270 protein-coding genes, 1 tRNA gene and 1 riboswitch are annotated in these 362882 nt (G+C 54.5%); of the genes, 154 read left to right on the forward strand and 117 right to left on the reverse strand.

The window, feature by feature from the left end; genetic code table 11:
• Window positions 1–224: 224 nt before the first annotated feature.
• The 6 genes from mazG to CLV58_RS05320 all read left to right on the forward strand — a co-directional run bounded on the left by mazG (window position 225) and on the right by CLV58_RS05320 (window position 4209).
• Window positions 225–1061 (forward strand): nucleoside triphosphate pyrophosphohydrolase, encoded by an 837-nt coding sequence (gene mazG / locus CLV58_RS05295; RefSeq protein ID WP_245882223.1) that lies wholly within the window; start codon window positions 225–227, stop codon window positions 1059–1061.
• A gap of 250 nt (window positions 1062–1311) precedes the next feature.
• Window positions 1312–2055: a metallophosphoesterase family protein gene (locus tag CLV58_RS05300; RefSeq protein ID WP_106136750.1), complete on the forward strand. Its 744-nt coding sequence runs from the start codon at window positions 1312–1314 to the stop codon at window positions 2053–2055.
• 35 nt (window positions 2056–2090) lie between these two features.
• Window positions 2091–2879, forward strand: coding sequence for a HipA family kinase (locus CLV58_RS05305; protein WP_106136751.1), 789 nt, complete (start codon window positions 2091–2093; stop codon window positions 2877–2879).
• Window positions 2857–3240, forward strand: coding sequence for a DUF3037 domain-containing protein (locus tag CLV58_RS05310; RefSeq protein WP_106136752.1), 384 nt, complete (start codon window positions 2857–2859; stop codon window positions 3238–3240). Before CLV58_RS05305 ends, CLV58_RS05310 begins: the two co-directional genes overlap by 23 nt.
• A 120-nt stretch (window positions 3241–3360) precedes the next feature.
• Window positions 3361–3945: a hypothetical protein gene (locus CLV58_RS05315; RefSeq protein ID WP_106136753.1), complete on the forward strand. Its 585-nt coding sequence runs from the start codon at window positions 3361–3363 to the stop codon at window positions 3943–3945.
• Window positions 3946–3981: 36 nt separating this feature from the next.
• A complete protein-coding gene (locus CLV58_RS05320; RefSeq protein ID WP_106136754.1) occupies window positions 3982–4209 on the forward strand; it encodes a DUF2905 domain-containing protein in 228 nt (75 codons plus the stop codon).
• On the opposite strand, the gene CLV58_RS05325 is transcribed toward CLV58_RS05320, so the two are convergent.
• From CLV58_RS05325 to CLV58_RS05335, 3 genes are all read right to left on the reverse strand, one after another.
• A complete protein-coding gene (locus CLV58_RS05325; RefSeq protein WP_106136755.1) occupies window positions 4181–5752 on the reverse strand; it encodes a hypothetical protein in 1572 nt (523 codons plus the stop codon). The genes CLV58_RS05320 and CLV58_RS05325 overlap by 29 nt on opposite strands.
• A 68-nt stretch (window positions 5753–5820) precedes the next feature.
• On the reverse strand, window positions 5821–6627 hold the full coding sequence (locus CLV58_RS05330) for a sugar phosphate isomerase/epimerase family protein (RefSeq protein WP_106136756.1): 807 nt from the start codon (window positions 6625–6627) through the stop codon (window positions 5821–5823).
• Between the two features lie 58 nt (window positions 6628–6685).
• Entirely contained in the window at window positions 6686–7318 is a 633-nt protein-coding gene (locus CLV58_RS05335) for a hypothetical protein (protein ID WP_106136757.1), read from the reverse strand.
• 148 nt (window positions 7319–7466) lie between these two features.
• Between CLV58_RS05335 and fbaA the strand changes: the two genes are divergently transcribed.
• Window positions 7467–8546 carry a class II fructose-bisphosphate aldolase gene (gene fbaA / locus CLV58_RS05340; RefSeq protein WP_106136758.1) on the forward strand — a complete coding sequence of 360 codons (1080 nt, stop codon included), beginning with the start codon at window positions 7467–7469 and terminating at the stop codon, window positions 8544–8546.
• A gap of 278 nt (window positions 8547–8824) precedes the next feature.
• Window positions 8825–9190: a hypothetical protein gene (locus CLV58_RS05345; RefSeq protein WP_146141372.1), complete on the forward strand. Its 366-nt coding sequence runs from the start codon at window positions 8825–8827 to the stop codon at window positions 9188–9190.
• A 54-nt stretch (window positions 9191–9244) separates the two neighbouring features.
• On the opposite strand, the gene CLV58_RS05350 is transcribed toward CLV58_RS05345, so the two are convergent.
• Complete coding sequence (locus CLV58_RS05350) at window positions 9245–9826, reverse strand: hypothetical protein (protein WP_106136760.1); 582 nt, start codon at window positions 9824–9826, stop codon at window positions 9245–9247.
• Between the two features lie 124 nt (window positions 9827–9950).
• Window positions 9951–11303 carry a M24 family metallopeptidase gene (locus CLV58_RS05355; RefSeq protein ID WP_106136761.1) on the reverse strand — a complete coding sequence of 451 codons (1353 nt, stop codon included), beginning with the start codon at window positions 11301–11303 and terminating at the stop codon, window positions 9951–9953.
• A 120-nt stretch (window positions 11304–11423) separates the two neighbouring features.
• Here CLV58_RS05355 and CLV58_RS05360 point away from each other — a divergent pair, with 120 nt between their 5' ends.
• Both CLV58_RS05360 and CLV58_RS05365 read left to right on the forward strand, forming a co-directional pair.
• Window positions 11424–14147: a DUF5686 family protein gene (locus CLV58_RS05360; protein ID WP_106136762.1), complete on the forward strand. Its 2724-nt coding sequence runs from the start codon at window positions 11424–11426 to the stop codon at window positions 14145–14147.
• Window positions 14148–14331: 184 nt separating this feature from the next.
• Window positions 14332–15249: a metallophosphoesterase family protein gene (locus CLV58_RS05365; protein ID WP_106136763.1), complete on the forward strand. Its 918-nt coding sequence runs from the start codon at window positions 14332–14334 to the stop codon at window positions 15247–15249.
• 169 nt (window positions 15250–15418) lie between these two features.
• On the opposite strand, the gene CLV58_RS05370 is transcribed toward CLV58_RS05365, so the two are convergent.
• Both CLV58_RS05370 and greA read right to left on the reverse strand, forming a co-directional pair.
• A complete protein-coding gene (locus CLV58_RS05370; RefSeq protein ID WP_106136764.1) occupies window positions 15419–15817 on the reverse strand; it encodes an HIT family protein in 399 nt (132 codons plus the stop codon).
• 115 nt (window positions 15818–15932) lie between these two features.
• On the reverse strand, window positions 15933–16406 hold the full coding sequence (greA, locus tag CLV58_RS05375) for a transcription elongation factor GreA (RefSeq protein ID WP_106136765.1): 474 nt from the start codon (window positions 16404–16406) through the stop codon (window positions 15933–15935).
• A 298-nt stretch (window positions 16407–16704) separates the two neighbouring features.
• Here greA and fmt point away from each other — a divergent pair, with 298 nt between their 5' ends.
• From fmt to CLV58_RS05420, 9 genes are all read left to right on the forward strand, one after another.
• Complete coding sequence (gene fmt, locus CLV58_RS05380) at window positions 16705–17628, forward strand: methionyl-tRNA formyltransferase (RefSeq protein ID WP_245882224.1); 924 nt, start codon at window positions 16705–16707, stop codon at window positions 17626–17628.
• 85 nt (window positions 17629–17713) lie between these two features.
• Complete coding sequence (locus CLV58_RS05385; RefSeq protein ID WP_106136766.1) at window positions 17714–18220, forward strand: dihydrofolate reductase; 507 nt, start codon at window positions 17714–17716, stop codon at window positions 18218–18220.
• A gap of 119 nt (window positions 18221–18339) precedes the next feature.
• Window positions 18340–19056 (forward strand): RpnC/YadD family protein, encoded by a 717-nt coding sequence (locus CLV58_RS05390; RefSeq protein WP_245882225.1) that lies wholly within the window; start codon window positions 18340–18342, stop codon window positions 19054–19056.
• 98 nt (window positions 19057–19154) lie between these two features.
• Complete coding sequence (gene guaB / locus CLV58_RS05395) at window positions 19155–20627, forward strand: IMP dehydrogenase (RefSeq protein ID WP_106136768.1); 1473 nt, start codon at window positions 19155–19157, stop codon at window positions 20625–20627.
• Window positions 20628–20879: 252 nt separating this feature from the next.
• The gene (locus tag CLV58_RS05400; protein ID WP_106136769.1) at window positions 20880–21644 is read left to right on the forward strand and encodes an SGNH/GDSL hydrolase family protein; all 765 of its coding nucleotides are present in this window, start codon (window positions 20880–20882) and stop codon (window positions 21642–21644) included.
• Between the two features lie 64 nt (window positions 21645–21708).
• Window positions 21709–22662 (forward strand): aldo/keto reductase, encoded by a 954-nt coding sequence (locus tag CLV58_RS05405; RefSeq protein WP_106136770.1) that lies wholly within the window; start codon window positions 21709–21711, stop codon window positions 22660–22662.
• A 103-nt stretch (window positions 22663–22765) separates the two neighbouring features.
• Window positions 22766–23356, forward strand: coding sequence for a Crp/Fnr family transcriptional regulator (locus CLV58_RS05410; RefSeq protein WP_106136771.1), 591 nt, complete (start codon window positions 22766–22768; stop codon window positions 23354–23356).
• Between the two features lie 72 nt (window positions 23357–23428).
• A complete protein-coding gene (locus CLV58_RS05415; RefSeq protein ID WP_170108650.1) occupies window positions 23429–23881 on the forward strand; it encodes a nuclear transport factor 2 family protein in 453 nt (150 codons plus the stop codon).
• 54 nt (window positions 23882–23935) lie between these two features.
• Window positions 23936–24394, forward strand: a complete 459-nt coding sequence (locus CLV58_RS05420; RefSeq protein ID WP_106136773.1) for a hypothetical protein — start codon at window positions 23936–23938, stop codon at window positions 24392–24394.
• A gap of 5 nt (window positions 24395–24399) precedes the next feature.
• Here the strand turns inward: CLV58_RS05420 and CLV58_RS05425 are convergent, their stop codons facing one another.
• The 3 genes from CLV58_RS05425 to modA are packed head-to-tail and all read right to left on the reverse strand — an operon-like array spanning window position 24400 to window position 26616.
• Window positions 24400–25206 (reverse strand): ATP-binding cassette domain-containing protein, encoded by an 807-nt coding sequence (locus CLV58_RS05425; RefSeq protein ID WP_106136774.1) that lies wholly within the window; start codon window positions 25204–25206, stop codon window positions 24400–24402.
• A complete protein-coding gene (modB, locus tag CLV58_RS05430; RefSeq protein WP_106136775.1) occupies window positions 25203–25868 on the reverse strand; it encodes a molybdate ABC transporter permease subunit in 666 nt (221 codons plus the stop codon). The genes CLV58_RS05425 and modB overlap by 4 nt, the downstream gene beginning before the upstream one ends.
• A 7-nt stretch (window positions 25869–25875) precedes the next feature.
• A complete protein-coding gene (gene modA / locus CLV58_RS05435) occupies window positions 25876–26616 on the reverse strand; it encodes a molybdate ABC transporter substrate-binding protein (protein ID WP_106136776.1) in 741 nt (246 codons plus the stop codon).
• 190 nt (window positions 26617–26806) lie between these two features.
• Between modA and CLV58_RS05440 the strand changes: the two genes are divergently transcribed.
• Window positions 26807–28429 (forward strand): S53 family peptidase, encoded by a 1623-nt coding sequence (locus tag CLV58_RS05440; RefSeq protein WP_106136777.1) that lies wholly within the window; start codon window positions 26807–26809, stop codon window positions 28427–28429.
• An 86-nt stretch (window positions 28430–28515) separates the two neighbouring features.
• On the opposite strand, the gene CLV58_RS05445 is transcribed toward CLV58_RS05440, so the two are convergent.
• Both CLV58_RS05445 and CLV58_RS05450 read right to left on the reverse strand, forming a co-directional pair.
• Complete coding sequence (locus CLV58_RS05445; protein WP_106136778.1) at window positions 28516–31722, reverse strand: TonB-dependent receptor; 3207 nt, start codon at window positions 31720–31722, stop codon at window positions 28516–28518.
• Window positions 31723–31930: 208 nt separating this feature from the next.
• Window positions 31931–32224, reverse strand: a complete 294-nt coding sequence (locus CLV58_RS05450; protein ID WP_106136779.1) for a hypothetical protein — start codon at window positions 32222–32224, stop codon at window positions 31931–31933.
• Between the two features lie 635 nt (window positions 32225–32859).
• On the opposite strand from CLV58_RS05450, the gene CLV58_RS05455 reads away from it, so the two are divergent.
• Window positions 32860–34899 carry a DEAD/DEAH box helicase gene (locus CLV58_RS05455; RefSeq protein ID WP_245882226.1) on the forward strand — a complete coding sequence of 680 codons (2040 nt, stop codon included), beginning with the start codon at window positions 32860–32862 and terminating at the stop codon, window positions 34897–34899.
• Window positions 34900–35027: 128 nt separating this feature from the next.
• Window positions 35028–35387 (forward strand): DMT family transporter, encoded by a 360-nt coding sequence (locus CLV58_RS05460; RefSeq protein WP_106136781.1) that lies wholly within the window; start codon window positions 35028–35030, stop codon window positions 35385–35387.
• Here the strand turns inward: CLV58_RS05460 and CLV58_RS05465 are convergent.
• The 3 genes from CLV58_RS05465 to apaG form a co-directional block, all read right to left on the reverse strand.
• Window positions 35384–36754 (reverse strand): monooxygenase, encoded by a 1371-nt coding sequence (locus tag CLV58_RS05465; RefSeq protein WP_106136782.1) that lies wholly within the window; start codon window positions 36752–36754, stop codon window positions 35384–35386. The two genes, CLV58_RS05460 and CLV58_RS05465, sit on opposite strands and share 4 nt — an antisense overlap.
• A gap of 68 nt (window positions 36755–36822) precedes the next feature.
• Window positions 36823–37611 carry an O-methyltransferase gene (locus CLV58_RS05470; RefSeq protein WP_106136783.1) on the reverse strand — a complete coding sequence of 263 codons (789 nt, stop codon included), beginning with the start codon at window positions 37609–37611 and terminating at the stop codon, window positions 36823–36825.
• 75 nt (window positions 37612–37686) lie between these two features.
• On the reverse strand, window positions 37687–38073 hold the full coding sequence (gene apaG / locus CLV58_RS05475; RefSeq protein WP_106136995.1) for a Co2+/Mg2+ efflux protein ApaG: 387 nt from the start codon (window positions 38071–38073) through the stop codon (window positions 37687–37689).
• A gap of 144 nt (window positions 38074–38217) precedes the next feature.
• Between apaG and ung the strand changes: the two genes are divergently transcribed.
• Window positions 38218–38883 carry a uracil-DNA glycosylase gene (gene ung, locus CLV58_RS05480; protein ID WP_106136784.1) on the forward strand — a complete coding sequence of 222 codons (666 nt, stop codon included), beginning with the start codon at window positions 38218–38220 and terminating at the stop codon, window positions 38881–38883.
• A gap of 98 nt (window positions 38884–38981) precedes the next feature.
• On the opposite strand, the gene lepB is transcribed toward ung, so the two are convergent.
• From lepB to CLV58_RS05515, 7 genes are all read right to left on the reverse strand, one after another.
• Window positions 38982–40157: a signal peptidase I gene (gene lepB, locus CLV58_RS05485; RefSeq protein WP_106136785.1), complete on the reverse strand. Its 1176-nt coding sequence runs from the start codon at window positions 40155–40157 to the stop codon at window positions 38982–38984.
• A 152-nt stretch (window positions 40158–40309) separates the two neighbouring features.
• Window positions 40310–41044 (reverse strand): 4-hydroxy-tetrahydrodipicolinate reductase, encoded by a 735-nt coding sequence (gene dapB / locus CLV58_RS05490; protein ID WP_106136786.1) that lies wholly within the window; start codon window positions 41042–41044, stop codon window positions 40310–40312.
• Window positions 41045–41159: 115 nt separating this feature from the next.
• Window positions 41160–41969, reverse strand: coding sequence for a DUF5683 domain-containing protein (locus CLV58_RS05495; protein ID WP_106136787.1), 810 nt, complete (start codon window positions 41967–41969; stop codon window positions 41160–41162).
• A gap of 4 nt (window positions 41970–41973) precedes the next feature.
• Window positions 41974–42894: a ParB/RepB/Spo0J family partition protein gene (locus tag CLV58_RS05500; protein WP_106136788.1), complete on the reverse strand. Its 921-nt coding sequence runs from the start codon at window positions 42892–42894 to the stop codon at window positions 41974–41976.
• A 96-nt stretch (window positions 42895–42990) separates the two neighbouring features.
• Window positions 42991–43773, reverse strand: a complete 783-nt coding sequence (locus CLV58_RS05505) for a ParA family protein (protein ID WP_106136789.1) — start codon at window positions 43771–43773, stop codon at window positions 42991–42993.
• 237 nt (window positions 43774–44010) lie between these two features.
• Complete coding sequence (locus CLV58_RS05510) at window positions 44011–46371, reverse strand: FdhF/YdeP family oxidoreductase (protein ID WP_106136790.1); 2361 nt, start codon at window positions 46369–46371, stop codon at window positions 44011–44013.
• Between the two features lie 17 nt (window positions 46372–46388).
• Window positions 46389–47438: an App1 family protein phosphatidate phosphatase gene (locus tag CLV58_RS05515; RefSeq protein WP_106136791.1), complete on the reverse strand. Its 1050-nt coding sequence runs from the start codon at window positions 47436–47438 to the stop codon at window positions 46389–46391.
• A gap of 69 nt (window positions 47439–47507) precedes the next feature.
• On the opposite strand from CLV58_RS05515, the gene CLV58_RS05520 reads away from it, so the two are divergent.
• Window positions 47508–48371 carry a diacylglycerol/lipid kinase family protein gene (locus CLV58_RS05520; protein ID WP_106136792.1) on the forward strand — a complete coding sequence of 288 codons (864 nt, stop codon included), beginning with the start codon at window positions 47508–47510 and terminating at the stop codon, window positions 48369–48371.
• Between the two features lie 54 nt (window positions 48372–48425).
• Here CLV58_RS05520 and CLV58_RS05525 read toward each other — a convergent pair whose 3' ends face one another.
• The 5 genes from CLV58_RS05525 to pyrR form a co-directional block, all read right to left on the reverse strand.
• Window positions 48426–48758: a hypothetical protein gene (locus CLV58_RS05525; RefSeq protein ID WP_106136793.1), complete on the reverse strand. Its 333-nt coding sequence runs from the start codon at window positions 48756–48758 to the stop codon at window positions 48426–48428.
• Window positions 48759–48871: 113 nt separating this feature from the next.
• Window positions 48872–49690: a toxin-antitoxin system YwqK family antitoxin gene (locus CLV58_RS05530; RefSeq protein ID WP_106136794.1), complete on the reverse strand. Its 819-nt coding sequence runs from the start codon at window positions 49688–49690 to the stop codon at window positions 48872–48874.
• Between the two features lie 21 nt (window positions 49691–49711).
• Window positions 49712–50563, reverse strand: coding sequence for a formate dehydrogenase accessory sulfurtransferase FdhD (fdhD, locus tag CLV58_RS05535; RefSeq protein WP_106136795.1), 852 nt, complete (start codon window positions 50561–50563; stop codon window positions 49712–49714).
• 64 nt (window positions 50564–50627) lie between these two features.
• Window positions 50628–53195: a DUF5686 and carboxypeptidase-like regulatory domain-containing protein gene (locus CLV58_RS05540; protein WP_106136796.1), complete on the reverse strand. Its 2568-nt coding sequence runs from the start codon at window positions 53193–53195 to the stop codon at window positions 50628–50630.
• Between the two features lie 141 nt (window positions 53196–53336).
• Window positions 53337–53876: a bifunctional pyr operon transcriptional regulator/uracil phosphoribosyltransferase PyrR gene (pyrR, locus tag CLV58_RS05545; protein ID WP_106136797.1), complete on the reverse strand. Its 540-nt coding sequence runs from the start codon at window positions 53874–53876 to the stop codon at window positions 53337–53339.
• Window positions 53877–53986: 110 nt separating this feature from the next.
• On the opposite strand from pyrR, the gene pth reads away from it, so the two are divergent.
• A complete protein-coding gene (gene pth / locus CLV58_RS05550) occupies window positions 53987–54547 on the forward strand; it encodes an aminoacyl-tRNA hydrolase (protein ID WP_106136996.1) in 561 nt (186 codons plus the stop codon).
• 728 nt (window positions 54548–55275) lie between these two features.
• On the opposite strand, the gene CLV58_RS05555 is transcribed toward pth, so the two are convergent.
• Entirely contained in the window at window positions 55276–57759 is a 2484-nt protein-coding gene (locus CLV58_RS05555) for an outer membrane beta-barrel family protein (RefSeq protein WP_106136798.1), read from the reverse strand.
• 240 nt (window positions 57760–57999) lie between these two features.
• On the opposite strand from CLV58_RS05555, the gene CLV58_RS05560 reads away from it, so the two are divergent.
• Window positions 58000–58536 (forward strand): hypothetical protein, encoded by a 537-nt coding sequence (locus CLV58_RS05560; protein ID WP_146141374.1) that lies wholly within the window; start codon window positions 58000–58002, stop codon window positions 58534–58536.
• Between the two features lie 25 nt (window positions 58537–58561).
• Here CLV58_RS05560 and CLV58_RS05565 read toward each other — a convergent pair whose 3' ends face one another.
• Both CLV58_RS05565 and CLV58_RS05570 read right to left on the reverse strand, forming a co-directional pair.
• Window positions 58562–59368 (reverse strand): outer membrane beta-barrel protein, encoded by an 807-nt coding sequence (locus CLV58_RS05565; protein WP_106136800.1) that lies wholly within the window; start codon window positions 59366–59368, stop codon window positions 58562–58564.
• Between the two features lie 179 nt (window positions 59369–59547).
• Window positions 59548–60615, reverse strand: coding sequence for a DUF5694 domain-containing protein (locus CLV58_RS05570; RefSeq protein ID WP_245882227.1), 1068 nt, complete (start codon window positions 60613–60615; stop codon window positions 59548–59550).
• A 231-nt stretch (window positions 60616–60846) separates the two neighbouring features.
• Between CLV58_RS05570 and CLV58_RS05575 the strand changes: the two genes are divergently transcribed.
• The gene (locus tag CLV58_RS05575; protein ID WP_106136801.1) at window positions 60847–61884 is read left to right on the forward strand and encodes a sensor histidine kinase; all 1038 of its coding nucleotides are present in this window, start codon (window positions 60847–60849) and stop codon (window positions 61882–61884) included.
• Between the two features lie 386 nt (window positions 61885–62270).
• The gene (locus tag CLV58_RS05580) at window positions 62271–62999 is read left to right on the forward strand and encodes a LytR/AlgR family response regulator transcription factor (protein WP_106136802.1); all 729 of its coding nucleotides are present in this window, start codon (window positions 62271–62273) and stop codon (window positions 62997–62999) included.
• Between the two features lie 80 nt (window positions 63000–63079).
• Here the strand turns inward: CLV58_RS05580 and rodA are convergent, their stop codons facing one another.
• The 4 genes from rodA to CLV58_RS05600 all read right to left on the reverse strand — a co-directional run bounded on the left by rodA (window position 63080) and on the right by CLV58_RS05600 (window position 70276).
• Window positions 63080–64360, reverse strand: coding sequence for a rod shape-determining protein RodA (gene rodA, locus CLV58_RS05585; protein ID WP_106136803.1), 1281 nt, complete (start codon window positions 64358–64360; stop codon window positions 63080–63082).
• A gap of 110 nt (window positions 64361–64470) precedes the next feature.
• Window positions 64471–66465, reverse strand: coding sequence for a penicillin-binding transpeptidase domain-containing protein (locus tag CLV58_RS05590; protein ID WP_106136804.1), 1995 nt, complete (start codon window positions 66463–66465; stop codon window positions 64471–64473).
• Between the two features lie 222 nt (window positions 66466–66687).
• A complete protein-coding gene (locus tag CLV58_RS05595) occupies window positions 66688–67746 on the reverse strand; it encodes an SMP-30/gluconolactonase/LRE family protein (protein ID WP_106136805.1) in 1059 nt (352 codons plus the stop codon).
• 73 nt (window positions 67747–67819) lie between these two features.
• Window positions 67820–70276: a TonB-dependent receptor plug domain-containing protein gene (locus tag CLV58_RS05600; RefSeq protein ID WP_106136806.1), complete on the reverse strand. Its 2457-nt coding sequence runs from the start codon at window positions 70274–70276 to the stop codon at window positions 67820–67822.
• Window positions 70277–70347: 71 nt separating this feature from the next.
• Between CLV58_RS05600 and CLV58_RS05605 the strand changes: the two genes are divergently transcribed.
• From CLV58_RS05605 to CLV58_RS05615, 3 genes are read left to right on the forward strand one after another with little or no spacing between them, the layout of a single operon-like run.
• Window positions 70348–70998 carry an oxidoreductase gene (locus tag CLV58_RS05605; protein WP_106136807.1) on the forward strand — a complete coding sequence of 217 codons (651 nt, stop codon included), beginning with the start codon at window positions 70348–70350 and terminating at the stop codon, window positions 70996–70998.
• Between the two features lie 11 nt (window positions 70999–71009).
• Entirely contained in the window at window positions 71010–71456 is a 447-nt protein-coding gene (locus tag CLV58_RS05610) for a GNAT family N-acetyltransferase (RefSeq protein WP_106136808.1), read from the forward strand.
• On the forward strand, window positions 71444–72376 hold the full coding sequence (locus CLV58_RS05615; protein ID WP_106136809.1) for a serine hydrolase: 933 nt from the start codon (window positions 71444–71446) through the stop codon (window positions 72374–72376). Before CLV58_RS05610 ends, CLV58_RS05615 begins: the two co-directional genes overlap by 13 nt.
• Window positions 72377–72432: 56 nt before the next feature.
• Here the strand turns inward: CLV58_RS05615 and atpH are convergent, their stop codons facing one another.
• The 6 genes from atpH to CLV58_RS05645 all read right to left on the reverse strand — a co-directional run bounded on the left by atpH (window position 72433) and on the right by CLV58_RS05645 (window position 75876).
• Window positions 72433–72972 carry an ATP synthase F1 subunit delta gene (gene atpH, locus CLV58_RS05620; protein WP_106136810.1) on the reverse strand — a complete coding sequence of 180 codons (540 nt, stop codon included), beginning with the start codon at window positions 72970–72972 and terminating at the stop codon, window positions 72433–72435.
• Between the two features lie 6 nt (window positions 72973–72978).
• The gene (locus tag CLV58_RS05625; RefSeq protein WP_106136811.1) at window positions 72979–73473 is read right to left on the reverse strand and encodes a F0F1 ATP synthase subunit B; all 495 of its coding nucleotides are present in this window, start codon (window positions 73471–73473) and stop codon (window positions 72979–72981) included.
• A 190-nt stretch (window positions 73474–73663) separates the two neighbouring features.
• Window positions 73664–73924 carry an ATP synthase F0 subunit C gene (gene atpE, locus CLV58_RS05630; protein WP_106136812.1) on the reverse strand — a complete coding sequence of 87 codons (261 nt, stop codon included), beginning with the start codon at window positions 73922–73924 and terminating at the stop codon, window positions 73664–73666.
• Between the two features lie 51 nt (window positions 73925–73975).
• A complete protein-coding gene (gene atpB, locus CLV58_RS05635) occupies window positions 73976–75082 on the reverse strand; it encodes a F0F1 ATP synthase subunit A (protein ID WP_106136813.1) in 1107 nt (368 codons plus the stop codon).
• Window positions 75083–75101: 19 nt separating this feature from the next.
• Window positions 75102–75464, reverse strand: a complete 363-nt coding sequence (locus CLV58_RS05640; RefSeq protein WP_106136814.1) for a hypothetical protein — start codon at window positions 75462–75464, stop codon at window positions 75102–75104.
• A gap of 142 nt (window positions 75465–75606) precedes the next feature.
• The gene (locus CLV58_RS05645) at window positions 75607–75876 is read right to left on the reverse strand and encodes an AtpZ/AtpI family protein (RefSeq protein WP_245882228.1); all 270 of its coding nucleotides are present in this window, start codon (window positions 75874–75876) and stop codon (window positions 75607–75609) included.
• A gap of 107 nt (window positions 75877–75983) precedes the next feature.
• Here CLV58_RS05645 and porW point away from each other — a divergent pair, with 107 nt between their 5' ends.
• The 6 genes from porW (at window position 75984) to CLV58_RS05675 (ending at window position 88120) form a co-directional block, all read left to right on the forward strand.
• On the forward strand, window positions 75984–78215 hold the full coding sequence (porW, locus tag CLV58_RS05650; RefSeq protein WP_106136816.1) for a type IX secretion system periplasmic lipoprotein PorW/SprE: 2232 nt from the start codon (window positions 75984–75986) through the stop codon (window positions 78213–78215).
• Window positions 78216–78320: 105 nt separating this feature from the next.
• Window positions 78321–80672 (forward strand): penicillin-binding protein 1A, encoded by a 2352-nt coding sequence (locus CLV58_RS05655; RefSeq protein ID WP_106136817.1) that lies wholly within the window; start codon window positions 78321–78323, stop codon window positions 80670–80672.
• 121 nt (window positions 80673–80793) lie between these two features.
• On the forward strand, window positions 80794–81909 hold the full coding sequence (locus CLV58_RS05660; protein WP_106136818.1) for a glycerate kinase: 1116 nt from the start codon (window positions 80794–80796) through the stop codon (window positions 81907–81909).
• A 66-nt stretch (window positions 81910–81975) separates the two neighbouring features.
• Window positions 81976–83787, forward strand: a complete 1812-nt coding sequence (gene uvrC / locus CLV58_RS05665; RefSeq protein WP_106136819.1) for an excinuclease ABC subunit UvrC — start codon at window positions 81976–81978, stop codon at window positions 83785–83787.
• Window positions 83788–83932: 145 nt separating this feature from the next.
• The gene (locus CLV58_RS05670) at window positions 83933–85795 is read left to right on the forward strand and encodes a sialidase/neuraminidase family protein (protein ID WP_245882229.1); all 1863 of its coding nucleotides are present in this window, start codon (window positions 83933–83935) and stop codon (window positions 85793–85795) included.
• Window positions 85796–85801: 6 nt separating this feature from the next.
• Window positions 85802–88120, forward strand: coding sequence for a GH92 family glycosyl hydrolase (locus CLV58_RS05675; protein ID WP_106136820.1), 2319 nt, complete (start codon window positions 85802–85804; stop codon window positions 88118–88120).
• Window positions 88121–88245: 125 nt separating this feature from the next.
• Here the strand turns inward: CLV58_RS05675 and CLV58_RS05680 are convergent.
• Window positions 88246–88322, reverse strand: a tRNA-Asp gene (locus CLV58_RS05680).
• A gap of 236 nt (window positions 88323–88558) precedes the next feature.
• Here CLV58_RS05680 and CLV58_RS05685 point away from each other — a divergent pair.
• Window positions 88559–89101 (forward strand): PAS domain-containing protein, encoded by a 543-nt coding sequence (locus CLV58_RS05685; RefSeq protein ID WP_106136821.1) that lies wholly within the window; start codon window positions 88559–88561, stop codon window positions 89099–89101.
• Window positions 89102–89157: 56 nt separating this feature from the next.
• Window positions 89158–90096 carry an alpha/beta fold hydrolase gene (locus CLV58_RS05690; protein WP_106136822.1) on the forward strand — a complete coding sequence of 313 codons (939 nt, stop codon included), beginning with the start codon at window positions 89158–89160 and terminating at the stop codon, window positions 90094–90096.
• Between the two features lie 12 nt (window positions 90097–90108).
• Here the strand turns inward: CLV58_RS05690 and CLV58_RS05695 are convergent, their stop codons facing one another.
• The 3 genes from CLV58_RS05695 to tsaD all read right to left on the reverse strand — a co-directional run bounded on the left by CLV58_RS05695 (window position 90109) and on the right by tsaD (window position 92973).
• Window positions 90109–90951 (reverse strand): hypothetical protein, encoded by an 843-nt coding sequence (locus CLV58_RS05695; RefSeq protein ID WP_106136823.1) that lies wholly within the window; start codon window positions 90949–90951, stop codon window positions 90109–90111.
• Window positions 90952–90975: 24 nt separating this feature from the next.
• The gene (locus CLV58_RS05700; RefSeq protein WP_106136824.1) at window positions 90976–91845 is read right to left on the reverse strand and encodes an MOSC domain-containing protein; all 870 of its coding nucleotides are present in this window, start codon (window positions 91843–91845) and stop codon (window positions 90976–90978) included.
• 117 nt (window positions 91846–91962) lie between these two features.
• A complete protein-coding gene (gene tsaD / locus CLV58_RS05705) occupies window positions 91963–92973 on the reverse strand; it encodes a tRNA (adenosine(37)-N6)-threonylcarbamoyltransferase complex transferase subunit TsaD (protein WP_106136825.1) in 1011 nt (336 codons plus the stop codon).
• A 421-nt stretch (window positions 92974–93394) separates the two neighbouring features.
• Between tsaD and CLV58_RS05710 the strand changes: the two genes are divergently transcribed.
• Entirely contained in the window at window positions 93395–98035 is a 4641-nt protein-coding gene (locus tag CLV58_RS05710) for a translocation/assembly module TamB domain-containing protein (protein ID WP_106136826.1), read from the forward strand.
• A gap of 84 nt (window positions 98036–98119) precedes the next feature.
• Window positions 98120–99187, forward strand: coding sequence for a glycoside hydrolase family 43 protein (locus CLV58_RS05715; RefSeq protein ID WP_106136827.1), 1068 nt, complete (start codon window positions 98120–98122; stop codon window positions 99185–99187).
• Between the two features lie 77 nt (window positions 99188–99264).
• On the opposite strand, the gene CLV58_RS05720 is transcribed toward CLV58_RS05715, so the two are convergent.
• Both CLV58_RS05720 and CLV58_RS05725 read right to left on the reverse strand, forming a co-directional pair.
• Window positions 99265–101799 (reverse strand): T9SS type A sorting domain-containing protein, encoded by a 2535-nt coding sequence (locus CLV58_RS05720; RefSeq protein ID WP_106136828.1) that lies wholly within the window; start codon window positions 101797–101799, stop codon window positions 99265–99267.
• Between the two features lie 147 nt (window positions 101800–101946).
• The gene (locus CLV58_RS05725; protein WP_106136829.1) at window positions 101947–102441 is read right to left on the reverse strand and encodes a hypothetical protein; all 495 of its coding nucleotides are present in this window, start codon (window positions 102439–102441) and stop codon (window positions 101947–101949) included.
• Window positions 102442–102862: 421 nt separating this feature from the next.
• Between CLV58_RS05725 and CLV58_RS05730 the strand changes: the two genes are divergently transcribed.
• From CLV58_RS05730 to CLV58_RS05750, 5 genes are all read left to right on the forward strand, one after another.
• Window positions 102863–105367, forward strand: a complete 2505-nt coding sequence (locus tag CLV58_RS05730; RefSeq protein ID WP_245882230.1) for a sialate O-acetylesterase — start codon at window positions 102863–102865, stop codon at window positions 105365–105367.
• A 120-nt stretch (window positions 105368–105487) separates the two neighbouring features.
• Complete coding sequence (locus tag CLV58_RS05735) at window positions 105488–106228, forward strand: proteasome-type protease (RefSeq protein WP_106136830.1); 741 nt, start codon at window positions 105488–105490, stop codon at window positions 106226–106228.
• Between the two features lie 35 nt (window positions 106229–106263).
• Window positions 106264–107094 carry a transglutaminase family protein gene (locus tag CLV58_RS05740; RefSeq protein ID WP_106136831.1) on the forward strand — a complete coding sequence of 277 codons (831 nt, stop codon included), beginning with the start codon at window positions 106264–106266 and terminating at the stop codon, window positions 107092–107094.
• Window positions 107095–107303: 209 nt separating this feature from the next.
• Window positions 107304–108701, forward strand: a complete 1398-nt coding sequence (glmM, locus tag CLV58_RS05745) for a phosphoglucosamine mutase (RefSeq protein WP_106137000.1) — start codon at window positions 107304–107306, stop codon at window positions 108699–108701.
• A gap of 254 nt (window positions 108702–108955) precedes the next feature.
• Entirely contained in the window at window positions 108956–109333 is a 378-nt protein-coding gene (locus tag CLV58_RS05750; RefSeq protein WP_106136832.1) for a YtxH domain-containing protein, read from the forward strand.
• Window positions 109334–109728: 395 nt separating this feature from the next.
• On the opposite strand, the gene CLV58_RS05755 is transcribed toward CLV58_RS05750, so the two are convergent.
• Both CLV58_RS05755 and CLV58_RS05760 read right to left on the reverse strand, forming a co-directional pair.
• Window positions 109729–111156: a tetratricopeptide repeat protein gene (locus tag CLV58_RS05755; RefSeq protein ID WP_106136833.1), complete on the reverse strand. Its 1428-nt coding sequence runs from the start codon at window positions 111154–111156 to the stop codon at window positions 109729–109731.
• 153 nt (window positions 111157–111309) lie between these two features.
• Window positions 111310–112455, reverse strand: a complete 1146-nt coding sequence (locus tag CLV58_RS05760) for a BamA/TamA family outer membrane protein (protein ID WP_146141375.1) — start codon at window positions 112453–112455, stop codon at window positions 111310–111312.
• Between the two features lie 306 nt (window positions 112456–112761).
• Here CLV58_RS05760 and CLV58_RS05765 point away from each other — a divergent pair, with 306 nt between their 5' ends.
• Both CLV58_RS05765 and CLV58_RS05770 read left to right on the forward strand, forming a co-directional pair.
• Window positions 112762–115863 carry a SusC/RagA family TonB-linked outer membrane protein gene (locus CLV58_RS05765; RefSeq protein ID WP_245882231.1) on the forward strand — a complete coding sequence of 1034 codons (3102 nt, stop codon included), beginning with the start codon at window positions 112762–112764 and terminating at the stop codon, window positions 115861–115863.
• Window positions 115864–116147: 284 nt separating this feature from the next.
• Window positions 116148–117584 (forward strand): SusD/RagB family nutrient-binding outer membrane lipoprotein, encoded by a 1437-nt coding sequence (locus tag CLV58_RS05770; RefSeq protein WP_106136835.1) that lies wholly within the window; start codon window positions 116148–116150, stop codon window positions 117582–117584.
• Between the two features lie 120 nt (window positions 117585–117704).
• Here the strand turns inward: CLV58_RS05770 and CLV58_RS05775 are convergent, their stop codons facing one another.
• The 3 genes from CLV58_RS05775 to CLV58_RS05785 form a co-directional block, all read right to left on the reverse strand.
• Window positions 117705–119369 (reverse strand): hypothetical protein, encoded by a 1665-nt coding sequence (locus CLV58_RS05775; protein WP_106136836.1) that lies wholly within the window; start codon window positions 119367–119369, stop codon window positions 117705–117707.
• Window positions 119370–119535: 166 nt separating this feature from the next.
• Entirely contained in the window at window positions 119536–120030 is a 495-nt protein-coding gene (locus CLV58_RS05780; RefSeq protein ID WP_106136837.1) for an NADH-quinone oxidoreductase subunit C, read from the reverse strand.
• A gap of 105 nt (window positions 120031–120135) precedes the next feature.
• Window positions 120136–122097, reverse strand: a complete 1962-nt coding sequence (locus CLV58_RS05785) for a M1 family metallopeptidase (RefSeq protein ID WP_106136838.1) — start codon at window positions 122095–122097, stop codon at window positions 120136–120138.
• A 333-nt stretch (window positions 122098–122430) separates the two neighbouring features.
• Between CLV58_RS05785 and eno the strand changes: the two genes are divergently transcribed.
• The 6 genes from eno (at window position 122431) to CLV58_RS05815 (ending at window position 127023) form a co-directional block, all read left to right on the forward strand.
• Complete coding sequence (gene eno / locus CLV58_RS05790) at window positions 122431–123711, forward strand: phosphopyruvate hydratase (RefSeq protein ID WP_106136839.1); 1281 nt, start codon at window positions 122431–122433, stop codon at window positions 123709–123711.
• Between the two features lie 97 nt (window positions 123712–123808).
• Entirely contained in the window at window positions 123809–124120 is a 312-nt protein-coding gene (locus tag CLV58_RS05795) for an FtsB family cell division protein (protein ID WP_106136840.1), read from the forward strand.
• Between the two features lie 21 nt (window positions 124121–124141).
• Window positions 124142–124633, forward strand: a complete 492-nt coding sequence (locus CLV58_RS05800) for a low molecular weight protein-tyrosine-phosphatase (RefSeq protein WP_106136841.1) — start codon at window positions 124142–124144, stop codon at window positions 124631–124633.
• Window positions 124634–124702: 69 nt separating this feature from the next.
• Window positions 124703–126280, forward strand: coding sequence for a 2,3-bisphosphoglycerate-independent phosphoglycerate mutase (gene gpmI / locus CLV58_RS05805; RefSeq protein WP_106136842.1), 1578 nt, complete (start codon window positions 124703–124705; stop codon window positions 126278–126280).
• Window positions 126281–126283: 3 nt separating this feature from the next.
• Window positions 126284–126703: an element excision factor XisH family protein gene (locus tag CLV58_RS05810; RefSeq protein ID WP_106136843.1), complete on the forward strand. Its 420-nt coding sequence runs from the start codon at window positions 126284–126286 to the stop codon at window positions 126701–126703.
• A gap of 29 nt (window positions 126704–126732) precedes the next feature.
• Window positions 126733–127023 carry a XisI protein gene (locus CLV58_RS05815; RefSeq protein WP_245882232.1) on the forward strand — a complete coding sequence of 97 codons (291 nt, stop codon included), beginning with the start codon at window positions 126733–126735 and terminating at the stop codon, window positions 127021–127023.
• 75 nt (window positions 127024–127098) lie between these two features.
• On the opposite strand, the gene odhB is transcribed toward CLV58_RS05815, so the two are convergent.
• The 3 genes from odhB to mce form a co-directional block, all read right to left on the reverse strand.
• The gene (gene odhB, locus CLV58_RS05820; protein ID WP_106136845.1) at window positions 127099–128700 is read right to left on the reverse strand and encodes a 2-oxoglutarate dehydrogenase complex dihydrolipoyllysine-residue succinyltransferase; all 1602 of its coding nucleotides are present in this window, start codon (window positions 128698–128700) and stop codon (window positions 127099–127101) included.
• A gap of 91 nt (window positions 128701–128791) precedes the next feature.
• Window positions 128792–131563, reverse strand: coding sequence for a 2-oxoglutarate dehydrogenase E1 component (locus CLV58_RS05825; RefSeq protein WP_106136846.1), 2772 nt, complete (start codon window positions 131561–131563; stop codon window positions 128792–128794).
• 190 nt (window positions 131564–131753) lie between these two features.
• The gene (gene mce / locus CLV58_RS05830; protein ID WP_106136847.1) at window positions 131754–132161 is read right to left on the reverse strand and encodes a methylmalonyl-CoA epimerase; all 408 of its coding nucleotides are present in this window, start codon (window positions 132159–132161) and stop codon (window positions 131754–131756) included.
• Between the two features lie 79 nt (window positions 132162–132240).
• Between mce and CLV58_RS05835 the strand changes: the two genes are divergently transcribed.
• Together CLV58_RS05835 and CLV58_RS05840 are read left to right on the forward strand one after the other, a co-directional pair.
• Window positions 132241–132567, forward strand: a complete 327-nt coding sequence (locus CLV58_RS05835; protein ID WP_106136848.1) for a HesB/IscA family protein — start codon at window positions 132241–132243, stop codon at window positions 132565–132567.
• Between the two features lie 1210 nt (window positions 132568–133777).
• Complete coding sequence (locus CLV58_RS05840) at window positions 133778–134161, forward strand: hypothetical protein (protein ID WP_106136849.1); 384 nt, start codon at window positions 133778–133780, stop codon at window positions 134159–134161.
• Between the two features lie 9 nt (window positions 134162–134170).
• Here CLV58_RS05840 and CLV58_RS05845 read toward each other — a convergent pair whose 3' ends face one another.
• Window positions 134171–134674: a GNAT family N-acetyltransferase gene (locus tag CLV58_RS05845; RefSeq protein ID WP_106136850.1), complete on the reverse strand. Its 504-nt coding sequence runs from the start codon at window positions 134672–134674 to the stop codon at window positions 134171–134173.
• A gap of 17 nt (window positions 134675–134691) precedes the next feature.
• A complete protein-coding gene (locus CLV58_RS05850) occupies window positions 134692–135570 on the reverse strand; it encodes an SDR family NAD(P)-dependent oxidoreductase (protein ID WP_146141376.1) in 879 nt (292 codons plus the stop codon).
• Here CLV58_RS05850 and CLV58_RS05855 point away from each other — a divergent pair.
• Window positions 135569–137299, forward strand: coding sequence for a DUF885 family protein (locus tag CLV58_RS05855; RefSeq protein ID WP_106136852.1), 1731 nt, complete (start codon window positions 135569–135571; stop codon window positions 137297–137299). The genes CLV58_RS05850 and CLV58_RS05855 overlap by 2 nt on opposite strands.
• A gap of 97 nt (window positions 137300–137396) precedes the next feature.
• On the opposite strand, the gene CLV58_RS05860 is transcribed toward CLV58_RS05855, so the two are convergent.
• A complete protein-coding gene (locus CLV58_RS05860; protein WP_106136853.1) occupies window positions 137397–138137 on the reverse strand; it encodes a dioxygenase family protein in 741 nt (246 codons plus the stop codon).
• Between the two features lie 276 nt (window positions 138138–138413).
• Here CLV58_RS05860 and pnuC point away from each other — a divergent pair, with 276 nt between their 5' ends.
• The 3 genes from pnuC to CLV58_RS05875 all read left to right on the forward strand — a co-directional run bounded on the left by pnuC (window position 138414) and on the right by CLV58_RS05875 (window position 140719).
• Window positions 138414–139076 carry a nicotinamide riboside transporter PnuC gene (pnuC, locus tag CLV58_RS05865; protein ID WP_106137002.1) on the forward strand — a complete coding sequence of 221 codons (663 nt, stop codon included), beginning with the start codon at window positions 138414–138416 and terminating at the stop codon, window positions 139074–139076.
• Between the two features lie 236 nt (window positions 139077–139312).
• Complete coding sequence (locus CLV58_RS05870; protein ID WP_106136854.1) at window positions 139313–139621, forward strand: isoamylase early set domain-containing protein; 309 nt, start codon at window positions 139313–139315, stop codon at window positions 139619–139621.
• 351 nt (window positions 139622–139972) lie between these two features.
• Window positions 139973–140719 carry a CPBP family intramembrane glutamic endopeptidase gene (locus tag CLV58_RS05875; RefSeq protein ID WP_170108651.1) on the forward strand — a complete coding sequence of 249 codons (747 nt, stop codon included), beginning with the start codon at window positions 139973–139975 and terminating at the stop codon, window positions 140717–140719.
• 73 nt (window positions 140720–140792) lie between these two features.
• On the opposite strand, the gene CLV58_RS05880 is transcribed toward CLV58_RS05875, so the two are convergent.
• From CLV58_RS05880 to CLV58_RS05895, 4 genes are all read right to left on the reverse strand, one after another.
• Window positions 140793–141734 (reverse strand): hydroxypyruvate isomerase family protein, encoded by a 942-nt coding sequence (locus tag CLV58_RS05880; protein WP_106136856.1) that lies wholly within the window; start codon window positions 141732–141734, stop codon window positions 140793–140795.
• Window positions 141735–141976: 242 nt separating this feature from the next.
• Window positions 141977–145057 carry a PVC-type heme-binding CxxCH protein gene (locus CLV58_RS05885; protein ID WP_106136857.1) on the reverse strand — a complete coding sequence of 1027 codons (3081 nt, stop codon included), beginning with the start codon at window positions 145055–145057 and terminating at the stop codon, window positions 141977–141979.
• A 128-nt stretch (window positions 145058–145185) separates the two neighbouring features.
• Complete coding sequence (locus tag CLV58_RS05890) at window positions 145186–146898, reverse strand: GMC oxidoreductase (RefSeq protein WP_106136858.1); 1713 nt, start codon at window positions 146896–146898, stop codon at window positions 145186–145188.
• A 139-nt stretch (window positions 146899–147037) separates the two neighbouring features.
• Window positions 147038–147568 (reverse strand): gluconate 2-dehydrogenase subunit 3 family protein, encoded by a 531-nt coding sequence (locus CLV58_RS05895; protein WP_106136859.1) that lies wholly within the window; start codon window positions 147566–147568, stop codon window positions 147038–147040.
• A 177-nt stretch (window positions 147569–147745) separates the two neighbouring features.
• Between CLV58_RS05895 and CLV58_RS05900 the strand changes: the two genes are divergently transcribed.
• Window positions 147746–149344 carry a Na+/H+ antiporter gene (locus CLV58_RS05900; protein WP_106136860.1) on the forward strand — a complete coding sequence of 533 codons (1599 nt, stop codon included), beginning with the start codon at window positions 147746–147748 and terminating at the stop codon, window positions 149342–149344.
• 97 nt (window positions 149345–149441) lie between these two features.
• On the opposite strand, the gene CLV58_RS05905 is transcribed toward CLV58_RS05900, so the two are convergent.
• From CLV58_RS05905 to CLV58_RS05920, 4 genes are all read right to left on the reverse strand, one after another.
• Window positions 149442–150500 (reverse strand): YncE family protein, encoded by a 1059-nt coding sequence (locus CLV58_RS05905; RefSeq protein ID WP_106136861.1) that lies wholly within the window; start codon window positions 150498–150500, stop codon window positions 149442–149444.
• On the reverse strand, window positions 150497–152443 hold the full coding sequence (locus CLV58_RS05910) for a TonB-dependent receptor plug domain-containing protein (protein ID WP_245882233.1): 1947 nt from the start codon (window positions 152441–152443) through the stop codon (window positions 150497–150499). The genes CLV58_RS05905 and CLV58_RS05910 overlap by 4 nt, the downstream gene beginning before the upstream one ends.
• A gap of 66 nt (window positions 152444–152509) precedes the next feature.
• Window positions 152510–152711, reverse strand: a riboswitch (cobalamin riboswitch).
• A gap of 224 nt (window positions 152712–152935) precedes the next feature.
• A complete protein-coding gene (locus CLV58_RS05915) occupies window positions 152936–154312 on the reverse strand; it encodes a M16 family metallopeptidase (protein ID WP_106136863.1) in 1377 nt (458 codons plus the stop codon).
• 106 nt (window positions 154313–154418) lie between these two features.
• Complete coding sequence (locus CLV58_RS05920; protein ID WP_106136864.1) at window positions 154419–155759, reverse strand: M16 family metallopeptidase; 1341 nt, start codon at window positions 155757–155759, stop codon at window positions 154419–154421.
• 112 nt (window positions 155760–155871) lie between these two features.
• Between CLV58_RS05920 and CLV58_RS05925 the strand changes: the two genes are divergently transcribed.
• Entirely contained in the window at window positions 155872–156660 is a 789-nt protein-coding gene (locus CLV58_RS05925) for an SDR family oxidoreductase (RefSeq protein WP_106136865.1), read from the forward strand.
• Between the two features lie 195 nt (window positions 156661–156855).
• On the opposite strand, the gene CLV58_RS05930 is transcribed toward CLV58_RS05925, so the two are convergent.
• Window positions 156856–157461: a DUF1684 domain-containing protein gene (locus CLV58_RS05930; RefSeq protein WP_106136866.1), complete on the reverse strand. Its 606-nt coding sequence runs from the start codon at window positions 157459–157461 to the stop codon at window positions 156856–156858.
• A gap of 96 nt (window positions 157462–157557) precedes the next feature.
• On the opposite strand from CLV58_RS05930, the gene trxA reads away from it, so the two are divergent.
• Together trxA and CLV58_RS05940 are read left to right on the forward strand one after the other, a co-directional pair.
• Window positions 157558–157869 carry a thioredoxin gene (trxA, locus tag CLV58_RS05935; protein ID WP_106136867.1) on the forward strand — a complete coding sequence of 104 codons (312 nt, stop codon included), beginning with the start codon at window positions 157558–157560 and terminating at the stop codon, window positions 157867–157869.
• Between the two features lie 201 nt (window positions 157870–158070).
• Window positions 158071–159411, forward strand: a complete 1341-nt coding sequence (locus tag CLV58_RS05940) for a D-arabinono-1,4-lactone oxidase (protein ID WP_106137003.1) — start codon at window positions 158071–158073, stop codon at window positions 159409–159411.
• A gap of 172 nt (window positions 159412–159583) precedes the next feature.
• Here CLV58_RS05940 and CLV58_RS28280 read toward each other — a convergent pair whose 3' ends face one another.
• The 5 genes from CLV58_RS28280 to CLV58_RS05960 form a co-directional block, all read right to left on the reverse strand.
• Window positions 159584–159742, reverse strand: coding sequence for a hypothetical protein (locus tag CLV58_RS28280; RefSeq protein WP_170108652.1), 159 nt, complete (start codon window positions 159740–159742; stop codon window positions 159584–159586).
• 93 nt (window positions 159743–159835) lie between these two features.
• Window positions 159836–160675 carry an endonuclease/exonuclease/phosphatase family protein gene (locus CLV58_RS05945; RefSeq protein WP_106137004.1) on the reverse strand — a complete coding sequence of 280 codons (840 nt, stop codon included), beginning with the start codon at window positions 160673–160675 and terminating at the stop codon, window positions 159836–159838.
• Between the two features lie 111 nt (window positions 160676–160786).
• On the reverse strand, window positions 160787–161773 hold the full coding sequence (locus tag CLV58_RS05950) for a transglutaminase-like domain-containing protein (RefSeq protein WP_106136868.1): 987 nt from the start codon (window positions 161771–161773) through the stop codon (window positions 160787–160789).
• Window positions 161774–161834: 61 nt separating this feature from the next.
• A complete protein-coding gene (locus tag CLV58_RS05955; protein ID WP_106136869.1) occupies window positions 161835–162236 on the reverse strand; it encodes a hypothetical protein in 402 nt (133 codons plus the stop codon).
• A gap of 33 nt (window positions 162237–162269) precedes the next feature.
• On the reverse strand, window positions 162270–164999 hold the full coding sequence (locus tag CLV58_RS05960) for an ATP-binding protein (protein ID WP_170108653.1): 2730 nt from the start codon (window positions 164997–164999) through the stop codon (window positions 162270–162272).
• A 418-nt stretch (window positions 165000–165417) separates the two neighbouring features.
• Between CLV58_RS05960 and CLV58_RS05965 the strand changes: the two genes are divergently transcribed.
• From CLV58_RS05965 to CLV58_RS05975, 3 genes are all read left to right on the forward strand, one after another.
• Window positions 165418–165756 (forward strand): hypothetical protein, encoded by a 339-nt coding sequence (locus tag CLV58_RS05965; RefSeq protein WP_106136871.1) that lies wholly within the window; start codon window positions 165418–165420, stop codon window positions 165754–165756.
• A 168-nt stretch (window positions 165757–165924) separates the two neighbouring features.
• Window positions 165925–166947: a DNA cytosine methyltransferase gene (locus tag CLV58_RS05970; protein WP_106136872.1), complete on the forward strand. Its 1023-nt coding sequence runs from the start codon at window positions 165925–165927 to the stop codon at window positions 166945–166947.
• Complete coding sequence (locus CLV58_RS05975) at window positions 166944–167927, forward strand: BsuBI/PstI family type II restriction endonuclease (protein WP_106136873.1); 984 nt, start codon at window positions 166944–166946, stop codon at window positions 167925–167927. Before CLV58_RS05970 ends, CLV58_RS05975 begins: the two co-directional genes overlap by 4 nt.
• A gap of 288 nt (window positions 167928–168215) precedes the next feature.
• Here CLV58_RS05975 and CLV58_RS05980 read toward each other — a convergent pair whose 3' ends face one another.
• Window positions 168216–170696: a ribonucleoside-diphosphate reductase subunit alpha gene (locus CLV58_RS05980; protein ID WP_106136874.1), complete on the reverse strand. Its 2481-nt coding sequence runs from the start codon at window positions 170694–170696 to the stop codon at window positions 168216–168218.
• Window positions 170697–171236: 540 nt separating this feature from the next.
• Here CLV58_RS05980 and CLV58_RS05985 point away from each other — a divergent pair.
• The 7 genes from CLV58_RS05985 to CLV58_RS06015 all read left to right on the forward strand — a co-directional run bounded on the left by CLV58_RS05985 (window position 171237) and on the right by CLV58_RS06015 (window position 178128).
• Window positions 171237–171479, forward strand: a complete 243-nt coding sequence (locus CLV58_RS05985) for a type B 50S ribosomal protein L31 (RefSeq protein ID WP_106136875.1) — start codon at window positions 171237–171239, stop codon at window positions 171477–171479.
• A gap of 87 nt (window positions 171480–171566) precedes the next feature.
• Window positions 171567–171806: a hypothetical protein gene (locus CLV58_RS05990; RefSeq protein WP_106136876.1), complete on the forward strand. Its 240-nt coding sequence runs from the start codon at window positions 171567–171569 to the stop codon at window positions 171804–171806.
• Complete coding sequence (locus CLV58_RS05995) at window positions 171803–172228, forward strand: type II toxin-antitoxin system VapC family toxin (RefSeq protein ID WP_106136877.1); 426 nt, start codon at window positions 171803–171805, stop codon at window positions 172226–172228. Before CLV58_RS05990 ends, CLV58_RS05995 begins: the two co-directional genes overlap by 4 nt.
• A gap of 72 nt (window positions 172229–172300) precedes the next feature.
• A complete protein-coding gene (locus CLV58_RS06000; RefSeq protein WP_106136878.1) occupies window positions 172301–173044 on the forward strand; it encodes an acyl-[acyl-carrier-protein] thioesterase in 744 nt (247 codons plus the stop codon).
• 166 nt (window positions 173045–173210) lie between these two features.
• Window positions 173211–174110 carry a DUF1338 domain-containing protein gene (locus CLV58_RS06005; protein ID WP_106136879.1) on the forward strand — a complete coding sequence of 300 codons (900 nt, stop codon included), beginning with the start codon at window positions 173211–173213 and terminating at the stop codon, window positions 174108–174110.
• Window positions 174111–174182: 72 nt separating this feature from the next.
• Complete coding sequence (locus CLV58_RS06010; protein WP_106136880.1) at window positions 174183–175019, forward strand: sugar phosphate isomerase/epimerase family protein; 837 nt, start codon at window positions 174183–174185, stop codon at window positions 175017–175019.
• Window positions 175020–175176: 157 nt separating this feature from the next.
• Complete coding sequence (locus CLV58_RS06015; RefSeq protein ID WP_106136881.1) at window positions 175177–178128, forward strand: glycosyltransferase family 117 protein; 2952 nt, start codon at window positions 175177–175179, stop codon at window positions 178126–178128.
• A 46-nt stretch (window positions 178129–178174) separates the two neighbouring features.
• Here the strand turns inward: CLV58_RS06015 and CLV58_RS06020 are convergent, their stop codons facing one another.
• The 4 genes from CLV58_RS06020 to CLV58_RS06035 all read right to left on the reverse strand — a co-directional run bounded on the left by CLV58_RS06020 (window position 178175) and on the right by CLV58_RS06035 (window position 182005).
• On the reverse strand, window positions 178175–178612 hold the full coding sequence (locus CLV58_RS06020; protein WP_106136882.1) for a hypothetical protein: 438 nt from the start codon (window positions 178610–178612) through the stop codon (window positions 178175–178177).
• A 92-nt stretch (window positions 178613–178704) separates the two neighbouring features.
• Window positions 178705–179790 carry an aminotransferase class I/II-fold pyridoxal phosphate-dependent enzyme gene (locus CLV58_RS06025; protein WP_106136883.1) on the reverse strand — a complete coding sequence of 362 codons (1086 nt, stop codon included), beginning with the start codon at window positions 179788–179790 and terminating at the stop codon, window positions 178705–178707.
• Window positions 179787–180812, reverse strand: coding sequence for a dipeptide epimerase (locus tag CLV58_RS06030; RefSeq protein ID WP_106136884.1), 1026 nt, complete (start codon window positions 180810–180812; stop codon window positions 179787–179789). Before CLV58_RS06030 ends, CLV58_RS06025 begins: the two co-directional genes overlap by 4 nt.
• A gap of 134 nt (window positions 180813–180946) precedes the next feature.
• Window positions 180947–182005, reverse strand: coding sequence for a hypothetical protein (locus CLV58_RS06035; RefSeq protein WP_146141377.1), 1059 nt, complete (start codon window positions 182003–182005; stop codon window positions 180947–180949).
• A gap of 627 nt (window positions 182006–182632) precedes the next feature.
• On the opposite strand from CLV58_RS06035, the gene CLV58_RS06040 reads away from it, so the two are divergent.
• The 17 genes from CLV58_RS06040 (at window position 182633) to CLV58_RS06120 (ending at window position 203338) form a co-directional block, all read left to right on the forward strand.
• On the forward strand, window positions 182633–183451 hold the full coding sequence (locus tag CLV58_RS06040) for a polysaccharide biosynthesis/export family protein (RefSeq protein ID WP_106136886.1): 819 nt from the start codon (window positions 182633–182635) through the stop codon (window positions 183449–183451).
• Window positions 183452–183488: 37 nt separating this feature from the next.
• Window positions 183489–185825 (forward strand): GumC family protein, encoded by a 2337-nt coding sequence (locus CLV58_RS06045; protein WP_106136887.1) that lies wholly within the window; start codon window positions 183489–183491, stop codon window positions 185823–185825.
• Between the two features lie 33 nt (window positions 185826–185858).
• Window positions 185859–186527 carry a sugar transferase gene (locus CLV58_RS06050; protein ID WP_106136888.1) on the forward strand — a complete coding sequence of 223 codons (669 nt, stop codon included), beginning with the start codon at window positions 185859–185861 and terminating at the stop codon, window positions 186525–186527.
• A gap of 18 nt (window positions 186528–186545) precedes the next feature.
• Entirely contained in the window at window positions 186546–188003 is a 1458-nt protein-coding gene (locus tag CLV58_RS06055; RefSeq protein ID WP_106136889.1) for a lipopolysaccharide biosynthesis protein, read from the forward strand.
• 41 nt (window positions 188004–188044) lie between these two features.
• A complete protein-coding gene (locus tag CLV58_RS06060; protein WP_106136890.1) occupies window positions 188045–189454 on the forward strand; it encodes a hypothetical protein in 1410 nt (469 codons plus the stop codon).
• 231 nt (window positions 189455–189685) lie between these two features.
• A complete protein-coding gene (locus CLV58_RS06065; RefSeq protein WP_106136891.1) occupies window positions 189686–189958 on the forward strand; it encodes a glycosyltransferase in 273 nt (90 codons plus the stop codon).
• Between the two features lie 24 nt (window positions 189959–189982).
• Window positions 189983–190543 carry an acyltransferase gene (locus CLV58_RS06070; RefSeq protein WP_211300820.1) on the forward strand — a complete coding sequence of 187 codons (561 nt, stop codon included), beginning with the start codon at window positions 189983–189985 and terminating at the stop codon, window positions 190541–190543.
• Between the two features lie 14 nt (window positions 190544–190557).
• Entirely contained in the window at window positions 190558–191325 is a 768-nt protein-coding gene (locus CLV58_RS06075) for a glycosyltransferase family 2 protein (protein WP_211300821.1), read from the forward strand.
• 59 nt (window positions 191326–191384) lie between these two features.
• Window positions 191385–192497: a glycosyltransferase family 4 protein gene (locus tag CLV58_RS06080; protein ID WP_106136893.1), complete on the forward strand. Its 1113-nt coding sequence runs from the start codon at window positions 191385–191387 to the stop codon at window positions 192495–192497.
• On the forward strand, window positions 192494–193027 hold the full coding sequence (locus CLV58_RS06085) for a serine acetyltransferase (RefSeq protein ID WP_106136894.1): 534 nt from the start codon (window positions 192494–192496) through the stop codon (window positions 193025–193027). Before CLV58_RS06080 ends, CLV58_RS06085 begins: the two co-directional genes overlap by 4 nt.
• Before the next feature lie 14 nt (window positions 193028–193041).
• The gene (locus CLV58_RS06090; protein ID WP_106136895.1) at window positions 193042–194184 is read left to right on the forward strand and encodes a glycosyltransferase; all 1143 of its coding nucleotides are present in this window, start codon (window positions 193042–193044) and stop codon (window positions 194182–194184) included.
• A gap of 127 nt (window positions 194185–194311) precedes the next feature.
• Window positions 194312–195448, forward strand: a complete 1137-nt coding sequence (locus tag CLV58_RS06095) for a glycosyltransferase family 4 protein (RefSeq protein WP_106136896.1) — start codon at window positions 194312–194314, stop codon at window positions 195446–195448.
• 390 nt (window positions 195449–195838) lie between these two features.
• On the forward strand, window positions 195839–196768 hold the full coding sequence (locus tag CLV58_RS06100; protein WP_106136897.1) for a polysaccharide lyase family 20 protein: 930 nt from the start codon (window positions 195839–195841) through the stop codon (window positions 196766–196768).
• 410 nt (window positions 196769–197178) lie between these two features.
• On the forward strand, window positions 197179–199212 hold the full coding sequence (locus CLV58_RS06105; protein WP_106136898.1) for an alginate lyase family protein: 2034 nt from the start codon (window positions 197179–197181) through the stop codon (window positions 199210–199212).
• Window positions 199213–199260: 48 nt separating this feature from the next.
• Complete coding sequence (locus CLV58_RS06110) at window positions 199261–200625, forward strand: nucleotide sugar dehydrogenase (RefSeq protein ID WP_106136899.1); 1365 nt, start codon at window positions 199261–199263, stop codon at window positions 200623–200625.
• Window positions 200626–200730: 105 nt separating this feature from the next.
• Window positions 200731–201993: a glycosyltransferase family 4 protein gene (locus CLV58_RS06115; protein WP_106137006.1), complete on the forward strand. Its 1263-nt coding sequence runs from the start codon at window positions 200731–200733 to the stop codon at window positions 201991–201993.
• 163 nt (window positions 201994–202156) lie between these two features.
• The gene (locus CLV58_RS06120) at window positions 202157–203338 is read left to right on the forward strand and encodes an ATP-binding protein (RefSeq protein WP_106136900.1); all 1182 of its coding nucleotides are present in this window, start codon (window positions 202157–202159) and stop codon (window positions 203336–203338) included.
• A gap of 96 nt (window positions 203339–203434) precedes the next feature.
• Here CLV58_RS06120 and CLV58_RS06125 read toward each other — a convergent pair whose 3' ends face one another.
• Window positions 203435–204322 (reverse strand): TIM barrel protein, encoded by an 888-nt coding sequence (locus CLV58_RS06125; RefSeq protein WP_106136901.1) that lies wholly within the window; start codon window positions 204320–204322, stop codon window positions 203435–203437.
• Between the two features lie 266 nt (window positions 204323–204588).
• Here CLV58_RS06125 and CLV58_RS06130 point away from each other — a divergent pair, with 266 nt between their 5' ends.
• The 11 genes from CLV58_RS06130 to CLV58_RS06180 all read left to right on the forward strand — a co-directional run bounded on the left by CLV58_RS06130 (window position 204589) and on the right by CLV58_RS06180 (window position 221375).
• On the forward strand, window positions 204589–205113 hold the full coding sequence (locus CLV58_RS06130; RefSeq protein ID WP_106136902.1) for a (2Fe-2S)-binding protein: 525 nt from the start codon (window positions 204589–204591) through the stop codon (window positions 205111–205113).
• Between the two features lie 3 nt (window positions 205114–205116).
• The gene (locus CLV58_RS06135) at window positions 205117–206112 is read left to right on the forward strand and encodes an FAD binding domain-containing protein (protein WP_106136903.1); all 996 of its coding nucleotides are present in this window, start codon (window positions 205117–205119) and stop codon (window positions 206110–206112) included.
• A gap of 8 nt (window positions 206113–206120) precedes the next feature.
• Complete coding sequence (locus CLV58_RS06140; RefSeq protein WP_106136904.1) at window positions 206121–208352, forward strand: xanthine dehydrogenase family protein molybdopterin-binding subunit; 2232 nt, start codon at window positions 206121–206123, stop codon at window positions 208350–208352.
• A 508-nt stretch (window positions 208353–208860) separates the two neighbouring features.
• The gene (locus tag CLV58_RS06145; protein ID WP_106136905.1) at window positions 208861–210615 is read left to right on the forward strand and encodes a 3-keto-alpha-glucoside-1,2-lyase-like domain-containing protein; all 1755 of its coding nucleotides are present in this window, start codon (window positions 208861–208863) and stop codon (window positions 210613–210615) included.
• 108 nt (window positions 210616–210723) lie between these two features.
• Window positions 210724–212766 carry a plastocyanin/azurin family copper-binding protein gene (locus CLV58_RS06150; protein WP_106136906.1) on the forward strand — a complete coding sequence of 681 codons (2043 nt, stop codon included), beginning with the start codon at window positions 210724–210726 and terminating at the stop codon, window positions 212764–212766.
• Window positions 212767–212941: 175 nt separating this feature from the next.
• A complete protein-coding gene (locus CLV58_RS06155) occupies window positions 212942–214753 on the forward strand; it encodes a glycoside hydrolase family 9 protein (RefSeq protein WP_106137007.1) in 1812 nt (603 codons plus the stop codon).
• A 106-nt stretch (window positions 214754–214859) separates the two neighbouring features.
• Window positions 214860–216290 (forward strand): amino acid permease, encoded by a 1431-nt coding sequence (locus CLV58_RS06160; protein WP_106136907.1) that lies wholly within the window; start codon window positions 214860–214862, stop codon window positions 216288–216290.
• A 236-nt stretch (window positions 216291–216526) separates the two neighbouring features.
• Entirely contained in the window at window positions 216527–219001 is a 2475-nt protein-coding gene (locus CLV58_RS06165) for a TonB-dependent receptor (protein WP_106136908.1), read from the forward strand.
• 102 nt (window positions 219002–219103) lie between these two features.
• Complete coding sequence (locus tag CLV58_RS06170) at window positions 219104–220249, forward strand: PepSY-associated TM helix domain-containing protein (protein WP_106136909.1); 1146 nt, start codon at window positions 219104–219106, stop codon at window positions 220247–220249.
• A 114-nt stretch (window positions 220250–220363) separates the two neighbouring features.
• A complete protein-coding gene (locus CLV58_RS06175) occupies window positions 220364–220732 on the forward strand; it encodes a hypothetical protein (protein ID WP_245882234.1) in 369 nt (122 codons plus the stop codon).
• 109 nt (window positions 220733–220841) lie between these two features.
• Window positions 220842–221375 carry a ferritin gene (locus CLV58_RS06180; RefSeq protein WP_106136911.1) on the forward strand — a complete coding sequence of 178 codons (534 nt, stop codon included), beginning with the start codon at window positions 220842–220844 and terminating at the stop codon, window positions 221373–221375.
• 217 nt (window positions 221376–221592) lie between these two features.
• On the opposite strand, the gene CLV58_RS06185 is transcribed toward CLV58_RS06180, so the two are convergent.
• Window positions 221593–223440: an ABC transporter ATP-binding protein gene (locus CLV58_RS06185; protein WP_106137008.1), complete on the reverse strand. Its 1848-nt coding sequence runs from the start codon at window positions 223438–223440 to the stop codon at window positions 221593–221595.
• A gap of 138 nt (window positions 223441–223578) precedes the next feature.
• On the opposite strand from CLV58_RS06185, the gene CLV58_RS06190 reads away from it, so the two are divergent.
• Window positions 223579–224943: a thioredoxin family protein gene (locus CLV58_RS06190; RefSeq protein ID WP_106136912.1), complete on the forward strand. Its 1365-nt coding sequence runs from the start codon at window positions 223579–223581 to the stop codon at window positions 224941–224943.
• Window positions 224944–225206: 263 nt separating this feature from the next.
• Window positions 225207–226592 (forward strand): thioredoxin family protein, encoded by a 1386-nt coding sequence (locus CLV58_RS06195; RefSeq protein ID WP_170108654.1) that lies wholly within the window; start codon window positions 225207–225209, stop codon window positions 226590–226592.
• Window positions 226593–226731: 139 nt separating this feature from the next.
• Here the strand turns inward: CLV58_RS06195 and CLV58_RS06200 are convergent, their stop codons facing one another.
• A complete protein-coding gene (locus CLV58_RS06200; protein ID WP_106136914.1) occupies window positions 226732–229149 on the reverse strand; it encodes an outer membrane beta-barrel protein in 2418 nt (805 codons plus the stop codon).
• Between the two features lie 162 nt (window positions 229150–229311).
• On the opposite strand from CLV58_RS06200, the gene CLV58_RS06205 reads away from it, so the two are divergent.
• From CLV58_RS06205 to CLV58_RS06230, 6 genes are all read left to right on the forward strand, one after another.
• The gene (locus CLV58_RS06205) at window positions 229312–229788 is read left to right on the forward strand and encodes a RidA family protein (protein WP_106136915.1); all 477 of its coding nucleotides are present in this window, start codon (window positions 229312–229314) and stop codon (window positions 229786–229788) included.
• Between the two features lie 172 nt (window positions 229789–229960).
• Window positions 229961–230452, forward strand: a complete 492-nt coding sequence (locus CLV58_RS06210) for a low affinity iron permease family protein (protein WP_106136916.1) — start codon at window positions 229961–229963, stop codon at window positions 230450–230452.
• 34 nt (window positions 230453–230486) lie between these two features.
• Window positions 230487–230969: a thioredoxin family protein gene (locus tag CLV58_RS06215; RefSeq protein WP_106136917.1), complete on the forward strand. Its 483-nt coding sequence runs from the start codon at window positions 230487–230489 to the stop codon at window positions 230967–230969.
• A gap of 49 nt (window positions 230970–231018) precedes the next feature.
• Complete coding sequence (locus CLV58_RS06220) at window positions 231019–231504, forward strand: FKBP-type peptidyl-prolyl cis-trans isomerase (RefSeq protein ID WP_106136918.1); 486 nt, start codon at window positions 231019–231021, stop codon at window positions 231502–231504.
• A 573-nt stretch (window positions 231505–232077) separates the two neighbouring features.
• On the forward strand, window positions 232078–235962 hold the full coding sequence (locus CLV58_RS06225; RefSeq protein ID WP_106136919.1) for a M12 family metallo-peptidase: 3885 nt from the start codon (window positions 232078–232080) through the stop codon (window positions 235960–235962).
• A gap of 183 nt (window positions 235963–236145) precedes the next feature.
• Entirely contained in the window at window positions 236146–236532 is a 387-nt protein-coding gene (locus CLV58_RS06230) for a hypothetical protein (RefSeq protein WP_106136920.1), read from the forward strand.
• Window positions 236533–236540: 8 nt separating this feature from the next.
• On the opposite strand, the gene CLV58_RS06235 is transcribed toward CLV58_RS06230, so the two are convergent.
• The 9 genes from CLV58_RS06235 to CLV58_RS06275 all read right to left on the reverse strand — a co-directional run bounded on the left by CLV58_RS06235 (window position 236541) and on the right by CLV58_RS06275 (window position 258628).
• The gene (locus tag CLV58_RS06235; protein WP_106136921.1) at window positions 236541–237653 is read right to left on the reverse strand and encodes an AAA family ATPase; all 1113 of its coding nucleotides are present in this window, start codon (window positions 237651–237653) and stop codon (window positions 236541–236543) included.
• Between the two features lie 110 nt (window positions 237654–237763).
• Window positions 237764–238663: a PorP/SprF family type IX secretion system membrane protein gene (locus tag CLV58_RS06240; protein ID WP_106136922.1), complete on the reverse strand. Its 900-nt coding sequence runs from the start codon at window positions 238661–238663 to the stop codon at window positions 237764–237766.
• A 104-nt stretch (window positions 238664–238767) separates the two neighbouring features.
• Window positions 238768–241092: an OmpA family protein gene (locus CLV58_RS06245; protein WP_106136923.1), complete on the reverse strand. Its 2325-nt coding sequence runs from the start codon at window positions 241090–241092 to the stop codon at window positions 238768–238770.
• A gap of 90 nt (window positions 241093–241182) precedes the next feature.
• Window positions 241183–242157, reverse strand: coding sequence for a PorP/SprF family type IX secretion system membrane protein (locus CLV58_RS06250; protein WP_106136924.1), 975 nt, complete (start codon window positions 242155–242157; stop codon window positions 241183–241185).
• 96 nt (window positions 242158–242253) lie between these two features.
• Complete coding sequence (locus CLV58_RS06255; protein WP_106136925.1) at window positions 242254–252183, reverse strand: SdrD B-like domain-containing protein; 9930 nt, start codon at window positions 252181–252183, stop codon at window positions 242254–242256.
• Window positions 252184–252564: 381 nt separating this feature from the next.
• Complete coding sequence (locus tag CLV58_RS06260) at window positions 252565–255840, reverse strand: TolB-like translocation protein (protein WP_106136926.1); 3276 nt, start codon at window positions 255838–255840, stop codon at window positions 252565–252567.
• Between the two features lie 186 nt (window positions 255841–256026).
• Window positions 256027–257079 (reverse strand): NAD(P)/FAD-dependent oxidoreductase, encoded by a 1053-nt coding sequence (locus CLV58_RS06265; protein ID WP_106136927.1) that lies wholly within the window; start codon window positions 257077–257079, stop codon window positions 256027–256029.
• A gap of 3 nt (window positions 257080–257082) precedes the next feature.
• Window positions 257083–257805: a (d)CMP kinase gene (gene cmk / locus CLV58_RS06270; protein WP_106136928.1), complete on the reverse strand. Its 723-nt coding sequence runs from the start codon at window positions 257803–257805 to the stop codon at window positions 257083–257085.
• Between the two features lie 172 nt (window positions 257806–257977).
• Window positions 257978–258628, reverse strand: a complete 651-nt coding sequence (locus CLV58_RS06275) for a GNAT family N-acetyltransferase (RefSeq protein ID WP_106136929.1) — start codon at window positions 258626–258628, stop codon at window positions 257978–257980.
• 110 nt (window positions 258629–258738) lie between these two features.
• Here CLV58_RS06275 and CLV58_RS06280 point away from each other — a divergent pair, with 110 nt between their 5' ends.
• The 5 genes from CLV58_RS06280 to CLV58_RS06300 all read left to right on the forward strand — a co-directional run bounded on the left by CLV58_RS06280 (window position 258739) and on the right by CLV58_RS06300 (window position 264528).
• Complete coding sequence (locus CLV58_RS06280) at window positions 258739–260931, forward strand: TonB-dependent receptor (protein WP_106136930.1); 2193 nt, start codon at window positions 258739–258741, stop codon at window positions 260929–260931.
• Between the two features lie 108 nt (window positions 260932–261039).
• Window positions 261040–261693 (forward strand): hypothetical protein, encoded by a 654-nt coding sequence (locus CLV58_RS06285; RefSeq protein ID WP_106136931.1) that lies wholly within the window; start codon window positions 261040–261042, stop codon window positions 261691–261693.
• A 114-nt stretch (window positions 261694–261807) separates the two neighbouring features.
• On the forward strand, window positions 261808–263298 hold the full coding sequence (locus tag CLV58_RS06290) for a histidine kinase (protein ID WP_106136932.1): 1491 nt from the start codon (window positions 261808–261810) through the stop codon (window positions 263296–263298).
• 4 nt (window positions 263299–263302) lie between these two features.
• A complete protein-coding gene (locus tag CLV58_RS06295) occupies window positions 263303–264103 on the forward strand; it encodes a LytR/AlgR family response regulator transcription factor (protein ID WP_106136933.1) in 801 nt (266 codons plus the stop codon).
• A gap of 89 nt (window positions 264104–264192) precedes the next feature.
• Entirely contained in the window at window positions 264193–264528 is a 336-nt protein-coding gene (locus tag CLV58_RS06300) for a translation initiation factor (RefSeq protein ID WP_106136934.1), read from the forward strand.
• A 7-nt stretch (window positions 264529–264535) separates the two neighbouring features.
• Here the strand turns inward: CLV58_RS06300 and CLV58_RS06305 are convergent, their stop codons facing one another.
• A complete protein-coding gene (locus tag CLV58_RS06305) occupies window positions 264536–265432 on the reverse strand; it encodes an Rpn family recombination-promoting nuclease/putative transposase (protein ID WP_106136935.1) in 897 nt (298 codons plus the stop codon).
• Window positions 265433–265435: 3 nt separating this feature from the next.
• A complete protein-coding gene (locus tag CLV58_RS06310; protein WP_106136936.1) occupies window positions 265436–266932 on the reverse strand; it encodes a peptide MFS transporter in 1497 nt (498 codons plus the stop codon).
• Between the two features lie 127 nt (window positions 266933–267059).
• Here CLV58_RS06310 and CLV58_RS06315 point away from each other — a divergent pair, with 127 nt between their 5' ends.
• Together CLV58_RS06315 and CLV58_RS06320 are read left to right on the forward strand one after the other, a co-directional pair.
• On the forward strand, window positions 267060–267722 hold the full coding sequence (locus tag CLV58_RS06315; RefSeq protein ID WP_106136937.1) for a peptidoglycan DD-metalloendopeptidase family protein: 663 nt from the start codon (window positions 267060–267062) through the stop codon (window positions 267720–267722).
• Window positions 267723–267800: 78 nt separating this feature from the next.
• Complete coding sequence (locus CLV58_RS06320) at window positions 267801–268301, forward strand: GbsR/MarR family transcriptional regulator (protein ID WP_106136938.1); 501 nt, start codon at window positions 267801–267803, stop codon at window positions 268299–268301.
• A 1054-nt stretch (window positions 268302–269355) separates the two neighbouring features.
• On the opposite strand, the gene CLV58_RS06335 is transcribed toward CLV58_RS06320, so the two are convergent.
• Entirely contained in the window at window positions 269356–269745 is a 390-nt protein-coding gene (locus tag CLV58_RS06335; protein ID WP_106136941.1) for a VOC family protein, read from the reverse strand.
• A gap of 105 nt (window positions 269746–269850) precedes the next feature.
• Between CLV58_RS06335 and CLV58_RS06340 the strand changes: the two genes are divergently transcribed.
• Both CLV58_RS06340 and CLV58_RS06345 read left to right on the forward strand, forming a co-directional pair.
• Window positions 269851–270954 carry an SMP-30/gluconolactonase/LRE family protein gene (locus CLV58_RS06340; protein ID WP_106136942.1) on the forward strand — a complete coding sequence of 368 codons (1104 nt, stop codon included), beginning with the start codon at window positions 269851–269853 and terminating at the stop codon, window positions 270952–270954.
• 101 nt (window positions 270955–271055) lie between these two features.
• Window positions 271056–272150 carry a catalase family protein gene (locus tag CLV58_RS06345; RefSeq protein WP_106136943.1) on the forward strand — a complete coding sequence of 365 codons (1095 nt, stop codon included), beginning with the start codon at window positions 271056–271058 and terminating at the stop codon, window positions 272148–272150.
• 108 nt (window positions 272151–272258) lie between these two features.
• On the opposite strand, the gene CLV58_RS06350 is transcribed toward CLV58_RS06345, so the two are convergent.
• Window positions 272259–272705, reverse strand: a complete 447-nt coding sequence (locus CLV58_RS06350) for a hypothetical protein (protein WP_146141378.1) — start codon at window positions 272703–272705, stop codon at window positions 272259–272261.
• Window positions 272706–272870: 165 nt separating this feature from the next.
• Here CLV58_RS06350 and recQ point away from each other — a divergent pair, with 165 nt between their 5' ends.
• From recQ to CLV58_RS06370, 4 genes are all read left to right on the forward strand, one after another.
• Window positions 272871–275027, forward strand: a complete 2157-nt coding sequence (gene recQ, locus CLV58_RS06355; protein ID WP_106136945.1) for a DNA helicase RecQ — start codon at window positions 272871–272873, stop codon at window positions 275025–275027.
• Window positions 275028–275186: 159 nt separating this feature from the next.
• On the forward strand, window positions 275187–276269 hold the full coding sequence (locus CLV58_RS06360) for a lytic transglycosylase domain-containing protein (RefSeq protein WP_245882235.1): 1083 nt from the start codon (window positions 275187–275189) through the stop codon (window positions 276267–276269).
• Window positions 276270–276430: 161 nt separating this feature from the next.
• Window positions 276431–277642 (forward strand): lytic transglycosylase domain-containing protein, encoded by a 1212-nt coding sequence (locus tag CLV58_RS06365; protein ID WP_106136946.1) that lies wholly within the window; start codon window positions 276431–276433, stop codon window positions 277640–277642.
• A gap of 75 nt (window positions 277643–277717) precedes the next feature.
• Entirely contained in the window at window positions 277718–278941 is a 1224-nt protein-coding gene (locus CLV58_RS06370; RefSeq protein WP_245882236.1) for a lytic transglycosylase domain-containing protein, read from the forward strand.
• Between the two features lie 4 nt (window positions 278942–278945).
• On the opposite strand, the gene CLV58_RS06375 is transcribed toward CLV58_RS06370, so the two are convergent.
• From CLV58_RS06375 to CLV58_RS06405, 7 genes are all read right to left on the reverse strand, one after another.
• A complete protein-coding gene (locus CLV58_RS06375) occupies window positions 278946–279989 on the reverse strand; it encodes a DUF4249 domain-containing protein (protein WP_245882237.1) in 1044 nt (347 codons plus the stop codon).
• Window positions 279976–282339 (reverse strand): TonB-dependent receptor, encoded by a 2364-nt coding sequence (locus tag CLV58_RS06380; RefSeq protein WP_245882238.1) that lies wholly within the window; start codon window positions 282337–282339, stop codon window positions 279976–279978. Before CLV58_RS06380 ends, CLV58_RS06375 begins: the two co-directional genes overlap by 14 nt.
• 98 nt (window positions 282340–282437) lie before the next feature.
• Complete coding sequence (locus tag CLV58_RS06385; protein WP_106136948.1) at window positions 282438–283757, reverse strand: cryptochrome/photolyase family protein; 1320 nt, start codon at window positions 283755–283757, stop codon at window positions 282438–282440.
• 149 nt (window positions 283758–283906) lie between these two features.
• Entirely contained in the window at window positions 283907–284254 is a 348-nt protein-coding gene (locus CLV58_RS06390; RefSeq protein WP_106136949.1) for a hypothetical protein, read from the reverse strand.
• Between the two features lie 333 nt (window positions 284255–284587).
• The gene (locus tag CLV58_RS06395; RefSeq protein WP_106136950.1) at window positions 284588–286558 is read right to left on the reverse strand and encodes a CocE/NonD family hydrolase; all 1971 of its coding nucleotides are present in this window, start codon (window positions 286556–286558) and stop codon (window positions 284588–284590) included.
• 648 nt (window positions 286559–287206) lie between these two features.
• The gene (locus CLV58_RS06400; RefSeq protein ID WP_245882239.1) at window positions 287207–289453 is read right to left on the reverse strand and encodes a heavy metal translocating P-type ATPase; all 2247 of its coding nucleotides are present in this window, start codon (window positions 289451–289453) and stop codon (window positions 287207–287209) included.
• Between the two features lie 293 nt (window positions 289454–289746).
• Complete coding sequence (locus CLV58_RS06405) at window positions 289747–290037, reverse strand: hypothetical protein (RefSeq protein ID WP_211300822.1); 291 nt, start codon at window positions 290035–290037, stop codon at window positions 289747–289749.
• A gap of 186 nt (window positions 290038–290223) precedes the next feature.
• On the opposite strand from CLV58_RS06405, the gene CLV58_RS06410 reads away from it, so the two are divergent.
• On the forward strand, window positions 290224–291393 hold the full coding sequence (locus CLV58_RS06410) for an ATP-binding protein (protein WP_106136951.1): 1170 nt from the start codon (window positions 290224–290226) through the stop codon (window positions 291391–291393).
• A 6-nt stretch (window positions 291394–291399) separates the two neighbouring features.
• Here CLV58_RS06410 and CLV58_RS06415 read toward each other — a convergent pair whose 3' ends face one another.
• Complete coding sequence (locus tag CLV58_RS06415; RefSeq protein ID WP_106136952.1) at window positions 291400–293643, reverse strand: FG-GAP-like repeat-containing protein; 2244 nt, start codon at window positions 293641–293643, stop codon at window positions 291400–291402.
• A gap of 239 nt (window positions 293644–293882) precedes the next feature.
• Here CLV58_RS06415 and CLV58_RS06420 point away from each other — a divergent pair, with 239 nt between their 5' ends.
• Together CLV58_RS06420 and CLV58_RS06425 are read left to right on the forward strand one after the other, a co-directional pair.
• Window positions 293883–295214 (forward strand): UDP-N-acetylmuramoyl-tripeptide--D-alanyl-D-alanine ligase, encoded by a 1332-nt coding sequence (locus tag CLV58_RS06420; RefSeq protein WP_106136953.1) that lies wholly within the window; start codon window positions 293883–293885, stop codon window positions 295212–295214.
• 143 nt (window positions 295215–295357) lie between these two features.
• Window positions 295358–295996, forward strand: a complete 639-nt coding sequence (locus CLV58_RS06425) for a GDSL-type esterase/lipase family protein (RefSeq protein WP_106136954.1) — start codon at window positions 295358–295360, stop codon at window positions 295994–295996.
• Here the strand turns inward: CLV58_RS06425 and CLV58_RS06430 are convergent.
• Window positions 295993–298551: an ABC transporter permease gene (locus CLV58_RS06430; RefSeq protein WP_245882240.1), complete on the reverse strand. Its 2559-nt coding sequence runs from the start codon at window positions 298549–298551 to the stop codon at window positions 295993–295995. The two genes, CLV58_RS06425 and CLV58_RS06430, sit on opposite strands and share 4 nt — an antisense overlap.
• An 88-nt stretch (window positions 298552–298639) precedes the next feature.
• Entirely contained in the window at window positions 298640–299308 is a 669-nt protein-coding gene (locus tag CLV58_RS06435; RefSeq protein WP_106136955.1) for an ABC transporter ATP-binding protein, read from the reverse strand.
• Between the two features lie 144 nt (window positions 299309–299452).
• Here CLV58_RS06435 and CLV58_RS06440 point away from each other — a divergent pair, with 144 nt between their 5' ends.
• Entirely contained in the window at window positions 299453–300160 is a 708-nt protein-coding gene (locus CLV58_RS06440; RefSeq protein WP_106136956.1) for an arylesterase, read from the forward strand.
• A 109-nt stretch (window positions 300161–300269) separates the two neighbouring features.
• Here the strand turns inward: CLV58_RS06440 and tamL are convergent, their stop codons facing one another.
• The 3 genes from tamL to CLV58_RS28285 all read right to left on the reverse strand — a co-directional run bounded on the left by tamL (window position 300270) and on the right by CLV58_RS28285 (window position 308210).
• On the reverse strand, window positions 300270–302669 hold the full coding sequence (gene tamL / locus CLV58_RS06445) for a translocation and assembly module lipoprotein TamL (protein WP_106136957.1): 2400 nt from the start codon (window positions 302667–302669) through the stop codon (window positions 300270–300272).
• Between the two features lie 166 nt (window positions 302670–302835).
• Window positions 302836–307923, reverse strand: a complete 5088-nt coding sequence (locus CLV58_RS06450) for a translocation/assembly module TamB domain-containing protein (protein WP_106136958.1) — start codon at window positions 307921–307923, stop codon at window positions 302836–302838.
• A gap of 140 nt (window positions 307924–308063) precedes the next feature.
• Window positions 308064–308210, reverse strand: coding sequence for a hypothetical protein (locus tag CLV58_RS28285; RefSeq protein WP_170108656.1), 147 nt, complete (start codon window positions 308208–308210; stop codon window positions 308064–308066).
• A 26-nt stretch (window positions 308211–308236) separates the two neighbouring features.
• On the opposite strand from CLV58_RS28285, the gene CLV58_RS06455 reads away from it, so the two are divergent.
• Both CLV58_RS06455 and CLV58_RS06460 read left to right on the forward strand, forming a co-directional pair.
• The gene (locus CLV58_RS06455) at window positions 308237–309046 is read left to right on the forward strand and encodes a TerC family protein (RefSeq protein ID WP_106136959.1); all 810 of its coding nucleotides are present in this window, start codon (window positions 308237–308239) and stop codon (window positions 309044–309046) included.
• A gap of 152 nt (window positions 309047–309198) precedes the next feature.
• The gene (locus CLV58_RS06460) at window positions 309199–310713 is read left to right on the forward strand and encodes an NADH-quinone oxidoreductase subunit N (RefSeq protein ID WP_106136960.1); all 1515 of its coding nucleotides are present in this window, start codon (window positions 309199–309201) and stop codon (window positions 310711–310713) included.
• Between the two features lie 189 nt (window positions 310714–310902).
• On the opposite strand, the gene purQ is transcribed toward CLV58_RS06460, so the two are convergent.
• The 6 genes from purQ to CLV58_RS06490 all read right to left on the reverse strand — a co-directional run bounded on the left by purQ (window position 310903) and on the right by CLV58_RS06490 (window position 318879).
• Window positions 310903–311592, reverse strand: coding sequence for a phosphoribosylformylglycinamidine synthase subunit PurQ (purQ, locus tag CLV58_RS06465; protein ID WP_106136961.1), 690 nt, complete (start codon window positions 311590–311592; stop codon window positions 310903–310905).
• 85 nt (window positions 311593–311677) lie between these two features.
• A complete protein-coding gene (locus CLV58_RS06470; protein ID WP_106136962.1) occupies window positions 311678–312604 on the reverse strand; it encodes a bifunctional metallophosphatase/5'-nucleotidase in 927 nt (308 codons plus the stop codon).
• Window positions 312582–313325, reverse strand: coding sequence for a 5'-nucleotidase C-terminal domain-containing protein (locus CLV58_RS06475; RefSeq protein WP_106136963.1), 744 nt, complete (start codon window positions 313323–313325; stop codon window positions 312582–312584). Before CLV58_RS06475 ends, CLV58_RS06470 begins: the two co-directional genes overlap by 23 nt.
• Before the next feature lie 258 nt (window positions 313326–313583).
• On the reverse strand, window positions 313584–314894 hold the full coding sequence (ahcY, locus tag CLV58_RS06480) for an adenosylhomocysteinase (protein WP_106136964.1): 1311 nt from the start codon (window positions 314892–314894) through the stop codon (window positions 313584–313586).
• Between the two features lie 403 nt (window positions 314895–315297).
• Entirely contained in the window at window positions 315298–317328 is a 2031-nt protein-coding gene (locus CLV58_RS06485) for a S9 family peptidase (protein ID WP_106136965.1), read from the reverse strand.
• 123 nt (window positions 317329–317451) lie between these two features.
• Entirely contained in the window at window positions 317452–318879 is a 1428-nt protein-coding gene (locus CLV58_RS06490) for an alpha-L-fucosidase (protein WP_106136966.1), read from the reverse strand.
• Between the two features lie 309 nt (window positions 318880–319188).
• Between CLV58_RS06490 and sov the strand changes: the two genes are divergently transcribed.
• Entirely contained in the window at window positions 319189–326868 is a 7680-nt protein-coding gene (gene sov, locus CLV58_RS06495) for a T9SS outer membrane translocon Sov/SprA (RefSeq protein WP_106136967.1), read from the forward strand.
• Here sov and CLV58_RS06500 read toward each other — a convergent pair whose 3' ends face one another.
• Window positions 326869–328740 (reverse strand): sensor histidine kinase, encoded by a 1872-nt coding sequence (locus CLV58_RS06500; protein WP_106136968.1) that lies wholly within the window; start codon window positions 328738–328740, stop codon window positions 326869–326871.
• A gap of 247 nt (window positions 328741–328987) precedes the next feature.
• Between CLV58_RS06500 and gcvH the strand changes: the two genes are divergently transcribed.
• From gcvH to CLV58_RS06540, 8 genes are all read left to right on the forward strand, one after another.
• Window positions 328988–329368 (forward strand): glycine cleavage system protein GcvH, encoded by a 381-nt coding sequence (gene gcvH, locus CLV58_RS06505; protein ID WP_106137014.1) that lies wholly within the window; start codon window positions 328988–328990, stop codon window positions 329366–329368.
• 89 nt (window positions 329369–329457) lie between these two features.
• Entirely contained in the window at window positions 329458–330741 is a 1284-nt protein-coding gene (locus tag CLV58_RS06510; RefSeq protein ID WP_106136969.1) for a dihydroorotase, read from the forward strand.
• A gap of 125 nt (window positions 330742–330866) precedes the next feature.
• Window positions 330867–331424, forward strand: a complete 558-nt coding sequence (locus CLV58_RS06515) for a DUF4199 domain-containing protein (protein ID WP_106136970.1) — start codon at window positions 330867–330869, stop codon at window positions 331422–331424.
• A 57-nt stretch (window positions 331425–331481) separates the two neighbouring features.
• Window positions 331482–331994, forward strand: coding sequence for a DUF4199 domain-containing protein (locus CLV58_RS06520; RefSeq protein WP_106136971.1), 513 nt, complete (start codon window positions 331482–331484; stop codon window positions 331992–331994).
• A 42-nt stretch (window positions 331995–332036) separates the two neighbouring features.
• On the forward strand, window positions 332037–332762 hold the full coding sequence (gene gldF / locus CLV58_RS06525; RefSeq protein ID WP_106137015.1) for a gliding motility-associated ABC transporter permease subunit GldF: 726 nt from the start codon (window positions 332037–332039) through the stop codon (window positions 332760–332762).
• 45 nt (window positions 332763–332807) lie between these two features.
• Window positions 332808–333164 (forward strand): VanZ family protein, encoded by a 357-nt coding sequence (locus CLV58_RS06530; RefSeq protein WP_106136972.1) that lies wholly within the window; start codon window positions 332808–332810, stop codon window positions 333162–333164.
• A 200-nt stretch (window positions 333165–333364) separates the two neighbouring features.
• Entirely contained in the window at window positions 333365–334261 is an 897-nt protein-coding gene (gene gnd / locus CLV58_RS06535; protein WP_106136973.1) for a phosphogluconate dehydrogenase (NAD(+)-dependent, decarboxylating), read from the forward strand.
• A 212-nt stretch (window positions 334262–334473) separates the two neighbouring features.
• Window positions 334474–335538 (forward strand): fatty acid desaturase family protein, encoded by a 1065-nt coding sequence (locus tag CLV58_RS06540; protein ID WP_106136974.1) that lies wholly within the window; start codon window positions 334474–334476, stop codon window positions 335536–335538.
• 93 nt (window positions 335539–335631) lie between these two features.
• On the opposite strand, the gene CLV58_RS06545 is transcribed toward CLV58_RS06540, so the two are convergent.
• Entirely contained in the window at window positions 335632–336492 is an 861-nt protein-coding gene (locus tag CLV58_RS06545) for a DNA/RNA non-specific endonuclease (RefSeq protein WP_245882241.1), read from the reverse strand.
• Window positions 336493–336603: 111 nt separating this feature from the next.
• On the opposite strand from CLV58_RS06545, the gene CLV58_RS06550 reads away from it, so the two are divergent.
• The 3 genes from CLV58_RS06550 to CLV58_RS06560 all read left to right on the forward strand — a co-directional run bounded on the left by CLV58_RS06550 (window position 336604) and on the right by CLV58_RS06560 (window position 341753).
• A complete protein-coding gene (locus CLV58_RS06550) occupies window positions 336604–338613 on the forward strand; it encodes a tetratricopeptide repeat protein (protein WP_245882242.1) in 2010 nt (669 codons plus the stop codon).
• Window positions 338614–338958: 345 nt separating this feature from the next.
• Window positions 338959–340536, forward strand: a complete 1578-nt coding sequence (locus CLV58_RS06555) for an alginate lyase family protein (RefSeq protein WP_106137017.1) — start codon at window positions 338959–338961, stop codon at window positions 340534–340536.
• Window positions 340533–341753: a glycosyltransferase family 4 protein gene (locus CLV58_RS06560; RefSeq protein ID WP_106136976.1), complete on the forward strand. Its 1221-nt coding sequence runs from the start codon at window positions 340533–340535 to the stop codon at window positions 341751–341753. Before CLV58_RS06555 ends, CLV58_RS06560 begins: the two co-directional genes overlap by 4 nt.
• Before the next feature lie 55 nt (window positions 341754–341808).
• On the opposite strand, the gene CLV58_RS06565 is transcribed toward CLV58_RS06560, so the two are convergent.
• Window positions 341809–342282, reverse strand: coding sequence for a thioredoxin family protein (locus tag CLV58_RS06565; protein WP_106136977.1), 474 nt, complete (start codon window positions 342280–342282; stop codon window positions 341809–341811).
• Window positions 342283–342459: 177 nt separating this feature from the next.
• Here CLV58_RS06565 and yihA point away from each other — a divergent pair, with 177 nt between their 5' ends.
• On the forward strand, window positions 342460–343080 hold the full coding sequence (gene yihA / locus CLV58_RS06570) for a ribosome biogenesis GTP-binding protein YihA/YsxC (RefSeq protein WP_106136978.1): 621 nt from the start codon (window positions 342460–342462) through the stop codon (window positions 343078–343080).
• A 101-nt stretch (window positions 343081–343181) separates the two neighbouring features.
• Entirely contained in the window at window positions 343182–343646 is a 465-nt protein-coding gene (locus tag CLV58_RS06575; RefSeq protein WP_106136979.1) for a DUF5606 family protein, read from the forward strand.
• Between the two features lie 441 nt (window positions 343647–344087).
• Here CLV58_RS06575 and pyk read toward each other — a convergent pair whose 3' ends face one another.
• Window positions 344088–345524, reverse strand: a complete 1437-nt coding sequence (gene pyk / locus CLV58_RS06580; RefSeq protein WP_106136980.1) for a pyruvate kinase — start codon at window positions 345522–345524, stop codon at window positions 344088–344090.
• A 136-nt stretch (window positions 345525–345660) separates the two neighbouring features.
• Between pyk and CLV58_RS06585 the strand changes: the two genes are divergently transcribed.
• Window positions 345661–346452 (forward strand): L-fucose dehydrogenase, encoded by a 792-nt coding sequence (locus CLV58_RS06585; protein ID WP_106136981.1) that lies wholly within the window; start codon window positions 345661–345663, stop codon window positions 346450–346452.
• 227 nt (window positions 346453–346679) lie between these two features.
• Window positions 346680–347720 carry a DNA polymerase IV gene (gene dinB / locus CLV58_RS06590; protein ID WP_245882244.1) on the forward strand — a complete coding sequence of 347 codons (1041 nt, stop codon included), beginning with the start codon at window positions 346680–346682 and terminating at the stop codon, window positions 347718–347720.
• Window positions 347721–347888: 168 nt separating this feature from the next.
• Here the strand turns inward: dinB and CLV58_RS06600 are convergent, their stop codons facing one another.
• Window positions 347889–348635 (reverse strand): SDR family NAD(P)-dependent oxidoreductase, encoded by a 747-nt coding sequence (locus tag CLV58_RS06600; protein ID WP_106136983.1) that lies wholly within the window; start codon window positions 348633–348635, stop codon window positions 347889–347891.
• Window positions 348636–348824: 189 nt separating this feature from the next.
• Between CLV58_RS06600 and CLV58_RS06605 the strand changes: the two genes are divergently transcribed.
• The 6 genes from CLV58_RS06605 (at window position 348825) to CLV58_RS06630 (ending at window position 355285) form a co-directional block, all read left to right on the forward strand.
• Entirely contained in the window at window positions 348825–349808 is a 984-nt protein-coding gene (locus CLV58_RS06605; protein ID WP_106136984.1) for a glycosyltransferase family A protein, read from the forward strand.
• Window positions 349809–349982: 174 nt separating this feature from the next.
• Window positions 349983–351140 carry a 3-dehydroquinate synthase gene (locus CLV58_RS06610; protein ID WP_106136985.1) on the forward strand — a complete coding sequence of 386 codons (1158 nt, stop codon included), beginning with the start codon at window positions 349983–349985 and terminating at the stop codon, window positions 351138–351140.
• Complete coding sequence (gene eboE, locus CLV58_RS06615) at window positions 351137–352381, forward strand: metabolite traffic protein EboE (RefSeq protein ID WP_106136986.1); 1245 nt, start codon at window positions 351137–351139, stop codon at window positions 352379–352381. The genes CLV58_RS06610 and eboE overlap by 4 nt, the downstream gene beginning before the upstream one ends.
• Window positions 352382–352604: 223 nt before the next feature.
• Window positions 352605–353981, forward strand: a complete 1377-nt coding sequence (locus tag CLV58_RS06620; RefSeq protein WP_106136987.1) for an alkaline phosphatase family protein — start codon at window positions 352605–352607, stop codon at window positions 353979–353981.
• Window positions 353982–354117: 136 nt separating this feature from the next.
• Window positions 354118–354678 carry a hypothetical protein gene (locus CLV58_RS06625; RefSeq protein WP_106136988.1) on the forward strand — a complete coding sequence of 187 codons (561 nt, stop codon included), beginning with the start codon at window positions 354118–354120 and terminating at the stop codon, window positions 354676–354678.
• An 85-nt stretch (window positions 354679–354763) separates the two neighbouring features.
• Window positions 354764–355285, forward strand: a complete 522-nt coding sequence (locus CLV58_RS06630; RefSeq protein WP_106136989.1) for a hypothetical protein — start codon at window positions 354764–354766, stop codon at window positions 355283–355285.
• Window positions 355286–355541: 256 nt separating this feature from the next.
• Here the strand turns inward: CLV58_RS06630 and CLV58_RS27965 are convergent, their stop codons facing one another.
• Window positions 355542–355745, reverse strand: a complete 204-nt coding sequence (locus CLV58_RS27965; protein ID WP_170108657.1) for a hypothetical protein — start codon at window positions 355743–355745, stop codon at window positions 355542–355544.
• 107 nt (window positions 355746–355852) lie between these two features.
• On the opposite strand from CLV58_RS27965, the gene ileS reads away from it, so the two are divergent.
• The 3 genes from ileS (at window position 355853) to CLV58_RS06645 (ending at window position 362478) form a co-directional block, all read left to right on the forward strand.
• Entirely contained in the window at window positions 355853–359281 is a 3429-nt protein-coding gene (gene ileS, locus CLV58_RS06635; RefSeq protein ID WP_106136990.1) for an isoleucine--tRNA ligase, read from the forward strand.
• A gap of 333 nt (window positions 359282–359614) precedes the next feature.
• The gene (locus CLV58_RS06640) at window positions 359615–360028 is read left to right on the forward strand and encodes a hypothetical protein (RefSeq protein ID WP_245882243.1); all 414 of its coding nucleotides are present in this window, start codon (window positions 359615–359617) and stop codon (window positions 360026–360028) included.
• A 92-nt stretch (window positions 360029–360120) separates the two neighbouring features.
• Complete coding sequence (locus tag CLV58_RS06645) at window positions 360121–362478, forward strand: metallophosphoesterase (protein ID WP_106136992.1); 2358 nt, start codon at window positions 360121–360123, stop codon at window positions 362476–362478.
• Window positions 362479–362882 lie beyond the last annotated feature (404 nt).

Genomic DNA, 362882 nt, shown 5'->3' on the forward strand with positions numbered 1-362882 from the left:
GGCTACCTGCACTTTCAGACGGTAGTAGATGGATACAGGATGTCAAAGAACGAGTACTCACAGGCAAAACCCCCAACTTATGGGTAAACCTCACCTTCAGGGGGCGGGGGGTAAACAGCCGTAGCAGGTACTACGCTACTAACATCGATATGAGTTACCCTCCCATTTCAAAGAAAATTACTCGGTGGCTAAACCAATCCGGGTTTTGATGTTTTATTCGAATGATGAACGATGCAACCGATTTCCAGCAATTAGCCCCCCGCCGACAGGAGCAGCTCATGGCCTTCAACCGACTCCTAACCATCATGGATGAGTTGCGGGAGCAATGCCCGTGGGACCGTAAACAGACCCTCGACAGCTTACGGCACCTGACCATCGAAGAAACGTACGAACTCTCCGACGCCATCCTGAACAAAGACATGGCTGATATCCGCAAGGAACTCGGTGACGTACAGTTGCATCTGATTTTCTACGCTAAGATCGCGTCGGAGACGGGTGATTTCGACATAGCCGACGTGCTGAATGGTGAATGCGACAAACTCATCAGTCGGCACCCGCACATCTACGGCGACGCCAATGGCAACCCCGTTGTCGCCGATACGGAGGAACAGGTCAAGGCAAACTGGGAACAACTGAAGCTGAAAGAAGGCAATAAATCGGTGCTGGGGGGCGTACCGGCCTCGTTACCCGCGCTGGTGAAAGCCATGCGGATTCAGGAAAAAGCACGCGGTGCCGGTTTCGACTGGGACGAGAAAGAACAGGTCTGGGAAAAGGTCGAGGAAGAGATGCAGGAATTCAAGGCCGAATTCAACATCGAAACGCCAGGGCAGTCGATCGACCCACAAAGGGCGGAAGGTGAGTTTGGCGATCTGCTGTTTTCGCTCGTCAACTACGCTCGTTTTGTCGATATCAACCCCGAAACGGCGCTCGAACGCACAAATAAGAAGTTTATCAAGCGATTCCAGTACATCGAAGAACAGGCCCGCGCTAACGGTAAATCGCTCCGCGATATGACGCTGGCCGAAATGGACGTCTACTGGAATCAGGCAAAACAGGTTTGAGAAGAAAGAGAAAAGATGTGAGACGATAGATAGCGTACGGCTTATCAGGTGTTTATGAAGAAACCCGAGACGAGTCTCTGTCATCCCGAGCCTGTGAGGGATCTTCGGGATTGGCTAGGGAATCTACTGTTACAGAAGGTCCTTCGCAGGCTCGGGATGACAAAAAATAGTATAGCCAACCGCTGACGTCTTTTCTCTTTTGTCTCACATCTTTTCTCTCTCTTCTTTCGTCCCCTAATCCGCTCCCCCTATGCGTATTGCTTTTATCACCGACTTACACATCGACACCGACACGGAGCATACGCAGGGTGTCGACGTACGGCAGAACTTTCTGCGGGTGCTGGCGACACTAGCCGACGTCAAGCCACACTGTCTGGTGCTGGGTGGCGACCTCTGTAACCGCACCGGCGACCAGGCTATTTACGACTGGATCAGGGCCGAAACGCGAAAGCTACCCTGGCCGACTTATGTCGTTCCCGGCAATCACGACGATGCCGCACTCATGGCAGCAGCCTTCCGTCGGGAAAACGATCTGCACGGCGATGAACTCTATTACGCCGTGTCGCTCGATGGCTTCCCGGCCTTGTTTCTGGATTCATCGAAGGGCGTCTTTTCTGAGCACCAGTGGGCCTGGCTGCGCGATTACATGAAGTTGCTGCGCGACAACAACCTGCTGATTTTCATGCACCACCCGCCCCTACCGGCTGATATGCAGAGCATGGATCGAATTAGCCCGTTTACGCAAACCGATGAGTTTCTGGAGCTAACCCGGGACTTACCCTGCCACGTTACGGTTGCCTGCGGGCATTACCACATCGACAAAGTCGTGCAGCGCGGTAACCTGTTGACACTATTGACACCGTCGACTTACGTGCAGCTCCGGCCCGACACGCCCGACTTCGTCATTAGCACGCATCAGGTTGGCTATCGGGAATTGAACGTAAGTTTTCATAGTGTCAACAGCAGCGTACATTACCTCGATACCCCCGCCTGACATCCTCGTTTTTTCATCTACTGACTACCGCGCCTGTGCCTTATTCGCCCCCTCAGCTTCGCACTGTTCAGGTCACTCGCTACCTTACGCCCCTGCGTGAAGGTGGATCGCTACCGGCCATTGTCGAAGGCGACGACGATTTTTTGTACGTCCAGAAATTTCGTGGAGCCGGACAGGGTGCGCGGGCACTGATCGCCGAGCTGATCTCGGGCGAAATCGCCCGGCTGCTGGGTCTGCGTATCCCGGAAATCGTATTTACTGAACTCGATCCGGTATTCAGCCGCACGGAGCCCGACGAAGAAATTCAGGATTTACTTCGGGCCAGTGTAGGACTCAACTTGGCACTGCATTACCTGTCGGGAGCCATCACCTTCGATCCGATCATCAACACTGTCGATCCGGTACTGGCGTCGCAAATCGTGTGGCTCGACAGCCTGACGATGAACGTCGACCGGACGGCGCGGAATACCAATATGCTGATCTGGCACAAGGAATTATGGCTGATCGATCACGGTGCGTCACTGTATCTGCACCATACCGGCCCCGACTGGGCGAAGCATAGTCAGCGGGCGTTCGTGCAGATCAAAGACCATGTGCTGTTGCCCTACGCGTCGGAACTGACGACCGTCGATACGGCCTTCGGTCTGCTCCTGACGCCCGATCGCATCCGTGCCATCGTCGATCTTGTCCCCGACGTGTGGCTGGCCGACGATGATGCCCCCGGCCCACAGCGCGACGCCTATATCCAGTTTTTAACCGACCGACTTGCCACCTCTGAACGCTTTGTCAGCGAAGCCCAACATGCCCGAGAAGCACTTGTTTGAGTACGCCATCATCCGCGTGGTGCCGCGTGTCGAGCGGGGTGAGTTCATCAACGTGGGTGTCATCCTTTACTGCGCATCGCAGGGTTTTCTTCGCACTCGATTTATGCTGCCCGAAGCGCGACTACTGGCCCTCTGCCCGACCCTGGATCTGACAGAACTAACGGAGCGCCTGGGTGCATTCGAGCGCGTCTGCGTCGGTCGGCGCGAAGGTGGCCCGATTGGTCAATTACCCATCGCAGCCCGATTCCGCTGGCTAACTGCTACACGCAGCACCGTCGTACAAACGTCACCCGTCCACCCCGGCCTGTGCCTCGACCCGACCGACGCCCTGACGCAGTTGTTTGCTCAGCAGGTAGAATAGTTGGTTTACATTATACGGTTTTCGGTACCTATCCAGTGAACTCCTCCCGTGCGATTGTCCGTACACCGAAAACCGTGTACTGTAAACCGAATACCGTAAACTGACCTCTTTCCTTCGTCTATGCGTCTACTTCTCCTCCTACTCGTTTTTCCCGCCTATGTATTTGCGCAGAGCGGATCGCCATCGGACGTAGACACGACCAAATCGCCGTTCAGTTTCAAGAATGCGCCCTGGTACGGCCGGTCGATGCCGTTTGGCATTTACACGGGGGCCGGTAAGCTGGCTGACCGGGCCGTGCAGTCGATTGAAATCGGCAAGACGTTCAACGTCATCGATGTTGGCGTTGCAGCCGGGCGCAGTACGTTCCGGCCCGACACAACCTTTTTCGTCGAAGGGCGCGTCACGATGGATGTGGGCAACTACGGTCCGTTTGCCAGCGAAATGACCATTGGCGCGGGTAAGCTGTTCAGCAAACCGGGAAGCCTGATGCTCGAACTTAGCTACAGCATTTTTGCGCAGATCACCCGAAAATTCGGCTTCGGTCTGATAACGGGTTACTACGATTTCAGCAACGAGTTTACCGATTCCGCAAAGACCTATTACGGCGTTTACCTACGCTACGGGCTGGAACGTACCGATACGGGCGGCCTGCTCGGACTGGCCCGCCCCCATCCGCGCCTGCGAGGTCGGCATGGGCACCGCTAGTCAGAATTTGTTTGCAGTCAGACGCGTTACACAGCTATGAATCCTGTTATTGGCAAATACATCGTGCTGGCCGGAATTGGGCTGGTACTCGTCGGCCTGATCGTCTGGCTATTCGGGGACAAGCTGGGCTGGCTGGGACGGCTACCTGGCGACATTCGCGTGACGGGTGAAAACGGGGGCGGCTTTTATTTTCCGATTGTCACCTGCATTGTCGTCAGTATCGTGCTGAACCTGGTCATCGCTTTGGTTCGTCGCTTTTTCTAGTCGCTGCCGTGCGGAGAACAGGCAGTTGGCGATCGAGTTCGTAGCTGAGCTTGTTGATGTAGAAGACTTCACGCTGCATCCCGTAGTTCAGCCGACTGGCGATTTTCTGAAAGCCCCACGCCAGGAAGTGACGATCGTACCAGGGCATCAATTCGTCATTTTCCGAGAACGTTACCCGGTCGTTTTCGCCATCGGTTGTCAGCAGCCGCACGGCTTCCGGTTTCTGCAGCACCCGGTTTCCCTGAATCACCTCGGTATTGATCTGCCCGCCATTCGGGTACGCCAGTATCGTTTTGTCGCCCAGTTGCGAGACCTGCACTTTTTCACTCAATTCCCGACTAAGCACCCCGTTAATAGGTAAGCAGTTGTCCCACAGCAGTTTGCCGGCCTGATCAAAACCACAAACGAAAGCGTGCGTGTATTGATAGCCGTCGTACCGATCCATGGAACGGATGCTGCCGTTTGCCAGGGTCGAACTTCGGTAGTGCGGGTAGTATACTTCGGCAACCATTGTCAACCCGTTTGGCGTCGGCAGCAGATCGTGCACCAGCAGTTTATACCGAAACTTGTACGACTTGCCGATCTCTTTCTTTCGGTTGGCGCGGGCCAGCATGCGCTCCTGCTGCTTCGGTTTCAGGTAGTTGAAGAAGTTCGCCAGCTGCGAAAAATCGATGTACTGAATATCCCGGATTGCCGCTTCGCCATCGACAACGCCCGATGAGTCTCGCCGGATGCGGGTGACATAGATACCCTGCGAATAGGGTGTGCAGTCGGCCGAGTAGTTGCCGACCAGTAAGGATTCGTTTTCGTTGACCGGCAGAATTTTCCCGGAAATCAGGCTGTTCTGCGTTCCGTCGAAATTCAGCGACCGGATGAGTTTGTTGTCGTAGCCATAGGTCCGAACGGTGAATTGACAGTGTCGCTTGGTTGAGTGAATCAGCACGTTGACTTCCTGATTGTACTCGTCGACTTCGATACTACTGATTTCAACGTTATTGGCATACAGCCCCGGCAGTACACGTACCGACCGATCGAAGAACGAGAACGACATGACGATGGGCCTCCCCCGGAAATACCCACCGATATACGCCTGACTACCCAGCACCTTAAACTGCTGAATACTCATATCATCGACCAGCGCCCCCTCAAACGCATCCATCATCCCCTCATCGGTGCTGACCCGAATGATCCGAAAGCGATTGCTGTCGATGGCGCGGAACAACTGATAGCGGTACTGACCGCTGGTAAAGGCCGTTACCGGGCGCATGGTCCGCTCTTCCAGTATGCTTCGGTACCAGACCGGCCGTAGCTGAGTGTCGTATTTGCGGAAGGTGAAGCGGGGTGGCGAATTGTCAAGCCAGGTACCTCCCTCCTGAACGGTGAGCAACACCCCCTGATCGGCGAGTGGCGTTACATCGAACGATTGTGATTCGGTTGTGCTGACCGGCATTTCCAGCCGCAGTGTTTGCGATAGCTGCGCCCGCACCGGCCCGACGATGAGACCGGTTAGCAGAAAAACCAACAAAAATTGTAGCCGTGCCATGCACATAAATATACAATTGTTTGCCGGTAAAGTTTACAGAATCTGAGTCTGCGTATACGTTAATTTCGTCACACGCCCCACCGTTTTTTCAAATGGTCTTTCATAAACAGATTGATGTCCCACTGACTGGCAACGGGCTGCTGCGTGTACGGTAGCACCGGCAGATAGGTGGGCGGGCCAAACTCACAGGAAACGGTCAGTTGGGGGGCGTTAGCGCGTTGTAATCGCGTCCGAATTGCATCCCACCAACGAGCGTGCGTTTCGAGCGCATCGGCCCACTCCGGCGCACGCGGATCGCTGACCTGCGGCCCCTCGGGGTGGCCTACCCGGCAGTGAATATGATCGCTGACGGCGATAGCCCGCTCCATGTTGGCTGTCTGTTCGCCCAGGTACGACTCCGCCACGTTGACCCAGTGTGAATAGTCGGCCGTCAGGCGCAGGTTGGGTTGCCGCAGCAAATACGACTGCATGCCGGGTGCACTGTAGGAAAACCGGCCCCGGTGGGTTTCGTGCAGAATCGTGACGCCGGTTTGCTGCTGCACGGTCAATGCCAGCTGAATCAGTTCCAGGTTCTGTTCGAAAGAGAAATAGTCACGACCAGTTTGCGAATTGATAAACAACGGTTTATGGGCAGCAATCGCATACAGATCTTTCTCGTAAGCGCGTCGGTGCTCGGCGAAGTTGCTGCTACCACCGAACGCCATCAGAATCAGCTGGAGTCCGTTATCGCGCATCACCTGCACGGCCTCGGCTCGTTTGTCAGGTCCGGCCGCGATTTCCATCCCGTCGTAACCGGCAGTTTTTACCCGTTTGGCGACCTCGGGATAAGTCAGGCTTTCAAGGCCCCAGTACGGGCAGAAAAAAAGTGTGTTCACGGTATATCAGCGGCTGGTATTGACTGACCAGAAAAGCGTCGATCACCGGCGTACTTACTCATGCGATCCACAGGATTGCATTGCCGACAACGACCCATTGTCTGTTTTGTCGTTCCAGAAAAACGAGATGGCCCGATCCAGCTTTGGGATCGCTGACAATCGAGCAGTAACAAACCGCTTTCGTCGCATCGGTGGCGTAGACGACACTGGAGAGCGAGACGATACCACCGTAGTCCGGGTATTTTTTCCACAGGCCCCAGTGCCCTTCGCCGGCCGTTGACCCGAAATAAACGTCGTCCTGCTGCGTGGTCCATAACTCCGTTTTGCGACAGGCCAGGTTGAGTGGACGTTGTACTGAATAGGACACGAACTTTGCGGAATCGACCGACGACAGAAAAGCAACCCAGCCGGGTTCCGTGTAGAATGTGCTGGCAGGCTCAAGCAGGAACGCCAGCTTTTCCTGGTCTTTTCCAAAGTTGAAGCGGAAAGCGTGTTTATCCTGCGGCCGCGTGACCGTGCGGATCAAGAGCCGCTCACCCCGCCGGTGCGCCTTGCCGGGATCAACGCAAACTGACAGATAGTTCAATGTTGCGGTAAAAACGGCGTAGTCCGTGTCGGGTAGGTTAGGTTGCGACCAGACAGGTCGATACGATACGGTTACTAACCCCAACAGAATAAGGATTGTACGCATGAATACTGATGTTGATTAGTCGCAATAGTAGTAATTCTTCCATACTATTCAGAACTTTACCCACCGAAGTCAGATACAGTGGTCGACACCCGTTTTAGCTAATTGTATCTTGTCATAATCTAAAAACCAACACTATTATCCCTTGCTTATGAGCGATGTAGCCACCCGCTTTGCGCCCGGTGTCGTAACCGGCGAAGGCGTTACCGAACTTTTTCGCCACGCCAATGAGAATGATTATGCCCTGCCCGCCGTCAACGTAGTCGGTACGGACTCGGTCAATGCCGTGCTGGAAACCGCCAAGGCCGTTAACTCGCCGGTTATCATTCAGTTTTCTAACGGCGGGGGGATTTTCTATGCTGGTAAAAGTCTGCCCAACGATAAGCAGCAGGGTGCCATTGCCGGTTCGATTTCGGGGGCATTGCACGTACACCACGTTGCTGAACTGTACGGCGTTCCGGTCATCCTGCATACCGACCACTGCGCGAAGAAACTCCTACCCTGGATCGACGGCCTGCTGACCGCCGGCGAAAAGCATTTCGATCAGACCGGTAAGCCGCTGTTCTCGTCGCACATGCTCGACCTGTCGGAGGAGCCACTCGAAGAAAACATCGAAATCTGCGCCAAGTACTTCGAACGGATGGCTAAAATCGGCATGACGCTCGAAATCGAACTGGGCGTCACGGGCGGTGAAGAAGATGGCGTCGACAACACCGACGTCGATGATTCGAAGCTGTACACGCAGCCGTCGGAAGTAGCGTATGCCTACGAAGAGCTGAGCAAAATTTCGCCGAACTTCACCATCGCTGCTGCCTTCGGTAACGTACACGGTGTGTACAAGCCGGGTAACGTGAAGCTGTCGCCGATCATCCTGAACAACTCGCAGAACTACATTCAGGAGAAATACAACACGGGTCCGCTGCCGGTTAACTTCGTCTTCCACGGTGGTTCGGGTTCGAGCCGCGAGGAAATCCGCGAAGCCATCCGCTACGGTGCCGTGAAGATGAACATCGACACCGACATGCAGTGGGCAATGTGGGAAGGTATCCTGAACTACTACAAAGCGAAAGAAGGCTACCTGCAATCGCAGCTGGGCAACCCGGAAGGTGCTGATTCGCCGAACAAAAAATACTACGATCCACGCGTGTGGCTGCGTAAAGGCGAAGAGAGCATGGTTAGCCGCCTAAAAGTTGCGTTCGAAGACCTGAACTGCATCAACCGGCTGGCTTAGTCGGTATTCGGTTTACGATATACGGTTTACGAGCCGGGCACTTCTGGAAAGTGCCCGGCTTTTTTATGGCCGGCAATAATTAACCAGCCAGCGAAACCATCCGGTATGTGTAGAGACGCAAGATCTTGCGTCTCTACGTACGCGTTAGCCATAACGTGCGTCAGCCGTTAGCAACCTAGCCTGCCGACGCTAGCCATCCGGCGGGGAGACGCAAAGGATTGCGTCTCTACAACCCAACGGCTTCTATGTGGGTCTACCAGACCAAACAGCATATGGCCATGCCAATACGCCTTTCAATCTTACCTTTTTCACTCCTGACGGCATCCCTTGCCGTTGGGCAGCCTCGCCCTGTTGGCGCAACCTTGCCAACGTACAATCAGCTCAAACCAGCTAACCGGGAAATCTACGACTATGTCAGTCCGCGCGGAACGGGCTATCAATCCGTCGAGCGGACATTCCGGCTGTTCGACTTTCCGGACGGAACGGTGACCTATCAGGTGAACGGAAAAATCGTCAGCAAAGCCAGTGACGTGCAAAAGCAACTGACGGCACCGGGCGTTCAAATCGACAGTCTTAGCATCGGGCAGCCCAACGCCGACGGAAAACGGCTGATTCGTATCCGGCTCTTAACCAATCAGCCCTGACGATACAGACATTTGTATCGTCAGGGCTGATTGTCTGCGCTGTATAGCGGCTGCTTATTTCGCTTTGCCGTTCACCAGAAATTGAACGGTTTTTGGTTCAGGCTCTTTGCTGAAATCAATCGTTCCACCGTAGCTTTTATCAAGCGTGGCCAGCAACAGCAAACCTGCTCCACCGACCGATGCCTCCTCTTTACTATATACCTTGCTATCGTTCAGATTAGTCCCTTTCTGTAAGTTAACCGTGATACTACCCAGCTTCAAATCCGTTGCAGAGAGCGTGTTTACGGTCCAGGTACTTGTCGACTGATCGGCGTCAACCATAACCAGCGTTTTATCGGTCAGTGTCCACTTGCCGGTAACGGTAGCCTTGTTGTCAAGGTATGAATACGTACCATCCTTTTTGAATGTCACCACGTTATCATCGCCTAACAATCCCTGCCCGGTTGGTAACGTAGACGGCAGCTGATATTTTTTAGCATCTGTCTGAATACTGATATCGTTGAAAACCCAGGTACGTGCGAGCAGATCAGCAGACGCAGTGGTTGTGCTGGGGTTAACATTGTCGTCAGATTTGGAACAACCGGTCAGGGTCAGCGTGAACAGGGCAATGATGGAGAGGAAGTAATTGATACGCATACTGTTTTGAGGAATGTGATAGAAAACAAGAAAAAGGAAACCTCAAACGTACGGCGAAAAACCAAACCACTCGCTAGAAATTTACTGAACGTATGATCTTTAATTAATGCAGACATACGTCGCCCTATTTCACGTACCCCAGCTTACGGGGAATGGTATAAATTTCCGTTTGGCGACCGTCGATGTAGCGGAATGTCTGCCCGTCGTAAAAGCCGTCTTCTTCCAGCATAATCCGCACGACTTTCTTCCACTCGGGAATTTCGACGGCCGCGTTCAGTTCGATCGAATAGGCCGTGTTGGCCATCAGTGGGTAGTCACCGGGGCCGGGTACACCTTTCTGCTGATCCCATAAGCCAATCGTAGGTCCGGCCGCATGCCCGTGTACACCGATCGGGTGCGAATAGATCGTACCGGTGATGCCTTCCTTCTTGGCCTGCTCCAGCGCCACGAGCAGCATCTGATTGCCCGTCCGGCCCGCCTTGAACTGTTCCGTTAGAATATCCTGCAGGCGATTTCCCTGTTTGAACGCAGCTTTGAGCGACTCCGGTACGTCGGTTTCGCCGGGACGCAGAATATACGCATGCTGCTGCTGATCGGTATTCAGTCGCAGATAGGTGATGCCGAAATCGACGTGAATCAGGTCGCCGGGCATGATTACCTGCTTATCCGGGCGCTTGGAAAAGGTACGCAGGTGGTTAAAATCGCTTTCGTCGGCGCGTTGTATGTCGACGGTCGGGTGAAACCAGGTGTCGAGGCCGAGGTTGGTGATGCGCTGCCGGAACCACCAGACCACGTCGTCGGTCGTTGTAATGCCCGGCTGAATAACCTGCTCCGAAAAACCTTCCTGAATAATCTCGTGCGAGAGTCGGCAGATCATCGGATAGATCGCCATTTCTTTGGGTGTACGCGTTTCGAGCCAGCCGACAGCCACCTTTTCCGCCGACACGATCCGCGACCGATACTCCGCCGGCAGCTTTTGCAGAAACTCATCGTGCTCTGTGTTCGACAGCCCGTCGGCATGAGCGTAGTTAGTCGACATATTCAGCCCGATCTTTTTGGGTTTACGTTGCTGAATTATGTTCGCCAGCGCATCCCACTGGTTGGGTCGTACGTCGATGTCCCAGGCACCTTTCAGCAAGTTCCCCACATCATAGCGGGCAATAGCCAGCTTTTCCAGTTCCTTCCCCGTATCGTAAAAGACAATGATCGTCCGGCGACGCGCCGACAGCCAGGTGCTGGGCAGCATCGTCCGCAGCACCGGATCTTCGTTGTATTCCCGCGAAATGATCACCCACATATCGATGCCTTCGCGACGCATAAGCTGGGGCAGCAGGTTGGTAAATCGGTCGTCCAGAATTTCATCGACGACCCGCGCCCGGTCGCGTTCAGGCAGAATGATGGTCGGTGTCAGCGATTGGGCAACCGAGCAGGTCGCCGTAAAAAGAAGCAGCAAGAACAGGTAAATCGGTTTATTCATCGTACAAAATCACGTTTTCTGGAAAGATACACGGTTATTCGTGTCGATAATACTATTTCGACGAGGCAACCCATTTGGGGCATCCGGCATCGTTGTAGTGAATAGTCCATCGTTTGGCTTATGCTTCGCTCCCTACTGATTCTCTTTTCAATCGTACTTACTCAGTCAACATTCGCCCAGACCGGCCTGCGGGGACTTGTCAAAAGTGCATCGGGTGACGCCCTACCTTACGCAGCTGTCGTGGTTCGGAAAAGTGCGGCCGACGACCGCCCGACGGGTACGATCACCAACAGCGAAGGACGATACGACGTTGCGCTGACGCCCGGCACCTACACCGTCACGTTTCAATCGCTGGGCTTCCAGACCGTGCAGAAAACGGTCGACATCAGCAACGACTACACGACGCTGGACATAACCCTGACTGAGCAGGCACTGCGGCTGGCCGAAGTACAAACCAAAGCGGGGAAGGAAGATCCGGCCTACACCATCATGCGCCGGGCCATCGCGAAAAGCCGATTTCACCAGCTACAGGTGCAGCGGTTTAAGGCCCGCGTCTACACCAAGTCCACCATCACCATTACCGACCTGCCATTCGGCGCGGAATCCTTGTTTAGAAAGCAATTGAAAGAGGCCGAGCGCGACGCCAATTTCAAAGTGGGCGTACCCATACTCAACGAAACCGTGGCGGAGGTGACGTTTCAGCAACCCAACGTGTACCGGCAACGCGTCATCGCCAACCGGAACTCGCAGGGCGACTTCCTGAGTCCAAATCAGTTTTACAACGTCAGTTTTTACAGTCCAACTGTTGCCGGGGCCGTATCGCCCCTCTCGCCCAAAGCGTTCGGCTACTACCGATTCGAGTACAAAGGCACCTTCCGTGAAAACGCCCCCGATGGCACGCCGGTCGAAGTCAGCAAGATTCAGGTCATTCCGCGTCAGTACGGGGAGGGCGTCTTTCGCGGGACCATCTTCATCATCGAAAATACCTGGGCAATCTACAGCCTACAACTCGAAACCGTATCGAGCATCGGGATTTCGTTCACCATCCGCAACCTGTGCAGCCCGATCAAAGGCGTCTGGATGCCAACCAATCAGCGATACAGCGGAGCGGGCTCGTATCTGGGCGTAAAAGGCAACGGGCAGTATGTGCGTAACCTGACGTTCAGCGAGTTCGTCGTCAATCCGGCTTTTATCGAAGACATCGAAGTAGTCGATGAGAAGAAAGCGCCACCCACGCAGTCGTTGTCCAAGGGCGATATCAAAGGGCAGCAACTCGATGCACTGGTAAAGAAACAGAAGGAGTTTTCGACCAAGAACCTGCGCCAGATGATGAAGGAATACGAAAAGCAGGAAAAGCAGACCCGCAAAAAACAGGGTGCCGACGTAGCCGTGGTACGCGACGATTCGTTGATCGTTGATACGCTGGCCCTGAAACGGTCGACGGCCTTCTGGGATTCGCTCCGCTCGGTGCCGCTGACGACCGACGAACGCATCAGTTACCGCAAAAACGACAGCCTGCGCGTGATCCGAACGGGCGACAAGGTGAAGATCGACAGCATGGCCAAGGCCAAGAATCCATCGGCAAAAAAGCAGAAGACCGTCACGATCGGTAAGCTGCTCATGGGCCATACGTGGTCGTTGTCGAAGCCGACATCGCTTAGCTACACGGGGCCGTTGAGCCAGATAAACTACAACACGGTCGAGGGATACACCGCTGAGATGGGGCTGTTGTTGCGCTATCGTCCCCGCGTCGACTCGGTCAATCGATTCGTGAAAATACCGCTCAGCGACTGGTCGGTGGGGGGTACAGCGCGGTATCAGTTTGGCCGGCAGAATCTGGTTGGCTACGGGCAGGCGGGGTACCGGCACAAAACTACCCAAATCGACCTGACCGGCGGGCGGTATCTGTTTCAGTACAACCCCGACAACCCCATCAGCCCGGCGCTTAACGGCCTTACCACGTTGTTGTTCGAACAGAATTTCATGAAGCTGTACCAGAAAGACTTTGCCAATCTGACGGTTACGGCTACGCCTTTCAAAAACCGGATTAGCCTGACCGGTAGTCTGGAATACGCGCAACGTACGGAGCTGGACAACTTCAAAGAAAACATAAAACCACTGATCGACTGGCGAAACCGGACGTATACGCCTAACCGACCGGTCAACGAAGAGCTTGTGAGCACGGCATTCCCCGTGCATTCGCTCGTCACGCTCAACCTGACAGCCTCAGCCCGGCTGGGAACTACCGAATATACCATCCGCAACGGCCGCCGGATCACCCGGCGCGACAACGATGCCCCGCTGCTGACGGTCAACTACCGGAAAGGGATGGGCCTGCAAGCCACCGACCCGGTCAGCTACGATTTCTTACAGGCGACACTAGCCCACGGCTTCGACGTCGGCATTCGCAGTCGACTCAGCTATCAACTCAGTGCAGGCAGCTTTCTGAACGACAAAAAGTTGTATTTCCCCGATTTCAAGCACTTCGCCGGTAATGAGTTTTTCCTGCAACAGGGCGATCCGGTCTCGGTGTTCCGGCTGTTGCCGTATTACCAGTACAGCACGGGCAAACGCTTTGCCGAGGGGCATGTGCTGGGCGAGTTCCGCCAACTGGTGCTGACACAACTGACTGTCCTGCGATTGCTGGGGCTAAAGGAGAATCTGTTCGTGCACTACCTGGCCACACCCGCGTCGCGTAACTACACGGAAGTGGGCTACGGACTCGACGGTCTCATTCCCCAGGTGCTTCCCTTCTTCCGCGTCGAAGTCATCTCCCAGTGGCAGAACACGACCTATCAGGGCCTTGGCTTCCGCATCGGCACGACGCTGAAGTTTGGGCGGTAGAAGAAGAAGAAAGAGGTAAGAAGAAAGATGAAAGAGGTTACCGCAACGCAGTCTTTGTTCTCACCTCTTTCTTCTTACCTCTCATATCTTTCTTCTCCTACTCAATTTGCTAACGGAATCGTAATCAGCCGATAACATGCCGGGTTAGGCGACTCGCTTATTTTGCACCAACCATCGTGCAGGTATGAATCGTCGGGATCTCGTCAAACGAATCGGCGCCGGATTGGCAGCCACCTCCCTTTCGCCCTGGGCCACCGCCCACCCCACCACTACCCCGCAGCGCGTGCTGCGCATCGCCCACATCACCGACGTCCATATGCAGTCGCTGGTAGGGGCCGCGAAAGGCTTCGAACGCTGCCTGCACCACGCCCAGAACCTGCCCGAAAAGCCCGACCTGATTATCAACGGGGGCGATGCAATCATGGAAGCACACGGCCGACAGGCCGACAGTGTAAAACGACAGTGGGAACTCTACCGGCAGGTGCTGACCAGCGAAAATAGCCTGCCCGTGCTGAACTGCGTCGGTAACCACGATATCTGGTGTCGGCAGGAAACAAAAGAAGGGTTTATGGGGGGCCGGCAGTGGGCCATGGATGAGTTACAGATGACGAGCCGCTACTATAGTCTCGACCGGGCCGGCTGGCATATCATTGTGCTCGACAGCGTACAGCCCAAAGCCGACGGTAGCTGGTACACCGCCCATCTGGACGATGAACAGTATCATTGGCTGGAAGCGGATCTGAAAGCGGTTCCGGTGCAGACACCGGTCCTGATCGTATCGCACGTACCGATTCTTGCCGCCTGTGTTTTCTTTGATGGACAACGCTTTACCGACGAAAACTGGAACGTCCCCGCCCGTTGGATGCACAGCGATACCGTGCGGCTAACGAACCTGTTCCACCGGCATCCAAGTGTCAAATCAGCCCTGAGCGGCCACATTCACCTGACCGATCGGGTCGATTACGACGGGGTATCGTACTTCTGCAACGGTGCCGTCAGTGGCGCGTGGTGGTTCGGCAAATACCACCACACGGCCGCCGGTTACGCCCTCGTCGACCTCTACAGCGACGGCTCCGTCGTGAATCAGTATGTGAATTATTGACGGTTTAAGTTTTGTGATTTGTGTTTTCGTGTAGCCTGGACCTCCAGGTCCGGGTGGGCGCAACAGCGACCTGTTAGCATCCGCCTTACACAGTTGCCCTGACGGGCACCCGGACCTGGAGGTCCAGGCTACATATGTGCGTCAGCTATCATAAACCACAAACCTTAAATTATAATAACTGCTCTCTAATCTTCTCCGCCGTTGCAGCTAACTCCTCAGCGGTTGGGCGGGGCTCCAGTTTCTGGCTGAAATCCATGTCGGCCATGCTGTTCAGCGGAATCAGGTGAACGTGCGCGTGCGGCACCTCCAGCCCGACGACGGCAACGCCTATACGCTGACATGGAATCGCCTTTTCAACGGCCGACGCCACGCGTTTGGCAAACAGCATCAGGTCCGTATAGGTAGCATCGTCCAGGTCGAAAATATAATCGACTTCCTGTTTCGGAATCACCAGCGTGTGGCCCGTAGTGGTGGGCATCACGTCCAGAAACGCCAGAAACGCGTCGGTCTCGGCGATCTTATGCGCTGGTATCTCACCAGCCACGATACGGGAGAATATGGAAGGCATAGTGTTGGGGGTTCGGTTTACGGTATACAGTTTACGGTGTCTGGCGCACGCTTAGCCTGGACCGACCCACGCTACGGTGGCGACCACCGAAAACCGTATACCGTGAACTGTCTTTTTACCGGCTGATATCGATAACGTCGAATTCCAGCATCCCGGCCGGTACTTTGATCTCGGCCATATCGCCGACACGCTTGCCCAGCAGGCCTTTACCGATGGGGGAACTCACCGAAATACGACCCGTTTTCAGGTCGGCTTCCTCTTCCGATACCAGCGTGTAAGTCATTTCGGCACCGTTCTTTTTATTCCGGATTTTCACTTTCGACAGGACAGACACCTGCGATGTATCGATAGTCGACTCATCGAGGATACGGGCGTTGGCTACGACTTCTTCGAGTTTGGAGATTTTCAGCTCATGAAGTCCCTGCGCATCTTTAGCCGCGTCGTACTCGGCATTTTCGCTGAGGTCACCCTTGTCGCGGGCTTCGGCAATCTGATGGGCAATGGCCGCACGGCCTTTCGTTTTTAATTCGTTCAGCTCCGTTTTGAGCCGGTTTAGACCTTCTTCTGTGTAGTACGAAATCTTTCCCATGATGACTTATATAACTAACGAATACTGGGGATTACTTAGGACTGGGTTAAAAACAAAAAAACGGCCCACCGACCGTTCTGCAATCAAATTGATTTTCTTTGCAGACGCGTCAGGGTCGCCGTCGGCGTACCGAAGCGAGCGGTTCAGAAACAGGATAAAAGGATCGTCGCATGCGCGTTACCAAAGTCTGTTTAACGGACGAAACGCGCCATTTCCGGCGCGTTTGTGAGACAAAATTACGAAACTTCCGGGCGATAGCAACAGCCGATTTGTCGACCGTCCCAAATTTCTCCCTTCTATGGCATCCTCACTTCGTATCATTTTTATGGGTACCCCCGACTTCGCCGTCACCAGCCTGCAACGACTGCTGGGGGCTGGCTGCGAGGTGGTTGCCGTCGTGACCGCCCCCGATCGCCCGTCGGGTCGCGGCCTTCAGCTTACGCCCTCACCTGTTAAAAAAGCAGCGCTGGCAGCCAATCTACCCGTACTCCAGCCCGAACGCCTGCGCGACCCGGCATTTCTCGACGAATTAGCCAGTTACAAAGCTGACCTACAAGTGGTTGTTGCCTTTCGGATGCTACCCGAAGTCGTGTGGGGCATGCCAACCGTAGGTACGCTGAACCTGCACGGGTCATTGCTACCGCAGTACCGGGGGGCGGCTCCCATCAACTGGGCCATCATCAATGGCGAAACCGAAACGGGCGTCACCACTTTCTTTATTGAAAAAGAGATCGACACAGGGCAACTGTTGTTCAGCGACCGCGAGCCGATCTACCCCGACGATACTGCCGGTAGCCTGCATGACCGCCTGATGGAACGCGGGGCCGACCTGGTACTGAAAACAGTACGAGCCATCGAAGCAGGCGACTACACACCCACCCCCCAGCCGGAATCCGGTGACCTGAAACCGGCCCCCAAACTCAGTCGCGACAGCACCCGCATCGACTGGAACCAGTCGGTTCACACCATCCGCAATTTCGTGCGGGGCCTGTCGCCCTACCCGGCCGCGTGGACGATGATTAACGACCGCTTTTTCAAGGTATATGCGGTATCGGTCGCCAACGATTCGCCATTTGCGGCTGATCCGGGCCAAGCCTGGACCGACGAGAAAAAGCGAATTCTGGTCCGGGCTGCCGACGGCTGGTTATCAATCGACTCACTACAGGCGGAAGGCAAGCGACGCATGACCGCCGAAGAATTTCTACGCGGCAACCGATTATAAGCATATTGAATGATTGAGTGATTGAATGACTGAATGCTATGCGTCAGCCCATTCAATCACTCAATCATTTTATCACTCAATCACTATGAAAATTAGCCTTATTGCGGCCGTTGCACAAAACGGCATGATTGGTCGGAACAGACCCGACGGAACACCGGATTTACCGTGGCACCTGCCCGACGACTTCGCGTTTTTCAAACGCAAAACCAGTCAGCATCCAATCATTATGGGGCGCAAATCGATGGACGCGCTCGGCAAACCCTTACCCAACCGGACCAACATCGTCATTAGTCGGCGGGCCGATTACACGATGCCCGGTGCCATCAGCGTATCGACGCTGGACGATGCTCTGACTGAAGCCCACAAGACCGATACCGACGAGATTTTCGTAATCGGTGGGGCTGAAATCTACGCACTGGCGCTCCCCGTTGCGACGACACTCTACCTGACCGAAATCCATCGCGACTACGACGGCGACACCCGCTTCCCCGACTTCGACCGCAGCCAATGGCGCGAAACGGCCCGCGTTCCTCACCCCGCTGACGACCGTCACGAAACCACCTTTGACTTCGTGACCTACGAGCGTAAGTAAGCTCAGGAGAGGGTATATTTCCATTGCCATACTGATATAGGATGGGAAAACAAGCAGGTCAGTACGACAAAATCTTTCGGGAAAACTTAGAGGCTATCATACCAAGTTTAATACAGAACGTGCTTGGTATAGAGACTGCGTCAACAGAAGAGTTACCGGACGATGTTCAGCATACAAAGGAGCGGAAACCTGATGTACTGAAGCGAGTCACCGATGTACGAAGCAATACGTTTGTGCTTCAAATCGAGTTTCAACTGGCCGACGAACCGCAGATGGTTTATCGCATGGCGGAATACTATGTCATGCTTAGTCGGAAATATGGATTACCCATTGAACAATTCGTCATTTTTCTGGGATCGACAAAACCGACAATGCCCGTACGGCTCATGCACCGGAGAATGCAGTTCGAGTTTTCGCTTATTTCGTTTACGGACCTGGACTATCAGCTATTTCTACGATCAGAACGACCTGAAGAGGTTGTATTGGCCGTGCTAACTGATTTTCGTGGCAATGACGCAGTCGAGGTACTGACTCAAATCGTTCAACGGATTAATGAAACGACCGAAAGCGATCTGTCGTTGAAGAGACATATTAATCAGTTGCGTATCCTGACTCAGCTACGTAATTTAGAATTAAATTTAACTACCGTCATGGACAGTATCGCTTCGTTTTTCAAAGAGGAAAAAGACTTCCTGTACATCCGGGGACAAGAATTGATCATTAACAATCTGTTGATGAATACGGATTTCTCAGCCGAGAAAATTGCCGATCTTACCGGAGTATCTGTCGACTTCGTACGGACGGTTCAGCGGAAATTGACTGGTAAGGCTGATTAGCCCGTTGGCGAGGCTGTGTTAAATTATCCGCAGCAGGGCGATAAGTCGGGGAATTTGTCGTAGTTTTGTCCGGCAAATAACAACACCTGCTATTTGCCATGAGCTTAGATTCCAGCAAGTTTCTGTACGAGGCTCTCACCTACGACGACGTACTGCTTCTGCCCGCTTACTCAGAAGTCCTCCCCCGCGATACCAGCACCGTTTCCCAGCTCACCCGTACGATCCGGCTCAATGTTCCGCTTATTTCGGCGGCCATGGACACCGTGACGGAGTCGGCACTTGCCATCGCGATGGCGCAGGAAGGTGGCATTGGTATCATCCACAAAAACATGAGCGTTGAAGCGCAGGCCGATCAGGTCCGCAAAGTGAAACGCTCGGAAAGTGGGATGATCATCGACCCCATTACACTTCAGCAAGACTCGTCACTGGCCGACGCGCTCAAGATCATGCGCGAGTTCAAGATCGGCGGCATTCCCGTGGTCGACGCCGACAACAAGCTGGTCGGTATCCTGACCAACCGTGATCTTCGCTTCCAGAGCGACCTGTCGCGTCCAGTTACCGACATCATGACCCGCAAAAACCTGATTACAGCTAAAGCGGGGCTGACACTCGAAGAAGCCGAAAGCATTTTGCAGGAACACCGCATCGAGAAGCTGCCCATCGTCGATGAGCAGTACAAACTGGTGGGCCTGATTACCTACAAAGACATTCTGAAAAAGAAAAGCCATCCCAACGCCTGCAAAGACGAACTGGGTCGGCTGCGTGTCGGGGCTGCCGTCGGCGTAACCCCCGACCTGACCCGGCGTATCGAAGCCCTCGTCAAAGCGGGCGTCGACGTGATCAGCGTCGATACGGCGCACGGTCACTCGAAAGGGGTACTGGATGCCGTTCGGAATATCAAACAGCAGTTCCCGAATCTACAGGTTATCGCCGGTAACGTCGCGACGGGTGCCGGTGCCAAGGCGCTGGCCGATGCCGGTGCCGACGCCGTAAAAGTTGGTGTTGGTCCGGGTAGTATCTGTACCACGCGGATCATCGCCGGTATCGGTATGCCACAGCTAACGGCCGTTTACGAAGCCGCACTGGCGCTGAAAGGTACCGATGTTCCTGTTATTGCCGATGGGGGTATCCGCTTCTCGGGCGACATCACCAAAGCCATTGCAGGCGGTGCCAGTACGGTCATGATCGGCTCATTGCTGGCCGGTACGGAAGAAGCACCCGGTGAAGTCGTTCTGTACGAAGGTCGCCGGTTCAAGACGTACCGGGGCATGGGTTCGGTGGAAGCGATGGAAGATGGTTCGAAAGACCGTTATTTTCAGGATGCCGAGGACGACATCAAGAAGCTGGTACCGGAAGGTATCGTCGGGCGGGTACCGTACAAAGGCCGGGTATCGGAAATCATCTACCAGATGGTCGGTGGCCTGAAAGCCGGTATGGGTTACTGCGGTGCAGCCGATATTACGACGCTTCAACAGGCGCAGTTCGTCAAGATAACGACGGCCGGTTCGCGCGAAAGCCATCCCCACGACATCCAGATTCAGAAAGAAGCGCCTAACTATTCGGCGCGGTAGAAGGCTGGTTTTCGGTTTGCAGTAACCGGTTTATTGTCCCTTCGGTTATCAGTCAGGAGCCATCCCCGTTACGTGGGGTGGCTCTTTTTTTAATGCGATTTTATACGCTGGTTAAACTTCCGTGAAATCTGGCGTCACAATAGGCATCCTACTCAGCGAGTAAGCCGGTTTGACTACCAATCGGCTGATTGCGGGGCAACACTGCGATGGCTGTGGCGCGTACTCAGACATAGCATTTCTTAACCCAGCACCATGAATATACTTGTGATCGGCGGATGCCATACGGGTAACTACGGCGTTCAGCCCCATCTGAGTTTCGCCCGCCAATGGGCCAACCACCTGGAAATTGCAGCGCAGGAACCGGTTCACCTGCGCTGTCTGAGTATGGTCAAGCTAACCCACATCGACAGCCTGGTAACGCAGTATCAGGCTGACCTTCAGGCCGCCGATCTGATTCTATTTCAGCTGGGCCACTACGAACTGTCGTGGCGACGCCCGTTTCTCGACCTGTTCAAGAGTCGGTGGGAGTCGGACCGGAGAACGAGCGTCTATCGGGCCGGCGCTACGCCAAAACCATATCAGGCAACCGAAAAGCTGTATAAAGCAGCCGAGTCATCGAACCGTAACCGGTGGCAGGATACGGCTAAAACGACAGCGTTGCGGGTCTACAACCGGCTCTGCAAAGACGTTCCTTACCTGCACACCTTTCGCCATCAGCTGACAGATGCCTTCGACCGACTGACCGCTTTCCGCGACAAAATCATTATTCTAACCCCTTTCCCAACCCTGAATACCCTCGATCACTGGCTGCGCAGCCAATGTCATGCATTCATCATCAACGCAGCTATTCAGCGTTCGTTCACGGTGGCCGATACCTTCGATGCTATTCCGCGCCACCCGACGTTTTTCCAGGTCGACGGCGTTCACCTCAACAGTCTGGGTCACATGGTCCTATCACTGTTCCTGAGCGAGCTTCCCTGCGTGATGGAACTGCATCAGGAATCGCCCGTAGCCTGAATTGTCAAAACCGCCCGCCCGAACAGCCTGTTATCACATAACCAATCAACGAAACCAAACAGCTATGACATTCCGGCCCATTGGCACAAGCACGCTATCCGTCGCACCGCTGGCATTTGGCGGTAACGTATTTGGCTGGACAGCGGACAAGCAGGTATCGTTTGCCCTGCTCGATGCATTCGTTGACTCAGGCTTTAACCTGATCGATACGGCCGACGTGTATTCGCGTTGGGTACCAGGCAATCAGGGCGGTGAGTCAGAAACGATCATTGGCGAATGGCTTCGTCAGCGCGGGGGGCGCGACAAGGTAGTAATCGCCACGAAGCTGGGCGCCGAGATGGCCCCCGACAAAAAAGGACTCTCCGCCAGTTACGTCAGGCAGGCGGTCGAGGCATCGCTCAAGCGCCTTCAGACAGACTATATTGATCTGTACCAGACCCATTTCGATGACCTCGGTACCCCTGTCGAAGAAACGCTCGGCGCGTTGGCCGACCTGGTGCAGACGGGGAAGGTTCGCGTAATTGGTGCGTCGAATATGACGCCTGACCGGCTTGAACAATCGCTGATTGCCAGTCAGCAAAAGCACTACCCGGCTTATCAATGTCTGCAACCGGAATACAACCTGTTTGACCGGGAAAACTACGAAACCAACTACGAGCCGATTTGCCGGGAAAATGGCTTAGGCGTCATTCCGTATTCGTCGCTGGCGAGTGGGTTTCTATCCGGGAAGTACCGCTCCGAAGCGGACGCGTCGAAAAGTCCACGGGGCGGGGGCATCACGAAAAAATACCTCAACAGCCGGGGCCACCAAATTCTGAATGCCCTCGATGATGTTGCCGAACGATACAGCGCAACTCCCGCGCAGATTTCGCTAGCCTGGCTCATGGCCCGCCCGTCGATTACTGCGCCTATCGTCAGTGCGTCATCCGTGGATCAGTGGCACGATCTGGCCAAATCGGCTGAGTTGTCGCTTGACAGCAACGCGATAAAGGCCCTGACCGACGCCAGTGCTTATTGAGAAGCAACTGATTTTTTCGACACAGCGGCACGGCGTACACAGAGCCAGTATGTTCCTTTGTATACGCCGTACCGCTGTGTCGAAAAACATATTATCATCCCTCATGGAAGACGCTATTCGTCAGTACAAACAGGCCATCCACCAACTCAATCCGGGGGTCACGGCTGACGAGTGGGCTTACTTTCAAAGCGGCTTTACAATCCACACGCTCAAACCGAAAGCCTTTTTCATCGAAGCAGGCAAGCATAATCATCAGCTTGGGTTTATAACAAGCGGACTGATTCGGGGCTACTACCTCAACGAACAGGGCGAAGACATCACTACCCTCTTTGTCAGCGAGAATGGCTGGGCGACGGATTATCCCTCGCTCCTGATGCACCGCCCCAGCCGGTACAACTTCCAATGTCTGGAGCCGACGACACTGATCGCCGTATCGTACGAACACATCCGGGCTGGTTATGATCGGTTCGTTGGTTTTGAGCGCAACGGTCGGCTGATTGCCGAAACCGTACTGATGGAACAACAGCGCCGAATCGAGAGCTTCCAGTTCGACTCGGCCGAACAACGCTATCTGGACTTCATCAACAGTAATCCGTCGCTGTTCAACCGCATTTCGCTAACGCACCTATCGTCATACCTGGGCATCGAGCGACCATCGCTGAGCCGCATTCGCCGGAAAATCGTTGGTCTCTGACGCTTTGTAACCTAGGTTACAGTTTACCCGTCGTCGTGTGCGGAGCTTTGTATCGAACAAAACGCAATGCTCATGTACAACTACATCGTAAAACAGCTGGTAAAAAAGTCGTTCGGTATGGTCAACGAACGGCGCTTCGACGAACTGGTCAACGGTATGGCCCTGAACATCCGGCACAGCTTTGCCGGCGACCACGCGCTGGGTGGCGTTCGCCACGATCAGGCAGCTGTGCGGGCCTGGCTGGGCCGGCTGTCCCGCATCATGCCCACGCTGCATATTACAATCGAGCGCGTCGACGTAAAAGGGCTACCCCACAACACGCTGGCTATTGTTCGGTGGACAGCGACGGCGACATTGGCCAATGGTGAACCGTACCTGAACAAAGGCGTCCATTTCATCACGCTCAAGTGGGGGAAAGCCATCAACATCGACGTATACGAGGATACGCTGGCTGTTTTCAACGGACTGGAAGCGCAGTTCCAGGCGGGCATTGCCGAAGCCCATGCACCCCAGATTATCAGCTAGTCGACACGACGCTGGCACTCATTCCTTGGTTTTACACCACAAAATCAGACGATCATGACGGCTATCGCCAAACTCATATCGGGTATTATTATCCTGACCGTACCGACCATCGCCTACGGTGGCTACTTTCTGCTGACGATTCTATCCGGTTACGACAAAATAGTGCTTACTGACTTCCAGAAATCGATGTTTCGGGCTGGTCACGCCCATGCCGGTGTGCTGGTACTACTGAGTCTGATCGCTCAGCTACTGCTCGATAACGTACAGCTGAATGCGGGTCTGCTGCTGGCGCTGCGCATCGCATTTCCACTGGCGGCAATCCTGGTCAGTGGCGGTTTCTTCGCGTCGGCCATCGGGCGTGGCCTTACGCAGCCCAATGGCTTCATCACCATCCTGTACGTTGGCGCGTTCCTGCTGGTAGCCAGCCTGATCGTGACCGGTATTGCCCTGATTTTTCCAACACAGAGTCACGGAGTACACGGCGCATCGTATTCTTTGCGTCCTCTGTGTTGACAATACTATTGAATCCGAATCTGGTCGCCGACGGAAAACCGTTGCCAGTCGGGATTGGACGACCGGAATTGCGACGTAGCCGTGTCAATGACCCACTGCTGTGTTGGTTCTTCGAAGTGAATACGCTCGATACGCTCGCCCGAACGTGCAGGCCAGTCGGCGACGGTTGTATCACGTACAACACGCCCTTGTTGCAACTGAACGACCCGGTCGGCCAGGGCACGTACGTCAGTCTCGTAGTGGCTGACCAGCACGGTCGTCGTACCCCATTGGCGATGCAGATCGAGCAGCACGGTACGAAGCGCCTGCGACGAGTCGGCATCGAGGGCGGCAAACGGTTCGTCGAGCAGCAGCAGTTGCGGTCGACGAACGAGCGCCCGGGCCAACGCTACCCGCTGCCGCTGCCCGCCCGACAGCCGAACCGGTTTCTGGTCGACAAAAGGGCGAATCCCAGTTACGTCGATCAGTTCATCAATCAGCGAAGCTTGGCCGGCCGGAGCCGCATAGGCCACGTTTTCGCGAACCGTCATGTTCGGAAACAGCGCCGAGTCCTGAAATACGTAGCCAACCGACCGCCGTTGGGGGGGCAGCTTGATGCGTTGTTCCGTGTCAAGCCAGATGTCACCATCGACCGTAATCCGGCCCTGCGAGGGTCTATCCAGCCCCGACAGCAGTCGCAGCACAGACGTTTTCCCCGAGCCCGACGGACCTGTCAGCGCAGTCAGGCTACCAGTTTCAAGCGTTAGCTGAACGGTCAGCGTACCGTTACCTTCGGAGAAAAGCCGGGGCATGGTCAGGTCAAACTCGATCATATCGTGACGCGTTTGTTGATGGCGTACACCAGCAGCAGAATCACGAACGACAGGCCCAACAGTAGGGCAGCGTAGGTGTGCGCTGTCTCGAAATGGAGCTGTTCGACCTCGTCGTAAATGGCAATTGATGCTACGCGTGTCTGCCCCGGCAGGTTCCCCCCGATCATCAGCACCAGCCCGAACTCGCCAATCGTATGCGCAAATGACAGGACCACTCCCGTCAGCAAGGCGGGTTTACAATTCGGCAGCAACACCCGCCAGAACGTGCGAACCGGCGACTGTCCCAGGGTATACGACGCTTCGCGCCAGGAAACCGGCAGGTTTTCGAGCCCAGCCTGTACGGGATGGACCATAAACGGCAAACTGTATAGAATCGACGCGACGACCAGCCCCTGAAACGAGAACACAAGCTGTAGATCGAACGTACGAAGCAGCCATGCACCTACTCCACTCGTTGGACTGAACGCCAGCAGCAGGTAGAACCCAACAACCGACGGCGGCAAAACGATGGGTAAGCTGACTAGTGCTTCCACGACGGGCTTGAGCCGAAACCGGCTGAGTGCCAGCCACCCCGCCAGCGGAATACCCAGCAAGAGCAGAAAGAGCGTTGTGATACCGGCCAGCCGAAGCGTAAGCCAGATCGGTTCCCAGTCGATGGGCATAGGCAAATCAGGTCGTAGGTAGCTTGTAGCCGAATTGTTGAAGAATACGCCGGGCTGCCGGGCTGCGCAGGAACGTAATGAATTGCTGCGCCAGTCTAGGCTGCGTTGTCCGCTGTAACACAACAACGCCCTGCGCGATGGGTTTGTAGCCTGCTGGCAAATCGAGCCAGCGCCCTTTTCCTTTCATAGCCGGGTCGAGCACGACCGATTTAGCGGTGAAGCATACGTCGGCCGCGCCCGTCAGCAGATACTGATTTACCTGCGCAATGCTTTCCCCATACACGATTTTGGACTGTACACGCCCGGTGAGCTTTCGTTTGTTGAGCAACGTCATAGCCGCTTCGCCGTACGGAGCCACGTTCGGATTGGCGATGGCCACGTGCCGCACCGTCGGACTCAGCAGCACCGACAGGTCGGCCGACAGCGGCAGATTGGTCGTTGTCCAGAGTACCAGCGATCCGTAGGCATACACGACCGGAGCCGCCAACGTCAATTTCTGCCCGTATAAGGTCGTAGGATAGCTCATATCGGCTGACAAAAACACGTCGTACGGAGCACCCTGCTGGATCTGCGTCGTCAGCTTACCCGACGAGCCGACGATGGTTTCCAGTTGCTGTCCGGTTTGCTTCTGGAAAGCCGCCTGCAACGCTTCCATGACAAACTGGGCATTGGCCGCTACAGCCACGCGCAGCTTTTGCGCCTGAACCAGCTCCGGCACAAACAGCAGCAGCAGAATAAGTCCTCTCATAAATCTATAAATCAGCAACTCGTTATTTCCTGCCAAAAATAACGAACCCACCTAAATTACGTGCGGCAGGCTAGCGAATGGGCTCGACCGTGGCCTGATGAACTGCCGGGAACTTATCTTAATTGGTTTATAATAAGCGTACAAGCCGAATTGATGTTACTTGTCGAGAGTTGTCTAATCCGCTTTCTGCATGTCACCCTTACCCCGTAAAAAAACTGCTCACTCCTTCGGACCGCTCGTTCCATTACCGGGAAGTGAACGGCCAGCCCCGGCCGCAACGGCATCGCACCCGGCCAGCTCAGACGAGTTGGTGAACGTAACGATACGACTACGCCGTCGACAGTCGCTGAGTGCACTGGTCAGTCAATCCGCCAGCGTTGTAAAGCCATTGACCCGCTCCGATTACGCCCGCCAGTACGGTGCCAGTCCTGCCGATATGCGCTTGGTTAGCGAATTCGCAACAGCGAATGATTTAAGTGTCGTGCAGAAAAGTACGGCCCGACGAACGATAGTGGTACGGGGTACCATTGCCCAGCTGAGTAAGGCGTTTGGCACAGCGTTAAACGATTACAGACTAGCCGATGGCCGGCTGATTCGTGGACGCGAAGGGGCGGTTATGGTACCTGATAGCCTGGTTACGATCATCGAGGGTGTCTTCGGACTCGACAACCGCCCGCAGGCACGCGCTCATTTCCAGATTTATGGCCCTGTGTACACTACGGGCGTAGCCAATCCACGTGCCGTTGCAACGTCGTTTACGCCCCCCCAGCTAGCCAAACTATATAACTACCCAGCCGACCGCACCGGTAAAGGCCAGACAATTGCCATTATCGAGTTGGGGGGTGGGTATCGGAAGGCCGATATTGCCGCTTATTTCAAAAGCCTTGGCCTGACAGCGCCGTCGGTAAAAGCCGTACTGGTCGACGGCGGGAAGAATGCGCCCGGTGATGCGAACGGAGCCGATGGTGAAGTCATGCTCGATATTGAGGTAGCAGGCGGTATAGCGCCCGGAGCCAACATCGTTGTTTATTTCGCCCCCAACACCGACCAGGGGTTTCTGGACGCGATCACAACGGCACTGCATGATGTGCGGAATAAACCGTCCGTCATATCAATCAGTTGGGGATCGGCGGAGAAAAGCTGGACACCCCAGGCGCTGAACTCGTTTAACCAGGCCTTCCAGTCGGCAGCGGCACTGGGGGTTACGATCTGCGCAGCCGCCGGCGATACCGGCTCCGACGACAGCGTGGGCGACAAACTGGCGCACGTCGATTTTCCGGCATCGAGCCCGTTTGTGCTGGCCTGTGGGGGTACGAAACTGTTGACAACTGCCGACGGTACGGGCATCAGCAGTGAAACGGTCTGGCACGAGAGCAATACCAGCGCAACGGGAGGGGGTATCAGCGATGTGTTCGACAAACCCGATTACCAGGCCGACGCGGCAGTTCCGCCTTCGGTCAACGACGGTAAGCGTGTCGGGCGTGGGGTACCCGATGTGGCCGCTGTCGCCGATCCGGCGACGGGCTACACCGTACGGGTCGACGGGAGAAATCTGGTCATCGGTGGAACAAGTGCCGTGGCACCACTCATGGCCGGCCTACTGGCGCTGATTAACGAGCAACGCAGTCAGCCAGTGGGTTTTATTCACCCCAGCATTTACGGGGCTCCCACCACCTTCCGTGATATTACGCAGGGAGACAACACGACGGTGGCTGGCAAGGGCTATTCAGCGACTGCTGGCTGGGATGCCTGTACGGGTCTGGGCGTAGCCGACGGGCAGAAACTCACCCGCCTACTAACGACAGTTGCCTAGACGACTTATGCCTTACAAAAACAGGAAAGCCCCGCTCCTTACGAGAAGCGGGGCTTTGTATAATCCCTAAATCGTGTATTGACAGCTTAGAAGCTATACCGGGCACCCAGTTGCATCTGCCAACGCGAACCGAGCGGATCGATCGAGTACGGCGTGGTCGGGCGGCTCCAGCTAAACGTCGGATCGCCGGTCGTTGGGTTCGTTACTCGGCTCAGGCCAACCGATGCGGTCGAGTTGAACGTGTTGGGCGAGAAGTAGTAGTAGCCCAGTTTCTTGTCGACAAGGTTCAGGAAGTTCAGGATGTCGTACGACAGCTGAAGCGTGTGGCCATTGCCCATTTTGATCTCATGCAGGAAGCGCAGGTCCATCGTGTTGTTCCAGGGTGTCCGGCCACCGTTCCGTTCGGTGAACTGACCCATCCGGCTGCTCAGGTAACTGTCGCTCTGTACGAAGTTCATGAAATCCTGTGCCTGCGTACCGGTCGGGATCAACCGTTGCGCTTCGCTCAGATCTTTTGGAATGTAAGCCAGGCTGTTGGCTTGTCCCGATCCGTTGATCGTGCTGTTTACGTAGCCCCACGAGTAAGGCGAACCCGACTGGAAGGAATAGAACAGCGTGACGGTCGTGGCGTTGCTGGGGTTCCAGTTCTGGCGGTAATTGACCGTACCCACGATCCGGTGGCGAATGTCGAAGTTCGAGTACGCCAGCGATGGGTTGTTCGGCGACAGTGACTGGTTCAGCTGCCAGTTCGATTCCATCGAGTTCCGGATACCGTTGGTCAGGTCAAACGCTTTACCGTAGGTGTAGGCTGCCGAGAAACCGAAACCAGCCGAGTAGTTCTTCTGAATCTGCGCCGTCAGGCTGTAGCGATGCCCCTGATTGGTATTCGACAGCAGGTAGGCGTTGGCGAAGTTGTTGTCGATACGCTGCGCACCGGCTGCGCCCGTCGACGATACGTAGATCGGCTGCTGTTGCTGGGTGTCATAGCTGTAGTACCGGACTACGTCTTTCGTGTTGACCTGCTGGAATTTCAGATCCTGGATAACTTTCGTGTACAAACCTTCCAGCGTGATTTTGTAGCCAGCAATCGTGTAGTCGACGGCCAGGTTACTCCGGAACATCTGCGGCATCTTGAAATTATTGTCGATCAGGTCAACCTGCGTCCGGCGAACACCACCGTTAGCCGAGTTGTTGTTGATCGACAGCGCGCCACCTGGTACCAGCGGATCGCCAACCAGCTTGGTCGTTGCGGTCGCGTTGTTGTTGAAGTCATACGCACCGTAACCGACGCCGTTGTTGTAGAAGGCGTAACCCAACCAGGCAAACGGAATACGACCCGTGAACAGACCGGTACCACCCCGGATGATCAGGCTTTTATCACCTCTCGCATCGATGTACAGACCCAGTCGGGGCGATATCTGTACGTTGTTCAGGTACGAATTCGTCAGTTGGTTCAGCGGAGTGTACGTGTAGGTCGTACCGTAGTTCGGATCACCAGCCGATGCCGTTACCTGCGGGCTCAGCGTCGGTTTGTTTGGCAGACCCGTGTAGTCCAGGCGGATACCCGGCGACAGTTTAACGCGGTCGCTTACCCGAATGTCGTCCTGTGCGTAGAGGCTGAACAGGTTAACGTTGAAGTGCGCGTAGGGGTTGTTGAACTGATTGTCGAGGTTGTTGCTGGCGTCAGCGAACGGATACGAACCACGCACCCGGTTGGGCAGCTTCGCGTAGAAATCGTCCAGGCTACGGTATGAGATACGACCGTTAGGCGCGTTTACGAAACCGTAGTCGATTGTGTACAACTCGTTATGCGTACCAACCGTAAAGGTGTTGATGCCTTTGTAGAAGGTGAAGTTGTCCGTAATCTCAAACGTCTTCTGGCGCAGGTTGAATACCGATGCTTCACGGTCGTTACCGAGGAAGATGGTACCACCGTTATAGCCAATTTCCACCTGTGGGAATGTACGCACGTTCGACAGCGTCGTGCGGTAATCGTGTACCGTCGAGTACCCAACGATCAGGCTGTTCGATGCCTGACCCAGTTGTGACTTCAGTTCAGCAACCGTGCTCGTCTGGTTGTTGTTCTGGCGGAAATCGATGCTGCCGAAACGGAAGTTAGCCGCGTCGCGCTCCAGGTTGGTGGCTTCCGAGAAGACCGTGTTGTTGCGAATGCTCAGCTGGTTTTTCGCGTTGATGTTCCAGTCGAGCCGGTTGAAGAACTTCGTGCTCTTCGAGTAAATTGAATAATCACCGTACGAACCAGCGTCGAGACCGTAATTGGTCTGTACAAAGTCAGCCAGCTTCTGGGCTACGGCTGCGTCTTTAATCAGCGACGAGGCCGTACCAGCCTGGAACTGTACAGGGTCCTGGCGGTTCGTAATTTCTTCGTTCGTGAAGAAGAACAGCTTGTCTTTGATCAGCGGGAAACCCACCCGAACACCGGTCTGGTACTCATGGAACGTGCTGGGCAGTTTTTCTTTTGCATCCGACGCGCCATTCCAGGCACCCGTCAGAGCCGCGTTACGACCGAAACCGTAGACCGAACCCGTCACTTTGTTGGTACCACTGCGCGTTACGGCGTTGACCGAACCACCCAGGAAGTTACCCAGCCGTACGTCGAACGGCGCAACGGCCACCTGAATGTCCTGAATAGCGTCAAGGCTGACCGGGTTGGTACGCGTGCTCGAACCGGGTTGTCCCGACGAACCCGTCGAACCACCCAGCGATGGGCTAAAGCCGATAGCGTCGTTGTTGATTGCCCCGTCGATCGTTACGTTGTTGTACCGGAAGTTGGTACCGGCAAACGAGTTCTGGTTGTTTACCTGTGGCGATAACCGGGTCATGTCGGTCATGCTGCGCGAAATCGTTGGCAGTCGGCGGATCGTTTCGCTGCCGACATTGATACCAGCACCTTCGCGTTCACCGCCCCGGCTGCCTTTCACGACCACTTCACTCAGTGTCGCACTGGCATCTTCCATGACGATGTTCAGGTCGGTCGTTTCACCCAGTTGCAGCGTTACGCCTGACCGGGTGGTCGTTTTGAAGCTAACATACGAATAGGTGATTTCGTAGGGACCACCTGCCGTCATGTTGTTGATGCGGTAGCGGCCATCGGCGTCTGTAACGGTGGCGTAGCGTGCGCCGGTGGGTGTGTACAGTGCCTGAACGGTCGCCCCGATCAGACTTTCTTTCTTTGCATCAGTGATGCGACCTGTCAGGCCGCTCGTCGTAACCTGTGCCCAGGTCAGCGTACTCAATAACAGAAAAACTAGCGTAAAGCTGTAGCGTATCATGCAATACCACATATTGATTGGCGCTGCAAATTTCCGCCGGGGGTATTGCCTGTATATTATTCCAATATTAACAAGCCTCGCAAGTTGATTAAAAGACAATTAACAAAGCATAGCTATATCATTGACTTTGAAGACTTATAATCAACAACAAAAAGCCCGCTCTCCCACGAAAGGACAGCGAGCTTTTCAAGTACGCAGATTTTGCCGCTTACAATTTCTCTTTTACCACACGGGCGTCTTTTTTCACTTCGTCTTTCAGCAGTTTCCCCTCTTCCTTCACCCGGGCTTTGCGATCTGCCTTGAGGGCATCTTTGGCCCCAACCATCTTGTCCATTTTACGGGCGTCGCGGTTAGCCTGTAGAGCGGCTTTATCAGCAGCCACATCCACTTTCGCTTCGGCGACGGCAGCTTTCTTTTTCAGTTTCCCATCCTGCGCCTGTGTCATGGTCAAACTTGCGCTCAGGGCGATTACTAGTGCGGTGGCAATACGACTGGTTTTCATGATTTATGCGTTTCTGGCCGATGGTGGTTTGTTCGATCCAGCACAGCCATTAAACGGCGAACACTGAGCGATGGGTAGTTAAAAGGCTGTTAAACTTGTTTTCTGCCACCCAGTCAGCACATTGACGCATGTCTCCCCAAGACGCACCAGTCAGCTCTGAGCGTTATTACCACCTGATTCAGACCAGCGTAAGAGCTACTGCGCTACCAGCCTGGGCGTCGCGGCCTGTGCTAACGCGCGTTACCGGCCTAATCTGTATTAAGTACAATATAATCCGGGCAACGCTTGCCATTTAGTAACATTCTTCGTACTTTTGTGCCAGATTTTACAAGCGGCATCCGTCGCATCTCTGTTTCTCTCCTTTTTTACACGCTGAGTTAGGTCTGACAGAGCCAGTACGGATGTACAGGATGGGTTTCTGTGTGGAGGTTCCCCGGGTGGGAACGAATGCGCGTGGGCTAATCATCAATCGTTGTTATTGTTCGGGTTCCCCTGTTTGTCGGCAGGTTGGGGAATTGTGCGGGGCCGTTGGGTCGTGTGGGCAGTCGGGGTTGGATTTCATTGGCAATATCGCGCCGGTCACCGGCAAGCACTCGTCTTAGTTTGGCAAAATCCAAAACGCTATAACTAAGTTTATGAATACCAATCCAATGAATGCCGACGAGCAGAACGAGGTTCTGCCGTCAAACCAGCCAGTCGCTGAAACGACCAACACCACAACCGACGACAGCGAAACGCCGGTTGCCAATACAGAAGTAGAAAAACTTGTCAGCGACGTAATCGTGGCTGAACCCGCTGCTGAAACACCAGCCAAGTCGATCACCGAACAACTGGTCGCCAACCCCAATCAAATTTTATTCTCGGACCTGGCCATCTCGCCAGAGCTGTTGCAGGCCGTTACCGACATGGGCTTTGTCAGTCCATCGCCGATTCAGGCCGAAGCCATTCCGCCTATCCTGGCTGGTCGTGACGTTATCGGTCAGGCACAGACCGGTACGGGTAAAACCGCAGCCTTCGGTATTCCGGCGCTCGAAATGATCGACGTACAAACCCGGGCCGTACAAACGCTGATTCTCTGTCCGACCCGTGAACTGGCGTTGCAGGTAGCCGAAGAGATCAAAAAACTATCGAAGCACAAGCGGGGTATCCGGGTCGAAGCCATCTATGGGGGCGATTCGATCGAACGGCAGATTCGCTCGCTCAAGAGTGGCGTGCATATCGTGATCGGTACACCGGGCCGCGTTATGGACCATATGGAGCGGAATACGCTCAAGCTCGATCAGGTCAAAATGATGGTGCTGGACGAAGCCGATGAGATGCTCGATATGGGCTTCCGTGAAGACATTGAGAACATTCTGGAAGAGATGCCCGAAGAGCGGCAGACCATCCTGTTCTCGGCAACGATGTCGAAGCCGATCATGCAGATCACCCAGAAATTCCAGAACGATCCGGTACTGGTGAAGGTGGTCAAGAAAGAGCTGACCAACACTAACATCGAGCAGGTTTATTTCGAGGTGAAGCCGAAGGCGAAAGTCGAGGTGATGTGCCGACTGATCGACATGTACGACCTGAAACTGATGCTGGTATTCTGTAATACCAAGCGTAAGGTCGATGAGATCGTAGAAGATCTGCAAATCCGTGGCTATCAGGCGGAAGGCCTGCACGGTGATCTGCGGCAGGCGCAGCGGAACAACGTGATGAGCAAGTTCCGCGCCGGTACGACCAATATCCTGGTCGCGACGGACGTGGCGGCCCGTGGTATCGACGTTGACGACGTTGACGCGGTAATCAACTTCGACATCCCGCTCGACGAAGAATATTACGTACACCGGATTGGCCGGACAGGCCGGGCGGGTAAGTCGGGCCGGGCGTTTTCGCTGGTTGGCCGTGACGAGAAGTACCGGTTCCGCGAAATTCAGAACTACACCAAAGTACGGGTCGAGAAAGGCGTTATTCCGTCGTTCGAAGACATCGTTGGGGTTCGGAAAGCCCGGTTTATCGAGCAAATGAGCCAGGCGATCAAGGACAGCTCGGACCTGCACCTGTACGACGACATGCTCAATCAGTTGCACCACGCCGGTTTCTCAACCGAGCAGGTTGTGGCCGCCCTGGTGAAACGGAGCATGGGTCTGGAGAAAAACGAATTTGCCGATCAGAACCTAGGTCTGGAGGACGATCGTCGTCGCGAAGGCCGGGGCAATGACCGCTATGCCGATCGGAACGACCGGGGTGGTTCACGCTTTGCGGATCGCGACGATCGCCGGGGTGGTTCACGCTTCGGGGATCGTGATGATCGTCGGGGCAACTCGCGCTTCAGCAATGACCGCAACGACCGGCCGGCTTACGGTGATCGTAACGACCGGAGCCGTGGTGGCGAAGGCGCGGCTCGTCGGCCTTACTTCGATCGCGACGATCAACGCCAACCCCGTGAGCGCGATGCTAACATGACCCGTCTGATGGTAAGCATCGGTCGTCGGGATTATGTACGGCCGGGCGACATCGTAGGTGCCATTGCCGGCGAAGCCAACATTCCGGGCAGCAGCATCGGCAGCATCGATATTTTCGACAAACACACCTACGTTGACGTACCGAAAGACGTAGCGAACCGGGTCGTTGACGCCATGGAAGGCAACACGATCAAAGGTCGCCGGGTAAACATCGAGGTAGCTCGGTAGTAGCCTGCACCAATACACCAAAAAAGCCGGAGCGACCCTCCGGCTTTTTTGTGTTCACGAAAGTATAACAATGGATGATCGGGCGAATGCGTTTTTTTTGCAGAAAATGCACCTGATAGCCGACGTCGATGAAACTAGTCAATCTGCTTCCCTGGCTTAGTCTGGTTGGCGCGGCCCTGTGCCAGACCGCCTGGACGCTTTCGCTTAAACTGCTCCGCTGGTCCGACCTGACTACCCCACAATGGCCGTCGGCGGTGGGGCCGCTGCTGGGCTACATCGGCTTCGGTATTGTCAACACCATATTGCTGGCTGTTGCGATGCGGACGATTACGCTGACCACGACGTTTGCGGTCTGGACTGCCCTCACGCTGGCTTTCATCAAATGCGTCGACGTTATCTGGCTACAGGCAGGCTGGTCGTGGACGGAGCTGGCTTTTCTATTGCTCATCGCGATTGGGATCGTCGGTCTGAAAGTAGCCGCCCCTTAGTCCTCGTAGTAGTAGCCGAAAATAATCCCCATTTCATCCTCGCTCGTCAGGCCGAACGTGACCAGTTTGTTCGTCGTGTTGTTATAGGTGATCTCCGACGTAAGCCCTTCCCCGGCAGCCAGCGCCAACGGCGTCGTCAGCGAAATGATGTCAGGATGCTCCCAGTCAGTCGAGGTGTACACTACCTGCCCGTCCCGGCTACCGCCTTTGATTTTAATGACGAATTTCTCCCCCAACTTGTGCATGTGGGAAGTCAGTGCCAGAATCTTGCGGGGCTTGCTGAAGGTAAACGATTTTGTCAGCGTTACCCGGCTATTGGCGGGAATGTTCAGGCTGGTGTTGCTCAGGTCCAGCGTCTGCACCACGCGGGTCACCTTCGACTTATCGACGGTGAAAAAGTTGATCTGCGCTTCGCCGGTCATCACCGAATTCGTCTTGTTGACATAGTGCGAATTCAGGTCGAGGGACGTTCCGGCGGGTATCAGTAGGGCTGCTCCTTCCGGCAGCGTGTAATCGACGTAGGGTGCCTGCGCGCCAGCCAGATACACATGATTGGACATCGTGAGCGCCGTAGCCAGGTTGAGCGAGTTATCGCTGTTGCGCAGATCACGAACCGTGTTGAGCGCCGGTAACTGGTTTTTGTTTCGGAAGTCATACGCCAGAAAGTGGTGACTCCCCGACCGCATCTTGATCTGATACCGATTGACGTATATATCCTGCGTGTTGCCAACCATCCGGCGCGAGAAAAATTCCCGTTCGAAGTTGGCCGGCACCTCAAACGAAGCCAGGCTCATCTGATAACCGGCTCCGGCGGCTGGTACGGGTAGTGGCTCCCAGGCCGTCGTCGTGGTTGTGCTACTGGCCAGCAGTTTGACGTCGGCAACGTCGCCGGTACGCGGTGCCCCCGCATCGATCCACCGCCGGATAAACTCCACCTGACCGTCGGGCAACAGATTTCCGCCCAGCGGCATCGGGTTGCCATACTGTTTACCCGCATGGTGACTGGCTGCGGTTGTCAGTTTGTGATACAGCAAACTCTGGATTGACGAAAAGGCCGTTACGCGTTTTAACCCGTCCGTGCGGGCCGCACTGTTTTTTGGGTCAACGCCAACCAGATTTGTATACGACTTACCACTGGTGAGTATCAGCCCATGCTGCGCAAAGCTGGCGTCCTGCTCCGAGGCATGGCAACCCGACGACGCGCAGGAAGGTGTCAATATCTTTTGCTGAATCAGATCGAAGGTCCCGGATGGGGCCGGTTCGGGCGTGGGTGTACTATCGTCATCCGCCTTCTTCTGACAGGAATTTTGGAGTAACGTTAGGAATAGGACGCCGATAAAAAGCCCTAATCGCGTATAGTTCAGCATAGTTACGTGCTTGTTGTGCATGCTAAACGAAAGATACTGGAAACGATGAACACTTCGTCTATCATAGCCTAAAGATAGCCAAACCGTAGGATGAAGTCCTGCCGGGGCTGCTCCTGCCGGAAAAACACCAGCCCCACACCAAACAGATCTATCGTTACACGCACAGCCGGATGTGCCTGAATATACGCCCACGCCTGTTCCATTTCGGGCGACCAGTGAATGTCATCAAAGACAAACAAGGTTTCATTATGCCGATGCAGCAGGCAGGTCTCGAAATAGCGAACCGTGGGTTCGTAGCGGTGATTGGCGTCGAAAAAAACCAGATCGGCCGTGCCAAGTTCCAACAACGCCGGTGCCAGCGTATCATCGATATTGCCGACAACAATCGATACATTCGACAAACCGAGCGAGTCGAACGTAGCCTGTGCCCGTCCGGCTGTTTGCGGACATCCTTCAAACGTCAGTACGCTTCCCCCGGCGGGCCGTACCGCTTCGGCCAGATGAGCCGTTGTCAAACCAAGCGATGTACCAAGATCAACGATCGTCCGGGCGTTCAGGTACCGAATCAATCGAAACAGTAGCCGGGCGTAGCGGGGTGACTTTTGCGAATGCCGGGCAACGTCGCCCACCGTACGCTGCTGCGCGCGATTCACTTTTGAACCGGCGCCCAGATCGGTAATCTGAATTAGTTCGCGGCTCCGGCGCAGGGATGTGCGCAAGCGCCGGATCGCTGTCAGCGCCGGGTCGCGTCGGTTATCCGAGCAGATGGCATTCGTGTAGAGTGAGAAAACAAAGGGCGAGTGCAGCGAATGCTCGTCCTGAGCGCGGCTGAGATACCGTAAATAAGCAGCAATCATACACAAAGGTACGTGCTACGCGGTCGGAAAAGACACGCCGGTACCGTTGTGTATGATTGCGGACAAAAAAGCGGCTTAATTCAGTTTATACGGGACGACCATCGTAAACTCAGGGATGGCCACCTGAAGCTGTTTCCCGTCGATCACCCGTTCGACCAGGTACGTACCGGCCATTTTACCCATGCTGGAGCGCAGGTTACAACCCGATACGTATTCGTGTACTTCGCCGGGTTCGAGTACCGGCTGGAGCCCCACTACGCCCTCTCCTTCCACTTCGCGGACGGTCCCGTTGGAATCGTAAATCAACCAGCGACGACGCAGTAATTGAATCGTGTATTCACTGGCATTTTCAATCGTGATACGGTAGGTAAAAACATAGTGTGCCTGCAACGGACTGGAGTACTCAGATTGGTACTCAGTCTTTACACTAACTTTGACACCTTCAGTGACGGACGATACCATAAATTTCGTGTCTTTTGGCAACCTTAGAACGAAAAATAAGTTGATAAGTTTTGTTACGCAAGAACCACTCTCAAAAAAATTTTCGAGTCTGGATTTTGGCATTTGTCCTACCCAAACACTAAAAAATCCAGACGCGTTCTGCTTATGAATGTAACTATCGCCGAATCATGGCAAGCACGGCTCCAACCGGAGTTCAACAAACCCTACTTTATCCAGCTAGCCGAATTCTTACGACACGAATACAGTACACAGCGTATCTATCCCCCCGGAAAACTAATTTTCAACGCGTTCAACAGTTGTCCGTTCGACGAGACACGGGTGGTGATTCTGGGGCAAGATCCGTACCACGGTGAAGGACAGGCTAACGGATTAGCTTTTTCCGTGGCAGATGGCATCACCAAGCCGCCATCACTCGTCAATATTTTTAAAGAAATTCAGGACGATCTGGGGAAACCGATTCCGAAATCGGGCAATCTGGAACGCTGGGCAAACCAGGGTGTGATGCTGCTCAATTCGACGCTCACCGTGCGGGCCGGACAGGCCGGATCGCATCAGGGCAAGGGCTGGGAAACGTTTACCGATGCGGTTATTAAACTTATTTCCGACGAGAAGCGAAACGTGGTGTTCATGCTCTGGGGCGCTTACGCCCAGAAAAAAGGGGCCGTCATCGACAGTAAGAAACACTTCGTTTTGAAAGCCAAGCACCCGTCGCCAATGGCGGCTAACTATGGTGGCTGGTTCGGCAGCAAGCATTTCAGTCAGGCTAATGACTACCTTACCAGCAACGGACTATCAGCAATCGAGTGGTAATTCTAAGTTATAAAGTTGTAGGGTTTGAAGATTTTAGAGTCCCGGCGGGGAACCGCAACTCTACAACCTTCAAACCCTACAACTTTATAACGCTCTTTTTAGTCGATAATACGGAACAGGCGATTCCAGCGAATTTTATTCCAGAGATTGGCCGGATTCGGATCAATCGACATCCAGACAAATACGGCTTTACCGACGATGTGATCTTCGGGTACGAAACCCCAGAAACGCGAGTCCAGCGAATTATCGCGGTTATCGCCCATCATGAAGTAATAGTCCTGCTTAAACGTATACGACGTGATCGGCTTACCATCGATCGTGATCGACGTTGGGGTCAGTTTCACATTGTCGTTGTGTTCGTACTGCTCGATCACCGGTCCGTACACAGCAATCGTTTCGGCGTTGATCGGCGTGGTCGCTCCTTTCTTCGGTACGACCAGCGGACCAAAGTTGTCGTGGTTCCAGTGGAAAGTAGGCGCACCGTAGATGCTGGGCATTGTCTCGCCCGGCTTGTCGATCAGCGGCTCGATGCCTTTTACCCAATCGAAACTGCGGAATTTCTCGATAACATCGGCAGTCGTGTTAACCGTGTAGCCAACCAGCGACGTGGCTTTGGTCGAATCGTTGTATTGCTCCTGCGGCTTCCAGTTCTCGGTAGGCTGGTTGAGGTCGCGGTAGTCGTTAACGATATCGTACTTACGGAAGAAGTTGGCGTCGAGCGCTTCTGATGTCCGGATGAAGTAGCGCTGCTCCGATCGGGGTGGCGCGGGCATCACGGTACCATTGACGTACACGACCCGCTGCTTGATTTCCAGCTTATCGCCGGGGATACCAATGCATCGTTTGATGTAGTTCGTTTTCAGGTCGGTCGGGTAGTCGATACCGTCGTTGAGATAGCGGGGGGGCACGTTGAAGACTACGACATCGCCGTTTTTAACGTGGGTGAAACCCGGCAACCGGTACGAGGGCAACTGAATCGCCGTGCTGTACGACGGAATGTTGGTACCCCAGATTTTCTGGTGCGTCAGCGGTACCTGCAAGGGCGTTTGTGGCGTACGCGTGCCATAGTGGAGCTTGCTGACGAACAGAAAATCACCTACCATCAGGCTATTCTCCATCGACGGTGTCGGAATGGTAAAAGCCTCCATAAACAGCCACCGGATGAGCGTAGCGGCTACAACGGCAAACAGAATGGAATCAAACCATTCCCGCAGGGGGGATTTTCGGGCTTTGGCCGGGCGACGCTCGGCGCGGGTGGTGTTGGTTACTGACACGTCGGAACTGAGTTATCCGGTTAGGATGGTCGCTTTATGAGCGAACGACCGCACTTTACGAACCGCCATACCGGCGATTCACAAAGCGAAATTACGAAGACAACGCGGTTAATGCCTAACCGTCTGTCACTTGCTGTGGCTACTTGTCCGATTTAGGCATCGAGCAGATCGTCCATGCTGAACACACCCACCCGGCCCTGAAGCCACTCGGCAGCTACGACCGCACCCAGCGCGAAGCCTTGCCGGCTGTGCGCTACATGCGCAATTTCAATTCGATCGACATCCGAATCAAAACGGATGATGTGCGTACCGGGTACAGTTCCCTCCCGCAGCGACTCGATTTCGATGGCATCCGTACTCGTAATCAGGGCCTGCTTATCGGCCGGTTTTTCCACCCAGCCATTCAGGTTCGGCAGGTTTTCGAGGAGTCCCTCGGCCAGCGTAATCGCCGTACCGCTAGGCGCGTCTTTCTTTTCCGTATGGTGGATCTCCGTCATCGACGCGTGGTACGACGGGTAATTCCGCATAAACTTGGCCAGCGCCTTGTTGAGCCGAAAAAACAGGTTGACACCAATGCTGTAGTTTGACGCGTAAAAGAATGCGCCCTGCTTTTCCTGACACAACTGCTCGATCTCCGTCCGGTGGCTCAGCCAGCCGGTCGTACCGCAGACAACGGGCCATCCCCGCTCCAGGCAGGTTTTGATATTCTCGACAGCCGACTCGGGTGAGCTAAATTCAATGACGACGTCTACGGAAGCCGCGTCGATGGTTGTAAGATCAGCACGATTGTGCGCGTCGATGCGGGCGGTTATCTGGTGGCCACGTTCTACCGCGATCGGTTCAATGGCTTTCCCCATCTTCCCGTAGCCAAGAAGCAGTATGTTCATAGTTACTATTCAGTTTACGGTTTTCGGTCTACAGTAGTCTGTTTGTTGTACTCATTACGGGACTTTCTATGGGCACACCGTAAACCGTAAACTATATACCGTAAACCGAACACCGTCATTTAAACGTAAACGCGACGCGTACGCCGGGGGCCATCCCGAAGCCGGGCATGGGCAGAACGGCCGGCTGCACGCGCATGGAAATATTATCCGATAAATCGAAGGTTTTCAGGTGAGCCGCTACGTTTGCTTCGACGATATTCAGCCCCCACAGCGCAATCGACAGCAGAATGTTCAGATCACGGTACCGTCGGAACAGGTCGTAGTAGGCCTTGGCCGTTGAGGTACCGTTTCTGTTTCCATCTGTGGAAATGATCTGGTTATTGATCACAACACTCGTAACCGGTTGATTGACCGTATATTCCTGTCGGATCGACTCAGGTAATGAATAATCTACTCCGGTGTAATTTATCCCGTACAGCAGGAGTTCATAGCCATTGGCGGCCTGCCGGGCCAGTCCTCTGTAGCGCACGAACAGATAGCCCATCACGCCAAAACCAGCGTAGATAAACGGTATCTTGTAATACTGTTTGTTGTAGGCCTGCCCCAGTCCCGGTAGTACCAACGACCGGAGGGTCGCCTGCCGGGGGATGATCTTTCGGATGGCCGCTTCCTGCTGCGCTGTCACCTGTGTCGTATCGCTGGTAAACGCCAGTGAGTCGCGTTCAGCCCGTTGTGTCGAATCGTTGACCAGCACGCCGTTGTCACGCATACCCGTCGGAATACTGTCGGTATCGATCAGCAACGAGTCTTGAACCGGCGCGGGCGTCTTCGCCGGCGTTACGGCCGGTAGCTGTGCCCACGCCAACGCAACACTGCTCACAACAAGCAGTAGGGTCAGCCAGGATAATCGAAAAAAATTGTTCAAGGGGTTACGCCTGCGAGTTCAGCACTTCCAGGATTTTGGTTAACTCTTCCTGAGAGGTAAACGGAATTTTGATCTCTCCCTTATGTTTCTCGTCGGCTTTAATAGACACTTTCGTACCAAACATCGACGACAGCTTAAACTGAAGGCTGCGCATCTCCTGCTTGGGCAGCGTCACCCGCCGAACCGAGGCATTTTCGGGCGTTTCGTCGCTCAGGTTCCGTACGGCTTCTTCAACCTTCCGCACCGACCAGTCTTCATCGACGGCCCGGTTGAACAATTTGATCTGCGCGTCGGGGTTGTCGATATTAATAATGGCCCGGGCGTGTCCCATCGAAATCTTGTTGTCGCGCAGGGCGGCCTGAATGATGGGCGGTAACCGCAGCAACCGGATGTAGTTATTGACCGTCGTCCGGTTTTTACCGACGCGCTCGCCCAGTTCTTCCTGCTTGAGACTGCACTCCGTGATAAGCCGCTGATAGCTCAGGGCAATTTCGATGGAGTTCAGGTTCTCCCGCTGAATGTTCTCAATCAGGGCCATTTCCAGCATCTGCTGGTCGTTGGCCGTGCGAACATATGCCGGGATATGCGTCAGTCCGGCAATTTTCGATGCCTGCAACCGCCGTTCGCCGGAGATAAGCTGGTACTGGTCTTTACCAATCTGCCGAACCGTGATGGGCTGAATGATGCCCTGCGTACGGATCGAGTCAGCCAGTTCATGAAGGGCCTCCTCATCGAAGCGGGTACGGGGCTGAAACGGGTTCGTTTCAATCTGCGTCAGCCCGATTTCCGTCATCGTACTGATTACTTCGAAAGGTGACGGTTTCGACTGACGGTTTACGGCTTCGCTATCGTGCAGAAGCGCACCCAGCCCACGGCCTAAGCCGATCATTCGCTTATTCGGTACTTTGGCGTTCGCGTTATCCATACGAAAAGGTCATTGTTTATCACGTGTCATCAGCGCTCCCGTCAAACCAACTCACTCCCTGCTGACGAACCGTGACGATCAAATGCGGAGCGACGGTTACACTTCGTGGGGCATCAGGCCATTCTTGACCAGAATTTCACGGGCAAGATTCAGGTAGCTGACGGCCCCTTTACTGTCGGCATCCTGCGCCAGCGCCGGAATACCAAAGCTGGGCGATTCACTCAGCCGGATGTTACGCGGAATAATCGTGTTGAACACCATGTGCTGGAAATGGCTGGTAACCTCGCCCACCACCTGATTGGACAACCGGACGCGTAAGTCGTACATCGTCAGCAGAATACCTTCGATTGCCAGATGCGTGTTAAGCCGCGACTGAATAATTTTAATCGTATTCAGCAGCTTACCAAGCCCTTCGAGCGCGAAGTACTCGCACTGTACCGGAATGATTACCGAGTCGGCAGCCGTCAGGCTGTTGATGGTAATCAGGCCCAGCGAAGGCGAGCAGTCGATAATGATGAAGTCGTACTGATCGCGGATGCTATCGAGCGCGTCTTTCATCTTATCCTCCCGGTTCTGGAGATTAATCATCTCAATTTCCGCACCAACCAGATCGATATGCGAAGGCAGCAAATCGAGATTGGGAAAATCGGTCTGAATGACTGCATCGCTAGGCTGTATGCCTTCGACCATGCATTCGTAAATACTGTGCTCGATTTCTTTCGGATTGTACCCAAGTCCGGAGGTCGAGTTGGCCTGCGGATCTGCGTCTACAATGAGCGTCTGAAATTCGAGGGCGGCCAGGCTGGCGGCCAAATTGATCGTTGTCGTAGTTTTACCGACGCCCCCCTTCTGGTTGGCGATAGCAATGACTTTACCCATGGGTCTGTGCGTTGCAGTTCCAAAGATGCCGGATAGTTTCCACGAATCCAAGGAACGTTCCACGGATGTTTCACAGAATTTTCATTGGCTACAGGATAATCGACACAACGGTATCCGGCAATTACTTCCCGCATCTTACCTGGCGAACGATAGAACCGTCTGCTACATAGCGAGACAGGCGCCGGAGCAATGCCCCGGCGCCTGTCTGAACGGTAACCAGCCATCGTTATCAAATTGTTACATCGTTACAGCTTCCCGTACACCAACGGGTGTAATCGTAATCACGACCGACTTCGACGTTGGCGTATTGCTTCGTTCGGCTACCTGATCGATCGGAATCAGTACGTTTGTTTCGGGGTAATACGTGGCCGCACAACCACGGGGAATGTTGTAGGGTACGACCAGAAACTTGTGAGCCGTGCGCGTCTTGCCGTGATACGTGCTGTGTAGATCGACCAACTGCTGATCGTACAGGCCCAGATTGGCAATGTCGTCTTTGTGCATGAACACAACCCGCCGTTCGCCGTAGATGCCCCGGTATCGGTCGTCATAGCCATAGATCGTCGTGTTGAACTGATCGTGTGACCGGATCGACATCATCATCAGCTCGCCCGGCTGTAGGGTGTGCGTGTCCGGTACGTTGACAGTGAAATGGGCCTTGCCGTCGCTGGTTTTAAACTCCCGCACGCGAGGTCCGTTCGGAATGTAGAAGCCGCCCGGCACCCGCACCCGCTCGTTATACTTGTCAAAGCCCGGTACGACCTGCTCGATTCCGTCGCGGATGCGGTCGTAGTTGGCCACAAAGGCATCCCAGAATTCAGCCGTGGTGACGTTGGCCGGCAGCGGAGACAGATTACGGCGGGCATGTGAATGGGAGTTGCCCAGCGTGGCCTTCGCCATCTCCGCAATGATAGCTACTTCACTTTTCAGGTCTTTCGACACGGCATCAACCACACCGTGCGACTGCGCAACCACCCCCGTCGTGCTTTCGCAGCTGATAAACTGCGCCCCCGTTGCTTGGTAATCATGGTCGGTACGACCCAGACAGGGCAGAATAATGCCCGTTTCACCGTGAATCAGGTGCGAGCGATTCATCTTGGTCGACACGTGAACCGTCAGTTTCAGCTTCCGCATAGCTTCGGCGGCAAAGTCGGTATCCGATACGGCCAGCACAAAGTTTCCGCCTAGCCCGAAGAAGGTTTTAACTTTCCCCTCGTGCATGGCCTTGACCGATTTCACGACGTCGAGACCGTGCGCACGGGGTGGTTCAAACTTGTACACTTTCTTCAGCGAATCGAGAAACTCCGGCTTCGGCTTTTCCCAGACGCCTACCGTCCGGTCGCCCTGCACGTTGGAGTGGCCGCGAATCGGGCTGGCCCCGCCCCCTTCGATACCGATACTTCCCTTCAGCAACAGCAGATTGACCAATTCGTTGAGCGTATCGACCGAATCGCGGTGCTGCGTCAGGCCCATTGCCCAGCAGATGATGAATTTGCGGGTGTTACGGAACATGCCAACGGCCTCCCGTATCTGTTCCAGTGGAACACCACACTGGGCGGCCATTTCGTTCAGACTGAACTGCGACAGGCTCTTTTTGAAGGCGTCGAAGCCGGAGGTATACTTCTCAATGAACGCCCGATCGAGCACCTGCCCCGGCGTTTTTTCTTCCTCTTCGAGCAGAATCATACACATGGCTTTGAGCAGGGCCATGTCGGAATTGATGCGTACCTGTAAGTAGAGATCGGTGAGTTTTTCACCACCGATCAGCATGTCGCGCGGGCTTTGCGGATTCTTGAATTTGATCAGACCGATTTCGTGGAGGGGGTTGACCGATATGATCTTGCAGCCATTCCGCTTCGCTTCTTCCAGCGCCGTCAGCATCCGGGGCGCGTTGGTGCCGGGGTTCTGCCCCATAATCATGATGACGTCGGCCTTGGCGTAGTCGTCGTACGTCACCGATGCTTTCCCCAGTCCCAGCGTGTCGGCCAGGGCCACACTGGTTGACTCGTGGCACATATTCGAACAGTCGGGCATGTTGTTGGTACCAAACATCCGAACGAACAGCTGGTACAAAAATGCCGACTCATTACTGGCCCGGCCCGACGTATAGAACACCGCTTCATCGGGCGAGTCGAGGTCGTTGAGGTGACTGGCGATAGTCGAGAACGCTTCGTCCCAGCTAACGGGCAGGTAGTGTTTCTCGCCCGGACGGACCATCATCGGCTGCGTGATACGTCCCTGCTGACTTAGCCAGAAATCCGTTTTCTGTAGCAGTTCATCGACCGTGTACCGTTGAAACAGAACGGGCGAAGCCGTGTGTTTGGTCATGATTTCGTCGGCCACGGCTTTGGCACCGCTTTCGCAGTATTCGGCAATTGGCGACCGATGATGGTCGGGGTCGGGCCACGCACAGGATGGGCAGTCGAATCCGTCTTTCTGGTTGAGGTTGACCAGCGATGTCCAGCCGCGACTGACACCCGTACCATCGAGCGTGTGTTTGAATGACTGCACGATGGCCGTCAGACCAGCCGCGTCATCAAACGGCTCTTTAACAACGAGATTGCCGGTAAGCTCTTCCGGCGGGGTGTTTGTATTCATGCGTGTACGACAGGTTTTCACGAAGCAACCAGCCCGATCCTGACTGAGTGTTGGTGCGCTTCTTCACTATGAGTAAAATAACAGCAGGGTACGCCAGCGGCTTCAATCTGTCGAATCAGCGACTCGGTCGCCACCCGATTGTCAGGCTCGATCCGGCGTATGTAGACACAACTAATCTGGTGACAAAAGTGCTGTACCACCAGCGAATAAATTGTCGGGTCTTGTTGGGAATCGTCGCCGAGCAAAATGAACCGCATGTCCGGGTACGTTTCCAGTATACGTTTGATCCGGTCGAACTTCGTATGGTGCTTGGTTTTCCCCGTCTGTAGCAGTTGAAAAAACTGCTTGAGCTTACTGAGCAGGTACACGCCGTCGGGCAACCCATTCTGCTCCGAAAACTCCAGAATGTAGTCGTACAGGTTCCACTCGCTGCTCGACACGTAGAAAAACGGGTTGGTCGCGGGGCCGCTATCCGCTTCGGCCAGCAGGCGGTAATGCGCCACCACCCCGTCGAACGGGGAGCGGCTGTGCGCGTTCTCTGTCAACAGCACCAGCAGTCGCTTGGCGATGGTCGACGAATGCGAAATCAGAAACGTATCGTCGATGTCGGATATGCAGGCAAAGGTGGTCGGAGCCGGTACAAGTATCTTCCCCTCCCCCTGCGCCAGAATCGTTTCTACGGGCAATGTTTGCGACAGCACCTGTGCCCGAACGGGATGCCAGCCGGGGGCTACGGGCTCAGGCGTAGGAATTTCAGCCTGGAAAAACCCGTTATCATCGGCAATCAGCTCAACCGTTTGTCCGGCGCAGGTTAGCCGTACGCGTGTGTTCGGGTAAGGCTTGACCAGGAACAGCCGAATAACAGCCAGCAGATTCACCAGTTTATTATCCCGGTACTTCGTGCGGGGAAACGCACTTCGACGCAGCACATGACCATTGACTGTCAGACACTTATTATTCCCGTAGCCCCGGTATACCTTGATAATCGGCTGATCGCTTAGCCGAAGCCACGTTAACAAACGATGGGTAAGCAGGCCTTTTACGCTTTTGCTTTGTTTAGGAGTCATTGTCGGTGGTAAGGCAATCCGTCTTATCAGTCGATAGCTGTTGAGTATAACCTACAAACTCCCTGTAAGTTGCTGTTTTTATTCGCGATCAATCCAGCCTCGGGCGGCAAGGGCAAAAACGAATGGGAAGTCGCCATTCACAATTTTTTCGCCCAGAACGAGCATCAGGCTGAGCTTTTTCACCTCGACGGAGAAACCGACGACGTTGAACTGCCTAAGAAAATACAGGAAATCAAGCCCGACTGCGTGGTGGCCGTTGGGGGCGACGGAACCATCAAATGCGTCGCCGAACAACTGGTCGACACGGGCATTCCGCTGGGTGTTTTGCCCGCCGGGTCGGCCAATGGAATGGCCCGTGAGCTGAACATTCCCCAGGATATCGATGGTAGCCTCAATCTGCTCGTCAACGGGGAAAGCCGCCCCATCGATTGTATCGACGTCAACGGCGAACTCTGCATTCACCTGAGCGACGTTGGCCTGAATGCGCAGCTGATTCGCTACTACCAGCGGAATAATCTGCGCGGTAAACTGGGCTATCTGAAAAGCGTGGTGAAGGTATTGAGTCAACGTCGTCTGCTGAAAGTCGAAATTAACCTCGACGACCAGTGCGTCCAGCGGGCTGCGTTTATGATCGTTCTGGCGAATGCGCGGATGTACGGTACGGGTGCGGTCATTAACCCCGATGGTGATCCGTCGGATGGCAAGTTCGAGATCGTCGTGTTTCGCCGGCTAACATTCTGGGAAATCATCAAGCTGTTCTGGCGCTACCAGCCGTTCAACACGAGGAATATCGAGATATTTCCGGCTACGTCGATCAACATTGAAACCCATAAAAAGACCCACTTTCAGGTCGATGGTGAGTACCAGGGAAAAGTGAAAGAGATCAACGCCAAGATCCGGCCGGGGGTATTACTGATGCGGCTACCAGCATGATCAATAAACCTAAAAGGTCCTGAAGACCTTTTAGGTTTTGCTTCCCAACAGCGCTTAGTTCTGTTTGGTACCGGTAACGCTGCTGTTGCTTTTCGCTTCCTTACCTTTTCCAGCCGTTGCCGAGGATGATCCCTTCGATGGCCGGTCGTATACCGACTTGGTGTTTGGCTTCATCTGCGTGCCGTTCATGTGAACGCCTTCGCTTTTCACGCCCGTGCTTGTTTTCCCGGCATTACCACCACCATTCTTCGTCACATCGTTGACCTGGTTTTTAGCTACTGAACCATTGTTGGCATCTTTCTTTGCTTTCTGCCGGTCATACTGTGCCTGTGCACTGAAGGATACCGTTGTAAACAACAGCAAACCCATTATTACGAATGCTTTCATTGCGTTGAGTCGTTGATTTGTTAGTAGTAGAATCGAACATACCAACCCATTGTTCAGCAAAACGACTATTAAAAAGGGGATAATTCACGTAGGCACCAACGGCCGTCCCACGCTCAGTTGGGTGTCGATAGCGGCATGTTTACGTACGTAAATCCTTTTCGCTTCGTAATGAAAAACCGTTGAACTTCCGTCAGTGGTACGCCATCCATCGTCGCAGGTTGCCAATTTTGCTGATTTGGTACCTGCTGCGGAATAGCCTGGATGACCGTCCGAATCGAGGTGATCAAGTCTTCATCATTGGCTTTGGAATAGGAATTCACCTCGATGTTCGTCAGTTGCCCAACCTCGTTGATAGTCAACTGAACCTGCGCGTCGACAGCACCCGTTCGGTCCAGAACTGGCTGTATGTTTTTCTCCAGATACCGCTGTAATACCTTGTACGAGCCGTTAAACATAATTGGCTGGTACAGGGCAGAGCAGGGCTGTTCTGTTCCCTGTGGCGTATAGCAGTGACTTTGTCTGAGCGATCCGTTTTTGTAAAGCTCCCGGCGTTTGAGCGTGCCATCGTTGTAGTAGAGCAGAAACGGTCCATCGAGCTGGTTGACCCGATACAAACAGCTTAAGTACACCTGCCCGTTCGGATACATGACCTTCGTGGGGCCTTCACGCAGCACGACTAACCGATCGTCAAGCGGGATACGCTGGGCGTACGGTGGTCCGGCTATTCGATACGTATCGATTCGATATAATGTGCTGTCAGTTAAAAAGGTCGACACGGTCAGCAGTTCACGCTGCTCACCCAGATACGTAAACGTTTGAAAATAAGCATCGGTGCGTTGTGGTATCCGGCTGATGTACGTATATGGCGTCTGCCCCCGGCAAACAAACGGACTCAGCACTGTCATCACCCACAAAACGGAGATTTTACCCATCTGGCTGGTCTTTTACTGCCACTATCCTTCAACCGGCATCGGCAACCGGATGCGCTGTGGTTCGGTATACAGATTGAACCGGTCGTCGCGAACGAAACCCGCCAGCGTAATACCGGCCTCCTGCGCCATCTGTACCGCCAGACTCGACGGCGCGCCGACAGCCCCTAACAGTCCGATTCCCGCTTTCCAGCTCTTCTGCACCAGCTCGACGCCGATACGGCCACTTAGAAAAACACCGTGCACGTGTAACGGCAACCAGCCCTGCCAGAACGCAGCACCGATCAGCTTGTCCAGCGCATTGTGTCGGCCGATGTCTTCACGCACCAGCAACAACCTACCATCGGCGTCGAACAGGGCGGCTGCGTGAATCCCGCCGGTATAGGCGAAGGCGCGTTGGGTGTCGCGAACACGATCGGGCAGACTGTGCAGCACAGCAGCATCAAGGTGCAGGGTTGACTCAACGGGGCCGGCGGTTTCGGCCATAACAGCTTCAATCGTCGCCTTGCCGCACAGTCCGCAGCTCGACGATGTAAACGTATTCCGTTCCAATCGCGTCCAATCGACCAGGACATCGGGCTTTAGTTCGACGCGGAGGACGTTTCCCTCCTTCGCTTCATCCTGTACGCAGTGTCGGCAGGAAACGATGTCGTCGGGTTTGTGAACGATGCCCTCCGTAAACAGAAAGCCCATCGCCAGTTCCTGATCGTGACCGGGCGTGCGCATCGTCACCGACACGCTGCGCTGCTGCCGGTCGTGCATCGGACCAAATCCCAGCCTGATTTCGAGCGGTTCTTCGACCGCCAGTAAATCAGGCTTCTCGGTGGCGGTGTCGCCGGTAACTTTCCGGATGGTAACGGGCGCAACAAGTGCCATACAAAGTCGTGGGTAAGAGGTCTACCCAAACAACTCGTTCGACATCGAAAAAGATTGGTTACGACTAGAAACTGATCGACGCGGCTGCTTTGATGACGAAGCGGTTGGTCGGGATGTTGTTCGGGCCAGGTTCCAGATACGTCAGCCGGTGGACGGCCTGCACCCGGAAGATTTTAAAGATGTTATCGATACCGTATCCCAGTTCAACGTACGGAATCGACGGGTCGAGGTGGCCGAACCGAATCGGGCGCATCCCGTTCGGCATCGGCTTGCTGCTTTCCACGTTCTGGTTTTTCTCCGACATGGTTCCCCACAGCATATCCGCATTGGCCACCAGCCGCCAGTTCAGCTTACGGATTCCCGGCAACCGGTTAAACAGAAAACCTTCGAACTTATGCTGCATATGCATAGCCACGAACCGGTCGCTGACAAATTCGTAAAACTGCATCCGGTTGAAGGTGTTGGTCGTCAGCAAGGGGGTTGGGTTACCGATGTGCGGAAACAACAGCGGAGCCGGTAGCGCCGACGGGGTATAACCCGCCGAGAGCAGATACGTCATGCGACCCAGTGGCCCCAGACGCAGGGTTTGCTGCGCCCGAACCGTCAGGCGATTGTAGTTGAAGTCGGAACCCAGGCCCGTCATGCCGCGCGTGTACCGAATCGTCAGGACGGGTGCTCGTTTGGTGCCCAGCGTGATCCGCTCATTACCATCCATGATGTACTTCTCCTTACGGGCCAGCCGCGCTTCGATCGACCAATAGGCATCGTCGATACTGGAACGCACGGGCGACTGATCGCCCAGTTCGGGATTAAGCCGGTATTCGTACGGGAACAGTGGATCGAAGGTTCGGCTTCCGACGGTGGCCCGCAACAGAACCCCTTTGACGGGTTCTGTAACGAAAAAAACTTCCTTCTGCATACTCTGGTACGCCCCCCGATAGCGACCAAAGCGACTTAATGCGTAGAATAGCCGGTTACCACCAATCAGTTCGGGGGTCAGGCCCAGCCGTTCAAGGTCGTAGCTCATCCGAACGCCAAGCTGTGTCCAGTGCTGCCGCGAGATCAGGTAATCGGCTTCACCACCGTATTTAAACTCCTTGTCGAGCGTTCCGTAGGCCAGGTAACCCCGGAAGACCAGATGCCGGCTAAACTCTTCGTTGGTCCGGAAACCGATTCGTGTGCGCAGGCCCTCGACGGTATTGACGGCAAACAGATATGGGTACGGTCCCAGATCGAAGCCGCCAACTTTAAGAAAACCCGTCACGGCAATCTGCCCGATCGCTTCGGCGGTACGCACGGCCGGCACTTCGCGCAGCTTCTCGATCATCATTCGGGCTTTCTGATCGGTTTTGTTCAGCGAATCAGGCCCGGCCAGTGTCCGTTGCACCGTGCCCCAGTACGCTTCGTTGGTTGTGGCGACGGTATCGTTTGGCTCGATAGGCTGCTCGTAAAACAAGATGGGCTTCGGCTTATTGACCACGATGTTGCTGTTACGCAGCGTCACCTGTGCCCGCATACCGAGCGACTGTTTGCCCACACCCGTCAGATCGGCCGACATTTTCAGCCCCACCGGTAGCCATCCGGCGGACCCCGACGAGTCGACCGTTGGTTCGAGTTCCTGCTCGATTGTCAGTTCACGGACGTAGTTCAGGTTGGCGCGACTACCGATATGCGCTTCGATCTCGCAGAGCGCAAACGTCGTCGTGTCGATCCAGGCTTTTCCGGTAAAGGCCAGATCTTCGGGTCGTTTGGGGTCGAACTGGATTTCGTAGCAGATATGGTCGCCAAGCTGCGTCGTGTCGGCCAGAAAAAACTCGTACCAGTTGCGCCAGTTCTCCCCGATGGGCGACGCAAAATCTTTCCCCAGAATGGGAATGTAGTTGTCGTAGAAGTTCTGACTGATCAGACTGGTACCGCCCAGCAGTTGGGAACTGAGCCCCGCATCGTCGACGGCGACTCCCCTGATTCGGGTCTTGCGCACATCTTCGCGCCGACGCTGTGGTCCTGTGCGGAAGTAGGTGTGCGTTACCGATTCGGACACCAGCAGTGGCAACAGCCGATTGCCTTCTTTATCGACAATCGAATCGACCTGACTCATGGCCTGATTGATCTTACGAAACAGCATGCTCTGCCGCATCCGATCGGTCAGGTGGCTCAGGGCAATCTCCGTTTTCTGATAGCTATCATATTCGTAGGCTTTAAGCCGATTCCGGTCATTCAGCGATCGGTTTTTGCGCACCTGCCGTAGCACGCGGAACGCCGGGTTTTCCCCCGCCCGAACGACGACTTCCTGCAGAGCCGTACCCGCTGACATGGGCAATTGTACATCGATGGCCTGCGTAATTCGTTCTTTATCGATCGCCCGGCGCGTGTTGGCGTAGCCCATCGAACTAACGACCAGTGAGTCGCTCAGCACGTTGGTCCGCAGCGTATAGCGTCCTTTCTCGTCGGTGATTGTACCGACCCGTTTGCCGACCAGCGCTACACTGGCAAACGGAACAGGCTCTCCATTCTTAGCATCGGTGACCAACCCCGTGATCGAATATGTCGTTTGCGCGTGCAACTGCCCACTCAACCCAATCAGTAACCCAGTCAGTAAAAAAAGTAGTCGTACGCGCAAGCGGTTTCCCATAGCCGAAAAAGGTCAGCCAATTTAGCGAATTACTCAGTAATTCCTACGTTAAAAATCAGCTGACCTGATGACGCGGCAGGCCGGTAATGGTCACTCGTATATAACTCCCGTAGAAATACTATTGGCAGGTAGCCAGCGCTATCAGCCCACCAGCCAGATTCGGTCGGCATCGGCCCCTTGCTCCGTCCATTCGACCAGCACCCGCTGCGACTCCAGCGTGTTGACTTTCATACCGGTATAATCGGGCTTGATGGGCAAATCGCGGTTGTAACGCCGGTCGATCAGCACCAGCAGTTCCACTTTGCGGGGACGACCAAATGCGGTCATGGCGTCGAGGGCGGCCCGTACCATCCGGCCCGTTGCCAGCACGTCGTCGATCAGAATGACGCGCTTGTTTTCGATCACAAATGGTACGTGCGTCGTGTTAGGTCGCAGCGGGGTATCACGCCGGCGAAAATCGTCGCGGTAGAAGGTCGCGTCCAGATAGCCGAGGGGAACTTCACGGCCCAGCGCCCGGCTTAATTCTCTACTGACACGCTCGGCAAAGTAAATACCACGCGGCTGCATTCCCAGCAGTACGGTATCAGCAAAGTCCTGATGATTTTCGATGAGTTGCTGCGCCAGTCGGCTCACGACAATTTCAAGCAATGGACTAGCTAAAACCAGGCGTTGTTGATTCATGCCCCAAAAGTAATGGGTCGCTTTTGCAGTTTACTGACCAGCGGAATGCTTTTTTCGCTACCCCTTTTGCCAGACCTTTGTCGTACTCGCATCTTTTATCTGCTGACATCGTGAAATTTTTGATCGTTGGGCTCGGTAACGTTGGCCCGGAATACGCACTCACCCGCCATAACGCGGGCTTCATGGTTCTCGACCGGCTGGCCGCACAGCATGGCTTTTCGTTCGGGCTGACCCGGCTGGCGCACACGGCCAAGTGGTCGTACAAAGGGAAACAGCTTTTCTTTGTAAAACCCACTACGTTTATGAATCTGAGTGGTAAAGCTGTGCAGTATTATCTGAAGCAGGAAAACATTCCCGTCGAGAACCTGCTTGTTCTTTCGGATGATAAAGACCTGCCGTTCAACAAGCTGCGACTCAAACCAAAGGGCTCTGCGGGCGGGCACAACGGGTTACGCAACATCGACGAGGTATTGGGCACGCAGGAATATGCTCGGTTACGCATCGGCATCGGTAGTGATTTCCCGAAAGGCCGTCAGGTCGATTTTGTTTTAGGGCAATTTTCCGAGGATGAACTGATTCAATTACCCGACTATCTGGACCGGGCGGGTGACGCTGTAACGGCTTTTTGTACTATGGGCATACAGAACGCTATGAATAATTACAACCAATAATATAATCTTTTAAAGAATTTTGCACTTTTTCAATAAAGTACTATTTACCTATAAATTCACAGAAGACTTACTTAAAGTAGGAAAACAGCTATTGTAAGCCGAATTTTCTTTCAACTACCCCTAATAATCAATACTTTATTCGGAAGGTTATTTTGAAGGCTATTATAACGATGTTTGCATTCTGAAAACTTCTGGCGAGATTTGTATGTTCTTAATCCAGAACGGAAATAGAACAAAACAGAGAATTGACGCGTTATAGTTGCGTCGCCGGTCAAAGAGCCGGCACCAAGCTTGACCAACGCTGATCTCTGTTACCGAACAAACGGCATTTGCGAACGTCTAAAGACAAAGCCTGCTGACGTTCAGAGAGATACTTGAGATTAATACGTATTAATCTCGAAACAGTAAAGGGTTAAAGTTAGTTTTTCATGTAGAAAAGGTTAAGGGTTTAGGAATAGTCAGTATAAGGTTCTCCGCTTCGGGGGACCTTATCTTGTTTTAGGGGATTTTACTCAGACATACTTCACAAAAAAGCCAGCCCTCAATCCGGGGCTGGCTTTCCACTTGCTTAACCTAAACTAAAGTCCAATACTTGAATGAATGAGTGATAGAAGGATTGAATGTATCTACGGCTCCAGTTTAATCGCTTACATCAGGAGTTTGAAAACCTGCACCAGGCTACACTATTCTCATTCGATCATTCAATCAATCCGTCATTCAATCATTTTTTAATTTCCTCCTTTCATCCGGTTCTGCTCGGCGGATGTTGCTGAATTGCGTTCGCGGGCTCCTTTCACGTTCTGGTTGCCGAAGCGATACGTAAACGTCAGGGCGATCCGGCGGCTTTCCCAGCGCGACTTCACCCGGAAGTCGATATCGCCAACCACCGCCCGACCACGAAACTGATTGATCCAGAATGGGTCGTTGACGTTCAGTTTCAGGTTGGCCTTGCCGTCCATGAGTTTCTTCTGAACCCCGATGTTGAACGCGCCCATCGGCTGTGCCCGGTAAAAACCGTACTGCGATGCCGAGTTGAACCAGCCCGATACTTCAGCCGACATCGTTTTGCTCAGCGTGATGTTGTGCGACATGTACAGGTTCATAGCCACAAACTTCACTTCGTAGGGAGACCCCGAGTAGAAGGTCTGGTAATGCTGGTAGTAGCCGTTCAAGTTCGTTTGCACGTTCCACCATTTGGCAATCGTGATTGGCAGGCTAACCGTCAGGCCAATGTTGTCGAGGCTACCCAAGTTTTCGGCCGTAACGTACGTGATGCCTTTCTCGGGAATCTGACGGGGCGTTTCGTCATTGATAAAATCGGTTGTGCGGCTTACGTTGAGCGAGGTCGAAATCTTGTCTTTGTAAACGTGCGTCAGCTCAATCGAGTTGGTGTACTGCGGACGCAGGAACGGGTTACCCTGCTGGTAGGTGTACGGATCGAGGTAGAACACGAACGGGTTCAGGTTCTGGTAGTCGGGGCGCTGAATTCGGCGGCTATACGACACGTTCAACACGTTGTTGGTATCGAGCTTGCGCGACAAAAACAAGGTCGGGAACAGGTTCAGGTAATTGCGTTCGATGCGCTGATTCATCGTGATCGAGTTACCAATCGAGTGCGTATGCTCGGCTCGCAGACCAGCCTGTACTTTCAGCTTTCTGATGTTGCCGGCATAGTTGGCGTAGGCTGCATTAATGTTCTCGTTGTAAATGAACTGGTTCGACCGGCTGGCGTCGAATACCCACTGTTGCTGTTCCTGCCGGAGCGTATCGTAGATCGTATTGTTGTCGGTGTCGACAATGCTGCTTTTCAGACCCAGTTCGATTTTCGCGCCATTTTTCAGCGGCCGTACGTAATCTGTTTTGAACGCCCAGATACCGATGGTCGATGGCATCCGGTTACGCACGTCCTGATTTGGTCGGATCAGCGCCCCCTCGGCGTTGCGATACACGGTGCTCAATGCATTACTGTTGTTGCCATTGTAGCGGACATAGTCGACATCGGCGGTCCATTCGTGCCCTTTACCATCGAAATCGTACTTGTAGTTGAGGTTCGAGGTCAGGTTTTTCAACAACTCGTTCGCATCCGTCTGCGTTACCGGCTGACTGATAAGCCGACGGTTTTCGTCCCGGATAAAGGTATTGTTCACCCCGTCGGACATCCAGCTGTTGCTGAACCCGTTGACCATTACGCCAAGCGTACTTTTTGTGCTGATAAAGTAATCGGCTCCCGCTTTGAACGACTGATTGACACTTTGGCTGGGCCGGAACGACAGCTGATCGAAATAATTGGTCTGCCCGTTGTAGGTAATCACCCGCCCCAGTTCGTTGCTGTTGTTGCTGGTCCGGTTGAAGTAGGTGTAGTTACCAAACAGGTTGACTTTGCTGGTGCGGTGGTTGAGGTTAACCGTGGCACCGCCTTTGGGCCGGTTCAGCAGATTCCCGTTCAGGTCGCGCACCCAGCCATAGCCCGAGTTCAGGATCACCGATCCGTTGGTACCCAGGTTTTTGTTCTTTTTCATCTTGATGTTGATGATCCCTGAGTTACCAGCCGCGTCGTACTTGGAACCGGGGTTCGTGATGATTTCGATGCTGGCGATGTTGTCGCTGGGCGTATTTTTGAGCAGGTTCGATACTTCCTGCTGCGAGAGGTAGGTCTGCTTGCCGTCGATATACACGATAACCCCGGCCTTGCCTTTCAGCTGGATCTGGTCGTTCTGCCGGTCGATGGTGACACCGGGGGCTTTTTCCAGGACTTCCAGCGCCGTATTACCGCTTGACACGATGCTGTTTTCCACGTTCAGCACCGTCCGGTCGACCTGCTGCTCGATGAACGGCTTTTTCGCAACGACGTTTACTTCGGCCAGGCTTTTCGACTCGTCGGTCATTGTCATCGTGGGCAATTCGAGGGCTGGCTGCGCTTCGTTGATGGTGAATGGGGCACTGTACGTTTTGCGGAAACCAAGCTGTTGCGCCGATACCAGATACTTACCGGCACCCACGTTTTCGAACAGATACTTCCCATCGACATCACTGACAACGCCTTTTACCAGCGTCGAGTCCGTCGATTTGAGCAGCATCATGGTCGTAAATTCCAGTACTTTTCCTGAGGTGGCCTGTACGGTTCCGCGAACCGTACCCCGGTTAATCGGCTGACTAGTAGCGACCAACACGCTGTATAAGGCAAAAAAGAGAAAGGAGACGAACGTTTTCATAGTGATGGATCAGGTGTTGATAATGTTCCCCTGCGATTACTAAGTACTAAACAAAGGTAGGTAGTATGTATAGCAAAGTACCTTATCTTACATGAGTGGTTCAATCGGGCTGACGAATGGCAGAAATGAATTACAGTGAGGTGACGGGGAGGGGAAATCGGCTTAAAGAGACGCAACGAAGACAGATGTTGCATGAGCGCGCTGATTATTCGTATTTTTTCGCGGCTTTCTGCTCTCTCTATGGCGTTCCTCTACATACTCTGGGTTTTGCTGAACGGCGCGCTGGTACTGGGTCTGCTGGCTGGCTGGTACCGTTGCCTGCAACTCTTCGCCCGGCAGTACAGCCGAAGCGCCAGTATTGCCCTTTGTGTCATGACGCTGATGACGTGTACGAGAGGTTCTGAGTCATTTCATGAGTCTGCGCCCCCACGCCAGACTACGATTACGTCATCGGAATTAACACTTGATCAGCCGGTGTACGACGATCGTAACTTACTTGATCTGCCGCTGACTCGTCTCTCGCAACGTATCCAGCTATATCCAACTAGCCAATCCAGCGATTCGGTACGGGTGGATCAATCGGTTACGCTCTCAGGGCTGCAACTCGGCTTACGCTGGCAACCAATCGACTTGCTTGTCAGCCCCCGCCCTAACCGACGCATCCGGTACGACGTGGCCGGGATACTGGAATGGCGGTTGCTGAGCACAACGATCTACAGGCAACCGGTGCAGTATGCGGGTCTGCTTGCCGTCGACTCGCTGCCGTCGCGTCGGTGATCCGCGACGGCCCGCGTTACTGCGCTCACAGTTTGATACCCACTGACCAGACGCTGGCGTTCGGCCCTTCGCCAGTGCGGAACAGACTATTCGGTTCGTAGCGCCCAAACAATTTGCCGCAGCCCCGGAAACCGATTTCGGTCATGAAGCCCCAGCGTACTGGACTCAGATTGAACGAATTATGGCTACGAACGGCTGAACCGCCTTCGGGTTTTACTTTTGTGTAGCTGTCCAGGCGCATCCCAACGTAAGCGCCGGCGCTGATGGAGAAGCCCGAGCGGGCGCTGACGCTGAGCATTACCGGCAGATTGAGCTGCGTCGTGACAAGTTTGGTTTTCCGCAGATCAACATCGGCCTGATTGATGACCAGTTGACCGTTCTGCCGGGTTAGCACGTTGCGTCCTTCGAACATGAAGTTATTCCAAGCAACTTCGGGGCCTGTGACCAACCGCAGTTTGGTAGAGCCACCCGTGATCAGGGGAATGCGCTTCTGCCAGGCGACAGCGACGAAGCGTGAACCGATTGGCCGGAGATCATAGCCGGCGGGCAGATTACCACCCAGGCCGTTGAACCCGACATAGATACCAAAGTCACTGACGATACGCTCGATCGGGCGAGTCGTACCCTTTCTGATGACAACGGTTGTCGCCGTATTGTCCGATGATTGACTTACTGTCGAATCAACTACGGTAGAACCAACAGTGGTGGACTCGGCCGCCGTGGATTCGGCCGCCGTGGATTCGGTGGTTGTTATCGTAACGCTGGTTTGGGCGAATGAAGCAGCCGAAGTAGCGAGGAGGGCCGAAGCGAGGAGGTGTTTGAATGCGTTCATGGTGCTGTATGCAGTTTAGATTTTTAGGAACGTTGGTCTTTACTGATTCGGGCTTGTAGCTACTTCCGCCGTTTTGATTAGTAGATGTAAGGCATCCGGCTTTCGGTTGCACGGCCTTGAAAAAAATCAGTAGAAATTTTTCAAGGCCTACCCTAAACCGCTACTAATCAATACACTCCCTATTTTCCATCGTATGAATTGAATTCATAAACGGTCACTCCGGGAATGGTCCGCAGGATATCGACCATGATTTTCCGGTGGTTCGCCCCTACCCCCACGACAACCCGTTTTGCGCCGGCAGCCCGTGCCCGATTCACTACGTTATGCGCCATGTCGTCGTTACGGAACTGCCATTGACGAAGCATCTCATTTAATGCTGCTTCGGGAAAACCAGCCGCGCCAAACATCCGCCGAGCACCGTAGAAATTCACGATATTCAGGTATTCGTCTCCTTCAGGGCTGTTAAAGGCAACGGTAGCCATACCTGCCTGTGCTGCCTTATTGCCAGCAGCTTCCAGTTCGCGGGTCCGTTTTTGGAGTGCGCTATACCGTTTCCCGTCGACAGAGGTAGAGTCTAGCCCTTTTTCCCAGATACGAACCAGCGAATCGGCTTTGCCCCAGGCTTCACTCCAGGCAACATCATGGCGCTGACTGTCCATGGGCAGTATCTTGTCCTGATCCAGCTTGTCGATCAGGGGAAAGAGAATATTGTGGTACTCATTGGTGCGGTTGCGATACAGCGAATCCGGTACGCCCAGTATGGTCAGGTAAGCCGTTTTCTCTTCGTCACCAAAGGCAGGCCGGGCCCGGTCGAGTCGATACAGTTGGTAAGCCGCGTTGCCGAAATCGCGTTTCAGGTACAGCGCCCGCGCCAGCTTCATGCGAACCTGATGGAAGTTGGGGTGTTTACGCAGCAGCTTATACGATTCGCGAATCTGCTTATCAGCCTCCGTGGCGTCTACGTACGGCCGACTTTTCAGATACGCCAACCGCTTTTCGATAGTCGCCTTGTTCCAGTAGTCAGGAATTGCATCGTAATCATCACCAGACAACCATTCGCCGAATACGGCATCGGGGCGGAAGGCGTAGGCTTTGTTGATGATAGAGTCGAATTTTTCGACCGGCTTTTTGCCGTAGCTGTGCGACGTGCCGATCATCAGCACCTCGACGGGCCGGTTGCTTTTTTGTGCATAACTCGTGACGAACAAGGCGAGCAGAAGGATCGTGGTAGTGATAAGCGTTTTCATGATTGCCGGGTGTTTTTCGGTGATTGATGGGTCAAAGGTGTAGCCTCGAAAAGCCCCCCTCTCACCGTATTCGACCAACCTGCCATTCACCTCGGCCAACCCTGTACCGATTCGACCAACGCCCGTTGGTTACGCCCAAGCCGTTGGTCGGCCGAAAACGGGCGTTGGTCGATTAGGCTTGTGCCTGTATTCTCCGCTGACGTAGTTCGTAGACTGATTTAGACACCCCTTATGGCTATTCAACTGCCTTCGTTTCTAACATCCCGCAATCAGTTGCGCTCGCTCCTGTACGTGTTGATCTGGTTGCTTGCCCAGGTAAGCATCGCCTACGATTCAACGAGTCAGACATTTTCGTTTAACGCGTTGTCTGTTTCATTCAGCACGACATTCTGGGTCGCCGTCTGGTTTGAGCATACGCAGGTACTCAATCCCTTTTTGAACAAACGACGGTGGTGGTTAATCCTGCCGGGTACCGTTGGTACGCTACTGGTCTTCTGCACAATGCGTTACCTGATTGAGCAGGTACTCTACTGGTACGTACTGAATACCACGAATTACCCCCCCGACGTATCGCTGCTGTATTACGTTCAGGACAATGCGTATTTTATGCCCTCCGTACTAGGTGCCAGTGCCGCGCTTAAATTGGTAGAAGACTGGCTCGTCCACCAGCGGGAACGCGATGCCCTGCTCACCGAGCGAAATCAGGCGGAACTGGCGTTTCTTAAATCGCAGATCAATCCGCATTTTCTGTTCAACACGCTCAATAATATCTACGCGCTGACCTACGCCAAGTCGGATGCGGCACCGGGCGCGATCTTAAAGCTATCTGACCTGATGCGCTACATGCTCTATGACAGCACTAACGGCCCTGATCGGGTACCGCTGAGCAAGGAAATTCAGTACCTGAACAGCTTTGTCGAACTGGAAAAACTGCGGGTCGCGCAGGCGCATGTCGAGTTTTCGGTCGAAGGCAACACCGATCTGTTCCGCATCGAACCCCTGCTGCTGGTGTCATTTGTGGAGAATGCGTTCAAGCACGGCGACCTGACCGACTCCAGTCACCCACTTGTACTGGACCTGAGTGTTCATAACGGAAAGCTACGCTTCGACACCCTCAACAAGAAAATCAGCAGACAAACCGACGTCGTAGGTGGGATCGGCCTGGTCAACGTGCGCCGACGGCTACAGCTGCTTTATCCGAATCGGCACGTGCTCCACATCACCGACACCGCCGACAGCTACGCCTGCTCGCTGGAGATTAGTCTGTAATGAGGTTTACGGTACTCGGTATTCAGTTTACGTCAGGGCTGTTAAGTTCTAGCCTGTTTACCCCCCAGCCCCCTAAAGGGGGAGTTGTTTCTTCGTGGAACGCTCCCCCTTTAGGGGGCTGGGGGGTAAATGGACCGAAGGAAATTTGGCTTCTAGTAGTAGCAAATCAAGAACTTAACAGCCCTGCGGTATACGGTTTACGGTGTCGGGATACGGGAGAATTGTTGGGTACAACAGCTTTATGTCATTCGGACAGAGGACCCGGGTAACCAATCCTGACTTATGCTGTGTAAGTTGTTCGTATGGCTGGCTCTTTGCAGTCGGTTACCGAAACGAGAGCCCAACCGTAAATTGTAACAGAATACCGTAAACCGGATACCGACCCTATGCGCTGCCTTATTGTTGACGACGAACCCCTTGCCCACACCATCCTGAGCGACTATGTCCGGAAAGTGCCGTTTCTGACGCTCGTCGGCGCGACTACCAGCCCGATCGACGCCCTGACGCAGGTGCAACGCGGTGAAGTCGACCTGATCTTTCTCGACATTCAAATGCCCGAACTGACGGGTATCCAATTCCTAAATCTACTTCGGCGCGGGGTCTCCGGACAGGCCTGCCGAGTAATTTTGACAACGGCGTATTCGGAATACGCCCTCGACGGCTACGAGCACGACGTTATCGACTATCTGCTCAAACCCATCTCGTTTGAGCGGTTTTACCGGGCCGTTCAGAAGTTGCTCCCCGCCCTTTCCCAACCGGCTACAGCACCGGAGAACATACCGCAGCAACCCACCCCTGAGCCGGGCAAGGACTTCGTTTTTGTCAAAACCGAATATCGCCTGCAGCGCGTCGGACTGGGCGACATTTTGTACGTGGAAGGGTTGAAAGATTACGTATCGCTGTACACGCCGGACGAACGGATTCTGGCCTTGCAGACGATGAAAACGATGGAGGAAAAACTCCCTGCCAGCCAGTTCATGCGGGTACACAAGTCGTACATCGTCGCGCTGAACCGTATCGAATCCGTCGAACGCAACCGCATCTACATCGGCAAAGCCGTCATCCCCATCGGCGACACCTACCGCGACGCCTTCTACCGGCAGATCGAGGGATGATTTATCGGTATACGGTATACTGCTTACGGTTGGCTTAATAGGTAACCATAAACCGTATACTGAATACCGTATACCGATTTTTACCACCTCGCCAAAGCATTACGCCGGGCGTCGAGCTTGATGAAGATGAAGAGCAGGATGGAGAACGACCACAGCGACGAACCGCCGTAGCTGAAGAAGGGCAACGGAATACCGATAACGGGCATCAAGCCGATGGTCATGCCGACGTTGACCATCAAGTGGAAGAAGATAACCCCGGCTACGCAATAGCCGTACACACGAGCGAACCGGCTGCGCTGCTTCTCAGCCAGTACGATGATTCGCGCCAGCAGTCCCAGAAACAGCACGATCACAACGGCACTACCGATGAAGCCGTGCTCTTCGCCAATGGTGCAGAAAATAAAGTCGGTGCTTTGTTCGGGTACAAAGTCGAACTTGGTCTGTGTCCCCTCCAGAAACCCTTTCCCGTGCAGCCGGCCGGAGCCGATAGCGATTTTGGCCTGCGTGACGTTCCAGCCCACCCCCAGCGGATCGACCGTCGGATCGACCAGCACTTTGATCCGGTTACGCTGGTGCTTCTGTAATACATTGTTGACGAAAAAGTCGACGCCAACCACGACGACCATCATACCGACGCCGACCAGTCCCAGCGAAATCAGGTTGCTGATATTTCGATTGTAACGCGGCATCAGCAGCACGATCAGCCCCAACAGGACAACGACCCCGATAAAGATGTACAGCAGCGGAAACATGAGCGCCAGTACAAACAGCACCACAACCGAAATACCAACGGCCGGTATCCAACCGGGAAGTCCTTCACGGTAAAGCATGATGACGAAGGACGCAAAGACCAGCATCGACCCGGTTTCGTTCGACGCCAGAATCAGTACGCAGGGCAGCGCGATAATGCCGCATACATACAGCAGGTCTTTCCCCTTCGACAGGTTTATCCCCGGCTGATCGATGTATTTCGCCAGCGCCAGGGCCGTTGCCAGCTTGGAAAATTCGGCCGGTTGCAGCAAAAACGAGCCGATTTTAAACCAGGACCGTGACCCTTTTACGTTGGCCCCCGCTACCAGCACCAGCAGCAACAGCAGAATCATGAACCCGTAGATCAGGTACGCAAACGAGTCGAAAAACTTGTGGTTGACCACCATGATGCAGATAATCAGAATGGCCGACGTACCAATCCACATCATCTGTTTGCCGGCGTTCGTCGAGAAATCGAACAGGCTGGTATGGTCTTCGGGGCTGTACACGGCAGCATACACGTTGAGCCACCCCATCGTGATACAGCCGAGGTACAGCACCAGCGTGAGCAAATCAATATCTTGTGAAAACGGATCGTTGCTGCGAGGCATACGTAAAGGAGTTTACAGTATACGGTTCACGGTTTACGGTAGTTACTGCCCGGCACTGACCTTGACAGGCCAGCCATCGTAAACCGTAAACCATGTACCGAAAACCGAATTTAATTTCCCGCCAGGCCGGCCGACTGAACGGGGCGGGGTTGATTGGTCATCAGGGGCTTGGGCGCAAGGGCCTTAGGCGTTGGAATCGAGTCGGTACGCCGGGGTTGACCAGTGCGGGTAGAATCCGTACGCGACCGACGAGGAGCCGGTTTGCGGTACATCGAGCCACTCTCCGCCGGCGGCAGGTAGTAGGCGTTCATCATCCGGGTAGCCACGTGTTTCGAGATCGTCCGCTTATGGATGTATCGCTCAGCGATCAGGGCAGCAATGGGTGCGGCTACGTCGCTACCCCAGCCGGCATTCTCCACAAAAACAGCAATGGCAATTTTAGGGTCGTTCATCGGGGCAAACCCAACGAAAACGGAGTGGTCATAGCGATGACCGAATTTAGCGTTTTGCGATGTACCCGTTTTCCCACACAAATCGATCGTCGGCAGGTTGACCGATCGCGCACTCCCGTTGACCATCGTCCGGCGCATACCGTCGATGACAGGCAGAAAGTAAGCCCGATCGATACCCGTCTCATGGCGCTGCGTGTATTCAGCCGGCAGACCCGCGCCGGCACGGCCAAAGCCCCGTACGTAGTGCGGTGTGATGAACCAGCCCCGATTCGCAATGGCCGCTGCCAGGTTCGCCAGCTTAAGCGGACTAACCAGCAGTTCGCCCTCCCCGATGCTCAGTGACGATACGTACGAAAACTTCCAGCGGTTAGCCCCGCCGTACATTTTGTCGTAGTACGGCACGTCGGGCAGATTCCCTAATCGTTCACTGGGCAAGTCGACACCCAGCCGTTGACCGATACCGAATTTCTCGACGCCTTCGTGCCACTTCGCCAGCCCAATCGCCGACGCTTTGAAGGTGTTGCGCTCGGCGTTGTTGTAAATCATCCGCCGGAATACCTGATAAAAGTATGGGTTGCACGAATTACCGATGGCACCCCGTAGGTCCTGCCCGCCCCGGCAGTGGCAGCGCATGGGCGAGCCCGCATGGCCGTAGACCGTATGTGGACTAAGCGTACCATCTTGTTGCGCCAACAGGGCCTGAATCAGCTTGAAGGTCGAACCAGGCCGGTAACTAGCCATGATTGGCCGGTTGAATAATGGCCGGTACGGGTTCCGCAGCAAACTCATGTAACTCTTGGAGAATGAGTTTGTCGACAACATCTCCGGGTCGAAGGTAGGTGCCGATACGGATGCGAGTATTTCGCCCGTCGCCGGATCGATGGCAATCACCGCGCCTACTTTATGCTGCATTAAACTGTCGGCAAATTGCTGAATGTCGACGTCAATACCCGTAATCAGGTTCTGACCAGCCACGGCGACGGTATCGTACGCGCCATCTTTCCAGGAGCCCTTATTGACCCCGTGGACGTTCTGCATCATGAACTTCACCCCCCGACGTCCCCGCAATTCCAGTTCGTACTGTTGCTCCAGACCACCATGCCCGATATAATCGCCCTGTCGGTAGTACGGGTATTCCTGCTCGTCGAGCTGCTTCCGCGACACCTCACTGACGTAACCCAACGTAGTGGCCATCGTGTGCGACGGGTAAGTACGCATGGAACTGATCTTGGGCGAGAAACCCCGGTAGTCGACCAGCGCATCCTGAATGCGGGCAAAGTCTTCTTTCGACAGCCGACGCATAAACAGCGAAGGCTTTACTTTCGAGTAGTTGACAGCCAGCCCCATGATGCTGTCGAAATCGGGCCTGGCAATGTTCATCAGCCGGCAAAAAGCCGCCGTATCACTGATACGCACCTGTTTGGGTGTGACGTACAGATCGTAGACGGGGGTATTGTCGACCAGCAGTTTAGTGCCCGTACGGTCATAGATCTGCCCGCGATACGGCACTTCGATGACACGCTTGATTGAGTTTTTGGACGCGCCCAGCGAATAATTGTCGTCCAGTACTTGCAGGTAAAAAAGCCGGGCCAGATACAGTACCCCAATCAGGCAGAAAAAGCCGATAACGACGTACTTACGATTCTCCAGCATTCAGGTAATTTCTTATAGGCGGCCAGTTGCCGCTACAACAAAATTACGAGAAAAGAATGCCAGTATGAAAGAAGCTTTTCGCTTTCCGGCACTATTACCTACCTACCGCTTAATAAACTTTTTTCCAAACACAGAGAAACAGAGGAATTCATAGAGCGCACGGAGAAAATAAATAGTCCGCTGTGATCTCCGTGAATCCTCCGTCCCTCTGTGTTAAAATCCCTAAAATCCTTTCGCGGTCGTTTTGATACGGCACAGATACATATCGGCGGTGATGTACAGCGTCGAGCCGTCGTCACCCCAGGCGCAGTTGGCCGTGGCCCCGCCGATACGGATGTGGCCCAGAAAATCGTATGGACCGGTTCCCGCCGTCGGGGCCAGCACGACGACACCTCCGCCACCCGTTGCCCATATGTTGCCGGACTGATCGACCTTCATCCCGTCGAAACCACCCCGCAGGCCCTGTTTCGCCATCTGTTCTTTACCGATGATAACCCGCCCTTTTCCAACCATGCCGTCGGCCTGCACCGGATAGGCCATGATAACCGGGTTGGCCGGGTCCGACTGAGCGACGTACAATGTTTTTTCGTCGGGTGAAAACGCAATCCCGTTGGGGCGGGTCAGATCACTGACCACTATTGCCACCGTCCGCCGACCATCGGCCTGCGCGGGACTGATTCGATACACGTTCAGGCCCAGCTGCCGGGTCGTGTCTTTCTCCCGGTTGGGCATACCGTACGGCGGATCGGTGAAGTAATAGCTACCGCTGGAATGCGAAACGACGTCATTGGGGCTATTCAGCCGCTTTCCCTGATAGCTGTCAGCCAGCGTCTGTTTGCCGCCCAGCCCGTTCAGCGGCATCCGCGAAATACGCCGGTCACCATGTTCAGCCGCGACCAGATACCCCTGCGGATCGATTGTCAGGCCATTAGAGCCGGGTTCATCGCTGTAGCGGCCCAGTCCGGTATAACCCGACGGTTTCAGAAACGTCGTGACGCCGTCTTTCTCCGTCCATTTGAAAATAGTGTTCTGCGGCACGTCGGAGAAGAGCAGGAAATTACCGTCCTGGCCCGCCCGTGGGCGCACCCAGACCGGCCCTTCCGTCCAGATGAACCCACTCGCCAGCACGTCGATTTTGGCGTCTTTCGGAATCAGATTGTCGAGCCGGGCATCGGTCCGGACAACCTGCCCGATCGTGGGGTAATTGGTTGTTTGGGCAATCGAGGCACTGCCGAATGCGGTTAGCAAACCGATCAGCACTGTAAATGAATGAGTACGCATAGACGTGAGCAACGAATGAATAGACGAATCTGTACACTAAAGCGCCCAAGGCCAACTATCTATCGGTACCGGCTTATTCGACCCGGATTCGACTCCGTCCGATGCCGGGCATACCCTCGACAGTCGTGCCTTCGACATTGAAGCGAACGGTAGTTTTGTTGTCGGAGCTAAAGAACGAAACGGTAGCCTTGCCGGTCGCGTCGGTCTGTACCATGGGTGCCCAGAACAACGTCGTTCGGAAGTCGGGGCGGGGCGGTTCGTTCGAGGCTACATCGTAGCGGGGTGCATAAAACTCCCGAACGGGTGTATAGCCCGGCAGCTTGGCAATTAACGTCCCCGGTGCCGCTTCCTTCGTCAGATCATAATTAGGCGATCCGCGCTTCGTCAACACGGCGATCACACCACCCGCCCCTTGTGAGCCATAAATAGCCGCCGACGCTCCTTTCAATACGTCGACCTGATCGACATCCTGAATTGACAGGCTGTTGATCGTCTGTAAATCGACGGGCATACCATCCAGTACAAACAGGGGTGCAACGGCTCCGCTGAAGTTGACCGCCCCCCGTATCTGCACCTGCGCGCTGAAGCCCGAACCCGTTACCTGCACGCCCGCCACACGCCCCTGAATGACGTCGAGCACGGTAAGCCGCCCGGCCGTGTTTGTCTGATCAAATTTTATCGTGGCATCGGCGCGGCCGTAAATTTTTCTAGAATCGACTACTTCGGCGCGTTTAGCCCGCACCGTTACGGCCTTGAGCAATACTTCCCGATTGTTCCGAATCTGTCGCTCGATTGCCAGGTATTCATTGGTACGACGGATAAATTCGGCCAGTTCATCGCGCCGAATCTCCAGTGGATTGTACGGCACCTTCGTTATCGTAACGGTCGGACTGAGCAGTTGATCGAGCGAAATTGTCAGGTCGCGGTTGGCTTTCCCTTTAACGGCCTGAATCATGACGGTTGCGGTATCGACATAATTGAGGTCGTACGCGCCGTACCGACCAGTTGCGTCGGATTCACCGGTAAAAAATTCGCGGGTACTGTCGCGGTGAGCCACCACAAACGTCAGTTTAACCGGGCTACCCGTTTCTTTCTGGTTGAGTCGGCGGACCTGCCCCGTCAGCGACAAGCCGCCTTCTACGGGGTAGGTTGTGGGTGGTACCTTTCCCGACAGCACATCTGCCCAGACAAAGCGACGCCAGCCCTGTGTCATCATCAATACGTCCAGCTTGTTGGCCCGGTCGATATGTGTCGTATCGAAATAGTAGCCCGGCTGTTCAATGGTTCCGGCCAGGTCGGAGGTCAGCAACAACGACGAGACGATGGTTTGACCAGCGGAATCAATATCGGGGGTCAGCTGATTATCGAGCGCGGCCAGCGACAGGTTTGCCGGTACGGGTTTACCGGCGGCATCCGTTGTTGTGATGGTCAAGTCGACGCGCTCCCGCTTTTTATACGTGGTTTTATTGGGCGTAATCCCAATTCGAATCTGCTCGTTCCGGTCGACGAAGATCAGTCGCTCACAAACAGGCCGGTTCTCCGCATCGAACAAGGTGAGCTGCGTAATCCCTTCCACAAACTGCGTTCGGGAGATCTGAACCGACGACGATTTACGGGCCAGCGGCACCTGCGCCGTTTGCAACACCATCCCCCTCGACTGGGCAATCAAGGTCATCGCTCCGGTCTGACTGGCAAAATTGTGCTGAACGAAAATGCGTACTTTATCCCTGCTACTGAGGTTATCGACCTGTAAGCTGGCGCCTTCGGCTGATACTGCCGGCAATGGATAACTTGTCAGTGGTCCGTCGCCCGTTCGAACAAAGGCCGTATACGTCTGCCCGGCCACCGGCTGTAGCGCGAAAAAGCCCATACCCAGGTGTTGACTCGCGAAGCCCGTCAGCGTGTCCTTGTTTGTATCGACCACGAAGCCCGATACCGAAATACCCCGCCCCTGTGCATCGACCGCCTTGAACGCAACCCGGCCCTGAATACCCGCCACCATCGTTCCGCCCTCTGGCATGAACTGCACGTCGGGACGGCTTCCCGTAGCGGTTGCCGGGCGAGCGGCCGTAGCCGCCGGGCTAACCACGGTCAGCGTCTTGGTAAAAAAGTAGTCCGTTGCGTAGTTGCGCATAAAGCTCGTGTAGGCCTGTAGCACATACGTTCCGTCAGGTAGTGTATCCGGAAGCGTGAACTGCCCCGGCGCATAACCACCCGTCGCCTGTAACTGGGCATGAATACGCACTTTCCGGGCTGCGGGGTCAACCAGATCAACGTACAATACCCGGCTGATCGAGTCCGTTTGGTGGTTGATACCGTTGAACAGATAGCCTTTCAGCCAAACGGTTTCACCCGGCAGGTAAACATCACGGTCGGTCTGAACGTATACTTTCTCGGTTGGCCGTTGCCGCATGTACGCCGACAACTGCTCGATTAGTCGGGCGGGGAAGCCCTCATCGGCACGAAAGGCAATGAGTAGTGTGGTCAGTGCGAGGGCACCGACAGTAAGCAGGGAGTGAAAAGAGCGCATGAATGCGGTTCGAAGGTTGTGTGCGGAAATGTGTATAGATCGCCTAAATTAGCAAAAAACCTTCCTAGCCTATGACCACTCATCCCAATAAAACGGCGCTCGTACTGGGCGCAACGGGCCTGATTGGCGACATCCTCACCCACCGGCTCGTCGAATCATCGCTGTATCGGTCTGTTACTGTATTGGTTAGACGACCGCTGGGGTGGCAGCACCCCCGCCTGCGGGAGATTACGTTTGATTTCGATACGCCAGACGCGCTGCCTGTTCAGGCCGATGACCTCTTCTGCTGCCTGGGTACAACCATGAAAAAAGCCGGTTCGAAAGGGGCATTTCAGAAGGTCGATTATCAGTATCCGCTCGACATTGCCCGGCTTGGGCTACAGGCAGGGGCCTCCCAGTTTTCGATTGTCACCTCGATGGGTGCCGATGTGCAGTCGACGTTTTTCTACAATCGCGTCAAAGGTGAAATCGAGCGCGACCTGACCCGTTTGCAGTATCCTACGCTGCTGATTTTTCGGCCATCGGTACTGTTAGGTCATCGCAATGAAAACCGGCTGCTTGAGAAGATTGCCGAGGGGGCCATGCGTTTGTTCAGCCCGTTGATTCCAGCCAGGTACAAAGGTATTGAGGCATCGAAAGTCGCCAACGCCATGCTTTTAACCGCACAGCAAGGGCTGGCAGGTAAGCATGTATTTGAATCGGATGCACTTCAGGCTTACTGACAACTCACGGTATGACCGCTCAACTCGTTACGGTTCGGCCCGCTGACCTGACCGATAGCTCGACGATCTATGCTTTTTTGTGCGATCTGGAAAATCAGCCGCTGGACCGATCCGCTTTCAACGCCGTCTTCACCCGCAACCTGGCTACGCCGACAGTTTATTACCGGGTAGCTGAGCAGGCTGGTGAAGTGATCGGCTTTGTCAGTTGTCATTTGCAGTATCTGCTTCACCACACAGGGCTGGTCGGCGAAATTCAGGAACTGTACGTCCGGCCCGGTTACCGGAATCGGCACATCGGTCGGCAACTATTGGCGTCCCTGGAAGCCGAACTGGCACCTGTTGGCCTGGCCAGTCTGGAAGTAACGACCAATCAGCAACGTACCGACGCCATCCGTTTTTATGAATCCGTGGCCTTCCGGCCCACCCATGTCAAATTAGTCAAGCAATGTCCCGCCTGATCTGTCTACTTATTCTCACTGGTTGCCTATGCTGCTTTTCCGGGCAGGCGCAACCAACGTCCCCCCGCCCATCAGCCAGCACCCGCCGACTGGCAAAGTCGCTTCAGCAGCTTATCGGTAGTTTTCACGGGCAGGCTGGTATCTACGTTCGGAATCTGCGTACCGGCCAAACTGTCGCGATTAATGCCGACACCTTATTCCCGACCGCCAGTACGGTTAAGATCCCGATTCAGTGCGGTCTGTTCGACAAAATTCACCAGGGCGAACTGAGCTATGAGCAGCCATTAACCTACCGCGATTCGCTGCATTACGACGATGGCATTGTGGGTTCATTAAAAGACGGCACCACGATTCCGCTCAGTCAGGTGGTCATGCTTATGGAATCGGTTAGCGACAACACGGGTAGTTTGTGGTGTCAGGCGCTGGCGGGTGGCGGTAAAACGATCAACCAGTGGCTCGACGCCAATGGTTTTCGCCAGACGCGTGTCAACTCGCGCACACCCGGCCGGGAAGCGTTTCAGAAACAGAACGGGTGGGGACAAACAACACCCCGCGAACTGGCCGATTTGCTGGTGTACATACGGGACGGCAAGGCAGTCAGTCCTGATGCCAGCGACGAGATGTACCGGAATCTGGGTCGGCAATACTGGGATCACGACGGGCTGTCGCAGCTGCCGCCGAGCGTGAAAGCCGTTACCAAAAACGGGGCTGTCAACCAGGCGCGGTCAGAAGTGGTGCTGGTACACGCGCCCCACGGCGAGTATGTGTATTGTGTCATGACAAAACACCAGCAGGACGAAAAGTGGGGGCGCGACAATGAAGGAACTACCCTGATGCGGACTGTCGGTGCCTTGCTTTGGCACCACTTCGAGCCAAACGATAGCTGGACACCGCCCGCCGGTTACGAAAAATGGTGGTAACGCAAAACGGCCTGACTCGTTGGAATCAGGCCGTTTCTTGTGAAATAAAGCTGGTTCTAGTTCAACAAGGCCATCCGCATCTCGTTCAACTGGTTGCGAATCGATCCGTCGATCTGCCGATCACCAACGCGGAGGATATAACCACCGATCAGCTTTGAATCGACTTTTTCTTCCAGCTCAACCGATTTGCTACCGGCTAGTTTGATAACCATCGCCTTGAACGTCGACCGCTGTTCTTCGGTCAGGGGCACCGTAGTGATAACGATAGCCCGCTGTACACCCTTCATCCGGTCGTATTGCGCGATGAACTCAGCCGCAATGTCGCCGATGATAGCTTCGCGGTTTTTCTTAGCGATAATTTTGAAGAAGGCCATCGTCAGCGGTTTGAACCGGCTGGCAAATACCTGCTCTACGATCGCGTTTTTCTTTTCAGCCCGAACGATTGGGTTTTGCAAAATCAATCCCAACTGCCGGTTTTTCGCCAGCGTATCCCGGAAGAACAGCATGTCTTTGCTTGTTTCTTCCAGCACGTTCTGCTCTTTGGCCAAATCAAGCAGCGACTTGGCGTAACGGGATGCTACCGTTGCAACAGCCATAGTCGATTAGTTTAGACGTGAGTTAGCCACCATGTCCGACACCAGTTTTTCCTGTGTCGACTTGTCGTTGAGTTCTTTCCGCAGCACTTTCTCAGCGATGTCAAGCGAAAGCGTTACGACTTCTTTTTTCATTTGCGTTACCAGCGCCTGCCGCTCGTTCTGCATTGCTTCGCGCGCCTGTTCCAGAATCCGCTTGCCTTCTACTTCAGCTTTCTCGCGCGAATCGGCTACCATTTTGTCGGCCGTTTCTTTCGCACCGCGCAGAATGGCTTCGCGCTCCTGCCGCGCTTCCGCCAGCAGTTTTTCATTGTTGGCTTGCATAGCCGTCATCTCGACACGGGTCTTCTCGGCCAGGTCGAGTGCACTTTGAATGTTGTTTTCACGCTCGTGCAGGCTCGATACAATCGGTCCCCAGGCAAACGCGCGCAGAATGAAGAAAAGGCCGAGAAACACGACTAGCTGCCAGAACAGCAAACCGAGATCAGGAGTAAGTAAGTCCATGTATGTATACCAGTCAGATTATGGATGGTCGATAATAAGGTAGAGCCAGCAGCTCTGTCAATCTTTTGTCAAACAACGCCCTCCGGCGGGCTATCCCCACCAGAGCGCGTTGTTTCGTTACTGCTACGGGCCGTTGCGCCAGCGCCTACCGCAACCAGCCGACCCAATTTTTTACTGCCTGTTGCCGGGCTTAGGCAGCCGTAGCAACCAGCAGACAGATTACCGCTGCGAACAGCGCCACGGCCTCGATCAGAGCCGCGATGATCAGCATAGCCGTTTGGATACGACCAGCTGCTTCCGGCTGACGAGCGATACCTTCCATGGCACTGCCACCAATCCGGCCGATACCCATACCAGCACCGATAGCTGCCAGACCTGCGCCCAGAGCGGCACCGAATACAGAAATGCTACCCGTGGTTTCCAGCAGCAGAGACATCAACATTGCAAACATGATAAATTGAATTTATGGTAAACGTGAAACAAAAGATTGCAAATCAAGAAATTAACCCAACTCCGAAGTCGTACCGTGTGCACCGTGGTCGGCTTCGTGACTGTGGTGTTCTTCAACGGCGCTACCGATGTACATCGCCGTCAGCAGCGTGAAGATGAACGCCTGCAGGAACGCGACGATCAACTCGATCAGGTTGAGGAACAGGGTAAAGAACATAACGACCGGGCTGATCGCTACGCTTGTCGTGGTACCAGCCATCGCGTTAGCCATGAAAATCAGGCCGAGCAAACTCAGGATGATAATGTGACCGGCGGTGATGTTGGCGAACAACCGGATCATCAGCGAGATCGGCTTCATGAATACGCCCACGATCTCGACCGGAATCATGACGATCAGCAGTGGCAGGGGGACACCCGTCGGCCGGACAAGGTGCATCCAGTAATGCTTGTTGCCGTTGAACGTTACGATCAGAAACGTGATGACCGCCAGTACGAGCGTTACGGCGATATTCCCCGTCAGGTTAGCCGCACCCGGTAGCAGGCCCAATAGGTTGTTTATCAGGATGAAGAAAAACAGCGTCAGCAGGTACGGCAGAAACTTCTCGTACTTCGGACCGATGCTTCCTTTGGCGATTTCGTCCCGAACAAACAGAATGATCGGCTCCAGGAATGACTGTATGCCTTTCGGTGCTTTGCCTTTATTGGCTGTGTAGCCTTTCGTGACTGCCGAAAACAGCAGGATCATGATGACCGCGCTCAACAGCAGCGAAGCAACGTTCTTGGTAATGGAAAAATCATAAACCTTGGCTTCTTCATCAAGCGCACCGGTTTCGGTTACGCGGTGAATTTTGCCGTGTTCGTTCTTGTAGCCGTTGTAGACTTCGCCGTGGGCCAGGTGTGCCGACGAGAATACTTCCAGACCCCGATCCTGCGAGTACAGAATGACGGGCAGGGGAAGCGTCAGACCGTGGGCAAATTCCCAGCCGTGGTCGTCTTTGATGTGGTGCATGATCATGCCACCCACATCGAATTTTTCCTTTTTCGCAGGTTCGTGACCGGCTGCGTGGCCTTCGTGCCCTTCCTGAGCCATCACTACGCCTAATGAACTCAGGATAAGCGTTATAGCAATTAAGAATTTTTTAATTGACGACTGCATCATATGAAGCGATTGATCCCGTTTATGAATCGCGACGCAAGTTACGGCTCACCGTCCAAATCTCAAAGCTGGTGTAAAATATATATAGTACAAGAAAGTCAAAAACGAAGGTGCGCCGGTCGGCGACACCCCGATACAGAAAAAAGCCGACGAACGCCAGCGACAGTACCAGTCGCGCTACCGTTGCCCCCAGATACATCGGTACGAATTGTTCCCGATCACCCTGTAAACCAAGATCGACCAGTCGGTGCAGCAGAAAACTGACGCTGATAAAAAAAACCAGCATCGCTTTCCAGGACGGGTGCAGCCACGCTACCTGCATGTAACGCTCGGCTACGAAAAATACAATTGCTAAAACGATAGTGACAAGCGCGGTACGAAGCATGAAATCAGTTTTCGGTATTCTGTTTACGGTTTACGGTGGTATCAACCCAAGTTTCGTACGACGGTCCGAGAACATACAGGGTAACCAACCCGATGATTGCCCCCTGTAGAAAACCGTAAACCGTGTATCGAAAACCGAAAACCTATCTTGTTAACTGTTTAATAAATAGGTAGAGCGACGCACCGATAGCCGTGAGCGACAGGACGATGGTCCAGATATGGCGCGGGTTTTGCTGCCATTCATCCAGTTTCAGCCCCACCCAGACACCAAGGCCGATAGTACCCAGCATCTGAAAGGCAATGCCACTGTACTGCACAAAAGACTTGCTCTTCTCGGCCGTGTTCTTCAGCGGGTCGTTAGAAGCTTGTCGGCGGGGTTGATCGTCAGGCTGGTTTTCCATCGAATTAGGCATTGGTATACAGTCGGTCGGGCAAAATTCGTTAATTTGAGCTAACGTTGCATATAGCCAGCTTACCCGGCAACGTTTTGAATGCAGATAAGCCACGCGTCGCTAGTTGAATGGTTCGTTTTAGGTATTCGTCTTTCCTTCTCTTATCGACAGTCGTTAGTCTGTTGAGCGGCCTGTTATCCTGTTCGCAGTACAGTACAAAACCTGTCAGCAAAGGATACCACAACCTGACAGCGCATTACAATGCCTACGTGATCGCCCGCGACGAACTCGAACAGGCCGAAGCAACGCTGTTTAAAACCCGCCAGGAAAATTATAGTCAGGTATTGCCCATTCTGCTGCCCGTCGATTCAACGAAGAGTCAGGCGGTGAAGCAGTTTCTCGATGACGCCATCAAAAAAGCCTCGCTGATTCCTGAACGACACCAGAATAGTAAATGGCTGGACGATGCCTATATCATCATCGGTCGTGCCCGACTGCTGAAGCAGGATTTACCCAACGCCATCGAGGTATTCAAGTACGTTAACACGAAGGGGACAGATCCTGACGATAAGCATACGGCACTTGTCTGGCTGATGCGGGCTTATGTCGAAGCAAGCGATTATGCCAATGCGCAAAACGTCGGCGAATACCTCCGGGCACAACCGCTCAACAAAGCCAACACGCGGGATTACTACCTCACCAATGCCTACCTTAACGAGCGGCAAGGTAAATACGCCGTTGCGGCTGCCATCCTGGACGCAACGTTTCCGGTACTGCCCAAGAATGAAGTAACTGCCCGGCTCCATCTGATCGCTGGCCAGTTGTACGATGTCTCGGGACAACCAGCTAAAGCCGTTGCGCAATACAAACAGGTAGCCAAAAGCCGACCCAGCTACGATCAGTTATTCTACGCCAATCTGTACGCGATTCAGAGCAAAGGCTTGTCAAGCGACATTCAGGAAGCTGCCACGTCGGAACGGACGTTCGAGACGATGCTCAACGACCGAAAAAACGCGGACCTGAAAGACAAGATTTACGCCACCATGGGACTGCTGGAAGTACGGAAGGGAAACATCGACAAGGGGATCGATTATTACCGCCGGGCCATTCAGGCATCACCATCCTCGACGCAGGTGCCTTACACGTATCAGGAAATCGGACGGCTGTTCGATCAGAAGAAAGGCGACTACGCGCAGGCGAAAGCGTACTACGACAGCGCGCTGGCGCAGTTTCCCCGTCAGTCGGCCGATTACGCAGCCCTGCTCACCCGCCGGAATACACTCGACGAATTTGTTCAGTATAAAAACACGATCTACACTGAGGATAGTCTACTGCGCCTAGCGAAGCTCCCCCCGGCCGAACTAAATAAAGTCATCGACGATGCCATTCGGCGTCGCCAGGAAGCCGACAAAGCACAGGCGGCACTGGCACAACAAATCGCGGATCGGGTTTCGGGTGGGGTCACCAGCATACCGGGAGCCACGAACTCCGACCTGTCCCCCGACCAGCGCTGGGTGCTGTATAATCCGGTAGCACTCAGCCAGGGCCGACAGGAGTTCCAGTCGCGCTGGGGCAACCGGCCACTTGAAGACGACTGGCGACGCAGTACCAAACAGGCATCGGATGCCATTGCCGGTACGGGCAGTCCACTCAACGGCGAATCGCTGGCCAACAGTATCAATCCGAACGCCCCCCTGACTCCGCAGGATGCCACCAACGGCACGCCCGTTATTGGTGGTCCGGTATCCGCCAATCAAGCGCAGCGCGACGCCATGCGTGCCAAGATTCCGTTTACTGCCGACGGGCAGCTACAGGCTAACCAGCGCGTAGAGACAGCACTTTATAAGCTGGGGAAACTCTACAAATTTCAGTTCAATCAGCCTGCCGACGCGATCAGCACGTTCGAGCAGTTGCTAAATCGCTACCCGAATACCATTCAGAAACCGGAAGTCTATTACCTGCTGCATTTGTCGAATGAGCAGTTGGGCAAGGCGTCCCCCTGGAAAGACCGCTTACAAACGGAGTTCCCCAACACGACCTACGCACGCCTGACAGGTCGTGCTGCCGCTCAGGGCAGCGACGCAGAAGCGCGGGCATTGGCCGTTTACACACAGATTTACGACCTTTACAAAGAAAACAACCTGACCGAGGCACTGGCCCGCGCCGACAAGGCCCTGGGCGATTATGCCGGAGCCAAAATCAGCGATAAGCTGGCCTTGCTCCGCGTGCTGCTGGTTGGCAAGTTACAGACACCCGATTCGTACCGGCAGGCGCTCAGCGAATTTATCCGTGATTTTCCGGGTAGCCCGCTGTTATTTCGTGCCAAGGAAATGCTGGCGGCTGTGAATCAGAAGAAATAGTGTCCACGGTATACAGTTTACGGTTCACGGTTTCGCCAATGGGCAGATCGATTCGTAAACCACCGAAAACTGTATACTGAAAACCGAAAACCACTTACCCATATAATGTTTGATTTTGCAACCGGTCGGTACAAGAGCCTGATTCAAAACCTGTGGCGGTTCGCGCTGCTGGGTGTTGGTTTGCTGGTACTGTACATTTTGGCCGTCAGTTATAACTTCCTCTGGCTGTTTGGAGGAATGCCCAGCCTGAAAGCACTCGAAAACCCACAAAGCGAAGTAGCTTCGGAAGTCTACACAGCCGACAATCAGCTGTTGGGAAAGTATTATACCGAGAACCGGACGCCCGTCGAGATTACGCAGGTCTCCCCCAACGTAACGTCGGCCCTGCTCGCAACCGAAGATGCCCGATTCGTCAAGCACTCCGGTATCGACCCCCGCTCCTTCTTTCGGGTAATCAAAGGCATCGCGACGGGCAATAGTAGCTCGGGGGGCGGTAGTACGCTGACCCAGCAGGTCGCCAAAAACCTCTTCGACACGCGGGGCGAAAAGCTGCGGGGTGCGCTGGGTAACATTCCGGTTCTGAAAACGGTCATCGAAAAGACCAAGGAATGGATTCTGTCGGTGCGCCTGGAGCGGAATTATACCAAGCAGGAGATCATGATGATGTACCTGAACACGGTATCGTTCGGCAACAACACCTTTGGTATCAAAACGGCGGCCAAGACATACTTTGATAAAGAGCCCTGGAACCTGAACGTTGAACAGGCGGCCCTGCTGGTTGGGATGCTCCAGAACCCGTCGCGCTACGATCCCCGCATTTTTGAAGAACGGGCGATTCAGCGTCGTAACGTCGTACTGAGTCAGATGCAGCGATATGGGTTTCTGACACTCGATCAGGAAGCGTTGTACCAGAAAAAGCCGCTGAAACTGGATTTCAGCGTCGAGAACCAGAACACGGGGATGGCCGCTTATTTCCGTTCGGTCATTCGCGACGATATCAAACGCTGGATCAACGACTATAACGAGGAAAATCCCGGCGCCGAGCTTGACCTGTATACCAGTGGGTTACGCATTTACACGACGATCGACTCGCGCATGCAGACCTACGCGGAAGAAGCCGTGATGACGAACATGCGCGATCAGCAGCGGAAATTCTACGAACACTGGCGGGGTCGGAATCCGTGGGTAGCCCCCCGGAAAGTCGGTAAGCGCACCGTGTACGACGAAATTCCAAACTTCATCGAAGACAAAGCACAAAAGACCACTCGCTTCAAGCAGTTGAAAGCAGATCTTGATGGTGATCTGAAAGCCGTCTGGGCTGAGATGCGGAAACCGCACAAGATGAAAGTGTTTGTGTACGGTGGGCGTCGAAATGAGAAGGATACGACGATGAGTACGCTCGATTCGCTGCGTTACTACAAACGATTGCTCAATACGGGTTTTATGTCGATGGACCCGGAAACAGGCCACGTCAAGGCCTGGGTTGGGGGGATCAACTTCCGGCACATGAAATTCGACCACGTTCGGCAAAGCCGCCGGCAGCCGGGGTCTACGTTTAAACCGTTTATCTACCTGACTGCCATCGATCAGGGCTTCGTGACCCCCTGTACGCATCTGGTCGACCAGCCAACGACGTTCGCGCACGGCGAAGACAACAACAATGGCCCGGCTTGGACGCCCAAAAACTCGAACGGTCGATACAGCTACCGTGATCTAAGCCTGCGCGATGCGCTCGGTCAGTCGATCAACACGATCAGCGCCCAGTTGATCAAAAAAACGCGAGCCGAAGCCGTAATCAAGTACGCACACGATTTGGGTATTCAGAGCAAATTGACGGACAACCCAACACTTTGCCTGGGTACCTCCGACGTATCCGTCTACGAAATGGTGGCGGCCTACTGTTCATTTGCCAACGGCGGGCTGCGCGTCAGGCCCATGATTATTAGCCGTATCACCGACAAGAACGGCAACGTGCTGAAAACCTTCACGGCGGACGCCAATCAGGTAATCAGCGCCAACCGGGCCTACGAAATGCTGCACCTGATGCAGGCGGCTGTTGAGCCGGGTGGTACAGCCGCCCGACTGGCGGGTCAGTACAAGCTGATGGAAGGCGGCAATCAGATTGCCGCTAAAACGGGGACGACCTCGAACTATTCCGATGCCTGGTTTATGGGCATGACCCAGCGGCTGGTGTCGGGGGTCTGGGTGGGTGGTGACGACCGGTCGATTCACTTCCGCTCGATCGAACTGGGGCAGGGCGGTCGGCTGGCGATGCCTACCTGGGCCGTGTACATGCAAAAAGTCTACAAAGATCCGACGTTGGCGCGTTATAAGCCCGTTCCTTTCCGCAAACCAAACGGCTTTAAAATCGATTGTGGCGGTTATCACATCGACTCTGCCAGTCGGTATGTTCCGCCTAAGGTGGTTGTCGAGGACGAAGACGAAATATTGCAGTAAAGCGGGTAAACTACTTGCTATATATTCTGTATATAGAGCCGCCGACTAGTAACAACATGCATGATCTTTTGTGAATAAATTAGCGTAGACGTACTTTTGGGCGTTCCCCCTAACGCCCTACATGAAAATCATCCTGGCTCCAGACAAATTCCGAGGCTCGCTGACCGCTCGTCAGGCCGTAACCGCCATGGCCGAAGGTGTTCGTCTGGCGCATCCCACGGCTGAGCTGATTCAGCTTCCGCTTGCCGACGGTGGCGAAGGTACTGCCTGCATACTGACGCTTGCATCTGGGGGGCACTGGTATCCCGTCACGGTACAGGGTCCACTGGGGCAACCCGTTGAAGCAGGCTTCGGTCTGACGCCCGACGGCAAAACGGCGTACATCGACATGGCTACGGCTTCGGGCCTGAATTTATTGACCGAATCTGAGCGCAACCCCCTGAAGACCAGCACATACGGTACCGGACAACTCATCGATCGTGCCCTGAAAACGGGTGTCAAACACGTCGTCATGGGCATCGGCGGCAGCGCTACGACCGACGCTGGTATCGGTATGGCTGCGGCTCTGGGTTGGCAGTTTCTCGATAAAGACGATCAGCCACTGGCCCCCATCGGCGAAAACCTGATTTACCTGAGAAAACTGGTTCCACCCGCTGAATCCAGCGTCGAAAACGTTTGGTTTTCCGTCGCCTGCGATGTGCTGAATCCCCTGTACGGTCCCGACGGAGCGGCTTACGTATATGGGCCACAGAAAGGTGCTACACCGGAACAGGTAGCCCAGCTCGATGCCGGCCTACAGCAGTTTGCGCGGGTTGTACGCGATCAGTTCGGCTATGAACTGGGCGACTTGCCCGGAGCCGGTGCCGCTGGCGGACTAGGAGCCGGTTGTCTGTTTTTCCTGCAGGCCGGTCTGCGTCCCGGCAGCGATCTCGTACTCGACGCGATCGGCTTCGATGAGCACCTGAGCGATGCGAACCTGGTGCTGACCGGCGAAGGCAAACTCGATCTACAGACAGCACAAGGCAAACTGCTGTACGGCCTAACGAGCCGGGCGGGCGAAGTACCGGTCGTTGCGCTGTGCGGAGCCGTTACGCTATCCCCCGAGGCCGTCGATGCTATCGGGCTGCGGGCCGCCTTCTCCATTCAATCAAGACCCCAGTCGGTCGATAAGGCGCTGGAATCCGCGTTCACCGACCTGCGGCTGGCAACCTTTAACGTTTGCCGCTTGTTTTCATAGTGGCCCTTGCCTATCGGGTTACGGCCGTATCTGTGACATCAACATACGTTTCCGGCCAACGTTATCATGCCCGAATTCGACTATAAAAAAGAACTGGCCAAGGTCCCCCACGAACCGGGCGTTTACCGCTATTTCGACGCGACGGGCGAGGTCATTTACGTAGGGAAAGCGAAAGACCTGAAAAACCGGGTCAGCAGCTATTTTACCAACTCCAAACAGCACGACCGGAAGACGCTGCGACTGGTGAGCCAGATTCGCAAGCTTGAGTTTACGATCGTTCATACCGAGTTCGACGCGCTGCTGCTGGAGAATCAGCTCATCAAACGATACCAGCCCAAGTTCAACATCCTGTTGCGCGACGACAAAACGTACCCGTTTGTCTGCGTCACCGACGAGCCGTTTCCGCGCGTCATCACGACCCGGCGTATTGATCGCAAGCAGGGTACGTTCTACGGCCCGTTCGCCAACTTGAAGCCGATGTACACGGTGCTGGATATGTTCAGTCAGCTGTTCACCATCCGCACCTGTAATTACAACCTGACGCGCGAAAATATCGAAGCAGGGAAGTTCAAAGTGTGTCTGGAATACCACATCGGCAACTGCAAAGGCCCCTGTGAAGGCAAACAGCCTGAGAGCGATTACGACAAGGATATTGAGCAGGTACATCACATTCTGAAAGGAAACCTGAAACCGGCGCAGGAATACTTCAAGAGTCGGATGGTGGAAGCGGCCAACGAGCTGGCGTTTGAACAGGCGCAAAAGCAGAAGGAAAAGATGGACGTGCTGCAACGCTTTCAGAGCAAGTCGACCGTCGTTAACCCGAAGATTGCCGACGCCGACGTCTTTTCGATTGCCTCCGACGAAACGGCTGCGTACGTCAACTTTATGAAGGTCGTCAACGGAACGATCGTGCAGGCGCAGACAGTCGAGGTAAAGAAAAAGCTGGACGAGACCGACCCGGATCTGCTGGCCATGATGATTGTCGAGTTCCGGTCGCAGTATGGCAGTCAGGCGAAAGAGATCATCACCAACATACAGCCCGACGTTGACCTGCAGGTTGAAGTGACGATTCCGCAGATCGGCGACAAGAAAAAACTGCTGGAGATGTCGCTCAAGAATGTGCTGTATTTCCGGCGTGAGCGGCAGGAACGCGCGGCCGCCGAAGCTACTGCCAATGCCAGCAAAAAAGACCGCGTGCTGATCCGGCTCAAGCAGGATTTGCAGCTCAAAACCCTGCCGAATCGTATCGAGTGTTTCGATAACTCCAACATTCAGGGGACCAACCCCGTCTCGGCCATGGTTTGCTTCATCGGGGGCAAACCAGCGAATAAGGAGTACCGTCATTTCTCGATCAAAACGGTCGTCGGGCCTAATGACTTCGCCAGTATGTATGAAGTCGTGACCCGGCGTTACACCCGTGTGCTGGAGGAACAAACGGACATGCCCGACCTGATCGTCATCGATGGCGGCAAGGGCCAGCTTAGTGCCGCCTGCGACGCCCTGAAAGCCCTGAACTTGTACGGCAAAGTACCCATCATCGGTATCGCCAAGCGGCTGGAAGAAATCTATTTCCCCGAAGACAACCTGCCGCTGTACATCGATAAAAAGTCCGAATCGCTCAAGCTGATTCAACGCATTCGCGACGAAGCCCACCGCTTTGCCATCACCTACCACCGCGACAAACGTAGCCGCAACAGCCTGATTAGCGAACTGGAAAACGTAGAAGGTATCGGTAAGAAAACGGCGGCCAAGCTGCTGAAGCACTTCAAAGGTGTCAGCAAGATTCGCGAAGCTTCCTTCGATGAAGTCTCCGACGTAGTCGGAAAAGACCGCGCCAACAAACTGAAAGTCTACTTCGACACGATCGAGAATAGTTGATGGTCTCGCACAGACTTAAAAGGTTGTCAGATATTTGTTAAGTCTACAAAGCCCCTCTCCCAGTTTTGGGATAGGGGTTGGGATGAGGGTCGTTGCCAAGGGAGCCGTTGTGTCGTATTTTGCAGACAAATACAACCTGGCTTGCATGAAACCCATTCGTTCACTGCTGTCTGTCGCCATTGCTGGTCTGCTGACAGTTTCCTCTATTCACGCCCAAACGGGTAGCCCGGCTGAACCGGTTCGCTATGTTGGCGGGGTAACCGTCGACCCGACACTGCATGAAGGTCGGCTTCGCTACGCCATCGGCGTCGAGAACCGACAGACCTTACGCGCCAACCGAACCCACCCCGAACAGGCCGACGGCTACGGCTGGACCTACAACCACGCGTCGAACCTGTGCTACTGGAACGGCCGGTTTTACCAGCAGTACCTGAGCAATCCCGCTGATGAGCACGTGGCACCCGGCCAGACGCTGCTCGTCACCTCAACGGATGGTCGCAACTGGGAGAAACCCCAGGTAGCGTTTCCGCCCTACAAAGCACCTGAAGGTGTCACGATTCCGGAAGGCTACCACGGCTACATGATGCACCAGCGCATGGGCTTCTACACCGCTCCCGACGGTAGACTGCTGACGGTTGCCTTTTACGGGCATACCGACGATCCATTCGGAAAAGGGGGTATCGGCCGCGTCGTGCGCGAAGTCTACAAAGACGGTACGTTCGGACCGATTTACTTCATTCGGTACAGCAGCTACAACAACTGGAACGAGACCAACACGAGTTACCCCTTCTACAAAAAATCGCCCGATACCGGCTTCGTCAATGCCTGCGACGCGCTCCTGGCCGACAAGCTGATGACGTTCCAATGGTACGACGAAGACAACGGAAAAGACGGCTTCTACGGTACGAACAAAGCGGGGCAGGCGCTCTCCTATTATCACCGTAAAGACGGACAGGTCGTAGCCCTCTGGAAAAAGTCGCTGACGGGCCTGTCGGCCGACGAGGGAAAAACGTTCTCCGCTCCCGTTAAAGTCCCGACACTGCTAATGTCGGGGGGGAAAGTATGGGGCCAACGTACCGACGACGGTCGCTACGCCATTTCGTACAACCCCATCGAAACAACGCAGTACCGCTACCCCCTGGCCATTATCTCGGGCGATGATGGTATCGTCTTCGACAATCTGCTACTGGTGAGTGGCGAAGTACCGCTCCGCCGATTCACCGGGCGCTGGAAAGATTTCGGTCCCTGCTACATGCGTGGTATCGAAGAAGGTAATGGAAACCCACCCGGTTCGGATATGTGGATGACCTACAGTGTCAACAAGGAAGATATGTGGGTTTCCCGCATCCCGACGCCCATTCGCTACGCCGTGACCGGCCCTGTCGCCGATAATTTCGACAAGCTGACACCGGGCGGTGCCGTACCCGACTGGAATATTTACGCGCCAAAGTGGGCACCCATCACCCTCGTGAAAGCACCCGGCGCGTCGAAAGGGTTAAGTCTTGAACTACGCGACACCGACCCGTACGATTATGCCCGCGCTATTCGGGTATTTAAGGAGAGCCGAACCGCTACGGTACAATTGCGCCTGTACGCTGATCCCAAAAACACGGGTGACCTCGATATTGACCTGACCGATCAGTACGGTAATCGGCCGGTGCGGCTTCGCGTTACGGCTAAGCAGCAGTTACTGGCGGTCGACGGCGGTACCGAGAAAGTACTTCAGACGGTGCAACCGGGCCAATGGTATACGCTCAAGCTGGTCGTGAAAGCAAGCCCGGGGGGTACTTACAGCGTATCCGCCAACGATAAGCCGGTGCTGAGCAATGCCCGCCTGGCTGAAGCCGTTACGTCTGTAGAACGCCTGTCGCTGCGTACGGGGCCGTACCGGAATTTACCGAACCGGCAGACGCCCAACGAAACCAACGACCCGCCCCTGCCCGGCTGCGATGAGCAGACCGCACCCACTCTTTTTTACATTGATGATGTCCGGCTCTCCGGCAACTAAGTACCAATGACCTTTCTCTCCCGATTTCTTTTATCAGGGCTGGCATTGGCCGGGCTGTATACAGCGCCAGACGTCGCTGCCCAATCAGCAAACCGCGTCAAGCAATCAGCAAACCGCACGCCGGCCAGTCAGGGCGTTACCCAGTATGTCGACCCATTTATCGGTACCGGTTTTCACGGGCATGTCTTTCTGGGAGCCAACGTACCGTTTGGGGCCGTGCAACTCGGCCCGACCTTACTGGGGCCAATGGGCCTGGCCGACGGCTGGGACTGGTGTTCCGGCTATCACAACACCGACTCACTGATGATCGGCTTTTCGCACACACACCTCAGCGGTACGGGCATCGGTGACCTCGGCGACGTGCTGATTATGCCGACGACCGGCCCCGTTCATCTGACAAAAGGCATGCCCCGTAATAGTCAGAGCGGGTATGCGTCGCATTTTTCACACAGCAACGAAATTGCCCGGCCCGGTTATTACCGGGTAAAGCTGGACCGCTACAACATCGACGCGGAGCTAACGGCAACGGAGCGCGTGGGGCTGCATCGGTACACCTTTCCCAAAACCAGCGATGCTCATATTCTGATCGATCTGGAGCAGGGGATCGGCTGGGATAAATCGATCGACACGAAGCTGGAGAAGGTAAACGATAGCACCCTGGTAGGCTACCGACTTTCAAAAGGATGGGCCGCCGATCAACGGCTGTATTTCGCCATCGTGCTGTCGCGTCCAGTCGCCAACTTCGCTTTATACAACGATCAGACCGCTGCCAGCGGCACCAGCCTGACCAGCGCCAAAACAAAGGGAATCCTGAGCTTTACCACGAAAGCCGGGGAAACGGTGCTGCTGAAAGTCGGCATTTCACCCGTGAGTTCGGCGAATGCACTGGCGAACATCCGGGCCGAGTTACCCCACTGGCAGTTCGATCAGGTCCGGTCGAACGCCGACGCCAGCTGGAACCGGGAATTAGGAAAGGTACAGGCTACATCATCGGACCGGGCGCGGCTGACTACATTCTACACAGCTTTGTATCATACCATGATCGCGCCGTCGATTTTCAACGACCACAACGGCGATTATCGCGGTACGGACAAGAAAGTATATCTCAAAGCACCGTTTACCAACCTGACGACCTTTTCGCTCTGGGACACGTATCGGGCGGCCAATCCGCTCTACACGCTGCTCCAACCCCAGCGCATGGGCGACATGGTCAATTCCATGCTTGCCATCTACGAGCAGCAGGGTAGTCTGCCGATATGGCCACTGATGGGCAACGAAACCAACACCATGCCCGGCAACAGTTCGCTTCCCATCATCTCCGACGCCATTCTGAAAGGTGTCCCCGGCATCGACGCCAACCGCGCTTACGCAGCGATGAAAGCCAGCGCCATGCGCGACCCGCGTGGGTTGAAATTCGTCAGGAATCTACAATTCATCCCGGCCGACAGCATGGTGGAAAGCGTGGCACAAGGCCTCGAATACGCCATCGACGACTGGGCCGTCGCGCAGGTCGCCAAAAAGCTGGGCAAAGCCGACGACTACGCCTACTTCAGCAAGCGCGCCAAAGCATACCAGCACTATTTCGACCCAACGACCAAGTTTATGCGAGGCCGGGTATCGGAAACGGCCTGGCGCACCCCGTTCAGCCCGGTCGAGTCGCGCCATATGAAAGACGATTTTGCGGAAGGGAATGCCTGGCAGTACACCTGGCTGGTACCGCACGATGTAGAAGGGCTGATGACACTGATGGGTGGCGAACAGCCTTTCACGAAAAAGCTGGATTCGCTGTTTGTCGTCAAAGCCAAAATGGGTGCCGAAGCTTCCAACGACATCACGGGCCTGATCGGGCAGTATGCGCACGGCAACGAACCCAGCCACCACATCACGTACCTCTACGCCTACGTCGGTCAGCCCTGGAAAACAGCCGACAAAGTGCGGTACATTATGGATTCGTTGTATTCAGCCCGTCCCGACGGGTTGTGTGGCAACGAAGACGTTGGACAGATGTCGGCCTGGTACGTGTTATCAGCGATGGGCTTCTACCCCGTCAACCCGGCCAACGGAGCCTACGTGTTCGGCAGCCCTGTGTTCGATGCCATCACGCTCCGATTGCCCGACAACAAGTCGTTCTCGATCAACGTCCGCAACAACAGCGCGAGAAACCGCTACATCAAGACGATGACGCTGAACGGTAAGCCCTACACCCGCTCATACATCCGACATCAGGACCTGCTCAACGGCGGCACATTAATCATCGATATGAGCGACAAACCCAGTTCCGCCTGGGGTACCGCCCCCGCCGATCGACCAAAATCGATATACTAGCAAATCACAACAAGCAAGAGCCCCGACATGATCGCGTGTCGGGGCTCTTGCTTGTTTCAAACCGGTGATAGTTTGCGCACCAAAAAGGCCTTGCAGCGATGCTACAAGGCCTTTTCTTTCTCTGTTGGCGGTCCGGACGGGGCTCGAACCCGCGACCCCCTGCGTGACAGGCAGGTATTCTAACCAACTGAACTACCGAACCTTTTTTCGATGTGGGGCTGTTTATTTCCCTTTATCGTGGCACAAAAGTAGTAGCCTATTTGATTCAACGCAAGCGACTGCCCCAAAAAAAATTACGACTACGCGGCAAAAAACCAATCAACAACTGGTAATCAGCCGTTTTGCAACGAAAATATTTTTCAACAAATGGTATCCTTTTAGAAAAACAATATGTTTCTGACTTGAACCAGTTACCTTGTGCTGCCGATTTCCGCTAGTATGCTACCTCTCGATACACCATCCGACACTTCCCCTGATCAGTTTTCTTCCCGGCTCCGTCCTGAAGGAAACCGCCCATACCCAGCGATCAGTTACGAAATATTCCTGCTTATGCACGCGCAGGAGCGCGCCCGTCGGTCGGAAGAGGCCCTGTTTCAACGGTTGAGCAGCATCTTCGACTGGCAGTTAAGTCGACGGCAGCAACGGCAGTACACCCAGAAACTGAAGGATGGCTTCACTTTTGTACTAACAGATCCAGCCAAGTCGATTCTCTGGACAAGCAACAGCTTTTTGTCGATGACCGGCTATCGGAACCAGGACGTTGTTGGTAAAACCCCACGCATCCTACACGGTCCCGGCACGAATCCGACGGTGTTGCAGCAAATTCGCGATGCGCTGCAGCAACACAAGCCCGTGCAAGCCGAGCTGATCAACTACCGCAAGAGTGGGGATGCCTACGTATGTCAGGTGGCTATCGACCCGATGTACAACAGTCAGGGCGAGCTAACCCATTTTCTGGCGGTGGAGCAGGAAGTCCGATAACCTTCTTGGCCCGGAAGGCGTTTTTGCCGTATACCTGCTTCTCCATCTGTTAATCAATGAAGCGTTTCTTTCGTCTGCTGGGCTGGACACTCGTTATCGTCGTAATACTGGCTGCCGGGGCTGTCGTAATAGCCTGGGTGCTCGACTTCCGCCAGACCGATCAGGAGCTGATAGCTGAATTCAGGCGTCAGTCGGTTCGGCCCACAGTACACCGTTACCAGGTTAGTCTGTCCGACTCCGCCCCCACCCGCACCATTCGGTTTATGGAAACCCCAGCCCGTTCCCGGTCGGGAGAGCGGCTGCCGGTTGTCCTGTTCGTGCATGGTGCGCCTAGTTCACTTTCGTTCTTCAACGGTTTTTTCAAAGATACCGCTCTCCTCGACCGTGCCCAGCTTGTCGCCGTCGACCGGCCGGGTTATGGCTATTCTGATTTTGGTCGGGTGGAGACATCGATTATTCGGCAGGCACAGTTTCTACAGCCACTCATTGACCGGTATCGCAATGCCCCGCAACTGATTATTGTCGGTTCGTCGTACGGAGGATCAGTGTCGGCGCGGCTGGCGATGAACAACCCTGGCCGGGTCGACCATGTGGTTTTTGTCTCGTCGGCGCTGGGGCCGGGTCTGGAGCGGACGTACCCGATCAGCTATCTGGTCGACAGTCCATTGCTGCACTGGGGAATCCCTCCGCTGCTACGGCTGGCCAACGACGAGAAATTAGCGCACTATCAGGCGTTACGGGCTATCCTGCCCGACTGGGATCGTATCCGAGCTAAAATCACGATGCTACACGGACAACGTGACGAACTGGTGTACCCGACCAACGTATCGTTTGCACAGCAGCACCTCGTCAACGCGCCGGTCAAGCAGTTTTTGCTGCCCGAAAGCCGGCACGACATCGTCATGAATAAACGGGAATATATTGCCAGCATTCTGCTGGACATTCTAACAAACGTACAGGGAAAGCCTGACGTAAAAGCACTGGTTCGACGTTGACTGGACGCGCGGTTACAACACCAGGGCCGGAAACCAGAATACAGCGTCGCCCAGCCACCGATAGCGCTCGTGTTTGACGAATCGGTTTGGAAACCGTTGGATGACGTGCAGCGCCAGGCTCATCAGCCCCAGTATCAGCGCTGACCGCTGCGCAAAGCGATCATCGACGATAAAACAGAGTGTCAGTGCCGTACCGACGATCAGTACAGTAAGCAGTGTCAGCACTGTTTTACTGGTTTTTAAGCCCCAGTAGGTAGCCAGCGAGAAGTCTGCCTGCCTGGTATGCTCCAGCTCTTCCATGACGGCAAACAGCAACAAATTCTGGAAGGCGACGGCCATAAACATCAATCCCTCCGTAATATCGGTACCACTGATCGACGGGCGTTGTACCCAGACGCTTCCCCATACCCCCACCGTGTAGATTACGGCAACCAGGGGTTCTTTCAACAAGAGTGACGGATGACGCTGGGGAAGCGAAAACACGACGGCGATGTAAGCCGCGCAGACTGCGCCCAACACCAGCCCGAACTCGATTACGGACCAGGGGAGAAAGAAAATCAGCACCAGTGCGGCCAAACCAGCCGCGATAATCGACCACCAGAGCTGCGTTTCGTGAAGCCGATGAAAACGGTGGCGGGCCGTCAGGTCCGCCAGTGGCGTTGTACGCCCCAGCTTACGGACGTCAAAAAGTCGGTCAGCCGTATAAATGATGTAAACGACCAGCGCCAGCACAACCGGCGTAGCCCAGTGGACAGGGTCAACGTCGGACAGGCGGGTCGCCAGCCGGTTGGAGAGTACTGCGCCCAGCACAACCGGTGCACTCAAATAATAAGCGTTACGAAGGAGGGTAAACAAAGCTGATGGTGTAAACCTTAGTTACTAAACCAGATCGACGGGCGGAGCTAGCCAGGGTTCCTGACGTACGACGACGTTGATTGGCTGACCAACCCGCAGCACGCCCGACGCCGACGGATCGGGCAGTACGTTCTGGCCAAATAAAATCTTGTGAGTATACTGCCGATAGGTCGCTAATGTTCGCAGCGGTTCGCGTCCCTTCTGCGCCGTAGCCGGGTCGATTGTGGTCAGTACGCAGCGGGCGCAGGGTTTCACGCCATAAAACGTAAGCTCACCGATCTGAAACTCAGCCCAGCTGTCTTCGTCGTAGGGAGTACTTCCGCTGACAACCAGATTGGGCCGAAAGCGGGCCATGTCCATTGGATCAGGCTCCGTTTCAGCGATGACGCGCTGGTTCAAGTAATCGAGCGACGATTGTCCGATGAGCAGGTACGGGTAGCCATCGGCAAAGCTGACCGGGTCGTCCTGCCGGGCATACTGTTCATCGACGGGTCGGTGCGTGCTGTCGGGCATGTATACCAGTCGGCAGGGCATCGTCAGCATGCGCGAAAACCAGGCGTCGGCTTCCGCACTAACCGTCTGGGCCGGTACGTCCTTGCTATCCCAGATCGAAACGGACATAGTTTCGCCCGTATCTGGCATCGGGCCTTCCAGCGGCAGCGTCAGTATGTCGTCGGGATAATGCCGGTGCCAGACCAGCAACGTCTCGCCGTCGATACGCACGTCGATCAGCGCCATGATCGGGTGGCTCCGCTGCGTGATGAATTTCCCGTTGGGCTCAACCAGCATGAAACGCCGGTCATACCGTAATCCCTTCGGTTCAACCACGGCTTCATCAACCGCGATACCGCCTAACGATTTGATCGGGTAGATGTATAGTGCAGACAGAAACATAGTGTCGGTTTGTGGTCTAATGTTTACGGTATTCGGTATTCAGTTTACGGTAGACGATGCTGAAATGTGGCCCGCGTCAGCTTACCGAAAACCGTAAACTGAATACCGGGAACTTCATCAAAAACTCAGTCGTGGCAGCGGGCTAACGGTCTGATCGACAAAGTCGCCCTGCTCAAATTTGAACTTGGCCGCCATAGCAATCATAGCCGCGTTGTCGGTACAGTATTCGAAGCGTGGGATAAAGATTTGCCAGTTCTGCTCCTGCCCCAGTTGATTAAGCGCTGTACGCAGCCCCCGGTTCGCCGATACCCCGCCCGCAATGGCAATCTGGGTAATACCCGTTTCGCGTACAGCCCGTTTCAGCTTCGTCAGTAGCATCTGAATCAGCGTATGCTGAATGCTCGCGCAGATGTCGGGCAGGTGTTGCTGAATGAAGTCAGGGTTGTCTTTTGTTTGCTGACGCAGGAAGTATAGGATAGCCGTTTTGATACCGCTGAACGAAAAATTCAGATCCGGCATCTCGCTCATGGGAAAGCGATACGCCAGCGGGTTTCCTTCGGCAGCATACTTGTCGATCAGTGGCCCACCCGGATACGGTAAACCGAGCAGCTTAGCCGATTTGTCGAAGGCCTCCCCCACAGCGTCGTCCATCGTCTGTCCAATCACGTGCATCGCCAGCGGACCATCGACGCGTACGATCTGCGTATGCCCTCCACTGACCGTCAGGCATAGGAACGGAAAGTTCGGTTTTTCGGGCCGTTCGGGATCGTCGATGAAGTGCGCCAGCACATGGGCCTGCATGTGGTTGACTTCGATCAATGGAATGGCTAACCCAAGGGCCAGTGCTTTAGCGAATGAAGCCCCAACCAGCAGCGATCCCAACAGACCAGGCCCTCGCGTGAAGGCTACTGCGGACAGATCGGTTTTGGCAACGCTGGCGTCGGCCAGGGCACGCTCGACTACCGGCCAGATATGTTGCTGGTGCGCCCGCGACGCCAGTTCGGGCACTACACCCCCGTATTGCTCGTGAATCAGCTGGGCCGCAATGACGTTGGAACGCATATCGCCGTTGACCAGCACGGCCGCCGACGTTTCATCGCAGGATGATTCGATAGCTAAAATAATCACGCACAAAAATAACAGATAAAGCGGCTTTGGCGAAGGACAATACTGATCTGTCGTACCGGAGGGTTGATTACCGACTACATACAATGTGTTTGCTGACTTGCTCGAATGATCGATTAGGATGGAACTACGATTCGACGCGTTATTTAGGCATTGATCTGTAAATTTGGGGTTTTCAAACTGTGGCTGTCAACAACTGGTACGCCATCCGTGTAGTTGTGATTAGCCGCTCCCTCAAACACGCGGAACAATTATATAGATCGGCAAACTATTGACGGCCCCATATCAGTTTATTGAAAAAACAATGGAACTGGCTACTAAACCGTTGCAAGGGTGGGTTGTCTATTCGGTACACCTTGTACCGGTTGATAACGTCATTTTTCCGACACGCTAATCCATTGTACTTTAGGCAATTCCGCCCTGAATGCGTCAGTTTTTTGCCATACTCGCCAAAACCCTGCTCTACCTCGTCCTGGCGGTAGTAGGCGTAGCGTTTGCGCTTTTACTGGCCGTACAACTCCCGGTTGTACAGACACGCATCGTGCAGGAAGTAGCCCGACGGGTATCGGAGAAGCTGGAATTCCCGGTTAATATCGACGGCGTATCCATTAAATGGTTTGACTCGCTGACGCTGTCGGGCGTAACAATTCTCGACCGCGAACAGCGGCCCATGATTCAGGTTGGGCGGCTCGACCTCGATTATAACCTGCGCAATCTGATCGATTCGTCGGCCCACAACCTGCACCTCGACGGAGCCGTGTTGTACCAGCCGGCGGTCAGGATGATCAAAAATCCGCGCACGGGCGATACAAATCTCGATGAATTCATTGCCCAGATCGACAAGCTGACGGCCGATACAACCCGCCCGTCTGTACCCGATCAGCATACGCCGTTTACAATCGCGAAAATTCAGCTCATCGACGGCGCGTATACACTCGACGATCCGCGCGAGCCGTACATGCGCGACCGTAACAGCTTCGATTACAACCATTTTACACTTAAAAACCTGACGGGCAACGTCAGTCAGTTTCTGATACTGGGCGACACGATTGCGCTCAACATCAAGAACCTATCCGGCGTTGATAAGGGTTCAGGGCTACGCATCCGGCGGCTCGATACACGTTTTCTATACAGCGCCAAGACGATGGATTTCGACCGGCTCTACGCGCACATCGGCAACTCCATCATCCGGCACAGCCTGACGTTTTTCTACGAACGGCCGTCGGCGTTCGGCGATTTCAACAGCCGCGTGCTGATACAGGCCCGCTTTCACGACAGCGAGATTCGTTCGAAAGACCTCGGCTTTTTCTCCGATTACCTGCGCGGGCTTAACGAGACCTGGTATCTGTCGGGGCTGTTCACGGGCACCGTCAATGAGTTTCGGTTACAACGCACCGACCTGCGTTTTGGCCCCGGCGGACGCAGTCGACTCGCGGGCGATCTGACCTGGAAAGGGCTACCCGACATCGACCGAACTACGGTTAATCTGGCCTTCGCACCCTCCGTTGTCAACATGGCCGACATTCGGCAGTACTACCCCGACGAAGGCTTCAACAAAACGATTCAGAAACTGGGAACGGTATCGTTCAACACGCGCTTCGTCGGCTCGTTCAGTGATTTCAAAAATACCGGTACGTTTCGCACGGCAATCGGGACGGTTACGGGCGACGTTGCGCTGAAGCTGCCCAAGAACAGCGATCTGACGACCTACGTTGCGAATCTCAAAGCGTCGGACCTGAACCTTGGGATACTGATCGATGATTCCGAACAGTTCGGGCTACTCGACGGGCAGGCGCAGCTTTCGGGCCGTGGTACCAGTCTTGACAAAGCCAGCGTCGACGTCAATGGGCAACTGGCGCGCTTTGGCTGGCAAGGCTACAACTATCGGGACGTAACCGTACGGGGCAACCTGCAAAAAGCGTTCTTCCACGGTCAGCTGTCGTTGCGCGACCCCAACCTGGCATTCGACCTCGACGGAGAGTTCGATTTTACGCAACCCCTGAATCGGTACGACATGCGCGGTACGGTGCAACAGGCTGATTTGCGGGCGCTGGGTTTTGTCAGCGATTCGCTACAGGTCAGCACCAGTCTCGACGTACAGCTCACCGGTAACAAGCTGGATAACATAGTCGGGCAGGCTTATTTTCGCGATACCCGGCTGACACTTAACCGGCGTACCCTTCGCATCGATACGCTGTCGCTGGTATCATCGGTCGAACAACGCCATCAGACGGGTCACCCTGATTCTGTCAGCACACAGCGCTATTTCGGACTTGACTCCGAATTTATGACGGCCCGGCTCCAGGGTGACTTTCAGCCCCAGCGCACTATTGACGACCTGACCCAGCTAGCGCGCGAATACCGGCTGTTTTTTGCGGGCGATGCGGCCGGGATGAACGCGTACTACGCCCGAAAGAAGCAGCGCCTGCCCCGCACCGGACTAGCCCAGTACAGCATCGATTACCAGACGATCTCGAAAGACATCGCACCGTTGATTGCGTTTCTGTCGCCGACGACGCACGTCGCGCCGGCAACCCGACTCGAAGGTCGTTTCACAGTCGGTAATACATCATTGCTGACGGCTACTGTTCATACCGACTCCCTGCGCTTCGGCACGATCGGTTTCGGCCCGACCGATCTGGATCTGACGACGTCGAAGTTCACGCTCACCCCGCAAGTACTGGCTTCGGCCGTCTTGTCGTCAAAATGGCAAACGTTCAGCAAAGCGCTGCCCACGAGTAACCTACAGGCCGAAGGATTCTGGGATACCGATCATATCGACTTCACCACCAGCATCGATCAGGCAGGCAGCAGCAACCGGGCCGCTCTGAACGGTGAATTGCGCTTTAAAGGCGATGCCATCGACCTGACGTTCCGCCAATCGCAGCTCCGCGTTCTCGACGGCGACTGGACGCTGAACCCCGAAAGCCTGATTCGGAAGGTAGGCGATGAATACACCATCCGAAACCTGTCGGTTGCGAACCAGGATCAGCGTATACAGGCAGCGGGTCGGTTGTCGGCCGATTCGAGCGAGGTACTGAACGTAGCCGCCACGTCGTTCCGGCTTCAGTCGCTCAACTCCGTGCTGAATACCAAACTGGGCGGTACACTGAACGGGACGGCGTCGGTCCGAAACATTTACAAGACACCCATCCTCGAAAGTCAGTTTGGCGTAACGGCCCTGTCGTACGATAGTACCCTGTTCGGCGATTTACGTAGCCAGGCCGAATGGGATCAGGCACTGCAACAGCTAAACGTCGATGCGCGGTTACGGCGCAGCGGGTCCGACGTACTGACGATTCTGGGCAACTACACGCCGACCCAAACCACCGATCCGCTGGATCTGACCGCCACCGTCACTAATGCTGACCTGGCCATTCTGGACTCGTTCACGAAAGGCCTGTTCTCCAATCTGGGGGGTACGGCCGTCGGTCAGATTGCCATCAAAGGCCGGCCGGTTGCTCCTGTGCTGCAAGGCGAGCTAAGTCTGCAAAACGGACGCGGGCGCTTCGATTACCTCAAAACGGACTTCACGTTCGACGACAAAGTTTACTTCGGGGAGAACGAAATCATTACCCGTCGGCTGACACTCCGCGATCCCGACGGTAACACGGCTTTACTGCGCGGAGGTGTTTACCACGACGGGTTCCGGGATGTCAACCTGCGCTTCGATGCCGACTTCCGCAACTTCCGGATTATGAACACCACGGTGTCCGATAACGACGTGTTTTACGGGCAGGGCGTAATCAGCGGCAAGGCGGAACTGACGGGACCGCTCGACAACCTGGCCGTTCGCGCCAACGTGGCCAGTAACAAGGGGACACGCATCTACATTCCGCTCGACGGAGCCGCGTCGGTATCGTCCGACGACCAGATTCGATTTGTCAGCCATGCAACACCAAAGCCGGGCGCTGACCTCCCCCCTGACGAGCGGCCGGGCAGTATCGATCTGTCGCGGATCACGATGGATTTCAATTTCAACATCACCCCTGATGCCTACTGCGAAATTCAGCTGGACAAGCAAACGGGCGATATCATCAAGGCGTATGGACAAGGGCTGATCGCTATGCGGGTCGACACGAAAGGCGACTTCTCGATGACCGGCAACTACGCGATTCAGAAAGGCGACTACACGTTTACGTTTCAAAACGTCATCAACAAGCGCTTCCAGATACGCCCCAACAGCCGCATCACCTGGACGGGTGATCCCTATGGCGCTTTGCTCGACGTAACAGCGGCTTACACGCAATACACCTCGCTGTCGCCCCTGCTGCCAACCGGCAGTCGTGGTGCTGATCAGACACGTCGGTACCCGGTCGATCTGGTTATCAAAATCAACGGTGATCTGGGTTCACCCGCCATCACGTACAATGTCGATGTGAAGGATTATCCGTCGACCTCCGATTTCCGGCAGGCGGTAACGGCGTTTCAGTCGCGACTACAAAGTAACGACCAGGAACTAACGCGGCAGGTGAGCAGTATTTTGCTGTTCAATCAGCTGCTGCCGGAAGGGACGAGCCTGTTCGATCAGGGACAGGTCAACGCAGGGGTAGCCAACAGCGTGAGTGAGCTGGTATCGAATCAGATCAGTCGACTGGCTTCGTCGCTGAACGATAACCTCGACATTGGTTTATCATTCGGCGGGTTCACGGGCAACACCCTGACACAAAACGAAAACCTGCTCAACAACCTGCAACTGCGTTTCTCGTACCGGCTGCTGAACGACCGGCTGCGGATCAGCCGCGACGGTGGCTTTACGTACGGGCAAAATCAGTACAACACCGCCAGTCTGCTGGGCGAATGGACGCTGGAATACTGGCTGACGTCGGACGGACGGCTGCGGGCTAAAGTGTATAACCGCAACCAGCAGAGCATTCTGAACCAGATCAACATTACCAGTGCTACTATCTCGACAGGCGGTGGCTTGAGCTTACTGTACACCCGTTCGTTCAACAAGCTATTCAGCACCAAGCGCCCCACACCCGGCCTTGCCCCCGACCCTGTCGACGCGTCGCCCGCAGGCCCATCGGTCCCCGTTACGCCCGTCTCAACAGTGTTTTGGTAGTCGCTACAGTATACAGCGCCTGATTTTGGGTTTTCGGTATGCATGGTCCACTCAACGGACTAACTGAAAACGAACCCCAAAACCATGCGTATCCTCCTCTTTTTTGCTGTCCTGCTACTTTTTGCATCGTCACCGTCCGTGCTGGCGCAACGCCCGTTGGCGCAACGCACGTTCACCAATCCGGTTAAAGATTCCGGACCCGATCCCTGGGTGCTAGCGCACGATGGCTGGTACTATTACATGAATACGACTGGTCGCAATCTGACGCTCTGGAAAACCCGGAACATGGCGGACTTGCGGCAGGCAGAATCGAAAGTGATCTACACCCCTCCTGCCGGAACGCCGTACGCCCGCGATCTGTGGGCACCCGAAATCCACCGGTTCAACGATAAGTGGTACGTGTATTTCGCGGCTGATTCAATCAACAACATCGGCCACCGCATGTGGGTCATCGAAAATACATCGTCCGATCCGATGCAGGGCGACTGGACGATGAAAGGTAAGGTCAGCGACAAAGGCGATCACTGGGCCATCGATATGTCGGTGCTTGACTACAACGGACAGTTATACGCGGCCTGGTCGGGCTGGGCAGGCGCTACCAACGGGCAGCAAAACATCTACATTGCCCGGCTCGAAAACCCGTGGACGATGAGTAGCGACCGCGTGTTGATCTCGCAGCCCGAACTACCGTGGGAGCGGCATGGCGACGTGCCGACCGACTGGCAGAAGAACGGGGAAGTGCCGAAGATTTATGTGAATGAAGGGCCGGAATTTTTGCGGCATGATAACCGCCTGTTCATCGTCTACTCGGCGAACGCCTGCTGGCTCGACTACTGCATGGGGTTACTTACGTTCAACGGCAAGGGCGATCTGCTCAATCCGGCTAATTGGACCAAAAACCAGCAGCCCGTCTTCGTACAGTCACCGGCGAATGGTGTGTATGCGCCCGGCCACGGTGGTTTTTTCCGGACAACCGGCCCAAATGCGCAGGACTGGATGATCTACCACGCCAATCCCTCCGCGACTGACGGCTGCGGCAATAAACGCGCCCCCCATATGCAGCCCTTCACCTGGAACACAGACGGCACGCCCAACTTCGGCCAACCAACTACAACAGCACTGGCCGTACCGAATGATAGAATGATAGAATGATAGAATAGGCTGACGCATCATTCAATCATTCATTCAATCATTCAATCACTCATTCATTCTATCACTCAGTCATTCAATTATTCTTTCACTATTCGCATTACGGTCTGACGGTCGGTAGCCTCGGCTTTGAGCAGGTACGTACCGGCGGGCAGGTCGGGAAGCGGGTATTCGACCTGGTGTTTGCCAATAAAAGCAGGAACGATAAACTGCCGAACTGCCCGCCCGGCCGCATCCTGTACCGTTAACGCAATAGCCTGTCGGCTATCCTGCTCAATTTCGAGCCGCAGATGGGTACCGACCGGATTTGGCAGTACCCGGACCGATAGCCCGGTACCAGGCTCGGTAATCGCCGTCAGCACGAAGGCGATCGCGTTGGATGCCGGTGATGCACAGCCATTCTGCGTAACGACGACATAATAGCGACCGCTCTGATACGGTGTCAGCGTCGTTGACGTGGCGTTCGTGATAGCCGTCGCCGACGCAGCGCCGGTCGGCTGGACATACCATTGAATACCGGACACATCCGTTACGCGGAGTGTACTGCCCGTTTGTGATACGACGGGGGTTTCCGGAACGGGAAAGCGTGACTTCAGCGTGACGAATGCCGTGGACGTCGTGCACCGGTTGCTGTCGCGTACACTGACGGTATAGGTTCCTTCACTTAGGCCAGTTTGAGTAACGACCCGGTTCTGCAACGTATCGCGCCGGGGTGTTTGCCAGTAGACCGTAAATGGACGCGTACCGCCCGCAATCTGTACAGCCGCTTCCCCATCGGCACCACCCGCACAGGTCACGTCTTTGATCGTACCAACGGTCAGAGACAGTGCCGATGCGTCGCCCACGAACACGGCCGCCGAATCGGTGCAGCCGGCTTCATCACTGATCCGGAAGGTGTATGTACCGGGAATCAGATTACCAAACTGATTCGTCGTCTGTGCGTTTTGCCCCAGACGCTGGTAGGTTCGTGCAGTTCCTGCCCCCCCTGTACTCGTCAGCGATACAACACCCGTCGGGCAGATGCAGCACTTCGCTACCTGTGTCGTCGCCTGCAAACGCAACGGGTCAGCTTTTCCAATTGGTACAGATAATAAGGCGGTACACCCATTCGTATCGGTGGCAATAACCGTGTACTCACCCAGCGCCAGTCCACCGAATACAGGGCTGCGTTGCACAATTCGCGACGATGCCAGTTGATAACGAATCGGTTCTGTCCCGCCCGTGCTGCGTACCGTGATCGACCCGCTGGCGTTGCCTTTACAACTCACGGGTAGCACGGTAGCCGCCAGGGAAAGCACCGCCGGCTGCGGCACAGCAACGGTTCGTTTGAGCGTACAGCCACCCAGATCGCGCACCGTAAACTCGTATGATCCGGTAGCCAGCCCGGTAAAGACCGTTCCCGTCTGGTAGTCTCCGTTGCCGAGCTGATACTGAAACGGGCCGGTACCATTGCTGCCGATGATCGTAACACTACCATCGGCCGATCCGGCGCAGCGGGTTGGCTGGATCGTCGTTCGTATGTCAAATGCAGCAGGCGAGCCAATCAGGGCCGTTTGAGCCGTAACGCAGGCCGCCTGATCGGTCACGACAAGTGTGTAACTACCTGCTTTCAGGTCAGTGAATGTGCCGCTGGGTTGAGCCGCCCCCCCGTTGATCTGGTAACTGTAAGGCGCAGCGCCCCCCGCCACGCTAACAATCAAACCGCCATCCGATCCACCAGAGCAGCGCGTGTCGACCGTCCGAATGGACAGATTCATCGCCGTCGGCGGCTTGATCTCTACACTTGCATTGGCCAGACACCCCAGTGCATCCTTAACGCCAACCGTATACGTACCCGCCTGTAGACTGATAAATGTGTTCTGGTCCTGAAATACTTGTCCGTTCAGCTGATACTGTTTTGCCCCGGTTCCACCCGTTGCTGTTACACTGATCTGCCCCGTAAACTGACTCGCGCAGTTGACTGGCTTTGCGACAGCATTGACCGTAATCGACGGTGGTACAGTAATGCGGGCCGCCCGGCTGGTCGTTGTTCCGCAGGCGTTTGTGGCGGTCAGGTAGTAATTGCCGGTATTGAACGTTTGCACAAACGGAATGCGTAATTCGGCCGTCGAAGCCGTGGCGTTGTTGAGGATTCGGTAGCCATCAACGTACCAGGTCAGTTGCCCTGACGTACCGTCGGCCAAGGCTACCGACAATCCGGCCGGCACATTTTCGCAGACGGTAATTGACCCGGGACCGGCTGTAAACGTAACCGCTTGTACGGGGGTAACCGTTGCTGTGGCTGTCGTGGCCGTACCACTCACCGTACACGTAGCCGTGTATGTGGTAGGCTGACTGGCCGTCACGCTAACGATAGCCGTCGCCTGCCCCGTCGACCAGTGGAGTGTCCCACCTGCTGGGCAACCGGTTGCTGTTAACGACGCCGGGCTCCCTTGGCAAACGCTTACCGATGCGGGGCTGAGTGCCAGCGTAGACGCGGGCACTACGGTGCTACTACCAGCCTGCGTAACGGCTGCGGGGCGGGCCTGCGCTGTAAGGCCCAGCAGCCACAGCAGCAGACTCGTTACCACTATGCACTGACGAATACAACGATGAGTAAGTAGAGGAAGGGTCATAAACGTAACCAATTAGTATGGCGTATAAACAAAGGTATTGCATTTGCCGTACTGTCCTGTCAAAGTTCTAGGAGACGGCCTTACTGACCCAAAAACAAACCCCCGGCATCTGATACAGACACCGGGGGTTGATAAAATTTGGCATTGTTAGTAAAATAAGCCCCAATCGTCGGGAGCGTCGTTATCCTTATCGAACCCGTTTACCCAATCGACAAACAGCAGCCGGAACTGCTCAATCTCATCACGCAATACGTTCAGGTAAGCCGGTGTCGCCAGCTTTTCGGCCTTGCAATAGGAGGTCTGCGCCAGCAGTTCGCGAGCATGCATCTTGATGATGACAGCATTCTCCATCCGCAGCGTATATAGATCACCGCCTTCAGCGCCCACGATTTTAGGAGCCAGCATCATCGCATTGGCTAACATCTGCTCATGCATCATCAGCACATCATCTTCCTTGTTAATGGTTTCGACGATGGCCTGCGTCAGTTCCATTATTTCATTAGCCTTCCTCAGAATGGGCAGATTCCGAATCCGTTTGTTTTCGGCTTCCATTTCGGCCCGCGTTTCTTCCGGATCATAGTCTTCGTCGAAGCCGTCCCAATCCATGAAGTTATCTTCGTCGTCTTCGTCATCAAAGTTCATTAGCCAGTCAACGAAGGGTGGCGTTTTCCTTCGTTAGACAAAGTAAAAGAAAGGTTTAGGAAAAACAAATGAGCGACCGAAATCGACCGAAATCTTCTACTGACAATCAATTACTTATCCGAAAATTAGGCAGCAATTTCAGCAGTAATTTATGCTATAATCCTGCTTAGAAAATGACTGTTCTGCTGTAACGTACAAAGCGTTCGGCAAAACGACGGATCGCTGCACGTACGCATAGGACAACCTCTTTAATGCTAATTAATTTTCTTCAAAAAGAGTAACATAACAAGAACAAACAAGTGTATCTAATATATTTGATATACCGTATAATCAAGAAGATTTTCTTATCAACCATAGAGACCGCTTATCTGGCACAATGCCTGCTCTGTTACATACTGATATATCTGCTTTTAGCTGCTTCATGAATCACACCGTACTAAACCGCCTGCTCCTGGGCTTGAACTGTGCTCTACTATGTCTGATTGGTTTACCCGCTATTGCTCAGATCGACGTTACCTATCCTGTCGAGCGGATGATCGTTCAGCGTAATAACAATAATCAGGCTACCGTTCAGGTTGCGGGTAGTTACGCCCAACTACTCGATGCAGTTGAAGCCAGAGCCGTAGCTCGCTCGGCGGGTCAGGGTACTACTACCGACTGGACAACGCTTCAGGCTAATCCGATCAATGGTCAATTCAACGGTACGCTGCAAATTAGTGGTGGCTGGTACCAGATTGAAGTGCGCGGCCGTCGGAACGGACAAATCGTTGCCACCGATGCCGTTACCCGGTTTGGTGTCGGCGAAGTCTTTGCTATCCTCGGTCATTCCAACGCCCAGGGTTCCAGTTGCATTAGAGATGGGGTCGATTACTGCACGACCATTGACGGAGCCACGGACGACCGGGTTACCGTTGTTCCCCTCAACCAGTCGACACCGGAGTTTCGAGCCTATGAGCAAACGGCCAATACCAATTATTTACCCGGTCTTGTTTTCAATCAGCTGGCGACATACAGTGGCTTGTCGCCGTTTGCCCAATTCAGTTGGTTTTGGGGTAAGATGGGTGATTTGCTGGTGCAACGGATCAACGTGCCGGTTCTGATCTATAACGCGGGCTTCGGCGGTAGCAACATGGAAGCAAATTATAAGTCGGCCTACGACATTCCGTTCGATCACTTCTTTATCAAATACGCCATTCGGATGCCCTACGTCAACATCCGTAATATCATGAACCTGTACGTACCGGCCACCGGCATTCGATCCGTGCTGATTCATCATGGCGAAAACGATCGGAGTAATGCAACAGACGTTATTGCAACACATTATTTTGGTGTGATCGATAAAGTGCGACAGGAGTTCAGCAAACCTAACCTATCGATGCTCGTCGCTACATCGTCGTATGTAGGCGGGCGCTTCGACAATGTCCGCAATGCACAGGCGCAGGTTATTAACCGGTCTGACTATAACGTCTTCCCCGGGCCTGACCTCGACAACATGACAGCCCGACCAGACGGTATCCACTACTCGCCCGATGGACAGCGACAGGTGGCTCAACTCTGGTCAGACGCCATTACCAACGACTTTTTCACCAAATCACAGCCATACATGGCCGAGCCGCAGCAGCTTATCAGTGCGACCTGCGCGCCCGGCAATCAGCTTCAGATTACACTTCCGACCAGCGCCAGTTACACCTGGAACACGGGAAGTACGGACCAGAGTCTGACGGTAGGCACTGGTACTTATTCAGCCCGCCTGCGCAGTGACCAGAACAAAATTACGTTCCCCCCGGCGATCACGGTACCAACCGAAATTCGCCCGGCCGACCCGACTATCAGCGCGCAGGGGTCACCATCCTTCTGCCTGCCTGGCAACACTGTCTTGCAGGCAAACTATTCGGGCAATGGCCTGACGACCTGGAACACGGGTGCAACCTCAACGTCCTTGGCTATCGGTGCCGTAGGGACATACTCGGTCCAAACGAAAGGCGCAGCCTACGGCTGTCTGTCTAACTCCGTAGCATATACCGTTAATCCGGCAGGCTCCGATCTTGCCCTGAGCATGGCGGCCAGTCGACGGGTACCGGCCGTTGGCGACACAGTGACGTTTACGCTGACCGTACGCAATGAAGGCGGCTGCCAGGTCGGGTTTGCGACCATCGCCAATCGACTTCCGCCCAACCTGACGCCAATCTCCAGTCCGACGCTTCCGTTCACCAACAGCGTCGTATCGGGCACCATCTCGACCTTGATGCCCGGTCAGGCAGTCACACAACAGTATGTCGCTCGCGTTGCGATGCCGGGTGTCTACCAGAATGCCGCTGAAATCATGACGCAGGACGGTCCCGACCCAGACAGCCAGCCGGGGTCGGGAACGGGCGACGGGCAGGACGACGAAGCGCAGGTCGACTTCCGAGCTGGAAACGGCTCAACCCTGTTTGGATCGCCTAACCCGAATCAGGTTCCATTGCCGACTGTACAGAGTAATCAGCCAACGCCCGACCCGGCCAAAGCAGACATTAGTTTGTCCATGCAGATCGACCGGCGTACGGTGGTGATTGGGCAGACTGTATCGATCAGCCTGACGGTTTCCAACCTGGGTGGCCTGACGGCCGGACGCGTGGGCGTGCAGCACCTGCTGCCCACCGGCTTGAGCTTCGTTTCATCGCCTGATTTTACAGCCAGCGGTTCAACCCTGTCGGCTGTGCTGAGCTCGATTGCACCCGGCAGCAGCGCGACGGTTAGCTTTCTGGCGCGGGCCAGCAGCACCGGCTCACTGACCAACATGGCCCAAATCAGTTCGTCGACGCAGGCCGATCCCGACAGCACGCCCGGTAATGGTTATACCAACGGTGAAGACGATACCGCCCAACTCGATGTTCGCGTAACCGGCTTGTCGGGTGGGCGGCAGGCGGCTTTTTCGAAAAACTAACAACTGGTCAGCGATTACCGAACCAACACCACTTTTTGCAGAAAACCGTTTTCAGATGAACCATCAACGGGGCAAGCCTGTATATTTGCTCTGGGTGCCCCCGTTTTGTAACGCTGAAAAATGACGTATTGCTTAGGAATTAAGGTGAAGGGTGGTCTGGTTGCGATCGCCGATACCCGGCTGACGTCGGGTTCAGAAGTATCATCGAACCGGAAGATTTCGGTGCACGAGGTTGAGAACCACTCCCTGTTCATCATGACGTCGGGCCTGCGTTCCGTCCGTGATAAGGCCATCACGTATTTCCGTGAGGTCATTGCCGAACAGGACCGATCGTTCACCAAACTGTACCAGGCCGTCAACGCATTTGGTGAGCAGGTAAAGCGGGTGGCGCAGGAAGACAAGGCCTCCATCGTTGCCAGCGGGCTGAATTTCAACCTCAACGCCATTGTTGGCGGGCAGCTTGAGCAGGATAAAGAGCATAAGCTATTCATGCTGTATCCCGAAGGAAACTGGGTAGAAGTCGATCAGGGCTCACCGTTCAAAATAATCGGCAATTCGGGTTATGGCAAGCCGCTGCTGTTTCGTAATCTGTCGTACGAAACCAGTTTGCAGGACGCGCTCAAAATTGGTTTTCTGGCGTTCGACGCGACCCGCGTCAGTGCCAATGACGTCGACTACCCGCTCGACGTGGTCATCTACCCCACCGACAGTTTTCACATGACCGAATACCGGTTGGAGAAAGACGATATGGATGAGGTATCACACCAATGGAGCGCCCTGCTGAGTAACTCCGTTCGCAAGCTGCCCGGCTACTGGATGGACCCCATTTTCGAAAAGGTCCGGGCCGTTAAAAACAGTTAAGCATGCTTTCGGCTTAGTCTGTAATACCTTCCGCTATGCATCTGCACGTCCGGCACGATTCTGAGTACACCTACGACCATCCGGTTTCGCTGGGTCCGCAGACGCTCTATCTGTACCCGCGCACCTATCCGTATCAGCGGCTGTTGCGGTACGACTTACAGATCGACCCGGCTCCCTCGCGCATCGTCCGTAACATCGACGTGGAAGGCAACGTACAGCAACTGGTTTATTTCGATCAGCCGACCGATTACCTGACAATTCGGTCGGAAGTAGAACTTGAATCGAGCGAGTTCAATCTCTTCGATTTTGTTCTGTTCCCGTTCGACACGCAGCGCATTCCGTTTCGCTACCCGGCTCCGGAACAGGACCTGCTGCTACCTTATCTGGAGCGGGTTGGTGTATCGGAACGGGTCGAGAGCTGGGCACGTCAACTGGCGTCGCAGGCCAACTGGCAGACCGTTGCCTTTCTGATGACGCTCAACCAGACCATTCGGGCGTTTACCTACGAAGTTCGTGAGGTAGGTGCTCCCTACCCGCCGGAGCAGACGCTTACCCTGATGCGGGGCTCCTGCCGGGACTATACGACACTTTTCATGGCCGCCTGCCGAAGTCTGGGTATGGCCGCCCGGTTTGTCAGCGGGTACCTGTTCGGGAATCCGCAGCAGGAGCATCAGCTACATGCCTGGGTCGAAGTATACCTGCCCGGCGCGGGCTGGCGCGGCTTTGATCCGACCGAAGGCACAGTCGTAGGAAACCGGCATATTTTTCTGACGTCGACGGCCAAGCCCGAACTGGCTGCCCCCATCAGCGGCACCTTTCAGGGTCAGGCTAGTTCGACCTTACGCTCCGAGCTGTATTTCGGCTGATTCGTTCCCTAATAAAACGACCAGCGCCCTTCTTTTGTCGAGCCAACACGCGGTCGGCTACGGGCCGAATCGTATCTTTGTCAACGCCGGATTAGCTGGCCATCAGCAAGCCTGTGGCTGTCTACCGACCGGTTCGTTTGGTCAACAGCATTGGTTTCCGGGAAACCATCAACAAACGAATCGTAAACCGACTCATTCTTTTCAGTATCGTGACATTAATCAAATCCATTTCCGGAATTCGGGGTACAATTGGTGGACGCAGTGGCGACGGGCTTACCCCTCTGGACGTTGTTAAATTCACAGCCGCTTTCGGCCAATGGCTGCGGCAGCGAAATCCGGCATTGACGACTGTTGTCATCGGACGGGACGGCCGGTTGTCCGGTGAGATGGTAGCCAAATTAGTAGCCGCAACGCTACAGGGTCTCGGCCTCGACGTGCTCGACCTTGGCCTGTCGACGACCCCAACGGTCGAACTGGCCGTAGCCGGTGAAAAGGCAGCGGGTGGCATTATACTGACAGCCAGCCACAACCCCATTCAGTGGAACGCGCTTAAACTGCTCAACGAAGCAGGGGAGTTTATTTCGGCGCAGGATGGTGCTGACGTACTGGCGATTGCGGAAGCGGAAGCGATCGATTTTGCCGACGTACGCAAACTCGGAAAGTACCGCACCAACGATACCTGGCTCCGGCAACACATCGAGCAAATACTGGCCCTGCCACTCGTCGACCGCGACGCCATTGCCGCCCGCAACTTCCGGGTGGTTGTCGACGCGGTCAATTCAACGGGTGGGCTGGCCGTACCGATGCTGCTGGAAGCGCTGGGCGTCGAACAGATAACCAGGCTGCACTGCGAGCCAACCGGAAACTTTGCTCACAACCCCGAACCACTGCCCGAAAACCTCCGCGACATCATCAAGGAAATGGAGCGTGGCCACGCCGACATCGGCATCGTTGTCGACCCCGACGTCGACCGGCTGGCGCTGATCTGCGAGGACGGCACCCCGTTCGGCGAAGAATATACGCTGGTTGCCGTTGCCGATTACATACTTCAGCAGGGGGGCGCGGGTAATACGGTGTCGAACCTGTCGAGTACGATTGCCCTGCGGGTAATCACGGAAAAAGCCGGTGGTCAGTACGCGGCATCTGCGGTAGGCGAAGTCAACGTCGTTGAGCTGATGAAGGCGAAAAACGCAGTGATCGGTGGCGAAGGAAATGGCGGCATTATCTATCCCGAACTACATTACGGCCGCGACGCGCTGGTGGGCATTGCCCTGTTCCTGACGCATCTGGCGAAATCAGGAAAATCGGCCTCCAAGCTGCGCCGGACGTACCCAAATTTTTACATCTCGAAAAACAAGATCGAATTAACGCCCGATATTGATGTTGATGCATTGCTCGAACGGATCAAAGCCCGGTACGCCCGCAATCCCATCAGCACCATCGATGGTGTCAAGATCGAGTTTGATCGGGAGTGGGTTCACTTACGCCGGTCCAATACCGAACCAATCATCCGAATCTATTCCGAATCCGACACGCTGGCAACAGCCGATCACCTGGCAAGCAAGATTATCAGCGACATTCGGGAAGTGATCTCGGAGAAACGATAAGACTGCCAGACAATCTGTACGACGAGCTGCTCATCCGGGCAGCTCGTTTTGTTTGGGGTATACTCAAGCGACCCACATCAGCCCCTATACTGTAGAGAATTCTACTCATTCACCGATCATCTTTTCCGATGTTGGCATGACTCCCTTAAAGATAAATCACTGATTAACAACACTTTTACTAGTCAACTGGGTGTGCTGGCATAATTTTTACAAGGTAGTATGCGAGATCCCAAATAACTTAAACACACACGATCATGAGTTTCTTGAAAGGCGTATTGACAGGACTTGCTATTGGCTATTTGACAGCACCCCGCAGCGGTAAAGATACCCGCCAGAAATTGAGCGAGGGTATCAGCGATCTGCAGGATCAGTGGGACGAAGGCGTTGCTGACGTAAAGACGCAGTTCAACAGCCTGCTGGGTAAAGCAGAAGAGAAAGCCGACGAAGTGAAAGACAAAGCCAATTCGCTGGCTAACAAGGCACAGAACAAAGTAGAAGATCTGAAAGACGACGCAAAGTCGCAATACAACCAGGAGCGGGCGAAAGCCAACTACAACGATAAAGTTGATGATCTGGCAGATGCAACGAAGTCTGGTATCAACAAAGCTGAAGACGCGCTGAAATTCAACTAATCAGGCGTTCCAACACACTCAACGACATGAAAAATGGAAGCGGCTGATTCTTCGGAATCAGCCGCTTTTTTGGTTTAGATGCCGATCGGTGATTCGTCCACAAAGGTGATTCGTCCACAGAAGAGAAGTCCCCACGCTCCTGCGAGTGTGGGGACCCTTTCATGTCGTTGAGTAAATCAGGAGGGGGGCCGTCGCTACGACAAAACGTCGCGTTCGAGCAAACCACAATGGGTCAAAATCGTGCCAGCGAAACGCCTATAGCACAAAGATCTAGTAGTCAGTTTACTATAAAATAGAGCAGCCGTTTTTCGCTCCTGTTACGGGTGTAATTTGGGGATAATTTTACCCGGAAACGTAGTCCTGTTACGCTGTCATTATTCAGAATTTTTACCCATTTATTGAGCCCCTTTAGCGACAGCTCGTTCGTAACTTCGGTTCAGTTGCTCCATGAACTTACCCGTCACCCAGCCGATATCTGAGTCGCGGATAAACACGAATCGTTTTGCCACCGACGTATTGCCGTACGCTTTTACGACAGCGTCGAGTAGCAGAGCTCCGGCAATCAATTGCTTCTCGTTGAATTGATTCTGCGCATTAGCCAGATCGGCTTCCGCTTTCCGGCGCACGACCGGATCAGTCAGACTGCTCAGATCGGGGTGAATCAGGGTCTGGTAGTCATTGAGCGTTAGCTGACGAAACCGGTCTACATCGCCCTGTGTGATCGGCACCGCCGTCATACCCGCCCGCTCGGGGTGGAGATATGCCGTCATGGCCCAGGCAATTCCCCCGCCGAACGCTACGGTCCTGCGTTGCTGCAGCCCCAGACCCGCCTTGTTGAATTCCAGATTTATCGTTGTATCGATCAGTGGCCGGATCGCTTTGAGTGCTTCCTCCTTGTACGCGTCGATGGCAAGTGAACGCTTGTTGTCAATTTGGGTAGCCAGCGTTTTTGTCCCGAACGAGAAGCTGATGGATTGGAATCGACCGTTCCCGTCATAGTAGCCGCCTTTCGTGTTTCCACTGCCAATGTCGATACAGGATGTCGACGTCCAGAACTTACGCGGAATCGTACCCACCATGAACAGTTCAGCTTCGCGGGCAGCGGTCAGCGCGGTATCGATGGTTAGTTTGTTGCCGTTGGGCAGGTTGGTTGCCACCAATTCCGACAGCATGTCGTAGAGCGCCTTCTTCTTATCCGGCATCTTTCCCAGCGACTCGTTGATACCGCTGCTAAACGCCATGTACACCCGATCGGGCGCGATGTTGTAGTGTCGAATCGAGTCTAGGTACGCCTTCATTACGTCGCGCCCGGCGTCGAACGACTGTGCCGAACCCGACACGAGTGTTACGTTGGGTGCCAGCGGTTTGGAGCGGATGTCCTTGGCGTAGAAACCATTATCATAGGTCGTTCGGAAGATGGCAAGTTTCACCCCCGACGCGCCAATGTCGACACCTGCGTACAAATCTTTCCCGGCGGCCTCGTTCAGCAGTTGCCGCATAGCCGCTTCACTAGCGGAAAAACCTAGTTTCTGATAAAGCGTCAATGCGCGCTGGTAATAACGAACGGCTTCTGCTGTGTTTTGCATGTCGCTGTACGCGTAGCCCAGGTTTTCGTAGGCAACGGCTTCCTGACCCTGATCTTTCGGCTGAATGGCAGGCAGAGCCCGCAGTAGCAAGTCGATCGCCTGCTGCGTCCGGTCGACCATACGAAGCGTATTCCCCAGTTTAATGAAGCGGGCGGCTTCAACAGGGGTGCGTGCGTTCTGTGCACTCAGCGGTAGACTAACGGTAAACCAGCCCAAGAGCAGTAACCAATACTTCATAGAAATAGCCGTTTTGTCGCCCGGATTACAGACAGGCGGCTGAACCAAAGCGACAGCGGGGCTAAAAATAAAGTATAATTATCCGGCTACGCAGCAAATAGGCCGCAACTGTAGCACGCGGTATTTCGACGACAGAACGACGCGCAAAAAAAGCTAAAACGACTCGCCGGTCAGGATGTAAAACCCGGTTCCTTCGCGGGTGAAGCCCACGTCGAAACGCAGGAACACGTCTTTCTTCTTGAACAGCAGATAGCGTATGCCCGCACCACCGGCGGGCAGTAGATTGTCAAGGCGGATTTCACGCGCCGACGGGGCTACCGTACCGACAGCAGCAAAGACAGCCGCACCAATGCGTTTGCTGAACCAGAACGGCAGCCACCGGTACTCAAGTTGTGTGGCTGCGTGTACGTTGTCGCGGTAACGGCCCAGGTAGTAACCGCGCATAATGGTTTCGCCCCCCAGCAGCGCCAGTTGGTTGAACGGGGCATCCCCCCCGGCCAGAACGCCATACGCCTGCCAGGCCAGCACCTGATTGGGTCGTACGGTTTTATACAACCGTACATCAGCCAGTATATTCGAGAAGGCATAGGTGCTGGCCCGCGTCGGGTGGTAGTTCAGGTACGTCAGTTCGGCAAACGCGCCTTTCCGGGCATTGAGCACGTTGGGCCGACTGTCGTAGATCAGACCGACACCCAACCCCAGGTTCGTACTGCCGCCACTACCCCGTGGCAAGGCAAACGGCGTCCCTTCCGGCTGTTGAAACTCGACGTTGCTCAGGTGTTGCAGATCGACGACCAGCCCACCGAACAGGCTGGGACGAATTCGACGCATCACCCGCTGCCGGGCCTGAATCGAAAAAGCATCGACCGTAGCCGGACGATCCGCGTGAGCGTCGGGGCCGATACCGTAATAAAGCAGTGGGAACCGCTGGAACCGCGCCCGCCCGAGGAAGTACCAGCGATCCTTATCCCCAAAAACGGTATTGTCGAGATTTAGCCCGTACTGCCCCAGCAAGGTAACGAAGCCAAACGCCTGCAATTCACTCAGCCGGTTGTTGACGGTGTCATTGTTGGCATGGTACAGGTAAAGCGCTGATGCGCCTAGCTCCAGGCTGGTTTCCGGTGCGTAGGCAATGGTCGGATACAGCGCCAGGTGAGGTTGATTGGACGCGGTTGTATCGTTCAGAAAGCGATTATACAACCGCGTGATGATGTTCTGTGCCGACAAAGAACCGACACAGCATACGGCTAGTATGAGCCCACTCAGCCACCGGCCAACTACCCGTTTCGTTTTACCCATCGACCGAATCTGCCTGAAATGCCTATTTGTTGAGTAGCGTTTACGCCTACTTAACCATACTACGAATCAGCCGCATTGGTTTGACTGGCAGCACCTGAGTTTAAAATAGCATTAACCCGTTATTATTTTTAAATAATCTTTAATTATAGAATTTATTATGGCCTATAGACAAAATAACAATTTTTAATTCCGATAAATTAGCAAAATACAATCTATACTATTTTCAGAATTTGACTAATCCTGACTATGAAGCATTGCTTTACGACCCGACGGTGGGGACTGTTTTTTCTATGTTGGCTACTCTGTTTGTCAATCAGTTGGGCCCAGACAGCCCGGACAGTTACGGGCCGGGTAATCGCCAAATCCGACGGTAAAGGACTACCCGGTGCCAACGTACTTGTGAAAGGTAAGACGGTGGGTGCCGTAACCGACGCCGATGGGGCATTCACGCTCAGTGCCGAACCGAATGTCACGCTGACGGTGTCGTACATCGGCTTTCTAACCCAGGAGTTTGTGCTGGGGAATGAGTCGCAAATTACCATTACCCTGGCCGACGATGCCTCACAATTGCAGGAGGTCGTGGTAACCGCCCTGGGTATCGCCCGCGACAAGAAAGCACTGGGCTATAGCTTGCAGGAAATCAAAGGGTCTGAAATTACGCAGGCCCGCCCCACCAACCTCGTCAACGCCCTGTCGGGCAAGATCGCGGGCGTACAGGTAACGGCGACCAATGGTATTCCCGGTGCCTCGTCGCGGATACTGATTCGGGGGGCGAACTCGATTGGCGGCAATAACCAGCCACTGTTCGTTGTCGACGGGATTCCCATCGACAATGGCAGCTACAACGTTACCCCCGGCTCGACCTCGAATACCAACAACGTGACGACCGATTACGGCAACGGTGCCTCCTCGATCAACCCCGACGACATCGACAACATTTCGGTGCTGAAGGGGGCCAACGCGGCTGCGCTCTACGGATCGCGGGCGGCCAATGGCGTTATTCTGATTACGACGAAGCGGGGATCTGCCAGTAAGAACATTGGTGTAACGGTAAATACCAACACGACTTTCGACAGCCCGCTACGGCTACCCGATTTTCAGAACGAATACGGTCAGGGACTGAAAGGACAGTTTTCGTACGTCGACGGTATGGGCGGTGGCGTCAACGATGGCGTCGATGAAAGCTGGGGTCCACGGCTCGACGGCCGGCTGATTCCGCAATACAACTCACCCATTGTCAACGGTGTCCGGACGGCTACTCCCTGGATTGCCCGACCCGACAACGTCAAAAACTTCTACGACACCGGCGTTACGACGACCAACAGCATCGGCCTGACGGGCGGTAGCGACAAAGGCGATTTCCGCATTGCCTACACCAATCTGTACCAGAAGGGTATGCTGCCGAACACAAACTACAAACGGCAGAATATCTCACTGAACGCAGGCTGGAATTTCACGCCGAAGCTGAACGTCCGAACAAGCGTCAACTACATCAAAGACGGTTCCGACAACCGACAGAACCTCAACCTGTACTGGATCTGGTTTGGTCGGCAGGTCGATCTGGCAGACCTGAAAGCCAATCCCGTGGTAGAAGGCACCGATCCGTCACAGTGGCCACAGCAACGCAACTGGAACTACAACTACTGGAACAACCCGGCCTACGCGCTGAACTACTTCAAATACGGCAACGAAAAAGATCGGATCATTGGCAATATCACGGCCACCTATAAACTGACCGACTGGCTGACGCTGACAGGTCGTACAGGGACCGACTTCTCCAACGACCGGCGGATCACCAAACGGGCCAAGGGTGTCGGGCTACCAAACGGCGATTACACCGAAGACATCGTGTACGTACGCGAAACAAACAGCGACTTCCTGCTGACAGCCGACAAACGGTACGCTGATTTTCACGTCGTTGCGTCGGTAGGTGGTAACCTGCGTCGGAGCGTTTCGCAGCGCGACTATATGTATGCGTCGGAGCTGACGATCCCGAACCTGTACAACATCGGCAATGCCAAGTCGCGCCCAACCGTGTTCAACCGCCTGACCGACAAACGGGTCAACAGCCTGTACGGATCGGCCTCGCTTTCGTTCCGCGATTACTTATTCCTCGACCTGACTGCCCGTAACGACTGGTCGAGCACACTGCCCGCCAACAACCGCTCGTACTTCTATCCGTCCGTATCGGCCAGCGCCATCCTGACGGACATGCTTAACGTGCGCTCTAACGTACTGACCTACGCCAAGCTGCGTGGTGGGTATGCCATGGTGGGTAACGACACCGATCCGTACAACCTAATGCAGGTGTACAGCAGCGAAACGGCCTGGGGCAACACGACGACGTTCTCCGAAAACAACCTGATTTACAACCAGAATCTGAAACCGGAGATCACGACGGCGGTAGAGTTTGGGCTGGAGTCGCGGCTGTTCAACAACGCGTTGCAGTTTGAATTCACCTATTACGACAAGAACACGAAAAACCAGATTCTGCTGGCCAACGTCGCGCAAAGCTCGGGCTATTACAACTCGGTCATCAACGCGGGCAGCATTCGCAACAGCGGTTTCGAGATCGAGCTGTCGGGGGCGGTACTTCGGCGGCCGGGTGGCTTCCGCTGGGACGTGGGCGTCAACTTCGCCCGCAACCGCTCGCTCGTCGTCGACCTCGGTGGGTTGTCGACCTATCAGATCAACACGGGCTCGCTGCTGCGGAACGTAATTCTGGAAGCACGGCCCGGCGACCCGTACGGCAACTTCTACGGCACTTACTACCGGCGCGATCCCAGCGGCAATCTGATCATCAACAGTCAGGGGTATCCGACTGCGGCTTCCGACCGGAAAGTCGTGGGCAACATCATGCCGAAATGGACGGGTGGTTTGCAGAACACATTTAGCTACAAATGGGTAACCGTCAGCTCGCTGATCGATGTACGCTGGGGTGGTAACGTATTCTCACAGGGTATCAACATCGGCCGTTACACAGGCGTACTGGCCGAAACGCTGCCTGGTCGGGAAGGCAATATCGTCGCGCCGGGCGTGACCGAAACTGCGAACGCCGACGGTACCTTCACCTACAAGCCCAACACGGTTGCTGTCGCCAGCGCCGACGACTATTACCACAACTTCTACAACCGTAACGTCAACGAGAATTACATCTTCGACGCCAGCTACGCCAAGCTACGCGAGGTTCGGATTGGCTTCGCGATTCCGCAGCGGTGGTTTGGCCGGACGCCGTTTCACAATGTCAATGTCTCGATCATCGGTCGGAACCTGGCGCTGCTCTACAAAAACATCCCGCACATCGACCCCGAAACCAGCTACTACGGCGACGGTAACGTACAGGGTTTCGAAAACGGCAATACCCCCTCGGCCCGCAGCATGGGCTTTAACCTGACATTCGGCCTTTGATTTTTTGATCTAAACACAGAGGTACTGAGGGTTTCACGGAGAATACAGAGAAATGACCTCCGTTTGCTCCGTGAAACCTCCGTTACTCCGTGTTTAAAACCCATCCCGTGGGCAGTGTCTGCACAGCCCACCTGCACCAAACGGCTGGCGCATAAACGGGCTGACGCGAGAGTGGCCTGTGGAGATACCGACCACGGAATTAACTCGAAAAATCAGTACAAGAAATAACCTCCGTTCGCTCCGTAAAACCTCCGTTCCTCCGTGTTTAAAACACACATACATCAATGAAGAAATCGCTCGTTCTCTCTTTTGCTCTTTCGCTCGGTCTGTTGACCGCCTGCGACAATAAATTCGACGAAGCCAACCTCAACCCTAACGATCCGACCAGTGTACCGGCCGAACGACTGATGCCACACGGCATCTACACAGCCGTCAATGGGGTAATCGGCACACTGGGGCTGGACGTGGGTAATGACTGGGCGCAACACACGGCCCGGATTCAGTACACGGAAATCGATCAGTTCAGCTTCACCAGCGACACACAGGACACGCCCTGGCGCAATCTGTACAATGAATCACTGGCTGATTTTCAGAAAATCATTGAGCTAGGCAAGGCGGGTGGTAACGAAAACTACCAGGCCATCGGGCTTATCATGCGGGCGTACACCTTTTCCATACTGACCGACGTGTACGGCGACATTCCGTACTCGGAAGCACTGAAAGGAACCACAGCGGGTATCGTCGCACCGAAGTTCGACATGCAGAAAGATGTCTACACAGGGCTGGTCGCTGACCTGAAAACGGCCAGTGACCTGATTAGCAGCAAATCCGTTTCGAGCGAAGGTGACATTCTGTTCGGAGCCAACATGACGAAGTGGAAGAAATTCGCCAACTCGCTGAGCCTTCGCCTGCTCAACCGGATGGTAGGCAAGTCGGGTCTGAGTATCGATCCGAAGTCGGAAATGACGCGTATTCTGAGCGATCCGACCAAATACCCGATTATGACCTCGAACGCCGACATCGCACAGCTTGTGTACCTGGCCCGTCCTAACAACAACCCGATCAACGAAAACCGCCGGACCCGCGACGACCACCGCGTCAGCGCGACGATGATGGACAAGCTCGTCAGCCTGAGCGACCCTCGATTGGCCATCTACGCCAGCAAAGCCGCCGACACGGGCGAATACAAGGGTGTACCCAACGGTCTGTCGAACTCGGAAGCCAGCGCACTCGGCCTGAGCAAAACGTCTAAAATCGGAACGTACTTCGTGCAGGAAACTACCCCCGGCGTGCTGATGAGTTATGCGGAACTAAACTTCATCAAGGCCGAAGCCGCACTCAACGGCGTTACGGCAGCGGGCGATGCGGCAGCGGCTTATCAGGAAGGCATTAAGGCTTCCATGAGTTATTACGGACTAACGACCCCAGCCAGCTACCTGACGGCGACAACACTCAAAACCGGCAGTGACGCGCGGGTACAGGTGCTTGAACAAAAATGGATTGCCTTGTTTGGTCAGGGTATCGAAGCCTGGACGGAATACCGCCGGACGGGCATTCCGGCGCTGGTAGTACCAACGATTAACTACAACAACAACGCAATCCCGACCCGCCTGCCCTACCCGTCGACGGAAGAGAATCTCAACAACGCCAACTACAAGACAGCGTTGACCCAGATGGGCGGTGCCAACACCATGCAAACCAAGCTCTGGTGGGCGAAGTAAGCTTACGGTATTCTGTTTACGGTATACGGTTCACAGTTTTCGGTATACTTTTCACGGCGGCCTGTCGCACGGTAGCCGCCGTAAACTGAAAACTGAAAACTGAAAACCGTATACCGAATACTATAAACCCTTATCTATCGCCTTGCGGGCTTCGTCCAGATCGGCGGGTAAGGGAGCGTTGCGCTTGATGATCTTACCGGTTCGATTGATGATCGTTGCGCTTGGCAAGTCGTCGTACCGGAGCCGACCGGCGATATCATCGAGTTGCGAACTGCTGAGTAGCAGGTGGTCGCCTACCAGTTTATCGCGGGCAGCGGCTTCCACCCACACAGGCTGCTCGTCGGAGGTTAGCATCGGCAGGTAGACGATGGTCAGATCACGGGCGTCGTAGGTATTGCGCAGCCGCTGCGCATCGAGTGACGCCTGCCGACCGGCTTCGCTCTCGTTGGACGTGAACAGAACATAGACCACCTTACCCCGGTTGGCGTTGATGACATTGTCGAACAGCGCAGACCCCGTCGTCCGGCCCGACTTATCGCGCGTGACGAATACACCAGAAGCCACTTCCAGTTCGGTTGTGGCTTCTCCGCTTTTATCCAGCGTGGCGATAGCCTGTGTCATGACGACACTGTCTTTGACCTCCAGCCTGTACAGTTCATCCAGTGACTCGCCCAGTTGCCGGTTGATCAGTTGTGGGCGGGCATATCCATACAGCAGCTTATCCTGTGACAGCGTCAGAATCGGAAACGAATTGACCAGCCAGAACGCCGTCATGTATTCGCGTCGGTCGTCGTCGTATTGCTTGCGGCTTTCCTGAATCAGAAACTCATAGTTGACCAGCGACTGAATGACCTCGTTGTTGCGCCGGACCAGGTCGGTCAGGAAACGCAGATCGGCGTTGCGGGCTGCGTTGGTTTCGGCAAACTCCTGCAACCGTGCCTTTTCCGTATCGGTCAGGTTTTTACCGTAGCGCAGGATCAAGCCCGATAACTTGTTCACCGCCAACCCCCGCTGGGCCTGTTGCGATGCTTTGCTAACGATCTGTCGGTTGGCGAAGGTCGCGAAACGGTTCATCGCCTGCGTACGCGACGCCGTCAGAATTATGCCGTTTGTCAGACTGATCGAATCGCTCAAGGCGGTGGGCTGCCGCTGATCCTCCCCCACAATCAATCGGTCGTACAGAAAACTGGCGGCTGCGTACCGGTTGTCGGCTTCAATCCAGCGAGCGAGTAGCGGATAAGGCTTCTCTTTCGCAGCAAACGCCCGAAACGTTTTCTGAAACGCCTGGTTCAGCAGCACAAACGACGTATTGGTGACAGCACCGCTGATGTCATTCGACAATTTTTTCGCATCTGGTTTGTCGGGATAACTGGCTTCAAACGCTTTATAGCGGGCATACTGCTGATTGACCTGCGCATTGACGCCCCCAAACCGGAACGGCACCGCGACGGTAAACAGCGAGTCGGCGTTTAGGTCGATCGTCAGCGTACCGGGCGCGGCCAGAAAGGCCGTCGAAATACGACCATAGTTGAAGTATAATTCCTCCTGCGTGTAGATCAGCGGAATACTTACCCGAAACGTACCGTCGACGTTTAGCGGGGCGGGTTTGATCAGTTCCCGACTGGCTTGCAGGATATTGTTTCGCCCGATCAGCACCGTCGGCGCTTCGCGGTACAGCCGGGCCGACAGGTTTCGAATACGCCCGCTGACCACTACCGAATCGACCTGCGCAAATCCAGTCGACGATAGCACCAGCGTGTAAAGTAATGTAGTAAAGAAACGCATAGAATCAGTGTACGGTAGTCTGTTGTCAGTATACGGTTTTCGGTATTCAGTTTTTGGTATACGGGTTTGCCATCGGGCAATGTCCCGCCGTCGCGTGGATTTCGGAGTGACAAACCGAAACCTGTAAACCGAATACCCTAAACCGTATATCGAATACCGAAAACCCTTATTTTGTTTGAATGCCGTGGTACTGCGTTTCTTCCTCGTAATCGCGACGCAGCGGGTGCCCTACCCAGTCGGCAGGTAACAGGATTCGGCGCAGGTCGGGATGACCGTCGAACTGGATGCCGACCAGATCGTAGGCTTCCCGCTCGTGCCAGTCGGCGGTACGCCATAGCTGCGCCACACTTGGCACGACGGGTAGCTTCCCGCCCGCCGGGCTGCGTGACACGCTAACCTTCAGCATCAGGTCGTGCCCATACGGAATCGAGGTCAGGTTGTACACCACGTCCATCGTATCCACCGTCGGTCCGTTGTCGATCGCCGTTACGCAGGCCAGCAGATCGAAGAACAGGCGCTCATCATCACGCAGAAATTGACAGACCGCAACCAATTGGTCAACCGGAACTGTCAGGAATGGCTGAATGGCCTGCTCATTAGCCGTCACGATGTCAGGGCCAAACTGGGCAGCGAGTAGTGTATGAATGTCAGAAAAGGTCATAAAGTCGGCAGTGTCAGGTATAAACCTTTTAGGTTTGGTGGTATGGTTAAAACCTGGACCCGCAAAGGTACGGCGGTTTCGCCCCTTTGTCCCCACGTCAGTACGTTACGCCAGCCAGGCCAGCCACTGCATCCAGTTTTCAACCCAGAACAAGAAACGAGTCGCAACGCTACCAGCTGGTGCCGAGGAAGGCGACAGTGTCAGGCTATTGTTGTTAAAGTCGATGTCCATGTAGATTTTCTGGTCGGGATCGACTCTCGCCCACAACACCCGGCCGGGCAGGGTAAACGTGCGCTGCCGATCTTTTCCGTCCCAGTACAGCCGCTGTTCGCGTGGTTTATCGGCGGTACCACCGTCCAGCCGCACCAGAATGTCCACCGGCATCTGTCCGTCGAAGTTGCGCTGTACCGTTACTTCACTGAACGGACGTCCCTCCCGCCGTTTGTTCCGAATTGATTCGAGCTGATAGTCAACGACCTGATCGCCGTACAGCGCCTGTGCGAAGAACCAGTTCATGTCCACCCCATATTTCTGCCCCAGTCGCTTCGGCACAATTTCGTTGACAATGTCGATGAAATTCTGCGCATTGGGGTGCCGGAACTGCCAGCGGGCAAAGTACGTCTGCATAATTTCATCCGTCACTGACCGGCCAACCAGCCCTTCCAGCGTACGCAGCCAGGTTGCGGTTTTCGAATACGTCAGCACACCATACTCCCCAGCCGGCAGTTGCCAGGTATTGCCAAACGACGACCCAAGGGCCGGATTCTCTCGGTGCGCGTACTGACTGCGCGACAGTTCCAGATCACCCATGCGCAGGCCCAGCAGATCGGCTACCGACGTTTTGGGTCCGTAGGTCTCGTCCATGATGCGCCCTTCGAAATACTGGTTGAAGCCTTCGTCCAGCCAAGCTTCTTCGGCTTCGTTACTGGCCAGCAATTGCATAAAATACTGGTGACCAAACTCATGCACCGTTACGATTTCCGGTATCCGTAGTCCGGCGGGTGTTCCCCAGCTCGTTCCCGCCGTGATAAACGTCGGGTATTCCATTCCCCCCGACCCACTGGCATGCGTCGGCGGATCGACAATGGTCAGATTAGGAAACGGATAGCGACCGACGTGCTTGTCGAAGTACGTCATGGCGGCCTTCACCGCGTCGAGATGGCGCTTCGCCTGCACCAGATGTTCGGGCTGCATCAACAGCTCGATACTGACCGACCCGCCACCGGGCCGTTTCCAGCTGTCGTTGATAACCTGAAAATGCGGGGACGCCGTCCAGGCAAAGTCGACTACATCCTCGGCATGGTAGCGTACGGTTTTACGGTTTCCGGACAGCATTTTTTCACCGACAAACAAGCCTGTTGCGCTTACCCAGTAGTCTTTGGGCGCTGTGATGTTGACGTCGTACACACCGTAGTCGGCATAAAATTCCGAGTCGGCGTGAAACTGATGACAATTCCACTGATTCGTCGTGGCGTAGCGCGTACCAGCCGGCTCATATACCCCAATTTTCGGAAACCATTGTCCGACCAGGTAATAGTCACGGCTGTAGCCGGTCCGGGCGAAGATCTTGGGCAGTTTAGCCAGAAACGCGATGTTCAGCGTAATCGTCTGCCCCGGCCCGACGGGTCTGGTAAGCGGTACCCGGACAACCGTGCGGTCATCCCGATTATCGTCGTCGGGCTGAATAAATTCATACACCAGCGGTTCCCCGGATGCCGTTTTCATCGACTGTATGTCGATAAATCCGTACGGACTTTCACTGGCATTCTTGTCGATTCGGTCGCCCCGCAGCTGCCCCCCCGACTCCCGCATAAACGTCGACTGATCGTTCCGAAAGGCGTTGAGGTACAGGTGAAACCGCAACTCACTAACCGGCGCGTTCGACGGATTACGCCAGGTCAGCGTTTCGCGACCGGTCAGTCTACGCGTTTTGGTATCGAGCGACACATCGATCTGGTAATTCGCCAGGCGCGGGCTAAGCGGCTTCGGAAAAATCGGAAGCTGCGGCCTGGCCATTGTCTGACCAAACAGACCGGCAACGAGTAAACTAATAATCAGTCGAGTCATAGGAAGAATGTCGTGTAGCCCAGACGTCCACGTCTGGTGGGCGCGCTAGCGACCAATAAAGCTGCCGCCTTGATCAGTTGGCCTGACGGCCACCCGGACGTGGACCCGCGCCGGCGGACCGGTCCAGGCTACACAGTTCAAGCTACACCAAATATCGCGAAAGCCCCCTGTTTTGCAACTACGGCGGTTGTGTCTGCTTTTACCGGCTCAGGTCCTGAACTTTTGCCCCGTATTTCGTTACTTTGCCCCGACGTTGCCAGACAAGGTACTGTTCTGACAGTCAAGGTTGATAAAATTGACTTTTTTGTCGTTAACCCTTCTTACTAAGTTGCAATGAGTACAATCCAAAGCATTCATGCCCGTCAGATTCTGGATTCGCGCGGCAATCCCACGGTTGAGGTAGATGTACGCACCGAAAACGGCTTTCTGGGCCGTGCGGCCGTTCCATCGGGCGCATCGACCGGTACCCACGAAGCGGTTGAGCTGCGCGACGACGATCCGAAAGTATATGTCGGCAAAGGTGTGCTGAAAGCGGTTTCGAATGTCAACGACCTGATTTATCCCGAACTGGTTGGTATCTCGGCGTTCGATCAGTCGCTGATCGACAAGACGATGTTGGCCCTGGATGGTACGCCAAACAAAGGTCGGCTGGGTGCCAACGCTATCTTGGGCGTTTCGCTGGCCGTAGCCAAAGCAGCTGCGCAGGAAGCCGGTCTGCCCCTGTATCGGTATATCGGTGGTGTTAACGCCAACACGTTGCCCGTACCGATGATGAACATCCTGAACGGGGGGTCACACGCCGACAACTCGATTGACTTCCAGGAGTTCATGGTTATGCCAGCCAATGCACCGAGTTTCTCGGAAGCACTGCGTTGGGGTACGGAAATCTTCCACACGCTGAAGAAAGTGCTGAAAGGCATGGGCCTAGCGACCAACGTCGGTGACGAAGGTGGTTTTGCGCCGAATATCAAGTCGAACGAAGAAGCTATCCAGACCATCCTGCAGGCGATCGAGAAAGCCGGTTACCGGCCGGGCGAAGACGTCTGGATCGCGATGGATGCCGCCAGCTCGGAGTTCTACAACGCCGAAGAAGGTGTGTACCATTTCAAAAAATCGACGGGCGACAAGCTGACTTCGTCGGAAATGGCGGGTTACTGGAAGGAGTGGGTAAACAAATACCCCATCCTGTCGATCGAAGACGGTATGGCCGAAGACGACTGGAACGGCTGGAAAATGCACACCGACGAGCTGAAAGGTACCAAAACCCAGCTGGTTGGCGACGATCTGTTCGTGACGAACGTGACACGCCTACAGGAAGGTATCGACAAGGGTATCGCCAATTCGATCCTGATCAAGGTTAACCAGATCGGTTCGCTGACCGAAACCATCGACACGGTAAGCCTGGCCAAGCGCAACAGCTACAAAAACATCATGTCGCACCGTTCGGGCGAAACCGAAGACGCTACCATCGCCGACCTCGCCGTTGCTCTCAACACGGGGCAGATCAAAACGGGTTCGGCATCGCGCTCTGACCGGATGGCGAAATACAACCAACTGCTTCGCATCGAGGAAGAACTGGGCGACATCGCTTACTTCCCCGGATTGAAGATGTAATTTCGGGTTACGGTATTCGGTTTACGGTTTTCAGCGAGGCCACGCGCCAGCCAAACACCGTAAACCGAATACCGTAAACTATAGCCCTTTCTTAGCCATGCTCCAGAAAATTCCGCCGTTCTTCCGAAATTTTTACGTGGCTACTTTTCTCGTCCTGATGGTCTGGATGGCTTTTTTCGACGCCAACAGCTTTATGGTTCAGGTACGCAACCGGTCAAAACTAAGCGACCTGCAACGGGAAATCGATTACTACGCTGCCCAGATCGACACCATCCGTGCCAATCGACACGAAGTCCTCGGCAGCGATAGACTCCGCGAGAAATACGCCCGCGAGAAGTACCTGATGAAGAAACCCACCGAAGACGTGTTCGTGGTGGTCGATTCGCTGAACAAACCCCTTGAGCCATAAGCTGATCAGATCGGTTTTTTCATGATACGCGTTCTGTTCGTTTGTCTGGGCAACATCTGCCGATCCCCCATTGCGGAAGGTATCTTTCGCCGACTGGTCGACGAAGCCGGATTGAGTGGCCAGATCGAGTGTGACTCGGCTGGTACATCGGCTTACCACATTGGTCAGCTTCCCGACCTGCGTACCCGCCAAAACGCTCTTGAACACGGCCTGACACTTACGCACCGCTCCCGGCGCATGACCGGCGACGACCTGGCGCTGTTCGATTACTTTGTCGCGATGGACGAGCAGAATCTTGACGCCATCGAGAAATTGAACTACCGCAGCACGGGCCTTCACACGATAGATACCATTTTCCTGCTCCGTGAATTCGACCCGGCTGTCAGCGATCAACCCAGCGTTCCCGACCCGTATTACGAAGGACCCGACGCGTTCGAAGACGTCTACCAGATCGTCGAACGGTGTTGTCAGCAGCTACTAGTTTACATAAAGAGCGAAAGAGTGAAAGAGTGAAAGAGCGCCGATCCGATTTGACCGCTCTTTCACTCTTTCGCTCTTTCATTCTTTCACTCTTTAAATTCTATGAACAAAAAAGTCATTCTGATCATTCTCGACGGCTGGGGCATCCCGATCAATCCAGCGGTGTCGGCTATCGAAGCGGCTCATACGCCGTTTATCAACTCGCTTTACGGAAAATACCCGCACAGCACGCTCGAAGCATCGGGACTGGCGGTGGGCCTTCCGGCCGGACAGATGGGTAATTCCGAAGTAGGCCACATGAACCTCGGCGCAGGTCGCATCGTCTACCAGGATCTGGTAAAAATCAACAAAGCCGTTGACGAACATACGCTTGACAATGAGCCGGTTCTAACCGACGCACTGAACTTCGCTAAAGCCAACGGTAAGAAAGTACACTTTATCGGACTGGTATCGGATGGTGGCGTCCACGCGCACATCAACCACCTGAAAGGACTACTGTCGATTGCGCACGCGCATCAGTTAAACGACGTGTTTGTGCATGCTTTTACGGACGGCCGCGATACCGACCCGAAAGGGGGCGTCGATTACCTTTCCGAACTGCAGCAACACATGGCGCAGACAACCGGTCAAATCGCCAGTGTCGTTGGTCGTTACTACGCCATGGACCGCGACAACCGCTGGGAGCGCGTAAAGGTCGCGTATGACGCGATGGTGAATGGTATCGGTCAACCAATTTCGGCGGACGGTGTCATCAGTGCGCTACAGGCCTCGTACGATGCTGACGTGACCGATGAGTTCATCAAACCACTTATCGTATCGAACGCGCAGGGCTCACCGGTCGCGGTAATCGAAGAGGGCGATGTAGTGCTGTGCTTCAACTTCCGCACCGACCGGGGCCGCGAAATCACGCAGGCGCTGACACAGAAAGATTTCCCGGATCAGGGCATGCACAAGCTGAACCTGAACTACATCACGATGACGAAATACGACGACGAGTTCGTAGGTGTGAACGTCATTTTTGAAAAAGATAATCTGGCTAACACGCTGGGTGAAGTACTAGCGGGCGCAGGCAAAACACAGATCCGGATTGCCGAAACAGAGAAATATCCGCACGTAACGTTCTTCTTTTCAGGCGGTCGCGAAGAGCCGTTTACGGGGGAGAAACGCCTACTGTGCCCGTCGCCGAAAGAAATGACGGTCTACGATGCTCTGGGCAACGCGACGGTCATCCCGATCAAGACGTACGATCAGAAGCCGGAAATGTCCGCCTTCGACATTCGCGATACCATCATTCCCGAGCTGGAAAGCGAAGAAACAGACTTTATCTGCCTGAACTTCGCCAACACCGACATGGTGGGCCACACCGGTGTATTTGAAGCCGTTGTGAAAGCAGCCGAAACCGCCGACGCCTGTGCGAAAGCCGTTACAGAAGCCGCGCTCGCTCATGGCTACACAACGATCATCATCGCCGACCACGGTAATGCCGAGTTTATGCTCAACGAAGATGGCTCACCAAACACGGCTCACACGACGAACCTCGTACCGTGCATCCTGGTCGACAAAGATTACCACCCGGCCCTGAACGACGGAAAGCTTGCCGACATCGCGCCTACGATTCTGGAACTGCTTGGTGTTCCCAAGCCACCCATCATGGCGGGTGAAAGTTTGCTTAAAGCCTAGACAATGTCGGCAAGGGATCCGTACCATGCTCTGGTCGTAAATGCGCTAGAGAAAGATGGTTGGCGGATTACCGATGATCCGCTTTATCTGAAGTATGGCGACCGCAAACTGTATGTTGATCTAGGGGCACAAAGCGACACGGTAGGCGCTGAACGTGAAAATCATAAGATTGCCGTTGAGATAAAAAGCTTCCTTAGTGTTTCTCCTGTTGCTGATATGGAAAGTGCTGCGGGCCAATATGCATTGTACAAACGCATATTGGCCCTGCAACAGCCAGACAGGGCAATCTATTTAGCCATACCCGAACGCGCTTACGTCAACCTATTCCAGAGTGAATTTGGCGAGCTGGTCCGTGATACGTTTTCTATCAGTTTGCTTATTTTTGATGAGGAACACGGAAGAATCGTTCAATGGATACCATAAGCCACTACAGACAGCTAGTTCAACATCAGTTGGAGGAATATGCGACTTATTCGGCAGGTAGTCAGATCCGAGACGAAGTCATTTTCGATTCCGACCGCGATCGTTATATGTTGGTCAGTATGGGCTGGGAAGGTTTGAAGCACATTGTTCAGCCCATCATCCGAATTGATATAATTAACGACAAGGTCTGGGTGCAGGAAGACACAACGGATCGGTCCGTCACAGATGCGCTCGTAGCAGCCGGTATACCGAAGCAGGATATCGTACTGGGATTCCATCCGAAACACCTGCGCCAGCATACAGGATACGCAGTATCCTGATTGGGCTAAGTCAAAATAAAGCAGGGCCGTTCTCGATCGAGAGCGGCCCTGCTTTATTTTGTTCTATTGATCAAATTACATCTCCAGTAACAGACGAGCGGGATCTTCGAGAATCTGCTTGACGCGCACCAGGAAGCTAACCGACTCTTTACCGTCGATAATGCGGTGATCGTACGACAGCGCTACGTACATGATCGGCCGAATAACGATTTCACCGTTGACGACGACGGGCCGCTCAACAATGTTGTGCATGCCGAGAATAGCCGACTGTGGCGCGTTGATGATCGGTGTCGACAGCATCGACCCGAACGTGCCACCGTTGGTGATCGTAAACGTACCACCGGTCATCTGGTCGATCGTCAGCTTGTTGTCGCGTGCCAGGCCTGCCAGCCGAACGATTTCTTTTTCGATGCCGGCAAAGCTCATCTGCTCAGCGTTGCGAATAACCGGAACGACCAGTCCACGTTCCGTCGATACGGCGATCGAGATGTCGCAGAAATCGTTGAAAACGATATTGTCACCGTCGATTTGCGCGTTGACGGCCGGGAATTCTTTCAGCGCAGCACAAACCGCCTTGGCGAAGAACGACATAAAGCCGAGACCCACGCCGTGCTTTTCCTTGAACTTATCTTTATACTTGTTGCGCAGGTCCATGACCGGCTTCATGTCGACTTCGTTGAACGTCGTCAGCATGGCCGTTTCGTTCTTCACCGACACCAGTCTGCGGGCAATTGTCCGGCGCAGCGACGTCATTCGCTCGGTACGCTGGTTACGCGCTCCGGCGGGGGCTGGCGCTGCGGGTTGCGGAGCCGGTGCGGGTTTGGCAGCCGGAGCAGCTGGCTTGGCGGCCGGTGCTTCGGTAGCGGGTTGCGCTTTCACTGCATCTTCCTTCGTGATTCGTCCACCAACACCACTCCCCTGAACCGATTGGACCGACACGCCCTTTTCGTCCAGAATCTTGGCCGCTGCGGGCGACGGGTGGTTGGCCGCATAACCATTCTGATTCGTTGCAGCCGGCTGTTGTGCTGGCTCAGCAACCGGGCTACCGGTTGCGGGAGTTGCTGCGGGCTTGGCAGCACCGGCGTTCGTTTCGATTTTAGCGATCAGCGCACCGATAGGTAGCGTAGCACCAGCTTCGGCTACGATACGAAGCGTACCGGCGGCTTCGGCGGGTAGTTCGAACGTTGCTTTGTCGGATTCCAGTTCGCAAAGCACTTCGTCCAGCGCAACCTGATCACCATCTTTTTTGCTCCACGAAGCAATGGTCACTTCCGTAACCGACTCACCAACGGCGGGCACCTTCATTTCGATCACATCGCCAGCCGATGACGGCGCGGGAGCGGCTGCTTCGGCTGGGGCCGGAGCCGCTTCTGCTTTCGGTTCGGGCGTTGGTTCTTCTTTCTTTTCAGCAGGAGCTGCGGGGGCAGCAGCGGGCGCGCTACCGTTGCCGTCGATGCTGCAAATGCTGGCACCGATGGGCAATACGTCGCCTTCCTGCGCCAGAATGTGCAGAACACCGTCTGCTTCGGCATTCAGTTCGAAGGTGGCTTTGTCGGATTCAAGTCCGCAAATCACTTCGTCCATCTTCACCGTATCCCCTTCCTTTTTGTACCAGGTACCAACGGTTACTTCGGTAATCGATTCCCCGACGGGGGGGATTTTCATCTCAACAGCCATTTTTTGTATGGTTTTCGGTTGTGGGTTTACGGTTTACGGTTCTGTCGGCAGCAAACCTAACCGAAAACCGTAAACCATACACCGTAAACCGTTATTCAAATGCGCGCCGAACGATATCGGCCTGTTCCTGACTATGTACTTTTGGGTAACCACTAGCGGGCGACGCTGACGCTTTCCGCGCAATTACGGGCAACACCATACCTACGCGCAGCAGGTACGTCCAGTAACCCATGTTCTCAGGCTCTTCCTGTACCCAGAATACCTTCGCGTCGGTATACTTAGCCAGTTCGGCATCGATCTGCGTTTTCGGCAGCGGAGCCAGTTGTTCCACCCGAATAACCGCAACATCGTCACGCTGATCGGCCTGCTGCTTTTCGAGCAGGTCGTAGTAAACCTTACCCGTGCAAAGCAATACACGCTTCACTTTTGCCGCATCCACGTAGCTGTCACCCAGCACTTCCTGGAACGAACCGCTCGTTAGGTCTTCCAGTGGCGACACCACTTTCGGGTGACGAAGCAGCGACTTGGGCGACATGATTACCAGCGGCTTGCGGAACTGCCATGCCAGTTGCCGACGCATGATGTGGAACAGGTTGGCAGGGGTCGTAATGTTAGCCACTACCATGTTGTACTCCGCATAGAGTTGCAGGTAGCGCTCCGGACGGGCATTCGAGTGCTCGGGTCCCTGCCCTTCGTAGCCGTGCGGCAGCAGCATTGTCAACCCGTTCTGGATACCCCATTTCGACTCAGCGGCCGAAATAAACTGGTCGATGATGATCTGCGCACCGTTCGAGAAATCACCGAACTGCGCTTCCCAGATCACCAGCGCATGGGGGTTGGCCATGGCATAGCCGTATTCAAAACCCAGCACGCCGTACTCCGACAGCAGTGAGTTAAAAATCTGAAGTTTGGTTTGGCCTTCGGCAATGTGATCGAGCGACGAGTAGGTAGCGTTGCTGTCGGCATCGTGCAGGACGGCATGCCGGTGTGAGAACGTACCCCGTTGTACATCCTGACCACTCAACCGAACGATTTTGTTCTCCAGCAGCAGCGAACCATAGGCCAGCAATTCAGCCGTACCCCAGTTTACCATCTTGCTGTCGGTCAGCATCGTCTGCCGGTCTTTCAGCAGCTTGTCGATCTGCTTAAGCGGCTTGAAGCCTTCGGGTACTATCGTCAGTGCTTTACCGATTTTGGCAAGCGTTTCGGCGGGAACCCCCGTTTCGGGCGATTTCTCAAAATCAGCCGATTCAGCATACCGCAGTTCAGCCCAGTCGAGGTCGAGCCGCAGGGGTTTGTACGGAATCTCCGCTTTCTGTTTCACCCGATCGAGCCGCTCCTGTAGTTGCTGCTTGAACTCGGTGTCCATCCGTTTCGCCAGTTCGGCATCCACGTCACCCCGCTCGATCAGCGTTTTGTTATACAGCTCGCGTGGGTTTTCGTGCTTATCGATAATTCCGTACATCGTCGGCTGCGTGAACTTCGGCTCGTCGGACTCATTGTGTCCGTAGCGCCGGTAGCAGACCATGTCGATAAACACGTCGCGCTTGAATTTCTCGCGGAATTCAACGGCCAGTTTGGCGCAGAAAATTACCGCTTCCGGATCGTCTCCGTTAACGTGGAAGATCGGCGCGTCGATGATCTTGGCAACGTCTGAACAGTAAATCGACGAACGGGCATCGTCGAAGTCAGTCGTGAAACCAACCTGGTTGTTGATGACGAAATGGACGGTACCGCCGGTCGTGTAACCCGCAAGTTTGGCCATCTGCGTCACTTCGTAGACTACCCCCTGTCCCGCCACAGCGGCATCGCCGTGGATCAGAATGGGCATGATCCGGGTAAAATCACCGTTGTATTCCTCGTCGGCCTGCGCACGGACAAAGCCTTCCACGACCGGATCGACCGTTTCCAGGTGCGACGGGTTCGGCGCCAGCTTCACGCTGATTTCCTTACCGCCCGGTGTCCGCAACAAACTCGAATAGCCAAGGTGGTATTTTACGTCGCCATCACCATAGGCATGCTGTGGCACGTTGCCTTCGAAACCATCGAAAATCGCTTCGTACGATTTCCCCATGATGTTCGACAGCACGTTGAGCCGTCCCCGGTGTGCCATCCCGATCATCACTTCTTCGACACCCAGTTCGGCCGCCTGACTGATGATCGTATCGAGTGCGGGAATCGTCGACTCCCCCCCTTCGAGCGAAAACCGCTTCTGCCCCAGGTATTTCGTCGCCAGGAAGTTTTCGAAAACGGTGGCTTCGTTCAGTTTCTCCAGAATGCGCTTCTTTTCCTCGATAGCCGGGCTGAATTCCAGCGCTTCTTTCTCGATTTTATTACGCAGCCAGTTTTTCACGTCCATCTCGCGGATGTACATGTACTCGAATCCGATATTACCGGCGTAAATCTTGCGCAACGACTCCATAATCGTCCGCAGAGTGGCGGGTCCGATACCGAGTAATTTTCCCGAATCAAACACCGTGTCGAGATCGGCGTCGGAAAGGGCATAATCGGGCAGGTCAACGCGGGGCTGGCGGTCTTTACGCGCTTTAAGCGGGTTGGTTTTCGCCAGCAGGTGCCCCCGCGACCGGTAGGCTTTGATCAGACTGGCCACCGACACTTCTTTTTCGGCATGGGTCGCATCCACCGGCTTGGCTGCGGCAGCAGTACCAGCTGATGCAGAGCCGTTTACAGCGGCTCCGTTCGTTTTACCGTTGGGTTTGTCGGCATAAGTTGAGGAGAAGTCGAATCCTTTGAAAAACTGCTGCCAGCTTTCATCGACCGACTGCGGGTCTTTTTTGTAAGACTGATATAGCTGATCGATGTAGGCTACATCAGAATTGGCAATATATGAATACTGATCCATGACGGTGGCGCGTCGTTGTTTTGATCGGCAAAGGTAGCGTATCGTTCAGATACTTAACCGCAAAATTTATGGATTTTATCCTATACTGTACCGCTGTCGACGCGCCTGTAAGCATAACCCGCTCCTGTGCCATTTAGTTGACTTTCCATTGGTTTGCACGCAGCATCGTCAGGGGCGGCTTCGCGGGGCGTCAGTTGCGTATTTCCTGACAAAGCTCAATCAAGACGCCATGGGTCGTTTTAGGGTGTACAAAACAAACCAGCTTGTTGTCGGCACCGGGTTTGGGCTGCTCATTGAGTAAGATAAACCCTTCGTTTCGCAGCCGTTCCATTTCCGTCTGAATATCATCGACTTCAATGGCGATGTGGTGTACGCCCTCCCCGCGCTTTTCTAGAAAACGTGCAATTGCACTGTCCGGGTTTGTCGCTTCCAGCAGTTCGAGTTTGGTCTGGTTGACGCGAAAAAAAGACGTCGTTACCCCCTCCGATTCAACCGTTTCCTGCTTGTACGGGGGGACGTTCAGCAGCCGGGTGTACAACGCGTTGGCCTGCGCCAGATCACGGACAGCGATGCCGATGTGTTCGATGTTGGTAAGCATAGCGGGTAAGAACTTTTCTGATTAGGGGTAAGTTAAGGAAGTAACGACTAATTCGCCGTCGGCAGACGCACAATCCACCATGGTTACGGTTTCAGACATAGCAAAAGACAAGATTATCGAACTGCGCCAGAAAGAAGGCTATACCGACAATTATTCGATTCGGGTGGCGGTGCAGGGTGGCGGTTGTTCAGGACTGATGTACGACCTGCAATTCGATACGGCGCAACAGCCTACCGACCACGTCGTTGAAGACAAAGGCATCAAGATTCTGGTCGACCGGAAGAGCCTGCTGTATCTGGCGGGTACCGAACTCGACTTTTCTGATGGGCTCAACGGTAAAGGTTTCCAATTCAAGAACCCCAACGCGAGCCGCACCTGCGGCTGTGGCGAAAGCTTCGCGGTATAGCTCAAGCGCATAAGCAAACAGCATCCTAGCGTTTGAGATAAAAAAAGCACCGTTTGTAGACGGTGCTTTTTTTATTGTGCATGAATTAGTAACTCGTTAGGTACTGCGCCGGCTCATCGATTACAATGGGACCACATGCCTTGCGGGTACATGCTTGTACGAAGCCGGGGTGCCGGGCGATCGTCAGCAGTCATAACATCGGCACCGCTGGGTACTCGCACAAATAGTCCATACCATGGACCATATTGAACCTGCCCACAAAGCTTGTAAGAGTTCATGGCTAATGCCATTCACAAAAATGCGTATGTCGATGTAGCTACGCCACTACCTGTCTGTTAACAAATAATTGTTTATATTATTTGTTAACAATTATAATCCCCTCAACAGGCTTGTCAACATTTCCTAGATTTTTAATTTTCAGGTAGTATGTACCGCGAGGTAAAGCTTCGACATCGAAGGTTATCTCAAAAACACTTTGTTCAGCAGTACTAATCTGATCGAATTTTTTTTAGTATTAACTGTTTTTTGTTAGCATCATTTTATCGGACTAGTAAAACGACCAGCTCCTACTAATAGGACAATCAGCACAGCAACCGTTTTTTATGACTCAGAACAGCTTGCTGAATAGTTAAATAAATCAACTGGTGTCTGCGGGTAATCATACGATTTCTCGTGTGTGCAGTACGGGCCAGTACCGGGGCTATACGATTTAAAATAGTACGTACTGCCAACTTTGGCATCAGCAGGCAGGTTACCTACAGTTACACAATGATCTCTCCCGTGCCAAGTCTCACCAATATGTATTCCTTCCAATTGAACGACATAGGCGCAATCGAAGGCTACAACAGTAGCTTTGTAACAATTCGTTGACTTCACTGTTGGCGTGCCTTCTTGACAGCCAACAAAAAGGTAGAAAGCGAATACAGAAAGCAAACCAGTTATCCGTTTAGACGTTTTCATAATTGCCTGATCGATTAAAAATTGTGTTTCACTCAGAATATCAAAAAAGAATAATAAACGGACATGCTCTTGACAGGTGAGCACGCTGTTAAAAGAACGACAGTGCTTCCTAAGTATGGTTACTATTTTTTTCTTGTACAATAGACCCCATTTCAGAATGAAAAGTTGGAAAATCTATGCTAGAAAAAAATAAATTTTTATCGATCTGATATATCAACCTGTATAAAACATCGGGACCAATCCAGAAGAGATGGCGTTGAGTATTCTGGCAAACTTCAGCAACGATGGCCCGACCGTAGCGCTCGAACGAATCGTTCACCGTATCGAAGAAACTACCATCGGTGACTTTCCGTTAAGAAAGTACTTCAACCAACTACGGGTTTTGGCTCAATTGCGTAACTTAGGTAATCAACTCACAGAGTTAGCTATGGACAATATCACCAAGTTTTTCAGTGTCGAGAAAGACGCCGTTTACATGGTTGGTTTTAATCAGGGAGAAATCAACGCCAAGGTAGCTTTCGTCAAAAATCTACTGAGCAAGGTTTCGTTGACAATTGAGCAAATCGCTGATATTGCCGGGGTAACTGTTGACTTTGTCGACAACGTTCGGCAGGAAATTAAGTCAGGTGAATAACACGCTAATTCAGCCCGGATATTCCCACCACAGCATGTTCTCAAAACGGTCGAACAGGTGAAACTGGTTTTTCTCCAATACCCGTTGCGACGCTACGTTTTCCACATCGGTATCAGCCGTAACACGTAGAACGTCCGGCTGCTGAAGTACCCACTCGACTAGTCCGGCGACCATTTCGGTCATGTAGCCCTGCCGTTGCCGGGCGGGGTAGGTACCGTAGCCGATCTCTACCGTCCCAGTCTCGTCGGGCTCCCCCTTGAATTTTGCTTCGGCAACGATCTGCTGCCGCTCCTCGTCGATCGCTACCCAAATCGTGTGGTACAGCGGATCGTAGCGGGGGTCAAGCAACCGGGGAATAGTATACGCCCGAATGATGCTCAGCAACGGCTCCGTCACCACGCGGGGGCCGGTTCTCAAATGCAGCGCCTGCTCCAGCCGATAACTGTCGGCGATATGGAGTCGCAATTCAGGAAGCGTCAGCGGGCGCAGCGTCAGGCGGGATGTACTTACCATGACCGGTGGTTCACAAATCAATATTGGCCTTCACTAACACTCCACCCACCGTCGATGGTCAGGACCTGACCGGTGGTAAAGCGCGATTGATCGGACATGAAATAGACCGCTGCGCCGGACAAATCGTTGGGATGACCGATCCGTCCGCCGTCGAGGGGTTGTTTGGATGGAATGAATGCCATGATCTTATCGTCGTTGACCGCTCGCTGCGACATGGGTGTTTCGACCAGCGACGGCACCAGCACATTGACCCGGATATTCTGACTGGCATAGTACGACGCGACCGACCGCGAAAAACCAATGACGGCTGACTTGGCGGCCGCGTAGGCATGAGTCGCGAAATAAGCCGGCGACGGCGATTGCCCCAGCACCGACCCCATGTTGAGAATGGTGCCCCCCGACTCCTGCGCCCGAAACGCGCGCACAGCTGCCTGATTCGACAGCATCATGGCTGTCAGATTGGTGTTCATCGTATACTGCCAACCCTCAAGCGTCAGTTCGTGTAGCGGACCGTCGCCAAAACGCCGGCCACTGCCGCCGGCAACGTGATACAGGCCGTCGAAACCACCGAAAATCTGCTGACACAGGCCGATCGCTTTGGACGCCGTTTGCGGATCAGCGGCATCGCCCGACATCGCCAGGCCGTTGCCATTCAGTTGTTGTTCGGCTTTTGCACCGTTTTCCGGGTTGCGACCAACGACGACGACCTGCGCACCTTCGGCCACAAATGCCTGTGCTGCTGCCAGTCCCATACCCGTTGTACCGCCAATAACTACGATCTTTCTATCTGTTAACCACATTTTATTTGCGCGCGCCGTTTGGGCTTTACCCGCAAGAAACGAAATTGCCTGTCTACTCCCAACAGGATTCGTATTCCTGGTAATCCCTTCCCGCATGCGCCTTAAGACTACCTGTTTTGTTTTTCTGTTTGCTGCCGGTTCACTTTGTGCACAGCCCGCCCCAACAATCAGCTACGAGACCAGCGCCGTACATCCGCTCCTGGTGCAGTTCGAAGCAGACCGGGGTAGCCTGAACCGGTTCTACGTTATCGAAAACTCGCCTGAACGCCGGGAACGGTTCAAAAAGCTGCGGACCGACTACCTGGCTCAGTTGCAGGCGTTACCGTTCGAGCAGATGAACACCGACAGCCGGGTCGACTACCTCCTGTTTCAACGGAATCTCCGCAACGATCTGGCCAAGCTGGAACAGGAAGAAACCGAAATGAAACAGATTCAGCCGTGGTTTCCGTTTGCCGGTACACTCTATACGCTCGAAAAAGAACGTCGACGCGGGAAAGTACTCGACGCCCGGCAGGTAGCCGCCGATCTGACCGCGTTGTCGGCACAGGTCGAAGCGGCCCATCGGCAGGTCGAAAAGCTGGGACCGATTGACCCAGCCATTGCCCGCCGGGCTAACCGGACGGCAGTTGGGCTGAAAACGGCCCTCGAATCGGTGTTCAATTTTTACAACGAATACGATCCGCAGTTTACGTGGTGGGTACCGCAGCCGTTCCAGCGAGCCGACAGTTTGCTATCCAATTATGCCGCCCTGTTTGGTCGGCGGGCCAAGCGCAGTTCCGGGGCCAAGACCGACAGCAGTGGTATCGTCGGTACAGCCGTCGGACGCGATGAACTGGTGCGGCAACTTCAGTACGAACTCATCCCCTACTCACCCGACGAGCTGATTCAGATTGCCAACCGCGAATTTGCCTGGTGCGACCGGGAGTTACTGAAAGCATCGCGCGAGATGGGTTTCGGCGACAACTGGAAAGCCGCGCAGGAGAAGGTAAAGAACAGCTATGTCGCACCCGGCCATCAGCCCGAACTGATTTTGCGGCTTTATAACGAATCGATTGATTTTCTGAAGAAGAACGACCTTATCACCATTCCACCAGTGGCCGAAGAAACGTGGCGCATGAGCATGATGTCGCCCGAAAGGCAGCGGGTCAATCCGTTTTTTCTGGGTGGCGAAGAAATCATCATCTCCTACCCGACCGGTAGCATGAGCGAAGCCGACAAACTGATGAGTATGCGCGGCAACAACCCGCATTTTTCGCGTTCGACGGTTCACCACGAACTGATTGCGGGCCACCACCTGGAGTTTTTTATGAATAACCGTTACAAGACCTACCGTAATTTCGACACGCCGTTCTGGGTCGAAGGGTGGTCGCTGTACTGGGAAATGCTGCTGTGGGATAAAGGCTTTCCGCAGTCGCCGGAAGACCGGATCGGGATGCTGTTCTGGCGGATGCACCGCTGCGCCCGCATCATTTTCTCGCTTAATTACCACCTCGGGCAATGGTCACCCCAGCAATGCATCGACTTTCTGGTCGACCGGGTGGGCTTCGAACGCGCCAATGCTGAAGGGGAAGTACGCCGGTCGTTTGTGGGCGGCTACCCACCGCTGTATCAACTGGCGTACATGACAGGTGGCTTCCAGTTTTACGCGTTGCAAAAAGAACTGGTCGGCAGTGGTAAGATGACCAACAAGCAGTTTCACGACGCGATCATGCGGATGAATGCGCTACCCGTCGAGATGATCCGCGCGATTCTGACCGATCAGCCGTTGCGCCGTGACTTCAAAACCAACTGGCGCTTTTACGCACTGGATGGCGCTAAAAAATAAAACCCGGCAAAGTTGCCGGGCTTATTCAGTAGCACTCTATCAACACGTGTGACCTTACGGCCACAATCTCTAAAGGGTCATTCAGTATGCAGGCTGGTTAGCCATTGACGACGATGGTGTGCGTCAGCGTATAGCCGCCGGATACACTGCCGGATACACTCGCCAGTTCGTTGGCGTAGCCATCGCCGAACACGTTATCTTTTTCGTTCAGGGTGTCCTGCGCCCCTTTGGTATAGCCATACGACTGCCCTGTGGTGTACACCGTATTCGAGATATCGTACGGAAAGGCAATCTGCGTTACGAGCAACGACTTCCCCGACGCGTCGTAAATGTGTACGTGAACGTGGGGAGCACGACCGCTATACCAGCCGGGGAAAATCGACGTGAACGAGACGAGTCCGTTGGTATCGGTCGTCTGCCGCCCACGCAGGAAATCGACATTGGTGTAGTTCGTGCTTTGCATGCCGGTTCCACCGTATTCCGAATAGCTACCGTCTTTATCGCAATGCCAGACGTCGACCAGCGCTCCCGACACGGCAGCGCAACTGGCGTTGGCGTTCTTGATGGTGATGTTCATCGTGAACGCGACGCCTGTTCGGTCATCGCGGATGTCTTTCCGGACGAAGTTGGCCGGCGACTTGGTGGGAAAAGGGCCTGCCGTTTCCGAGTTGGTGACCGTACAATTACTGGCCGAACTACCGTTGGTCGATCCACCCGATGCCGTTGTCGATTCTGTCGACGTCGACGCGGGATCGACAGTGGTCTGATTACAGCTGCTGATGGCGACGATGCCCAGCAGGCTACCGAACCCGCGTTTCAAAAAGTCTTTTCGTTCCATACCTAACCTGCTCGTTCTGAGTACGTTTTTTTCTAATAGGATAGCGCCCTATTTATAAGCTTTCCCTCCGTCGCCCCGACTACAGACCAATCGGTCGATGCCCTGGATTCGTCGGTAAACCGGAAAGGTTACTGATTGTCTCTATTGATTAGCAGTACGTCGGCCAGACATAAAGCGTTGCAGCGCGTCGTTGCTATTCAGTTCCTGCGGTTGAAAAGTCAAACAGAACGAGTGGTAACGCGTATTTTCGCCATCAGAATCGACTTCTTCCCCAACGTGGCTACTTTCTTCGACATCCATACCATCCTGTTTACCGTCTGGGGGTATCCCATGAGTTACCTGGAGTTTTTCGGCGTGGTGTCGGGCGGCTTGGCCACCTGGCTGGCGGCACGGGCCAATGTCTGGAGCTGGCCCGTTGGCGCGGGCAGCGTGACGCTGTTTTTTTTCCTGTTCTACCAGATTCAGCTTTATCCCGACATGTTTTTGCAGGTCTTTTTTCTGATTACGAACCTGTACGGCTGGTGGCGCTGGACACACCCAAACGCCGGTGAAGCCGATAGTCAGAACGAACTCCGTATAACTCGCCTGATCGGTCGTCCGCTGATACTTACGTTGACAGGTGGACTGGTCGCTACGCTGGGGCTGGGAGCACTGGCGCAGAACCTTCACCGGCTATTTCCGGTACTCTTCAGTCAGCCCAGCGCCTTCCCTTACCTGGACTCATTTACAACCGTCATGAGCATCATCGGTACGTTCATGATGATCCACAAAAAGCTGGAATGCTGGTGGGTCTGGCTGATTATCGACCTCATCAGTACATACATCTATTTCGTGAAAGGGGTGAAGCTGGTCGGTATCGAATACGCCGTTTTCTGCCTGATTGCTTTCCAGGGAGCCTGGCACTGGACCCGTGAATATCGGTCGTACCAAACAGCTTGACAGCCGGCTCACTTATAGCTGGAGTAGCCTACTCTGTCGACTAAACGGACTTATCAACTTGGTAGTCAGCTCATTATTTTATTGCTATCCGCTTTATTGTAAGAAACCACCCAAGTGTTAATGTATGTATAATATTTATGATTAAAATAAGAATTTAAGTCTCTAACCTACTGATAACTATGAACTTAAAATTTAAGTAATATAATTTTGCGAAAAAACCAAACGAAAAACCGCTTATGGCAGTTGCCAAACAATTTCTAAAAAGTAAGCCTGTTGCCAAAGTAACGTTCGAGTTGCCAGCCGAGGCTGTCAATGGTGCCAAAACGGTAGCCGTAGCCGGTGAATTCAACAACTGGGACGTAGCAGCTCAGGCGTTGAAGAAGCAAAAAGACGGTTCGTACAAAACGACGGTTGAACTGCCCGTTGGTGGTGAGTACCAGTACCGGTACATCCTCGACGGTACGAAATGGGAAAACGACTGGGCTGCCGATAAGTACGTAGCCAGCGGTGTTTCAGGAGAAGAAAATTCAGTAGTCGTTCTGTAAGAACAGTCATAAAAAAAGGGTGGCTAAACAACGTTGTTTAGCCACCCTTTTTTTGTTTGCTCGTTCCGAACCCTGAACGAATCAGTTAAATACACTTTCTCTTCGCGATAAAAGCAATCTCTGTCCTCTATTATTTTCAAATCGCTACCGCAACCAAAATACAATAGATACGGAGATCACAATTTGTATATTTCTCAGAAGCACTGCACAACTTTATTTGTATTATGTAACTAAAAATAGAATCAGTTGATAAGATGCGCTAGTTAAGACTTACAAAAATAAAAAATTAACGGAGCAGTCAGGGGAGATGGTACAAGATAAATGCTTAAACTGTTATTCTGCTCCAAGCCTATGTCTACTTATCAATCTGGCCGTATTCTCTTAGTTAACAGCTTACTCATTATCACGTTCAATGGGCTATTATACTGGCAACCCGTTAAAAATCTACTGACTCAACGACAAGCGGGTATTTTGATCGGGTTGGTCTTTTACGCCATTCAGTTTGCCGTTACTTACCGTTTATCGGGTTCACAGAAAACCTGGTTAATTCAGCCATTCCAAACCAAATATGTTGTATCAGCACTGGCAGCAATAGTTGTCGCACAGGGCATAACTATTTGTCTTATTGTAGGTTTGACGACATATCATCAAACAGATTCTGTTTCAAGCCAAATCACATCCTTCTTACTCGTATTCGTTCTCAACTCGTTGCCAGGGGCCTTACTGGAAGAATGGTTATTCCGTTACTTACCTTTTCGTCTTGGTCAACAGGCAACAAAACGATACCAACCTGTACTATACTGTTTGGGAGCGTTAGTTCTCTTTACCTTACTTCATATTCCTGCTTATCTTCTTCAATACAATCTTGGCTTAGTTGAACTAGGTAAAGTTTTTATGATGGGTATACTTTTTATGGTAGTCTATTTATTAACCCGAAACTTAGTTTTCACCGCCTTTTTTCATGGATTAACGAATAAACCATTGTACGTTGTTGAATCCCCCTATTACTGGTTGTACTTCTATATAAGTGTGTTAGTAGTTAGCATGTGTTGGGCAGTATTGAATCGAAAGAGACATCACAATTCAGCTACTATATAAATGCAATTCTGCAAACCATGTGGATAAAGTAGACAATAAATAGGCCACCTTATCCACATGCTCTTTCACTGCTCTACACCGCAAAACTATCGGACTCAATGTAGGCGTTGATGACGGCGGTTTCACCGTCTTTGCCAGGCATTGAGTTGCCGTGTTCCATGCCGAAGATAAAGTCTTTATTCTCGGCTTTGGCTTTTTTGTACACGTGCTGAAGCACTTTCTTGTAATTAATCTCGCCCGTTGTCGGCTCCTTCCGGCCGGGGTTATCGCCGATCTGAAAATAGGCAATTTCAGGCCATGTCCAGTCAATGTTATTGATGACGTTACCCTCGTTTTTCTGCATATGGTAGATGTCATACAGCAGCTTGCATGACGGGCTATTGACGCCCCGGCAGATTTCGTACGTCTGATCGGAGGTGCGCAGGAACAGGTTAGGCGTATCGCTCAACGGCTCCAGCACCATAGTCAGGCCGGCGGGTTCCAGAATTTCGGCACCCCGACGCAGCGCATCGATCACGTTACCGGTCTGTACACCGATCGGTAGTCGCCGTTCGAAATCACCCGGCACCACGGTCGTCCATTTCGCGTTGACGCGTTTCGCCGTTTCAACCGCTTTCCGGCAACCGTTCAGGAAAATATCGATGTACTCGGGTTTTCCAGCAGCCAGCGTGTTTGCGCCGTTGCCGCCTTTATCGAGTACGAAAACGCCCATCGTGATGCCGAGCCGGGCCATTTCCTTGGCCATCTTTTCCTGCTGGGCCACATCGCGCCCCATCATGCCATTGTCTTCAAAGGCCGTGAAGCCCATGTCAGCCATGAATTTTAGCTGATCGATCGGGTCTTTACCGGCCGTATTTTCAAACATGCCGATGTGTGGGGCATATTTGAGTTTAAAACTATGCTTCGCCAACAAAGCCGGTTGTGAATGCCAGTTCTCGGCAAGGGCTGCCCCCGTACTAACCAATGCGGTACTCGCTAATCCCGCCGTCGTTTTCACAAAGTTACGTCGTTTCATACTGTCTTGAACTGTGATTCATTTGATTGATATGATTGCGCTGATGTCTTGAACTATGATGCGTCTGATTGGTGTGATTAGCTATGATTCTCTTTTAGGAATTAGCGCAATCAATTAATCAGACGAGTCAAAGTTCAAGACAATCTGAACTATGATTTGTCTGATTCGCGTGATGGACTTTGATTTTTCTTCTCTCAATCAACGAGATCATACCAATCACACGAATCACAGTTCAAGACCAATCAGCGGTTACGTTTTAGTGTGCTTAGGTAGTCGACCAGGTCGACGAGTTCCTGTGTACTCATGCTCTCCTGCAGGCCCGACGGCATCATCGACGTTTCGGTCGTTTTCATCGACTTGACATCCGACATTTTGTAGTTCTGCACGACGCCACCGGGGAATTTCATTTGCAGGTCAGTCTCGGTTTTACTTGAAATAATACCCGTCAGCATCGTACCATCTTTCAGCTTGATTTCCGACGTTTCGTAGCCGAAGCTGATTCCGGCGTCGGGGTGCAGGATGGCCAAGTATTCTCCCTCCTTCGACAGTTTCGAGCCGATTTCCGACAGCTTCGGACCGAAGTCCATACCTTCGCCGTTGACCTGATGACAAATGGCACAGTTGGCTTTGAATACTGTCAGGCCGCGCGCGGCATCACCGTTCATCGCCATCAGTTCCGCCACACCGGGTAGCTTCTTACCCGCACTCGTCTGGTTACCGTCGAGGTAGCTGGCAGCCTGAACACGGATATTTTTGCGCCAGTCGCCACTAACGCCTTGTGCAGCCGCTTTTTTGTAGTCGCCCTTGATCTCCCCCGCTTTGAGCAGTGCGATAACCATATCGGCTCCATCCATACTACCACCCAGCGAACGGGTGGCGTTCATCCGCAGATTGGCCGGGCGTTTCTCATCCAACGCTACCGTTTTCAAAATCGCTACGGATTCTTTACTGCCCACGTTCCGCAGCGCCGTTACCATGTGCATGGCGTCATCGGCATTACTACCGTCGATCGTTGCCCAGATCAGCTCACTGCCTTTCTGCCGTAGCAGTTGACGAGCCGCATCGCGACCCATACCCACGTCGTACTTAGCCAGTGTCAGCTTTTGCAGTCGCCCTCTTTCCGATGCAGGCTCGTACCGACTGACCAGTTCGATGTACTCGGGTGTACCGTAACTCTGATCGAGCAGTTGCGCCAATGCCTGTTGCGTGGCCGGATTCTTCCGTACGAAGTCGGGATCGAGGTGACGCAGCACCAGTCGCGACACTTCGGTCGAACCACGATTCTCGTTCAGGATGTTCAGCAGCGCGGTCGATTTTTCGGTGGCACCGGGATTGAAATCGAACGCCCGGAAATAGCGTAGGCGCGTGTTCATATCGGTACGGGAGTCGCCTGCCAGCCTGGCCAGCATCGGTACCGACTCTTTGGTACGGGCCCGCCAGATAATGTCACGCCCGGCCGCCGAAGCCGTCGGATCGTTCGCCTGTTGCTTTAACCAGGCTGTGTAGTAGCGGTCCCAGTTGCCGTCAGCGCCGATACCCAACGCTTCCAGATACCAGCGGTCAGTCCCGTCGTGTTTGCTGGCCAGTTGCGCCCACAACGCCGGTGCATCGGCGTTTTTGCTCCCTCGCAGCGCAATCGCACAGTCGCGTCGTACCTGCGGATTCACATCGTTAACCAGTTGTTTCACAGCCGCTATTGCCGCGTCAGCCCCAAGCTGACGAGCGGCTCGCAGTGCGGTAATGCGCAGATCGGGATTGCTATTTTTCAGGGCGGCCGTTACGTATTTCGACCCGTTTTCTCCTTTGCTCAGTACCCACAGCGCCCTCGCCTGCATACGCGGATTGGGATTGTTTTTGTACAGAGCGACCAAGGCTTTCTCCGCCTTTTTACCCATACCATGCAACGTCTGCCAGGCGGCATACCGCACATCCATGTTTGGACTTTGCAGCGCGTCGACAGCCCCTTCGACAGTTGTCAAATCGAGTTTTGGAATCGTATACGGCGAATTCGGTGGAGCGACCCGGTACACACGTCCTTTGCTTTGGTCGCCTGCCTGATGCCCACCCACACCGGGGTCGTACCAGTCGGCGACGATAAGTGAGCCATCGGGCGCTACGCATACGTCGGCCGGACGGAACCACTGATCGCGGGCTCCTTCCAGGATGTTGACGATACTGGCTTTATACCCGGCACCATCGTTCTGCACCGTGTACGACCGGACCACGTTCGGGCCAGCGTCGCAGTGGATAAGCTGATTTTGAAAGACCGGCGGCAGCAGGTTGCCTTCGTACACGAGAATACCCGTCGGCGAACCCGCACCGGTTTGCAGCAGGTTGGGTACCGAACCGGGATCATTCAGGTGCCAATGCCGCTGAAATGTTTCTTTCTCCAGATTTTCACGATTAGCCTGCCAGCCTGCGCCCGTCATCTCGTCGGTATAGCCGTAGTTGCCATACTCCATGACGTAGTTGATACGCGTGCTCTTGTTGCCATCGTCGTCATTGTCCGACTGCCAGAGCGTACCGTATGAGTCGACGGCAACCTCGTAGTTGTTGCGGAAATTCTGCCCAAGCAACTCGACGTTTTTCCCGCCCGGGTCGCAGCGAAATACCAGCCCCTGCCGGAAATTAGTCGTGTTGATGGGTTTACCCGTGGCGATATCGACGACCGGTTTGTTGTCTTTATCCAGCAGTTGGCCGCCTTCGTTACCAAAATTGAAATACCATTTACCGTCGGGACCGGCAACAAAGGTGTGCATGCCGTGGTCGTGCTGCACCCCACCGATACCAGTGAAAAGCAACTCTTTCCGGTCCGCTTTGTCGTCGCCGTTATCGTCGGTCAACAGCCAGACGTTGGGACTGTCGGAGACGATAACCTGATTCCCCTGCACCCAGATGCCCAGTGGCGATTCAATAGCCGGGTCCTGGAAAAAGACTTTGCTGTTGTCAGCCTTACCGTCGTGGTTATCGTCGGTGAGAATGACAATGCGGTCACCTTCGGGCCGGGTCGGATTACCGTTGATACCGGGTCGGTAGTTATATGCTTCACAAACCCAGACACGCCCTTTCGCATCGACGTCGATGTTTGTCGGGTTGACCAGCATGGGTTCGGCGGCAAACAACGTCGCTTCCAGGCCCGGTGCTACGTTCAGACTACCGACAGCGTACTTCGGATCGTGTTTGTCATCGTCGGTCAGGCTGATAAACAACCGATTGAGGTAATCGCTCGACGCCAGATTGAGGTTACGATTCTGATAGGCACCGATCAGTAGACTACCTGCCAGCAACCCAGCCGCCGACACCCGCAACACGTTCATGTTCATGTGGTTTGTATTGTTTTATGTAGAGACGCAATCCTTTGCGTCTCAGCACCCGGATGGCTGCTCTGTCGGTTGCTGACGCGTGCTGAGACGCGAGGGGTCGCCGGTCCGCCGGTGCGGTCTCTACAAAATCAGATATTCCGTTTCTTCATTTCTTTCACGGCGAAATCGGCTGCGCGGGCAGTCATGGCCATGTACGTCAGCGATGGATTCACGCACGACGCTGAGGTCATAAAGGCCCCATCCGTCACGAATACGTTCTTCACCCCGTGGACCTGATTGTTGCCGTTCAGGACTGACGTTTTCGGATCACGACCCATGCGGGCGGTACCCATTTCGTGAATGGCCATCCCCGGATACGAGCCGTTGTCGTAGCCTTTCACGTTTTTCAGACCGGACCGTTCGAGCATTTCGACGGCGTCGTTCTGCATGTCTTTCCGCATCTTCTTCTCGTTGTCCTTGAATTCGGCGTCGAACACGACAAGCGGCATCCCCCACTTGTCTTTGTTAGTTTTGTCGAGGTACATGCGGTTTTCGTAGTACGGCAACGTTTCGCCGAAACCACTCAGGCCCATCGTCCACGGACCGGGTTTGGTCATATCTTCCTTGTAGTCGGCCCCGAAGCTCAGCTCGGCAATTTCGCGCTGCCAGTTTTGCCGACTGCCGCTGCCCTGATAGCCAAACCCGCGCAGGTAATCGCGCTTGTCGTTGCCGATGTTGCGGTAACGTGGTACGTAGATACCGTTGGCCCGCCGACCGATGTAGTATTTGTCGAGATCGCCTTCCCAAATACCCGATGCCCCCGTACGGAAATGGTGATCCATCAGGTTGTGGCCCAGTTGTTCCGAGTCGTTACCGAAGCCGTTCGGAAAGCGGTTGGACGTCGAGTTCAGCAGAATAGCCGTTGACCCAAGCGCACTGCCGCAAACGAAGATGATTTTGGCTTGATACTGCCGTTCCTGTAGGGTTTTGGCGTCGACGACGCGCACCCCGGTCGCCCGCTTCTGATTTTCGTCGTACAGAATATTCGTCACCACCGAATCCGGGCGCAACGTCAGCCGACCCGTTTTTCCGGCGTAGGGCAGCGTACACGACTGCGTACTGAAGTAAGCGCCGTACGGACAACCCATGGCGCAGCGGTTCCGATACTGACACGGAGCACGACCGATACCCGTCTGGGCTTCCATCGCTTTCGACAGGTTGGCCACCCGACCAATGGTCATGGTACGGCCCGGAAACTCTTTCTCGATGCGCTTCCGCACTTCTTTCTCCACGCAGTACATCTCCATCGGTGGCAGAAAGTCGCTGTCGGGCAGTTGCGGCAGGTTGAGTTTCTCCCCCGAAATACCGACCACTTTCTCGACGTACGAATACCAGGGCGCCACGTCTTTGTACCGAATCGGCCAGTCGACGGCGATACCATCTTTCAGGTTTCCTTCGAAGTCGATATCGCTGAGCCGATACGATTGCCGCCCCCACATGATCGATTTTCCCCCAACGATATTCGGCCGGTACCAGTCGAACCGTTTCTCCTCCTTGTAGAGCGAGTCGGTATCTTTCATCCAGTACGTTTCGGTATTTTCGTTGTACGGGTAGTCGCGCATCAGCTTGGGGTGCGTTTCCTTCTGCTCCATCGTCAGCCGCCCGTTGTACTTCAGTTCCCAGGGGTCTTTCGTAGCGTTCGGATAGCCCGTAACGTGTTCGAGCTGATGGCCTTTTTCGAGCATCAGCACGCGTAAACCTTTTTCGGTCAGCTCTTTGGCTGCCCACCCGCCCGATACCCCGGAGCCAATCACAATGGCATCGTAGGTCATTTCCTTGGCGGCATCTATGTTTAAGTTCATTTGCTTAGAGTTGAAAAGTTGTATGGTTGTAGAGTTGTAAAGTTTTAGGGTCATAGAGTTGCTGCCTAGCGCGGCTACCGGCCGGTACTGGACGCGCCAGCCAACTTTACAACTATCCAACTTTAAAACTTTATAACTTTCAAAGAGCCCACGTTTTCTGACCCGGTTCGATCGGTTTGCAGCCATCGAACTGACCCGGAACCGGAAGATAGGCCAGCGCCTTTGTCGCGCCGATTTCGGAGGTGAAGTAGCCCAGCGTCGTCAGTTCTTTCATGCGCAGGAAGAAGGGCTTGTCGGCGGTGGTCGTTTGTTTGACCATCTCGATTTTCTGCGCCTTGTCGAGGTTCATAAACCCGTTGCCGAACTTGGTTTTACTGTCGGCATCCAGTTTGGACAGACCGCCGTAAAACGCTTCCTGATCGGCTTTCGGGTAACAGTCACGCATGACACGGATAATGAATTTCTGAGCACCGGCCGCTTTTGCACCCGGCGTGCCGGTCGTCGGAATGATTACGTCAGCGACTTCGGCCAGCAGGGCTTCCTGTTCGGGCGTAACTGCCAGACCGGGCGTGGTATTGAGGACCTGCCCCATAGCACCGGCGACACTGGGGGCCGCCAATGCTCCGCCCAGTAACAGGGCCACGTGCTGTATTGCTTCTCTGCGTTTCATCAAAAGCGGTTTTAGCAATTGGTTAGTCGTTTTCCGTGTGCCACTCAGTCGTTTATTTGCTGACGTGACTTGATTGCGAACGAAAAACGGCAAATACTACTTAAAGACAACATTCGGTGGTTTATCACCTACGTTCATCAAAAAATATCCGTCGGCCGACCGGCATCTACTTACTCTATGCATGATTTACCCCTTTTTGTGGGGCTATTGACACTCGTCACAGCGCTGGCTGCGGCCGCCGAACGAATCCGCATCGCGACACCGATTCTGCTGGTGCTGGCCGGCATTGCGATCAGTCTGGTACCGGGCCTGCCTAACATTGCGCTGAGTCCCGACGTCGTCATCCTGCTGTTTCTTCCACCGCTGATTTATTCGTCGGCCTGGAATATGTCGTGGCCCGACTTCAAGGCTAATTTCAACGCCATCTTCCTGCTGGCCTTCGGGTTGGTTATTTTCACGACGGCGGGCGTAGCCTGGGTAGCACACACGTTTATTACCGGCTTTTCGTGGCCAATGGCCTTTGTATTAGGCGCTACCGTATCGACAACCGACCCGATTGCGGGTACGGCGATCATCAAAAAGATGGGCTTACCGCGACGGGTCGTCACGATTCTGGAAGGCGAAAGCCTGGTCAACGACGGGACGGGGCTGGTGGTATACCGCTACGCCGTACTGGCCGTCACGACGGGGCAGTTTGTGCTGATGAAAGCAGGGGGCGACTTCCTGCAAAGCGTAATCGAAGGAATTGCCATTGGCCTGGGTCTGGCCTGGCTTGTCAAGCGTATCCATCGGCTGACGACGGGAACGCCGGTTATCGAGACCACACTGTCGTTCATTACCCCGTTCGCGGGCTACTTGCTAGCCGAACAATGGCATGTGTCGGGGGTACTGGCCGTACTGTCGTCGGGTTTGTACCTGACGCTGCGGTCGTCGGAATATATGTCGCGCCGGGGGCACCTGGAAACGCTGGGTGTCTGGAATGTCGTGACGTTTCTGCTGAACGGTATCGTGTTCGTGCTGATGGGGCTGCAAATACGGGACATCCTTTTTTCCAGTACCAGCAATTATTCATTCGGTCGGCTTATTCTCTACGGCACCATCGTCAGTCTGGCGGTTATCATCGCCCGCTTTATCTGGGTCTTTCTGGTCCACTACATGCCGCGACTGCTCCTGAGTCGGCAAAAAAATGGGCTGGTCCCATCATTGAAACTGGTGGTAGTGATCGCCTGGACGGGTATGCGTGGGGTGTTGTCGCTGGCAACGGCGCTGGCCATACCGCTGACGCTGGCTGATGGTTCGCTATTCCCGCAGCGCGACCTCATCATCTTTATCGTGTACTTCGTCATTTTCGTTACCCTCGTCATACAGGGCCTGGCGCTACCATACCTGATTCGCCTGCTGAATATCAAGCCCGACGTGCGGGCCGAGCAGAAAGAAATCAAGCTGCGGATTCGACTGGCGTCGCTGGCGATCGAACACCTGGAAGCCGAGCACTCGATGAACAACGAAGTTTCCGACGAAGTCCTGAGCGTACTTAAACACAAATACGAGTCGCGAATCAATCGGCTCTGGCTCAAGCAGGGTGGCCAGAAGCGCAAGCACATCAACGAGTCCGAACTACGGGAAACACGCCGGATTCAATTGGAAATCATTCGGGTAGAACGGGCCGAAGTAACCCGCCTTCGGCGTACGGGCGAACACGACGATGAAGTTCTCCGCGCCATCCTGTTTGAACTCGACCTGGAAGAAGGCCGGCTGGAATTAGAAGAGGTGTAGTTTACGGTATACAGTTTACGGTTTTCGGTTAGACACCGCCGAAAGGCTACGTCCTCCCAACCGTAAACTGTATACTGAATCACTGTAAACCGTACGCCTACCGGAAAAAGAACCGCGCGGGATAAATTTCGGCGCGGATCGAATCGATCAGGGCACCACTTTCCTGGTAGCGAATCACGTAGCCGGCCTGCGTGTAATTGACCGGATTCTGCGTCCCGTAGAACATACCCGTGTTGGGATCGATACCGATGGCGCTGAACGAACGGTTCTGCACAGCCGTCGTCGGAACGCTGGTATCGGTGATGGCAAAACGATACGTACGGCTTCCCGTCGAGAAATAGAAGCTCCGCTTATCGCGACTGATGGCCACACTCGTCGGAGTCGAATTCAGTGGTACACGCTTCTCGACGGTCCGGGCACCGGGGTTGTAACAAATCATCGTCTGACCGACCAGTACCCACAATTTACCATTGGCATCGACGGCAATGGGCTCGGGCGCTCCGCCCATGTCGATCTTCTGGACGACTTCGTCGGTGTTGACATTGATGATCGCCATCGTATTGTTACCGCCGTAACTGACGCTACCGACGAATACTTCGCTGCCGACGAGCACCATACCCTCGGCAGCCTTCACGGCCGCGATTTTCTTCGTTACCGTACCCGAATTCACGTCGACCACAGCCACATAACCGGGGTCTTTGAAAAACGTACCAGCACTGTAGTCGCCTGACACGTCCCAGCAGCTGACATACGCTTTGTTAGGCGCTGCGTAAATTGCCCGACGGGGGTTTTCGATGTCGGGCGTTTTCAGCGTTGCCCGACTTTTGAACGTACCGTCTTCCACGATCTCAACCTTATCCTGACCAACCTTGTCGTTGTCAACCAGGATCAACATTTTCCCGTTGACGTCGGCGAGGTCCTGCACACCGCCCGCCATGTCCAGGCTGGGATTAGCCGTTTTAAAGATATTCGTCTGGACAGTGTTACTACCGGTTGCGACGTACGATACCGACCCGTTGTTCTGCTGGAAATTTCCCTGATTAGCAATATAAACACCTGACTCGTAGACCGATGGCTCCGGATCGGCGGTTTTACAGTTCCACAGGCTCAGCGTGAGTATACTGGTGACGAGTCCGGTTGTAATGTGTTTGTTCATGGGTGATTGGCTGGTAATGAAAAAAGAACATTGATGGCGACGCTACGACCCGGCATGGCGTTGCGCCGTACGCTGATGAACAGCGCGTCGAACAGGTTATTGACTTGACCCTGTAACCGGAAAGCGGCTTTGGCTACCCGTATCTGCGTTTCAGCCAGCAGGTTGGCCAGTAGTACGCCCCGAAAATACTGCGTGTTATCGGCGGTGATATACCGGCGCGAACTTGTCTGCATCTGCACCGACAGCCGCGACCGTCCCCGCTGCACCCAAGCGTTGAGCGTCCCCGTATGTACTGGTACGTAGGGCAACTGCTTACCCAGAACGTCGCGGGCGTAGCGATCGTATGCGCGTTCCTGTGAGGTACGTGTCAGCGCGTAGCCCAACCGTACCCCGGCCTGCCAGCCCGCCTGTGTATAGGTAAGTGTGCTGGCCAGTTCGCCCCCCCGCGCCACAACCAGTTGCAGGTTTTCGACGTGATAATCGGTCGCCGGGTTCCACAGTACCCAGTTGTCGACCCGGTTACGATAAGCGGTCAGATCGGTGGTTAGAGTCAGCGTGGGTGTCAGCGCGCTGGTCAGTGCTAAACCGCCTTCCAGGTTGACGCCCGATTCGGGTTTTAAATTCGGATCGCCCAGTTCGACCCAGTAGCGTTCGTTCAGCGTCGGCACCCGATAGCTGCGTCCGATCGACGCTTTCGCCGTCAGCGTCGTCTGCGCGCGTTGCATTAGTTTGTATTCAGCGCCCAGCGACGGCGTCAGCGGTGGATTGAAGCGGGTCACGAACGCCTGCCGGATATTAGCCGACACCAGCCAGCGTTCCGTTTGCAGGCGAAGTAGTGCGTACACATCCTGCCGGTTTTCGGTAATCAGTTGCCCACCGTAGCCATCCGTTCGGGTGCGGTAGTGCGACCACTCTCCGCCGGTTCGCAGGTTTACCGTTACCCTGCTCAGGCCGGGCCACAGCCGAAACTCGCGCTCGACACGGCCGATAAACCGGTCGGTTTCGGTATGACTGGGATTCGTAAAATCACTTTTGGCGTAATCCATCAGGTCGCGAATCCAGCCCAGCCGCATTGTCATGGTCCCGGCGGCATAAGTCGTCAGTAAGCGCGACGACTGCGTTCGGGTTCGCTCCCGCGCGACAGTATCCTGCGGACTCAGTATCAAATCATTATCTGTCAGCCAGGCGTTGACCGACAGCTGCCGACCGTTCCGGTGCTGCACGTACAAGTCCTGCACCAGCCCCCGCTGGGCTGTCGTTGCCTGATCGACGAAGTAATTGCGGAATTCGCGGTACGGGTAGTCGTTATTGAGCTGACTGCGGTAGAGGTATGTCCGACCCGACACCTGCCAGGCTGCCCCCGGCGCACTGCTGTAGCGAAGGCCCAGTTGCGTTTGCTTGTTGCGGAACGAAGCCAGTTGCTGCCCCACCGTCACGCCTAGCCGCGTTTGCCAGTCGGCCTGACTCCCCAGCAGAATGCTACCACCCACGGCATCCGAGCCGATGGCACTGGCCCCCGACCCGTACTGCACAGCCAGTTTGTCGAACCCGGCTACGGGAACGGTCGAAAAGTCAGTTTGGCCGAGGTTTGGCTGATTGATGTTGATACCGTTCCAGAGCACTGCCGTGTGATTGGCCGACGTCCCCCGAAAGGCGACCGTAGCCAGTTGACCGGGGCCGTAACTTCTGAACGCCAGTGGTGTGTTATAGGTCAGCAGGTCGGTGATGGTACTAAACCGGAACTGGAGCAAGGTCGTCGAGTCGATCCGCTGTAGTTTTTGCCCCGCCAGAAATCGTTCGGGTGCAATCGCCCGCACCGTTACCGCCGACAACGACACAGCGGAGTCGGATACGGATGTGGTCGTTTGCGCCAGCGCACCCACAGACCAGCCAGCCAGCAGCGAAAGCCCAATAGCCCCCAAAAAACCTCCGTGGGTTTTCACAATCAGATTTAGTTCTCGTGCGTGTTTGCGTCAGCACGCGACCGGGCCGTTTCCTCCGAACGATTCGGCAGCGGATGGTCATCGGCAGGTCTCCTGGCTCGTCATCCCGATTCGGACCTTCCCGCCCGCAGGCAGTGGTCATGCAGTGTGAACCGGGTTAATACAGACTTACAGTTGCGGGGACAGCGTCGGTTCTGCACCGACTTCCCTTTTAAGCCGTGAAGGCCGCCATGAAGCGACATCAGGCACCGATAACTCGGGACAAAGGTAGGGGAATCACCCAAAAAAACAGCCCCGAATAGTCGGGGCTGCGCAATTGAACAGGTGGAATAGCAACGGAAAGACTACCTCGTTACCCGGTAAGCCAGGGGTGGTTACCCACTATATACCAGTTGGTCAAACGTATATAGCCCCCTTAGTCCGTCCTATGTTTATTGATTGAGCGGTATAAACGGGTTCGTAAACGGTAACCGGACAGTCACAAAAGATGACTTAGAAACCTTCCGCCTTGATTTCTTTCTCCGTAACGGTCCCGTACTTTTTGACCTTATCCCGAATGTCGGCGGCTTTACCAATGAGCACGAACTGTAGATTTTTGGCAGGGAAGTACGTGTCGATGATCTGACGCGTCCGGGCCACGGTCAATCCGTCGACGTTCTTCTGAAAATTGTTGATAAACGATTCGTCGTAGCCCATGCTGAACATATCCGTCAGCAGATTAGCCAGCGCCGACGCCGATTCGTAGCGGGGCGGAAAATCAGCTTTGACGTAGTTCTTGGCCGATGCCAGCGTCTTCTCATCGATACCGGTGCGATGCAGACTGTCGAGTACATGCACGGCCAGGTCGATGGCGGGGATCGTGCTGCTGTTCTTGGTAAACGTCGACACCACGAACGTACCACTGTTCCGGTACGTCGCAAACCGGCTGCTGGCCCCGTAAGTCAGGCCCGAGTTTACCCGCAGCGCATCGTTGAGCCACGACGTGAATCGCCCGCCCAGAATCGTGTTGACCACCGTGACAGGGATAAAATCGGGGTTACTCTGCTTGATCCCTTTTCCGCCGATAACGAACGTGGTTTCGCGGGCGTCGTCTTTGTTGACCAGCAGCACGCGCGGACTGGTAAAGCTCAGCGTCGGCTCGCCCAACCGGGGTGCCGTTGCCTTCGCCGTTTTCCAGTTGCTGAACAGGTCGGTTACGCGCTTCTTCATCGCAGCCGTGTTGAAATCACCCACGATAGCGATAGCAGCCCGGTCGGTGGTGTAATTTTTCTGGTAGAACTGCCGCACGTCGTTCGCCGAAATCGCCGATACCGATGCAGGCGTGCCCGAAATCGGGTTGGCATACGGATTATCCCCGTAAACGAACCGGCCGAAATACGCGCCAATGACCGACCGGGGGCTTTCCTTCTGCTGCGTCAGCTGAAGCAACAGCCGCTGTTTATACTTGTCGAACTCAGTCTGGTTGAAGGTCGGTTTGGTCAGCACGTCCTGGATAATGTCGAACAGCAGATCCTGATCTTTGACCGCAAACGAAGCCGTCAGTTTGGCCACCTCCTTGCCGCCATACGTTTCGATGCTGGCACCGACGTATTCCGTTTTGGCTTCCAGCTGCTCTTTGGTATAGCGCGAACTGCCAAACAGCAGGGCGTCGGCGGTCATATTAGCCAGCCCGTAGCGCGTACCGTCCTCAACCGCCCCGGCATCGAATACCGTCGACACGTTGATAAGTGGTACTTCGTGCTGCTCCATCAGGTAGACGGTCAGCCCGTTTTTGAGGGTGAATTTTTGAAAGGGCGGCACCTTAAACGTTTGTGCCTGCGCCAATCCTGCGATCAGCAGGGTAGTAACGAGTATGAGAAATTTCTTCATGTTGATCGATAGATGAATTAAACACAGAGACAACAGAGAATTTCACAGAGCCCACAAAGGCACTCTGTTTTCTCCGTGAAATCTCCGCTCCTCTGTGTTTAACTACTCAATTCGCGCCGGCAACTTTTTTCGTTTCCGGTAACAGATAACCCACGGTGCGGTTGCGCATGGTGAGGTACGTTTTGGCAACGCGCTGCACGTCTTCTTTGGTTACTTTTTCGTAGAGCGACGGTGCTTCGTACAGCTTTTTGTAATCACCGAAATACAGTTCATAGGTACCCAACGAGTTGGCTTTGCCGTTGATGGTTTCCATCGTGTGGTAGAACTCCATCAGCTTCTGATTCTTCAGCTTCTGTAGTTCGACGTCGGTAATGCCGCTTGTGACGATCTTTTCGATCTGATGCTCGACCGCGCGTTCGAGCTGCTCCGCCGACACATTGCTGGCGGCAATTGCATAGATGCTGAACAGCGTGGGATCGAGCGCAATTTCCATGTTCGACGATACACGCGACGCAATCGTGGAATCGAGTACCAGCGATTTGATCAGCCGCGAGGAATTACCCGAACTCAGTACGCCACTCAACAGATCGAGCGCGTAATAGTCGGGGTGACTGGTCGCAGGGACGTGATAGGCCAGCATGACGTTGGGCGTGGCGATGTCTTTGTAGGTCGTTACGCGCCGTTCGCCGTTCTGCGGGGGTTCGACCGTACGCAGGCTGTCGGGTAGTTTCTGCGCCGGAATCGGTTCGATATATTGTTTAGCCAGCTTCTCGACCTGCGCCGGTGTCACGTCGCCGACGATCACCGCCACCGCGTTATTGGGCGAGTAGTAGGTTTTGAAATACCGTTCCAGATCGGCCTGCGTCCAGCGTTTGATGTCCGACTCGAACCCGATAACCGGAAACATGTACGGGTGCTCGGTAAAAGCCGTCGACTGCACGAGTTCGCCCAGTAGTCGGTAATTCGAGTTTTCCAGCCCCGTACTCCGCTCCGACAGCACAACCCCGCGCTCACTCTCGACCATTTTCGGATCGATCGCCAGGTCACGGATGCGGTCGGCTTCGAGGTCGAAGATCGTTTCCAGCGCCCCGCTTTGAAACCAGTCGGTATAGACCGTGTTGTTTTCGGTGGTGTAGGCATTGTTCGAGCCGCCGTTGGCCTCCATCACCCGGTCGAACTGCTTGGGGCCGTATTTTTTGGCACCGTTGAACATCATGTGTTCGAAGAAGTGCGATAGGCCGGTGATGCCATGCACTTCATTACGCGAGCCGACTTTCCAGAAGGTGTAGAAGTTGGCGTTGGGAATCGAATGGTCTTCCAGGACCATGAACTTCATGCCGTTTTTCAGCGTGAAGGTGTGTACGTCTTCCGGTTTGGGTTTGTTCTGCGCCAGCAGGGCCCCCGCCGACAGGCAGAGCCCGACCAGCAGCCCGGTGGGTTTTATCATAGCTTATGCTGTTAATGAACCTTGTAAGCTACGAACAGTGCGGTGAAACGCCAATTCTCTTTTTTATTTGGTCGAAACAGGATACTGAGCGGTAAAACCGTGTTGACTTATCATGAACCCAATTCCATCTACCCAACCGTCACTCTGGTCGTTGAGCGGCCAGCGCGCTCTCGTTACGGGAGGCACCAAAGGTATCGGCGAAGCAATCGTCCGGCAATTTCTCGATCTGGGCGCATCCGTATTCATCGTCGCCCGCGACAACGAGCTGCTTCAGCGTCAGCTCGCTGCGTACCGCCAGCAGGGTCATACCGTCGACGGATTATCTGTCGACCTGGGGAAGCCCGATGCGGCCCGGCATATCATCGACGCCGTAACCACTGCCTGGAACGGACTGGATATTCTGGTCAATAACACCGGCACTAATGTTCGCAAGCCCACTGTCGATTACAGCGCTGCCGAATACGAACACATCCTGACCACCAACTTGCGGTCGGCTTATGAACTCTGTCAGGCGGCTTATCCGCTACTGAAAGCATCGGGCAACGGGCGCATCGTGATGGTTTCGTCGGTATCGGCGCTGACGCATACGAGCAGTGGATCGCTCTACGGCATGAGCAAAGCCGCCATGCTACAACTCACCCGCAACCTGTCTGTCGAGTGGGCTGCCGACGGTATCCGGGTCAACGCGGTAGCGCCCTGGTACATCAACACCCCCCTGGCGCAACCCGTCCTGACCAATCCCGATAAGCTGGCGGGCATCCTGAGTCGTACACCGATGAAGCGAGTCGGGGAAGCCGTTGAGGTCGCGTCGGCCGTATCGTTTCTAAGCATGCCGGCTTCGTCGTACATCACCGGCCATACGCTTTCCGTCGACGGGGGTATGCTGGCGTGGGGATATTAGGGTGGTATACGGTTTTCGGTTTACGGTATTCAGTTTACGGCGTATCAAATCTGTTCCAGCCAGTGTCCTTGCTGGCTGAGCCAGTAGGATTAGTTACGGCCACACTAAGACCATTGAACCCCATGAAGGCAAACCTTTATTCACTGCAAGCCGACCAGCGAAAACTGTAAACCGTGAACTGAATACCGTATACCGTCAATGCTCGTACGCCTTCTCCCCCACTTCGATGGCGACTGGCAGGATGTTGCCTTTAGGTGGGATAGGGCATGAATAACCGTCGGCGTAGGCGCAATAGGGGTTGTAGGCTTTATTGAAATCGAGCGTCAGGCGACCGTCTTTAATCTCGCCCAGCCGTAGGTCGAGGTAACGGCCACCGCCGTACGTTTCCTTGCCCGATGTCGCGTCTTTGAAAGGGAGAAACAGGTAGTCGCGGTATTCGGGCATCCGTTGCAGATTGAGGCTGCGGTAGATGGTCAGCTGTTGTGGCTGACCATGTAGCGTAAACGATACCGTAGCATAGGCGACGTACGGCTGCTTTTTACCGCTGTAGGTCGGCATGTCGAACGGCTCGGCCTTTTCGATGCGCGCAACCTCCGCCACGACCCGATACGTAGAATCCGGGACGTAGAACGTAAGCTTGTCGACTGCTTCCTGCGACTGGAGCGGGCTGCTGGTCGACGTCAGAAATTCCTTCCGATAGGTATCGCGGTGCCGGGCAATCTGATCGGCGAACGAAGTCTGTGCGCTGACCGAACCCGCCCACCACAGGCAACCGATCGTGAGAAGAAGGCGTGTATACATGGGTGTATGGCGTACTGACCGACCCGGCTCGAACCGTTGTCAGCTCTACATTGTTTTATACAAAGAACCACCATTGGTTTGTAAACACAAGCACCTATGAGCCAGCCAACCGAATCATTCAGCGATATTATCAAAGGCGATAAACCCGTACTGGTCGATTTTTACGCCGACTGGTGTGGTCCCTGCAAGCAGCAGGCCCCTATCCTGAAACAACTCACCGACCGCGCCGGCGATAAAGTGCGCGTCGTGAAAATAAACGTCGACAAGGCGCAGAAAGCCGCCAACCAATACCAGATTCGCAGTATTCCGACCATGATTATGTTTAAAGGCGGCAAGATCGTCTGGCGTCAGTCGGGTGTTCAGCCACTGCAAACGCTGGAAGGCCTGGTCAAACAATTTGCGGGTTAATCTTATGGTCGCCGGCTACAAAAGCTCAGTGGTGTCAGGTCCCCGACCTGACACACTTGCGTCAGTCAAATACTTCATCTAGGAATGTGTCAGGTCGGGGACCTGATACCACTGAGTCAAACACAGTATAGCGTACGGCAGACAGGCTTTTCAGGTCAGGCGGGTAAGCAGTTGACTTACCACCCCTTAACCTACGGCCGTATGCAAAAACGTACCTTTCTCAAACTATCGTCGGCGATGCTTGCCACTCCCCTTCTCAAACCGTTCGAGGGTCTCGTACCCGGTGAAAAATTCAAAAACTGGGCGGGCAATCTGACATACAGCACCGACAAACTAGTCGAATGTCAATCGGTTGCCAACGTACAGGAACTGGTCAAGAAATATCCGAAGCTGAAAGTGCTGGGTACGCGTCATTGCTTCAACACCATTGCCGACAGCACCGATCAGTTTCTGTCGCTGATGCCGATGGATGAGGTTGTTTCGCTGGACACTACCGCCAAAACCGTTACCGTCGACGGCAGCATGAAGTATGGGCAGCTGGCACCGTACCTCGACGACAAAGGTTTTGCCCTTCATAACCTCGCATCATTGCCGCACATTTCAGTAGCCGGGGCCATTGGCACCGCGACGCACGGGTCGGGCATGAAAAATGGGAACCTGTCGACGGCGGTACGGGGACTGGAGTTGATTGACGCCAATGGCGAGAAACACACACTCTCCGCCGATCGTGATGGCGATGCGTTCCGGGCCGCCGTCGTGCACCTGGGTGCGCTGGGTGTCGTGACGCGCGTCACGCTGGCCGTACAGCCGACGTTTACCATGCGTCAGAACGTGTACGAGAACCTGCCACTGGCGCAGTTGAAAGACCATTTCGACGCGATTATGAGCAGCGGCTACAGCGTCAGTCTCTTCACCAACTGGCTCGACGATAAAGTAAGCGAAGTGTGGGTCAAGAGCCGGTCCGACGAAGCGCCCCCCAAAACGGACTTCTACGGCGCAACACCAGCCACGAAAAACCTGCATCCGATCGTGGGTATTTCGGCCGAAAACTGCACCGATCAGCTTGGCGTTGCCGGGCCGTGGTACGAGCGAATGCCGCACTTCAAAATGGGTTTCACGCCCAGTAGTGGGAAAGAGCTACAGTCGGAGTATTTCGTCCCCCGCAAGCATGCCGTCGACGCTATTCTGGCGGTCGAACGATTGAAAAAGCGGATAAATCCGCACCTGCTCATCTCCGAAATCCGCGCTATCGACGGCGACGACCTGTGGATGAGTCCGTGCTACAAACAACCCAGCGTAGCGATTCACTTTACGTGGAAACCGGAGTGGCCCGCTGTCAAGCAATTGCTGCCCGTTATCGAGCAGGAGTTGGCACCGTTTCAGGCCCGGCCGCACTGGGGTAAACTCTTCACGATGGCCCCGTCACGGCTTGAGTCGCTCTACGAAAAGATGCCCGCCTTCCGGCAGCTAGCCACGCAATACGATCCGAAGGGCAAGTTCCGCAACGCTTTTTTGAATACGAATCTATTCGGCACTGTGTAGCCCAGACCTCTTGGTCTGGTGACCGTCAGGCCAATTGGTTCAGCAGGAAGTTCTCTTGGCCTAACGGCCTCCAGACCGGGAGGTCTGGGCTACACAGCAAAGCGCCCCTCTCCCGTTTTGGGAGAGGGGCGGTCCGACGGGTCGGTTGGGGTGAGGGTATTTTGCACGAACTTTACTTCGACTGCGCCAGCCCCAAATTTTTCGGATTCGCCAGGGCCGTTACGTCGCTGATTTTTCCATTGCCCGTTGCTCCCCTCCGGTACGCGCGATTCTTTCGACGTCGTTTTCCGTGACTGTCAAGCAACGTCTGATCGTAGGCGACATACGCCATATTTCCTTTCCGACGAATGGCATAAAGCGGTCATTACCAGCTATTGTTTGCTGGTAATGACTGAGTTAGTACAGGAGAAAACCAAGCAAGGCTTTACTGAATAACCGCGTCGACCACCACGGGCAGGTGATCGGATGGGAAGCGCTGGTCGAGCCGGTCGGTCAAGGCAGCATACGACAACACCTTGACGCCTTTGCTGACGAACACGTAATCGATCCGGTCTTTAAGCGGGGCATCCGACTTAAAGCCACTGAATGTACCGACCGGGCCGTAGGGTGGCTCGGCCGTCACCTGATACGCATCCTGCAACAGCGTTTGAATGGTTTTAACCTGCTCGGTATCGGGCGTTGAGTTAAGGTCGCCAACGAATACGACGGGTGAATTTTTGGCGATTGCCTTTATCTGCTCGACCATAAGCCGACCCGACTGCCGCCGGGCTTCGACGCCCTGGTGATCGAAGTGGGCACTGAAGAAGTAGAATTCCTTCTTCGTCTCTTTGTCGCGAAGTTTAGCCCAGGTACAGATACGGTTGCAGCAGGTAGCATCCCAGCCTTTGCCGGGCTTATCGGGGGTTTCGCTCAGCCAGAAATCGCCCGTATCGAGCAGGGTGAAGCGGTCTTTGCGGTAGAAGATGGCCGAATGTTCGCCCGCTTCCTTGCCGTCGTCGCGTCCTTTCCCGACGAATGCCCAGCCCGGTAGTTGCGCGATGTCTGTCAGTTGACCCCGTAACCCTTCCTGCGTACCGAACAGGTCGATTTTGTGGTAACGAATCAGATTCTTAACCATCTCGCTTCGGTTTGGCCAGGCGTTTTCGCCGTCGCTGGGGGTATTGTACCGAAGGTTGTAGGAAGCGATTCGCATAGAGCCAGCCGGCGATTGAGCCGACGTCTGTTGGGCCAGCAGCAGCGCCAGCAGCCAGAAGAAAACACGCATAGTGGTAGGGTTGAGTAACGTACCGGCTTTGTGCAGGTAGCCCAAAAGTAAGGTAACCCCCGTAAACCTCCGGCAGACGACTAACCCATACCCACCAATTTCACAGAAAGATTACAACTGGCGATACGTGAACACGCTCTGCACGCCCGCCAGCGGCTGCCCCGCCACTTCGGCGTAGGGGTATACAAAAAAGTTGAGCGGCTCAGCCTGACCAGCATACAGACGCAGGTCGCGACCGACGCTGAATTCGATGCGATTCTCGTCGTGCGTACCAAAGAAGTAATCGCGTTTGGCCGGGTTCTTGGCCGCTTCCGACGCGTCGATCGGTACCCAGCCAACGCCGTTCAGGTAACACTCCGCCCAGCAGTGATAGCCGCTGATCTGCCCTTCCGGCCGATCGGTGGGCAACGACACGCCGATGGCGAAGCGGGCCGGAATGTTCACGGCCCGGCAATAGCCTATAAAGATGGCGTGGAAGTCCGTACAGTTACCACGCCGGGCGTCGCAGGCGTAGTAGATGTCGCCCCGCCCCCAGCCCGTCCCCGACTTGTCGTAGTGAACGGTACTGATAACGTGGTTGTAGATGGCCCGCGCCTTCGCTAGGTCGGTTCGGGCGTTGGCCTTCGTTACGACCTCATTGGCCCACTGCTTAACTTTTCCGTCGATGGGAACGAGCCGGTCGGGTTGCAGCCATTGCCTGCGTTCGGCATTGCTGATCGGCTGGTGGCCGGGCTGTGGCGTCGTTGGTTGACTATGTTCCAGCCGCCGTGCCGTAAACCGAACCGTCACCATGCCACCGGTATCTGCCTTTGCCGAAACACGCACGTGCAGCATCCGATTGCCGTACGCACCTGTATCGATGCGATACGGAGCTGGTGAACTGATCGTCAGATCGGTAATGCGCTGAAACGGACTATCGTGCGGAATCGGTAACCAAAGATCGGTCGGCACCTGCTTCGACGGAATCAACGCCTTGTAGGTGAATACCACCGTCCGTTCACGCGGAGCGACAGCCGGGCGCAGGGCCAGCAGGCTACTGAGTAGGCAACAGAAGGTCAGTACCGAAATGGTATGCCGGGCAACGCGAAACAACTGCATGCATGGTAAACCACCAGTTGGCCGTAATCCGTTCAGTTTCGGAACACCCGGACGGTAACCGCTAGACTTTGCTTTCGGGATATAGCTTTTTGTGCTGCGCCAGCAGAATGCTGTATTGTTGGGGCGTCAGAATCGTTTTGTACGCCAGCAGTTTACCCGTTTCGACGTCGACGGCCAGCCCGCGCAGCTTCTTCTGGTTCATCCCCGACGCTTTGAGCTTTCGAACGCCTTCGTTGAACTTGACCGTTGCGTCGGTAATGATTTGTCGGGCTTTGGGTACCTGCTGTTCAGTCAGACTCAGTCGTTTGGTGTCGGCTTTTATCACCGATTTGATCACCATGCCCACTGTCGCGCCGTTGTTGAGCAGCACGAATTTTTGTTTTTCTACCGCCGGGTCCGGCGTTTGGGCAAAGGGGAGACTAGCTGTCAGCAGCAGGATAAACAGGGTCGATAAGAAACGCATAGGAGTTGAGTGTTGTCTACCAAACCTACGATTTTATTCGTTTGCTGCGTGCGCCCGTTTCGCCTGAAGGCTGGTGTCAATAACGACCAACTCGGCGTCAAGCATAGCAACATACTCCTCGACAAGCGTACGAACGGCTGACACATCGCTGCCCGCCAGCAGTAAGGTTTCCAGCCGCAGATTCTGTTCGACAACCCTGGTCAGGCCGAGCGTCTGAATGGGTCCCTTCTGCGCGTGCAGAATTCCTTTTATGGTCTTTGTATCCTGTTGTTGCAACGCCTGCCGAATCTGGTCAAGCTCGCCGGGCGTCTGGACCAGATACAGGTCAAGCAGTTCGAAGGCAAACGTCAGGTCGTCGTCAAGTATGTGTACGAGTTGGTCGAAAGAGAAATCGGTTGACTGCATAGTAACGATTGGAGCGGGGGGCGCTGGTATTGCCGTCGGGACAGCCAGCATCGGACTGGGTGCATACTTGCGAATAACCCGCTGTAGTTCGTTAATCTGAAACGGTTTTGGCATAAAATCGTTCATGCCTGCCTGCAAACAGCGCTCCCGCTCACTGGCCAGGGCATGGGCGGTCATCGCAATAATCGGCACTTTACTGCGTAGGGTCTGCCGGATGTGCTGTGTCGTTGTATAGCCATCCATGACCGGCATCTGAATATCCATCAACACCAGATCGAACGACTGCTTCCGCAGTATGTCGATTGCCTGCTGCCCGTTTTCGGCAACCGTTCCGACATGGCCGAGCCGCTTCAGTACCTGCAACGCCAGCTTCTGATTCATCAGGTTATCTTCCGCAATCAGAATGGACAGCGGCTGATTGTCAGCTTCCGGTGCGCTCTCCGCCCAGTTGCTGACCGAAGCCTGTTGATCATCTGTTTTCTGGTACGGAATTTCCAGCGTAAAGCATGATCCCTCGCCTAGTTTGCTGGTAACGTTTATCCAGCCGCCCTGCATTTCGACCAGCGACCGAACGATGTTTAGTCCAAGCCCCGTACCACCGTAATAGCGCGTCGTAAAATCGCTGGCCTGCCGAAAACGTTCAAAGATGTACGGCAGCGCGTCGCTGTCCATGCCGATACCGGTGTCCTGCACAATCATACGCACCCGTACATTTTCTTCGGTTTCGCTGTTCAGCAGAATCCGTACAGTCACGCTTCCCTTCTTGGTAAACTTGATGGCGTTGCTCAACAGGTTCAGCAATACTTGCGTTAGCCGGGTTGGATCGCCCTGCACGACAGCAGGCAAGTCGGGGTCGGTTTCAACGATCAGTTGTAACTCTTTTTCAGCCGCAATCGGGCTCATCATCGTCCGCAATGAATCGACCAGCGCCGTCAGGCTAAACGGAATCGACTCCAGCGACAGCATACCCGCTTCGATTTTGGAAATGTCGAGGATATCGTTGACAATCGTAAGCAGGTTACGACCCGCCGACCGGATAAAGCCGACCGCTTCCTGCTGTTCGGTGTTCAGCGGGGTTGTTTCCAGCATGGTCGAAAAGCCCAGAATCGCATTCAGTGGCGTCCGGATTTCGTGACTCATATTCGCCAGAAACTGCTTTTCGGTATGCCGTGCTTCGTTGATGATAAAGCCAAACCGGTACGAGAGCACCAGCGACTGAAAAAAGAAGAACGTCATGTAGCCCGTTGTCAGCAGTAGTCGGGGTGCCTCGATCAGCGTCAGGTAGTCGCCGAGAACCAGCGAGAAGACAATCATCAGCACCCCCGTACTCAGCAGGGAGTACGTCGCCCCCGGTCGCCGACGACGGGCGGCCAGCCAGTAGATGTAAGCCACGTAGCCGATGCATCCCACCGATAGCCACATGAAGTAAGCCATGAACCGGGTGAAAAACAACGGCGAGAATGCCAGCGTAGCCGTGAAGGCAAAGCACAGCCCCCAAACCAATCGGATAATCCAGGGATGAATATCTTTCGGGTAGAGCGCCTTCGTGTACAGCGCGAACGTAGCGATGGCCAGATACAGCGACCCGTATTCCAGTCGGCTCGTGATTGCCCACGGTATATTCGTGAACAATACGTGCAGCGCGTAGGTGTCGGCCCCGATAATCCGGTAGTTATACAGCAGGCAGAACAGCCCGAAATAAAGCATCGACCGATCGTACCGGTTGAAACTGAACAGGCCCAGGAAAAACAGACCGCTCATCAGCAGACAGCCCGTCAGCAGAATGTCGAGTGCCAGCGCGGTATAACGCTCCCCCCGAAGTCGATTGAGGTTCCCAATGCGGGGGGGCAAATTTGGTCCTCCTTTGTAGTGCTCGAAGTTGGCAATCTGGAGCAGCACCTGTAGTGTGTCAGCTTCCGGCAACAGGACGAGCTGCGTCGACCAGTAGGGCGTGGTGGTGCTGCGGGTAGTGCCGGGCTGTCCGTCTTCCGTGATTTCTTCGCCATTGACGAACAGCTGGTACGAGGTGTACTGGGCGGGTAATTCCAGTCCCATCCGTTCGCTATGCGGGGGCAACAGAATCGTCAGGGCGTAGGTCGCGTAGCCCTGACTGGGTACCGGCTTACCTTTCCACTGACTAGCCGACCATAATTTCGGAAACTGAATATACTCAAACGACGGCGCTGTCTGACCCGGCTTCAGAAGCTGGTGCCAGTACCATTTCCATTCACCGGTCAGGGCCGTTTTCTGTGCATCGACATCAACTTTCCGCAAATCGGCTATCCCCCGCCGGGCAACGGGTTTTACGCCAATCTGGGCCTGGCAGACACCGCATAAACACAAAAGAGCCAGCAGCAAACTACAGCTACTCGCTCGTTTTATCCGCCGACTGCCCTTTATTCCTGTTCTGCAAAGCCGTCGATACCCGTTTCTCATATGTTCAGTCGATCCACCTGACTGTCTTTGGCAGCCAGCTATGCAATCGGGTTATCGGCCACCACCTACGATTCACAAAAGTAACTATATGATCTTTTATATAACCACAATTAGGCCATATAAAATCGAGCAAATAATACTACTTACTTAATATATTCTTTTTTTTAATAATGACCATACTGAGTGTACATACCGTTTTGAGACGCAAGTGTACATACCACAGTTACATCAATATGTATACCAATCGGCAGACAAGGCTTATTTAGGTAGTAACTTCCGCCCCGTCGGCGTAGTCGCGCTCCGGCGCAAACCCGCAGGCAACCTTTTGCGTTGAGCCGCTATGAACACGCATTCACCCCACGAGCGATGGCTCACCGTATCGATACCGATTGGGGCATTTACCGCACGCCTGAACCAGTTGATGCAGACTACCGCCCGAACCGGCTCTTCCATGCACTCGCGTCTGTCACTGATTCATCAGACGGCGAAGCTGTACGCGACGGAAGCCGCACAGCAGGCCGGCGCACCAAACCCCGTTGTTAACATCGATGAACTGACCAACCCGCCCCTGCTCGATCTTCCCATCGATGAAGCCGACGAGCAGCAGGTGATCGTTCGATTCAGCTATCAGAGCGACAATAAAACAAACAAAACAAATGCGTGGGGAGGTACGATCTAACAAGGTAAACGCCGTTTTGAAATCCGGTTAGCAAAGCAGACACCTGATTTATCAGTACCTTGGCATCCAGCTTACCTGTGACGGAGAGTATATTTTTTTACAAGATTGGAGAATAGTATAGAATTGAAGCTGATCAGTTTTCGGTATTTTTGAGCTTATTGAAAGGATATGACCTACGTAAAGAATATTAACGAAACACTTAAACCTAATATCACGGAGCAAGCTGTTGTACTTGATTTATTTGCTGGTTGTGGTGGTCTGTCACTTGGCTTTGAGGCAGCCGGCTATAAAACAATCGGCTATGAAATGGATAAAGCCGCAGTAGAGACGTATAACCGTAATCTAAAAGGTAATTGTCATACAACGAAACTTGATATTGGCTTTGATTATCCCGACGCTCAAGTAGTTATTGGTGGCCCGCCCTGCCAGCCATTCAGCGTAGGTGGTCATCAAAAGGGTATAGATGATGCACGAGATGGTTTTCCTATTTTTATTGATGCCGTAAGACGATTAAACCCTAAAGTTTTCATGTTTGAAAATGTACGAGGGTTACTCTACGCTAATAAATGGTATTTTGAGCTAATTATTAACGAGTTGCGTAAGCTTGATTATATCATAGATTATAGGTTATTGAACGCTGTCAATTTTGGCGTTCCTCAAAATAGACAGCGATTATTTGTATTTGGCCATAGAGCCAAGTTTAAATTTCCTAAACCTGAATCATCAAAAGTTACGGTTGATGAAGCTATAGGTGACTATATGTATACCACACCACCGGGAAGCAAGTTCCTTAACGAGTCAATGGATCGGTATATAGCTAATTATGAGAAAGCATCTGCCTGCGCCAACCCCAGAGACTTATATCCTAATAGACCTGCGAGAACGTTAACATGCCGTAATCTTGCAGGAGCTACAGGGGATATGCAACGTGTTAAGCTTAAAGATGGACGACGAAGACGTTTGATACATCGTGAGGCTGCGAGACTACAAAGCTTTCCAGACTGGTTTGAATTTGAAGGAAATGAAACGCAAAAATTCAATCAAATTGGTAATGCTGTCCCTCCCCTCTTAGCTTATAAGCTTGCTCTATCGTTAAAAGAATGTTTTAATACAGAAGAGGTATACTCGCCCGGAGAAATAGTCAGAAGCGAGTTACTTCCCAACAATGTATTAACGTTGTTTCCTATATGAAAAAGTATATCTCTAGGAGTACAAAATCCACTGCCGTTCAGGATATAATAAATGAAGCACTCGACATACTCGAGAATGTTGGGGTTCCCGTCAATACCAAGAGCGAGCGTGGTTTAGAGAAGATGGCCGAAGCATTTCTAGCAGTAGCAAATGTTACGCACGACTGGACGACTGCTTCCGATGATACGCATTTACAAACCCGGCAAATTATTACATTCATCAACAAACATTTCGAAGAAAGCATATCGCATGGCTCGTACGATAATATACGTAGAAAAGATCTAAAATTATTAGTGGTTGCAGAGCTTATCGTAAACAGTGGTGATAAATCGAGCGCTCCCACTAACGACCCAACGCGAGGGTATGCGCTGCATACAGATTTTAAAAATCTAGTAGTTCAGTACAAAACTGAAAACTGGATAGATGCTTTATTGGATTTTAATAGTAAAAAACCCTCACTTGCTGAATTACTCGAACGAAAGAGAAACATAGAGAAGATACCTGTAACTCTACCAGATGGCAAGCCACTCACGCTTTCTCTGGGCGAGCACAACGTACTACAAAAAGCTGTTATCGAACAGTTTTTACCACGCTTCGGTAGTGATTGCTGCGTGCTTTATATTGGTGACACATCTAACAAAATGCTTCACATTGAAAAGGCTGAGTTAAATAAGTTAAATTTCTTTGAACTATCGCACGATGAATTGCCAGACATAATAGCATATAGCACGAAGAATAATTGGTTGTACTTGATCGAAGCCGTGCACAGTTCAGGTCCTATGTCTGAAACTAGGGTTTACGAACTTAGAAAGCTCCTGAAAAACTGCAAGGCCGAGCTAATTTTCGTGACCGCATTCCTGACAAAAGCGGATTTCCGGAAGTGGGTCACCAACATTGCCTGGGAAACAGAAGTCTGGATTGCAGACAGTCCAGACCATCTAATTCACTTCAATGGACACAAGTTCCTAGGAGCTTATTAATTTCAATATCAGAATTTTCCATAAACGATGTGAGTAAATATCCCTATGTTGCCATTTGTAAATGGAAGCGACGTACCGACCGTTTCCTCAAAAGAATGAAGTATGTCTCTGTTTTTTATCGAGATTTAATCAGTCAGTCGACGGGTACTCATTCGTCTAAGAATTCGATAGTCTAATTCATCATATCCGCCCATTCATCAACCCTCCCGCAGCTGACGACCATAGCTTATACCAAAAACGGGTTCCGCACTAGTACGGAACCCGTTTTTTATTGGCATACAAACGCGACTAGCTACCGCACATCTCGCAACCTTCAGGGTCGTCGAGGGAGCAGGTCATGGCTGCGTATTGCTGCTCGAGGTCGGTAACCATCGGAACGGGCATGGGCTGGGCGTTGGTCGCGTGCTCCTTGGCATACTGCACGTAGTCGAGCGGTTTTTCGACAGTAGCGGCTTCGGTCATAACCGGCTCCAGTTGTGGCTCGGCCTGCGGCTGTACCACGGTGAACTTCACGGCATCGGCAGCGGCCTTCGTACGCAGGTAGTACATACCCGTTTTCAGGCCGGCTTTCCACGCGTAGAAGTGCATCGACGTCAACTTGCCGAAGTTCGAATCCTGAATGTGAATGTTCAGCGACTGCGACTGACAGATGTACGCACCCCGGTCGGCCGCCATGTCGATCACGTGCTTCTGTTTGATCTCCCAGACCGTTTTGTAGAGGTCTTTGATGTTCTGCGGAATACCCGGAATCGCCTGAACAGAGCCGTTGGCCAGAATCAGGTTGTTCTTCATCGTATCGTTCCACAGACCCAGCTTCACCAGATCGCGCAGCAGGTGCTTGTTCACGACAACAAACTCGCCCGACAGTACGCGACGGGTGTAGATATTACTCGTGTACGGCTCGAAACATTCGTTGTTACCCAGAATCTGCGAGGTCGACGCGGTCGGCATGGGGGCCAGCAGCAGCGAGTTGCGCACACCGTGCTCGACAACGTCTTTACGCAGGCTTTCCCAGTCCCAGCGGCTCGACTTGGGCTTGATGCCCCACATATCAAACTGGAAAATACCCTGCGAAATGGGCGACCCTTTCCAGGTTTCGTAGGGGCCTTCCTCCTTCGCCTGCTCCATCGACGCCGTCATGGCACCGAAATAGATCGTCTCGAAAATGTCTTCGTTCAACCGGCGTGCTTCGTCCGACTCAAACGGCATCCGCAGCATGATGAACGCATCGGCTAGCCCCTGCACACCCAGTCCGATCGGCCGGTGACGCATGTTGCTCCGCCGTGCCTCTTCGACCGGGTAATAGTTCAGGTCGATGATTTTGTTGAGGTTACGCGTGGCAACCTTCGTGATCTCGTAGAGTTTCTGATGATCGAATCGCAACACACCGTCGGTACCGCGCGCGATGAACTTGGGCAACGCAATCGAAGCCAGGTTACAAACGGCAACTTCATCGGCAGCCGTGTATTCGATGATCTCCGTGCAGAGGTTCGACGATTTGATGACGCCGAGGTTCTTCTGGTTCGACTTCTTGTTGGCTGCGTCTTTGTACAGCATGTACGGCGTACCGGTCTCGGTCTGCGATTCCAGAATCTTGAACCATAGCTCCTGCGCCTTCACCGTCCGGCGGGCACGACCTTCGCGCTCATAGCGGGTATACAGGGCTTCGAACTCGTCGCCGTAGCAATCAGCCAGGCCGGGGCACTCGTGGGGACAGAACAGCGACCAGACATCGTTATCCTCTACACGTTTCATGAACAGATCGGGCGTCCAGAGCGCGTAGAACAGGTCGCGGGCGCGGGCTTCTTCCTTACCCGAGTTCTTTTTCAGATCGAGGAAGTCGAAAATATCCGCGTGCCAGGGCTCCAGATAAATGGCGAACGAGCCTTTCCGCTTACCACCGCCCTGATCGACGTAGCGAGCTGTATCGTTGAATACGCGCAGCATCGGCACAATCCCGTTCGACGTACCGTTGGTGCCTTTGATGTAGGTACCCGTCGCCCGGACGTTGTGGATGCTCAGACCGATGCCACCCGCCGACTGCGAGATTTTAGCCGTCTGCTTCAGCGTGTCGTAGATACCGTCGATGCTGTCGTCTTTCATCGTCAGCAGGAAGCAGCTCGACATCTGTGGCTTGGGCGTACCGGCGTTGAATAGCGTCGGCGTTGCATGTGTAAACCACTTTTCCGACAGCAGATTGTAGGTTTCGATCGCTGCGTCGATATCACCCATGTGAATACCCACAGCGACGCGCATCAGCATGTGCTGGGGCCGCTCGGCGATGCGCCCGTCGATTTTCAGCAGGTACGACTTTTCCAGCGTTTTGTAGCCGAAATAATCGTAGCCGTAATCGCGGTCGTAAATGATCGTCGAATCGAGCAGGCCCGCATGCTGCCGCACCACGTCGTACACTTCTTTCGAGATCAGCGACGCGTTTTCACCGGTCTTGGGATCTTCGTAGAGGTACAGTTTTTTGATCGTTCCCGAGAATGATTTGTTGGTCTCCTTGTGCAGGTTGGAGATCGCAATCCGGGCAGCCAGAATAGCGTAGTCAGGATGCCGGGTGGTCATCGAAGCGGCCGTTTCGGCAGCCAGATTGTCAAGCTCCGTCGTTTTTACGCCGTCGTACAGGCCGCTCACGACCTTCATGGCAACATCGACGGGCTGGACGTAAGCAGGGTCGAGGCCGTAGCAGAGTTTTTCAATCCGGGCGGTGATCTTATCGAATTTGACCGATTCCCGATGACCGTCTCGTTTGACTACAAACATGAGCGATTGGGGTTAAAGCGTTGATTTTGAAAAGGTAACTAGTATACTCGATACGTATTGATTACGATTATGGCAGTGGTTCAGGCAGTGACAATGTCCGCCGACCACGTGTTAAAGTTGCCTTCAATTGGACGAAAAACCAAGGCAGTCAGTTCGGCTGAAATGCCTTATCTGGAAAAGATCCAATCTGAAAAATGCGTTACCAAATTGTTAAGCCGTAATTCTTAGCGACTTACAATTCTGTGGGGAAGGGTAAAAAAATCGAATTAAAAAGCGGAGTGCAACTGAAGCCGCCAATCAGGTTACGGAGGGGGCTGCCTGTACAGACAACGGGAGTAAGTTGCGAAAAGACAGGTTCAGCAGCAAGCCATTTTACCACCTTTTGTCGGCAAAATTAGGTAACGGTTCTACCATACGCGGCTGATTATCAACCCACCAAACAACTGCAAAAAGAGCTTGCCCGTACCAGTTCGATCCGTTATCTTTGCAGTCCTTTTCGGTCGGAAACCGAGAAGATGACAAGAAACTGATACTGAGATTATGAAAAAGGGCATTCACCCGGAGTACCGCGATGTGGTATTCCACGACCTGTCGAGCGACTACAAGTTCCTGACACGTTCGACTGTTCAAACCCGCGACACGATTGAGTTCGAAGGTAATACTTACCCACTCGTTAAGCTGGAAGTTAGCTCGCAGTCGCACCCGTTCTACACCGGTAAGAACGTACTGCTCGACACGGCTGGTCGCGTTGACAAGTTCCGTAAGCGTTACGGCACCAAATAAGACGCTTCCTACAAAGCATCACACACCCCCGGGACGGCGAGCGTCTCGGGGGTGTTTTTTTGTATCTTTGGCCAAACCACAAACGCTATGCTGGTAACTGTTGAAGGTGTCTATCAGGACGGGCAGATTCGTCTGGACGACACCGTGTCGGTTCAGAACGATACAAAAGTCATCGTTACGTTTCTAAACGAGAAACGCGCAGCGCAGCCTGCGCCGAAGCGGCTGACGCTCGACGATTTTTCATTCAAGCAAACCCGCGAATTGCTGAAGGACTACAAAGGGTCATTCAGCGACGCTGTTATTGACGAGCGCAGAGAAGCATTATGACTGTGTTTCTGGATACTTCTTCGCTTTTCAAGCTGTACTTTCAGGAAGAAGGTTCAGCGGAGATCGATGCCTTTTTTGCTGAAAATAGCATCAATACTGTGCTTATTTCTTCAATAACAGTTATTGAATTTCGGTCGATAGTATGGCGTAAAGTCAGGATGAAGGAAGTCAGCTCGGCTGACGCACAGGAAATTATTCGCGTATTCACGCATGACCTTTCTCTGTATTCAATTATCGCTATTGACGATACGCTATTACAACTAGCCAGTCAGCTAATCGATAAACACGGGCTGAATGGCTTACGAAGTCTCGACGCGCTGCAACTGGCGTCAGCGGTGACTGCTCGGGATCAGGTGACGTTGTACAAAACAGCAGATCGGTTGCTAAACGATTTGTTCAAAGCCGAAGGGCTACCCGTTTAGAGCATCTTCTCATTACGTGCGCCGTGTCAGTCAGATACGGCGTTTTTTTGTGCGCTCCCGTACCTTTGTTGCATGACCTTTATCCAGACGGATACCTTTTTACTGCGTGGTTACGACTGCGATGCGACAGGACGGCTCAGCATCCCGGCCCTGATGAACATGATGCAGGAATCGGCTAACCGCAACGCGCTCGATTACGGCATCGGCATTGCCGACCTGGCGACACACGGCGTGGGCTGGATGCTGATGCGGTTCCGGCTTCGCATGCATCAGTACCCGACATACGGACAGACGATCCGGGTTGTAACGTATCCAACGAGCGTGGAGAAGTACTTTATCTACCGCGACTTTCAGGTGCTGGCCGACGATGGTACGTTACTGGCCGATGCGTCGAGTACGTGGCTGGTTTTCTCGATCGAGTCCCGCACGATGATTCCGCTGCCCGGTTTTATTCGGGCGCTACACGTTCCTCCTTCGATTCAGCCGCTACCCAAACTAACCAGCAAGCCCGACTTCCTGACGCACGCATTGCCTTACACCACAGCCGGGCAGGTTGAAGTCGGCTGGTTCAGCATCGATCAGAATCAGCACGTCAATAACGTAGCCTACGTGCAATGGCTACTCGAAAAGGTCGGCGACGACTGGCTACGGACACGGGAAATTGCCGAAATTGATTTAGTTTACCGGTCAGAAAGTCACTGGCACGACCGGCTTCAGCTAAGCCATGCCACCGAAACAACCGATCAGTTGCTACATCGTATCGAGCAGGCGGAGACGGGAAAAGAAGTCCTGCTGGCGCGCAGTGCGTGGCGATAAGAACGGTTTACGGTACACGGTTTACGATGGTGCTTCCCGTTTCAGCTACCAACAGAAAGGCTTTTTTGTCATCCCGACGGAGGAGGGATGACAAAAGCGACTACCCAACAATCGCTTAAGCACAACCGTATACCGTAAACTAAAAACCGAAAACTGTATACCGCCCATGAACGCTACCCTCGACACCGTACTGGCTGGTTTGATGCGTCAATACAGCGAACGCGTTCCCGACGTGCAACGCATCATCAGCGCCATGATCGATGAAGGTATCATCACGTCGCCGGACGACATCGAGAACGACCACATTGCGTTCCGTACGATGGGCGTTCCGCACCTCGGCCTGGCATCGTTCGAGAAAATTTTCCTGCACTACGGCTACGAGAAGCGGGACCCCTACAATTTCGCCGAAAAGAAGCTGTCGGCTTACTGGTACGCGCCCCCCGCCGACGGCCGTAACCTCCCCCGCATCTTCGCCAGTGAACTACGCGTACAGGAGCTGTCGGAGCAGGCACAGCATATTATTCATCGCTACACCGACGCGGTGACGAGCGACCCGGTCGATGCGCTCGATCTGGACGATGCTGCGGCTGTCGATCAGTTTCTGCATCAGTCGCTCTGGGCGCTGCCGACGCTGGCCGATTACCAGACGCTGCTGGCCGAAAGTGAATATGCCGCCTGGGTAATTTACAACCGGTACTACCTCAACCACTTCACGATCAGCGTACATAACCTGAAACCGGGATACAACACCATCGACGCCTTCGTGCAATTCCTCGAAGCGCGTGGTCTGCGGCTTAACTCAGCGGGGGGGGTCATCAAGGTCAGTCCCGACGGGGGATTGCGGCAGGCGTCGACGGTAGCGCAGATGACCGACGCCGTCTTTGCCGGGGGCGACACCGCCCGGATTGCCGGCTCCTACGTCGAATTTGCGGAACGGCGGGTGCTACCCCAGTTTGCCGACCTACCCGCCGATCAGATTGGTCGGGCGCAGCGACGCGATGGGTTCGAAGCCGCCAACGCCGACAAAATCTTCGAAAGTACCTTCACGACCCAGATCAACCGGTAGAAGCGCATCGGTTTCCGGTTTATACTTGTTTTAACAACCCTGTGCTGGCTATACTATCCCCAATTGCTATCGATGAAATACCTATATAGTCTTCTTCTGCTAGGCGGGCTGACCACAGGTCAGGCATTGGCCCAGAAAGCGGCTCCGGTTGGCTTACAACTGTATAGCTTCCGCGATGCGTTTGCCAAGGATGTACCAGGCACGATGGCTAAAGTCAGGCAGATGGGTTTTCGGGAGATCGAGACGGCGGGAACATATGGCCTGTCGTTGTCAGCCTACCGACAGTTGCTCGACCAGAACGGGTTGAAGGCCATAAGCACGGGTGCCGATTTCGAAGATTTGGCCACCAATATGCCCAAAGTGATTGCCGAAGCCAAAGCCGTTGGCGCGAAATACGTCGTCTGTACCTGGATACCCCATTACGGCGATCGCTTCACGCCCTTCGACGCGGAAAAAGCCGTCGACGTATTCAATACCGCCGGGAGCATACTCGCCGACAACGGGCTGACCTTCTGCTACCACACGCACGGCTACGAATTTCAGACCTACAAAGACGGTACCTTCTTCGATTACATGGCCGACAACCTCAACCCTAAATTCGTCAACTTTGAGATGGACGTGTTCTGGGTCAAAGAACCCGGTTACGATCCGGTGGCGCTGCTGCAAAAATACCCGAAGCGCTTTCTGCTCATGCACCTGAAAGACCGGAAGCCCGGCACGCCCGACAGCAACACCGGCCATGCCGACGTAGAATCGAACGTAATACTGGGGCAGGGCGACGTGGGGATTGCTGCAATTATGAAGCAGGCCCGCAAACTGGGTGTCAAACACTTCTTCATCGAAGACGAATCGTCGCGAGCGCTGCAACAGGTCCCCGCCAGCGTAGCCTACCTGGAAAGTCTGCGGTAAGTAAACGGCCGTTGCACGACGCATCCATTTTAACAATAATTAACTGACCTACAGCACGTTGCTTAACATTCTTTAACAAATCACAGGCGTACCCCGGTCCTGGGCCACTGTAGTTTTGAATCGTCTTAACACAACGATAGCGAAACACTTTACGTCCATGACCCGCTTCAAACGCCTTGACCGATTAGCCGGCTGGCTCGTCTTTGCCATTGCGCTGACTACCTACAGCCTGACCGTAGAACCAACCGCCAGTTTCTGGGACTGCGGGGAGTTTATAGCCTCCTCGTATAAGCTACAGGTCCCCCACCCGCCCGGTGCTCCGTTCTTCCTGCTGATCAGCCGGTTATTTTCCCTGCTTTCACTGGGCGACCTATCCCGCGTTGCGTACTGGGCCAATATGGTATCGGTGGTCGCCAGCGCATTTACGGTGCTCTTTCTGTGCTGGACGATTACACTGCTGGCCCGTAAAGTCATCGCCAAACCCGAATCGGCCTACAGCCGGGCTGACATGGGGCTGGTGATTGGAGCCGGTATGGTGGGGGCACTGGCCTATACCTTCTCCGACACGTTCTGGTTTTCGGCCGTTGAAGCCGAGGTTTACGGTATCTCGTCGTTCTTTACCGCCATCGTCGTGTGGGCAGCGCTGACCTGGGAACGTATCGACGAACCGGCGCTGGCCAACCGCTGGCTACTCCTCATCGCATACCTGACGGGCATTTCAATCGGAGTTCACCTGTTAAACCTGGTCACCTTGCCGGGACTGGCCCGGCTTTATTACGCCAAAACCTACCCACAGCCAACGCGCTGGGGCTGGATCAAGGCACTGGCCGCTGGCTTTCTGATACTGGGGCTGATCAATGCAGCGATTCCCGGCTTGCCAGCGTTGGCATTCATCGTCGATCGATGGGCAGTCAACGGACTGGGTTTACCCTTCAACGCGGGTATCTATCTGTTTTGCATCGGGTTGACCGGTGCGCTGGTCTACGGCATCTGCTGGTCGGCGGTCCGTCACCGCGCCGGAATGAACACAGCCCTGCTGGCGGTAGCCTTTCTGCTAATTGGTTACGGGTCGTATCTACAGGTGCTGGTTCGGGCCGGTTTCAATCCGCCGATTAATGAGAACGACCCGAGCAACGTTATCAATTTCAAAGCCTACCAGAGCCGGGAGCAATACGGTAGCCGGTCGCTGCTGTATGGCCCCGTCTTTACCGCCCGGCCAATCGAGCAGAAACGGGGCGCGCCGATGTGGAAGCGGCAGGGCAACAAATACGTCATCTACGATTACCAGCCCGAATACGTCTACGCACCGGGCGACCAGATGCTGTTTCCCCGGCTCTACAGCTATCAGCTCAACCACCCCGCGTTGTACCGGCAGATGCTGGGACTGACCGACGGGCAGCGACCGACCATGCGCGACAACCTGCGCTTTCTGTTTACATACCAGTTGGGGCATATGTGGGCGCGCTACGTGTTGTGGAACTTTGCGGGCCGCGACAGCGACGAGGACGATGCTGGTTTTCTGCTGCCCTGGTCGGCGACCGACTCACTACCCGAGCTGCTTCGACAGAATAAAGCCCACGACAACTTTTATATGCTGCCGCTGCTGCTGGTCATTGCGGGGGCCGTGTACCACTACCGGCGACAGCGGGCACACTGGCTGGCAACCGGGCTGTTATTCTTGCTAACCGGGATCGGCCTACAGGTGTTTCTGAATTCGCCCCCCTCCGAACCCCGCGAACGGGACTATATCTACGTGGGCTCGTTTTACTTCATGGCCATCTGGCTGGGGCTGGGCGTACTGGCGCTGGCCCAACAGATGCAACGCTGGGTACGACAGGAGCAGCTGCGGACGGTACTGGTAGCCGGTAGTTGCCTGCTGGTTCCGGTAATGATGGGTGTCAAAAGCTGGGATAATCATGACCGGTCAAACCGCTACCACTCGGTCGATTTTGCGAAGAATATGCTCAACAGTTGCGCCACCAATGCGATTCTGTTTACCGAAGGCGACAACGATACGTTCCCGCTGTGGTATGCGCAGGAGGTGGAAGGAGTCCGGCGCGACGTACGGGTGTGCAACCTCAGCCTGCTGGGCATGGATTGGTACATTCAGCAGATGAAGCGTAAAATCTACGAATCGGATGCCGTACCGATATCGCTGGCGTTCGACAACTTCATCAAGGGAAAGAACGACTACGTACCGTTCTATGAAATCGCCAGTGTGAAAGCGGGGATTGATCTGAAGCAGTACATCAATCTGGTCAAGTCGGACAATCCGGCCATTCAGGCCCCTTTGCTGGGTGGCGGCACAACCAGTATTCTGCCCTCCCAGGTGCTGTTTCTACCGATCGATAAAGCAGCCGTCGACAAGGCAGGTTTTGTACCGGCAGCGTTGAAGCCACTGATGAGCGACACCCTGCAATGGACACTAGGCAAGAAAGACCTATACAAACCGGAGTTGATTATGCTCGACATGATCGCCACCAACAACTGGCAGCGCCCGCTTTACTTCTCCAGCACCCTGACCGAAGCACACTACCTGAATCTGAAAGACCATATGCAGCTGGAGGGCTATGCGTACCGGCTGATGCCCGTAGCTGTACCCGGTGCGTCGGATGGGTATGTCGACAGTCAGCTCATGTACCGGAACATGAAAACGAAGATGGCCTGGCGGCAGCTCGATAACCCCGACGTGTATTACGACAGTACGTACAAGCGCACTCCGGCGGTGTCGGCCCGCATGGCGTTTCTGCGCCTGGCCGATCAGCTGGTACGGGAAGGCGACACGGGAAAAGCCCGAAACGTACTGCTGGATTCGCTACGGGTGTTGCCCGACAAGAGTATCCCCTACGACTATGTATCGTCGAGCTACGTACCGCTCTTACTGGCCGTCGATGAACAAAAACGGGCGCTGACCATTGCCGATACCATGGCTCGCCGGGCCGATCAGAACCTGACCTATGCCGAAAGTGGGGCGGGCCAGTTTAGTAATCCGCAACTGGATCTGTACGTACTCCATAATCTGGCGTCGGCTTACAGAGCCGCCAAGCAACCGGAAGCCGAACGCTACGAAGCACTGCTCCAGAAACACGCCGGGGCATTCGGTAAGTAAGCCATACAGTGCAGCCCTAAACGGTTTTCCTAAACCGTTTAGGGCGCTACATACCTGCGCGTTTCGCTTTGATACTGAATTGAAGTGTGTTGGTACCTATCTCGGTACGGCTGTCGTAGTTGAAGGTGGTCTCGTCGATCGTACCGACGCGGTTAGCCCCGTCGTACATCTCGAACTTTCCGCCCCCCAACCGGAGCGACAGATTGAGGGAGTCGCTCAGGGGGGTACGGCCCTGGATACCGATGATATAAACGATGCCGACGCGGTTGTCGGCATTCCGGGCAATTTTGACCGATCCGGTATAGACCTGGTTGTTTTGCGGATTGGTGTACGGAAAGTTGTACGTAACGGTCCCGATTCCGTTTGCGCCGGGCGTCGTATACTGCGTCATTTCGTAGGTACCGGCAATCTCCGGTTCAGGGTCTACCCCACCACCACAGGCCAGCAACGTCAGCAGTGGAAGGCAATACAGAAGTCGTTTCATAGCGGAAAAGCGTTTGACAAGCCCTTGTCAAAAGTCATTCCGAAGATTTCTTTGCGGCTGCCCAGCCAACCATTTTTAATCTCGTTTCTGCACTAACCGGTATTTCCATACTGACCCACCTTCCTACCAATTTCTTGTATATCTGCCAGTTCGTGGAAAGCACTGATTACAATTCGCGTATTGGCCCGGTCGCTGGGTGTCGGATAGGCAAACGAGTAAATCAGCATGTTGTGCTGAAGCAGAAATGGATAGAGTGCATCCTGCCCGGTGTAGAACACAGGATAGCCGGCGGCCTGCTGAAACTGGCCCGTGGGCAGCAGTACCTCAGCCGCTTTGTCGACGAGTTGCCGAAGCCGGCCATACTGTGTCTCATACAGCGAACGAGCACGTACGAAAGCAGCCAGATAAGCGGGTGGTATGGGTGAACAGGCTCCGAAAAAGGGGGTTTTCCGCAGTTGCTGCAACCTGTCGGCGTCGCCCAGCACGACACCACCCGGCAGACCCATCGCCTTGGCGAGCGATCCGGTAACCAGCAGTCGTACGTTATCCCGCTGCGGTAGCTGCGACCAGATACCACGGCCACCGTTCAACAGACCCAGCCCGTGTGAATCATCGACAACCAGGGTAATCAACCGATCGTCGGGCAGGTCGTTAACCCAGGCGAAGTCGTACAGTTCCGATCGAACGGCATCCAGCGAGTTTGTCAGGATAGCAACGGGTTGTGCCGGGTTCAGCGCCCGCACCTGCTCGGCGATGTGCTGGCACCAGTCATCAAACGATGTTCCTGGCAGACTTGTCGCCGGACCATTCCAGAGCGCGGGATGGGTGCCGGGCGCGTAGAGCAGGTGCATCGATTGCGCTTGCAGCCACTGCACGACCACCTGCCCCGCCAACATACCCGACGACAAGGTCAGTGCGGCCTGCGGCTGATTGTCGACCGTTCCGACCATTGCGGCCAGTTGCGCTTCGGCTTCCTCGTAGATCGTCAGGCGCAGGTTACCGTTGCGCGAACTGCCGAACACGGTCCCGTACTGTTGTATCGCGTCGACAAGCTGCTGCTGCATGACCGGGTGCTGCGGTATGCCCAGATAAGCCGTTCCGCTGAAAAACAGATAGTCCTGTTCGTTGTGCCGGATCAATCGATTGGGGAGCTGATCGACGGAAATTGTAGTACTCATGGCTCGACCAGTTGTGCCCCCGTACCCGGCCTGTCGGCATACTGTATCCGGCCGTCGTTGAACGTCACGCCGGTTGCCGGATCATTGGTGATAAGCAGCGCCCCGTCGAGATCGGCGTAATCGAGCAGGGGTAAGAGTTGCGCGATTGCCGAAATGCCAACGCTCGACTCGGTCATGCAGCCGACCATAACCCGCAGATTCAGTGCCCGCGCCCGCTCGATCATGCGCCGGGCGGGTGTTAGTCCCCCGCATTTGGTCAGCTTGATGTTTACGCCGTGGAACAGCCCCGCACACCGGTCGACGTCGCTTTCAACGATACAGCTTTCGTCGGCAATGATGGGCAATTCACTTTGCTCAAACACGCGTCTGGCCCCGTCGCGGTCGCTGGCCGGCAGGGGTTGCTCGATAAATTCGACCCCCAGGCGGGTGAGTTCGGGCGCAAACGCAAGGGTCTGCTCGACCGTCCAGCCACAGTTGGCATCGACCCGGAAGCGGGCATCCGTGTGCTGCCGCAATGTCTCGATCGTTGTCAGATCGGTATCGGCCCGCCCCAGTTTGATCTTGTAGAGTGGCCACGGCCATTCCACCAGTTTCGCCACCATGCGTTCAGGCGTATCGAGTCCGATGGTATAGTTTGTTAGCGGAGCCTGGGCAGGATCGAGTTGCCAGCGTTGGTAAAGTGGCTTTCCCTGTCGTTTGGCCCACAGATCCCAGGCCGCCTGATCGAGCGCGCAGGCTGCAAACGGCTGATCGGCGAGGTAGGGATGCAGTTCTGCCCAGAAGGCAGCCGGATCGGTCAGGTCGTGGGCTTCGATAAGCGGCCGAACGGCTTCCAGCGCCTGCGTCATCGACTCAATCGTAACGCCGTAGTAGCGGGTAGCCGTGGCCTCGCCCAGCCCGGTCGGTCCGCCGGGTTCGTCGCTCAGCGCGACGATCAACGTGGGCTGTACGTCGCGGCTGTCGTGGGCAATGGTAAACGTGTGACGCAGCCGCAAATCGACCGGGTGCAGGTGTAAACGCATACAAGTCAGTTCAGACCGGCAAGATACAGCCGGCAGGTACTACCCGAACGGATCGGACTGAATTTTCAGTACCCACCGAATCGACCAGCTCATCGCGTTTGCGAAGCGAACAATCAACCGTTGGTCCGGCAACGTCAGTTAGCGGGTCGCCTGCTGACTGAAGCGACAGGATCGTTGTCGCAAGCGGGCGCTGTCCAGGCAGCTACGTACGTTAGAAACCGATCGACCGACACCTGGTATTCCAGCCGGCCTACCAGGCTACGCGTCACGATGCCCGCTTTTTCCGGCTGCCACTGCCGGGTCACTGCGTCGTAACTGTACAGCGGAATCGAATCACCCGGTTGTATGGGTCGTCCCGTCTGTGCGTTGATCGTTGCCGGATTCAGGTCCATATAGCACACTATTGGCAGTGAGCTGCTATAAGCCAGCTGGTAAGCAGACGAATAGCTTTCCAGCGTCACCGACCCCGCCATCGACAGCACGCGTAAGGGGTCAGGATTTATCCTGCCATCGCGCGATTTGACACTGAACAGCCTGCCGCCCCCCGGCACCTGACTGGTGGCTGGTTCGCGGGCGTTTGTGTATACTGTCGTCAGGGTGACTGCACCGGCAACTGGCTTTCCGTCGCGATCCAGCAGCCGGGTACCAGGCTCCAGTAGTACCGATGCTTTATCCGTCGATCGTGGGGGCGACGGCGTTAGCAACGCTACCGGTTCAGACGTAGCCCCATCGGCACCGGCATGTTTCGTGATGCGCCCGGCTGCCAGCGTGCGGGGTGGTCGGGCAAGATCGATCCACCGTAGCGTACGCGTCAGCCGGTTTCGACTGGTTACGGTGATGGGCTGCACAATGGTGAGATACCCGTCGGCTTCGATCACAAGCGTAAACTGGATTGGTTCTTTGCTCGACGGCGCGAGCGAAGGTAGCACAGCCAGGCACAATAGCCCCTCCGCGTCGACGCTGTATTTCGTCGTACCGTGCGTCGTCACAATTTTGTCGGCATCGGGCCCGGCCAGGGTTACCCGGCTGCTTGTTGGCAATGGATTACCAGCCGGATCATGCAGCCGAATAGCAATGATACCCGTCGTGATCGGGGCTTTCGTCCGCAGGGCAACCCCGTCGATCGGGTTCCGGCAGGCCACTGTCAGTTCCAGTAGCGTTACCACCCACGTCAACGTATGGAATACGCGCATAAACATCATAAACGATACGGTTCATCGAGCCGGTGCATTCTTGAACTTTACCTATACTGATTAAAAAACTACGCTCGACACTATTTTTAATTACACGTACTACCTAGGCCGGCTTGGTTGCCCATCGACCTGTGTACGCGTTACCAGCCTGCCAAAAGCGACAAGCGACACTGTTGTTGTTCGTACGCTACGTCTGACCAGGCTTCGCAGTATACTATTATGATTAAGTGTTACCCAAATATAATAATTTTACACTTACACATATACTCAAGAAACCATATTCATTTTTCATAACTATATTATATACACAGCCTGGCCATATGGCTTTATTATCCCATCACTACCCATATGCGCATTGCTACCGTTCGCTCCACACGAATAGCCTGATTCATAGATATCGATACCCGATCAAGTATGGCACAAAAATTGGTATTTGTTTTCGGTCAAACATAGACTATTAATTAACATTTTTAATATTTAGTAAACTTACAGCTCGTTATATTTGTCTGACTGACAACGATGAATGCCCGTCAGACCGATCGATGAGTGGCAACTAACGCAACCATGGTCCAGACGTCCGTTTCACCGATTGCTGCTTTATCTCTCTATATAGACTCGTTACTGTCCATGAAACAACGCATTACCCAAAATTGCACTTTTCTACTACGGTTCATCCTACTTGCCAGCATAGCCTGCCAACTGACCAGCTGTGCGTCGACGAAAGAGTTGTCCTATTTTCAGAACGGGCAAAACGCCACGGATCTGGTTTCGGCCACCGCGCGTTACACGCCAACCATACAGCCGGGCGACATCCTTTCCATTCAGATCAGCAGTCTGAACCCCGAAGCATCGACGTTTTTCAATCCGTACACGTCGTTTGCCGTCGCCGACCGCGCCAGTCAGCCCATGGCGGCTAACTCGACCTCACCCCTGCAACCCGTCAGCGGCTATATGGTCGATGCCGACGGGGCCGTTGAACTGCCCGTGATCGGTAAGCTGTCAGTGAAAGGCCTGACGGTAGCGCAGATTCGGGAGCGTGTGCGGGAACCCCTGCGCGAATACCTGAAAGAGCCAACCGTGAACGTACGCAACCTGACCTTCCGCATCTCGGTCATGGGCGAAGTGGCCCGTCCGTCACTCTTTACGGTTCCAAATGAGCAGTTGACCCTGCTGGAAGCCCTGAGCCTGGCCGGTGACGTAACGATTTTCGGTCGCCGGACCGACGTGCTGGTAATTCGGGAAGAAAATGGGCAACGCAAGTTCGGCCACGTCGACCTGACCCGTCGCGATCTGTTCAGTTCGCCTTATTACTACCTCCATCCGAACGACGTCGTCTACGTCGAACCCAGTAAAGTACGCGCTGCAACCGCCGACCGAACGATGCAGGTGGCCCCGATTGCCATCAGTGCGCTGTCATTTCTGGCCATCATCGCCACTCGCTTCTAGCCGAACACTCCCTGTATACTTTATCCAATAAACGACTATGTCGACTCAGAACTCGTATTCTTACGCGCCGTATCAGCTCTATGAAGCGGAAAATAGTCCCAGCATGCGCCTGGTACTGATGCGCTACGTGCGGCAGTGGAAATGGTTTGTCTTATCGGTACTACTGGCGGGTATCGGTGCCTACGCTTATCTGCAGTTCCAGACCCCCATTTACCGAACGCAGACCAGTTTGCTGATTAAAGACGACAAGAAAGGACTCAGCGAAGAAAGCATTCTCAAGGAAATCGACATTCTCGCGCCGAAAAAGGTGATCGAAAACGAGATGGAGATTCTGAGGTCGTATGCTCTGATGAACAAGGTAGTCGGCAAAATGGGGCTCGACGTGCAGTATTTCCGCCCAACCAGCACCGGCAACCGGGAAATCTACGACAGCGCTCCGTTTCGGCTCATCGTCGAAAAAGCCGACCCCGTTATCTACGACACGAAGCTGGAAATCGTCCCGGTTGGGGCCAGCCGGGTTCGGATCAACGACGAGCTGTATACCACGAACCAGAGCGTGCAGACGCCCTACGGCCAACTGCGCATCCAGGCCCGGAAGCCGTTGCAGGCAACCAACGAAGCGATAGTGGTACAGGTGTTACCCCGTGCCACGGCCGTCGACCATTACCTCGACAACCTGACGGTGGAACCCAGCAGCAAAGCCTCGACCGTATTGCAGATGACCTTACTCGACGCGGTACCCCGCAAGAGCGAAACCATCCTCAACAACCTGATCAGCGAGTACAACAAGGCCGCCGTTGTCGACAAAAACATCGTGGCAGCCAACACGCTGAACTTTATCGAGGAGCGCCTGCGCCTGATCGTGGGCGAACTGACAGCCGTCGAGAAAGGGGTTGAGTCGTTCAAATCGTCGAAAGGTATCACGGATCTCAGTTCGCAGGCGCAGCTCTTCCTGGAAACCGTCAAAGAAAATGATACGGAGCTTAACCAGGCAACGATTCAGTTGAATACGATCAACGGTATCGAAGCGTATGTCGACAGCAAAAGTAACAGTCGCGGAGCTGCACCGGCCACGCTTGGCCTGAACGACCCGGTCCTGATTGGGCTGATCGGCAAGCTGAGCGAGCTGGAATTGCAGCGCGATCAGTTGAGCCGGACAACAGCGTCGAACAACCCGATGCTGCAAAGTCTGGAATCGCAGATCAAAGCGACCAAAACCAGTTTGTCGGAAAATATCGCTGGCATCAAACAGGGCATCGTTACGGCGCAGAACCGGCTTAAGCAAACAAATCGTCGTCTGGAAAGCCAGATTCGCACGATCCCCGGCAAGGAACGGGAGCTGGTTAACATCACCCGGCAGCAGTCGATCAAAAACAACCTGTATACGTACCTGCTCGAAAAGCGCGAGGAAACAGCGCTGTCGTACGCGTCGACAGTCGCCGATAGCCGCACCATCGATCCGCCCCGTACGGGTCGCAAGCCCGTGAAACCCGTTGACAGCACCATCTTTGTCCTGTTTGGTCTGGTAGGCCTGATGCTGCCGGTAGGCGTCATTGCCGCCGGCGACGCCCTCAACGACCGGGTCAATCGCCGGGCCGACGTAGAATCAGTGTCGCAGGTACCCATCATCGGCGAGGTAGCCGCCACGCGTAACGTCGATCCAATGGTCATGGTGTCGGGAAAACGGTCGGTTATTGCCGAGCAGATTCGGGCGCTACGCACCAACCTGCAATTCCTGCGCAGTCACCCCACCGACAGTCAGGTCGTTCTGTTTACGTCGAGCATTGGCGGAGAGGGTAAGTCATTTATGTCGCTGAACCTGGGGGCCAGTCTCGCCCTGGTCGACCGGCCAACGGTGATTCTGGAGATGGACCTGCGCAAGCCCAAGCTGCATTCGGTACTCAAGATGGAGAATGGCGTAGGGCTCAGCAACTACCTGATTCAGGAGGCAACGCTGGATGAGGTCATTCAGGAGATACCGGGCTTCCCGAATTACCACATTATCACGAGTGGTCCCATTCCGCCCAACCCGTCGGAATTGCTGAGCAGCCCCATGCTTGAGCAGTTGATTGCCGAATTGCGGACTCGCTATTCGTACGTCATCATCGACTCACCGCCTATTGGTCTGGTTACGGATGCCCAGCTGATTGCTCCTCATGTCGACGCGACCATGTTTATCGTCCGTCACGAGCATACGCCTAAAACGTACCTGAAGATGATCGATACGCTGTACCGGGAAAATCGGTTTCAGCGCCTGAATCTGATCCTGAACGCCGTTGGCGAGGGCGCGTCGTACCAGTATGGCTATGGCTACGGCGGATACTACGACGAAGCCGGCAAACCCGAAAAGCGCCCGACCCGGACCCTCCGATGACGTCCGATTTTTCTCCCTAGCTCCCCCTACCGTATGCTTAATGTAACGTTACCTTCCTTCACTGAGCATCCGCTCAGACAACCCCCCATGCGGGTACCGCTGACCGGGCGGACCGACTGGATTAAACGCGCCTTTGACATCGTTGTATCGCTGCTGCTGTTACTGGTCATTTTAAGCTGGCTGTTGCCGCTGATCAGCTTGCTGGTCAGGCTTTCGTCGCCCGGTCCGGCCCTGTTCATGCAACTTCGGATGGGCCGGGGTGGCATTCCGTTTCGGTGTCTGAAATTCCGCACGATGACTTATTCGAAAGATGCAGAATTCCGGCAGGCCGTCCGCAACGACCCACGGGTCACGAAGCTGGGCGCGTTTCTGCGCCGAACCAGTCTCGACGAGTTACCGCAGCTCATCAACGTACTGCTCGGGCAGATGAGCCTGGTCGGCCCACGCCCGCACCCGCTCCGGCTCGACGCCCAGCACTGGCACACGATGCCGGGCTACGTCGATCGCTATGCTGTCCGTCCCGGCATCACGGGGCTGGCGCAGTCGCGGGGAAGTCGGGGCGAAACGGCGCACCCGATTCAGATGGCGCACCGCATCCGCTATGACCTGCTCTACATCCGCAAACAGTCGATCGGGCTGGACCTGCAAATCTGCTTCTGGACACTTCTCAACATGGTCCGGGGCGACGACAAAGCCTGGTAGTCTCAACGCTGAACACACATGAAGCTGACCTACAAAAATTCGCTGAGTGGTATTGGGCAGCTGGTACTGACGGGCGTCCTGACCTTTATCAGCATTCCGGTATTCATCCGGGTACTGGGCGAAGAAGCCTACGGTGCTTTCTCCATCGTAACGCTGGCTGGCAATTTAAACATATTCGTCAACCTCGGCCTGAACTCGGCGCTGCTGAAATTTCTCTGTGTGCAGGGTCGTTCAAAAGAATCGGACTACGACATTGCCGCTACCCTGTTGCTGCTGCTGGTTATCATCGTCCCACTCAGTCTGCTGGCCATCACGTTTCAACAACCTATTCTTCAGCGCTTTCTCGGCTTATCCGATCGTTTGTACGATCAGGTCAGAATCCTGTACCGCTGTGTCGTTTTGGCCAACCTGGTGCTGCTGATCGGGCAGACATTCACGACACTACTCGATTCGCAGCAACGTATCTACCTGACGAACATGTACCAGTTCATTTACAGCCTGCTGTACTGGGGCGGTATGATTGGCGTCGTCAGTTTGGGCTACGGCATGCCAGGTATTGGCTGGGCCGTGATCGGAGCCGCCAGCGTCTGGCTGGTACTGGTTGTTACGGCCGCACTACGACTGTGGGGCATGCCCGACCTGACCGGCTTTCTGACGGAGTTACCCAGAGTCGCCCGAAAGCAACTGGCATTTGGCGCGAGTGTCTACGGGGCTGGGCTGTTGACCATGCTGTTTGAGCCGATGACGAAGCTACTCGTATCGCGGCTGATTGGCGTTACCGAAGTAGGGTACCTGGAGATCGCTCACAAAATACGCTCCCAGCTCTGGGCGGTCATGCAAAAACTGACGTATCCTCTGTACCCGCAGATTGCGCAACAGACCGACATCGGGGTTATTCATCGGATGATGACTACGTTTCAGAGCCGGATGCTAACGTTACTCGTGCCGTTCCTGCTGTTTTTTTTCCTGGCATTCCCCACGGCATTATCGCTCTGGTTACCAAATGCCAATGATGTCACGACACTGGCAACCCTGAGCATTTCGTCGGCCTACATGCTGGGTACCCTTTCCATTCCGCCTTACTATTTCCTGATGAGCCATCAGCATGGTAAGAAAACCGTGCTGGTTCAGGCAGTCAACGTAACCGTCAATGGGCTGGTCATTCTGCTCTCGTACCGATTGTTGGGCTTCAACGGTGTAATCCTGGCTAACTCACTGGCGATTCTAAGTTCACTGACCCTATGCCTGTATTACCAGCGACGATACATTGGCCCGCTACAGTTTGGCATCCGCAACCAGTGGCTCACCTGGTTGATTCTGATCGCGCTGACCGTTTGTCTCACACTTGTCGAGCAGGAACTTACCAACGCGTTCGTTCGCATCGGTTTCGTTGGGCTAGCCGCAGTCATCACCTACGCGATTCTGCTACGTCACGACATCGTCCGGCTTTCGTCGCGATCCAGCCAGGTGTTGTAAGTCAGTAGTTAATTTCTATTTACTAGTCTACCGTCACGATTATGGTTGGTACAATTCTAACAATAGTGGCTATCGGCCTTTTCTTTTCGAATCGCTTTTATGGTTCACTACTGATTTTTGTTGGTCTGGCCACGAAAGGCTTTCTCCTCATACCCCAGGAATGGTTACTGGCAGGCTTACCAATTGAGAAGACAAGCGACATGGCGATCATGTACATTGTAGTGATCTGTCTATTCCGATTTTCGACACTCCAACGGGCTTTTCAACATGACCCTGTTCTCCGCTGGATTTTGATCTTTATTCTTTTCGTTTTTGTAGACGGCCTGTATAGCCGGTTTATACTGGGTTACGAGCTAAACAGTGTCGTAAGAGTCTTTCGTAACAATTTATTCTTATTAAGTTTTTTCGTGTTTATGCTGGTCCCGGTGAATGATCTTACTCGCGTATGGCATACACTGGCGATAATCACGTTGGTTCAATGCGTTCTTTTTCTTCTACAAATCCCTACCGGAACTGTTCTGCTTGGCGATCCAGAGAGTACAACTATCAACAATATGGAATCCATTGGCTGGGTACGCTATTACAACCTACCCACCTTTCTGATTCCTACACTATTCTACTATCTGTTTGCCTACGAATACACGAGCAGAGTGGCAAAATGGCTTATTATCGGTCTGCTACTGATTACCGTTGTCGCACCAATGCACCGCTCACTTATGCTCATTATAGCTGTAGTTGCCAGTGTGTACATTCTAGCACAACAGACCACCAGTAAACGGTTTTTGTACGTAGCGCTGTTAATTATTGTTGGTAACGGTGCCATGATGATTGGCTCTATTCAATCCAGAGTAAACGACGGCTTGGCGGACATCAACAAAATACTGATGCCTGGTAGTCATGCGGTAACGTACCTTAGTTACGATGCCAGCGATACGTTCACCTACCGAATTGCTCATCTGGCAGAGCGCTTTACATACGTGATAGCGGAACCGGCCCGCTTACTTTTTGGCATAGGGCTATTGACAGAAGACTCCAAGCAAGCCGGAAAATTGACGTTCGAAGCCGGATTATACAATCAGCATACTGGGGAAATCAGCCAGGTCGATACAAGTGATATCGCCTGGTCGCTACTGATTCTTTATGTCGGCGTTGTTGGTACTGTGCTATTCATCATTCTTCACGTTCGGCTGTTTCGTTGTTTTCTTCATCACAGAAATATCCCGATAAGCATCGTTGGGGCACTTACGCTGGGAACCGTCTTTCTGATCTCCTTCACGGGCGTGGAAATCCTGTATGGTTCGTTTCGAATTAGTATGACCCTGATGCTGGGTATTGCGATAAAAGGCTCCCAGGCGTTAATCGACCGCACTCGCTTACCATACACGGATGCTCCACTCTTCGCACGTCGCTCCTACCCATCCGTGCCACAGATGGCACAACACAGGATTTAGAAAGTAATCGTGCAAATCACTCCCATTTCGATCTAGTGAGCCATGCACAACTAGAAAAGTGGCGGTTCGATTAGACAGAGGGAATGCCCTCACCATTGACCGAATTACGGATATAGCCCGGTAGCCATACCAGCGCATTGGCAGCATTCGTACCCATCAATCTGATTCATACAGAGCAGACGGTCACACTAGTAAACGAGTGATGTATAAATCGTAAATCACGAACTACACATGAATGCTCATCGCCCTAAGGTATCGATCATAACGCCTTCTTTCAATCAGGGCAGTTTTATCCGGGCCACGATCGAATCGGTACTGGCACAGACATACGCCAATATTGAATACATTCTTATTGACGGTGGCTCGACAGACGACACCATGGCGGTCGTTGATGAATACCGCAGACGGATCGACGTGACCATACATCACGCTTATTCGCCCGTTAACCAATTAACAGATTGTACCGGCCCGGCGAGCTTGCCGCACGAGTCATTCTCACATTGACAACCCACCTAGCAAGTCTACAATATGAAAGCCGCTATACGATCGATTGTCAGCCGGTTTATCGACCGACTACGTGATGAACCGAATCTGCCTAGGCTAAAGAAAATGGGTCTTGTCGTCGGACGTAATCTGAAAATGATGTCGCAATGCCGAATTGACTTTGCGCATTGCTGGCATATCAGCATCGGCGACGACGTCACGCTGGCTCCCCGCGTTCATATACTGGCCCACGATGCTAGCATGCACACGCACCTGGGGTATACCCGAATCGGTAACGTTCGTATCGGCGATCGGGTATTCATCGGAGCTAGTACAACTATTCTACCCGGTGCCGATATCGGTAACGATTGCATCATTGGGGCTGGCAGTGTCGTCAGCCGAAGTATTCCTGCCGGTTATGTAGCCGCTGGTAACCCAGCCCGAATTCTGATGACCACCGACGAGTACCTAACCAAACAGCAAGCCCGTATGACCGATGCGAACTGCTTCGACGAGTCGTTTACAGTCTCCCGGCATGTTCAACGGCCACAAAAAGAGCAAATGATCACGACGACCGACGAACAGGGCTTTTCATTCGTAAAATAGAACTGCGCATGAGCATGTCATTTCCCAAAGTATCCATTATTACGCCCTCCTTCAATCAGGGCCATTTTATTGAAGCGACTATCCAGTCGGTACTGGCGCAGACATATCCCAACATCGAATATATCATCGTAGATGGCGGATCAACCGACGACACCATGACGGTCGTCGACCGGTACCGCGCCCAACTGGCAACCGTTTTCCACGAACCTGATCGGGGCCAGTCCGACGCGATCAACAAAGGCTTCCGGGCAGCATCCGGTGAACTCGTCGGCTGGATAAATTCAGATGATATTCTTTACCCAGACTGCGTATCCCGGATGGTCGCCCACTACCGTCAGCACCCCGACGGAGCCGTTTATCACAGTGCTGCGCTCGATCAGATCGACGAAGCGGGCAGTCATCTCGTTACCCGATTTGTGTCGATACCCAATCGCGAGCACCTGCTGACCCACAACTACGACCTGATTCAGCAGGGGTCATTTTATCCGACGCCCCTTATCCGTCAGGTAGGCTATGTCGACGAAACCATTCATTACTGCATGGACCTGGACCTCTGGCTCCGTTTATTAAATCACGGCCCAATATACAGCTACGCGAACGAAGCAGTAGCAGGCTTCCGAATGGGCAGCGATACGAAAACGACGACGGGCGGTCACAGATTCCTATCAGACATTCAGCGGGTACTATTGCGTAATGGCGCACCAGCGACATCACGGGCCGTACTGAAAACCCGGTACTATCAATTCAAACGTCGGGTAAAGGAAACGGTACGCCTTTCATAAGCTCCCGCCGACATCCTCTTCACGCCTTCGCAGGGCCCACTCCTTACTCAACAAACGCCATGCGTATCGTCCACTGTCTGTTTACCCTCCGTACGGGCGGAGCACAGATTCTGACGCTGAATCTGCTTAGCGAGCTGGCTGCGGACCATGACGTATCGCTGATCGTAGTCAACGACGCACCCATGGCATCGATGCTCGTTGGACTCGATCGGCGAGTCAACGTGCATTTTCTCGACCGCGAGGAAGGCAGCCGCAATCCCCTACCGATCATACGGCTTAACTGGCTGCTGTATCGACTACGGCCGGACATTGTCCACTGCCACGAGCGAAAGATGATTCAATTGCTCAAAGCAACCCGCGCCAAAACCGTGTACACCGTACACGACGTTCAGATTCCGACCGACACGTTCGCCAGCTACGATGCGCTGGCCGCCATCTCGGAGGCTGTAGCCGCAGACGTACAGCAGCGCATCGACTTACCCATCCGGCTGATTCACAACGGCGTTCCGATTCATCGTTTCAACCGACGTGCAGACTACCAACTGGCCCCCACTGAGCCAATCCGGCTGGTTCAGCTCGGCCGGCTGATGCACGAAAAGAAAGGCCAGCATATTCTTCTGGAAGCCCTCGCCATATTGATCCATCAACGTGGCGAAACCCGGCTGAAACTCGATTTCGTCGGTGAAGGGCCTTCGTTAGATTACCTGAACGAACGGGTGCGGGCTTTACAGATCGACAACTACGTCCGTTTTTCGGGTCATCGCGACTGGACGTGGCTTCAAGACAACCTATCAACCTATCATTTAGTGATTCAGCCGTCGCTCTACGAAGGGTTTGGCCTGACTGTTGTTGAAGGACTGGCAGCGGGGTTGCCGGTACTGGCATCTGATGCGGGCGGACCAGCCGAGATCATACGGTCGCTGTCAGGTGGGATGTTGTTTGCCACGGAAGATGCCGGTGCCTGTGCAGATGCGCTGCTACAGTTGATCCAGGCTTACCGGACACAAACGCTGACCAGCCTGGTTGGCAACCTGGCGCTACCAGCCAACGGCCGGTATTCCATCCGGGCAATGACAGATAATTACCTCGACCTATACAAACAGGTCCTGGAGACCAGCACACCAACCACCCGAAAGCCGCTTGCTTCGACTACCTATTCGTCTGCCGCATGAACGTTGTTTCGTTTGTTTTTCAGGATTGGTCCGCCAACACCCGTAACTCAAAGGGGCGGCTCCTGGGCATATTGTTTCGCCTGGCTAACTATGGTCTTGACAATCCGGTGATCCGCCTGCTGTTGCTACCGTATCGGCTGCTGTACCGGTTGCTGGTCGAATGGACACTAGGCGTCGAACTACCATACAACACCGTGGTCGGACCGGGGCTGCGTATCTACCACGGGCAGGCGCTGGTGGTTCACAAAAACGTTCAGATTGGCCGGAACTGTGTACTCAGGCAGTCGACAACGATTGGCAATGCTGGCGCAGGCAGTACCTGTCCGGTCATTGGCAATAATGTAAACATCGGTGCCAATGTCTGCATCATCGGCCCAGTTCATATCGGCGACAACGTCGTAATCGGGGCAGGCAGTGTCGTCACAAAATCGATCCCGATGGGCTGTACCGTTGTGGGGAACCCCGCTCGAATGCTACGCCGTCATCCTGCCCCCACCGACCTTGCTTCTTCGCTCACTACCATGCTTTAGTGATTTCCACTGCAATGCTTAATTCTCAATCTGCTCCTCCCGTATCTGCGCCCCCCAACTGGCTGATTCCCCTCGACACGGCAGAACGCGTGCTGACGGTCGGGCCCGACCATATTAATTACCGGGGTGGTGTGGGTAGTGTAATGAACGTGTATGCCCGGCATTTTGCCACGTTTAAATACGTCACAACGCATCGGGTCATGGGCAAAGGGAAACTAATTCTTTTTTTCCTGCGGCAGTACCTGCGTTTTGTGCAAACGCTCCTCAACGACCCACTTATTGCCATTGTCCATATTCAGGCGTCGACGCATGGTAGTTTCTACCGTAAACTACTACTCTTCCTGACGGCTCGCTACATCTTTCGAAAACGGGTGATTTACCATATGCACGGGTCCCGATTCGTTGAGTTTTACGAGCAGAGCGATCCTGTAAGCAAGCGACTGATTCGGTTCTTAATCGAGAAATCCGACATCGTGATTGTCCTGTCGACGTACTGGCGCGATTATTTCAATCGGCACTTTCGCGTCCGTCGGCTGGAGATTCTGAACAACATTATTCATCAGCGCGACAAATCAGCGGGGTTCCCGACCCGACCAGCGGGTAAACTCCCCGTCAGGCTGCTTTTTCTGGGTGCTATCGGGCAACGCAAAGGCATTTTCGACCTGCTCGACGGCATCCGGCAGTACCGTGACTCGTTCGAGGGGCGGCTAGTACTCTACGTGGGCGGCAACGGCGAAACGAATCGCCTGCAAAGCTACATCGCCCAGCACCGGCTGGAATCGATCGTCAAGTTTGAGGGCTGGGTATCCGGCATTCGTAAACATGAACTGCTCAGCACCTGCGACGTGTTTATCCTGCCTTCCTACAACGAAGGGCTTCCCCTGTCGATCCTGGAAGCCATGAACTACCATTTGCCGATTATTGCCACCCCCGTCGGCGGTACGGCCGAAGTCGTGCATGATGAAGTCAATGGCTTTCTGATAAACCCAGGTGACCAGAAAGCCATGTGCCAGCGCCTGATGCGCTTCATCGACAATCCGGACCTGATTACGCGGATGGGCGGTGAATCGGGCCGACTTATTGGCGGCTACCAGCCTGCGGCCGTGTTGCCCCAACTTCATCACTTCTATACTGATTTGCTAAGCAGCGATTTCTGATTCTATCCAGCGACGTTATCCGTTGACGACCTCAACAATCATAGAATCTTACAGATCGCTGCATTTACCATTCGATATCAATCAGAATACCTATTGACATACTCTTTTCTCTTTGGAAACATATACTATGAATATTGCATATGTAACGACTTATAATGCGCTGGACATCCACAACTGGTCGGGTCTAGGCTATACAATTGCCAAGGCGTTAGAAGAGCAGGGAAACTCAATTGATTACATCGGCAATCTCAAGAAGAAAGCCAGTCCGATTCTTCTAGCGAAATCAAAGCTGTACAAAAAGGTCACGGGCAAATCGCTTGACATTGACAGGCATCCTCAGGTAGTTAAGGGATACTCGGATCAAATAACGTCACTTCTTACCAGTAGAAACGATATAGTTTTCTCACCGGGAACTGTTCCCATCGCTCTGCTGAAAACGAAGTCGCCAAAGGTTTTCTACACAGACGCAACGTTTGCCGGTATCCTTAATTTCTACGATAAATTTCAACAGCTGTCTCAACAGGCCATCGACAATGGAAACTACATAGAGCAGTTAGCACTGGATTCGTCAAGCCTTGCTATATATTCCTCTGACTGGGCAGCGCAGACAGCGATTGATCATTACAACGCAGATCCATCTAAAATAAAAGTCGTTCCATTTGGGGCTAACATACAGACGAGCAGAAATTTACAAACGATAAAATCCATCGTACGCGCCCGATCTACGAAAGAATGTCATTTGCTGTTTTTAGGAGTCGACTGGGAAAGAAAAGGGGGTGATGTTGCCATCGTCGTAACCAGACTATTAAATGAAGCTGGATTGAAAACCACACTGCATGTAGCCGGGGTAAAAAATCTCCCCGGCAGTTCCATGCCGGATTTCGTTGTAGACCATGGCTTCATCAGTAAGGCTACCGCTGAGGGTCGAACTAAACTTGACCAACTTTTTACGCAGAGTCATTTTCTGATACTGCCAACAAAAGCTGATTGCACACCTGTCGTTTTTTCAGAAGCCAACTCCTTCGGCTTACCTTGTATTACAACAGACGTTGGCGGTATTAACACAACAATCAGCGACAATATCAACGGAAAAACCTTTTCATTGGCCAGTAGCGAAACGGAATACGCCGACTATATACACCGCACCTTCAGCGATACTGTGGCTTATAATCAATTAGCCCTTTCCTCCTTCAATGAATATGGAAGCCGCTTGAACTGGGCTGTTACAGGAAAGAAACTAACAAAACTACTGAGTGAGCTATAATGAAGCGAATTGGTAACTTCTACCCCGCCCACTCGTAGTAAAAACGGTACAAGAACTAGCTGAACTGTATCTGAATCAGTTGGGCCATTCCCTTCGTAGAGTCAAACCAGCAAGCGGTGTCAGTGAAGACTGGCACCGCTTGCTGGTTTAAAGTGCTCAACATAACGAGGGCTTACGACGCTGTAAACCAATTGGCTTACCGACAGATTTACAGAATTGGCAAGTAAGTTACCACTGAACATTTACCGAAAATAACGAGTTTGCCGATTTTCAAAAATCTGCTAATTCCTACCGAAAACCCGACGCTAACCGTCATCCATCGAATTAGCCCCCACCACCCCTCCTCCAGAAGCCAACTTTGGTCAAGCAAACGCAAAAACGACCAAAGAAATGCAACGCAACAACCGCTCCGCTGTTACCTTTATCTCCGCTACCAGCACCTTTTTAAAGACCGGTATGATTGCTCTCTTCGCTAGTCTGATGCTTGCCAGCTGCGCCAAAGTCGACACTATCGCCCCCGCAGCAACTACCACCGAAGAACATTCCTCGGCCCGCGAAGACGCCAGCCTGCTCAACAGCGACAGCTTCGACAACACCAAGCTGGCTAACTTCTGGCACAAAGAACTCTGGACCCCAACGGCCGGCGTACTGTCGACGGAACAGCAGCGCGTAGGCAGCAAGTCGATGCGTTTCTCCTGGAAGCCCGCTCAGTACGATGGCACCAACACCACTCTGCACTCCGAACTTGCCTCTCAGTCACTGATCAACGGCGAAACCGAACGCTGGTATGGCTACAGCACCTACCTGCCCTCAGCATCGATGGCCAATGACACCGAGCCGGTTATCATCAGCCAGTGGCATGGGGTGCCCAATGACGGCGTGAGCCACACCGTACCCCCAATGGCCATTACCCTGGAAGCAGCAAACAAACTGACGCTAGTCTACCGGGCCTCAAGCAATCCTATCGTTAAAGTAATGCAACACCCTACCAGCCAGAAAATCATTGACCTGGGCACAGCCAGCTACGACAAGTGGGTCGACTACGTGGTACACGTCAAGTGGGACGCAACGGGCAAAACGGGTGTGCTACAGGTTTGGCAGGACGGCGTACTAAAAGTCAACGAGCAGAATATCTCGATAGGCTACCCTGAATTACAGCAGCCTTACTGGAAAGTGGGCCTGTATGCCTGGACGGGCAAGTCGACCCACAGCGAGCGGGTGGCCTTCTGCGACGAAGTTCGGATCGGTGGGGCCACGGCCAACTATGACTCGGTCAAGCCGGGTCGCGGCAACAACTCGGCCCGCATTCAGGCCAACTAAGCCAACCTCATAAAAATTACCCCCCACCGTACTACATCGGGGCTGTGGTTAACTTCTGATCGGGAGTTAGCCGCAGCCCCATTTTTTGTATGCACCAGCTATCCGTACCACTCATTACCCGCTACGTCTACACGAAATGCAGCCACTTTATGCGAACTGGCACAATTTTTACTATTACCAATAAAGCTAACTAATACTCCATTTTAATTTACTAAATTTATTTTTTATAAACTTACGACTAACAGAAAGTCTGATTAATGCGTACTTTATACACAATGCATCTCACGAAATAACCTCATTGATTAGCACACATATCCTGCAACAGTGGGCATAACAGGGCCTTGATCTGATTCTCCACTTTAGCAACCGACAACTCACCGTAACCTGACATCTCCCCCTATAAAGCTGATATGACGACTTTCCGCTGGTTTTACAACCGATTACGCTCGATGTCGCCCGCCGAGGTTCTTTTTCGGACCCAGCAGTCTGTACAGAAACGGCGTGACAGAGCCCGGATGGGCTGGCTACCAGCAGTCCAGCTCGATAAACTGCCCCAGCCAATCCTGCCGTTCGACCCCGCGCAGCTGCCCCCGGTGCCGTTCCTGCCTGAGCAGCCTGTCTTCCGGCATACCATCGACATTACCAAGCCGGTCGACTGGCATCTCGACGTCAGTACCGGGCAACGTTTTCCGCTCAGCTACGCGCATGATGTCGACGTACGGACCGGCCGAAGCGGCAGTGCAAAATATGCCTGGGAAATCAACCGGCTGCTGTTTTTGCCCCAGCTCGCCGTGCAATATCGGCAGACCGGTGATCGGTATTTCCTCGACCAGTTTGTAGCCGCTACCCTGTCGTGGCAAATCGAGAATCCGTATCTGACAGGACTCAACTGGTATAGCAACATTGAAGTGAATATCCGGCTGCTAAACTGGTTTGTCAGTTGGAACATTCTCGACGCGTCGGCCCTGGCAGCGGCCGATCCAGCCTTCCGCGATTTTGTCGACACCTGCTGGCTTCCACTTATTTACCAGCACTGTACCTACAGTCGATCGAATCCGTCGTACTTCTCATCGGCCAATAATCACCTGATTGCCGAATATGCGGGTTTGTTTGTAGCCGCTTCGTTCTGGCAATTTCCGGAATCGGCCGGTTGGGAAGCCTACGCCCGCAAAGGGCTCGAAACAGAAATCGTTCGGCAACACAGCGCCCAGGGTATCAACCGGGAAGAAGCGGCCGAATACATTCAGTTCATCACTGATTTTTTCCTGCTGGCCCAGGTCGTCGCCGACCGGTCGGGTAAACCGCTGTCGGCAACGTACCGGAACACGTTTCAACAGGTTCTTGCCTACATCGCTCAGTTCCTGGACGTTCGGGGTACGTTCCCGCGTTATGGCGACGAAGACGACGGTCGGGTGCTGATGCTCGAAGAATACCGGCCTTTCAACAATTTCCGGTCGTTACTGGCGTCGGGGGCCATTCTCTTCGGTGATCCGCTGATGAAACAGCGGGCAGAAGAAAGCGACCGGCTAGGATTCGATCTAAAGAATTACGTGCTGTTCGGGCAGGCCGGGCGCGACGCCTACGAAGCCGTCATTCCTTCCAACACCTTACAGGGCAGCAAGCTTTATCCCCGCGAAGGACATTTCATCTTCCGCAAGCAGACCCGCAGCGCTCACCAGACACAGCTCACCGAAACGTACATCCATGCCGATGCAGCTCCGCTGGGTTATCTGTCGATCGCAGCGCACGGACATGCCGATGCCCTGTCGTTCATGATGCACATCGACGGCTGTGTATTTCTGGCCGATCCGGGTACATACAGTTATCAGACCGACCCACTCTGGCGCAACTATTTCATCAGCACCCGCGCGCACAATACGGTCTGCATCGACGGGCAGAATCAGGCGCGGCAGGCCGGGGCCATGCTGTGGCTCGATCAGTACAAACCACTCGTACTCAACAGTCAGTCCGACGAGCAGGTCGACGAGCTGACGGCTACCCACAACGGTTACCGCTCGATCCGCTGCCAGCACACCCGCTCACTGCGCTTCGAGAAAGATACCGATACACTGTACATCATCGACTATGTGTCGAATCTGGGAAAGCAGGCCCGGCAGGTCGAGGTCATGTTTCACGGTGGCCCTGCGATTCAGGTGCAGCAAAACGGGCAAACGTTCGTGCTGTCCCATCCCGATACGACCCGTCAGTTAACCATCGCTGTCGACGCAGCCTTGCAAACCGAGTGCATCACCGGCCAAACCGAGCCGGCACCACTAGGCTGGTATTCCGACGGTTTCTACCACCGCGCACCCAGCCCAACGCTGCGGACATGGTTGACATTATTACCGAATCAGTCTATTACGCTGCGCCATCGGCTTGTGGTGGGCGCTCCTACGCTGGCTCCGCCGGTACAGCAAACCAACACCATCAACGCCTACGCCTGACGTTTCCATCGCTTTAGTCAACTATCAATCAATACAACCGAACAGGTTATGAACATCAGTATTTTCGGATTAGGCTATGTAGGCTGCGTTAGCCTCGGCTGCCTGGCGCAAAATGGCCATCAGGTCGTCGGCGTCGACGTCAACCAGACAAAAGTCAACCAAATCAATACGGGCCGGGCAACGATTATCGAGAAAGATATCGACGCCATTATCGCCACACAGCACCTTCTGGGGCGCATCCGGGCGACGACCGATTTCCGGGAAGCCATCCTGAACACCGATCTGTCGATCATCGCGGTCGGAACGCCAACGACGGCACAGGGGCATCTGAACCTCAGTTACATTATGGGCGTCGCCAGCCATTTCGGCGACGTGCTGCGGGAGAAAGTCGAACGGGCACCCGGCTCGTTCCACGTCGTGGCGCTACGGTCGACGGTTATGCCCGGCACCTGCGCCAAAATTGCGGCTATGATCGAGGATCGATCGGGTTTGCAGCGCGACGTCGATTTTGCGGTGGTAAGCAATCCCGAATTCCTGCGCGAAGGCACTGCCGTTCACGATTATTACCACCCACCGCTTACCCTGATCGGTACGGAATCGGAACGGGCGGCACAATTGGTTCGTCAGCTATACGATGAGCTGCCTGCCGACGTGATCGTGGCGGAAACCAAGACGGCCGAGATCATGAAGTACGTCAACAATACGTACCACGCGCTGAAAATTTCGTTTGCCAACGAGGTCGGGAACATCTGCTCGTCGCTGGGTATCGACTCGCACGAGGTTATGGACATTTTCTGCCGGGACAAACAGCTCAATATCTCGAACTATTACTTCAAACCGGGCTTTGCCTACGGGGGCTCGTGTCTGCCGAAAGACTTGAAAGGATTACAGACGCTGGCCCACGACCTGTATTTGCAGGTACCGGTTATCAGCAGCATCCACCGGACCAACGAGATTCAGATGCAGCGGGCCATTGCGCTGCTGATGCGGTACAGCCACCGCAACATCGGTTTCCTCGGCATCGGCTTCAAGGCGGGCACCGACGACCTGCGGAACAGCCCCGCCGTCGACCTGGCCGAAACGCTGCTGGGAAAAGGCTTTGCGCTCAAAATCTACGACCGTAACGTACACACGTCCAAACTGACGGGTACCAACAAGGAGTATATCGATCAGCACATTCCGCACCTGTCGCGCCTGCTGGTGCAGGATGCCCGCGAACTCGTAAACTGGGCCGACGTGCTGGTCATCTGCACGAAAGAAAACGAGTTTATCGCCCTCGCTGAAGAAGCCACCGGCAAGGTCATTCTCGACCTTGTTCGACTGCCCATCGACATGGACGCCAGCAATCAGTACATCGGCATCAACTGGTCGCAGGAAGCAGCCGATGTCCCCACGACAGGCGTATTTCGGTAAACGTTTTCAGTGTACGGTATTCGGTTTACGGTGGTGTGTACGGTGGCGTTGATTGTCGATCGGCCCACCGTACACCTGACCCCGACTACCAATTTTTCATTCCCTATGCATACTCCCTCTTATTCTCATATTGCCGGAAAACACGTGCTCATCATCGTGGAAAATCTGCCGGTACCGTTCGACCGGCGGGTGTGGCAGGAAGCCACGACCCTGCGTGAAGCCGGGGCCGACGTGAGCATCATCTGCCCGCGCATGAAAGGCTTTACCACGCCTTACGAGCAGCTCGACGGCATCGACATTTACCGCCATCCACTCCCCGTTGAAGCGTCGGGACCGCTGGGCTACCTGATCGAATACGGCACGTCGATTTTCTGGTGGTACTGGTACGCCATCAGGATTTTCGCAAAAAAGCGGTTTCAGGTCATCCACGGTTGTAACCCGCCCGACCTGATCTTTACCGTCGCCTTACCGTTCAAATTACTGGGCGTCAAATACCTGTTCGATCACCACGACATCAACCCGGAGTTTTATATCGCCAAGTTCGAGCGGAAGGACTTTTTCTACCGGCTCATGCTGCTGTTCGAACGGATCACCTACCGCGTCGCCGACGTAAGCATTGCCACCAACGAGTCGTACCGGCAAATCGCCATTCAACGGGGTGGTATGAACCCTGACGACGTGACGATTGTGCGCAGTGGCCCTAAACTCGACCGCCTGCGGATCATGCCGGGCGACGACGCCTGTAAAAAAGGTCGTCGATACCTGGTAGGCTACCTGGGGGTTATCTGTGAAAGCGAAGGAATCGATCTCCTGCTGGAAGCGGTGCAGAAGATTGTGGCCAAGCGGCAGGACGTTCAGTTCGCCATTGTCGGTGGTGGTACCAGTCTGGACGATATGAAGAAGCTGGCGGCCGACATGCAGTTGACCGACTACGTTGATTTCTACGGCCGCGTTCCCGACGAATTGCTGCTTAAGGTGCTTAACACAGCGGACGTCTGCGTGAATCCCGATCGACCCACCGAGATGAACAACCTCTCGACCATGAACAAGATCATGGAGTACATGGCCCTGAAAAAGCCCGTCGTTCAGTTCGATTTGAAAGAAGGACGCTTCTCGGCGCAGCAGGCTTCGCTCTACGCCGAACCGCACAACATTACCGACTTCGCCGATAAGATCACATACCTGCTCGACAACGAAGCGGTGCGGCAGCAGATGGGCGAGTTTGGTTACAACCGCGTCCTGAACGAGTTGTCGTGGTCGCACGAGCGGGGTAAGTTGTTAGGCGTATACGACAAACTGCTCAGTACCTTCCGGCAACGTCAACCGGCCCCGCAACCCGTGTTATCGACACAGCCCGCTCGCGGATAACAGGTTATTATAGACAGGATTACAGGATTGACAGGATTTAAAATAACTAGTCCTATCAATCCCGTAATCCCGTCTATACTCCTTTTGCTATAGAAAAGTCGACCAGTCTTGAATAAAAGTTTTTACTATTTTTAATCTTTACCTTAAAAATAGTACTACTAAAATGACTTTTGAGCGCCATATTCTACCACTCTTGCGACAGCACCTGGATCGGAAACAGATTACGGTGCTGACGGGTATGCGCCGAACGGGCAAGACTACGCTGGTAAAACAATTGATGACGGAGTCGACAATTCGCCAAAAGCTGTATATTGATCTGGAGCGAATTGACAATCGCGCGCTTTGGTCCGAAACTAATTACGAGACAATTGTTCTGGCCCTGACGCAGCGTGGACTCCGCTTTGACGAACCCGTACTGATCGCGCTCGACGAAATTCAATTAGTCCCTAATCTGCCCAGCGTTCTCAAGTATTTATATGACACGTATTCGATCAAGTTTATCGTAACTGGCTCTAGCGCTTACTACCTCAAAAATCAATTTACTGAATCGCTGGCAGGCCGAAAGAAGTTGTTCGACATCTATCCGCTTACCTTTGGCGAATTACTCACGTTCAGGGGCGTTGAGGCCACCGCACTTGACTGGTCCACAGCATCACAATTTATTCGAGCAGAGTATGAACGACTCAAAGGCTATTACGAAGAATACGTTTTGTACGGTGGTTTCCCCGAAGTCGTATTAACAGAATCGATAGCTGACAAACTGGACTTGTTGAACGACATTCTCAGTTCATACGTCAATTTCGACATCGTGACACTGGCCGACATTCGTAATCCAATCGATCTGTATAAATTGATTCGATTGCTGGCCGTGCGAATCGGGACTAAACTCGATGTGTCAAAGCTCACAAGCTTGACAAGCATGTCGAGACCGACCGTTGAAAACTACCTAGACTTACTGGAGCAAAGCTATCTAATTCGGACGATTCCTGTACTCGCCAAAAGCCCGGACCGGGAGATTGTCAAAGCACGTAAGCTCTACTTTCTGGATAATGGCATTGCATCAATAGCGGCAGATCCGGGCAGCGGAGCCCGATTTGAAAATGCTGTTTTTAATCAACTGCTACACAGGGGAGCCGTAGCATACTATCAACTCAAAAGCGGACGAGAAATCGATTTTGTACTTGATCAAACGCTTGGCTTTGAAGTTAAGGAAACAGCCGCTGAAGGCGATTTGAAACAGCTACAGACCTTAGGCAAAAATCTGGACTTAACCCATCAGTATGTAGTAGGCAGACATCCACTCCGCGTTTTCGACGGATACATTTGGGGAGGCTCTATTCGATAATCATAGACAGACAGGATTCCTTGTAGATAGGATTGCAGGATTGACAGGATTAGGTATTTTGAATCCTGTCAATCCTGCAATCCTGTCTATAAACCCTTACACGTTGATCTTGCCGAGGTTTTTGTAGCTCGTCGCGATGGCTTCCAGAGCGGGACCTTTGGTCTGATCCTGTTCGACGAAGTAGTGGGTCATACCCGCCGTTTTCTTCGCGTCGAAGATGCGCTGAAAATTGATCGATCCCGTCCCGACGGGGGCAAACGTATGGTCGCCGTCTTTCTCCATGTCTTTCACGTGCCAGAGCGGATACCGGCCGGGACTCTTCTTGAACAACGCGACGGGGTCCTGTCCGGCGAAGGTAGCCCAGTACAGATCCAGCTCCAGCTTGACCAGCTTGGAATCGGTGTTTTTCAGCAGAATGTCGTATGGAATTTGCCCGTCCATGGCTTTGAATTCAAAGTCGTGGTTGTGGTAGCAAAACTGAATACCGGCCGCCTTACATACCTCCGCCGATTTGTTGAACAGGTCGGCAAATTCTTTGTAATCGTCCAGCTTGGTTCGTTCCTGTGGAAACAGGTAAGCGCAGACCATGTACTTCTGACCGAGTGTAGCCGCATCGTCAACGGCCTGCTTCCAACCGTCCAGCAGCGTTCCTTTTCCTTTCTGAACCTTACCCGTTGTGTAGTGCCCACTTGGTACGGCCAGGCCCAGGTCTTTGAGCAGCGCCTTCATTTCGGTAGCCGACTTGCCGAAGTACGTACCGTTGTAGCCAAACAGTTCGACCTCTTTGTAGCCAATTTTAGCCACCTGCCGTAGCGTTCCGTCGACGTCTTTGGCTAGTTCGTTTCGCAGCGTGTACAGTTGCAGACCAGCGTGCTGGGTAGCCGGAGCCGCGAGCAAATCCAGCCGGGGCAGTAAGGTTGCTGCGGTAGCCAGCGCACCGACTTTTAGAAAGTCGCGACGAGAATTCTTGTTAATCAGGGTCATAGCGTTTGGTCGATTGATTTAAGTGAATGCGCTAGTCAGGCGGTCGTTAGCGCGTCCTGCGCATTTCGGCCCGTAAATTAGGTCACTTACGCTGATAATAGTTTAAAGTCTTATTTAAATTCATTCTGTATTAAATCCAATATACGCTGACAGTCAGCTATATACACGAGTTAACCCAGCCATTTACTAGCGGTATAGCCGTATCCCCTGACAAAGTAGAGTTCCAGCAGTTTACTAGAGTATACCGTTAAAACCACCTCTGCTCTATGGAAACTCTGGCCCCTATCAGCATCGACCGTGCCCCGTCGGTGCCAACGCTCCAGCCGGTTCGCCTGACAATCAACGGCGTAGACCATTCGCTGATGCTGGCTCCCTGGACCAGCCTGCTCGACGCGCTGCGTGAACACCTGCACCTGACCGGTACAAAGAAAGGGTGCGATCATGGCCAATGCGGTGCCTGTACCGTGCTGGTCGACGGCGTTCGGATCAACTCGTGTCTGACGCTGGCCGTCATGAAAGAAGGTACGTCGATCACAACCATCGAAGGACTGGCCGAATCGACCGGTGAGCTGCACCCTGTTCAGCAGTCGTTCATCGATCACGATGCGTATCAGTGCGGTTACTGCACCCCCGGCCAGATCTGTTCGGCAGTAGGCATGATCAACGAAGGCCACGTCCGGACAACGGCCGACATCCGTGAACTGATGAGCGGCAACATTTGCCGTTGTGGTGCGTACACCAACATTGTGGATGCCATTCAGGAAGTTATGCACGTGACCGAAAAACCCTAACCCATGAACAGCTTCACTTACGCCCGGCCCACTGATGTTGCCGAGGCCATCAACGACCAGCAACAGGCTACGGCGGCCAAATTCATCGCGGGTGGCACAAACCTTCTCGACCTGATGAAGGAGAACATCGAGCGGCCCGAACGGCTCATCGACATCAATCACCTGCCGCTGGCGGAAATCACGGAGACCGAAGACGGCGGCTTACGACTGGGGGCGCTCGTCACGAACGCCAACACCGCCTACGACGAACGGGTCATTGCGCGTTACCCACTGCTGTCGCAAACCATTTTGGCGGGTGCATCGCCCCAGCTGCGGAATATGGCAACCAACGGCGGCAACCTGTTTCAACGGACCCGCTGTTATTATTTCTATGACCTGGCAACGGCCTGCAACAAGCGAGAGCCGGGTTCGGGATGCGGTGCGCTCAACGGCTACAACCGTATCCACGCAATTTTGGGTACTAGCCATTCCTGCATTGCTACCAACCCGTCGGACATGTGCGTGGCCCTGACGGCTCTCGACGCGACCATTCGGGTAAAAGGCCCCAACGGTGAACGTACCATACCGATGGCTGATTTCCATCGGCTACCCGGTGAAGACCCACAGTACGACAACACACTGGGGCCCGACGAACTGGTTACGGCCATCGATCTGCCGGCTAAAGGTTTTTCCGAGTACCACACCTACCTCAAACTGCGCGATCGGGCCTCCTATGCCTTTGCGCTGGTGTCGGTGGCTGCGGCTCTCGAACTCGACGGCGATACCGTTACAGACGTCCGCGTGGCGCTGGGCGGGGTAGCGCACAAACCCTGGCGCAAACCCGAAGCCGAAGCGCTGCTGATTGGACAGAAAGCCACAAAGGAGAACTACGCTAAACTGGCCGATGCGCTGATTGAGGGTGCACGCGGTTTCGAACACAATAGTTTCAAAATTAAGCTGGTCCACCGTGCTATTGTCCGTGCGCTGGGTATAGCCGCCAAACAGGAACCAACCGAATAACCTGACCCATGAGCAACGCAATCGGAAAACCCCTGAGCCGCGTCGATGGCCGGGCCAAAGTAACAGGCGAGGCTAAATATGCCGCCGAATTCAACGCTCCTGACCTGGCATACGGCTATGTCGTGTCAGGAACTATAGCCAAGGGAAAAATCAACCACATCGACACCCGCGCGGCCAAGAGTCTGCCGGGTGTATTGGAAATATTCACCTACGAAAACCGGCCCAAAGTGGCCTGGTTCGACCTGTCGTACAATGATCAGGATGCACCACCGGGCTCGCCCTTTCGCCCCCTGTACGATAACAAGATCAAATACAGCGGTCAGCCTATCGCGCTGGTCGTGGCCGACACCTTCGAGCTGGCCCGCTATGCGGCATCGCTGGTAGAAGTAACCTACGACGTTGAACCGCACGAGACTGGTCTGGACAAACACGTCGATCGGGGACACAAGCCATCGAGTGGTATCGCGTCGCTGCTGAAGCCACCACCGCCGAAACCGCAGGGCGATTTCGACAAGGTGTACCACGAGTCGCCGGTGAAGATGCGCGGTACGTATGTTCACGCCGTGGAGCACCATAACCCAATGGAGATGTTTGCCTCGACGGTGGTGTACGAGAAAAACGGCAAGCTGACGATCTACGACAAAACGCAGGGGGTGACAAACAGCAAAATGTACGTCACGCAGGTGTTTGGCATGTCGAACGACGACGTTCGGGTTATTGCCCCGTACATGGGTGGCGGTTTCGGATCAGGGCTGAGGCCGCAGTACCAGTTGTTTCTGGCCGTGATGGCCGCCCGCGAACTGAAACGGTCGGTGCGGGTGGTATTGACCCGGCAGCAGATGTTTTCGTTCGGCCACCGGCCCGCTACCATTCAGCATATTGCACTGAGCGGCACAACAGACGGCACGCTGAACGCACTGTATCACGACGCCCACGCCGAGACATCACGTTTTGAGGATTACACCGAAGTGGTCGTGAACTGGGGGGCGATGCTGTACCCGGTCACCAACACGAAGTACGATTACAAACTGGTCGACCTCGACACGTACACCCCGCTCGACATGCGGGCACCGGGTGGCGTCACCGGCTTCTCCGCGCTGGAAATCGCCATCGATGAACTGGCCTACAACATGAAGATCGACCCGCTCGACTTCCGGCTGAAGAATTACTCGGACCGAAACACCGCCGACGATCTACCCTATTCGAGTAAGGAGTTGAAAGCCTGCTTCGAACAAGGAGCCGAACGGTTTGGCTGGTCGAATCGGCCGCTTGAGCCCCGTTCGATGAAGAAAGAGCATAACCTGATCGGCTGGGGCGTTGCCACGGGTATGTGGGACGCGAATCAAATGTTTGCGTCGGCCGAAGCCGTACTGACCGTCAACGGGAAACTGCGCGTCAGCAGTGCTACCGCCGACATTGGCACCGGTACGTATACGATCATGACCCAGATCGCGGCCGAAACGCTGGGCATGCCGGTTGACGACGTCATCTTCAAACTGGGCGATACCGAGATGCCGTTCTCACTGATTTCCGGCGGATCGTGGACAGCCGCGTCGGTAGGTTCGGCCGTGAAGCTGGTGTGTCAGGATCTGGGTAAAAAGCTGTTCAAACTAGCGCAGCAGATGCCCGATTCCCCGCTGAAGAAAGCGAAGCTGGAGGACATCGAGTTTGCTGATTCACGCATTCGTCTGAAAAGCAATCCGGGGGCCGGCGTTCGGTACGTCGACATTGTAGCCGCCAACGGGGGCAGGGCCGTCACCGAAAGTTCAACGTCGCTGCCCGACCTGCTCGAACAACGCAAGTATGCTCGCAACACGCACTCGGCTGTTTTCGTCGAGGTCATGGTCGACGAAGATCTGGGCAGCGTCAAGGTAACGCGCATGGTGTCGGCCATCGCTGGCGGACGGGTGTTGAACCCCAAAACGGCCCGCAACCAGATACTGGGGGGTATGGTCTGGGGACTCAGCAAAGCGCTGGAAGAGGAAACCGCGATGGACAATGTGTATGGCCGGTTTATGAACCACAGCCTGGCTGAGTACCACGTTGCCGTCAACGCCGACATTCACGACTTCGACGTTATCTTCGTGGATGAAGTCGATCATATCGTCAACCCGCTGGGTGCGAAAGGGCTTGGTGAAATCGGTATCGTCGGTGTACCGGCGGCTATTGCCAACGCTATTTTCCACGCGACCGGCAAACGCGTCCGTGATCTGCCAATTACACTGGACAAACTGTTGTAAGAACCGTTTTCGGTTCTCAGTTTACTGTTTTCGGTGGCTGTGACACGGTACTGCCCCGGTTACTCAAATAGGAGTAGCCGGGGCTTTTTCTTTACCGACGAATAGCGAGTTTGACTCGGATTCATTAGAGGTTGTTTGGGGAATGGTTTTGTCATCCCGAGCCTGCGAGGGATCTTCACTAAAAGGCGGTTTTCTTTGCTATTTTCCGAAGATCCCTCGCAGGCTCGGGATGACAAAAAAGGCTATTTTACATGGTTGACGCCTTCCCCAAACAACCTCTTAAGGAAGTCGATTATCTGTTGCGCCGGGTTCAAACCCGGCGTTTTCATATACTCCGAATAAAGGGCCTGCCTGGTCAGCCAACGGGTTGGTCGGCCAGTTCTGATGATGAGAAAGTCACTAAATTCCGACACAGGAAGCGGTAAATAATCGGTAGATTTGGGTTTTATACTGGTGAGTATATCCTGAGACTACAGCCGTGGGGTCAGTCATAAATTCCAAACCGTCAATGCACATACCATCGAATCTGATCAGTCGGCTACTACTCGCCGGGCTGATCGTTACCGGAACGCTGGCCCGCAGCCAGTCGACCGATGAATCACTCACCCGCGTCATGCCCGATCAGGTCAGCGGTAAGCCTGCTAACTGGAAAACGGCGGGCAACGTCCGCATCGGGCTGGAATCGGGCAGTAAAAGCGAATCAGGCAATACCGTACTGGTTGGCACACCCGGACAACCCATCACCTTACTCACGGGCAGCAAAGACGTTCACCTGCTGATGGACGTCATGCTGTCGCCCGGTGCCGACGCGAATCTGACCGTTAGTGGTGCTACGATCCGGCTCGCCGATAACTGGGGACAATCAACAATCAACAGCCAGACGACGGGTGCCGTCCTGACGCCCCGCGCCGAGTTGCCCAGTCGTAGCGTCGGTAAAGCACCGGGACTATGGCAACGCATCGACCTGTCACTGGAAGCCGGTAAAAACCCGGCGGTACTGGCGCAGCTGAAAATCAACGGCGTACTCGTGCAGGAGAACGTGGTATTGCCGGGACTGCCCGCGTCAGCAGCCGGTTCGGTGATGCTGGACGTCAAAGCCGGAACGGTAGCGGTACGCAACATCGGCTACCAGCTTATTTCCGAACGGCAGGTAGCGCGGCTATCGAATCTACGCTATCAGTTCTATGAAGCCAAAACCGAAACGACCGAGCCTGCTGCGATCAAAAACCTGAAGCTGTTCAAAGAAGACACGCTAAATGCGCTGACATACGAGATCGCCTACGGCCAACCCCGTTGGCACGCCATCCTGTACACCGGCAACCTGATCGTCGATAAAACCGGCACGTACACACTTACCCTGCAACACGGTGGTTTCGGCTCGCTCGAAATCGACCAGAAACCCGTACTCGCCAACAGCCGCATGGACCTGGGTGAACTCAAAAGTACGCGGCTCAACCTGACAGCGGGAGCGCATCCGTTTACGCTGTTTTTTGGTCGTTCATGGCCCCGACCCGGCTTTGGGCTATTCATTGCCGCGCCCGATACCAAGCCGCAGGCCCTGCATACAGCTTCATCGCTACCCGAACCCGATCCGGTGGGCGCGATCAACGTAGCGGTGCAGAACGAACCGGTCCTGATTCGGTCGTTTATTCAGTTGCCCGACGAGAACCGTAAACGCACGCACTGCCTGTCAGTCGGCACGCCGTCAGGGCTGAACTACACAGTCGACCTGAATCAGAATGCGCTGGTACAGGTGTGGAAAGGTGCCTTCGCCGATGCAACGCAGATGTGGTACGAACGGGGTGAGCCCCAGTTGCTCGAACCGCTGGGTGCGCCGATCCGTACCGCTCCGCAACCACTGGTGGCGCAGTTAAGCAACGCGCAGCAAGCCTGGCCCGACAGCCTGTCGGACACTGATCTGCGCTACGGCGGCTACAAACTCGATCAGCAGGGCAACCCCACGATGCGCTACACCTACCGGGGAACAGCCATCACCGACGCGCTGATACCCAACGCTGACGGCAAGTCTCTGAACCGGACCGTAACCGTCAACAACGCTGGTAACGAGCCGCTTTATTGCCGGTTGGCATCAGGCAAGGCCATCGATGAAGTTGGTAAAGGACTGTACGCCATCGACGACCACAGCTATTACGTCCGGCTCGATCCGAAACAGAAAGTATCGGTCCGCACCGTCAACGGCAAGCAGGAACTGGTTATGCCCCTGAAAGGCGCTCAAACAATCAATTACGCACTAATCTGGTAATCAGTTTTCGGTACACGGTTTTCAGTTCACGGTTCACAATGCAGCGTCTCTATTCTGACACGAGCCTTCCGTAAACCGTATACCGAAAACTGTAAACCCTTTCAAAATATGTCCCGACTTAGCTTACTTGGTTTGTTGCTGCTTGGCGGCACCAGCCTGCTGGCCCAGCCTAAAGGCGGCCGGCCTATGACCGAAGACGATTATTACCACATGGTCACCCTACCCATCCCCGAAGGCGTACTGCTGGAAGTGGGCGGTATGGCCGTGTTGCCCGACGGACGCCTGGGGGTATCGACCCGCCGGGGCGATGTCTGGATGATCAGCAACCCATACATGCAGGGCTCGCGTCAGCCGCAGTTCAAGCGGTATGCGACCGGTTTGCACGAACCGCTGGGACTGGCCTACCGCCGGGGTGAAATTCTGGCGACGCAACGCGGTGAAGTCACCAAGCTGATCGACACCGACGGCGATGGCGTGGCCGACGATTACCAGTCGCTGGTGAAGTGGCCGCTGGCGGGTAACTACCACGAATACAGCTACGGCCCCGTTCCCCTACCCGACGGCGACATGCTCGTTACGCTGAACCTCGGCTGGATTGGCTACGGTGCCAGCTTGTCGAAGTGGCGCGGCTGGATGCTGAAACTCAACGACAAAGGCGAGCTGACACCCTGGGCAACTGGACTACGATCGCCGTCGGGCTTTACGCAGCTTCGCAACGGTGCGATTCTGTACTCCGAAAACCAGGGCGACTGGGTGGGCTCGGGCCGGATTACGCAACTTGACAAAGGAACATTTGCCGGAAACCCCGCCGGCCTGAAATGGACGAGCTTACCGGGTTCGCCCCTCACGCTCAAGCCGGAAGACGTGCCCAGCACCGACAAGCCGCTGTATGAAGTCGCCAAAACGATTCCCGCGCTGAAAAACCCGGTCGTCTGGTTCCCGCATACGATTATGGGCATTTCGACGGCCGACATCGTTGAAGATACGACCGCCAACCGCTTTGGTCCCTTCGCCGGTCAGTTGTTTGTGGGCGATCAGGGACACAGCAAGGTAATGCGCGTGTTTACCGAAACAGTCGGTGGCCAGTTACAGGGTGTCTGTTTTCCGTTCCGCGAAGGGTTTCAGTCGGGTATTCTACGCATGGCATGGGGCGTCGACGGATCGATGTTCGTCGGTATGACGAGCCGGGGCTGGTCGGCAACGGGGAAATCGCCCTACGGTGTGCAGCGCCTGGTCTGGACGGGTAAGACGCCGTTCGAGATGAAAGCCATCCGCTCGATGCCCGACGGGTTCGAAGTCGAGTTTACCATGCCTGTCGACAAGGCAACGGCGACCAATCCGGCATCGTACGCCATGAACAGCTTCACGTACCAGTATCATCAGGCTTACGGTAGCCCCATCGAAGATGCCAAACCCGTCCCCATCCGGGGTATCGTCGTATCGGACGATGGGCTGAAAGCCCGCATTGTGGCCGACACGACCCTGCGGCTGGGTTACATCCACGAACTGAAAGCGGAAGGTGTCAAATCCGCAGCGGGACTGCCACTGCTGCATACCGTTGGTTATTACACGCTGAACAACATTGCTACCGGTGAAAAACTGACGATTGCCGCGCCAGCCAAACACCAGCATGACATGAGCGCGATGGCGTCGACAAAGGCGGGGCCAGCAACCGGCAAAGCAGGGTCAGGCGGGAAAGGCATTATTTCCAGCAAAACGGCCCGTGCTGCTGCCAGCGCCAAGCGCATCACCGAACAGCCTGCCGACTGGACCAACGGCCCCGATCAGACGATCACGATCGGGACAAAGCCCGGCCTGAAATTCGACATCGAGAGTGTGGAGGTGAAAGCCGGTAGCCGCGTGAAGTGGGTATTCAACAACAACGACGACATGCTGCACAATTGCGTCATCACGAAGCCCGGCCTGGCCGATGCCGTTGGCGATGCCGCGCTGAAGCTAAACCTAAACGGGCCTAAGCTCAACTACGTCCCGATCACGGGCAACGTGTTATACCATACCAACATCCTGCAACCCGAGTCGACGGAGGCCATTTATTTCACCGCCCCATCGGAACCCGGTGACTATCAGTACATCTGTAGTTTCCCCGGCCATGCCTCGCTCATGCGCGGTACGATCAAAGTCGTGAAGTAAGGGGTAGCCCAGACGTCCACGTCTGGTGGGTGCGAAGCAACCAAAATAGCTGCCGCCTACAAATGTTAGCCTGGCTGTAGCCCAGACCTGGAGGTCTGGGCTACAGCCAACACAATTTTTTAGTACGTCCGGCAGTATGTATAGCATAGTGCCGGACGTTTTCATTTCCTCGTTCATGACCCGATTTCTGTCTCTCCTCTCGCTCTCGCTAGTCAGTATCACCGCTCATAGTCAGTCGCAACCCAGTATTATTCGGTTAAATCAACTCGGTTATTACCCCAACGCCGTTAAGCAAATCGCCGTCCTGACGGATTCGGCCGAAACGTTTAAAATTACCACGCCCGACCGAAAGCGGGTCATTTTCACCGGTAAGTTGAAGGACGTCCGGAAGGATTCGCTGTCGGGTAAATCGGTGCGGCTGGCTGATTTTTCGTCGGTGGCCCAACCAGGCAAGTACGTGTTCGTGCTCGACAAGGAAACCTACACCGAACCGTTTGCCATCAAAACCAACGTGTACCGACCACTGGCGACCGGTAGTCTGAAAGGCTTTTACTACCAACGGGCGTCGACACCGCTCCCCGCTGAGTTTGCGGGCGAGTGGGCGCGGGCTGCGGGCCACCCCGACACGCAGGTGCAGGTACACCCCTCTGCGGCTTCCGACGGCCGCCCCAAAGGCACCATCATATCGTCGCCCGGCGGTTGGTACGATGCGGGTGATTACAACAAGTACATCGTCAACTCGGGCATCACCGTCGGGACACTGCTGTCGCTGCTGGAAGACTTTCCGACGATAGCCAAGGCGCTGAAAACAAACATTCCCGAAAGCGACAACGCCCTGCCCGACCTGCTCGACGAAACACTCTGGAATCTGCGCTGGATGCTGACCATGCAGGACCCATCGGATGGTGGCGTTTACCACAAATTGACCAACGCCAAGTTCGACGGGATGGTTATGCCCGACAAAGCTACCGCCACACGCTATGTCGTCCAGAAAAGCGTTACGGCGACGCTCGATTTTACGGCGGTCATGGCGCAGGCCAGTCGGGTGCTGAAACCATATGAACGGCAGTTACCGGGCCTGGCGGATTCCTGCCTACAGGCGGCACAACGGGCGTGGCAGTGGGCCGGTGCGAATCCCAAGGCGCTCTACGACCAGGACGCGCTGAACAGGCGGTACAAACCTGATATCGTCACGGGCGCTTACGGCGATAAAGACGCCAGCGACGAGCAGATCTGGGCCGCCACCGAACTGTATATCACGACAAAAGACGACACCTATTACAAAGCCATCAAGCTCTTTCCCGACGAGAAAACCCCACTCCCCTCCTGGGCGCAGGTCCGCACGCTGGCTTACTATGCATTGGTGCGGAATGCGGCTTCGCTGACGCCCATCGGCAAACGCGATCTGCCGCAGGTGAAACGCTACATCATGGAATTAGCCGATCGTTTTAGCACCGGTATCGATCAGCAAGCCTACGGCACGGCGATGGGTCAGCGCGCCAGCGACTTCATCTGGGGCAGTAGTGCCGAAGCTGCTAATCAGGGAATTGCCTTGCTGGTTGCCTACAAATACACCAGCGGACCGAACAAAAAGCAGTACCTGCGCAGTGCCCTGTCCAACCTCGACTACCTACTTGGTCGTAACGCCGTGGGCTATTCATTCGTGACCGGTTTCGGCACCCAGACACCGCTGCACCCGCACCACCGTCCGTCCGTCGCCGACGGGGTCGAAGCACCTGTACCAGGCCTGTTGTCAGGCGGTACCAACGCTCAAGCCACGCAGCAGGACAAATGCGCCGGCTATACCAGCACCGCCCCCGACGAAGTCTACCTGGACGCCGACTGCTCGTACGCGTCTAACGAAATTGCCATCAACTGGAACGCGCCACTTGTGTACCTGACGACTGCCCTCGAAGCGCTTCAGGCCGATCAAACAACAAACAGCCGGACTACAAAAACAACCAAAAGCCGGTCACGACGCCGATAGGTCGTATGCATTCTGTTGCCGGGAGACCGTGCCGTCAGGACCGGCTAACAGTGTAAATCGACGGTACGCATGGAACCAATCCCCACGGCGGGTTTATTACCTTATCATGCGTATAAAATCCCTCGACTTACTTCGGCAGGAAGCCGCACAAAGTGGCGAGAACACCCTGAAACGATCGTTAGGCGCGTTTAACCTCGTTGCCATCGGCATTGGCGTTATCATCGGAGCCGGTTTGTTCTCGCTTACTGGCATCGCAGCCGCCAACCATGCGGGCCCGGCCGTTACCCTTTCTTTCATCATAGCCGCCGTGGGCTGTGCGTTTAGTGCCCTTTGCTACGCCGAGTTCGCGGCCATGGTTCCCGTGTCGGGAAGCGCGTATACCTACGCCTATGCCACCCTGGGCGAACTGTTTGCCTGGATTATCGGCTGGGATCTCGTGCTGGAATATTCCGTAGGCGCGGCAACCGTTGCCATCAGCTGGTCGCAGTACCTGAATCGGTTTCTGAGTTACTACAGCCTGCATTTGCCGCCCCAGCTGATGCTGTCACCCTTTGAGACCGCAACGGCTGCTGATGGTGCCGTCGTCTCGGGCTTCATCAACTTACCCGCCGTGCTGATCGTCGTCGCTATCACGGCGATTATTATCCGGGGCACGTCGGGGTCAGCACTGTTCAACGCGATCGTCGTGGCGCTGAAGGTGCTGGTCGTGCTGGTGTTTATTGCGCTGGGCTGGCAGTACATCGACCCGGCGAACTACCAGCCATACATTCCGGCCAACACCGGTACGTTTGGCGAATTCGGCTGGAGTGGCGTACTGCGCGGGGCGGGGGTTGTCTTCTTTGTCTTTATCGGCTTCGACATTGTGGCAACGATGGCGCAGGAAGCCAAACGGCCACAACGCGACATGCCGATTGGTATTCTGGGTTCGCTGATTGTCTGTACGATTCTGTTCGTACTGTTCGGCTACGTCATGACAGGTATGGCCAACTATACCGAGTTCAAAAACAGTGCGGCCCCGGTCGCCATTGCCATCGACAAAACGCCGTACCGCTGGCTGGGTCAGCTTATTATCGGTGCCATTCTGATCGGCTATACCTCCGTTATCCTCGTCGATTTGCTGGGGCAATCGCGGGTCTTTTTCTCGATGAGCCGCGACGGGTTGCTACCGAAGTCGTTTTCTGACGTACACCCCCGTTTCCGCACCCCCTGGAAATCGAATCTGCTGCTGTGTGTCTTCATCGGCCTGTTTGCGGGTTTTGTTCCCATCAACGTCGTCGGTGAAATGACCAGTATCGGCACCTTACTTGCGTTTGTGATGGTTTGTCTGGGCGTACTGATCCTGCGCCGAAAACAGCCTGACGCAACCCGCTCGTTCCGCACTCCCTGGGTACCCGTCGTACCGATACTGGGTATTCTGACCTGTCTGGTCATGATGATTTCCTTACCCGGTGAAACCTGGTTACGACTGATTATCTGGCTGGCACTTGGCCTCATCATCTACTACACCTACGGGCGCAAGAAAAGTAAGCTGGGATAAGTGTAGCCTGGACGTCCACGTCCGGGTGGCCGTCAGGCCAATTGTGTAAGGCAGTTGCTTAATTGGTCGCTTCTCGCCCACCCGGACGTGGACGTCCAGGCTACATACTACGTCAGGCTACTATCCACTGTAAGCTACACATACCATAGCTTATCAAAGCAAAAAACTTATTTGTAATTAATCTAAATAGAGAATAGCTTTGCGCTGCAATTACCATTCAGCACAACCTGTTCATAATGAAGTATTTTTTTACGGCTTGTCTTCTATGCTGTTGTACACTCCTACTGGCCCAGACAGGCACGCTAACCGGCCACGTTGCTGACGAGTCTGGCAAAGCGGTTGAATCAGCGCACGTGCAGATCGGCGGAACCGATAAAGGAACAGCTACCTCAGCAACCGGCGATTTTCAGTTTAGTAACCTACAGCCCGGCTCGTATCAGCTCGTAGTTACGGGGGTTGGCTACCAGTCGATCAAGCATACCGTAACTGTCAGCGAGAACAAGGAAGCCACCGTTAAGCTGTTTCTGCGCGAGTCGATGCAACAGTTGCAGACGGTCGAAATCTTCGGCCGGAAGGAAACGTTGTACAAAAACGATGTGTCGTTTATCGCCAGCAAAACGGCGACGCCCCTCAAGGATATTCCGCAGTCCATCGCCTATGTCACCAAGGAGGTGATGAGCGATCAGGGAGTGTATTCGATTGGCGAAGCGACCAAAAACATGAGTGGCGTCAATCAGTTTACGTCCTACGACGACCTCACGATCCGGGGCTTTCGTATGAACGGCGGCAGCACGACACAGTTGTTCAATGGCCTGCGCACCTTCACTGGTTTCTGGAAACAATCGCCGGTCAATTACCTGGAACGAGTCGAGGTTATCAAGGGTGCGGCATCGGCGTTGTACGGCAACAGCTCACCGGGCGGCACGATCAACCGCGTGACGAAAAAGCCGCTGGCAACGCCACAAAAATCACTGCAATTTTCGACCGGCAGTTTCAACACTACCCGCCTGCTGGCCGATTTTACCGGTCCGATGAACGACGCGAAAACGCTGCTGTATCGACTGAACCTGGGCTATGTCGACGCGCAATCGTTCCGCAATCTTCAGTTCGACAAAAACCTGATCGTTGCCCCGTCGGTGTCGTTTCTACCCAGCGAGCGTACCCGCATCAATGTCGACCTGGTCTACAACAAATCGAACAGCCGGCTCGACCGGGGGCAATCGGTACGGGGCAATGACTTGTATTCGAGCTCCATCGCGACCGCGCTCAATGCCGTCAACGATTACCTGAAACAGGACACGTATTTGATCACAACTTCGATCAATCATCAGTTCAGTCCCCGCACCTCGATCAATCTGGCGCACCTGCGGACCGGCTATTCGGAAGACCTGCTCGAACACCGCAGCAGCAACGTCAACGCCGTCGATTCAGCCGGTAAAGCCATCGATAACCTGGTCGCCCGTCAGGTTTTTGTACGGCAAACCAAATCGTTCATGGATAACCTGTCGGTGTTCCTCAATCATACCGCCACGCTCGGCCGGACAGAACACAAACTGGTTGTCGGGTACGATTACATTCAGTCGTCGACGCCAAAAGGGGCTGGTCAGCAGACGGCGAGCGGCTACCTGCTCAAATCGGGCGGGGCTGCGGCCTACAACGCCAAACGACCCGACCTGTACCAGTTCTACACCTATACCAACAACGGCATCAGCCGCAGTATCCCCCGGCCCAACGTGCCCTCGTACGACCTGACGCTGCAAAACAATATTCTCGAAGACCCGACGAAGTATACCTATGCGGCCGTTACTAACAATTCGACGTCGGCGTCTTTCTATTCACTACACGGTATCTACGCTCAGGAGCAGCTGAAAATCAATCGACTGCAACTCCTGCTGGGTCTGCGCATCGACACGTACATCGATCGAAAAGGGTACACGACTCCGTCGGAAACAAACGTCATGCAACACGCAGTCCTCCCCCGCATTGGCGCGGTCTACACGCTGACGCCGAACATAAACGCGTACGGTACCTACACCAAAGGCTATAACCCGCAGGACGCCACCACGCAGAGCGACCCGCTGTCGGGCGGGCCGTTCGATCCGATCCGCAGTAGCCTGGCCGAGGTAGGACTGAAAGCCGAATGGCTCGACGGCCGACTGGTTGCCAACCTGGCCCTCTACAACATCACGCAAAGCAACACGCTGTACTCGGCCAATGCCACAGACAACCCGAACCTGCTGCTGCAAATCGGTAAGGAACAGGCGCGGGGCATTGAGTTCGATATGACGGGCAGCATTCGGCCCAACTGGAACCTGATTGTTACCTACAGCTATAACGACGCCAAGATTATCGATGCCGGTACGCGGGCAGCCGATCAGGCGCTGGTGAACCTGCAAAAGCCGAACGCGCCGAAACACCAGGGTAGCTTGTGGACGAAATACGTCTTCACGGCCCCGGCCCTAAAAGGATTCGGTATTGGTTTCGGCGGCAATTTTGTCGATCAGCGGAACCTGTCGCTCAACAATACCCAGACGATTCCGGCCTATACCCTGCTCAACGCAGCCGCGTATTACCGGATCGACAAGTTTCAGCTTCAGCTCAACGTCAACAACCTGACCAATACAACCTACTGGGTAGGTGGTTACGATTACCTGCGCCTGTTCCCCGGCGCCCCCCGTAACCTGCTGACTACCGTATCGTATACATTTTAGTGATCGGTTTACGGTATACAGTTTACGGTAACCGCCGTGGTGCGCTCCCTCGAATGGTAGCTACCCGTAAACTGTATACCGTAAACCGTGAACCTACCGTCCATGAAAAAAGTCGCCATACAACTGCATCTATGGCTGGGGCTGATCTCCGGTCTCGTCGTGTTTATCGTGGCCCTGACGGGTTCGCTGCTTGTCTTTCGCGAGGAGCTGGAACCGTTGACCGATCCCCGCTTTTTCATGGTATCCCCCCCGGCCGCCGGGCATCGACAGTCGCTCGATGCTTTGGTCGAGACGATTAGTACAACCTTTCCCGACAAGAAAATCAGCCGGGTCATCCGGGAATCGGCGGCTGATCGAACAGTCGTTGTCGAGTTGAAACAAAGCAAGAAAGCGAAAGACATTCTGGCCGTTGCGCTGAACCCCTACACTGGTGAAATCGTCGCGACGCGGCAGGAACAGGACGCCTTTTTCCCGACCGTATTGCGCCTACACCGCTATCTCTGTCTCGGCGAAACCGGTAAAGTTATTACGGGCATTTCGTGCAGCCTGTTTCTGATCATTATGCTGACGGGGCTGGTCTTGTGGTGGCCCAATCGGAAAAACTGCTCGCAGCGCTTCCGCATCAAGTGGAATGCATCGGCCAAACGACTGACCTGGGACGTACACGCCGTTGTCGGCTTTTACGTACTGCCGTTTATCTTCCTGATTGCGGCAACGGGGTTGATCTGGAGCTATAAGTGGGTCAACAACCTACTGTTTCTAGCCTTCGACGGAAAGCCGCAGGTCAAGCGGGAAGCGCCGGTAAATCTATCGGCTGCCGGCATGACAACGATGGGTCGACTGGAGCGTGTGTACGTACAAACCAATCAGCGCCTGCCCCATCCCGGCCGCTTTACGCTGATCTTTCCGGAAACCGACAGTCTGTCGTTAACCGTCTCCAAAGTCGACGAAACAGCCGCCGTCAGCAATGTCGTCGACATGCTGTATTTCGACTATCGAACCGGGCAATCCACCGGACAGCAGTTGTACAGCGAAACGACACGAGGCTTCAAAGCCCGCCGACTCATCTTCCCCATCCACACCGGCAGTCTGCTTGGCTGGCCCACCAAGCTCATCGCGCTGTTGGTTGCCATTCTGACAACTACTTTACCTCTGACGGGTTTTTATATCTGGTGGGGCAAACGAAACAAACCGAAGCGGGTCGTCAGACGATCGATGCAGACGCGCACACATATGTCGGTGTCCTAGCCGCTACCTGGGCATCGTGAGTTGGCAAACAAACTTCTGAACTAGCTTGTTTAGAATTGATCTAATTCGCATTTTTGGCTTTCGTTAGCCATTTGCCAGAACTCATTTATGATCGTGTCAGCTCGTACAACTTCGTCAGCCCACGCTGTTGAGATTTTTCGAACCGAAAGAGGGGCTGTCTACCAGTGCGACGCTACCCAACGACTCATTCTCGACTTTTGGGATACGCACACCGCCCTATCGACCCGTGACTTCGCTCAGTTCCGGCGTATGGTCAACACGATCGACGTGCAGCAAATGGCCCTTAGTACTGGATCAGCGTACGACGTGGAGATTCTTGCGCCCCCTCGTTCGGAGCGCTGTTACGTGCTGACACTCTGCGAGATCATACATCTACGCGAACTGCTCAACGGCTCGCAGCTCATGCTGGACCTGAACAGTATGCTCCGCGAATGCGGCTGCTCGCTGACCAGTATTGCCTAAGTCACTGATTTATTAAATTAGCGCCAATCACCAGTTAATATCCACCGGTTAGTCTGTTCGCTATTTACGGTAGTACCAAGAGGCTAATTATTCACTAACTATTTATCGTATGAAAGACCTGGTAAGACTCCGAACGTCGGTCAAAGAGAGCGTTGAACTTGCGTTGAATCAGCAGATTCAGATGGAAATGGTTTCGTCGTCGAAATACCTGGCCATGGCAGGCTGGTGCGACCGGAACGGCTTCGACTACAGCGCCGGCTTTTTCTACAAGCAGTCGGAGGAGGAACGTAGTCATGCCATGAAAATTTTCCACTACCTGAGCGATCAGGGCGGCACGGCTCATTCGCCCGAAGTACCGGCGGTAGAGCAGGAGTTCGACTCGTTGCGGGCCGTTTTCGAGGGTGCGCTGGAACAGGAAATTGCCGTGACGGATTCGATCAACCGGATCATCGTCATCTGTCGCCGGGAGAATGATTTCGCTACCGACGAACTGATGAAGTGGTTTGTGAAAGAGCAGATGGAGGAAGAATACATAGCGCGTCGCTGCCTCGACCTGTTCGATCAGATTCCGGCCGACCAGATTTTCGAACTTGACAAGCAGCTCGCCAGCGTCACGTACGACGGTGCTCCTTTCGGAGAATAATAGTACGCTCCATTTATGGTTCGAAGGCCAGTGACTGTAAACGTCACTGGCCTTTTTACTGACGGTCCGCTAAAATCTTTGTTCCCGCCTTATCCCGATTCCGTTTCCCGACAGCTGGACCCGTATTCCGATAGTAGAAATTAAATCCCCATAGCCATTGGTATCTTGTCGACGGCGGCAAAGACTAATGAAGACCAGACCCAACAACACTACCACCTCATTGATAACCCCTCGCCTGAAGGCCGAAGAGTTCGGCGTAGCGACCGTCTTTCTCCAGCAGCGCGTAGTGACTACCGATTTCGAGTAGACTCCCATTTTCAAGCACTAGAATACGGTCGGCCATGCGGACAGTACTGAACCGGTGCGAGATAATTACTGACGATCGGCCTTCGGTAAGTTGGGCGAACCGCTGGAACACCTCGTATTCAGCGCGGGCGTCGAGGGCAGCCGTTGGTTCGTCGAGAATAATCAGCTGGGCATCGCGCATGTAGGCCCGACCCAGTGCAATCTTCTGCCACTCCCCGCCCGATAGTTCGACCCCCTTACCAAACGACCGGCCCAGTTGCTGATCGTAACCGCCCGACAGCTTCGCAATGACCGTATCGGCCAGACTTCGCTCAGCTGACTGTTGGATACGCGGCTGATTGGTTCGTTCGTCGATATCACCCACGGCAATGTTTACCCCGGCCGACATCTTGAAGCGGGTATAGTCCTGAAAGATAACCCCGATGTTGTGGCGTACCTCGTCCAGATCGTACTCGCGCAGGTCGTAGCCATCGAGCAGAATCCGACCTTCAGTCGGGTCATACAGCCGGGCTAATAATTTGACCAGGGTCGTTTTACCCGCCCCGTTTTCGCCGACCAGCGCCAGCTTCTCACCCGCCTGCAAGGTAAAACTCAGGTTGCGCAGTGCCCATCGATCCGCGCTGTTGGCGTATTTGAAACCAACGTTCTCGAACGTGAATCCTTCCCGAATCGGACTGGGAAACGGACGCGTCGTCCTGGGCGAATGAATTAGTGGTTTGATCGCGAAGTAGTCGAACAGATCCTGCAAGTAGATGGCTTCCTGGGTCAGACTGCTGAACTGAAGCAGGATACCTTCGAGCGACGACCGGACCTGCCGGAACGAACCCGCCAGAAACGTCAGATCGCCCAGCGAAATCTGCCCCGTTACGGCCCGTAGTACGATCCAGACATAAGCGCCGTAATAGCCAGCCGTACCCAGACCGGTCAGCAACACGCCCCAGCCCGCCCGGCTGATCGCCAGCTTTTTATTCTGTTGAAAGAAATCGGTGGAGAGCGTACGAAACCGGTCGACCAGAAAACCGGACAGCCCGAAGATCTTGACTTCCTTAGCCGTTTCGTCACTCGCGCCGACGTAACGCAGGTAATCGAGTTCGCGCCGTTCGGGGGTCCAGGAGCGCGACAGCGAATAGCTACGCTGATTGAAGTAATTGTCGCCGATAAACGACGGCGTTACGGCCACCAGAATCAGCAACAGCAACCAGGGGTTGTACACCGCCAGACCAGCGCCCAGAAAACCAATCGAAATCAACTCCTGCACCTGCCCGAACACGCCAGACAGCAGCACCGTCCGGCCTGACGTCTGCCGCCGGGCGCGTTCGAGTTTGTCGTAGAACGTAGCATCTTCGAACTGTTCCAGATCGAGCGTAGCCGCGTGTTCCATAAGCTGAACGGAAATACGGTTCGCCAGCAGATCGCCCAACAATCCGTCGATCAACGACACGGCCCGCCCGATACCAGTCGACAGTACCGCCAGCGCAAACTCAGCCCCGACCAGCCACCAGAGCTGCGTCGTATCTGCCGGACCACTTTGGCCGCTCAACTGCACGACCTGATCGATAATCAGTTTACCAACGTAGAGCGTCGTTGCCGGAATGGCGGCCCGAATAAGCCGGAGCAGTACGTTACCAATAAACAGGCCCGGCGATGCCTGCCAGACCAGCCGAAAAAAGGCGGGTAAATTTCCGAGGGCTGCGAACCGTTCACGCCAGCTAACATCTTCTTTATCAGTCGAATTTGTTGTTTTATTTTGTCTTGCCATATACATAGTAGACAAGGGCTATAAGGGATTAGTTCAGCGACTTTTACTACCAACTATATTGATAGTTTATGCATTCTTCGTACCTTTTGACCCATACACAATGACTTAGGTATTATCACGCCAAATCAACCCCCTATTATGAAAACCGTCCTACTCTGGCTGAGTATCTGTCTGGCCCTCACGGCTACCGTTGCGGCCACAGCCCGCGCCGAAGATCCCACCGGCATCAAATTCTTTACCGGCTCCTGGAAAGAAGTACTGGCCGAAGCCAAACGGCAGAACAAACCGGTGTTTGTCGACATCTACACGACCTGGTGCGGCCCCTGCAAATTGATGGCGAAAGAAGCCTTCCCCAACCCCAAGGTTGGAGAGAAGTTCAACACTAGTTTCATCAGCTATCAGATCGATGCTGAAAAAGGCGAAGGTATCGATGTAGCCAAGAAATACGCCGTCGACGCGTATCCCACGTCCCTTTACGTATCAGCCAGTGGTGACCTTATTCACCGGGCAGTTGGCTACGGCGGTATCAAAGGCATGATGGACGAAGCGGAGAAAGCATTGCTCTCCAGCAAAGAGAGTAGTTCGATCAGCGAACTGGACAAGCAGTTCGCCGACGGTAAACGCGACACGGACTTTCTGGCTACTTACCTGCAAAAACGCGCCAAGATCGGTATGCCCAACAGTGAAGCGCTCGACGTTTACCTCAAAGCCGTTCCGGAATCAGACTGGTCATCGGACCGCAACGTCGACATTATCATAGGTAACCTGACCTCTGCCAACGCAAAGGGGTTCGATTTTCTGCTTGGCCGGCTACCATCGGCCCGGATGTCGCCAGCCGGTCGTCCGATGATGATGGCCCTGCAAAAAGCGACACAAAACGATTTCCGGCAGGCAGTCCAGCGAAAAGACGAAGCCCTGCTGGACCAGACGATTCAGCACAATGCAGCGTTTATGAACGCCATGCGCCCACAGCCGGAAGCCATGCTGAAACAAGCCGCCGATAGTCAGCGTATGCGATTCTATCAGCAAATCAAGAACTACGACAAGTACCGCCCTTTTGCTGTAGCGGAAGCGACAAAACTGATGAACACGCCTGCCGATTCCGTTAAATTACGGGATGAACTGAACTACAAGCGGTTTCAGCAGCAGACGGCAATGATGCCCGATTCGGTTAAAAATAGCGACAACTTCAAAAAGTACGCTATCAGTATGCAAAACGCTGAAACGGAACGTATCGCGATGGGCCTAAACAACTTGGCGTGGACGTACTACGAGAATATGCCCGACAAACAGGATCTGACCCAGGCGCTGGCCTGGTCGGCCAAGTCGCTCGACTACAAACGCGCGCCGATGTATCTGGACACCTATGCGCACCTGCTCGCCAAGCTGGGCCGTAAAGCTGAAGCTATTAAGATTGAGCAGGAAGCCGTCGATAAGACAAAGGCCGCTGGCAATGATGCAGCGGACTACGAGAAAGGACTCGCTGAGATGAAACAGAAATAGTATCCCCGCTGAAGACCTGAACGGTTTCAGAAACCGTTCAGGTCTGGTAAAAGCCCCCTGATTCGTCAGCGGGCTTTTTTTATGGACTGTAGCGTTCGCTTTCCGGGTCGATGCGTACCGCCCATTCCTACGCTATCCCAGTCGAAACCCACTGAATACCAAGCCGTAAAGTATATCGCCGTGCGAAAACTATATCGTACTATTTTTTGTCCTTTAATTGACATTAAAACGTTTTAATGTCCTCTAGCAAAACCACACATCTCATGCGAACATTTCTGATTTGGGTCAGCTTTTGTTTAGCTGTAGTAGCCCAGGTTACGGGCGCTTCTCGTACCGACGAACCGTCGGGTATCAAGTTCTTTACCGGCTCCTGGAAGGCCTTACTGGCGGAGGCCAAGCGGCAGAATAAGCCAGTGTTTATCGACGTATATACCAGTTGGTGCGGCCCCTGCAAAGTGATGGCAAGAGAAGCCTTCCCTAATCCCAAGGTCGGCGAGAAATTCAACACCAGCTTTATCAGCTACCAAATCGACGCGGAGAAAGGTGAAGGTGTTGAGATAGCCCGACGTTACGCGGTCCGTGCTTACCCAACCTCCCTGTATGTCTCAACCGAGGGCACACTACTTCACCGATCTGAAGGCTACGGTGGTGTCGACGGTATGCTACAGGAAGCCGAAAAGGCGATTGGTGCCGCAAATGAGCCCGTTACACTGGAAGCGATGCAAAAAGACTACGCGGCCGGCAAGCGTGACGTCCCATTTCTGTCCACTTACCTGACGAAACGAGCGATGGTCGATATGCCGGATAGCGATGCGCTGGACGTATACCTCGGTAAAATTCCGCAGGCAGACTGGTCGTCTGACAAAAATCTTTTCATCATCAGCGGTAATGCCAAACGGTACAACAAAGTAGCACTGGGTTTACTCAGTCAGCGACTGGCCCAATTGAAGGCTGTAGAAGACCCGGCCGTAATGGAGCTTCGTAATAAAATAGGTCATGGCGTATTCACGATGAACCAGGACTTGTTTAGTCAGGCAATCGCGACCGAGAACGAGCAGTTAGTCGATGACGTCATTCGCAATAACGTAGCCTATCTGGAAGTCGCTCGTAGTGAGGCACTTCCAGCAGACATAGCAACAAAAATAGCTGAATCGTACCGCCGGACTTTTTATTTAAAAACCAAGAACTACGACAAGTTCCGCCCGGTGGTTTTGGCTGAGGTTGCCAAACTGATGACTGTTCCGGCCGATTCGGTCAAAGCACGTGACGAACGAGGCTATCGCCAATTTCAGCAACAAGCGGAGACGATGCCCGATTCAGTTAAGAAAAGTGACGACTTCAAGAAATATGATGCATTCATTCGGCACACCGAAACAAACCGTATTGCCGACAGGCTGAACGATATAGCCTGGAGTTACTACAAAAACATGCCTGACAAACAGGACATGAGCCAGGCGCTGACCTGGTCGGCCAAGTCGCTCGACTATAAACGCGTGCCGATGTATCTGGACACCTACGCACACCTGCTCGACAAACTGGGCCGCAAAGCTGAAGCCGTCAAGATTGAGCAGGAGGCCATCGACAAAGCAAAAGCCGCTGGTGAAGATGCAGCGAACTACGAGAAGGAACTCGCGGATATGAAAAAGTAGCCTTTACCTGCTGTTACTTTTTGTCGTATTGACGGCAGGAAGCACCTTCTGACCAGTATCTGTTTTCAGTTCCCGAAGATGCTTCCTATCGTCAGCATAACAAAAAAAGCCCGCTGATTCGTCAGCGGGCTTTTTCTGTTTACTGTGCGGGCGTGTCGACGTTGAACATGTTGGTTCGTTCTTCGCGCTTTTTCAGGCCAAAATTATACCGGACCGTCATACCGAATCGGCGCGTGTCGTTCCGGCGAAGTCCGTCGGCCGAAACGCTTCCCTGTTGCAGCGTGAACTGGTAGTAGTTGGTGAATAGCAGGTCGTTGGCTGTCAGCGTCACCATCAGCTTGTCACGCATGAATTTCCGGTTTACGCTCAGGTTCAGCGCGCCAAAGTTGCCCAGTTCGTAGAATTGCAACTGACCTTTGGTTCGAAAGAAGGCGTTCAGCGTTGCCGTCGAACGTTTGTCGATTTTGAATGAGTGAAACGTAAAAATCGACCAGCTCCCCCGCTGAAAATTCAGCGGTTTTCCCTCGTATACGCCGGTGTAGTCATTGTGGTTATACTGCGTGCCGAGTATGAAAAAGTAGCGCCCAACAGGCGGCAGAACCCCCATCAGCCGGAAGTACGTTTCCCGGTTACTGCCCAGGTTGTCGTAGGTGCGATAGGCGATACTGCGATTGGCGGGGTCCTGATAAACGACGCTGGTAAAAATATCGCGGGTGTAATTACGCCCGATGGCAAACAGTGGCCGATCCTCGACGCTGATATTAGCCTCGAAGTTTTCGGTGAACTGCGGACGCAGGCCGGGGTTTCCGGACTGATACAAATACTGATCGACATACTGCGCGAACGGATTCAGGTACTCGTAGGCCGGACGGGTAATCGACCGGCGATAAACGAGATACGTCCGCAGTTCATAGCCTGCAATCTCGACCAGTTTACGGCTTAGAAACACGTACGGAAACAAGTCGGTCCGACGGATTTTAAACGCCGTATCCGCTGGTACGTATTGCTGCCCGTCCATGTTCGTATTCTCTAGACGAACACCCCCTTTCAGCAAAAATGAGCCAAACGGTTTGGACGCCTGTACGTAAACGGCATTGATATTTTCGTAGTAATTATACTGGTTGGTCCGGGCCTGGCTGGGCAGGCGGTTCTGCCCGACAAGGTTGAAATAAGCTGCGTCGCTGGTAAACCGTTGCACGGTGGTTTTGGCCCCCGTTTCCAGCGTCAGCGTGGGGATTGGCTTGTATTTCAGGTCGGCCTGAGCCGCTATGAGATGCCGCTGGTTGGTGAACGACCCATCGCCGATCGTCGTCTGACGCTGCGGCTGCATGTATTGCGTCGAGAAGTCCTGCAGGCCACGCGTCCCGATGAAATTGTACGACACGTCGGTAGTCAGTTCGGAGCCGACGGTGTCCAGTTTGAACCGCGTCGTAAATCCCTGATTGAAAGATAAAATACGACTCCGGTTGTCGACGGTGTTCAGGTTATCGGAAACGAGTTGCTCTGCACTGGTCCCCCGACTGGCTGCGTTGTTGAACGCGCTGATCATGTTCTCGTTTGTAGCCTCGGAATTGGCCTGATTCCACGAAAACCGCCCGTCGACATTGATGTCCCACCGGCGCGACAATTCGAAGCCAAGGCCGTAACCGACATAATAATTCTGTCCGGGGTAAGTCGTGTACGCGTCCTGCCGGAGTATCGAGTCGGGCGCGAAACGGCGGTTGGTCTGAATCTGCTCGTAGCTGTTACGATTCGTAACGTTAAGGTTCAGATACGCCGTGCGCCGATTCTTCGTGCTATTGATCGTAACGCCCGCGAACTGATTGCCAAATCGACCCTGATTGAAGCCCACGTTGGCCGAACCAGTCAGCCCGATGTTAACCCCTTTTTTCAAAACGATATTGACCACACCCCCACTGCCACTGGCATCGTAACGCGCTGATGGCGTCCGCAGAATCTCGATTCGACTGATGCTATTCGGCGGTAGACTTTTCAGAATCGATGCGATATCCGACGCACTCATTTTTTGCTCACGTCCGTTGATATAAATCGTCGCGGGCGTTGTGCTGCTCAGGTATACGTTGCCGTCGGGGTCCAAGAATACGCCCGGTGTTTTCTCCATGATCTCGTAAGCACTCGTACTGGTAGCAGCAATTGGCTCCGGATCAACGATCGTCTTGTCATCTTCCTGTTTTACCAATGGTTTTGCCGCTGTCACGGATACGCCCTGAAGCGTGATGTTGTCGGTTTCCAGCTTGATCGTCTGCACCGTCGGCCCCGGTTGTACGAGTTTACGTACAGGCTTGAATCCCACCGATGTTGCCGTGAGCCAGTAGTTTTTCTTTATTGTGCCTTGAAACGTTGCCAGGCCCAGCGTATCGGTAATTTCGTACAGTTGGCGCGTCGTGTCGGCAGGATCGGTCAGGCGAAGCGTAGCCCCGATAACGGGTTGTGTCTGCTTGTCCTGCACGCGAACCCGAAGCGGAACCGGCTGCGACAGCGCTCGTACAGCAAGTAAACAAAGGATAATTACTAAATTGGTAGAACGGATGAACATAGAGGTGGACTTTTTGACGAATTGCCAAAATAGGCTATTCGCCTTTGCAATTTCGACAAATAAAAGTTTCCGCTCACCGCAGTACCCCCAACTCGTTGCAGCTTGGGCGATAGACTATCAATTGACAGTATTATAGTATCATATCTCCCCGAAAACAGTTACATGAAAACCCAGCTTTTACCACTGCTACTGCTAGCAACCACGATTACGTTACTGGCCAGCAAGTCGACAACCACCGCTGATATCACCGCTGGCATGGCCGACTTTCCACAGGCCACCCCCGCTCCCCCCGATTATCCGTTCTCGCGCGCCGTTCGGGCTGGCGACTTCGTTTATATTTCCGGACAGATCGGCGCGACACCCGACGGCAAACTGGCCGGTGATTTCGATGCGCAGGCCCGCCAAACGATGGACAATATCGTAGCCGCCCTGCACGAACAAAACCTGACGACGGCCGACATTGTGAAATGCACAGTGATGATCGACGATATGGCTAAATGGCCTACCTTTAACACAATCTATCGGAGCTATTTTCCGGGTGGCAAGTTCCCCGCCCGCAGCGCATTCGGTGCCGATGGCCTGGCGATGGGTGCAGCGCTGGAAGTCGACTGTATCGCTTACGCGCCATTGAAGAAGTAAGTATGCGACATATAGTCCTTATCGGCAACGCCCATCGCGCAGTGGCCGACGCTGGCCTTTACCGTAAACCGAATACCAAAAACTGTAAACCGGAATTCGCACTATAACCCGGAATTAATTATGGTTGCCAATCCCGTTCGTTTATTCATCGATACGATCCATTTTACAGACAATGAATAGAACCGGCTTTTCTCACTTCTTCGACTTGTTTTCGCAGCGTGTCACCCGAGCGACCGGTTCATCGACCGCTTTTTTGCTGGCTCTGGCCACCGTCCTCATCTGGATCGTAACCGGGCCGATTTTTCACTACTCCGATACCTGGCAACTGGTTATCAACACGGGGACAACCATCGTGACCTTTCTGATGGTCTTTCTAATCCAGAAGTCACAGAACAAAGACTCGATGGCTATGCAGATCAAGCTGAACGAGTTGATCGCCGTTAATCGAAAAGCCAGCAATCGGCTGCTGAACGTGGAAGACCTCAGCGAAAAAGAACTTCGGGAACTACACGAGTTTTTCGGCCGACTGGCCGATAAGGCCAAGCAGGAAAACAACTTATCGGAGTCTCACTCAGCCGAAGAAGCCGAAGAGATTCACGTCGAGAAGCTGGAGGAAAAACACCGGCGCAGGCAGGATAAAAAAATGGCCCGCACCACAGGCTAAGCCCGCCCGAGCAGATCCTGCCTATTTTTACACGATGAATCGTTTCTTGTTGCTTTTTTGTCTCCTGACAGGAGCAAATGCGTGGGCTCAACAGCCGGGGGGTATCCATTTTTTTTCGGGATCGTGGCAACAGGTGCTGGCCGAAGCCAGGCGGCAGCATAAACCCATCTTTCTGGATGTCTACGCGCACTGGTGCCCACCCTGCCAGCGAATGGCCCGCGAAGCCCTGCCCAACTCGCTGGTCGGGGCGGCTTACAACGATCGATTTATCAACTATCAGCTCGACGCGGAGACTGGTGAAGGGGCAACGCTGGCCCGTCAGTACGGCATTGCGAGCTACCCCACGGCTTTATTTCTAACACCCGACGGGCAGGTAGTCCACCGGGGCGTTGGCTACGGCGGCATCAACGGCATGGTGCAGCAGGCAGACCTGGTACTGCGCATGTCGCCTATGCGCCGGGCACTCCGCAAACGCCCTGCTCCGCTACCTGACGATACCCTGCGCACCTTACGCTAATCACCTTGCCGATAGGCATCATGCAAGTCGAAAGTGCTATTTTAGTCCCATGATTCATCCTATTTCCAAGATTGGCCTTTTGGGTCTTTTATTCATCAGCCTGCTGACAGGCTGCCAATCGAATGACGTTCCCTGTGACGGATCATCCGTTACGACGAAAGCGCCCGACGCAGAAGTGACTACGCTGAAGCAGTACATTACCACGAACAACATACAGGCAACCGCCGATCCGCGCGGCTTCTATTACACCATTCAGTCGCCCGGCACTGGTCAGAAGCCTACCGTTTGCTCGAATGTTACGGTCAAATACGTGGGTAAACTCACCAACGGACAGCAGTTCGACAGCAGTAACGGGATCAGCTTCGGGTTGGGGGAACTGGTCGTAGGCTGGCAGGAAGGAATTCCCCTCATCGCGCCCGGCGGTAAAATCACGCTTTATCTGCCACCTAGTCTGGCCTATGGGGCGCGCGAAGTACCTGGTATTCCCGCCAACTCCATTCTCGTCTTTGATATTGATCTGGTCAAGATCAACTAGTCCAATTCCTCTTCAGGCAATCTACCGGCTCGATGCGTGTCGGCTACCAGGTCATAGTCCTGTAGCCGACACGCATCGAGCCGTTTCATATCTTCTCTGCTCTATCAAAAAACGTTGTTTCCCGTCCGATCTGACACTACTGTAACATACAGCTTCAGCCGATACCGAATTAAGTATAAGTACCATACACGCACCAGTAAAACACCGATCAATAAATACTCCTTCGCACGTCTATAGTTCGTCCCTATCTTTGCTATAGTAGTACTAATTCATTTCAAAACATGACTTTTTCAGCAAATAATTCATCTACTTTCCCAACGCTCAGTCAGTAACTTATACCGGCACCAAGCGTATTTTCCCAATCTAATTACCCTGTAGACAGCTACGTTGCATTCTCGCCTGGTTGTCTGCGGCAACTTCACCAGACGGTTCTCTCCCGGCCGTATCTATTCCTGACTGCGTTACCCCAGCACTCTACAGGTGTCTTCTTACAGCTAGTCAACAACTTGTCATTTCTACTCAACGCCCCCCTGACGTTTCTCATTTTTTAGTTAGCAAAACCAAGTAAAGTCTATGCAAATCAATTTTACGGGAAGGGCAGCACTACTGTCGGCGTTGTTGAGTATCAGTGCGACCCTCAGTAGGGCGCAAACCACTTTTTTTGAACCGCTGTCGTCGGCGCAGGCACGCGTTGCCATCCCGGTTCTGCCGGGGCTACGTTCGTTTACGCCCTACCGGCTCAAAACAGCCGAGCTTCGCAGCTACCTGCGCAAAGCCCCGCTTGAATTTCAGCGGGCTGGCACACCATTGCCAATGGCCATCCCGCTACCTGACGGTACGACGGAAACATTTGCCCTGTATGAATCGCCCGTCCTTGCGCCAGCCGTGGCGGCCAAACACCCGGACATAAAAACGTATACGGGTAAAGGCACAGCGCACCCGGCCTACACCATTCGGCTCAGCTTTACGAGCAGCGGCTTCGACGCCATCATTCTGGGTGTCTCCAACGACGCGGTGTATTACACCAAAACGTCGGCCAACCCAGCCGACCAACTCTACGCGACGTATTTCGCCCGCGATGCAAAGAAGGAGGCAACCGCGCAGCCATTTGGCTCCGTTGGTACGGGTAAATGCGGTACAACAACACCCGCCGTTGATGTAAAGTCAGGTGATAATGGCGCTCGGGTACGGGCTGTCGAAAACAATACCGGCACGACGCTGCGCACCTTCCGCCTGGCCCTGGCCGCGACGAAAGAGTTTACCAAGGCTAAGGGAAACGGCGATGTCAACGCAGCCTTTAACGCAATCGTTGGTTATGTCAACCGAATGAACGCTGTGTACCGCCGGGAGTTGAGTGTTGCGTTTACACTGGTGAGCGGAACCAATACCATATTCACCGAAACTGCGGATCTGGGTTATAATAACAGCAGTACGTCGCAGCTGTCAAGCAGAAATCAGGTGGTCATCGACAGTATCATCAAGGATGCGAATTACGATGTCGGGCACGTCGTTGGGGCAACGACATCGAACGGAGCTTCGGCAGGTGGTATTGCCGCGTCGCCGTCTGCCTGTCAGACTGGTAGCAAGGCCTCTGGCTCTACCGTTATGGGCGATATTTCCATTTTTCCGGCCGTTTTCGACGATCAGACACTCAGTCACGAAATTGGCCACCAATTTGGCATGTCCCATACGTTCAACAGCACTGTGCCCGTTTGTACGACTCGTGAAGCCAAAACATCTGTTGAGCCCGGTGCAGGTACGACCATCATGAGTTACGGTTATACCTGCGAAAACAAGGATCAGAGTAAAGGTACTGTTGGTGACGATGACTATGAGAGCAATTTTTTAGATGCCAGCAAGCCGGTAGGTTACCTGCCCATTCTGAACTTCCACACGGTCAGTTACGAACAGGCAGCCAAATACATCAGCACGCTGAGCTGCTTCACCTCGACGGCGCTCGATAACCAGGTTCCGACGATCACGAAATTCCCAACCAATGTAACGATCCCCAAATCGACGCCTTTTGCGCTAACCGGTGAAGCAACCGATGCCAACACAGCCGATGTGCTCAGCTACTCCTGGGAAGGCACCGACGTTGGTCAGGAAACACCCGATGGCACGACGCTTGCCAACACCGCAAAGCCTCCTTTCTTCCGAAGCTATGCCCCCACCAACACGGGCACCCGGCTATTTCCCCGGCTGTCGGCCATTCTGGACGGTACGAATTACGCTAAAGGAGACAAACTCCCCTCGGTGGGCGTTGCGACAAACCTGCGCATGACCGTTCGCGACAATGCCGGTGGGGTGACGTATCAGCTGGTAACGGTGACTGTCGACGGTAATTCAGGACCATTCCTGGAAACAACCAACCTGTCGGGCTCCTACCCCGGCGGGTCATCGCAAACCATTACCTGGAGCGTCAACAACACGGACATGGCACCTGTCAACTGCGCAACAGTCGACATTCTGCTCTCCACCGACGGTGGACAGACGTTCCCGACGACGCTGCTGACCGGCACGCCCAACGACGGAACCGAGCCGGTAACCCTTCCATCGGTACTAACCGACAAGGCCCGTATCAAGATTGTCAGCAGTACCGGTGTTTTCTTCGACATTTCGAACGCCAACTTTACCATTACGGCACCAGCGCCACCGATTGTTAAAATCACGGCACCTGACCCAATCGCATCGGAGAGCAATAAAAGTGGTGGCCGGAAGGCGGCTCCGGGTGCCCGGGCAGGCGCGGTCGATCCGGGTATGCTCCGGTTTGAACGCAGTAACTCGGTCGGTACGCTGGTGGTCAACTACAAGATCGGTGGTACAGCCACGCCAGGCGAAGACTTTGCTACGCTGCCTACGTCTGTCACCTTCACCGATGGGCAGTCGGTCATAACGGAAGAACTTGACCCTATCGACAACAACGAAGACGGCGAGGGTGACGAAACGGCCGTATTCACGCTAACCGACGGCGACGATTACGACCTCGATCCGACCGAAGAAGTCGCCACGATCGTGATCAAAGAAAACAACAGTAACTCGGTATTCTCCATCGTCGGTGTAACGAAACCAAGCTGTACAACGTTGTCGGCCACCGAACGCCAGCTGACCTTTGGCCCCCGTTACGAGGGTCTGACAGGCAAGCCTGTTCGGTTTGGCGTGGTCAACGAACTCGCATCGACTACGGCATCAGGGCCCTACGTACTGAGACTATACACGGATAACCCGGTAATTACGCTTAAAGCGACGCAGCAGGGCACCGAAAACGAAGCCAGCTTTGCGTATAACTGGCTGGCCAATTGTACAACGACCACCCCTCCGCCCACGCAGCAGCCATCGTCGCTGGCTATCACGGGTGTAACAACGGTCAGCTGTCTAACCGTAACCACAACGCAACGGCAGCTTCAGTTTACACCCCAATACAGTGGGTCGAACAGTCAGCCCATTAGCTTTTCGGTTGTCAATGAGATGCCAGCTACCACAGCTGTCGGTCCTTACACGCTCACGATGTTCACCGATAATCCAACGATTGTGCTACAGGCGGCACAGGGTACGGCAACCAGTAGTTTTAGTTATAACTGGCTGGCTAACTGCACTAACACGACACCAGTCGTGCAGCCGACAGCACTTGCGATTACCGGGGTGACTATGAAGGATTGCCAGACCCTATCGGCCTCTAAGCGGGAGGTTACCCTTCTTCCCCAGTATACGGGCGGATCAGAGCAGCCAATAACCTTCCAGGTTGTCAACGAGACGCTACCGACGACCGACGCCGGTCCTTACTCGCTTATGCTGTACACCGACAATCCGGTCGTCACGCTCAAAGCCACGCAAAACGGCACCGAAGCCCGCTTTGTCTACAACTGGCTGGCTAACTGCACTAGCACGACACCAGTCGTGCAGCCGACAGCACTTGCGATTACCGGGGTGACCATGAAGGATTGCCAGGCGCTGTCGGCCTCCAAGCGGGAGGTTACCCTTCTTCCCCAGTACACGGGCGGGTCGGAGCAGCCAATAACCTTCCAGGTTGTCAACGAGACGCTACCGACGACCGACGCCGGTCCTTACTCACTTATGCTGTACACCGACAATCCGGTCATTACGCTCAAAGCCACGCAAAACGGCACCGAAACCCGCTTTGTCTACAACTGGCTGGCGAACTGCCAGTCGCCTTCCCGGATCGGTACCAGCGAGTCACCAGCAACTTTACAGGTTCAACTGCTTGGCAACCCCGCCCGCAACGGTCGATTGAGCGTTCAGGTATCGGGGGCTACCGGCCAGGCGCTGAATCTGTCGCTAATCGATGCGCAGGGTAAGCAGATCGATGCTCATCAGGTTGAACAGGCCGATTCGCAGGAACAGCATACCTTCGACCTAAGCCGTCAGTCGACAGGTACGTTGCTACTCCGGGCGGCTACCGCCACGCAGTCCCAGACGGTTCGGGTCATAAAAGCCGACTAGAACACGTGTCGATACCAACGCAAAAGCACCCTTCGATTGAGGGGTGCTTTTGCGTTGTGACGGAACTACTGAAATTGTCAAACTGTACATTCTATAAGTAGCTGTATAGATGTCGGTACTTATAAGCGTACGAGATTAACCACCTCACTTAGACAGATAATATTACTATACGTCCTTACCATTATGTCTGATAAACCACTGACCCAAGTACAACCTGAGCATAAAGGCCTGGCGTTTTTATTGACGAAATCATATAAAGAGGGTATGTCTGCGGAAGCACTTTACGAGGCAACCCGTGGCGTTTGGAAAAACGTACCGAAAGATGATGCTTCTCTACTATATGCTTTTCCAACCTGCAAGGGTATTGTTAAGGAAGTCTACGAAATTGATAAGTGGGTCGAGGCAGGTACACAACAGTATGAAACCCGGTCTTTTTCAGAGTCTCACCTGACAAACCGGTGGGAATTCGTTGGCCGTGTCGCTTCTGATGCTGTCCGTGACTTATATCTGGGAAAGAAAATCGCCATGGAAAGGAGCTACGGAGCCCCCTTTATGAAAGTTGGTTGTTGACCGTTCTTTTAAAACCCTACTTTTTTGTGTTCCTCCCGCTCCCCGGAAACGGTTTGTTCGTCGAGGTTGAAAATGTCAGCCAGGGTCATGGGCTCGGTAGTGCGGTGATCCAGACCGAGCTGGGCGAGCAACGTATTCGCTTTACCAGCCGTCAGCTTACCGAAGGCGTAATCGACCATCAGCCGGCCTTTGCGCATGAGCGCCTTGTCGAGCAGGTGTTTGCTGGCGTTGAATGTAGCAATCACCTGAATGTGCATACAGTCTGCCAGCAGCCCATCGGTCAGGTTCAGAATGTTCGAAACACTGTTGGTATCTCCGCCCGCTTCCCGCGACTGCAGAATCCGTTCAGCATCCTCGATAATCAGCACTGAATCTTTGTTCTCAAGCAGAAACGGAATGATTTCGGGCGACGTCAGGTAGTTGGTCATGTACGGCGGCAGAATCAGCATATCCTTCCTGACCAGCGAACTCAGATGCTTGATATAGGTAGTTTTGCCAGTACCCGGTTCACCATGCAGGAGAATCAGGCCTTTGCTTTTGGGCTGACCCAGCAACCCGACCAACCGTTCGTGAACGGGCAGAAAATCGTCGTTGTAATGCAGGGCCAGATCGATTTCCGGCGGTTTTATTTCGACCCGCTCGGTATGCAACCCGCCCAGTCCGCTCTGAATCAGATATATGTGCGTCTGATTGTCTTCATGGGTGTACTTGTGGGTGTGCAGTTCCTCAAGTAGTGTTTTCACCGATGCCTCATCACGGTACAGGCCGTACAGCCGGAAAAAGCGTTCACCGACAAATTCAGCTTTGAGCAGCACCCCGTCTTCATGCTGGTAAACGCGCTCGACCGAATACCATCCCTCTTCCGTTGCCCGCGTCGATTGGTTGATCTGTTGGAAACCACGACTGTCGAACAACTCGCGCGCCGATGGCTTGAAGTCTTCGTGAAAATGCAGGTAGTTGGGATACGATCCGAACGTTTGAACAAAATGCGGAGCCAGGGGAAACTCCCGATCCAGATCACTGGGAATGTACAAACCTTGAATAGCAGGCAAATTCGGCATAGAATGGGTAGCCCGCAGGTAACGAAGCGGATCGGCGTGCGCGCTGTCGTCGTACGGCATTAGGAGAACGGGTTCAGTTTCCCGAAGGTACTACCGGATACTTTACAGTCGACGGTCACGGAGCAAAGTTGTTGGTCGATCAACATACATCGCTATTCATCTCCCAGGCGTCAGTAGGAAAAACGAAGCGCGTTGGGCGAAAAGCGCAGCATAATCTCGTGGACACTGCTTTCGTTGTACTGCATTGCGTTCGGACTCTCGGGCGTACGGGAGTAAAACTGATAGCCCAGCCGAACGGCCGAACTGATCTGGTATTCGGCCAGTAACTGCACGTAGTTCGTCTGAATCAGGCCGGGGCTATTTTGCCGGTACGACACCCCCAGTCCCAGTTGTTCGGCAAACCACAGACGCGCGTTCAGGTCGACACCCAACGGACGATCGGCGATTTTAGAGATAAGTACGGAAGGAATCAGTACGGCTGTTTCGCTGATCGGAAACTGGTAGCCGGCCTGCACCATCAGCGGGCGAACGGCCGGATAAAGCGTCAGTCCGGCAATGCTGGGTTCGCGCGAGACCAGTTCGGGCGCGGAAACTCCCGCGAAGAACCGATCGGCCCGGTAATAAACGCCTACACCAAGACTCCCCACCGCCCGGTTGATGTTGGCCGCACTCGTCTGGTCATAGATCGGCAGTACGTTGACCCCACCCGACAAGCCGATTGACAGGTGCGAGAGCGCGGGTAAGTTGAACCGATAGGCTACACTCCCCAGTACACCCGTTGCGGCAAACAGGCCCATCCGATCGTTGAAGGCCTGAAAGCCCAGCCCGACTCGTCCGTTGTTCACAGCCCCGTCCATCGACACTGCCTGCGACACGGGTACATTCCGGGCGTTAAACCATTTTCGGCGAAGGAATGCCGACAGGTGAAAACTCTCCCGACTCCCCGCATAGGCTGGATTGATGCTGAGGTTGTTGACCAGATACTGCGAATACAGCATTTCCCGCTGCGCCTGTACCGACCCCGCCAGGCCACACACGATACCAACCACAACCAACCACCTGTTTCGCATAGTATCTAGTAAGTCTAACCGGCAACGTAGTAGCACGATCAGTGAATGCCCGGTTGCTACACCGCCTACCGGCCGAACGAAGGTACACGATTAACGGCAGATCGTTAGTTCAGTTCGAGAATCTTGAATTCGGTACGACGGTTCTCCTGGTATTCTTCCTCGGTACAGGTAACGCCATCGACACACTTGTTGACCGGATCGCTTTCACCGAATCCTTTGGCGACCATGCGCTTTGCATCGATACCCTTCAACCGCAGATACCGAACGACAGCTTTTGCCCGTTTGTCCGACAGTGTCATATTGTATGAAGCTGAAGCCCGGCTATCCGTATGCGACCGTAATTCGATACGCATACTTGGGTAACGATTCATCAGCTCGACCATTTTATCGAGTTCGCGAGCCGCATCCGGACGAATGTTGGCTTTGTTACGATCGTAATAGATATTATCGATTCGAACTACGTCGCCTTTCTGAAACATCAACAGATCCGTGTCGCCCTTCCCATCTTTCGTTATGAAACTACCGGCGGTACCCATCCCTTCCTTTTTGGCTTCAAGCCGGTAGGCGCAGCCGGGCATAGCCACGAAACTGTACAGTCCGTTATCCGCCGAAACAGCCTCCTGCCGCGATTTATCGCATTCGTTGATAAGAATCACCGTAGCGCCAACAACGGGTTCGCGGCCTTTCTGAGTCAGTACACGACCATTGATCGCCAGTTCCGTTGTCGTAGCAACGACCGGTTTCATCAGCGGAATATCGAGTCGTACCGGCTGGTTATCGACCAAATTTTTGCTTGAGAAGCCTATGTGATTTTCCAGATAGCCCGCGTGGTTGGTAAGAAACTGCACATCACTATTGTTGTCGAGGCAGAAACGTAGCAGTCCTTTTTCATCCGTTTTCAGCAGTTTTCCGTTCAGCGTATCCGGCCCCGTCACCCGTACGGTCACGTCCGGCAATGGCATACGCGACTGCGCATCAAAGACAATCAGCGTTAGTTCGCGGCACGGATACACCGGCCCCTGCCGCGTAAACCGGTAGATATCGTCGTCGGCCCCACCATTTTTACGATTACTGCTGAAATAACCACTGTTCCGCTGCCCGTCGGTCGTAATGCCAAAATCATCGCCGGAAGAATTGATCGGTTCGCCCAGGTTACTGATCTTGTATCCTTTCATTCCGTCGGGCGACAGTTGTGCGGCAAAAATGTCGAGCTTACCCAACCCCTCATGCCCATCCGATGCCAGATAGAGTGTGCCACGCTCATCGATAAACGGGAATAGTTCATTCCCTTTCGAATTGACGTCGGCTCCCAGGTTGACCGGCTCAGACCAGTTTTTGTCTTTCCAGAATGACACGTATATATCACTGCCACCAAACCCTCCCGGTCGGTCGGACGCAAAATACAATCGCTTGTTATCGGCGGAAAGCGCCGGGTGACCCGTCGAAAACTCATCGCTGTTGAACGGCAGTTCAGTAGCCTCACTCCAGGTACCGTTGACCTGCGTTGCCGTGTACAGCTTGAGTTTATTGACGCCATCCGTGCTGCGCCGGGCATGCCCTTCATTGTAGTTGTTACGCGTGAAGATAATCCGGCTACCATCGCTGGTGAACGTGGCCGGCCCTTCGTGGTAACGGGTATTAAGCGATTTACCAAACCGTTCCGTTTCGCTGACGGGTACATCGCCATAGCCCAGGCCAGCTGCGATATTGTTACCACCATAGAAGCCCACCGTACGGGAATCGTTGGCCGTCGCGGCTGTGTACGCGTCCCGACCTAGCGGGCGTCGAAGAAATGAGCCGGTTCCGCGCGACCCAGTCGATTGTCCCGTCTTTATGTCGGGTTGATAGTATAAATCCAGTAATCGTTTCCCACCCAGAAAACCGCCCTTTTTAGCGGTAGTCACGTAGACGAGACCGTCGCCATACGGAACGGGACTAAATTCTGGCTGACGTGTGTTAAGCTTGAGAAATTCGAGCGTATAGGCGCTTTCATTCCGGCTGTCAGCCGCCTTGTGCAGTTCCGACAGTACGGAGTCGCCCGACGGTTTACCCTGTGTTGCTTCGTAGCGACTGTACGCCTTTTGAGCCGCTTCGTATTTACCGTTACTGGCCAATGCCTGCGCGAAGTACAGATAATGCTGCGACAGGTCAGCCGGTAGCTCACCATTGACCAGCAGATTGCTGTACGCTCGCTCGGCATTCTTCATGTCATTCAGTTGCCGGTAGCTATAAGCTAGTTGAACCAGCGCGGAACGCCGTTGGGCTTCGGTCAGACTGTTGGTTTTACCGAGCGCTTCCTCGTAGAGTTCAGCCGCTTTGGAAAACGAGAGTCGGTCGAACTGCCGGTCGGCCTGACTAAGAATAGACTGCACCTGTCCAAGCGCCATCCGGCCCCAGAGCAGTACGACTAGCAATAGGAGACGATCCATAGATTTCAATTGGTGGGTCAAAAAAAAGTACGCGTGGCTCATGAATTGAGCTAGCGTACTTTCAGAATAAGCAAATACTGCGCCGTTTTTTTAGAAGTAGCGGGGCGTCAGAATCCGGTTTTTGCCGAAGCCAAACTCGTAGCGGAGCATGATTTCGTGCGAGTTCGGCGCGATATCACCCAGTCGGTTCATCGTCCGATCATAGGCATAGCCGAAACGCAGTTGATCCGTCACCTGTACCTCCAGCATACCGACAATGGCATCCGTGGTATAGTTTGTCCATTCGGCAAACTGATTTCGGCGAACCGATGCACCGATGGCGATCCGGTCGGCAAACCAGATGTTGATATTTCCATCAAAACCCAGCGGTGCGCCCTCAGCGTATTTAACCAGTGTCGATGGTTTGATTTTGATTTGTGGACTAACTCCAATGACGAAGCCGGCCGTCAGATACGCCTGCCGACGCTGTTGCGGCCGAAGGCCAGCCGCAGGTGCTGAATAATCGCTCAGCCGGTTCTTGATCAGCCGGGGTACCGACAGGCCGATATAGCCCCGGTCATTGCTGAAATACAGCCCCGTACCGAAGTTGGGCAGTATTTTCGAAATGTCATTGGCGAAGGCCGGATCACTGGCCCCTGTACCATCCGGCGACAAGCGCACCTGCGTCAGGTTAGCGCGAAAACTCGACGCTCCCCCCTGTAAACCCAGCGCCAGCGTCGATTTTTGACCAACTTTAATTCGGAACGCGTACGACAGAAAGCCACCAGCCTCTTCCGTAACCCCCAACCGGTCCCCGAACAGTTGCAACCCCAGTCCAACACGCTCGCGATTGATAGGCATGTCCATCGTGAACGTAGCCGTCTGCGGAGCCCCTTCGACACCAGTCCATTGCGTCCGGTACAGGGCCGACATGCTCAGTACGTCACGGCTACCGGCATAAGCCGGGTTCAGGGCCAGCATATTGAACATATACTGGGAGAACATCTTATCCTGTTGAGCCTGCACCGAGTGGCTACCGATGCCCAGCATCACCACTAGTCCTGCCAGCCATTTTTTCGTAGACATATGCATTCGTATCGTTTATAGTTTATGGTTTGCCGTTCGTGGTCGTTATCCGCAGCCAAGCTACGAACCACAAACCACGAACGACAAACAGCGTGTCTAGCGGTAAATCGTCATGTATCGCACAAACCGGCGACCGTCGCTGGTCCGCACGATGTAGTAGTACGTTCCGTCTGGCAACCCTTTGTCACCGTCGAGCAGGATACCCGTGTTCGCCGTTCCATCCCAGTCGTTCTGGTAGTTATCGTTTTTGTAAACCACATGGCCCCAGCGGTTGTACACTTCCAGACTGATCGTTAGGCCAGTAGCACCACGGATAACAAACCGATCGTTGACACCGTCACCGTTTGGCGAGAACCCTTCCGGTATGAAGAACGACGAGTTGGTCGGCGACAACGTGATCGGTGTTGGCTGACTTTCGTTGCTATCGCCCGGATTGTTGTTGCCATTTACATCAGGCACCAACCCATTCGTCGACCGGTCAGACACAACACCGCTCTGTGCCACAGCAGTACCGTAGGCCGAGTTCGGGAACGTCGCTGTCGTTGCCGTGGTCACCGTTACGTTTATCACGAATCGGATCGTGTCGACCTTACCGACTGCCAGCGTACTCGTGCTATCACCCAGGACGAGGTACGGCGACGCGTTACCATCGAAGTCGGAGTTCAGTTTCAGCGCGCTACCCGTCGAGGTTGTGAACGGTCCACGTACGATGCGGTAAACGGCCCCTGTCTGCGTGTTGAATACGTTCGACAGTGTATCGACAACCGAGACCCGACGCAATACTTCGTTGCCGAAGTTCCGGACAACAATCGAGTACGTTACGTTGTAGCTACCATCTGCCTGCCGTGCGGTATCGGTAACCGCCTTCGCCAGTCCAATGTGTGGGCTACCGACGTAAGGTCCGATTACGACCGGCGTCGGTTGACTGTCGTCACGCGGATCGAGGTTGTTGTTCGGATCGTCATTCGTACCCGCAGCCGACGTATCGGTAACCGCTACGTTATTCGCCAGACCACTACCGATTGCCCGGTTGTAGAAGCGTGTCGAATCCGTACTACGAACATCAACACGCACCACGAAGCTAACGCTGCGGCTGGTACCGACTGGCAGTGTGCTGAGCGAATCGATCAGCAGGCTGGTGTTGCGGCCCTGACCGGTATAAGCCGGGTTGACCGTTAAACCGGCATCCGCCGTGAGCGACACCTGGTTGCTGACAATCAATACACCGTTACCAAATGTCTGCGACAGGTTGTCGACCACCTGCACTTTGTTCAGTGCTACACCACCCCGGTTGACGAGCTTGATCGTGTACGGTACGTCGTAGATACCCGACTGCACCTCCACGGGTGTACCAACGGCTTTGGCAACCCCGAGCACACCGCCGGTCAGGTCGAAGCGTACGGGCGTTGGTGTCGTACCCAGCGGGTTCGGATCAAAGCCATTGTTCGAGATGTCGTACACACGCACGGAGTCTGCGGTAGCACCTGAGCCCGTAATGCTGGTATAGAATATACCGTTGATCCCATTCGGCCGGACGTTGATGACGTACGTAATCGTGTCCTGTTCACCAGCGGCCAGCGTACTGGTGCCATAGAGCAGGTTCAGATTCGTTGTACCGTTGTACACACCGTTTGGCACCAGATTACTACCGGTTCGTACGGTTGGCGACCCCACGATCGACGCTACCGTCGGCGATGGGAAGGCTTTCGCTAAAGTATCCGTCAGCGTAACACCATAGAGCGTCCTATTTCCGAAGTTTTTCAGCGTTGCCCGGTACGTTACGTTGTAGCTACCGTCCTGCTTGTCGACTACGTTGATTACCGCGAGGGCGACACCCAAGGCAGGCTGTTGCTGACGCGTTGTATCGATACGGAATACGGTGAAGCTGGTATTGTTCAGCGGATTGCGATCGCCGTCAGGATCAGGGTTGCTACCGTCCGTTGACAGTTCCAGCGTACGCATACCACGGGCGATACCGCTGGCGATGTTACGATAGGTCATCGTCGTATCACCTTTTCGGCGTATCACCGTCACGTCGAGTATAAACGTCTGCGATCGACCCGGCGCAATGTAACTACTCGTTGAGTCGAAGAGCGACGACGTGTTACCCCCACCCGTGTACGACGGTTGATAGACCAGCGTGAAGTTGGGGTCGATCGTTTCGAATTTCACCGCTTTGACTCGTGCCGATGCGAAAGCGAAGGCCAGATCATCCGTAATCTGTACGTTCCGCAGGGTGTCACCACCGAAGTTCGTAGCGACGAATCGGTAGCGCACGTTCAGGGTCGTGTCTCCGACCAGCGTTGGCGTACCCACAACGGCCTTGGCCAGACCCAGCACGCTCGTACCACTACCCGGTGTCGATATTACCGTGTCGCGGACCGTAACGCTCGACGTATTGTTGCTCAGGTTACTGTCGCGCTCGTCTACGTAGGTAATATCAGCCCGGTTGACGATGGCGCCTTTGCCAATGACCGACACAGGAATCACAATGCTGCGGGATGCACCACCGATCAGGCTATCGATACGGGCCGTTACGACACCATTGCTAACCGAGTAACTGGTTGCTGTTGTCGACTGAACCTGCACCGTTGTCGGTAGTATGTCACGTACACTGATGTTGTGCGCTGTCCGCTGACTGTTGTTTGTCACACGCAGGGTGTACGAGATCGCATCGCCCACTTTCGCGACGGTTTTGTCAGCCGTTTTCACAAGTGCCAGTTCAACAGGCAGGGTATCACCCTGGCAACGAACAATGTTCACAACGACTGGCGCACCGCTGCTGACGCAACCCGTACTATTTCGCAGGAAGACATAGTACGTTCCAGCGCCTACCGAGTCAGGGCGCAGCACTCGGGCCGACGTAACAGCAGCTCCCGTGCGATACTCGTAGCTGCTACCCGCTGGTGCGGTCGTGCTCAGCGCGGTGTTCAGATTAGCAATCAGAGCCGGGCAGTTGTTGCGGATGTCGTTGACAATCGGCGTCGCAAGCGGAGCCGACACGCTAACCTGCGTCGCGGCAGAAACCGGCGAGCTACAACCGTTGGCGTCGAACGTCTGTACCGTGTACTGACCCGTGGTCTTCACAACGATACTTTTCGAAACAGCCCGGTTGCTCCACAGATAACCCGATGCTCCATCAGGTGCCGTCAGCGTTATCGAATCACCCGAGCAGAAGGCCAACGGTCCACTCGCCACAATGGTTGGCGTTGTCTTCGGTCCTTCAATCGTCAGGATCATGTTATCGGTCACCACGGGGCACGTAGCGCTAACCGCACTTGCGGAGAGCGTCAGGGTCACTTTTCCAACCAGGATATCCTCTACGCTGGCCGTGTAGATCGCGTTTGCCGAGAATGGATTATCGAAGGTACCATTCCCCGTTGACGTCCAGTACAGTTTACCGGCGGTGCCAACGACGCTGCCTTGTAAGCGATACGACTTGGCACCACAGACAACGGCATCTGGGCCGGCATTGATCGTAAGCAGGGTAGCCGGATCGCAGGTCGTTGTCGACCCGCAGGTTGTGATCTGCACGCGAATTATGGCGGGATCGCTGTAGCAGCCGCCAGCAGCTTTCTCCACAACATAATACGTTCCCGTACCGACAGCCGCGCTGTTGGCGACGAGTGCCGTACTGCTCAGTGTCGGGCTGGTGTAGAACTCAAACGAACCACCGTTTGTCGATACAGCACTGATTACAGCCGTGCGCAGGTCGACGACAGTAGCCGGACAGTTGTTGCTCTTGTCGGCGACCTGTGGCTGCGTTGGTTTCGCCAACACAGTCACCGTCTGAACAGCCGATGCTGGACTCTGACAGCTAGCCGACGTTCGGCAGATAGCCGAATACGTCGTACTACTCGTTGGCGTCACGGTAATACTGGTACCTGTCAGTTGATTCGACCAAACAATCGTTGACCCGTCTGGGCACCCCTGCGCGGTCAATACAACGGTAGCCCCAGCACACACGGTCGGGTTTGACGCACCGTTAGCCAGTACCGTCGGTGCTACAGTCGCGCCCACCGTAATTGGCGTAAAGGCTGACCAGCCGCTTTCGCAGCTACCAACTACGCACTTCACGCGGTATGATGTGCTCGTCGTCGGTGCAGCTGTGAGGACGCTGCCCGTCGTCTGTCCATCCGACCACACCAGCGTGCCACCGGTACAGCCGGTTGCTGTCAGCGATACAGTTTCACCCAGACAGATCGTCGTTTTCGTACCAACGATAGACGGAATACCCTGCGGACTACCGACCACAACGTTGATCGGTTGTGATGGGCTGCTGGTACAACCATTGAGTGTACAGGTTGCCGTCAGCGAGAAGCTGCTGGCAGGCGTCCGGGTAATCGATGCACCTACCGTATTATCCGACCATGTAACCGTGCCACCGTCGCAGCCTTGTGCCGTCAGCGTTATAGGCGATCCGGCGCAGGTCGTCAGTGACGTCGACGCGCTCAGTACCGGTGCCGGCGTATACGTAACCGCTATGCTGGCCCCCGTCAGATCAACGTCGGCACACACGCTTCGGTCAGCAATCAGTTTGCTAACGTCCGCAATCGTTGTCAGCCCCGTTTTGATCAGATTGATATCGAGGTAATTTTTTGACGAGGGTCGACCATCGTACACCAGCGTATTGATGGTATAGCCTGCCGATTGAGCCGCGACAGTAAAGGCGGCCGCCGGGCTGAGCTGAGCGATGGTCTTGTTCGCCCCAGTCGTCAACAGGTACAGCACCGAGTAGTCGTCGGTATGCACCAGCCCCCCGTTAACCACAGCAGCGACTACCGCCCCATTCGCATCGGCGCAGACTGTTGCAGCTTTCGCCAGTAATGTACCGGCACGGGCCGTACAGCTACTCTGGTTAACCGTAATGCCCGCCGAAGCCGCGCTCACGCAGTTGCCAATTTTACACTGTGCATAGTACGTCTGTGTACCCTCTGGCTTGACGACGATCGATGCACCGGTATTGGACCCGTCGATACCCGCTGCTGACCAGACGATGTCGCCCGAGCAGCCAGTCGCGGTCAACGTTACCGTACCACCCGCCACTACCGTTGTTGACGATGCCGAAATGGTCGGTGGTGTTGGCTGGCTAACAGTTACCAGGAACTCGGTCGAGTTGGCGCTACGGCAGCTTCCGTTCTGGCAGTATACAGTGTAATTCGTGTTTACCGTCGGTGATACAACGATGCTGGCTGTATTGTCGCCCGTACTCCAGACTGGTGTACCTGCGCAGCCACTAGCCGTCAGCGTTACGGAGTTACCCGGACAGATTGTAGACGTGTTGGCCGCGATTGTCGGTGCTGCTGTCGACGTTGTCGTGATGGTTATCGTGTTCGACCGGCCGCTGGCGCAGTTGGTTCCGACGCGACAAACGGCGTAGTACTGTGTGCTGGCGGCCGTTGCGCTAACTGACACTGTTGCGCCGGTTTGTCCATCCGACCAGACAACGGTACCCGTACAACCAGTCGCTGTCAGCGTTACCGAGCCACCGCTACAGGTAGCCGTGGTCGAAGCCGCGATGGTTGGTGGCGTACCCGTTGTGGTAACCGTTACCCGCAGCCTGTTGGAAGCTGTGCTTTGACAGGTACCAATCTGGCAAGTCGCATAGTATTCCCGTGTTTCGGTAGGCATGATATTGATACTCGCGCCTATCGCATCGGTACCTGTCCAGCGTACCGTGCCGTTACATCCTTCTGCCGTCAGTGTCAGACGCTCACCGCTACACAGCAGCAGTTTGTCTGCTTTCACGATTGGCGTGGTTGGCGACACCACCGTGATCTGCTTGGCAACCGAAGTAGCGCTCAGGCAATCCCGGAACTTACACTGCGCCGTATAGCTGATTGTCGATGTTGGCGTTACGGTGATGCTGGCACCGGTTTGCCCATTGCTCCATAGTACTGTACCCTCGCAACCATTAGCCGTCAGGGTTACCTTCCCACCCGAGCAGGTCGAATCCGTACTGGCTACCAGCGTCGGTACAGCAGGTGTCGTTACACGGATGGTCAGCGCATCCGATACCGGGCTTACGCAGGCTCCGTTCTTACAGTAGACTGTGTAGGTATTGTTGCCGGTCGTGGGCGATACGGTAATCTGGCCCGTCGTCGCCGTCGTGTTGCTCCACATCGGCGTACCGGTGCATCCGTTGACCGTCAGGGTTACCTGCTCGCCGGGGCAAACGACCGATGTGCTCGCAACGATCGTCGGTTTGGCCGGTGTCTCGGTCACGTCGATTACGGTCGAAGTAGCTGCGCTTACGCAGGCACCTATCCGACACTGTACGGTGTATGTCGTGCGGCTTGACGGACTAACAACGATCGACGCGCCCGTTTCTGATCCGGTCGACCACTGGTACGTGCCACCCGTACAGCCCGAAGCCGTCAGCGTAACCTGACCACCTGGGCAAACACTGGTTGCACTAGGGGTGAGTGTTGGAGCCTGTAGATCGCGTACGGTTATACTTACCGCGTTGGACGCCCCACTGGCGCAAGCAGCACTTTGTACACAGATTGCCGTGTAGGTTGTGTTGACCGTTGGTATAACAGACACCACAGGACCGGTTTGCCCGTCCGACCAGCGGATCGTTCCAGTCGTGCAGCCTGTTGCCGTCAGCGTCGCCGGACTTCCTTTGCAAATGTCACTGATGCTGCTGGCGATGGTTGGTGCCTGAGCCGTACAGCCGTTCACCTGAATATCAACGCGCGAGGTATCGTTACCACCCAATGCCAGGTCGTTGTCCGGACTTTGCACCACGGCGGTGTTCCGAACCGAACCCGTACCAACGATCGTCGCCTGAATGGTCAGGCTGCGTTGCGCACCAGCGGTAAGCGAGCCTACTGTCCAGACACCCGATCCGGCGTTGTAGTCGCTGGCAGGATTAGCACTAACAAACGACAGGCTGGCGGGCAGTTTGTCCAGTACCGTTACGCTGCTGGCCGTGGATTTGCCCGCGTTACTGACCGTAATCGCGTAAGACACGGTCTGGCCCAGCGAGTAGGAACCGGGCGTCGTGATTTGCTTGGCCACCACCAGATCGGTTTTGCACTTGTTGATTGTCAGCACCAGCGACGACGTACCGGCCACACACACACCCGCCCCGTCAGGATCATTGGTCGTAGCGCTAATCACGACTGACGCATTATTGACATCAACAGCCGATGGGGTGAACGTAGTGGTCAGACTAGTCGGGTTGCTGAACGTACCCGTGCCGTTCGATGACCAGGTTACGCTGGTTGCGGAACCTGACAGACTGGCGACAAGCGTAACAGGATTTGCTCCGCAGCTTGTCTGCGCCGGACCGGCATTGACACCGGCCAGCGTCTGGCAACCACAATCAACGACGACCGCCGTCAGCGTGGCCGGACTGCTGTAGCAACCCGACGCTGATTTGGCAAACACGTAGTACGTACCGGCATTGGCAGTCGTCAGGTTGCCAACCAGTGTACCGGCTGCACGCGTCGCGCTGGTATACCATTCGTAGTTCAGGCTGGCATCGCTGTTCGAGATCGTTGCCGTCGTCAGGTTGACGGTTGTGGCGGGACACGTATTCCGAACCGTATTGTTAGCCAGCACAGGTGCTGTCACTGTCGTTACGTTAACCGTCGCTGACTGTAGCGGGCTAACGCAACCATCGGCCGTGCGGGCCGACACATAATAGATCGTTGTCTGCGCCGGTGCTACTGTTACCGATGTGCCACTGCTAACCGTCGCGAACGGCTGGCTACTGGTGGTTGACGTGTACCAGTTGACAGTCGCACCCGATATTGATGTCGACGCAACCAGACTTGCCGTTCCACCGGGACAGACGGGCACTACGCTGGCCAGCGTCAGACCGAGGTTGGCCGGGCAAAGCGGCTTGACGCCGGCGTTGATCGAAGTCAGCACCTGACCCGGTGTCAACGTGAAGCTGGTCGTACGGCCCGTTACAGGATCGGCATCACTGTCAGTAGCTGAATTACCCTGTTGATAGAGCGTCAGCCCGTACCCCTTCGCCCGCAGTCCCGTTGTATCGAAGACCATGTAGTACCCAATACCGGGTTGCAGTCCCGCAAACTGAACGGCACCGTTTACATCGGTTGTCAGACTTTGTACCGGTGATGACTGACCATTCTGGTAGAGTTTTACGGTCACGCCGGGCAGTATACCTTCGCCAGCGTCTCGCTGTCCGTTGCTGTTTCCGTCGATGAAAACAAGGCTGCTGATGGTCGCCGGTTTCGGTACGAACCCAGCACTGATTGTCGTATTCACTTGACCTGCCGTCAGGCTGAACGGAGCCGTTTCCCCATTCGGACCAGCATCGCTGTCGAGTGCAGTATTCGTCGTGGCACCGGGTTTGGTTACGACGTACCCGCGTGCTCCCAAACCGGTCGTATCAAACTTGACGTAGTAGCCTGACCCGGCTGCGATACCCGTAAAGCTATACGCACCGCTAGCCGTGGTAGTAGTAGTCGCAATCTGCGTTACACCAGCCGTAGTACTCTGAAATAGCGTAACGACAATACCCGGCATACCGCCGTCTTCTGACTCACGAATACCGTTTCCGTTTGCATCAACGAACGCGATACCGCCGAGCGTAGCCGTTGGTACGACCTTGGGAATAAACCCGGCATTGACGGTCATGTTGTCGCGCCCCGGATCACCTGCACCCTTTTCGGTATCAATCGTATATAAACCAGTGAATCCATCGGCCCCGGCCACGCTACCCATTGCCGTACCGGTTGGTGCCTGCTGCGTGTATTGCATCCCACCGGGTGCGCTGAACCGGACTTTGTAGGTACCACTACGCAGACTATTGAACAGGTACTTACCCCCATTGGCCGATACAGTCGAGTCGAGTTTGGTCGTTCCGGTCTGATCGTAGAGGTAGACCTTGACGCCATCAAGACCCGTATCGCCCGCGTTGAAGATGCCGTCTTTGTTATTATCGACGAATACAAAGTTACCCAGACTACCATATGGCCCCTGGATTACTTCGATATCACAGCAGTTGGATGAGGGGCATCCGTTGTTGAACGTAACAAAGCGATACGTTCCCGGACTTTTGATTGTCAGAGACGAATCGCTGTTAACAACGGCGGAGTCGGCCGGAACGGTCAGTACGTCTACGTTATTACGGTACCAGACGATCTTATGATAGCCCGAGGGTACAACAACGGTGAATTCATCGCCCCGATAGAGTTCGATCGGAACGGAGAAACAGACCCCCTCATAGTCGTCCTCGTAGAGTTGACTGTTATTCGGCGTCGAATCCAGATCAGCCTGATCAACGGCCATCACCTGCGCAATGTTGAACCAGACTCCCCGCTGTAATACTGTCGCTTTCAGCGTCAGCACGGCGGAGTCGCCGGAAGCCAGGGTGCCTACGGTCCAGTTTCCGGTCGCCGGATCGTAGCTACCGCTGCCACGTGTTACGATCGCTGACGAAGGCAGGTAGGCAACTCCACCATCAGGCAGTTGATTTTTCACCACGACCCCCGTTGCCGTCGACAGACTGGGCGCGTTACTGACCACGACCGTGTAGGTTACCACGTCGCCCAGGGCCGGTTTCGACTTGTCGAGCTGCGTGTGAACACTAAGGTCAACCGTTGCCTGCGCGTAGCCCGCCACACTCAGACCCAGTAGCCCCAGCACCAGTATCCCTGCCTGAATCGAACCGATTACCAGCCGTCGTGTGGGAAGAAGCGTTGTAAACCAACGCAGAAGCCAGGCCACCAATGCCCGGCCCATCGCCATCATACGTGTATCGCCGATCAACCGACCATGAGCCGCATCGGTCGGTCGGGGAGTGGTTGGCGCGTATAGTCTGTTCAGTAAACCTGGTTCATTCATCGATTCTGGAAAGCGAGTGGTGGGTATCGTCTTGACATTGAGCGACCGTTTATTCGCCGATGGGCCCCTGGGCGGAGCACCGTCAACAACAAATGGCCTGACAATGCAGGGAGTTCGTTTTGTATGGATATGCGTTTTGTCTGCCTGCCGGGCAATGGTATTCCAGCAGGCTATAGGGCGTAGCGTACAGTTTACTCTCATTGAAAACCTGGGTAACCTGTCTGGTGCTAATTCAGACCAGCAGGTTCGTAAATTGTCACGTGCTGGCAAAACGGCTTTTTACCCACCCCTGTAATAATCGAAAACTATGCCAAAGAATCAGATAAATAATTTACAGATAACGATATGAGCGTTTGGCCCACCCGACTTTCTGTAGGTCAGTATTAACGGTTCGTAAGACGGATATAGGCTTGCTTACGGTCTGGTACGGTTGACCCGTTTATGAATAACAAGGGGCATAATAATCGAAAACTATGCCAGCTTTCCGCGTATCTAGTAACTTGTATACATCAGGCTCAAATTATTAGACACAAAAAAAGCTACCCAAGGCGGGTAGCTTTTCTATACGAACGGGAGAACGCGCTAAAAATCGTACCCTAGTGTCAGGTAAGCAATCGGGCTACCAACTACTTTATTTTCCAGTCCCCAGGCGTAATCGAACTTGACGAAGTAACCAAACAGCACCGTTCGAGCCCCCGCGCCGTAACCAATCAGGAATGGGTTTTTGAAGTTGGTTACCGTAGCCCGGAAGGGAATTGTCCCCCCTCCTACTACTTCCGTATTCAAACTATTCTGCTGACTAAACGGGCCCGGTCCGGTCCAGGCCGTACCAATGTCGGTAAAAGCCACCAGTTGCAGGTTACGCAGGAAGTTCGACGTTACGTTACCTTTATATAGGTACTTCACCAGAGGCAACCGGAGTTCGGCATTGAGGAGCATGTGACTCGTACCGACCAGCTTTCCCAACCGGAAACCCCGCAACGGTGCGGCAAAGTCAGCGAAGAAAATACTACGGTAGTCGAACGGAATGTTGGCTCCTACCTGATTCGGAATCAACAGGGGGTTATTTGCTGTTTGCTCTTTGATCGCCCCCGCCGTACCAATCCAGTTTTCCATCCCACCCAGAATACTGGCCTTCGGTGCCGGACCACCCGACTGACTGATCGACAGACGAGCGGCCAGAATCATGTCCCGGTGAATACGCTGGTAATGCCGGAGATCGAGCGTTAGCCGACGGAACCCTTCTGCCGATGAGCGAATTCCTGCGTACTCCTCAAAGCGCAGTTTAGCCCGCGTACCGACCAGCAGGTTCATACCCAGTGATTTCGTGTTGTCGAAGACAGCCTCCGCCCGCAAACCGGCAAAATCAGAGGTGTTGTCGCCCTCCGAAAACGAAGTCAGATCAATCAGGCGGGTGATTGCGTAGAAGGGCGATACGGTGAAGCGGGTCGTTACCGAGATCGGGTACGAGGCCGTCAGCGCGACGCGGTTGTAGCGGTTCCGCTGATTCAACCCGCCCCCATCGACGGCCAGCGTCTGCCGATCAACCCGGATACCGTAATCGATGCGATTGGTCAGGTTGGTGTATTCGGCAAACAGGTTGCTGTTACGTAAGGTCGTTGTAATAAATATACCACCACGCAGCACATGGTTTTCGAGCATGTCGGTAAGCGTGACATCCTGCTCGAAACCGAAGCCCCGCACTGGATCGACACGCCAGTTCGACACCGCGTCGGTAACGCCGAAGATGCCTCTGTACGGAAACGGTCCCCGGATCGTGATATTTTCCCGGCGTCGCGTACGGAGCGTTGGTATCGTTTGCGTAAGCGTGCTGCCAACCCCTACTGACCGCCGTTGCCGTGACTCCGCAGCTTTCAGAACATCAGCGTCGAACTTATAATTGTCGGTGTCGACTTCACCGGGCCCCAGTGCCAAGCCTGTTGTTGATACGGGTTGTACCGTATCGGCCTTCGCAACAGCGGTATCGGCTCCTGAGGGTCGGGCAGCCGTCGTATCCTGTCGTACAGCGGTGGTGGGCCGGGTAGCCGTCCGATTTTGCAACGTCCGTAAGCTGGCCGCACGCGGTGTGAGTGCCGCCGTAACGGCTTGCGTCAGATTCGCCTGTGCCCGATAGCCGATATACTCTTGCCCGTTACGCTGACTACTGTAAACAAATCCCCCGCTTTCCGGGATGAGATCGTACAGGCGAATGCTCTCGGGCAACGATGTCAGTTGCACCGGCGAGCCGGATTCCGTGTTGAGCCGGTACAGATTACGCACACCCGATGCATCACTTAGGAAGTAGAACACCGTTTCGCTGGCCGGAATCGGCTGCGTTGCATTCAGAAGCGAGTCGGTCAGGCGGGTGAGTGACTTATCGCGGGCACTGCCTTCGTGGGTGAACAGGCTCATCTGGTCACGGGTGTCGCGATAGCTTCCCTTGTCTAGGCCCAATGTATCCTGCCGCCGGTTTGAACTGAATACGATCTGACGGGCCGTGCGGCCGATGAACGTCGGATAGGTATCGTCATACAGGTCGTTGGTCAGTTGCTGGTACGACCCCCGGTTTATACTGTACAGGAAGAGATCGTTCTGTCCCTGCCGGTCAGCACTCAGAATCAGACTCCCTCCGTCGTCCGACGCATCGACCGACACCACCTGTGACAAGCCATTGACCGTCCGGCGGAAATCGCGCTTGGGTTTCTTCTCGAAATTGCTGAATCGATACAGACGCGTCTCTCCTTCTTCTTCTGTCAATACGATCAGGTTGTTATCGCGCTGCCAGGTTACCAGCGGTGTCGCGGTGCGGGCCATGGATTGGCCGTCGAGCCGGTAACCACCGGTCAGGATCGTCGTCTTTTTCCGGTTGGCCGTATTCACAACCTCCACGGCAAACTTACCATCGCGCAGGGTCGAGTATGCAATGTACTGCTTGTCTTTACTCAGCTTCAGGCTACGCAGGGCCGGATTGCCGGCGTCGGAGCTGACCTTTACCTGAAAATCGTCGGATGCCGGGCGAAACGACTGCCCGACTGTATTCGCCATACCGGCGTAGTATTCATTCCACTCGCGCAGGAAACGGCTGTACGGAATACCCAGTGTGCTGGAAATACTGCGCTGCTCGTTACGAATGATTCGTGTCAGATTCAGGATATTGGACACATTATCGCGCCCATACCGTTGCACGATGTAATTCCAGATCGATTGCCCAACCCGTTCGGCTTCGTAGCCTGTCAGGTTCGACGGTTTTTTAACGGACCGGGTCTGACTCACGTCGCGCATATAGTCGTCCAGTTCGAGGCTGTTTCCGTCGGCTATATACGCAGCGATGCCGGGCATAAACCAGTCGGGCAACGTCAGCAGCAGCGAATTCTGAAGCGCGTCTTTCAAGCTACCGCCGTATAGCATATCATATACGAACAACATGGCGATGTCGCGAACGACCTGCCGCCGGAAGCTAACCTGGTCGCCAGTGAAGGCCAGTTCGATACGCGACTTGGACAGGTTGAGTTCGCGACTGCTCAGGCCACCCTGCGTGTTGATGCCGATATTACTCTGCGCCAGTTCCTGCGGGGAGTTGAAGAGAAAAATCTTGACCCGATTGTATGGCGTATAACCAAGCAGTTCCGTTACGCGATCAAACTCCGACTCCGCATACTGCGCTGTCAGATTAGCGAGCTGCGTACCGTCTTGGTAGTAATAGATCTCGAAGTTCGCGGTACGAACGATCTTCCAGTCGAAATGCTGGTATTGAATCCGGTTTTTCCCAAACCGCTCCTGAGACGGGTAGTTTTGGCCCAGCGCAATTCCCGCCGTCCCCAGCCATAGGCTCAGCAGTACCAAGTAGTGATTTCGCATACGATACAACGAGTAGCCAACAGATTATTCAGACAGGATTACAGGATGGACAGGATTCATTCAAGCAGTAGTGTCAGGTTTGGAATGACATCCCCAACACTACTACAGAATGTTCATACGTATAAGAAAACAAATCCTGTTCATCCTGTAATCCTGTCAAAAAAAACCGTAGTCAAAGTAACGTGATTATAACGAAAGGCAACGGGTAATATTCGCTTCAGCGTCGATTTCTTCACCGTCGAGCAGGTAACGGGCAAACTGCTCGGCCAGATAGGGTGAGAGCGATACGCCTTTGGTGCCCATTCCCCCAAAAATACCGACGGCGGGCTGGTCGGGATGGATACCGATAAATGGCCGCCGATCTTTACTGGACGGTCGGATACCGGCCTGCTGCCCAACCACTTCGAACGGAATTTTCAGCAAGGCCCGCGCTTTCTCTTCCAGAAACGTACGAGCATCGGCGGTTGTTTGCCAGTCGAGATCATCCCAGCTATACGTAGCACCAATCCGGATCAGGCCGGGCCGCACGGGCAGCACGAATATGCCCTGGTTGACGATGGACGTTACGGGGTAGTTCTCGACCATGGCCGTTAGCAGTTGCCCCTTCACCGGGCTGTACGGTAACCAGTTGAACAGCGGATTTTCGGTCGCCTGTACGCCATCGCAGAAGATGACCTTGCCGAAACGTACACCGTTCCAGATTACCGATGACTCGGTCAGCAACAACTCGTCGACCGGCACACGACCTTCGTAGTACTGATTCTTGCGGATGAAATAGCCCTTGATCAGCCGACCGAACTCCGTCAGATCGACCCAGCCGGCCTGCCCTACCGTCAACCCACCAAATGGATTTTCAATGTACAGCGCATAGCTCTCGTCATTGATCGAAGGGTCGATGTAGGGACGAATGGCGGGGTCGGCCGTGTAAGTCAGGTAGTTGTTCTTTTCGGTCTCCGAGCGATACGGCCGGTAGATCGTCTCGGGATGAAAGAAACGAACGCCAAGTTCGTCTTCGATACCGCTGTAAAACTGGTGTAGAAACGGAAACAGCTCAGCCGCCTTCCAGGTCTGTACCAGCTTACGACCCGTCAGCGGATTGACGATACCGGCGGCTACGGCCGAGGCTGCCGGTGTAGCGGGGTCATTGGTTAGCACGACTGAGCAGCCGCGCTGATCGAGGGTCCAGGCCAGCACCGATCCGGCCACGCCCTGCCCGACAATCAGGTAATCGATGGTCATGAACTAGCCGTTTACCGCTTTCCGGTGCGTCCGGCCCTGCCGGTGAATCTGGGCCAGCCGCTTATCGGCCTGTTCGATTACCCATTCGATCTGCTCTTCGATGGCCATGTGCGACGTATCGAGCAGCACGGCATCGGGGGCCTGCACCAGCGGGCTCTCTGACCGAGTGCTGTCGATCCGGTCGCGCTTTTCGAGATTTTCGATGATCGCGCCGAGGTTGACCATTTCGCCCTTGCCGAGCAACTCCTGCTGCCGACGCCGGGCGCGGGTTTCCACGTCGGCGGTCATGAACACTTTGACTTCGGCATCGGGAAATACTTTGGTGCCGATGTCGCGGCCATCCATCACGACGCCCCGTTTCCGGCCCATCTTCTGCTGCTGCGCAACCATGGCCCAGCGCACTTCAGGAATCGCGCTTACTTCGCTGACGATGTTGGAGATAAACATCGTCCGGATTTCTTCTTCCACGTTCAGCCCATTCAGGCAGGTTTCGTTTTTACCCGTGCGCGTGTTGAAATTGAACGTGATATGAATGTTGTCGAGCGCGGCCAGCACCTCATTCGTGTTGGAGAGTGAGACGTGCTCGCGGCTAAAAAACAGGCTGACGGCCCGGTACATGGCCCCTGTGTCGATATATGCGTATCCCATTCGGGCAGCTACGGCTTTGGCGGTCGTACTTTTTCCGCAGCTTGAGTAGCCATCAATGGCAATGACGATCTTCGGCATGACAGACTAATCCGCCGAAGCGGGAGATTATTGCGTTTATGGGTTGTCGTCTAAGGTTCGATGGAGCCCGATCAAGCGTATACATTGCCCGCACCATTGACCATTGGTCGTTATACCTTACACGTCCTTCCAGGGCAAAAATAACCACAAAACACCCGATAGGCCAAACCGATTACCCGTTCCGGCGGGTCAGGTAGTCGGCCTTGGTCATGGCAAAAATGTGTTCGTCGAGATACTGATTGTTTTTCACGGCTGCCTGACGCAGTACGGCTTCGGGATAGAAACCAGCCGACTCCAGCACCCGCATCGACCCCCGGTTGCCTTCCAGCACGCAGGCAAATACCCGGTTGACCTGAAAGTTTTCGAAGATATACTGCGTCAGTACCGGCACAGCCTCGCTCATGATACCCTGCCCCCAAAACGGCTCGCCCAGCCAATAACCGATCTCGGCATTGTACCGGTAGATGTCGTCTTTTACGGTGAAGCCGATGTTGCCCACCGCCTTCCCGTCGATCTCCACCGCAAAGTTGTTGGGTTGCTGGTACGACTTGTTCGACCGCACCCACGAGTGCGCATCGCGGGGGGTGTACGGGTACGGAAAAAAGTCGCGGACGTTGTTCCAGATTAGCCGGTTACTGGCGTAATAGGACAGCGTATCTTCATCGCCTTCGCGCCAGGGGCGCAGGCGACATCGGGTTAGTTGAAAGGTGGTCGAGATAGCGATCAAGGTCAGGTCTGGGGTATAGGTACTAAACAATTGTCGCTCGTAAATGTTGACGGCCGGCGCGCCAATATTCCGTCGTCGGGCGCTAAAAAATTTCATCGGGAATATACGACCATTCACACCACATCTGGCGGGGTTGGTCGGAAAAGACGAGTGTCCGGCACCGCAACAGCTCACCTTTGATCCATCAAGGCAAAACACACCCGCTCATGAACTGGATCGCGCTACTTCTCACTTGTCTGCTCACCGTCAGCGCATCGGCACAAACTGTACTCACCGGACGCATTACCGACCACAACGGACACGGCCTGCCGGGTGCCAACGTGATGCTGCGCGGTACCTACGATGGCACCAGCACCGACAGCACCGGCGCGTTTCGGTTCAGTACCAGCCGGAAAGATACGGCTACTCTCGTTGTCTCGTATATTGGCTACGAACCAACCCGTCAGAAAATTACCATCGGCCCAAACCCCATCAGCGTTCGGCTGAATGAACTGGCCAACGAATTGAATACCGTCGTTGTAACGGCCGGTGTGTTCGAAGCCTCCGACTCGAAACGCATGACAATGCTCAAACCGATGGACATCGTGACGACGGCCGGGGGCGGTGCCGACATTACTTCCGTGATGAACCTACTGCCCGGTGCCCAACGGGTAGGCGAACAAAACGGTCTGTTCGTACGGGGCGGTTCGGGCGAAGAAGCCAAGATCGTCATCGACGGCATGATCGTGCAGAACCCATTCTTCAGTCAGTCGCCCAATCTCCAGTCGCGGGGACGATTTCAGCCATTCATGTTCAAAGGCACTTCCTTCAGCACGGGCGGCTACTCAGCCCAGTATGGACAGGCCCTATCGAGCGTACTGCTGCTGAACACCACCGATCAGAATCAAAACGAGGGACTGGGTATCAGCGTAAACCTGGCCAACGCCGGCCTGACGTACGACCACGCCACCCGCAACGCATCGATTTCGGCAACGGGCTACTACGGCAACCTGAAACCTCTGTTCGCTCTGGTACCGCAAAACGTCGACTGGACACACGTGCCAGAGCTGGGTGGCGGCTCGCTGACATATCGCTTACAACCCAGCAAAACGGGCATGCTAAAATTTTACGGTATGTATTCCAACAGTGTGGTCGGCATGAACTTCGTCGATCCCAGCAGCGAAACGGGTAAAACGGCATTCAACCAGCGGAACACCAATATCTTCGTCACCAGCACGTACACTGATAGATGGGCCAACGGTAACTGGCAACTGATGTCGGGGCTGTCGTATAGCCATGACGTCGACGCAACGACCTACGGCACATTGGATTTCGGGCGGGGCACCGATCGTTTACAGGGTCGGGCCATGCTGACACGGTCACTCGGCGGCAAACTCGGCAATCAGCTATTGTTCGGCACCGAAGGCAGTCGGGTGACCTACCGCAATGCGATAGCCGGTACGCCGTACTCGCTGGTCGACACCTATGGGGCCGTATTTTTCGAATCGCAGGTATACGCAGGCCGGAAGCTGGCTATTCAGTCGGGTATTCGGGGCGAATATTCGTCGGTACTCAACCGCTTTAACCTGGCCCCCCGCGTATCGATGGCCTACAAAACTGGCCTGTACAGCCAGGTATCGCTGGCTTACGGACAGTTCTATCAGACACCCGATGCCCGCTACTTATACCGCAATACGAGTCTGAACTACGAACGGGCCGACCATCTGATTTTGAATTACCAGATCATTCGTAACAAGCGTACGTTTCGCATCGAGACGTATTACAAAAACTACGCGCAGCTCGTCCGGGAGTTCACCGGTCCCAACGGCACGCTCGGTCCCTACGACGCAAACCCGTATCGATTCCCCTGGGGCCAGACCAACAATACGGGCTACGGCTACGCCAAAGGGTTCGACCTGTTCTGGCGCGATCAGCAAACCATCAAAGGGCTGGACTACTGGATTACGTACAGTTTTGTCGATTCGAAGCGGCTCTTCCAGCAATTTCCGACACTGGCCACGCCATCGTTCATCTCAAATCATAACATCGCACTGATCGGCAAACGGTATTTCGAGAAAATCAGCACGAACGTGGGACTCACGTATACGATCAGCACAGGCCGCCCGTACTACAACCCAACCAACCCGACCTTTCTCGCTGACCGCACACCAGCCGTGACGAACCTGAGCTTTTCAGCCAGTCACCTGACGCACATCGGTAAGAATCTGACGATCCTCTACGCCAGCGTCGACAATATGCTGAACACCCGTAATGTCTACACCTATCTGTACACCCCCAATCGCAACGACGGCAGCGCGCCGACTCGGTACGCCGTCGGTCCGGCCTCGTACCGCAGCTTTTTCGTCGGTGGCATCGTCATGCTGTCGCGCAAAGCCAAGGTCGACGTGCGGCAATTATAATGGACCTCATACTCACCAACAGCGGCTGACCTCCCCGGCAGCGGCCGCTTACCTTCTTTCTTCTCTCATCTTTCTTCTCACATCTTATTTCTTTCTTCGCAAAGCCAAATGAAAACTCTTGTCATCACTCTGCTTACAGCCCTGTTGGGTATAACTACCCCCACACTGGCCCAGTCGCCCCAGTACAAACAGGCGATGACCGACGCCCTGACGGCCATGAACAACTTTCGTGGTCAGCCTTCAGCAACCGACCTGCTGACTGTAGCCAACCAGTTTGAACGAATCGCCACCGTAGAATCCGGCGAATGGTTGCCTCGTTACTACGCCGGCTTGAACTACGTGTACCTCGGGTTTATGGGAAAAGATCAGGCCGAGAAAGACAAGTACCTCGATCAGGCGGACGTGAACCTGAAAGCTGCCGAAGCCATCTCGCCCAAAAACGACGAACTGGCGGTTCTGAAAGCATACATTGCGCAGTCGCGCATGATCGTCGACCCAATGAATCGCTGGCAGCAGTACGGCCCCCTGTTTCAGTCGGGTATCGAGCAGGCCAAAGCCATGAACCCGGCCAACCCACGTCCCTATGTACTCGAAGGGTCGTCGCTGATGTACACGCCCGCCCAGTTTGGCGGTGGTGCCGACAAAGCCTGTCCGGTGCTGAAGCAGGCGATGGAAAAATTCGCGACCTTCAAGCCAGCCAGTGAATTTGCCCCCGGCTGGGGCAAGCAGCAGGTCGAACCCCTGCTGGCGAAGTGTAAATAGCAGCAAGCCGGTATACGGCTTACAGTGTTCGGTATACGGTTCACAGTTTATCTGCATGCCCAACATACGTTACCGAACACTGTATCCTGAAAACCGAAAATCGTAAACCGACTTATGACCCGCGAACAACTTATCGATACGCTTGGCAAAAACGGTCGGCGGCTGACAATGAAAGCCGGCGAGCTGGTTGGCTTCGATTTCAGCGGGCTCGATCTGACGCAGGCTGATTTCCGGTTCGCCGACCTGCGACGGGCCAATTTTCGGGGTGCTATTTTGCGGCAGGCCGACCTCCGCTACGCCAACCTAAGCGGAGCTGACCTTACCGACGCCGACTTGTACGGAGCAAACCTGAACTTCTGTGGTCTGTCGGATACCAAGCTCACGGGGGCCAATATGGAAGGCGCTTCGCTGAATTACTCCGTGGGCCAGGGGCACCAGTCACTGAAGAAGCTACCCGCCGAGCCGATTACGCTGACCACTATTCTGCAAAAGCCCGGCTGGGGTCTTATGATCGGGGCCTTACTGGGCGCACTGCTCATCTACGGCTGTAACGCGGTTGTCTTTTTCACCAACCTGATTGTCACGGCGAAAGACCCGGTACTGGTCGGGTTATACCGCTTCCTGATCGTACAAAACCTGTCCGACGGCATAGTTATGTTTCTGCTGGTCTGGGCCATGTCGATCTGGCTGGCGCGACACGTTGCCAAACCCTGGAAACGGCATTTAATTATCACTTTAGTCGTACTAGTCAGTTTCTTTATCGTCAACACCGGAATCTACTTCCTGATTGGCAAACCCAGTATCGACGAACTGCGAAAGCGTTCCGAAGAAGCCTACGTCAACGCGCCGTGGTATTGCTACGTGGTCGGTGATCTGCTGGTTGCCAACTTTTTCTTATACATCCTGCAACAGGGTCGACAAATGACACGCAAGCTCTCCGAGCAGGAATTCCAGTTGCTCAATCTGGAACAGCTGAAAACCCGTGCTGAACTCGACGCGCTACAGGCGAAAATCAACCCGCATTTCCTGTACAACGCCCTCAACAGCATTGCTAGCCTGGTTCACGACGATCCCGACAAGGCGGAGGAAATGACGCTGCTGCTGTCGAAGCTGTTTCGGTATTCGACCGGGCGCGACGGTGAACTGTTTGCATCGCTGGCCGACGAACTGGAAATGGTACGCACCTACCTACAGGTCGAAAAAGTACGCTTCGGCAACCGACTAACCTTCACCGTCGACATCAGCAACGATGCGTTGACTTCGTTGCGGCTACCGCAGTTCCTGCTACAACCCATCGTCGAAAATGCCATCAAACACGGTATTGCCAAGCGGGCGGAGTCGGGCCGGATCGACGTGCGGATTTACGAAAAAGCCGATTATCTGCATCTTTGCGTACACGACAACGGCCCTGCTTTTCCCGACGATATGGGGGGCGGCTACGGCCTGCGCAGCATCCAGGACAAACTGAACCTGCTCTACGGCGACGATGCCAGCGTTGAGTTTCAGAATTTTCCGCTCAAGCAAGTCCTTATCTCGATCCGGCTGGACCGTATCAATACGCCCCCGGTCGGTACCGCATCCCCTACCCGGCCAACACCGGCCTAGTTTTATGAAACTCCCCCTTACGACCCTCCTCATCGACGACGAACCACTCGCCATCAATCGACTACGTCGACTCCTCGACAAACACCGTGACGTATTTACCATTATCGGCGATGCCGCCAACGGTGCAGAAGGCTTATCGATGATCGAAACCACCCAGCCCGACCTGGTTTTTCTGGACATTGAAATGCCCTTGCTGAACGGGTTTGAAATGCTGTCACGCGTCAACACGATGCCGCTGGTCGTCTTTGCCACCGCCTTCGATCAGTACGCCATCCGCGCCTTCGAAGAAAATTCGGTCGACTACCTGCTCAAGCCAATCGAAGCCGACCGGCTGGCCCGCACGGCCCAGAAAATCCGATCTATGGCCGAACGCAGTACCACGTCGCATAATGCTGCCAACGAATCGACTGCGCTGCCCATGGCTACCGAAAACGTAATGCGCCTGCTGGCGCAGATGCAACCCAAAAAAGAGATTTACTCGATTTCGGTGAAGATGGGCGACAAGATCCGGCTCATCCCCCTGTCCGACATCGTTTATTTTGAAGCCGAAGACAAGTACGTCTTTCTCGCGACGACCGACGGGCAGAAATTTCTGACGTCCTACACCCTGACAACCCTGAGTGAGAAATTACCCGACACGTTTGTGCGCGTCAGCCGCTCAGCGATGATTAACCGGCAGAAAATCAGCGAGGCTCACAAACATTTCGACGGCAAGTTCCAACTGGTTATGGGCGACAAAAAAGCGACTCGTCTAACCACCGGTACCACCTATAGCGACACCGTACGGCAGCTACTCGACTTATAAGCGGTATACGGTTTTCAGGAGCCGGTTTACGGTGAATTACTTGCGGATCACCGAATACCGTAAACTGAAAACCGTATACCTTTACCAGTATGAGCAAGAAAAATCGGTCGGGCGTTGTCTACTCGACGAATCCTGATTTCCAGTATCAGGCTGATAATATGCCGGACGTCGACACATTGGCACCGGCCCAGCAAAACCTTAAAATCTGGCTGGTCAAGCTGGGGGGTAGCAAAGTGGTTACGGCCGTGCGGGAGTTCATCGGCACCGACGCAGACCTGGCCGATCTGGGTAAACAGCTAAAAGCCGCCTGCGGAACAGGCGGCTCAGTAAAAGACGGCGAAATTCTGATTCAGGGCGACCACCGCGACAAAGTACTGACGTGGCTCACCGGCAAAGGCTATAAAGCAAAGAAAGCGGGCGGCTGACCGGCGGTCAGGGTTTCTCCTGCCGCACCTGTTCAATCAGCGACAGGACTTCAGCAAGGTCCATCTCAAACGTATCGGCGATTGTTTCGGCATCCATACCCAGCTTGAGCGCACCTTTGACAAGTTTGCGGTTTATTTCCACGCGTCCTTCCATTCGTAGTTGATCGGCTCCATTCATGGCAGCTTCTTCGGTTTCTTTGGATACTGTACTAAAGATAAAGACAATGTCTGAACCAGTCAAGTTCGTCGTTTCGAGCAGGTACAGGAACGTCGGCAAAACCACCGACATTAGTTCATCAACGGCGATACCCTGCATCAGTCGCTGTATATTCTGACGAATATAATCGGCAAACTGCTTATCCTGCCGATGCTTCATCAGCGCAGCCGATACCGTCAGAAATCGGTTTCGGAACGTGAAGATCTGCTTATCACTAAGCGCAGTCAAATTGACCAGCAAGTAGTCGAATTCGGGAAAGAACGGCTTAACCAGCGCATTCATGCCCAATAGCGACGCAGCAAATGGTAGGTGCTGCCAGGTGTCGGTGCCGTGGTAGATCAGTACCGGAATTACCGGCGTCAGCTTCTGACCGTGCTCGACATCCTGTTGCCAGCGATTCAATAGGTAGCGCATCAACTGTAGATGCGGATGCGCTACCGTATAACTTTTGTGCTCCAGTAACAAAGCAATCTGAACAGGCATGCCGTCGTCCAGCAGACAATCGTAGACCAGATCGGCAAAATGCTCATTGAGTTCGTCATCAATGTACGAATTCGTTGTCAGCACCAGCGAATCGAGCCGGATGGCCTGTCGTAACGCAGCCGGAAATAGCGATTCGATCAGCGAAGCGACGACATCCGGTTGCGAAAACGCAGCTTTGAATAACTTGTCGTGCGGATTGTTCATTGGTTACTCAATACCACCCATCCACTTTTTGAGTTTGCCCGAAAAGAGCAGCAGCAGCGCACCAAAGCCCAGGCTGAAATAAACGACGCTCAGGAACAACTGCGGCATCTGGGCCACATTCTCTTCATCGAAGCCGCCGGCGAACAGACCGGCAACCAGGTTGCCCAGCGACGTCCCGACAAACCACAGGCCCATCAGCTGACTGGCATAGCGCTTCGGTGCCAGCTTGGAAAACGAGCTCAGCCCGACCGGACTCAGAAACAGCTCAGCCAGCGTAAACAGTAAATAAGTCCCGCCCAGATAGATTGGCGACGTGCGTTCACCCGACACCGCAATTTTAGCGGCAAAGACCATGATGATGTAGGCCAGTCCCAACAGTAACAGACTCGTTGCCATCTTGGCCGGAACCGAGTAATTGACCTTACGATTGGCCAGATAAACCCACAACGATGCCAGCACGGGCGAGAAAATGACGATAAAGGCAGGGTTCAGGTTCTGAAACCAGCTCGACGGCATCTGCCAGCCAAAGAGTGTCAGGTCGGTGTAGCGATCGGCGAAGATTTGCAGCGACGACCCCTGCTGCTCGTTACCAGCCCAGTACGCAGCCGACGCCAATAAGAATACGAACAGCACAACGACCCGCTTCTTCTCAACGCTATCCAGCCCACCGGCCACCAGAATGTAGACGAAGTAGCTGATGGCAACCAGCGAGATAATGGCTCCCATCGCCTTCGCCAGTCCCTGGGCCGTGGTTAGATCGAGTACACCCGTCAACTGCAAAACCACAAAAACCGCGACCAGGCCGGCCAGAAAAACAAGCAATGACTTATTCCCACCAGCTGCCGTAGCATCCGCCGTTTCTGACTTGCGCGGTTCGTTACCGATCTGACTCAGGTGCTTCTGACCCAGTAGCCAGAACGTAATCAGACCGAGTCCCATACCGACGGCGGCCGCTCCGAAACCATAGTGCCAGCCTACTTTCTGGCCCAGGTAGCCGACAACGGTAATCCCCAGAAACGAGCCGATGTTGATCCCCATGTAAAAGATCGAGAAAGCCGCGTCGCGACGGGCGCCCCCTTCGGGATACAGCTCACCCACAAGTGTGCTGATATTCGGCTTGAGCAATCCGGTTCCGAGCGCCACGACGGTCAGACCCAGGAAAAACAGCGACTGACCCGCCGGAAAAGCTAGAATAATATGCCCCAGCATGATGATGATGCCGCCGTACCAGATCGACTTCCGCTGCCCGATCAGGTTGTCGGCAACCCAGCCACCGGGTAGCGACAGCAGGTAAACCGAAGCCGTGTAGATACCGTAAATGGCAGCACCTTCACTTGCCGTGAGGCCCATACCGCCCCGTACATTGTCGAGCAGAAAAAGGAGCAGAATAGCCCGCATCCCGTAATAGCTGAACCGCTCCCACATCTCCGTAAAAAAAAGCACGTACAGGCCGGTGGGATGCCCCGTGCGGGTAATCGGTTTCGCAACTGTTGATTCCATGTAGTTTATCGTAGTAGAAAAGGGCAAACCGAAGATAATTTGGCCGATTTACCTGAAAAGGAACGGTAAAGATACCCACGTGCTGTCAATCCGGCAACTAACTTGCGTGCGTAACCAATCGGCTGCTATGCTGCTTCCCTTCGATTTCTCAACGGACCCGTTTCTCATCCTGGATTTTTCAGCCACAAACCCCGATCTCGCCCCTAACCGCCAACCACCCCTTGACCTGACGAACACGGCCGCTTTTACCGATTATGTGTTTGGTACGCTGCGGGCAGCAGGCGCGCGCGTCGGGGTGGGTGGTTATAATGAGCACCGGGTTATCTACCGCCGTAGCCCACATTTTCAGCAGGCCACGCAATCACCACGCGAAATCCATTTGGGCATCGACCTGTGGGCTGACGCGGGAACGCCGGTGTTTTCGCCCCTGGACGGTGTCGTTCACAGTTTTCAGGACAACGCCAACTTCGGCGACTACGGGCCAACCATCATTCTTGAGCACACCTATGAGGGTAAACCGCTGTACAGTTTGTACGGCCACCTAACCCGCTCATCGCTCGATGGGTTATACGAAGGGAAACCGGTTCGGGCGGGCGACAAACTGGCCGAGATTGGCCCCTACCCGGAGAACGGCGACTGGCCCCCGCACCTGCATTTCCAGCTGATGACGGACATGTTCGGCCATCGGGGCGACTTTCCCGGCGTCTGCTCCCTTACCGACCGCGCATACTATCTATCGATCTGCCCCGACCCGAATCAGTTATTGCACATTCCGGGTTTGTCGCAATAGGCTACCATTTAATCACAATCTCTCTTCTAAACTTTCAAAATATTTTGAAAGTTTAGAAGAGAGATTTACATTTGGATCATGACATTTGAGGAGGCAAAAGATACATTTATTCATACCTGGGGGACGCTGGCAACCCAATGGGGCATCAGTCGGTCGATGGCGCAGCTACACGCGCTATTGCTGATTTCGCCCAACCCCATGAGCACGGAGGAGATCATGGAGCAGCTTCAGATTTCACGCGGCAACGCCAGCATGACCTTGCGCGACCTGATGGACTGGGGCCTGATCTCAAAGCAGCTTAAACCGGGTGAACGCAAAGAATTTTTCTGGGCGGAAAAAGACATCTGGAAAGTGGCCCGGCAGGTGGCAAAGGAACGCCGTCGTCGTGAGATCACCCCGGTTGTCGAGGTCCTGAACGAGCTTAAAAACATTCCTACCGATACGCCCGAAGCGCAGGAATTTCAGCGCGTTATGACGGGTCTGAGTAATGTCGTCGGTTTTGCCGATAACACGCTTAACGCGGTTATCAAGGCTGAAGAGAACTGGCTGATGAGCCAGTTTCTAAAAGTATTCCGTTAATTTTTTTGTTACTATATTTCAATAATTTCTGAAATTTTAAAATCATGAAAAACATAGTTTCTTTATCAGAAGAGCAGCAATGCATTTACTGTACTTGGGTGTTTGGTCCGGTTGTAGCGCTTGTGTTGAGTCTCCCAACAGGTTATGTAGCTATACTACTTTTACCCCTTCTGCTGACAATAGGCTACTACATATTCTTCAACCAATATTCGTCAGCCAGGTATCCTGCCTGGTATCTCCTTACGTTGCCACTAACGGTGTACATATGGCTGAGGTGGGGGCTCGCTACTGGCAACTTACCTCTCCTACTCGCCTATCACGTTGGTCAGTTGATCAATTCATTTACGATTCCGCTCATTTTCAAGAAAGACTACACGGATACATTTATTGGCTGGCTAGTCGCGCATACGGCAGCGTTGCTTGTCTGGCTTATCCTTCACGCCTTACTCCAGCCACACGACGATTTTTTAATCTATGTGATTATAGGGCTGATCGCGCAGAGCCTGAGTGGTTTTTTTTTGTTCGGCAGGTATGCCGTCCGTTGATCAGCAATCTATTACTCAACAGCTTATGCTAATAAACACCATGCAGCGAACCAATTTTCTGCCCTTATTCAGTTTACTTGTTTTGCTTTCTCCCTTAGTCTACGCGCTTTACCTGTTCATTTCTCGTAGCACGATCCCACCAGACTGGACTTGGTGGCTTATCTACTATGTATTTCTACTGGCCGGCCCTTTTCTGATTGGGTATGGAATGATGGTTTACCCCCACAAACAGCACCGAATACTATCCTGGGTTGCCTTTACTATTGGGGGCGGGTTGACTATTTATTTCCTATGGCTGTTCGTAGTGGCCCCTCTTCTAGGAAGCAACTAAGGGAAACGGTTCAATAGTCTAAAATGCCAGCTTGAACTGTACAAAATGATTGGCTTGTCATCTGTACTGACAACCCCCGCAGACATCAACCGCTTATACCATTCACAAAATAGTATCAGTCAACGCAGTCAGGCCACTACCACAAATAACCCTAAACGGTTTTTGAAACCGTTTAGATCTACATTGGCTGAATCATGTCCCAGAGGTTACCATACAAATCGGCAAAGACCGCGACGGTTCCGTAAGGCTCCTCGACTGGATCTCGGGAAAACAGCACGCCCGCTGCCCGCATGGCATTGTAATCACGCCAGAAATCGTCGGTGTACAGAAACAGAAAAACGCGTCCGCCCGTCTGATTACCAACCCGGCTGCGTTGCTCGTCGGAATCGGCGTGGGCCAGCAACAGGCTGAAACCGGCGCTACCCCGTGGGGCTACGCGCACCCATCGTTTGGTAGCACTCAGGCGGGTGTCTTCCAGTAAATCGAACGACAGTTTCTGCGTGTAAAACGCAATGGCCTCGTCATAATCGTGGACGAGCAATGCCAGCTGACCAATGTGTTGACTCATGCCGAAAAGACACCGCCTTCCTCCGGGCAGTTCCCGCTAGCTATGCTTTACAACATTTACGGTGGGCAGCCGGTTAGGCAATCGGTTCTTACTCAACGATACACAATGAAACAATTCCTGATTCCGGCCCTGCTCAGTCTTAGCCTGGTCACCAGCTGCCAGAAAAAAGAAAACAGCGACAGCACCTCCGCTGGCAATGAAACCGACACGTCGGCCCAGACGGTAGCGACGATCGGTGATCCGAAACTGCTGTACACGCTGGCAGCCCAGTACAACACCCCCGACGGCCTGGCCATTGGCCCCGATAGTTCGATCTATCTGTCGGTTCCGAACCTGGCGAACAACACCTATCCCGGTGTCATCGTGAAGTTTGCGGCCGACTCAGTTCAGCTGTTTACCACACTACCGCCACAGCCCGATACAAAACACGCTGCACCGATGGACCTCGCTTTCGGTCCGGACGGAAATCTGTATTATGCCGAAAATCAGTACGAAAATAGCAAAGACTATAAGTCACGGCTGATGCGGATTACGATGCAAAACGGCAAGCCGGGTAAAATCGAACCGGTCGTCGTTAACTTCGGACTAGCCAACGCCGTAGTCTGGAAAGGCAACACCATTTATCTGACAGACAGTCAGTGGGACATGCCCGACAACGACAAGGGCAGTGCCGTTTTTCACTTCAAGCTGGACGAATTGAATAAAGGTACCGTTTCGCTAAAACCGAAGACGATGGACCCGCACGTGCTGGCAACGTTTACAACTACCGTTAACGAAACCGGCGTCGACAACGGAGCCGACGGGCTGGACTACGACAGCAAGGGCAACTTCTACACCGGTTCGTTTGGCGACGGCACGCTTTATAAACTGACGCTCAAACCAGATGGTACACTGGCATCGAAAGAAACCGTGAAGGTCAGTACGCCCATTAGCTGCGTCGACGGCCTGATTGTCGACCGCCGGACCGACAAGCTATACGTCTGTAATTCCCGCACCAACGCTATTCAGGTCGTTGATCCGAATGGAACGGTCAGCACCCTGGTACAGAACCCTGATACCGATGGTAAAGACGGCCGGGTCGATCAGCCCGCCGAGGTTCTGCTGAAAGGTAATCGACTGTACATCACCGACTTCGACAAACCGGAAAAGCACTTCGTCAACAAGAAAGCCGATCAGATACATACGATGTCGTACATCGATTTGAAGTAAGTCGCTCTGGTACGTCAGCCGGGCCTGTGTCATTCGATAAAGATCGAGTGACTTCAGGCCCGGCTGTTGGTTTAGTGATAAACAAAACCAGAAACGTACTCATGCCACAAGCGCCCGCTGATTTCAAGCCGCTACGTTACGACCCTGCCTACGAACAACCCGAACCCGACGAAGCCGAGACAATCCAGGAAATTATGGATACGATGGCCGAGATTCAGCGCAAGACGTATCAATCGCAAGGCCATGCCATCCGGAGTGTACACGCCAAAAGCCACGCCATTTTGAAAGGTGAGCTGGACGTGTACGACAACCTGCCTCCTTACCTGGCGCAGGGCTTTTTCGCGAAGCCCGGCAAATACGCGATCATCGCCCGTATCTCTACCCAGCCAGGCGACGTGCTACCCGACAGCGTATCGACACCCCGTGGTATTTCATTTAAAGTACTGGGCGTAGAAGGCGAACACTTACCCGGCGCCGATGAGTCGACAACGCAGGATTTCATTGTGGTGAACAGCCCTGTTTTCCCGCAGAAGTTAAAAGATTTCCTGAGCGGACTCAAACGGTTCGATGCACTAACCAACAAAGCTGAAGGGTTCAAGGAGGTATTCTCCAAAACGTTACGCGCGGCTGGTGAAGTCGTTGAATCCGTGACTGGCTCCGATGAGGGCGTAATGGCGGGTATGGGCGGACAGCTAGCCAGACATCCGATGGGCGACACGTATTATTCGCAGGGTGCTTATCTGTACGGCGATTACATGGCCAAATTTGCGCTGACGCCCGTATCACCCAACCTGACCTCGCTGAAAGGGCAGGACATCGACGTCGATAGCGATAAAGACGCCCTTCGCCATCTGCTGAAAGACTTTTTCGCCACCAACGGGGGCGAGTGGGAATTCGGCGTACAACTATCGACAGACATTGAAAAGATGCCGGTCGAAGACGCGTCGGTGGAGTGGCCCGAGGATGAAAGTCCCTATCTCACTGTCGGCAAAGTGACGTTTCAACCGCAGGATGCGTGGGCGGCTGAGAACGTGGCCGTTGTTGAAGACAAGATGTACTTCAGCCCGTGGCACGGTCTGGCCGCGCACCGGCCGCTGGGGTCCATTCAGCGGGCGCGCAAAGCGCCGTACAAAGCCTCAGCCGAGTTCCGCCGGAGCATGTATGGAAAAGTGGAGAATCCAGACGAGCAGAAGTAGTCGCTCAACACGGATAGATACAGAAAACACCGGGCGAAACCCGGTGTTTTTTTGTGCGGAAAGAAGCCGTGCAAACCAACATTCTTCCTGCTTTATTAACTACGATACTCAAGAACCTTTCTGACCGCGAAGGTACACTTTATTGCCTTTCTTGTTGATGTAAAATTTGCCACCCCGTGGGCCGGTCATTACGGCTTCCCCGTTCGGCCCTTTCATCGACTTGTCGACGGGCGCTTTGTAGTCGGCGGGGGTTGCCTTTTCCTCCTTCATGGCTTCTTTACCGGCCATCGCTCCTTCCTTGGCTGACTTTGTTTCTGCCTTGGCCGCTTTCTTGGCCGACGCATCATCCAGCTTCATTTCTTTCTTTGCCTTCGCTTCCGATGGCGGCATGGCAGCCGTGGCATTGGCCGCGTCGCGCTTGGCTGCTTTGGCCGCCCGTGCTTTCGCCATGCGGTCGTTGACCGACATGGTACCGGTAGCGGGCGTTTGGGCTAACGTACTCAGACAAAGGCATAGCAAGCCGAGCAAAACAGGGAATCGAACGAGTGCTTTCATGGTTTTGTCAGATTGGGTGAGAACTGGACTAAGCAGCAGCAATGATGTTTATTTTTTCGTGAATGTCAATTAATTAGCCATTAAACCTGCGTAGCGGACTCAACCGGAAAACGACCGGTATCTCGTGCTTTTTTCGTAAATTTGATAGATTCATTCGATTGCCCTATGCTGCTCACCGACGCACCGGGGTCGGCCACGACGACCCTCAACACACCCGCCGATTACCTCAAACGCTACTACGGCTACGACAACTTCCGGCCCATGCAGGAGGCCATTGTCAACTCCATCGTTTCTGGTCGGGATACGGTCGTACTGATGCCGACGGGTGGGGGCAAATCCGTTTGCTTTCAGATTCCGGCGCTGATGCTGCCCGGCCTGACCGTTGTCGTTTCGCCCCTGATTGCCCTGATGAAAGACCAGGTTGGCGCACTGCATATGAACGGTATCCAGGCCGCATATTACAACAGTACGCAAACCAGCCGCGAGCAGCATGCCATCGAAGACGACTGCCTGAAGGGAAAGCTCAAACTACTGTACGTCTCCCCTGAAAAACTGCTGACCGAAGCGTTCTTCGAGTTTCTCAAACACGCGAACCTTTCGCTTTTCGCCATCGACGAAGCGCACTGTATTTCCTCGTGGGGGCACGACTTCCGCCCGGAATACACGCAGTTGCACGTGCTGAAAGAGCAGTTTCCCAACGTACCGACCATTGCCCTCACCGCAACGGCCGACAAACTGACCCGCGCCGATATCGCCACCCGGCTCGGCATGGTCGACCCGGCGGTGTTTATTTCGTCGTTTAACCGGACCAACCTCAGCCTGAAGGTGATGCCGGGGCAGAATCGTGTTCAGCAGATCATCAAGCTGCTGCAACAGAAGCCCGACACCTCGGGGATCATCTATTGCCTGAGCCGTAAGTCGACCGAATCGCTGGCGGCCAAGTTGCAGGAGAAAGGCTTCAACGCTGCATTTTACCACGCGAAAATGGACCCCGGCGACCGCGCCCGTACGCAGGAAGCCTTTCTGCGCGACGATGTCCGGATTATGTGCGCAACGATTGCCTTCGGGATGGGCATCGATAAGTCGAACGTCCGCTGGGTAATTCATTACAACATGCCCAAAAACATCGAGAGCTTCTACCAGGAGATCGGTCGGGCGGGGCGTGATGGTGCCGATGCGCAAACGGTGTTGTTTTACAGCTTCGCCGACGTAGCGACGTACAAGGACATGCTATCCGAAAACAATCCGGCAAACCTCGGTCTGCAACTGGCCAAGCTGGAACGGATGCAGCAGTATGCCGATGCGCACACCTGCCGCCGGCAGATCCTGCTCTCCTATTTCTCGGAAGACTTACCCGAGCCATGCGGTAACTGCGACGTTTGCCGCGACCCACGCGTTACGTTCGACGGCACGATACTGGCCCAGAAGGCCTTATCGGCCATGGTCCGCACGGGCGAGCGCGTACCGATAAACCTGCTGATCGACATTCTGCGCGGCTCCCGGAGTCAGGCGGTTATGCAGGGTGGTTACGATCAGATCAAAACCTACGGCGCGGGTCGCGATCTTCGGTTCGACGAATGGCGCAATTACATTCATCAGCTTATTAACATTGGCGTTATCGAAGTAGCGTACGATCAGCACTACGCCCTGCGCCGGGGTATTCTGGCCGACCCGGTATTAAAAGGCAACCGTAAGATCGACCTTGTCCGGCCCGACGATGCGCCGAAGCCTGTACCGGCCGAAAAACCAAAAACCAGAACCGAGGTCAACCGCGACGAACTATTCGAGCAACTGCGTACCCTGCGCAAGCAACTGGCCGATGAGCAGAACGTGCCGCCGTATGTCATTTTCACCGACACGACGCTGGAAGACATGGCCCGGCAGAAACCCACCACGCCCGACGCTCTGCGCAACGTCAGCGGGGTTGGTGAACGGAAGCTGCAACTCTTCGGCCGGCAGTTTCTCAACGTCATTACGGGCTACGTCCGGGGGCGGGTGCAGGCGGGCGAAAAACCCCGTGGATCAACGCAGTTACAAACGCTCGATCTCTTTAATCAGGGGTTGACGATTGATGAGATTGCGGCTGAGCGAAACCTCAAAAGCAGCTCGATTGCCAGCCATCTGGTGCAGTTAGCGCGCTCCGGCTACGACATCGACCTGGCTTCGCTAATCGACCCAATCGACCGGCGCGACATCGAAAAAGCCATTCGGGAAGTGGGTGTGGAAGAGGGCCGAACCAAGCCTATTTTCGACTACCTGAACGGCCGCTACGACTACGCCAAAATAGCCCTCGCGCTGGGTCTGATGGAACAGGAAGGCTAACTATCGTATAACTATAGCACCGGTACCGTTAGATAACTCCCGACGCAGACGCTTGCTATATACCAGACTATCAACGACATTCGTTATTGAATTGCAGCCAGGCCCGTTCCAAAGGACGGGTTTTACTGTCTGTATACGTTACACCAAATACCCATAAATTTGATTCAGGAAATTAGTATTTCACTGCTGCTCACGTCGCTGACGCCAGCTATGACAGGGCCGTTTTTTAGGCCGGACACCAACCGCATTCAGCCGGTCGGCAACGAACTTGATAACCCCGCCTTACTGGTCACAGACTCAACACAACGGGTGTTTCCCGTTTACTTCTGCGGTGAAGAATTACCCGTTAGCGAACCCCGCGTCGCCCGACGCTGGGTGCAGGTACTTCGGACGTACGGGGCTCAGCAGGAATGTTTATTTTCCCTTCGCCAACGGGCTTCCCAGTTCTTTCCGGTCATCGATCCTATCCTGCGCAAGTATAAAATTCCCCGCGATTTCCGTTTTCTACCATTGGCGGAAAGTGAACTCGTCAACGATTGCGTGTCGCCCAAAGGCGCGTCGGGCTACTGGCAGCTGATGCCCGGCACGGCCCGCGAACTGGGCCTGACCGTATCGGGCAAAACAGACGAACGGTACAACCTGGAAAAGGCGACGATTGCGGTTTGCCATCACCTGCACAAACTGTATAGGGAACTGGGTTCCTGGACACTGGTAGCGGCTGCCTACAATGCCGGCATTACCCACGTTCAGAAGACGATGGCGAAGCAGAAACACGCCAACTATTACCGACTCCGCCTACACCGTGAGACCAGCCACTACCTATTTCGCGTGCTGGCCTACAAAGAGCTGCTCAGTAACCCGCGTCAGTATGCGCTGATGCTTAAAAACTCAACGATGGAGCAACTGATCAAACCGTTGCCCAGCTGGCACAAACCACTCGCCGTGCCACGCAAGATCAAGGATTCGCCCACTATCGAACTGGTCGACGACGATGCCATCGATCCAACCTGGGGCCCTCGCCCCAATACAGCGCTGACGAAAGCGCCGTCTGACACGCGGCAATGGCTGGAATCGGCATTATCCTTGCGCACCGAAACGAACGGCATCGACGAGCAGAACACCGAGTTACCGATTCGTAAAGTCATGATGGGACTGACGGTATTGCGTTTCCGACGTCCCCGCTTCCTGCGTAAAAAAGCCTCCGGCGGTGTTCGTCCGCTCCACTTCTGGGACTGGATTTAACTGTTCAATTCGTTTTATACCGAACCCACAGCAGCGATGTTGTGGGTTTATTTTTTTGCTTTTCAGCAGAAGCGTAATCAATTACTAAATGCAGGCATCCTATTTGTTACCCCGTGTTACTTGACTAGTCATAATAGTATACCGTACACGTATTTAACCGAATGAGTTACTTGCTTACCCTGTCATTGACGGCAGGCCTGTTACTATCGGCCCCGGCTGTATCCTCGCTGGTGTCCAGGCCGGTGCGTTCAGCGACTATCCCGTATGTTACTGGTCCTGGCCTGGCAGCCCTTCCTCCCGTTTATTTTTGCGGTGAATCGGTTCCTCTGCACGAAGAAGTAGTCGCCAGACGGCTGGTGTCAGCCCTGGCCCGTAACACGAAGCACAACGATTACCTGTTTTTGATGCGGCAACGGGCTTCCAAGTTCTTTCCGGTTATCGAACCGATTCTGGCCCGCCACAATATACCAGTCGACTTTAAGTACTTGCCATTGGTCGAGAGCGCGTTGCAGGGTTTCGCCGTGTCTCCGAGGGGAGCCGTTGGCTACTGGCAGTTTATGCCCGGTACGGCCCGCGAACTGGGTCTGAGTGTACACCCCGGTCGGGACGAGCGAAAAAACCTCGCCAAGTCGACCGAAGCGGCCTGTCGCTACCTCACGTACCTGCACGATCGGCTCGGCACCTGGACACTGGCGGCTGCCGCCTACAACAATGGCATCGGTGCCTTACTGAGCAACATTCGCCGGCAGCAGCAACGCGATTACTACTACCTGCGACTCAACGCTGAAACCGGCAAGTACCTTTATCGCATTCTGGCGTTCAAAGAGCTGTTCTCCAACTCACACCTGTACGAAGGCTTTATCCCGGACCGGGTGCTGGCAAGCCTGCGCCGACCCCTCGACGGTGCAGTCGATTTTTCAGATGATGACGCACTAATACCCGTTCAGATACTCGACGAAGCGACGGAAGTAGCCGTTAACGAACCCGTTGATGTGCCGGTCACCGGAAATCGACTAGCGGATATTCCGTTGCCTAACGCAGCCGCCGTGTTCCGGGAGGGTATCCGCACCCGCCTGCATCAATCGGCCAACCTGGAACGCGGCCAAACCTGGGTGTTTAACCTGACCCGTGCTGGTATAGTCGACGGACAGCCTGTTTCCGAAGGCGACATGCTCTACGCGATTGTGGAAGACGTCGATCCCAAAACCCACCGGATCTATCTCCGGGCCGACAAAGTGTATTCAGCCAGCGAGCACCATACCTACGATCTCTCACTGGCAGCAGTCGACGCGGCTACCGGGCGGCTGGGGGTTGAAATACCCGATATTGACCAGGTGCGCGTCGGCTGGATATTGACGTGGAAGAGCTTGTAGATCAATAAATGGATTTGTCGAACTAAACCCAAAATAGCCGCTGTTGTCCATAGGTTGAACCAACACGTTATCCCATTGCCCACACTGATTCGACAGTTTTTGCCACTAACGCTCAGTTTACTTGTCTTGGTGACTCCGCTGTTAGCCCAGAAAAAAGGAAGTCACAGCAGCGCCAGACCCATTCCACCCCGCCCGGCAGTTGGCCTGGCCCGGCTGCATTTCTGCGGGGAAATGGTTCCGACCCAACAAAGCACCGTGTCGGCTAAATTGGCCGTAGCATTGGCGGGTAGTTCGGGTTATGCCCGACACGTGGGCGCGCTGAAGGCACGGTCGGCCCCGTTTTTTTCGGTTATCGAACCGATTCTGGCCCGTCACAACGTGCCGAACGATTTCAAATACCTGCCGCTGATCGAAAGCGCCTGGCAGGCCAATGCGGTATCATCAGCAGGCGCAGTTGGCTACTGGCAATTCATGGACGAAACGGCCAAACTCATGGGTCTGTCTATCGATCCGGCCAACGATGAGCGGACCGACCTGCGTAAGTCGACCGAAGCCGCCTGTCGCTATCTGAAGGATCTACACCGCCAACTGGGTTCCTGGACACTGGCGGCAGCGGCTTACAATGGTGGCCTGGGCATGGTACAGCGTAAGATATCGAAGACCGGTCACCGCGACTATTATTCGATGGTCATGAACCCCGAAACCGGGTATTACCTCTACCGGATTCTGGCCATGAAAGAACTGTTCACTAACCCGGCTTACGGCGTTGGGTCGATCGGGCTGTTGCTGGCGTCGACGGGACGCGAATACGAAGCAGAGCGCGAACAGGCCCGGCGCATGGGCTGGCTGCAGGATCAGGAACCCGAGTTGGTCGGCGTACCAATCGAAGCAAGTTCAGACAGGCTGGCACCTGCCCGTAGCGAAGCCACCAGGATGGACAGCGTGCTCAACGAACTCCTGAAAAGTCACCCAAACACGCCCGCCGTTTTTGCCGGTGATGTAGCCGCCAAGCTGCTGCAAGCAGGTCAGCCCAAAATCGGTCAATCGTGGCGTTTCGCCCTGACCGAGCCGCTCCTAGCCGGTGAAGATGAGCTTCGGCCCGGCGACGTTCTTTACGCCGTTGTCGACGATATTGACAGTCGCGGCACCCTGTTTTTCCGGGCGACGAAAGCCGTTTCCGTCGAAACGAAATCGATTATTCCACTCACCCTGATCGCCATCGACCCAGCAACGGGCCTGGCCGGTGTCCCCCGCCCCAAAACCGTAAAACCCGGCTGGCTCGTGCAGTGGAAGCTGTAATTGATCACCAGCCATCTGGCTCCGTGACGGGTACAGGACCGTATGTCGCGCGGCAGTCACCCGTCGGTACAATTTGACTGCTCAGAAAGCCGTACACAGCAGAACCATTCGCTTCATTTCCCTGGTTTCGGTACCGACGGCGTGTTACTGATGTAACGGCGAAGTAGCCGCGTGCTACGTCTGTTGGGTCGGCACCGTTAGTCAAGTTTCCCGTGATTGGTGCCGGTAAGGGATCAAACGTACTCCCCGAGCGGACGCTTTGTTGCTGGTACAATTTCCAGAACTGATAGTTATCCTGTGTAATTCCGTACTGCATTACTTCAATCAGTTGCGGCCCAACAGCGTAGATAGGCACTTGCAACACCGTTCGGTTCGAAATACGATTACCATTGATAGCTTCGTCGCTATACACGTTTACGTCTGTACTCACGACAGTTGTCCAACAGCGATCGAAGCAAACGAAAGGGCAGCCAGTGCAACAAGGCATGCCTGTTGAACGACGGGTGGTGATCCCGTAAGCTGTCCAGCGATAATAATTTTTCTGCTCTTTCGGATCACGACTGTATACAGCATAGGCAAAGCGAAAAGGTGTAGCGAAATTTTCTACCCGAATCAGCTTGCTGGCAATGCTATCGATAGGTGGTACGTCTGGCATCTGCTCTGCTTTCGTCGCATACCGCTTGCCATCACCCAGTACAACCATCAGTCGGTAGGCCCGCCCGATCTGACCTCTGAAGGAAGTGTCGACAGTTTGGTAGATACCGGCGCTGGTCTCCCGAAAGGTCGTTTGCCGATTCAGATCATTGGTTAATACTAACGTTGCTCCCGTTACGAACCTGTCACCACTCCCCCCGCCGGGTTGATATTGACCTGTATATGTTAACCGGACAGTGTAGGGTGGTGGCTCATTGGTAATTTGCCCCTCTACAACCAATTGATTTTCCTGCGATCGGATGGGCAACTCAATGCGATCGATGCATGCTGCCGCCAGCGCAATCAGGAAGAAAGCCATTGTAAGTTGCCGCAACCACATCTTAGAAATAAGCATTGTAAGCGATAGATGGAATAAGTGTGCCGAAGACCGACAGCCTGTATGCATCAACTCGCTGGCTGGTACGCGTAAAGTAAATGGAATACGGGTTTTTGCGAGCGTACACGTTGTAGATACCAAGCGTCCAGATGCCGTATCGGCGTTGGTTCTTGGAAAATCGGGTATCCTTCGAGAAAGCGATATCGAGCCGATGATAATCTGGAATGCGATCGGCATTCCGCTGTGAGTAATCCAGCGTCGTTTCGCCGTTGTAATTAAACCGGCCGTCAGGGTAAGTTGCTGGTACACCCGTGTAATAAACGAAGTTGGCGGAGAATATCCAGTTATGGCTTAAGCTGAGCCGGCTCTGTACGTTGAGCGTGTGCGGCCTGTCAATATAAGCCGGATAATAACGCCCTCCATTGATTCGGAGCGCGTCGAATGGTGTCTGTACGGCAATCAGCGAACGTGCGTATGTGTATGTAATTTGTCCCGTCAAACGACCTGTTCGCTTCGTTAGGCTAGTCTCGACGCCGTACGCTTTACCAGTCGCCTGTATAAGGGCTGTCTCAAGATGGGGATTTAACACCAGATTAGCCCCATACCGGTAATCGATCTGATGCTGTAGGCGTTTATAATATGCTTCCAAGCTAATCTCTACGGCATTATTGCGCCCGTTTTGAAAAAATCCTATAGCCACCTGATCGGCAATTTGCGGGGGTGTAAACGGATCGCTGAGCTTCCAGAAATCCAGTGGTGTTATGGCCGTGGTATTGGAAATCAGACTGATATACTGGCGATTTCGCGCTATACTTACCTTGATGGCCGTGTTAGTCGCTACCCGCAAGCGCAGATTAAATCGGGGTTCAAGACCGCCGTACTGCTGTACAACCTGGCGTGGTCCGTACCGCACCGAGTCAACGACGGTTTCGGGCGAGCGGGGGACGTCTTCGGCATACTGATAGACCGTAGCGGCACCGACGTATGCGAAAGTGGAATATCGTAGTCCGGCCTGTACCGTGACTGCGGGACTGGGTGTCCAATCAGTACTGATATATACGCCGAACTCCCGGCCGTTCTCGGGGGTAACAGCGAATGAATTTATACTCGACCCATCGCTGGCGGGTTGAATAGAACCTGTTTGAACACGGTATACGATACCATTGGTACCCGCCTGCACCCGTAGCTTTTCGTTTGGCGTATACACCAGATCGACTTTACCTTCCCGCTGCGCAATCGACGACTGAAAGTTGAAATCCAGCCGGGGGGTTACTCCATTGACGTTCAATCGATAACCGCTATACAAACCTGTCACTGACAGTTGCACGGACGGAGCAATCAAATAACTCCAGCGTCCGGTTACGACGGTAGATTTCCAGCCGTAGAGCGTATCGCCCGGGAATCGAAATGAATCGCCACTCTGGTAAAGCGATACACCAATGGTATGGCGCACAGTGGGCGTGTATGTTAGCTTAAGGTTTGCGTCGTAAAACGAAGCCCGACTGTTTCTGACGCTTGGCGTAGGAAACAATTGAAGTAAATAGTTTGGAAAGGCAACACGCCCGCCCGCTATCAACGTCAATTTTTTCGCAACTGGCCCGTCCGCCACCACGCGCAGACTAACGGGACTGATTCCACCCGAAACCCGCCAGCCATCAGCATTTCCGTTGCGGGTGCTCATCGTCAGCAGTGACGAAACACGACCACCATACTGAGCCGAAAAAGCGCCTTTGCTTAAGCTTACATCCTGCATCAGATCAGGATTTACGTTGGTGAAGAAACCCAGCAGATGCGCTGTATTGAGCAAGGGGGCTCCGTCTAACAGTACCAGGTTTTGATCAGCTCGTCCACCCCGCACGTTAAACCCACCCGCTCCTTCCCCAGCGGTCGTTACGCCAGCCTGAAGCGTTAGCGCTTTCAGAATATCCGGTTCGCCCAGGACAACAGGCATACGCTTCAACGCTGGCATGCTTAGTTGAACCTGTCCCATCTCCACAGCGCGGATGTTATTATCCGGTCGACTAGCCCGCACATCAACTTCGTCAAGCGTTGTTGAGCGCATTTTTAGGTATACGTCGATTCGTTTATCTGCATCGAGCGTAACAACGACACGATCGCGTATGTAGCCTACGGCCGAGACGTATATAGTAAAAACATTTGGTGCCAACCAGAGCGTAGCAACACCAAGACTATCGGCTTTACCACCGGATCGGGTTTCGCTGATAAACAGACTGGCTCCGTCGATCGGTTTCTTCGATTTATCATCCCGTACAGTCACGACAAGCTGATGCTGCGCCCACAGTGCCGACGTACAGTAAAGCAACAGGAAGCCAGTGAGAAAAAGCCGGACGTTTATAATCTTAGCCACGCCATAATCGGTCATGTGTGGATCGATAAGCCCGTATCCGTCTGTCTTTACTCATTGGCCAGGCACTCATAGCCAGCCTGAATCATGTCTTATTGTTTTTACTCCTTCCCCAACCCCTTCTTGTAGGCATCCAGTGCGCGCTGACGGGTTTCGCTGGCGTCGACCATGGGCTTGGGGTACTTGTCGGGGTCGTCGACTTCGGGTACCCACCGTTTGATGTACTCGCCTTTGGGGTCGAATTTCTTCGTTTGCGACTCCGGGCTGAATACGCGGAAGTAAGGTGACGCATCCGTACCCGACCCAGCCGCCCACTGCCAGCCGCCGTTATTGGCCGACAGATCGTAGTCGCGGAGCTTTTTGCCAAAGTACGCTTCGCCCCACCGCCAGTCGATAAGCAGGTTTTTGCAGAGAAAGCTGGCCGTAATCATCCGAACCCGGTTGTGCATCCAGCCGATGGTGTTCAGTTGCCGCATCCCCGCGTCGACGATCGGAAAACCGGTCTCGCCCTTGCACCACTTCTCGAACTCGGCCTCGTTGTTGCGCCACTTGATGTTGTCGTATTCGCGCCGGAACGAGTGCTTCTCGACATGCGGAAAGTGGTCGAGTACCTGGAAGTAGAAGTCGCGCCAGCACAGTTCGTTCAGAAACGTCTTGTCCTTCGCTTCGTGAGCCTGCCGGGCCAGTTCGCGGATGCTGATCGTACCAAACCGCAGGTGCATGCTGAGCTGACTCGTACCGTCTTCATCGGCGGGAAAATCGCGTGTCTTTCCGTAGTGATCGAGTACCTTATCAGACACCGTGCGGGCGGGTATGTTGTCTGTAACCGATTCAAAGCCCATCGATTTCAGCGAAGGCACTGGCAGCGGCTTTGTCTGGTAGTAGTTCTTTTTGTACTTCTCCGTCGGGTACGACTTCAGGTAGAACTCATTGAGCTTGGCGTGCCACGTTTTGCTGTACGGTGTGAAGACCGTATACGGCGCTTTTTTGGCTTTGCTCAGAACCTCGTCGTGGTCGAAAATAGTCTGGTCTTTATAGCTGTGAAAGCCGATCCCGGTCTTATCGAGCAGCGCGCCAATAGCCTTATCCCGGTCTTTGGCGTATGTCTCGTAGTCATAGTTGGTATAGACCGCTTCGACGTCATACTTCTTGACAATTGCCTTCCAGACGTCCTCCGGCTTACCGTATTCGACGTAAATCGCGGAGCCCAGTTTAGCTAGTTCGTCGTGCAATCGCTCGACTTCCTGCACCAGAAACGTTACACGACGGTCATGCTTATCGTCGAGCGCGTCGAGAATGACTTTGTCGAAGATGAAAACGGGGAGTACCGGTTTGCCGCTGCGCAATGCGTGGTACAGAGCCGCGTTGTCGTGCAGCCGCAGGTCGCGCCGGAGCCAGACCAGCGATAAGGGTTCAGCCATGTGTGGGTATTCGGTTTAAAGTTTTCGGTAGTCTGGTCGGACTGACGTACGGTAGCAAACCAGCTGTTTGAGGAAATGGTTACATACGAAGAAGCCGCTGACGACTATACGTCAGCGGCTTCTTCGTAATACATTCAACGTAGACTTGTTTACTCGGGCCGGAAACGGAGTCGAACCGTGTGTACTTCACCCGCATCGCTCCCGTAACCAGCCAGTTTTTTACCGGTTAGCTGCTGCGTCAGGCTATTGTTGATTTGTTCGTTGTGGCTGAACACCGCCAGTTGGCATAGTTCGTTGTCGGAGTTGACCTTGAATTGAATCACGACGACGCCGGGCTGCTCTGCTTTTTTCAGTGCGTCGGGCGTCGATATATAGCTTGCCAGCTGTTTTTCCAGACTGGCTTTTGGCGCTTTTACTTTACGGCTCTTAGCGGGGTTTGCGTAGCCCTGCGTCGCCAGGAAGCCTACCAGCGCAACGAGAAAGAGTGACTTTTTCATTGACTTCATTCGATTAAGGTGAATACTAGATCGTCCTGTCTCGTCGTCTCGAAACCGCGCCGACTTACATTACCTCAATATTACTTCAATATTATCTAAATGTTAACAATACGATCATATTAATTTTTTACTGGACTAAATACCCCAGAAACACAAACGACTAATACATTTTAAACACTTCACTTACAGAATATTAAGCCAAAGATCATAAATATAAACATGCCAAAACTAATATTACCTAAATGTTAACAAATAGAAAACCGGACCCCTATACGTGTGCGATGATGATATCGACACGTATAGGGGTCCGGTTTGGGAACCGTGTAAAACGAACTACGGATTGAGCCGCAGCAGTTGAATAGCCGATGGGTGATCGGCATCGTGGTACAACCGAATCGTTGCTTTCTTATAATCGTCGTCGTTGGCCGAACCAATGTTGATGAACTGTTGCGGATTACGGTCGACCAGCGGGAACCATGAACTTTGTATCTGTACCATCAGTCGATGGCCTTTACGAAACGTATGCAGCACATCAGGCAGTTGAACCTTAACTACTGTCGGCTGATTCGGCACAAACGCTTCAGGCTTCTCGAACGACGACCGAAACCGCCCACGGATAACGTCTGCCCGGACCAGCCGCTGATAACCGGCTAACTGAACGCCCTTCAACGGACTACCTGCCTTGTTATAGTCTGGACTAGCCGTACTGTCGGGCAATACGTCAATCACTTTTACGATAAAATCGGCATCGGTGCCCGACGTGGCGACAAACAGCGTCGCGTCGATCGGGCCGGCGCTTGTCAAGTCTTCGGTCAGGGGTTCGGTTTCGAAGACCAGCACATCAGGTCGGCGGGCAGCAAAGCGCTGGTCTTCGATCATGTACTGGTTGTTACGCCGGGCAAACACGCCGTCGGTGTACGGAACCGGTTTGGCGGGATCGCTCACATACGAATCATACGCATCCGGACCGGTGGGTTTTGTTGTACTGAGCTGCTGATTGGCCGTCAGGTAAAACGTACCAGGCTGCGCAGCTGCGGGTGGCCACTGCGTAAACGACTGCCAGCGGTTGCTTCCCGTATCGAACACACGGGCTTCCGGCTGATCGAACGTCCCCTTATTTTTTAGGTGATAGGCGAAGAAACGGGTTTCGATACTGTCGCGGTAGTATTTGGCGGTATTCTGCCCAAACGCTAGTGGACCGAACTGACTCCAGTTGGCCCGTGCCCAGGCACCGTGCGTCCACGGCCCCATCACGAGTTTGTTCTGGCTTTTCGACTGCTGTTCAATGCTTTTGTAGGTTGCCAGCGCGCCAAAGAGATCTTCGGCATCGAACCAGCCCCCAACGACCAGCGTAGCCGGCGTCAGGTTTTTTAGGTGCGGGCGAATATTGCGGCTTTGCCAGTACGCGTCATACGTGTCGTGCTGAATGTACTCGTTCCAGATCTTACTTTTCTGATTGTAGTACGTCGGTCCGTTAGCGTTTTTCAGCGCACCCATCTTTAAAAAAAACGAATACGCGTCTTTCATCGGTGCTTTGAACAGCGGATCGTAGTCTTCCACAGGCCCGGTACGGGGGCCATCGAAATAATTGATAAACCCAAAATTGTCGAGCAGGAAGAATGCCCCCTTGTGCCGGGCGTCATCGCCAATAAACTCATCGGTGACGGGGGCCTGTGGCGATACGGCTTTCAGAGCCGGGTGCGCACCGGGCAGCGCTGCCGACGCGTAGAAACCGGGATACGAAATCCCCATCAACCCGACACGACCGTTGTTGTTCGGCACATTCTTGAGCAGCCAGTCGATGGTATCATACGTGTCGGTGCTCTCGTCGGTTCCGGTGGGTGTAACCGATTTGGCTTTGCCTTTTTTAGCGGTCGGCGCGGGCGTGGTACTGCGGTTGAGCGCGGGCGTCATTTCCTCGAACTGCCCTTCGCTCTTGTACCGGCCTCGTACATCCTGATACACGAAGATGTATTTCTCCTGCGACAGTTCGGTCGACATACCCGGTCCAGACTTTGGGTAATTAGTTTCGCCGTAGGGAGCCGCCGAATACGGTGTCCGCTCCATGAGTATCGGGTACCGGTTGGTCGGCGATGCATCGGTCGGTACGTAGATCGTCGTGTACAGCTTTACGCCATCGCGCATGCCGATTTGCCGATCGAGTTTACGATAGTTCTGCCGGACAAACAGTGAGTCAGTACCCGGTGTCTGCGCATAGCAGAAGGATGTGAGAAGGAGAAGAAGGTATACAGTTTTCAGTATACGGCTTACGGTGTTCCGTTGTACGCTAGTTCGTTGGCGCATCTTGTCAGCGTTTGTGAATAATGCTGCAAACTACGCATTATACCCCCACCTCCGAGTTGTCGGAGCGCCCGTTGGGGAGGGGACATTTAAGGACTAGAAGGCAAAGAGTCTATGGCCCTTTCCACCCCTAAATCCCCTGAAGGGAACTTTTTTCGAGCATGAGCAAAGTCCCCTTCAGGGCAGGGCTGTTAAGTTCTGGGTAGCCCCACCCCCCAGCCCCCTAAAGGGCAGGGCTGTTAAGTTCTGTTCCGCCCTACCCCCCAGCCCCCTAAAGGGGGAGCATTCCACAAATGAAGTTCACCCCCTTTAGGCCGGGCCGACGTTTCGGGGCTGGGGGGTAGATGGACCGAAGGTAATTTGGCTACCGTCAGCGTCAATTTAAGAACTTAACAGCCCTGCCCTAAAGGGGGAGCCGTTCATCCGCAAAATGCTCCCCCTTTAGGGGGCTGGGGGGTGGTTTAGCCGAAGGAAATTTGGCCAATACCAGCATTAAATCAAGAACTTAACAGCCCTGCCCTTCAGGGGATTTAGGGGTAAAAGAGCCTACTCAAATACCACATAACATGTTCGCCCTAACGGGCGCTTTAATCCGTCAGAACGCTGAAACCCGTACGACAGACCGCCGAAAACCGTATACCGAAAACCGTACTACAGCTTCGCCCCCCGAAGCCGCAAACTGTTGCTGACAACGGATACGGAACTCAGGGCCATGGCTGCGCTGGCAATCATGGGACTAAGCAGAAAACCGAAGGCCGGGTAAAGCACACCGGCGGCAATGGGAATACCGATCAGGTTGTAGATGAACGCCCAGAACAGGTTTTGACGAATGGTACGAACGGTTTTACGCGCCAGCGTCAGCGCCTTCGGTACGCTGGTCAGGTCCGTCGAGATAAGTGTCATCCGGGCTACGTCGAGGGCGATATCGGCACCACGGCCCATTGCCATGCTCACGTCGGCCTGCGCCAGTGCAGGCGCATCGTTTATCCCGTCGCCAACCATTGCCACCGTATGTCCCTGCCGTTGCAACTGCTGGATGAAACTGGCTTTCTCGGCGGGTAATACACCGGCCTGCACCTGCTGAATACCGACCTGTTCAGCAACGGCAGCCGCTGTACGGACATTGTCGCCGGTCAGCATATACGTTGTGGCCCCCTGTTGTTGCAACTGCTCGATCGCCTGCCGGGCTGACGACCGAACGGGGTCGGCAATCGCAAATACGGCCAGTACGGGTTGATGGGCACTGGCGAAAAAGACGACCGTTTTGGCCTGACTTTCCCACATATCAACCAACTTATCCACATTAGCCGGAACACGCGCCCCATTTTCGGTCAGCAGCCGGCGGTTGCCAATAAGGTAGGTATCACCCTGATACTGCCCGGTCACCCCCTGCCCAGTCACGCTCTCGAACCCGTCCAGTTCGAGTTGCGCAACACCTGACTTAGTCAGATGGGCAACGACTGCGTCGGCTAGCGGGTGCTCTGACTGCGACTCAAGCGCCAGCAGTATCGATTCCAGCAGGGCCGTATTCGCCGTACCGATCAGCCACTTGCTATCCGTAACGGTTGGTTTGCCTTCGGTAATCGTACCCGTTTTATCGAGCACAACCGCGTCGACTTTATTTCCTAACTCCAGGCTTTCGGCGTCTTTGATCAGGATGTTCGACTCAGCGCCTTTGCCGATACCGACCATGATTGCCGTGGGCGTTGCCAGACCAAGGGCACAGGGACAGGCAATAACGAGTACCGTCACGGCGGTCAGCAGGCCTGTCGTCAGTGCGGTGTCAGGTGGCCCGAACAACAGCCAGCCAAGAAACGTCAGCAGAGCGACGCCGAGCACGACCGGCACGAAGACACCCGCCACCCGGTCGACCAGTTGCTGCACAGGTGCTTTACTACCCTGCGCGTCCTGCACCGAACGAATGATACGCGCCAGCACGGTATCGGCACCGACCTTACGGGCTTCGAACCGAAAAGCACCCTTCTGGTTGATGGTACCACCAAAGACCGCGTCCCCCGTCGCTTTGCTGACAGGTACCGGTTCACCACTAATCAGGCTTTCGTCGACATACGAACTGCCCGACACGACGGTTCCGTCGACCGCAATCCGTTCACCAGGACGAACCACCAGTATATGACCGATTTGCACCTCGGCCAGCGGGATCTCCCGCTCGACATCCCCCGCAACGACCCGTACCGTCTGCGGCTGCATACCGATCAATTTCTTGATGGCCGAGCCCGTGTTCGACTTGGCCCGCTCCTCCAGTAGTTTTCCCAGCGAGATAAAGGCGATGATGACGGCGGCCGCTTCGAAATACACGTGCGGCATCTGCCCCCGATCGAGCCAGAACTGCGGATAGAGCGTATTAAACGTGCTGAATAGGAAAGCGATACCCGTACTAAGTGATACCAGCGTGTCCATGTTGGCCATGCCATGCCGGACCTGCCGCCAGGCATTCACGAAGTAGCTACGACCCAGCCAGAACACCACCGGAGCCGTCAGTACGAGCATGATATAGTTGGCGAAAGGCCAGTTCATCCCGAACATACCCAGTACCAGCACTGGCATCGAAAGCACCACCGACCAGATCGTTCGCTGTTTCAGTTCGGCATATTGTTGTTGCCGGGCCTCCTCCTGTACGGCATTGGGGTCTTCGGCATCGATAACCAGATCGTAGCCCACTGACTGCACAGCTTTCTGCAACGATTCGGGCGTGGCAATTTGGGGATCATACTGCACCCAGGCCGTCTGATTGGCGTAGTTGACACCGGCATCCTGAACACCTGCGGTATGTTTCAGCATCGACTCAACGCTGACGGCGCAGGCGGCACAGCTCATGTCCAGCACCGGATATGTTTTTCGAATCCCGGAAGCGGGTTTTCGTTCGATCGTATTCATAGTAGCGAGAGCAGCGTTGATGTAGCCTTGCCGGGCGACGCTGCTACTATTTCTATAAGAACACGAAAGCGGTTGGTCTCTGTTTCCGGGCCAGTGTACATAATTGGGGGCAAGCTTTATACGTATCCAGAACAGCACCTCATGTGGAAGCAGGCAAACAGCATCCTGCTGTTTGAGACATACGCCTAAACGCAGCAGCCCCGAAACCGGGATGGTCTCGGGGCTGCTTATTGTGTTGATGACTAGAGACCTAAACGGTTTTGGAAACCGTTTAGGTCTGGGTTGAGCGTGTACTAATACCGCTCGTTACCCTCGTTTTCTTCTTCGGCCAGTTCGGTGATCTGATCGTCGAGTTCGTCGTCCGACAGTTCTTCGTCGTCCAGCATATCCTCTGGTAATTCGTCGCCGTCCATACCGTTCGACACTTCGTCGGTTGCGTGCTGCGCCGTTATGGTGTCAGTATAGAGCAGCGTGTCCGACGCTTCTTCGCTACCGGGGTTCATGTTGTCGGGCTCGTTGTTGACACCCAATCCAGCGTAGGCAACGCCGTCGTCTTCCTGTTCGTTTTGATGATTGGTTTGCATGACGGTTCACGTTTGTATGCTTACCTAACCACCGGTTCAGCAAAGAGTTTTCGACTATTTCCAGATTGTCGACTAATCAACGAGGAGGCTATTTTATTGACGACATCAAGGTATTTACCTTCACAATAAGCAATTATCCCCGCATATCGATCAAAAAATATAATATTTGCGGGAATATTCAACTTTATGCTACACCGAATTCTTGAAAATGATTTCGTTCAACGGCTAACTCATTTTCCGGCCGTTGGTCTGTTGGGGCCCAGACAAGCCGGCAAAACGACGCTTGTTCATGCCATACAGAATCAGTTGTCTCGACCCACCGTTTATTTTGATCTGGAGCGAAGTAGTGATCTTGCCCGTTTTCAACAGGACCGCACTTTCTTTCTGGAACAGTTTACCGAAGAAACCGTGATTCTCGATGAGATTCATCGCCTACCCGAACTCTTCCCTGATCTGCGCGGACTTATCGATCGAAACCGTCAGCCAGGCCGGTTTATTCTGCTGGGTTCAGCTTCACCTACCCTGCTCCGCAACACGTCGGAGTCATTAGCAGGCCGTATCTCATACCTGGAACTAACCCCTTTTCAACTACGTGAATTACCCAGCCCAGATTATCAGCAACACTGGCTACGAGGAGGTTTCCCTACCAGCTGGCTGGCCCCATCAACTGACCTATCGGCCATCTGGCGCGAAGACTTCATTCGGAATTATATTGAGCGCGATCTGCCACAACTTGGGCTAACGGCCAATCCAATTCAACTCCTGCGCCTGTTTACCATGCTGGCCAATCAGCAGGGGGGCCTACTCAATCAAACCGCGCTTGGGAACGCCTTACAACTCCGGACACCGCTTGTCGGTCAATACCTAAACTTTCTGGAGCAGGCTTTTTTGGTGCGTCGATTAACACCCTACGCGACAAACGTAGGAAAGCGACTAACTAAAAGTCCGAAGCTGTACATTCGCGATAGTGGCTTAGTGCACCAGTTGCTACGACTGTATGACATCAACGTTCTTTTTGGCCATCCAGTAGTGGGCGCTTCGTGGGAAGGTTACGTTATTGAACAGTTGATTCCTATGCTACAATTCGATCAGCTGCCTTTCTTCTATCGTACTGCTGATGGTGCTGAACTTGATTTGGTGATCGAAAGTCAGGGGCAGATCAAGCTAGCGGTCGAAATCAAACTGTCAGACGCACCGACGCTGTCTAAGGGCACCACGACTGCGTTACAAGATGTGGGAAATCCCCCACTTTTGGTTGTCACCCCGTCAGCCGACACCTACCGACTTCGCGAGCATGTGTGGGTATGTTCGGTGTCGTCACTACCTGACATGCTTCAGCGCTTACTGGATGGCTAACGATTACTATTTCCAGATCACAATTTTCTCCACCTGCGCCGTTTTGCCGGGGGCTGTCAGCCGCAGCAAATACGTACCTTCCGCCAGACTACCCAGATCGAGAGTCTGTTCCGTATTCACTTTTACAGCCTGCCCCGCTAGCACCGTTTGCCCCGACAGCGACAGCATGTCCACCTGCCCGTCGTGGGGGGCGCGAACGATCAGGTACCGATCGATGGGGTTTGGAAATGCCCAGGGGCCTGTCGTTTCCGTCGGTAAACCCGTAACAAGCTTTTTCTGCGACACGTTTTTCAGGTAACGAAGCCCGCCCGCACCGGTGCCCAGCATCAGATCAGGCAAGCCGTCGCCGTCCAGATCGGCCATCGAAGCCGCCAGTTTCGAACCGGGTAATCCCAGCGCCGGCAAACTGTCGAGCAGCGTCAGTGAACCGGTTAGTTGATCCGGGAACTGATAGAGCTTGACGCGTCCGTCGCCGGATGCCATGACAAATTCGTTTTGCTGATCGCCGTTCAGATCAGCCAGCACCAGCGAGTAAGCCCCACTGTATGTGTAGGTTGTGGGCAGGTTTCCAAAGTTCTGATTCTGCAATTGAAACACCGGGTTCGTCGCCGTGCCGGTATTGCGGAAGTAGTGAATCAGGCCGTTGTTTTTACCCAGCAGCACGTCGGCCTTTCCGTCGCGGTCGAGGTCAGTCACGGTCAGGCGTTCGCCCAGTTGCATCAGGTCGGGGTTGGGCCAGCGAACGGCCGTGGTCAGGGTATACTGTACCGGTGCGCCCTTGGCGGCTGCATTCAGAAACAGGCGAATCTCCAGACTACTCGTCCCCGTTCCTGTCACGATCAGGTCCGTGCTCCCGTTTCCGTCGACATCGGCAAAGGTCGGCATGGTATTCGTCAGGGTCAGCGACTGCGCCATACCCAGATAGTCGGTCGTTACCAATGAAAAAGCTGGATTTTGCAGGGTCCCTTTGTTCTCGAACTGCCAAACTCCTGACCGATACCCTTTGCCGGTCTGTACACCAGCATAACCCACCAGTAGATCCATGTCGCCATCGCCGTCCAGATCGGCCAGGGCGGGCACTGCATTTTCGCCCAGATCGAGCATATCACTTTGCAGAAAATCCTTCTGTTTGAGCTGAAAATCAGGCTTGGCGTTCGTACCGACATTCCTGTAAAACCAGCCCGACGCCCGAAAATCGTACGCATCATTCTCGTTCACGTCGGTAAACGTCGACGCCAATAAGTCGCGGACACCATCGCCGTCGGCATCTTCCAGATACACGCCCGCGAAGGCCGGAAAAAGCACCGGGTTCTTCGCCGGAAAGAGCGTATCGAAGCGGGTAAATCGGGCCGAACTGTCATTAGTCGCGACGTTGACAAGCCGGGCCACACCAGGACAACTCACCGATCCGAACAACAGATCTTTCTTCCCGTCGCCATCGGTATCCAGCACCGCCAGCGTATTGCCGCTGTGCATCGGGCGAGCAGCCCCCGTCTTCGGCCACAGTGGAACCGACTGCCCGGTCGTGCCATCGCAATTGATGTTGAAGACAAAATCGTTGCAGAACTCCTTCAGGAAATGACCCCAGTAAAAGCAGTCAGGCCGTTTGAAGTCGAGCCCGTCTTTCTTACCCGTCCGTTCAACGCTCATGTTCTGCTGATAGGCAATCAGGTTACCCGTCGGGTCGAAGGTCAGTATGTCGATGTCACCATCATCGTCGTAGTCCAGAATGGCAGGCGAATCGGCGGGCGATACATACAAAATCTGGCGACCGGCGAATCCCTGCGTCATCAGCGGATCGACTGCTACGGAGAACGCTACCTTGCCGCCCTGTGAATCGTTATGATAGACGCGAACGTTGCCATTAATCAGTGAGAACAAGTCTTTCTTTCCATCGCCGTCATAATCGACCGCGACTACCCAGCCCGACAAGGGCGGGAGCATGGTTTCGTAGGTGGGGGCGTACTGCCAGGCGATACCCGTACCTGTCGGGTTGTCGATAGCGACGAAGGTGCTGACTTTTCGGCTCGTCCGGTCATAAACCAGCAGGTCGTCGCGGGCATCGTCGTTCAGGCGCAGCGTCGCAAACTGCATGGCGTTGAGCCCACCCGCCCAGGGATTGAGCAGCGCCCGCCCATCGACGCTGACCGTCGGTTGCTGACTGTACTGAAAACCAAAGGGTGCCGACGACGATTGACCATAAGTCAGCCACGGAATCAGCGTTAACCAGAGCGTACACAGCTTTTTCATCTACTTTTGAGTTTCCTTTGCAATACGTTCGGGTACCGATAGCCAAAACGCCCCGTTTACCAGGCAGCGGCCAACCGTCTCGTCCACTAAAGGGCAAGGCTGTTAAGATCCTGGCCCGTTTACCCCCCGCCCCCTAAAGGGGGAGTATTCTGCGGATGAACTTCTCTCCCTTTAGGGGGCGGGGGGTAATAACATATCGGAAAGAAAACGAAGAAGAATCCCGTTTACGTCTACCTGACATGACATCAACGCCTGCCCTGTACGATAAATTTCTGGAATGCTCTGGTGTGTCGACCGATACACGCCGAATTGCCCCCGATTCGCTGTTTGTCGCCCTCAAAGGCGCGTCGTTCGATGGGAATCAGTTTGCTGAACAGGCACTGGCTGCCGGTGCGAAATACGCCGTTGTCGACGACCCGTCCGTCGCCAGTCAGCAGCCGCGCTGCCTGCTGGTTGAGGATGGACTACTGGCCCTACAGGACCTGGCCCGGCACCACCGGCAGACGCTGACGATTCCCGTAGTCGGCCTGTCGGGATCGAACGGCAAAACAACAACGAAAGAACTCATCGCGGCTGTACTGTCGACCCGATTCCGCACCTACGCGACGGTCGGTAACCTCAACAACCACATCGGTGTACCGCTGACGATCCTGTCGATCCGGACTGAGGGCGACGGACCGGCCTATGAAATGGCGGTCGTGGAGATGGGCGCGAACCACCAGCGCGAAATTGCCCTGTTGTGTTCCATTGCCCAGCCCACCCACGGTCTGCTGACCAACGTCGGCAAGGCGCACCTGGAAGGGTTCGGCGGTATTGCCGGTGTGCGCAAGGGCAAGGGCGAACTATATGATTACCTGATCGAGACGGGCGGCACGGTCTTTATCAATTCGCGCGACAAAGTGCTGATGACGATGTACCGTGAACGATTGAAAACGACCCGCTCGGACAACACCTTCGCCAACGTCATTTTCTACCCCGCCGACGAACCGGCCGGCGCTCAAATCGAACTCCTTTCTGAATCGCCGGTAACGTACCGTGATGCGACGGGTGAAACGGTGACGCACCTGCCGGGCCAGTATAACTTCGACAACATGCTGGCGGCTATGGCCGTCGGCTATCAGTTTGGTGTGACGGTCGCGGAAGCTAATCAGGCCATTGCTGCTTACAACCCGACGAACAATCGCTCGCAGGTGGTGCTTCGGGGCAGCAACACTGTGTTGCTCGATGCCTATAACGCCAATCCCAGTTCGATGGCGGCCGCTATCCGGCAGTTTGCGGCTATGACGGCTCCGCGCAAGGTCGTGGTTCTGGGCGATATGTACGAGCTGGGCGACGAAAGCGCAGCCGAACACGCAGCCCTCGGTAAACTCATCGCCGACGCCAAATTCGATCTAGTGTTACTAGCCGGTAAAGACATGAAATACGCGCTGGAATCGCTACCGACGGCCTACTATTTCCCCGACAAGTTTTCACTGCACAACTGGGTGATGGACCACCCCATGACCGATACGCATTTCCTGATCAAAGGGTCGCGCGGCATGGGACTGGAAAGCGTCGTGCCGTTTATATAGTAGAGACGCGAAGGGTCGCGTCTTATTACGCGTCAGCAACTACCGGCGGTAGCCAAGTCATCCGGCGGTAGCCCTCCGGCGGTGAGACGCGAAGGCCGGGTCGCCGGTGCGATCGCGTCTCTACATTAATCCTACTAAAAACTATGCGCTTTTTCTTCCTTGCCCTCCTGTTCGTAAGCCGGCTGACGCTGGCGCAAAACAAGTTTGACAGCAATATTGCGGCTTTTGAGGCTGCCGACCGACAGACGCCCCCACCCAGTCGGCCCATTGTCTTTACCGGTAGCTCATCAATCGTCAAATGGGGTTCCCTGGCGCAGGATTTCGCGGGCAAACCCGTGCTGAATCGGGGGTTTGGTGGCTCTGAGCTGAGCGACGTACGCCATTTTGCCGATCAGGTCATCCTGGTCTACAAACCCAAACAGGTTGTCGTCTATGCGGGCGAAAACGACATCGCCAACGACCACTCGGCCCAGGAAACCTGTCAGCGGTTGGTCGATCTGTTTACCTACGTGCGGCAGCATCAGCCCAACGTTCCGTTCGACTTCATCTCGATCAAACTTAGCCCGTCGCGCCGGAAATACTGGCCGGTTGTGCAGGAAGCCAACGAGTTGATTAAGAACTATCTGGCGAAACAGAAAAACGCCCGGTTCATCGACATCCGACCGGCTATGAACGATGCCAGCGGACACCTGATGGGGTCGCTGTTTCTGGCCGACAGCCTGCACATGAATCCGTCGGGTTATGCCAAATGGGTACCGGTCGTGAAGCCGTATCTACGCTAGCCTTTCCCCCGCAGCACGTCCAGTGGCGAACGCGCCAACACATCCCGACTGTTGAACAACCCGATCAACAAGGTTAGTACCGTGACGGTGGTGGCCACAACGAGCAAGGGCAACGGGTCGATCTGGTAAGGCACCTCGAAGACGAACCGCGCCAGCGACCACGTCCCGGCTATCGACAGCAGGATACCCGATAGAGCAGCCAGAAACCCCAGCAGTCCGTATTCGATGGCGGTGATCTGTAGGATCTGTTTGCGACTCGCACCAAGCGTTCGTAGCAGCACGCTTTCGCGCAATCGCTGGTATTTGCTCAGGACGACCGAACTGCTCAGTACGAGTAGCCCCGTCAGGATACTGAACAGCGCCATGAACCGGATAACGAACGAAATCTGACCCAGTATTTCATCCAGCGTTTTCAGAATCAGGCCGAGGTCGATTGCCGATACGTTTGGGAAGCGACTCACCAGCACGCGCTGCAACCGGGCCGAAGTCTGGTTGTCGGGCACGCGGGTCATCAGCACGCGGAACTGGGGTGCCTGTTCGAGCACACCCGCCGGAAACACCACCAGAAAATTAGTTTGTACCCGGTTCCAGTCGACCTCCCGTGTGCCACCGATGATGGTTTGCAGGGGTAATCCCTGCACGTTGAAGTCGAGCGTATCGCCAATCTTCGCCCGCAGTCGGCTCAGGAAGTCTTTTTCGACCGAAATGTACACGTTGCCATTCGCCTGATAAGGGCCTTGGCCCGAAGCCGGCTTTTCCGACGAAATCAGCGAATCGCGGTAGGTAACGCGGTATTCGCGGGTGAACGCCCACGGTGGCGGTCCGGTCGTGTCGGTGCGGGCGGATTGCTGGGGCTGATCGATGGGTTTGGCGGTATCGGCGGCACTGCTTCGACCATTGATACCCGTCAGTCGCATCGTTACGACGGGCACTTCCTGAAGTATAGGCAGTTTCTGTTCCCGTACCGCGTCACGCACGCCGGCAATCTGCTCGTTCTGAATATCGAACAACACCATATTCGGCTGCTGTCCACTCCCCGACAACTCGACCCGACTCAGTAATAGTCCCTGCGTCAGATACAGCGTGGCAATCAGAAACGCGCCCAGCCCGATTGCCGTCACGAGAATAACGGTCTGGTTATTCGGCCGGTACAGATTCGCCAGACTTTGCCGCCAGACGTAACTCCAGGCTGTTGGAAACAGTCGACGGACCAGCCAGATCAGGCCCAACGACACGGCTGTCAGCACGCTGAACGCTACGACTAGCCCGCCGGTAAACCAGCCCGCCAGTTGCAGATTTCGCGTTTGCCAGTAGGCGAAACCAATGATAAACGCGAGTATCAACCCGTAGGCCAGCCAGCGAAGGGGATCACGACCGGCCGTATCAGCTTCGTAGGCGGAACGTAACGTACGCAGCGGGGAAACTTTGCGAATGCTCAACAGCGGTAGCAGCGCGAACAGGACTGAAATGAGCACGCCCGTTCCGATACCGCTCATCACCGCCGGCACCGACAGGGTAGTCTGCACGGCAATGGGCAGGAAGCGACCGAAGACCTGCGGCAGCGCCAGTTGAACTACCGATCCCAGCACTGCCCCGATCGTCGCGCCGATCAGCCCCATGATCGCCGTTTGCAACAGATAGATCAGCATCGCCTGCCGACCGCTTGCCCCTAGCGTCCGTAGGATAGCGACCGACGCTACTTTTTCCTTCACATACAGTTGCACGGCGCTCGCAACACCCACGCAACCCAGCAGCAGGGCAACAAACGCCACCAGACTCAGGTATTTGGTCAGGTCGCCAAACGCACGGCCGGTTTGTCGCTTACGATCAGCTACGGTATCTGTATTGATACCCGCCCGTTCCAGTCGTCGTTCGACGGGACGAATCGCCCGCGCAACGTCGGTGCCGGGCGCAAACTGATAGTAGTATTTGTAACTCACCCGGCTACCCCGCTGTAGCAATCCGGTTCCGGCCAGATACCGGTTTGGTACAAACACCGTGGGGGCCACCGTAGCGGCAATCGCGGCCTGACCGGGCGTTTTCTCGACTCGTCCGGCAATCAAAAACGACAATTCACCCAGCCGTACCGAATCCCCAGGCTGCGCACCAAGTTGCACGAGCAGCGCATCGTCGACGAGCGCCACCTGCTGATCGGCCCGCCGAAACGTGGCAATGGCCGAACGCGGTTCCACTTCCCAGTCGCCATAATACGGGAAGCGGCCTTCCAGCCCTTTCACCTGCGCCAGCCGCACGCCACCCGTTCGTGGAATCGACACCAGCGACGGAAACGCCACTTCATAAGCCCGATCCTGACCGATGGATGTCAGCAGCCGCTGTATGCGTTTTGTTGGCGTTCGGCTCCACGACAGCGTCAGGTCGGCACCCAGTAGTTCGCGCGCCTGCTCGTCGATACTCCGGGCCAGGTTATCACCAAACGAATTGATCGCGACCAGCGCAGCAATGCCCAGCACGATCGCCGACATAAACAGTAGTAGCCGCTGCCGGCTCCGGCGACTGTCGCGCCACGCCATCTTGAAAAGCCAGGAGGTATTCATACATGATTGAGTGATCGAATTGTTGAGTGATTGAGTGATTGAATGGTAGCATGCGTCAGCCTATTCAATCATTCTATCACTCATTCATTCAACCGTTGGCCATCGTTCCGCCTTTGATGCGGATGATGCGGTTGGTTTTAGCGGCCAGGTCGAGGTCGTGGGTGACGAGTACGAGCGTTGTGCCGGCTTCGCGGTTGAGTTCAAATAGGAGGTCGATGACGGTGGCGCTGGTGTCGGTGTCGAGGTTACCGGTCGGTTCATCGGCGAATAGGATTTTGGGACGGTTGGCGAAGGCGCGGGCCAGCGACACGCGCTGCTGTTCCCCCCCTGACAACTGCGTAGGATAATGGTGTCCGCGCTGCCCCAGTCCTACCCGTTCCAGCAGCGACTGCGCCGTTTGCTTCGCGCCTTTCTCACCACGCAGCTCAAGTGGCACCATTACATTTTCGAGGGCCGTCAACGTGGGCAGGAGCTGGAAATTCTGGAAGATGAAGCCAACGTACTGGTTACGGATAGCGGCCCGCTGGTCTTCGTTGAGCGTATCAAGTCGAATATCGTTCAGATACACGCTGCCCGACGTAGCGCGATCCAGGCCGGCGCAAAGACCAAGCAGGGTCGTCTTACCCGATCCCGACGGACCAACAATGGAAAACGTATCACCGGGCTCGATCGCAAAACTGACCCCATGCAACACGGTCAGATCGCGCCCGCCACTGGAATAGGTGCGGGTCAGATCCTCAACGCGAAGTATGCTCATTGAACAATTGGTTTACGGTATTCGGTTTACCGTTTACGGTGGTATGTCGTGACCTGATTTTTCAGGTGACAGGCAATCGTTCGAGCGCTGCATGGCTCAGAAAACCGTAAACTGAATACCGTAAACCTAACTTCCATTTCTCCTATGAAGTTCTCCCGATTAGCTGGTTCCGTGATAGGCGGCTGGCTACTACTGTCAGTGGTTACCGGTTGCGGGTCGTCGGATTCGAAAACCGAATCGACCGCAGAAACCACGACGTCTTCGGCTAAGCCTACTGCTACGAAACCGGCGGATTCGGCCCCCAAAAAGACGATTCTATTTTACGGCAACAGCCTGACGGCCGGATATGGCGTCGAACCGAGTCAGGCGTTTCCGGCGCTAATTGGCAAAAAAATCGACTCGCTGGGACTGGGTTACTCAATCGTCAATGCCGGCTTGAGCGGTGAGACTACCGCCGGTGGGAAAAGCCGGATTGGCTGGGTACTCCGCAAACCCGTCGACGTATTCGTGCTGGAACTGGGCGGTAACGATGGTCTACGCGGCTTACCCCTGTCGGCCACGCGGCAAAATTTACAGGCGATCATCGACACGGTTCGGGCGAAAAGTCCGCAGGCGCAAATCGTACTGGCCGGTATGCAAATTCCGCCCAATATGGGAACGACCTACGCCAACGAATTTCGCGAGCTGTACAAGCAACTGGCCGATAAAAACAAGCTAGTGCTGATTCCCTTTTTGCTAGAGGGTGTGGGGGGTGTTCAAAAGCTGAATCAGCCGGATGGTATTCACCCCACCGTGGCCGGCCACCGTATCGTCGCCAATACCGTCTGGCAGGTGCTTCAACCGATTTTATAGACAGTGTGTAGCCCAGACCTCCCGGTCTGGAGGGCGCGATAGCGACCAAAAAGCTGCCGCCCGTAGCAGTTGGCCTGACGGCCTCCAGACCGGGAGGTCTGGGCTACACTTAGAAGGGGTAGCCGATGCCGATGTTGAAGACAAGGTTCTGCCGTCGCCAGGCACTGCTTCTGAGGTTAATCTGGTCAAAAACCCAGTTACTACCCTCTACTTGGTACGGTTTGCGGAGGGGCGTAGCAATATCAAGTCGAACCAGGAAGTACGATAGATCCAGCCGAACACCTAAGCCTGCGCCGACGGCGATCTGTTTATAAAAATCACTGGTGAATTCAGAGCCCTCACCATAAACACCAATATTGGTATAGGTCCAGATATTACCAGCGTCAACGAAGGCAGCACCCTCCAGGTACTTGTTAAACTTGAACCGAAATTCAGTATTGGCTTCCAACTTGATGTCGCCCCCGCCGTCCTGAAACGGAGCTGATGTAGTGATCGTATCACGGGGAATAGTCCCTGGTCCAAGCGCACGGGGCCGGAAGGCGCGAATGCTATTGATACCACCCACAAAATACTGTTTGGTAAATGGAATCTGAAAACCCTGTGAATTACCGTATGTAAAGCCTGCACCGGCAAATAACCGGTTCGCCCAAGTCAGTTTAGGCGTCATTTTACGGTAAAATCGAGCATTAACGTCGGCCCGGATAAACTGAGCGAAAGGAACACCAAAAATACCGTTGCGTAGTGGGTCGTTCTCCAACGGCTTTCGCAGAAATAGACTTGCCAGATTACCCGCAGGTTCAACGTTCGCAGTCAACAGAAATGAGTTCGGCGAGTTCGATCGGGGCGACGAGTTGTAATTAAACGTATAGAGCGTGCTAAAAATAAGCTGATCACTCCTCAGAATACTGAGGAATTGCTGCTTAATAATTTTAGGCACATCAGAGCTGATTAGCGTATCGTATACAGCTTGGTCAACGTTTGATATTGAAATGTAATTGATGTTGAACGGCTGAAAGATGTGTTCTATTTTTTGATTTCGGCGCCAGGCATAGCCAAACGTAATCTGTGATGAGTTAAGGTCATACAGGCCACCTCGCTTGATCAGCTGATAGCCGATTGTTGCGTTCGTTCTGGGCAAAGCGGCCCGCTGATCATAGGTAAACCGGAACGGGCTTACTAATCGGGGAAAGGTCAGTGTAGCATCGGTACCGAAGCGATAATTGGTCACACCCTGCTCGCCCGAATTAACCTGAAATTCGATACCGGCACTGGCGTTGATTGTCAGCAGTTCGGCCCGGCCCAGTGCGTTGCGGTTACGCCAGCTTACGGTCGCCTGTGTACCGTTGAAGTTGTTAGAGCGCGACGTTCCGTCCAGTTCCAGTCGAATCGATTTCGACGGATATGGCGTCAGGTAATAATGCACGTCGAGAACCGCCGAATCACCCTGTTCATCCGGGGCAAACCGGTTTCGGACGAATTTGAATGCGCCCACGTTGATAAACCGCTGTAAGGTCAAATCCTGCGCCCGCGAACTGTACCGCCGGCCTGGTCGCACAGCCACAATGTCACGAAACAGCTTGGGATTGAACTGTCGGCTTGAATCGACAACGACAAAATCCTCGTCGGTTTGGTAGGACTTCCGCAGATTCGTATCGGCACGGGCCGACGACAGGTCGTAGTTGGGGTAAATGTATACGTTGCGGATCGAGTACGGTACGCCAGCCGCTTCGGGCATGGCAGGATCGAGCGCGAAATAGAGATTGGCGCGATGCCGGGCCGTATCGTTCAGCGACAGTACTTTGATATAGTCGGGCTGGAAGTAGTAAAAGCCCCGCTGCTTGACAGCCTGACTAATGCGTTCGCGCTCGATCTTGATTGCGTCCAGCCGCCACGGGTCCCCTTTTTTGATGACCGTTCGTCCGGCCGTCGCCTGCATCACCCGACGCACCGTGTCTTTCTCCTGCCGAATCGTAATCGCCACCGAGTCCACCAGAAACCGCTGGGGAACATTGACCTGGTAAACACCCCGCGCCTTGTACCCGTCTTCTTTCAACTCGCCTGATGTCGTGGCTTCAAAATAACCTTCGTTTTTCAGCGTACCGGTGAATACGGCGGCATTGGCGCCGATGGCCCGCGCACTGGCCAGTACGGGTTCAGCACCAAACTTCCGGCGAAACCAGGCTCGAAAACCGTGCTCTTTCTTCGGCTCACCAAACAGGTAATACAGGGCGACTTTGTACGGAAAGCCAAACAGCTGCGAGTTAGGCCGGGGGCGGGCCAGTTCCTGCAACTTTGTTTTTAGCGTTGTTTGCTCGTCTGCCGAGACCGTCGAATCAGCGTTGATGTTGATATCGGTACCTGCGTACAGTTTTTCACCGGCAGGCAGGTGCCGTCCAACATTACAGGCCGACAGCAGCAGCACCGCCCCGATGGGCAGCAACCGCCCTACCGCCCTGCGCCGGTCGTTTAGCCAGTTTCGATAATACGTCAGGTACTGATAAATCCACATAACTGTGCAGTTTACGGTTTACGGTTTACAGTATTTGGTTCATGACCTGCGGCCCTTCCACTTTATTCGAAGGCCATGCGCAAGTCATCGACCCATTGGTCCGCCATACAACGAGCCACACCACGGTGACCACCGTAAACCGAACACTGTAAACCGTGAACCGGTCTTAATTGGCTGCCGACGAGCCGGAAGAACGGTGCAGCAGGTCAGATAGCGTGTTGTAATCAATCGTGATAACGAAACCGACCCCCGTTTCGATGATGTAGCCGTCGAGAATTGCCTGGTAGTCGTTGTTTCGGTAGCCCCGCAGCACGTAACGTCCGTCACGAGTCAGGTTATAGTTCACCGATACGTTGTCGAATATTTCGTTGGGGTTGCGGGTTGCGCTATTGGCTGCGTTTTCGAGCAGGAAGTTCCGCCCGACCGCTACGGTGATCCGGCCTTCGAGGAAACTCTTCGACAGACCGATGTTCAGGTCCGTACGGGCCCCGTTGGTTGTACCGCCGGTGTTGGTACTCCCCGTCTGCGACAGCAAGTTAAAGTCGACATCGAACCCTTTCAGCACGTTCGACGCCAGTCGCCCCAGCTGATCGGAAATCAGTTTGCTCACGCTGCTCCGGGCGATACCTTCGGCCTGTGTATCCAGTCCACCGTTGTTGGAACCGGAGAAGAAATCCGACGTATTTTCCGGCAGGAACCGGTTCAGTACAAGCAGCGCAAATACCTGTTTGTTGATCTGGGTCTGATCCTGCCGTAACGATTTCAGCTTGGCTTCGATCGATGAGGCCAGTTCTGTAGTCGAACTACCCTGCCCCTCTTCCAATTGAATATCGAAGGTAAGTTTTGGCGACTCCAGGTTGTCAGAGATCGTCAGCAACACCTCAAACGGCAGCTTACGTTTAGCTGCCACAGCAGGTAAGGCGCTCGACTCACTACCAACCAGATCACCGGCGGGTGTCGACACCTTGTAAACGGCCGTCAGGTTGATATCGGCTTTGAGTGGGTCGCCGGTGAAACTGATATAGCCACCTTTTTGAAGCTCGAACTGCCGTTTCAGAATCTGATACGTTAGTGAGTATTCACCCTCCGTCACGTCGTAGCGGCCCAGCACGGAGATTTCGCCCGCCGGCGTTACCGTCACATTAAGCTGGGCATTGCCCCGCGCCCGCAGGTAGTCGCCGTTCAGCTCGTCGACGACAATGGTCAGTTCCGATTTTTCATCGACTTCCAGATCGAGCGAAATGTTGGCGTTATTCAGGTTGTCGAACGAGAGCTTGCGCTGTGTCGTGTCTTTCTTGGATGCGTACAGGTACTTAGTCAGCGCCAGCGAATCTTTCGGATTAACGAACGTGACGATACCGTTCATTTCCTCCGCAGCGATTGATTCGTCGGGCAGCACAACGGCTATTTTGCTACCATCCTCCAGCCTGATTTTACCCACGACCGCCGGACTCGTACCCGCTCCGCGAATCCGTAGATCGGCGCTAACCGACGCCTGACCATAGGCATAGTCATTGTCTTTACGGGCCGCATTCAGCACCTGAAAACCACTGGTTCGTACGCGCAGGTTATACGTCGCGTCAGGCAGATTTTTCAGTACTACGGTCCCATCGACGTCAAGCGTGCGGTTCTGGGTATCGCGCAATGTGAAGTTGTCGAGCGTAACTGTCTGACCGGAGAAGCCTACTTTTTCTTTGTCGATAAAATAGGTGGCGTTCGACTGCTTAATGTTGAATGCGACGGAATCGAAGTTTACGCTTCCATCAAGTTTGGGGTTGCTGGTCGAGCCCGCTACGTTCAGTTCACCCGTCAGTTGTCCTTTCGCCTGCCGCAATTCACCAAAACTGAACGCTTCGATCGTACGCGCGTCCAGCCGCTTTAGGTTAATAGCCAGATTTAGTGCCTGCTTCGCATCGTCCGGGTTGTAAAAGCCCGTTACGGTAGCATCGTTGTACGGCCCCGCCAACACCGTGTTGACGTTGATCTTTCCATCAGACGTGTTGTTGAACCGGGCAGTCAGGTTACCGATGGGTTTCTGCATCACCTGTAGACTATCGACGTAGATTGACCCGATGAAGGCAAGTTGACTGTCCTCCGCCATGTAGTCGCGTACGACAATCGTACCGTTGAGCTGCCCACTCGCCAGCGTTGTATCCTGCCCGGTTAGCCGCGCCAGATTAGCCAGTTCGATTGCCCGTGTCGTCACCCGCAGGGGCGCGTTACCATAAGGTTCGGTGCTGCTTACTTCCAGCGACTGATTATCAGCTTCCAGACGTATTCGATCGACCAGCACGCCGTCTTTACCGTACTGCGCAAACCCACTGGTATCGGCCGTCCACTGCTCGTAGTTAGTCAGCAATCCCCGTCGGGCAAACTGGAATCGGTAGTTCTTGTCGACAACACTGAGCGTACCAGCCAGTCCGTGGCGATTCTGGTCAAGGGAGTCTTTGCTAACCAGTCCAAACTGAAAGCGGTTGTTCTGCGCGGTACCGGTCAGGCTGGTCGGGCCAATGTTCGTACCATCGTAAACGGCACCAGAAACGTTTCCATCGACAGCCAGTTGACGACCATTACCCCGCAATACGAAATTGCTGGATTTGATGGTTGTCGTATCGTACACAACCACACCCGTCTTCAGCGTAGCCACCAGCGACGTATCATTTGCGATCCCGCCCCCCTGACTATCGAGTCGGGCATTTAGCCGCACGGTGTCGAGCCGGGTGAGTTCCGGTACGAAGGCCCGAAACAGGGGATTTTGGTACGCCTTCAGATTCAGCGTAAAATCGTAGGGCGTCGTTACTTTTTTGTAGGTCAGATCGGGAACGGCTATGTAGCGACTAATCTCGCCAACGACGATGTCGTAGAGTCGATCGTACGCGAACTGTCCGTTCAGCCGCAGCCGGGCACCGGGGATGGCCGCCAGTACACCTTTATTGTTTCCGTCAGCTGTCAGTCTTGCGTAGAGTGAATCGACGGGGTAGCGGGTACCGTTCAGCGTCAACACCGCATCACTGGCCGATACCGTTCCGACTGGTCGTGCCGGATCAGTCGATGTCATATCCAGATTGATGTCGCCCTTAAGCGACAGCGGATCGCTGTACAGCTTGAGTGGTTTCAGGTTCAGCTCGGTAATCGACACTTTCCCCGCGACACTGGGAAATTCCCCTTTAAGATTGGTATTGATGTCGAGATTCAGGTTGGCATTCGGATCTTTCAGCCCACCCGTCAGCGCCAACAGCCCATTGGTCAGTTTCCCTTCGGCATCCAGATTCTTGTAGACGTAGCCGTTCAGATCAGCCGATTGAATGGCCAGGTCGAAGGTTGTGCTTAACGTGTTCACGTCGATGCCGCGCCCATTGACCGTAGCCCGCCCGGTAATCTTGCCGACCGTACCCGTCTGCTTCGTCCACTTTCCGGCGTCAAAATCCGTCAGGTTCAGCGTACCCTTGTAGGTCTGATTTTTACCAGCTACGAAGCCAGCCAGTTGGCCGTCGAATCCCGCTGTTCCCCAGTCCGTCGCCAGATTAGCGTTCAAGTCGAGGTTGTTCAGCGCACCGCTGATCTTCCCGGTCAGCCGTAAGTTGGGTGGTAAGTCGATGGTCGATGGAATAGACCCCGGCGGAGCCAGCCGGTTGATGTCGGCCAGGTTGGTCGTTCCCTCGCGGATGTCGAGGTCGACGCCGATCCGGTCGGGATCGGTAACGTTGGTGAGCCGCCCGCTTGCGGCAATGCGTGTGCCCGACAGCATGTCCAGTTCGAGCCGGGGCAGATTCAACGCAGCCAGCGTACCCGTGGCCGTAGCGTTGGCCCGGAACACCCCGCCCGGACTGTTAAACGGGGGCGTATCGGCCAGGAAGGGAGCCAGTTGCAGTACGTCAGCTACCGACAACCGGCTTTGCTTCAGGTTGACATTGACACTGACTCGCCGGGCAAAACGTGGGTCCGACAGTTGCGCCAGCGAATCGTATTTCAGCACCAGCCGGTCGCGGATCAGGCTGGTCGGAGTTTGCGCGTAAAGCCGTGTGACAGATGTTGTCTTGTCATTGTACAACACATCGCCCTCCAGCTTTTGCAGGAAAAAGCCACTGCTCGACCGGAAGCGCCCGTTACGTAGCTGCCCGCTAACGAGCTGGCCTTTAGCCCCTAAATCACGGTACATTAGAAAACGACCGTCGATACCTAAATCGCGCAGGTCGAGATGACTGTAGTCGAGTCCTCGCGCCTGTCGGGGTGCCGTTTCATCGTCGTATCGAATTCGATTATTGGCAAACCGTACGTTGGTCAGCTTCGCCTGCCAGCCCAGCGTGGATGCGCCCGGCGTGGATGCGCCAGTTGTTGATTTTGGCGCTGATGGCGTCGCTTTTCGCGTGGGTTTGAGCAGTGTGGCCGTAACGTCGCCATTCGTCAGCGCCAGCGATTTGATACCAATTTTTTCGCCGTTCAGGTAAAAATAGTCCGACTCCATGGCCAGACGTCCGACGTTACCAGTCGTTCGAAAGTCAGCCGTCTCGACGCGAACGTCCCACTTTGTCCGGTTGAGTTGCCATTTCCCCAGGCCAATATTCAGCGTATCGTCGGGGGCCGACGGCGGACTGGGCGGAGTTGGTAATCCTTCGTACAACCGCACGGACGCATTCAGCCCGTTTCCCGTGACGTCTTTCAGCCGATAAATCGACTTGTATACGTTGGTTTCATCGAAGTTAACCCGGAGGCTGTCCGTGTACGCATTTACGTCGGCACCTACGACATCGTCGTGGTACCGAATACGAACGTCTTTCAACGATAGACCCGTGAGGTTGATCGCCATCGGGGTCGACACCGTATCGGCGGGTTCGGGGGCTGTACCCGTATCGAACGCATTGATGATGTACTGGAAATTAAATGTCGTGTCGGGCAGCGTCCGGTTAATATTCAGACTGACCTTTTCGAAATCGATCTGATTGATAGCCAGCTTGTTGTTCAACAACCCCCACATATCCAGATCCACGCGCATTTTGCCACCGTCGATCAGCGTATCACCTTTTGGCGTAATAAACAGTACGTCGGTGAGCTGGATATAATCGGGGATTTCGTAGCTGACCCGCCCGATACGAAACGGTGATTGCAGCCGGTTGGCCAGGTATGAATTGACCTGTTTCGTAACGAACTGCTGCCCCCAGGGAGTGGTCGCTATCAAAACGACGAATCCCGCCACGAGCAGGATCAGGGCTAGCAAACCAAGCAGTACACGAACAAGTATTTTAGGGGCAGACATTCAGTATAGATAGCGAATCGGCTGGTGGAAAGTCGATTAACAAGCCGACGATACAGGGCGGCACTAGTTGATAAAGCGCTACGGTAATAACGGGTCAGGTAGGAATTATGTTACCTGACCGACGGCATCTCTTATCTGCCTTATACAAACCAAATGCCGACTTTGTTGCCCAGCAGGGCAAAATTACCGCCTGATGGGTCGCGGAAACCTTTCGTCAGACCAGTCGTCCTTTCTTCGCCGGTTTGTTGCAGACCCGCCCCACAGCCGGTACTTTTGCGGTCAACCATCTGGTTTTTTTTCGTTCTCCTGATCCATGAGCGACCTGTTTACGGCCGAATCTATTGTTAGCTTACTTACCCTGACGTTTCTGGAAATCGTCCTGGGTATCGACAACATTATCTTTATCTCCATCGCGGCTAACAAGCTGGCGGTACAGGATCAGGGTAAAGCCCGCAACATCGGCCTTATCCTGGCGATGGCCTTCCGGCTGGCGCTGCTGACCGTTATATCGTTCGTCATTTCGCTGAGTAAGCCATTTACCCATATCGACGCCGGCTGGTTCAGGGCCGAACTGACCGGGCAAAGCCTGATTCTGTTTGCCGGAGGGCTATTTCTCCTCTACAAAGCAACGTCGGAGATTCACCACAAACTCGAAGGCGATGCCGAGGAAATGGCCGACGCCACGAAAGGAAAAGCCACTGTTTCGAGCGTCGTGACGCAGATCGCCATTACCAACATCGTCTTTTCGATCGACTCGATTCTAACGGCCATCGGGCTAACGCAGAACGTAACGATCATGATGATCGCGGTCGTTCTGTCGATTGGTATCATGATGTTCTTTGCCGGCCCCGTCGGTAAATTCGTCAACGAGCACCCCACGATTCAGATGCTGGGGCTAGCCTTCCTGATTATGATCGGCTTCATGCTGGTAGCCGAGGGCGCTCACCTATCGGAAGTCGTTATCTTTGAACAACACGTGGGTGAAGTGCCGAAGGGGTATCTTTACTTCGCCATTGCGTTCTCGCTGCTGGTTGAGTTTCTCAACATCCGGCTGCGCAAGACGCAAAAACCCGTCACGCTCCGCCCCTACGATGGGCAGCCGGGACGGGACGGAATGGTATAACGGTTTCTCGGTATACCGTCTACGGTGGTCATCACACGGTGTTGTTCGCCAGGCGTAACCCACGAGCTACTCGTGTACCGTTCCGCCCCGTATACTGAAAGACCAAAACCACCGAATGCCGTAAACCGAATACTGTAAACCGAACACCGATTTTGTCTCTCTCCGATCAACTTACCGATATTCTCAACAGCCTGGGCGGCTTCGGCCCGGAGCTATGGCTGTCGGTAGCGTTTTGTGGCCTGCTGCTGGCCGAACTGCTCCTGCTACGGACAAATGTGGGCGTCCGGCGTCGGTGGCTGGCGGGACTCAGTATCGGCAGTTTGATCGTAGCGGGCATCTGGGTTGCGGTATTACCCGCGCGGGGATTCCTGTTTACGCACCTGCTGTTTGTCGACAATCAGGCGGTCTATTTTCAACTGATTATCGTACTGAGCGCCGTGCTGGTACTGGCCTACGAAGCGTCGGTAAACAGCGCGGCTGACAGACCGGTTGGCAATCGATTACCCGTTGAGTGGTATTCGCTGGTGCTGGCAATGACACTCGGGATGTTCCTGATGACCCTGTCGGTCAACCTGCTGAGCATCTACCTGAGTATCGAACTGGTGTCGATCTGTTCGTACCTGCTGACGGCCCTCAACGCCGACCGGAAAGCGTCGGAAGGCGGGATTAAATACCTGCTGTTTGGTGCTGTCAGTTCGGCAGTCATGCTGTATGGTATGTCGCTGCTATATGGTATGACCGGCACCCTCGACCTGACCGCTGATAATTTTGGTATCGGCCTGTCGCAGCAGGACGCACCGATAGCGACCGTAGCGATGCTGCTTACGCTGGCAGGACTCCTGTTCAAACTCGCGGGTGTACCGTTCCACGTCTGGACACCCGACGCCTACGAAGCGGCCCCCGTACCCGTTGCGGCCTTCTTCTCCGTTGCCCCCAAAGCAGCCGCCGTGCTGGTATTCCTGCGTCTGGTATCGGCCCTGCCCGTCAACGGGCCGGCGGGGGGCGCGACGATCACCACGCTTCAAACGCCACTGGCCATCCTGGCGCTGGCGGGTATACTGATTGGAAACCTGACCGCCCTGCGCCAAACCGACGCCAAACGGCTGCTGGCGTATTCGAGCATTGCCCACGCCGGTTTTCTGCTGGTTGGGGTCGTCGCGCTGAATCCGGCCGGTTTCAATGCGGTGCTTTTCTATGCGGGCACCTACCTGTTTATGTCGCTGGGCGCGTTCTTCCTCATTGACTTACTGGCCCGTAGTCAGCGTAGCGATTCGCTCAGCATGGATCAGTTTGCCGGACTAGGCTCCCGCCAACCGCTGCTGGCGGTGGCGCTGACAATTATCATGCTGGCCCTGACGGGTCTGCCACCGACGGTAGGCTTTACGGCCAAGCTTCTTTCGTTCAGCGCCCTGTTCGAGGCCTATCAGCGCAGCAACGATCCGTGGCTGCTCACCCTTTTCGGACTAGGCCTACTCAACGCCCTGATCTCACTGGTGTATTACGTACGGATTCCGTTTCTGCTCTTTTTCCGACCCGCACCGACGAATCTTGCAGTTCCCGCTTCGCTTCCCCGGTTTGCTACGGGTCTGTCGGTAGCGCTGGCGCTAATTACGCTGCTCCTCTTCCTACGCCCCGACCTGCTGACAAACTGGATTGCTGGTTTGTGAGAGCGTATCGAGAGTACGTAGTGTGTTCGTCTTCTCAATCCGCCGTTGCATGATTTGACCGTCAGCCGCCCATCATGTACGTACGAGCGGGGAGCCAAGCGATACATCAGTTTAACAGTTGGAAACCGTCGCTAAAAGAAAAGAGCGCCCATCAATGAGTAGCGCTCTTTTTATGAGTAGTCGCGATAGTTATACCAGCGCGCCCTTTAGTAGCTGCTCCAGGATAAGCCGGCCATCGGTGTTGCCCAGCATGGGGTCGGCTGCGCGTTCCGGGTGTGGCATCATGCCGAACACGTTCTTTTCCAGATTACAGACCCCGGCAATGTGATCGATACTGCCATTAGGGTTGTGACTATCATCGCCAACGTTACCGAACTCGTCACAGTAGCGAAACAGCACCTGACCGTTGTCGTTCAGTTCATTCAGCGTGTCGGCATCGACGAAGTAACGACCGTCACCGTGCGCAATGGGAATTTTATAAGCCGGTTTATCAAGACCGGCCGTCAGCAGCGCATCCGACGATTGTGGCTTGAGATAAATGTTTTTGCAGGCGTATTTCTGACTTGTGTTGCGTAACAGAACACCGGGTACCAGCCGGGCTTCGGCCAGAATCTGAAAGCCGTTGCAGATACCCATCAGGTAACCACCCCGCTTGGCGTGGGCAATCACTTCGTTCATAATGGGCGAAAAGCGGGCAACAGCGCCCGTTCTTAGGTAGTCACCGTACGAAAAGCCACCGGGAAGAATAATGAAATCACAGCCCTGTAGGTCGTGGTCTTTGTGCCAGAGCTTTACTACCTGCTGATCCATCAGCGTCAGCGCATCGACCGCATCCTGATCACAGTTCGAACCGGGGAAAACAACAACGCCAAATTTCATAGAAGTCAATGATTGAATGAGTGAGTGATGGAATGATTGAGTACCTGGCTGTTTACTCATTCAATCACTCGTTGATCGGGCAAATTTACGCCTTTATTTCGAGCGATTGGCCGGTCAGTGCTGCTTTTCCTCGTTCGAAGGTGAGGTCGAGCCGTCCTAGGTTGATACCGGCAAAACCGACTTGATTCACCCAAACCGGCTGTCCATCGAGGTTAGTGATGGCAACGGGTGCATCGAGGAAGGTATGCGTATGCCCACCGATAATCAGGTCGATGTTGCGTGTTTTGCCGGCCAGTACCGTATCCGAAATGGTTGGTCCCTCGTACTTATAGCCAAGGTGCGACAGACAAACCACGTAATCGCAGCGTTCCTGCTGCCGGAGCTGCTGCGCGGTAGTCATGGCCACGTCGACCGGGTCGAGATACACCGTTTCGCGGTACGCATCTTTGGGAATCAGCCCTTCCGGCTTGATACCCAGTCCGAACACACCCACCCGAATGCCATCTTTCACGAACACCTTGTAGGGCTTCGTGCGGCCGTCCAGCACCGTATTTTTAAAGTCGTAGTTCGCAATCAGCATTGGGAATGTCGCCTTGCCAAACTGCGTCACCATATTATCGATTCCGCCGTCGAAGTCGTGGTTGCCTATCGTGCCGGCATCATACCCCAGGCGGTTCATCGCCAGGATTTCGGGTTCGCCTTTGTAGAGATTGAAATACGGGGTTCCCTGGAAAATGTCGCCCGCATCGAACAGCAGTACGTGTTTTTCCTGCCGCCGAATCTGCTCGATCAGCGTCGCCCGACGGGCTACACCACCTTTACCAGCATTCCGCCCTCCATCCATCGGAAACGGATCGAGTCGGCTGTGGACGTCGTTGGTGTGCAGAATCGTCAGGCGGACAGGCCCTTTATGTCCCGTACCGGCAAGCAGGTCGGGCGTCGTAGCACCGATCACGGCAGCCGTCCCCAGCAGTTTGAGAAAATCGCGTCTAGTCGAGGCTGATGCGTCCATCAGAAATGGGTTTTATGGGTTGTCCAGTCTTGCCCTGCTGCCGGAAGTAATCAAGCAGTGCATCACGAATCAGATAGGTCAGCGTTTCGCGCTTGACGGCCTTTTTGAGGAAACCGGCATTGTCGCCCCCGTCGGCAATGTAGTCGCTCATCGCTACGGTATACAGTTCGGCCGGTTGCAGCGTCCGGCCATTACCAAAGACTACATCGTGCGCGTGTCCGTTGTGAACCTTGGCGCGAATGCCACCGACGACCAGTTTATCGCCATTGGCGAAATGATCGAGTAACTGTTGCAGCATATCGCCCCGAAGCGTCAACACAACCAGCTGATTGTCAAACGGCATTACCTCGAAAATAGATCCGGTGGTTATGTCTCCTTCGGGCAGGTTGTTACGAATTCCCCCGTAGTTCAGATGCGACATATCGATGGGTTTGCCGTAGCGGAGACGCGCCTGTTGGAGTAATGCATCACTCAACAGGTCGTTGAGGGCAGCATCGGGCTGTCCTTTCTCGATTCGGGCGGTCGCGTGAGTCAGCACCTCATTCATGCTTCGGTTCAGCCCCTCGCGGTACGGTTGCAGGAACCGGACCACACTGCTATCGGCCGACGCCGTCAGTGAGTCGACACCGATACGCTGGGCCGTTCGATTCACCAGCTGATATCCTTTCGGCTGGCAGGCTGCTAGTACAACCAGCACCAGCAGACACACGTATTTTTTCATGTACCGTTTACAAGCTAAGAGCTATGCCGACGACTTAATCAACTTACCCGATCAAGCCGTGACAATCTGTTGCAAGTTCGGCAAGTCAGGGCATAAAAAAAGCGCAGCACCGAAACGGGCTACGCTTTTTTTGTCCTGAACTTTGATTCGTCTTGAACTGTGATTCGTGTGATTTATTTGATTTCACTGATTCCTCAAGAATCATAGTTAATCAGTGCAATCACAAGAATCACAGTTCAAGACAAGACAATCAGCGGTCTAGTACCGGTACATTTCCGCTTTGAACGGACCTTCTACCGATACGCCGATATAGTCGGCCTGCTCCTGCTCCAGCGGTTCCAGTTTGGCACCAACGTGGGCAAGGTGAAGGGCCGCTACTTTCTCGTCGAGTTTCTTCGGCAGCACGTATACTTTGTTTTCGTACTTGTCCGAGTTTGCCCACAATTCGAGCTGTGCCAGCGTTTGGTTCGAGAACGAACACGACATCACGAACGAGGGGTGGCCCATGGCGCAACCCAGGTTTACCAGACGACCTTCAGCCAGTACGATGATCTCTTTACCGTCGATCTCGTACATATCGACCTGTGGTTTGATCTGGCTCTTGGTGCTACCATACGCGCCATTCAGCCACGCCATGTCGATCTCGTTGTCGAAGTGACCGATGTTACATACGACGGCCTTGTCTTTCATGGCTTTGAAATGACGCTCCTTGATGATGTTGACGTTACCAGTAGCGGTAACGAAGATGTTGGCGCGGGTGGCAGCCTCATCCATCGGAACGACTTCATAACCATCCATAGCTGCCTGAAGCGCACAGATCGGGTCTATTTCGGTTACCAGTACGCGGCAACCGGCACCCCGCAGCGATTCAGCCGAGCCTTTACCCACGTCGCCGTATCCAGCAACAACGGCTACTTTACCGGCCAGCATCAGGTCGGTAGCCCGACGGATTGCGTCGACCAGCGATTCGCGGCAACCGTATTTATTATCAAATTTCGACTTCGTTACCGAATCGTTAACGTTGATTGAAGGCAGGTGCAGCGTACCGTTTTTCATCCGCTCGTACAGGCGGTGAACACCCGTCGTCGTTTCTTCCGACAAGCCTTTGATACCCTGGATCAACTCTGGGTACTGATCGAACACCATGTTGGTCAGGTCACCACCATCGTCGAGGATCATGTTGAGGGGCTGACGATCTTCACCGAAGAACAATGTTTGCTCAATGCACCAGTTGAACTCTTCTTCGTTCATGCCTTTCCAGGCGTACACCGGAATACCAGCAGCCGCGATAGCAGCAGCCGCGTGATCCTGCGTCGAGAAGATGTTGCACGACGACCAGGTTACGTCAGCACCCAGTTCAACCAGCGTCTCGATCAGCACGGCGGTCTGAATGGTCATGTGCAGGCAACCAGCGACGCGCGCACCAGCCAGTGGCTTCGACGGACCATACTCGGCACGCAGCGCCATCAGACCCGGCATTTCAGCCTCGGCCAGTTTGATCTCTTTCCGACCCCAATCGGCCAGCGCGATGTCTTTTACTTTGTACGGAACGTACGTTGATGTTTGCATAATTGTACTAGTAAGATTCTGTCTTTAAGCCAGTTTGGCTGTACTACTGGAAGCAGTCGGTTTCTTAGTAAAGTGCAAATCTACGCAAGTCGGCCCAAATGCTGGTACCGATGTATCACTTTTGTTTTTATACGGCGACTGCTGCGCGCTTCAGGCTAACCGGGCGCTAGTGATCTGATGGTCAATTCTTTTTACGCGTAGAAATGCATAACCGAAAGCAGACCAGACAACCGTTCGCATGCATCCAGACTCCGCTATTCTTCAATCGGTGAATACCTTTTGTACGACCGACACAATTGCCTAAGTTCACCGCATGTCCTGTTTGTTAACAGCCCCGGATCGTAGTAACCCATCCCCACGCCGGCGACCACCGTAGCGTGGGGATGGGCTACCGTTACAGGTTTTATTTCTTCTCGGCTGTTTCCGTTTTGGAAAGTGTTACTGTTTTGGGATCGACCGTAATTTCGGTCAGGCGCTTGGCGACGTCGGCAGGCATCGACTCCTGATAACGTCCGCCCAGCTGAGCAGCCAGAAACTTCTCGGCAGCCGCCAGCATCGCCATGTTGTTGACGGGTCGGGCAAAACCGTGTCCTTCGTCGGGGGCGCAGATGTATTGTACCGGGTAGTTCCGGTCGCGCAACGCAACCACAATCTGATCCGATTCCGCTTTGTTGACGCGCGGGTCGTTGGCCCCCTGCACCACCATCAACGGCGTTTTGATCTTACCAGCCGAGTTCAGGGGTGACTGCCGTTCGAGTTGCGCTTTGCCTTCAGCCGTATTGGGGTCGCCCATGCGCTCGTAAAACTGCTTGCGACCCGCTTCCCAATAAGGTGGAATCGACTTGAGCAGTGTAATCAGATTCGACGGCGCGACAATGGCTACCGCAGCCGCGTACAAATCGGGCGTGAACGTCACCCCGGCCAAGGTCGCATAGCCTCCGTACGAACCACCCATGATACCAACCCGTTTCGGATCGGCGATGCCTTTAGTGACCATCTCCTTAACCCCCCACGTAATATCGTCCTGCATCTTGTCGCCCCACTGTTTGTTACCGGCGTTCAGGAATGCCTTGCCAAAGCCGGTCGAGGCTCGGAAGTTGGGAGACAACACCGCGTAGCCCCGATTAGCCAGAAACTGGTGAAAGGCGTTGAAGCCGTAGACATCGCGCGCCCACGGACCACCGTGTGGAAACACGATCAGCGGCAGATTTTTCGCGGGCACGCCTTTGGGCAGCGTCAGGTAGGCCGGAATCTCCAGTCCATCCGATGACTTGTACCGTACGACCGTCATCGGTGCCAAGTCGGCGATAGGCAGGTTCGGGCGGGGGCGGTATTGCAGCGTCAGTTGCTTGGTTTTCCGGTTGAACAGGTAGGTGGCGCCGGGATCGGTCGCGCTTGTTGCCACAATCAGCCACAACTGCTCATCATCGGTCGACGAAGCTGGATACAGGTCGGCTCCCGGCAGCTTAGCCTGAATCAGGGCGAAGTCTTTTTCAAACGCTTTGTCCTTCCAGATTCGACGCAGCCGGTCGTCGGTGTAGGTGGTGTAAATAGGCTCGTGGGTGACCTCAGACAGTGCAATACCACCGAAGTCAACCCGCTTCAGGGGGTCCGTCTCAATCGGTTCTTCCTTACCCGTGGCGGGGTCGAACAGCACTAACTGGGTCAGGTCACGGTTACCCTTGTTGGTCACCAGATACACCCGCTTGTTGTCTTTATGAAAACCAGCCACGTAGCTGGCTTCTTCGAGGGTGGTACTGTATATTTTCACCAGTGAATCACCGTCGACACGCAGTAGTTCGGTACTACCATCCTGCGGGGACCGACTCGCCATCCGAACTTTATCGTTCCAGTCGAAATTCCAGCCCGAAATACGGCCCGTGTTCTTGCGGAGCAGTGTCCGTTCGCCGGTCGCAATGTTTAGTTTGTAGAGATCGTGCCAGGCTTTGTCCCGGTCGTTCAGACCGATGTACAGCGCGTTGGGATCGGTTTTGGGTACGTTGTAGATAGCAACCCGAACCCCTTTGAGCTGGGTCAGATCGCGGGCAGTCGGTACGTCCTGACCGGGCTTCAGCGTCTCCGCCGGGTTGACCGCGTACACGTTAAAGTTCTCATCGCCCCCCTTATCCTGCGAGTACAGCAGGTACTTACCATTCCGCGACCAGAAGTAGCCCCGTACCGGCCGCGTCGTATCAGCGGTCATTGGCTTGGCGGCTTCAAAAGGTTCGGCGGTACGTTTCACCCAGATATTCCGGGTACCCTTGTAGGGTTTGATGAACGACATGAATGTACCATCGGGCGACAGTTGAGCGCCCGAAATTTCGGGATCGCCGAAAAGTAGTTGCCGGTCAATGATTGCCGGTTGCTGTGCCTGCGTGGCCAGTGGCACCAGCAGGCCGACAACCAGCAGCAGGCGATACAGATTAATTCTCATGGGAGGATATGGTTTGATTGCCCCCAAAATACACAAGCCGTTTGTACAGTCTCCGGCAAAACTGTACAAACGGCTTGTGTAGCCCAGATATGGTTACTTAAGGCTTATTAGAGCGGGACTGTATTACACGAGTTTGAAAACCCAGACCGGCTGTTTGGCCAGCTGCTGCCGGATCTTTTCGGGGATGACTACACTGGCCCCCTCGGCGGTTTTGGTCACTTTCAGCGGTTGCTTCACCCCCAGAATCGTGATCGTTTTCGCCGACTTGGGGAGGGCAACTTTGGCGGGCAGCATCGTTTCGGCTTCGGTGGGCAGGTACGAGATGTACGATGCGCCGTTACCTGACGTGAACGCCCACTGCCCCTGCCGGTACGGTGTCACAGGTTTGGTACCGTAAATCGACTCACCGTTGACGGCGACCCAACTGCCGATTTCTTTCAGCCGCGCGTACGCTTCTTCGTGCCACTCGCCATCGGGACCGGGCGCAATATTGAGCAGTAGGTTACCGTTCTTGGCAACGATGTCGACCAGCGTCTGAATCAGCTTGCGGGCAGGTTTGAAGTTTTCCTTCGGGATATACGACCAGCTGTCGCCCATGGTCATGCACGACTCCCAGGGGATAGGCATGTACTTATCCGGAATTGTCTGTTCGGGCGTTGCGTAGTTCTCAAATTCTCCCTCTACCGTCCGGTCGACAACGAGCAGGCCGGGTTGATTTTTACGACCCATAGCCGCGATCCGGGCCATGTCGATGTCCTGATCGAACGGAATGGTTTTCTGCCAGCTGATGGTGGTGTCGATGGTACTGAACGGACGTACCCAGCCACCATCGAGCCAGAGAATATCCACTTTACCGTAGCCCGTCATCAGCTCCTGAATCTGGTTGTAGGTGAAGTCCTTGAACTTATTCCACATCGCCGGGTGCTTCTTCGGGTCGTAGTTGACGTTGCGGTCTTTGGGGGGAAAGTACGGCCACCAATAGGAGTCGACGTGCCAGTCGGGTTTCGAGAAGTAAGTGCCGACCATGAAGTTCTGCTTGCGGAAGGCTTCCAGAATTTCTTTTGTAACGTTGCTGCGCGGGTTGGTCGAGAAGGGCGTTTTTGCGTCGGTGATTTTGTAGTCGGTCTGCTTCGTATCGAACATGCAGAAACCGTCGTGGTGCTTGGTCGTGAAAATCATGTACTTCATGCCAGCATTCTTTGCCGCTTCGGCCCACCGCTCCGGGTTAAACTTGACCGGGTTAAACGTAGTCTGCAATCCTTCGTACCCTTTCTTGTAGTCGAAGTAATTGACGGCGGTTGGTCCTTTACGCTCGCACCAGCCCTCGTCTTCCGGGCACAGCGACCACGACTCCACAATGCCGCGTTCGCTGTAGGTACCCCAGTGCATCAGCAAGCCAAATTTAATGTCCTGCCACTGACTGAGTTTTTGCTTTACGACCGGGTCGGTCGGGGCTACGTAATGACTGTTGTTCTGTTCGGAATGCTGCTGCGCCGATGCGCCGAACGCCGTCAGCAGGCAAAGGGCGAGAAGCCGGTGGGTACGTTTCATGGTAGGTCGTATAACGATTAGACCGACAAAGGTAAGCCGGAATAGCGCGGAAAGACGACAACTGGCGGGCGGAAAGAAAGGGGGTAGCTTATCTTTCACCTACCGGCTGTCTGCTTTCTTCTTTCGCCCTTCTTCTTTCTTCTGCAGATCGCTTAGCTTTGCGACGGACGGCTCCTAACAATAATGCACCCAAAAGGTTTAAAGCCGATTAAAAAATATACTGTCTTCCTAGACAATTGGCGCGATTTTGGCCGTTTAAGGATAGTCACAGCCAGGTACGGCTTTGGCCGGAATCAGCACGCTTAGTCAATGACCCACCCCTACTTCGTTTGTAATTTCTTGACTATCAACCATTCTACCCAACAGGGGGCGACATGGGTACTGGTCAGCAAACGACTACTTCTGCTACTGATCGGCCTGCTCATCAGTGCCGGTTTGGGACAGGCCCAGACCCCGGCGGGCCGCCGGGGTGCCGCTGCCCGCCGGCAACAGGCCCAGGCTGACTCAGCCCGCGCGGATGCCCGTCGGCGCGCCCAGTTCCGGGCCGACTCGACCCGGCAGGTGAATCAGAACCGTACCGACAGTCTGCGGGCGCTTCGTTCGGCCAACCGACGCCCGACCGTAAACTGGCCTGACCGCCGGGCAACCCGCTTCTCCGAACGCCCCTCCCGGTCGCCGTTTATTCTGCGTGATCCCAAAGGCGTCTCCACCGATTTTTTGCTCAGCCCCGATGGCCGCGTCGGCGTATCGGAACGTGTTCGAACCGGCGTCTCCTTGTCGGGCGCACCAATGCCTAACAATGTAGCTGGCACTACCATGCCGGGTGTTACCACACCGGGTGGTAGCGCTACCCCAGGCAGTGCAACGCCCGGCAGTGCGACAGCGCCTATCGTCGCACCGGGCACGCTGCCACCGGGTGAACCGCTACCGAGCGTGGCGCTACCACCCGCGCAATTTGGCTTGCCCTTCCGACCAGCCGAAACCGTTCCTTTTTCGACCTACAATCAACTACAGAATCAGCGCGTTGAACGGAACATCTGGCGTGAATACGGTGCCAGCAGCGACGGCCAAAACGCGCTCACGGGTCGGGGCTTATTTCCCAAGCTTGAACTGCCGCCCCTCGTCGACCGGCTGTTCGGCGGCAGCAACGTCGACTTCAAGCCCAACGGCTTTGTCACGCTCGACTTCGGCTACCTCTACCAGTTTATCGACAACCCCGTCATTCCAGTACGGCAGCGTCGGAACGGTAACTTCCTGTTCAACGAACAGATCAGCATCAATTTCAACGGTAAGATCGGTGAGCGGCTGGGTGTACTGGCCAACTTCGATACCAAAGCCGCGTTCAACTTCGAGAACGCGCTAAAGGTCAACTACCGACCCGGTGGTGGCCTGCCTGCCCTCGGTTCGGGTGGCTTACCGGGGGTACCAAACCTGCCCACTGCCCCTACCCTGCCGGGCATGAACGGCCAACTACCAACACCCGGACAATTTCAGCCGCAGAATGAAAGCATCATTCAGGGGCTGGAAGTGGGGAACATCAGCTGGGCGGTCAACAGTCAGCTGATTCCGGGCGTGCAGAACCTGTTCGGGATCAAGACCCAATTGCGCTTCGGTAAACTCAACGCGACAGTCGTAGCCTCGCAGCAACGGTCGCGGAAAAGCGAGATCGTGATTCGGGGTGGCACCTCGAACCGGCCGTTCGAGGTTCGCGCCGATGAATACGACGAAAACCGGCACTTCTTTTTGTCGCAGTTTTTCCGGAGCAACTACGAGCGTTCGCTGAAAACGCTGCCGCAGGTAACCTCGGGCGTAAACGTGACACGGGTCGAAGTGTACGTGACCAACCGGACAAACACGACCGAGACCCTGCGGAACATCGTTGGTTTTCAGGACCTGGGCGAAGGCAACCCATACAGCACGGGCAACCCGAACCTGCAACCGATCAATACCCGGTCGGTAGCCGACAATAACGCCAACGGCCTGTACGCAAAACTAACCGGCAACACCAATGCGCCGTTCCGGCAGGTCGATCAGACGACAGAAGCCCTGGTTACCAATTTTGGCCTGACGAAAGGCACCGACTTCGATTTCCTGCGCGGGGCCAAGCGCCTGACCGACCGCGATTTTAAACTCCAGCCGGAGCTTGGCTACATTTCGCTGATCACCCCCCTGCGGAACGACGAAGTACTGGCCGTTGCGTTTGAATACACCTACCAGGGTCGGCGGTATAAAGTCGGGGAACTGACTGAAGATTACCAGTCTCGTCCGGCGGATGAGGTGCTGGTGTTGAAGTTGTTGAAGTCGGCCACACTGCGCAACAACCTGCAGTTGCCGATGTGGAACCTGATGATGAAAAACATCTATTCCATCAATACAGGGCAGATTTCACGGCAGGGCTTCCAACTGCGGGTAATCTACAAAGACGACCTGACCGGTATCGACAACCCCAACCTGCAGGAAGGCGTACTGCTCCAGAATAAACCGCTGATCCGGGTGTTCGGGCTCGACCGGCTCAACCAGCAGCTCGACGCGCAACCCGACGGCAATTTCGATTACGTCGAGAATATCACCATCAACAGTACGCTGGGGAAGGTCATCTTTCCGGTTCTCGAACCGTTCGGCTCCTACCTGAACAGTCAGTTTACGACGACCGAAACGAACCTGAAAGCTAAGTATGTCTTCGATCAGCTATACCGCACCACCCTGGCCGACGCCCGGCAGATCGCGGATAAAAACAAGTTTTTCCTGAAGGGTGCCTTCCAGTCGGGTAACGGTACCGAAGTACCCCTGCCGTATGGCGTCAATGAGCAGTCGATTACCGTTACAGCGGGTGGCGTACCCCTGTCCCCCGGTACCGACTACGTGTACGAAAGTCAGACGGGCCGGCTGCGGATTGTCAATGAAAGCGTGGTGAACTCCGGCCGCGAGATTCGCATTGGCTACGAACAGCCCGATCTGTTTCAGAATCAGATCAGAACGCTGATCGGTACACGGCTCGATTACGCGATCAACCGCGACATCAGCATCGGTCTGACCGCCATGCACATGAAGGAAACTCCCGCCGGCTTCCTGACCCGCGTGGCCCTGGGCAATGAGCCGGTCAACAACACGATTCTGGGTATCAATGCCAACATCCGCAAGGACATTCCCAGCCTGACCCGCCTGCTCGATAAGCTGCCTAATGTGCAGACCAAGGAAATGTCGACCATTCAGGCAACGGGCGAAGTGGCGCAGTTGCTGCCAGGTACCAACCCACGAGCCCGCAACGAAAGCTACCTTGACGATTTTGAAGCCGCCCGGACCATTTTCGACCTGACCCGCCAACCAACCCGCTGGCGGCTGGGTAGTACACCACAGCAGTTCCCACAGGGCTCGTTCCAGAACCCCCTTGAGTCGGCGTACCGACGCGCCCGCATCTCGGTGTATTCGGTCGATCCGTCGCTGTACACGCCCGGTCAGGTGGGGGTAGCGTCGAACATCGATCCGGAGGAGGTGAACAAGTACGCTTACGAACGCTATTTTCTGCCGCAGGAACTGTTTCCGGGTCGGTCGGTGCGGGTGGTGAACTTGCCCGAAAGTATTCTCGACGTATCATACTTCCCATCGGAGCGGGGCATGTACAATTACAACCCTAATCTAAATTCCGATGGTACGCTCCAGGAGCCTACTCAGAATTTTGGGGCCGTAACCCGCGCCATTGCATCTGACATAGACTTCGACAACGCCAACATCGAGAACCTGACATTCTGGTTGATGGACCCCTTTGTGGATGGTGAATACGGAAAAGTTCGGTGGAGTGCCGACCCCGCTAAAAACATTAATAATAAAAATGGCGGAAAGTTGATTTTCAATCTCGGAGACGTCTCTGAAGATGTAATGAAAGACAGTCGTTACGAATTTGAAAACGGTTATCCCATCGATAGCATACCCGATTCGCGGATTAATGGTGGTACCGACAATACAGCCTGGGGCCGCGCACCTCGGCAGCAGTTCGTCACCAATGCCTTTCAGAGTGGCGGTCGTGATCAGCAGGATATTGGTCTCGACGGACTGGGCAGCCGCGTCACCAATGGCGAACAGCAGAAATTTAGCGACTACTTACGCCAAGTGGCGATCGTTGTTAAGGATACCAGTGCTTTGTCAGCTATTCGAAACGATCCCTCCGGTGACGATTTTAAATTTTATTTGGGCGAAGAAGCGGATCGGGCGCGGTACATCGTGGCGCGGTACAAGTACTTCATGGGTATGGAGAACAACTCGCCCGAAAACAATTCGACTAGCCAGTTTCTGACACCGGCTTCAACAACGCTTCCTGACATTGAAGACCTTAACATCGATAATACAATTAACGATACCGAAGCGTATTACGAATACGAAATCGATTTACAAAAAGGGAAACTCGATGTAGGTCGAAAATACATTGTCGATAAAATAACGGTACCGAACTCTGTCGCGGGCGGGACACCGGTTACCTGGTATCAGTTCCGAATTCCGATTCGCGAGTACCTGCGAAAAGTGGGAAATATCAACGGTTTCAAGTCGATCCGGTTCATGCGTATGTACCTCACGGGCTTTGCCGAACCGGTCGTGCTGCGCTTCGCCCAGTTGCAGATGGAAGCCAATCAGTACCGCAAATACACTGGCGACCTGAATCAGCGCGGCTTGCAGGAAGTCCCCGAACCGTACGATGCTCAGTTCACTGTATCGACGGTAAACATCGAAGAAAATAGTAGTCAGTCAACCACAGCCGTATCGGGCACAACGCCAGCGAACAACGAAAACAAGTATACCTACACGGTACCGCCGGGCTACGTGCGTGACCGCGACTTCACGCAGGTCAATCAGGTTGAACTAAACGAGCAGTCGATGCGGATGAGCGTGGTCAACCTGCGCGATGGCGATTCACGGGGTGCCTTCCGTAATACGAATTTCAACCTGCTGTTTCGTAACTCGCTGCGTATGTTCATCCACATGCACAACCCGACCAACACCAGCGGGCAGGTGTCGGCCTTTGTGCGGCTGGGTACCGACTACACCGACAACTATTACGAGATCGAAGTCCCGAATCTACAGGCGACCCCGGGTGGCCTGACGGGTGATGCTAATGACGAGAACTTCCGCCTTCAGGTATGGCCCGAAGCCAACAACCTCGACATTGCCTTCGAGGAACTGGTCAACCTGAAAGCCCAGCGTAACCTGCAATTGACCCGCCGAACGGGTCTCCCCTTCTCGGCACTATCGGCCAATGGGCGCTACAACATAACAGTGGTAGGTAATCCTGATTTAAGCTCGGTTCAGTCGGTGATGATCGGGGTGCGTAACCCGAAACAACAGAACGACGGCGAACGGGCCGAAACGTTTACGATCTGGGTCGATGAGATGCGGGCCTACGGCTACGATCAGCACGCGGGGATGGCCGCCATTGCCGCTGTCAACATGAAACTGGCCGACTTGGGCACGCTGACGGCATCGGGCCGGATACAGACGTTTGGCTTTGGGGGGGTACAAACCCGCATCGGCGACCGGGCACTGGAAACCACGACCGAATTTAGCGTGGCGTCGGGGCTGGCATTAGGCCGGTTCCTGCCGAGCAAATGGGGCATTCAGATACCGGTGTATGTCAACTACGACCACCGAAACGTAACGCCCCATTTCGATCCGCTCGATCCCGACGTACCGCTGCAAACCTCACTGGCAACCCGCGCGGAGTCGGAACGCAGCGGGTACAACATGCTGGTGCAGGACAACACCACCCGGCGCGGGTATAACTTCACGAACGTGCGGAAGATCAAGACGAACGCCAATGCCAAAGCGCATTTCTGGGACGTTGAGAACTTCGCGCTGAGCTACGCCTTCAACGACGTCAAGCGGACGAATATCCTGACGCAGGAATACGTGCAGCAGCAGAACCGGGGCGGTATTTCGTACACCTTCGCCGGTCAGCCACGAGCCATCGAGCCGTTCCGCAACAAAGCCTCGTTCGAAGCGCCGTACCTGCGCTGGCTGAAAGATTTTAACCTGACCCCCCTGCCCTCGCTGGTATCGCTGCGTACCGATCTGGACCGGAGTTTTATCAAAACCCAGCTCCGCAACTCCGACCTGACGACGGAAGGCATTCTGCCCCAGTACGAAAAATACTTCCTGTTCAACCGCTACTACGACCTGACCTGGAACCTGACGCGGAGCCTGATCGTGACCTACAAAGCGCAGGCAAACGCCATCGTTGATGAACCAGCGGGCGACATCGACACGCAGGCCAAACGGGACTCGATGATGCGGAGTCTGCGGCACTTCGGTCGACTGAAAAACTTTGTGCAGGACATCCGAGCAACCTACCGGCTTCCCCTCGACAAAATTCCGCTGCTTGACTGGATGTCGGCCGACGCGGTATACGGCATGGGCTATCAGTTCCAGGCGAACTCGTACGGCATTGTCGATTCACTGAACGTGCCGTTCGGCAACATTCTGCGCAACAACCGCGAGCGGGGTATCAACGGCCGCGTCGACCTCATCCGGCTGTACAATAAAATTCGCTACCTGCGCTTTGCCAACACCCCCGCGCCGGTCCGGAAAAACTTTGCCCGTAACCCCGGCGACATTGAAGAAATCGAGCGGGGCGAAAGCAAGGTGCTGAAAAACTTCACCCGTGCGCTGCTTACCGTTCGTGGTATCAATTTCTCATATACGATACAGGAGTCGACCATTCTGCCGGGCTTCCTGCCCACCCCCCGCTTCTTCGGGCTCGACCGCAACGGAGCGCCCGGACTCGGTTTTGTGCTGGGCGGACAGGACCGTAATATTGCCTACAAAGCCGCCGACAAGGGCTGGCTGTCGCCTAGTACGGTGCAGAACACGGCCTTTCAACAAAACCTGTCGCGCAACTTCAACGCCCGAACTACGCTCGAACCGTTCAAGGATTTCCGCATGCAGGTCGAATGGCGACTTAGCCGGACCGATGCCTATCAGGAGTATTTCCGCCCGGCTTCCATCGGCGGTCCCTTCGAGACGCAGACCCCCGTACGCAACGGTCAGTTTTCGATGTCGTTCTGGTCGTTCCGTACCGCCTTCACAGGCCTGCGGAAAGATAATACTTCGCCAATATTCGACGAGTTTGCCAGGAATCGGGACTATTTCCTGACACGACTCACGCAAACAAACCCGGAAACGCGGGGCAAATACGACAAGAACTCACAGGACGTACTGATTCCGTCGTTCTTCGCAGCCTACAGCGGTCAGCCGAAAGAAAAGGCGCAGATTTCGCCATTCTACAGCTTCCCGCTACCCAACTGGCGCGTCGATTACAACGGACTGTCGGGGCTACCACTGATCCGTAATAAGTTCAGCGCCTTCACCATCACGCACAGCTACACGTCGAATTACAGCGTGGGTAACTTTATCTCGAACCTCGACTACGGTGCAGCTTTCGTAAACCTGTCGGTGCAGGGCTATCCACTGGCGTCGGCGGTCAACCAGTTGGGGCAGTACGTGCCGGTGTTCGCGATGAGTACGATCACGATGTCGGAGAAGTTTGCGCCGATGCTGGGCGTACAGTTTCAGACCAAGAGTCGGGTGAGCGGGCGGCTGGAATACAACCAAAGCCGCGACGTAGCGCTGAACCTGTCTAACGCGCAGGTGGCCGAACTGACCAACAAAGATCTGACGGCATCGGTTGGTTTTACCCGGCAGAACGTTCGAATTCCGTTCCGCATCAATGGTGCGTACAAGAAGCTGAAAAACGACCTGACGTTCTCGATGAACCTGACGCTGCGCGATACCCGCGCCATTCAGCGCAAACTCGACGCCGAACAAACCATCACGGCCGGTAACGTAAACTTCCAGCTTCGTCCGCAGGTAAGCTACATCGTCAGCCGCCGACTCAACCTGAACTTCTACTTCGACCGTACGTTCAACGATCCGCTGGTATCGAACTCGTTCCGTCGGGCAACCACGGCGGGCGGTATTCAGGTGAAGTTCAACCTGGCTGAATAGCTACAGCGCCGTCAGTTTCGTGTTGTAGCGATTCCAGATTTCGCTGGCCGGGATAAACAACTCGAACCGGGTTCCCCGCTGACTATCGACGCTGATCGTACCGCCTAGCTGCCGGCTTAGCGACACGATCAGGCGGTGTCCGAAGGAGTTACCCCGGCCCCACAACTGGGTGTCGATACCCGGCCCGTTGTCCTGCACAATGAGTCGGAGTGCGAGTTGCCCTTCGGTGTCGGCTCCGTCGTTGACCGTACCAAAATTGATTAGCAGATAGGGTCGTTCGACGCTGTGATAAGCATATTTGAACGCGTTTGTCAGCAGTTCGTTCAGGATCAGACCAACCGGGATGGCAACGTCGACGTCCAGTTGCAAGGGCATTACGTTGCGCTCAAGATCGACCGCGTCCGGCGTAAAATCGTAAGCCCGCATCAGTTCATGAGCCAGTTCACCGATATAGTCCTGCATATTCAGGCGGCTTACATCGGTCCCCTGATAAAGCCGGTGGTGAATCAGAGCCATAGCTTCTACCCGCAACTGCCCATCAAGTACGGCCTGCGCAGCGCCTTTATCCTGTAACCGGCTCGATTGCAGCCGTAGCAGGCTGGAAATGATGCTGAGGTTATTCTTCACCCGGTGGTGTAACTCCTGCATCAGCGTTTTCAGCTGGTCGGCCTGTTTGCTGATCTGTGCATTGTTCTCCGAAACGACCCGGTTGGTGTCGGCCAGTTGCGCGTTGGTTTTGCGAATAATCCGGTACTGACCATACAGAATACCGACCAATAGCAGGAGCAATGCGGTACCGCCGACCAATGCCCAGAGCTGGTGTTTTTGTCGCTCGTTATCGGTAGCCAGTTGACTGATACGGGCCTGCTTCTGCGCCGTCTGATACCGCGTTTCGGCGTCGATCAGTTGCTTACTTTTCTCCGCTGTCTGCACGCTGTCCCGAAATAGCGCGTACTGCCGATGATACGCCAGTGCCTGCCTGTAGTCTCCTTCTTTTTCGGCGATACGGGTCAGCACATCGTATGCCTCTTTATGAATGTTGATTGGTTCGCTGGAATGCGGGGCTCGTTCCAGTCCCAGTTTCGCATATCGCTTCGCTTCTGCCAACCGATTGAGCAGCAATAACGTGTTGGGCAGGTTAATATACACGTGATCTTTAATGGCGGGCTCATTCACTTTATCGGCCCATCGCAGACACTCCCGGTAGGCCCGCTCTGATTCGTTCAGCTGACCCGCATTTTTCTGGGTGATTGCCCGGTTGAGCAACAGTACGTGGTACCCCCAGTCGTCGTTGATCTGTTTGTATAACTGAAGCGCCTTCGCACTATAGGCCAGTGATTCAGCCCGGTGCGCCGGATTGTCGTTGAAGTTGGCCAAATTGGACAGTGCGTCCGCTTCGGCCTCAACCAGTCGATACCGTCGTGCTTCTGCCAGCCCCGCCTGATAGTACTTACCCCGGTTGACTTCGTCGCCTATGCGTTCGTAGATATGCCCAATCATCACCAGAAGCGCCGATATTTCCTCGTGGTTATTCGCCCGTCGTTGCAGGGTGATAGCCCGCTGGAAGTACGTTAGCGCCCTGGCGTATTCCTCCCGCTGCTTCGCTACATAGCCCAGCGACCGGTATACCTTACCCAGCACACCAGGCTTGCCATTCTGCGTAGCCAGTTCCAGCGCCCGCTGCATAACCGAATCAGCCGTGTCGAACTGCCCCTGGTCAACAAATCGATCCGCGAATCGGCGGCAGGTTTTTATCTGTACGGTGTCGGGTCTTGCCCTGATCGAGTCCAGCACCACCCGCGCCGATTGCGCCCGCAACAACGACGCCTGAGCAACAAGGAGTAAAGCAACAAGTAAACGTATGCCCTTCATCAGTTTAGGAAAAGGCGCAAAAGTACTGAAAGTTAGGCAGTCACGTCAGCCACACTACTAAGCGGCAAACGGTGGCCCGGTGGCAGGCTCGGAATGACAGACGATCAACGAGCTTCGTTGCCAGGCTACCAAACGTTCATACACCAACTCGTTCGGCAACGGGTCAATGGTCGCAACAGAATGGGGCTACTCATTGCAAATACGGGTTCAGATGTCGTATTTTGCGGCCATAAATCACGTACCCGAAATGAATTTCCCCGCAGAACTGAAATACACGCAGGATCATGAGTGGATTCGGCTGGAAGAAGACGGAACGGCCGTCGTAGGCATCACTGATTTTGCGCAGCACGAACTGGGCGACATCGTTTTTGTCGACGTATCGTCGGTTGGTCAATCGCTGGCACAGGGCGATGTGTTTGGCTCGGTCGAAGCCGTTAAAACCGTATCGGACCTTTTTCTGCCCATCGACGGGGAGATTCTGGAGCTGAACAGCGCAGTCGAGAAAAAGCCCGAACTGCTCAACAGCGATCCGTACGGCGACGGATGGATCATCAAGATCAAACCAGCCAATACAGATTTCGATGCACTGCTGAGCGTCGACGCCTATCAGGAACTGGTGGGTGCCTGATCGTTCTAGTACATACCGGAAAAAAAGGCTCCATCAGGCACCATGCCGGGGAGCCTTTTTTTTGTAAAACGTAACGACCAACTTTCTTCATGAACCTACTGATTCGCGCGGCACAGATCGTCGATGCAACGTCGGCCCACGATGGGCAGCGTTGCGACCTGCTGATAGAAAACGGCCTGATTCGTCAAATCGGCACCGACATACCGGCCCCCGACGGTACACGGGTTGTCGAAGCCGATAATCTGCACGTATCGCCGGGCTGGATCGATATGCGGGTGCTGGCGCAGGACCCCGGCTTCGAGCACAAGGAAGACCTGACGAGCGTGTGCCGAACCGCGACAGCCGGGGGCTTTACCGACATCGTACTGCTGCCGAACACGCAACCCGTCGTCGATGCCAAAGGACCGCTGGGCTACGTACAACGGATGAGCACCGGGCAACCCGTTCGGATTCATGCAATGGCTGCGATTACCAAGGGAGCGGCCGGGGTCGATTTTACCGATATGATCGATTTGCACCATGCCGGAGCCGTCGCGTTTTCCGATGGTACGCATCCGCTGCAAAACCCAGATCTGCTGTTGAAGACGCTGCAATACCTGCAACCCATTGGCGGCCTGCTGATCAATCAGCCCGAAGAAACGACGCTGACCCACTACGGACAGATGCACGAAGGGGTGCAGAGTACGCTGCTGGGGATGAAGGGCATTCCCGCGCTGGCGGAAGAGATTATGGTCGAACGGGATCTGCGCTTACTGGCTTACGTGCTGGAAGGCGACACGCAATCCACCGACGCGCCGATGCTGCACTTTTCGACCCTGTCGTCGGCCCGGTCGGTCGACCTGATCCGGCAGGCAAAGACGCAGGGCTTACCCGTCAGCTGCGACGTAGCCGTGCATCAACTGGTTTTCAATGACACGGCCCTGGCGAGTTTCGACACCAATCTGAAAGTCAGACCCCCCTTCCGGTCAGCCGCTGACGTCGACGCACTTTGGGCGGGGCTGGCCGACGGTACGATCGATGCGATCGTTTCGGACCATACGCCACAGGATGCGGAAAGCAAGAACCTTGAATTTGACATGGCCGAGTTCGGCATCATCGGACTCGAAACCGTCTTTGCCGCGCTGATGACGCACAACCGCGCCCTGCCCCTGTCGGTACTCGTTGACCGGCTATCGACGCGCCCCCGGCAGATTCTCCGCCTGCCCGCGCTGCGATTAGCGGAAGGTGAACCGGCCATGCTGACGCTGTTCGACCCTACGCAATCGTGGACATACGACAAGACACTGTCGAAATCGCACAACTCGCCGTTTCTGGGTAAAACCCTCACCGGGCGAGTGGTAGGCACCGTGGTCGGCACGACGTTTACTGTGTAAGAAGGTAAGGCTCAGGGCTGTTGCGGCACCATCGTCCCTTTCTTCGGTACGGTACGTTATTTCTCAGCTGCGCCCGGCTTGACAGCCTCCGTAAACGTTGACCATAGACTTTTGAACAAAATACGATGAACGGCTTTCTCTCTTATTTCAACCATCCGCTGCTGAAGTTTCCGCTGCTGGCCGGTCTGGCCACCGGCGTTCTTTGCTTCCTTTATTTCCTGGCGCTGTACGCACTGGGCGTTCCTCCGCTGGGCAATATCCGCGTGCTCGATTTTGGCATCGTCATCATTATGATGGTCGCCACGGTCTGGTACTACCGCAAATACGTGGGGCACGGCATGATGCACCTTTGGGAGGGCATCACAATCTGTTATGTGCTGAATACGATAGCGGCCCTGATAACGGGCTGGCTCATTTATTTTTTCGTGACGGTTGTCAGTCCCGACGTGTTTGCCGAGTACGTTGCCAACTCCAAACAGCTACTGCTGGACAGCAAAAAGCAGCTGACCGATCAGTTCGGGCCGGAGACCTTCAACCAACAGTGGCAGAAAATCAGTACCATGACACCGGGGGTATTACTTCCCGACGAGATGACAAAGAAAACCGCTCTGGCTGTGTTGCCGGTACTGATTATTTCGTTGATATTTCGCAAACAGGATTACGGTGTTTTTCGACAGCCGTAACCTGCTTTTCCATCACTTACCGATGCTTCCCTAAACGCGTCTTTGGGCGCAAACACCATGAACGAACAACCTTCTTCGGCCCGCCTTGCCCTGAAATGGGGTGGAATTCTCGGCCTTGTCCTGATTCTGATTACGCTTATCATGTACATGACCACGCCGGTGGGTAACGCTGGTTTTTCGGCCTTGACGATCGTGGCGATGGTCGCCTTTATATCGCTGGCACTGGTCGAATACCGCCGGACAAACGAAGGTTTCATCACGTACGGTGAAGGCATGGGCATCGGCGCATTGCTGTCAGCGGTGGCGGGCCTACTGTCGTCGGCCTTTATTACGTTTTATAACGTCGTCATCGACCCAACGATTCAGCAGCGCGCTACGGAAGCAGCCCGCGAACAGCTGGAAAAGCAAAACATGAGCGACGAGCAGATTGAGCAGGCGATGGAGATGGCGCAGAAATTTCAGGCACCGGGCTTCGTCTTCGTGGCGCAGGTATTTGGCACCATCATCATGGGCGTACTGCTGACGCTGATCGTAGCCGCTATCGTTCGTCGTAACCGCCCCGTCTTTTAATCCGGCGCGTCGCTCAATGACGCGCCTTTCTCTGTGTTTCCCGTGCTGGCTATTTTTCGGAAAGAAGTCAATCAGTTTTTCTCGTCGCCCATTGCCTACATCATCATGGCCGTTTTTTTGACGGCGATCGGGCTGATGCTATGGGTATTTCCGGAAACGAGTCTGCTGGAAGCGGGCTATGCGGACCTGTCGGCCTTTTTCAGTCTGACGCCCTATGTATTGCTGTTTCTGGTGCCGGCCATCACCATGCGTACCATTGCCGACGAAGTCCGAACGGGCACGCTCGAATGGCTGCTGACCAAACCCGTCAGCCGGTGGGCTATCGTTGGGGGTAAGTTTCTGGCCTGCTGGCTGCTGGTGGGGATCACACTGCTGCCCACGCTGTTGTATTATGTCACCCTTTACCAGCTTGGCTCGCCCATCGGCAATATTGATTCGGCAGGGGTGTTTGGTGCGTATACGGGCTTGCTGCTGCTCGCGGGGGTGTTCGTCGCCATTGGCCTGTGGGCATCGTCGCTTAATGACAATCAGGTCGTCGCCTTCGTACTGGGGGTATTTCTTTGCTTTCTGCTTTACATCGGGCTGGGCGCGATAGCCGGGCTATCGGTGCTGGGCGGATTGAGCTACTACGTGGCTTACTTCGCACTCGACGAACAATACCGGGCGCTGGGTCGTGGTCTGATCGATTCCCGCAATGTTATTTACCTGCTTAGCCTCATCGTTTTCTTTTTGTGGCTAACCGTTGGCCGATTGAAAGCTGCGGTGTAACAATCAGTAGTCGCTGACAAAATCGGCCGTCATACCAACTATACCATGAATCTGAAAACGCTGATCCTGACGGCTGCTATTGCCTGGACAATCATCATGTTTATCGGCTGTTCACTACCGGGCGAGGACGTACCGGAATCGATTTCGAACCGCGACAAGCTCACGCACATCGCCATCTTTGCCGCCTTCGGCTTTCTCTGGCGACTCAACGGGCAGAGCGTCGTAAAGGTGTTGCTGGCGGGTATCCTGTACGGTGCCCTGATCGAAGTCTGGCAAGCCGTAATGCCCATCAACCGGTCGGGTGATCTGGCCGACGCCATCGCCGATACGGTCGGTGTCTGCGTTGGTATCCTACTAGCGCTGCCCGTTGGCCGGTACCTGGAGAAGCGGTTTGATCTGTGACGATCAGGCTGGCGTCGGCTGGTGAGCGGGCATAGACATGTCAGTTTTGGGGAGTATTACCTGCGCCAAAACTGGCCGGCGCGCCGAACTCTACCGGATGTTTTCGGTTGTAACCCATAGTGTTGCGTTAAAAAGAACGAAGGGCTGGTCACCCGTTCGGGAAAATTTCCCAATTTGAGACCCACTAACCATTGATTTTTATGCACATTGGATTTGTTGGCCTGGGCAAGATGGGGTTCAACCTCGTCAAAAACCTGATCCGTCATGGTCATACCGTAGTCGGCTACGACGTCAACCGGACATTGGTTGATTCCATCAAAGAACAGGGCGCACAGGGTGCCTACACCTTACAGGAGTTGTACGATGCTCTGCCCGAAAAGCGGATATTGTGGCTGATGATTCCAGCCGGTCCGCTGATCGACAAGGTCATTGAAGAGTTACTGGGCGTTATCAAAGCGGGCGATACCCTCATCGACGGTGGTAATTCGCATTACAAAGATTCGATCCGTCGGCACGATTACCTGAAAGAAAAAGGGATCGGCTACCTCGACTGCGGTACGAGTGGCGGTATGAGTGGTGCTCTGAACGGAGCCTGCACCATGGTTGGCGGTGATCCCGACGTAATCGCACCACTGCACGAGGTATTCACGCAGATCTCCGTTGAAAACGGCTACCTCTACACCGGACCGTCGGGGAGCGGCCACTTTGTCAAGATGGTACACAACGGGATTGAGTACGGCATGATGCAGTCGATTGCCGAAGGCTTCGAGGTACTGGACAAGAGCGAGTTCCCCATCGATTTTGAAGCGGTCGCCAAGATGTGGAGCCACGGATCGGTAATTCGCGGCTGGCTGATGGAACTCACCCAGAACGCATTCAGCAAAGATCCCAAGCTGGACGAAATCAAAGGGCGGATGTTCTCGTCGGGCGAAGGTAAATGGACGCTGGAAGCAGCCCTCGACATGGGTGTTCCAACGCCCGTTATCGCGCTGTCGCTGATGATGCGCTACCGGTCTCTTCAGGACGACACGTTCACCGGAAAAGTGGTCGCTGCACTGCGCAACGAATTTGGCGGCCACGCCGTCGAGAAAAAATAATTTTTTTTATTCAACGGATTCGCTTCAAATAGTAAGAACTTGCGTTCGGAGCGAATTCCCTTGCGAATCATTTAGTGGCTTATATCGGGCACCGGATCAAATCTATTCCGATTTGTTTCGTTGTACTCATAAGCACCTGTTGACAGCCGGCGGATTGTTTGACATCCGCCGGCTTTTTATTTTTTAACCCCCTCCTCCTCTACCGTAGTTGCATGAAGACCCTTGGCCCCATCAACGACCCTACATTCGTAGAAAAAACGTATTCACGATTCGACCGGGCGCTGCTGACACTGATTAAAGATGAGCGCGATCTGCCCTTTGCTTACCTGGCGATAAAAATTACACTGACGCTGATCCCACTAGCCGTGTTGTTGTTCATGCCGTTTGTCACGGGCGCTCTATGGTGGGGTATCGCAGCCGTTCATTTTTACATCAGCAATTTCGTGTTCAAGGGCCCGTTTGGGCTGATGCTTCACTGCACGAGCCACCGGCAGTTTTTCAAATCCGAACACGACTGGCTGAACAAGTACATTCCGTGGATACTGGCTCCGTTTTTCGGCCACTCGCCCGAAACGTACTACAGCCACCACATCGGCATGCACCATTCGGAAAACAACCTTGAAGATGATGAAAGCAGTACGATGACCTATCAGCGGGATAGCCTGCGCAGCTTCCTGGCTTATTTCGGACAGTTTCTGCTGCTAGGGGTTCACGAACTGGTCGGCTACCTGCACTGGAAAAACCGCAGCAAACTGGCCAAACGCGCGATGTTCGGCGAGCTGTTCTTTTTTGCCTTCTGTATCGCCCTGTGCTTCGTGAATTGGCCCGCTGCCGTTGCGGTATTCATTCTGCCCATGTTTATTTACCGCCTGATCGCCATGCTCGGCAACTGGACACAGCACGCCTTTGTGTGTAGCGAAGATCCCGGCAACGCCTACAAAAACAGCATTACGTGCATCAACGTAAAATACAACAAGAAGTGCTGGAACGACGGCTACCACATCAGTCACCATATCCGCCCGGCCATGCACTGGACCGAGCACCCTATCTTTTTCCAGAAAACCATCGATAAGTACGCGCAGCATAAGGCCGTGATCTTCGACGGACTGGATTTCCTACAGATTTTTTTCCTGCTGATGCGTCGTCGCTACGACCGGCTGGCCCAGCATATGGTCAATGTCAACGGCGCGTTTGCCGACGAACAGGAAGCCATCGACCTGCTTCGCAGCCGTACGCAGCGCATTCCGCTGGCCGTAGCCGAACCTGTAGCGGCATAGTGCTCGATACTCAGAAAAACATCGGATTGAAATCCGGCGCAATCATAGATGGATTTCATCTTGCGCCGGGTTTCAACCCGGTGTTTTTGTTTTCTAACTATTTCTACCGTCGATGCGGGCTTCGATAATGCGCTGAATATCGGCGGGGACGTTGGACAAAAAGTCGTACCCAGTGCGTTTCTCCAGTGCGTCGACACTCGTCAGGTACGCCTGCCACGGTTTGTCAGCGGCCGATGGTTCGTTCGGAATACCAACGGCGATGACCCGCGTATTGCTGTTGATCCGGTTCAGATCGTCGGTACCGACTGGTAAGACAACGATAATTTTCCAGAGCAATGCCGGCACCGTAATCTTCCCGTTGGCAATCGTGTTGGCGGCCCCGTTCTGGCCAGTACCCCCCGTTCCATTCGGCCCGGCAATGATATAGACTTCATTCCCGCCGTCGATCAGCTTACGCTCAAACTCTTCCAGCAGCCGCCAAACCTCCCGATTATGCCGGGGTGATTGTGGCACGATGTTGGATAAAAAGAAGGTGGTAGCGTTATCGCTGGCTGATCCATCCCGATCGTCGGACGGGCAAAGATGCCCCCGGTCGAAGCCGGTATTTGTGTAGTCGGACGTGCGAATGATGGGCCAGTCGGCCGGGAGCAGCGGGTCGGGCCTGAATTCGTTGGCTCGCTGGGCACTTCCTTTCCAGGCCTGACTCAGATGCCAGCTTACCCAGTTGGCAATGCCCCGCTGTCGGTTGTAGGACAACGCGTAAGTAGTTCGCCGGATTAGGAAATTATCGGGTCCTTCGGGCCGACCAGCCATAGGATTGCCCAGGGCCAGATTATCGTCGCGGGTAGGCTCCGTACTAACGGTTGGCGGAACCTGCACCTGCGGCAATACCGGCCGCCGACAGCCGTTGATAAACAGGCTAATTGAAAGAAAAAAGAGAATTGTTTTTTTCATACGAAAACGCTGAATTGATTTTACTGTCATTCCTGATGACCTTTACGTAGGAAAATAAGTCCCACACCGCTACCGCTAAAACTGATCTGAAACAGACGCTTTTCTGCTCTCATGTCCAAAAAAAAGCCCGCTGGTAACCCAACCGACCGACCCAGCACCGACCGGACGAACCGGCCCGCCGTTCCCAAGCCATCGACGCCAGCGGCTACCCGCCCCGCCGATGCCGCTGTTCGGCAGCCAACCCGCCCGGTATCGTCCACACCAACGACCGCCAAATCCGATCTGCCCATCGACGCTCGCCCTTACGTCTGGTGGCCCGTCGCTGTATTAGCCGCGCTGGGTGTCTTGCTGTACGCCAACACGTTTGGCCATCAGTACGCTCTCGACGACATTGCCGCCATTGAACAAAACCTGTTCGTACGTAAAGGTATCGCTGGTATTCCGGATCTGATGCGTACGGAGTTCTGGCACTTCAGCAATATTTCGCTGGGGTACTACCGCCCGCTTTCACTGATTACGTTTGCGCTGGAACAGGAATTTTTCGGCACGGCACCCGGTATTAGTCACGCGATCAACGCGGTGTTGTACGGCTTGACCGGTGCTGTCATCGCGATATTATTGCAGAAGTGGCTCCCCGGCCAAACGATTATCGCTTTTCTGATCGGGCTGGTATTCATTGCCCACCCCCTGCATACCGAGATCGTTGCCAACATCAAAGGGCGCGACGAAATCCTGAGTTTTCTGTTCATCTCGCTGATGCTGCTCAGCTACTGGCGTTATCTGGAAACGGCGGAGTGGGGCTGGATCGTTGGTTCGTGTACCTCCCTGTATCTGGCCTTCCTGTCCAAAGAATCGTCGGTGGTCAGTCTCGCCCTGATTCCGGGTATGCAGTACTGGTTTGCCCGGCGCAACGTCTGGCAATCGCTTATCAGCCTGTGGCCGTTCCTGATCGTAGCCGCCCTTTTCTTCTATCAAAAACAGAAAATGATTGGTACGCTCAGCGGTAACCCACCCGTCGATTGGGCGAACTACCCATATGCCATCGAAAAAACGCAGAAGTCGACAACGTTTAAATTTCTGATGTACTACATCCGGTTGCTGATTCTGCCGCACCCGCTGGTGTACGATTATTCGTACAACATCATTCCCTCCGGCAGTAAAGGCGATTTATTGACCTGGGCCGGGTTTGTCTCGCTGATCGTGCTAGTCTGGCTAACCTGGAAAGGATTCATCAAACGCACACTCTGGGGCTTTGGCCTGTTCTGGTTCTTCGTAACCATGATGCCGGGTCTGGGCTTCATCTGGGCACGGGGCGGGATCTTCGCCGAACGGTTTTTGTACGCAGCCGTGATGGGCTTCGCCTTCGTTTTCGTCTGGGCGGCCCAGAAACTGCTGATCCGCCAACCGGCTACCGATGAGTCTGCCGACGCATCACCCCGGCCGGCCCTGGCTCGCTACACCCCGTTGCTCGCGCTGATGGCGGTTGTGGCCGGCCTGTATTCGTTCAAAACCGTCGACCGGAACCGCGACTGGGAAAACAACTTCGTGCTGTTTAACTCGGCACTACCCGCAGCCGAAAACAGCTGTCAGGTGCAGCGCCACGTAGCCAACGAATGGATTCAGAAGGGGTTGAAAGATCGTGCTGTACTGGATTCAGTATCCGCGAAACTACCAAAGCTGAAGCAACCCGATTCACTACGGCGGGCGCAGGTAGCGCTCGACACCGCGCAGAAATGGGCGAACATCCACGGCCGCTGGGCACTCGATCACCTACAGGAATCGACCCGGATTTATCCGAACTTCGGCGAAGCATACTTCTCGATGGCGTATGTCTTCCAGAAAATTATACCAAACGTCGACTCGGCCAAGTATTACTATAAGCAGACGATCCGCGCGGCCAACGCGTACGCACCAGCCTACAACAACCTGGGCGTAATCTATCAAACGGAGGGCTTTACCAACAACGACCGGCGTAAGCTGGAACTGGCCTCTTACTACTACAACCGGTCGATGATCGTCAACCCGGCTTACGTTGACGGACTCAACAACCGAAATAACCTGATGAAAGCAACGGGTATAAACGTGCAGGCGCTGCCCGACTCGGTGCTGACCCGTTATTAATCCACCGGTAACTTGCCTGAAATCGCCGTGCTGCTCCGCAGTTACGGCGATTTTTTTATTCATATGAATAATTTATCATTCGTTTTGTATCTGTGAAGCATGAATTGGCTAATCTTTTGCTAACCCCGAATACTAGTACCGTTCGTATAGACAAGACAGCCTCTTCAACACCGCGATGCTCAACGAAACACTATCACTTTACACGAATCGCTGTGCGTTTCATACCGGGCAGTGCTCGGCACCCGCTCGGCGTACGCACACCGCAGCCTTTCTGATCTGGACCAGGGCATTCGCCGTAGCCAAAGGCACGATTGAATCGAACCAAACGACTGACGCTGTATGGTTATGACGAGCCTTGGACAATACTGGCGAACGATCCGGCACCTGCATTCGCGGCAGGTAGTCCATCAGTGCATTCATCGGCTGCGGCAGCAACCAACGTTTCGGCTACTCAAGCAGGCACCGACTGGGCATCCGCTCACCGCGCCCGATCCGACCAAGCCTGTTTCGTACAATCCTGATGGTACTTTTTCCCTCTTAAACTGCCGGCCTATACGACCTGAGAGCTGGAATGAGCCCCGCTACGGTAAACTCTGGACCTACGCGCTTAATTATTTCGACTGTCTCAATCAGCCGACCATGGACTTGCCCACAGGGATGGCCCTGATCGAAGACTTTATTCAGGAATCGCACCTGATTACCGACGGCATGGAGCCGTACCCGATTTCGCTGCGGATTGGCAACTGGGTGCAGTTTTTGAGCCGCCACCACGTCCACGACACGTTCGTCAACACGCACCTGTTCATGCAGGCTGCTATTCTCAGTCAGCGGTTGGAGTACCACCTGGAAGGCAATCACCTGCTGGAAAACGGCTTTGCGCTGCTAACAGCCGCGCTCTTTTTTCAGCATCAGCCCTGGTTTAGCAAAGCGTGTGCAGTTATTGAGAGCGAACTGGAACGGCAGCTCCTACCCGATGGTGGCCATGACGAACGCAGTCCGATGTACCATCGGTTGCTGCTCGACCGACTGCTGGATCTGCTGCTCATGCTACGAAACAACGACTGGCAGCACGACACGAAACTGGTTGACTTCATGACGCGCAAGGCCGAAAAAATGCTGGCCTGGCTTGAAACAATCACGTTTAGTGACGGCTCAACACCGCTCGTCAACGACGCGGCTGCCGGCATAGCCCCAACGACAAGTCAGCTCCGCTGGAAAGCCATTCGCGTAGGCGTTCGCCCGTCGGGTGGGCGGCTGGTCGAGTCGGGATACCGCATGATTCGACAGGCCCGGTATGAACTGCTGGCCGACGTAGGCCCAATCGGTCCCGACCATCAGCCCGGACACGCCCATGCCGATACCCTGTCGTTTGTCCTGCATGTCGACAACAAACCAGTGCTGATCGACACAGCGACGTCGACTTATCAGCCGGGCGACCGGCGGTCGTGGGAGCGTAGCACGGCAGCTCATAACACCGTTGAAGTCGACGGTCAGAACTCGTCGGAAGTGTGGGGATGTTTCCGCGTTGGACAACGGGCGCGGGCAGTCATCATCGAAAACAGCGACGACATACTGACGGCCCGGCACGACGGCTATAGCCGGCTGGGAGTCATTCACGAACGCTGCTGGCACACGACGCCGACAGACATTCGTATTTACGATCACCTGATTCCTACCCGTCGCCACTTGACTCACCAGACGGGCATAGCGCGCTTTTACGTACATCCCGACGTCCGGGTTCAGCAGACGGCGTACGGTATTCAGGCTGGTCCCGTCAGCTTTTGTTTCCTGTCCGACCCGCCCCCATCCATTCGCCTTACCACCGTGGAACTCGCCGACGGGTTCAATCGACTCCGGCGCGGAACGTGTATTGCGGTAACGTTTCAGGAACAGCTTGCGACGACACTAGCCATCGCTTCATGACGATACTTTACCTGACTTATTTTTTTGATCCTGACCTGAGCGCCGGTTCGTTTCGCAACACACCCTTTGTCGACGAACTGGCCCGTCAGCTTACCCCCGCCGATACTATTCACGTAATTACGACGCAGCCGAATCGCTACTCATCGTTTAGTATGTCGGCACCCGCACGGGAAGAGCGTAGTCCAGCAGATGGCGCACGGGTCTGGGTCGAACGGGTTTCCGTACCGGCACACGGTGGTGGTATGGCTAGTCAGATTTGGTCATTTATATCGTATTTCCAGGCAGTTCATCGACTCACGCACAACCATCGGTACGACCGGGTCATGGCATCGTCGTCGCGCTTGTTCACCGCTTTTCTGGGTGCCCGGATCGCCCGGCGACAGCATAGCACGCTATCGCTCGACATCCGCGACCTGTTCCGGGAAAGTATTCTGGACGTGCTGACGAATCGCCCATTGAAGCGACTCCTCGACCCGGTTCTATCGGCAGTTGAGCGATATACCTTCGGTCAGACTCAGCATATTAATCTGGTATCGGCAGGGTTTCAACCCTATTTTAAGTCGTACCCGCAAGCCAACTACAGCTTTTTCACCAACGGCATTGACGACGAATTTTTAGCTGCTTTCTGTCCGACCTCCGATTCGAAGCAACCGAATTCGTTCCGCACCATTCTCTACGCCGGGAACATCGGCGAGGGGCAGGGCCTGCACACGATCATCCCGCAAGCAGCCCGCCTGTTGGGTATGAACTACCGGTTTGTCGTAATTGGTGATGGTGGAGCACGGCACAAGCTTGAAACGGCCGTTACGGCCGACGGCGTAACCAATGTAGAACTACACCCGCCCGTCAGCCGACACGAATTGCGCGACGCCTACGCGCAGGCCGACTACCTGTTTGTACACCTCAACGACCTTGACGCCTTCAGACGGGTGCTGCCGTCCAAGCTATTCGAGTATGGCGCTACCGACAAGCCTATCCTGGCCGGTGTGTCGGGCTATGCCGCGCAGTTTATTCGTACGCATCTCGACAATACACTGCTGTTTGCACCGGGCAACGCGGCCGAACTGATACGGCTGGTCAACCAGACTCCTTACTATCGGCAGACACGCCCGCACTTCGTTCAGCAGTTTCAGCGCCGACCGATCATGGCCGACATGGCCCGGCATTGGTTGAGTCCGGCTCCTGTTTTCCAGCAGACAGCGTCGGTGCAAGCATAAAAAAGCCGACAATCCCGTAGACTGTCGGCTTACCATCAATCGTTTCGGTGCTCGGCTAGCGAATGCTCCGGCCTACCGAAATCAGTTCTTCGGCGGGAACAGCCCCAACCACTTTCCGGATAACACGACCATCGCTGTTGATGTACAGCAGCGTCGGATAAGCCTCCAGCGGATAAATCTCAGACAGGGCCGGGCCTTCACCCTTCTCCATGTCCATCTTCACGTTGATGAACTTGCTGTTGTACAGATCACCAACAGCTTTCTGGGTGAATACTTTCTTTTGCAGCATCTTGCAAGGCCCACACCAGCTGGCGTAGGCGTCCAGGAAGATAATTTTCTTTTCCGCTTTCGCTTTTTTCAGGATGTCTTTCCACGACGCTTCGGTAAACTGAATTCCTTCTTCTTTAGCGACGGCAGCTTTGCCGGGCAACGACTTGCCGGGCAACGATTTGCCGGGCGCTGAAGCCCAGGTTCCGGCGAGTGTCACGCCAACAAGGAGAAAAACGAGCAGCCAAGTTACTTTTTTCATAGATCGACCGGCAAACCGGCATGTTAACTAGTGTCTGGATGCATAACGAATCGGCGACCTGCTTTCGTTTCTGCCGATTCTGAATATCAAAGTAAGTAAGCTCGCCAACAAAACGCAAGCCGTGGCTTTCTGCCGATTCTTTCCGAACTTTACCCCCCTGTTCGTACTGCCTCCGTTATGCCTGTCAAACAAGCCGAATTCTTCGTCAGCAACTCCGACCCAGCCAAGTGCCCCCCACCCGACCGCCCCGAATACGCATTTATCGGCCGTTCCAACGTGGGTAAGTCGTCGCTGATCAATATGCTGACGGGCCGCTCGTCGCTGGCCAAAACGTCGGGTAAGCCGGGCAAGACGCAGCTTATCAATCACTTCATTATCGACAATGAGTGGTACCTGGTCGACTTACCGGGCTATGGCTATGCGCAGGTCGGGAAAGCCGAGCGTGAGAAATTTGCCGCCCTGATCGACGGGTACCTGACGAGTCGCCCCAACCTGCTCTGCATATTCGTGCTGGTCGACTCCCGCATCGATCCGCAGCGCATTGACCTCGACTTCATGACCAACCTCGGCGAACGAGGTTTGCCGTTCGTCGTTGTTTTCACCAAGACGGAAAAATTGAGTCAGGTCAAGCTCCAGGCTGCCCTAGATCGCTACAAAGCCATTCTGCTGGAAACCTGGGAAGAAGCGCCTACCTTCTTTGTCACCTCAGCCGTAACCGCGCTGGGTCGTGAGGATATTCTGGGCTTCATTCGCCCGCTCAACGTCGAGTATCGGGCCGCCAAACAAGCCTCGCGCTGATCGCCCAACTCCGTTCGTTAATTCGCTTTAAAATCAGTAATCATCCGCCAAAAAGGCAATACGCCAGCCGAAACAGGCGTTAGTCAGTTACCAAAGTAGTTATGGAAGCCCTAAAACAGATTGCCAACATTGCCGGTCAGAGCGGCCTGTATCGTATCCTGAAACCCAGCCGCAATGGGGTCATTGTTGAAACACTTGACGACAAGAAAACCAAGACCATGATGGGCCCGACTGCCCGCGTTTCGGTCCTGAACGATATTTCTATTTACGTGGATACCGACGAACAGTCGGTGCCGCTGGCCGACGTTTTACTGGCCGTCAACGAAAAATACGGCGAAACGCTGACCGTTGATCCGAAAGGATCAAACGACGACCTGGCCGAGTTTATGGCTACCGTCGTTCCCGACTACGACCGGGAGCGCGTCCGCCCAACCGACATTAAGAAACTCATTGTGTGGTACGGTCTGCTCCGGCAGCATGCGCCCGAAATTTTCGAGAGCCAGCCCGAAGCCGACACAACCACCGAAGCACCGGCGACGGAAACCCAGCCGGACGAACAAGCCTAAGCAGTATCAGTCTACAGACTGCTCTGCACCGAATTTCATTTTTCAGTGAGAACGGAAAAGCCGCGATGACCCTTGGTTTCGCGGCTTTTTTTTGTTTTGGATGAAAGAGAAAAGACGGGAGAAGAAAGACGTAACGGTAAAAACCCCTAAATCCCCTAAAGGGGACTTTGTTCACAGACGAGCAAAGTCCCCTTCAGGGTAGGGTTGTTAAGTTCTAACCTGTTTACCCCCCAGCCCCCTAAAGGGGGAGTAGTTTGCTTGCGGAATGCTCCCCCTTTAGGGGGCTGGGGGGTATATGGGCCGTAGGGAATTTGGCCACTACCAGCGTTAAATCAAGAACTTAACAGCCCTGCCCTTCAGGGGATTTAGGGGTTTTGAGCGAACGAAACGTGCGAGTGACGCCTACGTCTTTTCTCTTTCTTCTTATCTCTTTTTTCTCAATTAATCCACCGTGCTGAGTTTGACGGTGTTGGTCCGGCGCGCCTGCGTCAGCGGCATGCTGAGCGTGTTGATAAAGATGTCGCCCGAGACCAGCTTCTTCTGACTAATCAGCGTTTGCTTGATACCTTCTACCGTTTCATCGACGGTCAGATTTGGGTTCACTTCGTACGGCATCGCCTGTACACCCCAGTACAAACCCAGCGTATTCCGCAGTTGCGCGTCTGGCGAGAACACCAGCAGATCCGCTTTGGGACGGTGGTGCGACAGCCGTACAGCCGTGTACCCCGAATTAGTGATACCGATTAGCGCTTTGGCGTTGGTGTCACGAGCCAGGCGGCAGGCACTCATCACGACGTTGTCGTTGATGGCGTTTTCGCTCGGGTTCTCGTTGACCTGCGCGTGGTAGCGATAGTAAATCTTGTCAGACGAGGTTTCCACCTGTCGGATGGTGTTCGCCATCGCTTCGACCGCCAGGATGGGGTATTTACCCGAAGCCGTTTCCGCACTCAGCATTACCGCATCGGCACCGTCGAGTACCGAGTTGGCGATGTCGTTGATTTCCGCGCGGGTCGGGCGGGGCGCGTCGATCATGCTTTCCAGCATCTGCGTGGCCACGATGACCGGCTTGGCAGCCCGGTTACACTTCTCAACCAGCATCTTCTGAATCATCGGCACCTCTTCGGCGGGCAGTTCTACCCCGAGGTCACCCCGCGCGACCATCAGGCCATCGGTGGCAGCAATGATTTCGTCGATGTTCTGGATGGCTTCCGGCTTTTCGATTTTGGCAATCACGCGGCTTTTCTTACCCCGCGACCGGATATATTCTTTGATTTCGATGATTTCCGAAGCCTCCCGTACAAACGACAGGGCAATCCATTCGGCGTCGTGTTCCAGACCAAACTCCAGATCGGCCCAGTCTTTTTCGGTCACGGCGGGCATCGACACTTTCGTGTTGGGCAGGTTGACCCCCTTCTTCGACTTCATCGGACCACCGTAGACAACTTCCGTAACGACATCGGTTCCTTCCGTCCGCAGTACGCGTACTTCCAGTTTGCCGTCGTCCATCAGGATACGCTCACCGGGATGCACGTCCTTGTACATGTCTTTGTAAGGCGTACTGACGCGCTCAGCGGTACCGACGATATCTTCGTTGGTGAAGGTCAGTTCGTTACCCGCTACGATCTGTACGCCGTCTTTACTTTCGACGTTACCGATGCGGATTTTAGGACCCTGCAAATCCTGCAATACGCAGAGGTTGAGGTTATGTTCAGCGTTGATTTCGCGAATGCGGTTCAACCGCATCAGGTGATCTTCGTGTGTACCGTGGGAGAAATTGAGCCGAAAGACATTTACTCCAGCTTGGGCCAGTGCCAGCAATTGTTCTTTCGTTTCGGAAGTCGGGCCTATCGTGGCCACGATCTTAGTTTTCTTAGACATGAGGGACGGGAAAAATTGGGCAAAATCGGGCAAAAGCCGGTGCAAAAATAACCGGCGGGGTAAATAAACAGTGGTGTTCACGGAAATTTTACCCGCTGTCCGTCGTTGCCTATCTTGCAACCCTATTCATAAACTGATGGATCTAGGATTACAAAACAAAGTCGTTGTCGTTACCGGCGGAGCACGGGGAATCGGCGAGGGAATCGTTCGAAGTCTGGCTGCCGAAGGTGCCATTCCAGTCATCGTCGGTCGTAGTGAAGTGTACAACCTAAAGCTGGTGGCAGACCTCGAAGCGGCCGGTCAGCAAGCCTTTCAGGTCGTCGCCAACCTCACCGACCCCGACGCGTCAAAGCAGGCCATCGACGCGATCATGGCACAATACGGTCGGATCGACGGACTGGTCAATAATGCGGGCGAAAACGACGGGGTTGGCCTGGAATCGGGCGACTACGAGCGCTTCATGCAATCGCTGCATAAGAACGTCGTGCATTATTACCTCATGGCTCATCACGCCCTGCCCGCTCTGAAAGCGTCGAAAGGGTCGATCGTCAATATCACATCGAAAACGGCCGATACGGGGCAGGGCAACACCTCGGCCTATGCCGCAGCCAACGGCGGTCGGAACGCGCTGACCCGCGAATGGGCCGTTGAACTGCTCAAATACGGCATTCGGGTGAATGCGGTCGTCGTGGCCGAATGCTGGACCCCGCTCTACGAACGCTGGATCGACTCGCTCCCCAATCCACAGGAAAAGCTGGCGTCGATCACGGCGCATATCCCGCTCGAAAACCGCATGACCACAACGCAGGAAATTGCCGACGCGGTGACATTCCTGGTGTCGCCCCGGTCAAGCCATACAACGGGTCAACTCGTGTACGTCGATGGCGGCTATGTTCACCTTGACCGGTCACTGGCCAACGCCGAATAGCGACAGAGAGATTAAACCTAAAAGGTTTCGAAAAATCTTTTAGGTTTGTGAATCAACACGTTATAGCCAGTACAAATCAGAACAGCAACGCCGGCAGCGTTGCTGTTCTGATTTACTACCTTTCCTGTTTGATCGAATATGTTTTACTTTTGCTATACAGCTTGCAACAGTAACTCAACGAATCGGTCGTGGTATCTCCGGCTCACCGCAAAATTATTCACGTCGACATGGACGCTTTCTACGCGTCTGTCGAGCAGCGCGACAATCCTGACCTGCGCGGTAAGCCCGTAGCGGTGGGTGGCTCGCGACAGCGTGGGGTGGTAGCCGCTGCGAGCTACGAAGCCCGGCAGTACGGCGTGTATTCGGCGATGGCCTCGTCAATTGCCGTTCGTAAATGCCCGGAACTGCTGTTTGTCAAACCCCGCTTTGACGTCTACAAAGCAGTGTCGTTGCAGATACGGGCCATCTTCGCCGACTATACCGACCTGATTGAACCGCTATCGCTGGACGAAGCCTACCTCGACGTCACCGACGCCACCGGTTCTGACCGTACCGCCACCCAACTCGCCCGTATGCTCAAAGAGCGCATCCGACAGGAAACGAACCTGACAGCATCGGCGGGCGTATCCTACAACAAATTCCTGGCGAAGCTGGCATCCGACTACAACAAGCCCGACGGGCTGTACGTCATCAAACCCCACCAGGGGCTGGACTTCGTGGCCAGACTATCGGTTGGGCAGTTTCATGGTATCGGGCGGGTAACGGCGGCAAGGCTCAACGACCTGGGCATTTTTACGGGTCTCGACCTACGCCAGCAAAGCGAAGCGTACCTGACCCAACAGTTCGGCAAAGTCGGCCACCACTACTACAGCATCGCCCGCGCCATCGACGAGCGGCCCGTCACGCCCAACCGCGCCCGTAAGTCGGTCGGCTCGGAAACAACGTTCGAGCAGGACTTGACCGACGAGCCGGATTTACTGGCGCAACTCGAACCACTGATCGACGACGTGTGGGATTACTGCGAACGAACCGCCATTCGGGGCCGGACAATTACGTTGAAGGTAAAATACAGTGACTTTCAGCAGATCACCCGCAGCCGGACCCTACTCAGCCCTGCCGTCAACCGGCCTATTATTGAGCATACGATTACGCAACTCTTACAGTCAATCCTGCCCGTCGACAAAGGCATTCGGCTGCTCGGCGTTTCCCTCTCGACCTTACAGCCGATCAACATGACACCAACAGGGCAACTGACACTGAATTGGTGATTATGGGGAAGAAAGAAGAGAGAAGAAAGAAAAAAGAACACGGTTCCTCTTTCCTCTTTCCTCTTTCCTCTTTCCTCTTTCCTCTTTCCTCTTTCCTCTTTCCTCTTTCCTCTTTCCTCTTTCCTCTTTCCTCTTTCCTCTTTCCTCTTTCCTCTTTCCTCTTTCCTCTTATTTCCGATAAATCGTCGAAGCTGCGGCCTGCGCGCTTGCCAGGATGGTCACGTCGGCGATGGTGACATGGGGCGGGGCGGTTACTGCATACACAATCGTATCGGCAATGTCTTTGGCTGATAGTGGTGTGAAGCCATCGTATACTTTTGCGGCTCGGTCGGCGTCGCCTTTGAATCGCGTGACGGAAAACTCCGTTTCTACCGCACCCGGCGCAATATTGGTCACCTTGATACCGTGCTGCGTCAGGTCGAGCCGCATACCCGCGCTCAGCGCTTCGACGGCCGCTTTCGACGCGCAATAAACCGCACCATTAGCGTATGTCTGCTTCCCGGCAATCGAACTCAGATTGACGATATGCCCCTTACCCCGGCTAACCATACCGGGCATCACGGCTCTCGACACGTAAAGCAGGCCCTGCACGTTGGCATCGATCATCAGGTCCCAGTCATCCGGATTACCGTCCTGAATAGAGTCGAGACCATGCGCGTTTCCGGCGTTGTTCACCAGCAGATCGATATCCTGCCAGTCAGCGGGCAGACCAGCAATGGCCGACTCGACGGCCGACCGGTCGCGCACGTCGAATGTAAGTGTATGCACCTCCGTTTGCCGGGCAAGCGCGCGGCTGAGTTCGTCGAGCCGGTCCTGCCGGCGACCACACAGAATAAGTCGATATTTCAAGGGGGCAAGGGCTTCGGCGGTGGCCCGGCCAATCCCCGATGTTGCGCCCGTAATCAATGCCAGCATGCGTCTGTTGCTCGTTTAGTGAGATAATTGGTCAAAATTAATCGAAAAAAAAGGCGTACTGTTTCCGAGAGCGTGAGCCAAAAACCGGCCCCAAATTTGCTTTTCGAGTAACCAGCGTTCCTGCGCTTTACTGCTTTATCCGCCTTAAAATCGACTCCTTAATGCGTACGATCACGTAACGTCCCGATCATGTCTCCCGACCTTTCAGTAGTCATCACCACCTTTCAGCAGCCAGCCCAGCTGCTAAAATGTCTTGACGCCCTGGAACGCCAGTCGCTACCCCGCCATCAGTTCGAAGTGATCGTCGTCGACGATGGCGACTCTCCGGCAACGGCTACAGCAGTCGCTTTGTTTACCCGTCAGCTTAACCAGCAGCATGGCGCTTTGGACGTTCGTTATTTACCGCAGTCTGTTCGCCGGGGTAGCGCTGCGGCCCGCAACCGGGGCTGGCAGGCCGCACGGGGCCGGATTGTCGCCTTCACCAACGGCGATTGCTTACCCCAGCCAACCTGGCTCGCCAATGCGCTGGCCTGCTTCGACGATGCGACAGAGGTTGTCACCGGTCAGTTGTGGCTTCAGCCCCCCTACGCTGATGAACCCCTCGGCCCGGACACGCTGGCTGCCGATCCGGTTAGCCTGCTGTCGGCGAACTGTTTCTGCCGGAAAACCACACTCGAACGACTGGGTGGTTTCCCGACAACGGTCACCTACAGTCGGCAGGCTGATCTTTTATTCCTGACAACACTGATTCAGCAGGCAGTACCGATCAGAAAGAGCAAAGACGTCCTCGTTGTTCAGTACATACCCGTACCACACAATTTGCCTGGCCGCTATACCCACCACCCGATGGAAGGCGCTGCCGTCACCGACGAGCAGGCCGTCCGGCAGTTTTGGGCGGAGGGCGGCACCAGCAGGCAGTCGCTTCCTGTTCACTGGGCCGCTATCAGCGGAGCAGTCATGGGGTTGATGGGGGTTCTGACGGGGGGTATTCTGATGGCGATGACCGGTTTTGGGGTATGGGTAACCCTGGCCGCCCTTTTTGGCAAACGCGAGTACCCATCAATGCAGCGACGAATGACCCTACTGACAATCGTGTGGACTCGGCTGAGTACGCCATTCGTTTCCGTCTACTGGCATCTGTACAGTGCGATCAAATACGGCGTTATGCACTGAACCGGTCGTCCGGGTATAAATGGGTTGCATTCGGCTTCTAGTACCGGCTCACCGTCGGACCGCAAACCAACGCCCTCATCCGGAACTACCACCTAACGGAATAAGTTGTTTTAACGGCCTGCCCGGTGAATCGACACCCTGCCAGCTTTACCGACAACGTTCCGTTACTCCTTCATGGATCATCTGCAACAAGAATTCAGCGTTCGCTTTTCGTACCCGATCTTTTTCACGAGCGATCTGTTTGCCACGACTAATTCGCTTTTTGCCGACTTCTTCAACAAATCGGCCGGTGCTGTCCGCCGGAAACTCCTGTTCATTGTTGATTCGGGCGTTGTCGAGGCACATCCCCAACTGCTTGATTCGATTCGGACTTACGTTGCTCAGCACGTAGCCGCGCTCGACCTGATCGATGATGTACTGGTACTGCCAGGCGGTGAGATTGCCAAGAACAGCCCCGATGCCGTCGAAACGATTGTCGACGCGATTGATCGCTACGGCGTCGACCGGCATTCGTTCGTCGTGGGTATTGGGGGTGGCTCGATTCTCGACATGGTTGGCTACGCAGCCGCTATCTCGCACCGGGGCATCCGCCACGTTCGTATTCCGACGACCGTTTTGTCGCAGAACGATTCGGGCGTGGGCGTCAAAAACGGGGTGAATTACCGGGGTAAGAAAAACTTTCTCGGCACGTTTGTCCCCCCCGTCGCGGTGTTCAACGACAGTACGTTTCTAACGACACTCGATGATCGCGACTGGCGGGCCGGTACGGCTGAAGCGATTAAAGTAGCGCTGATCAAAGACCGCGCGTTCTTCGACTGGCTCGACACCAACGCGACGGCACTGGCCCAGCGCGACCTACCGGCGATGCAGTATCTGATTCACCGCTGCGCCGACCTGCACCTGAAGCACATTGCCGGGGGCGACCCATTTGAGATGGGATCGTCGCGCCCGCTGGACTTCGGCCACTGGAGCGCACACAAGCTCGAACAACTGACCGACTTCGAATTACGGCATGGCGAGGCCGTAGCCATCGGCATTGCCCTCGACACACTGTACTCGCAGCAGCTGGGCTGGCTCAGCGAAGCCGACGCCGACCGGGTGCTGAACCTCATGCGTACACTGGGCTTCTCACTCTACCAACCCATGCTCGACGCCAACGATAGCGCCGACGTGCTGAAAGGACTCGCAGAATTTCGCGAACACCTTGGCGGTCAGCTCACGATCATGCTCCTGACAGGTCTCGGCACTGGCGTTGAAGTACACGAAATGGATGACAGCCGTATCCGGCAGGCCATTGCTCAGTTGAAACGCACCGAATCTCAACCCGCATGAAAACGGACATTGGCCACCTCGGGTACTGTACCAATATCCACCCCGGCGAGAGCTGGGCCGATCATTTCGCCGAACTGCAACGCGCGATTCCGGCCCTGAAAGCCCAATTGCCGCTGTCGGAAGACGGTAGTCAGCCCCGGCCGTTTGGTATCGGACTGCGCCTGTCGAATCAGGCTAGTGAAGAACTGGAGCAACCCGAAAACCTGATCGCCTTTCAACACTGGCTGGCCGACAACGACTGCTACATCTTCACGATGAACGGATTTCCGTACGGTGGCTTTCACCACACGGTCGTGAAAGATCAGGTCCATGCGCCCGACTGGACCACCGAAGCACGGGTTGAGTACACCAAGCGGCTATTCCGGTTGCTGGCTATTCTACTGCCGGTCGATGAGCTGGGGAATGCAATCCAGGGTGGCATTTCGACCTCGCCCCTTTCGTATCGGCACTGGTTTGAGTGGAACCAGCCAGCCGCTCGTGATTACCTGTTTTCGCAGACGACGCAGAACCTGCTCGAAGTGGTAGCGGAGCTGATTACGCTGCGGCAACAGACCGACCGACTGATGCACCTCGATATCGAACCCGAACCCGACGGTCTGCTCGAAACAACCGACGAGTTTATCGCCTGGTACACCGATTACCTGCTTCCGATGGGTATCGAGCAACTGACAGAGCAGTTTGGCCTGACCGACGAGGCTGCCGAAACGGCTATCTGCGAACACGTGCGGCTCTGTTACGACGTTTGTCACGCAGCAGTTAGCTACGAACGGCCGGTCGACGTGCTCGATAAACTGAAAAAATACGGACTACGTGTCGGGAAAGTACAGATTAGCGCGGCCCTGAAAGCCGACTTCCCGGCGGATAACGCGACCGAACGCGCAGCCGTTAAGGAAACGTTTGCCCGGTTCAACGAGCCGACCTACCTGCATCAGGTGGTGGCGCGAACGACGGCTAATCAACTGCTCCGTTTCGCCGATTTACCCGATGCGCTGGCGGCCTTCGACGACACCCATGCCGAGTGGCGGGCGCATTTTCACGTACCCCTGTTCGCCGACGGGTACGGGCAGCTTCACTCGACCCGCGACGCCATTACGGAGGTGATTCAACTGCAAAAGAAACGATCGTTTACCAATCAGTTTGAAGTCGAAACGTACACCTGGGACGTACTACCAGCCGAACTGAAAACCAACCTCGTCGACTCCATCGCCCGCGAACTCAGTTGGGTGGCGAAGCAGCTATAACGTTTACGGTATACAGTTTTCAGTTTACGGTCGTTTGTCACAGTCAGCATCCAGCACAGGCCTTTTCTCCAGGATGGGTGCTGCAGTCGACAGACAGATTGTAGCAGGCGTTCCCTTTGCACGAAGTAGCTGATACGTAAACCGGTAGCGTTCCCAATGAGTAATCCGCCGTTGTAACCCGCTTCACGAACAAGAACCGAAAACAGTAAACCGTATACCAACAATGCAAAAGACCGTAGTAATCGACGTTGTGGGCCTGTCGTACTCGCTGATTGGCGAACACACCCCCTTCCTGAAGCAGTGGATGGCGAACCGGAATCAGGCCACCATCGACCCGATGCTCCCCGCACTGACAACGTCGGTGCAGTCGACCTACGTTACGGGTAAGTGGCCCAGCGAGACAGGCATCGTCGGCAACGGCTGGTACGACCGGACCGATGCCGAAGTGAAGATGTGGAAGCAGTCGAACAAACTGGTATCGGGTGAAAAAATCTGGGACCGCGCACGGCAGCAGGACCCGTCGTTTACGGTGTCGAAAATGTTCTGGTGGTACAATATGTACTCCTCGGCCGATTATTCGGCAACGCCCCGCCCGCAGTATCCATCGGACGGCCTGAAAATTCCGGATTGTTACACGCAACCCGCCGACCTGCGCGACCGGCTGCAACAGGAACTGGGTACATTTCCCCTGTTCCATTTCTGGGGTCCACAAACGACCATCAAAAGCTCGCGCTGGATTGCCGACGCGTCGATGCTGGTCGACAAATGGCACGACCCGACGCTTACGCTGATCTACCTGCCGCACCTCGACTATTGCCTGCAAAAATTCGGTGAGGATACGACGAAAATAGCCAGCGACCTGCGCGAGATCGATGACGTCTGCCGCGACCTGATTCAGTATTACGAGCAAAAGGGCGCTGAAATCGTCGTGCTGTCGGAGTACGGCATTACCAACGTCAACCGCCCCGTTCACCTGAACCGGATTTTGCGTGAAGCCGGCATGATTCGCTACCGGGAAGAGCGCGGCCTTGAATTGTTCGACGCTGGAGCATCACCTGCCTTTGCCCTGTCAGACCATCAGGTCGCCCATGTGTATGTCAACGACCCCTCGGTGTACGACCAGGTCCGGACTTTGCTGGAAAAGACGCCCGGTGTTGAACGCGTACTCGACCGCGCGCAACAGAAAGCCGAACATATCGATCACGAGCGGGCCGGCGACTTTGTCGTCGTGGCCGATGCCGACAGCTGGTTCACGTACTATTATTGGCTCGACGATGCCCGCGCGCCCGACTTCGCCCGGCTGGTAGCCATCCACCAGAAACCCGGCTACGACCCCGCCGAGATGTTTATGGACCAGACAAACCCGCTGATTAAGTTGAAAGCCGGGTATAAACTGGGACGTAAGCTGCTGGGCTTCCGGTATCTGATGAACGTTATTTCACTGGATGCAACCCTGGTCAAGGGATCACACGGCCGTACCGGAACGGCTCCGAAACACCATCCCGTTTTCATCAGCAACCGACAAACACCTAACCGACTGACGGCCGTTGATGTGTACGACCTGTTGTGGGAGATTCTGACAGCACCGGTCACGGCCTGACGTCAACGCCATTCACGGGCAGCCGTAAAATAGCCAGCGCAGGCTGTCAGGTCATGAAAAGGAACCGGACATCTTGCGTTGAAGCGGGGCCGTTCGTACCTTAGAATCAGCGTCAAGGCCAGTCAAACCGGTGCTCATGAAAGCGATTCTAGTTCTATCCTCTTTGTTGGCCGTGAGCTGTGCGTCGAACCGGCCCGCAGCCACCAACGCACCCACGGACGGGGCGGAGTACTACCAACTCAATCAGTCGGGCTTGCCGGCGTCGTCAAGGCTTTACCCTGATCCCCAGGGTGGGTTGGGCCATTCGCAGGACCCCGACATTCGCGTTACCGACATCCGCCTGACGGCCAGCTATACGGTCGTCTACATGACGTTTGCCAAAGATCCCAACAGTCGCGACGGTAGCTACTTCGGTACCAGCAGTATCTCGTTCAACCCAAAGGCGAAGCTGGCTTCGGGCGACGGGCGTAAAACCTACGCGCTCGTTAAAGCCGATGGCATTCCGATGTCGCCCGATACCCGCGATATCAAGAATGACGAGCGTGTAGCGTTCGTGCTTTATTTCGAACGGCTGGATGAAGGCGTCGAACACTTCGACTTGTTTGAGTGCCAGAGCGATAACCAGAACTCCTGCTTCAACGTAGCGGGACTGGCGGTTGAAAACCCCGCGCGCCCGACACCCGCCAAGCTACGTTGATGCGTATTTTCCCATCATGTATACACCGAACACCAACGACGAACGTTACTAGTAGATAGTCTCTGTTTGTCGATTGTCTTTTAGTATGTTCTTTTCCTCGATTTACCAACGCGTTAGCCGGCTCTACCGCCCGGCCTGTCTCCTGTTTCTCTTTTCATCGATCAGCCTGCTGGCACTCGCCCAGACCAACCTCTCGTTCCACCTTCTCAGTGGCTATCTGCTGAGTCCTGACGCCAAAATCAACAAGGGCAAGGCGACCCTGTTTGTCTTTCAGGAAGCCGACACATTTGCGGATACCTTCAAACCGGCGACAACAACCAGTAAGCGCCCGGAATTACCCAACTTCAAACGGGACATGGTCATCGGTATCGCGACGCCAGCCACCAGTAAGCCACCCCGCCTATCGGTTAGCCGGGTTTTTGTGCAGGATTCGACGCTTACTGTCCGGTACATACGCCTGGCGGACACGACCAAACAGACACAAACCTCCGTTGTGCAGCCAACGCTGGTGTTCAGTATACCAAAACAGAGCGTTTTACGGGCCCGTTTAATAGAAAATGGCAAATTAATTCAGACGATAAAGCAGACAGAATCAGCTACTAACTGATTTCGTACGGGCAGCTGCGTGGCTTGTTCCGTTGACGATTGCGTCAATAAGTAGTATCTGGACCCGTTTTTGCTGAAAACTAACGGAAAGCTGCGGTGCAAAATCCCTGTTACACTGTCTGATAATCCTGTCAAACGCACTAATCTGTTTTCCGAATACGGCGTATGTATGTGCAATGCGTAGGGTTAGCCGTGTAATGCGGGCGGCCTCTTATCCGCACGTTAAGTGAATGACTACTGTGTTCGTTTGTCTGTCTTTATTGCTGGAGCTGGCGTGTGCTTACGTGTACATACGCGACGCCGTAACTACCCGACAAAGCCAGTCCCAACGTATCGTACTGCTCCTTTTCGGCATGGTCTTCGGCAGCATGGCCGTGGTGCTTGCGTACTGTCTGCTGGCAAGCTAACGAATCCGAACTGACTACCCGCCCATCGGTGTTCGGGTGTATAAGGTAATGCATCGCGGGGCGACCCGTCGTGGCCCCGACCGATTTACCTATCTTTGCCTTTACTTTCATATTATACCCCGCCTGGCCACCTACACGACTAGCTGGCCGGTCGATTAATTATAGCAGGCGTGACTTATCAGCAATACGACTCCCTCGACTACGCTAAACTCGCAGCCGAGGTTCTGACCTACTGGAACCAGAATCAGGTGTTTGAGCAGTCCGTTGCCCACCGCGACGGCCAACCCACGTTTACGTTTTTTGAAGGCCCGCCTTCGGCCAACGGTACACCGGGTATTCACCACGTCATGGCCCGGACGATCAAGGACATTTTCTGCCGGTACAAAACGTTGCAGGGTTTCCAGGTCAACCGAAAGGGGGGCTGGGATACGCACGGGCTGCCGATCGAACTACAGGTCGAAAAAGAACTGGGTATCACCAAAGATGACATCGGCAAGACGATCAGCGTTGAAGAGTACAACCGCCGATGCCGTGAGACGGTCATGCGGTTTACGGATCAGTGGAACGACCTGACCCAGAAAATGGGCTACTGGGTCGATCTGGACAACCCATACGTCACGTACAAAAACGAATACATCGAGTCGGTCTGGTGGTTGCTGAAACAGTTATACGACCAGAATCTGCTGTACAAAGGCTACACCATTCAGCCCTTCTCGCCCAAAGCCGGGACGGGTCTCAGTTCGCACGAGCTGAATCAGCCGGGGACTTACAAAGACGTTCGCGACACAACCATCGTTGCCCAGTTTCGGGTAAAACTGACGGGCAAATCGGGTTATCTGTTCGACAGTGCCGACTCGGACGAGGTCTTTATCCTGGCCTGGACAACCACGCCCTGGACGCTACCCGCCAACTCAGCCCTGACCGTCGGCAAGGACATCGAGTACGTGTTGATCAAGACGTTCAACGCCTATACCTTCCAGCCGATCAACGTCGTACTGGCTAAGGCACTGGTTGGCCGGTGGTTCAACGAGAAAGCCCGCGTTGACTCGCCCAACGATCCGGCCTTCGACGCGTACCAACCTACTGAAAAAAATATTCCCTGGGCGTACATCGACATCCCCGGCCTGAAAGGTGAACACCTGCTCGACATCGAATATGAGCAGTTGATGCCGTATGTCCAGCCCGATGCACCAGCCTTCAAAGTTATTGCCGGTGATTTCGTCACGACGGAAGACGGTACGGGTATCGTGCATACCTCGCCGACCTTCGGTGCCGACGACTTCCGCGTTGCGCAGGCAGCGGGCATTCCGGCTATCCTGGTAAAAGACGAAACCGGTAAGGAAGTCCCCATCGTGGACCGGCAGGGTCGTTTTGTGTCAGAAATTACCGACTTCGCCGGTCGGTATGTCAAGGAAGAATATTACAGCGACGAAGAGCGCGACGAGCCGGAATTCAAACCAACCGACGTACTGATCTCGATCAAGCTGAAGCAGGAAAACAAAGCGTTCCGGGTTGAAAAGTACGAACACCCGTACCCGCACTGCTGGCGCACTGACAAGCCGATTCTATACTACCCGCTCGACAGCTGGTTTATTCGCACGACGGCGAAGAAAGACCGGCTCGTTGAACTGAACAAGACGATCAACTGGCAACCTGAAAGCACCGGTACCGGCCGCTTCGGCAACTGGCTCGAAAACCTCGTCGACTGGAACCTCAGCCGCAGCCGCTACTGGGGTACCCCCCTACCAATCTGGCGCAGCGACGCTGGCGATGAAGTGTGTATTGGCTCGATCGATGAACTGACAAGCCGGGTTAAAGAGGCTGCCGATTCCGGTAAGCTGACCGACGAGCAAAAGGAGAAGAACAATCAGTTTATTGCCAAGGCGGTATCAGACAAAGAAAACTTCGATCTGCACCGCCCGTACGTTGACGAAATCTACCTGATTTCGGAATCGGGCAATGTTATGCAGCGCGAGCCGGACCTGATCGACGTGTGGTTCGATTCGGGTGCGATGCCCTACGCGCAGTGGCACTACCCGTTCGAGAATAAAGACAAAATCGACAACGGTACGGCCTTCCCGGCAGACTTCATTTCGGAAGGTGTCGATCAGACGCGGGGCTGGTTCTTTACGCTCCACGCCATCGCCGGTATGCTGTTCGATTCGGTCGCGTTTAAAAACGTCGTGTCGACAGGGCTGGTCCTCGACAAGAACGGCAACAAAATGTCGAAGCGGCTGGGTAACGCCGTCGACCCGTTCGCGACGCTGGCGCAGTACGGCCCCGACGCAACGCGCTGGTACATGATTACCAACGCCGAGCCGTGGGACAACCTGAAGTTCAACCTCGATGGTGTCGGCGAAGTACAGCGGAAACTGTTCGGCACGCTGTCGAACACGTATAATTTCTTCGCGCTGTACGCTAACCTCGATAAGTTTACGGTGGGCGCGGCCGGTGCAGGCAATTCGGTACCGGTGGCCGAACGGCCCGAACTCGACCGCTGGATTCTGTCGAAACTTCAGTCGCTGATACTGGAGGTAGAAGGGCAGTTCGATAGCTACAACCCCACCAAGGCGGGTCGGGCTATCCAGGACTTCGTCAACGATCAGTTGTCGAACTGGTACGTGCGGCTGTCGCGCCGGCGTTTCTGGGCAGGCTCGGCGCACGAAGGAGCGCAGATGACCACCGACAAGCAGGCAGCGTACGAAACGCTGTATACCTGCCTGACTACCGTGGCTCAGTTGATGTCGCCCATCGCGCCGTTCTACGCCGACTGGCTGTACCGCAACCTGACCGAAGATGCCAGTTCGGTGCATTTGACCGACTTCCCCCAAGCCGATCAGGCGCAGATCGATGCCGATCTGGAAACGTCAATGACGCTGGCACAGCAGGTATCGTCGCTGGTACACTCGCTGCGGAAAGGGCACAAGCTGAAAGTGCGGCAACCGCTGAGCCGGGTATTGATCCCCGTGCTCAACCCGACAACGCGTCGGCAGATCGAACACGTTGCACCGATTATCAAATCGGAGGTGAACGTCAAGGAAGTCGAGTTTATCGACGACGCCAGCGGCATTCTGAAGAAGCGCGTCAAGCCGAACTTTAAAGCACTGGGCCCACGCTTCGGCAAGCAGATGAAAGACGTAGCTGCCGCCATCACGGCCATGGACGAGTCGCAACTGGCCCAGTTGGAGCAACAGGGTACCATCGACCTGACGCCGTTCACGATTCAACTCAGCGACGTTGAGATTCAGACGGAAGACATTCCGGGCTGGCTGGTTGCCAGTGAAGGCGGCCTGACGGTTGCGCTCGACGTAACGGTTACGGATGAGCTCCGGCGCGAAGGCATTGCTCGCGACTTCGTGAACCGGATTCAGAACCTGCGCAAAGACATGCAATTCGACGTAACCGATAAAATCACGATTGAAATCGGGCAAACCGACGCCCAGTTGATCGACGCGATCGAAGCTAACCGGCCCTACATTCAGCAGGAAGTACAGGCCGTATCCCTACAAGTCGTACCCGATCTCAACGGCGCGTCGACCGAAGTGGAAATTGACGAATTCCGGCTACGGGTGCTGATCGGTAAGAGTTAAGCAGCCTGTTGAAGAATAACCAGCCCGGTCTACTCAACGAGTGTAGACCGGGCTTTTTCTTTTTTAGAAACTACGTCGGATCTTTACTTTTTACCCATTTTCCTACCGTTTAGTTTATTTTTTGTTACTAAATAATAATATTATAAATATAAATGTACTAATAACTAGTTGTCGGCATAGCATTTGTAATCTAACGAAGATATACGGCTAACTGGATGACTAGCTAGTTGATCGTACATCTGGCGGTAGCACAAACCGCTTTATCCAACTAAAAACATTACAGCGTTAGTGCAGCCATTCGGTGGCCTATCGCCTTTACCGTACCGCTTACTTATGATAGAGCCTCTACAAACGTCTTTACAGTCGTTCGTAAACAGTTACAAAGCTGTGATGTGGCGACTGCGCGAGTGCCCACTCAATGACGAACAGCTAGCAGCAGCCATTGGCGTCAGCAGCAGCGTGATTCGTAGCCGCCGATCCAAGCCTGACCTTTGGAAATTGTCCGACATCAACCGGTTGTCGGTTTATTTTACCATGCCGACAACCGCCTGTAGCCAGCTCGACCAGTTGTTGAAAGAGTTACCGCAACAATGGGTGTCGCTACCCATGCGCGAACGCCGACGCTACGAACGGCTACTGCCCGTCAAGAAATCGCAGTTTCATGCGTACAACCTGAGCGACTGGCCGGTCCACCATTTGCTGAAAATGCATCAGAATCTGATTCTGAACGACGAGTTAGCCTCCTGATCCGGTACCCGCTCCGCAAGGGTGGGTGACAACCGGGGTGCTGGTAATTCCAGCCCCCGGTTTATTTTTGTCATGTAATTCATCCCCGTAGCATGACAAACCTGTTTACCCGCCTTCTTCTGGTGTACCTGATTGGCTGTGTGCCAGCACTCGCACAAACTGTCCAGCTGGTGCGCGGCCCGTATATTCAGGTTGTTACGCCGACCTCAGCCATCGTACGCTGGCGTACCAGTCAGCCCACCGTTGGACGCTTGTGGTACGGAACATCGCCGACGTCACTCAGCAGCGAACAGCGAGAAACGCAGGCAACGCAGGAACACGTCATCACCGTCAGCGGGTTGCAACCCGCCACCCGCTACGCCTACGCGATCGGTTTCGACGACACCAAACTGGCATCGGGGAACGATTACTACATCCCAACCGCGCCGACCACCGGCAGCACGCACCCGTTCCGCATCTGGGCGCTGGGCGACTTCGGTATCGGCAGCGACAATCAAAAGCAAGTTTATCAGGCACTGCGCAACGCGACAACCAACCGCACCCCGGACCTGTGGGTCTGGCTTGGCGACAACGCGTATTGCTGCGGTACGGACGATCAGTACCAGCAATACGTCTTTGACCTGTACGGCCCTTCGCTACGCAACATTCCTATCTTCCCGACGCCCGGTAACCACGACTACGCCGACAGTCGCACCAATTTCGACATTGCCTATTACAAGCTTTTTTCGTTTCCAACGCAGGGCGAAGCGGGGGGCGTTCCGTCGGGATCGAAGTCGTATTTCTCGGCCAACTACGGTAATGTTCACCTGATTTCGCTGGATTCGCAGGCGCAGGAAGACGGCATCTACCGGCTCTACGACACCACCAGCCGGCAGGTTCAGTGGCTAAAACGGGATCTGGCCACCAACAAACTACCGTGGACGATCGTCATTTTTCACCACCCGCCCTACAGCAAAGGCGGGCATGATTCCGATACGGAAGATCAGATGGCGATGATTCGCCGAAACCTGACGCCTATCCTCGAACGCTATGGCGTCGACCTGGTGATGAACGGCCACAGCCACGGCTATGAGCGCTACTACCGGCTGAAAAACATGACGGGTTTTGCCGACACCTACAAAGCCGACGTCAACAGAGCCGAAACGACCACCGGCCGCTACGATGGCTCGGCAAACTCCTGCCCGATTCTGATGAAAGGACAGGGGACGGTCTACGTGGTCAACGGGTCTGGGGGTGCGCTGGGGGGGCAATCGCCTGGCTTTCCGCATCCGGCTACGGTCTACGCCAACACCTACGTGGGTGGGTCGATGTTGCTCGACGTGAACGATAACCGGCTCGATGCACAGCTGATTCTGTCGGATGGCACCTCGCCCGACCGGTTCACAATCATCAAGAATACGAATAAAACAACCTCACTGACCGCCGAATACGCAGACACCCTGGCCTTGCAGGCGTCGTGGCCCGGCGTGAATTCGCCAGCGGCTTCTACCCCTAACGCAGCCGACAACATATATCGCTGGCCTACCGGCGCAACCAGCCGTGCTATTCGGTACCCAGCCAACCGGGCAGGCACCTACACCATCGACGTTACCGATGATAAGCAATGTCTCGTCGACAAGTTCACCCTGACGGTCTCTGCGCAGCCCCGCCTGACGACCCGTACGGCTACGACGGCCTGTGCAGGCAGCACAATTCCGGTCACGGCCTCGCCCGAAAACACAACCAAAGCCACGGGCTGGCAGTACGACGTTTTGTTGTCCGACGCGTCCGGCAGTTTCGCCACGGAGCGGGTTGTTGGTAGCGGATCGATCAATTCGTTACAGGCAAACCTACCAGCCGACATAGCAGGCAGTGGCTATCGACTGCGGGTACGGGCACGGGGCATAAACTACGCGGAGCTGGTTGCCAGCGACGCCATCACCATTCGCTCAGCACCAACGGCTACGTTGACAGGTTCGAGCACGGTGGTACAGGGTACACCCACTTCCTTAACGCTAACCTTCACCGGCGATGCCCCCTGGCAGGGTACCCTCTCCGATGGTACAGCTTTTTCAGCCACCAGTTCACCAATAGCCTTGACGATTTCCCCCGCTCGGACAACTACCTACTCGATCGCGTCGCTGCGCAATGGCTGCGGCACGGGTACAGTAACGGGACAAAGCACGGTAACGGTACTTATTCCAACCGAAACAGAAGCCTTTGCCGGTGGTCAATTGTCGCTTTTCCCCAACCCGACAAAAGACAACGTCCAGCTAAAACTGACCACGACTCAGGTGAACCCAATCAGCGTAGTCCTGCGAGACGTGCAGGGCCAGACACTGTACCAGCAACAGTTCAGCCCGGCCAACACACTAACGACGACCATCCCGATTACGGCCCCAACAGGTACCTACCTGCTTTCAGTAACCGTCGGTACGCAGACGATCACCCGAAAAGTGGTGAAAGAGTAGATTCTATGGTAGTACTGCGGAAAAGTCAGGCACTGGTCTCCTGGGAAATTGGTCATTTGCCTCAGCTAGTGCTTGTAACCGTCATAGGATAAGGAGCATTTATTGCAATGCTGACGAGAACGAGTTAACTGACAAACTACATTAATGCTATTCCCGCGATAATTGTATTATTCTTATAAGTGTTGCTCATAAAATTTATGTCAAGGGATTAAAACAAGATCAATCGCCCCATAAAAGCCCTAGAAAGGAACAGGATTGTAAATTGGAAAGGGAAGAGAAAAGTCTGATGTTATGTTAAGCGATTATTCGTAGAGTGTGTGGACAATCATAGTAAACTTAGCGAATAGTATGACCTTTGTGGTATGAAACGCTACGAGCTGTCTGATCAACAATGGACCCGAATT

The sequence above is a fragment of the Spirosoma oryzae genome (assembly GCF_003002825.1).
Taxonomy (GTDB): Bacteria; Bacteroidota; Bacteroidia; order Cytophagales; family Spirosomataceae; genus Spirosoma; species Spirosoma oryzae.

Bases quoted from the DNA above. Each gene is read 5' to 3' on its own strand.
- mazG (WP_245882223.1), top strand. From the start codon at position 225: ATGAACGATGCAACCGATTTCCAGCAATTAGCCCCCCGCCGACAGGAG.
- CLV58_RS05300 (WP_106136750.1), top strand. From the start codon at position 1,312: ATGCGTATTGCTTTTATCACCGACTTACACATCGACACCGACACGGAG.
- CLV58_RS05310 (WP_106136752.1), top strand. From the start codon at position 2,857: ATGCCCGAGAAGCACTTGTTTGAGTACGCCATCATCCGCGTGGTGCCG.
- CLV58_RS05315 (WP_106136753.1), top strand. From the start codon at position 3,361: ATGCGTCTACTTCTCCTCCTACTCGTTTTTCCCGCCTATGTATTTGCG.
- CLV58_RS05320 (WP_106136754.1), top strand. From the start codon at position 3,982: ATGAATCCTGTTATTGGCAAATACATCGTGCTGGCCGGAATTGGGCTG.
- CLV58_RS05325 (WP_106136755.1), bottom strand. From the start codon at position 5,752: ATGGCACGGCTACAATTTTTGTTGGTTTTTCTGCTAACCGGTCTCATC.
- CLV58_RS05335 (WP_106136757.1), bottom strand. From the start codon at position 7,318: ATGCGTACAATCCTTATTCTGTTGGGGTTAGTAACCGTATCGTATCGA.
- fbaA (WP_106136758.1), top strand. From the start codon at position 7,467: ATGAGCGATGTAGCCACCCGCTTTGCGCCCGGTGTCGTAACCGGCGAA.
- CLV58_RS05345 (WP_146141372.1), top strand. From the start codon at position 8,825: ATGCCAATACGCCTTTCAATCTTACCTTTTTCACTCCTGACGGCATCC.
- CLV58_RS05350 (WP_106136760.1), bottom strand. From the start codon at position 9,826: ATGCGTATCAATTACTTCCTCTCCATCATTGCCCTGTTCACGCTGACC.
- CLV58_RS05355 (WP_106136761.1), bottom strand. From the start codon at position 11,303: ATGAATAAACCGATTTACCTGTTCTTGCTGCTTCTTTTTACGGCGACC.
- CLV58_RS05360 (WP_106136762.1), top strand. From the start codon at position 11,424: ATGCTTCGCTCCCTACTGATTCTCTTTTCAATCGTACTTACTCAGTCA.
- CLV58_RS05365 (WP_106136763.1), top strand. From the start codon at position 14,332: ATGAATCGTCGGGATCTCGTCAAACGAATCGGCGCCGGATTGGCAGCC.
- CLV58_RS05370 (WP_106136764.1), bottom strand. From the start codon at position 15,817: ATGCCTTCCATATTCTCCCGTATCGTGGCTGGTGAGATACCAGCGCAT.
- greA (WP_106136765.1), bottom strand. From the start codon at position 16,406: ATGGGAAAGATTTCGTACTACACAGAAGAAGGTCTAAACCGGCTCAAA.
- fmt (WP_245882224.1), top strand. From the start codon at position 16,705: ATGGCATCCTCACTTCGTATCATTTTTATGGGTACCCCCGACTTCGCC.
- CLV58_RS05385 (WP_106136766.1), top strand. From the start codon at position 17,714: ATGAAAATTAGCCTTATTGCGGCCGTTGCACAAAACGGCATGATTGGT.
- guaB (WP_106136768.1), top strand. From the start codon at position 19,155: ATGAGCTTAGATTCCAGCAAGTTTCTGTACGAGGCTCTCACCTACGAC.
- CLV58_RS05400 (WP_106136769.1), top strand. From the start codon at position 20,880: ATGAATATACTTGTGATCGGCGGATGCCATACGGGTAACTACGGCGTT.
- CLV58_RS05405 (WP_106136770.1), top strand. From the start codon at position 21,709: ATGACATTCCGGCCCATTGGCACAAGCACGCTATCCGTCGCACCGCTG.
- CLV58_RS05410 (WP_106136771.1), top strand. From the start codon at position 22,766: ATGGAAGACGCTATTCGTCAGTACAAACAGGCCATCCACCAACTCAAT.
- CLV58_RS05415 (WP_170108650.1), top strand. From the start codon at position 23,429: ATGTACAACTACATCGTAAAACAGCTGGTAAAAAAGTCGTTCGGTATG.
- CLV58_RS05420 (WP_106136773.1), top strand. From the start codon at position 23,936: ATGACGGCTATCGCCAAACTCATATCGGGTATTATTATCCTGACCGTA.
- CLV58_RS05425 (WP_106136774.1), bottom strand. From the start codon at position 25,206: ATGATCGAGTTTGACCTGACCATGCCCCGGCTTTTCTCCGAAGGTAAC.
- modB (WP_106136775.1), bottom strand. From the start codon at position 25,868: ATGCCCATCGACTGGGAACCGATCTGGCTTACGCTTCGGCTGGCCGGT.
- modA (WP_106136776.1), bottom strand. From the start codon at position 26,616: ATGAGAGGACTTATTCTGCTGCTGCTGTTTGTGCCGGAGCTGGTTCAG.
- CLV58_RS05440 (WP_106136777.1), top strand. From the start codon at position 26,807: ATGTCACCCTTACCCCGTAAAAAAACTGCTCACTCCTTCGGACCGCTC.
- CLV58_RS05445 (WP_106136778.1), bottom strand. From the start codon at position 31,722: ATGATACGCTACAGCTTTACGCTAGTTTTTCTGTTATTGAGTACGCTG.
- CLV58_RS05450 (WP_106136779.1), bottom strand. From the start codon at position 32,224: ATGAAAACCAGTCGTATTGCCACCGCACTAGTAATCGCCCTGAGCGCA.
- CLV58_RS05455 (WP_245882226.1), top strand. From the start codon at position 32,860: ATGAATACCAATCCAATGAATGCCGACGAGCAGAACGAGGTTCTGCCG.
- CLV58_RS05460 (WP_106136781.1), top strand. From the start codon at position 35,028: ATGAAACTAGTCAATCTGCTTCCCTGGCTTAGTCTGGTTGGCGCGGCC.
- CLV58_RS05465 (WP_106136782.1), bottom strand. From the start codon at position 36,754: ATGCTGAACTATACGCGATTAGGGCTTTTTATCGGCGTCCTATTCCTA.
- CLV58_RS05470 (WP_106136783.1), bottom strand. From the start codon at position 37,611: ATGATTGCTGCTTATTTACGGTATCTCAGCCGCGCTCAGGACGAGCAT.
- apaG (WP_106136995.1), bottom strand. From the start codon at position 38,073: ATGGTATCGTCCGTCACTGAAGGTGTCAAAGTTAGTGTAAAGACTGAG.
- ung (WP_106136784.1), top strand. From the start codon at position 38,218: ATGAATGTAACTATCGCCGAATCATGGCAAGCACGGCTCCAACCGGAG.
- dapB (WP_106136786.1), bottom strand. From the start codon at position 41,044: ATGAACATACTGCTTCTTGGCTACGGGAAGATGGGGAAAGCCATTGAA.
- CLV58_RS05500 (WP_106136788.1), bottom strand. From the start codon at position 42,894: ATGGATAACGCGAACGCCAAAGTACCGAATAAGCGAATGATCGGCTTA.
- CLV58_RS05505 (WP_106136789.1), bottom strand. From the start codon at position 43,773: ATGGGTAAAGTCATTGCTATCGCCAACCAGAAGGGGGGCGTCGGTAAA.
- CLV58_RS05510 (WP_106136790.1), bottom strand. From the start codon at position 46,371: ATGAATACAAACACCCCGCCGGAAGAGCTTACCGGCAATCTCGTTGTT.
- CLV58_RS05515 (WP_106136791.1), bottom strand. From the start codon at position 47,438: ATGACTCCTAAACAAAGCAAAAGCGTAAAAGGCCTGCTTACCCATCGT.
- CLV58_RS05525 (WP_106136793.1), bottom strand. From the start codon at position 48,758: ATGAAAGCATTCGTAATAATGGGTTTGCTGTTGTTTACAACGGTATCC.
- CLV58_RS05530 (WP_106136794.1), bottom strand. From the start codon at position 49,690: ATGGGTAAAATCTCCGTTTTGTGGGTGATGACAGTGCTGAGTCCGTTT.
- fdhD (WP_106136795.1), bottom strand. From the start codon at position 50,563: ATGGCACTTGTTGCGCCCGTTACCATCCGGAAAGTTACCGGCGACACC.
- CLV58_RS05540 (WP_106136796.1), bottom strand. From the start codon at position 53,195: ATGGGAAACCGCTTGCGCGTACGACTACTTTTTTTACTGACTGGGTTA.
- pyrR (WP_106136797.1), bottom strand. From the start codon at position 53,876: ATGAATCAACAACGCCTGGTTTTAGCTAGTCCATTGCTTGAAATTGTC.
- CLV58_RS05555 (WP_106136798.1), bottom strand. From the start codon at position 57,759: ATGAAAACGTTCGTCTCCTTTCTCTTTTTTGCCTTATACAGCGTGTTG.
- CLV58_RS05560 (WP_146141374.1), top strand. From the start codon at position 58,000: ATGGCGTTCCTCTACATACTCTGGGTTTTGCTGAACGGCGCGCTGGTA.
- CLV58_RS05565 (WP_106136800.1), bottom strand. From the start codon at position 59,368: ATGAACGCATTCAAACACCTCCTCGCTTCGGCCCTCCTCGCTACTTCG.
- CLV58_RS05570 (WP_245882227.1), bottom strand. From the start codon at position 60,615: ATGAAAACGCTTATCACTACCACGATCCTTCTGCTCGCCTTGTTCGTC.
- CLV58_RS05575 (WP_106136801.1), top strand. From the start codon at position 60,847: ATGGCTATTCAACTGCCTTCGTTTCTAACATCCCGCAATCAGTTGCGC.
- CLV58_RS05580 (WP_106136802.1), top strand. From the start codon at position 62,271: ATGCGCTGCCTTATTGTTGACGACGAACCCCTTGCCCACACCATCCTG.
- rodA (WP_106136803.1), bottom strand. From the start codon at position 64,360: ATGCCTCGCAGCAACGATCCGTTTTCACAAGATATTGATTTGCTCACG.
- CLV58_RS05590 (WP_106136804.1), bottom strand. From the start codon at position 66,465: ATGCTGGAGAATCGTAAGTACGTCGTTATCGGCTTTTTCTGCCTGATT.
- CLV58_RS05595 (WP_106136805.1), bottom strand. From the start codon at position 67,746: ATGCGTACTCATTCATTTACAGTGCTGATCGGTTTGCTAACCGCATTC.
- CLV58_RS05600 (WP_106136806.1), bottom strand. From the start codon at position 70,276: ATGCGCTCTTTTCACTCCCTGCTTACTGTCGGTGCCCTCGCACTGACC.
- CLV58_RS05605 (WP_106136807.1), top strand. From the start codon at position 70,348: ATGACCACTCATCCCAATAAAACGGCGCTCGTACTGGGCGCAACGGGC.
- CLV58_RS05610 (WP_106136808.1), top strand. From the start codon at position 71,010: ATGACCGCTCAACTCGTTACGGTTCGGCCCGCTGACCTGACCGATAGC.
- CLV58_RS05615 (WP_106136809.1), top strand. From the start codon at position 71,444: ATGTCCCGCCTGATCTGTCTACTTATTCTCACTGGTTGCCTATGCTGC.
- atpH (WP_106136810.1), bottom strand. From the start codon at position 72,972: ATGGCTGTTGCAACGGTAGCATCCCGTTACGCCAAGTCGCTGCTTGAT.
- CLV58_RS05625 (WP_106136811.1), bottom strand. From the start codon at position 73,473: ATGGACTTACTTACTCCTGATCTCGGTTTGCTGTTCTGGCAGCTAGTC.
- atpE (WP_106136812.1), bottom strand. From the start codon at position 73,924: ATGTTTGCAATGTTGATGTCTCTGCTGCTGGAAACCACGGGTAGCATT.
- atpB (WP_106136813.1), bottom strand. From the start codon at position 75,082: ATGATGCAGTCGTCAATTAAAAAATTCTTAATTGCTATAACGCTTATC.
- CLV58_RS05640 (WP_106136814.1), bottom strand. From the start codon at position 75,464: ATGCTTCGTACCGCGCTTGTCACTATCGTTTTAGCAATTGTATTTTTC.
- CLV58_RS05645 (WP_245882228.1), bottom strand. From the start codon at position 75,876: ATGCCTAATTCGATGGAAAACCAGCCTGACGATCAACCCCGCCGACAA.
- porW (WP_106136816.1), top strand. From the start codon at position 75,984: ATGGTTCGTTTTAGGTATTCGTCTTTCCTTCTCTTATCGACAGTCGTT.
- CLV58_RS05655 (WP_106136817.1), top strand. From the start codon at position 78,321: ATGTTTGATTTTGCAACCGGTCGGTACAAGAGCCTGATTCAAAACCTG.
- CLV58_RS05660 (WP_106136818.1), top strand. From the start codon at position 80,794: ATGAAAATCATCCTGGCTCCAGACAAATTCCGAGGCTCGCTGACCGCT.
- uvrC (WP_106136819.1), top strand. From the start codon at position 81,976: ATGCCCGAATTCGACTATAAAAAAGAACTGGCCAAGGTCCCCCACGAA.
- CLV58_RS05670 (WP_245882229.1), top strand. From the start codon at position 83,933: ATGAAACCCATTCGTTCACTGCTGTCTGTCGCCATTGCTGGTCTGCTG.
- CLV58_RS05675 (WP_106136820.1), top strand. From the start codon at position 85,802: ATGACCTTTCTCTCCCGATTTCTTTTATCAGGGCTGGCATTGGCCGGG.
- CLV58_RS05685 (WP_106136821.1), top strand. From the start codon at position 88,559: ATGCTACCTCTCGATACACCATCCGACACTTCCCCTGATCAGTTTTCT.
- CLV58_RS05690 (WP_106136822.1), top strand. From the start codon at position 89,158: ATGAAGCGTTTCTTTCGTCTGCTGGGCTGGACACTCGTTATCGTCGTA.
- CLV58_RS05700 (WP_106136824.1), bottom strand. From the start codon at position 91,845: ATGTTTCTGTCTGCACTATACATCTACCCGATCAAATCGTTAGGCGGT.
- CLV58_RS05710 (WP_106136826.1), top strand. From the start codon at position 93,395: ATGCGTCAGTTTTTTGCCATACTCGCCAAAACCCTGCTCTACCTCGTC.
- CLV58_RS05715 (WP_106136827.1), top strand. From the start codon at position 98,120: ATGCGTATCCTCCTCTTTTTTGCTGTCCTGCTACTTTTTGCATCGTCA.
- CLV58_RS05720 (WP_106136828.1), bottom strand. From the start codon at position 101,799: ATGACCCTTCCTCTACTTACTCATCGTTGTATTCGTCAGTGCATAGTG.
- CLV58_RS05725 (WP_106136829.1), bottom strand. From the start codon at position 102,441: ATGAACTTTGATGACGAAGACGACGAAGATAACTTCATGGATTGGGAC.
- CLV58_RS05730 (WP_245882230.1), top strand. From the start codon at position 102,863: ATGAATCACACCGTACTAAACCGCCTGCTCCTGGGCTTGAACTGTGCT.
- CLV58_RS05735 (WP_106136830.1), top strand. From the start codon at position 105,488: ATGACGTATTGCTTAGGAATTAAGGTGAAGGGTGGTCTGGTTGCGATC.
- CLV58_RS05740 (WP_106136831.1), top strand. From the start codon at position 106,264: ATGCATCTGCACGTCCGGCACGATTCTGAGTACACCTACGACCATCCG.
- CLV58_RS05750 (WP_106136832.1), top strand. From the start codon at position 108,956: ATGAGTTTCTTGAAAGGCGTATTGACAGGACTTGCTATTGGCTATTTG.
- CLV58_RS05755 (WP_106136833.1), bottom strand. From the start codon at position 111,156: ATGAAGTATTGGTTACTGCTCTTGGGCTGGTTTACCGTTAGTCTACCG.
- CLV58_RS05760 (WP_146141375.1), bottom strand. From the start codon at position 112,455: ATGGGTAAAACGAAACGGGTAGTTGGCCGGTGGCTGAGTGGGCTCATA.
- CLV58_RS05770 (WP_106136835.1), top strand. From the start codon at position 116,148: ATGAAGAAATCGCTCGTTCTCTCTTTTGCTCTTTCGCTCGGTCTGTTG.
- CLV58_RS05775 (WP_106136836.1), bottom strand. From the start codon at position 119,369: ATGCGTTTCTTTACTACATTACTTTACACGCTGGTGCTATCGTCGACT.
- CLV58_RS05780 (WP_106136837.1), bottom strand. From the start codon at position 120,030: ATGACCTTTTCTGACATTCATACACTACTCGCTGCCCAGTTTGGCCCT.
- CLV58_RS05785 (WP_106136838.1), bottom strand. From the start codon at position 122,097: ATGACTCGACTGATTATTAGTTTACTCGTTGCCGGTCTGTTTGGTCAG.
- eno (WP_106136839.1), top strand. From the start codon at position 122,431: ATGAGTACAATCCAAAGCATTCATGCCCGTCAGATTCTGGATTCGCGC.
- CLV58_RS05795 (WP_106136840.1), top strand. From the start codon at position 123,809: ATGCTCCAGAAAATTCCGCCGTTCTTCCGAAATTTTTACGTGGCTACT.
- CLV58_RS05800 (WP_106136841.1), top strand. From the start codon at position 124,142: ATGATACGCGTTCTGTTCGTTTGTCTGGGCAACATCTGCCGATCCCCC.
- gpmI (WP_106136842.1), top strand. From the start codon at position 124,703: ATGAACAAAAAAGTCATTCTGATCATTCTCGACGGCTGGGGCATCCCG.
- CLV58_RS05810 (WP_106136843.1), top strand. From the start codon at position 126,284: ATGTCGGCAAGGGATCCGTACCATGCTCTGGTCGTAAATGCGCTAGAG.
- odhB (WP_106136845.1), bottom strand. From the start codon at position 128,700: ATGGCTGTTGAGATGAAAATCCCCCCCGTCGGGGAATCGATTACCGAA.
- CLV58_RS05825 (WP_106136846.1), bottom strand. From the start codon at position 131,563: ATGGATCAGTATTCATATATTGCCAATTCTGATGTAGCCTACATCGAT.
- mce (WP_106136847.1), bottom strand. From the start codon at position 132,161: ATGCTTACCAACATCGAACACATCGGCATCGCTGTCCGTGATCTGGCG.
- CLV58_RS05835 (WP_106136848.1), top strand. From the start codon at position 132,241: ATGGTTACGGTTTCAGACATAGCAAAAGACAAGATTATCGAACTGCGC.
- CLV58_RS05840 (WP_106136849.1), top strand. From the start codon at position 133,778: ATGGCGTTGAGTATTCTGGCAAACTTCAGCAACGATGGCCCGACCGTA.
- CLV58_RS05845 (WP_106136850.1), bottom strand. From the start codon at position 134,674: ATGGTAAGTACATCCCGCCTGACGCTGCGCCCGCTGACGCTTCCTGAA.
- CLV58_RS05855 (WP_106136852.1), top strand. From the start codon at position 135,569: ATGCGCCTTAAGACTACCTGTTTTGTTTTTCTGTTTGCTGCCGGTTCA.
- CLV58_RS05850 (WP_146141376.1), bottom strand. From the start codon at position 135,570: ATGCGGGAAGGGATTACCAGGAATACGAATCCTGTTGGGAGTAGACAG.
- CLV58_RS05860 (WP_106136853.1), bottom strand. From the start codon at position 138,137: ATGGAACGAAAAGACTTTTTGAAACGCGGGTTCGGTAGCCTGCTGGGC.
- CLV58_RS05870 (WP_106136854.1), top strand. From the start codon at position 139,313: ATGGCAGTTGCCAAACAATTTCTAAAAAGTAAGCCTGTTGCCAAAGTA.
- CLV58_RS05875 (WP_170108651.1), top strand. From the start codon at position 139,973: ATGTCTACTTATCAATCTGGCCGTATTCTCTTAGTTAACAGCTTACTC.
- CLV58_RS05880 (WP_106136856.1), bottom strand. From the start codon at position 141,734: ATGAAACGACGTAACTTTGTGAAAACGACGGCGGGATTAGCGAGTACC.
- CLV58_RS05885 (WP_106136857.1), bottom strand. From the start codon at position 145,057: ATGAACATGAACGTGTTGCGGGTGTCGGCGGCTGGGTTGCTGGCAGGT.
- CLV58_RS05890 (WP_106136858.1), bottom strand. From the start codon at position 146,898: ATGAACTTAAACATAGATGCCGCCAAGGAAATGACCTACGATGCCATT.
- CLV58_RS05895 (WP_106136859.1), bottom strand. From the start codon at position 147,568: ATGAAACGCAGAGAAGCAATACAGCACGTGGCCCTGTTACTGGGCGGA.
- CLV58_RS05900 (WP_106136860.1), top strand. From the start codon at position 147,746: ATGCATGATTTACCCCTTTTTGTGGGGCTATTGACACTCGTCACAGCG.
- CLV58_RS05905 (WP_106136861.1), bottom strand. From the start codon at position 150,500: ATGAACAAACACATTACAACCGGACTCGTCACCAGTATACTCACGCTG.
- CLV58_RS05915 (WP_106136863.1), bottom strand. From the start codon at position 154,312: ATGAAGAAATTTCTCATACTCGTTACTACCCTGCTGATCGCAGGATTG.
- CLV58_RS05920 (WP_106136864.1), bottom strand. From the start codon at position 155,759: ATGATAAAACCCACCGGGCTGCTGGTCGGGCTCTGCCTGTCGGCGGGG.
- CLV58_RS05925 (WP_106136865.1), top strand. From the start codon at position 155,872: ATGAACCCAATTCCATCTACCCAACCGTCACTCTGGTCGTTGAGCGGC.
- CLV58_RS05930 (WP_106136866.1), bottom strand. From the start codon at position 157,461: ATGTATACACGCCTTCTTCTCACGATCGGTTGCCTGTGGTGGGCGGGT.
- trxA (WP_106136867.1), top strand. From the start codon at position 157,558: ATGAGCCAGCCAACCGAATCATTCAGCGATATTATCAAAGGCGATAAA.
- CLV58_RS05940 (WP_106137003.1), top strand. From the start codon at position 158,071: ATGCAAAAACGTACCTTTCTCAAACTATCGTCGGCGATGCTTGCCACT.
- CLV58_RS28280 (WP_170108652.1), bottom strand. From the start codon at position 159,742: ATGGCGTATGTCGCCTACGATCAGACGTTGCTTGACAGTCACGGAAAA.
- CLV58_RS05945 (WP_106137004.1), bottom strand. From the start codon at position 160,675: ATGCGTGTTTTCTTCTGGCTGCTGGCGCTGCTGCTGGCCCAACAGACG.
- CLV58_RS05950 (WP_106136868.1), bottom strand. From the start codon at position 161,773: ATGCAGTTGTTTCGCGTTGCCCGGCATACCATTTCGGTACTGACCTTC.
- CLV58_RS05955 (WP_106136869.1), bottom strand. From the start codon at position 162,236: ATGCGTTTCTTATCGACCCTGTTTATCCTGCTGCTGACAGCTAGTCTC.
- CLV58_RS05965 (WP_106136871.1), top strand. From the start codon at position 165,418: ATGAACACGCATTCACCCCACGAGCGATGGCTCACCGTATCGATACCG.
- CLV58_RS05970 (WP_106136872.1), top strand. From the start codon at position 165,925: ATGACCTACGTAAAGAATATTAACGAAACACTTAAACCTAATATCACG.
- CLV58_RS05975 (WP_106136873.1), top strand. From the start codon at position 166,944: ATGAAAAAGTATATCTCTAGGAGTACAAAATCCACTGCCGTTCAGGAT.
- CLV58_RS05980 (WP_106136874.1), bottom strand. From the start codon at position 170,696: ATGTTTGTAGTCAAACGAGACGGTCATCGGGAATCGGTCAAATTCGAT.
- CLV58_RS05985 (WP_106136875.1), top strand. From the start codon at position 171,237: ATGAAAAAGGGCATTCACCCGGAGTACCGCGATGTGGTATTCCACGAC.
- CLV58_RS05990 (WP_106136876.1), top strand. From the start codon at position 171,567: ATGCTGGTAACTGTTGAAGGTGTCTATCAGGACGGGCAGATTCGTCTG.
- CLV58_RS05995 (WP_106136877.1), top strand. From the start codon at position 171,803: ATGACTGTGTTTCTGGATACTTCTTCGCTTTTCAAGCTGTACTTTCAG.
- CLV58_RS06000 (WP_106136878.1), top strand. From the start codon at position 172,301: ATGACCTTTATCCAGACGGATACCTTTTTACTGCGTGGTTACGACTGC.
- CLV58_RS06005 (WP_106136879.1), top strand. From the start codon at position 173,211: ATGAACGCTACCCTCGACACCGTACTGGCTGGTTTGATGCGTCAATAC.
- CLV58_RS06010 (WP_106136880.1), top strand. From the start codon at position 174,183: ATGAAATACCTATATAGTCTTCTTCTGCTAGGCGGGCTGACCACAGGT.
- CLV58_RS06015 (WP_106136881.1), top strand. From the start codon at position 175,177: ATGACCCGCTTCAAACGCCTTGACCGATTAGCCGGCTGGCTCGTCTTT.
- CLV58_RS06020 (WP_106136882.1), bottom strand. From the start codon at position 178,612: ATGAAACGACTTCTGTATTGCCTTCCACTGCTGACGTTGCTGGCCTGT.
- CLV58_RS06025 (WP_106136883.1), bottom strand. From the start codon at position 179,790: ATGAGTACTACAATTTCCGTCGATCAGCTCCCCAATCGATTGATCCGG.
- CLV58_RS06030 (WP_106136884.1), bottom strand. From the start codon at position 180,812: ATGCGTTTACACCTGCACCCGGTCGATTTGCGGCTGCGTCACACGTTT.
- CLV58_RS06035 (WP_146141377.1), bottom strand. From the start codon at position 182,005: ATGCGCGTATTCCATACGTTGACGTGGGTGGTAACGCTACTGGAACTG.
- CLV58_RS06040 (WP_106136886.1), top strand. From the start codon at position 182,633: ATGAAACAACGCATTACCCAAAATTGCACTTTTCTACTACGGTTCATC.
- CLV58_RS06045 (WP_106136887.1), top strand. From the start codon at position 183,489: ATGTCGACTCAGAACTCGTATTCTTACGCGCCGTATCAGCTCTATGAA.
- CLV58_RS06050 (WP_106136888.1), top strand. From the start codon at position 185,859: ATGCTTAATGTAACGTTACCTTCCTTCACTGAGCATCCGCTCAGACAA.
- CLV58_RS06055 (WP_106136889.1), top strand. From the start codon at position 186,546: ATGAAGCTGACCTACAAAAATTCGCTGAGTGGTATTGGGCAGCTGGTA.
- CLV58_RS06060 (WP_106136890.1), top strand. From the start codon at position 188,045: ATGGTTGGTACAATTCTAACAATAGTGGCTATCGGCCTTTTCTTTTCG.
- CLV58_RS06065 (WP_106136891.1), top strand. From the start codon at position 189,686: ATGAATGCTCATCGCCCTAAGGTATCGATCATAACGCCTTCTTTCAAT.
- CLV58_RS06070 (WP_211300820.1), top strand. From the start codon at position 189,983: ATGAAAGCCGCTATACGATCGATTGTCAGCCGGTTTATCGACCGACTA.
- CLV58_RS06075 (WP_211300821.1), top strand. From the start codon at position 190,558: ATGTCATTTCCCAAAGTATCCATTATTACGCCCTCCTTCAATCAGGGC.
- CLV58_RS06080 (WP_106136893.1), top strand. From the start codon at position 191,385: ATGCGTATCGTCCACTGTCTGTTTACCCTCCGTACGGGCGGAGCACAG.
- CLV58_RS06085 (WP_106136894.1), top strand. From the start codon at position 192,494: ATGAACGTTGTTTCGTTTGTTTTTCAGGATTGGTCCGCCAACACCCGT.
- CLV58_RS06090 (WP_106136895.1), top strand. From the start codon at position 193,042: ATGCTTAATTCTCAATCTGCTCCTCCCGTATCTGCGCCCCCCAACTGG.
- CLV58_RS06095 (WP_106136896.1), top strand. From the start codon at position 194,312: ATGAATATTGCATATGTAACGACTTATAATGCGCTGGACATCCACAAC.
- CLV58_RS06100 (WP_106136897.1), top strand. From the start codon at position 195,839: ATGCAACGCAACAACCGCTCCGCTGTTACCTTTATCTCCGCTACCAGC.
- CLV58_RS06105 (WP_106136898.1), top strand. From the start codon at position 197,179: ATGACGACTTTCCGCTGGTTTTACAACCGATTACGCTCGATGTCGCCC.
- CLV58_RS06110 (WP_106136899.1), top strand. From the start codon at position 199,261: ATGAACATCAGTATTTTCGGATTAGGCTATGTAGGCTGCGTTAGCCTC.
- CLV58_RS06115 (WP_106137006.1), top strand. From the start codon at position 200,731: ATGCATACTCCCTCTTATTCTCATATTGCCGGAAAACACGTGCTCATC.
- CLV58_RS06120 (WP_106136900.1), top strand. From the start codon at position 202,157: ATGACTTTTGAGCGCCATATTCTACCACTCTTGCGACAGCACCTGGAT.
- CLV58_RS06125 (WP_106136901.1), bottom strand. From the start codon at position 204,322: ATGACCCTGATTAACAAGAATTCTCGTCGCGACTTTCTAAAAGTCGGT.
- CLV58_RS06130 (WP_106136902.1), top strand. From the start codon at position 204,589: ATGGAAACTCTGGCCCCTATCAGCATCGACCGTGCCCCGTCGGTGCCA.
- CLV58_RS06135 (WP_106136903.1), top strand. From the start codon at position 205,117: ATGAACAGCTTCACTTACGCCCGGCCCACTGATGTTGCCGAGGCCATC.
- CLV58_RS06140 (WP_106136904.1), top strand. From the start codon at position 206,121: ATGAGCAACGCAATCGGAAAACCCCTGAGCCGCGTCGATGGCCGGGCC.
- CLV58_RS06145 (WP_106136905.1), top strand. From the start codon at position 208,861: ATGCACATACCATCGAATCTGATCAGTCGGCTACTACTCGCCGGGCTG.
- CLV58_RS06150 (WP_106136906.1), top strand. From the start codon at position 210,724: ATGTCCCGACTTAGCTTACTTGGTTTGTTGCTGCTTGGCGGCACCAGC.
- CLV58_RS06155 (WP_106137007.1), top strand. From the start codon at position 212,942: ATGACCCGATTTCTGTCTCTCCTCTCGCTCTCGCTAGTCAGTATCACC.
- CLV58_RS06160 (WP_106136907.1), top strand. From the start codon at position 214,860: ATGCGTATAAAATCCCTCGACTTACTTCGGCAGGAAGCCGCACAAAGT.
- CLV58_RS06165 (WP_106136908.1), top strand. From the start codon at position 216,527: ATGAAGTATTTTTTTACGGCTTGTCTTCTATGCTGTTGTACACTCCTA.
- CLV58_RS06170 (WP_106136909.1), top strand. From the start codon at position 219,104: ATGAAAAAAGTCGCCATACAACTGCATCTATGGCTGGGGCTGATCTCC.
- CLV58_RS06180 (WP_106136911.1), top strand. From the start codon at position 220,842: ATGAAAGACCTGGTAAGACTCCGAACGTCGGTCAAAGAGAGCGTTGAA.
- CLV58_RS06185 (WP_106137008.1), bottom strand. From the start codon at position 223,440: ATGGCAAGACAAAATAAAACAACAAATTCGACTGATAAAGAAGATGTT.
- CLV58_RS06190 (WP_106136912.1), top strand. From the start codon at position 223,579: ATGAAAACCGTCCTACTCTGGCTGAGTATCTGTCTGGCCCTCACGGCT.
- CLV58_RS06195 (WP_170108654.1), top strand. From the start codon at position 225,207: ATGCGAACATTTCTGATTTGGGTCAGCTTTTGTTTAGCTGTAGTAGCC.
- CLV58_RS06200 (WP_106136914.1), bottom strand. From the start codon at position 229,149: ATGTTCATCCGTTCTACCAATTTAGTAATTATCCTTTGTTTACTTGCT.
- CLV58_RS06205 (WP_106136915.1), top strand. From the start codon at position 229,312: ATGAAAACCCAGCTTTTACCACTGCTACTGCTAGCAACCACGATTACG.
- CLV58_RS06210 (WP_106136916.1), top strand. From the start codon at position 229,961: ATGAATAGAACCGGCTTTTCTCACTTCTTCGACTTGTTTTCGCAGCGT.
- CLV58_RS06215 (WP_106136917.1), top strand. From the start codon at position 230,487: ATGAATCGTTTCTTGTTGCTTTTTTGTCTCCTGACAGGAGCAAATGCG.
- CLV58_RS06220 (WP_106136918.1), top strand. From the start codon at position 231,019: ATGATTCATCCTATTTCCAAGATTGGCCTTTTGGGTCTTTTATTCATC.
- CLV58_RS06225 (WP_106136919.1), top strand. From the start codon at position 232,078: ATGCAAATCAATTTTACGGGAAGGGCAGCACTACTGTCGGCGTTGTTG.
- CLV58_RS06230 (WP_106136920.1), top strand. From the start codon at position 236,146: ATGTCTGATAAACCACTGACCCAAGTACAACCTGAGCATAAAGGCCTG.
- CLV58_RS06235 (WP_106136921.1), bottom strand. From the start codon at position 237,653: ATGCCGTACGACGACAGCGCGCACGCCGATCCGCTTCGTTACCTGCGG.
- CLV58_RS06240 (WP_106136922.1), bottom strand. From the start codon at position 238,663: ATGCGAAACAGGTGGTTGGTTGTGGTTGGTATCGTGTGTGGCCTGGCG.
- CLV58_RS06245 (WP_106136923.1), bottom strand. From the start codon at position 241,092: ATGGATCGTCTCCTATTGCTAGTCGTACTGCTCTGGGGCCGGATGGCG.
- CLV58_RS06250 (WP_106136924.1), bottom strand. From the start codon at position 242,157: ATGTCTACGAAAAAATGGCTGGCAGGACTAGTGGTGATGCTGGGCATC.
- CLV58_RS06255 (WP_106136925.1), bottom strand. From the start codon at position 252,183: ATGAGAGTAAACTGTACGCTACGCCCTATAGCCTGCTGGAATACCATT.
- CLV58_RS06260 (WP_106136926.1), bottom strand. From the start codon at position 255,840: ATGCGAAATCACTACTTGGTACTGCTGAGCCTATGGCTGGGGACGGCG.
- CLV58_RS06265 (WP_106136927.1), bottom strand. From the start codon at position 257,079: ATGACCATCGATTACCTGATTGTCGGGCAGGGCGTGGCCGGATCGGTG.
- cmk (WP_106136928.1), bottom strand. From the start codon at position 257,805: ATGCCGAAGATCGTCATTGCCATTGATGGCTACTCAAGCTGCGGAAAA.
- CLV58_RS06275 (WP_106136929.1), bottom strand. From the start codon at position 258,628: ATGAAATTTTTTAGCGCCCGACGACGGAATATTGGCGCGCCGGCCGTC.
- CLV58_RS06280 (WP_106136930.1), top strand. From the start codon at position 258,739: ATGAACTGGATCGCGCTACTTCTCACTTGTCTGCTCACCGTCAGCGCA.
- CLV58_RS06285 (WP_106136931.1), top strand. From the start codon at position 261,040: ATGAAAACTCTTGTCATCACTCTGCTTACAGCCCTGTTGGGTATAACT.
- CLV58_RS06290 (WP_106136932.1), top strand. From the start codon at position 261,808: ATGACCCGCGAACAACTTATCGATACGCTTGGCAAAAACGGTCGGCGG.
- CLV58_RS06295 (WP_106136933.1), top strand. From the start codon at position 263,303: ATGAAACTCCCCCTTACGACCCTCCTCATCGACGACGAACCACTCGCC.
- CLV58_RS06300 (WP_106136934.1), top strand. From the start codon at position 264,193: ATGAGCAAGAAAAATCGGTCGGGCGTTGTCTACTCGACGAATCCTGAT.
- CLV58_RS06305 (WP_106136935.1), bottom strand. From the start codon at position 265,432: ATGAACAATCCGCACGACAAGTTATTCAAAGCTGCGTTTTCGCAACCG.
- CLV58_RS06310 (WP_106136936.1), bottom strand. From the start codon at position 266,932: ATGGAATCAACAGTTGCGAAACCGATTACCCGCACGGGGCATCCCACC.
- CLV58_RS06315 (WP_106136937.1), top strand. From the start codon at position 267,060: ATGCTGCTTCCCTTCGATTTCTCAACGGACCCGTTTCTCATCCTGGAT.
- CLV58_RS06320 (WP_106136938.1), top strand. From the start codon at position 267,801: ATGACATTTGAGGAGGCAAAAGATACATTTATTCATACCTGGGGGACG.
- CLV58_RS06335 (WP_106136941.1), bottom strand. From the start codon at position 269,745: ATGAGTCAACACATTGGTCAGCTGGCATTGCTCGTCCACGATTATGAC.
- CLV58_RS06340 (WP_106136942.1), top strand. From the start codon at position 269,851: ATGAAACAATTCCTGATTCCGGCCCTGCTCAGTCTTAGCCTGGTCACC.
- CLV58_RS06345 (WP_106136943.1), top strand. From the start codon at position 271,056: ATGCCACAAGCGCCCGCTGATTTCAAGCCGCTACGTTACGACCCTGCC.
- CLV58_RS06350 (WP_146141378.1), bottom strand. From the start codon at position 272,705: ATGAAAGCACTCGTTCGATTCCCTGTTTTGCTCGGCTTGCTATGCCTT.
- recQ (WP_106136945.1), top strand. From the start codon at position 272,871: ATGCTGCTCACCGACGCACCGGGGTCGGCCACGACGACCCTCAACACA.
- CLV58_RS06365 (WP_106136946.1), top strand. From the start codon at position 276,431: ATGAGTTACTTGCTTACCCTGTCATTGACGGCAGGCCTGTTACTATCG.
- CLV58_RS06375 (WP_245882237.1), bottom strand. From the start codon at position 279,989: ATGCTTATTTCTAAGATGTGGTTGCGGCAACTTACAATGGCTTTCTTC.
- CLV58_RS06385 (WP_106136948.1), bottom strand. From the start codon at position 283,757: ATGGCTGAACCCTTATCGCTGGTCTGGCTCCGGCGCGACCTGCGGCTG.
- CLV58_RS06390 (WP_106136949.1), bottom strand. From the start codon at position 284,254: ATGAAAAAGTCACTCTTTCTCGTTGCGCTGGTAGGCTTCCTGGCGACG.
- CLV58_RS06395 (WP_106136950.1), bottom strand. From the start codon at position 286,558: ATGCGCCAACGAACTAGCGTACAACGGAACACCGTAAGCCGTATACTG.
- CLV58_RS06400 (WP_245882239.1), bottom strand. From the start codon at position 289,453: ATGAATACGATCGAACGAAAACCCGCTTCCGGGATTCGAAAAACATAT.
- CLV58_RS06405 (WP_211300822.1), bottom strand. From the start codon at position 290,037: ATGCAAACCAATCATCAAAACGAACAGGAAGACGACGGCGTTGCCTAC.
- CLV58_RS06410 (WP_106136951.1), top strand. From the start codon at position 290,224: ATGCTACACCGAATTCTTGAAAATGATTTCGTTCAACGGCTAACTCAT.
- CLV58_RS06415 (WP_106136952.1), bottom strand. From the start codon at position 293,643: ATGAAAAAGCTGTGTACGCTCTGGTTAACGCTGATTCCGTGGCTGACT.
- CLV58_RS06420 (WP_106136953.1), top strand. From the start codon at position 293,883: ATGACATCAACGCCTGCCCTGTACGATAAATTTCTGGAATGCTCTGGT.
- CLV58_RS06425 (WP_106136954.1), top strand. From the start codon at position 295,358: ATGCGCTTTTTCTTCCTTGCCCTCCTGTTCGTAAGCCGGCTGACGCTG.
- CLV58_RS06430 (WP_245882240.1), bottom strand. From the start codon at position 298,551: ATGAATACCTCCTGGCTTTTCAAGATGGCGTGGCGCGACAGTCGCCGG.
- CLV58_RS06435 (WP_106136955.1), bottom strand. From the start codon at position 299,308: ATGAGCATACTTCGCGTTGAGGATCTGACCCGCACCTATTCCAGTGGC.
- CLV58_RS06440 (WP_106136956.1), top strand. From the start codon at position 299,453: ATGAAGTTCTCCCGATTAGCTGGTTCCGTGATAGGCGGCTGGCTACTA.
- tamL (WP_106136957.1), bottom strand. From the start codon at position 302,669: ATGTGGATTTATCAGTACCTGACGTATTATCGAAACTGGCTAAACGAC.
- CLV58_RS06450 (WP_106136958.1), bottom strand. From the start codon at position 307,923: ATGTCTGCCCCTAAAATACTTGTTCGTGTACTGCTTGGTTTGCTAGCC.
- CLV58_RS28285 (WP_170108656.1), bottom strand. From the start codon at position 308,210: ATGGTTGACCGCAAAAGTACCGGCTGTGGGGCGGGTCTGCAACAAACC.
- CLV58_RS06455 (WP_106136959.1), top strand. From the start codon at position 308,237: ATGAGCGACCTGTTTACGGCCGAATCTATTGTTAGCTTACTTACCCTG.
- purQ (WP_106136961.1), bottom strand. From the start codon at position 311,592: ATGAAATTTGGCGTTGTTGTTTTCCCCGGTTCGAACTGTGATCAGGAT.
- CLV58_RS06470 (WP_106136962.1), bottom strand. From the start codon at position 312,604: ATGGACGCATCAGCCTCGACTAGACGCGATTTTCTCAAACTGCTGGGG.
- CLV58_RS06475 (WP_106136963.1), bottom strand. From the start codon at position 313,325: ATGAAAAAATACGTGTGTCTGCTGGTGCTGGTTGTACTAGCAGCCTGC.
- ahcY (WP_106136964.1), bottom strand. From the start codon at position 314,894: ATGCAAACATCAACGTACGTTCCGTACAAAGTAAAAGACATCGCGCTG.
- CLV58_RS06485 (WP_106136965.1), bottom strand. From the start codon at position 317,328: ATGAGAATTAATCTGTATCGCCTGCTGCTGGTTGTCGGCCTGCTGGTG.
- CLV58_RS06490 (WP_106136966.1), bottom strand. From the start codon at position 318,879: ATGAAACGTACCCACCGGCTTCTCGCCCTTTGCCTGCTGACGGCGTTC.
- sov (WP_106136967.1), top strand. From the start codon at position 319,189: ATGACCCACCCCTACTTCGTTTGTAATTTCTTGACTATCAACCATTCT.
- CLV58_RS06500 (WP_106136968.1), bottom strand. From the start codon at position 328,740: ATGAAGGGCATACGTTTACTTGTTGCTTTACTCCTTGTTGCTCAGGCG.
- gcvH (WP_106137014.1), top strand. From the start codon at position 328,988: ATGAATTTCCCCGCAGAACTGAAATACACGCAGGATCATGAGTGGATT.
- CLV58_RS06510 (WP_106136969.1), top strand. From the start codon at position 329,458: ATGAACCTACTGATTCGCGCGGCACAGATCGTCGATGCAACGTCGGCC.
- CLV58_RS06515 (WP_106136970.1), top strand. From the start codon at position 330,867: ATGAACGGCTTTCTCTCTTATTTCAACCATCCGCTGCTGAAGTTTCCG.
- CLV58_RS06520 (WP_106136971.1), top strand. From the start codon at position 331,482: ATGAACGAACAACCTTCTTCGGCCCGCCTTGCCCTGAAATGGGGTGGA.
- CLV58_RS06530 (WP_106136972.1), top strand. From the start codon at position 332,808: ATGAATCTGAAAACGCTGATCCTGACGGCTGCTATTGCCTGGACAATC.
- gnd (WP_106136973.1), top strand. From the start codon at position 333,365: ATGCACATTGGATTTGTTGGCCTGGGCAAGATGGGGTTCAACCTCGTC.
- CLV58_RS06540 (WP_106136974.1), top strand. From the start codon at position 334,474: ATGAAGACCCTTGGCCCCATCAACGACCCTACATTCGTAGAAAAAACG.
- CLV58_RS06545 (WP_245882241.1), bottom strand. From the start codon at position 336,492: ATGAAAAAAACAATTCTCTTTTTTCTTTCAATTAGCCTGTTTATCAAC.
- CLV58_RS06550 (WP_245882242.1), top strand. From the start codon at position 336,604: ATGTCCAAAAAAAAGCCCGCTGGTAACCCAACCGACCGACCCAGCACC.
- CLV58_RS06555 (WP_106137017.1), top strand. From the start codon at position 338,959: ATGACGAGCCTTGGACAATACTGGCGAACGATCCGGCACCTGCATTCG.
- CLV58_RS06560 (WP_106136976.1), top strand. From the start codon at position 340,533: ATGACGATACTTTACCTGACTTATTTTTTTGATCCTGACCTGAGCGCC.
- CLV58_RS06565 (WP_106136977.1), bottom strand. From the start codon at position 342,282: ATGAAAAAAGTAACTTGGCTGCTCGTTTTTCTCCTTGTTGGCGTGACA.
- yihA (WP_106136978.1), top strand. From the start codon at position 342,460: ATGCCTGTCAAACAAGCCGAATTCTTCGTCAGCAACTCCGACCCAGCC.
- CLV58_RS06575 (WP_106136979.1), top strand. From the start codon at position 343,182: ATGGAAGCCCTAAAACAGATTGCCAACATTGCCGGTCAGAGCGGCCTG.
- pyk (WP_106136980.1), bottom strand. From the start codon at position 345,524: ATGTCTAAGAAAACTAAGATCGTGGCCACGATAGGCCCGACTTCCGAA.
- CLV58_RS06585 (WP_106136981.1), top strand. From the start codon at position 345,661: ATGGATCTAGGATTACAAAACAAAGTCGTTGTCGTTACCGGCGGAGCA.
- dinB (WP_245882244.1), top strand. From the start codon at position 346,680: ATGGACGCTTTCTACGCGTCTGTCGAGCAGCGCGACAATCCTGACCTG.
- CLV58_RS06600 (WP_106136983.1), bottom strand. From the start codon at position 348,635: ATGCTGGCATTGATTACGGGCGCAACATCGGGGATTGGCCGGGCCACC.
- CLV58_RS06605 (WP_106136984.1), top strand. From the start codon at position 348,825: ATGTCTCCCGACCTTTCAGTAGTCATCACCACCTTTCAGCAGCCAGCC.
- CLV58_RS06610 (WP_106136985.1), top strand. From the start codon at position 349,983: ATGGATCATCTGCAACAAGAATTCAGCGTTCGCTTTTCGTACCCGATC.
- eboE (WP_106136986.1), top strand. From the start codon at position 351,137: ATGAAAACGGACATTGGCCACCTCGGGTACTGTACCAATATCCACCCC.
- CLV58_RS06620 (WP_106136987.1), top strand. From the start codon at position 352,605: ATGCAAAAGACCGTAGTAATCGACGTTGTGGGCCTGTCGTACTCGCTG.
- CLV58_RS06625 (WP_106136988.1), top strand. From the start codon at position 354,118: ATGAAAGCGATTCTAGTTCTATCCTCTTTGTTGGCCGTGAGCTGTGCG.
- CLV58_RS06630 (WP_106136989.1), top strand. From the start codon at position 354,764: ATGTTCTTTTCCTCGATTTACCAACGCGTTAGCCGGCTCTACCGCCCG.
- CLV58_RS27965 (WP_170108657.1), bottom strand. From the start codon at position 355,745: ATGCATTACCTTATACACCCGAACACCGATGGGCGGGTAGTCAGTTCG.
- CLV58_RS06640 (WP_245882243.1), top strand. From the start codon at position 359,615: ATGATAGAGCCTCTACAAACGTCTTTACAGTCGTTCGTAAACAGTTAC.
- CLV58_RS06645 (WP_106136992.1), top strand. From the start codon at position 360,121: ATGACAAACCTGTTTACCCGCCTTCTTCTGGTGTACCTGATTGGCTGT.